The sequence below is a fragment of the Piezobacter thermophilus genome (assembly GCF_055386745.1).
In genome coordinates this window covers 1,260,127-1,704,497 of record NZ_AP042380.1, presented here as the reverse complement: position 1 = coordinate 1,704,497, position 444,371 = coordinate 1,260,127, and the positions used below count along the sequence as shown (strand labels likewise).

The following is a 444,371-nucleotide window of genomic DNA, read 5'->3' as shown; positions in this document are numbered from 1 at the left end:
AACATCATCAACCCGATGATCGTCGATGGCCAGGTGCATGGCGGTCTGGGCCAGGGGATCGGGCAGGCGCTGCTGGAAAACTGCGTCTATGACGAGAACGGCCAGCTGCTGAGCGCATCGTTCATGGACTACGCCATGCCGCGGGCCGATGACGTGCCGTTCTATACGGTGGATCACTCCTGCGCGACGCCGTGCACCCACAACCCCCTGGGCGTGAAGGGCTGCGGCGAGGCAGGTGCGATCGGCTCGCCCCCGGCGGTGGCCAATGCGGTGATCGACGCATTGCAGTCGGGTGGTTTCAAGGTGGACCACATCGACATGCCGGTGTCGCCGTCGCGGGTCTGGGCCGCGATGCAGGGCTGAACGAAGAGCGCGGGACCGGGGGCCAGCCCCCGGACCCCCGGAGTATTTTTGGCAAGAGGAAGCAGGGATATCTTGCGGATCTTGCGGGAGGAAGAGAGATGTACAACTTCGAGTTCGTGAAACCGACGACATTGGATGAGGCGGTGGCTGCCCTGGCTTCGGAGGAAGCGCAGGTTCTGGGTGGCGGGCAGACGCTGATCCCGACGCTCAGGCAGCGGCTTGCCGCGCCGGCGAAGCTGGTGAGCTTGAGCGGGATCGGCGAGATCAGGGGTGTGAGCGCCGAGGGCGGGGTTCTGACCGTCGGGGGCGGTACCACCCATGCGGCGGTTGCCGCCGGGGCCGGGGCCTATCCGGCCCTCGCGGCGCTGGCGGGAAATATCGGCGACCCGATGGTGCGCAACCGGGGCACGATCGGCGGGTCGGTGGCCAACAACGACCCGTCGGCGGATTACCCGGCGGCGGTGCTCGCCAGCGGTGCCACGGTGGTGACCAATACGCGGGAGATTTCCGCCGACGATTTCTTTCAGGGGATGTTCACCACCGCCCTGAATGACGGCGAGATCATCACCGCAGTGAAGTTCCCGATACCGGAGGCGGCGAATTACCAGAAGTTCGAGCAGCCGGCCTCGCGGTTTGCGCTGGTGGGTGTGTTCGTGGCCAGATATGCCGACGGGGTGCGCGTCGCGGTGACGGGTGCTTCGGAAGACGGCGTGTTTCGCTGGTCCGAGGCCGAAGATGCGCTGTCATCGAATTTTGCGCCCGAGGCGCTGGAGGGGCTTTCCGTTCCGGCAGAGGGGATGATTTCCGACCTGCATGGCAGCGCGGCCTATCGCGCGCATCTGGTCGGGGTCATGACCCGGCGGGCAGTGGCGGCCGCGGGCTGAGGGGCGCTGAACAACATCATGGCGGGCCGCGCGGGACTGCGTGGCCCGTTTTTGTTTATGGGGTGGAAACAATACCTCTGATCGAGCATGAATTGACTGACGTCAAAGCGCTATCGGTCATGAATGGCTAGACTTCCCACGTAGCGATCAGGGGGGATTCGCGATGACCCGAACCACGAAAAGGGAAAAGGACGCGCAGCCGACCATGGCCGAGGCGATTGGTCGGATGCAGGGGCTTGGCCTGTCGTCGCTGGCATGGCTTGGCGCGGCGTGGGCCGAGAAGATGGGAGAGATGAGCAGCGAAGTGCTGCAGTTCATGGCCGACCGGATAAAGGAGGACGTGAAGTTCCAGCATGCCTGCCTGCACTGCAAGGATCCGGCGCAGCTGCAGAAGCTTCAGGGAGAGTTCATCCAGAAGGCGATCGACCAGTACACGGCCGAAACCGGGAAACTGGCGGAAATGAGTGCTTCGCTCATTCCCGGTCTGGACAAGGAAGAGTAGCGCCGGGCCGCAGGGGCGGCCCGAAAGCCGGACGCGGCCCCGGTGAGGAGGGCCGCGCGGTTTGCTGCGTGGTCATTTCTGGGGATTGGGGCCGATCATCATGATCATCTGCCGGCCCTCCATCTTCGGCATGTTCTCGACCCTGCCGATCTCCTTCACGTCTTCGGCCACCCGCTCGAGAAGCTGACGGCCGAGATTCTGGTGCGCCATCTCGCGTCCGCGAAAGCGCAGCGTGACCTTCACCTTGTCGCCGTTTTCCAGAAACTTGAAGACGTTGCGCATCTTGACCTGGTAGTCGTGCGTGTCGGTGTTGGGGCGGAATTTCACCTCCTTCACCTCGATGGTCTTCTGTTTCTTGCGCGCCTCGGATTCGCGTTTCTGCTGTTCGTACTTGAACTTTCCGAAATCCATGATCTTGCAGACCGGCGGATTGGCGTTCGGTGAAATCTCGACAAGGTCGAGCCCCGCCTCGTCGGCCAGGACAAGGGCCTTTGCAGGCGGCATGACACCGAGGTTTTCGCCATCGGCGCCGATCAGACGGATTTCGGGGGCGCGGATTTTCTCGTTGACGCGCGGGCCGGTGTCGCGTTGCGGCGGCGCGTGATGGGGTCTGCGGGCTATGGTTTCGTTCCTTTGTTCGTTGCGGAAAATGGCGAAATTCGAAGCCGAAATCTATCTTGGCCGCTCCATCGTTTCAAGCCGCTTAAACCCCGGTGGCGACGAAAAATGCGCCCGGCTCGCATGACCGGGTGGGGGGGTGGCGGTTTTGTCACGGCAGGCGGTCGGCCGCGACGGCAAACCGGTCGCGCCGCCGGGCCGCCCGGTTGCGCGCCGGTCCCGGTTTCAGCCGACGAAGGCCTTTTCCACCACGTATTCGGCAGGGTCGGAATTGGCGCCTTCGCGCAGGCCGAATCCTTCGAGGATTTCCTTCAGCTCCATGTTGAAGGCAAGGCTGCCGCAGACCATGGCCCGGTCGGTTTCGGGGTTGATGCCGTCGATGCCGAGATCGCGAAACACCGTGCCATCCCTGAGAAGGTCGGTAATGCGGCCCATCTTCGGGCTCTGCTCGCGGGTGGTGGTGGGGTAGTATTTCACCTTGTCGTCCACCATCTCGCCGATCAGCGGGTCTTCGTGCAGGCTGTCGATGATCGATTTGCCATAGGCCAGGTCGGCCACTTCGCGGCAGGTGTGGGTGATGACGACCTCGTCGTACTTCTCGTAGGTTTCGGGTTCGCGCAGCAGCGATGCGAAGGGGGCAAAGCCGGTCCCGGTGGCAAAGAACCAGATCCGTTTGCCCGGCAGCAGCGCATCATGCACCAGCGTACCCACCGGCTTGGGACGCAGGATGATCTGGTCGCCGGGCTTGATGTGCTGAAGCCGTGAGGTGAGCGGCCCGTCGGGGACCTTGATGGAGTAGAATTCCAGCTCGTCATCCCAGGCGGGCGAGGCGATGGAATAGGCGCGCAGGATCGGCTTGCCGTTGTCGCCCAGCAGGCCGATCATGACGAATTCGCCCGAGCGGAACCGCAGGCTGCGCGGCCGGGTTACCCGGAACGAGAACAGGCTGTCGGTCCAGTGCTTGACGAAGGTCACGGTCTGGGCGTCGGGCAGGGTGGGCGCTTTCGCGGCGGGGGCGTCGGTCACGGCGGTCATCTCGTTCATGGTTCGCGATTGCCGGGTCGATAAACCGGCACCTCTGATTAAACTTTGATTTATGTCAGGTGAAGGAGATTCAGCCGCGCAGCCGCGCCTGGTAGTCGAAAGACCGCCAGTCGGCGCGGGCGCGCCACTGATGTTCGGGCTGGCGGGCGGCCAGGATCGGGTCGATCTCGACCTCATCGAATCCGGCGCGGCGGGCCATGGCGTACTGGTCGGCCAGGACGTGGCCGCGGGCCCGCAGGCGTCCGCGATAGCCCATCAGGCGAAGCTGGCGGGCGATCGAGAAGCCGCGCCCGTCCGAGAAGACCGGAAACTCCACGCGGATCATGCGCAACCCTTCCAGTCGGCCCGCAAGCGTCAGCGGATCGGTGTCGGGGAGCAGGTCGAGTGACGTTGCGTCACTTTCCGCCTCGGCCAGGGGGGTGAAGCCGCCGGACCAGTCGTCGGTGCGGAAACCTTCGTCGGTGACGAGAATGGTCATTGGTTTTCTCCGATTCGCGTGAACTTGCCGTTCACCATGTGAATGCCGCATTCGGTCTTTTCCCTTCCGCGCCAGCGTCCCGCGCGGGGGTCGTCTCCGGGCGCCACCGGCGCGGTGCAGGGCGCGCATCCGATCGAGGGATAGCCGCGGGAAACCAGCGGGTGCCGGGGCAGGCGGTTTTCTTCGATATAGGTCTGCACGTCTTCGGGCGCCCAGTGGGCGAGGGGGTTGATCTTGAGCCGTCCGGTGCCCTCTTCGACCTCGAAGAAGTCGAGCGCGGCGCGGGTGCCGGACTGGAACCGCTTGCGGCCGGTGATCCAGCCGTCGAAGCCGGCCAGCGCGCGCAGCAGCGGGCGGGTCTTGCGCAGGGCGCAGCAGGCGTCCGGGTCGTGCCGGTGCAGGGTGCCGTCGGGGTCCGTGCGGGCGATGTCGCCGGGTTCTGCGCGGATGATGCGCACATTGGTCAGGCCCAGTCGTTCGCTGACTTCGGTCTGATAGACCAGCGTTTCGGTGAACAGCATCTCGGTGTCGATGAAAAGCACCGGCGTGGCGCGGTCGATCACTGCCGCCATGTGCAGCAGGACCACCGATTCGGCGCCGAAGCTGGAGACCAGGGCGACCTTGCCGACCTCGGCAAGGGCGGCGTGCATCACGTCGGTGGCGCTGTGGTGGCGCCAGCGCGCATTCAGCGCGGCGGCCTGTTTCGCCAGCGCCGCGGGGGCGGCGCCGGCGGAGCCTCCGGCGGGAGTATTTTCGGCAAGAGGAAGGGTCATGGCAGGATGATCAGGCGGCATGGGCGGGGCGGCGAACGTCTTTGGGCCGGGCATGGAGCGCGGCCTTGAACGGCGCGGCGCCGAGGCGGCGGTATGTCTGCAGGAAGGTCTCGCTACTGTCCCGGCGCAGCTCGAGCCAGGCCATGACCAGCCGTTCGATTGCCGGCACGATCTCTTCGGCCGAAAAGCCGGGGCCCGTGCGTTCGCCGATGGTTGCCTCTTCGCCGCCGTCGCCGCCAAGGGTGACCTGGTAGGTTTCCACCCCGGCGCGTTCGAGCCCGAGGATGCCGATATGTCCCACGTGATGATGCCCGCAGGCGTTGATGCAGCCCGATATCTTGATCTGGAGCGGGCCGATCTCGTGCTCCAGCCCCAGCTCGTGGAAGCGGGCGGCGATCTGTTGTGCGACGGGGATGGACCGGGCCGTGGCGAGGGCGCAGTAATCCATGCCGGGGCAGGCGATGATGTCGGAGATCAGCCCGGCATTGGCGGTGGCCAGCCCGTGGCGCCTCAGCACCGCGTGGATGGCCGGCAGGTCGGATCTGTGGACATGGGGCAGGATCACGTTCTGCTGGTGGCTGATGCGCAGCTCTCCATGGCTGTAGCGTTCGGCGAGGTCCGCCATCACCCGCATCTGCCCGGATGTCGCATCCCCCGGCGTGCCGCCATGGGGTTTGAGGCTGATGGTGACGATGGCGTGTTCCGGGTGGCGGTGGGGGGTCAGGTTGGTGTCGGTCCAGCTGCGGAAGGCCGGGTCGGTGTCGCGCGCGCGATGGAACCCGTCGAGCGGGGCCGAGCGGAACCGGGGCGGTGCGAAATCCGCCGCGATCCGTGCCAGGTGCTGCTGGTCGGCGCCGCGCCATGCCGGGCGGATCAGGGCGAAGTTGCGTTCGACCCGCTGGCGCAGCGCCTCGAGGCCCAGCTCGTGCACCATGATCTTGATCCGCGCCTTGAACTTGTTGTCGCGGCGGCCCTTCAGGTTGAAGGTGGTCAGGATCGCTTCGAGCCAGGGCAGCAGATCCTCCTGCGGCAGGAAGTCGCGCAGCACCTTGCCGATCATCGGCGTGCGCCCCAGGCCGCCGCCGACGGTCACTTCGAAGCCGAGCTCTCCGTCGCGGCGCACCAGCCGCAGGCCGATATCGTTGAAGCGGGTCACGGCGCGGTCGTGGGCGCTGCCGGTGACGGCGATCTTGAACTTGCGCCCGAGGAACTGGAATTCGGGATGATCGGTGGACCATTGCCGGATGAGCTCGGCCCAGGGTCTGGGGTCGGCGACCTCGTCGGCGGCGGCGCCGGCGAAATGGTCGGTGGTCACGTTGCGGATGGTGTTGCCGCTGGACTGGATCGCATGCAGGCCGACCTCGGCCAGCGCGTCCAGCATGTCGGGCACGTCGCGCAGGCGCGGCCAGTTGTATTGCAGGTTCTGGCGGGTGGTGAAGTGGCCGTAGCCCCTGTCCCAGCGGTCGGCGACATCGGCCAGCGCACGCATCTGGTCGGGATTGAGGGTGCCGTAGGGGATTGCCACCCGCAGCATGTAGGCGTGCAGTTGCAGATAGAGCCCGTTCATCAGGCGCAGCGGGCGGAATTCCTCTTCCGAAAGCGAGCCGTCGATCCGGCGTTCCACCTGGGCGCGGAACCGGGCGTTGCGTTCGGCAAGGAAGGCGCGGTCGAATTCGGTATAGCTGTACATGTGCAGTGTCCTTCAGGGCAGCCCCGGGCCGTCTCGGGAAGAGGCGTGCGGCCGGGGAGAAGCGGTTTCCGGCCTGTTGTCAGGCCCGGGGCTGTTCGATGTGCGGTCCGGCATGTTCCCTTTGGCCGTGGCGGAGGTTCGACGGGCCGGCAAGGCGGAATTGCTCGCGGAAATGCACGGGCTCGGGGCCGTTCTCTCCGATTGCGACCTCGGCCAGGTAGGGCCCGACCACGCGGTCCTGCTGCGCTTCGGCGTGCAGAAGCCGCAGCTGGGCGTGGGCCTCGTCGGTGATCACCTCGGCGCGGGACAGTTCGCGCACCCACGAATCGTCGGCGGCCAGGTAGATCACGTCACCGATCAACAGGTCCGAGGCGGTGACGACCTTTGGGGTGAAGGGGCGTTGCATGTTCGGGCTCCTGATCGGGTCATGTTCTGACTGGAATATAGGAAATTGTTCTGATATCAGGCCATATGTATGAAAAAATAAGGACGTTCGTTTCGTATCTGGCAATGGTGGAAACGGGCGGTCCCATAGTCGGGGAAATATCGGAATGACGGTCCGCATCGACGCGATGGATCGGAAAATCCTTGCCGAGCTGCAACGCGATGCGGGGCAGTCGCTGGACGAGATCGCCCGCCGGGTGGGCAGTTCCAAGACGCCGGTGTGGAACCGGATTCGCAAGCTGCGCGCGGCCGGGGTGATCGGCAGGCAGACGGTGATCCTGGATGCCGAGGCGCTGGGGTACGAGGCCTGCTTCTTCGTGCTGATCCGTACCTCGGAACATGACGCGGGCTGGCAGGCGGCCTTCCTCAAGGCGCTGAAGGATCGCCCGGAAGTGCAGGAAGCGCACCGGCTGGCGGGCGATATCGACTATATCCTCAAGGTGCGGGTGAAGAACGCGCGCGCCTATGACGCCTTCTATCAGGCGCTGATCTCGGAGGTGCGGGTGCACAACGTGACGGCGCTGCTGTCGATGGAGGAAATCAAGTCCACCACCGACCTGCCGCTGGATGCGTGATGTGCGCACAGGTTCCGGCGGCGGCGAAATTTGCGCCTTTTGCCCGCCCTCGCATTGCGCTAAGCCGCCTGCATGACCCTGACCGTGACCGACCTTGTCATCGCCCGCGGCGGCGTGCCCGTTCTGGAAGGGCTGAGTTTCACGCTGACTCCGGGGCGGGCGCTGGTGCTGCGCGGACCGAACGGGATCGGCAAGACCACCCTGCTGCGCTGTGTGGCCGGGCTGCAGCCCCCGGTTTCGGGGCGGATCGAGGGCGCGGGCGATTCCATCGCCTATGCCGGCCATTCCGACGGGATCAAGCCCACCCTGACCGTGGCCGAGAATCTCACCTTCTGGGCGCGGGTGTTCGGGGCCGGGTCGATCGGGCCCGCGCTTGACGCCTACGAGCTGAACGATCTGACGGATCGCCACGCCGGCAATCTCAGTGCCGGGCAGAAACGCCGGCTGGGTCTTGCCCGGCTGCTGGTCACCGGGCGCCCGGTCTGGGTGCTGGACGAGCCCACCGTGTCGCTGGACCGCAGTGCGGTCGAGATGTTCGCAGCCGCGGTGCGGGCGCATCTTGCCCAGGGGGGCAGCGCGCTGATCGCCACCCATATCGAGTTGGGCCTGGAGGCCGAGCTGCTGGAGGTGGGCCCCTACAGGGCCCGCCCGGCGCCGCTGGACGACTTCGACGGAGGCTTCCTGTGATCGCCCTGCTGCTGCGCGACCTGAAACTCTCGCTGCGGGCGGGGGGGGGCTTCGGCCTCGGCCTGGCCTTCTTCCTGATCGTCACCACGCTGGTGCCGTTCAGCGTCGGCCCGCAATCGGCCCTTCTGGCCACCATCGCGCCGGGGGTTCTGTGGCTTGGGGCGCTGCTGGCCTGCCTGCTGTCGCTGGACCGGCTGCTGGCGCTGGACTGGGAGGACGGCTCGCTCGATCTGTTGGCCACGGCGCCGCTGCCGCTGGAGGGGGTGGTGTCGATCAAGGCGCTGGCGCACTGGATTACCACGGGGCTGCCGCTGGTGCTGGCGGCGCCGGTGCTGGGGGTGCTGCTGAACCTGCCGGCGTCGGGCTATGCCTGGCTGATGGTTTCGCTGATCCTCGGCACCCCGGCGCTCAGCGTCATCGGCACCTTCGGGGCGGCGCTGACCGTGGGGCTCAAGCGCGGCGGGCTGCTGCTCAGCCTGCTGGTGCTGCCGCTTTACGTGCCGACGCTGATCTTCGGGGCCGAGGTGGCCCGGCGCGGCGCCGCAGGGATGGAGACGGCGACGCCGCTGCTGATGCTGTCGGGGATCAGCGCGGCGGTGATCGCGCTGCTGCCTTTCGCCAGCGCGGCGGTGCTGCGGATCAACTTGCGGTGAGACGGGAATTGAGAAGCGGCAGGGAAAGGACTAGATAGCGGCCATGTCACTTTCGCAGAAAATGAATGCCCTGTGGGCATACGCGAACCCCAAGAAGTTCCTCGCCGCAACCGAGAGGGTGCTGCCGTTCTTCTGGACGACCGCGGCGGTCGCCATCGTCGTCGGCCTGGTCTGGGGGTTCTTCTTTACGCCGGACGACTACCGGCAGGGTTCGACCGTCAAGATCATCTATCTTCATGTGCCCTCGGCCATGCTGGCGATCAACGCCTGGCTGATGATGCTGGTCACCTCGCTGGTGTGGCTGGTGCGCCGCCATCACGTCAGCGCCCTTGCCGCCCGGGCCGCGGCCCCGATCGGGGCGACGATGACGGTGATCGCGCTGCTGACCGGCGCGATCTGGGGGCAGCCGATGTGGGGCACCTGGTGGGCCTGGGATCCGCGCCTGACCTCGTTCCTGATCCTGTTCCTGTTCTACCTCGGCTACATCGCCTTGTGGGAGGCGATCGAGGATCCCGAAACGGCGGCCGACCTGACCTCGGTACTGTGCATCGTGGGGTCGGTTTTCGCCGTGCTCAGCCGCTATGCAGTGAACTTCTGGAACCAGGGACTGCACCAGGGCGCGTCGCTCAGCCTCGACAAGGAAGAGCACGTGGCCGATGTCTTCTACTATCCCCTGCTTGTCAGCATCGCCGGCTTCATCCTGCTGTTCATCGCGCTGGTGCTCTACCGGACCGGAACCGAAATCCGCGCCCGCCGGATCCGGGCACTGATGGCGCGGGAAAGGGTTGCCGCATGATGCCGGATCTTGGGAAATATGCCGAAACCGTTCTGTCGGCCTACGGAGTATCCATCGTCCTGATCCTGGCGCTGGTCGGGCTCAGCCTGTGGCGGGGCCGCCGGATCAGGGCCGAGATGGAAAGGATCGAGAAAAGAGCCTCTCGCCGTGGCTGAGGCGCGAAAGGGCGCTTCGTGGCTGCTCGTCCTGCCGCCGCTGATTTTTGCCCTTTTCGTTGCGATCGTGTTCTACGGGATGCAGCGCGACGCCCCGGACCCGCCGGCCTCGGCCCGCACGGGCCGGCCGTCGCCGCCGCTGTCGTTGGAACCGCTTGGCGATTACGCGTTCCTCACGCGCGACATGCTCGACGCGCCGGGCGTGAAGCTGGTGAACTTCTGGGGCGCGTGGTGCGTGGCCTGCCGGGCCGAGCATCCGACGCTCATGTGGATGAGCCGCAACCTCGACGTGCCGATCTATGGCATCGACTTCGACGATTCCGAGGACAAGGCACTTGAATACCTGGCCGAACGGGGCAACCCCTATGCCGCGCAGGGTCAGGCGGTGACGGCTCGGACCAAGATCGACTGGGGGATCTTCGGTGCCCCCGAAACCTTCGTCATCGATGGCAGGGGCAGGGTGGTGAACCGTTATGCCGGCCCGATCACCAGGCGGGTTCTGGAACAGACCATCATGCCGATGATCGAAGAGGCACGGAAAATCGAATAGGGCGCTTCCCGGGCAGCTCCCCTGCGCATCGCCGGTGCCTCGCGCGGGAAACGGAAACGGGCGAAGATCGCTCTCCGCCCGCCGACAGGTTCGGAATCTTCGTGAAGGGGGGCTTCAGTTGGCCAGGGCCTGGATGTTCACCCCGTGCTCATAGACGAGCTGGCCACCGAAATAGGCCACTGTCACGACCAGCAGCACCAGCGCCACGTCGACCACCGCCACGGCCGTCTTGCGCCCGCCTTCCAGCGGGGTCCGCTTCCACCACAGGACGGCCCGGATCGCGCCCCAGAGGCCGAAGACGATGGCCGTGGTCCAGCCGAGGCCTTCATGCGTTTCGAACAGGTCCGGGGAAAAACCGCGCGTCTGTGCGATGTCCAGCGCGGCATCGCCCAGCATCGCCGTCAGCACCGCCGAAAGGCCGGCCGCAACCGCAAAGGCGGCTGCCATCGAGGCATAGGTTTCCCGCCCGCCCAGCGGCAGGCCGCGTGCCACGGCGATCAGGTCGATCGTTGCGAGCACGACAATCAGAACGATCGGAAAATGGAGAATCATCGGGTGAAATTGTTCAAGCGCAGGCATGTTCGTGTCCTCTGTTCATGTCATGGCGCGGATCCGCGTGGGCGCGGCATCCGTCGTTGCCCCGGCCGTATATGACGTCCAACCTTGCAGCTGGCTTACAGGACCCGCGTCCGACGCGGATTTTGGCGTTTTTTCCGCATCATGGAAGAGGATATCGGAATCTGGCGGGGATCGGTCCCGCGCGCGCGGCACGAAAAACCCGGCGCGATTGCGCCGGGGTGTTGTCGATTCGGCCGGGCCGGGATCAGCCGCGCGCCAGATTCCTCAGGACGTAGTGCAGCACGCCGCCATGTTCGACATATTCGATCTCGGGCGCGGTATCGATCCGGCACCTGAGCGTGATCGTCTTCGTCGTCCCGTCCGCATAGGTGATGTCGCAGGGCACCTCGGCCAGCGGCTCGACGCTGTCGAGGCCGCGGATCGAGATCACCTCGTCCCCGGTCAGCCCCAGCGAGGTGCGGTTGTCGGAGCCGGTGAACTCGAAGGGAATCACCCCCATGCCCACGAGGTTGGAGCGGTGGATGCGTTCGAAGCTTTCGGCGATCACCGCCTTCACCCCCAGCAGCGCCGTGCCCTTGGCCGCCCAGTCGCGGCTGGAGCCTGCGCCATACTGTTCGCCGCCGATCACCACCAAGGGCGTGCCCCGTTCCTTCCACGCCATGGCGGCGTCGAAGACGCTGGTCACCTTGCCGTCGGGGCCCTTGGTGTAGCCGCCCTCGATGCCGTCGAGCATCTCGTTGCGGATGCGGATATTGGCGAAGGTGCCGCGCATCATCACCTCGTGATTGCCCCGGCGCGACCCGTAGGAGTTGAAATCCCTGGGCGCCACCTGATGCTCGGTCAGGTATTTTGCAGCCGGGCTGTCGGGGGCGATGGCGCCGGCGGGGCTGATATGGTCGGTGGTCACCATGTCGCCCAGCAGCAGCAGGATACGGGCGCCTTCGACATTGGTGATCTCGCCCTTCTCGGGGGACATGTCGCGGAAATAGGGCGGGTTCTGGATATAGGTGCTGGTGGGCGGCCAGTCATAGGTTTCGGCGTCGGTGGTCTCGACCGACTGCCACTTCTCGTCGCCCTTGAACACGTCGGCATATTTCTTCTGGAAGGCCTCGCGGGTGACGGTTTCGTGCACCAGATCGGCAATCTCGCGATTGGTGGGCCAGATGTCCTTCAGATAGACGTCGTTGCCGTCGCGGTCCTGGCCCAGCGGCTCGCTCGTGAGGTCGATGTTCATGTCGCCGGCCAGCGCATAGGCCACCACCAGCGGCGGGCTGGCCAGGTAGTTGGCGCGCACGTCGGGGCTGATCCGGCCTTCGAAGTTGCGGTTGCCCGACAGCACCGAGGTGGCGACCAGATCACCCTTGCGGATCGCCTCGGAAATTTCCGGCGCCAGCGGACCCGAGTTGCCGATGCAGGTGGTGCAGCCATAGCCCACGAGGTTGAAACCGATCGCGTCCAGGTGTTCCTGAAGGCCGGATTTTTCCAGATATTCGCTGACCACCTGGCTGCCCGGCGCCAGCGAGGTCTTGACCCAGGGCTTGGGGGTGAGCCCCCGCTCATGCGCCTTTTTTGCCACCAGACCCGCCCCGATCATCACATAGGGGTTCGAGGTGTTGGTGCAGCTGGTGATCGAGGCGATCACCACCGCCCCGTCGCGCAGCTCGTAATCGGCGCCTTCGACCTTCACGCTGCGGCGCGGATCGTCGACCGGATCGAAAGCCGGCCCCTCGGCCAGCATGTCGGTGGACTGGGCCGAGCCGTTCTCGCCGCGAAACTCGGAAATCACCTGGAACACGTTGTCCGCCGCCTTGTTCAGCGGGGTGAAATCCTGCGGACGCTTGGGCCCCGAAATCGCCGGGATGATGTCGCCCATGTCCAGTTCCAGCGTATCGGTGTAGACCGGCGCGTAATCCGCATCGCGCCACAGGCCGTTGGCCTTCGCATAGGCCTCGACCAGCGCGATCTGGTCCTCGTCGCGGCCGGTGACACGCAGATAGCGCAGGGTTTCCCCGTCCACCGGGAAGAAGCCGCAGGTGGCACCGTATTCGGGGGCCATGTTGGCGATGGTGGCCCGGTCGGGCAGCGGCAGATGGTCGAGGCCGGGCCCGAAGAATTCCACGAACTTGCCCACGACGCCCTTTTCGCGCAGCATCTCGACCACCTTGAGCACCAGATCGGTGGCGGTGGTGCCTTCCACCATCTCGCCGGTCAGGCGGAAGCCCACCACCTCGGGGATGAGCATCGAGATCGGCTGGCCCAGCATGGCGGCCTCGGCCTCGATGCCGCCCACGCCCCAGCCCAGAACGCCCAGGCCGTTGACCATGGTGGTGTGGCTGTCGGTGCCCACCAGGGTGTCGGGATAGGCCACGGTTTCGCCGTTCTGGTCGGTATCGGTCCAGACCGTGCGGGCGAGATATTCCAGGTTCACCTGGTGGCAGATGCCGGTGCCCGGCGGCACCACGCGGAAATTGTCGAACGCCTTCTGGCCCCATTTGAGGAAGGTATAGCGTTCGAGGTTGCGCTCGTACTCGCGATCGACATTCATCTGAAAGGCGCGCGGGTTGCCGAAATGGTCGATCATGACCGAGTGGTCGATCACCAGATCCACCGGGTTGAGCGGGTTGATCTTCTGGGCGTCACCCCCCAGCGCCTTGATCCCGTCGCGCATGGCGGCCAGATCCACCACCGCCGGCACGCCGGTGAAGTCCTGCATCAGGACGCGGGCCGGGCGATAGGCGATCTCGCGCGGGTTGCTTCCGCCTTTCTCGGCCCATTCGGCAAAGGCCCGGATGTCGTCGGTCGAGACCGAAAAGCCGCCATCCTCGAACCGCAGGATGTTCTCCAGCACCACCTTCAGCGCCGCCGGCAGCTTCGAGAAGTCGCCAAGCCCGGCGGCCTCGGCGGCGGGGATGGAGTAATAGGCAACGGTTTTCCCGCCGACGCTGAGCGTGCGGCGCGTGCTGGCGGTATCCTGACCAACGGTAATGGGCATGCGGATCTCCCTCAAGGTATCGTGAGAACGGGAATGTGCTGGGCGCTATCTGCATCAGCCGCCGCCCGCGTTCAATAGCGGAAACGCCTTCTGCGGGGATTTTGTATACCGTTGCACACATTTTTTCGCCCCGACCTCGCCTTTCCGCGCCGAATCGCGGAAGATGCCGGAAATTTCGGGCCATACTACGCGGGGGCGGAGGCGGCGCGCCATGGCCGGCTGCTCGCGCGGGTATCAAGAATCATTGATTGGTCTTGCCGGGCGGGCGCGGGTAAACCGGACGGGGCAACAGGGATCGTTTCAGCATGACTTCATTTCCTTCCGTTCTGGCGCTGGCATGGACCCTTGCGGTCGGGGCGGCGCAGGCAGGATCGGGCCCCGTGGTGGTCGAGCTTTTCTCCTCGCAGGGATGCGCGGCCTGTCCGCCGGCCGACAGGCTGGTTGCCGAGCTTGCCCAGCGCGAGGATGTCCTTCCGCTGGCCCTGCACGTGGATTACTGGGATTACATCGGCTGGGCGGACACCTTCGCGGACCCGGCCTTTTCGCGGCGGCAGAAGGAATATGCCCGCCGGGCGGGGCGGGACATGATCTATACCCCGCAGATGATCGTGGACGGGCGCGACGAGATTGCCGGCGCCAAGCCGATGCAGCTGGCTGAGGCGATCGCCCGCGGTGCGGCGCATGATCGGCGCGTCGAAATCGAGGTGTCTCGCCAGGGCGGGGCGGTGGTCGCCCGGCTGACGCCGCGGGACGGGCTGGGCGAAGGGCCGTTCGACGTCCACATCGTGCAATATGCCCCGCTGCTGCAGGTCGAGATCACGCGTGGCGAGAACGCCGGCCGGCGCATGGATTATGCCAATGTGGTGCGGGACTGGCGCAGGCTGGGGCGCTGGGACGGCACCGCGCCGGCCGAGTTCCGAACCCAGGTCGATCCCGGCCTTCGGGCGGCGATACTGGTGCAGCGTGCCGGGCTGGGGCCCATCGTGGCGGCGGCGCGGGCCGATTAGGTACCGCCGGCCCGATTTGCCTGGGCGTGTCGGGCGGGATATGGCCAGGTCTTCCACCGCCGGTGAATCCAGAACCATTGTGGCATGTGTTCGCGCACGATCGCTTCGAGGTCGTCGTTGATCGCCTGGGTCATGGTGACGGGGTCGGAATGCGGGATCGGCGCATGTACGCGCACCTCGAAATCCAGGCCGTCCGGCTGGCGTATGCCATAGACCGGCAGCAGCAGCGCATCGTATTTCAGCGCCAGCTCGGCCGTGATCAGCGAGGTCACCGCCGGCTTGCCGAAAAACGTGAGATTGGCTCCGCCATGGGCGTGCAGGTCGTTGAGGATGCCGACGATTCCCCCCCGTCTGAGATGCCGGACCAGTTCCGTCATCCCGCGCCGGCCCTGTTCGAACATCGGGCCGCCGATGGCGCGCATGTGGGCAACGTAGAAGTCGTTGAAATAGGGGTTGGCCATGCGGCGATAGAGCCCCCCCGAAACATATCCTTCGGCGGCAAGACGCGCCCGGGCGGCGTCGTAATTGCCGAAATGCGCCGTCACCAGGATGATCGGGCGGCCTTCGGCGCGTGCCTCTCGCAGCGCGGCAAGTCCGGGCCCGACCAGCGGCGCGCGCCTGGCCCGCGCCTTCAGATCCTCGGTCGAGAACAGCTCCATCATCACCCGGCCGGCATTGTCGGCCACGCCGATGCACATGCGCCGCACCTCGGTCGCGTCCATGTCGGGCATGACCAGCGCCAGGTTGTCGCGGATCCTCTTGCGGAAACCGGCCAGCGGGGCCAGAACATGGGCGGCCAGCTTGCCCGTCGCCGGCACGCGCCAGCGATAGGGCAGAAGCCGGAACAGCCCGATCATGCCGCGCGCCAGCAGGTAGGACAGGAAATATCCGGGCAGCCGGGCGCGGGGGATTTCGGATCTGGGCAGGGGCATCGTCTCGCAGTCGGCGACCGTGGGTTTCGCGCCGCCAGACATAGAGCCCCGCCTTCGCGACCACAAGGGCGCTTCGCCGCGCGCCCTGCCGCCGGCAGAGGCGGGCCGGGCGCGTCACGCTTCCTCGGCGTCGGTTTCGTTGCTGCGCAGGGTTATTTCGCCCGATTGCTGGAGGTTGCGGATCGCGGCGGCCACGGCGGCCAGCGCGGCCTCGCCCTCGCGTGTCTTGACGGAGCCCTTTTCGGCCGCCTCTTCGCGCAGGTTGTCGGCCATCCGGCTTGAGATGTTCGAGAGCAGGAATTCGGCCGCTTCGCGGTTCTCTCCCTCGCCGGCAAAAGCGATCGCCTTCACCAGATCATCCGGGTCCACGGCGCGCACCACCTTGGGAACGTCGCGCGGCTCCAGCCGGGCGGGGATGTGGGCAAAGGTGAAGATGGCCTTGCGCACCGAGCTTGCAAAATCCGCATCGGTCTGCTCCAGCGCGTCCAGCAATTCGTTGCGGGTGGAGGAGGTGGAGAGATTCAGGATTTCCCCGATCCTTTTCCCCGGTTCGTCCTCGAAGGCCCGTTGCGGGCGGCTTTCCAGCTGTCCGGCCAGTGCGATGCCGATTCGCTCCACCGTCTGGGGGGTGACATTGCCGGTGCGAGACACGGCGAAGGCGATCCGGCGCGCCAGCGGTCCGGGCAGCCGGCCCAGAAGCTCGGCGGCGCGGGCGGTGTCCAGCTTGGACAGGAGCACCGCGGCCACCTCGACGCTTTCGGTCTGGACGATCTCCACCAGATCATCGACCGGAACGGCGCGCAGCCGCGCCCAGGGGTCGCCCGCGGCGCGAATGCCGGCCTCCTTGCGCAGGCGCGCCGCGGTCTGGGCGCTGATCCGGCCTTCGAGTTCGGATACCGCCCCCGCCAGAGTGCCAGGAAAGGTCAGCGCCACGCCATCAAGCGCCTCGGCGAATTCGTGCACCACCGCGGCAAGCGTATCGCGATCCACGAGGCCCATCCGGCCGATCTGCTGCGTGAGGATGGCCTGGAGATCTTCGGGCAGGTCCTCAAGGGGCAGATCGGCGCCTTCCTTCAGCAGAAGGCGCACCACGATCGCGGCCTTGGCGCGGCCGTTGAGCGGCAAGAGCGGGTGCGGCGGCGGGGCCGGCACCGGCGAGCGTTCCGCCGCCTCCGTCCCGACCATTTCGATCCGCGCAAGCGCGCCACCGTCCTGCATCGTCCGTCCCCCATGTTGTGCGGCCTGTTCCGATGTCGGCAGATTGCGGCGCGGCGGTAAAGAATGACTGAACGGGCGCGGAAAAACTGCATCGGATTTTCCGCAACCGGGCGCGGCGATCCTTCCCGGTCATCTCCGGTCATCGCCGCCTGGTTCCCGACCGCTTGCACGGGGCCCGCGGGGTTGTTATCTGCGCAGCAATCCGATGCTCTTGATCGGGATTGGAAAGAGGGGCCGAGCGTGACGCCGGATCAGCAGATCCCGAGACTGGAAATCCGCAATCTGGTGCGCCGGTTCGAGGGGCGGCGTGTGGTGGATGACGTGTCGCTGAGCATCATGGCCGGGCAGGTCATGTGCCTTCTGGGGCCGTCGGGCTGCGGCAAGTCCACGACGCTGCGCATGATCGCCGGGGTCGAGATGCAGGATTCGGGCGAGATCTACGTCGATGGCAAGCTGGTCTGCGACACCATCTTCCGCGTTCCTCCCGAGCGGCGCGAAATCGGCCTGATGTTCCAGGATTTCGCCCTGTTTCCGCATCTGAACGTGGCCGACAACGTGGCCTTCGGTCTGCGCCGCGGCAGCAAGGCGGAAAAGCGGGCGCGGGTCGAGGAGCTGCTGGAGCGGGTGCACCTGACCCGGCATGCGCGGGACTATCCGCACCAGCTTTCGGGGGGCGAACAGCAGCGGGTGGCGCTGGCGCGGGCACTGGCGCCGCGGCCGCGGATCATGCTGATGGACGAACCCTTTTCGGGGCTGGACAACCGGCTGCGCGACGGCATCCGGGACGAGACCCTGACCCTGCTCAAGGAAGAGAATGCCGCGGTGCTTCTGGTCACCCACGAACCGGAAGAGGCCATGCGCATGGCCGACGAGATCGCCCTGATGCGGGCCGGGCGGATCGTCCAGCGCGGTGCACCCTACAATGTCTATACCCGGCCGGTGGACAAGGCGGCGGTGGCGTTCTTCAGCGATGTCAACGTGCTGCGGTCGGTGGTGAACGGGGCGCTGGCGGAAACCCCCTTCGGCCGTTTTCTGGCGCCGGGGATCCCGGACGGGACCGAGGTGGACATCGTGTTCCGCCCCCAGCACGTGCGGCTGGATTTCGACCGCAACGGGGTCGGCCCCCTGCCTACAGCCTCGGACGGGGTGGCGGCGCGGGGCGTCGTCGTGCGGGCGCGGTTCCTGGGCCATGAAAGCCTGGTGGAATTCCGCATGGACCATGACGATTCGATCCTGAAGGCCACCGTGCCCAACGTGTTCCTGCCCGAACCGGGCCGGCCCATGTGGCTGAGCGTGCGCCGGGACCGCTGCTTCGTGTTTCCGGCGCGGGACTGAGCGCGCCCTTCAGCCCGCCTCCGGACGGGCGCGGAAATCCTCGAGCGTCTTGCCGGGTTCGTCCACGAACAGTTCCGGCAGGGCGGTGGCCTCTTCGATGAGATCGACCCGCAGGACGCGGAAATCCCGCTTCTGCTCGCACCAGGCGATGAGGGTCCACACGCGCCCCCAGTAATCCATCTGCAGCGGCCGGACGGTGCGCCGAACCAGCCGGCCATCGCCATCGCGGAAGGCCAGGCGGAGCTTTTGCCGCCCCTTGATGGCGCTGCGCAGCAGGCTCATGTGCGAAAACCCGCGCGCGGCGCTGGCAAAGGGGTGCACGGCGTATTTCCATTCCTCCGCCTCGGAAATGGTTCGCGTCGGCAGAACCGCGTCGATCTTGTCGGCCAGCGACCGCGCGGCGGCGCTCAGATCCGGGTCGACGGCCTCGGACACGATGGCGATGCCCAGGTTGAGGGCTTCGACTTCCTCGGCCTCGAGCGTGAGCGGGGGCAGGGCGACCACCTCCCGCACGCGATAGCCGGTGCCGCGTTCGCCGCGCACCGGCACGCCCGAGCTCTTCAGGGCCTCCATGTCCCGATAGATCGTCCGGGTCGTCACCCCCAGCCGGTCGGCAAGATCCTGCGCGCGATGCAGCTTGCCGTCGCGCAGGATCCTTATGATCTCGAACAGGCGATCATTGCGGCGCATGGGGTCGGCCTGTCACGAGGCGGCAGCGCCGGGATGCCGGGCCGCCAGAGTGGATGCAATGAACCGGGTCATGCGCGATAAACTGACATGAAACTGTCAGGAGATCAAACTTCCCCGGTTTTCGAGGCCACCGATGGGCGGATTCGGTCCTTCCCGGGGCTCTGGATGCTTTTCGCCGCCCGGTCATGGGCGTAGAACGCCGAAGAGAAGAGATTGCGCGCCCGCCGGGGTTCGCGCCCGAGACATGAGGAGATGGACATGTTGAACAATATCGGCCTTCCCGGCCTTCTTCTGATCGCGATCGTGGTTCTGGTCCTGTTCGGCCGGGGCAAGATCAGTTCGCTCATGGGCGAGGTCGGCAAGGGCATCACCGCCTTCAAGCGCGGCGTCAAGGAAGGCACCAAGGAACTGGAGGAGGATGCCGGCGAGGCGGCCCGGGACGTCACCCCGGAAACGGACAAGGACAAGGCGTAAGCGCCGATGTTCGATCTGGGCTGGACCGAACTTCTGCTGATCGGCATTGTGGCGCTGATCGTCGTGGGGCCCAAGGACCTGCCGGTGCTGTTTCGCAACATCGGCCGCTGGGTCGGCAAGGCGAAGGGCATGGCGCGCGAGTTCTCCCGGGCCATGAACGATGCTGCCGATCAGGCCGGGGTCAGCGAGGTAACGAAGGGGCTGAAGGCCGCCACCAATCCGGTCGATGCGGCGCTGGACGGGGTGCGGGACGCGGCCCGCGACCTGACCCGAGAGATGGATCCGACCAGCTTCGATCCCGAAAGCGAAACCGGCAAGCTGGCGGCCGAACGCGCCGAGGCCGCGAAGAAAATCCAGGCAGCCACCGCGCGGGCCGCCGCCGAACGCAAGATGCGCGAGGCGCAGGAGGCGATGGCAAAGGCGGACGAGGCCGAGGCGGCCGTCAAGGCCACGCACGAAACCACGCATGAGACCACGGGCGAAACCGGGACCAAGGCATGAGTCAGAGCGACGAGATCGACGACACGACAGCCCCGCTGATCGAACATCTGGCCGAGCTGCGCACGCGGCTCATTCATTCGGTGGTGGCCTTCATCGTCGGCATGGTGATCAGTTTCGGCGTCGCCACGCCGATTTTCAACTTCCTGACCCAGCCGCTTTGCGCGGTGCTGGCCGAGCGCGGGCAGGATTGCAGCCTGATCTTCATCAGCCCCCAGGAAGGCTTCTTCGTGGCGATCAAGGTCTCGCTGCTGGGCGGGTTCATCCTGGCCTTTCCCTATATCGCCACGCAGATGTGGCGTTTCGTGGCGCCGGGGCTGTACAAGTCCGAAAAGAACGCCTTTCTGCCTTTCCTGATCGCCTCGCCCTTCATGTTCTTCCTGGGCGCGGCCTTCGCCTTCTATGTGGTGACGCCGCTGGCCTACAATTTCTTCCTCAGCTTCCAGCAGTTCGGGGCCGAGGGCGAATCCGTTGCCGGGGCGGTGGACGCCGCGCCGCCGCTGAGCGTGGTCTTCCAGGGCTCGGCGCAGGAATATCTCAACCTCACCATCAAGTTCATCGTCGCCTTCGGCCTTTGCTTTCAGCTGCCGGTGCTGCTGACGCTGATGGGCAAGGTCGGGCTGGTCAGCTCCGAGGGGCTGGCGGGCGTACGCAAATATGCGGTGGTGGGCATCCTGGTGCTGGCCGCCATCGTCACCCCGCCCGATGTCATCACCCAGGTGATCCTGTTCACGGTGATCTACGGGCTTTACGAGGTGTCCATCTTCCTGGTCCGCCGGGTCGAGGCCAAGCGTGAGGAAAAGTTGCGCGCCGAAGGCTATTACGACGACGACTATGGCGACGAGCCGCTGCTGGCCGATTTCGAGGAGGATGACGAAGAGGAGAGCGGCAAGTGACGGCGGGAAACCTGCATCAACTTGCCGCCATGGCCGCCCGCGATCCGCTCGAGCGGATCGCGGCCGCGCTTGAACGGATCGCCCCGTCGCCGATGCCGACGCCGGATTTCGACGTCGCGCCGGCCTTCGTCTGGCACGTGGACCCCGACCGGCTGGAACCCGTGCACAAGGTGAGCCGGGTCGATCTGGAGCTGCTGGTCGGGATCGACCGGGCGCGCGACACGCTGCTGGAGAACACCCGGCGCTTTGCCCAGGGGTTCGCGGCCAACAATGCCCTGCTGTGGGGCGCGCGCGGCATGGGCAAGTCGAGCCTGGTCAAGGCGGTCCATGCAAAGGTGGCCGAATCTGCGCCCGACCTGAAACTGGTCGAGTTGCAGCGCGAGGACCTGCCCTCGGTCGGCCGGTTGCTGAATCATCTGCGCGGGGCGCGGCAGAGGTTCGTGCTGTTTTGCGACGACCTGTCCTTCAGTCACGACGATCAGCACTACAAGTCGCTCAAGGCGGTGCTGGATGGCGGCATCGAGGGGCGCCCCGAGAACGTGGTGTTCTACGCCACCTCGAACCGCCGCCACCTGATGCCGCGCGACATGATCGAGAACGAACGCTCCAGCGCCATCAACCCCTCCGAGGCAGTCGAGGAAAAGGTGTCGCTCTCGGATCGGTTCGGCCTGTGGCTGGGATTCCACCCGTGCAGCCAGGGCGACTACCTGGCGATGATCGAGGGCTATTGCGCGGCCTGGGGCCTGCAACCCGACCCGGATGCACTGCGGGCCGCGGCGATCGAGTGGCAGGCCACGCGCGGCGCGCGCTCGGGCCGGGTGGCGTGGCAGTTCTTCGTCGATCTGGCCGGACGGCACGGCGTGGTCATCGGCTGAGCGGTCCCGAGGCGATGCGATCGGGCATCGTTTCCGTCCCCTCGGCGATCGCTGTGCCGCGGAACCGGACCACGCGGTTGCGGCCACCCGCCTTTGCGCGATAGAGCGCCCGATCGGCCTGCCGGATCAGCGCAGTGGGGGATGGTGCCTCTCCCGCCCGCCCCGGTGGCGGCGTGACGGCGACACCGATGCTGGCGGTGACCGCCAGGCCTGCGCCGGGGCGGCGGGCCGGGAAGGGGCGTTCGGCAATCGCGCGGCGCAAGCGTTCGGCCACCTCTTCCGCTTCGCCGGGCGAGGACACCGGACAGGCGACCAGAAATTCCTCACCCCCGTAGCGCGCGGCCATGCCCGCCGGCCCCGACGCCACCCGCAGCCGGCGGCCGGCCTCGATCAGAACCGCATCGCCCGTGGCGTGGCCGTGGCGATCGTTGACCGCCTTGAAATGATCGAGGTCCAGCATCATCACCGCAAGACGGCTGCCGCAATGGCGCGCCTGCCCAAGCAGAAACTCCAGCCGCCCGTCGGCGTGACGGCGGTTCGACAGGCCGGTGAGTGGATCGGTCCGCGCCGCCGCCAGCCCGTCGCGCAGCCGCGCCCGCGCCAGATCCAGCCGCGCCTTGCGCGCCAGCTGCGCGCGGATCCGCAGGGCCAGCTCCTCGGCGCAGAATCCGGTCTCCATCACGTCATCGGCGCCGCGGTCCAGCGCCTCGGCCGCAAGGCGGGCATCGCCAGGATCGGTCAGCGCGACGATGGCCGCATGACGGCTGCCCGGCCATGCCCGCAACTCGGACAGAAGCGCCAGGCCGGCCCCGCCCTCGGTCGCGTCCAGATGCAGCACGAAGAGGTCGGGTGCATCCCGCGCCGCCGCCACCTCGGGCACCGACATGAGACGGATTTCGCCGGCACGGGGGCCGAGTGCCTCCCGCAATCGCACCCGCCAGAGCGCGCCGCCCCCCTGCTCGCGCGAGACCAAGGCAATGCGCGCCGGGGCGGAGGCAGGACGGTCCGGCCCGGCGAAGCGGGCCGGGGCCTCGGCCAGCCCGTCGCCGACCGTCAGGCGCGGCAGGAACTCCTGCTCGGCACTGCGGGCGCGAATCAGGCGGCGCAGGCGGGCCTGAAGGATGGTGTCGTCCACCGGCTGGTTCAGAACATCGTCAAGCCCTGCCTCCAGCGCCCGCAGGCGGGCAGCGCGGTCGTTCTGTGGGGCAATGGCGATGACCGGCAGCGCCGCGAGGTCGGGACAGGCGGCGAGCGCCGCCCGCAGCGCCGGTGCGTCGCCATCGGGCAGGGTCATGGCAGTCACCACCGCGTCCGGTCGGACGCGCCGGGCGGTTGCCGTGATGCCGCCGATGCGGTCGGCCTGCACCACGTGATACCAGGCCGAGGACAACAGGACCTTGAGCATGATCCGGTTGGTCGAAACCCCATCGACGATCAGAACGGTTCCCTGCACGGTGCACGCCCCTTCGAATTTTGCGGTTGCCTGTCCCGAACTCTTCATGAGAGTGGTTAACAAACCATTTCAATCATCGGAGAAACGGGTCTGGCGATGTCGTTTTCCCGCGAAGCTGCCGAAACGCTTGCCCTGCAGGTGCTGGGCTGGCTGGCTGCGAACGACGATCTGCTGCCGGTCTTCCTGGGCTCGACCGGCGCCTCTCTGGCCGATCTGCGCGCCCGGGCGGCAGAGCCGGAATTCCTGGCCTCGGTGCTGGATTTTCTCATGCTCGACGATGCCTGGGTGAGGGCGTTCTGCGAGCAGGCCGGGATCGTGCCGGATCGGCCGATGCAGGCCCGGGCGGCGCTGCCCGGGGGCGCGCAGGTGCACTGGACCTGAGGGGGCAGGGGTGCGGATCGAGGCCATTCTCTTCGACAAGGACGGAACGCTTTTCGACTTTGCCGCCAGCTGGGGGGCGTGGGCGCAGGCTTTCCTGATGCGGATCGCCCGAGGAGACCGGGGCCGCGCCGTGCAGCTGGGTTCCCGGATCGGCTTCGACGTGGCCCGCGGGCGCTTTTCTCCCGACAGTATCGTGATTGCGGGCACGGCGGCGCAGGTGGTCGAGGCGCTGGCCCCGCATCTGCCCGAATTCGACAAGGGATCTCTTCTGGCGCTGGTCAACGAGGAAGCAGCCGCCGCGCCTCAGGCCGAGGCGGTTCCGTTGCGGCCATTGATCGACCGTCTGCGCCAGAGAGGGCTGCGGCTGGGCGTTGCCACCAATGATGCCGAAGGCCCGGCGCGTGCCCATCTTGCCGCGGCCGGCATTCTCGACCGGCTGGATTTCATTGCCGGGTTCGACAGCGGCCATGGCGCCAAGCCCGCGCCGGGGCAGCTTCTGGCATTTGCCGAGCATGTGGGCGCAACGCCGGCAAGCGTGGCCATGGTTGGAGACAGCCTGCATGACCTGCTGGCCGGGCGGGCGGCCGGCATGGTGACGGTCGGGGTGCTGACCGGGCCGGCCCCGGCCCGGGTTCTGGCCCCGCATGCGAACGCGATCCTGCCCGATATCGGCCACCTGCCGGCTTGGCTGGATGGCGGTGCAGGGTGCGCCGCAGAAATCCTGCAAAACGGCGGCGGAGAGTGACGGACTCAAAATGCAAAAACTCCGGCAACGACCGGAGTTTTGCGCAATTTGAATGTCGATCGGCTCAGATCGGCAGGTAATCGGCCAGATTTGCAAGGGCCCCCGTGCCGTGCAGCACGGTCAGAAGCCCGGTCAGCGACAGGATCTGCGTGTTCAGGCGAAAATCCTCGCCCCGGACCACGTTCAGCGCAGCGATCGGGAGCGCCGCCGGGGCCGAGATGACCGCGACCATGCCGGTCATGCCCCAAGTGGCAAGCCGGCGTACGTTGTTGGGGCGAATCTCGTCCTCGGAGATGACCTCGATCATGTCATCGTCTTCGCAACGAAAGGCACGGGCGACGGCTTCTTCCTCGGCCGCGGCATCCGGTTGTCCGGCCGCGGGTTCCGAGGGCTCGGCCGCAACGGGCTGCGCCGGCGAGAGATCCGCCGCCGCCCGTTGCCGGCTGCGCACCCGACGGGGAGAAACCGAGGTGAAGGCGCTCAGGAACTGGCTCACCGTGAGCACCGTTGCGGGGTTCAGCCATTCGATCTTCTCGGCGTCGCAGAAATCGACCATCCGGTACAGCATGACCACGAGCATGAGCTCGGAAACATCGCGGTCTTCGTAACCTTCCCCGGCCGCGCTCATCGCGATTTCCAGACGCTGACGCGGCCCGGCGACCATGTCGCCGGCATCCTGTTCGGGCAGCTCCCCCAGCCCGAGCTCGACCAGGTACTGGCTGGTGACGACCCGGGCGGTGCAGGGGTCGATGATGCTCTGGCGTTCGACCATGTGTCCGTAGTCCTCCAGCGTGGAGGCGACGATGCGGCAGAATTGCTCGATCCCGGAATCGCGGCCGCGATGAAAGACGAGACCGCCGTGATATTTTGACGTTTTTGTCACGTTTGGGTCCTCCAGGTGGGTTCTACGTGGAGAAACTAGTCCCGAAACCGGGTGAAAATGCGGCAAGATCGGGCAATTTCAGGGATCATGCATCCGGAGGGCGGGTTTTCTCTCATGTCCATCCCGCTGAAACGGAAGGGATATTTTTGCCCCCGCGGGAAATGTGGCAAGATCGTGCCGAAGGCGGGGCAACATCCAGCCCGGCGGTGCCGAGCCTGCCTGTCGGGCAAGGAAAAAGGCGCCCCGAAGATATCGGGACGCCCCTGCACATCGTTTCGCGATCGGAAGGTCAGCAGCTGTAGTACAGCTGGTACTCGACCGGGTGCGGGGTGTGCTCGTAGGCTTCGACCTCTTCCATCTTGAGCGCGATGTAGCCATCGATCTGGTCCTTGGTGAACACGTCGCCCTGCAGCAGGAAGTCGTGATCGGCGGCCAGCGCGTCCAGCGCCTCGCGCAGGCTGCCGCAGACGGTGGGAATGCCGGCCAGCTCTTCGGCGGGCAGGTCGTAGAGGTTCTTGTCCATCGCCTCGCCGGGGTCGATCTTGTTGCGGATGCCGTCAAGACCGGCCATCAGCAGCGCCGCGAAGGCGAGATAGGGGTTGGCGGACGGATCGGGGAAGCGGGCCTCGACGCGCTTGGCCTTGGGGCTTTCGGTCCACGGGATGCGCACGCAGCCCGACCGGTTGCGGGCCGAATAGGCGCGCAGCACCGGTGCCTCGAAGCCGGGGATCAGCCGCTTGTAGCTGTTGGTCGAGGGGTTGGTGAAGGCGTTGAGCGTGCGCGCATGCTTGAGGATGCCGCCGATATACCACAGCGCCTCGTCCGACAGGTCGGCGTACTTGTCGCCGGCGAACAGCGGCTTGCCGTCCTTCCAGATCGACATGTTCACATGCATCCCCGTGCCGTTGTCGCCGGCGATCGGCTTGGGCATGAAGGTCGCGGTCTTGCCGTAGGCATGGGCCACGTTGTGGATGACGTACTTGTATTTCTGCAGCTCGTCGCCCTGCTTGGTCAGCGAGTTGAAGATCAGGCCCAGTTCATGCTGGCAGCTGGCCACCTCGTGATGGTGCTTGTCCACCTTCATGCCCAGCCGCTTCATGGTGGACAGCATCTCCGAACGCAGATCCTGCGCTTCGTCCACCGGGTTGACCGGGAAATAGCCGCCCTTGACGCCGGGGCGGTGGCCCATGTTGCCCATTTCATACTCGGTATCGGTGTTCCACGAGGCATCGGTGGCATCCACCTGATAGGACACCTTGTTGATCGAGTTCTCGAAGCGCACGTCGTCGAAGAGGAAGAATTCCGCCTCGGGCCCGAAATAGGCCACGTCGCCGATTCCGCTGGATTTCAGGTAGGCCTCGGCCTTCTCGGCGGTGCCGCGCGGGTCGCGCTCGTAATGTTCGCCGGTGTCGGGTTCGACCACCGAGCAGTGCAGGCAGATGGTCTTTTCCGCATAGAAGGGATCGACATAGGCACTGTCGGTGTCGGGCATCAGCTTCATGTCCGAAGCTTCGATCGACTTCCAGCCGGCGATGGACGATCCGTCGAACATGAAGCCTTCCTCAAGGAAGTCCTCGTCCACCTGGTCGGCCATCACGGTCACGTGCTGCAGCTTGCCGCGCGGATCGGTGAAGCGGATATCCACGTATTCCGCTTCTTCTTCCTTGATCAGCTGAAGAACTGCGTCCTTGCTCATTTCCTTTTGTCCTCTCGCTTGGAAATCGGGTTCGTCACAGCGCGTCCGAGCCGGATTCGCCGGTACGGATGCGGATGGCCTGTTCGATCGGGCTCACGAAGATCTTGCCGTCGCCGATCTTGTTGGTGCGGGCTGCGCCGATGATCGCCTCGACCGCGGCCTCGACCTGGTCGTCGTCGAGAACCACCTCAATCTTCACCTTCGGCAGGAAGTCCACGACATATTCGGCGCCCCGGTAAAGTTCGGTGTGGCCCTTCTGGCGACCGAAGCCCTTGACCTCGATGACACTCAGCCCCTGAACCCCTACATCCTGCAGCGCCTCTTTCACCTCGTCGAGCTTGAACGGCTTGATGATGGCTTCGATCTTCTTCATCGTGGCACTCCTCGCAACCTTGTCCACGGGGGTCAGATCATGTCTGAATGGCTCTCACAATCAGATACCCTTCGCCGACGCCGGCGGGGCAGGGCGAATGATCTGCGCTGTGCAACAATTGTGCGATGCGCACAAGATTTGAGCAGAATTGAATCGGGGGCAGTACCATGGACGAACTCCTGACGGCGGCGCAGATGCGGGCGATCGAAGGGGCGGCGATCGCCTCGGGCGCGGTGACGGGGCTGGAGCTGATGGAGCGGGCCGGGAAGGGCGTGGTCGCGGCGATCTTCGAGACCTGGCCCGAGCTTGCGTCCGCCCCCGGCAGGGCGGTGGTGCTGTGCGGGCCAGGCAACAACGGCGGCGACGGCTTCGTGATCGCCCGCCTGCTTGCCGGGCGCGGCTGGACGGTGGAGGTGGCGCTGCTGGGGCAGGCGGAGCGGCTGCCGCCCGATGCCGCCGCCAATTGCGACCGCTGGAGCAGGATCGGGCCGGTGGTGCCGCTGGATTCGGGTGTCCTGGGCGGACCGCCGCCGGCGCTGGTTGTGGATGCGCTGTTCGGCACCGGTCTGACCCGCCCGGTGGGCGGCGTGGCGGCCGAAGTCCTGGGGCGGGTGGCCGGGATGCGGTCGCGGGACGGGGTGCGGGTGGTCGCGGTGGACATTCCGTCGGGGATCTGCGCCGACAGCGGCCGGGTGCTGGGCAGCTTCGCGCCGGCGGATCTGACGGTCAGCTTTCATGCCGAAAAGCTGGGCCACTGCCTGGGCGCGGCGGCGCAGCATTCGCGCAAGGTGGTGGTGGCGGATATCGGTCTGCCGCACGAGGCCGGCCCGGAGGTGGTGCACCGGGTCGCGCCTCCCGCGCGGTCGTGCCTGGCCAAGGGCGAAGAGGCGCACAAATATGACCACGGTCATGTGCTGGTCCTGTCCGGGGGGGCGGGGCGCAGCGGAGCGGCCCGGCTGGCCGCGCGCGGGGCGCTGCGGGTCGGGGCGGGGCTGGTGACGCTGGGCACGCCGCCCGCCGCCCTTGCCGAGGTGGCCGCGCAGGTTACTGCCATCATGCTGCGCCCGGTGGCCGGCGCGGGCGCGCTGTCGGCGCTGCTGGAGGACCGGCGGTTCAACGCGATCGCGCTTGGCCCCGGCCTGGGGCTGGAGGGGGGGCACGCGGCGCTGGTCGCGGCCGCGCTTGCCGCCGGGCGGAGCACGGTGCTGGATGCGGATGCGCTGACGCTCGTGGCCCGCGATGCGGCCCTGTTCGCGGCGCTGCACGGGGGGTGCGTGCTGACCCCGCACGGGGGCGAATTCCGCCGATTGTTCCCGGATATCGCCGAACGGCTGGCCGCGCCGGCGCTGTCGGGGCCGGCATATTCGACTGTCAATGCGGTGCGCGCGGCGGCGGCGCGGGCGGGCTGCACGGTGCTGCTAAAGGGCGCGGTGACGGTCATCGCCGGGCCGGAGGGGCAATGCACGGTGCTGGATTCGATCCGCGCGCGCGCCGCCCCCTGGCTGGCCACGGCCGGGGCGGGGGACGTGCTGGCGGGGATGATCGCGGGGCTCCTGGCGCGGGGGCTGGCGCCGATGCCGGCGGCCGAGGCCGCGGCCTGGCTGCACGCAACCGCCGCCCGCCGCTTCGGCCCCGGCCTGATCGCCGAGGACCTGCCCGAGGCGCTTCCGGCGGTGTTTCGCAACCTTGGCCTGTAGCGCGGCCGGCGCAGGCCACGGATCTTCCGCTCAGGCCGCGTCGGTGAACAGCGCTGCCGGCAACAGGCCGATGCCCACTTCCAGCCCGCTGGCATACAGCAGGTGCGGGCCGTCGAAAACCAGCTGATGAAGCACCATCTCGCACCGGCCGAGATCGTGAACATCGCTGCCATCCGCCAGCTGGTCGGCACGAACCAGAACCGCCGCTCCGGCCCGCTTCCCGCGCAGCAGCACCGGCTGGGCGGCAGGCAGGATAAGGTCGCAGGCCGGCCGTTGCGCCCCCAGGCAGCCGGCGGTGAAGCGGATCGCGCGCACCGTCGCGCGCTGGCGGGTGACCGATTTCAGCCGGACCATGCCCCGATCGCGGCAGATCAGCCGGTCGCCCGCGCAAAGATATTCCACCGGCATCTCGCCATCGCCGGTATGGATGAGCGTCCCGGTTCCCAGCCCGGTTTCAGGGGAATCGGAGAAACGGGGGCGCGGAATCCGCCCGCGGGCCCGTTCGGCCGTGTTGGAAGTCATCTGCTGCTCGTTCTTTTTCTGCCCGTGTTTTCGGACATGATAGAACAGGCTTGCGCGCGTGTCGCCCGATTTTTTCGCCGCCGCCCCGAATTGGCCATTGCCGGTCCGCACCGGATGGCGGGGGCATTTCCTCTCGCATCCCGGGCCGGGCTTTGCTATGCAGCCTTCCGCGCGCGGGGTGCCTTGCCCCGGGCGCAGGGATGCGGGTGTGGCGGAACTGGCAGACGCACCAGATTTAGGTTCTGGCGCCGCAAGGCGTGGGGGTTCAAGTCCCTCCACCCGCACCACATCGACCGGCAGGGATGGCGTCGAGCCGACCCGGCGGCAGGGGCCGTGACGGCCGGTTTCGCCCGCGCCCGTCGGCCGGGCCACAAACAATTGTTGGAAACCGGCGCCCGGACGTCATATCCTTTACCCCGGACCCGACGATCATCAGGGAAACGCGCGCCATGAACATACATTCCCGCAAGACCGACGATGCGCCCGATCTGAACGAGGCCGCGGCCGCGCTGGCCGTGCTGCGCGACTGGGCCAGGACCGCCACGCCGACCGAGGTCGCGGCACTCGACCCTGCCATCGCCCGGCTGCTGCCGGAGCGGGCGCTCTCGAACTATCCCGACCTGTCGCGGCACTACCCCGAGGGCTTCGATGCCGATCCCGCCTACCGGGCGACGCTGCCCGATCTTCAGAACGGCCCGTCCAGCCTGATCCGCGGGGCGCGCCAGCATCTGGAGCATGTCGGCATCTCCAACTTCCGCCTGCCAATCCGCTTTCGCACCCGCGACGGCGGCGAGGTGACGCTGGAAACCTCGGTCACCGGCACGGTCAGCCTGGATGCCGACAGGAAGGGCATCAACATGTCGCGCATCATGCGCAGCTTCTACCGCCATGCCGAGCGCACCTTCAGCTTCGAGGTGATCGAGCACGCGCTTGACGACTACATGGCCGATCTCGACAGCATGGATGCGCGGATCATGATGCGTTTTTCCTTCCCGATGAAGGTGGAGAGCCTGCGCTCGGGCCTGTCGGGGTATCAGTATTACGACATCGCGCTGGAGCTGGTCGAGATCGCCGGGCAGCGGCAGAAGTTCATGCATCTCGACTATGTCTATTCCTCGACCTGCCCCTGTTCGCTGGAGCTGAGCGAACATGCCCGGGCCGAGCGTGGCCAGCTGGCCACCCCGCATTCGCAGCGCTCGGTGGCGCGGATCTCGGTGCAGGTGGATTGCGACGGCCCATGCCTGTGGTTCGAGGATCTGATCGAGATGTGCCGGCGCGCGGTGCCCACCGAGACCCAGGTGATGGTCAAGCGCGAGGACGAACAGGCTTTCGCCGAGCTCAACGCCGCCAACCCGATCTTCGTCGAGGATGCCGCCAGGCTGTTCTGCGAACAGCTGCGCGCCGATCCGCGCATCGGCGATTTCCGCATCATCGCCAGCCACCAGGAAAGCCTGCACAGCCACGACGCCATCAGCATTCTGACCGAGGGCGACAGCTTCACCGCCCGCAGCCTTGATCCGCGCCTGTTCACCACGCTGTTCCATGTGGGCTGAAGCATGCCTCGTCTGATTGCATCCGCCCGGCCCGGGGCGCTCGGCGGCCCGGGCATGCGCCCGCCCGGCCGTTGACCTTGCGGAATGCCGCGGGCGCGGGGCGGCCGCCTTGACAGCCCGTTTCGGGCAGGCCAACGCTGCGGGCCATGCTTGACCTGCGACCCGTCGGATATGTGATCGGCCTGCTGGTTGCCATCCTTGGCGCCACCATGCTGCTGCCGGTGCTGGCCGACCTGATCGCGGGCAACGACCACTGGCAGGTGTTCCTGTTCAGCGCCCTGATCACCATGCTGGTCGGCGGGCTGGTGGCCTTGAGCTGCGTCAACGGGGTGGGGCAGGGGCTGAACATCCAGCAGACCTTTCTTCTGACCACCGGCGTCTGGGCCACGCTGCCGGTCTTTGGCGCCTTGCCCTTGATGTTCGGCGAAACGGATCTGAGTTTCACCGATGCCTTCTTCGAGGCGATGTCGGGGCTGACCACCACCGGGTCCACCGTGGTGACGGGGCTCGATTCCCTGCCCGCGGGGATCCTTCTGTGGCGGGGCCTGCTGCAATGGCTGGGCGGCATCGGCATCATCGTCGTGGCCATGGTCTTTCTGCCCGAGCTGCGGGTGGGGGGGATGCAGATCTTCCGCTCGGAGGCGTTCGACACCATGGGCAAGATCCTGCCCCGGGCGACCCAGATCGCGGCACAGATCTCGGTGATCTACGTGGGGCTGACACTGGCCTGCATCCTCACCTACATGGCGCTGGGCATGTCCGCCTTCGATGCCATCGTGCATGCCCTCACCACCATGTCCACCGGGGGGTTTTCCAATTACGACGCCTCTTTCGGCACCTTCTCGGGGCCGGCCGAATATGCGGCCACGCTGTTCATGATCCTCGCCGCGCTGCCCTTCGTGCGCTACGTGCAGCTGGTCAACGGCCACACCACGCCGCTTCTGAAGGACAGCCAGGTGCGGGCGTTCCTGCTGACCATCGCGGTCCTGGTCGCGGTGTCGGCGGTGGTGCTGGTGCAGATCTTTCCGCGCCACTGGGAACAGGCGCTGCGCGAATCGCTGTTCAACATCGTCTCGATCATGACCGGCACCGGCTATGCCAGCGTCGATTACATGGGCTGGGGCGGGTTCCTCATCGCGCTGTTCTTCTTCATCGGGCTGATCGGAGGCTGCGCCGGCTCCACCGCCTGTTCGGTCAAGATCTTCCGCTACCAGATCCTGTTTTCCGCCATCCGCGCCCAGATGCGCCGCACCCGCAGCCCTTCGGGCATCTTTCCGCTGCACTACCAGGGGCGGACGGTGACGCCCGAGGTGCTCGGCTCGGTGATGGCGTTCTTCGGCTTCTTCGTGGTGTCGCTGGGGGCGTTCTCGGTGGCGCTGGCGCTGACCGGGCTGGATTTCATCACCTCGGTGTCGGGGGCGGCCACGGCGCTGGCCAATATCGGCCCCGGCCTGGGCCCGGAAATCGGTCCGGCGGGCAATTTCGCCGGACTCAACGACACCGCGAAATGGCTGCTGTCCGCGGCCATGCTGATCGGTCGGCTCGAAGTGCTGTCGGTCTATGCCCTGTTCACCCTGAGATTCTGGAGAGGCTGAATGAAACGACCCCTTGGCGCGCAGATTTCCCGCATGCTGAAGGCGTGCGGGGTGGAGGTGATCTTCGGCATCCCCGGCGTCCACAACCAGGAGCTCTACCGGGGCATCGAAGAGGCCGGGATTGCCCATGTCCTTGCCCGGCACGAACAGGGCGCGGGTTTCATGGCTGACGGATATGCGCGGGCCACCGGGCGGCCGGGAGTGGCCTATGTCATCACCGGTCCGGGGCTGTGCAACATCATGACGCCGATGGGACAGGCATATTCGGACAGCGTGCCGCTGCTGGTGATCTCGTCCTGTCTCGACGAATCGGCGGCGCGGCGGGGGCAGCTGCACCAGATGCGAGCGCAGGAAACCGCTGCCGCCTGCGTCTGCGAATGGTCGCACACGGCGCGCACGCCCGACGCCGCCTACGGGCTGATCGCGCGCGCCTTCGACGAGTTCGCAACGCTCCGGCCCCGGCCCCGGCACATCCAGGTGCCGATTGCGTGCCTCGCGGCCGAGGCCCCGCCGCCGCCCGCCCCTTCCGGCCGGGTGGAACGGGCGCGGGAAGAGCCCGAGGTCGCGCCGGCGGTCGATCTTCTGCGCCGCGCGCGGCGGCCGCTCTTCATTCTCGGCGGCGGGGCTGTGGGGGCGGCCGACCGCCTGCGGGCGCTGCTGGCACGGATCGGCGCCGCGGCCTTCGAGACCTATGCCGGGCGCGGCATTCTGGGGGCGGGCTGTGCTCTGAACTTCGGTTCGGCCCTGCCGCGCCCGTCCAGCGCCGAGGTGATCGGTCGGGCCGATCTGATCGTGGCCATCGGGACCGAGCTGGCCGAGGTCGACCTGTGGCGCGACCGGCTGGGCCGCGCCGCGCCGATGGTGCGCGTCGATATCGACCCGACCAGCCTTTCGGACCACGAAGGGGCCGAGATACGCCTGCTGGCTGATGCGGCCGATTTCGTGCAGGCGCTGGATACGGCCACCGCCGACATGGCTCCGGCCACCGGCTGGACGCCCGAGGAGGTCGCCGCGGCGCGCGCCCGCTGGCGGGCGGACTCGGATGCCGAACGCCCCGGTATCGTGCCCGTCTGCGACGCCCTGCGCGCGGCGGTGCCGGCGGACACGATGATCTATTCCGACATGACCCAGTTCGCCTATGTGGCCAAGGAAGTGTGGGAGATGGACCGCCCCGGCCACTGGCATCACCCCACGGGTTTCGGCACGCTGGGCTATGCGCTGCCGGCGGCGATCGGCGGCGCCGTGGCGCGCCGGGGCAGGGGCGGGGAAAGGGGTCTGCCCACCATGGCCATCGCCGGCGACTACGGGTTTCAGTACAGCTTGCAGGAACTGGGCGTGGCGGTCGAACTGGGCCTCCCCCTGCCGATCATCTTGTGGGACAATGGCAAGCTGGGCGAGATCGAGGACAGCATGACCGCCGCGCAGATCGCGCCCAACGCGGTACATGCTCGCAACCCCGATTTCTGCCGCCTGGCCCGGGCCTGGGGAGCGGCAGCGGCCGAGCCGTCGGATCTTGCCGATCTGCAACGCGCGGTGCAGGCGGCCTTCGCCACCGACCGGCCGACGCTGATCCGGGTGACACCGGCGATTTCGCGGTAACGATCCTCGCCGGTGCGCGGTGGGCGGTGGCCATGCCTGGCCCTTCGTGCCGAACCGCAAGTCGCTCGGACCGAACCGGCGGTGACCTGCCAACCGATCCGGGCGGCATGATCCAGGCAGCGACACCGGCCGAACTGCTCGGACCCGGCTCCGGCAGCGATCACCACGCGCTGTCCCGGCCGGTCAAACAGCCTCTTCCTCTTGCCGGAAATACTCCGGGGAGCGCGAGGGGCAGCGCCTCTCGCAACGGTCGGATCGCGCCAGCGATCCGAAACCGTTTCGCATCAAACCGGCTCTGCCTCTCCCGCCAGATCAGTCCCAGCAGCTGACCAGCACCGTCATGTCGGTTGCCACGCGGTCCAGATCGTCCGGGGCCAGCGCGGCCCCACCGGCACCGTCCCGGGCTGCGCGCCCGGCGACGGCAAGCACCGCACGCAACGCCTCGGCATCGGCTGCAAAACGTACGTCGCCGGGCAGTTTCCGGTTGCCCCCGGCCCGGGGCAGGAGCATCCCCAGAACGCTGCCGGCCGCATCCAGAACCGGCCCGCCTGCATCACCCGGCAGGGTCGCGATCGCCAACCGGTCGACCCCTTCCTCGCCATCAAGACCGCGGATATCGGCCAGCCTGCCGAAAGTCAGCGTGGGCGCGCCCAGCATACCTTCGTAGGAAAAACCCGCGACCGCCACCTGCGCTTGCAGGCGGGGCGTGCTGCTGCGCAAGCTTGCGACGGCACGCGGCGCCAGGGGTTGTTCGGGGGCCAGAACCGCCACCCCCAGCCGGTCGTCGCGTGCGACCACCTCGGCGCGATGGTCGCGGTCGATGGTGATGCGGGCGCAGCCCTCCACTGCCTCGGTCGTGGTCAAGACGGTGCCGGAGTCATCGACGAAGAAACCGCTGCGCGCGAGGCGCGGCTTGCGCACGGACAGGCCCGACACCAGGTCCACGCGCTGTTCGGTCTCGGCCCCGGCGGCCGGGTCCAGCACCCCTTCGGTGCGCGTGAAGTCGGCCTTCATCTCGGCCAGTACCCGGTTGCGGCGGTCATCGTCTCCGGCCGGCCAGACAAGGATGAATCCCTTGATCCGCCCGTTCTTCAGCGCCGCTTCGGCATGGGTGACGATCCGCCCGTCGCGTCCTTCGATGGTGAAGCTGTCCCCGCCGCGTTCGCGCGGACCCTCGGGCGGCAGGATCTCCAGCGTCTGCAGGATGTCGTAGAGACCGAAAAGCGCCGCCCGCCCGCCGGGCTGGCTGATGAGGATCAGCCGCACGCCCATCCCGGAGGTCGGGACGTAGTGCGCGAAGGGCGGTTCGTAATGCGAAAACTTCACCACCGCCGTGGGCATCGGCATCTCGATGCCCGCCTGCGGGTCGCGAATGCGCTGCATCCCGACCGAGCGCAGGGGGGCCTCGTATTCCTCCAGCAGCTGTCTGCGCTGGCGCGTCGTCAGGATGCCGGTGGGCTCCAGCCCGCGGGCCCGCTGCCAGGCGGCCATGGCCGCCCGGGTGCCGCGCCCGAAGGCGCCATCAATGGCCGCGCCATAGAAACCCGCGGCCTTGAGCGCGCTCTGGATCGTCCTGCGTTGCTCGCGCGTCAGCTGCCTCTCGCTGCGCCGGGCCCGGGCCGGGGTTTCGTCCGGTTCGGCCGCGGGCTGCGCCGACAGGGCCGGAGCCGTGCCGGCCTGCGCCGGACTGATTTCCTCCTCGGGGAAAAACCGCGGCCCCAGGATCGGCCGGTGGGACAGGAAGGCGTCGGGCGGAATCGAACCCGAGGCCCGCAGGCGGCGCAGGGCGGCTTCGGCCCGGGCGCGATCATAAGGGCCCAGCAGGATGCCGTACCAGCCCCCGCCAAGGGCAAAACCGTTCACGTCGTCCAGCCGCCCGGCCCAGCCCCGCGCCCGTTCGCGCGCTTCGGCCGGCGAGGGCAGGGCCTCGATCTGAATCCATGATCGGGCGCCCTGCTGGGCGTTTGCCGCGCCGCCAGGCGCCATGAAGGCCAGAAGAAGGAACAGGACAAATCTTTTCATTTTCGGATCTCTTGCCGGAACGTGTCGCAATGCCAGCCGAACCTTAAGCGGGAAGGCCCGGGTTTGACCATGCCAAAGCCGACCCGCCGCCCGATCGAGCCCTTCCTCGGCTGCCTTCCCGTCGCCCGGGGCATTTGCGCCGTTGACCCGGCCCCGGCGCTTGCATAGGAAAGGCGCGCAATCGACGGCCGCCCGGATGGCACGAAGGACTGACCGATGACCGACACGACCAGCGCGCCGCGCTCCTTCCAGGAGATCATCCTGCGGCTGCAGGAATACTGGGCATCGCAGGGCTGCGCGATTCTCCAGCCCTATGACATGGAGGTGGGCGCGGGCACGTTCCACCCTGCCACCACGCTGCGCGCGCTGGGTCCGCGGCCATGGGCGGCCGCCTATGTGCAACCCTCGCGCCGGCCCACCGACGGACGCTATGGCGAAAACCCCAACCGGCTGCAGCACTACTACCAGTATCAGGTGATCATCAAGCCCAGCCCGCCCGATCTGCAGGAACTCTACCTGGGCAGCCTCGCGGCCATCGGCATCGACATGGACCTGCACGACATCCGCTTTGTCGAGGACGACTGGGAAAGCCCCACCCTGGGCGCCTGGGGGCTGGGCTGGGAGGTCTGGTGCGACGGCATGGAGGTCAGCCAGTTCACCTATTTCCAGCAGGTGGGCGGGCATGACTGCAAGCCGGTCTCGGGAGAGCTGACCTACGGGCTTGAACGCCTGGCCATGTATGTGCTGGGCATCGAGCACGTGATGGACATGCCCTTCAACGATCCCGACGCGGCCATCCCGCTGCGCTATGGCGACGTCTTCCGCCAGACCGAGGAGGAATATGCCCGCTGGAATTTCGATATCGCCAACACCGAGATGCTGCTGCGCCATTTTGAAGAGGCCGAGGAAGAGTGCAACACCATCCTCTCCCAGCCCGAGACCGACCCCCGCACCGGCAAGCGGATCATCATGGTGCATCCCGCCTATGACCAGTGCATCAAGGCCAGTCACATCTTCAACCTGCTGGATGCGCGTGGCGTGATCTCGGTGACCGAGCGCCAGGCCTATATCGCCCGCGTGCGGGCGCTGGCAAAGAAATGCGCCGATGCCTTTCTGCAGACAGCGGCGGGTGGCCGGGACGCATGAACGGCAAGGTCCTCAGCATCGCCATCGTTGCCGGGTCGCTCCTGTTCGGGGCGGTGGTCTATTACTTTCAGGTCTACGGCTATTACTACGAAGTGACGCCGCAGCCGGGCCGCGACGTGATGCTGGTGTCGCGCACGGACGGCGTGCCCGAACCCGTGGGTTACGCCGGTTTCCGGGCCATCGACGCCGACAGCTCTCCGATCCGCTACCGCGCCTGCTTTACCGTCACCGAGGACGCCGCCGCCCTGGCCGCGCGGTTCGAGACGGTGCCCGAACGCCCCCCCCGCATCGCGCCGGGCTGGTTCGACTGTTTCGAGGAAGAGGCCATTGATGCCGGGGTGAAGGACGGCTCGGTGCAGCTGTTCCTCGGCGGGCGCAACGTGGCCTACGGGGTGGACCGGATCGTGGCGATCGCAGCCGACGGGCGCGGCTGGGCGTGGAACGAACCCAATGAGTGCGGCCGCAAGGCCTGGGATGGCACGCCCGTGGGCGAGGAGTGCCCGCCCCGCGGAGGGGAGGGCGGTTCGTGACGGACATCCCGGTTCCCGATCCGATCACGGTGACGCCGGGCCTGGCGGTCATTGCGGCGGGCGTGCAGAGCGGCCGCGCGGGCCGCCAGTTTCGGCGGCGTCGCGCGGGGGGCCACGCCTTCGGCCAGTGCCGACATGACCGCGGTGACCAGGCGTTGCGGCCCGTCGCCGATGGGCTCCATCGTCCTGCCGCTCGTCTCGGCCTTTTCGTCGATATCGCCAACGCCTCCTTCATACGGGCGACCATGAATTTCTGAGGATTCCTCTCCCATGCCGGATCTGCTGATCGAACTGTTCTCCGAGGAAATTCCCGCGCGCATGCAGGCGCGGGCGGCCGAGGACCTGAAGAAGCGGGTGACCGACGGGCTGGTCGAGGCCGGCCTGACCTACGCGGCGGCACAGGGCTTTGCCACGCCGCGGCGGCTGGCGCTGGCGGTCGAGGGACTGCCGGCGCGGTCTCCGGTCCTGCGCGAAGAGCGCAAGGGGCCGCGGGTGGATGCGCCCGAGAAAGCGGTCGAGGGTTTTGCCCGCAGCGCCGGCGTGCGCCCCGAGGCGCTTGAGGCGCGCGACACGCCCAAGGGGCGGGTCTATTTTGCCGTGATCGACAGGCCGGGCCGGCCGGCAGAGGAGATCGTGGCCGAGGTGCTGGAATCGGTGATCCGCAATTTCCCCTGGCCCAAATCGATGCGCTGGGGGGCGGGAAGCCTGCGCTGGGTGCGGCCGCTGCATTCGATCCTGTGCATCCTCAGCGATGAACATGGCGGCCGGGTGGTGCCGCTGGAGGTGGACGGCATCCACGCGGGCGACCGCACCAGGGGACATCGGTACATGGCGCCGGAGGAGTTTTCGGTCTCCTCGTTCGAGGATTACGAGGCGAAGCTCAAGCGCGCAAAGGTGATCCTGTCACCCGAGGAGCGAGCCGGGAAGATTCGCGCCGACGCCGAGAACCTGGCCTTTGCCGCCGGCCTGGAAGTGGTCGAGGACCGCGCCCTTCTGGCCGAGGTGGCGGGGCTGGTGGAGTGGCCGGTGACGCTGATGGACGAGATCGGAGAGGCGTTCCTGGACCTGCCGCCCGAGGTGCTTCGGACCTCGATGAAGGAGCACCAGAAGTTCTTTTCGGTGCGCAATCCGAAGAGCGGGCGGATCGAACGCTTCATCACCGTGGCCAATCGCGAGACCGCCGATCACGGTGCGGCGATCCTGGCCGGCAACCGCCGGGTTCTGGCCGCGCGGCTGGCCGATGCCAGGTTCTTCTGGGAAAACGATCTGCGCGTGGCGTGTTCGGACATCATGCAGTGGGTCCGGGCACTGGATCATGTGACCTTCCACAACCGGCTGGGCAGCCAGGGCGATCGCATCCGGCGGATTGCCGAACTGGCCGGGGAACTGGCCGCACCGGTGGAGGCGGATCCGGCGCTGGTGCGCGAGGCGGCGGAGCTGGCCAAGGCGGATCTGAGCTCGGAAATGGTCTATGAGTTTCCCGAGCTGCAGGGAACCATGGGGCGTTACTACATCGAGGCCGCGGGTCGTGACCGGGCGGTGGCGGCGGCGGCCGAGGAACATTATTCGCCGCAGGGCCCGTCGGACGAGGTGCCGCGGGCGCCGGTTTCGGTGGCGGTGGCGCTGGCCGACAAGCTGGACATGCTGGCCGGGTTCTGGGCGATCGACGAGAAGCCGACCGGCTCGAAGGATCCCTTCGCGCTGCGCCGGGCGGCGCTGGGGGTAATCCGGCTGGTTCTGGCCAATGATCTGCGCCTGCCGCTGCGGCGTTTCATCGATGCCCAGCTGATGCGGCACAAGCGCCAGCTGCACCGCGAGGCGGACAGGGCCGAGCGTGACGCGCTGATCGAGATCACCCGCGAGATTGCCCGCCACGGCTTTTTCGGTGCGGCCTTCGAGGCGGTGATGGAGCGGCTGCGCGGCCGCAAGGCGGCCCCGGAGACGGGCGAGGGGTCGCTGTTGCGCGGTCTGGAGGGGCGGGTGCCGGGGTTGTCCGACGATCTGCTGGGGTTCATCCACGACCGGCTCAAGGTCTTTCTGCGCGAGGAGGGGATTCGCCACGACATCATCGATGCCTGTATCGCCATGCCGGGCAATGACGACCTGTCGCTGCTGGTCAAGCGCGCCCGCGCCCTGCAGGAGGTGATGGGAACCGAAGATGGCGAGAACCTGTTGCAGGGGTTCCGCCGGGCCAACAACATCCTGGCCCAGGCCGAAGCGAAGGACGGCGTGGAATATTCCTTCGGGGCGGATCCGAAATTCGCGGAAACCGAAAGTGAAAAAGCGCTGTTCGCGGCCCTGGAAGAGGCGGCGGCGAAGATTTCGGCAGCGCTGGAGGCCGAGGATTTCCCGGCCGCCATGGCGGCCATGGCGGCGCTGCGCGGGCCCATCGACGCGTTCTTCGACGAGGTTCAGGTCAATACCGACAATGCGGTGTTGCGGCGCAACCGGCTGAATCTGCTGCACGACATTCGCAAGCTTTGCACCTCAGTTGCCGATCTGACCCGACTGGAGGGATAACGAGAGATCGGCCCATGCGGCGGGGTCGGGATCGCCGATGCGATCCGGTCGGGCGGGGGGCCAGCCCCCCGCGCCCCCCGGAGTATTTGGCGCGAGATGAAGGGGCTATTCCGAAAGGCGCACCAGCGCGTGGCGTTTTCTTCCGGCGCTGAGCTTGATCGGGCTGGACAGTGCCGCCGCGTCGATCACACGGCCGGGATCGGTCAGCGGCGCATCGTCGAGACGCGCGCCGCGGTCGGCGATCAGGCGCCTGGCCTCCTTTCCCGATTTCGCAAGGCCCGAGCGCACGAGCAGCTGGACCACCGAGATGCCGTCGCCGATCTCTTCGGCCGAGAGCGTCAGCGTCGGCAGGTCGTCGCCGGTTCCGCCCTTTTCGAATACCTCGCGGGCGGTGGCGCGGGCGGCAGAGGCGGCCTCGGCCCCGTGCAGCAGCGTCGTCACCTCGTCGGCGAGGATGATCTTGGCCTCGTTGATCTCGGCCCCCTCCAGCTCGCCGAGGCGCTCGCATTCCGCCACCGGCAGCTCGGTGTAGAGTTTCAGGAACCGCCCCACATCGGCGTCCGCCGTGTTGCGCCAGAACTGCCAGAACTCGTAGGGCGACAGCATGTCGGCATCGAGCCAGACCGCGCCCGACTGCGACTTGCCCATCTTGCGCCCGTCGGCCGTGGTCAGCAGCGGCGAGGTCAGGCCGAAGACCTGATGGTCGAGCACCCGGCGCGTCAGGTCGATGCCGCCCACGATGTTGCCCCACTGGTCGGACCCGCCCATCTGCAGGATGCAGCCCAATCGGCGGTTGAGTTCGAGGAAATCGTAGGCCTGCAGGATCATGTAGTTGAATTCGAGAAAGCTCAGCGACTGTTCGCGATCGAGGCGCGATTTCACCGATTCGAAGCTGAGCATCCGGTTGACGCTGAAGTGCCGGCCGATCTCGCGCAGGAAATCGAGATAGTTCAGATCGTCCAGCCATTCGGCGTTGTTGACCATGATCGCCCCGGACGGTCCGTCGCCGTAGTCGATATAGGCCGAGAACACCTGCCGGATGCCGGCGATGTTGGCGTCGATCTCCTCGGGGCCCAGCAGGGGGCGTTCCTCGGCCCGGAAGGAAGGGTCGCCCACCTTGGTGGTGCCGCCGCCCATCAGCGTGACGGGGCGGTGCCCGGTCTTCTGCAGCCAGCGCAGCATCATGATCTGGATGAGCGAGCCCACATGCAGCGACTTCGCCGTGGCATCGAAGCCGATATAGCCGACCCGGCCGGGGGTCAGGAGCGCCTCGTCCAGCCCCTCGAAATCGGTGCAGTCGGCCACGAAGCCGCGTTCCATCATCACTGCCATGAAGTCCGATCTGGGGTGGTAGGTCATCTCTTGCCTCGGCTCTGCTTTGCGCGGCACTGTATAGGCGGCAGTCGGGCAAAGGAAAAGCCATGAAGCGGGCGATCAGGCAGGACGGCCCTGTGCGGGCGCTGGGGGCGATGAGCGGCACCTCGCTGGACGGGGTGGATGCGGCGGTGGTGGAGACCGACGGGCGCGAGATTGTGCGCCTTGGCCCCAGCGCCTATCGTCCCTATTCGGAGGCGGAGCGCGCGGTACTGCGTGCCGCGCTGGGCCGCTGGGCCGGTCCCGAGGTGGAGGCTGCCGCACAGGTGGTCGAGGAGGCCCATCGCGAGCTTCTCTCCGGGTTCGAAAATATCGACCTGGTGGGCTTTCACGGGCAGACGCTGGCCCATGATCCGCGTCGGCGGGGCACGTTGCAGGTGGGCGACGGGGCGGCGCTGGCCGCGGCGCTGGGGGTGCCGGTGGTGTGGGATTTCCGCTCGGACGATGTGGCGCTGGGGGGCGAGGGGGCACCGCTGGCGCCGTTCTACCATTTCGCCTGTGCGCGGTGGATCGGGGCGGATGCGCCGCTGTGCTTTCTCAACCTGGGCGGGGTGGGCAATCTGACCTGGGTCGATCCGTCCCGCCCCGCGCCCGAGGCCGAGGGCGCGCTGCTGGCCTTCGATACCGGCCCGGCCAATGCGCCGATCAACGATCTGATGCAGGCGCGGCTGGGCCGGCCCATGGACGAAGGCGGCCGGCTGGCCCGCCGGGGGCAGGTGGAAAACGGGGCGCTGGAGCTGTTTCTGGCCGAACCGTATTTCTCAAGAATGCCGCCGAAATCTCTGGACAGAAACGATTTTTCGGAAATGATCGAGCTGGTGAACGAACTGTCCGATGCCGATGCGGCGGCGACGCTGACGGCCATGTGCGCAGCGGCCGTGGCGGCGGGGATGGCGCATTGTCCGCGCCCGCCCGCGCGGGTTCTGGTGACCGGGGGCGGGCGGCACAACCCGGTGCTGATGGAGATGCTGCAGGTGTCGCTGGATTGCCCGGTGGAGCCGGTCGAATCGGTGGGGCTGGATGGCGACATGCTGGAGGCGCAGGCCTTCGCCCATCTGGCGGTTCGGGTGGCGCGGGGTCTGCCCACCTCGGCACCGTCAACCACCGGGGTGCCGGCGCTGGTGGGCGGGGGAGTCGTCAGCATGCCGGTGCCGCGACGCGACCGGGCATGAGACCGGGGGTTGCAGCATCGGCGCGGGACAAGTATGAGCAGGGCCGAGGGTGATTAGCTCAGCTGGTAGAGCGCTTCGTTTACACCGAAGATGTCGGGAGTTCGAGTCTCTCATCACCCACCATTCACGCCAATTTCGAATTAAAACCAGATCGCTACAACGCAATCTTCATATTTCACTATAACTTTTGCGCACCTGTCCGGCCGGGCGACTGCCCGGCCGCCTCAGCGCCAGCGCAGCCCGTGGGCGCGCAGGATCCGCTGGGCGCGACCGGGATAGTCGGTGATGATCCCGTCAACGCCGGCGGCAATGGCGCGTTCGAACTCTTCGGGGGTGTTGACCGTCCAGGTGTTGACCACCAGCCCCAGATCCTGTGCCACCGCCACCTCTTCCGCGTCGAGGTCGTCGATATGGGGCGACCAGAAGCTGCCGCCCAGATCGGCCACCAGCCGCGGCAGCGACCCGCCCGCATCCTCAAGCGCGGCACCGGCCATCCAGGGCGAGCCGGGATAGATATTGGCCCGCGCCATGGCGCCGTTCCGGTTGCGACGGGTCAGATGCGACCGCGGCAGGTCTGGTGCCAGCTTCGCCGCATGGGCCAGCACCCGCCAGTCGAAGCTTTGCAGGATCGAGCGGTCCTCCAGGCCGGCCTCTTCGATCACCCGGACGGTGGCTTCGGCCAGTTGCTCGGGCGGGGGGGTGAGGCCGGCGGTCTCGGGATCGCTCTTGACCTCGATGTTCAGCCAGATGCTTGAAAACCGCGGCTGGAGCGCCATTTCGGCCACCGCCGCCAGGGTCGGCACCACCGCGCCTTCCAGCTCGGCCTGATCGGGGTAGAGCGCGCCATAGTCCGAACCGGGCCGCAGCGCGCCGATGTCGTAGCCTTGGAGCTCGTCCAGGGTCAGTTCGGAAATCAGCGGTCCCTCTTCCTCCAGCCACTGGCCGCCCTTGCGCGAAGAGGCCGCCATCAGGCGCGGATTGTGGGTGACCACGGGCACGCCGTCGGCGGTCAGCAGCACGTCCAGCTCGACCGCGTTGATGCCCAGATCCAGCGCGAAGATCAGCCCCTGCAGGGTGTTTTCGGGCAGGATGCCGCGCGCGCCGCGATGGCCGTGCAGGCGGATCACGCCGGGGGCGCGCCGCATCGGTGCCAGCGGATCGTGGGACATGGCTCAGCCCTCCAGCCGCTTTCCGCTGTCGCGGTCGAACAGGTGCAGCGCCTCGCCCGTGGCGGTGAAGGCGATCTCGTCTCCGGTGGCGATCTGGCGCACCCCGTCGAGGCTGGCGGTCAGCTCGGTCCGCGTGCCTGCCAGCGTGCCATGGACCAGCGTGTTGGCGCCAAGCTGTTCCAGCACGTCCACGCGCAGCACGATCGGCCCGTCGGGGTCAGCGACCAGGTGCTCGGGCCGGATGCCCAGCGTCACCGGGCCGCGCGCCGCCGTATCACAGGCCAGCGTGGTGCCGCCTTCGAGATGCAGCCGCCCGCCCTCGGCCTGAGCCGGCAGGAAGTTCATCGCCGGGCTGCCGATGAACCCGGCCACGAAAAGCGAGGCCGGGCGGCTGTAGAGCTCGATCGGCGTGCCGAACTGTTCCACGTAGCCGGCATTGAGCACCATCAGCCGGTCGCCCAGGGTCATGGCCTCGACCTGGTCATGGGTGACGAAGATCGAGGTGACGCCCAGCCGGCGCTGCAGCTTGCGGATTTCCAGCCGCATCTGCACCCGCAGCTTGGCGTCGAGATTGGACAGCGGCTCGTCGAACAGGAACACCTGCGGGTCGCGGACGATGGCCCGCCCCATGGCCACGCGCTGGCGCTGCCCGCCCGACAGCTGGCGCGGCTTGCGATCCAGGTAATCCCCGATTTCGAGGATATCGGCGGCCTCGCGCACGCGGCGGTCGATCTCGGCCCGCGACAGGCGGCGGATCTTCAGCCCGTAGGCCATGTTCTCGCGCACGCTCATATGCGGGTAGAGCGCGTAGTTCTGGAACACCATGGCGATGTCGCGCTGCGCGGGTTCGAGATCGTTCACCACCCGCTCGCCAATGCGCACCACGCCCGAGGAGATCGTTTCAAGCCCCGCGATCATGCGCAGCAGCGTGGACTTGCCGCAGCCCGAGGGGCCGACCACGACGATGAACTCGCCATCCTCGATCCGACCGTCCACATGGTGCAGCACCTCGGTTTCGCCGTAGGATTTTGTCAGGTTCTCAAGGGTGATCGACGCCATCGATGGGGCCTTTTCATTTTTCTGTTTCCGTCAGCCCTTTGACAAAGAGCTTCTGCATGGTGATGACTACGACGATGGGCGGCAGCATGGCCAGCAGCGCGGTCATCATGATGATGTTCCATTCCGGCGTCTGTTCGGCGGCTTCCAGCATCTGCTTGATCGAGATGACGATGGTGGTCATCGAGGTATCGGTGGTGATCAGCAGCGGCCACAGATACTGGTTCCAGCCATAGATGAACAGGATCACGAACAGCGCCGCGATATTGGTGCGCGACAGCGGCACCAGGATGTCCCAGAAGAACCGCAGCGGCCCGGCGCCATCGACGCGGGCGCTTTCCAGCATCTCGTCGGGGATGGTCAGGAACACCTGGCGGAACATGAAGGTGGCCGTGGCCGAGGCGATCAGCGGTATCGTCAGCCCCCAGTAGCTGTTGAGCATGCCCAGATCGGCCACCACCTCGAAGGTGGGCAGGATGCGCACCTCCACCGGCAGCATCAGGGTGATGAAGATCATCCAGAAGAATCCCATGCGGAAGGGAAAGCGGAAATAGACGATGGCAAAGGCCGAGATGATCGAGATGGCAATCTTGCCGGTGGCGATCATCAGCGCCATGGCGAGGCTGTTGAGCAGCATCCGCCAGACCGGGGCGATCTCGGTTCCCGACAGGCCCGAGCCCAGCAGCGTATCGACGAAGTTGCGCCAGAAATGCCCCCCCGGCAGCAGCGGCAGCGGCGTCTGGGTCATGCGCAGCGCGTCATGGCTGGCGGCGACGAAGGTGATCCAGATCGGCAGCGCCACGATGGCGATGCCCAGGATCAGCACCGCATGGGTGAGGATGTCCAGCCAGCGGCGGTTTTCGACCATCAGTATTCCACCCTCTTTTCGATATAGCGGAACTGCACCACCGTCATTCCGATCACCAGGAACATCAGGATCACCGACTGCGCCGCCGAGCCGCCCAGATCCAGCCCCACGAAGCCGTCATTGTAGACCTTGTAGACGAGGATCGTGGTGGCGTTCGCGGGTCCGCCCTGGGTGACGGCATGGATGATGCCGAAGGTCTCGAAGAAGGCGTAGATGGCATTGATGACCAGCAGGAAGAAGGTGGTGGGCGAGATCAGCGGGAACACGATGTCGCGGAACCGTCGGAACGGCCCGGCCCCGTCGATCGCCGCCGCCTCGATCACCGAGCGCGGGATCGACTGCATGGCGGCAAGATAGAACAGGAAGTTGTAGGCCACCTGCTTCCATGCGGCGGCCATGATGACCAGAAGCATCGCCTGGTTACCGCTGAGATAGTGGTTCCACTCCACCCCGGCGAATTCGAGGAAATAGGGGAAGATCCCCAGGGTGGGATTGAACATGAACACCCACAGCGCCCCGGCCAGCACCGGCGCCACCGCATAGGGCCAGATCAGCAGCGTGCGATAGGTGGTGGCGCCGCGCACCACCCGGTCGGCGAAGGCGGCCAGCACCAGCGCAAAGCTCATCGACAGCCCCGCCACCGCCGCCGAGAAGAAGATCGTGCGGCCGAAGCTCTGCAGGTAGATCGGATCGTCGATCAGCGCCGCGAAGTTCTCGAACCAGACGAATTCGGTGCTGAGGCCGAAGGCATCCTCCAGCAGGAAGGACTGATAGATCGCCTGGCTTGCCGGCCAGATGAAGAAGACCAGCGTGATCGCCACCTGGGGCGCGACCAGCAGATAGGGCAGCACGCCCGGCGGAAAGTGAACGCGTTTGATCATGCTCGTCTTGCCCCGTGGGGTCGGCTCCGGCGCCCGCCCGGCGGGGGGCGGACACCGGATGCGGGACCGCGGGCGGCCCCGATCGGTTCTCGGGCGCCTATTTCACCGAACGTTCGAACTTGCGCAAGAGCGCATTGCCGCGCGATACCGCGTCGTCCATGGCCTGGCGGGCGGTCTTCTGCCCGGACCACAGCGCCTCCATCTCTTCGTTGATGACGTCGCGGATCTGCACGAAATTGCCAAACCGCAGCCCCTTCGAGTTCGGCGTCGGCGTGTTCAGGCTGAGCTGCTTGATCGCCGTGTCGGTTCCGGGATTGCTTTCATAGAAGCCCTGGGATTTCGATAGCTCGTAGGCGGCCGTGGTGATCGGCACATAGCCGGTTTCCTGGTGCCACCAGGCCTGCACCTCGGGGGTCGAGAGGTATTTCAGGAACTTTGCCACGCCCTGGTATTCTTCTTTCGACTTGCCGGCCAGCACCCACAGGGTGGCGCCGCCGATGATCGAGTTCTGCGGCTTGTCGGCCACGGCCGTGTCCAGCGGCAGCATGGTCTGGCCGAAGTTGAACTTGGCCTGCTTCTTGATCCCGCCGTAATAGGCCGAGGAGTTCATCCACATGCCGCATTCGCCATTGGTGAACATCGGCAGCGAATCGCCCCGGCGCCCGCCATAGACAAAGAGGTTGCCCTCCTGCATGTCGGCGACCTCCTGCAGGCGGTTGACCACGGCGTCATTGTTGAAGGTCAGCTCGGTATCGAAACCGGCAAAACCGTTTTCCTTGGTGCCGATGGGCAGGTTGTGCCAGGCCGAGTAGTTCTCGATCATCACCCAGGACTGCCAGCCGAAGGAAAAGCCGCATTTCATGCCGTTATCGACCAGCTTCTGCGCGGTTTCCTTCATCTCGTCCCAGGTCGCGGGCACCTTGGCCCCGGCCGCGTCCAGCGCGTCCTTGTTGTACCACAGCACCGGGGTCGAGCTGTTGAACGGCATCGACAGCAGCTGCCCGTCGGGGGTCTGGTAATAGGAGATCACCGCCGGCAGATAGCCGGACTTGTCGAAGCTTTCGCCCATGTCCGCCATCAGCTGTTCAACCGGGTAGATGGCGCCCTTGGCCGCCATCATCGACGCGGTGCCGACCTCGAACACCTGGACGATGGCCGGCTGCTCGCCGGCGCGGAAGGCGGCGATCGCCGCGGTCATGGTCTCGGTATAGTTGCCCTTGTAGACCGGCACGATCTTGTAGTCGGACTGCGTGGCGTTGAAATCCGCGGCAATCTTGTCCACCCGCTCGCCATTGGCGCCGCCCATGGCGTGCCACCACTGGATTTCGGTTTGCGCCGCGGCGGCGGCCGCGCTGAAGGCCAGCGCCGAGGCACCGGCGGCCAGGGTTTTCCAGAACATCTTTCCCTCCCAGTTGTGGAACCGGGGAAAGCATCAGGTCGCACCGGAAATAATGCAAGCAAAAGTTTTATGACAAAATTTATAACACCATATTATATCATGCACCGGAAATGCCGGGAACGCGGCCTTGTGACGGGAGAGCAGGATCTTGAAGTTCAGCCTTCGGCAGCTTGAAGCCTTTCAGGCGGTGGCGCAGAGCGGTTCGGTCACGCAGGCGGCGCGCAAACTGGGCGTTTCGCAACCGGCGGTCAGCCGCCTGCTGTCCGATTTCACCGCCACGGTCGGGTTCGACCTGTTCACCCGCGAAGGCGGCATGCTGCGCCCGACCTCCGAAGCGCGCTATCTTCTGGCCGAGGTGAACCGCGTCTTCGAAGGCCTGCGCCACCTCGAGGACCTGCGCCGCGACCTCAGCGAGCGTCGCGCCGGGCATCTGCGTATCGCCTGCCTGCCGGGCTTCGCCACCAGCCACCTTCCCGGCGTGCTGGCGGCGTTCCTGGCCGAACGCCCAGGCGTCACCGTCACGCTCGAACCCGACCGCCCCGAACGCATCCTCGAATGGATCATCGGACAGCAATATGACTGCGGCATCACCGACGGCTTTACCGGCCATCCCGCGACCGAAAGCTTCGATCTGGCGATTCGCACCGTGTGCATCCTGCCCCCCGGCCACCCTCTGGCGGAACGGGACCGGATCGGCCCGGCCGACCTGGCCAGGGAAAAGATCATTCACACAAGGCGCGACAGCCGCTTTTTCCGGCGCGTCTCGCAGGCCTTCGCCGGCGCCGGAGTGGTGCTGAATTCATGGATCGAGGTGCGCCAGTTCACCACCGCCTGTACCATCGTGGCCTCGGGCCGCGGCGCCTCGGTGGTCAGCGCGCTGGATGCCGAACAGTTTCGCGACTGCGGGCTGGTGATTCGCCCCTTCCTGCCGGAGATCCACCACCGGATCACGGTGCTGCGCCCGGTCTCGGGGGAACGTCCGGTTCTGGCGCTGGATTTCCTTGAAAGCTTCATCCGCAGCCTGCGCCCCTATCTGGCCGAGCCGGTGGACGCGCTGACCGCCCCCTTCGGTCAATCCGCAGTGCCCGGGGGCGGCGGGGGGGCGGCGCCGGTGGGCGCCCTGATCGGGCGGGATGGACAATGAGCGGCGGCCCCGTCCTGTTTCTGCTGAACATGGCCGGTGCGGCGGCCCTTTTGATCTGGGCCGTGCGGCTGGTGCGCACCGGGTTCGAGCGCGCCTTCGGCGCCAGTCTGCGGCTGTGGCTGCGGCGCTCGACCGGCAACCGGATCAGCGCCGCCGGCTGCGGCGCGCTCAGCGCGATTCTGATGCAGAGCTCCACCGCGGTGGCGGTCCTGATGGCCGGATTCGTGGCCGCCGGCACCATCGCCGGGCGGGCCGGGCTGGCGGTCATGCTGGGGGCGGATCTGGGCTCGGCGGTGGTGGCACAGATCCTCAACGCGCGGATCGGTGCGCTCACGCCGCTGCTGCTGCTGGCCGGGGTGCTGATCTTCCTGCGCAGTCAGCGTCGCAGACCGCGCCAGATCGGGCGCATCCTGATCGGGCTGGCGCTGATCTTCCTGTCGCTGGAGATGATTCGCGCGGCCAGCCAGCCGCTGATGGACAATGCCGGGGCGCGGTCGGTGATGCTGTATCTTGCCGGTGACCCGATATCGGCCTTCCTGATCGCGGCGGCGCTGGCGTGGCTGGTGCATTCCTCGGTGGCGGCGGTGCTGCTGTTCGCGACGCTGGCCGGGCAGGGGGCGTTGCCGCTCGAGGCGGCGCTGGCGATGGTGCTGGGGGCCAATCTTGGCGGGTCGATGATCGCGGTGATGCTGACCCTGAGATCCGAAAGCGCGGTGCGGCGCGTGGTCTGGGCCAATCTGGCCCTGCGCGGCGGCGGCGCGGCGGTGGCGCTGTGGCTGGTGGAGATGCCGGGGGTTGCGGCGGCGGTGCTGCCGTGGGCGGATGCCGGGCAACAGGCGCTGGCGCTGCATCTGATTTTCAATGGCGGGCTGCTGGTGATCTTCCTGCCCCTGATCGGACCGGTCCTGAAACTGGCCGCGGCGCTGATTCCCGAACCGCCGGCCGGGGCCGGCACGCAGGCCCTGCCTTCGGCGCTGGATCCGGCGGCGCTGTCCCATCCCCGGCGCGCCTTTTCCTGCGCGGTGCGCGAACTGGTCCTGATGGGGGGCAGGGTGGAGGACATGCTGCGCCGGGTGATGCCGCTGTTCGAGAGATATGACGAGGACGTGGCCGGCGCCATCCGTGACGAGCTGGCCCGACTGGCGCGCATGTCGCTTGAGCTGCGCATCTACCTGGCCGGGATCCGCGCCGAAGGGAACGAAAAGGCGGTCGGCACGCGGGCCTTCGATCTGGCCGGGATTGCCATGAGCCTTGAGGCCGGCGCCGATGTCATCGCACGCAAGATGGTCAAGCTGGCGGAACGCAAGGCGCTGGAAAACCTTTCCTTTTCCGAGGATGGCTGGCGCGATCTGCTGGATTTCCACGATACCGTCCTGCGCAATGCCCAGCTGGGCATATCGGTGCTGATGACCGAGAACCCCGAACTTGCCCGGGCGTTGTTCGAACAGAAGGAAAAGGTGCGCGATCTGGCGCAGGAACTGGAACGCAAGCATCTCGAACGGCTGCGTCAGGGACTGTCCGAGACGATCGAGACCTCCAGCATGCATCTCGACCTGCTGCGGGCGCTCAAGGCCATCAACACCTCGTTTGCGGCCATTGCCTATCCGCTGCTGCATGAAAGTGGCGATCTGCTGAGCAGCCGGCTGGCGGGATCCTGAGCCGGGCCGGCGGCGCGGCAGGTGCTTGCTCTTGTCCCCGGGTTGGGGCAAGAGATGGGCCGGAGAACCCGAGGAGGACGGACATGGCCAGGGTCAGCACGCTGCCGCGCAACGAAGCGGGTACCGAAACCGTCATCGGCATCCTCAGGCAGACCTTCGGGGACAGGCTCCAGACCGGGGCGGCAATCCGCCAGCAGCACGGGCACACCACCACCTGGATCGAGAATCAGCCGCCCGACGCGGTGGTCTTTCCGCATTCGACCGAAGAGGTGGCCGATATCGTGCGCGTCTGTGCCGAACACCGGGTTCCGGTGATCGGCTATGGCACCGGCACGTCGCTCGAGGGCCATGTGAACGCGCCGGCGGGCGGGATCTGCGTGGATTTCACGCAGATGGACCGGATCCTTGCGGTTCATGCCGAGGATCTCGACTGCGTGGTGCAGCCCGGCGTCACCCGCGAGCAGCTCAATGCCCATCTGCGCGATCAGGGTCTGTTCTTTCCCATCGATCCGGGGGCGAATGCCTCGCTGGGGGGGATGGCCTCGACCCGGGCCAGCGGCACCAATGCGGTGCGCTACGGCACCATGAAGGACAATGTGATCGCGCTCGAGGCGGTGATGCCGGACGGGCGCGTGATCCGCACCGCGCAGCGGGCGCGCAAGTCCTCGGCCGGGTACGACCTGACGCGGCTGCTGGTGGGGGCCGAGGGGACTCTGGGGCTGATTACCGAGATCACCCTGCGCCTGCACGGCATCCCCGAGGCGATGTCGGCGGCGCGCTGCTCGTTCCCGACGGTGGATGCTGCCTGCCGGGCGGTGATGGCGACGATCCAGTACGGCATTCCGGTGGCGCGGATCGAGTTGCTGGACAAGGTGGCGGTGCGGGCGGTCAATGCCTATTCGAAGCTGGACCTGCCCGAATCGCCGCTTCTGCTGCTGGAGTTTCACGGCTCTGAATCGGGGGTGGCCGAGCAGGCCGAGAGCTTCGGCGCCATTGCCGAGGATGTGGGCGGGGCGGGGTTCGAGTGGACCCGCTCGGCCGAAGAGCGCAACCGGCTGTGGAAGGCACGGCATGATTTCTACTGGGCCTCGCTGCAGCTGCGCCCCGGGGCGACGGGATTTGCCACCGATGTCTGCGTACCGATCTCGCGGCTGGCGGAATGCGTGAACGCGGCCACGGCGCGGGCCGAGGAGCTGGGCCTGCTGGCGCCGCTGGTGGGGCATGTGGGGGACGGGAATTTCCACATCTCGCCCATTGTCGATCCGAACGACGCGGACGAGATCGCCCGCACCGAGGAATTCGCCGGCTGGCTGGCCGAGCTGGCGATTTCGATGGATGGCACCTGCACCGGCGAACATGGCATCGGGCAGGGCAAGCGCGATTATCTGAAGCAGGAGCTGGGCCCGGCCACGGAAGTGATGGCGGCGCTGAAGGCGGCGATCGATCCCGACAACATCATGAATCCCGGCAAGATCTTCTGAGGCCGCTGAACGCGCCTTGCGGCGCGTGCCTCCGGCGGGAGTATTTTGGGCAAGAGGAAGCGGGGCGCGGGCGGTCAGAACGGGCCGTCGTCGAGCACGCCGTCGGCGCTCATCTGTGCATAGAGCAGCCCTTCGCGCAACCCGCGGTCGGCCACCGACAGACGGTCGGTGGGCCACAGTCGCAGCAGGGCCTGCAGGATCGCCGAGCCGGACATGATCAGTGCCTGGCGGTCTTCGCCGATGCGCGGGTCGCGGCGGCGCCCGGCGGGGCCGAGTTCGAGATAGCGGCGGATCACCCGGTCGATCTGGTCCGAGGTCATCCGCAGGCCGTCCACCTTGGTGCGGTCGTATCGTTTCAGCCCCAGGTGCGAGGCGGCGACCGTGGTCACGGTGCCGCTGGTGCCGACGATCTGGAAGCGGTCGCGTTGCTGCTGGCCGTGATAGGGGGCGAAATCGGCCAGCTGTTCCTCGAAGAACCAGCTCATCAATGCGAAACGCGCGGCGTCGTCCTGGACGTCGCTGAACTGGTCGCGCAGGGTTGCTACGCCCAGCGGCACCGAGATCCAGTCCACCACCCTGGCGGCGGGGAAGGGGCTTTCGGGCGGGTGGAAGCCGGCATGCAGGCGCATGATGGCCGCCGGCCGGTCGCGGCGTGGCACCGAGGAGATGTCGATCCACACGAGCTCGGTCGAGCCGCCGCCGATATCCACCACCAGCAGCTGCTCGGTGCGGGTACTGACCAGCGGCGCGCAGGAGACCACGGCCAGGCGGGCCTCTTCCTCGGGTTCGATGATTTCCAGAGTCAGGCCGGTTTCCCGGCGCACCCGCGCGATGAATTCGCGCGCGTTCTTCGCCCGCCGGCAGGCTTCGGTGGCCACCAGGCGCATGCGGCGCACCTTGTTGCGCTTGATCTTCTGCTGGCAGATGCGCAGGGCGTGGATGGTTCGCGACATAGAGGCGCGCGACAGCCGCCCCGTCCGCTCGAGCCCGGCGCCGAGCTGAACGGACTTGGAAAAGCTGTCCACCACATGGAACCCACTGCCCTTGGGCTGGGCAATGAGCATGCGGCAACTGTTCGTGCCCAGATCCAGCGCCGCGTAGAGCGCTTCGGGATCGGGCGGTTTGGGCGCGGGGGTTTCGACCGGTTTCGGGAACGCGCCCGCAGCCCCGGGACGCCTGGGCGCCATGAGTCACGCCCTCCGATTTCAAGTTGCCATCAGAATAGGCACCCGCGCCGGCCACCGCAAGGCGTGCCGCGCATCGGGGGACGAATTGGCCGGGGCGGTACGCGGCGCAGCGGCTCGGTTCAAGGTCGGTTCAAGATCATCTTGAAGATTTGGGGCCGCCGGTGGGGTGGCCGCATGCGCGCTGGCGCGGTAATCCGGTGTGGCGGGCGTCGCTTGATGCGCGCGTTCTGTCGAAAACAGGCGCCGACATGCGGCGCATGTGGACTACACAGGGCCATCGAAACGAGGAATCAGACATGCCCGAGGTCACCATCGTCTTCTGGCGCGACATCCCCGCCCAGGTCATCGTCGGCAAGGGCCGGCGCGGGGTCAAGCGCCCGTTGCCGGAGCGGTTCGAGCAGGCCATCGACCGTGCCGCGATGAAGGCGGGTGCGCGCGACACCGACGCCTATCTGGCCGAGTGGCGCAAGGCCCCCGCCCATACGGTCGAGGGTGAGCCGCAGGTAGTGGCCGAGGCCGAGGTGGCACGTCTGGATGCAGAGTATGATCAGGACCGGCTGAAGGCCCTGATCGACAATGACGGCTGGGAATGAACCCGAAGGCTCTATGGGAGGCCGCGATGGCTTTGTTGAATTTCAGAAAACGCGAGACGCGCGGGGAGCGGCCGGCGAACGGGCAGGTGGCGGCGCTTCTGCAGGGCTGGTCGATCGAGGTGATGCCGCGCACCGCGGCCAAGGTCACGGATTTCCGCGAACTGCTGCCCGCGGGCACCCGCGTCTACATCGCCCATATCGAGGGCACGCCGATCCAGGACATGGTGGCAACCGCGAAACGCCTCGCGGGCGAGGGCTTTCCGGTCATGCCGCATTTCCCGGCCCGGATCATCCGCGACCGGGCGATGCTGGCCGACTGGATCGCGCGCTACCAGGGAGAGGCCGGGGTCGATCAGGCGCTGGTGCTGGCCGGCGGGGTGAAATCGCCGGTGGGTGCGTTCGCCGATTCGATGCAGCTGCTCGAGACGGGCCTTTTCGACCGGGCCGGGTTCAGGCGGCTGCATGTGGCCGGGCACCCGGAGGGCAACCGCGACATCGACCCCGACGGCGGCACAGGCAACGTGGACGCGGCGCTGCGCTGGAAGCAGGACTACAGCACCCGCACCGACGCCGAGATGGCGATCGTGACCCAGTTCGCCTTCGAGGCGGCGCCGATCATCGAATGGGCCGGCCGCCTGCGCGCGGCGGGAATCACCATGCCGATCCATGTCGGGATTGCCGGGCCGGCCAAGCTGCAGACGCTGATCCGCTTCGCCATCGCCTGCGGCGTGGGGCCGTCGCTGAAGGTGCTGCAAAAACGCGCCATGGACGTGTCCAAGCTGCTGCTGCCTTACGAGCCGACCGAGGTCATCGCCGCGCTGGCCGCGCACAAGGCCGCACACCCCGATTCCAACATCGAATCCGTTCACTTCTTCCCGCTGGGCGGCATCAGCGCCAGTGCCCGGTGGGTCACCGAAAACGGGGGCGCATCGGCGCGCCCCGCCAATGCAAGCTGAAAGGCCACTCATGACCCGCACCATCGTTGAAAGCAGGACCAGGACCGCGATCATCGGATTTGATCAGCCCTTCTGCGTGATCGGAGAAAGGATCAACCCCACCGGGCGCAAGAAACTGGCCGCCGAGCTGGAGGCGGGCGATTTCTCGACCGTCGAAAGCGATGCGGTGGCGCAGGTGGCGGCGGGGGCGGCCATCCTCGACATCAATGCCGGCGTGGTGTTCAACTCGAACCCCGATCCGAACGAGACCGAGCCGCCGCTCATGCGCAGGATCGTCGAGCTGGTGCAGGGGCTGGTGGATGTGCCGCTGTGCATCGACAGCTCGGTGCCGGCGGCGCTGGAGGCGGGGCTGGAGGCGGCCGAGGGGCGGCCGCTGCTGAACTCGGTCACCGGCGAGGAGGAGCGGCTGGAACATGTCCTGCCGCTGGTCAAGAAGTACAACGTGCCGGTGGTGGCGATCTCGAACGACGATACCGGCATTTCCGAAGACCCCGAGGTGCGCTTCGCGGTGGCCAAGAAGATCGTCGAGCGGGCCGCCGATTACGGCATTCCCGCCCATGACATCGTGGTCGATCCGCTGGTCATGCCGATCGGGGCCATGGCCAGCGCCGGCCAGCAGGTCTTCACCCTTGTCCGCCGCCTGCGCGAAGAGCTGGGCGTGAACACTACCTGCGGGGCCTCGAACATCAGCTTCGGGCTGCCCAACCGGCACGGGATCAACAACGCCTTCCTGCCCATGGCGATCGAGGCCGGCATGACCAGCGCGATCATGAACCCGGTCGCCCTGCCGGTATCGCAGAAGAAGATCGCCGAGAAGAAGGCCGAGATCGCCGCCGCGGGCATCGTGCTGCCCGAGGGCATGGATGACGAAACCTTTGTGCGGCTGTTCGGCATGGGCTCGACGAAACCGCGCGCCGGGCGCGAGATGGAGGCGATCCGCGCCGCCAACCTGCTGATGAACAACGACCCGCACGGGGCCGAGTGGATCCGGTTCAACAAGCCGCCCGCCGCTCCGGGCGAAGCGGCCTCCGGCGGGCGCCGGGGACGGGCCGGTTCACGCCGCAGGCGCGCCTGAACAGGACGCCCCGTTTCGGGGGCGCCGTCAGCCCGGCGGCGGAATGTGGGTCTTGTGCTCCAGCGCGCCGCGCAGAGAGGAGGCGCCGGTGACCAGGACCGGGCAGCGCGCCGCGTCCACGAGGCGGCGCAGGCCGGATCCGGTGCGGAAGGGTCCGCCCGTCGCGTCGGTCAGAACCAGCGCCGCGTGGATCCGCCCGATCCGGTCCAGAAACGCCTCGGTATCGGCGGGGGAGTCGCCCGCGGGGGCGATCTGCTGCACATAGCTTCCAAGCGCCGCGGCCAGCCGCGACGCCAGTTCGGACAGCTCGGAGTCGTCTGCCGCGGAAGGGGCGCCGGAAGCGGTATCGGCCGGCCGCAGCACCAGCACCGGGCCGCGCCGGTCCAGCAGCCGGCGGTGACCGATCAGCAGCATGTCCCAGCTTTGCGCCGCCCGGCACAGACAGCGCATCGGCTCGCCGGTGATGCGCTCGAAGCTCCAGCGCAGGGCGTGGCGCTCGGCGATGCGCGAAAGCTCGGCCCGGAAGGCGCGGGCCTCTCCCGACATGACAAGCTGCATCTGCCGGCGGCCGGGCGCCACGACCAGCGTGCCGCTGGCGGTCACGATGCGCTGATGCGGGGATGCGGCCAGCTCGGTCGCTTCGGGGTCTTCCAGGAACAGCCCGCCCAGGTCGATCCCCACCAGCCGGGCCAGCCGCTCGGCGATGCGCATGGCGTCGCGTGCGTCTGCATAGCTGGCCGCGCAGACAAGAACGCGCGTGCGCCGGGTGCTGCCGCTCGGGCCGGTTCCGGATGCGCTCATCTTTCCTCCCTCTCGCGGTCGTTCCGCCCGCTTCGCCCGAACTGGCGGCGCTTCTCGGCAAAGTCGCGCAGCCGCGCCTCGACCAGGCCGTTGACGCTGTCGGGCGGAAAGGCGCCGTCGTGGTCGCGCGCGCCGGCCGGCCGGCCGGTGAGGATTGCGATGCCTTCGTCGATGGTGGCCACCGGGATCACCCGGAACCGGCCTTCGGCAACGGCATCGACGACTTCCTGCTTCAGCATCAGGTGATCGATGTTCGATTTCGGGATCAGAACCCCCTGCCGACCGGTCAGCCCGCGTCTGCGGCAGGTTTCGAAAAAGCCCTCGATCTTTTCGTTGACGCCGCCGATGGCCTGTACCTCGCCCTCCTGGTTGACCGATCCGGTCACCGCCATGCCCTGGTTGATGGGCAGCCCCGACAGCGCCGAAAGCAGGGCGTAAAGTTCGGCCGAGGACGCGCTGTCACCGTCCACGCCGCCGTAGTTCTGTTCGAACACCAGGCTGGCATGAAGCGAAAACGGAAGATCCGGCGCGTAGGTCGCGGTCAGGTATCCGGCGAGGATCAGAACCCCCTTGGAATGCAGCGGCCCGCCCAGTTCCACCTCGCGTTCGATATCGACCAGCTTTCCCGCGCCCATCCGCACCCGCGCGGTGATGCGCGAAGGATGGCCGAAGGCGTGACCGCCGATGCCGGTGACCGCCAGCCCGTTGACCTGGCCCACGCGCCCGCCATCGGTGTCGATCAGGATGGTGCCGCGTTCGATCGCCTCCTGCACCCGGTCGCGGATGCGCGCGGCGCGCCTCTCGCGCTGCATCACCGCGCGGTCGATCTCGGGCGCGCCGATCAGGTCCCGCCCCGCCTGCGCCGCGTAGAAATCGGCCTCGCGCATGAGGTCGCTCAGCGCGTCGAGCCGCAGGCTCAGCTTGCGGGAGTCGCCGGCCAGCCGCGCCGCCTCGTCCAGCAGCCGCGCGGTCCCCTCGGCCGAGAGCGGCCGGATGCCGTCCTTGCGCGCGCGCGCCGCGATCAGCCGTGCATACAGCCGCTGGCTGTCGTCGTCGCGAGGCATGTCGTCCTCGAAATCCGCCTGCAACTTGAACAGGTCGGCAAAATCCGGGTCGAGCATGGTCAGCAGCGCGTGCAGCATCCGGTCGCCGATCAGCACCACCCGCAACTCGAGCGGAATCGGATCGGGTTCCAGCGACACGGTGGACATCAGGCTGAGCCGCTCGGCCATCGAGGTGATCTGGATGGCCCGGCTCTGCAGGCATTGCTTGAGCGCCTGCCACGCCATCGGCTCGGCCAGCACCCGGCGCGCATCCAGCACCAGGAAACCGCCATTGGCACGGTGCAGGGCGCCGGGCTTGATCATGGTGAAATTGGTGACCAGCGCACCCATTTCCGAGGCGTGCTCGATCCGCCCGGTCAGCCGGTCGAGGGTCGGCAGCTCCTCGGTTTCAAGCGGCGCCCCGGTTCCGGCCTGCGGGTCGCCGGACACCATGACATTGACCGCGTAGCGCTGGAACACGGGCAGGGGATGGGCCTTGCGCACGGCCTCGGGGAAGGGGCCCTTGCCGGTCTGCGCGGCCAGTTCGAGAAACAGCGCCGCGTTGGCGATCATGTCCTGCCGGACTTCGGCCAGATAGGACTGCACGTTGTCCTGCCCGGCGAATTCGGCCTCGACTTCGGCCACGCGGTCGGAGACGGCGCGTTCGGCCATGCCGGCATTGAGCTCTTCGACCTTGCGGCGCAACTCGCGTTCGAGCTTCGGGGCCTCGCGCAGGATCTGCGAAAGTTCCTCCTGCAGCCGGGCGATCTTTTCGTCGATGGCCTTGCGCTCTTCTTCGTCGAGCGTGTTGTAGACGTCGCTCTTGACCACCTCGCCATTGCGGATCGCAGCCAGCATGAAGCCCATCGGCGTGCGCATCAGGGCCACGTCCTCGCGCTTGGCCTTTTCGGCGAACTCGGTCATCGCCGCTTCCTGCCGCTGGCCGTATTCTTCGTCCAGCGCCCGGCGCTGGGTCTGGTATTCCTCGGATTCGAACAGCGCCGGGATCTCGATGGCCAGATCGTCCACGAGGTCTTCCATCGCCTGGCGCAGCCGTGTCGCCATGCCCGGCGGCAGGCGCAGCGCGCGCGGGCGATGCGGCGCGGCGAAGTTGTTGACATAGGCCCAGTCGCAGGGCACCGGCAGGTCGCGGGCGCGCTCTCTGAGCAGTTCGGTCACCGCCCGGTGCCGCCCGGTCCCCGAAGCGCCCAGCACGAACAGGTTGAAATCCCGGTGCCCGATCCCGGCGGCCAGGCGGATGGCGTCGATCGCCCGGTCCTGCCCGATCAGCCGGTCAAGGCCCTCCACCTCGGCGGTGGAGGCAAATCCCAGCGCCCGCGCGTCGCAGCGTCGGCGCAGCATCTCGGGCGCAAGTCCTTGCGGTGCAGATCCGTTGTCCGGCATGGCAGTCCCCTTCGCCGCGTGACGATGGCGCAATGCTGGACCCGGGCGGGCGGGTGCTCCTTGATCTGGGTCATGGCGCCCGGACCGCCGGATCCGGCACCCCCACTGTGCATCCCCGACCCGGCCCGGTTCAAGCGCAATCGGCGAGGGGGACAGGACCCGGCGCTGATGCCGGAAACGACAGCGTTTGCGTGCGCACGGGCGACCGCCGTCACCTTCGACAAGACCGTGGCCGAAGCTTCGCCCGAGCCGATCCTCTACATGGACAATGCCGCGGGCAAGCTGTGGTTCGGCGACAACGTGCTGGCCGAATTCACTAACGGGGCGCAGCTGACGGCGGCCAATTTCGTGGTGGACGATTTCCTGTTCTGAACATGCGCGCGCCGCCGGCCCCGGCTGGCGGCGCCTCAGGTGAACTGCTCGGCGATCAGCCGCTCCTCCAGCCCGTGGCCGGGATCGAACAGCAGCCGGTGGCGGATCGAATCCTCGGAGCGGATCTCGACCCAGTCGATATCGGCGATCGAGATCGAATCGGCATCCGCCATCACCGGGCGCTTGTCCGCCTCCAGCACGTCGAAACGCACCACCGCCGATTTCGGCAGTAGTGCCCCGCGCCAGCGGCGGGGCCGGAAGGCGGCAATCGCCGTCAGCGCCAGCACGTCCGAGCCGATGGGCAGGATCGGCCCGTGGGCCGAGTAGTTGTAGGCGGTCGAACCCGCCGGCGTGGACAGCAGCGCCCCGTCGCAGACCAGCTCGGCCAGGCGCAGCCGGCCGTCCACGGTGATCCTCAGCCGCGCCGCCTGCGGGCCGGCGCGCAGCAGCGACACCTCGTTGATGGCCAGCGCATGATGCAGCTTGCCCTTGCGGTCCATGGCGGTCATGGCCAGCGGGTTGAGCACCACCTCCTCGGCCGCCTTCAGCCGCTCCATCAGCCCGGTTTCGGCGTATTCGTTCATCAGGAAACCGATGGTGCCGCGGTTCATGCCATAGACCGGCACGTCCAGATGCTGGGTGGCGTGCAGCGTGCGCAGCATGAACCCGTCGCCGCCCAATGCCACGATCACGTCCGCCTCTTCGGGCGGGACATTGCCATAGCGGCTGATCAGCGCCGCCCGCGCGGTCTGGGCGACCGGCGCATCGCTGGCCAGAAAGGCGATCTTCAGGGTCATGTCACGAGGTTCCGGTGCTGCCCATGTGGTTCCGAGACAATCACAGCTTTCCTGCCAAGGCCAGCCTTGCCGCGTCATTTGCACAATACGTCGCTTTACGGCCTTTTCGTGCGGGGCGCTTTCCTTTAGGAAAGCCGCCATTCCACGCTGACCATCGGAGCAGTCATGAACGCCTCATCCCGTGATACCGGCTTTTTCACCGAACCCCTCAGCCAGCGCGACCCGGAACTGTTCGCGGCGATTTCGTCCGAGCTGGGCCGCCAGCGCGACGAGATCGAGCTGATCGCCTCGGAGAACATCGTCTCTGCCGCGGTGATGGCGGCGCAGGGCTCGATCCTGACCAACAAATATGCCGAAGGCTATCCGGGGCGGCGCTATTACGGCGGCTGCCAGTTCGTGGACATTGCCGAGAATCTGGCCATCGAGCGGGCAAGGCGGCTGTTCGGCTGCGATTTCGCCAATGTCCAGCCCCATTCCGGCAGCCAGGCCAACCAGGGCGTGTTCCTGGCGCTGATCCGGCCCGGTGACACGATCCTCGGGATGAGCCTCGCCGCCGGCGGCCACCTGACCCACGGCGCGGCGCCCAACCAGTCGGGCAAGTGGTTCAATGCCGTGCAATACGGGGTGCGGCGCGAGGACAACATGCTCGACTATGACGAGGTGGAGCGGCTGGCGAAGGAACACCGGCCGAAGATCATCATCGCCGGCGGCTCGGCCATCCCGCGGCAGATCGACTTTGCCCGGATGCGCGAGATCGCCGACATGGTGGGGGCGTATCTGCACGTGGACATGGCCCATTTCGCGGGGCTGGTGGCGGCGGGCGAGCATCCCTCGCCCTTCCCGCATGCGCATGTGGTGACGACGACCACCCACAAGACCCTGCGCGGCCCGCGCGGTGGCATGATCCTGACCAACGACCCCGAGATTGCGAAGAAGGTCAACAGCGCCATCTTCCCGGGGCTTCAGGGCGGGCCGCTGATGCACGTGATCGCGGCCAAGGCGGTGGCCTTCGGCGAGGCGCTGCGCCCCGAGTTCAAGGGCTACATCCGCAACGTGGTGAAGAACGCCCGGGCGCTCAGCGACCAGCTGATCAGGGGCGGGCTGGACACGGTGACGCACGGCACCGATACCCATGTGGTGCTGGTCGATCTGCGCCCCAAGGGGGTCAAGGGCAACGCCACCGAAAAGGCGCTAGGGCGGGCCAACATCACCTGCAACAAGAACGGGGTTCCGTTCGACCCGGAAAAGCCCACGGTGACCAGCGGCATCCGGCTGGGCAGCCCCGCCGGCACCACCCGCGGCTTCATGGAGCCCGAGTTCCGCCAGATCGCCGACTGGATCATCGAGGTGGTGGACGGGCTGGCCGCCTCGGGCGAAGATGGCAACGGCGCGGTCGAGGCGAAGGTCAAGGCCGAGGTGGCCGATCTTTGCGCGCGCTTCCCGATCTACCCGAACCTCTGAGACAGGCGGGCGGAATTCCGCCACGGCCTGAACGGGCGTCCGAATGGGCGCCCGTTTGCCTGTCCAGCCGCCTGAACGCGGCAAGAAGCCGCCGAGGCGGAAATCTGCATCGCAAATGCGCTTGAACACGGGCGGCGATTTCGTGAACTCGTGGGCAACCGCTCACCACGATCAGGTTGTCAGATGTTGCCTCTCTCTTCGGCCCGGCGTCTTGCCGGGGTACCTTCCTTGATGCTCGCCTTGATGCTCGTCGCGCTTGCCGCGCCGGTTCCGGTCTTGGCCAACGGCAAGGCCTGCGCCGGCCAGCTGGCGGGCGCCATTCCCGACCGCCCGGCGCGGGCGCCCGGCGGCACGGAGGTGATGAAGCGCCTTCTGAACGCCTCGGGGCCCGAGCGCGACGCGGCCGTGGCCGATGAGATCCTCTCCGGCAACCTGCCCGTATTCCTGCGTCACCTGGCGCCGGTGACGCTGGAGGGGCAGACGGGCGAGGGAAAGATCGTGCGCGTCACCATCTGCGTGACCCCGGAATACTTGGCGGTGGGGGATGATGCCGATTTCGTTCGCGTGCCCATGGGGCTGGCGGCGGCGGCGCGGGTGGCGGACAGGCTGGGATTCATCCTGCCGACGCCGCGGATGGTGGATGCGATCTATGCCCAGGCCGATATCCGTCTCAGGCCCAGCCCGATGAAGCCGGGCCGCCAGATGAGTTCCACCCGCTATCTTCTGGAGCACAACCGGACCGTCGATGCCCAGCGCCGCCGTTTCGGCACCGGGCCGACGGCCCTGACCGCCGGCAACAAGAAGGACATCGTGTTGACAAGGCGCCTTCTGTCGCATCCCGGGCGGGTGGCGATCTATGGCTGGCACCGTGCCAATGGCAGGCCGATCCAGCCGCTCAGCACGGTACATGGCGCGGCTTACGCCGATTACAGCCACGGCGTGCGACTGGTGAGCACGACCGCCTATGTCGATGGCCGGCCGGTGCCGATCGACCGGATCATGCGCGATCCGCAGCTGGCCGGCATCCTCAGCGGGGAGGGCCCGATCGAGAATGCCACCCGCCTGATGGCGAAACTCTACTGAGGCAGGGTTCCGCGCCATTGCGCACCCCGCGCGAGTCACCCCGCGCGGGATCTTTCATGCCTCCGGCGGGAGTATTTCCGGCAAGAGGAAGGTGCCGGGCGCGCTGTCGGGCGGGCTCAGTCCAGCGATTTGCAGCAGCGGAATCCGAGGTGATAGTTGGCGTGGCTGGCATCGCTCATCACCCTGGTGCCGTGCCAGAACGGCGCCCGCCAGCGGCACCAGTCGGGATGGGCACGGTAGCGGTCGAAGATGAACCAGCTTCCCTTCATCTCGGTCACCCCCAGCTTGCGGCTGCCACGGCTGGCCATCTGGTCGGGGGCGAGCGGCAGGTTCATGTGCTCGGCGGCATTGCCGTGCTGGTCGTAGACGCCCAGCCTGCTCACGCAGCCGGGGAAGGAGCCGGTGGGATAGGTGTTCGATCCGCAGCGGTTGTAGCCGCCGCCGTTGCAGGTGGGGCTCTTGGTGCTGTTGGCCGCGCACACGCCCTTGCGATAGGCCGGCCCGTAGGCCCAGTTCTTCGTGGCCGCGTATTTCCGGTTGTGAATGGCGCGCATGGCAGCCACCGATCCGGCGCCGAAGGGGTAGTCGGGTGGCTCGAGCGCGCCGGCGCAGGCGCCTTCCCATTCATGGGCATCGCACAGCCGCTTGCCCTGGGCGGCGCAGATCTCGGCGGCCTCCTTCGCCTTGACCCAGACCACCGGGTAGGTGCAGGGAATGTTCGGAAACTCGAACTGGTCGATGCAGGCGGTGGCGTCCTCGGGTTTCTGGGTGCGCGGGTCGTAGAGGGGCGCCATGTATTTCGCCCCGCAGATCCGTTCCCAGCGCGGATTGGCGTATCCCTTGCCGCCGCCGGGGGCGCGGGCGCGGCACTCGTCCGGGGTGAGCGGATGGCGCGAGATGGCCGGGTTGCCCTGGCCGATGACGGGAGAGCGCGCGAAGATCTCGCGCAGCCGTTTCATCTGTGCCGGGCTCAGCCGGTGCACCGCCTGCAGTTGCCGGAACAGGATTTCGTTGGCCTGCGCGCGCGTGGTCTGAGCCGTGGCGGGAACCGCCAGCAGGATCGCCGCCGTCACGGCCAGGGCCTTGAGGATCGGTTTCATCGTGCCGCCTCCCTTCGGGTCAGGTAGAAGAAGTCGCGATTGTCGGCGAACCCGATGAACCGCGGCAGGATGGTGCCGCCGCGCAGCTTCTTCTCGATCAGGGCCATGCCGGGCACCATGTGTTCGACATGCCTGCGCCCTCCCTTCCGGACGTAGAGCGCAAGGTAGGTATGTTCCAGCGCATTCATGTCCAGCAGCATGGCATAGCGGCAGCCATAGGCCTGGAAGGTCCGGGCCATGGCCGAGGGCGTTGCGGTCGAGAAATAGCCGTAGATCAGCCATGTGGTGCCGCCCGAGCGGGCCATGCAGGCCCCCGCGCGCAGGGTGCGCAGTTCGGCCTCGGCCGACCCCGACCAGTTGCCCGGCCCCCAGAGCGTGACGCGCGCGCCCGGCACGCCGAGGCCGGTTTCCGGGTTGGTCTCCAGCAGCGGCACCCCGTTCTGGCGGGCAAAGACGATCCGGGGCAGAAGCGCGTTGTCCGCCTCGGTCCAGGTCTTCATGCCGATGGTGCCGTCGGCGAGGCGGTAGAGCGTGGACAGGCCCGGCTGCAGCTTGCTCAGGATCACGCCCTTTTCGATGAACCCGTAGTGGTGGCCATAGTTGTAGGTGGCCATGTCGCCGAACTTGAAGGCGCCGTGATCGCGTTTGAAACCGGCGGTGAAGGTGGCGACGGTGCGGTTGGCGATGACCGGGTTGACCATGCCCAGCAGCACCAGCGGATCGGGCCGGTCCACGCCATCCGGGCCGGGAAGGCCGCGCGGGCGCACCGAGGCCGGCGGTCGCGACGACCAGCCCAGCGCGGGGTGATCGGTGCCCACCGCATAGCCGATGTCGAAGCGCGCTAGGTCGAAGGCGATCATGTAGCCGGTGGCCTTCGCCTCGACCGGGTCGAGCCGGTTGGTCCGGCCTGGACCGTTCAGCACCTCGGGCGCTATGGCGCGCGGCTGGAAGGCGCTGGCATAGACGCCGGGCAGGGCTTCGACCGGGTACCACAGCCCCAGCCCCATGCGGCCGGGCGGGGTGCCTTCCAGCGCGATGTCGAGCAGGGTCGAGATGACGGGGCGGTCCTCGGGCGGCGTCGTTGCCCGCATCGGGGCCGGCCCGGCCGAGGCCCTGTTGCCGGTCGTCGCCAGTTCCCGGCTGGTTTCCAGTTGAGAATCCTTGAAGAAGGTGTCGCGCACGAAGCGCACGATCTCCTCGCCGCCCCAGATGTTGTCGCGCAGGAACTCGGCCGTTGCCTCCAGCGTGGTGCGCGAGCCTCGCACCTTGTTGCGCAGGAACAGCGCGCCGCCGCATAGCGGCGCATAGGGCAGCGAGGAGGCGCGCGCCTGCGCCAGTGCGGCGTTGCCTTTCGCCCAGGGGCGGCAGCGCGCCGTGCTGCCTTCGGATGCGATCACGATGGCCGGGTCGGGACCGGTTTCGAAGGAAACCCTTTGCCGGGCCGGATCGGCGTTTTCGAGGTGGTAGAAATAGGCGCGGGATTTCGGTGACTTGCGGATTTCCAGAAGGAACCACGCGTTGATGGGCGGATTGAGCGAGACAAAGCGCAGCTGCCGGCCGGTGGCGGCCTCGATGGCGGTGCCTTCTTCGCGGAAGGGCTGCAATTCGAGGATGCTCTTGGCGCGGACGGCCTCATAGGCCTGCCATTGCCGGGCCAGGTGGTCGGTGGCGCGGACCGGCCCTGCAACCGCCATCGCCAGCCCGGCAAGGGCTGCGATCGGTGCCGTTTTCATCGCTTTCCCCGCCTTGCCCATGTTTTTCCCGCCCGCTTCAGAATACCAGCCGCGCCAGCGCCAGCGCGCCTTTCTTCCAGGGCACCCGGTGGGTGACGCCGGAGGCTTGCGAAATGCTGTCGCGATTGGCCACGTACCAGTCATAGTTCCGGATCAGGGCCTCTTCGTTGGAGTATTTCGGCGCGAATCCCAGCCGCCTGGTGATCTTGTCGATGCTGACGAAACTGTCCTTGCCCGCCGTTTCATAGACCCATTTGTAAAGCGGAGAGAGATGCAGCGCCTCCAGCGCGCGCAGCGTCCAGATGGCCGGAGCCGCCGGCAGGCCGATCACCCGCTTGCCGTGGCCGGCCCGGTCCAGCACCGCCTGGAAGCTTTCGCGCAGCGTGCCGAAGCGGGCCGCGCCGACGTTGAAGGTGTCGTTCACCGCCGCCGCCTCGCGCGTGGCGCACAGGTGGACGGCCTGGCAAAGGTCCTCCACGTCCAGCAGCTGGTAGAGGTTGTTGCCAGAGCCCAGCACCGGGAAATTGTGGCCGCCATAGGCAAAGTCATAGAGCAGCTCGAACACGCCCAGCCGTTCGGGGCCGATGAAGGATTTCGGCCGCAGCACCGGCACGCACATGCCGCGGCCGCGGAACTCGGCGCAGATGGCCTCGGCCCGCACCTTGGCCTTGCCATAGGGGCCGACGCCGATCAGCGGGTCTTCCTCCACCAGCGGGTGATGATCGGGGATGCCGTAGACCGCGGTGCTGGAGGTGTGGATGAACCGCGAAACGCCGTGCTTCTCGGCGCTGGCCAGAAGCGTCCGCGTGCCCTCGGTGATGGACGAGGTGATCTCCTCCGGCGCGGCAAGCGGCAGCGCGGCGGCGCAATGGACCACCACGTCGATGCCGTCGAAGGCCTCTTCAAGCAGCGCGGTATCGCGAATGTCGCCGGTGATGATGCGCACCCGGTCGGCCTCGGGGTAGTCGAAGGGCGCAAGATCGAGACTGGTGACGGCGTGGCCGCGCGCCAGCAGATGGCGGATCAGGTTGATCCCCATGAACCCGGCCCCGCCGGTGACGAGAAATTTCATGCTGGCCATCGCTCTGCCCGTGTTGCTGTTCCAGACAATATGGGGACTCGGCGCCTTCGGACACCATTATTTGTGCAGATTATGCACCCTGGCGGGGCAGCGGTGAATGACATGCGTCAACCGATCCGTATCCGCCGCCGCCGCGATGCGCCGTTGCAGCGGGCGGCGGGCCGGACTGCCTGCTGCCCGTGGCGTGGTAGCACTTGCCATGTCCGGCCCGCTCTGCCCACAGTAGGGACATGAACGAGAGGCAGACACCGGAGCCGGGACAGGCGGAGGCCGAGGGCGCGGCCGGCCGGGGGGCCGGTTGGAGGGCTGCCGGGACCGGAGACCGGGCGGTGCCGCTGGTGATCGATCTGGACGGGACGCTTCTGCGTACCGACCTTCTGCATGAAAGCTTCTGGGCGGCGCTGGGGCGGGACGCGCCAGCCGCGCTGATCACCGCCGCGACCGGCTGGACCCGTCCCGCGCGGCTCAAGCGGCGCCTGCGCGAGATTGCCATGCCCGAGGCCGAGCTGCTGCCCGTCAACGACGAGGTTGCGGCACTGATGCAGGCGGCGCTGGATGCGGGGCGTCCGGTGCATCTTGCCTCGGCCGCCGACCAGGCGCTGGTCGAGGCGGTGGCCGCGCGTTTCGCGCTGCCGGGGCCGCATTTCGGATCGCGCGATCCGATCAACCTCAAGGGCGCGCGCAAAGCGCAACTGCTGGCGGACCGGTTCGGGCGGGGCGGGTTCGACTATGTGGGGGATTCGGGGGCCGATCTGCCGGTGTGGCGCGAGGCGCGCCAGGCGTTCGCCGTGGCGCCTTCCCGGGCGGTAATGCGCGAGTTGGTACGCATGGGAAAGCCGGTCACGCGGCTGTCCCGGCCCGCCTCTCCGGGGGCGTTGCTGCGCGAACTCAGGCCCCGCCAATGGGTCAAGAACCTGCTGCTTCTGCTGCCCGCCATCGCCGCGCACCGGCTGGACGCGGGCACGCTTGCGCCGGTGTTTCCGGCCATGATCGCCTTCAGCCTCGGCGCCTCGGCCATCTATGTGGTCAACGATCTTCTCGATCTCGACTCGGACCGGAGCCACCCGGAAAAGAGCCGCCGCCCCGTGGCCTCGGGCGCGTTGCCGATCCCCCGGGCCGTGGCGGCAAGCGCCGTCCTTGCCGTGGCGGCGCTGGTGCTTTCCTTCCTCGTCTCGCCGGCCACCGCGGCGATGACGGGCACCTACATGGCCGGAAGCCTGGGCTATTCGCTGTGGCTCAAGCGGTGGCCGTGGCTGGACGTGCTGGCGCTTGCGGGCCTGTTCCTGATGCGGGTTCTCACCGGCGCGGTGGCCGCCGGTCTGGCGGTCAGCGGCTGGCTTGCCGGGTTTGTCTTCTTCGTCTTCTTCACGCTGGCCTGCATCAAGCGCCTGACCGAGCTGGCCCGCACCCTGCGGCGCGGCCAGCTTCCGGGGCGCGGATATTCCGAGCGGCATTTCAACGCCCTCAAGGGCGCCGCGTGGCTGTCCTCGGCGCTGGCGGCGGGCGTATTCACCGGCTATGCCTTCAGCCCGGCGGCGGGCGCGCTCTATTCCTCGCCGCATGTACTGGCGCTGGCCGCGGTGCCGGTGGCGGTCTGGCTGATGCGGGGGGTGTGGCTGAGCAGCCATGGGCGCGAGGATTACGACCCGCTGCTCTTCGTCGCCCATGACGCGATCGGGATGGTCATCGCCGCGTTCGGCATCGCCATGGTCCTTTTGGCCCTGTGATCGGCCGGCCGGATCAGTCCCGGAACACGAACCGCCGATCGAGGCGGTACTTGATCGCGTAGCCCGCCGCGAGCCCCAGGACCGCGCCGACTTCACGCAGCGTCGGGTCATGCGACAGCAGCCAGAACAGGGTTTCGCTGCCCCAGAAGATCAGCGTCGTGACGACGCCGGTCAGGGTGTAAAGCGTGAAGTGCCGCGCCTCCTGAACCGCGGGCCGGAACCGGTGGCGGAAGATCCATTTCTTGTCGAGGACGTACTTCACCACCAGGCCGACGGCGGTTCCGGAAACCAACGCCGCCGACAGGCGCCAGCCTTCGGGTGCGGAGGCGAATGCCAGCCTCTGCGTGGCCAGGTTGGCCAGCGTCGCGACGACCGCGAAGGCGGCGTAGCGCAGTGCCAGCCGGGCGGGCGACAGAGGGGGAGGGGGCGGGGGCATTCGCGTGGGAAAAGCCTGTTTCATTGACGGCAGTGGTCAGCAGAGCAGAGCCGGCGCCGGCTTTCAAGCTCCGCGTGGCGCGAGGCGGGCGGGATTGCCGGGCGACAAGGGGGCGCGTTCACGGGTGTTCCTGCGCCGGCCCACTCGGCATGGAACTGGCAAGTGCATCATCCGTGGCATCGGTTCGAAAAACCCGCAACGGCGTGATTTCGCCCCTTGTTTTCCGCGTCTCTACCGCATAGACACGCCGGCGGAGACGTGGCCGAGTGGTCGAAGGCGCTCCCCTGCTAAGGGAGTATACCGGAAACGGTATCGAGGGTTCGAATCCCTTCGTCTCCGCCACCATCGCCATTTCGAAACTTCAAGCACCCCCGGCGGGCGCCGGAAATTCCCATGTTTTCAAAGGGGTTTGCGGGCGGGGTGCGAACCGCCGAGACTGGACGCACCCCCGGTTTTGGTCTCTGAATCGCCCCCGGTCTCTGGTCGAGCGAACCCCGCGCAATTTGGTTCGGTGTGATTTTCATTAGCGTTTTCAATGGACTGAAATTCAACCCCGCCAAAACCTCGCCCCCTGTTTCCAATGCCTACAAGGGGAACATGGCTCGAACCAACCGGAGGCGCAGCCGGTGTGGCTGGTGGCAGATTGGTGCGTAGCGGAGACGGCATATGTCGCCGTGTAGCCGCGAAAGCCTTGATGACAAAAGGACATTCGCCCTCTAGGCCGTGTTGACAAAAAGGATTCACACGGAGCTGTAGACGTGATTCAAGCTGGTATCTTCAATGGAGGTCAGCTTGGCACGAGACCTGATGTCGGACGAGGAATGGGCGTTCTTTGAACATTTCATTCATGCGATCCGCGCCCCCAACGGGCGCAAACCCACCAACCAGTTAGTGTCCGCGCACGTGGTGTAATTTCTGCACCTTCGACGGTGTAACCAGGGTGGCCATCGAGGTGTATGGTTGCGGTGGAGTTTCAGAGCTTCAACCACGAACCACACGGAGACCCCGATGACCAAGACGAATATGGACCTTTCCGAACTTTTGGCCAAGCAGGACGGTGGCGATTTTCTTCGCGCCGTTGCTGAGGCCGTGCTGCAGCTTCTGATGGAGGCCGATGTCGAGGGCCTGATCGGCGCCGGCAAGCATGAGCGCAACAGTGAACGCACGACGTGGCGCAACGGGTATCGAGAGCGCGCTCTCGATACCCGTTTGGGCCGGCTGAACCTCAAGGTGCCCAAGCTGCGGCAGGGCAGCTACTTCCCGGGCTTTCTGGAGCCGCGCAAGACATCCGAGAAGGCGTTGGTCGCAGTGATCCAGGAGGCATGGATCGGTGGCGTCTCGACCCGCCGCGTGGACGAACTGGCACAGGCGATGGGCCTGCACGGCATCTCCAAAAGCACGGTGTCGAAGCTGTGCAAGGACATTGACGAACGGGTCAACGAATTCCTGAACCGGCCGCTTACCGGTGAATGGCCCTATGTCTGGCTGGATGCCACCTATCTCAAGGTGCGCCAAGGCGGGCGCATTGTCTCTGTAGCGGCCATAATCGCCGTCGCCGCGAACACGGACGGACGCCGTGAAATCATTGGCCTGGGGCTGGGACCGTCGGAGGCAGAAACCTTCTGGATGGATTTTCTCCGCGGCCTCAAGGCCCGGGGGCTTGACGGGAGCAAGCTGGTCATCTCGGATGCCCACAGCGGCCTGCGCGCGGCCATCGGGCGGGTCTTCGACGCTACCTGGCAACGCTGCCGCGTCCACTGGATGCGCAACGCCCTGGCCCACGTCTCGCGCGGCCAGCACACCGTCGTCGCCGCCGCCATCCGCCAGGCCTTCGATCAACCCGACCGAAAGCAGGCCGGCGAGACATGGCGCCGCGTCGCCGACCAGCTACGCTCTCGCTGGCCCAAACTGGCCGAGCTGATGGACGAGAGCGAGCACGACGTGCTGGCCTACATGGCCTTCCCCCGCCAGCACCGCAAGAAACTGCACAGCACCAACCCGATTGAACGTTTGAACAAGGAGGTGAAGCGCAGGGCCGACGTCGTCGGGATCTTCCCCAACGAGGCCTCCATCACCCGCCTCATCGGCGCCGTCCTGTTCGAGCAGAACGACGAATGGCAGACCGCAAGCCGCTACATGCAGGTCGAGGCCTTCGCCCAGATCGACAACGAGGAGACCGACCCCATTCTCAGCATAACAACTCAGGCCGCATGATCATGACACGAGGCCACCCAAATTACACCACCTTGACGGACGTGACCCACCAACCATCGCCTTGTTCTTGATGGGATTTTCTGGATCACGCGAACCGGAGCCCCATGGCGTGACCTGCCCGAAGAGTTCGGCAAATGGTCCAGCGTTTACCGCCAGTTCCGACGTTGGACGCTGGCCGGGTTGTGGGAGCAGATCATGGATGCTTTGAACGAGAGCGGTGCCGTTCCAGACGCGCTGCAGATGATCGACAGCACCGTGGTTCGCGCCCATCATCAGGCAGCGGGCGCTAAAGGGGGACTCCGCGACAGGGTTTTGGCCGCTCAAGAGGTGGCTTCACGACCAAGATCCACCTCCGCGTCAAGGCGGCAGGCCTGCCCATGAGAACCGAGATTACTCCGGGTCAGACATCCGATTACCTCGGGTTCGACCTGGTCATGGCCGACAACCTGCCCGAGCCGAGGGTTCTGCTGGCGGACAGGGGCTATGATGCTGACAGCATTCGGGAAAAGATGAATGCGCGTGATGTTCTGACCCAAATTCCCATGCGCAAGTCCCGCAAGATGCGCGTCGGCGTCGATCACTCTCTGTATGCCCTGCGCAATCTTGTCGAGCGGTGTTTCAACAAGCTCAAAAATGCCCGGCGCGTCGCCACACGCTACGACAAGACCGCCGAAAGCTTCCTGGGTTTCATAGACATCACGTCAATCCGACTTTGGCTTCGCCTTTTGTCAACATGACCTAGCATGGGCCGTGACGTCGAAAGCGCCCTGGACAGATGAAGAGAACGATCGGATCGGCCTTGGGGCGACCACGGATCACGTCCATCGAGGTATAGTAGCAGTACCGCTGGTTCGCCGCACAAGCCCCCGATCGCGATATCGGCAAACGCAAGAGGATCGTTCCGCCAGGCAGGCGGGCCGGTTTTCTGGTCGGGAACGGACCTGATTCCGATACCGATCAGCCCGGGATCTGCCGGCGCATGATCCATGCAAACAGCCCCGGTGACAGGCGGTTGATCAGATAGGACAAGAGGGCCACGCGCCCGACAGGTATGAATGCGCGTCGGCGGTTGTATCCGTTGACGATGATCTTGGCGGCCTCTTCCGGGGACATGATGTCGAATCCGTCCCGGGCGGCGCCGGGCCTTGCAATGCCGCCGGGGCGGGTCTGCGGGTTGCCGGTATTGGTTGCCACGAAACTGGGGGCGGCGATGAGGCAGGAAACCCCATAAGGCCTTTCCTCGACGCGCAGCGACTTGAAAAACCCCTCTAGCGCGTGCTTGCTGGCCGCATAGGCCGTGCGGTTCAACAGCGGTGCAAACCCGGCCACCGAGGATATGGCAAGATGCGTACCCCTGGAAGACCGGATGTCCATCAGGAATTCCCGGGCCATGTCAACGGCTGCAAAATAGTTGATGTCGAATACGTCGCGATGAACCATGGCAGGGGTGTCGGAAAACGCACCGATCTGGGTGATGCCGGCATTATAGATCACCAGGTCGATCGAGGGACGGGCGCGGCGGATTTCCTCGCACAGCGCACGCATGGCCTTGCGGTCGGTCAGATCGCACCCTAGAATCAGGCGTTCCGGAAGCGGATCAAGCTCGTCCAGCGCCGCCCCCGGCAGATCGATAAGCACCGTATACCATCCCTGCCCGCGCAGGACCCGATCCAGCGCGCGGCCCAGCCCACCGGCACCCCCCGTGATCACGGCCGTCCTTTTCACAGACCCGCCCCCCTTCGCCACAGATCAAAAACCTCGGAACTGGTCAGTTCCGGCGTGTAACCGAATTCGGCTTTCAGCGTGCTGTTGTCCAGAATGGGACGATATTGGAGGAACCCGACCTGGTTTGGCCCATAGCGCGACAGATGCAGCGGATGGGCAATGGCAAGGGCCAGCTTCACCACCCATGCCGGCAGCCGCAGAACCGGTTTTCCCAGCACCCGTGCAATCTCGCTGATGGTCATCGCACCGTCTCCGGCCACGTTGTAGATTCCCGGCGGACCATCGGATATGGCACGCGCCAGGATACGCGCAAGGTCGCGCGTCCAGATGAACACGAACGGGCTTTCGCTGCCGCGAATGGCCAGCAGACGGGGTCTGTGGAAAAGGGCGGTGATCTGGTTTTCCAGACCTTCACCCAGAACCGTGCCCACGCGCAGGACGACCTGCTCCAGTCCGGGATGCGCGACGCGCGCCGCAGCCAGCATCTCTTCCACCTGCCGTTTGTGATCGGAATAGGCAAACTCGACATTGCCCCTGAGGGGGTCGGCCTCGGTCAGGGGGACCGGGTTGTCGGGATGATAGCCGTAGGCCGCCCCCGACGAGGTGACGACAAGGCGTTTCACCCCGTGACAGAGACAGGCCTCCAGCACATTGCGTGATCCCGTCACATCCACCTGATAGGCAAATTCCCTCGTGGTCGGGGAAACGATGGACGCAAGATGGATGACGACATCGGGTCTTTCCGCGCCAATGATCCGATCGGGATCGCTGCCGCGCACATCAAGCGGTATGAAGCGGATGCCATTTGGCAACGTCCCGGGCGCATGCAGATCGGTGGCGACGACCTCGTGATCGCGCCCGGCCAGTTCCCGCAGAAGGGCGCTGCCGACCGCACCCGAAGCTCCGGTGACAAGAACGCGGCTCATCGGTCTGCCGGATACCTGGACATCAGCCGTGCAAGCGCAAGCCCGGAAATCGCGTGCCAGATACCCCAGAACGCGGCGACCACCGCCATCCCGCCAAGACCGCCGAAGAAACCGAATATCAGGATCAGGCCCAGGCCCGAGTTCTGAATACCCGTCTCGATGGTGACGGCACGGCGATCATAGGCCGAGAGCCCGGCAATCCTGGCTGTTGCATACCCGCCGGCAAAGGCCAGCGCGTTATGGAGGATGACCAGCAGCGCAACATAGTGGACATAATCGAGGAAGAACCCCCAGTTTGCAGCAAGTGCCAGCACGACGAAGGCGATGAAGATCAGCATCGACAGGTTCTGCATCGGCCGGCGTATCCTGTCGGCCAGCTCGGGCCGGCGGCTGTTCAGCGAGATGCCAAGGGCCAATGGCAGGGCAAGCATCAGCCCCACGGTGATTGCGACCTGCACCGGATCGATCTCGGTCGCGCGCAGGATTTCCCGTGAAGGGCCATACATGTTGCCCCAGAAAGCGATGTTGAGAGGGGTAACAAGGATGGCTGCGGCCGTGGCAAAGGCCGTCATCGAAACCGACAGGGCCGTGTTGCCACCTGCCCGGTGGGTGATGAAATTCGAGATGTTTCCGCCAGGGCAGGCGGCAACAAGGATCAGTCCAAGCGCGATGGATGCCCGCGGCTGCACGATCAGCACCAGCACATAGGTCAGCGCCGGAAGCACGATGAACTGGGAAAACATTCCCGTAAGCAGGGGCTTTGGTGCGCGCGCGATGCGATGAAAATCGCTGACCTTCAGATCAAGAGCGATGGAAAACATCACGATTGCCAGGATCGCATTGAGCAACATGAGGCTCGACGGACTGAAATTCAGGAGGATCTTGTCGAGATCTTTCATGCAGTTTTTCCTCCAGCTACCATGGACCAACCGGTGACGGCATCCATCGGCGCGTATTTCATTTTCGTGGCATTTGCGGACGCGCCCTTGTCGATATCTGTCATGTCCGGAGCAACTTGACTTTCCTCGGACATGCTCATTAGATTGAACGGTCGTACAAAATAAGACAAGATATTTCGTGATGAGCCTGCAAACGGCCAGAAAACCAAGGCAAAGGGCACCGGGCAAACGCGCGCTCAAAACCCGCGAGACCATTCTGGACGCGGCCGAATACCTGTTTTCGGAACGTGGCTTTGACGGGGCTTCGATTCGCGACATCGCCGCCCGGGCGGGGGTTCCGGTAGGGCTTGTCTCGCATCATGGCGGCAGCAAGGAAGAGCTGTTCTTTACCGTCATCGCACGCCGGGCAGACGAGCTTGCCCGCCTCAGGATCGAGGCGCTCGAGACATGCCTGGAATCCGGCCAGCCCGACCTGCGTGACGTCATTTCCTGTTTCGTTCTCCCGTTTCTTCGCCTCACCCAGCAAGGACAGCCGCAATGGCGGGCCTACGGGCGGCTTGTCGCCATTGCGTCGGCAGATGAACGTTGGCGCAAGATCACCCAGGCCTGTTTCGACCCCACGGCACATGTCTTTCTGGATCAGATCGCCCGGATTCTGCCGGATGCCTCGCGCGGCGCCATCACATCGAGCTTTGTCTTCATGGTGTCGTCGATGCTGGCCATATGCGCCTCACGCTGGCGGATCGAGGCGCTGTCGGCACATCAGGATATCCACGCCCTCGAGGAATCCCTTCTCGATTTCTGCGAAGCGGGGTTCATCGCCAATCTGGGGCGATCCGGGGCGAACGGGGCGTGACAATCGCGCATGATGAACAGGACACCACAACCGGGAGGGACCGAAAAGATGGGACAATTCGTGGGCGGAGAGGTGCTGGCCCGGATGCTGGCGGCAGAGGGCGTGAACGTCGTATTCGGTATCGTCGACGGCACCTATATGGGATTTTTCGCAAGTTTTGACAAACACGGCATCACGCTGGTGTCGCCGCGGCATGAAACCAGCGCCGCCCATATGGCGGGTGCCTATGCGCGCCTCACGGGCAAGCTTGGCGTCTGCATGGCCTCGAACGGGCCGGGTGTGGCCAATGTCCTGCCGGGCATTGCCGTCGAAAACGGCGAGGGCAACAGGGTGCTGGTGATCACCTCAAGCCGGCGCAGCCAGATCGCCTATCCGGACAGGGGCGGCACCTACCAGTATTTCAACCAGACGGGCGTCACCCGCGCGATGACCAAGTGGAGCGCGACGGTACCCTCGTTTGAGCGCCTGCCCGAACTGTTTCGCCGCGCGCTGCGCATCAGCTGGGCGGGACGGCCCGGTGTCGTCCATCTCGATATTCCCGAGACGGTGATGAACGGCGTGTTCGAGGCCGATGCTGCCGATCTGCGCCCGCCCACCGCCTACAGGCGCACCGAGCCGGTCGCACCGACGGCAGGCCAGGTCGAACGCACGGTCGAATTGCTGCGCGGTGCCGAGCGGCCGCATGTTCATGTCGGCAGCGGTATCCTGCATGCCCGCGCATCGGCCGAACTGCTGCAGGTGGTCGAGGCCCTTGGGGCAACGGTAACGACAAGCTGGGCCGCGCGCGGCGCCCTGCCAGACAGCCATGCGCAGTTGCTGCCGATTTGGGCGATGCAGCCGGTCAACAGGGCCCGAAGCGAGGCCGATGTCGTTCTGGCCGTGGGCGCGCGTCTTGGCGAAACCGACTGGTGGGGCAAGCCGCCCTATTGGGGCCCGCCCGAATCGCAAAAGCTGATTCAGGTCGATGTCGATGAGCAGAATCTGGGGCTGAACAAGGCGACCGAGATCGCCATCCTTGCCGACGCGGGGGCATTCCTGTCTGCACTCGCGGCCAAGCTGACGCAATCGCCGCTTGCCGATACCCGCCTGCAGGCCAACCTGGCGCGGGTTTCCGAACTGGTGAATGACGTGGGCAAGGTGCGCGCCCAGTTCGACATGGCCCTCGAGAACATGAAAACCCCGATGCACAGCTCGCAAGTGCCCGCGGCCTGCCGACGCGCCTTTGGTGACGATGCGGTCATGGTGTTCGACGGCGGCAATACCGCGGTATGGGCAAGCTTTTTCTCCGAAATCAACCGCCCGGATGGGTGCCTGTCCACCTTCAAGTTCGGCATGCTGGGGGCGGGCGTGGCGCAGGCCCTGGGCGCCAAGGTGGCAAGGCCGGATTCGCAGGTCGTCTGCATCATTGGCGACGGCGCCATGGCCTTTCATGTGCAGGAACTCGAAACCGCCCTGCGTCACGGGCTGCCCGTCATCTATCTCGTGCTTTGCGACCGGCAATGGGGCATGGTCAAGCTGACCCAGTCGATCGGCCTTGGCGCGCTGCGCCCGATCATCGGAACAGGGCAGAAAGGCACCATCAATGCCGATTTTGAGGAGATCGCCTTTGACAAGGTTGCAATGGCGATGGGCTGTCATGGTGAACGGGTGTCCGACCCCAGGGACCTCGACGGCGCCCTTCAGCGGAGTGCGGAATCCGGCAAGCCGGCTGTCATTCACGTGGATGTTGACCCGAACATGCACCTGATGGCGCCGGGCCTTCAGGAATTCAAGGACATGCACCAGGAACCCGGCACCTGAGCAGCACCGCAAGGGCTGGTCCTGCATTTTTTGCGACCTTCCGGCGGGCGCCAACATGTGAAAACGCCCGGGGGACGCGCCCACCACCCGGCCAGCCCGGACCGTTTCCCGGGCCAGTCGCGCTGGTCGGTGGTGCAGGTCAAGCTACCGGCGGGCCTCGTTCAACCGGACTATCGCGAGCTCTTCGACCGGATCGTCGACTGGGCCCATGATGAGGCGCGCGATACCGGCGCCCCAGCGCTCGCGGAAGATGACGCCACCGCGACACTCGATACCGCCGCAGCGGCGTGCGGCGTCAACCCGGCCCCGAGCACCGCAAGCGCCAGGCTTGGCACCGCGAGCCACTTTTCCAGCAGAACCAATGTCAACGCCGGTGACCTGCCCCCCGCCAACGCCCGCATTTTGAAGTAGAGTCTGCCCGATCAGAAAGGAGCAGACGAATTCGAAAGAGCCGTTTTACGGAGGCGCAAATCATTGCGATGATCAAGGAACAGGAGGCCGGAATGCCGACGGTGGAGGTTTGTCGCCGGCATGGGCTGAGCCCGGCGACGTTCTACAAGTACAAGTCGAAATACGGCGGCATGGGGCTTTCGGACGTGAAGCGCCTGAAGATGCTTGAGGACGAGAATGCCAAGCTCAAGCGCCTGTTGGCCGATGCGATGCTGGACAACGCGGTCCTGAAGGATCTCCTGGGAAAGAACTGACGACGCCGAGCGCGCGGCGTGATGCAGCGCTGCGGGCGATGCGGGATCATGGCATCTCGCAGCGCCGGGCCTGCAGGCTGGTCGGTGTCGATCCCAAGACGGTCCGGCGCGAACGCCCGCCGGACCATCCGGAGATCCGCGAAGCGATGAAGCAGATTGCGGGCAAGCGCCGCCGTTTCGGTTACCGACGGATCGGCGTGTTGCTCGAACGCAAGGGAATGATCATGAACCACAAGAAACTCTATCGCCTGTATCGCGAAGAAGGGTTGTCGGTGAAACGGCGGCGCGGGCGCAAGCGCGCCAGAGGCTCGAGGACGCCAATGCCCGAGGCGATCAGGCCAAACCAGCGATGGAGCCTGGACTTTGTCTCCGACACGTTTGGTGCTTCGCGTCGGTTCCGCATCCTGGCGGTGATCGACGATTGCTGTCGCGAGAACCTCTGCCTGGTTGCCGACACCAGCATCTCGGGCGCGCGTGTGGCGCGCGAGCTTGATGCTCTTGTCCGCCTCCATGGCAAGCCTGAAAGCATTGTTTCTGACAATGGGACCGAGTTCACCAGTCGGGCGATCCTCAAATGGGCGGACGACAATGACGTCGACTGGCATTACATCGATCCTGGCAAGCCTCAGCAAAATGCCTTCATCGAGTCGTTCAATGGCAGCCTGCGTGACGAGCTTCTGAACGAGGAGCTGTTCGATACTCTCGATGACGCCCGCCGAAAACTGGCCCTGTGGCGCTATGATTATAACAACGTCAGGCCCCACTCATCGCTGGGGAACCAGACGCCGGCCCAAGCGCGCCGGACGCTTGAGCGACCCAAAGGCTCCGCGCCCGGCGCGCTTGCCCAAACCGAAACCGCAGATTATGAAAACCAAACCCGCAGACTCTCGTTATGAATGAGGGACCATTGGGGGGCAGGTCACGGCCAGTCTCCGAAAGTCGGATGCCCTCGTTAAACCCCTTTGAACCAAAAAGAAAAAAGGCCCGCATCGGGGCCTCGTCTCGGGTTCGCGAATAGCTTGTGGCGGAGAGACAGGGATTCGAACCCTGGAGACGGTTTCCCGCCTACACGCGTTCCAAGCGTGCGCCTTCGACCACTCGGCCACCTCTCCGTAGAGGCGATATCTGCCCAATCTGCGTGCGGTTTGCAAGGTCGAAAAGCATGGAGACGTAAGACGTGCCACAGCGGTCAGGCTGGGGTCCGCGGCGCCTGAGCGGTGAAGATCCCCGCATCGATGATGCCCGTGGATCCGGCGCGGCGGAAAAGGTCATGGATTTCCGATTGTTTCGCGCGTATGAGCGGGGCAGGGATCCAGTCGGAAAGGGATACATGGCTGTTGGCATCTTCGATTCCGGCCTTGGCGGGCTGACCGTCCTGAGCGCCGCGCAGAAGCGGTTGCCGGAGGTGGACTTCCTGTATTTCGGCGACAGCGCGCACGCGCCCTATGGCGTGCGCGATGCCGAGGACGTTTTCAACCTCACCCGCTCGGCGGTGCAGGCGCTGTGGGACAGGGGCTGCGACCTGGTGATCCTGGCCTGCAACACCGCCAGCGCCGCGGCTCTGCGCCGGATGCAGGAAGGCGGCCTGCCCCCGGGCAAGCGCGTGCTGGGCGTCTTCGTTCCGCTGATCGAGGCGCTGACCGAACGCCAATGGGGCGACAATTCCCCGCCGCGCGAGGTGGCGATCAAGCATGTGGCGCTGTTTGCCACCCCTGCAACGGTGGCCAGCCGCGCCTTTCAGCGGGAGCTGGCCTTTCGCGCCATCGGCGTCGATGTCGAGGCCCAGGCCTGCGGCGGGGTGGTGGACGCGATCGAGGAAGGCGACTTGATCCTGGCCGAGGCGCTGGTGCGCAGCCATGTGGATGCGCTCAAGCGCAAGATGCCCGAGCCCGAGGCGGCAATCCTGGGCTGCACCCACTACCCGTTGATGGAATCGGTGTTTCAGGAAGCCCTGGGCCCCCGGGTCAGGGTCTTCAGCCAGGCCGAGATCGTGGCGGCAAGCCTCGAGGATTACCTCGACCGGCATCCCGACATGCTGGGGCGGGGGCGCGGGGGCTTCCTGACCACCGGCGATCCGGCGAAGGTCAGCGACCGCGCCACCCAGTTCCTGCGACGACGGATCACTTTCGAGGCAGCCTGACTTCGGTCAAGGCAGGGGCGGGCGAGCTGCCCGATATTGCCGCGGCAAGGCGCGGTGCGGAACGGTAACCTTGGACGAGAGGTCGGACATGACCCACAGGATCGCAATTCTGGGCGCCAGCGGATACACGGGTGCGGAGCTGGTGCGGCTGATTGCCGGGCATCCGAACATGGAGGTCGTCGCCCTGTCGGGCGAGCGCAAGGCCGGGCAGGCCATGCCCACGGTCTTCCCGCATCTGCGACACCTCGACCTTCCGGTTCTGTGCCGGATCGACGAGATCGATTTTTCCGGCGTCGACCTGTGTTTCTGCGCGCTGCCGCACAAGACCAGCCAGCAGGTGATTTCCGCCCTGCCGCGGGATCTGAAGATCGTGGATCTCAGCGCCGATTTCCGCCTGCGCGATCCGGCCGAATATGAACGCTGGTACGGCAACGCTCATTCCGCCGTTGCCCTTCAGGAAGAGGCGGTTTACGGCCTGACCGAGTTCTACCGGGACGATATCCGCGCGGCGCGGCTGGTGGCGGGCACCGGCTGCAACGCGGCCACCGGGCAATATGCGCTGCGGCCGCTCGTTTCCGCGGGGGTGATCGATCTGGACGATATCGTGCTGGATCTGAAATGCGCGGTCAGCGGGGCGGGGCGGTCCCTGAAGGAAAACCTGCTGCATGCCGAGCTGAGCGAAGGATACAACCCCTATGCCTATGGCGGCACGCACCGGCATCTGGGCGAGTTCGATCAGGAGTTCAGCCGCCTCGCGGGGCGGCCGGTGCGGGTGCGCTTCACGCCGCATCTGATCCCGGCCAATCGCGGGATTCTGGCAACGGTCTATGTGCGTGGGGATGCCGGGGAAATTCACGAAACCCTGCGGGCCGCCTATGAGGGCGAACCCTTCCTGCACGTTCTTCCCTTTGGCGAGGCGCCCAGCACCCATCATGTCCGGGGGTCGAATTTCTGCCACCTGGGGGTTGCCGGAGACCGTATCGAGGGGCGGGCGATCGTGTTTGCCGCTCTGGACAACCTGACCAAGGGATCCAGCGGGCAGGCCTTGCAGAATGCGAACCTCATACTAGGTGAAGAGGAGACGGCGGGTCTGATGATGGCGCCGCTGTTTCCGTGAAGCGGAGGGCAGGATGCGAAACTTGAAGAAACGCCGCCGGATCCGGGTGATCTTGGTCACCTTCGTGGCACTGATCCTGGCGACAGGTCTGATCGGATACGGGATGCGGGATGGAATCAATTTCTTCCGCTCACCCAGCGAGGTGATTGCCGAGCCACCTTCCCCGAACGAGGTGTTCCGCATCGGCGGCCTGGTCGAGGAAGGCACGTTGCAGCGGGGCGCGGACGATACGGTGACCTTTTCCGTGACCGATGGCGGGGCCAGCGTTCCGGTGAAGTTCTCAGGATTGCTGCCAGATCTGTTCGGTGAGAACCAGGGCATGGTGGGGACCGGCCGCTATGTGAACGGTGTCTTCGAAGCCACTGAAATCCTCGCAAAACATGACGAGGATTACATGCCGCGGGAGGTGGTGGACGCGCTCAAGGAACAGGGCGTCTACGTCGATCAGGGCGGCGGCAGCTGAGCCACGGGAGCGCCCGTTGACGGGCGCTGCCTCCGGCGGGAGTATTTCCGGCAAGAGGAAGGTCATGCGCGTGTTGCCGCAGCAGCGCGCGCATTGTTTTGCGTTCGTGAACCGTTGTTCCCCACCGTCCGAGCGAGTTCGGACGGGAGTGGAACATGCAATCGGCACGGCAGGTCGCGGAAAATATCGTCGCGCGCGAAGGGGGGTTCGTCGATGACCCGGACGATCCGGGCGGGGCGACGAAACACGGGGTGACTCTGGCCACGTTGCGCCGCCTTGGCGTGGATCTGGACGGGGACGGGCGTGTCGGCATGGCGGATCTGCGGCGGCTGGACCGGGCGCAGGCGGTGGACATTTTCCTGCGACATTTTTTCCTGCGTCCGGGCCTGGACGGGCTTCCGGAGGCGCTGCAGGCGCCGGTTTTCGACATGTACGTGAATGCCGGGGCGAACGCGGTGCGGATCCTGCAGCGGCTGTTGCGGGAGATGGGACATGACATAGCCGTTGACGGGGTGGTCGGTTCGCAGACCCGGGCAGCGGCGCGCGATGCGGCCAGGCCCGATCCGATCATGTTGCGGGATGCCTACGGGGTGGCGCGGCGCAACTACTATTTCCGTCTTGCCGATCGCCGTCCCGCGAGCCGCAAATACGTGCGCACCCGCTCGGGCGGGAAGGGGGGCTGGATCCGGCGAGCCGAGGCCTTCCTGTCGTCGCGCTATCACATGAGCAATGAGGAGTTTCGGGAGAGGACGGCGGGATGGGTGTGATCGGCGATCTGCTGGCGGCGTTGTTTGGCGGCGGGCGCAACCTGGTGCGGGAGACGGTGGGGATATTCGCGGAAAATGCCGAGGCCGCGGCGGAACGATCGGCCGGGGTGCAGCGGCAGGCGATGCGAGAATTCGCTGCCGAGTTCGTGCCGGGCCGGCGCGGGGCGTTCGACCGGTTCGTGGATGGTCTCAACCGGCTGCCGCGGCCGGCGCTGGCGCTGGGGACGCTGGGGCTGTTCGTGGCGGCGATGGTGGATCCGATCTGGTTCGCCGCCCGGATGCAGGGCATCGCCCTTGTGCCCGAGCCGCTGTGGTGGCTGCTGGGGGTGATCGTGTCCTTCTATTTCGGGGCGCGGCATCAGGCCAAGACGCAGGAACTGCAGCGCGAGATTGCCGCGACCTTCGCCCGCACGCCCGTGGCCATGGCCAATCTGGCAGCGCTGGAGCGGATGTCGGCGGACTGGCCGGGCGCGGCCGGCAGCGGCGGGGATGGAGGGCTGGAGCCGGAGGCATCCCGGCCCGATCCGAACCCGGCGCTGGAGGACTGGCGGGCGTTGCGCCGGCGGGAGGGTCTTGAAATTCCGGGCCGATGACGCGCGGTTCCTCTTTTCCGTCGCGGCCGGATCGGACAGGGTGTCGGGGAAACCGATACGCGCGATCTGACGGGGGAGACATGGACTATCAGACGATTGCACTTGAAATCACCGACGGTCTGGCCGTCATCACCCTGAACCGGCCCGAGAAGATGAACGCTCTGACCAGTCTGATGCGCGCCGAGATCACCCATGCGGTGAACGATGCTGCGGGCAGGTCGCGGGCGATCGTGATGACCGGAGCGGGGGATGCCTTCTGCACCGGGCAGGACCTGGGCGATGCGGCCAGCGCGGGAGAGATCGACCTTGGCCGGGCGTTGCGGGAAGAATACTATCCGATGCTGCGGGCGATCTACGACTGTCCGGTGCCCACGGTGTCGGCGGTCAACGGACCGGCGGCCGGGGCGGGGGCCAATCTCGCGCTGGCGGCGGATGTGGTCATCGCCGCCGAAAGCGCCTATTTCCTGCAGGCCTTCGCCCGCATCGGCCTGATGCCCGATGCCGGGGGCACGTGGTTCCTGCCGCGCAACATGGGGCTGGCCAAGGCGATGGGGGCGGCGCTTTTCGCCGATCGCATCACCGCCCGGCAGGCCGATGCCTGGGGCATGATCTGGGAGGCGGTTCCGGACGCGGAATTCGGTGCCCATTGGCGCCGGCGGGCGGCTTGGCTGGCGCAGGGGCCGACCGAGGCCTTCGCCCGGATCAAGAAGGCCATTCGCGGAAGTTTCGACCATACGCTTGATGCGCAACTCGAGATCGAGGCGCATCTTCAGGGCGAATGCGGGGCCACGCGCGATTTTCAGGAAGGCGTGCTGGCCTTTCTCGAAAAACGCCCGGCCTCGTTCGAGGGACGCTAGCGCCTGGGCGGTTTCAACCAGCCGTCGGGTGCATGTCCGTGCGCCGAGCGTGGCCCGGGCGGGGCGGATGCGACATGCTCTGGCGCGGCGCGCAGGCGTGAAAGGGGCGCTCAGCTGCCGGGGACGCCGGTGGGTTTGCCATCGATGGTGCGGCTGTTCTTCTCCACCCAGTAGGCGCGGATGTCGTCATCGGATTTTGCGTCCACCCACCTCTGCATGGTGTCGCGTTCGCCCACGTAATCCATGAAAGGTACTGCATAGCCGCAGGAGGTCTGGACCAGTTCCACCGTCATGTCGAAGATCTGCCGGGCGCTGCGATGGGGCGGGAAACAGGCCGCGCGTTCCTCCCAGCCGGCATCCTCCACGTGAAAGCAGCGCGCCGAGCCATAGCAGCGCAGGATCAGCGGCCGGGTGGTGAAGGAACACCACATCAGCGTCATGCGCGGGCTTTCCAGAAGATGGCCGGCGGTTTCGTTGCCGCTGCCGGTCAGGTTCATCCACAGGATCCGGTTCGGCCCGGCAACCCGCAGGCTGTCCATCCCCTTGGGCGAGACATTGACCCGGCCCTCCGGGGCGGCGGTGGCGACGAAAAAGATGTGCTGCTCTTCGATGAAGGTGCGGTGGTCGTCTTCGATCCGGTCGAACTGCCTGGCCATGGCTCACTCCACTGTTACGGACTTGGCAAGGTTGCGCGGCTGGTCCACGTCGGAGCCCTTGGCCACGGCCACATGATAGGCCAGTAGCTGCGCCGGAACGGAATACAGAATCGGCGACAGGCACTCATGGACATGGGGCATGCGGATGGTGGCCTGCACGCCATCTCCGGCCTCACTGATGCCGTCTTCGTCGGAAACCAGCAGCACGCGACCCTTGCGGGCCATCACCTCCTGCATGTTCGACACGGTCTTGTCGAACAGCCCGTCGCGGGGGGCGAAGACGATCACCGGCATGTGCTGGTCGATCAGGGCAATGGGGCCGTGCTTGAGTTCGCCCGACGCATAAGCTTCGGCGTGTATATAGCTGATTTCCTTTAGCTTGAGTGCGCCTTCGAGTGCAAGAGGATACATCAGCCCGCGCCCCAGGAACAGAACGTCGCGGGCCTCGGCCAAGTCCAGGGCAACGCGGCGAATGGCGTCATTCTGGTCAAGTGCGGCATTGAGCGCCGAGGGCAGGCCGCGCAGCGCGGAAACAAGGTCGGCGCGGGTTTTCGGGTCGATGGTGCCGCGATCGGTCGCCGCCTTCAGCGCCAGCATGAAAAGCACCGACAGCTGGCAGGTGAAGGCCTTGGTCGAGGCAACCCCGATCTCGGGCCCGGCATGGATCGGCAGGGCCAGGTCGCTTTCACGGGCGATCGAGCTTTCCGGCACGTTGATCACCGAAACCACGCGATCCACCCTGTCGCGGCAATAGCGCAGCGCGGCCAGCGTGTCGGCGGTTTCCCCCGACTGGCTGACGAACAGGGCAATGGTGCCGTCCTCGACGGGCGGTTCGCGATAGCGGAATTCGCTGGCGATATCCACGTCCACCGGCAGACGGGCGAGCTGCTCGAACCAGTATTTCGCGGTCAGGCAGGCGTAGTGGGCGGTGCCGCAGGCCACCATCGTCAGCCGCCGGACGCGCGAGAAATCAAGCCCTTCGCCGGGCAGGGTGACGGTGTCGGTTCCCGCGGGAAGATAGGCGCGGATGGTTTCGCCAACAACCTGTGGTTGCTCGGCGATTTCCTTGGCCATGAAATGCTTGTGCCCGGCCTTGTCCACACGGGCATTGGCGGTTTCGATCCGGCGGCATTCGCGGTTGGCAAGATTGCCCGCGGCATCGAAGATCTGCACCGATGATCGGGTGATCACGGCCCGGTCGCCGTCCTCCAGATAGGTGATCCGGTCGGTCAGCGGAGCAAGAGCCAGCGCGTCCGAGCCCACGAACATTTCGCCCTCGCCATGGCCGATGGCGAGCGGCGACCCCTTGCGGGCGGCCACGATCAGGTCGTCCTCGCCATCGAAGAGAAAGGCCAGCGCATAGGCGCCCTGCAGCCTGTCGATGGTGCGAAAGGCGGCCTCGACGGGGGAGGCGCCTTCGCGCAGGTGGTGCTCGGCCAGAAGCGCCACGGTTTCGGTGTCGGTCTCGGTCCGGAAGGTCAGGCCTGCCTCGGCCAGTTCGGCGCGCAGTTCGCGGTAGTTCTCGATGATGCCGTTATGGACCACTGCCACCGGACCGGCCTGGTGGGGGTGGGCATTGTCCAGTGTGGGCGCGCCGTGGGTGGCCCAGCGGGTATGACCGATCCCGGCCTTGCCGGGCAGCGGGTCATGCACCAGCAGGTCGCCGAGATTGACCAGCTTGCCCACGGCGCGGCGCCGGTCCAGCCGCCCTGCGTTCACCGTGGCGATGCCGGCACTGTCATAGCCGCGATATTCCAGCCGCTTGAGCGCCTCGACCAGGATCGGCGCGGCCTCGTGGTGGCCCAGCACTCCGACAATGCCGCACATCAGGGGGTCTCCTTCTTCAGGCGCACCTTCTTCGCCCGCAGCATGTCCATCAGCTTGCGCGCGCGGCCGGGTTTGTTGAGTTGCGGCGCCCGGGCAATGGCCAGAGCGCCCGGCTCGACGTCGCGGGTGACGACGGTTCCGGTCGCCGTCATCGCACCATCGCCCAGTTTCACCGGCGCCACCAGCATCGTGTCCGAGCCGATGAACACGTCCGAGCCGATCTCGGTGCGGTGCTTCATCACCCCGTCATAGTTGCAGGTGATGGTGCCGGCGCCGATATTGCTGCGCGCGCCCACCGAGGCATCGCCCACATAGGACAGGTGGTTGATCTTGGCGCCGGCGTCGATCACCGCGTTCTTGATCTCGACGAAATTGCCTATGCGCACCTCTTCGGCCAGCTCGGTGCCGGGGCGCAGACGGGCGAAGGGGCCAATGACCGCGCCGCGGCTGACATGGCAGCCCTCGAGATGCGAAAAGGCCCGGATCAGCGCGCCCGATTCCACCGTGACTCCGGGGCCGAATACCACATGGGGTTCGATCACCGCGTCGCGCCCGATCACCGTGTCGAAGGCCAGGTGCACGGTGTCGGGGGCCTGCAGAGTGACGCCATTGGCCAGCAGTTCGGCCCGCGCCCGGGCCTGGAAGGTGGCCTCGGCCGTGGCCAGTTCGGTGCGCGAGTTGACGCCCAGGGTTTCCGATTCATCGCAAGCGACGGCGGTCACCGATAGCCCCCGCCGGCGGGCCAGTTCGACCACGTCGGTCAGGTAGTATTCGCCCGCGGCATTGTCGTTGCCTACAGCCGACACCAGATCGAAGAGAAGTTCCGCGTTGCAAGCCATGAGGCCAGAATTACAAAAGGTTATGGCGCGTTCTTCATCTGTTGCATCCTTGTATTCGACGATGCGTTCAAGGCTGCCGTCGCGCATCACCAGCCGCCCGTAGCGGCCCGGATCGGCGGCCTCGAAGCCCAGCACTACCAGATCGTACCCGGCGCGGGCTGCCAGCATCCGCTCCAGCGTGGCGCCCTGCAGGAAGGGCGTGTCGCCGTAGAGCACGACCAGATCGCCGGAGAATCCCTCCAGCGCCGGGCGAGCCTGGGCCACCGCATGGGCGGTGCCCAGCTGTTCGTGCTGGAATGTCACCGTGGCGCGGTCGTCAAGTTCGCGTACGATCCGCGCCACCGCCTCGCCGCCATGACCGGCGACGACGACGATGCGCTCGGGGTCAAGCCGGGTGCCGGCGCGCAGGGCGTGGGCCAGCATCGGGGCCTGACCGACCGGGTGCAGAACCTTGGGAATGTCGGAATTCATTCGGGTGCCCCTGCCTGCGGCAAGGATGACAAGCGCAATGTTCATAATGGATTTCTCTTTGCGTTCTTGATGAGACGGTTTTATCCGCTGAGAGAGTCGGTGCAAGCGCCGCGGCCATCAAACAAGGTTGCGGGTTGCAACACGGGGCGGCGGAAACATGCCGAAGGGGCGGACATGCGCACGGTGATCTTCGATCTGGACGGGACGCTGGCGGATACCTCGGGCGACCTGATCGCGGCGGCCAACCACTGTTTTCGTCGCATGGGGCTGGGCGAGATTCTTGATCCGCAGGCGGACCGGGCCATCGCGCTGCGGGGCGGCAGGATGATGCTCACCCGCGGGCTGGAGCGCGCCGGCCGCTTCGACCCGGCGACGGTCGATGAGTGGTATCCCGAACTGCTGCGGGCCTACGGGGCGGCGATCGATGCGCACACGGTGCTGTATCCGGGGGCGATGGAGGCGGTCGAGACCCTGAAACTGCAAGGGTTCGGAGTCGGCATCTGCACCAACAAGCCCGCCGCTCTTGCCGATCTTCTCCTGCAGAGGCTGGGGGTGCGCGAGGCCTTCGATTCCATGGTGGGCGCCGATACGCTGCCGGTGCGCAAGCCCGATCCCGAACCGCTGCGCGAGGCCGCGCGCCGGGCCGGAGGCGATCCCGCGCGCTGCATCCTGGTGGGCGATTCCGATACTGACCGCAAGACCGCACGCGCCGCGGGGGTGCCCTGCGTCCTTGTCACCTTCGGCCCCTCGGGCGAGGACATGGCCCGGCTGGAGCCCGAATCGCTGCTGCATCGCTTTGCCGATCTGCCGGCGCTGGTGGCACGGCTTCCCGGCTGAGCGCCGGGTGATGGGCGGGGCAGGGGCCCGCACCCCCGCCCCGGTTCCTGCTCAGCCGTCCTGCCCGAACACGCGGGCAAAGATCGTGTCCACGTGCTTGGTGTGATAGCCGAGGTCGAATTTCTCGTTGATCTCTTCCTCGGACAGCACCGCGCGCACATCCTTGTCGGCCAGCAGTTCCTCGCGGAAGTCGCGGCCTTCCTCCCACACCTTCATGGCGTTGCGCTGGACCAGACGATAGGCGTCCTCGCGGCTCACGCCCTTCTGGGTCAGCGCCAGCAGCACCCGCTGGCTCATCACCAGCCCGCGAAACCTGTTCATGTTCTTCAACATGTTCTCGGGGTAGATCACCAGATTCTCGATCACCCCGGCCAGGCGGTTGAGCGCGAAATCCAGATGCACCGTCGCATCCGGCGCGATGCCGCGTTCCACCGAGGAATGCGAGATGTCCCGTTCATGCCACAGCGCCACGTTTTCCAGCGCCGGCGTGACCGCCGAGCGGATCAGCCGCGCCAGCCCGGTGAGGTTCTCGGTCAGCACCGGGTTGCGCTTGTGCGGCATGGCGCTGGAGCCCTTCTGGCCCTTGGCGAAGAATTCCTCGGCCTCCAGCACCTCGGTGCGCTGCATGTGGCGGATCTCGGTGGCGATGTTTTCGATCGAGGAGGCGATCACGCCGAGGGTGGCGAAGAACATGGCGTGGCGGTCGCGCGGGATGATCTGGGTGCTGATCGGTTCGGGGCGCAGGCCCATCATCTTGCACACATGCTCTTCCACCGCCGGGTCGATATTGGCGAATGTCCCGACCGCGCCCGAAATGGCGCCGGTGGCCACCTCTTCGCGCGCCCGTTCCAGCCGCGCCCGGCCGCGATCCATCTCGGCGTAGAAGCGCGCGAAGGTGAGCCCCATGGTGGTGGGCTCGGCATGGATGCCGTGGCTGCGGCCGATGCGGATGGTGTCCTTGTGCTCGTAGGCGCGCCGCTTGAGCGCCGCCAGCACCCGGTCCATGTCGGCCAGCAGGATGTCGGCGGCGCGCACCAGCTGCACGTTCAGCGTGGTGTCCAGCACGTCCGATGAGGTCATCCCCTGATGGACGAAGCGGGCCTCGTCATGGCCGACGATCTCGGCCAGGTGGGTGAGGAAGGCGATCACGTCATGGCGGGTCTCGGCCTCGATCTCGTCGATGCGGGCGATGTCGAATTCCACGTCGCGCGCCTTCCATACCGCTTCGGCGTTCTCCTTCGGGATCACGCCAAGGGCGGCCTGGGCGTCGCAGGCATGGGCCTCGATCTCGAACCAGATGCGGAACTTGGTTTCGGGCGACCAGATGGCCACCATCTCGGGGCGGGAATAGCGGGGGATCATGGGCGCAGCCTTCGTCTGTTTCATGCACGCGGCGGATGGCGGCCTCATAGACCGGGGGCCTGGCGGCGGCAAGGGGGCGAGGGCGCGCGCGGGCGGGTTTCAGCCCCCTTCAGGCAGCAGCCGGGTGATGCCTTCGGCGGCGGCGCGGGCCAGCTGCACGTCCAGCGACATGGGCAGGTATTCGCCCCGCCGCCACAGCTGCGCCAGATCGTCGTAGTGGCGCGACAGGAAATGCCCCGACTGGCCGGTGGCGATGATGAACACCGAACTGTCGGGGTCGGCAAAGTCATAGACCCCGCGATAGCCGGCGCTGTGAACATTGGTGAAGGGGGCGGGATCCTCGCCCGAGGTCAGCCCGCGCATCAGCGTGTTGTCCCCGCCCGAAGTGGACTGGCGGATGTTCACGAAATAGCGCAGCACCGGCACCCTGCCCAGCGTCGGGTGGTCATGGGCGGCCTGGTGCGCGTCGCCCCAGCGCAGGGTCGTCAGGTCCGAGCCGTAATGATCACCGATCCACACCAGCGCATCGTCCAGCGCCAGCCGGGCGATTTCGGTGCAGCTTTCCCGCCGCGCGCTCTGGCGCACGTCGCACCACGCGGCGGCGCCGTCGATGTCGCGAAAGACGCGTTCGATGAACAGCGGCTCGACCTGCGTGAATTCCTCGGCCAGCGGGCCGAGATCGTCCTCGATCAGGCGTTTTTGCAAAAACCGCATCCAGGCCGCGTAGATCAGCGGTTCGGGCAGGTGCTCGTTCATTTCGCCGTTCCATTCGGCCAGCAGGTTCAGGGCGATCTGGCGCTGGCGCTCGGGGGAGCCCTCGGGGGCGGCGGGGCCGGTGAACCACAGGTCGGCGCCGACCAGCGGCAGCAGCGTGCGCGCGGTATAGCTGACCCGATCCAGCTGCGCCTCGATGAAGCTGTCGCGGGTATGGACCCGGCGCGACTGCATCAGCTTGCGCCAGCGATAGATGCGCTGCGTGTCGCCCCACAGGTATGAGACGTGATCGGGAAAGGGGCGTTCGAGGATCTTGTTGTTGGTATTGCCGACGATGCCGCCGCGGGGCGAGACGAATTCCGGGTTGGCGGCGTAGGGCAGGCGGCCCAGCCAGCGGTTCCCGGGGCGCCAGCCGGGCGAGGGCATTCTTCCTTTCGTCTGGTGGCGCATGTCGCGCCGGGGCATGGCGCCGATGGTCTTCATGGCGATGGTGGTCCTGTCCGCCAGCACCAGGTTCAGCGACGGCGCAATGAACCCTTCCGCGGCATCGATGGCCGCGCGCACGGATTTCGCCTTCATCAGTTGCAGCGCCGCCGTGTAGGTGGTGTCCTGCGCCTCCAGTGCCGTCCAGGACAGCGCGGCCACATGCCCCGGCGGCGTCACCGTGGCAAGGTTGAAAAACGTGCCGGGCAGGACCGGGCCGTTTTCCGTCCAGCGCAGGGTCAGGGTGACGGGGGCGGCGCCCTTCACCTGGATGATCGAGGGGCGGGTCCGGAACCGCTTGTAGCCGTCGGGGGTAAGGTATTCCTCGGGGTTGTCGGGGTTGAGCTTCTCGATATTCACGTCCTGGTCGTCAAGCCAGGAGGCGGTGATCCCCCAGCCCAGATCGGCGCTACGGCCGCTGAGGATGGCGGGGATGCCGGGGATGGTGCCGCCGATCACCCCGCCCGATTGCAACTCCAGCCGGGCCAGGTACCAGATCGACGGGGCGGTCAGGTCCACATGCGGGTCGTTGGCCAGCAGCGTCCCCCCTGCGGCCGAGCGCGACGGCGCCGCCGCCCAGGCGTTCGAGGCCCCGGCACGTTCGCGCCGCGCAAACGGCCAGAGCGGGTCGTTGGGCGGGGCGGCCCCTTCGGCATAGCGGGGCAGGTCGGGAAACAGCGCGGCATATTCCGGCAGGGCGGCAATGCCGCTTCCCGGCGCATCGGGCATGATGTCGGCCAGCCGCGCGGGATCGTCCAGCATCAGGGTGGTGCGGGCACGCAGAACCTCGTCGTCCAGCTGCCCCGTCTGCCGCAGCGCCATCAGCTTGATAAGCGCCAGCGAATCGGCCGGCTGCCACGGCGCCACCGGCGCGTCGAACAGGAACATCTCGGGCGCGCCGCGGCCCAGCGCCCTTTCGTTGATCTCCTTCAGCCGGGCATTGACCCCGGCGGCATAGGCCTCAAGCGCCGCGCGCGCCTCGGGCGACTGGGCCGCGACCGATTTCTGTGCCAGCCCGTAGAGGTCAAGCCGCCGCATCAGCTTGTCGGTCTGCAGGGTGCGGGGGCCGAAGACCTCGGACAGCTTCCCCTGGGCGGTGCGGCGCATCACCGTCATCTGCCACAGCCGGTCCTGGGCATGGGCATAGCCGAGGCCGAAGAACACGTCGGCGTCGCTCTGACCGAAGATGTGCGGCACGGCCGCCTGGTCGCGGACGATCTCCACCGGGGCCGAGATCCCCTCGACCTCCAGCGTCTGGTCGTAATCGGGCAGGGACTGGGCCGCGAGGTAGTAGATCAGCGCCACGCCCGCCACGACCAGCGCCACCAGCCCCACCGCAAGGCGCAGCAGCCAGCGAAAGACCCGTCTCATGCCTCACCCGCCCCCGCCCGCGGCTGCCGGGCCGGTCTGCTGGCGCGCTGCCGCTGCCCGGTCACGGGATGATGCGGGTATATTTCGCCCCTTCGAGCGAGGCTCCGGCATAAAGCCCCGCCTGGTTGAACACCGCTGCCAGGATGGGGGCGGTCAGGGTATTGGTGTCGGCGGCCAGCGAGGCGCCCTGGTCCTTGAGCACATAGACGAGGTCCGCCCCCGCCACCCAGCCCGAGGAGCGGCGGAACCCGGCCAGCGCGTCCTCGGTCATGAAGAACAGCACATGCGAATACTGCTGGGCGCCGATCTGGAAGCCGGCGCTGCCCTTGACCGCCGAGTAATAGTCCACCGTGACCCCGTTCACCCGCAGCGCCCCGCGCCCGTAGGAGCCGCCGAAGCCGAAGGCGGCCTCGGTCACCACCGGCATGACCAGCATCCCCGCCGCCTTGTCGGCCAGATCGCGCGTGTTCGGATAGAGTTCGTACATCTGCGCCAGCGTCGCATCCACGCGGGCGTCGATCTTGGCCGCGTTGGAAGAGCCGACGCCGTTGCCGCAGGCGGCCACCGTCAGCCCGGCCAGAGAAAGAAGCGCAAAGTTGCGGCGGGTCAACCGGGAGGTGCGAGGTTTCATTTTCGTCTGCCTGTATCTGCTTCGTCTGCTGTCTGAACTTGCCCGTGCCGGCCTGATTTGCGGGGAAGCCGCCGGGGCAGGCCCGCACGTGCCGGTCTTGCGGCCGGATATACGGCATCGCGCCCAAACTGTCACGCGCGAACCCGCCGAAGGGTGACGGATTCGGCGGGAACTCGCTGGAACACCGCTGCCGTCGCGCCTGCGCGCGTCCCTGGCGCGGACGGGGGCGCGAACGGGGCGCCCTCAGCCGTTCAGGATGCGTGCGGCCTCGGGGGCGAAATAGGTCAGCACGCCGTTGCAGCCGGCCCGCTTGAAGGTGATCAGGCTTTCCATCATCACCTTCTCGCCGTCCAGCCAGCCATTGGCTGCCGCGGCCTTGAGCATCGCATATTCGCCGCTGACCTGATAGGCGAAGGTGGGCACGCCGAAGCCGTCCTTCACCCGCCGGCAGATGTCCAGATAGGGCATCCCCGGCTTGACCATGACCATGTCGGCGCCCTCGTTCAGGTCGCGCTCGATCAGGCGCAGCGCCTCGTCCGAATTGGCCGGGTCCATCTGATAGGTGTTCTTGTCGCCGCTCAGCGCGCCGGAGGCGCCCACCGCGTCGCGGAAGGGCCCATAGAAGGCGCTGGCATATTTGGCCGAATAGCTCAGGATCGAGACATTGCGATGCCCCGCCTCCTCCAGCGCCCGGCGGATGGCGCCGATGCGCCCGTCCATCATGTCCGAAGGCCCGATGATGTCGGCGCCGGCCTCGGCCTGGGCCAGGGCCATCTTCACCAGCGCCTCGACCGTTTCGTCATTGACGATCTCGCCCTCGACCACGAAGCCGTCATGGCCGTTGATGTTGTAGGGGTCGAGCGCCACGTCGGTCATCACCGCAATCTCGGGCACCGCCTCCTTGATCGCCCGGATCGCCCGGTTCGACAGGTTGTCGGGGCTCCAGGCCATGGCGCAGTCCTCGGTGCGGTCCTCAAGCGCCGTGTAGGGGAAGATGCAGACCGCCGGGATGCTCAGATCGGCGGCCTCGCGGGCGGCGCGCACCACCCGATCGACGCTGCGTCGCACCACCCCGGGCATCGAGGGGACGGGCTCTTCCAGGTCGCGGCCGGCGCGCACGAAGAGCGGCCAGATCAGGTCGGCCGGCGATAGCGTGCTCTCGCGCACCAGCGCCCGGAGCGCGGGCGAGACGCGGGTGCGGCGCAGGCGAGCGGCGGGAAACGGGGCGACGGTGGGTTTCATGGGCGAGACTCCTTGAACATTCCGTTTCTGGGTGGCATGGAAAAACATCGCTCACAAGAGCATGAATGGCCGCGCCTTCCGGGCGGGCCGGAAAAGCCGGCAGGACCGTATCGGGACAGGGTTGAAGGGCAGGGCAGTTGGACTGGTATTCCTCGATTTTCGAACTGATCGACATGCGGTCCTTTTCCAACCTCTGGTACTGGATCGCGCTGGCGGTGACCTGGTCCTCGGCCAGCCACTGGGTGATGGGGGTGCCCTTCGACATGGTGCACCGGGCGCGCCGCGTCGGCGGCCAGGCCGAGGCCGACCTCGAGGATATCGCCCGGGTCAATGTCAACCGGCTGCTCTATATCGCGCGGGTGTCGGGGCTGTGGATCCTGGGGCTGGGATGTTTCGTGCTGTCCACGCTGGCCATGCTGGGGTTCTGGTATGGAATCGAATTCGCCCAGGCGGTGTTCCTGCTGGGCTTTCCCATGTCGCTCGTGGGGCTGCTGCAGCTGTCCACCGCCCGGCTGATCGAAACCGAACAGGCCACGGGCGAGCTGCTGCGCAGGCGCCTGACGCGCTGCCGGCTCTATACTCAGATGATCGGCACGGTGTCGATCTTCATCACCGCCCTGTGGGGCATGTACCAGAATCTGACCATCGGCGTGCTGGGCTGAGCGCCCGGGCGCCGGAAGGATCACGAATGAGCCCAACCGGACAGATTACCGTCGGCGGCGCGCCGGAAGGATTCGACGCCCGGCTGATCCTTGACGAGATCGCGCAGGCGGGCCGGCCGGTCTGCCATGTGGCACGCGACGACAAGCGGATGGCGGCCATGCGCGCGGCGCTGGCCTTCTTCGCCCCCGACATGCCGGTGCTCACCTTCCCCGGCTGGGACTGCCTGCCCTATGACCGGGTGTCGCCCAATCCCGAGATCTCGGCCGCCCGCATGGCGACGCTGGCGGCGCTGGTCCACCGGATGCCCGACCGTTTCGTGCTGCTCACCACCCTGAGCGCGGCCACCCAGCGCATCCCCGCCCGCGAAACCCTGCGCGAGGCCGCCTTCACCGCCCGGGTCGGCCGCCGCATCGACGAAGGCGCCCTGCGCGCCTATCTCGCGCGGATGGGTTTTGCCAAGGCCGCGACCGTGACCGAACCGGGCGACTACGCCATCCGCGGCGGCATCATCGACATCTACCCACCCGGCACCGGCGGCCCGGTCCGGCTGGATCTGTTCGGGGACGTGCTGGACGGGGCGCGCCGCTTCGACCCGGCCACCCAGCGCACCACCGAAAGGCTGGAGCTGGTGGAACTGGCCCCGGTCAGCGAGGTGATCCTGGACGAGGCCGCCATCCGCCGTTTCCGCCAGAACTACCGCATCGAATTCGGCGCCGCGGGAACCGACGACCCGCTGTACGAGGCGATCAGCGCCGGGCGCAAGTACCAGGGTGTCGAGCACTGGCTGCCCTTCTTTCACGACCGGCTGGAGACGCTGTTCGACTACCTGCCCGATGCAACGGTGACACTGGACGATCAGGTGACGCCGGCGCGGCTGGCGCGGTGGGAAGGCATCACCGACCAGTATGAAACCCGCCGCGAGGCCATACAGCACAAGGCGCGCATGGATACGGTCTACAAGCCGGTGCCGCCCGGCCTGCTGTATCTGGACGATGCGGCATGGGCGCAGGCGCTGGAGGGGCGCCGGGTGCTGCAGTTCCACCCGCTTCCGCAGGCCTCGGGGCCCGGCGTGATCGACGCAGGCGGGCGTATCGGGCGCAATTTCGCGCCCGAGCGCCAGCAGGAAAACATCAACCTGTTCAGCGCATTGGCAGATCATGTGAAGGCGCGACTTGAACATGGCCCGGTGGTGATCGCCTCCTATTCCGAGGGCGCGCGCGAGCGTCTTTCCGGCCTGATCGCGGATGAGGGTCTGGCCGGGGCCGTCCCCGTCCGCGACGCCTCGGCCATCGGCCGGGGCGGGCTGCATCTGGCGGTCTGGCCGCTTGAGCACGGGTTCGAGGCGCCCGGCCTCACGGTGATCTCTGAGCAGGACGTTCTGGGCGAGCGGCTGATCCGCAGCCCCCGCCGGCGGCGGCGGGCCGAGAACTTCCTGACCGAGGCGCAGGCGCTGACCCCCGGCGACCTGGTGGTGCATGTGGATCACGGCATCGGCCGCTATCGGGGGCTGGAGGTGGTCTCCGCCGCCGGTGCGGCCCATGAATGCCTGCATCTGGAATATGCCGAGGGCGCGCGACTCTATCTGCCGGTGGAAAATATCGAGCTGCTGTCCCGATACGGGCACGAGGAGGGGCTGCTCGACCGGCTGGGCGGCGGGGCGTGGCAGGCGCGCAAGGCGCGGCTGAAGGAACGCATCCGCGAGATGGCCGACCGGCTGATCCGGGTTGCAGCGGAACGCGCCTTGCGCAAGGCACCGGTGCTTGAACTCGAACGCCACGCATGGGAATCCTTCTGCGCGCGCTTTCCCTGGCAGGAGACCGACGATCAACTGCGTGCCATCGAGGACGTGCTGGACGATCTGGCCTCGGGGCAGCCCATGGACCGGCTGATCTGCGGCGACGTCGGGTTCGGCAAGACCGAGGTGGCCATGCGCGCGGCCTTCGTTGCCGCCATGGCCGGGGTGCAGGTGGCGGTGGTGGCGCCGACCACGCTGCTGGCGCGCCAGCATTTCGCCTCGTTTTCCGAGCGGTTCCGGGGATTCCCCATGACCGTCCGGCAGTTGTCGCGCTTCGTCCCGGACGCGCAGGCGCGCGAGACGCGCAAGGGGCTGGCCGACGGCACGGTGGATATCGTGATCGGGACCCATGCGCTTCTGGCCCGGGGGATCCGGTTCCGCAATCTCGGCCTGCTGGTGGTGGACGAGGAACAGCATTTCGGCGTCGCCCACAAGGAGCGGCTGAAGGCGTTGCGCTCGGACGTGCATGTGCTGACGCTGACCGCCACGCCGATCCCGCGGACTTTGCAGCTTTCGCTTTCGGGGGTGCGAGATCTCAGCATTATCGGCACGCCGCCGGTGGACCGGCTGGCGATCCGCACCTATGTCAGCGAATTCGATGCGGTGACCGTCCGCGAAGCGCTTTTGCGCGAACATTACCGTGGCGGGCAGAGTTTCTACGTGGTGCCGCGCATCTCGGACCTGCCCGAGATCGAGGAATTCCTGCGTGAACAGGTGCCCGAGGTCAGTTTCATCACCGCCCATGGCCAGATGCCGGCGGGAGAGCTGGATGCGCGCATGAACGCCTTTTACGACGGCAGATATGACGTGCTGCTGGCCACGACGATCATCGAATCGGGGCTGGACATACCGCGCGCGAACACCATGATCGTACATCGCGCCGACATGTTCGGGCTGGCCCAGCTTTACCAGATCCGGGGGCGGGTCGGGCGCTCCAAGACCCGTGCCTATGCCTATCTGACCACGAAACCGCGCACGCCGCTGACCCCGGCGGCGGAAAAGCGGCTGCGGGTGCTGGGCAGTCTCGACATGCTGGGGGCGGGGTTCACCCTTGCCAGTCAGGATCTGGACATTCGCGGCGCCGGCAATCTTCTGGGCGAGGAACAGTCGGGTCAGATGCGCGATGTGGGGTATGAACTCTACCAGTCGATGCTGGAAGAGGCGATTGCGAAGATCAAGGCGGGCGAGCTGGAGGGGCTTTCGGATGCCGACGACCAGTGGGCGCCGCAGATCAATCTTGGCGTGCCGGTGCTGATTCCGGAGGATTACGTTCCGGATCTGGACGTGCGCCTTGGCCTCTACCGGCGGCTTTCCGCCCTGCATACCAAGGTCGAGCTGGAAGGCTTTGCCGCCGAGCTGATCGACCGCTTCGGCAAGCTGCCGAAAGAGGTGAACACCCTGCTGCTGGTGGTGCGCATCAAGGACATGTGCAAGCGGGCCGGCATCGCGCGGCTCGATGGCGGGCCCAAGGGGGCGACCATACAGTTCCACAACGACAAGTTCGCCTCGCCCGCGGGGCTGGTGGAGTTCATCCAGGCGCAGGACGGGCTGGCGAAGGTCAAGGACAACAGGATTGTGGTGCGCCGTGACTGGCGCCGCGACAGCGACAGGATCAAGGGCGCCTTCGCCATCGCCCGGGACCTGGCCGAGAAGGTGGCGCAGGAACGCAGGCGGCAGAAGAAGGCGCGGGCCTGAGGCAGGTGAAGGCCTCAGCAGACGCGGTCCTTCGGCTCCCGCCCGGCGAAGAAGGCGTCGAGATTGTCCAGCGCCCGGAACCCCATCGCATCGCGGGTGCAGCGCGTGGCGCTGCCGATATGGGGCAGCATGAAGATGTTGTCATGGGCTGCGAAGGCGGGATTGCCGCCTGGTTCGGTGCGGAAGCAGTCCAGCCCCGCCGCCGCCAGGTGACCCGAGCGGATCGCTTCCAGCAGCGCGTCCTCGTCCACCAGCGCCCCGCGCGCGGTATTGACCAGCACCGCGCCCTCGGGCAGCTGCGCGATGCGCGCGGCGTTCATCAGCCCCTCGGTTTCCGGCGTGGCCGGGCAGTGCAGCGAAAGGAAGTCCGAAACCGGCAGCAGAGTGTCCAGGTTTTCGTGCCATATGGCGCCCTGTTCCTGTTCGGGCGGCAGCCGGCGGCGGTTGTGATAGTGGATCTCCATGCTCAGGCCGCGGGCATTGCGGGCCATGGCCCGTCCCACGCGCCCCATGCCGATGATGCCCAGCCGCGCCCCCGAGACCTGCTTGCCGACCATGAAGGCCGGCGACCAGCTGTCCCAGCGGCCTTCGCGCACCAGCCGGTCGCCCTCGATGGCGCGGCGCGCTGCCCCCAGCATCAGGAGCAGCGCCACCTCGGCGGTGGCGTCGGACAGCACGTCGGGGGTGTTGGTCACCACGATGCCGCGCGCCTTCAGCGCCGCGAGGTCGCAGTGATCGACCCCCACCGAGTGGTTGGCGATGATCTTCACCCGCTCCGACAGGCGAGCGGCCACATCGGCGTCGAAGATCTCCGAATGGCAGGGCAGGATGGCGTCGAAATCGCGGCTCATCTCGACGATCTCGTCCGCGCACCAGGTGCGGTCTTCCCAGTTGATGGTCGCGTCATAGTCGCGCGCGGCGCGCTCCAGCGTCGCGTCCGACAGGCGGCGGGTGATCCAGAGCCGGGGCTTTCCGGTCATGGCGGCCTATTTCCCGTTGCCCCGGGAATCCTTCTTCATCACCGCATCCTCCCAGAAGTCATAGACCGCCATCAGCAGCACGAAGATCGCGATGACCCAGAAGGGCAGCCCGCCCCAGAAGCCGGCGAATCCCGAGGTGATGCTTTCGGCCAGCCCGATGATGAAACCGATCAGTCCCAAGGTGGCAATGGCCGCGACGATGATGGTGCTCGCTCTGTCCAGCATGGGCCCACTCCTTTATTCGTTCATATCACTCTGTTGCAGCGACGTCAGCAGCCAGTTGGCAGTGCGCATCAGCCGGTCGTCCTCTTCGGCGCCGCCGATCAGCTGCACCCCCACCGGCAGGCCGTTTTCTCCCACCAGCAGCGGCAGGTTCACCGCCGGCAGGCCGCACAGCGACCACAGCGTGCAGAAGATCGGATCGCCGGTGCCGTCCTCGAAAGGCGGGGCCTCGCCGGTGGCGGCGGGCGCGATGATCGCGTCGTAATCCTTGAAGAAGCCGCCAAAGAAGGCCTCGGCACTGGCCTTTACCTGCAGCGCCTCCTCATAGGCGTCGGCAGGAATTTCCCGGGCCCGCTCCAGCGCCTCGCGCAGCTGCGGCGAAAGCCGGTCGCGGTTTTCGGCGAAGAACTTTTCGTGCCGGTGCAGGATCTCGTAGTCCTGGATGGTCCGGTGCACGCCCACCAGCGCGGTCAGCTTTTCGTGCGGCGGCAGGCGGTCCACCTGATGGCCGAGCGCTTCGACGACTTCCTCGAGCCCCGCCCGGGCATCCTCGTCCAGCCGCGCGTGCCAGGGCATCTCGAGAAAGGCGAAGGCGGGTTCTACCGGAGCCTCGGCGCGGCAGCCCGCCAGCATTTTCGGCCGCGGGCGGGGGTATGAGGCCGGATCGGACGGATCGTAGATGGCCAGCGCATCGGCCAGCGCCGCCGCGTCTTCGAGGCTGCGCGCGAACACGCCGATCTGGTCGAGCGTGGCCGACATTTCCCATACGCCCCGGCGCGGGATCACGCCGCGGGTGGGCTTGAAACCGAAGGTGCCGCAGAAGGCGGCGGGGCGGATGACCGAGCCGTTGGTCTGCGTGCCCACCGCCAGCGGCACGTGGCTGGCCGCCACCGCCGCGGCCGAGCCCGAGGACGACCCCCCCGGTGTGCGCGAGGGATCATGCGGGTTGCGGGTCCCGGCCGGGGCCATGAAGGCCAGCTCGGTGGTCACGGTCTTGCCCATGATCACCGCCCCCCCCTCGCGCAGCCGATCGACCACCGCCGCATCCGCCGGCGGCCTGCGCCCGGCGAAGATCTCCGTGCCGCATTCGGTGGGCATGTCGCGGGTATCGATGATGTCCTTGAGCCCCACCGGAAGCCCGTGCAGGGCGCCGATGGGTCGGCCGGCCTTGCGGATCGCGTCGGCCTCGCGTGCCTGTTTCAGCGCCCCCTCGGGGTCGAGATGAGCCCAGGCGCGGATCGTCCCGTCGGTCGCCTCGATCCGCTTGAGGCATGCAGAGACCAGTTCCTCCGAGGAAAGCAGCCCCTCGCGCATCAGCGCCAGCGCCTCCAGCGCGCCGAGTTCTTCGGGAGGGGTTGGCCTGCGATCATGCATCACTGGACATATTCCCCGAACAGGTAGTCAGGCAGCCACAGCGCGATGCCGGGGAACTGGTAGAGCATCACCATCGACAGGATCACGATCCCGAGATAGGGCATGATGCCGCGGAAGATGTCCATCAGCTCCACCTCTTTCTTCAGCACCCCCTTGAGGTAATAGGCCGACATGGCCATGGGCGGGGTCAGGAACGAGGTCTGCAGGTTCAGTGCGATCAGCATGGCGAAGAAATACGGGTTGATGCCGAAGATTTCGAGCATCGGCAGAAAGATCGGCACGAAGATCACCAGGATTTCCGACCATTCCAGCGGCCAGCCGAGGAAGAAGATGATCAGCTGCGCGATCACCAGGAACTGCCAGGGCTTGAGATCCATCGACAGCACCCAGTCCTTGATGACGTCGTGCCCGCCGAGATAGGAGAACACGCTGGCAAAGGTCCACGAACCCACGAACAGCCAGCACACCATGGCCGTGGCCTTGGCGGTCAGGAAGACGCTTTCCTTCACCTTCTTCCAGGTGAGCGAGCGATACATCGCTGCCAGCACCAGCCCGCCCAGCGCGCCCATGGCCGCCGCTTCCGCCGGGGTGGCCAGCCCGCCCAGGATCGAACCCAGCACCAGCATGATCAGCACCGTCAGCGGCACGAAGGAGATCAGCAGATCCAGATAGATCTGACGCGGCGGAGGCACGTCCTCCTGGCGCGGCTTGGGCGCGATTCCGGGCTGGAAATAGACCCGGATGATCACATAGGCGATGTAGAGCCCGGCCAGCATCAGCCCCGGGAACATGGCCGCGGCGTAGAGGCGCAGCGGCGACAGCTCGGCAATCGCCGCATAGACGATCAGCATGATCGAGGGCGGGATCAGGATGCCCAGCGTGCCGCCCGCACAGATCACGCCCGAAGCGAATTTCTTGTTGTAGCCGGCATTGGCCATGGCCGGAAACGCCAGCAGGCCCATCAGCGTCACCACCGCGCCGACGATGCCGGAGGCGGTCGAGAACACCGCGCAGGTGATCAGCGCCGCGATCGCCATCGAACCGGGCAGGTTGCGCGCCGCCATCTGCAGCGAATAGAACAGCCGGTTCACGATGTTGGCCCGTTCCACCACGTAGCCCATGAACAAAAACAGCGGGATGGCGACCAGGGTGTCGTTCTCCATCACCGAATAGGTGTTCTGGTTCAGCAGATAGAAGATCTGGTTGTCGAAGATCTCGGCGAAGGTCTCGGGTGAGTGCCAGTAGGCGTAGTAGCCGAAGCCCACGCCCATCGCCAGCAGGGTGAAGGCGATCGGAAAGCCCAGCAACACGAGCCCGATGAACAAGGTGAGCATCAGAATGGCAACTTGGGGATCTGTCATGTCAGTCTCGCTGTCCCGTATTTCTTGACCCGTATCGGGATCAGTGCTGCGAATGTTTCTTCGCTTCGAGTTCGTGTTCCTGGATGTCCATGAGGATGTCTTCGGTCTCCTTCACGTCATCCAGCCGGTCCGGCCACTTGCCGGTGCGCATGGCGATCCAGCAGCGCGCCAGTTCCGCCAGTCCCTGCAGGATCAGCAATCCGCCGGCGACCGGGATCAGGGTCTTGAAGTAGTAGACCTGAATGCGCGCGGGGCTGTTCCAGCTGACCTCCTTGTAGCGCCAGCTGTCGGCGGCGATTTCCCAGCCGAACCAGAACAGCGCCAGCATGCCGGGGAAGAAGAAGATCAGGTACAGGAAGAAATCCAGCCGCGCCTGCCATTTCACCGAAAACAGGCGATAGAGCACGTCGCCGCGCACATGGCTGTCCTGTGCCAGAGCGTATGGCCCCGCCATCAGGAACAGCGCGCCATACATCTGCACCATCATGTCGAAGGCCCAGACCGTGGGCGCATTCAGCACGTAGCGCACGAAAACCTCGTAGGATACCGAAAGCGTCAGGATCAGGATGGTCCAGCCGAATGCCCGCCCCACCCAGATGCTCAGCCCCTCGATCGTGTAGATGAACCTGTTCACGGCCGTTCCCCGCTGAAACCTTGTCAGAAACCGGGGGCCGGCTCCGGCCCCCGGAAGTGTCATTGCGCCTGCAATTGGCCCGGCGTCAGCCGAAGTAGTGCTTGTAGGCCAGCTTGTAGTCGGGCTGGTTGAGGTTCAGATAGCCCATGACTTCCTTGGCATAGGCCTTCTGGCTTTCGATCACCTTGGCGAAGAACGGATCTTCGTTGGCGATCCGCTCGACTACCTTGTCCCAGGCCTTCAGCTGGGCCGCCATCACGCTGTCCGGCGTGCGGTGCACCTTGACGCCGCTTTCCTCCTGGAGACGGACGAGATCCTCGGCATAGCGCTTGGTGTTGTTCCAGTAGAAGTTGGAATTCTCGGCCTCCGAGGCATAGCGGATGATCGACTGCAGTTCCGCAGGAAGCTTGTTGAACTTCTTCTTGTTGAAGGTGATCTCGAAGAACTCCTGGGACTGGTGGAACGAGGCCAGCATGTAGTGCTTGGCCACGTCCTGCATGCCGAAGTCGCGGTCCGAGGTGGGGTTGTTGAACTCGGCCGCGTCGATCAGGCCCGACTTCATCGCCGGCTGGATCTCGCCGCCGGGCAGCTGCACCACCGACAGGCCCATCTCCAGCATCACGTCGGCCGCAAGGCCCACGGTGCGGTACTTCATGCCGTTCATCTGGCTGACGTCCTTGATCTCTTCCTTGAACCAGCCCAGCGGCTGCGCCGGCATCGGAGAGTTGAAGAAGGACACCACGTTCAGGCCCAGCTTGTCCATCAGCTCGTTGAACAGCTCCATGCCGCCGCCGTAATGGACCCAGCCAAGCACCTCCTGGCTCGACCAGCCGAAGCAGGGGCCGGTGCCAAAGAGCGAGGCGGTCTTGGACTTGGAATACCAGTAGGCGGGTACGTAATGAGCCGCGTCCAGCACGCCGCGATGCACCGCGTCCTGCATCTGGCTGGTCTTCACGACCGCGCCGACCGGCAGCAGCTCGATCTTGAGCGCCCCGCCGGCCATGTCGTTCACGCGCTTGACGTAGGACTGCGCATTTTCAAGGAAAATGCCGCCACCCCAGGCCGCCTGCATCTTGAGCACGATCGGCTTGGACTGGGCGAGTGCCGGGGCCGCAAGGGCGCTGGCACCGGCCGCGATGGCGCTGCCCTTCAGGAATTTCCTGCGATTGAGCATCTTGTTCATCTTGTCTCCTCCCAAAATGTCGGCGCATTGCCGACGTCAGATTCACGCGCAAACCATTTGCGGGTGAAAACCAGTCGGCACCGTGCCTGCTGCACGCGGTGCCGCATGTCCTGATCGCGAGACGTCCCCCCCGAGTTCCCCTCCCGGTCACTCTTGCATTCACTTCATCAAGACGGTCCAGACCTGTCAAGATTTTGGCGAATGCTTCCCCGGTCCGGCCGGGCTCTGGCCCGTGTTCGGTGGCGTTGCCCGACCCAGGGTGGTGGTCTCTCGCAGTGATTTCGTTCCTCCGTTCTGCGTTTCCTTCTCAGAATTCCTGTATCACCGCCCGGCCGGTTTTCTCGGCCAGCGCCACCACCCGGCTGGCCACGGCCAGATCCTGAAGCGCCACGCCCGTGCCGTCGAAAAGCGTGATCTCGTCGGCGGATCTGCGGCCCGGATGGGTGCCGTTGATGACGTCTCCGATGGGGCGGATGTCGTCCTCGCGCTTGAGCCCCTGTCCCACCGCGTGCTGGCATTCGCCGATGCTGACGGCCTGGGCCACCTCGTCGGTGAACACGCTGGCGCGGGCGACGAGGGCGGCATCGACCTCCTGCTTGCCCACGGTATCGGTGCCCATGCAGGCGATGTGGGTGCCGGGGCGGACCATGTCGGCCATAAGGGTGGGCGCGAAGCTGGAGGTGATGGTGATGATCACGTCCGCCCGCGCGCCCAGCTCGTCCGGTTCCACCGCCTCGAAGGGCAGGCCGATCTCGGCCGCCGTGTCGGCCAGGCGCGAGAGCATCTCGGGGTGGTAGTTCCAGCCGATGACGCGTTCGAAATCGCGCTGCTCGGCCGCGGCCCGCATCTGGAAGGCCGACTGGTGACCGGCCCCGATCATCCCCAGCACCTTCGCGTCGGGCCGGGCAAGATGGCGGATCGACACGGCGCTGGCCGCGGCGGTGCGCAGCGCGGTGAGGTAGTTGCCCCCCACCACCGCGTGCAGCCGCCCGGTGTCGGGGTCGAACAGGAACACGGTGGACTGGTGATTGGTCAGGCCGCGGGCCTCGTTGCCGGGCCAGTAGCCGCCCGACTTCAGCCCCAGCACCAGCCCGGCCCGGTCGAAGCCGGACTTGAAGCCGTAGATGGCGTCGGCATGGCCGATGTCCTCGCGGATGACCGGGAAGTTGCAGGCGTCGCCGCGGGCCATGGCCGCGAACACGGCCTCTACCGCGTCGAAGGCCGCCTTGCGGTCGATCAGCTCGGGCACGGTGGATTCGGGAACGATGATCATGGTCAGAACGCCTTGCCGCGGGCCGAGACCGGCCAGACCACCTCGACCTTGCCGTTCCGCACGCCCACATACCAGTCATGCACGTTGCAGGTGGGGTCGCAGTGGCCGGGCACCAGGCGCAGCTTCTCGTTGACCTTGAGAACGCCTTTGGGGTCCATGATCACCCCGTGCTCGTCCGAGCATTTCACGTATTCCACGTCATCGCGCCCGAAGACCACCGGCAGGCCGCTGTCCACCGACTGCGCCTTGAGCCCGGCATCCACGACCGCCTTGTCGGGCTTGGCGTGGCTCATCACCTGGGTGAGCAGGAACAGCGCGTTCTCGAACTCGGTTTCGTCGATGCGCTTGCCGTCCTTGTCGAGGATGCGGCCATAGTCGGCATCCATGAAGGCGTAGGAGCCGCACTGCAGCTCGTTGTAGACGCCCGAGGTGCCCTCGAAATAGTAGCTGCCGGTGCCGCCGCCGCCGACGATGTCGCATTCCAGCCCCACCGCGCGCAGCCCCTCGACCGCATCGCGTACCATGGCCACGGCGATGTCGATCTTCTCCTTGCGGTCGTAGTAGTTTTCAAGGTGCTGCATGGCGCCCTGATAGGCCTGGATGCCGGAGAACTTCAGCCCTGCTGCCGCGTCGATGGCGCGGGCGATCTCGACCACCTCGGGGGTGGTGGTCACCCCGCAGCGCCCGGCGCCGCAGTCGATCTCGACCAGGCACTCGATCTCGGTGCCATGTTTCTGCGCCGCCGCCGACAGGTCGGCCACGTTGTTCACGTCGTCCACGCAGACCAGCGTGCGCGCGCCCAGCTTCGGCAGGCGGGCCAGGCGGTCGATCTTGGCCGGGTCGGTCACCTGGTTGGACACCAGGATGTCGGTGATGCCGCCGCGGGCGAAGACCTCGGCCTCGGAGACCTTCTGGCAGCAGATGCCGCAGGCGCCGCCGATCTCGTGCTGCAGCTTCGCCACGTCCACCGACTTGTGCATCTTGCCATGCACCCGCAGGCGCACGCCCATCTCGGCCGCCAGCCGGCCCATCTTGCGGATGTTGCGCTCCAGCGCGTCGAGATCGAGCACCAGGCAGGGGGTCTGGATGTCGGCCTCGTCCATCCCCGGCAGGGCGGGGATGTCGTAGCCCACCTCGTAGCCGTCAAGTTTCGACTCTGCATTCATGGTTCTTCTCCCTCACGCCTTCTGCCAGGGCAGCCTGTCGAGATCGACATTGCCGCCGGTGATGATGACGCCCACGCGCTTGCCGGCGAAGACGTCCCGGTTCTTCAGGATCGTGGCCAGGGGCACCGCCGAGGAGGGCTCCATCACGATCTTCATGCGCTGCCAGATCAGGCGCATGGCGTCGATGATCTCCTGCTCGGATGCGGTGTGGATGTCGGTCACGAAATTGCGCACGAAATGCCAGGTCAGATCCTTCAGCGGCACCTTGAGCCCGTCGGCCACCGTCTGCGGCGCGTCATCGGCGATGATGTGCCCGGCGCGGAAGCTGCGCGCCGCATCGTCGGCCTGTTCGGGCTCGGCCGCATAGATCTTCACCTCCGGCGCCAGGTTGGACAGCGTCAGGCAGGTGCCCGACACCATGCCGCCGCCGCCGATGGGGGCGACCACGGCCTCCAGCCCCTCGACCTGCTCGATCAGCTCCATCGAGCAGGTGGCCTGCCCGGCGATCACCCGCGGATCGTTGTAGGGGTGGACGAATTCGGCCCCCGTCTCGGCCTGGACGCGGGCGAAGACCTCTTCGCGCGACGAGGTGGAGGGTTCGCATTCGGTGATGATCCCGCCATAGCCGCGCACGGCATCCTTCTTGGCCTGCGGCGCGGTGCGCGGCATGACCACGTAGCAGGGTATGCCGCGCCGGCCGGCCGCGTAGGACAGGCACAGCGCGTGGTTGCCGGAGGAGTGGGTGGCAACGCCCTTTTCCAGCTTGTCCTCGGGCAGGCCGAACACCGCGTTGCAGGCCCCGCGCGCCTTGAAGGCGCCGGCCTTCTGGAAATTCTCGCACTTGAAGAACAGCTGCGCGCCGGTCAGCTCGTTCATGAAGCTGCTGGTGAAAACCGGCGTGCGGTGGATATGGGGGGTGATGCGCGCGCGCGCGGCCAGAGCATCGTCGAAGGAAGGTATGTTCATCGCGTCCTCCATCATCCACCGGCCCGGTAATGGGCCTGCGCCGCGGCAACGCCGGAACCGGGGGTCACGTCCACGCCGAAATCGGCCATAGCCATTTCCGCCACCGCGATGCCGCACAGCGCCATTGCCTCGCTCATCATCCCCAGGTGCCCGATGCGGAACACCCGCCCCGCAACATCGCCCAGCCCCGCTCCGAAGGCGGTGCCGTAGCGGTCCGCCGCATGGGCGACCATCCTGTTGCCGTCGATGCCTTCGGGCAGGACGATGGCGGTCACGCTGTCCGAATACAGATCCGGGCTGGCCGCACAGATCGGCAGCCCCCAGGCGCGCACCGCCGCGCGCACGCCCTCGGCGATGTGGTGGTGGCGGGCAAAGACGTTGTCCAGCCCCTCCTCCAGCAGCATCCGCGCCGCCAGCGCCAGCCCGTTGAGCAGCCCTACCGGCGGGGTATAGGGGTAGCCCGCCGTCGGGTAGCCCGCGAGCATGTCGCGGAAATCGAAGAAAAAGCGGGGCAGGCGGGCGCCTTCCATCGCCTCCAGCGCCTTCGGGCTGATGCCGACGATGGCCAGCCCCGCAGGCAGCATGAAGCCCTTCTGCGAGCCGGTCAGCGCCAGATCCACCCCCCATTCGTCCATGCGGAAATCCATCGAGCCGATGGAACTGACCCCGTCCACCATCAGCAGCGCCGGGTGGCCGGCCGCATCCATCGCCCGGCGCAGGGCGGCAATGTCGCTGCGCACGCCGGTGGCGGTCTCGTTGTGGGTGGCCAGAACCGCCTTGATCGCGTGGCCGGTATCGGCCTGCAACACGGCGGCGAATTCGTCCACTGGAAGCCCCTCGCCCCAGGGGCGGGAAATCACCTCGACCTCCAGCCCGTGGCGGCGGCACATGTCGATCCACTTGCGGCTGAACATGCCGAAATCGGCGGCAAGCACCCGGTCGCCGGGGCTGAGCGTGTTGGAAATCGCCGCCTCCCAGCCGCCGGTTCCGGTGGCCGGGAAGATCACCACCTTGCCGGCTTCGGTCTTCAGCACCTGCCGCACCGTATCCAGCGCCGGCGCCAGGATGTCCGCAAATCGCGCCGACCGGTGATCCAGCGTGGGAAGGTCGCACGCCTTGCGGATGCGGTCGGGGATATTCGTCGGTCCCGGAATGAAAACGGGGTTCTGGTCGGACATCTGCGCCTCGGTCTGGAAGTGTCGACTCAAAGGTTACGGAGGGTAAGGGGTGTTTTCAATTTTTTCGAAAAACTTTTTCGCATCACGCAAAATTGAATTTTTCTGTTTGCACTCATCAGGTTATGGTTTTTCTGCAGGCGAAAAAGTTTTTCTTCAACTCTGCTGCAGAAAGGAATGACCCCCGATGCCCACAAGTTCCGGCGAAAGAGCCAAGCGCCAGCGCGGGCGCCCGCGCGCCTTTCACGACCGCGGCGAATCGAAGACCATCCAGTCGCTGGACCGGGCGCTGACCATTCTCTCGCAACTGGCCACGCATGATGGCGCGTCGCTGACCGAGCTGTCCGAACGCGCCGGGCAGTCGCCGACCACCACCTACCGGGTGTTGTCCACCTTTCAGGCGCACGAGATCGTCGAATTCGATGAGGGAGAGCAGCTTTGGTATGTGGGCGCGGGTGCCTTTCGCGTCGGCAGCGTGTTCCTGAACCGCACCAACATCCTGCAGGTGGCCCGCCCGATCATGCAGCGGCTCATGCGGCTGACCGGCGAGACCGCCAATCTGGGGATCGAGCGCGACGGCCAGGTGATGTTCGTCAGTCAGGCCGAAACGCCCAAGACGATCCGGGCGTTCTTTGCCCCCGGCACGCTCAGCCCCATGCATGCCTCGGGGATTGGCAAGGCGCTTCTGGCGCAGTTCTCCGAGGAAAAGCTGGACCGCATCCTTTCCCGGCGCGGCCTGCCGCGGCTGAGCAGCCGCACCATCACCGACCCGCAGGCCATGCGCGAAGAGCTGACCCGCATTCGCGAGCTGGGCTATGCGGTAGATGACGAGGAAAACACGCCGGGCATGCGCTGCGTGGCTTCGGCGGTGCTCAATGCCTGGGGCGAGCCTGTGGCGGGGCTGTCGGTGTCGGGGCCAAGCTTCCGCCTCGGCCAGGACCGGATCGCCCAGATCGGCCAGCAGGTCCGCGCCCTGGCCGGCGAAGCCACCCGCGCCCTCGGCGGCACCCCGGTCTGAGCCGGCAACCCCGATCTGCCGCTCCCGGTCGCGGTACGATGTGGATGCAATCGAAGGTAGAAATCCCGGCTTTCGAAGGGTCGCAGGAAGGGGGCGGGGGACGGAAGAATCGCACCCGCGGGCCGAGTCGATCCGATTCCCACTCAAGCGATTCCCGGCGGCCGCAACGTGCGAGTCCGGCGCGCCAGGTGCGTTATATTGTCGCAGGTATTTCCTGAAATCTGCCCGGTTTGGTGGTGCCGGGAAGCTTCTGGCGACCGGGTCGGAACCGGGGTTTCCCGCTGCTGGGCGGGTGCGTGTTACGAGGCCGTAACCGGCCGATGTTACGAAATCGAAACATCGGCCGCGACCCTCGCGCCATGAAAATTCCCGACGCCGGACCGGCAGGGGATGGGGTCCGGCGTTGCGCGTTACGAATTCGTAACGCCGGCTGCGCGCGCTTGTCCACAGGCAAGAACGGGCCGGTGGAGCCGGAAAAACCACTGAAAATCAGGCATTAACAATTCGGAATGCGAGGCCGCCCCGGCCGCTTCCGATTTTGCCCGCGGCCCGGATCGTGTCACAGTTCCGGTGGGGCGACGATGGCGGATGCCGTTGTCGGAAACCCCGCCAGAGGTCTTTGCGGACAGCGGGAGGGTATCAGATGACCAGTATAGGCCTGCAGGCCGATCCTTCGTTCGGCGTTCCCGGCAGAAAGCGCTGGGCCATGGTTGTGGATCTCAGGCGGTGCATCGGATGCATGGCCTGCGTCGCCGCCTGCAAGGCGGAGTTCGACGTGCCGCTGGGGGTGTGGCGAACCACGGTCAGGGTCAGGAACACCGGAACCTATCCCAACACGCGCCGGAACTTCATGCCCCGGCTGTGCAACCATTGCGATAATCCGCCCTGCGTGAGGAACTGCCCGACCGCGGCCACCTACAAGCATGACGAAGGTTATGTGCTGCAACGCTATGACCGTTGCATCGGCTGCCGTGCCTGCATCGCGGCCTGCCCCTACAATGCGCGTTTCATGCTGCCCAGAAGCCGGACCCGCGTCGGCATCAACAACGTCGTGGACAAGTGCACCTTCTGCGAACACCGGGTCAGCCAGGGGCTGGTCCCCGCCTGCGTTCAGACCTGCCTCGGCCGGTCGCGCATCTTCGGCGACGTCAACGACCCCGACAGCGAGGTGGCGAAAATCGTTGCCACGCAGAAGACGGTGACGCTCAAGCCCGGAAAGGGCACGCGTCCGCAGGTCTACTACATCAAGCCCGACCGCAAGAGCGTCGAACAGGACTACCACGCTCCGGTTTCGGCCGCCGCGCGGCGCGACGCCGAGGCGTTCTATCGCCACCACAACGGCAGCCGCTTCTTCAGCGCCAGCCTGTGATGGGGGGAGGGAAAAATGTTTGAATACATGCCAATGAACGTTGCCCCGTGGGGGATCGAAATCGTCATCTACTTCTTCCTGATCGGCCTGGCCGCGATGACCTTCATCCTGGCCGCCGCGCCGGAAACCTTCGGCGCCGCCGGTGCGCCGTTCCGTGATGCGGAGGTTCCGGGCGCGCTGGTCACGCTGGTCATCCTGGCCATCAGCGGGCCGCTGCTGATCGCGGACCTCACGCAGCCGATGCGGTTCCTCAACCCGATCATATACTTTCGGCCGTCCTCGCCGCTCAGCTGGGGCAGCGTGCTGCTGATCCTGTTCGGGCTGTCGGTGCTGGCGTTCCTCTACGGGCGCTTCTATGACAAGCCCGGCATTCGCCGCGCCGCCGCCGTGGTCGGTTCGCTGCTGGCGCTGACCATGCCGATCTATACCGGCATGGACCTGTCCGCCAACCAGGCGCGCGCCCTGTGGGCCACCCCGGCGATCCCGATGCTGTTCGTGGCGCTTTCGCTCACCTCGGGGGCGGCCATGGTGGCGGTGATCCTGGTGGTGCTGGGCCGGCTCGAACCCGATGCAACGCGGGTGATCCGCACGATCCTCGCCTTTTCGCTGGGGGCCACGCTGCTGCTGATCTTCGCGCTGGTCCAGACGATGGTCTACGGCACGGCCGAACTTCAGCAGGCCTGGGAAGCCATCAACGGCGAATTTTCGGTTCAGTTCTGGTGGCTCGGCATCGTTGCGGGCGTCCTGGTTCCGCTGGCGATCGTCCTCGTTCCGATCTTCGCCCCCGAGGCCGCGATCGGGCGGAACCCGCAGATCGTCGCCCTGGCCGGGATCCTCGGTGCGCTTGGCGCCTACATGCTGCGCGGCGTGATCATCTACGCCGGCCAGCTGCCGCAACTCTACTACTGACACGCGACCGGCACAGTCCGGAGAGGAGCTGACAAGATGGGTATTCAAGAAAAGTTCAAGACGGACCGTCGCGGTTTCCTGAGGCTGGGCGCGTCCGCATCCGCGGCCGGAGCCGTCCTGGCCAGCCGCCGCCTGTCGGCGATGGAACAGGAGCTTGGCGGCGCCGACTATTCCGCGGTCACCGGAGAAAAGCGCAAGGCGGTCCCCTATACCTGCCTGGCCTGCAACATCGAGGATGGCGGCGTGGCCATGATCGAGAACGGCCGCATCGTCAAGCTGGAGGGCAATCTCGACCACCCCAACACGCGCGGCAAGCTGTGCGCCAAGGGCAATTCCGGTTTTCAGCACGTCTATGACCCGGACCGGATCATGACCCCGCTGCTGCGGACCGGAAAGCGCGGCGAAGGCAAGTGGAAGCGCATTTCCTACGACGAGGCGACCAGCCTGCTGGCCGAAAAGCTGCGCAAGGTGGTCGAGCGCGCCGAGGCCGAGGGAGACCACGAGATCCTCAACGAGATCGTCTTCAAATGGGGCCGCAACCGGACCGGCGGCGCGGTCAAGCGCTTCATGCACGCGCTGGGCTCCAACGCGATGGTGAACCACACCAATATCTGCGAATCCTCCAAGAAGGTGGGGCTTGAGCCGTCCTGGGGGCCGGATATCGAATCCTGCGACTGGGCGAACACGAAATACATCCTCAATTTCGGCTCCAACATCCTGGAGGCGGCTTATTTCATGAACCCCAACGCCCAGCGCCTGGTGGACGGGGTGGTCGGCAGCCGGGCCAAGATCGTCACCTTCGATCCGCGGCTGTCGAACTCGGCCGGTTACAGCCACGAATGGTACGCGCCCTATCCGGGTACGGATGCGGCGATCGTGCTGGCGATGGCCAACGTCATCATGAACGAAGGCCTTTATGACGCCGATTTCGTGCGCGACTGGACGAATGTCACCGCCGAGCAGCTGATCGCGCATCTCGAACCCTACACGCCGGAATTCGCCGAAAAGGAATCGGGGATCTCGGCCAGGGACATCCGCCGCATCGCCCGCGAGTTCGCCACCACCAAGCCGGCGACGACGTTTTCCTACCGGGGGCCGGTCAAGCACCTGTGGGGCGCCTATCAGGAGGCGGCGATCCACATGCTCAACGTGATTACCGGCAATGTCGAAAAGAAGGGCGGCTACTGCCTGCCGCGCGGCATGGGCTGGCCGCAGCCCGATCCGGTGCCGCCCAAGCCCCCGGCTCCGAGCGCGATCGCCAAGCCGCCGCTCTATCCGCTGGCCTCGCACGCGGTCTCGACGCATGCGCCCTACATGGTGATGCGCGGCGAGGCCAAGGTATCGGTGTGGATGAGCTATTACGACAACCCCGCCTATACCTATCCCTCCAGCCATGTGTGGGAGGCGTTCCTGAAGGACGAAAGCCTGGTGCCGTTCTTCGTCTCGTTCAGCTGCTTCATGTCGGAAACCACCGAGCTGGCCGACCTGATCATCCCGGACGTTACCTATCTGGAACGGCACGATCCCGAATCGATGCCGAGCGGGCTCTATCCCTGCCTGAGCATCCGCCAGCCGGTGATCGAACCGCTGGGCGGCACGCAGGAGTTCCGCAAGACGCTGATCGACGTCATCCAGAAGGTCGATCCCGACGGCGGGCTGGGCATCCGGCAGTATTTCCAGTTCGATTCGGTCGAGGACTGGATGAAGCAGCACTTCGACAACATCCCCGGCCTCAAGGAAGAAGGCGGGTACGAATATCTCAAGAAGAAGGGCGTCTGGCCGATCTACGGCAAGGTGGACAGGAACACTGCGAAGCTTGTTGACGAGAACGGCAACGAGATCGAGCCGGAATACGCCCTCTACACCACGGAAATCCCGGCCGAGGAAATGCTGGGGGCCGAGATCCGGGAGGATGGCTCCATCGTCAAGGATGGCGAGGTGATCGGCGTCCGGATCAACGAGCGCAACCACGTCGGTTTCGGAACGCCCTCGCGCCGGATCGAGCTCTACAAGGAAGAGTGGCGCAAATACGGCTTCAACCCGCTTCCGGTGTACAAGCGCCTGCCGTCGCGCGACAAGGATCCGGGAGAGTTGGTGCTGACCACCTACAAGGTCAACGTCCACACCCAGAGCCGCACCGCGTCGCTGAAATACCTGGCCGAGATGTACCACAAGAACCCGGCCTGGATGAACCCGAAGCGGGCGGCCGAGCTGGGGATCGGCGACGGCGACCTGGTGCGCATCACCTCGCCGCTGGGCTACATGGTCACGCGGGCCCATCTGACCGAGGGCATCCATCCCGAGGTGGTGGCGATCTCGACCGCCTGCGGGCACGCGGCCTATGGCCGGCTGGCCACGCTCAGCCATCGGGATCCGGCCGCCGACTGGGCGCTCGGGAATGACCCGGACATCACCGACAATGTCTGGTGGGATGACCGCGGCGTTCATCCGAACCCGATCATCCGGCTTTCGGTCGATCCGATCGGCGGCTCGCAAGGCTGGTTCGACACGGTGGTGAAGGTCACCCCGGCCCAGGCCGGCGACAAGTACGGCGATACCGTCGTCAGCGTCGAACAGTCGATGAAGGATTACGACGAGACGCTGCGCTATGCCTATACCGGCGACCTGCACCGCGCCAACCACCCGGAGGTGGACGTGGATTGGGAAAACCTGCCCGAGCCGAAACTGACCGGCCACTGAGACGGTTCCGTCCCGGCGGGCTGCTTCGCCGGGACGCCTTCCCCGAGGACAGAGGAGACAGAACATGCAGGCCGATTCCCATGTCACCCCTGACGGATCGGGCGAAACCGCACCCGCCGGCATCGCCGATCTGCGGGCGCGCACGGGGCTCTATTCGTTGCTCGGGCGTTGCCTCGAGGCCGAGGCGGACGTCGAACTTCTGCACCTGTTCCGCGGGTCGCTGAGGGGCATCGTGGAGGAAATGGAGCTCGATCTCGGGGCCGATGTCATGGACGGGCCCGAGGACGAGGTGCTCGAGCGGCTGGCCGAGGAATTTACCGGCCTCTTCGTCGCGCCCGGGGCAGTCCTGCCGTACCGGTCGGTGTTCGAGACCGGCCGGCTGTTCCAGCCTCAGGCCGATCTGGCCACGAATGCCTATCGCGAGGCGGGGTTCGAATTCCGCACCCTTCACAGCGGCGAGTTTGCCGATCACGTGGCGGTCATGCTTGCTTTCGTCGCGCGCCTGCTGGAGCGGCAGGCCGGCGCGCTTGCCGAGGGCGACGGGGCCGCGGCAGATGCGTGGGAGGCCCGCCGCGTCCGTTTCCTGCGCTTTCAGGTCGGCCCCTGGGCCATCGGCTGGGCGCGCCGGGCGCGCAGTTGCGCGCAGCATCCGTTCTACGCGGCGATCCTCGACCTGACCGAGCAGGTGATCTGGACCGATCTCTGCCAGTGCTGCGACGAGAAGACGCTCAGGCGGCTGGTCAAGGCCAACCGCAGGCCGCTGGTACGGCCCAGGGCCGATCCCGAATTCCGCAAGGCCTCGGGGCTGTAGGAGGGATGGCCATGGATCGTCCAGCCTCAATTCTGATCGTCGAGGGGTCCGGGCGCGGTTTCCTGAGCCATTACAGCCACGCGCTGGCGCTGGGCCTGCACGAGGCGGGGCACCGGGTCCGTCTCGTCACCGCGCCCTGCGACGAGCTGTCCGACTGGGCGGTTCCCTTCGAGCGCCGCGCCACCTTGCGGCCCGGGCTTGCGGGTTGGCGCGAGCTGCTGAACCAGACGCGCCGGTTCGGGCCGCAAATCGTGCATTTTCAGTGGTTGTCCGATCCGGTCGGCGCCTCGCTTTACGTCCGCTGGGCACGGCGGCGCGGGGCCGCAGTTCTCTACACGCCGCACAATCTGCTGCCGCACCGGGGAAGGTGGATGACGATGCCGCTGTTTCGCCGGCTCTACCGCGTGTTCGACCGCGTGATCGTGCGCGACGAGGCCATGCGCTGGGCGGCCAGCGAGATGCTCGACGTCGATCCGGACCGCATGTCCATGGCCACCGGAAGCCCCAACATCATCGCCCATCCCTCGGCGCCGGCGACGATGCCACCCGAGGCCCCCGCGCGCCGTCCGGGCGAGATCCGGGCGCTGCATTTCGGGCATGGCTGCCACCGCAAGGGGCTCGAGCCGATGCTGCGCGCGCTGGCGCGAACTGACTGCCCGGAAAACCTGCACCTGCTGCTGGCCGGAAGCGGCGTCGTTCGCGGCATTGCTCCGGCCATCCTGAGGGCCGCCCGGCGGAAGGTTCGGGTCAGCGTCATCGACCGCTATCTGGAGCCAAGCGAGGTCGCCAGCCTGTTCGGCGCCGCGGATCTGATCACCATGCCCTATGCCAAGCTGTGCCGCAGCCCGATCCTTGATCTGGCCGCGGCCTTTCGCCGACCGGTTCTCAGGACCGGCCGGGTGGAGGCGACCCGCTTCGATGAGGGCCGCCACGGCATGACGATCCGGCATGGCGATTTCACCGCCTTCGCCGAGGCCCTGGCCGGGCTTGCCCGCGCGCCCGAGCGGTTGCGGGCGATGAAGCGGGCGCTGCGCGAAGGCCCGGATTTCGCCTCGGAAATGGCGGCTCTGGCGGCGCGGCATACCGGGATCTATGCCGACACGATGGCCAAGGCTCGGGCCCGGACGGGCGATCCGTCCGGGCGCGCGGTTCCGGTCATGGCAGGGGAGTGAGCCGTCATGCGCACCGTCATCGTCATGGCTCATGGTTCACGGCACAAGCGGCTGGCGATGCTGCTGCGAAAACATGCCGGGATATTCGGGGAATACCGGTTGCTGTCCACGGCCGAGACCGGCGCCTGTCTGGAGGCCGAAACCGGGTTCGAGGTGGCGCATCTGTTCCCGGCTGCGAAAGGCGGGGACATCCAGCTTTGCGGGCTGGTCTGCACCAACTCGGTCGCCGCGGTCATCTTCCTGAACGATCCGCATTGCACCGATCCGGCCGAACCCCGGATCGGGCAGTTCATCCGCGCTTGCGATCTCAACAACGTGCCGCTGGCAACGAATGTGGTGACCGCCCACGCGCTGGCCCTCTGGCTGGGCAGGAAGCTGGACAGCGAACGGCGCCTCGAGGAACCGCCGCCGGCCAGCGGCCATGATGGCGAGAGGGTCGTGCAATGATGGCCGGGCAGATCGGCATCGGGCGTGGCGGCATTGCCGGCGGCACCGGCGCCGCAGCGATTTCGGTCAGCGAAGGGCACTGCATCAACCTGCGCGGGCGGCAGGAGGCCTGCGACCTGTGCCCGCGGGCCTGCCCGGCCCGGGCGATCTCGCTGACGCTGGACGAGGTGAGCGTCGATCCCGCGCTTTGCGTGGGGTGCGGGGCCTGCGTTCCCGCCTGTCCTGCCGGGGCGCTGGTCCGCGACGGTTTCGACCCGGGGGATTTCGTCGCCGCCCTGGCCGGCGATCCGGTGGTGCGGATCGGCTGCGTGCAGGCGGCCGCGGCCGAGGGCATGTATTCGATTCCCTGCCTGCGGATGCTGGATGCGCGCATCCTCGCAGCATTGCTGGCCGAGGGCGTCCGGCGAATCGAGCTTGCCGGAACCGGAAGCTGCGCCGACTGCCCCAGCGGCGGCGCGCGGCGCGATCTCGCCGCGGCAAGGCGCAGGCTGAAGACATGGCTCGGCGAGAACGGCCCTGAGGTCGTGCTCGTGGACGGCGTCGGCCCCGACGGCGGGGCGGGCGATGCTCCGGCCCGTGCCGCCGAACGCCGCCGCCTGCTGAAAGGGGTGTTTTCCTCCCTGCTCGACGGGGAACCGGCGGCGGTTGGGGACGGGGCCGGGGCGCTGCCCGGCTTCGATGCGCTGATCGAAGACGCCGACGATGCGTTGCAGGAGGCGCGGGCCCGCCCCGTGCCCTGTCAGCAGGTGCTGGCCTCTCGCCGCCGGGCGCTTCCGTTCCGCGAAGGCGGGCCGGTCGGTGCGACCGGCAGGGTGATTGCCGAAAGCTGCACCGGCTGCCTCGTGTGCGCCGACCTGTGCCCCACCGGCGCCCTGCGGGGCGAGACGGGCGCCGGGCGCACCCTTGTCAGTTTCGATCCGGAGCCATGCACCAACTGCACGCTGTGCCTCAAGGTCTGCCCCGTCGGCGCGATTTCAGGCCATGCGCTGCGCGGCGTCGAAGCGGCCCTGGCGGGACGGCAGGTGCTGTTCGTGCGCCGAGACAGGATCTGTTCGATCTGCGGCAACGTCTTCGGGGAGGAGAGCGGCATGGAACAGGCGATCTGTCCGCCCTGCCGCAACGAATGCGAAATGGACGATGAATGGCGGGAGATGCTGAGTGGCTGACAGGCGGTTGGCGGCCGGGATCGTGGTGGCCGCCGTTGTTGCCGGAGGGGGATGGATGATCTGGCAGAGGGTGCGCCCGCCGAGGATCCCGGAAGAGCTGTTCCGCCGGCGCTGCACGCGGTGCCACGATCTGCCGGACCTGTCCCGGTTCGCACGGCACCAGATCGAAGGCATCGTCCGCACCATGCGCGAACACAACGGCGCCGATGAGGTCATCACCGAGGAGGAGGCCGCCGTGATCGTGAAATACCTGGAGGGGAAGGCGAGATGAGAGAATCGGAGCCGCGGACACCGGAAGAACTGGAGAGGGTCGTGCTGAACGCGCTGGCGGCGATCACCGTGGGCGAGAGTGGCCCCGATCTGCTTTCGGCCGGGCATGTCACGGCGGTGGCGGCGACCGGCGGGGCGGTGCGCATCCTCATCGATCCCGAGCGGGTCGATGACGAGGCGGGCGACGCGCTGGCGCGGGTTCTGCACCAGGTCGTCGGCGGCCTGCCGGGGGTCGAGCGCGTCGTCGTCAAGCCGCGCCCGCGCCCGATCGAGCCGGTGCTGGAGCGCGCGCCGGGCGCCGTCCTGGCGGTTCACAGCGGCAAGGGCGGCGTGGGCAAGTCCACGATCGCGGTGAACCTCGCGGTGGCACTGGCGGCGGGCAGGGCGGGGCGGCGGTTGCGCGTGGGGCTGCTCGATGCCGATGTCTACGGCCCCTCGGCGCCGCATCTGCTGGGGGTTTCGGCACGGGCGGAAAGCACCGCGGATGGCACCCGGATCAGCCCGGTGACGGCCCATGGGCTGAAGGTCATGTCGCTGGGCTTCATGATGCCCGAGGGCAAGGCGCTGGCCTGGCGCGGCAGCCTCGTGGATGAAGGTCTGCCGCAGCTGATCGCCGACGTGGACTGGGGCGCGCTGGACGTGCTGGTGGTCGATCTGCCGCCGGGCACCTCGGACGTGCACCTTGCGCTGGCCCGGGCGGTGCCGATCGCCGGGGTCCTGGCGGTGACGGCGCCGGGGCAGATCTCGACCGATGACGTGCGCCGCGGGCTGGAGATGTTCGCCGATATCGCCGTGCCCTGCCTCGGCATCGTCGAGAACATGAGCACCGTGGTCTGCGACTCCTGCGGAGCCGAGACGGCGCTTTTCGGCGCCGGGGGCGGGGTGCGGCTCGAGGCGGAAACCGGGCTGGCGCTGCTCGCGCGGATACCGTTTCTGCGCGACGTGCTGGTGGCATCGGAAAGCGGAACGCCGGTGGTCCTGTCCCATCCAGATCACCCCTTTTCCGCCCGGATCGCCGAGCTGGCGGGCGAGGTGGCGGAAAGACTTGCCCCGGAAGCAGATTCGGTGGCTGAACGGGAAGGAGGCCGGACATGGCATGTTCACTGAGCGTGGATGAGCTGGCGCTCGCGCCCCGGCCGGTGCCGGGCGTGCGGGATATCGTGCTGGTCGCCAGCGGCAAGGGCGGGGTCGGCAAATCGACCGTCGCGGTCAATCTTGCCGCGGCGCTGGCGGCGGAGGGCAGGCGGGTCGGCATTGTCGATCTCGACCTGAGCGGTCCCTCGGTGGCGCGCCTGACGGGAACCGGTGCCGCCCCCGAAACCGGGGCCGACGGCCTTGCCGTTCCATGCCGAAGGCACGGGCTGCATGTCATCTCGATCGCCGACATGGTTCCGCCCGAACAGGCCATCGCGTGGAAGGGGCCGCTTGTTGCCCAGGCGGTGGAGCAGCTTTTCCGCGACGTGGCCTGGCCCGACCTTGATCTTCTGGTCGTCGATCTGCCGCCGGGCACGGGCGACGTGCTGCTGACCGTCATGGAGCAGATCCCCGTCGCCGGTGCGATCGTGGTCACGACGCCCGAGCGCATGGCCACCATCGATGCCGACCGCGCGATTTCGCTGTTCCATGAACATGACATTCCGGTCTTCGGGCTGGTGACCAACATGGCCGAGCTCATTTGCCCCTGCTGCGGAGAAAGGCTGCCTCTCTTCGATTCCGGGGCGCAGGCGAATGTGGCGGGGCGCCGGCATGTCGCCGATCTCGGCGCGATCCCGGCCGACCCGGCGGCAGCGGGCTGCGTCGCATCGGGCGTTCCGATGGTGGCGGCCGCGCCGGATGGCCCGGTCGGGCGGGCCTTTGCCGCGCTGGCCGGCGCCGTGGTCGCGGCAGTGACACGCGAACACGAAGGAACGCGTCGCCGCGCGGCCGAGAAACATTCGATCCGGGCATTGCTGGAGGATGACTGAACCGATGGAGGACAGGGTGGAAAAGCGGTCAGGATACCATGTGGAGGCGGCGCGGCCCGAACCCGTGGCCGGCGCCGATGCGGTGATCGTGGCGGTCGGGGCAGGTGGTCTGCCCGAGGACATCCCGCCCGAGCGGGCGGGCGCCTTCGTCTGGCGCGTCGGGGCCGGCGGGACGGCGCCGCCCGGCGCGCATGTCTGCGTGGCAGAGGGCTTGCGGCAGGCGGTCGAGATTGCCGAGGATGCCGATGGTCTGTGGGTGGTTCCACGCGTGTGCGTGCGCCGCGCTTCGCGGCAGTACCGCTTCGATCCCGCGCAGGACGATGGCAGCGGTTTCAGGACCTACCATCTCAACCCCGCGACCTTTGCCGCCTGGGAGGTGCGGGAAGACGGGGCGCCGGTGCCCTTGGCCGAGTGGCTCAGGCGCGCGGCCGGGCTGGGATTCGACGAGATCTGGCTGCACGATGAAACCGCCGAACAGGCGGGTGGGGGCTATGGCTGCGATCTGATCGACCGCGCCCACCGGATCCTGCCCGAGGCGCGGTTCTGGGTCTCCGGGGGCGGCCGCACTGCCGGGCACGTGCGGACCGTCGCCGCAAGGCCGGGCGTGAAAGCGGTGGTGATGGGCGTGGATCTTCTGCGCGAGGTACTGAAGGGTTCGCCCTCTGCCGGGCCGGGCGAACATGCCGACCCCGGGGCGCAGCTGCGCGCATGACGAGGCCGCTGGCGGTTCTCGTCCTGATCCTGGGCCGGGGGTTGCCGGGTCTTGCCGGCGCGGGCCAGCTGCTGCCCGACCTGCCGGTGATGACGATCGAGACCTATGCGCGGGTTCACCACGTTGAAAACGTCCTCACCGTCGAATTGCGTTCGGACGTGGCCATCGGTGCGGCGATGTTCGAACGACCCCTGCGCCCGGCGGCAATCGACCGGGTGCCCGAGCGGTGCGAGGCCGTGCTGGTGATGGATGAAACCACCGCCCGCGACGAGGCCGCCCGCACGGCAGAGCGCCTTGCCGGGGCCGGGTGCAGGCTGTTCCGGTTGCGGGGGCGGGCCGAAGACTGGATCGCCGCCGGCATTGCCGCCCCGGCCGAACCGCGCCGCCGGATCCGGCCCGGCGACGTGCCGTTCGTCATTCCGCGCGGGTTGTGCGAAAGCAACCCGCCCGCTCAGGTGTTCGATTAGATGACTCCGACGGGCAGATTTTTCCTCTTCGCCCCGTGTGCTATCGTGAACCGCGCGTGCCGGTTCCGGCGATGCTCCGAGCCTTGCGGAATCGCCCGCCCGGCACGCTGACGGGAGGCTCTGGACATGGACAGGCGCTGGTTTCTGGGGGCGGCACTGGCGGCGACCGGATCGATGGCGACACGCGCCTTTCCCGAGGCCGCGGCCGGGGGCGAGTTGCGCATCGGCCTGACCGCCGTGGTGGTACGGGAATATGCGCGCTCGTTCGTGGACCTGCAGAGCTATCTCAGCGTCCGGACCGGGCGGGCGGTCAGCTTCGTTCAGCGGCGGACCTATGCCGACATCATGCAGATGCTGGGCCGCCAGGAACTGGAGGCCGCCTGGATCTGCGGGTTCCCCTACGTTCAGCGGCGCGACCCGGAGTATCTGGAACTGCTGGTAGCGCCGGTCTATCGGGGGGCGCCGCTGTACCGATCCTACGTGATTGCCTCGGCCAGCAGCTCCGCCCGGGGGATCGAGGACTTCAGGGACAGGGTGTTTGCCTATTCCGATCCCGATTCCAATTCCGGCTATCTGGTGCCGCGGGTGGCGCTTCTGGATGCCGGGCACGATCCCGAAGCCTTCTTCAGGTTCACCTTCTTCACCTACAACCACGCCGAAACCGTGACTGCCGTGGCCGACGGGGTCGCCGATGGCGGGGCGGTGGATTCCTATGTCTACAACGTCGTCGCGAGATACGAGCCCGAGCTTGCCCGGCGGACGAGGGTGGTGTCGGCCTCGCGCCAGTTCGGCTTTCCCCCCATCGTCGTGCACCGGACGCTGGATGCCGAGGTCGCGGACCGCCTGCGCAACACGCTGATCGGGATGGCGAGCGAGCCGACCGGCCGGGCCTTGCTGGGGCGCCTGGACCTTGACGGGTTCCAGCAGGTGTCGCCCTCGCTTTACGACTCGATCCGCGAGCTGGCCGCAAGGGCCCGGGCGATCGGCCGTGCGGGGGATGCGCCATGATCCGGAAATGGCCGAAACTTCCTTCCATGAGCCTGATGACAAAGGTTCCCCTGATGATAACCTTGGTGGTCTTTGCCTCGACCCTGATCATCGGGCTGCTGGTCATCGAACGGGACTGGAGCCGCCAGCGCACGATACTCGAAGCCCAGACCCTGACCCTTGCCCGTGCGACCGCCGCCGCCGGCAAGGCGCATATCGTCAACACGGACGTCTGGGCCCTTTACCGGATCCTGCGGCAACTGGGCGAACGCGGCACCGATGGCGCGGGTCTTGCCCCCGTGGTCGAGGCCGCCTTCCTGCAGCCGGACGGCACCACCCTTGCCCATACCAACCCGCGCGCGCATCCGGTCGGCCTGAAGCTTGCCTCCGGGTCCGAGGCCGGGGCCGAGCGGCTGGCGCAGGCGATCGGGGCCGAGGCCGCGCAGCTTCTGCCCGAGGATGTGCGCGGGCAGGGTTTCATCGACGCGGTCGCGCCGATCACCATCGACGGGGTGAAGGTGGGGCTGGTGCTTCTGCGCAGCTCGACCGCCGGGCTGATCGCCCAGCTTCGCACCGATGCAATCGTCGTGATCGCCTTCTCGGTCGGGCTTGCCATGGTCATGAGCCTGTTCGGAACCTGGCTGTCGCGCCGCATGGTGCGCCCGCTGCAGAACCTCGCCGACGGGATCGACGCGGTGGCGCGCGGCGATCTGAGCGGCATCCGCAACCTGCAAAGGCCGGGACGGGACGAGATCGGCCAGGTCACGCGACAGTTCAACCGGATGGTCGAGGAGCTGGCCGAGAAGAAGCAGCTGGAACGGGAACTGGCCGCATCCGAACGGCTGGCCGGGCTGGGCCGGTTCGCCGCCGGTCTGGCGCACGAGGTCAACAATCCCATCGGCGGCATGATGAACTGCGTCCAGATGCTGTCCCGACGACCGGACGACGCGGAACTGGTGCGCAGATACGTCCCGCTTCTCGACAACGGCCTGCGCAGCATCTCGGCCACCATCCAGGCACTTCTTGGTGAGCTGAGGGGCGACGAGAAGCGAACGCCCTGCAAGGTCCGTTGCCTGACTTCGCTCGAAGAGATGGTCCGCTCCGAGATCGGAGACCGGCAGATCCGGCTGGACTGGGTCGTGGACACGGCCGACCTGTCCGGTCTGGCGGTGGATTGCACCTGTCCGCACATCCACCAGATCGTCGTCAACCTGACACGCAACGCGATTGCCGTCATGCCCGATGGCGGGCGGCTGAGTTTCACCTCGCGCAAGGTGGGGGAGGAGCTGGAACTGGTGGTTGCCGATACCGGCCCGGGAATGGATGACGAAACCATGGAGCGCCTGTTCGAGCCCTTCTATTCCACCCGCCCGGGCGGGTCGGGGCTGGGCCTGTGGATCACCTACCGTATCGTCGAGCGCATGGGGGGAAGCATCCGGGTCGAAAGCCGCCCCCGCAGGGGCACTCGCTTCGTGGTGACGCTGCCGCTGGTCGAGTCGCAGGCGCGCGCCGGAGGAGAGAAGATCCGTGCAGCCTGACAGCGAAAACCGCCCCGAACTGCGGCCGCGGATTCTGGTGGTCGATGACGACCGGATCATCCGGGTGACCCTGCAGGACCGGTTCCGGATGGAAGGGTTCGAGGCCGAGGCGGTCGCGGACCTTGCCTCGGCGCGGGATGCGCTGGCCCGGGCGCGGGTGGATCTGGTGGTCACCGACATCCGGCTGCCTGACGGCGACGGGCGCGACCTGTTCCGGGAAATCTGCCGCGCCCATCCCGGCGTGCCGGTGGTGGTGATGACGGCCTATATCTCGGTTCCCGATGCGGTGGCGCTGACCAAGGCGGGGGCCGTGGACTATCTGACCAAGCCCTTCGATCTGGACGACCTTGTGGCCAAGTCGCGCCGCGCGATCGAGCGGGCGCGCGATCTGGGCCGCGCGCCGCTGGTGTCGCCCGACGGTTCGGCCGCCCTGCCGGGGTCGGGGATCCTCGGGCGCTCGGCAGCGATGCGACAAGTCGAGGAGATTGCCGCGCGGATCCGGGACGTGACCTGTTCGATCCTGATCACCGGCGAATCCGGCGTCGGCAAGGAGGTCGTGGCCCGCTTCATCCACGCCAACTCCACCCGCGCCGCCGGGCCCTTCGTGGCGGTGGATTTCGCTGCGCTGACCGAAGGGCACCAGCATGCTGAACTGTTCGGAGAGGAAACCGGCGCCGCAGGGGGGCTTCGACCGGGGCGGTTCGAACAGGCTCAGGGCGGCACCATCTTCCTGGACGAGATCGGCGAGGTGTCCGAGGAGATCCAGCTCAAGCTGCTGCGCGTGCTCCAGGATCACGCGGTCGAGCCGGTCGGGGCCGATCGGCCCGTGCCGCTGGACGTGCGGGTGATCGCGGCCACGCAGGTCGATCTGGAAGTCGAGGTGCGCGAGGGCCGGTTCCGCGCCGACCTGTTCTGGCGCCTCAATGTCCTGCCGATCCAGATCCCGCCCCTGCGCGAGCGCCGCGACGACATCCTGTTTCTGGCCCGCCGCCTTGCCGCCGAACACGCCCGGAGGATGAACCGCCCCGTGGAGGGGTTGTCCGCGGCCAGCGAGGAGCTTCTTTCCGGCATGGATTTTCCCGGCAACGTGCGCGAGCTGCGCAACATGATCGAACGCGCGGTGGCACTTGCGCAGGGGCCGCGCATCCAGGAACACGACCTGTTTCCCGCGACCGAGACCGCCCCGCGGGGGGGCGGGCCGGTCGCCGGGGCCCCGGTGCGGCTGAAGGACAGTGTCGAGGAAACCGAACGCCGCGCGATCCTGCGCGCGCTGGAGCAATCCGGCAACGTCCTGACCGTGACCGCAGAAAACCTCGGGATTTCGCGCAAGACCCTGTGGGAGAAGATGCGCCGCTATGGTATCGCGCGGCCCTGAGGTGCGGATGCGCGCGAATGCCGCCGTTTCGGCGTATCCCGGGGGTCACAAAACGTCGCGGACAGCGTTTGCACCCTTGAAATTCGGCGGAAAAAGCATCATTTAACGGCGCGTCCCGCGCTCTGGCGGGTCGAAGAGAGATGGAGTGACCATGGCCAAGGAAGATACGCTCGAATTTCCCGGTGTCGTGAAGGAACTCCTGCCAAATGCGACATTTCGGGTCGAGTTGGACAACGGCCATGAAATCATCGCTCATACGGCAGGAAAGATGCGCAAGAACCGCATCCGGGTTCTGGCCGGCGACCGGGTTCAGGTGGAAATGACCCCCTACGATCTGACCAAGGGTCGGATCAATTACCGTTTCAAGTAACGCCGCGCGTTCATGGCGTTGATTCTCGGATCGGGCAGCCCCCGGCGGCTGGACCTGCTAGGCCAGCTCGGCGTCGTGCCCGATCATGTGCGCCCCCCCGAAATCGACGAAACCCCCGCAAGGGACGAACTGCCGCGTCCCTATTGCGTCCGCATGGCGCGGGAAAAGGTGCAGGCCGTGCCGGCCGGTGCCGATGACATCGTGCTGTGCGCCGATACCACCGTCGCCATGGGCCGGCGCATTCTGGGCAAGCCGACCGATGCCGGCGAGGCCGCCCGCTTCCTTCATGCCCTTTCGGGCCGGCGTCACCGGGTCATCACCGCCGTGGCCGTTCGCCGGGGCGCGCAGCTGTGGGAACGCGCGGTGATCAGCCAGGTCCGCTTCAAGCGGCTGTCCGAGGTCGAGGTGAACGCCTATCTGCGCACCGGCGACTGGAAGGGCAAGGCCGGCGGCTATGCCATTCAGGGCCTGGCGGGGGCCTTCATCCCGTGGATCAGCGGATCGTTCACCGGGATCGTGGGGCTGCCGCTGGCCGAGACGGCGAATCTTTTGCAGGCTGCAGGCTATCCGCTGTATGGTGACGCGCCGTGAAGGGGCGCAGCGTCATACTGGATCACGTCGAGGGCCGCGAGGCGGCCGCGCTCGTGGTCGACGGGCGGCTGGAGGATTTCCTGATCGCGGGCGACGCACCCGCGCCGGGCACCATCTACCGGGCCCGGGTGGGTCGGCCGGTGAAGGGGCAGGGAGGGGTGTTCGTGGACACGCCCGACGGGCCTGCCTTTCTGCGCCAGGGGCGCGGGCTGGCGGCGGGATCCCTGATACTGGTGCAGGTGAGCGGATATGCCGAACCGGGCAAGGCCATTCCGGTGACCCGGCGGCTGCTGTTCAAGAGCCGCCACGCCATCGTCACGCCGGATGCGCCGGGGATCAACCTGTCGCGCGGCATCCGCGACGAGGCCGAGCGCGACCGGCTGCTCGCGATCGGACATGAAGCAGCCGTCGGCGGGGCATCGGAGGAAGCGCCCCACGGGGTGATCCTGCGCTCGTCCTGTGCGGGTGTGGATGCGGGCGACATCGCGGACGACATCGCCGTCATGCTGGAGCTGGCCGGAAAGGTTCTGGCCGATGACGGCACTGAAGTCGAACGGTTGATGGATGGCGACGGGCCGCATGTGCTGGCCTGGCGCGAATGGACCGACCCGGCGGAAATTGTCACTGGCGCCGGCGGCTTTGCCGCGCATGGCGTGCTGGAGGCGCTGGACGCGGCCCGGGAGGCGGTCGAGCCCCTGCCCGGCGGGGCCACGATGTTCGTCGAGTCCACCCGCGCGCTGGTTGCGGTCGACGTCAACACCGGGGCCGATGCCTCGCTGGCGGCGGGGCTGAAGGCGAACCTGGCCTGCGCGCGCGCCCTGCCGCGGGCGCTGCGGGTGCGCGGGCTGGGCGGGCAGGTGACGCTGGACCTTGCGCCGATGCCGAAGAAGGACCGGCGCCGGTTCGAGACCGCCCTGCGCGCGGCCTTCCGGGCTGATTCGGAAGAAACCGTTCTGGTCGGTTGGACGCCGCTGGGACATTTCGAGCTGCAGCGCAAACGCGGGCGGGTCCCGCTGCGGGAGGTCCTGGGATGAGCTGTCCGATCTGCGGCGCGCCGGGTGCGCGCAAATTCCGCCCCTTCTGTTCGCGCCGCTGCGCCGATATCGACCTGGCGCGGTGGCTGAAGGGTGCCTATTCGATCCCCACCGACGAGAGTCCCGAGCAGGACGAGACCCCGCCGCAGGCCGCAGGGGAAGACGACCGGCTGCACTGAAAAAAGCGACAAAAAGCATCTGGACACTTCTCGCGAACGACCCTAGAAGACCCCCACCCAAAGGCAGTCGCCTTTCCCGTGCCCGGGTAGCTCAGGGGTAGAGCAGTGGACTGAAAATCCTCGTGTCGGTGGTTCGATTCCGCCCCCGGGCACCATTCATCACCTCCTGACCACGGTTTGAACGGTGCGAGAGGCTTTCACGCCCCGCGACGCAGACCCGGCGAGAATGCGGGATGGGCCAGTCCTGTCCGATTCGTGCGTACGTCCCCGCGAAATCGGCCGGCTACGACCCTTTCCCCCGTGATGGGCGGAAACTTCCGCGAACATGGTGAACTTCTTTTGTTCTGGTTTGTTCCAAAAAAGTTCTTTACATCGGCGGGCAATTGTGGGAACAAATCATCAACAAATGATTAATGCCTGACAGAACCGCACCGAAGACCGGAGGCCCGCCATGCTGGACCAGATCGTGACCGCCTTTCAGCGCTCTCGCGCGACGCTGCTTCAGGACGCGGCGGGGGTTGCGTCCCTGGTCGTGCTGCTGGTGGTCGTCCTGCATCTGCCGGGGTTCTGAGCCACACGTTTCTGCCTGCGATCTCGTGCCGGGGGTGCGACCTGTCCCACATCCGCAAGACCGGCTGCGGCCGGCCTGCGCGGCACCCGCCGGATGCCTCACGAGACCCGCACCACCTGCCGCCGCCATTCCCGCCCGGGATGTGCGGCGGTTCTTTTCCGCCGCTTTCCACCTCGGCCTATTTTCGACTCCGCCGCCGGGCGAAGACGCTGCGCGCGAGTTTCAGGGTTTCGTTTTCCAGCGCCGTCAGCCCGTCGCTGGCGGCCTGCCCGTCTCCGGCCTCGATGGCATCGGCGATGGCCGTGTGCAGGGCGACGATGGCCTCGCGCGAGCGCGCCGTGAAAGTGATCATGTTCATCAGCGGCTGCATGGCCTCTACCGCCCCGGCCAACTGGTAGCTCAGCACCGGGTTGCCGGCCCCGTCCACCAGCGCCCGGTGAAAGGCCACGTCCGAGGCGCAAAAGGCTTCGTCGGTCAGCCCCGGCTGGCCCTGGCGGAAGATCTCGGCCCGCATGGTGGCCAGGTGATCGGCCGTCCGCCGCTGTGCTGAAAGTGGCGCGCAGGCCCGTTCCAGCGCATAGCGGGCCTCGCAGGCGGTCTCGAAACTGACCGCGTTCATGGACAGCAGCAGGGTCGAGGTGGTGATCTGCTGGGAATAGGCGTCCTCGAAGCTGAGGCGGTTGACGAAGGCCCCACCGGTGGCGCCGCGCTGGGTGCGGATCAGCGATTGCGCCGCCAGCCGCTTGAGCGCCTCGCGCACGGTCGGGCGCGAGACGCGAAAGTGCTCGGCCAACTCGGATTCGGAAGGCAGGCGTTCATCTACGATGAGATCGCCGTTGATGATCGCATCGCGGATGGCATCGGCAATCTGCACCGACAGGTCGGCCGTACTGTTGGGGTCGATTTTCATGCGCGCCCTGCCGATCTCATTCGTCCGATTTCATTTGTCTGACATTTTTTATTTGTCTGACATTTGAAAACCTGACATTCAGAGTGCACGGATCGAGTCGCGCGTGCAAGGGGCTGCGGGAATGCTTGCAAACCGGATCAGAGCCATGACGGCGCCGCATTGGCTGGCATTGTTCGGGTTGATCCTTGCGGCCTGGGTCGTGCTTTACCTGATGGCGGTGCCGGCCGGGCTGCGCGGTGCGGCGGCGGTTTACGGCTCTGATTTCTGGGCCGGCCTTTGCGTCGTGACGCCGGATGCGGCGGGTTTTGCGCGGGTGGCGGGGATGTGGGTGCTGATGTCGGCGGCGATGATGGCGCCCACCGTGCTGCCGGCGCTGGCCACCTACGAGGATCTGACCCGTTCGGGGGCCGGAGGGCGGATGTGGTTGCTGCTGGCCGGTTATCTGGCCGTGTGGTTCGGCTTTTCCCTGCTGGCGGCGGCGGCGCAGGTGGGGCTTTATGGGGCCGGGTTGCTGGACCCGCTGGGGCAGAGCGCCAGCCGGCTGTTTTCGGCCGCGCTTCTGGGCGCGGCGGGGCTTTACCAGTTTTCGGCGCTGAAGGAGGCCTGCCTGTCGAAATGCCGGATGCCTCTGACCTTCTTCATGCAGCACTGGGAGGAGGGGCCCTGGCGCAACGGGCTGCGGCTGGGTGTGGTCTGCCTTGGCTGTTGCTGGGCGCTGATGCTGCTGGCCTTTGTGGGCGGGGTGATGAATCTCGCCTTCATGGGGCTGGCGACGCTTTTCATGGTGCTGGAGAAACTGCCCGAGATCGGACGCTATCTGACCCGGCCCATGGGGCTGGCCCTGGTTGCGGCGGCGGGGTGGATGATTTTCACGGCTTTCTGAGGGAAAGGAGAAACGGAAAATGGCATTGGACGGCGAAGTGGGCACGGTGCCCTGGGCCATCAAGGGGGAGCTGATCCTCAACTGCAACTGCACGGTGTTCTGCCCCTGCGTGATTTCCCTGGGCCAGCACCCGCCGACCGAGGGCCATTGTCAGGCCTGGGCCGGGGTGCGGATCGACGAGGGCCATTATGGCGAGGTCGATCTTTCCGGGCTGAATGTGGGGCTGTTTCTGGAGATCCCCGGCAAGATGGCCCGCGGCAACTGGAAGGTGGCGGCCTTCATCGACGATCGGGCCAGTGACGCGGCCTTCGAGGCGCTGGTTGCGGTCTTCTCGGGGGCGGCACGCGGCACCACGGGGTTGTTCGGCATTCTGGTGGGCGAATTTCTGGGCGCCGAACGCTCGGAGGTGGTGTTCGAGACCGAGGGCAAGGAGCGTCGCCTGCGGGTCGGCAAGAAGATCCAGGGGGCGGTGGTTCCGGTCGAGGGCAAGGACGGCAAGGAGATCGTGGTAACCAATACCGAATACTGGATGGGCCCGGACATCACTGTCGCCACGGCGACCAAGGGTCGGGTGCGCGCCTTCGGGCGGGTGTGGGATTTCGACGGGCGTTCGGCCGAGATCTGCCAGATCGACTGGCACGGGCCGCGCTGAGGGGTGCAGGCGCCGCGAACGCCGCGGTTGCCGCGGCGTACCTCCGGCGGGAGTATCTGGAGCAAGAGGAAGCAGGGGCGCGGCGCGATGTCGGCCCCGCTGTCGGACCCCGGTGACGGGGAGGTGCAGGGAAAGGGAGAAGGGCGATGTTCAACGCATTGGTCGTGCGCAAGGACGAAGAAAGCGGCAAGACCAGCGCCGCGGTGGAGCAGATCGGCATTGACGATTTGCCGCAGGCCGAGGTTCTGGTGGCCGTTGAATATTCGACGGTGAACTACAAGGACGGGCTGTGCATCGGTCCGGGCGCGGGGCTTGTGCGGCATTATCCGCATGTGCCGGGGATCGATTTTGCCGGCACGGTCGAGGAGTCCTCGGATCCGCGCTACAAGCCCGGTGACAAGGTGGTTCTGACCGGCTGGCGCGTGGGCGAGGCGCACTGGGGCGGCTATGCCCAGAAGGCGCGGGTCCGGGCCGACTGGCTGGTACCCTTGCCCGAGGGGCTGGACACGCGGCAGGCGATGGCGGTCGGCACCGCCGGGTTCACCGCGATGCTGGCGGTCATGGCGCTTGAGGATCACGGGCTGGAGAAGGATCACGGGCCGGTTCTGGTGACCGGCGCGGCGGGCGGCGTCGGATCGGTGGCCACGGCGATCCTGGCCAATCTGGGATATGAGGTCGCTGCGGTCACTGGGCGGCCCGAGACCGAATCCTATCTTCGCGGGCTGGGGGCGGCGCGCATCGTGCCGCGTGAGGATCTGGCCGAGGTCACCCGCAAGCCTCTGGAGAGCGAGACCTGGGCCGGCTGTGTCGATGCGGTGGCGGGTGCCATGCTGGGGCGGGTGCTCAAGCAGATGAAATACGGCTGCTCGGTGGCTGCGGTGGGTCTGGCAGGCGGCGCCGCGATCGAGGGGGCGCTGATCACCCCCTTCATCCTGCGCGGGGTGAACCTTCTGGGCATCGACAGCGTGATGCAGCCCTATGAGAACAGGCTTCGCGCCTGGGAAAGGATTGCCCGCGACCTGCCCATGGACAGGCTGGAGGCGATGATCCAGCCGGCGCGCCTTGCCGATCTGCCGCAGCTTGGCGCCGATATCCTCAAGGGCCGGGTGCGCGGCCGGGTGGTGGTGGATGTCAACGCCTGACGCGCTTGAACCGGGGCGGGCGATGCGCTAGCCCGGTTGCGCCGCGGCGGGACCGGCCCGCCGCGGCGGCCTTCGGGCCCGCGACAGGGGTGAAGAGGGAGCGCCACGGGTGACCCAGCTTGATGTCGAATTCGTCCGCAGCCAGTTCCCGGCCTTTTCCGAGGCCGCCCTGCGGGATCAGGCCTTTTTCGAGAATGCCGGCGGCTCATACGCCTGCCGGCAGGTGGTGAACCGGCTCGACCGCTTCTACCGGGCGCGCAAGGTGCAGCCCTATGGCGCCTTCGCGGCCAGCCGACTTGCCGGGGAAGAGATGGACGAGGCGCGCGCGCGCATGGCGGCGCTGCTGGGCGTTGCCCCGGACGAGCTGAGCTTCGGCCCCTCCACCTCGCAGAACACCTATGTGCTGGCGCAGGCCTTCCGGCAGTGGATGCAGCCGGGCGAGGCGATCGTCGTCACCAATCAGGATCACGAGGCCAATTCCGGCCCCTGGCGGCGGCTGGAGGCGGAGGGGATCGAGATTCGCGAATGGCGCATCGACCCGGTGAGCGGGCATCTGGACCCGGTCGCTCTGGAGCCGCTTCTGGACGAAAGCGTGCGGCTGGTCTGTTTCCCGCACTGCTCGAACGTGGTGGGTGAAATCAACCCGGTGGTCGAGATCACCGCCATGGCCCATGCGGCGGGGGCTTTCGTCTGTGTCGATGGTGTCTCATACGCGCCGCACGGCTTTCCCGATATCGGGCAGCTGGGGGCCGATATCTACCTGTTTTCCGCCTACAAGACCTATGGGCCGCATCAGGGGGTGATGGTGATCCGCCGGACCCTGGGCGAGATGCTTCCCAATCAGGGGCATTTCTTCAACGGTGACGTGCTTTGCAAACGCTTCACCCCGGCCGGGCCCGACCACGCGCAGGTGGCGGCCTGTGCAGGCATGGCGGATTATGTCGAGTCCCTTGCCGCCCATCACGAAGGGCCCTCGGGGGGCGGTACCGAGACCGGCGCCTTCGTGCACGACCTGATGCGCGCCCATGAAACCGGCCTGCTGCAACCGCTTCTCGACGCCGTGGCCGGGCGCAAGGGGGTGCGGCTGCTGGGGCCGGCGGATGCGCGGCAGCGGGCGCCGACCGTGGCGCTGGCGCTGGAGGGGCGTGCGGCGGAGCCGGTGGCAGCACGGCTTGCCGAACACGGGATCATGGCCGGGGGGGGCGACTTCTACGCCGTGCGCCCGCTGAAGGCGATGGGGATCGATCCCGCCCAGGGCGTGCTGCGGCTGAGTTTCACCCATTACACCACCGCCGAAGAGGTCGAGAGGCTGATCGCGGCGCTGGAGCAGGTGTTGTAAGCTGCGGGCGGCGGGTGCTTGTCAGCGCCGCGGCGCTGGCCTAGCCTGCGGCCGGACGCCAACACGCATCGGAGCGCCCATGCCCACCGCCGCCCGACTTGTCGCTGCCCTGTGTCTTGCACTGCTGGCCTTCATCGTTTCGGGGCAGGTCAAGGACCAGTTCCCCGAGGGCACCTATTTCGGCTGGTTCACGCAGGTGAATATTGCGCTGGGGCTGGTGGTCGGCTGGACCGTGATGGGCCGGCGGGCGGGCCGGGGGATCACCTCTGCCATCAACAACGGCATCACCGGGGTCGTGGTGCTCCTGTTCTGGGGGCTGTTCGTCCAGGCCGCCAACAAGATGATCGAACTGGCCATGCGCAACCGATATGGCGGGCCGTTCGAGGCGTTGACGGACGTTCTGCGGATCATGGGCGATTACGGCCTGAAACTGCTGACGCCGGGCATCATTGCCACCTTGCTGATCGGTGCGCTCGTCTCCGGCCTGGTCGTCGAAAAGACCTCGAAGATGTGGCGCTAACATACTGACAAGGAAGGACGACAAGGTTGCCAGAGCTGTTCCTCTACGGCACGTTGCGGCATCTTCCGCTGCTTGCGGTGGTGCTGGGCCGCGATGCCCGGCAGATCGAGGCGGCGCCTGCCGAACTTGCCGGGTACGATCTGCGCGCGGTCGAGGGAGAGGTCTTCCCCATGCTCGTGCCGGCCCCTTCCGGGCGCGTGCGGGGGATCGTGCTGCGCGGGCTGGGCGAGGCCGATCTCGACCGCCTGCGCTTCTACGAAGGCGGGTTCGGATACGCGCAGCAGCCGGTGCGCCTGCGCGTGGACGGAACGGAGGTGGCGGCGTCGGCATTCCTCCCCCGCGCCCAGGCGTCGGCCCGCCTGCGCCCGGCCGGGCCATGGCGTCTGGCGGAATGGGTCGAACGCTGGGGTGCGATGGAGCTGCGCGCGGCCGAAGAAGCGATGGCCTGGCACGGGCGCCTGCCGGCGGATGAGGTCGCCCGGCGCATGGGCCCGATTCGCCGCCGGGCATGGGCATGGCTGGCCGCGCGCGCGCGCAGCCCGGCGCGCGATGCCGGCCGCCGGGTCGAGGTGCTGGAACATCGGCGGGCGTGGCTGAACTTCTTCGGCATGGAGGAGGCGCGGCTGCGCTTTCTCCGCCATGACGGCACCATGAGCGCGCCGGTGGAGCGCGCGGCCCTGATGGTGGGCGATGCGGTGGTGGTGCTGCCCTACGATCCGGCGCGCGACTGCGTACTGCTGACCGAGCAGTTCCGCGCCCCGGTGTTCCTGTGCGGCGATCCCGACCCCTGGACATGGGAGCCGGTCGCGGGCCTGATCGATGCCGGCGAGGTGCCCGAGGACGCCGCCCGCCGCGAGGCGATGGAAGAGGCCGGGCTGGAGCTGGCGCGGCTGGAGCCGGCGGGCAGGGTCTATTCCTCGACCGGATCTTCGGGCGAGTTCCTGCACCTTTTCGTCGGCATCGCCGATCTTTCGGCGCCGCGCCGGGCGGGCGGTGGCGTGGCGGCCGAGGGCGAGGACATCCGCACCCGCATCCTCGGCTATGACGCGCTGATGCGCGGGGTGGACGAATGCCGATACCGGGACATGCCGCTGGTGACGGTGGCGCTGTGGCTGGCCCGGCACCGCGATCGCCTGCGCAAGCGCGCTTGAGGTCGGGGCGGGGCGCGGTTACACCGGAATCTGTCAAGTGAAACGGGAGAGCCCCATGCGCATTGCACGCGATCTGGCCGGACTGATCGGGAACACGCCGCTGATCCGGCTGCGCAAGGTCAGCGAGGCCACGGGCTGCGAGATCCTGGGCAAGGCCGAGTTCATGAACCCCGGCCAGTCGGTGAAGGACCGCGCCGCGCTTTACATCATCCGCGACGCCGTCGCCCGGGGCGAGCTGCGCCCCGGGGGCACCATCGTCGAGGGCACTGCGGGCAATACCGGCATCGGCCTGGCGCTGGTGGGGGCGTCGATGGGCTTTCGGACGGTGATCGTCATTCCCGAAACCCAGAGCGAGGAAAAGAAGGACATGCTGCGCCTGGCCGGGGCCGAGCTTGTGCAGGTGCCCGCCGCGCCCTACCGCAACCCCAACAACTTCGTGCGCTATTCCGAACGTTTGGCCGCCAGGCTGAACGAGACCGAGCCCAATGGCGCCATCTGGGCCAACCAGTTCGACAACCTCGCCAACCGGCAGGCCCATGAGGAGACCACCGGCCCCGAAATCTGGGACCAGACCGGCGGCCGAGTGGATGGCTTCGTCTGCGCGGTGGGATCGGGCGGCACGCTGGCCGGGGTGGCGCGGGCGCTGCAGCCCAGAGGCGTGAAGATCGGGCTGGCCGATCCCATGGGGGCGGCGCTCTATTCCTACTACACCACGGGCGAGCTGAAGGCCGAGGGCAGTTCCATCACCGAAGGCATCGGGCAGGGGCGGATCACGAAGAACCTGGAAGGGCTCCGCCCCGACATGTGCTGGCAGATCCCCGACGAGGAGGCGCTTCCCTTCGTCTTCGACCTGCTGCAGGAAGAGGGGCTGGTCATGGGCGGCTCGACCGCGATCAACGTGGCCGGCGCGGTGCGCATGGCCCGCGAGATGGGGCCGGGGCACACCATCGTCACGGTGCTGGCCGATTACGGCACGCGCTACCAGTCCAAGCTGTTCAACCCGGTGTTCCTGGAATCGAAAGGCCTGCCGGTACCCGACTGGATGAGCCGCGCCCCGGCCTCGATCCCCGGCGTGTTCGAGGACACATGACCCGTCCGGGCCGGATCCTCCTCCTGCTGGTTTTCCTGCTGGCGGGTGGTCTGGTCGGCAGTCTGGCCGGGGGTGCGGCCACGGCGCAGATCACCGATTCGCAGCGCGACTATCTCGCACGATGGCAGGAAACCGCCCGGCGCGCGGAAGAGGTGATCGATGCCGCGCGGGCCTCGAACGCCGCACTGGAGCAGCTGCGCAGGGATCTGGTCAGCTACCGCGAGACCTTTCGCAAGACCCGCGATGCCAACCGAAGCCGCCTGGAGTCGCTCAGGGCACAGCTGGACGTTCTGGGCCCCCCGCCCGAGGACGGGCGCGAAGAGCCCGCCGATCTGGCCGAACTGCGCGCCAGCCTTCAGCGCCAGTATGACGAGTTGCGCGTGCCCTCGGTGGTGGCTGACGAGGCCTTCACCCGCGCCAACGGGCTGATCGCCGAAATCGACCGGATCGTGCGTGAAAGACAGACCCGGAAGATCCTGCATCGGGGGCCATCGCCGCTCGACCCGTCCGGCTGGTCCGAGGCGCTGCGGGATCTGAGCATCGCCGCCCAGGCGCTGACCGGCGAAACGCAGGCGCAACTGGCACGCCCGTCCACCCGTGAACAGCTGCGCAACAACGCCCTGATCATTGCCGCGCTGTTCGGCGTGGGAATGGTGCTGCTGTTCAGGGCCCGGGCCTGGTCGCGGCGAATCGGCGACTATTTGCAGAGATTCGGCGGCCGCAATACCGGGCTCTGGAGCGTCCTGGCGTCGGTTCTCGTGCTGCTGTTGCAGATTGGGGGCGTCGTGGCCATCGCGGTGGCGGTCCGTATCTCGGGGACGCTGGGATTTCGCGGCTCGCTGATCCTCGAGGCGGTGCCGGCCTGGGTGTCGATTTTCCTGTTCTACAGGTGGCTGGCCGATCAGCTTCTGGCGCTGCGCACTTCCGGAACCCTTGCCGACATTCCCGAAGCCCGCCTGCGGCAGGCGCGGCGCTACATTGCGTTGCTGGGTGCGCTTGTGGTGCTGCGCGGGGCGGTCAACCTGTTCGAGCAGTTGCAGAACATTTCCGAAGCCTCACGTGCGGTGATCGGATTTCCGGGCATCATTGCCACCGCCTTCGTCCTGATACGCCTGCAGGTGATCGGCCGCGCCATTCGCGAGGGGGACGGGACCGAGGGCGCACAACCCGCCCAGCGCCCGGCCTTCGGCGGTGCGGTCATGCTGGTTCGCCGGACCGTCCTCGTTCTTGGGGCTGTTGCGCCGCTGCTTGCAATCGCCGGCTATGTTTACGCCGCCGAAGCGTTGATCTATCCGGTGGTGCTGTCGCTCACGCTGATCTCGGTCGGGATCATCCTTCACCGGGTTCTGACGGATCTTTACGGGCTCGTATCCGGCTGCGGCAGCGAAGAGGCCCGCGGCACGCTGTTCTCGGTTCTTGCGGGCTTTGTCGTCACGGTGCTGCTGCTGCCGCTGCTGGCGCTGACCTGGGGCGCGCGGGTGGCCGACCTGACCGAGATCTGGTCCCGCTTCCTGAACGGGTTCCAGATCGGCGACATGCGGATTTCGCCCACCGGCTTCCTGATCTTCGCGATCGTCTTCGGCATCGGCTATGCGCTGACCCGGCTGGTCCAGAGCAGCCTGCGCAGCTCGCTTCTGCCCAAGACCGACATCGACCCCGGCGCGCAGAACGCGATCGTGGCCGGCACCGGTTACGTGGGGATCTTCCTCGCTGCGCTGGCGGCAATCACCTGGGCCGGGTTCGACCTGTCGTCGATCGCCATCGTCGCCGGCGCGCTTTCGGTCGGGATTGGCTTCGGCCTGCAGACGATCGTGTCCAATTTCGTCTCGGGCATCATCCTTCTGATCGAGCGGCCGATCGCCAAGGGGGACTGGATCGAGGTCGAGGGCACCATGGGCTATGTGCGCGACATCTCGGTGCGCGCGACCCGGGTGGAAACCTTCGACCGTACCGACGTCATCATTCCAAACTCGTCACTGGTGACCGGCACAGTCACCAACTATACCCGCGGCAACACCGTGGGGCGGGTGATCGTGCCGGTGGGGGTGGCCTATGGCAGCGACACCCGCAAGGTGGAGAAGATTCTGCTCGAGATTGCCAATGCGCATCCGATGGTGCTGGCCAATCCGGCGCCTTCGGTGGTGTTCCAGGGCTTCGGCGCCGATTCGCTCGATTTCGAGATCCGCGCCATCCTGCGCGACGTGAACTGGGTGCTGTCGGTCCGCTCGGACATGAATTTCGAGATCGAGCGCCGCTTCCGCGAGGAGGGAATCGAGATCCCCTTCGCGCAGCGCGACATCTGGCTGCGCAACGCGGACGAGCTGGCACGCGCGGTTTCGGGCACGGCCCCCGCCGTCCCCCGCTCGGACCGCCAGTCGGGGCAGAAGACTCCGGGCGGGGCGGAGAAGGCCGGCGAAGGCCCGAAGCGGCCCGATACCGGCGACATGGAGGCCGGCGATGACCTGTGAGCGGCGCGGCCGTCCGCGCCCGAGCGGCCAGGCGGCGCCCGCAGAGGAGGAGGGGCAGGACCGGTCATGGAGCTTTGGCAACAGATCCTCTGGGGCGGCATATTCATGGGGCTTTGCCTGCTGATCCAGACGGCCGCGCTGGTTCTTGCCAGTTCGGTGGTGATGCGCCTTGCCGCGCATCTGGGCCACTGTCCGCGGGCGCTGATTTCGGTGGCGATGATCCTGTCGGCGCTTGTCTTCATCCTTGCGGCGGTCACGGTTCAGGTCTGGATCTGGGCCTGGGTCTATGTGTCATACGAGGCGCTGCAAAGCTGGAACGACGCAATCTATTTCTCGCTGGTGACCTTTTCGACGCTGGGCTATGGCGACATCACGCTCGAGCCGGGACTGCGCGTCTTCGGTGCCTTCGCCTCGGTCACCGGGGTGCTGGCGATCGGCCTGGGCACCGCCTTCCTGATCGCGCTGATGACGCGGCTGATGAAGGACCGGCTTCTGCTGAACCCGAAGGACGACTGACGCGGCCGCCTCCGGCCCCGGCATTTACAGGATGGGAGCGAAGAGCCGCGCCACCGGCGCGCCATAGCGGATATGCGCGGGCTGTTCGGAAATCGTCTTTGTCAGTTCGTAGCTGTTGGCGAAATCTTCCAGGAACATCTCTTCGGCGGTGGCGGCGGCGCGTTCGTCGAAGAACAGCGCCATGGCCTCGAAATTCAGACGGAACGAGCGGTTATCCAGGTTGGTCGTGCCCACCGCCGCCAGCGCGCCATCGACGACGAACGCCTTCTGGTGCATGAAGCCGTCGGTATAGCGGAACACGCGCACGCCGGCTTCGATGATCTCGTCGAAATAGGCGAAGGCGGCCAGCCAAGGGATGCGGTGATCGGCCCGGTCGGGCAGCAGCAGGCGCACATCCACGCCGCGGAAGGCGGCATGCTTGAGCGCGGCCATGATGTCCAGATCCGGCACGAAATAGGGCGAGGCGATCCAGACCCGGCGCTGCGCCGCGGCGATGGCCGAAAAGAACATCAGGCTGCCGGTTTCCTCGGTCCGGTCACCCGGCCCGGTGGCCACGATCAGGGCGGTGGCATTGTCGGGGTCGCGCTCGGCATTCCAGTTGAGCAGGTCGAGCAGCAGCTCGTCGGTGTACCAGTGCCAATCCTCGACGAAGATGAGCTGCAGCTGCTGCACGATGGGGCCGCGCATCCGGATGTGGGTGTCGCGCCAGCGCCCCAGCGACGGGTCGCGCCCCATGTATTCGTCGCCCACATTGTGCCCGCCGATGAAGCCCACACGCCCGTCCACGATCACCGTCTTGCGGTGATTGCGATAGTTGATCTGGAAGCGAAAGCGCGGCCCGTGCTGCTTGTCGCGGTCCACCACCTTGACCCCGGCCTGGCGCAAGCGCTCGGAATAGGCGCGCGGCAGCTGATAGCTGCCGACCGCGTCGATCATGAACCACACCCGCACGTTACGCCGCGCGGCGGCAATCAGGCGCTCCTGCAGCTCGCGCCCGAGCTTGTCGTCGCGGACGATGAAGAACTGCACCATGACATAGTCCTTCGCGGCATCTATGGCCTCGAAGATGGTGGCGAAGGTGGCCTCGCCGTCGATGAGCAGATCGGCCCCGTTACCGCTGACCGCGGGCATGGTGGTGATCGCCTCGAACGGCGCGATGTTGATGGTGCAGGCGGCACAGTCGGCCGGATGGGTGGTCGCGAACGAGCGCAGCCCCTCCACCACGCGCCGCGATTCCAGCCGCGAGATGCGGTAGCCGCGAAACCGGTGATGCCCGAGGACGAGGTAGAGCGGCACGCCCAGGAAGGGCACCGCCATCAGGAACACCACCCAGCCGACGGCGCCCTGCGGCGTGCGCGCGGTGGCGGCGGCGCGCACGGCGCTGATCGCGGCCAGCCCGTAGATCACGACGACGGCGACCGAACTCAGGGCGGTCCAGTATTCCATGCCTTCTCCCGTTTCGGCGCGGCGGAAACCTGCGTGCCCGGACTAGTCCCGGCCCTGCTTGCGGCCCGCCTTGAGCAGGATCGACAGCAGCGGGCCGATCAGCGATGGCAGCGCCGAGCCCAACGGGTCGCGGGCGATGCGGCGCAGGCTGCGGGCGGTGTCGCGCGCTTCCTCGGCCATGCCTTCCAGGTCGGCCTCGAGCTCGGCCTGGGCCAGGTCGCGCAGCTCGGTGACGGGCTCGAGTTCCGGGCCCGGCCGGATGCGCCTTGCAATAATTACGAGGACGACGGAGAGCACGGCGTTGGCCAGCGCCACGAGTGCGGCCGCTGCCTGGGGCGAGACCCACACGGCAAGCGTCCGGAAGGCCGCCACGTTGAGCATCAGCAGCGCAATCAGCGCCACCAGCCCGGCAAAGGCATAGACCACGGCCCGGTTGAGCGCGACCGCCATCTCGCGGCGGGCGATCATCCGTTCGGTGCGCAGGATGATCATGATGTTGCGGCTGATCCGTTTCATCCCTCGGCCCTTTCCATGTTGCCCGATCACTTGCTCAGACGCCCGAGCACGAACCCTAGCGCAAAGATCGAAATGGCGGTGAGGGCCGGGCGCTTGCCCATCAGCTCGCCCAGTTCGGAGACGAGCTGATCCGCCAGCCCGTCGAGATCCGGCGCGTCCACCCCGTGCGCCTTCAGGAGCTCGGCAATGGCCTGTTCCGGCGTCCGCTCGGCCTCTTCGCCGCCACCGCCGTCCATGTCCTCGCCGGTTGCGCCGGCCTCCTCCGGGGCGTCAGGGGCCGGCGCGCGGGAGCGGGGCGCATCCTCGCGCGCCTCGGCCAGTTCACGCCGCAACAGTTCAAGTTCCCTCTCCAGTTCGGCCTTGGTGACCATTCCGGTTCCCCGCTCTCGCCCCTCTCGCCGCCTTCGCGCCGGATCGGGGGCGCATTACCCGTTCTTGCGCATCCGGTCGAAGGCGGTCTTGAGCCGGATCCCCAGTTCACGCGCGGCCTCGCCCACCTCTTCGGCGGATTTTTCCAGCTGCGCCTTGCGGGCGAAATCCATCCACTCGGCCATCAGCTTGTCCCATTCCTCCTCGGCCTCCTTCGTGCCAAGGTGAAGCTGCAGCCTCAGCTCGTCCCGGGTCTGTTTCAGCTTTTCCACCCATTCGTCGAAATCGTTCATCGGCAAACCTCTCTCTTCCGCCTGGGTCGCGTTTCACGGCACATGTTGCATCGTAAATGCCTGTCATGCAATGTTTCCCTGTTGCCGGGCGCCCAGCCCGCCATTGCTGCCGAGGCCGATCATGCGCTCCTCTCAGACCGTTTCAGCCGACGCGCTGCGCTGGTTCGCGCTGATTTCCGCGACGCTGCTGATCTCGGTCTTCTTCGTGCGCATGATCCAGGGGATGATCGAGCCGCTGCTGCTGGCCGCGATCACCGGCGCCATCGCGCAACCGTTCGAGCGCCACGTCTCGCGCCTTCTGGGTGGGCGCCGGGTTCTGGGCAGCGTGGTGACGCTGGTGCTGATGATCCTGGTCATCATCCTGCCGCTGATGGGCCTGATCGCGCTGGCGGTGTCGCAGGCCGATGCCTTCGCCAGCGGCGTCGGGCGGCTGGCCGGCCGGATCGGCGCCACGGACTGGCCGAACCTGGTTCCCGACTGGGTGCCGTTCGGAGGCGACCTCGAAGCGCTCTGGCCCCGCATCCTGAACAAGCTGGGCGACCTGCTGCAGGCGTCGGCGGCGTTCTTCGTGTCGTCGCTGTCCTCGATGACGGTAGGGGCGGCGAATTTCTTTCTCAAGCTGTTCGTGTTCTTCTATTCCCTGTTCTTCTTCCTGCAAATGGACACGCCGATCACCCTGCAACTGCTGCGCTTCACCGGGCTGGCACGGCAGACCCAGCTGCAGCTCAACGAACGGATCATGTCGGTCAGCCGGGCGACGATCCAGGGCACGCTCGTCATCGCCGCCATCCAGGGGGTCCTGGGCGGGCTCAGCTTCTGGGTGGCGGGCGTGCCGGGGGCGGCGTTCTGGTCGGTGGTGATGATCGTCATGGCGGTCCTGCCGGCGATCGGCGCCCCGGCGGTGCTGTTCTTCGGGGCAATCTACCTGGCCGCCCGCGGGCAGTATCTCGAGGCGGTCGGGGTCGCCATCTGGGCGGCGGCGGTGGTTTCGACCATCGACAACGTCCTGCGGCCCGTTCTCGTCAGCCGCGATGCGCGGCTGCACGACATCGTCATCCTCGTCAGCACGCTGGGCGGGCTTGGCATGTTCGGCGCCTCGGGGCTGATCCTCGGGCCGGTGCTGGCGGGGCTGTTCGTGACCATCTGGACGACCATGGCCGAAGAGATCGCAAATGCCGGCCGGACCGCGCCCCCCGGCGACGACGGGGGCGCCGGCCCGGCGGAGTCGCGCGAATGAGCGATCCGGCGACGACCGGTGCGCGGCGTATCCTCGTGCCCCTGCGGGCGTTGCTGGAAGCCTTGCGTCGTTTCGACGCCAAGAGCGGCTGGGTACTCAGCAGCCACGTGGCCATGTCGATGATGCTGTCGCTGTTTCCCTTCATCCTGTTCGTGGTCGCCCTGGGCGGTTTCCTGTCGCGCGAGTTCTACCTTGCCGCGTTCCTCGACGATCCCGAGGGGCTGAACCGTCTTGTGGATCTGGTCTTCGGCACATGGCCCGAAGCCATAAAGGAGCCGCTGGTGAGCGAACTGCGCCGGGTTCTGGAAGCCGACAATTCGCGGCTGATGACGGTGGGCGGGCTGCTGGTGCTCTATTTCGCCTCGAATGGCGTCGATGCGGTGCGCGAGGCGATGACGCGGGCCTATCACGATGTCGATCACAGGCCGTTCTGGAAAACCCGGCTGCTGAGCCTCGGCTTCGTCGTCGCCGGGGCGGCGGGTCTGCTCGGCGCGGCCGGGATCGCGGTTGTCGGGGCGTTCTACACCGGTGTAGCCAACGAGGCCGTGCACTGGCGGGTGCTGGACTGGCTCAGCGAGGGCGGGCTGGGGCGGGTCATCATCATCGTGATGCCGATCCTGGCGATTCTGGCGGCACATGCATGGCTGCCCGCGCGGCGGCACCGGTTGCGGCAGATCCTGCCGGGAGTTGCCCTGACCATTGCCGGCTGGGCCGCTATCGGCAAGGGGTTTTCCTGGTATGTCAGCGCGTTCGGATCCTATTCCGCCACCTATGCCGGGCTGGCTGGCGCCATGGCGGCGCTGATCTTCCTTTACCTGATCTCGGCCATCCTGATCCTTGGCGCCGAGTTCAACGGCGCCCTGATCGACATGACCGGCAATGGTGGGGGCAGGGACTGGGACGGGGACTGATCCGCGCCCGGCGTTTTCTGCCGCCTGTGCTCCGCCCGGGCCGACACGCCCTGGCCCGCTGCGCTGCAAAAAAAGGCCGAGCACTAAGCTCGGCCAAAGTCCAACAGGGAGGTATGAAGATGATGCGCAATCAGGCGCCATCGCCTTCAGGTGCTCATTTATGCGTCACAGCCGAGACGATCAAGGACGAACATGTCGCACCCGCAGCATTCCCGCCATGCATTTTCTGCATGGCTTCGCCGCGGTGCCGCGGAACATGCATCTTGCAATCAGATTTTACCCAGCCGTTTCAGGCGCTTGCGGTGGGCGATGACTTCTTCCTGGACGAAATCCCGAAATGCCGAGATGCGCTTGGAATGACGCAGCTCTTCCGGATAGGCGAGGAAGACGGGCACCTCGTTGGATTCGATTTCCGGCAGCACGCGCACCAGGTCGGGGAATTCTTCGGTCAGATAGTCCGGCAGCACGCCGATTCCCAGATCGTGCAGCACGCCCTGGAGAACGCCGAAATAGTTGTTCACGGTCAGGCGCGACTGCGGGTTCTCGGCCAGCAGGCGCTGGACCAGAATCGCGCCGGCCGCCACCTGGGGCGAGGAGGGGCTCTGGCTGATGAGCCGATGATTGGCGATGTCCTCGATCCGTTCGGGCGTTCCCGACCGGGCCAGATAGCCGCGCGAGGCATAGACCTGCAGGCGCACGGTCATCAGGCGCTTGCGGATCAGGTCGGCCTGGCTGGGTTCCTTCATGCGGATGGCCACGTCGGCCTCGCGCATGGGCAGATCGAGCACCCGCTCCTCCAGCATCAGGTCGATCTTGAGGTCGGGGTAGCGCTCGTAGAGCGTGGCCAGACGCGGCGCCAGCCACAGTGTGCCGAAGGCCAGCGTGGTGGTCACCCGCAGCTGACCGAACACTTCCTCCTCGGAGTCGCGAATGCGGGCGGCGGCGGTCTCCAGCCGCTTCGACATGGCGCTGGTGGCCTCGAACAGCAACTCGCCCTGTTCGGTGAGAATCAGCCCCCGCGCATGGCGGTGGAACAGGGTGGTGCCCAGGGATTCCTCAAGCGCCCGAATCTGCCGGCTGACCGCCGATTGCGACAGGTTCAGCCGGTCACCGGCATGGGTGAGGCTGCCCGCATCGGCAACGGCGTGAAATATTCTGAGCTTGTCCCAGTCCATGCCCGCAACTTTTCCTTTCCGCGGCTTTGCCTATCCGAAAGTTCACGCAATTTCGAGGCGAATTGAGCGGCTCAATTCGAAATTCCGAAAAATTTCCTATACAGGTCAGTAATTGTGACCTAACATTGTCGGCAGCGAAAGCATAATGTTTGATGTTGGGAGGCGCGGCAAACATGAGCACGCAGAAGATCTCGCTGAACGATCGTTTCGATCTGGGCAAGAGCCCGGTTCTGCTGAACGGCACCCAGGCTCTGGTGCGGCTCATGCTGATGCAGAAGGCGCGCGACCGGGCCGCCGGGCACAACACGGCGGGGCTGGTGACGGGCTATCGCGGCTCGCCGCTGGGGGCGGTGGACATGCAGATGATGCGCGCGCAAAGGCAGCTGTCCGAAAACGACATCACCTTCCAGTTCGGGCTGAACGAGGATCTGGCCGCCACCGCGCTGTGGGGCGCCCAGCAGGCCGAGCTGCGCGGCGAGGGGCGCTTCGACGGGGTGTTCGGCCTGTGGTATGGCAAGGGGCCGGGGGTGGACCGTTCGGGCGACGTGTTCCGCCATGCCAACATGGCCGGCACCTCGCCGCTGGGCGGGGTTCTGGCGGCGATGGGCGACGATCACACCGGCGAATCCTCGACCGTGCTGCACCAGTCGGAATGGGCGCTGATGGATGCCTATTTCCCGATCCTCAACCCCGCCGGCGTGCAGGAAATCCTCGACCTCGGGATCTACGGCTTCGCGCTCAGCCGCTTTTCGGGGCTGTGGGTGGGGCTCAAGACCATGAAGGACACGATCGAGGCGACCTCGGTCGTGGACGGTCGCCCCGACCGGGTGCAGCTGGTGACGCCGGAATTCGACATGCCCCCGGGCGGGTTGAACATCCGCCTGATCGACGACCGCATCGCGCAGGAGGCGCGGATCATCGACTACAAGCGCTACGCGGCCGAGGCGTTTTCCCACGCCAACCGCATCGACCGCCGCGTGTGGGGCAGACCGGGGGCGAAGATCGGGCTGGTGGCGGCGGGCAAGAGCTGGCTCGATCTGCAGCACGCGCTGGAGCTTCTGCACATCGACGCGGCCGAGGCCGAGCGGCTGGGGCTGACCACCTACAAGGTGGCGCAGACCTGGCCCCTGGACATGAAGGGCTTTCACGACTGGGCCGAGGGGCTGGATCTGATCGTCATCGTCGAGGAAAAGCGCAAGCTGATCGAGGTGCAGGTGAAGGAGGCGATCTTCGACGACCGCCGCGGCCGGCGCGTCTATGGCTGGTACAAGGGCGGGGCGGGCACCATGCACCGCGAAGAGCTGTTCCCGACCCGCTGGGCGCTGGATCCGGTGATGATCGCCGAAAGGCTGGGCGAAATCCTGATCGAGGAGGGTCGCGAAACCGACGGCATCCGCGCCGGTCTTGCCGCGCTTGAGGAGGTGAGGCGCAACGACAATGCCGAGAACATCGCCGCGCGTCTGCCCTATTTCTGCTCGGGCTGTCCGCACAATACCGGCACCAAGCTGCCCGAGGGCGCCCGCGCCTATGCCGGGATCGGCTGCCATTTCATGGTCCAGTGGATGGACCGCAACACGCTGGGCTTCACCCATATGGGCGGCGAGGGCGCCAACTGGATCGGCGAGGCTCCGTTCTCGAAACGCAAGCACGTCTTCCAGAACCTCGGTGACGGCACCTACAACCATTCGGGCGTGCAGGCGATCCGGGCAGCGCTGGCCACCGGCACCACCATCACCTACAAGATCCTCTACAACGATGCCGTGGCGATGACCGGAGGTCAGGCCAACGAGGGCGGCCTGACCCCGCAGCGCATCGCCGCCGAGCTGAAGGCGATGGGGGTTCGCCATGTCGCCGTCGTCCATGACGAAAAGGAGCCGCAGGACCCCAAGGACTACCCTTCGGGAATCGCGATCCACACCCGCGACCGGCTGCTGCAGGTGGAAAAGGAGTTTTCGGAACTCGATGGCGTATCGGCGATCATCTACGTTCAGACCTGCGCAGCCGAAAAGCGCCGCCGGCGCAAGCGCGGCACCTTCCCCGACCCGGACCGGCGGGTGTTCATCGACCCCGATATCTGCGAGGGCTGCGGCGATTGCGGGGTGCAGTCCAACTGTGTCTCGATCGTGCCGCTTGAGACCGAGTTGGGCCGCAAGCGGGCCATCGACCAGTCGTCCTGCAACAAGGATTACTCCTGCCTCAAGGGCTTCTGCCCCTCCTTCGTGACGCTGGAAGGCGCGAAACTGCGCAAGGAAGCCACCACCGACCTGGACCTGCCGCATCTGCCGCAACCGGAGGTTCCGTCCATCGACGGCACCTGGAACGTGGTCATCACCGGGGTGGGCGGCACCGGGGTCGTCACCATCGGCGCGGTGATGGCGCAGGCCGCCCAGATCGACGGCAAGGGGGCCGGCATGATGGAGATGGCCGGCCTCGCGCAGAAGGGCGGGGCGGTGCACATCCACTGCCGGCTGGCCAATTCCCCCGAGGACATCAACGCCATCCGCGTGGCCACGGGCGAGGCCGACGCGTTGATCGGTGGCGATCTGGTGGTCAGCGCCGGGGCCTCGACCCTCGGGCTGATGCGCAGCAGCCGCACCGGCGCGGTGGTCAACAGCCACGAGATCATCACCGGCGATTTCACCCGCGACACCGAGTTTTCCCTGCCCACCGACCGGCTGAAGCTGGCGCTTCAGGCGCGGCTGAAAGAGCGCGTTTCCTTCTTCGACGCGACCGAGCTGGCCCGGGTCACGCTGGGCGATTCGATCTTCTCCAACATGATGGTGTTCGGCGCTGCCTGGCAGCAGGGTCTCGTGCCGCTTGGCCATGACGCGATCATGCAGGCGATCGAACTCAATGGCGCAGCGGTGGAGAGCAACCAGCGCGCTTTCGAGATCGGTCGCTGGGCGGTGCTGCACCCGGAAGAGGCCGCCGCGCTGACCGCGCCGCGGGTGGTGGAACTGCCCAGATCGCTGGACGAAAAGATCCGTTTCCGCGCCGATCACCTGGCTGCCTACCAGGGCCAGCGACTGGCGCGGCGCTACCTGCGGATGCTGGAGGGGATCGCGGATCCGGAATTGAAGGAGGCAGTGGCCAAGGGCTATCACAAGCTTCTGAGCTACAAGGACGAATACGAGGTCGCGCGGCTGCTTCTGGAAACCCGCGACAAGGCGCGGGCGGAATTCGAGGGCGATTTCCGCATGACCTTCCACCTTGCCCCGCCGATCCTTGGCGGAAAGGATCCCGAGGGGCGCCCGAAAAAGCGCGAATTCGGAGAACGGACGTTGCGCGTAATGCGTCTTCTGGCCGCCATGAAGGGGCTGCGCGGGACGCCGTTCGACATCTTCGGCCATACCGCCGAACGCCGGATGGAGCGCAAGCTGATCCGCCAGTATGAACGGGACATGAAGGAGGTTCTGGCGAAGCTGACCCCCGACACGCGCGAGGCGATCATCGCGCTGGCCGAGCTGCCGCTGTCGATCCGCGGCTTCGGCCCGGTGAAGATGGCCAATGCCGAAAAGGCGGCAAAGCGGCGCGAGGAGCTTCTGGAGACGATCCGCCGCGGTGGCCCGGAGCTGAAGACGGCGGCCGAGTGAGAAGGCGCCGCTGCGTGGCTGGAGCATGTCGCGCGAAAGTGGGCACCGGTTTCGCGCTTCCCGGACATGCGGCATGAAAGGCGCGCATGTCGCTCAAAAGCGGGGACCGGTCCTCAGCTTCTCGGACATGCGAAAACCAGGGGTCGGAGCATGTCGTGTGTATGTTGCGACATGCTCCAAAAGCGAAAACCCCGGCCATGCCGGGGTTTCGTTCATCTGACGATGGGGATGGCTGTGCTCGGCCCCGCCGCCCGGCTCAGCCCCGCCAGGTGCGGACGGCGCCGCAATCCATGTGCACGAAGTTCGAGCGGTAATACCGACCAACCCCGCCGGCATTGCAGGCGATTGCGGCCTTGGCGATCTGGCTGACCGAGCGCGTGGCCAGCCGCACGTCGTTGGCCTGGGCGGTGATGTGCAGCGACCGTTTCGCCACCCCGCGCGAGCGCCGCCGCAGCATCGCGTTGGTCTGCGGCGTCCGGTAGCCGGACAACAGCAGGTAGGGTTCGTTCACGTCGAGAAGATTGTGCACGGCGGCGACGATATCCAGCGTGCGATGGTCGATGGTCTTGACCTTGTCCACCCGCAGGTCGCGCATGAAATAGCTGATCTCGGCCAGCGCTTCGTCGATATATTCGCCGTCGATCCAGTAGATGGTGTCGATCCTCTCGCCGGAGCGGCCGGAATACATGCGAAGCCGGCGGATGTCTCCGGCGCCCCTGAGAAAACCCGCCGCCTTCGAATAGGTCGGAGCCGCCGTGATGACTGTCGCCGCAAATGCGCCCAGCAGGGATCGCCGGGTGAATCCCGATTTCTTGACTTCTGCCATGATTGTGCGTCGTCCCTTACGCTCTCCGAGTTTGCGCGTGTCGTTGCGCGCGCAATGGTTTCACCATCCCCAGGCCGGGAAATCTATTGCACAGCTTGATTCGCCAGCCAAGTGCCGAATGTTGCAAGTCTTGTTCTGGAACCAATTTCGGCGAAATTTCGCCAATGTTTCAATTGCAGATCGCAATTCATGCGTGACCGAGCGCGGCATTCGGGCATCGGTCCGGCATCGAAACGAGACTTGCGTGCAATCTGCGGTGGACAGATCGACCGGCAACAATCACGATTTTTCCTGACCGGCGCGCTGCTGCGCCCTGTGCCCTGTTCGACATTTTCGGTGCTCGCATGTCTGCTGTGCTTCGCTTCCCCCGCCTGCCGTTTCGCCGCTGCACTGCCGCCATCCTGGTTTCGGCGTGTCTTGCCGCCGCGGTCCTGCTCGGCCCCGGCACGGCCCGGGCGCAGGCCACCGCCTTCCGGCAGGCCGTTGCCGAGGCCGCATACGGGGACCATGCGATTGCCGCATTCTACCGCGATTCCGGCTATGCGCCGATCTGGACCGGCCGGGACGACGCCGCGCGGGCGCGGCGGGCGGCACTGATCGAGGCCCTGCGTGGGGCCGATCTGCACGGCCTGCCGGTGGCGCGATACGCGCCCGATGCGCTGCTGGCACAGATGGCGGCGGCGCGGACGACGCGGGATCTGGGCCTTGTCGAGGTCGCCCTGAGCCGGACCCTGGTGACATACGCAAATGACCTCCACGCAGGCCTTCTGGACCCGGCGAAGATCGACAAGGATATCGACCGGACCAACCCGCGGCTCGACCCGGCCGCGATTCTTCTGGGCATTTCGGGCGAAGATCCGGCCGCCTACATCCGCGGCCTTGCACCGTCGTCACGCGAATACCGCGCATTGCTGCGGGAACGGCTGCGCCTGCAACAGGTCATCGCCGCCGGCGGCTGGGGCGCGACCGTTCCCGACCGCCGCAAGCTCGAACCGGGGCAGGCTGGTCCGGCGGTAATCGCCCTGCGAGACCGCCTGATCCGCATGGGATATCTCGGCCGCAGCGCTTCGCGTGCCTATGACAAGGCGCTGGCACGCGCCGTTCAGCGCTTCCAGGCCGATCACGGGCTGACCCCTGACGGGATCGCCGGCAGGGCAACGATCGCGCAGATCAACGTGGCGCCCGAATCGCGCCTGAAATCCGTCCTCGTGGCGATGGAGCGCGAACGCTGGCTGGGCGATGTGCGGCACGGCCTTCGCATCGTCGTCAACCAGACCGACTTCACCGCCCGGATGATCGACCGCGGCGAAGTGATCTTCGAGACGAAAACGGTGATCGGCAAGAATGCCGAAGGGCGGCGCAGCCCGGAATTTTCCGACGAGATGGAACTCATGGTCGTGAACCCGAGCTGGTACGTCCCGCGCTCGATCATCGTCAAGGAATACCTGCCCAAGCTGCAGCGGAACCCGAACGCGGTATCGCAGCTTGTCATCACCGATGCGCGGGGGCGGGTGGTGAACCGAGGCGAGATGGACTTCACCCAGTTCACCGCGCGCAACTTCCCCTTCGACATGCGCCAGCCGCCGGGGGCGCGCAACGCGCTCGGCCGGGTCAAGTTCCTGTTTCCCAACAAGCACAGCGTCTATCTGCACGACACGCCCGAAAAGCACCTCTTCGGGCGCGAGATGCGCGCCTTCAGCCATGGCTGCATCCGGCTGTCGGATCCGTTCGGCTTTGCCTACAAGCTGCTGACGATTCAGCAGGTGAGCGACCCCGAGCAGTACTTCCGCTCGCTTCTGGACACCGGCAAGGAGACCGAGGTGCCGCTGGCCCGGCGCATTCCCGTCCACCTCATCTACCGGACGGCCTTTGCCACGACCACGGGCCGGATCGAATACCGCCGCGACGTCTATGGCCGTGACGCGAAGATTTGGGCGGCGCTGCAGCAGGCGGGGGTGGCCCTGCCGGCGGTTCGGGGGTAATCACTGGCCCCGACACAAGCCATTGGGGGCCGGGATGGGCTACAGCATCGGGGAAATTGCCAGGGCCCTGGGGGCCGAGGCGGCAGGGGATGTGGGCATCGAGATCGCGCGCGCGGCCGAACCCGCAGATGCCGGGCCGGACGATCTGGCGCTGGCCATGTCGCCGAAATATGCCGAGGCCTTGGGGCAGGGTAAGGCGCGCGCCGCGATGCTGTGGGAGGGCGCCGACTGGCAGGCGCTGGGGTTGAAGGCGGCGATCTTCGCACCGCGCCCACGGCGGGCGATGGCCGGGCTGACCGCGATGATGGATCCGGGGCAGGAATTCCCGGAAGGCATTCACCCCACGGCGGTGATCGACCCCTCGGCGGAACTGGGCGAGGGCGTCTCGGTCGGGCCGCTGGCGGTGATCGGTCCCGGCGCGCGGATCGGGGCGGGCTCGGTGATCGGCCCGCAATGCCATGTCGGCGCCCGCGCGGTTCTGGGCGAGGAGGCCTTCCTGCGCGAGATGGTCAGCATCGGCGCGCGGGTGCGGATCGGGGCGCGTTTCATCGCCCAGCCGGGGGCGCGGGTGGGGGCGGACGGGTTCTCCTTCGTCACCCCCGAGGAATCGGCCGTCGAGGTCGCCCGCAAGACCATGGGCGAGACCGGCGGCGCCCGCCCGCAGGCTTGGACGCGGATCCATTCGCTGGGCGCGGTGGTGATCGGCGACGACGTGGAGGTCGGCGCCAATGCCTGCATCGACAGCGGCACCATCCGCCCCACCGAGCTGGGCGACGGATGCAAGCTCGACAATCTCGTGCATGTGGGACACAACGTGCGCGCGGGGCGCGACTGCCTGTTTGCCGGGCAGACCGGCATTTCCGGTTCGGTCGAGATCGGCGATCATGTGGTTCTGGGCGGGCAGTGCGGGGTGGCCGACAACCTGTTCATCGGCGATCGCGTGATCGCCGGCGGCGGCACCAAGATCCTGTCCAACGTCCCGGCCGGACGGGTGATGCTCGGCTATCCGGCGGTGCGGATGGACCAGCATACCGAGATCTACAAGGCCCAGCGCCGGCTGCCGCGGCTGATGCGCGACCTCGATGCGCTGAAAAAGGCGGTTTTCAAAAGCCGGTCCAGTGATTAAATCAGCGCCAATGCGCCAGATCAGAGGGACGCCATGAGCACCCGCGACAAGGTCATCGCCATCATCGCCGAACAGGCCGTTCTCGACCCGTCCGACGTGACGATGGAGAGCACGCTCGAGGATCTCGGGATCGACAGCCTCGGTCTGGTGGAGTGCATCTTCGCCATCGAGGAAGAGTTCGACATCTCGATCCCGTTCAACGCCAACGAACCCGCCGCCAGCGATTTCGACATCTCCAGTGTCAAGGCCATCGTGGCCGGGATCGAACAGCTCGTGACGGAAAAGGCGTGAGCGCGCGCGCCCGTGCCCCAGCCCGTGCCCCGGACACCATGAAACGCGTCGTCATCACCGGAGCCGGCACGATAAACGCCCTCGGCCACAGTCTGGCCGAGACGCTTGCCGCCATGCGCGAGGGGCGCTGCGGGATCGGACCTCTGGAGTTGCGCGATGTCGACCGCCTTTCGGTGCGGATCGGCGGGCAGGTGCGGGGCTTCGACCCGACCACCCGTTTCGACCGCCAGCAGCTGGCGCTTTACGACCGCTTCACCCAGTATACCCTTGCCGCCGCGCAGGAGGCCGTGGAGCAGGCCGGGATCAGCTTTGACGGGGAACTGGCCTTGCGCACGGGCGTCGTGTTCGGCACTGCCGGCGGCGGGGTCGGCACCTGGGACGAGAATTACCGCACCGTCTACGAGGCCGGCAAGAACCGGGTGCATCCTTTCGTGGTGCCGAAGCTGATGCACAATGCCGCCGCCAGCCACGTCTCGATCCGCTACGGGCTGCGCGGGCCGTCATTCACCGTCTCCACCGCCTGCGCGTCCTCGAACCACGCGATGGGGCTGGCCTTCCAGATGGTGCGGTCCGGGGCGGCACCGGTCATTCTGACCGGCGGGGCCGAGGCCATGCTGTGCTTTGGCGGCGTCAAGGCGTGGGAGGGGCTTCGGGTCATGTCGAAGGATGCCTGCCGCCCGTTCAGCGCCAACCGCAACGGCATGGTACAGGGCGAGGGCGCGGGCGTGTTCGTCTTCGAGGATTACGATCACGCCCGGGCCCGGGGGGCCGACATCCTGTGCGAGGTGGCGGGCTTTGCCATGACCTCGGATGCGGCCGATATCGTGACCCCCTCGCGCGAAGGGGCGGCACGGGCCATGGCCGGGGCGCTGGAAGATGCGCGCATGTCCCCCGAGGAGGTGGGATACATAAACGCCCACGGCACCGGCACCGCGGTCAACGACCGGGTCGAATGTGCCGCCATCGCCGACGTGTTCGGGAGCCATGCAGACCGGCTGATGGTGTCATCGACCAAATCCATGCACGGCCACGCCATCGGCGGCACCGGAGCGATCGAACTGGCTGCCTGCATCATGGCGCTGCGCGACGGGGTGATCGCGCCTACCGTCAATTTCGAGCAGCCCGATCCCGACTGCCCGCTTGATGTTGTGCCCAACGAAGCCCGCGAGGCCCGCGTGGACGCGGCGCTCTCCAACGCCTTTTCCTTTGGCGGGCTGAACGCGGTGCTGGCGCTTCGACGCCTGTGACGCCGGGCCCGAGGCGCGCGCGGCATCTGTGCGCGCCCCGTATCCATGGGCGTATTCATGGCCGTATCCGTGCCGGAGCCGGAACCGGTTACTGGTTCTTCACCACGTCCACTGCCTCGTAACCGGCAGTAAAGCCTTTCAGCGACAGCGTCAGCTTGACCACCTGGTCCGGCGCCGGGGCGGGGACAAGCGAAAGTGTCGCCGTCTTGCCCTTCTTCATCGTGGCGATGTCCTCTTTGGTCAGGCCGATCTGGGCGACGCAGCCGATCGGACTGCAGAAGGAATACTGGTAGCGCTTGCCCGGATGGTCATCGACCGAGATCGTCAGCTGCGCCGGCAGCAGCGTCTCCAGCGGCACCACGATGGTCGCCGCGGCAACGGCGCGCTCGCCCCCTTCCAGCCGGAACAGGCTGAACTCGGCCATGGGATTGCCGTCGGGTCCGTTCATCACCTGCAGGAGGGAACAGGGATCATTGTCGGCCTGGGTCTTGATGCAGGCCAGGTCCCAGTCGTCGAATTTCTTCTTGGAATAGCGCTGCCCCAGCTGCGGCCCCGAGGCCGGCTGGCCAAGATCGAGCTGGCTGTCGGCCGGGCTGTCACCGGTCTTTTTCTCCTGAGCGAAGGCGGGGGCAGCAAGGGCCAGCGTGGCCGCGACGGACAGGATTGCAAGGGGTTTGAACATTCATGCCTCTTCGTGTTCGGGGGATATCCTCGGCCCCGATCTAGCACGCGGCCCGGTGAGAGTCAGGTGCAAGGATGCGTGATGGGCGGTTTTGTTCCGCCCGCGCCCCCGCAGCGGCCGAAAGGGACACGCACGACACGAAAAGGGGGCCTGGCATGGCCCCCTTCGAATGCTGCATCTCCCCGTCGGACTGGCCGACTTAGTTATGGCGGGAACGTTACGAAAGGGGCGCAATCTGGTCAACAGGAAACCGCGGCGTTTTGCAGGAATTGATCGGCAATCGGCGGGCGACTGGCCTGTTCGTGCAAAAAGGACCGTGCCCGAAGGCACGGCCAGTCTGACAGGGAGGAAGTCTGCCCGCGGCCACGGCCCGCGGGCAAAAAGAACTATCGCTTCCAGAGGTTAAATTTGTATGTTCACCGCAAACGGCGGGACGAGAGGAACGGGCATGGCAGGCGGGATCTTCGTTGGCGGCGGGGGCGAGGGCTACGCGATCCGGCAGGAGTTGGCCCTGAAATACGCCAACCGGCACGGGTTGATCGCGGGCGCCACCGGCACCGGCAAGACGGTCACCCTGCAGATCCTTGCCGAAGGGTTTTCCGAGGCCGGCGTGCCGGTGTTCCTTTCGGACGTGAAGGGCGACCTCTCGGGGCTGGCCAGGCCCGGCTCGTCCGATTTCAAGCTGCATGAGGCCTTCATGGAACGCGCGGCGAAAATCGGGTTCACCGACTACCGCTACGCCGCCGCACCGGTCACCTTCTGGGATCTCTTCGGCGAACAGGGCCACCCGGTGCGCACCACGGTGGCCGACATGGGGCCGCTGCTGCTGTCGCGGCTTCTGGGGCTGACCGAGGCGCAGGAGGGCATCGTCAACATCGCCTTCCGGCTGGCTGACGAAGAGGGGCTGGCGCTGCTCGACCTGAAGGATCTGCAGGCGCTGCTGGCCTGGATCGGCGAGAACCGGGGCAGCCTGTCACTGCGCTACGGCAACGTCTCGACCGCCTCGATCGGTGCCATCCAGCGCCGGCTGCTGGTGCTTGAAAACCAGGGCGGCGCGCGGCTGTTCGGAGAACCGGCGCTGGACCTGGCCGACCTGATGCGGACCGATGCGCAGGGGCGCGGCGTGGTCAACATCCTCGCCGCCGACCGGCTGATGGCCGCGCCCGGCCTTTACGCCACCTTCCTGCTTTGGCTTCTGTCCGAACTGTTCGAGGAGCTTCCCGAGGTGGGCGACCCGGACCGGCCGAAACTGGTGTTCTTCTTCGACGAGGCGCACCTGCTTTTCGACGACGCCCCCAAGGCGCTGGTGGACAAGGTCGAACAGGTGGCCCGGCTGATCCGATCCAAGGGGGTGGGCGTGTATTTCGTCACCCAGCACCCGGCGGACATCCCCGAGGACATCCTCGGCCAGCTCGGCAACCGCATCCAGCACGCCCTGCGCGCCTTCACCGCGCGCGACCGCCGCAACCTGCGGCTGGCCGCGGAAACCTACCGCGAAAATCCCCGTTTCTCGACCGAAGATGCCATCCGCGATGTCGGTGTGGGCGAGGCTCTGACCTCGTTTCTCGAAAAGAAGGGCGTGCCGGGCATGGTCGAACGCACCCTGATCCGCCCGCCATCCTCGCGGCTGGGCCCGATCACCGATGCCGAACGCAGTGCCATCCTCGCCGCTTCCGATCTGGCCGGGAAATATGACCGCCCCGTGGACCGCCGCTCGGCCTACGAAATCCTCGCCCGGCGCGCCGCCGAAGCCGCCCGCGAGGCCGAAGCCGCCGAGATGCAGGCAGAGGAAGATCCCCAACCCATGGCGCGCGAATACAATGCCGCCCGCCGGTACTCAGGAACCCGCGTGGCGCGCTCGACCTCGCGCGGGTCCCGGCCGCGCGAGTCGTTCGGCTCCGCCATCGCCGGGGCGGTCATCAAGGAACTCAAGGGAGCGACGGGACGCCGGATCGTCCGTGGCATCCTGGGCAGCCTGTTCCGCGGCCGCTGAACGCCAGCGCACTCAGGGCCGCGAAAGCCCGCTCCTTCCTCTTGCCCGAAATACTCCCGCCGGAGGCACCGCGGCACGGCCGCGATGCCTATTTCTCCGGTATCAGGCCGCGCGGGCTGAACCGCAGCACCAACAGCAGGATCACCCCCATGGTCAGCAGCCGCATATGCGCGGCACTGTCCAGCAGATGCTGCTTGAGCGGATTTGCGTCGGCCATGCCCGAGGTCAGAACCTGAAGCAGCCACAACCCGATTGGTTCGACCTGAACCCAGAGGAACCAGATCAGCATGGCCCCCAGAACCGCCCCGAAATTGTTTCCCGACCCGCCCACGATCACCATCACCCAGATCAGGAAGGTAAAGCGCAACGGCTGGTAGGTGCCGGGGGTGAGCTGCCCGTCGAGCGTGGTCATCATCGCGCCGGCAATGCCGACGACGGCGCTGCCCAGGACGAAGACCTGCAGGTGTCGGGCGGTCACGTCCTTGCCCATGGCCTCGGCCGCCACCTCGTTGTCGCGAATGGCGCGCATCATCCGCCCCCAGGGGCTCTTGAGCGCCATCTGCGCCATCCACAGCAGGATCAGAAGAACCACCGTGAACAGAACCGAGTAACCCAGCTTCACGTAAAGCGTCGAAGCCGTCACCGGGTCCAGCCCGAAACCCGCCGCGCGCGCGATGAAGGCCGGATCGTTCTGCAACTCGATCTCGTAGGGCAGGGGGCGCGGCAGGCCGACCACGTTCTTGACCCCGCGGGCCAGCCAGTCCTCGTTCTTCAGCACTGCGATGATGATCTCGGCAATCCCCAGCGTGGCGATGGCCAGATAGTCCGACCGCAGACCCAGCGCCGTCTTGCCGATCAGCCAGGCGGCACCTGCCGCCAGCAACCCGCCCACCGGCCAGGCTAGCAATACCGGCAGCCCCAGACCGCCGAGATAGCCGGTCCCGGCGGGGTTCACCGCCTCGACCGCCTCGACGCCCGGATCGAACACCGCGCGATAAAGGAAGAACCCGCCCACCAGGATCACGATCATGACCGCCCCACGGGCCCGTCCCGGGCGCATTTTCCGGTGGGCGATGACGGCTGCCGCGATGGTCGCCGCACCAAGGACCAGCCCCGACAGAACCCGCAGCCCGCCTGCGGCCCAGGCCTCCGTCACCGGCGGCATCGAAGTCAGCACCACCGCCAGCCCGCCCAGCGCCACAAAGCCCATGATCCCGACATTGAACAGCCCCGCAAAGCCCCATTGCAGGTTCACCCCGATCGACATGATCGCCGAGATCAGCCCCATGTTGAGGATCAGGATCGCCGTGTTCCAGCTCTGCATGAAGCCGGTAAGCAGGATCAGCGCGCCCACCAGCGCGAACAGCCCGACATTCTTCACCGTCTCGCTCATACCGCCTTCCCCCTGAACAGCCCGGTCGGCCGGAACAGCAGCACGATCAGCAGGATGACGAAGCTGACCGCGAATTTGTAATCGGTGCTCAGAAGCTGGACCAGCCCCTCGGGCTGCAGCCCCTCGGGCATCAGATAGCCCAGCACCTTCTTCCACGCATAGGTGATGGTGACCTCGGAAAAGGCGATGATGAACCCGCCGGCAATGGCGCCGATCGGATTACCCAGCCCGCCGACGATGGCCGAGGCGAAGATCGGCAGCAGCAGCTGGAAATAGACGAAGGGCTTGAAGCTCTTGTCGAGGCCGTAAAGCACCCCGGCAATGGTCGCCAGCGCCGCAACGATCATCCAGGTGTAAAGCACCACCCGCTCGGGATTGATGCCCGACAGTAGCGCCAGATCCTCGTTGTCGGAATAGGCCCGCATCGACTTGCCGGTGCGTGTGCGGTTGAGGAACCAGAACAGCAGCGCCACCACCACCACGGCGGTGACGATGGTGATCCCCTGTGTGGTCTTGATCGCCAAACCCTCGCTCAGCCCGGTCATCTGCTTGAACTCGCGCGCCTTGATGATGAAGCGCGCCCCGTCGGAGAACCGCTGATCGTCGGGCCCGATGATGAAGCGCACCAGCCCGTTCATGATGAACATCACCCCCATCGAGACGATCACCAGGATCACCGGCTTGGCCTTCTGTTGCCGGTAGAACCGATAGACGGCCCGATCGGTCACCAGCAGCAGCGCCATGCAGCCCAGGATTCCCAGCGGCAGGGCCAGCAGGGCGGTGGGCAGCGGCCCGAAACTCACCCCCATCGACTGGAACCACCAGGTGACCAGAACCGTCACCATGGTGCCAAACGCCATGATGTCGCCATGGGCGAAGTTGGAAAAGCGCAGGATGCCGTAGATCAGCGTCACCCCCAGCGCCCCCAGCGCCAGCTGGCTGCCGTAGGAGATCGCAGGGACCAGCACGTAATTGGCAATTGCCACGATGGCATTGAGCAGATCCATCTCTCAGCCCCCCAGGAAGGATTTGCGCACCTCCGGGTCGGCCAGCAACTCCTTGCCGGTCCCGGAATAGGCATTGCGACCCTGCACCAGCACATAGCCCTTGTCGGCGATCTCCAGCGCCTGGCGCGCGTTCTGTTCGACCATCAGGATCGGAATGCCGGTGCGACTGACCTCGATGATGCGATCGAAAAGCTCGTCCATCACGATCGGGCTGACCCCGGCGGTCGGCTCGTCGAGCATCAGCACCTTCGGCCGCGTCATCAGCGCCCGCCCCACCGCCACCTGCTGGCGCTGCCCGCCCGACAGCTCGCCGGCCGGCTGGCGGCGCTTCTCGCGCAGGATCGGGAACAACTCATAGACCTGCTCCATGGTCTCGGAGATGTCGTCGGTGCGGATGAAGGCGCCCATCTCCAGGTTCTCCTCCACCGTCATCGAGGTGAAGATGTTGTTGTTCTGCGGCACGAACCCCATGCCCCTGGCCACCCGCGCCTGCGGAGACAGATCGGTGATGTCTTCACCATCCAGCCGCACCGAACCCGACCTCAGATCCAGCATCCCGAACACCGCCTTCATGGCAGTAGACTTGCCGGCACCGTTGGGGCCGACGATGACGGCGATCTCGCCGCGATCCACCGCCACCGTGCACTCGTGCAGGATGTCCGGCCCCTTGCCATAGCCGCCGGTCATCGCCTCCCCGATCAGGAACGGCCCGCCGGGGGCCGGGCGCGCGCCGCCCTCTTCGGAACTGTAAGGCACAGTGCCCATTCCCTCCTTGTTCGTGATGCTCGCATCCTTGTTGCCGCGATCGTCCTGCCAGGGATTGTCACTCACCACACCGTCCCCTTCTTCCTCTTGCCGGAAATACTCCGGGGGAGTCGCCCGGCACGGGCGACGGGGGCAGAGCCCCCATTTCCGAACCATCCCCGCGCAATCATGCCTGGACCTTGTCCCGGTTCTTCAGCCCGGTACCCAGATAGGCCTCGATCACCTGCTCGTTGGCCTTGATCTCCTCCAGCGAGCCCTCGGCCAGAACCTTGCCCTCAGCCATGCAGATCACCGGGTCACAGATCTTGCCGATGAAATCCATGTCATGCTCGATCACCACGAAGGTGTATCCGCGCTCCTTGTTGAGCCGCAAAATCGCATCCGCGATGGTGTTCAGAAGCGTCCGGTTCACCCCCGCGCCGACCTCGTCCAGGAACACGATGCGCGCATCCACCATCATCGTGCGCCCCAGCTCCAGAAGCTTCTTCTGCCCGCCGGACACCTCTCCGGCCTTGTGATCGGCCAGATGCTCGATGGTGAGAAACTCCAGCACCTCGTCGGCCTTGGCACGCAGCGCCCGCTCCTCGTCCGCGATGCGCCGGCGCCCGAACCAGGTGTTCCACAGCTTCTCGCCCGACTGCCCGCCCGGCACCATCATCAGGTTCTCGCGGCAGGTCATCGAGGAAAATTCGTGCGCGATCTGGAAGGTGCGCAACAGTCCCTTGTGAAATAGCACATGCGGCGCCAGGCCGGTAATGTCCTCGCCCTGCATGAACACCCGCCCCGAAGTGGGAGGCAGCACGCCGGCAATCACGTTGAACAGCGTCGTCTTGCCCGCCCCGTTGGGGCCGATCAGGCCGGTGATGGAGTTTTCGGCAATCTTCAGCGAAGCCCCGTCCACGGCGTGAAATCCGCCAAAATGCTTGTGCAGGTCCTCGACGGCGATCATGGCCTCACCTTGCATGGCCCCCCCCTTGCGCCGCCGGGTGCGGCATCTTGTCATTGAATCGCATCTGGCGCGGCCTTTTGGCAAAGAAAGGGCCCGGACGCAAGGTCCGGGCCGCTTCCGATTAGGCCGGGGGCCGGGTCAACGGTATTTCACCGTGGTGACCTTGCCGCCCTTGATGACGATCTCGCGGTAGTTGCCGGCCGATTCACCCGGTCCGATCAGCTCCACCGCGGTGGCGCCGACATAGTCGATGTCGCCGCCCGCCTTGAGGATGTCCAGCGCCTTGCCCAGCTCGCCGGGATAGATCTTCTCGCCCGGAGCGTTGGCCACTTCCATCACCTTGTCCTTGTAGACGTTGGGATCGGTGGTCCCGGCCGCCTGCATGGCCAGCATGATCAGCGCCGCCGCGTCATAGGATTCGGGCGTGAACGGCGAGGTGGCGTCGAACTTGCCGCCGACCAGCTCGGCGAACTTGGCCGCGCCGGGGCTGTCGGTGCCCGGATGCTGGCCGGTGGAGCCGTCGATGTCGGTGCCAAAATTCTCCTCCAGCTTGGCGCTGATCATCCCGTCCGGGAAGTGGAAGGTATCGAATGCCCCCGAATCGAGCGCCGCCCGGACGATGCCCGAGCCGCCCTGGTCAACATAGCCGGCAACCACCAGCCGGTCGCCCCCGGCAGCGGCCAGCGCCGCCACTTCGGCCGAGTAGTCGGCCTTGCCGTCCTCATGCGCGGCCGAGATCGTCACCTTGCCGCCCTTGGCCTCGTAGGCGGCCTTGAAGCTGTCGGCCAGGCCCTTGCCGTAGTCGTTGTTGGTATAGGTCAGCGCCACCGACTTGACGCCCTGCTCCAGCAGGATGTCGGCCATCACTTCGCCCTGGCGGGCGTCCGACGGCGCGGTGCGGAAGAACAGCCCGTTGTCCTCGGCTGTGGACAGCGCCGGCGAGGTGGCCGAGGGCGAGATCATCACGATGCCGTTGGGCACCGCCACATTGGCGAGGATCGCCCCGGTCACGCCCGAGCAGTCGGCACCCATGATCCCCTTCACCCCGTCCGAGGTGACCAGACGTTCGGCGGCGGCGGTGGCGGCGCCGGCGTCGATGCAGGTCGAGTCGGCCCGCACCGGCGTGACCGTCTTGCCGTCCAGCAGCTTGCCGCTGTCGCTGACTTCCTTCATCGCCAGCTCGGCCCCGTCGGCCATCTGCGGGGTCAGCGATTCGATCGGGCCGGTAAAGCCGAGAATCACGCCGATCTTGACTTCGTCCGCCATGGCGGTGCCGGCCATCAGAGCTGCGGCCGCGGAGGCCATGAGAAGTTTTTTCATCAGATACTCCCTGGTTGGAACGAAATGTTCTGGGCCGAGCCTAGGCAAGGAGAATGAAAAAGAAAAGTGCTATATGTGCGAACGGGCTCGCGCGCCATTCCGGGAAAGGGGGGCGGAATGCGGGCCGGAGCGGGAGGTGGAAAGATGCGCTTCATCGCGACGATCGTCCTTGCAATCGCTGTGGCGGGGGCGGCTGCGGCCCAGATGCTTTCGACATCGGTCGGGCAGCTGCGGGTGACGCGGATGCTGGACGGGCTCGAGGTGCCCTGGGCCATCGCCTTCCTTCCGGGCAACGCCTACCTGGTGACCGAGCGCGAGGGGAGGCTGCTGCTGGTCCGGGACGGTCAGGCGCGGCGGGTCGGCGGGGTTCCGCGGGTCGCGGCCGTGGGACAGGGCGGGCTGCTGGACGTGATGGTGCCGCGCGATTTCGCGCGCAGCCGCGAGGTTTTCCTGACGTTTTCAAGGCGCCGGACCGGCGGGCAGGTCGGAACGGCCGTGGCGGTCGGCCGGCTGAGCGGCGACGGAGGGCGACTCGCCGATACGCGGATCATCTTCGAGGCCGAGCATGCAGGCCGTGGCGGGCGCCATTTCGGATCGCGCATCGTCGAGGCGCCCGACGGCACGCTGTTCGTGACCCTGGGCGAGAGGGCCGCGGCCGCGGAGGCGCAGAACCTGGCCAATCACAACGGCACCGTGATCCGCATCAACCGGGACGGTTCGGTGCCCGGCGACAACCCCTTCGTGAACAGGCCCGGCGCGCGCCCGGAGATCTGGTCGTTCGGGCATCGCAACCCGCAGGGCGCGGCGCTGGATGCCGACGGCAACCTCTGGATCGCCGAACACGGGGCGATGGGCGGGGACGAGATCAACCGCATTCGCCGGGGGGCGAATTACGGCTGGCCGGTGATCGCCTACGGACGCGACTATTCGGGCGCCAAGATCGGCGAGGGGACCGCGAAACCGGGCATGGAGCAGCCCGATTTCTGGTGGGATCCCTCGATCGCCCCCTCGGGCATGATGATCTATTCCGGCCGGCTCTGGCCGCAATGGCGCGGCAGCATCTTCGTCGGCTCGCTGAAATTCGACATGATCAGCCGACTCGCCGGGCGCCCGCTGCGCGAGGTGGAGCGGATCGCCGGCCCCCAGACCCTTCGCATCCGCGACGTGGCCGAGGCCCCCGACGGATCGATCTGGTTCCTCTCCGAGGGCAACGGCGCCGCCTATCGGCTGACGCCCCGCTGATTGCCGGGCCCGCTGCCGGCTGACGGATCGACAGGCCGCGGTCGCCGCGCCAGCCTGCCGGGGGTAACGAACTCAGGGAGCTTCGATCATGCGCCTGCCAGGTCTGTTCGCGCTGGCGCTGCTGGCAATCCCGGCCCCGGCCGCGGCTCAGACGGACAGGCGCGCCCCCTGCGCGCCGCGTTCGCGGTAGGGCGTGGTGTTGTAATGCGCCCGGTAGCATTTCGAGAAATGCGAGGGCGATGCGAACCCGCAGGCCAGCGCCACGTTGATCACGCTCATGTCGGTCTGCAGCAGCAGGTTGCGCGCCTTCTGCAGCCGCAACTCCATGTAATAGCGCTTGGGGCTGCGGTTGAGGTAGCGGCGGAACAGGCGTTCGAGCTGGCGCGTCGACATGCCCACATCGCGGGCCAGAAGCGAGGGGCTGATCGGTTCCTCGATGTTCTGTTCCATCATCTGGATGACCTGGGCCAGCTTGGGGTGGCGCACGCCGATCCGGGTCGGCACGCTCAGCCGCTGGGTGTCCTGGTCGGTACGGATCGAGGAATAGATCTGCTGATCGGCCACCGCGTTGGCCAGATCCTCGCCATGGTCGTCGGCGATCAGCTTCAGCATCAGGTCGATGGAGGCGGTGCCGCCGGCGGTGGTCATACGGTTGCCGTCGAGGACGAAAACCGACTTGGTCAGCGTCACCTCTTCGAATTCCTCGGCAAAGCTGTCGGCGTTTTCCCAGTGGATCGTCGCCCGCTTTCCATCCAGGATCCCGGCCCTGGCCAGCGTGTAGGCCGCCGTGCACAACCCGCCTATGGCCAGCCCCCTGCGGGCCTCGCGCCGCAGCCAGTTGAGCAGCCGCTTGCTGGTTGCCTTGCGCACGTCGATTCCGCCGCAGACCAGGATCACGTCGTCGCGCTGCAGTTCGCACAGATCCGAATCGAGTTGAAACGTCGTGCCGGCCGAACAGCGCGCCTGCGCGCCGCCCTCTCCCACCAGCACCCAGGAATAGAGGTCCCGGCCGGCCATGCGGTTGGCGATCCGCAGGCATTCCACCGCCGAGGCAAAGGAAAGCAGGGTGAAATTCTCGAGCAGAACGAAAACGAACCGCTTGGGGCGGTCGAGGGCGCTGTCGCCGGGGGCGATGCTGCGTCTGTCCTGCATGGCGGTGCAGTCCTTCTTGCCGGCCGGGATCGCGGAATCGGTCGGATCCGCGCCAGGCCGGGGTTTCTTCTGATCGAGCATGGTCAGAGCGCGAAAGCCGCGTCAAGAGCCGCAAAACGCATATGGTCAGCGCCTTCCCGGTTTTGTATAGAACCCCCCTGACAGTCCGAAGCCGGAGACGCGAACGATGACCGAGTGGGAAAAATCAGGCTGGCGGAGCAAGCCGCGGGTGCAGATGCCCGACTATACCGACGCGCAGGCGCTGGCCCGGGTCGAGGAACAGCTCTCGCAGTTTCCGCCACTGGTCTTCGCCGGCGAGGCGCGGCGGCTGAAATCGCTTCTGGGCGAAGCCTCGCGCGGCAAGGCCTTTCTGCTGCAGGGCGGCGACTGCGCCGAGAGCTTCGGACAGTTCAGCGCCAACGCGATCCGTGACACCTTCAAGGTGATGCTGCAGATGGCGATGGTGCTGACCTATGGCGCCAAGGTGCCGGTGATCAAGGTGGGGCGCATGGCCGGCCAGTTCGCCAAGCCGCGCAGCGCGCCGACCGAAGTGCAGGACGGGGTGGAACTGCCCAGCTATCGCGGCGACATCATCAACGACCTCGGCTTCACCGCCGCCGCGCGCCAGCCCGATCCCGAACGGATGCTGCGCGCCTATACCCAGGCGGCGGCCACGCTGAACCTGTTGCGGGCCTTCTCTACCGGCGGCTATGCGGATGTGAATCAGGTCCATTCCTGGACGCTGGGCTTTACCGAAAGCGAGAAGGCCGAGAAATACCGCGAAATGGCCAACCGCATCACCGACGCGCTGGATTTCATGCGCGCGGCCGGGATCGATGCGCAAACCGCACATGCCCTGCGGACGGTGGAATTCTATACCAGCCACGAGGGGCTGCTGCTGGAATACGAAGAGGCGCTGACGCGGCTGGATTCGACCTCGGGCAAGTGGCTGGCCGGGTCCGGGCATTTCCTGTGGATCGGCGATCGCACCCGCCAGCCCGACGGCGCCCATGTGGAATTCCTGCGCGGGGTGCTGAACCCGATCGGCCTGAAATGCGGGCCGACCATGACCACCGACGACCTGCGGGCGCTGATGGCGCGGCTGAACCCCGAGAACGAACCGGGCCGGCTGACGCTGATTACCCGGTTCGGAGCCGCCCATGTGGCCGAGCACCTGCCGCGGCTGATCCGCACCGTGCAGGAAGAGGGCGCCAATGTCACCTGGGTCTGCGATCCGATGCACGGCAACACGATCAAGTCCTCCACCGGCTTCAAGACCCGGCCCTTCGACGCGGTGCTGCGCGAGGTGCGCGAATTCTTCGCCGTCCACGCGGCCGAAGGCACCGTCCCCGGCGGTGTGCATTTCGAGATGACCGGGCAGGACGTGACCGAATGCACCGGCGGCGTGCACGCGATCAGCGAGGAAAACCTCTCGGACCGCTACCACACCGCCTGCGACCCGCGCCTGAACGCCTCGCAATCGCTGGAACTGGCCTTCCTCGTGGCCGAGGAGCTGACCCGCCTGCGCGAGGATCGCACGTCGCGCGCCGCCGGGTGACGCGGGAATACCGTCAGGCCGTCTATCGCCCCCCGCCAGGGGCGATGGATCTTCTGCTGATCCGCCACGGCGAGAGCGAACCGGCGCGGCCGGGCCAGCCCTTTCCCCTCCGGGATGGTCACGGCGATCCGTCACTGCATCCTCGGGGCCATGCGCAGGCCCGGGCCGTGGCCGCGCGGCTGCGATCCGAAACGTTGCACGCCATCTATGTCACCACCCTGCGCCGCACGCACCAGACCGCGGCGCCGCTGGCCGAACGGCTGGGCCTGACACCGATCATGGAGCCCGACCTGCGCGAAGTGCACCTGGGCGACTGGGACGGCGGCGAATACCGTATCCGCGCCGCCAATGATGACCCGGCCTGGCAACGCGCCCTTGCCCGTCACGAATGGGGCGAAATCCCCGGCGCCGAAACCACCGCCGCGCTGCAGGCGCGCGTGCGCGCCGCCCTGCTGCGCCTCGCCGCGGCCCATGCCGATCAGCGTATCGCCGCCTTCGTGCATGGCGGCGTGATCGGTGCGGCGCTTGCCATCGCCACCGGCGCGCGCCCCTTCGCCTTCAACGGCGCGGCAAACGGCTCGATCAGCCGGCTGGTGATCCGCGGCGAGGAAATGACGCTGCGCTGCTACAACGATTGCGCCCACCTGTAACAGGCACCGATCGGCGTCTTTTTCTGGCCCCAAATATCCCCGCCGGAGGCATCGCGGCGGGCGCAAGACCGTCGCGATACCCGCGGGCGCCACGCCGGCCCGTCACGTCATGGTGACGACCACCTTGCCCGTCACCTTTCGCTGCTCCAGCATTTCCAGCGCCCGCCCCGCCTGTGCCAGCGGAAACCGAGCCGTGATGCGTGGCCTGATCTGCCCCTCGCCGTACAGCCGGAACAGCTCGACCATGTTCGCGGCATGCGCCTGCGGGTCGCGCGCCACCCACGCCCCCCAGAACACGCCGACGATCTGCGTGACCTTGAGCAGGGTCAGGTTCAACGGGATCCTGGGAATGCCCGCCGGGAAGCCGACCACCAGAAACCGCCCCTTCCAGGCCAGCGCCCGCAGCGCCGGTTCGGCATAGGCCCCGCCCACGGCATCATAGACCACGTCCACCCCGTCGCTGCCTGCGATCTTCCTGATTTCGGCCGACAGGGCCTTCTGCGCCGCGCGCCCCTCCAGGTCACGCGGATAGACCAGCGTCTCGTTCGCCCCGATGCGGCGGCAGAAGGCGGCCTTCTCTTCGGACGACACCGCCGCGATGACGCGCGCGCCCATGGCGCGACCCAGCTCGACCGCCGCCGCGCCGACACCTCCTGCCGCACCCAGGACCAGCAGCGTCTCGCCCGGCCGCAAACCAGCGCGATCCTTGAGCGCGTGATACGAGGTGCCGTAGGTAAAGACGAAGCAGGCCGCGTCCTCGAACGGCATCTCGTCGGGGATCTTCACCGCGTTGATGGCGGGAACGCAGACCTGCGTGGCAAAGCCGCCAAAGCCGGTCAGCGCCAGCACCCGGTCGCCGGCAGAAAACCCCTCCACGCCCTCGCCCACCGCTTCCACGACGCCGGCAACCTCTCCGCCCGGTGCGAAGGGGCGGGGCGGTTTCACCTGGTAGAGGTCGCGTATGATCAGGGTGTCGGGAAAATTCGCCCCGGCGGCGCGCACGCCTACCCGGATCTGCCCCTTCTTCGGTTCGGGCTGGGGCAGGTCGGTCAGTTCCAGAGTCTCGGGGCCGCCCGGTGCGGTGCTCAGCATGGCTTTCATCGAAGGTCACTCCCTGTCCGCAAGTTGACGTGAAGTCTTTCCCTGCGCTCTGCGGTTGTCAATCGCATATCGAAATGTCATTTTGCACAGCGGAACAAGGTGATCCGAAGGGACGGCACGCCCCCTTCGTCATTGCCCGCAGGGGAGGACCATGATGATGCCGCAAGAGCTGTTCGATCTGCAAGGCCGGACCGCGGTGGTCACGGGCGGCGCCACGGGGATCGGCCGGATGGCGGCCGAGGCGCTGGTGCGGGCCGGGGCGCGGGTTCTGATCGCCTCGCGAAAGGGCGAGGCCTGCGAATCCGCGGCCGAGGAGCTGAACGCGCTGGACGCGCCGGGCAGCGCCGAGGGCTTTGCCGGCGACGTGGGCAGCGAAGAGGGCGTGGATGCACTGGTGAAGGAGGTCAGGGCGCGCACGAAGAGCCTCGACATCCTGATGAACAATGCCGGCACCACCTGGGGCGCGCCGCTGGGACAGTTTCCCTATGATGCGTGGAACCGGGTGCTTTCGGTGAACGTGACCGGGCTTTTCCACCTCACGCAGGGGCTGCTGCCAATGCTGGCGGCGACGGGCACGCTGGACGCGCCGGCGCGGGTGGTGAACGTGGGCTCGGTCATGGGCGAGGTGCCGCTGGGCGACGGCGCCTATTCCTACGCGGCCTCGAAGGCGGCGGTGCTGCACCTGACGAAGATCCTCGCCAAGGAGCTGGCGGGCTATTACATCACCGTCAACGCGCTGGCTCCGGGGCCGTTTCTGTCCAACATGACCGCCTTTGCCATCGCCGACGAGGAGCGGCGTGAAAAGGTCGCGGCAAGCGTCCCCCTCGGCCGCGTGGGGCGCGCCGAGGACATTGCCGGGGCGATGCTGTTCCTGTGCGGCAGGGGCGGATCCTATGTCACCGGGGCGGTCATCCCCGTGTCCGGCGGGATCAACGTGCAGACCGGCGGCAACATCTTCGCCGCAGCACTGGAATAGGGCAGACATTGCCGTCGCCTCGCAGCGGCACGCCAACATAACAGAGCGGAACCCAGGCAGATGGACGGATCACGCAGCAGCGAAATCGTGTGGAAACGGGACGAAAGCCACCTTCCTCCGGCTTTGCGGGGGCTTCGGATTCCGCTGATCGGCGCGCCGCTGTTCATCATCTCGGTGCCCGAACTGGTCATCGCCCAGTGCAAGGCGGGCATCATCGGTTCGTTCCCGGCACTCAATGCCCGCGAGGCCGAGGGCGAGCCGCCGCTGCTGGAGGTCTGGCTGAAGCGGATCACCGAAGAACTCGACCGCCACAACCGGGAAAACCCGGACCGGCCGGCCGCGCCCTTCGCGGTGAACCAGATCGTGCACCGCTCCAACAGCCGGCTGCAGCGCGACATCGAGATCTGCGCGAAATGGAAGGTGCCGATATGGATTACCTCGCTGGGCGCGCGGACCGAGGTGAACGAGGCCGCCCATGCCGCGGGCGCGGTGGTGCTCCATGACGTCATCAACGACAGATTCGCCCGCAAGGCCATCGACAAGGGCGCCGACGGGCTGATCGCCGTGGCCGCGGGGGCGGGCGGGCATGCCGGGCGGCTCTCGCCCTTTGCGCTGATCGGCGAGATCCGGGCCTGGTTCGACGGGCCGCTGGCGCTGTCGGGCGCGATTGCCAGCGGCGAGGCGCTGCTGGCGGCGCGTGCGGCGGGGGCGGATTTCGGCTATGTGGGCTCGCCCTTCATCGCCACGCGCGAGGCCAACGCGAAACCGGACTACAAGCAGATGATCGTTGAGAGCGGGGCCGAGGACATCGTCTATTCCTCGTTCTTCACCGGGGTTCACGGCAACTACCTGCGCGAGAGCATCGCCCGCGCCGGGCTCGACCCCGACAACCTGCCCGAAGCCGACCCTTCGGCGATGGATTTCGGCCAGGGATCGGCGAAGCCGAAGGCGTGGAAGGACATCTGGGGATCGGGGCAGGGGATCGGCGCGGTGCGCGAGGTGGTTCCGGCGGGCGCTCTGATCGACAGGATCGACCGCGAATACCGCGCGGCAGGGGCGCGGCTGGCGGCCGAATTCGGGGCGGGATGAGATGGCGGAACTTCTCGTGATCCGCCACGGACAGGCCTCGTTCGGGACGGACGACTACGATCGGCTGAGCGACCTCGGCCGCCGCCAGTCGCGGGCGGTGGGCGAGATTCTGCGCGAAAGCGGCTGGCGACCGGACCGGCTGATTACCGGAACCCTCAGGCGGCAGAAGGAGACGCTGGCCGAGATGGGTTTTGCCGTGCCGCCCGAGGAGCATCCCGGCTTTGACGAGTATGATTTTCACGACCTTCTGCGCGTGAAATTCGGGGGCCGGATGCCGGACGCGGTGCACCGGGACCGAAAGACCCATTTCCGCACGCTGCGCGACGCGCTGCTCGAATGGCAGGCCGGCGGGCTGGAGGGCGCAAGGGAAAGCTGGCGCGATTTTGTCGCCCGGGTCGCGCAGGCGCGCGACTTCGCCACCGCGACGGGGGCCAGGCGGGTTCTCGTGATAAGCTCGGGCGGGCCGATCGGGCAGCTGGTGGCGACCACCCTGCAGGCGCCGCCCGCGCAGATGGTGGCGTTGAACCTTCAGGTGCGGAACAGCTCGATGACCCGTTTCGTGTTTTCCCGCGACAGGATATCCTTGCACGAATTCAACGCCGCCCCCCATTTCGCCGGCGCCGCAGGCGCAGAACTGACAAGCTACAGCTGAGGCCGCCCATGACACAGGATACCCGCTCACTGGATACCGAGGCAGTTGACGCCTGGCTGCGCGACAACATGCCGGGCTGGCGCGGTCCGATCGAGGAGGCGCGCAAGTTCGCGACCGGTCAGTCGAACCCGACCTTCCTGCTTCTGACCCCGGGTGGGCGCTATGTGCTGCGCCGCAAGCCGCCGGGCAAGCTGCTGAAATCGGCCCATGCGGTGGATCGCGAGTTTCGCGTGCAAAAGGCTCTGTGGGGCTCGCAGGTGCCGGTGCCGCGCGTCCATGTGCTGTGCGAGGACGAGGGCGTGATCGGCTCGGCCTTCTATGTCATGGATCACGTGGAGGGGCGCAACTTCAAGGAACCGACCATGCCGGGGGAGGACAACGCCACCCGCGCCGGCGTCATCGACGAGATGAACCGCGTGCTGGCCGCGCTGCACATGGTCGATATCGAGGCGGCGGGGCTGTCCGATTTCGGGCCGCCCGGCAACTATTTCGAACGCCAGGTGGCGCGCTGGACCCGGCAGTATCGCGCCTCGGAAACCGAACCCCTGCCGGCCATGGACCGGCTGATCGAGGCGCTGGCGGCGCACATGCCCGAAGATGACGGGCAGCGGACGCTGGTGCATGGCGACTACCGCATCGACAACATGATCTTTGCCCGCGACGGTACCGCCTGCCTTGCGGTGCTGGACTGGGAGCTCTCCACCATCGGCCACCCCTATGCGGATCTGGCCAGCGTCATCATGCAATGGCAGATGCCAGCCGGCGCCGAAGGGCGCGGTCTGGCCGGGGTCGATCGCGCGGCGCTGGGGTTGCCATCGGATGAAGAATTCATCGCAAGTTATTGCGAGCGCAGAGAATTGCCGGGAATAGAGAATTTCGGCTTCTACCTCTCCTTCTGTTTCTTCCGTATGGCTGGCATCCTCCAGGGCGTGCTGAAGCGGGCGCTGGACGGCAATGCCTCGAACCCCGAGCGGGCGCTGAAACTGGGCCGGTACGTGCCGGTCTTTGCCGAGCACGGCCTGAAGGCGCTGGAACGCTGAAAACGCTGAAGACGCGCCGCCCACGGCCGATCAAGGAGCGCACATGCCCCAGGACGCAAACCCACGGGAACGGGACGAGGCGAAGGACCGCAACTTCGTGACCGCTCTGGCGCGGGGGCTGGACGTGCTGCGCTGTTTCCGCCCCAACGAACAGGGGCTGAGCAATACCGACATCTCCGAACGCACCGGCCTGCCCAAGGCCACGGTGTCGCGGCTGACCCATACGCTGTGCCGGCTGGAATACCTTGTCGCCGACCCGCGCACCGGGCGCTACCGGCTGGGGCCGGGGGTGCTGCAGCTGGGGTTCGGGGTTCTTGCCGGCATGGACATCTGCGAACGGGCCGGGCAGGTGCTGCGCGGGCTGCGCAACGGGCCGAACTCCTACATCACCGCGGCACTCGGGGAACGGCACCGGCTCGAAGCCGTCTATGTGGCGGTGCGCCGGTCGCGCGAAAACGTGGCCCTGGCCATGCATGTGGGCTCGCGCCTGCCGCTGTTCCAGTCGGCCATGGGGCGGGCGATTCTGGTGGCGCTGGACGCGGAAGAGCGCGAGCGGGTCTTCGACATGGCCCGCCGCGACGACCCGGCGGGCGAGGCGGCACGGCGCACGGCGTTTGCCCGTGCGGCCGAGGAATACGCGGCGCATGGCTACTGCACCTCGTACGGCGAATGGCGCCGCGACGTGAACGGCATCGCGGTGCCGGTGTTCTCGCTGAACGGATCGCGGGTGTTCGGCCTGAATGTGGGCGGGCCGTCCTTCCACGTGACCAGGGACCAGCTGGAAGGGTATTATGCCGAAAGGCTCCGCCAGGCCGCGAGCGCCATTAGCCTGCGGCCCGAGGGCGGCTGAAGGCGGGGCGCGTCTCTGCACGCGCCGGAGCAGCGTCAACCTGACGTTGCGTTACGATCCGCGGGGGAGGGCCGCCTGGCGCCCGTGCGGAAGCTGCCGACGCATGGCCCGTTCCGCGATGGCGCGGGCGTCCCCGGAAAGTTGACCTGGCGGAAATATTTGAAAATATCAACATGATACGACCGGCAACTGAAGTGATTGCCCGTTGCCGGGCGACATCTGGCGCGTGTCTGACGGCCCGCGCGGCCCGGAATGATCCCGGCCGGGGCGGGGGCGCTGCGAGGTGCTTGACTTTGAATCCGGTTGTGCAACGCTTTTGCCACGTCCGCCCGAAACAGCGAAGAACAAGCTGGAAGGGCGTCCGATTGGGAGGACAAACAATGCGCAGAACGACCAGGATCGGCCTCGGGGCCGTGCTTGCACTTTCCGTCAGCGCGGCCGCTGCCTTTGCCGACACCATCAAGATCGCCTTCATCGACCCGTTGTCAGGGCCCTTCGCCGCCACCGGAGAGCAGGGCCTTGCCCAGTACCGCTTTGCCGCCGAGGAACTGGTCAACAGGAAGGGAGGCGTTCTGGGCGGCAAGATGTTCGAGATCGTGCCCTTCGACAACAAGATCAGCCCCAAGGAGTCGCTGATCCAGCTGCAGGTCGCCATCGACCAGGGAATCCGCTTCATCGCCCAGGGCAACAGTTCGGGCGTGGCCAACGCGCTGACCGATGCGATCAACAAGCACAACCGCCGCAATCCCGACAACCGGGTCCTGTTTCTGAACTATTCGGCCGTGGATCCGGCGCTTACCAACGACAAGTGCAATTTCTGGCACTTCCGGTTCGATGCCAATGCCGACATCAAGATGGACGCGCTGACCGACATCATCCAGCAGGATGACAGCATCAGGAAGGTCTACATCATCGGCCAGGACTACAGTTTCGGCAAGGCGGTGGCCGCCGCGGCGGTCAGGTTCCTGAACGAAAAGCGCCCGGATATCGAGATCGTGGGCAACGAGCTTCACCCCATCGGCAAGGTGAAGGATTTCACCCCCTACGCCCGCAAGATCGTCGCGTCGGGGGCGGACGCGGTGATTACCGGGAACTGGGGATCGGACATGCTGAATCTCGGCAGGGCTATCCTGGACAATGGCTTCACCGGGCCGATCTACACCTACTATGCCGCCGCCGACGGCATCACCGCCGCCTTCGGCGAGGCCGGGGACGGGTCGCTCAAACTGGTGGGCGAGGGGCAGCTCAACCCGCCGGTGTCGGAACGGGCCGATGCCTATGTCACCGCCTTCAAGAAGAAATATCCGAACAAGGATATCGGTCAGCCGCGCATCGCCAACGTGATCGAGATGCTGGCCAAGGCCATCGAGAAGGCCGGCTCGGACACCGACATCGTGGCCATCGCCAGGGCGCTGGAGGGGATGGAGCATGACGCCCTCTTCGGCGGCAAGGTCTACATGCGTCCGCAGGATCATCAGGCGATCCAGGACGTGCATGTGCTGGCCCATACCAATGACGGGATCACCCATGATTTCGACAATTCCGGCTATGGCCTGAAAGTCGAGAAGACCGTCAGGATGGCGGGCATGGACAGCCCGACCACATGCAGGATGAAGCGCCCGTAAGGAAGGAAGAGGCGTCCGGTCCGACCGGCCGGGCGCCTTTCATGAGGCAAGGCCGCGCATACGCCGGGGAGGGGGCATGGAGCTCGTACTCGTCAATATGATCGACGGGCTGGTCACCGGGCTGTTGCTGTTCATGCTGTCGGCGGGGCTCACGCTCATCTTCTCGATGATGGGCGTGCTCAACTTCGCCCATGCCAGCTTCTACATGCTGGGTGCCTATTTCGCCTATCAGATCAGCGTTTACATGGGGTTCTGGATGGGGCTTCTGATCGCGCCGCCGCTGGTGGGCGTGCTGGGCGCGCTGGTGGAACGCTACGGCCTGCGCAAGGTGCACCAGTATGGCCATGTCCCCGAGCTGATCTTCACCTTCGGGCTGGCGCTGCTGATCGAGGAGGTGGTGCAGTTCATCTGGGGCCGGGACACGATGCCCTATGACATCCCCGAGATTCTCAGGTTCACCGCCTTTTCCATCTCGGGCTACGCCATCCCGGCCTACAAGATCTTCATGATCTTCACCTCGGTTGCCATTTTCGTGGTTCTGCTGTGGGTGCTGACCCGCACGCGGGTCGGCATGATCATCCAGGCCGCCCTGTCGTATCCGCAGACGGTCGAGGCCCTGGGGCACAACGTGCCGCTGGTCTTCATGGGCGTGTTCGGGGTCGGCACCGCGCTGGCAGGCGTGGCCGGGGTGATCGCCGGGCCGGTGCTGTCAACCTTTCCGGGCATGGCGGTGGTGCTCGGCTCCATCGTCTTCGTCACCATCGTGATCGGGGGGCTGGGCTCGCTGTGGGGGGCGCTGGTGGCGTCGCTGATGATCGGCTGGCTCACCACCTTCGCCAAGGCCTACAACATCCGGGCCGCGGATATCCTGACCTCGCTGGGCCTGACCCCGCCGGCCAACATGGAGGAAAGCATCTGGCGCGACATCTGGACCGTGACCAGCCCGCAGATCGCGGACATCCTGCCCTATATCCTGATGGTGCTGATCCTCGTGTTCCGTCCCCACGGCCTGTTCGGAAAGCGCGACGCATGACCGAGACCGCACGCATCCCGGGCCGAAACGCAGGGCTGACGCCCGGCATGGTCCTGCCCTGGGCGCTGGCGGCGTTGTTCCTTGCGGTCATGCCGCTGATCTTCGCCTCCAACTCGGCCATCACCATCATGAACCAGATGGCGATCACCATCATCTTCGCCTTGGCCTACAACATGCTGCTGGGACAGGGGGGGATGCTGTCCTTCGGTCACGCGATCTTCATGGGCATGGGCGGGTTCATGAGCGTGCACATCATGAACTGGGTCGAACGCTACGAACTGCCGCTGCCGCTGCCGCTGCTGCCGGTTTTCGGCGGCCTTTCGGGGCTGGCGCTGGCCATCGTGGTGGGCAGTTTCTCCACCCGCAAGGCTGGCACCGTCTTTGCCATGATCTCGCTGGGCGTGGGCGAGCTGGTCGCCGCCAGTTCCGTCATCATCGTTGCCTTCTTCGGCGGCGAGGAAGGGGTCAGCGGCGACCGCACCTACGGGCTGCCCTTCTTCGGCATCGAGTTCCTGCGCCAGATCGAGGTCTACTACCTGACCGCCGCATGGCTGCTGATCTCGGCGCTGCTGATGTATCTGTGGTCGCGCACGCCGCTGGGGCGGATGGCGAACGCAGTGCGCGACAACCCCGAGCGGGCCGAGTTCGTCGGCTATTCGGCGCGGTGGGTGCGGTTCTACTCCTTCTGCGCCTCGGGCTTCTTCGCCGGAATCGCCGGCGGGCTTTTCGCCATAAACTACGAGATCGTCACCGAGGAGAACCTCAACCTCGCCCAGTCGGGGGCGATCCTGCTGATCACCTTTCTTGGCGGCGCCGGCTTCTTCTTCGGCCCGATCATCGGCGCCGTGCTGTTCACGCTCCTGCAGACCGTGCTGAGCCTGCATACCGATATCTGGCAGCTTTACCTCGGCGCGCTTTTCGTGCTGACGGTGATGTATTTCCCCGGCGGGTTGGCAGGGGTGCTGATGATGCACGTGGTTCCGGCCCGGCTGGGCAGGCTGCACATGCTGGTCATGCCCTATCTGCGCACGCTGCTGCCGGCGGCGATCGGCATTGCCGGGCTGGCCGGGGTGCTGGAAATCGTCTTCCACCGGCGCAACATGGCACCCGGAGACGAAGAGATGACCCTGTTCTGGATCACCTTCGACAGCACCTCGCCCTGGCCGCTGGCCATCGCGCTGGGCGTGGCGGCAATCGGCATCTGGATCGCGCGACGCACCGCACCGGCCCTGCGCGAGGCGTGGGAGGCGGCCAACAGGATCGACCTGCCGCCCTTGTCGGAGGCACGGCCATGACCGCCGCCCCGACAACAGCCCCTGCGGCCCTGCGCATCGAAGGCCTGCGCAAGAGTTTCGGCCCCACCGAGATCATCTGCGGCGTGGACCTGTCCATCGCCGCGGGCGAGCGTCATGCGATCATCGGCCCCAACGGCGCGGGAAAATCGACGCTGTTCAACCTTGTCACCGGCCGCTACGCGCCCACGGCCGGCCGCGTGTTCCTGAACGGGCAGGAGATCTCGGGCCTGCCGCCCTTTCGCATCAACCGGATGGGGCTGAGCCGGTCGTTCCAGATCACCAACATCTTTCCGCGCATGAGCGTGTTCGAGAACGTGCGCTGCTCGCTGCTGTGGGCGCGTGGTTATCGCTATTCCTTCTGGCACGTGGTCGGGCGGTCGCGCGATCTGATCGAGGCGACCGAAGAGATCCTCGCCCAGATCAACCTGACCGCGCGGCGCGATCTGCCGGCGGGCGTGCTGTCATATGCCGAGCAGCGCGCGCTGGAAATCGGCATCACCATGGCCGGTGGCGCCAGCGTCATCATGCTGGATGAGCCGACCGCCGGCATGAGCCATTCGGAAACCGACCATATCGTGGACCTGATCCGCCGGGTGACGGAAGGGCGCACGCTGGTCATGGTCGAACATGACATGGGCGTGGTGTTCGGGCTGGCCGACCGCATTTCGGTACTGGTCTATGGCCGGATCATCGCAACCGGCAGCCCCGAGGAGGTGCGCGCCGATCCGAAGGTGCAGGAAGCCTATCTCGGCACCACGCTGGAGGCAGGGTGACCGTCATGCTCGAAGTTCGCGATCTTCACGCCTATTATGGCAAATCGCATATCCTGCACGGCGTGAACATGACCATCGGCGAGGGCGAGATCGTCGCGCTGCTGGGGCGCAACGGGGTGGGGCGCTCGACCACCTGCAAGGCGGTCATGGGGCTGGTCGAGCCGCGCGGTTCGGTCCGCTTCAAGGGGCAGCAGATCGCCGGACGCAAGGCCTATGAGATCGCCAAGCTGGGCATCGGCTATGTGCCCGAGAACCGCGACATCTTTCCCGGTCTGACGACGCGGCAGAACCTGATCCTCGGGCTGAAGCCGGGGCAGAAGGACGGGCAGGGGCGCTGGTCGATGGAGGACATGTTCGCGCTGTTCGAGAATCTGCGCGAACGTGCCGATGTCGAGGCATCGGTCCTCTCGGGCGGCGAGCAGCAGATGCTGACCATGTGCCGCACGCTGATCGGAGACCCGGATTTCATCATGATCGATGAGCCCACCGAGGGGCTGAGTCCGCAGATGACGCGGCGGGTGGCGGAGCTGCTGCAGGAAATCGCCCGCCGGGGCATTGCCACGCTGCTGGTCGAACAGAAACTCGCGATCGCGCTCGATATCGCCGACCGGGTCTATGTCATGGGGCACGGCAGGGTGGTTTTCGAAGGCACGCCGGCCGAGTTGAAGAGCCGCGACGACGTGCGGCGCGAATGGCTGGAGGTCTGAGCGCGCCTCAGCCGCCCTCTGCGAGGTGATATTCCAGTTCGGGCAGGCTGTGCTTGCCGAAGAACATCTCGTCGCCCAGGAACATGGTCGGCGCACCGAACACGCCGCGGGCGACGGCGGCCTCGGTATTGGCGCGAAGCCGCGCCTTCACTTGCGCGCTGCGGGTGGCCTCGATGATCTCGGAGGCCGGCAGGCCCGCCTCGCGCAGGACGTCGGCAAACACCTCGGCATTGTCCACCTTCTGCCCGTGCACCCAGATCGCGTTGAACACCGCATCCAGGTAGTCGCCTTCCCATTCGGTTCCCTGTGCGTGGACCGCGCCGCGCATTGCCGAAAGCGTGTTCAGGGGGAAATGGGGGTTCATGTGATAGCGTAGCCGGTGGCGCCTGACGAAACGCTCGATCTCGCGCATCTCGTAGGCGAGCTTGCCCTTGACCCTGGCGTGGACCTCCAGCGGGCTGCGGTTGCCCGCGGCCTTGAACACGCCGCCAAGAAGCATCGGGACATGGCGCACCCGTACCCCGTGGCGTTCGGCGATCCCGGGCAGCACCCGATGCACGAGATAGGCGTTCGGGCTGCCGAAATCGTAAAGGAATTCAATTTCGCCCACGAATCCTCCCCCCTGGCCGCGCACTGCCGCCTGCGCCCCGGAAGATCCGGGACGCAGACGGACAGTAGGCGCGGTTTTCCCCCGCCTGTCAATGCGGGCGGCCGGGCGTGATTCGCGTCCCGCGAGGCGCCCCACGGTGGCGTGGGAGGGCCGCGACGTCACGGAAGGGCGCTCTCGACAGCGGCGGCATTTCGCGTTCTCATCGCGGCCGGAGCGAATGTGAACATCGGGGGAGTGACCAGATGCGTGTTGCGAAACCGGAAGATCGCGGGCTTGACGGCCCCCGCCTCGATCGTATCGGGACGTGGATGCGGGCCTATGTGGACGCCCGCAGATATCCCGGCAGTTCCGTCCTGATCGCGCGGGGCGGAGAGGAGGTCTTCTTTCACGCCACGGGCCAGCGCAGCATCGAGGCCGGGCTGCCCTTTGCCCGCGACACGGTGGTGCGGCTCTACTCGATGACCAAGCCGGTCACCACCGTTGCCGCGATGATGCTGGTCGAACGGGGGCTGTTTCATCTGGACGCACCGGTATCGGATTTCATCCCCGCCTTTGCCGACTGTCACGCGCTGGTGCCGGGGGCGAAACGCATCGACCAGACCGAGCCCTGCGCCACGCCGACGCTGCACCAGATCATGACCCATACCAGCGGCCTGAGCTACCCGTTCAATCCCGGCCTGCTGCCGCAGGCGATGGACGAAGAGGATCTTCTGTTCAAGCCCGACCAGGGCCGGCTGGCCGCGATGGTGGACCGGGTGGCGCGGCTGCCGCTGGCGTTTGCGCCCGGCACCCGCTGGGAATACTCGGTCGGCATCGACATCCTGGGCCGGGTGATCGAGGTGGTGACCGGCCGGACGCTGGCCGAGGTCTTCGCGGAAGAAATCTTTGCGCCGCTGGGGATGACGGAAACGGGGTTTTCGGTGCCCGACGGCGCGGGCGCGCGTTTTGCATCGCTCTATACGCCGCTTGAGGGTGACGCGATGGCGCTGAATGCGGCGCGGGCAGGCGGCGAAACGCTGCGCCTTGTGGACGAGGCCGGCTCGTCGCCATTCGAGGCGGCAACGCTGTTTTCCGGCGGCGGCGGGCTGGTGGGGACCATCGACGACTACATGCGCTTCGCCGAGATGCTGCGCCGGGGCGGCGAGGCAGCCGGCGGGCGGCTTCTGAGCCCGAAAACGGTGGCGTTCATGATGCGCAACCACCTGCCCGGCGACATCGCCTCGATGGGGCCGCAAAGTTTTGCCGAACAGCCGATGGAGGGCATGGGCTTCGGTCTGGGCGGGGCCGTGGTTCTGGATCCCGCGCGCGCCCGCGCCCCCGGCAGCGAGGGCGATTTCAGCTGGGGCGGCATGGCCTCGACCTTCTTCTGGGTGGACCGGCGCCTTGGCCTGTCGGTGGTCTTCTTCACCCAGCTGGCCCCGTCGAGCTCGTACCCGGCGCGGTCGCAACTGAAGGCGCTGGTGCATGGGGCGGTGGTGCAATGAGCGCCGATCGCCCCATTCTCTGGACCCCGTCGCGCAAGCGCGCCGAGGCCAGCCGCATGGCCCGGTTCATGCGCTGGCTGGCGGCCGAACGCGGGCTGGAGTTCGACGGCTACGACGCGCTCTGGCAGTGGAGCGTCACCGATCTGGACGGGTTCTGGTCGGCAATTGCCGAATTCTTCGACATCCGCTTCACCACGCCCCCCAGGGCGGTTCTGGCCGAGCGCAGGATGCCCGGCGCGGTCTGGTTTCCGGGGGCGCGGCTGAACTTTGCCGAACACATGTTGCGGCAGGCAGAAAAGACCCCCGAAGCCCCGGCGCTGATCGTGCATTCCGAAACCTTCGGCCGGCGCGAGATGTCCTGGGCCGAGCTGCGCGCGCAGGTGGCAAGAGTGGCCGCACATCTGCGCGCGATGGGGGTAGGGCAGGGGGATCGCGTGGTCGCGATCCTGCCCAATACCGAAACCGCGGTCATCGCCTTCCTTGCCACCGCCAGCATCGGTGCGATCTGGTCGCTCTGCGCCCCCGACATGGGGCATGTGGCCATTCTCGACCGGTTCCGGCAGATCGGCCCCAAGGTCCTGATCGCGCACGACGGGTATGTGCACGCGGGCCGGATGATCGACCGCCGCGCGGCGCTGGACGGCATTGTCGCGGGCCTGCCCACGCTCGAGAAACTGGTGCTGGTGCCCGTGGCGAGCGATGTGGCGGGCGATGTGGCGAGCGGTCTGCCGGAGGGTGCGGTCAGTTGGACCGACCTGACCGGCGACGCAAGCGTGCCGCGATTCGAGCCGGTGCCCTTCGATCATCCGCTCTGGGTGGTCTATTCCTCGGGTACGACCGGCAACCCCAAGCCCATCGTTCACGGTCATGGCGGCATCCTTCTCGAAGGCAGCAAGATGTCGCTGCATCTGGATCTGAGCGCGGCGGACCGGTTCTGCTGGCTCACCTCGTCGGGCTGGGTGATGTGGAACGCCCAGTTCACGGCCATGGGGCAGGGGGCCACGCTGGTCACCTTCGACAAGGCGCCCAATCACCCCGACATGCTGGAATTGTGGCGCATGGCCGCCGAGGAAAGGCTGACCTATCTCGGGGTCGGGGCGGCCTTCGTTTCGATCTGCATGAAGGCCGGCATCCGCCCCCGCGATTCGGTCGATCTTGCCGCGCTGCGGTCGCTCGGCACCACCGGGTCGCCGCTGACTGTGGACGGATACGAATGGGTTTACGATGCGGTGAAGCCGGATCTGTGGCTCGCACCGATCTCGGGCGGCACCGATTTCTGCGGCGCCTTCGTCGGCGGCAACCCGCTGGCGCCGGTGCGCGCGGGCGAGATGCAGTGCCGCTTCCTGGGCGATGCGGTTCATGCCGTCGACGAGGACGGGCACGCGGTGATCGGGCAGGTGGGCGAGCTGGTCTGCACCGAACCGCTGCCTTCGATGCCGCTGTTCTTCTGGGGCGACGAGGACGGCAGCCGCCTGCGGGAAAGCTATTTCGACATCTGGCCCGGCATCTGGCGGCACGGCGACTGGATCGAGATCACGCCCGAAGGCGGCGCGGTCATCTATGGCCGTTCGGACGCCACCATCAACCGTCGCGGGCTGCGGCTGGGCACGTCCGAAATCTATCGTGCGGTCGAGGCGCTGGACGAGGTGATGGACTCGCTGGTCGTGGATCTGGAATTCCTCGGCCGTGACAGCTTCATGCCGCTGTTCGTGGTGCTGGCGCCAGGCTGTCGCCTCGACGATACCCTGAAGGACAGGATCAACGCCGCGATCCGCGAGAACGTCTCGCCCCGCTTTCTGCCCGACGAGATCGTGCAGATCGAAGAAGTACCGCGCACATTGTCGGGCAAGAAGCTGGAAGTTCCGGTGAAGAAGCTGCTCCTCGGGGGCGATCCGAAAAGGATCGTGAACCGGGATTCGATGGCCAACCCCGCCAGTTTCGACGCCCTCATCGCCTATGCCGAATCCCGGAACCGAGGTAAAAAAAGACCTGCAAATGGATGATTCGGCGAAAGAACTTCTCGATATTCTGGAGCTTGAAAGGCTGGAGGTCGATCTGTTCCGGGGCATCGGGTCGGGGGGCGAAACCTCGACCCGGATCTATGGCGGGCAGGTCATCGCCCAAGCGCTGGCTGCGGCCTACCGAACCGTGCCCGAGGAACGCCTGTGCCATTCATTGCATGCCTATTTCATCCGTCCCGGAGATCCGGCGATGCCGGTGATCTACCAGGTCGATCGCTCCCGCGACGGAGGAAGCTTCACCACCCGCCGGGTCGTGGCCATCCAGAAGGGGCGGCAGATCCTCAACATGGCCGCCTCGTTCCATGTGGAAGAGGAGGGGTGGAGCCACCAGCATCCCATGCCCGAGGTGGAAGGCCCGGAAAATCTGCCCAACCGCGAGGAACTGCGCCGGCGTTACCTGGGCCGCATTCCCGAAAAGCATCGCGCCGATTTCATGCGCCCGCGCCCGATCGAGATTCGCGAGGTGAACCCGCGCGACCTGCTGGATCCCGAACCTGCGGACGACCGCAACCACCTGTGGTTCCGCATGACCGCTGCGGCCGGGCAAAGCCCCCAGATGCAGCACATCCTGCTGGCCTACGCCTCGGACATGCACCTGCTTGGCTCGTCGTTGCGCCCGCACGGGCTGACATGGTTTCGCAAGCGGCAGATGACCGCGAGCCTCGATCACGCGATGTGGTTTCATGCCCCGATCCGGTTCGAGAACTGGCATCTCTACACCATGGACGCGCCCTGGACCGGCGGCGCGCGCGGGTTCAATCGCGGTGCGGTCTATACCCGCGACGGAAGGCTGGTTGCCAGCGTGGCGCAGGAAGGATTGTTGCGACCGCTGGGAAACGGGCAGGGGCCCGGGGCATTCGGATGAGCCGCAATGAAAGGGGGCTCTGCCCCCTCGGCCTTCGGCCTCACCCCCGGAGTATTTGGGGCAAGAGGAAGGAAGCGGCATGTTCTCCATGTCCCTTCCTCTTGCCAAAAATACTCCTCCCGCCGGAGGCACGCGGCGCAGCCGCGTCAGCGTGCCGCTGATTGCCCGTGGTCTACAGACGGGAAATGTCGCTGAGTCACTTGCCGTCAAGGCCGCCGTATTTCCGGTTCAGCCTGCGCATTCCGGCGATCCATCGGTCGTAATCCTGCGCCTTGACCCGGAAATAGTCGGCGACCTGCGGATGCGGAAGGACAAGAAAGCGTTCCTCTTCGATTGCCGTCAGGCAGGCATCGGCCACCGCCTCGGGCTCCAGCATCCCGTCGATGCTCGCCACGTGATCTTCGAAACCGCGCGTCATGGCCGAGCGGACGGCCTGGGGGCACAGGACCGAAACCCTTATGCCCTGATCGCCATGGGTCATCGCCAGCCATTCGGCCAGGCCGACGGCTGCGTGCTTGGTCACGCCATAGGGCGCCGAACCGATCTGGTTCAGAAGCCCCGCAGCGGACGCGGTGTTGAGCAGATAGCCGCCGCCGCGCGCGATCATGCGCGGAACGAGATGGCGGGCGGCCCAGACATGGCTCATGACGTTGATCTCCCAGATCCGCTGCCAATCGGCATCGGGAGCCTCGACACCGCCAGGCAGCAGAATGCCCGCATTGGAACAGAACAGATCGATCGGGCCGGTTTCCGCCTCGACCGTTTCGATCAACGCGGCGATATCGGCTTCGCGTCCGACATCAACCTGTATCGGCAACCCGCTGATTTCCCGCGCGACCTGCCGCGCTCCATCCGCATCAAGATCGGCACAGACGACCTTGTGCGCGCCGGCACGCGCCAGCCGGATGGCAAGGGCACGCCCGATGCCGCCGGCTGCACCGGTGACCACTGCAATCCTGTCGCGGATGTCCATGCCTGATCCTCTTCTGGTGTTGCCCGGAGTTTACGATAGCCAAGAGCCGGAGGGGGCACCATGATCAACCGGGAGGACGGGGCGTCATCGGCGCTCGGGATCAACTATGTTATTACCATAATACCGATTATACGTTATTGATGGACAGGAGCGGCAGCGCCTTGCGCTGCGCGCCCCGCCTGTTCCCCGGCTCAGAAAAATGCCTGAAGACCGGTTTGCGCGCGCCCCAGAATCAACGCGTGCACATCATGCGTTCCTTCATAGGTGTTCACGGTTTCAAGGTTGATCATGTGCCGGATCACCTGGAATTCCAGGCTGATGCCGTTTCCGCCATGCATGTCGCGGGCCCATCGCGCGATCTCCAGCGCCTTGCCGCAATTGTTGCGCTTGATGATCGAGATCATCTCGGGCGCGGCGCGGGCTTCGTCCATCAGCCGCCCAACCCGAAGGCAGGCCTGAAGGCCAAGCGCGATCTCGGTCTGCATGTCGGCAAGTTTCTTCTGGTAAAGCTGCGTCTGCGCCAGCGGCCGGTTGAACTGCTTGCGATCCAGCCCGTATTGCCGCGCCGCGTGCCAGCAGAATTCCGCCGCCCCCATGACCCCCCAGCCGATGCCATAGCGCGCCCGGTTGAGGCAGCCGAACGGCCCCTTCAGCCCCTGCACGTTGGGCAGCAGCGCATCCTCGCCCACCTCGACACCGTCCATGACGATTTCGCCGGTGATCGACGCACGAAGGCTGAGCTTGTTCTCGATCTTAGGCGCGCTCAGACCCCTCGCGCCCTTCTCCAGCACGAATCCGCGGATCTTCCCGTCATGGGCATCCGACTTGGCCCATACCACGAAGACGTCGGCGATCGGCGCGTTCGAAATCCACATCTTGGTGCCGGTCAGGCGGTAGCCACCCTCGATCCGTTCCGCACGGGTCTTCATGCCGGCCGGATCGCTGCCGGCATCGGGCTCGGTCAGTCCGAAACAGCCGATCCATTCGCCGCTTGCCAGTTTGGGCAGGTATTTCCGGCGCTGCTCTTCGCTGCCATAGGCGTAGATGGGATACATCACCAGCGAAGACTGCACCGACATCATCGACCGATAGCCCGAATCGACGCGTTCTATTTCGCGCGCGACCAGCCCGTAGGTTACGTAACCCGCTCCAAGGCCGCCATATTCCTCGGGAATCGTGGTGCCAAGAAGGCCCATCTCGCCCATTTCCCGGAAGATTTCGGGATCGGTATGCTCCTCGGCAAAGGCGCGCGTCACCCGCGGTTGCAGCTTTTCCTGAGCATAGGCACGGGCGCTGTCGGCCATCATGCGCTCGTCCTCGTTCAGCTGATCGGCCAGCCGGAACGGATCGGCCCAGTCGAAACCGGCCAGATCCGGAGCATCCTTGGCGCGCAATTCGGGGGCGTTCATCACATCTTCTCCTGATCGGGAAACCGCGTGCATGGTCCGGGGGCACCCTACCCCGGCCGCCGAATGAAAAACAGCGAGACTTTCGCATCCAGTCATGAGTAAATGGAATACATGAGTACGCCCCGACGTTTCCTGCCGTCCATTGCCGGGCTGCGCGCACTCGAAGCGCTCGACCGGCTGGGCAGCGCCTCGGCCGTAGCCGAGGAACTTGCCGTAACCCAAAGCGCCGTCAGCCGCCAGCTGCAGGCGCTCGAGGCACGCATGGGCGTGGAACTGGTGCAACGCGGCAGCAAGCGCCTGGTCCTGACCCCGGCGGCACGGGACTATGCCGCCGAAATCCGCGAGGCGCTGGACCGCATCGCCCGGGCATCGCTGCGCCTTCAGGTGGCACCCAGCGGCGGCACGCTCAACCTGGCCATCCTGCCCGCCTTCGGCATGCGCTGGCTGATGCCCCGGCTGCCGGAATTCGCGCGCCTGCACCCGCAGGTGACGATCAACATGTCCACCCGCCTCCGACCCGTGAACTTCGCCGCGGAACCATTTGATGCAGCGATTCATTTCGGGAATCCAGAGTGGCCGGGATGCGGCCATCTCCTTCTTCGGAGCGAGCAGGTGATCCCGGTTTGCGCCCCCTCGCTTCTGCCGTCGTCCGCGCGCTCTTGCGGCCGGCCGACCCCCCGAGATCTGCTGCGCCTGCCGCTGCTGCATATCGAAACCCGGCCGCATGCATGGGCCGAGTGGTTCGCCCGAGCGGGCGTGACCGCGCCGACCCCCCTGCCCGGCACGATGTATGACCAATTCTCAACAATTACCCAGGCGGCGCTGCACGGCCTCGGTGTTGCGCTGATGCCCGACTACCTCGTCGAGGAAGAACTCGCCACCGGGCGGCTCGTGGCGCTGGCCGAGGCCCCGGCCGAGGCCGAGGGCGCCTACTACCTCGTCTGGCCCCGCGCCCGCGCCGAGGAGCCTTCGCTGCTGGCCTTCCGCGACTGGCTTGCCACCCGGGCGCAGCCCGAAGATCCGCTGCCGCGCTGAGCGACGGTCAGCTTCGGGGCGCCATCAGTTCCACCTCTTCGCCATCGCGCACGGCGGTGTAGAAGCAGCTTGTGCGATTCGTATGACAGGCCGGGCCGGTCTGGCGGACCACCACCAGCAGGCAGTCGCGGTCGCAGTCGATGCGCATCTCCACCAGTTCCTGCACATGGCCCGAGCTTTCGCCCTTGACCCAGAAGGCCTGCCGCGAGCGCGACCAGTAGGTGACGCGGCCGCTTTCCAGCGTGCGCCGGACGGCTTCCGCGTTCATCCAGGCCATCATCAGCACCGTGCCCGAGCTTTCGTCCTGGGCGATTGCGGGAATGAGGCCGGCGTGGTCATAAACCAGCGTGGCGGGATCGAAGTGCATGAGGCAAAAACCTTTTGCAACCCTTGGCAGCGCGACTATGTATGGGAAACGTGGCGAGCGAAAGCCCGAAAGGAACGACAATGCCCGGCGAAATCGACCTCGTGAAGCTGTATTCGGGCCGGATTCTGGCACTGGCGGCGGACATTCCGCATCACGAACGCCTGTCCGCGCCCGACGCCACCGCCAAGCGCCGCTCGCCGCTTTGCGGCTCGACCGTCACCGTGGACGTGAAGGTGCAGGACGGCCGGATCACCGAGTTCGGCCAGGACGTGAAGGCCTGCGCGCTCGGGCAAGCCGCAGCCTCGGTGGTGGGGCGCAACATCCTCGGCTGTACCCGCGCGCAGGTGGAAAAGGCGCGCGACCAGCTGCGGGCGATGCTGAAGGAGGACGGCCCGGTGCCCGAGCCGCCCTTCGAGGGGCTGGAAGTCCTGTTGCCGGCACGCGAGTACAAGAACCGGCACGCCTCGATCCTGCTGGCGCTGGAGGCGACGGCGGAAGCGATGGAAAAGGCCGAACAGGCCCATTGCGCCTGACCGGCAATCTTTCCGCGGCCGGACCGTTCGCGCGTCATTGCGTCTGATCGGTTTCCTTCAGACCCCGCTCTTCGCGGATGCGCTGCCAGATGACGTCGGTATCAACCTGTGCCCGGCTGGTCTTCTGATAGGCCGAGTAGTCATCGAATCCCACGCCGCGCGGCTGGCTGCAGGCGGCCAGGGTCGCAAGGCCGGCTCCGACAAGGACGAATCGCAACATCGGTCTTCTCCTGCTGTGCATTCGGATCAGGGCGGAAAAGCTAGTGGCGAATCACGGCAGGTTTATGGCCGGACCATGACGCCCGCGCACCCGGCCGACGGCGGCGCTCTCTGACGGGGCATGGCTGCAATTGCCTCTTCAAAAGCCCGTGCATTGGTCCTATATTCAGAACGTCCCCTCGGGGACTATGGGCATAAACGCGCGCGGAATAAGCGGATCGGACCCGGGGGCGGTACCCGGCGGCTCCACCAGATCCTTCGTTGGGGGAAGACGGGGCCGAAACAGGATCGACGAACGTGTAAAGGCGTGGCTTTGCCCCGGTGAGGTACCACCGTTATCGGTCCATGAAGCATAATTGCCAACGACAATCGTGCTCCGGTCGCTCTGGCTGCCTAAGCAGTCCGAAAGACCGAAAATCTCAAGTCCTTATACCTAGCCGTGTAAGGCGGGGTTCGCAGGCACCTGGCAACAGAAGCCTGCACTTTCCCCCCGTTTTCAATGCCTTGCCTGCCGAACCGGCGGCCCTGCCCGCCATCGCGATGCGCCGCGCGAAGCCTTTCCGCTTTCCCTTGCCTGCGGCCTTTCGTTTCCCTCCGAATCCCGTATGCTGGCGCAAAAGGCGGATGGCGAAGATGTCGGAAGGTATCGACTACGGAAATCTCATGCACCAGGCCATGCGCAGCCTGATCCGCACTGTCCTGCGTGACGTTTCCGAACACGGTCTGCCCGGACAGCATCACTTCTTCATCACCTTCGACACCCGCCATCCCGGCGTGCGCATCGCCGACTGGCTGGCCGAGCGCTATCCAGGCGACATGACGGTGGTCATGCAGCACTGGTTCGACAATCTCGAAGTGGACGAGGACGGCTTCTCGGTAACGCTCAACTTCGGCGATTCGCCCGAGACGCTCTATATCCCCTTCGATGCGATTCGCACCTTCGTCGATCCCTCGGTCGAGTTCGGCCTGCGCTTCGAAGCGGCCGAAGACGAGGAGGACGTCGTGCTGGACGAAGACGGGGCCGAGCAGGCGGCCGAACCCGAAACGGCGCCGGAACCCGACGAGCCCCGCTCCGACGCCGAAATCGTTTCGCTGGACAAGTTCCGCAAGTAACGCCCCGGCCCGGTCAGCGGCGCCCTACTTCCTTTTCAGGAAGGTCGTGACGGTCTTGAGCTTCTCGCCGTTGCGGAACCGGGCAAAGCTGAGCTCCAGCCCGCCCTCGGCCAGCGTCCGGTCGTATTTCTGTATCTCGTAGCCGCCATCATCGTCGATGAACAGCGAATAGACGGTCATCGTCCTTCCGACGATCCGCCCCCAGACATAGGGTTCGCCCTTCATCGGGTCGAGGGGCACCCCGTGTCCGAACAGGTTGCGGCGCATGACGGCGGAATAGATGCCGTGGCGCACAGAGGGGCGGAACTCGATTTCATAGTATTTCTCGGAGGTCTTGCCCGATGGCTTGTGAGTCACCGTCGTCCATGCCACCGAGAACCCGTCCTTGGTTTCGCGGATCTGCACACTGAGGTTCCGGTGCGTCTTGGTGCCGTCGGCATTGATCACTTCCGCCTCGCCCACATAATCGCCGACGAAGGCCGAAATCGGGACATCCGCACGGTCGCCGGCGCGGGCCTCCGATCCGGCGACCGGCACGAGCGCCAGCAGCGCGCCGAAAAGGAAGCTCAGCAACACTGCCGCCTGACGTCGTTTCTCTCTGGGTCGCATCGGGCATCCCTTCCTGCAGCCGGGTGCGTGCCGTTACGCGTCCCATCTTACAGGTTGAGGGCGATGCCACAACGTTCCATTCTCCCCCTGCCCGCGCGCGGCCGGCTGTGCCGGGGCAATCCGCGCGCGCAACTGGCCGATTGCGCCCGCGCCCGGGGCTGGGTAAACGGCATGCAGCCGCATGCAAGACGGAGAGTCCCATGTCCCAGCAGACCCGCACCGAAACCGACAGCTTCGGCCCGCTCGAAGTGCCCGCCGACAAGTACTGGGGCGCCCAGACCCAGCGCAGCCTGATGAACTTCCCCATCGGCTGGGAACGCCAGCCGGTGCCGATCATCCGCGCGCTAGGCGTGGTCAAGAAGGCCTGCGCCATGGCCAACAAGCGCATGGGCCGGCTGGACCCGAAAATCGCCGATGCCATCATCCAGGGCGCGGGCGAAGTGATCGAGGGCCGCTTCGACGACAACTTCCCGCTGGTGGTCTGGCAGACCGGCTCGGGCACGCAGTCGAACATGAATGCCAACGAGGTGATCGCCAACCGCGCCATCGAGATCCTCGGCGGGCAGATCGGCTCCAAGGATCCGGTGCATCCCAACGATCACGTCAACATGGGGCAGTCCTCGAACGACACCTTCCCCACTGCCATGCATATCGCCACCGCGCAGCTGACCCGCGATGTGCTGCTTCCTGGTCTGCGCACGCTGCTGGAGGGGCTGGAAGCCAAGCAGGAAGAGTTCAAGGACATCATCAAGATCGGCCGCACTCATACCCAGGACGCCACCCCGCTAACCCTGGGGCAGGAGTTTTCCGGCTATGCCCACCAGGTCCGCATGGGGCTGACCCGGATCGAGATGGCGCTGGGCGGCATCTACGAACTGGCCCAGGGTGGCACCGCCGTGGGCACCGGGCTGAACACGGTCAAGGGCTGGGCCGAGGAGGTCGCCGCCAACATCGCCGACATCACCGGCCAGCCCTTCGTCACCGCCCCCAACAAGTTCGAGGCGCTGGCCGCCCATGACGCGATGGTGTTCATGTCCGGGGCGCTGAAGACCGTGGCCGGCTCGCTCTACAAGATCGCCAACGACATCCGCTTTCTGGGCTCGGGCCCGCGCTCGGGGCTGGGCGAACTGATCCTGCCCGAGAACGAGCCGGGCAGTTCGATCATGCCGGGCAAGGTCAACCCCACCCAGTGCGAGGCCATGACCCAGGTCGCCGCCCACGTGATGGGCAATGACGCGGCGATCGGCTTTGCCGGCAGCCAGGGGCATTTCGAGCTGAACGTCTACAACCCGATGATGGCCTACAACCTGCTGCAGTCGATCCAGCTTCTAGGGGACGTGTCCGACAGCTTCACCAAACGCCTGCTGAACGGTTTGCGAGCCAATACCGACCGGATCGAGAAGCTGATGCGCGAAAGCCTGATGCTGGTGACGGCGCTGGCCCCCGAAATCGGCTATGACAACGCCACCAGGGTGGCCAAGACCGCGCACAAGAACGGCACAACCCTGCGCGAAGAAGCGGTGAAGCTGGGCTTTGTCGACGAAGAGACCTTCGACCGCGTGGTGCGCCCCGAAAAGATGATCGGCCCGAAAGAGGCCTGAGCCGCGAGACGACCGGGAAGGCGTTTCCAAACGCCTTCCCAAGCGGTTTCGAAACCGCTTGCAAACCGCTTCGAAGCGGCTTGCCGCCGGCGATTGATCGCGCGCCGCTCTGCGGCTAGCCTGCGCCGGAACCGGCAGGAGAGCTCATGACCGCCCGCATCGTCAATCTTCGCACCGTCCGGAAACAGCACGCCCGCGCCGAGAGACGGGCCCGCGGCGACGAGAACTCGGTGAAATTCGGCCGCACCAGGGCGCAACGGGATCTGGAACGGGCCGAGGCCGAAAAGGCCCGCCGCCATCTCGACGGGCATGTCAGTGATCAGTTCGGGCGCGAGGAATGACCGCACGCCCGGTGAAACGGTCCCTGACCCTGCGCGGGCACCGCACGAGCGTTTCGCTGGAAGAGGAATTCTGGCACGCCTTCCGCGACATTGCCGCCGCGCAGGGCAAGCCGCTGAACCAGCTGGCCGCCGAAATCGACGAGGCGCGCGGCACCCGCGCCGGGCTGGCCTCGGCGATCCGGGTCTATGTACTGAATTGGTATCGGCACCAGACGGACCCTGCCGCCGGCGGGAATGCCGCCGGGCGGGGCGAAAAATGACGCCCGGGCCAAGGAAATCGTCGCCGCCCGCCTTTCCCTTTGCCGCCGGGGGGATATGTTCGGCGCAGGCGCGAACCGACCGAGGCAACCCATGAGCAGCACCGACCCCCTTGTCATCTTCACCCCTTCGGGCAAGCGCGGCCGCTTTCCCCGCGGCACGCCGGTCCTGACCGCCGCCCGCCAGCTGGGCGTCGATCTCGACAGCGTGTGCGGCGGGCGCGGGATCTGCTCCAAGTGCCAGGTGACGCCGATGTTCGGCGAATTCCCCAAGCACGGGGTCACCGTCACCCCCGATGCGCTGAGCCCGTGGAACGCGGTCGAACAGCGCTACAAGGACAAGCGCGGCATGAAGGAGGGCCGGCGGCTGGGCTGCCAGGCCCTGGTGCAGGGCGACGTGGTGATCGACGTGCCCCCCGAAAGCCAGGTCCACCGGCAGGTGGTGCGCAAGGAAGCGACCGCGCGCACCATCACCATGGACCCGGCCACGCATCTGCACTTCGTCGAGGTGGCCGAACCGGACATGCACGAACCCTCGGGCGATCTGGAACGGCTGGCCGCCGCGCTGCGCGATCAGTGGGGGATCGAAACCGTCACCGCACCGCCATCGATCCTCAGCCGCCTTCAGCCGGTCCTGCGCAAAGGCGGCTGGCAGGTGACCGTGGCGCTCAACCGCGATCACCGCGACCAGGCCGCACGCATCACCGAGATCTGGCCGGGCTATGCCGACCATCGCATCTACGGGCTGGCGATCGATCTGGGCTCGACCACCATCGCGGCGCATCTGACCGATCTGCGTAATGGCGAGGTGAAGGTCGCGGCCGGGGTAATGAACCCGCAGATCCGCTTTGGCGAGGATCTGATGAGCCGGGTCTCCTACGCCATGATGAACCCCGGCGGCGCGGCCGAGATGACGGCCGCCGTGCGCGAGGCCCTCGACGAACTCGTCCGCTCGGTCGCCGCCCGGGCCGGCATCGCGCCCGAACTGATCCTCGAGGCGGTGATCGTCTGCAACCCGGTGATGCACCACCTGCTCCTGGGCATCGATCCGGTCGAGCTGGGCCAGGCGCCCTTTGCGCTGGCCACCTCCGGGTCGGTGACGCTGGATGCGCGCGATCTGGATCTCGCGGCGATGAACGAAAACGCCCGCATCTACATCCTGCCCTGCATTGCGGGGCATGTGGGGGCCGATGCGGCGGCGGTGGCGCTGGCGGAAGAGCCGCACAATTCCGACGATCTAGTGCTGATCGTCGACGTGGGCACCAATGCCGAGCTTCAGCTTGGCCGCCGGGGCCGGGTTCTGGCCTGCTCCTCGCCCACCGGGCCGGCCTTCGAGGGGGCGCAGATCAGCTCGGGCCAGCGCGCCGCGCCCGGCGCCATCGAGCGGATCGAAATCGACCCGGAGACGAAGGAGCCCCGCTTTCGCGTGATCGGCTGCGATCTGTGGTCGGACGAGGAGGGCTTTGCCGAGGCCACCGCCGCCACCGGCATCACCGGCATCTGCGGCTCGGGCATCATCGAGGCGGTGGCGGAAATGCGCATGAGCGGCATCCTCGATGCCTCGGGGCTGATCGGCTCGGCCGAACAGACCGGCACGCCGCGCTGCGTGGCCGAGGGGCGCACGCATGCCTATGTGATCCATGATGCGACCGCCACGGGCGGGCCGCGCATCGCGGTGACCCAGGGCGACATCCGCGCCATCCAGCTGGCCAAATCGGCGCTTTATGCCGGGGCGCGGCTCCTGATGGACGAGATGGGCGTGGACCGGGTGGACCGGGTCGTGCTGGCCGGGGCGTTCGGTGCGCATATATCCACGAAGCACGCGCTGGTTCTGGGCATGATCCCGGATTGCCCGCTGGAGCGGGTGACAAGCGCGGGAAATGCCGCCGGAACGGGGGCGCGCATCGCGCTGTGCAATGTCGCCGCGCGGGCCGGGATCGAGCGCGTGGTGCGCGACATCACCAAGGTCGAAACCGCCATCGAGCCCCGCTTTCAGGAACATTTCGTCGCCGCCAACGCCATCCCGCACGCCACCGACCCGTTCCCGGAACTGGCGAAGATCGTGACCCTGCCGGATGTCTCCTTCAACACCGGCGGCCGGGGCGACGGCGATCCGGGGCGCCGCCGGCGACGGCGAAGCCGGGGCTGAAACCATCGCCTGAGGGGGGCGTCACTCCCCCTCGCCCCAGAGGCAGCGGTCGAAATCCTCGTACTCCAGCAATGTCTCGGCCCGGCCCGGATCGGCCAGCCGCGAGCAGCCTTCGATCGAGTCGAGTTCTTCGAACACAGACACCATGCCCTGCCCCCCGGCGGTCGAGGCGGCCGGAGCGCACAACGCCTCCCCCGGCGCGAGGCGGGCCAGCCTGCGGGCACCATCGGGAGATTCGGCCACGAAATAGTGCGCCTGCCCCGATCCGTTGCGGATGCAAACGCCCCGGTCTGGCGCGCCGCCATGGGCCGACGCCGCGATCATCGCGAAAGCGGCAGTCATCCATGATGCGCCTGCGCCGATCATTGCATCTCTCCACCCGTTGCGCATGCCATTGTCCGGCGGACCCGAAAGATCCAACGCATGATCGGGCGGCGGGGTCATCCGCGTCCACTCACGTCTGCACACGATCCGCTCACGCCATGGTGACAGGCTTTTATTATCCCGCCGTCGCAGCTGCCTCTAGGCTGGCCGCATACGCAAAACAGTTACAGGGATATGAAGATGAAACGATTTCTGACCGCCGCGATTCTGGCCGCGTCCTTTACCGGAACCACGGCACTGGCCCAGGCCATGGCGCCCTTCGGCACCGACGAGGACGCCGCCTTTGCCGCGAAGATCTGGGACGCCATGGAATCGCTCAATCTTGCCGGCGAGAATGCAATCAGCACCCTGCCCTACGAAGGGACGGACCCGCACGGGATGATGCTGGAAACCTTCTATTCCAAGGCGAAGATCGACGGTCATACTGGCGATCTGATCGTGAAGCGCAATTACGGCCCCAAGGGCGTGAGCATGGAAGAGGTCCAGATGAACCCCGACAAGCATCTCGGCTCGGTCACGGTGATGTATCGCCGCGAGGCCGGGTTCGATCCCGACAACCAGGACTGGTTCTGGGTCAAGTTCCTGCCCGACGGTTCGCTGGACAAGAACCCCAAGGGGATGCGGCTGGCCGGCAAGGTCGCCAAGGGCGCCGACAAGGGCTGTATCGCCTGTCATTCGCTCGCAGGTGGAGGCGACTATCTCTACACCACGGATTCCATCACCATGATGATGAAGTGATCCCGCACCGGGCGCCGCACTCTCCGCCGGCGCCCGGTTCCGGTTGAAAATCTGCCAGGTGCCGAGCGTGGCAAGGGACCATGATCGGATGCGAAGATTCAGGCAACCGGTTTCATGTCCGCATGTGACAGGTGCGGGTCCATGCCGCACCTGTCCTGCCATCATACCCTTCCCGTCAACGGTTCAGGCCGCCCTCGGGTTCGAAATAGACCGCGCCGAACCCGGCCAGCACGCCGCGCGCGGCCTCGCCCGGCGCACCGTAGACGGTCAGCGACTGCGGCACGACCAGCGCCAGGAACCGCTCGGCAAACTTCTGCTTGAAGGTGCCGAGATGTGCCAGCAGGGCGTCGTCGTCGGCGTAACGCTCCAGAACCTTCCAGCTGCCGGGCTCGGCGCCGCGATACCATTCATAGATCACGGTGCCTGGCTCGGTAGCACGGGCGCTGGCGGCCATGTCATCCATCAGCGTGGCGAAGGCCTCGCCATCGCCCTCGGCGACCTGAAGTTCCAGTATCCAGGTGGTGGACTCGGCCAGCGCGGCGCCTGCAGCCAGCAGCGCGGCGAGAGCGGCGGTTGTCACACTCTTGTGCATGATGTTTCCTTTCCGGATCGATGGGTCAGGCGAAACGCGCCGCCAGCTGGGCCAGCATTCCGGCGTAAAGCGGATCGCAGAACGCCTTGACGTCGCCGTCGGCGGCATCCCAGACCGTCCGCCACTCGACGAAACTCTGGCCGCTGGCGGTCACCGGGCACACCCGGATGGTGGCGCGGTAGTTGCGTACGCGATTGGCCGACAGCACGTCGGGCCCGTCGTCCAGCGTGTACTCGAGCGTCATCTCGTCATCATTCAGCCCGGTCAGGGTTTCGCGGATGGCGCCGTTGATCAGCCGGCCGGCGCCTTGCCTGTCGGCAGGAATGTCGCCAACGGGCTTGAGATCTTCGACGATGCCTTCTGCCCAGGACATGTCGTGAAAGCTGCGCAGCCGGGCCCAGACGGCCTCGGGGGCGGCATCGATGGTGATCGAGTTGTAGCAGGTCATTTTCTCCTCCTGTGCCGGGGCGGCCCACGCGACCGCCCATGCCGGCAAGCATGCCGGCCCCCGAGCAGCCGATGAATCGGGAGATGTCCCCATTTTTCGGAAATGATGCCCGTCAACCTGCCGTCGCACCCCTGACCGCGCCTGCCGGCGCGGGCCTCCGGCGGGAGTATTTCAGGCAAGAGGAAGGCCGCGGCGGGTCCTTACCCTGCAAGTTGCTCGCGTGAGTGAATTGGCATGCCGCAGGACGGGAATTGCGCGCGCGTCAGCTGCCCGCCAGCCCGTATTCGATGGCAAGGATGGCGATGGCGGGACGGTTTCGCACACCGGTCTTGGCATAGATCGCCTGGATGTGATGGTCGGCGGTCTTTTCCGAAATCGCCAACGCCCGGGCGATACGCGCGGTGCTTTCCGATCGCGCCGGACGAGCCATCACCTCGGCCTCGCGGCGGGTCAGGTCGAAGGGCAGCGCCTGGGCCGCCGCGCTTGCCGAGGCGCCGGCGGCCTGCATCACCGCGCTGACCGCGCGCGGTGCCAGCCGGCCCTGACGGGATTCGTCCGAGAGCCGCTCGAGCGCCTCCTCGCGGTCCAGTGCTGCCCGGTCCGGGGCATCGTGGCAGAGTTCGTCCAGCAGATTGGCCGCGGCAAGAATGTTCTCGGCCAGCCCGCGCACCGGCACCCGACGGTGAAAGCCCGAACCGTCGAAACGTTCGTCGGCGCTGCTGGCCACCGGCCTGAGCAGGTCGAAGACCGCCCCGTGCGACAGCAGGAAGTCGGTCTGGAAACTGTAGCTTTCGAATTCGAGCCGCTCGGACGCGGTGAGCGGCCCCGCCTTTTCCAGGATCCGGTTGCTGACCGCGCATTTGCCGATGTCGTGGAGCAGGCCGGCATGGCGCAGTGCATCGACCTGTTCGCCGTCCAGCCCGGCGATCTGCCCGGCACGCCCGGCCAGCGCCGACACCCGGCGGCTGTGCCCGGCGCCGAAGGTGGTCTTCTGGCCGACGAAATCGGCGGCGATCAGTGCCAGCGGTTCGCAATGCGCCCGCGTGATACCCAGCCCCTCGCCCGGTTCGGTCGCCACGAAGCAATCGAAGACCGGCGCCTCGTCCAGCCCCTCGTTGATGGCGTCCCAGTTGTCTTCGAGCACCGCGCAGAGCGTCGGGTCCAGATGCTTGCCGGCGCGGTTGGCGATTTCGGCGCGCGCCGCTGCCTCGCCCTTCAGGTGTCGGTAGAGATCGGCCACGTGGGCCACCGCGACGATGCGCGCCGCGAGCGGTATGTCTTCTCCGCCGATGCCGCCCAGCAGCCCGTCCCAGCGGCTGTAGAAATGTGCCATGTTGGGCAGCACCGCCGCCGGCAGCGGCAGGCGGCGGGCGAAGATCTCGGCCTGGGCGCAATGGGCACGCGTCACCTCGGGGATCGCGTCGGCCATGTCGAGAATGGCCCGGAATGCCGCCTGGCGTTCGTTTTCGGGCGCATGCATCGCGACGTTTTCATCCAGCGCCGCCTGCAACGCGTCCAGGTCGAGCCAGTCACACAGCAGGAAGGCCAGGCTGAAGCCGCGATCGTCGCCCAACGCCATCTGGCCGGCTTCGTGCGCGAAGGCGGTGCAGCCGACAAAGCCGAACAGCGCGGTGTAATAGACAGTCTGGGCCAGCGCCTCGTCGCCGCTGGCGCGATGTGCCAGCCGTATGCCGACGATCGCGCCGGTCAGACTGCTGCCCGGCGGGCGCGCGGTGGCGAGGTCGGCGGCCATCGCCAGGACCCCGAGCGGCTCCGAAAGCCGCATCATCTCGGTCGAACGATCCAGATCAAATCATCCCTTAGGCCGTGTTGACAAAAAGGATTCACACGGGGCTGAACGAGTTCAATACTCGACCGAGGGGCTAATTCACCACCGGATAGAACGGCCTGCCCCAATCGGCTTGGGGGTTGTCCATCATGATGTCCACGAAAACCGGCACGAGAAAGCTCAGGATCGCGGCGCCGTCACGGACCTGGGCGCGATTCACGCTGCTGTTCCAGGTCGCACCCCCATGGACCAGCTGGTTGCGCAGCACATAGAGCCGGTCGAAGACGAAGCTCAGCACCCTGGCGCAATCGCCGTTCTGGAAGGCACTGGCGAAGGCGCGGGCCGAGGCAGTGAAACGCTCTTCCCAGTCATCATGGCCGGGTATGCCGTTGTGATGCTGCCAGAACGGGTGAAAGACATAGCGGTTTTCCATCAGCAGGCGCACCGGCCCGTGGAACCGGTCCCAGATCGCGCCATAGATGCGGGATTCGCCGTCAAGGCGCGCGATCTTTTCGAAGAAGCCGGAAAAGACCGCGCGTTCCCCTTGCAGGGCGGCTGACTGGAACTCGGTTTCGTCGGCGTAAGCCGCATTGAAGGCGATCCACAGGAAGATGAAGCGCGCGTCAAAATCGTCGCCGCAAGCCTCGGCACGGCCGATCCAGCTGATCGCCCGGTGGACGCGTAGGCCCATGGTTTCGGGGAAGCCCGCGCGGATGGCACGTTGTTTGTCTTTGAGCGTCGCGTGGTCAAGATCATTTTTCATGGCAATGTCCTCGTTGGCAAAACGTCAGGGGAGCGCGTTGAAATCCGACCTCTGGTAGCCCTCGACCAGCTTGCGCAGGCCCTCGGGCGCCAGCACCTCCACCTTGTCGCCCCACTGGTAGAGGTGCCATGCCATTTCCAGCCAGCCCGCCGCGTGAAAGCGCAGGATCAGGCTGCCGTCCGGCTGCGGCTCGAGAACCTGAGTCGGGTGGAAGCAGAACTTGGCCGCACGCTCGGCGGCCTCGGGAGCGAAACGCCAGACGACCTCGCCATATTGCTCGGGATCCTGCCAGACGCCAAAGGCGCGCGCGGCATGCTCCTCGATCGAGAAGCCGGGCTGGAAGGCGAAGCTTTCGTTCAGCACCCGGGTCTCGTGGATCCTATCAAGGCGGAAATTGCGCAAACCCTCGCCGCGATCCGGTTGCCGGGCCACCAGATAGCTGCGATGGCCGCGCAAGAGCCCGTGCGGCTCGACGATCCTGGGCGGAGCATCTGGGGTGCGATAGCGCATGCGCAACCGGAAGGGGCCGCGCAAGGCCTCGATGATCGCGTCCAGAACCTCTGGCGCAACCATCACCTTCGGCCCCGGCCGGGCAACCTGGCCAAGTGCCATCAGCACGGCTTCGGCATCGGCCTCGCTGCAAGCGGCGTCAACGGGCGGCAGGCGGGCAATCATTCCGTCGCGCAGGTCATCAAGGGCCCGCGCGTGGCGAAGCCGCCCTTCCTCGCGGGCGGTGCGGGCTGCGATCTCCAGTGCTTCCAGCGCGCTTTCACTGCGCAACTCCATCCTGTTCAGCATCGGGTCAGCCAGGTGCCATCGCCTCTTGCGGTCGAGGCCGTCCTGCCAGGTCACGTTCTGAAAGGTGGTTTCCAGCGCCTGAACCATGCGTTGCGCCGTGCGATGCGAGATGTCGAACGCGGCCTTGATCTCGTCGAGACTGATCCCGCCATGCCGGGTCGCCGCCATGCGAGCCAGCCGCAGCAGATCCTGTGCCTTGGAGAAACTCATGCGCACCCATGACAGAGATTGACACCCAGGCAGGCTATTGATGACCTTGGGTTCTGTCGAGATGATTCTCTCGACGGTTGTGATGTCAGGCGCTGACGAGATACTGACTTGAAATGGGAGCAATACGATCATGAAGGGGCGCGTGATCAGGATTGAACGTGTTTCACCGCGTGACGGTGTGGCCGAGGAACCGGACTTTACAACGAAAGGGTATCGCTTGGGCGACCCCGCTCATGGCAAATTCAAACATCACGCTGAAAACACGGTTTATGTTAAGACGCTCGACGAAGCCGCGGAGTTGATCGAACGGGGATTTTCACTGTGGATGGGGCACAAAGGCAAGCGTGCCTCGCTGATTTCCCCAGGGAGCCTTCGGATCATTCGTGAAGGTGACCACAGCAAGTCGTGAAGCATGCCCCAAGATTCCTGGTACCGCGTTTGCCGGGACGACTGGGAAGATCGGGCAAACGAGCGATGACAATTTGGATTGCGGGGCGCTCCCCTGAACGGATCGCCCAGTCGATGGTCACAAAATCTGGGAGTTCATGCAAAGATTTGGCGGAACGATCCTGTTTTCGGCATCCGACCTCATGCGGTTCATGGGCTGCCGCCATGCCACGACGCTTGACCTGGCGCACCTGCGTGGCGACCCCCGGCAATTGCCGCAGGTGATCCAGGGCGCGCATCCCGAACCCACGAACCTATCCTGCCTTGACTGGATGCTGGGCGAACATGCCACCGTGCCGCCCGGTAGCGGCATTTTCCTTCGCGTCACCCGGCGGATGCACCCGGAGGTTTGCCGGTTCATCTCGGAGCAGGTCTATGAGGGGCGGCTTGCCAGCCACACGGATACCGCGCAGCAGGCCGTGACCGGTACGCCTTATCCGTCCGCAGGGGCATTCCTCGTACCCGTGGAACACGAAGGCAACGCGCAGGTCGCGCGCGAGAAAGTGGATGCCATCGCGCAAGCGGCACGCGACCTGCTGGCGGGCCGCTGGACCGACAAGGGCGGCACCACGCGGCCCATGCGCGAGGCCGACATCATCGTTGTCCCGCGGCGGCGGCTTGCGCGGCTTCGACACGTCGCGCAGCGGGTTGTCTGCGATCAGGTTCCATTCCCGCCGCGCCGTGTTCAGGACCGATGAAAGGAGCTGCATCTCGCGGATCACGCTGGCAGGCGCCACTTCCTGCAATCTGCGGTCCCGCCACTCGGCCAGATGACGCGTTTTCAGGTCGCCCAGCCTGATGCGGGCCAGAGGATCGCGGCCCAGCTTCTCCAACCGGATGACCTCCCACCGCTCGCCGCGCTTCTTCGGGCTGACCTCTCGGGCATAGCGGTCCATGACCTCGCCCAGCGTCATTTCCGCCGCGATCTGCTCGTCGTTCAGGATCTCGTATTCGACCCGTGCGGCCCAAACCTTGGCCGCCTGCCGGGTCGGGAATACCTTGCTCTTGCGAATCCCTTTACGCTGGATCTGCGCCCTGTATCCTCGCTTGTGCCTTGTGATCGAGGCCACCAAATCCCCCACGGTGCGTGATTGGTGGGGGAATGAACGCGCAAAACTGCCCGCAAAGTCAAATCATGGGGGCGCAGAGCAGGTGGAAAGACCATTGTTTTTCACGCATTTGCGCTCACATAAGCCCATTTCAGATCGGGGATTTGGTGCGGTCGAGAAGACTCGAACTTCCACGGGTGTTACCCCACAGCGACCTCAACGCTGCGCGTCTACCAATTCCGCCACGACCGCACTGTCCGGCTTGGTGTGAACGGGCGTATAGAACGTCCGGGCGATGTTGTGAAGAGGCAAAAACGCCCCCTCTCAAGGGAAGTTGCCTTCCCTCGCCGCAGCAGCGCCGCCAGGCTTGCAACATCGCCGAAGGCGCGCCTTGCCATGAGGGATGAACCCGTCCCCGCCAGGCCGCCCGGCGATCCTGGCGGGGTCGAAATCGACCTGGTGTCCGACATGGTCTGCCCGTGGTGCATCATCGGCTTCAAGCAGTTCGAACGGGCGCTCGGGCGGATGGACGAGCGGGCGCGGCGCGCCTGGCCCGCGAATCGGACACCCACGCCCTGCAACGCCGCCTCATTGAAACCGCGGCCTGCCCCTTCCCCCCCGGCACGCACCGCGATATGCAGGCCGCCATGGTGGAATGGATCATCTCCGAGGGCCTCACGCCCTACGAGAACGCGGTTGCCTTCATGGAAGACCGCGCGGCAAGGATCGCCCGCGGCACGGCCGGCGAATGCATCTGGCTGCTGGAGCATCCGCCGCTTTACACCGCCGGCACCTCGGCCCGCCGCGAGGACCTGATCGCGCCCGACCGCTTTCCGGTGTACGAGACCAGGCGCGGCGGCCAGTACACCTATCACGGCCCCGGCCAGCGGGTGGTCTATGTCATGCTCGACCTGAACCGGCGCGGGCGCGACGTGCGGCGCTTCGTCCGGCAGCTCGAGGACTGGGTGATCGCGGCGCTGGCCGAGTTCAACGTCACCGGCCACATCCGCGAAGGCCGGGTCGGCGTCTGGGTCGAACGCCCCGACAAGCCGCGGACCGCGACCGGCGCGATGCGCGAGGACAAGATCGCGGCCATCGGCATCCGCCTGCGCAAATGGGTCAGCTTCCACGGCATCTCGATCAACGTGGAACCGGAGCTGGAGCATTTCTCGGGCATCGTGCCCTGCGGCATCTCCGAACACGGCGTGACCAGCCTGGTCGATCTGGGCCTGCCGGTGACCATGGCCGATGTGGATGTGGCGCTCAGGCGCAGCTTCGAGGCGGTGTTCGGGCCCTGAGCCTACCCTGCCTTGTGGCGACTGGAGCGGCGGCCACTCATCTCGTCAAGCGCATCCAGGACCAGCTCGGGCAGCTGGTAGAGCAGAAGCTGGCCGGCATCCGCCACCATCCGCAGGTCGATATTGTCCCGCCGCGCGGCAAAGGCGCGGGCCATGTCGGGGGTGATGACGGGATCCAGTTCGCCATGCAGCAGCACGACCGGCGCGGCGGGCCGGGAAATCTGCGAACTCCAGTCGCGTACGGCGAAATACGCATCCGACGCAAAGCCGAAATGCCCCTGCTGGACCGAAAACCGGTACCCGGACCGGATCGCCCCGACCAGACCGAGACGGCGAACCACCTCGTGATCGCGCGTGCCCGGACGGAACACGCCATCCAGAAACCCCTTGAACTCCCGGCTGTCGATCTGCGAGATTCCGACCCTCAGCACGAAGGGCAGAAGCGCAGGCACATAGCGCGCGGTATAGGCCGCCGCCCGCTGCGAAGGCGCCATGCTCGCCAGGTCGCCGGCCCGCCGGATCGGAACCGCCCCGGCGATGCCCAGCATTCCCGCAATACGGCCGTTCAGCCGCCCGGTGAGCACATGGCCGCTGATGGCGCCGGCCATGTACCCCAGGATCAGCGGCCGCCGCAGCCCCAGCCGCCGGATCATCTCGTCCACATGTCCGACGAAGACGGACAGCGCCTTGCGGTCCGGCGACACCGGCGCCGACCGGCCGTATCCCGGCCGTACCGGCGCAATCACGCGATAGCCGCGGCGGATCAGCCGCTCGTTCAGGGCCTCGACCGGCGACATGCCATCCTGCATCCCGTGCAGGAAGATGACCGGAAAACCGCTCTCGGTGCCGGCGTGAACGACCTGCATCTCCAGCCCCGACGACATGCGCATGATCTCGCTGCGAAGCCCGACCGCTGCCGGGGCGCCAGGAGCGGAGCGCGATTCGGCCTTGACCAGCAGTGCCACCAGCCGGATCAGGTCCACCTGCCCCGGCGCGCCGGTCTTGGCCAGAACCGACTTGGCCTGATTGCGCACCGTATGTGCCGACCGCCCGGTGCGCGCCGCGATTTCGCGCAGCGTCTCGCCGGCCATCAGCTTGCGCACCAGCTCGACCTCGGCCGGGGTCAGCCCGAAACTGTCCACCAGCATCTGCGCCGCCCGCGCGCTCCAGCGGAAATCCAGCGCCTCGACGATCAGAAGCACGCCGTTCTCGTACGCCACCCGGACGATCAGATGACGCGGCACGGTCCCGGTTGCCAGTACCCGCAGCTCTCGGGCATCCGCGTCTTCGCGCAACGCCTGCATCAGTTCGCGCAGCACCTTCCGGGACTGCACGGCCAGCATGTCCTCAAGCGCCGTGAGCCGCGGCTCGTCCCCCAGTTCCGTACGCGCGGCAGCCCCCGCGGCGACGATCGCCCCCTCGGGCGTGAGCACGAGAACGAACCCAGGAGATTGCTCGACCCGCTCGCACAGGCCGATTTCGGGGGCGTCCCGCCCCAGCCGGTCGAGCAGTTCCTGCGCGCGCGCGAAATGCGCTGCAAGCTCGGGGTCCAGCGTCACCTCGTCCTCGCCTCCGGGCTGAAGGTGATGACGGGCCGGATCGGCCAGAGCCTCGGCAATATGTTCGCGCCAGGTATCGAGAAAGGCCCCGAAACAGGCCGGACGAATAACGGCCTCATAGATCGCGGCGACCACCTCGTCGCGGGTCACGGCCCCGTGTCCCGGGGCGCCATCACCACCATTTTGCGCGTCGTCTATGGCCCCGCCCCCCGCTGCGCCGCGAAACCCGGATACATATCACAGGTAAAACAAGCTTGCCGCTCGGGTAAAGTCACGATTTGACCCATTTGGGTCATGTGCGCCCCCCCCGATCGCGATAGAATGGGGGGCCGTTCAGTGAGTGAGTGGTTGATTTGTACCGCCCCGGACCGGCACGCATTTCGCACCGGCCCGGGGCAGCGGCATTGTCGCCCCGACCCGGTCGGGGCGGCTTTGCATCGCGGCACCGCCTGGCTTCCGGCCGTCCCCCGACCCGTCAGCCGCCTCCGATCCGCTCCGGTGTCAGGCAGAATTCCGAGGACCGCTCCAGTTCCAGCGTGCTGTGGCTGATGCCGAATTCCCGACCCAGCATCGCCTTGATCCGCGCCTTGACCCGTTCGGCCTGCTCCCACGACTGGGCCGCGATCACCACATGCGCATCCAGCGCCGGTTCGCGCTCGCGCATCTCCCACAGGCGCAGATTGTGAACGCTTGCCACGTCGGGATCGCTCTCGATGGCGCGGATGACGGCCTCGGCCCCGATCTGCACCGGGCTGCCCATCATCAGCAACCGCACCACGCCGCCCACCTCGGCGCGCACATGCCACAGGATGTAGCCCGCCACCATCAGCGTCACCGCCGGATCGACCCAGACCCAGTCGAACAGGATCACCAGCGTGCCGGCCACGATCACCGCTACCGATCCCAGCGCATCGGCGACATTGTGCAGAAAGGCCGCGCGGATGTTCATGCTGCCCTTCGACATCTGCCATGTCAGCATGGCCGTGGCCACATCCACCACCAGCGCGATCCCGGCAATCCAGACCACCATCCAGCCGTCAATCGGCTCGGGCTGAAAGAACCGCACGATCCCCTCGTAGATCAGGTACAGCGCGATCACCACCAACGTCGTGTAATTGACCAGCGCCGCCACCGCCTCGGCCCGACCATAGCCGAAATTCATCACCGCGTCGGCGGGCCTGCGGGCGATGCGGCGCGCGGCAAAGGCAATGATCAGCGCCACCGCGTCCGAGAAATTGTGCAGCGCATCCGCGATCAGCGCCAGCGACCCCGAAAGCACCCCGCCCACGACCTGCGCCACGGTCAGCCCGACATTGACCCCCACCGCCCAGCTCAGCCGCCGGTCGCCCGCGTCCGGCCCGGCGATCTCTGGATCTCGATGATCATGGGGCATCGCGTTGTTCCTTGTCCCGGTCAGGCCGCCAGCCTATTCTCTCCAGCGACTGGAGATTCAAGGGGGAATCCATGCTCTCCATAGGAGAAATGTCGCGCCTGAGCGGCGTCAAGGTGCCGACGATCCGGTTCTACGAGGAAAAGGGCCTGCTGCCGCGCCCGTCCCGGACCAGTGGCAACCAGCGCCGCTATGACCGGGCGGCACTGGACCGGCTGATCTTCATCCGCCACGCCCGCGACCTTGGCCTGCCGCTGAACGACATCGCCGCACTGCTCTCGCTCGAAGGAGCGACGGGTGCCGATCTCGATCGCGCCCATGACATCGCGGAACGCCAGCGCGAACGCCTGCGCGAACGCATCCTCCGGCTGCAGCGGCTGGAGCGTGAACTCGACCGCATCGCAACCGCCTGCGACGGCCGCCACGATCACGTCTGCGCGGTCCTCGATGCCTTCGGCGATCACTCGGAATGCGCCGGCGACCACTGACGCGCAGACCCGGCACGCCTCCTCCCTTCCTCTTGCAAAAAATACTCCGGGGGTTCGGGGGCAGAGCCCCCGACCTTCACCCCGCCTCGATCGCCGCGCGGATCCTTTCGGCATGGGCGGCGATCTCGTCCATGTCGCCCGGCTGCCCCGGCGGGCGCAGCTTCACGCCCTCGAAACGCGGCAGGACGTGGAAATGCAGGTGAAAGACCTCCTGCCCGCCGGCGGCCTCGCTGAACTGCTGGACGGTCACGCCCTGGGCGCCGAGCCCCGCCATCACCGCCCGCGCCAGCTTCTGCACCGTCCGCATCACTGCCGAAAGCTGCTCGGGGCTGGCATCGAGGATGTTCCGGCACGGGGTCTTCGGGATCACGAGGCAATGCCCGTCGGCGCGCGGCATGATGTCCATGAAGGCCAGCGTGTCGTCGTCCTCGAACACCCGCGTGGCCGGAATTTCACCGCGCAGGATCCGGGCGAAGATGTTGTCGGGATCATAGCTCATGGCGGATGCTCCTCGGTCTGCCGTATCGCCCGACTTGTGCGCGGCCCGAAACCCGGCGTCAAGCCCGCCACCCTCCCGGAAACCACGGCCCAAACCCGGTACCGGCCCGTGCAACACGCCCTTTCCTTGATCGGAATCAAGAGGGGCGCGGCAATTTATCTTGATCCAGATCAAACTCGGGCATTGAAGCAACCTGCCCGTCATTCTAGAAACGGCTTGATTGGTGCGCGCGGGCCCGACCTGCGCCGCGCAGGAACAAGACAGGAGGGACCTGATGGCGGACGCAGCCATTCACGGGCATGAGCATGAGGACAGAAAGGGTTTCTTCACCCGCTGGTTCATGTCCACCAACCACAAGGACATCGGTATTCTCTACCTCGTCACCTCGGCGATTGTGGGTTTGATTTCAGTCAGTTTCACCGTCTTCATGCGACTGGAACTGATGGATCCCGGGGTCCAGTACATGTGCCTCGAAGGCGTGCGCTTCATCGCCGACGCCTCGCGCGAATGTACGCCCAACGGGCACCTGTGGAACGTGATGATCACCTATCACGGCGTGCTGATGATGTTCTTCGTCGTGATTCCCGCGCTGTTCGGGGGCTTCGGCAACTATTTCATGCCGCTGCAGATCGGCGCGCCGGACATGGCCTTCCCGCGGATGAACAACCTGTCCTTCTGGCTCTATGTCGCCGGCACCTCGCTGGGGATTGCGTCGCTGCTGGCACCGGGAGGAGACGGCCAGACCGGCGCTGGCGTGGGCTGGGTGCTCTATCCGCCGCTCTCGACCACCGAGGCCGGCTATGCGATGGATCTGGCCATCTTTGCCGTGCACCTGTCGGGCGCCTCGTCGATCCTTGGCGCGATCAACATGATCACCACCTTCCTGAACATGCGCGCCCCGGGCATGACGCTGTTCAAGGTTCCGCTGTTCTCGTGGTCGATCTTCGTTACCGCGTGGCTGATCCTCCTGTCCCTGCCGGTGCTGGCCGGCGCCATCACCATGCTGCTGATGGACCGCAATTTCGGCTTCACCTTCTTCGATCCGGCCGGCGGCGGCGACCCGATCCTCTATCAGCACATCCTGTGGTTCTTCGGCCACCCGGAAGTGTATATCGTGATCCTGCCCGGCTTCGGGCTGGTCAGCCACGTCTTCGCCACCTTCTCGCGCAAGCCGATCTTCGGTTACCTGCCGATGGTCTGGGCGCTGATCGCGATCGGGGCGCTGGGCTTCGTGGTCTGGGCGCACCACATGTATACCGTGGGGCTCAGCCTCAACCAGCAGGCCTATTTCATGATGGCCACCATGGTCATCGCCGTGCCCACGGGGGTGAAGATCTTCTCGTGGATCGCCACCATGTGGGGCGGCTCGGTCGAGTTCAAGACGCCGATGCTGTTCGCGCTGGGCTTCCTGATCCTGTTCACCATCGGCGGCGTGACCGGCATCGTGCTCAGCCAGGCCAGCGTCGACCGGGTCTATCACGATACCTATTACGTGGTGGCCCACTTCCACTACACCATGTCCATGGGCGCGGCCTTCACCATCTTCGCCGGGGTGTACTTCTACTTCGGCAAGATCACCGGGCGGCAATACCCGGAATGGGCCGGCAAGCTGCACTTCTGGATGTTCTTCATCGGCGTCAACCTGACCTTCTTCCCCCAGCACTTCCTGGGCCGTCAGGGCATGCCGCGCCGCTATATCGACTACCCGGAGGCCTTCGCCTACTGGAACAAGATCTCCAGCCTAGGCGCCTTCCTCAGCTTTGCCTCGTTCATCCTGTTCTTCGGCATCATCCTCTACTCGCTGTTCCGGGGCGCCCGCGTCACCCAGAACAACTACTGGAACGAATACGCCGACACGCTGGAATGGACCCTGCCTTCGCCGCCGCCCGAACATACGTTCGAAACGCTGCCGAAACGGGAAGACTGGGACAAGAGCCACGCGCACTGACCCCCGTCGACATGAACAAAACCGCAAGGCCCCGGCCGCCGTGCCGGGGCCTTTCCTTGTCGCGCCCCTGCCGGCCCGTGCGCCCCACCATTGGCCTTTGCCCCGCTCTGCACTAGTCTTTTCGGGGACCACGACACGGGGAGGGAACTCCATGCCCCAGCTCGACTTCTGGTACACGATCGGAAGCACCTATGCCTATCTGACGATCATGCGCATCAACGACCTTGCCGAACAAGGCGGCGTGCGGGTGCGCTGGCGCCCCTTCGACGTGCGCGCCATCATGACCGAGCAAAACAACATCCCCTTCCGCGACAAGCCGATGAAAGCCGCCTACATGTGGCGCGATATCGAACGGCGGGCCGAGAAATACGGGTTTCACACCCGTCTGCCCGCCCCCTACCCCATCGACAACCTGCCGCTGGCCAACCAGGTGGCGATCCTCGCCATGCGCGAGGGCTGGGGCATCCACTACACGATGGAGACCTACCGGATCTGGTTCCAGGACGGCCTGCCGCCGGGAGAAGACCCGAACCTGTCCGAGGCGATCTTCCGCTGCGACCGCGATCCGATGGCGGTGATCGAACGCGCCCGCACGCCGGAATATGTCGCCGCGCTGGCCGCCGAAACCGACGCGGCCCGAGCGGCCGGACTCTTCGGCGCCCCGACCTTTACCGTGGACGGCGAACTGTTCTGGGGCGACGATCGGCTTGAAGATGCATTGAACTGGGCCCGCTTCGGCCACGTGTGACATTTCGGCGCGAAGGTCACGCGGAATGGGACTCGACAAAAGGCGCGCAGAGGATGCATCTTTGTCGGGCAATCATGCCTTACGACTGGACGAGATCGACACCGCAGGACGCGACGCAGGAGCTCTGCCTCTGGCCGCATCATTCGCTGACGGCACGCGGCTACGTGTTCTTCATCGCCACCACCTGCCTGCTGGTCTGCCTGCCGCTGATCATCGTGGTGGGAACGGTGCTGTTGTGGGCCATCCTGCCCTTCATCCTCGCCGCCGTCGGGGGCATGTGGTTCGCGCTGGACCGCAACCGCCATGACGGGCAGATCATGGAGGTGCTCACCCTCACCCGCGACCGCGCCCGCCTGGTGCGCCGCAATCCCGACGGCAGGCTGCTCGAATGGGAGTGCAACCGCTACTGGACCACGCCCGAACTGCATCCCCGAGGCGGCCCGGTTCCGCAATACGTGACGCTGCGCGGCTGCGGCCGCAGGGTCGAGATCGGCGCCTTCCTGTCCGAAGAGGAACGCCTCGCGCTTTATGACGACCTGGTGCGCGTGCTGCGAAACGGCTGAGGCCGGCCGCAGGCGGTACCGCGCCCCTACTGCGAGGTCCAGCCCCCGTCCACCGGGATTGCCGCGCCGGTGATGTTATGGGCCACCGGGTCGCACAGCCACACCGCCAGCGCCCCGATCTCCGAGGCATCCGACATGCGCAGGCTGGGCTGCTTTTCCTTCAGCAGATCGGCAATGCCCGCATCGCGGTCACCGCCGAACATCTTCGCCCGGGCCTCGACCTGGGGCTCGATCAGCGCAGTTTCGGTCCAGCCGGGGCAGATGCAGTTGACCGTCACGCCCCCCGACTCGCGCGAGCCGACAGCGGCATATTCCAGCGCCGCCACCCGGCTCAGCCCCACCAGCCCGAACTTGGATGCCACATAGGGCGCCTTTTCCCGCGACGCCACCAGCCCGTGCACCGAGGCAATGTTGATGACCCGCCCGTATCCGCGTTCGGCCATGACCGGCAGCGCCGCCTGCATGGTCTGGAAGGCCGCCGAAAGATTTACGGCGAGGATCTCGTCCCAGGTGGCGCGCGGCATTCCGGCCAGCGACGCGGTGTGCTGAATGCCGGCATTGTTGACCAGAATGTCGGCCCCGCCCCAGGCGGCAACCGCGTCCATCAGCTCGGCAATCCGGTCGGGATGGCGCAGGTCGCCGGGGAAATACTCGGCCTGCGGCGAGCCGGCCTTGTGCAGCCGGTCGCAGACCTCCTCGATCTGGGCATCTCCCGCCAGCCCATGCACCGCGATGCGCGCACCCGCCCGGGCCAGCTCCTCGGCAATCGCGAACCCGATACCCTGCACCGACCCGGTGACAAGTGCGGTTTTCCCCGAAAGATCCGTCATGTGCCTTCCTCCAGACGCTTGCGCAATTCGGTCTTGAGCACCTTACCGTAATTGTTCTTCGGAAGCTCGGGCAGGAAGATGTAGCGCCTGGGCCGCTTGAAACGGGCGATGTTGTCGGTGCACAGGCGGTCGAGATCCGCCTCGCGCGCCTCTCCCACCACGAAGGCGACCACCTCTTCGCCCCAGTCGGGATGGGGGGCGCCGACCACCGACACCTCGCGCAGCTGCGGGTGGGTCAGAAGCACCTCCTCGACCTCGCGCGGATAGACATTGGAGCCTCCGGTGATGATCACGTCCTTCGAGCGGTCCCGCAGCGTGACATAACCCTGCGAATCCATGAAACCGATATCGCCGGTCATCAGCCAGCCGTCGTGCAGCGTGTTTCGCGTGGCCTCCGGGTTGTTCCAGTAGCCGGGCATCACCGCATCACCGCGCACCATCACCTCGCCCATCTCTCCGGGCGGCAGAGGGGCACCGTCGGGGCCGCCGATGCGCACCTCCACCGGCGCCTGCGCCCGCCCCACGCTGGCAAGACGCGCGCGCCAGCGGGGATGGTCGCGGTCGGCCACCTCGGCGCGGCCCAGCGAGGTAATCCCCATCGGACATTCCCCCTGCCCGTAGATCTGCACGAAGATCGGCCCGAAATGTGCCACCGCCTGCTCGATATCGGCCAGGTACATGGGACCGCCGCCATAGACGATCGTGCGCAGCCCCTCGCCGCGCTCTCCGGCCGCCATTGCCGCGGCGGTCAGGCGCTTGACCATGGTCGGGGCGGCGAACATGTGCACCCGGCCGTGATGGCGGGCAAGGTCGAGGATCTCGGCCGGGTCGAACCCGCCCGAGGGCGGGCAGACATGGCGCGCCCCCACCAGCACATGCAGCATGTTGTAAAGCCCCGCGCCGTGACTCATGGGCGCGGCATAAAGGGCCGCGTCATCTTCATGGGCGGCATCGACATCCGTGAAATAGGCCAGCGACACCACCGCCAGCATCCGGTGGGTGATGATGACCCCCTTGGGCCGTCCGGTGGTGCCCGAGGTGTAGAACAGCCAGGCCAGATCGCCCGGTGCGCGCGGGAGCGGCGCCGCGACGGGGTCGGCGGCAAGGGCGCGGCGCCACGCGGCCCCCGGCACTTCGACCAGCCGGCAGGCGGTGCCGGCAGCCGCAAGCCCCTCGCCCAGGCCGGGCGAGACAAAGGTCAGCTTCGCCCCGGAATCGGACAGGATGAAAGCCGCCTCGCGCCCGTGCAGCTTGGCGTTCACGGGCACGGCCGCCGCACCTGCAAACCAGATTCCGTATTGTGCGACAAGGTATTCCGGGGCGTTCTTCATGTAGATCGCGACCCGGTCTCCGGGGCCGATTCCCCGGTCCGCCAGCCATCCCGCGACCCGCGCGGCGCGTTCGGCGAAAGCGGCGTAATCGGCCACCATCTCGCGCCCGGCGAACAGTGCCGGACGGTCGGGCCTGGCCAGCGCCTGCCGGTGCAGCCAGACCCCGATATTCATGCCTTCGCCGGCTCCAGGATCGAGGCGTAGTTGGCCACCCCCGACCCGCCCATGTTGAACACCAGGCCCAGCTCGGCGCCGGGGCGCTGCATGTCGCCGGCCTGCCCCAGCACCTGCCGGGCCACCAGCACATGCATGGACACCCCGGTGGCACCCACCGGGTGCCCCTTGGCCTTGAGCCCGCCCGAAAGGTTCACCGGCAGCTTGCCTCCGGGCAGGACCGTGCCGGCCTCAAGCACCTCCGCCCCGCGACCATGCGCCGCCAGCCCCATGGATTCGTAGATCAGAAGCTCGGCAATGGTGAAACAGTCGTGAACCTCGGCCACGTCCAGGTCATCGACGGAAATGCCGGCCTTTTCATAGGCAAGATGGATGGCCCGGCGCGGCCCCTCGAAGGCCAGGGGATCGCGCCGCGACATCGGCAGGTAGTCATTGACATGCGCCGCCGCACGCATCCGCGCCGCCTTGGCCATGCCGGGCAGCACCTCTTCGGCCACCAGCACCAGCGCCGCCGCCCCGTCCGAGACCAGCGAACAGTCGGTCACCTTCAGCGGCGGCGCCACCACCGGGTTGCGCTCCGAGACGGTGGCGCAGAACTCTTCATCCAGCGGCTTGTGCAGCTGCGCCAGCGGGTTGTTCATGGCGTTGGCATGGTTCTTGGCAGCGATCTTCGCCAGCGTCCGCGTATGGTCGCCATAGCGGTCGAAATAGGCCTGGGCGAACTGGGCAAAGATGCCGGGGAAGGAGGACCCCGCCTCTTCGCGCTGATAGGCCGCGTGCCCCAGCGCGGCGGCCACTTCGGCGGTGGGCAGATGAGTCATCTTCTCGACCCCGATCACCAGCGCCACCTTCGCCTCGCCGGCAAGGATCGCCTGGCGGGCGGCATACACGGCGGCCGAGCCGGACGCGCAGGCGTTTTCGGCCCGCGCCGCCGGGGTGAAGCGCAGCGCCGGGTCGATCTCCAGCGCCAGCGACGAAGGAAAGCCGTCCGGCACCATGCCGGCATTGAAATGCCCCACCCAGATGCCGTCCACATCCGCCGCGGCGATGCCGGCATCCTCAAGCGCCTCGCGCCCGGCAGCGACGATCAGATCCTGAACATCCATCTCGGCCAGCTTGCCGAAGCGGGTATGTCCCCAGCCTGCGATGTAAACCATGCGAATTCTCCTCGTGAGCTCGTGGCGCGGCACGGGCGGGGCGGGCTGCCCGCGTCGCGTATCCCCGGCAAATCTAGCAACCGTTCCCTTGCCCCTTCAATTCCGTATAAATACCCGGCATTGTCGCAGCATGAATGACGTCGCGTTCCACCATGCCCCGATCGGGCTGGCCGAGCTGGAAAACCGCGTGATCCGGCGCTGCAACCTTGCCTTCGCGACGATCTTCGGCGGCGTGCCGGACGACTACCGGAACCTTCCTCTTCTGCAACTCTACCCGTCGCTGGCCGATTTCGAACGCATCGGCGCGCGCGGGCTGGCGGTGATGCGCGAAAGGGGCGAATACCATGACGAGCGGGTGATGCGCCGACGCTCGGGCGAGCTGTTCTGGTGCCGCGTGCGGGGCCGGTCCCTGACCCCCGACGACCCGTTCCGGCACGGCATCTGGTCGTTCGCCGACATTTCCGAGGATCGCCCGGTAGTGGCCCTGACCCCGCGCGAGCGGGAAGTGGCGATCCGCACCTGTCATGGGCTCTCGGCCAAGGAAATCGGGGCCGAGCTGGGGCTGAGCCACCGCACGGTCGAGGCCCACCGGGCGCGGCTGCTGGCCAAGTTCGGCGCCCGCAAGCTGCCCGAGCTGGTGGCGAAATTGTCGGGCATGCCGCTCTAGGCCGGCACTCGCCGGAAAGCGGCGGCAGGGCGCTTTTATTGGGCCGGCGCTTGGCCTATAAGCGCGTAACCCGCGCCGCCCGCAGTTCGCGGGGCCGGGTCACGAGAAATCGGGCGAGGATACCCATGACGGACAACAGCAGACTTGACGCGGATGTGGACTTCATCAGGGCGCTGGCCGAATTGCTGCGCGAAAACGATCTGACCGAACTTCAGGTCAAGCGCGAATACGGCGATGACGGCACGCTCAACGTCCGGGTCAGCCGGGCAGCGCCGGTCGCGCCGATCGCACCCGCGGTCGCGCCCGCACCCTCCGCCCCGGTGGCGGCCCCGGTGGCGGCGACGGCCCCGGAAACCCCGGCGCAGGTGGTCGAGGATCCGGCCGATCACCCCGGGGCGGTGACCTCGCCCATGGTCGGAACGGTGTACATGCAGCCCGAACCGGGGGCCGCACCCTTCATCACCCTGGGCCAGCAGGTGAGCGAAGGCGACACGCTGCTCATCATCGAGGCGATGAAGACCATGAACCACATCCCCGCCCCCCGCGCCGGCACCGTGAAGCGGATCCTGGTCGAGGATGGCGCGGCGGTCGAATTCGGCACCCCCCTGGTCATCATCGAATAAGGCGCGGGACATGTTCGACAAGATCCTTGTGGCCAATCGCGGCGAGATCGCCCTGCGCGTGATCCGCGCCGCGCGCGAGATGGGCATCAAGACCGTCGCCGTGCACTCCACCGCCGACGCCGACGCCATGCATGTGCGCATGGCCGACGAATCGGTCTGCATCGGCCCGCCGCCCAGCCCGCAAAGCTACCTGTCCATGCCGGCGATCATCTCGGCCTGCGAAATCACCGGCGCGCAGGCGATCCATCCCGGCTACGGCTTCCTGTCCGAGAACGCCAATTTCGTGCAGGCGGTCGAAGATCACGGGCTGACCTTCATCGGCCCGACCGCCGAGCATATCCGCATCATGGGCGACAAGATCACCGCCATCGAGACGATGAAGGCACTCGGCGTGCCCTGCGTGCCCGGCTCGGACGGCGCCGTGCCGAATCTGGAAACCGCGAGGCGGCTGGCCGCCGATATCGGCTATCCGGTCATCATCAAGGCTACCGCCGGCGGTGGCGGGCGCGGCATGAAGGTGGCCAATACCCCCGACGAGATGGAATCGGCCTTCCGCACCGCCCGGGCCGAGGCCAAGGCCGCCTTCGGCAATGACGAGGTGTATATCGAGAAATACCTCACCACCCCCCGTCATATCGAGATCCAGGTCTTCGGCGACGGCAAGGGGCACGCGGTGCATCTGGGCGAGCGGGACTGCTCGTTGCAGCGGCGCCACCAGAAGATCCTCGAAGAGGCCCCCGGGCCGGCGATCAGCGCCGAGGAGCGCGACCGCATCGGCCGCATCTGCGCCGAGGCGGTGGCGAAGATCAACTATATCGGCGCCGGCACCATCGAATTCCTTTACGAGAACGGCGAGTTCTACTTCATCGAGATGAACACCCGCCTGCAGGTGGAACATCCGGTGACCGAGGCCATCTTCGGCGTCGATCTGGTGCGCGAACAGATCCGCGTGGCAGAAGGGCTGCCCATGTCCTTCACCCAGGACGAGCTGGAAATATCGGGCCACGCGATCGAGGTGCGGATCAACGCCGAACGGCTGCCCGATTTCACCCCCTGCCCCGGCACCATCACCGCCTATCACGCGCCGGGGGGGCTGGGCGTGCGGATGGATTCGGCCCTTTATGACGGCTATGCGATCCCGCCCTACTACGACAGCCTGATCGGCAAGCTGATCGTGCATGGCCGCGACCGGGCCGAGGCCGTGGCGCGGCTCAGACGCGCACTGAGCGAGCTGATCGTGGACGGCGTGGACACCACGATCCCGCTGTTCCATGCCCTGCTGGACGAACCCGACATCCTCAACGGCACCTACAACATCCACTGGCTGGAGAAGTGGCTTGCCGAGAACCTCTCAGCCTGAGGCAGGGCCGCGCAGCGGGGCCGGGGCAGCCCCGGGGATGCGGGCCGGTTCACGGGGATGAGCGCGCTCACGCCCGAGCTGTTGCTGCGGGCCTATGCCGCGGGCGTCTTTCCCATGGCCGAACACCGCGACGATCCCGACATCTTCTGGGTCGATCCCCGGCGGCGCGGCATCATGCCGCTGGGCGGCTTTCACATCTCGCGGTCGCTGGCGCGGCGGATGCGCCGGGGCGGGTTCTCCATCACCATCAACCGCGATTTTGCCGGGGTGATCGACGGCTGTGCCGCGCGCGCGGAAACATGGATAAGCCGCACGATCCGCGACCTCTACCTGCAGCTGCACCGCATGGGGCACGCGCATTCGCTCGAGGTTCGGCAGGAGGGCGAACTGACCGGCGGCGTCTATGGCGTCACCCTCGGCGCGGCGTTTTTCGGGGAAAGCATGTTCTCGCGCCGCACCGATGCCTCGAAAATCGCGCTGGCCTTCCTGGTGGACCGGCTGCGCCAGGGCGGGTTCCAGCTGTTCGATACCCAGTTCCTGACCCCGCATCTGGCCTCGCTGGGCGGGATCGAGATTTCACGCGCCGCCTACCGGCTGCGGCTGGAGCGCGCGCTGGCTCAGTCCGCCGATTTCACCGCGCCGCCGGTGCCCTCGGCCGAAGAGGTGATACAGCGCAACACCCAGACGTCGTAGCGGCGGTGATCCAGCGCGTTCAGCGCCGGGCTGGAGGCGATCATCCAGCCCTTGAACAGCTGTTCGTTCTTCCCGGTTTCCCGGATCGTCAGATAGGCGTAGGCGTCGCCCGTCGGGTTGTCCACCGGGTAGCGGCAATCGCCCAGGGCAACGTCCAGCCCCAGAATCTGGCGCGTCTCGCCGGCGGCGATCTCGACATCTTCGGTATGCCCGTCCACCTTGTCGAGCCCGCGCAGAACCGCCCCCTTGCCCGAACGGGCCACGATCCTGGGCGTCTGCGGCTCGGGCTGGATCATCTGCGGCTGATCGGCCGGGTCGAGCGGGATGATCTCGATCCGGTCCTCCTGCGCGGCCGCGGCCGAGACCAGGGCGAGGCTCAGGATACCGGACAGGACCGCCCGCTTCACTCGCCACCTCCGCCATTCCCGGAACCACCCGAACCCGAAACGAATTTCAGCAGCAGGGTCACCAGGCTGACCGCGCCCTGGGTATCGGCGATTTCCTCGCCCGGCGCGTAGTAGAAGGGCGAGCCGCCGGGCATGATCTCGACGAAATTGCCGCCCAGGAGCCCCTCGGACGACACGACCACGGCGCTGTCATCGGGGATCTGGATGCCGTTCTGCACGGTGAACCGCGTATCGGCACGATAGGTTTCGGGGTTGAGCTCGACATCCGTCACGGTGCCGATCTTGACCCCGGCAAGGCGCACGTCGGTGCCCACCGTCACCCCTTCGAGCGAACGGAAGGAGGCGCGCAGCTCGTACCCGTCGCGCCCCTGCGACAGTCCGGTCATCTGGCCAGCATAGATGGCAAAGGCGATCGCCGCGGCCAGAACCGCGCCGCCGACCAGGACTTCGGTGGTATTATGCGACATGCCCGTGCGCCCTGCCGCTCACTCGGGGCTCCAGGCCTCGTAGTCGCGCCTCTCCACCGGCTGATGCCCGTCGCGGATCGACCCGACGGGCGCATAGGCCAGCGCGGTACCGGTGAGGTTCTCGTGATACGGCTTTTCCCACGGCTTGTGCGGCAGCGGGCTGATCGTGGGCGGTTCCTTGAAGGTATGGTGCAGCCAGCCATGCCACTCGGGGCTGATGCGGCTGGCCTCGGCCTCGCCGTTGTAGATCACCCAGCGCTGGCTGTCGTCCGCATTGCGGTAGAACACGTTGCCCTGCTCGTCCTCGCCGACCTTGATGCCCTTGCGCCAGGTATAGATCTGGGTGTTCAGCGTGGAGCCGTTCCACCAGGTCACCGCGCGCAGAAGAGTATTCAGGATTCCCATGAGTGCCTCCGGCCATTGGTCGGTGCAGATATGGACCAAGCGCGCGCCAAGGTCCAGATGCAAGATCGAAGCTGCGACAGTGGGATCGAAGGACCGGCGGAAAGATGGTCAGGGCAGCAGCGCGGTCAGTTCGATCTCGATGCGGAATTGCGGGTCGATCAGCCCGCATTCGATCATCGTGGCCGCAGGCGGGTTGGTGCCGAAGACCTCGCGCAGCACCGGCCAGCAGGCGGCGAATTCACGCCGGTCGGGCAGCATGTAGGTCACCCTGACCGCGTGTTCGAATCCCGATCCGGCCTCGTCCAGCGCCCGGCCGATGATCTCCAGCGCCGAGCGGCACTGCGCCTCGACCGTATCGCCCCGGCCGACGGTGCCGGCCACATGCACGAAACCGCCGGCAACAACGGCCCGGCAGTAGGCAGCCTTGTCCTCCCAGGGAGAGGCCGATCGGATGCGGCGCAGTGTCATCCTTCCTGGCCGGCCGGAGCGCGAACCGACCGGGCCTAGCCGGCCGTGGCCGGTTCCTTCTCGGCATCGGCGTGGATCATCAGCGGCGGGGAATCGCCGCGCGCGGCCTCCTCGTTCACCACCACCTGGGTCACGCTGTCCAGGCTGGGCAGCTCGAACATGGTGTCCAGAAGGATGTCTTCGAGGATCGAGCGCAGGCCCCGGGCGCCGGTCTTGCGTTCGATGGCCCGGCGGGCGATGGCGCGCAGCGCATCGTCGGTGAAGACGAGCTCGACATTCTCCAGCTCGAACAGGCGCTGATACTGCTTGACCAGCGCGTTCTTGGGTTGGGTGAGGATCTTCACCAGCGCGTCCTCGTCCAGATCCTCCAGCGTGGCGATGACCGGCAGGCGGCCGACGAATTCCGGGATCAGGCCGAATTTCAGCAGATCCTCGGGTTCGAGATCCTGGAAGATCTCGCCCACATTGCGTTCGTCATTGTCGCGCACATCGGCGCCGAAGCCCATGGCACTGCCCTTGCCGCGCTGGGCGATGATCTTGTCCAGCCCCGAAAACGCACCGCCGCAGATGAACAGGATGTTGGTGGTGTCCACCTGCAGGAACTCCTGCTGCGGATGCTTGCGCCCGCCCTGCGGCGGAACGCTGGCGATGGTGCCCTCCATCAGCTTCAGCAGCGCCTGCTGCACCCCTTCGCCCGACACATCGCGGGTGATCGAGGGGTTTTCCGACTTGCGGGTGATCTTGTCCACCTCGTCGATATAGACGATGCCGCGCTGGGCACGCTCGACATTGTATTCGCTGGCCTGAAGGAGTTTCAGGATGATGTTTTCCACGTCCTCGCCCACATAGCCGGCCTCGGTCAGCGTGGTGGCGTCGGCCATGGTGAAAGGCACGTCGAGAATGCGCGCCAGCGTCTGCGCCAGCAGCGTCTTGCCGCAGCCGGTGGGACCGATCAGCAGGATGTTGGATTTGGCCAGCTCGATATCGTTGCCGGCCTTCTGGCTGTGATTGAGGCGCTTGTAGTGGTTGTGCACGGCCACCGAGAGCACCTTCTTGGCCCGCGCCTGCCCGATCACGTAGTCGTCGAGCACGTCGCAGATCTCGCGCGGCGAGGGCACGCCTTCGGAGGATTTCAGCCCCCCGGCCTTGGTTTCCTCGCGGATGATGTCCATGCACAGCTCGACGCATTCGTCGCAGATGAATACCGTCGGGCCCGCGATCAGCTTGCGCACCTCGTGCTGGCTCTTGCCGCAGAAACTGCAGTAGAGCGTGTTCTTGCTGTCGCCAGTCTTCGTCGCCATGGTTCGTCTTACCTTTCGGGCTCCGGTCTGTGCCTGTTCACCTCGCCGGGCAGATCGCCCTGCCTCGGGGTCAGCTTAGGCCAGTGATTTCGGCTCCACAATCTCAAATTGCCTCTGCACCTTCACCCGCTGGCAAAAGGCCGTGATGCGAAACCCGTGCCTCACCCTTCGGAGGGCTCGGTTTTCCCGCGGCTCTCCACGATTTCGTCGATATGGCCCCATTCCTTCGCCTCTTCGGGCGACATGAAGTTGTCGCGGTCCAGCGCCTTTTCGATGGCCTTCTTGGGCTGGCCGGTATGCTTGGCGTAGATGTCATACAGCCGGTCCTTGAGCTTCTGCGTCTCGGCCGCGTGAATCATGATGTCGGTGGCCTGCCCCTGATAGCCGCCCGAGGGCTGGTGCACCATGATCCGGCTGTTGGGCAGGGCAAAGCGCATCCCCGCCTCGCCCCCGACCAGAAGCAGCGACCCCATCGATGCCGCCTGCCCGATCACCAGGGTCGAACATTTCGGCTTGATGTACTGCATCGTGTCGTAGATCGCCAGGCCCGAGGTCACCACCCCGCCGGGGCTGTTGATGTAGATGGAGATTTCCTTCTTCGGGTTCTCGGCCTCGAGGTGCAGAAGCTGCGCCACCACCAGGTGGCACATGCCGTCATGGATCGGTCCGTTGATGAAGATGATCCGCTCTTTCAGCAGGCGCGAGAAGATGTCATAAGCCCTCTCGCCGCGGCTGGTCTGTTCCACCACCATGGGAACGAGCGTATTGTTGTAGGTGTCGACGGGATCAAACATGTGCGCTGCCTGCTCTGTGAATGGGTCCGGGCCTTGTAGCCGGTTTCGGGTTACACGAGTCTTAGTGGCGCCTCGGGGGGGCTGCAAGGGGCGCAGGCGCAAATTGCACCGCCCGCCCGGCCGGAGGCGCCTTCTTCCCTTGCCCGGCGCCGCCCCGGGGCGTAGAGCGCGATCGGGCACGCAACCCCGGGCGTGAAACGGCGCCATGACGGGGCAACAGGACCGGGACGAAGGCGATGGAAAAGGACGGATTCGTTCAGAAGGGTGCCGCGGCCAGCCTGGCACTGAATTTCGCCGGACCGCCCCGCGACTACTATTTCCTGCTGCTGCCCAAGGCGACCATGCTGCCCGTGGCCGGGGCGATCGAACCCCTGCGCATCGCCAACCAGGTCACCAGCTCGGAACTCTACCGCTGGTTCATCATGACCGAGAACGGCCGCCCGGTGACCTGCTCGAACGGGATGACGGTGACGCCCGATCTGGCGCTGGGGCCGCTGCCGGCGGGCGCGACCGCCTTCGTCTGCTCGGGGGTCGAGCCGCAGAACGCCGCCAGCGAGACCACGCTCAGCTGGTTGCGCCACGAAGACCGGTTCGGCCGGCGCCTGGGCGGGATCTGCACCGGCGCCTTCGCGCTGGCGCAGGCGGGACTGCTTCGCGGCGAGCCCTTCACCCTGCACTGGGAAAACCAGCCCGGTTTCGTCGAGGCCTTCCCCGATCTCTCTCCCTCGCCCAACATCTTCGAGATATCGGGGCGTTTCATGACCTGCGGCGGGGGCAACGCGGCAACCGACATGATGCTGACCCTGATCGAGCAGCATCACGGCAAGAACCTTGCGATCATCGTCGCCGACATGTGCCTTCACATGCGCTCGGGCCGCAACAGCGCCCCGCAGAAGTCGAACTATGCCGTCGCCATCGGTTCGCGCAACCCGCACCTTCTGGCGGCTCTGCACCTGATGCAGGAGGCCATCGAGGAGCCGCTTTCCATCGCCCAGCTCTGCGACCGGCTCGACATTTCCCGGCGTCAGCTCGAACGCCTGTTCCAGCGCTACCTCGACCGAAGCCCCAAGCAGGTCTATTACGAGATGCGCCTCAACCACGCCTATGCGCTGATGAGTGAAACCTCGATGACGGTCACCGAAATCGCGCTGGCCAGCGGCTTTTCCAGTGCCACCCATTTTTCCCGCCAGTTCAAGCGCCGCTTCGGCACCTCGCCGCATTTCTTTCGCAAAAGCTGGGCGTGACCGCGTGGCGCCCCGCCCTTCCCGGTACGCCACGCGGACCCTGCGGCCACGGCTCAGCCCCCGATCACCTGCACCGACCGGTTCGGCGCGACCGAAACCGTGCCCTTGCGCCGGATGTGGCGTTCGACCACGTCCCAGATCATCGGCCCCTGTGTGCCCTGATTCACGCTGGCCCAGCCGGCCACCACATATGAGCGCGTGGGCTCGATCGGCTCGCCGGTCTTCAGCAGGGTCATCTCGGAAATCCGCTGCCCCTGCGGCTTGGTGATGTCGATGCGGAACCCCATGCCGCCCACGCGCACCATGTCGCCGCCCTGCTGATAATAGGGATCGGGGTTGAACAGGTTGTCGCCCACATCCTCCAGCACCACCTTGAGGAATTCGCCCGTCATCTCGGTCCGGTAGGCCTGCCCGTAGGTCATCGAGGTGACGTTGAAGATGTCCTCGCGCGTGATCTCCTCACCCGGCAGCAGCGACGGCCCCCAGCGCACCCCCGGCGACAGGGCGATATCGGCCTCGCGCTCCTCCAGCAGCGCCTGGCAGATCAGATCGTCCCAGGTGCCGTTGAAATTGCCGCGCCGGTAAAGAAGGCTCTCGGTCTGGCCGATCACCTCCTCGAGCTGCGCCCGATAGGGAGCGCGCTGCTCCTCGATCAGCGCCGCCACCTCAGGATCCGGCGCGATCACGTCGGAAAAGATCGGAATCAGCTTGTGCCTGAGCCCCATCATGCGGCCGTCGCGCACGTCCACGTCCACCCGGCTGACGAACTTGCCGTTGGAACCCGAGGCGATGATGTGGGTCTGCCCGACCAGAACCGGCTCGGGCAGGGCGTCATGGGTGTGCCCCGACAGGATCACGTCGATGCCGCTGACGCGACCGGCCATCTTCTTGTCCACGTCGAACCCGTTATGGGACAGCAGCACCACCAACTCGGCCCCCTGGGCGCGCACCTCGTCCACCATCTCCTGCATGTGGCGCTCGCGGATGCCGAAGGAGTACTCGGGGAACATCCAGCGCGGATTGGCGATCGGCATGTAGGGGAAAGCCTGACCGATCACCGCGATCTTCACCCCGCCGCGCTCGAAGAACTTGTAGGGCTGGAAATCCTCGGACGGCTCGTCCCATTCGGCATCGAAGATGTTCTGCCCCAGCGCCGCGAAGGGCAATCCGCCCACGATCTCGCGCACCCGCTCGCTGCCCAGGGTGAATTCCCAGTGGAAGGTCATGGCATCGGGCCTGAGCGCGTTCATCACGTTGACCACATCCTGCCCCTGGGTGTGATAACAGGTGTAGGAGCCATGCCAGGTATCGCCGCCATCCAGCAGCAGCGCGTCGGGCCGCTCGGCCCGGATCGCCCTGATCACCGTCGCCACCCGGTCGAGCCCGCCCACCCGGCCATAGGCGCGGGCCAGCGAAACGAAATCGTCATGGGTCAACGCATAGGCCAGCGCGCTGCCATCCTCGATGCCGTAAAGACGGCGATAGGCGGCGCCGGTGACATGAGGGACCTTCCCCTTGTTGACACCGACACCGATATTGACTTCGGGCTCGCGAAACCAGATCGGTTTCAGCTGCGCGTGAATGTCGGTGATGTGGATCAGGCTCACATTGCCGAAGCTTTCGAATTCCAGAAGCTGCTCCTGGGAGAGCGCCTGCCGGGCCGCCAGCCGCGCCCAGTTGCCTAAGCCCGAAGCCCCCACCAGCGCCGAAGCGGCCATGGAGACCTGAAGAAAATCGCGCCGCGATATCATGTCATCCTCGTTTTCCGGATTGTTGCCGCGCCCGCGGGCGCCCGCCCCCTCTTCCTCTTGCCGGAAATACTCCGGGGGGTGCGGGGGGCAGCGCCCCCCGCCCGGTCGGTCGGGCCGCGCATCGCGGCCCGAACCCGCTGTCAGTTGCGAACCGACGGTCCTTCGACCGAAAGGCCGTTGCCCCGGCTGGCAACGTAAAGCTCGAGCGCGTCGAACTCCGGGCTGCCGGGCTTGTAGGGCACGCCCCGCACGTTCTTGATGCAGCCCTTGAAACGGCCCTGCACCGTATTGAGCTTGGCGTTCTTCAGACGATAAGTCGGAAAGCCGTTGATCTGCCCCTGGCTCAGATGGTCGGCGCGGATCATGTGGTCATAGTTCTTCTCGTGACAGTCGGCGCACGCAACGTCGAGCTGCCCGACCCGCTGGTAGTAAAGCTTCTTGCCCAGCTCCCAGGTTTCCTTCGCCGGGCCGTCGATGGCCACATTGACCGGCATGCCGCGCGACTGCAGGCTGATGAGCGCCTCCATCGCCGCCATGTCGCCGCCGGTGATCTTCCACTTGTCGGCGCCCATGCGTTCGGTGCGGCATTCGTTGATCTGAGCCGCCAGCGTCATCACCTTGCCGGCGGTCTCGTTCCACTTGGGATAGACGGCGCGCACCCCCTTCATGGCGGTTTCCACGTCGCCGTGGCAATCGGCACAGGACTTGCCTGCCGAACCATCGGGCGTGTCCCACGTCTCCATCGCCTGCTCGACGAAGATCATGCCCGGATTGTCGAAATCATCCATCTGCAAGGCCTGGGTCTCCTTCGATCGGAATACCCAGCCCGAATAGATCGTGTCGATGGCATCCTTCAGATGATCCGGCGCGGGGGCCTGGACGATCATCTTCGTCTCGCCATTGATGACGAGTTCGGGGTGCGAGATCTCGGTATCCCCCGCGCTGACCGCCGTGGCGACGACGAAAGCCGTCACCGTGATTGCGGTCAGGGTTTTCCTACCCTTGGGTCTGGTCATGCGGTTTTCCCTCCCTGTCCGGCCGTTCAACCGACCGTGATTGATTTCCTGGCTTCGTAAACCGACCCGTCATCATCGTACCAGGTGAACACGAACTCCCCCGACTCCGGAACCTTGGCCTTGAACTGGATGTACGGGTTGGTCGAGATCGCCGGCTCAAGCGTGATGTCGATCACGTTCTGTCCGTTGAAATCGCAGTTGAAGCGATGAATGATCGAGCGCGGAATCCTGTTGCCCTGCTTGTCCTTGCGCTGACCGCTTTCCATCTTGTGATTGATCAGCGTCTTGATGGTGATGACGTCGCCGGCGGCAGCCGACTTCGGAACCTTGACGCGGGGTTTCACACCTTTTGCCATTTCCTGAACTCTCCTTGTCTCGGGGGTCCGGTGACGGGCGGCACTCAGCCGCCGCAGCCCCCGATGGTAACTTTCACGGTCTGTGCGGCGCTGCGGAACGAGCCGTCGGCCATCTTCGCGATCGCCTTGACTTCCTGGGTCTTTGCCAGGCGGATGCGCAGCGAGGCCTCCGAACTGCCCGACAGCGCCCCGAAATTGATCGTGGCAACCTTCGGGCTGGGGTTCTTGGTGGCGATCACCTTGATCGCCACCGCCCCCGGCGCCGAAACGCTGATCGGAACCGTGTTGCCATTCTCGGCAATCTCGGGCGCGGTCAGCTCGACCCCGCCTTCGACGACCTCGGCGCGGCCGGTGAAGGCGGCAATCTCGTCCTCGACGGAAGCCTGCACCTTGATCGGCAGCACCGCCAGAGCCGCAGCACCCGCGCCGAGGGCAAGGGTTTCACGACGTGTGAATTCCATGTTTCCTGTCTCCCTTGATTGCGTGGCCCGCGGCCCGGCCGCGAACATCACTTGTCCCGGTCACTTCAGCGTCATCAGGAACGCGATGACGTCCTCGATCTGCTGACCGCTCAGCAGCGGCGGCAGTTCGCCCTCGGGCGGCTTGGCGGTGAAGCCCTTGGCCGGCCGGTTGAAGCCATCCACCTTGTAGAAGGCCGGCATCACCGTGTCCGGGAACACATTCTTGGCGTTGACGAGGATCCCGCGCAGCTCCGCCTCGGTATAGCGATCGCCGACATCGTCGAGCACCGGACCGACATTGCCCTGGAACGGAACATCCGCCAGAACCGGCACCTCGTGGCAGGCGATGCAGTTGCCCAGCTTCTTGGTGCCCACGACCGCGGCGCCGTTTTCCGGGTTCCCGGGAACGCCGGTCAGGGATTGCGCGACCGAGCCGTCATCGGCAACCGCCACATCCTTGGGCGCCACAACGCCGGCGAATGCCACGCCGCCGATCAGACTCGCGGCAAGAGTCAGTGTCACAAGTTTCATGGTCCCTCCCGTTGACTGCCACGCTTTGCGCGCGGCGATATTGTTTCTTCCAGCCTAGGCGACAGCGCCCGGTTTACGCAACAACAAATTCATCAATGTGAATTATTTCAGATATTGCTGGAAAACCTTCCCGAATTTCAGGAAATTGCGGGAACCTCTTCCTGCTCCGGCATACCGAATTCACCGCGAATCACTCGGTGTTGCCGTCGTTGCGTTCGCGAATCATCCGGGCGTGATAGCGCTGGAAATCCTCCTCCGACTGGTCGAGATAGCGTTCCTCGACCACCCAGGTGAGCATGTCGAGCGTCGTCCCCGGCCCGAACGCGCCGGGCATCACCGCCACCGCCTGATCGATGACCGACTTGCCCGGTTCCAGTTCCTTCGGCAGGAAGATCAGCGTCGGCGTGAACAGGATGCGCCATTTTCCCATCGCCGCCTTTTCGGTCAGCACCTCGCCATCGGTATCGACCACCTCGGTATCCCCATGCAGGTTGATCTGGATCGGGTAGTAGTGCCCGGTCAGCATCGCGTTCACCCGCGGGTCGGGAAAGGTTTCCTCGTGCATCTTCTTGCAGTAGATGCAGCCGCGCTGCTCGACGATCAGCATCAGCCGCTTGCCCTCGGCCTTCGCGTCGGCGAAATCCTCGCGCAGGTCCTTGAAGGTCTCGCGCAGCCAGGCGGGCTTGTAGAGCCCGTCATCTCCCATCTCCACCTCTACCGCCCGCACAGGCCCCGCCAGCCAGACGGCCAGGACCGGCGCCACCACCAGGGCGATCAGCCCGGTTGCAAGTCTTTTCATGTCTCCTCCTCCCGAAAAAACAGGTTCACCCCAGCTGCAGGAAGCCTGGGAACCAGTCGATCATGAACTGCCCGATCACGTTGACCGCACCGGTCGCGATCAGCACCGCGAACAGAATCAGCATCGCCCCCATCCCCTTCTCGACCCAGGCGAACGCCGCCCGGTGCCGTTGAACGAAGGCCAGGAACGGTTTTGCGAACAGCGCGGCGACGATGAACGGCGCCGTCATCCCCGCCCCGTACACGAACAGCAGCAGCCCCCCGCGCGAGATGTCGCCCATGCCGCTGGCGATCATCAGGATCGAGGCCAGCGCCGGCCCGACGCAGGGAGTCCAGCCGAAACCGAAGGCCAGCCCCATCACATAGGCGCCAAGGATCGTGCTGGCCTCGGCCCGGCTTTCCAGACGCGCCTCGCGGTAGAGCAGCGGCACCCGGATCACGCCCAGGAAATGCAGCCCGAAGATCACGAGAATCCCCGCCGCCACATATGAAAGCGGCTCCAGATACTGGCCGAACAGCCGCCCCATCGCCGTGGCCCCCATGCCCAGGAGCACGAAAATGGTGGTCACGCCGGCCGCGAAGAACACCGCCGACACCACCAGCCGCCGCTGCGCACCGGGCGCGATCGTGCCGTCGCCGCGCAGTTCGCTGATGCTCAACCCGCCCATGTAGGACAGGTAGAAGGGCACCATCGGCAGAACGCAGGGCGTGAGAAAGCTCAGCAACCCGGCAACAAGCGCTCCGACGAGCGTGATTTCGAGCATCTCCCTCCCCCCCGGTCTCCCTCCGGTGATGGCGGTTTCCCTGGTGCGGCACAGCCACGCGCTGCGCCGAAATACCGCGTTCACCTTGTCTCATTCATATATTCAGATTACGTTGTGAGACGTGATTGCGTCAACGGGTGTGAAAACGGGTGTGACATGGCCGCCGTCAGGACAATCCTCGCAATTCTTGTCGCGCTCGTCGTCTCGGTGCCGTCACGAGCCTCCGAAAACATCGAACTGGTCATGGTCATGCAGGAGGGCTGCCCCTGGTGCGAACGCTGGGACGAGGAAATCTGGCCGGCCTATGCCAAGACCGAAGAGGGCCGCTTCGCACCGCTCAGGCGGGTCGATCTGTACGACATCCCCGAGGATCTGACCGTCCTGCGCCGGGTCATCTACACGCCGACATTCCTGCTCGTCCATGAGGGGCGCGAGCTTGACCGGATCGAGGGCTATCCGGGGCCCGATTTCTTCTGGCCGCTGCTGGACGCCCTGCTAACGGAATACACCGATTTCAGCCTTGACGAAGAGACCGGCGGATGAACACCCGGGAGAGAAGGCCAGCGGCCCCGAAGGGGCACAGCCCTTGCCGGAGCGGACCGGATCCTCTAGTTGAACAGCCCGGAAAGGCAACGTGATGCCGCAGAACGACGAGCGAGACGACTTCCCCGCAGGCGACGCGACGGCCGAAGGCGTGCGCGGCAATGGCTTTGCGGGCGAGCCGGGAACGAGGACGGGACGAATGGCACTTCCGACTTTCAGCACCGACATGGATCCGAAGGAGCTGGACCAGCTGGTGGACAGCGCGACCACCGCGTCCAATTTCCTCAAGGCGATCAGCCACGAAGGGCGGCTGATGATCCTGTGCCATCTGGTTTCGGGCGAAAAGTCGGTGACCGAGCTGGAGGAACTCCTCTCGGCCCGACAGGCGGCGGTTTCGCAGCAGCTGTCACGGCTGCGGCTCGAGGGGCTGGTGATCCCCCGCCGCGAGGGGAAGGCAATCTACTACCGGCTGGCCGACGACCGGCCGCGCCGGATTCTTGAAGTGGTCTACGACCTGTTCTGCAGCGACGATTGCTGAGCCCGGCGCGCCGGGCTTGATCCGGCGGCCGGGTTCGGCGACACTGCGGGCAGCGGGAGCATGTCGAGGGAGGAGCGACGGATGCCTGGCTGGTTGACCGACAGCCAGATGGTGGCCCTTGTGGGCCTTTTCGGCGGCGTCCTTCTGGGGCTGGCCGCGCGGCTTGGGCGTTTCTGCACGATGGGCGCGATCGAGGATCTGCTTTATGGTGGCAGCGGCGTGCGGATGCGCATGTGGTTCCTGGCCATCGGCTCCGCGATCATCGGCGCCTTCGCGCTGATGGGTGCGGGGCTGCTGAACGGCGAACAGACCTATTACCTGTCGATCCGATGGTCGCCGACGGCCTCGATCGCGGGCGGGCTGATGTTCGGCTATGGCGCGGCGCTGTCCGGGAATTGCGGCTATGGCGCCATCGCGCGGCTGGGCGGCGGCGACCTTCGCTCCTTCGTGATCGTCCTGGTGCTGGGGGTGTCGGCCTGGGTGGTCCTGATGGGGCCGCTGGCGCCGCTGCGCGATTTCCTCTTTCACCAGGAGGCCGTGACCACCGACACCCCCCCCGGCCTGGCGCACGGGCTTTCGGCGCTGACCGGCCTGCCGATCGCGCCGCTGGGGCTGGCGATCGGACTGGCGATCTGCGCCGGCGCGCTGTCATCGGCCGAACTTCTGCGGCAGCCGAAGGCGATCTTCTGGTCGCTGGTGGTGGGCCTTGCCATCATCTCGGGCTGGGCCGGAACCCAGTGGGTGAACGCCACCGGCTTCGACGGGGTGCCGGTGGTGTCGCATTCCTTCTCTGCCCCGGTGGGCGAAACCGTCATGTATGCCATGACCGGCAGCGTCCGCCCGCTGTCCTTTGCCGTGGGCTCGGTCGCCGGGGTCTGGCTGGGCGCCTTCGTCGGCTCGCTGATCAAGGGCCATTTCCGCTGGGAGGCCTGCGACGACCCGCGCGAGCTGCGCCGGCAGATCATCGGAGCGGCGATCATGGGCGCCGGCGCGGTGATCGCGCTGGGATGCACGGTCGGACAGGGGCTGAGCGCCTTCAGCGTGCTGGCCTACAGCGCCCCGGTCACCTTCCTGTCGATCGTCGCCGGCGCCGCGCTGGGCCTGCGCCAGCTGATCGAAGGTTTCCACCGCCCGGCCGAATGAGGGCACCCGCCGCCTGGTCGCCGAACCCCTGTCGCCAAAACAGGATGCCGATCCGGCATTCGCCCCCGTTGCCCGGTCACCTCCGCCTCTTCCTCTTGCCTCAAATACTTCGGGGGTGAACGGGCCGCAGGCCCGGAGGGGGCAGCGCCCCCTTCCCGCCCTCCACCTCGCGAGAGATCCGGCACGGGACCGCGTGACGCCCGACGCCGGATCAGCCGGACGCGCAGCCGGCGATCGTCCGCGCCATCCCCTCGATCAGGGCGACATAGGATCCCGGGCCCGCCTCAAGCTCCGCCCCGAGCGGGTCGAGCACCCGCGGCACGATCCCCGACCCCTCCAGCACGGTTTCCAGCAGGGCCGGGTTCTGCTGCGGCTCGCGAAACGCGCAGGCAACGCCACGATCGCGGATGACGGCGCGCAACCGGGCCAGCCGCGCCGGACCGGGCGGCGTGGCATCGCCGGCGGCCACGGTGCCGATCAGGGTCAGGCCGAAGCGGCGTTCGAAATACTGGTAGGCGTCATGCATCGCCACATAGGGCGGCGTACCGGCCAGAAGCCGGGCGATCCTCGCCTCGGCGCGCCCGATCCGCGCCTGTGCGGCCGCCGCGTTGGCGGCATAGCGGCCGGCATTGGCGGGGTCGATCCGGGCCAGCTCGGCGGCAATCACCGGCAGCCAGGCGCGGGCATTCTCCGGGTCCAGCCAGGCATGCGGGTCGGAGCCGCCCGAACCGCCGCGCAGCGGCAGCCGCAACGTCGCCGGGTGGTCAAGCAGGCGCAACCGCGACGCATCCCCGGCCAGAGCCGCAATCGGACCGGCCAGCCACGGCGTCAGCTCGGGGCCGATCCAGACCACCAGATCGGCCTCCTGCAACGCGCGCGCCTGCGACGGACGCAGGGAAAACCGGTGCGGCGAAGCGGTCGGGCCAAGGATCACCTCGGGCGTGCCGATCCCGGCCATCACCTCGGCGACCAGCCCCTGGACGGGGGGGATGTCGGTCACCACCCGCGGCGGCCCGGCACGAAGCGGCGCGGCAAGCAGCAGAAGAATCGCCGCAAAGGCGGGCAGAATCGGCATGTCTCGACCTCCGGGTAGTTGTCCTGTCCGTGTCCTGCTGGTAAACGTGATGTTATAACATATCAATCCTTCGCGGAAGGACGCAACCATGACGGCGATCGGTTTTGCCCGCCACGATCACGGCCGCTGCATCGGCGCAGCCATGCGTGCGGCCGAGGCGCTGTGCGCGCGCAAGCGGGTGCAGTTCACGCCGGTGCGCCGGCGGGTTCTGGAAATCCTGCTGGAGGAGCACCGGGCGCTGGGGGCTTACGAGATTCTGGAGGTCCTGTCCCGCGATCGTCTGGGCTCGCAGCCGCCGGTGGTGTACCGGGCGCTGGATTTCCTCGTCGGCCACGGCCTGGTGCATCGGATCGAACGCCTCAACGCCTGGGCTGCCTGCGCCCACCCCGGCGGCGCGCATGTGCCCCTGTTCCTGGTCTGCCGCGACTGCCGGGCGGTGGCCGAGGCCGAGACGACCCCCGATCAGGGCCGGTTGGGGCTGGCCGCGGCCGAGGCGGGATTCATCATCGAACGCGTGGCGGTCGAGGCCGAGGGCCTGTGCCCCGCCTGCGCCGCGACGGGGGAAGGCGCATGAGCGCGCCGCTGATTTCGGCAACCGGGTTGGAGGTCCGGCTTGGCGGCCGGCGGGTGCTGTTCGATGTCGATTTCGCCGTGCATCCGGGCGAGATCGTCACCATTGTCGGCCCCAACGGGTCGGGAAAATCGACCCTTCTGCGGGTGCTGATCGGCGCGGTTGCACCATCGGCGGGGCGTGTTGCGCGTGCGCCGGGCCTGCGCATCGGCTATGTGCCGCAAAAGCTGTTCATCGAGCCGTCATTGCCGATGACGGTTCGGCGTTTCCTCGGCCTGCCGCGCCGGATCGGCGCGGAGGAGGCCGCGGCGGCGCTGGCCCGCACCGGGTTGCCGGATCTGAGTCACCGGCAGATGGCGGATCTCTCGGGGGGGCAGTTCCAGCGGGTGCTGCTGGCCCGGGCGCTGCTGGGGCGTCCGAACCTGCTGCTGCTGGACGAGGCCACGCAGGGGCTGGATCAGCCGGGTTCTGCCCGGTTCTACCGGTTGATCGAAGCGGTACGGCGCCAAACCGGGTGCGGGGTGGTGATGGTCGGGCATGACCTTCACGTGGTGATGGCGGCTTCGGACCGGGTGCTGTGCCTGAACGGGCATGTCTGCTGCGAAGGCACGCCGGAGGCGGTGGCCGACGCCCCGGAATACCGGGCGCTGTTCGGATCGGGGACCAGCGGCGCGCTGGCGCTGTATCGTCATGATCACGATCACGGGCACGATCATGCCGCCCCGGTGGGCGAGGTGGAGAAATGAGCGCGCTTGTGGACGATTTCCTGTTTCGCGCGGCGCTGGCCGGGCTGGGCGTGGCGCTGGCGGCAGCGCCGCTGGGCTGTTTCGTGGTCTGGCGCCGCATGGCCTATTTCGGAGAGGCCACGGCACATGCGGCGATTCTGGGCGTGGCGCTGTCTCTGGCGCTGTCGCTGCCGCTGCTGCCGGCGGTTCTGGCCGCGGCGCTGGCCATGGCGCTGGCGGTATCGGCGCTGACCGGGCGGGGCCATGCGATGGACACGCTTCTGGGGGTGGCGGCTCATGCGGCGCTTGCGGCGGGGCTGGTGGCGGTGTCGCTGCTTTCGGGCCTGCGCGGCGTCCGGCTTGACCTCATGGCCTTTCTGTTTGGCGACATCCTGGCGGTGGGGCGTGCGGATCTGGCGGTGATATGGGGCGGCGCGGGGCTGGTCGTGGCGCTGATGGCGTGGCGCTGGCCGGCATTGCTGATCAGCACGATGAGCCCGGATCTGGCCCGGTCAAGCGGTATCGATCCCCGGCGCGAGGAGGCGGGCCTGCTGCTGGCGCTGGCGGTGGTGGTGGCGGTGGCGATCAAGGTGGTGGGCGTGCTGCTGATTGCCGCTCTTCTGGTGATCCCCGCGGCTGCCGCCCGGCCGCTGGCGCGCACCCCCGAGGCCATGGCACTGGCTGCGGGGGCGATTGGCGCGATCTCGGCGCTGGCCGGGCTGTGGGGGGCGTGGGTTGTGGACATTCCGGCGGGTCCCGGAATCGTCGTCGCGGCGGCGTCGATCTTTCTGCTCAGTGCGCTGGTTTCGGGATTTGCGGGGCGCCGGTGAGGGGGCAAGGGGGCGCTGCCCCCTCCGGGCCTGCGGCCCGTTCACCCCCGGAGTATTTCCGGCAAGAGGAAGGGGCGGTCAGGTGGAAAGGGCCTTGGCGAGGCGAGGAAGCCGGGCCTTTTTCAGCAACGGTCGCATCTGCCAGCCTCCGCCTCCGATCCGGTTGGCGTCGTTCAGGACGGACTGCCCGACTGCCGCCAGCCCCTCGGGGTCGTGTGCGAACAGCCGCATGAGGTAGTTGTCGGGATCAAGGCGGACCAGTCCTTCCTCGGCCAAGATGTTGCGGGGGAAGTCCGAGGCATTGAGGGTCATGATGGCGTCGGCCGAGGACGCGATGGCGAGTGCCAGCACGTGCAGGTCCACCGGATCCGGCAGCCAGAGTCGGCGTTCCAGATCCGGCGCCGGCGGGCATGTGGCGTCGGGCCAGTCGGCCTGCAGCAGGGCGATTTCGGCCCGGGCCTGGATTTCGCCGTCGGGCCCGATCTTGCGCGCCGCGCGGGCCCATTCTTCCAGGATCCGCCGGGACCAGATCGGGGTGAAATGTCCCCGTCGCGCGGCGCCCAGAAGCACCGCGCGCATGATCGTGGGATAGAGGATGCAGCTGTCGAGAACGATTTTCACAGTCGAAAGAACAGTGCCTTGAGGTAGCCCGATTCGGCCAGTTGCGGCAGCACCGGGTGGTCGGGTCCGGCAAAGCCGGTATGCAGCAGTTGCGCCTGTCGCCCGGCCCGGCCGATGCCGCGGATGCAGGCGGCGCGGAAACGGGCGAGATCGGCGGCATGGGAACAGGAGCAGAGCACCAGAAAGCCGCCCCCCGCAACCAGCGGTGCGGCACGGCGGGCAAGACGTTCGTAGGCGCGAAGGCCGGCCTCGAGCGCCTGTTTCGAGGGCGCAAATGCGGGCGGGTCGCAGATGACCAGGTCGAACTGCGCGCCCTCCTGCGCCAGTGCGGCGAGCACGTCGAACGCGTCCCCCCTTCGGGTTTCGAAACGCTCGGCCATGCCGGTGGCGCGGGCACCTGCCTCGGCCAGCGCCAGTGCCGCGGCCGAGCTGTCCACCGCAAGCGCGGATGCCGCCCCGGCGGCGAGCGCGGTCAGAGAAAACCCGCCCACATGGCTGAACAGGTCCAGCACGCGCGCCCCGTTCGCGGCCAGCCGGGCGGCGAAGGCGTGGTTGGGGCGCTGGTCGTAGAACAGCCCGGTCTTCTGCCCTTTGGAAAGGTCGGCCATGCAGGTGGCCCCGTTCATGGGCACCGGGAGCGGATCGGGGGGCGCCTTGCCCCGCAGCACGGCGGGTGCATCGTCCAGCCCTTCGAGCCGTCGTGCCCGGCCGGATGCGTTCTTGAGCAGGTTGCCCACGCCCGTCACCCTGACCAGTGCCTCGGTCAGCGCGGGAAGCTGCGCCTCGGCCCAGGCGGCGTTGGGCTGGATGACGCAGCTGTCGTCAAAGCGGTCGATGATGATGCCGGGCAGCCCGTCGGCCTCGGCATGGACGAGGCGGTAGAAGGGGTGATCGAACAGGGCTTCGCGCAGCTCGAGCGCCCGAGCCAGGCGCGCGGCGAACCAGTCGGGGGTGATCCGCGCTTCCGGGTCGGGGTCGAGCATCCGGCAGATGATGCGCGAGAGCGGGTTCACCGCCACCAGCCCCAGCGGGCTGCCCCCGGCATCCTCCAGCACCGCAAGCGTGCCTGGGGCCAGCTTGCGCGTGCGCCGGTCGGTCACCAGTTCGTTGGCATAGACCCAGGGGAAGCCGTGGCGGATGGCGCGTGCATCCGCCTTCGGCATCAGCCGGACGCGGGGGTATTCGGAAGGGGAAGAGGGCACCGTCATGGCGCCCTCTTATCCCGTTTGCCGGTGGGAGGAAACGGCTCAGATATTGTTCAGCAGCTGGATGAACCCGAGGCTGGCATTGCGATAGCCTTCGGGGTTGCTCAGCTCTTCGCGGATCACTTCGGCCAGGTGGTTGGTGATCCGCACCTTCTGGGTCTCGCCGCGGGCATCGGCCAGAATTGCCTGCTGACCGCCGAAGGCCTCGAGATCGGCCCGGATCCTGCGCACGGGAACCAGCAACTCGCCCGTTTCGGGATCCTTGATGGCCAGGTCGAAGGTGATCGCGTGCACCCCGCCGATGGTATAGCGGGCCTTCTCGGTCAGCGCGTGAAAGCGGCGCACCTGCACGTCCAGATCCACCCGGACCGGCCCGTTCAGATCGGCCACGCCACGGCGCAGCGCGGTCTCGAAGATCTTCTGCACCTGCGCGTAGCGGTCACCGATCGGATCCCCGCGCCAGACGATGTCGGCCCGCGGCAGATAGACATTGCGCTCGGACACCTTCAGGCTGCGCGGCACCCGGACGATGACCGAATTCACCGTCACCGGAGATTCGTAGGGGACGACCTTCCCCTCCACGCCCGGCAGGGCGGCCAGCGCCCTGGTGCCGTGTTCGACCTCGATCCGGCGCGGAGCCGGCTGATCCGCCGCGCGGATCGGCTCATAGCCGGCCGGGGTGGAAAACCCGGATTCGGGCAACTGCTCGTAGGGGGCGCTGCGGGTGGCCACCTCCGCGGCCGAACAGGCCGAAAGGCCGCCAGCCAGCGCCAAAAAGGCAATCCATCTTGCGATCTTCATTGTCTCTCTCCTCGGGTGAGCCTCCGGACGGGCTCTTCTTGCCTGCCGAGGGCAGGGAATCGCCGAAAAATGGGGCGGGATTTCGACAATTTGCGATCAATTTGCGGATTGTTTCCACAATCTCTGCGATCACGGGCGCCAGGGCCGCGCTCAGAAGGCTTCGGGCCGGGCCTCGCGCGCCATGTGATCGAGTACCGCGTTGACGAATTTCGGCTCGCGCCCGTCGGGGAAGAAGGCACGGGCGATGTCCACGAATTCGTTGATGACCACCTTTGGCGGCGTGTCGGTGCGGGTCAGCTCGGCCCCTGCGGCCCGGAACAGGCCGCGCAGGGTCGGATCGATCCGGGCGATCGGCCATTTCGCCACCAGCGCCCGGTCGGTCATCTGGTCGATCAGCGCCTGGTGGTTCACGGCATTCTCGACCAGCGCGCGGAAATGGCCGGCATCGCCCTCGATCATCTCTTCGCCGTCATAGACGGCGCCGAAACGGTGATCGAGGAATTCGCCGATCACCTGATCGGTGGTCTGGCCGGACTGTTCCATCTGGAACAGCGCCTGCACGGCATAAAGCCGCGCGGCCGATTTCATCCTGCGTCTGTCACTGCCCTTTCGGGGCACGCGCGGAGAGGTGGTGGTCATGCCTTGGGTGATCCGTTGCTGTCGCCGGCGATCCGGTAGCTGTCCGAGGGCGGCCTGAAGCCGATACCCTTGCTCCGGGCGCCCCACTTACGGCCCAGCGCGATCAGATGCAAGGCCGCCGCCGCCGCCCCGCCCCCCTTGTTGCCGCGCGCCGGGTCGGCCCGGACCTCGGCCTGATCCATGTTCTCGACCGTGAGGATGCCGTTGCCGATGCACAGCCCCTGAAGACCCAGAAGCTGCAACGCCCGGCTGCTGTCGTTGCAGACGGTCTCGTAATGGGTGGTCTCGCCCCGGATCACGCAGCCCAGAGCCACGAAGCCGTCGAAATTCGACAGCCGGTTGGCGATGCCGATGGCGGTGGGCACCTCCAGTGCACCGGGCACCTCGGCCAGCTCCCAGCTGCCGCCGGCGGCCTCGATTTCGGCGGTTGCGCCGGCGATCAGCTGGTCGGCGATCTGGCGGTAATAGGGGGCCACGACGATCAGCAGCTTCACCGGCTTGTCGAAACGGGGCTGCGGCAGGACGTGATGCGATTCGGATTCAGCCATTTGTCACTCCCGGCTCAGGATCGGACGCGTGCCGACGATGGACAGCCCGTAGGCATCCAGACCGACATAGCGGGTCTCGGGATTGTCGGTCAGAAGGATCAGCTCGGACAGACCCAGATTCGACAGGATCTGCGCCCCCAGCCCGGTGCGCTTGACGATGCGGGGGCCCTCCTCTTCGTCGTCGTAAAGCGAATGACGCGGCTCGCGGAACAGGCAGACCACGCCGCGCCCCTCCTCGGCAATGATCTCCATGGCCCGCGGCAACTCGCGCGCGGGGCTCGGCCCCAGCCCCAGCAGATCCGAGGCCTCGTGCAGCGCATGGGTCCGCACCAGCACCGGCGCGGGCGTGGAAATGTCGCCCTTGACCAGCACCGGATGTTCGACCCCGTGAATCTGGTCGGTGAAGATGCGCATCTCCCACGCCCCGCCATATTCCGAGGTCACCTCCTGCCGGCTGGTCTCGATCACCAGGTTGTCGTTGCGCGAACGATAGGCGATCAGATCCGAGATGGTCCCGATCTTCAGCCCGTGCCGGCGGGCGAATTCCACCAGGTCCGGCAGCCGCGCCATGGTGCCGTCATCCTTCATGATCTCGCAGATCACCCCGGCGGGCTTGAGCCCGGCCAGACGCGAAATGTCCACCACCGCCTCGGTATGCCCCGCACGCACCAGCACCCCGCCACGGCGCGCGCGCAGCGGAAACACATGCCCCGGCGTGGCCAGATCGGCCATGGTGTTCTGCTCGTTGATCGCCGTGGCGATGGTCAGCGCCCGGTCATGGGCGGAAATGCCGGTGGTCACCCCCTCGCGCGCCTCGATCGACACGGTAAAGGCGGTCTCCATCCGCGACGAGTTGTTCACCGCCATCATCGGCAGCCCCAGCCGGTCGATGCGTTCCGCGGTCATCGGCAGGCAGATCAGCCCGCGCCCATGGGTCGCCATGAAGGTGATGACCTCGGGCGTAGCGAACTCCGCCGCGATGCACAGATCCCCCTCGTTCTCGCGATCCTCGTGATCGACAAGAATGTACATCCGCCCCCGGCGCGCTTCCTCGATGATCTCGGTGATCGGACTGATGGCATCACGCAGAGAGGCTTCCACCGGCCCCGGTCTGTCAAAATTCATGCGGCTGCCTTTCCACTTCCCGGTCTGACCGCGCAGATAGCCCACGACGGCAACGAATTCCACCCCGCCCGCACCGGGCCTCTTCCCGCCGGCACCTGCCCGCGATCATTCCCCCTTGCGGTCTTCCTCTTGCCGGAAATACTCCGGGGGGCAGAGCCCCCGCCCCGACCGGATCGCCCCCGCAATCCGGAACCACTGCCCGCAACGCGGAAACCACCGGCAGGCCCCCCCCCGGCAACCGGCACTCCATCAACCGTCATTCCGTCTCGATCAGCCGCGCCACATAGCGCGCAAGCGTGTCGATCTCCAGGTTCACCCGATCCCCGACACCAACCTCGCCCCAGGTGGTGACCTCCTTCGTATGCGGGATCAGATTGACCCCGAATTCCTCGCCGTCCACCTCGTTCACCGTCAGCGACACGCCGTTGAGCGCCACCGAACCCTTGGGCGCGATGAACCGGGCCAGATCCGCCGGTGCGCGCAGGCGAACACGGGTGCTGTCACCCTCCGCCGCGATCGACACCACCTCGGCCACACCATCCACATGCCCCGACACGATATGACCGCCCAGCTCGTCCCCGACGCGCAGCGCCCGCTCCAGATTGACCCGCCGGCCCGGCGCCCAGCTCCCCAGATTGGTCCGTGCCACCGTCTCGGCGCTGACCTGAACCTCGTACCAGTCCGGCCCCAGCGCAACCACCGTCAGGCACACCCCGTCGCTGGCGATCGAGGCGCCGATATCAATGGCCGAGGTGTCATGGCCGGTCGCGATGCGTGCACGCATGTCGCCATCTCGCTCCACCTCGCGGATGGTGCCGATATCGGTGATGATCCCGGTAAACATGCTCGTCCCCTTGCTGTCCGGCCTCACCCCGTCAGGTAGCCCCCCACGGCGGCGCGGGCAAGCCCGAAGCGACGCAACGAAACCGCCGTCGCCGCCGCCCCGCCCTTGCGGCCCCGCCCCGGCAGAGCCATAGTTTCGCCCAACTCGACAGTCAGGATGCGCGCGATGCCATTGTGGAGGCAAGGTGAAACCATGACCCTGTCCGATCGCCGCTTCCTGTTCCTGCAGGGACCGCACGGACCCTTCTTCCAGGGCCTCGCGCGGATGCTGCGCAAGGCCGGAGCGACGGTCCGGCGCGTGGGCTTCAACGCTGGCGACGAAGCCTTCTGGCGCGACCGCAACAGCTACATCCGCCACGACGCTCCGCTCGCGGCCTGGCCCACCACCTGCGCGGCGCTGCTCGACCGCCACCGGATCACCGACATCGTGCTCTACGGCGACACCCGCCCCGTCCACACCACAGCCATCGCCGCCGCCCGGGCGCGCGGGCTGACCGTCCACGTCTTCGAAGAGGGCTATCTGCGCCCCTACTGGGTTACCTATGAACGCGGCGGCTCGAACGGCAATTCGCGGCTGATGGATCTGTCCATCTCCGACATGCAGGCGGCGCTGGCCCAGGCGGACATGGAAACGCCGCTGCCGCCGGCCCATTGGGGCGACATGCGCCAGCACATGTTCTACGGCGCGCTCTATCACTGGTTCGTCATGTTCCGAAACGGGCGCTACCGCAATTTCCGCCCCCATCGCGACCTGACCGTGCGGCAGGAATTCCGCCTCTACCTGCGACGGCTTCTTCTGCTGCCCGCCCACGCGGCCGAGCGGCGGCTGGAAACCTGGCGGGTGCGCTCGGGAGGATTTCCCTATCACCTGGCCCTGCTGCAACTGGAACATGACAGCAGCTTCCGCGCGCATTCCCCCTTCACCTCGATGACCGAATTCCTGGAGCTGCTGATCGAGGGCTTCGCCGCCGGCGCCCCGCCGCATCACCACCTGGTGGTCAAGGCGCATCCGCTGGAAGACGGCCGCGCACCAATCCGGCAGGAGCTCCGCCGGCTGACCCGCGCGCACGGGCTTGCCGAGCGCGTCCATTTCGTGCGCGGTGGCAAGCTCGCGCAACTCCTGGGCGAAGCGCGATCGGCGGTGACGGTCAATTCCACCGCCGGCCAGCAGGTCCTGTGGCGGGGAATGCCGCTGCGCAGCTTCGGCCGCGCCGTCTATGCCAAGCCCGAGCTGGTCTCCGACCAGCCACTGGCCGAATTCTTCGCCCGCCCGCGGCGGCCGGACCTGCGGGCCTATCGCGATTTCCGCCGCTTTCTGCTGGAAACGAGCCAGATCCCGGGCGGTTTCTACTCCCGTCACGGACGGCGCCGGCTGTTGCGTCACGTGGTGGACATGATGCTTTCGCCCGAAGACCCTTACGACGCGCTGCGACTGGGAACAGCGGCACCGCGGCAACAGTTGCGACTGGTGCGCTGAGCACGGCACAAGCCGAGACTGGATTTTCACGCCGGATTCCGATAGCTTGCCTGAAAAAATCGAGGCAGAACCAATACAGGTCGAGGAGACCGAGCAGTGAAATCCGTGTCAATCCGATGGGCGAAGCCCGTCCTCGCGCTGGCCGCGCTGGCCATTGCGGCATCGTGTACCCTGCCGCGCGTCGGCCCGAACAAGCGTGAAATCTATGCCGGCTCGGTGCAGAAGCAGGGCGACGCCTTCATCGTCGCGGTGAACGACCGCGTCACCCGCGCCACCGCCGTGGTGCCCGCGCTGGGCTTTTCCCGGTCCTTCACCAGCGCCGGGAAACTGACCTCGGACATGATCCGGCCCGGAGACGTGCTGGGCCTGACGATCTGGGAAAACGTCGATGACGGGCTGCTGGCCAACCAGGGCATGAACGCCACCCAGCTGCAGGAGGTGCAGGTCGATGGCGAAGGCTACATCTTCGTGCCCTATGCCGGGCGCCTGCGCGCCAGCGGCAACACACCGGACCAGCTGCGCCGGATGATCACCGAAAAACTCCAGGATCAGACCCCCGACCCGCAGGTCGAGGTGCGCCGGCTGGCCGGCGACGGGGCCACCGTGTCGCTGGTCGGCGCGGTGGGGGCACAGGGGGTCTATCCCATCGAACGCCCGACCCGGACCCTGTCGGCCATGCTGGCCAAGGCCGGCGGCGTGACCATCAAGCCCGAAATCGCCCAGGTCACGGTGATCCGCGGCGACCAGCAGGGCAAGATCTGGCTTCAGGATCTCTATGACAACCCGCGCCTCGACATCGCGCTGCGCGCCGGCGACCGCATCCTCGTGCAGGAAGACACCCGCGCCTTCACCGCGCTGGGCGCCACCAACACCCAGACCCGCGTGCCCTTCGAGACGCAGGACATGTCGGCGCTGGAGGCCATCGCCCGGGTCGGCGGGCTGCTGTCGCTGTCCTCCGACCCAACCGGCGTCTTCATCTTCCGCAACGAACCGGCCGAGATCGCCAACCAGGTGCTGGGCCGGACCGACCTGCAGGGGGCGCAGCGCATGGTCTACGTGCTGAACCTGACCGAGCCCAACGGCATGTTCCTTGCGCGCGACTTCGTGATCCGCGATGACGACACGCTCTACGTCACCGAGGCGCCCTATGCGCAATGGACCAAGACGCTTTCGCTCATCACCGGCACGCTGACGCCGTTTGCCAATGCCCGGACCCTGACGCGCTAGGCGATGACCGAACCGATGCAAGCCAAGGCGGCCGGGGGCGCGCGCCCCCGGCTTTTCGTTTACAATCGCGGCTTCCTCTCCCAGCGGCGCCTGCGCCGCATCCTGCAGCTTTCCGGATATGACCTGCGGCTGGGCCTGCCCCGCCGCGCGCGGGGCGACATGGTGGCGGTCTGGGGCAACAGCCCCACGGCGCATCGCGGCCGCGCCATCGCGCGGCGCCGCGGCGTGCCGGTGGTCACGGTCGAGGATGCCTTCTTGCGCTCGTTGCACCCGGGCCGCGCCGGAGAACCGCCCGCGGGCCTGCTGATCGACCGGGCCGGAGCGCATTTCGACCCCTCGGCGCCATCCGACCTCGAAACCCTGCTGGCGCGCGCGCCGCTGGACGATACCGCGCTGCTGAACCGCGCCCGCGACGCCATCGCGCGGCTGCGCGAACTGCACCTGAGCAAGTATTGCGCCTTCGACCCGGCAGCACCGGCCCCGCCCCCCGGCTATGTGCTGGTCATCGACCAGACACGCGGCGATGCCTCGGTCCGCGCAAGCGGCGCCGACCGTGCCCGTTTCCTCGAAATGCTGGTCCATGCGCAGGAAGAAAACCCCGGCGCGCGCATCCTCATCAAGACCCACCCCGAAACCGCCGCCCGGTTCCGACCCGGCCACTACCGGCCCGAGGACGCGGACGGCCGGGTCGCGCTGCTGAGCGAAACGGTCAGCCCCTGGGCGCTTCTGGACGGCGCCATCGCCGTCTATACGGTCTCCTCCCAGATGGGGTTCGAGGCGATCCTGGCCGGCCACCGCCCGCGCGTCTTCGGCACCCCCTTCTATGCCGGCTGGGGGCTGACGCAGGACGAATCCCCCCTGCCCCGCCGCGGCCGCAAGCTGACCCGCGCCCAGCTTTTCGCCGCGGCGATGATCCTCTACCCCACCTGGTACGACCCCTTCCGCGACCGGCTGTGCGAGCTCGAGGTGGTCCTGGACAATCTCGAGGCGCAGGCCCGCGCCTGGCGGCAGGACCGGCAGGGATGGGTCGCCAGCGGAATGCGGCTGTGGAAACGGGCCCCGCTGCAACGCATGTTCGGACGGCAGCGGCGGGTGATCTTCACCGACGACCCCGCCCGCGCCCGGCGCAGCGGCCGCCCCCGCATGGTCTGGGCCAGCCGGGCCGGACCCGAACATGGGGACGCAGTGCGTATCGAGGACGGCTTCCTGCGCTCGCGCGGGCTGGGAGCCGAACTGGTGCCGCCCCTGTCGCTGGTCGCCGACGATCTGGGCATCTACTACGACCCCTCGCAGCCCAGCCGGCTGGAAGAGTTGATCGCCCGCCGCGCCCGCCTGCGCCCCGATCAGCGCGCCCGCGCCGAGCGGCTGATCCGGCTGCTCACCGATGCCGGGCTGAGCAAATACAACACCGGCGCCGGCATCCCCGCCCTGCCCCCCGGCCACAAGCTGCTGGTCCCCGGACAGGTCGAGGACGATGCCTCGATCCGCACCGGCGCCGGCGCCATCCGCACCAATCTGGCGTTGCTGCGCGCAGCGCGGGAGGCCCGCCCCAACGCGGTGATCATCTACAAGCCGCACCCGGATGTAGAGGCCGGCCTGCGCGACGGCGCCATCGCCGCCGAGGGGCTGGCCGACGTGATCGCGACCAATGCCGACCCGGCCGCACTTCTGGCCCAGGTGCAGGAGGTCTGGACCATCACCTCGCTGACAGGGTTCGAGGCATTGCTGCGCCACATCCCGGTCACCACGCTGGGGGCGCCCTTCTACGCCGGCTGGGGGCTGACGACCGATCTGGGCACCATCCCCGCCCGCCGCCGGGCCCGGCCCGATCTGGCCGGGCTGGTCCACGCCGCGCTGATCGACTATCCGCGCTATCTCGACCCGCTCACCGGCCAGCCCTGCCCGGTCGAGGTGGTGGCCGAACGGCTTGCCGCCGGAACCATCCCCCGCCCCGGCGCCGCCAACCGCACCCTGTCGAAACTCCAGGGCCTGCTGGCCAGCCACGCCACCCTGTGGCGCTGAGCCGGCACGTCACCCCGCCCCGGCCCCTTCCTCTTGCCCCAAATACTCCGGAGGGAGGCCGCAGGCCGGGGGGCAGAGCCCCCCGCAGCCCGAAAACGCAACCAGACCCTACTCCGCCGCCCGGGCCGAAGGGTTGTTGGGATGGGTCGTCCAGTTGCCGTATTCCTCGGGCACCACCTTGCCGGTGCGCGGGTCCACCTCGCCGGGCGCCAGGCGTTTCATGGTGATGCAGCCTTCCACCGGGCAGACGTCGATGCACAGGTTGCAGGCCACGCATTCGGCATCATTGACCTCGAAAACGCGGCTCTCCTTCATCCAGATCGCCTGATGCGAGGTATCCTCGCAGGCGATGTGGCAGCGCCCGCACTTGATGCACTTGTCCTGGTCGATCACCGCCTTGGTGATGTAGTTGAGGTTGAGATACTGCCAGTCGGTGACGTTGGGCACCGCCCGGCCGACGAAATCGGACACCCGCTCATAGCCCTTTTCGTCCATCCAGTCCGACAGACCCGAGATCATCTCTTCCACCACCTTGAAGCCGTAGACCATGGCCGCGGTACACACCTGCACGGTGCCGGCCCCCAGCGCCATGAACTCGGCCGCATCGCGCCAGGTGGTCACCCCGCCGATGCCGCTGATCGGCAGCCCGGCGGTTTCCGGGTCGCGGGCGATCTCGGCCACCATGTTCAGCGCAATCGGCTTCACCGCCGGCCCGCAATAGCCGCCATGGCTACCCTTGCCATCGATGGAAGGTTCGGGGCTGAAACTGTCCAGATCCACCGCCGTGATCGAGCTGATGGTATTGATCAGGCTGACCGCATCGGCACCCCCGTTCTTCGCCGCCCGCGCCGGATAGCGGATGTCGGTGATATTCGGGGTCAGCTTCACGATCACCGGCTTGTCGTAATTTTCCTTGCACCAGCGGGTGACCATCTCGATGTATTCCGGCACCTGGCCCACCGCCGCGCCCATGCCGCGTTCGCTCATCCCGTGCGGGCAGCCGAAATTCAGCTCGATGCCGTCGGCGCCGGTTTCGGCCACCCGCGGGAGGATCCGTTTCCATGACGCCTCGTCGCAGGGCACCATGATCGACACCACCACCGCGCGGTCGGGCCAGTCCGCCTTGACCCGCGCGATCTCTTCCAGGTTCACCTCCAGCGGCCGGTCGGTGATCAGCTCGATATTGTTCAGCCCCAGCACCCGCCGGTCCGGGCCGTGCACCACCCCGTAGCGCGGCCCGTTCACGTTCACGATCGGCGGGCCGTCCTCGCCCAGGGTCTTCCATACCACGCCGCCCCAGCCGGCCTCGAAGGCGCGGCGGACATTGTACTCCTTGTCGGTCGGCGGCGCCGAGGCCAGCCAGAACGGGTTGGGAGAAGTGATCCCCAGAAATTCGGTCGTCAAATCAGCCATTGATCCGGCCTCCCTGTCAGAGCGTCTGTTGCTTGCTTGCGGTGCGCATCAGCCACTGCCCGGCCTCAGCCGCGCAGGGCGGCATCGATGTCCAGCGCCGCGTCGCGTCCCTCGGCCACCGCGGTCACGGTCAGGTCCTCGCCCCCGGCGGCGCAGTCGCCCCCGGCCCAGACGCCTTCGATACCCGTCCGCCCGGCCCCGGTGACGGCAATCTTGCCACCCGCGATGGTCAGCCCCTCGGGGGCGCCCATCAGCGTCTGGCCGATGGCCTTGAACACCTGATCGGCAGCCAGTGTCACCGTCTCGCCCGTGCCGGTCACGGTGCCGTTCTCGACGGTGGTGTATTCCAGCTCGATGCCGCTGACCGCACCCTCGCCCAGAACCCTGACGGGACGGACATTGAACATCAGCCGCACCCCGCGAGTCGCGGCCAGATCCTGCTCGTAGCGGCTCGCCGGCATCTCCGCCCGGCTGCGCCGATAGGCGATGGTGACGTTCTCCGCCCCCAGCAGCCTTGCCTGTACCCCCGCATCGATGGCCGTCATGCCGCCACCGATCACCACCACGTCGCGCCCCACCGGCACAGAGGCCAGATCATCGGCCTGGCGCAGCTCGGCGATGAAATCCACCGCGTCGCGCACGCCGGCCAGATCCTCGCCCGGGACGCCCAGGGCATTGACCCCGCCCAGGCCGATGGAAAGGAACACCGCGTCGTGATCGGCGCGCAGCCCCTCCAGCGTCAGCCCCTTGCCCAGAGCGCGGCCGGTCTCGATGCGGATGCCGCCGATCTTCAGCAGCCAGTCCACCTCGGCCGCGGCGAAGCCGTCTACCGTCTTGTAGGCGGCGATTCCGTATTCGTTGAGCCCACCGGGCTTTTCGCGGGCCTCGAAGATCGTCACCTCGTGCCCGAGCATCGCCAGCCGATGCGCACAGGCCAGCCCCGCGGGGCCAGCACCGACAACCGCCACATGCCGCCCCGTGGCGGCAGCGCGGGAGAAGGGGTGCACGCCCTTTTCCATCAGCCGGTCGGTGGCAAAACGCTGCAGGCGGCCGATCTCGACCGGGTGCCCTTCGGCCTCTTCGCGCACGCAGGCGGATTCGCACAGGGTCTCCACCGGACAGACCCGCGCGCACATGCCGCCCAGGATGTTCTGCGACAGGATCGTCCGCGCTGCCCCTTCCGGGTGCCCGGTCTGGATCTGGCGGATGAACAGCGGAATGTCGATGCCCGTGGGGCAGGCCTCGGTGCAGGGGGCATCGTAACAGAAATAGCAGCGATCCGCTGCCACCGCCGCCTCGTGCGGGTCAAGCGGCGGGTGAAGATCGCTGAAATTCGCGGCCAGCTGTTCGGCCGGAACCCGGCCGGCACGAATGCCGGGCGCCAAGGGGCCATTCGCCATCTCGTGTCTCCCTGAAGGTCGTTTCCTTTCCCCCAGAGTGCCACAATCTGAAATTTTATCAATTGGTAAATTTTACCGATCGGTAAAAATCGTCGAGCGGGCCGGGTTTCACGGAATCGGCATTCCCTGCCGGTTGAACTTTCCCCGATCCTTGTCGAGATCGTCGTAGGTCAGCTCCACCTCGACCATCGCCACCGAGCCGGCCGGAAAGGCCCGGTAAGGAAGGCCGTCGGTTTCCAGAACCGCGTTTGGCGTCGCCAGGTCCATGTGGCAGGGGGGCAGCGGCCAGGGCTCGGGCGGATTGCCGTTGATCCCGACCTTCAGTTCGAGCAACCCGCAGCGCCATGCCCAGATCTGGGTGACATAGACCAGGTCCTGCCCGTTGAACGGGCGCACCGTGATCCAGCTGGATTTCGTCGCTCTCAGGATCGGCTTGACCTCGACGGCGGTGGTGAAGCGCCCCGTGGGCACCTGCGGCTCGGGCTGGAGCGCCGGTTTTTTGGGGGCGAGGAAGACCGGCGCGCTGCCGCCCTCCGAAGCGGCAGTGGCGGGCGGGGCAAGGAAAGCCGGCGGCGGGGACGCCGTGGCCTGTTGCGTCCCGGCCCGCGCGATGTTGTCGCCCGCGCCCCCTTCGGGCGAAGCCGGCAAGGCCCGATCGGCGACGGTCGGGGCCGGGGGGGCAGCCTGCGTTTCGGACGCGGTTTCGGAGGGGGCCGTGCCGGGCGCCCCCGCCTGCGGCTGCGCCGCATGAACGGCGGCCGCCAGCATGAAAAGAATGATCTCAAGCATCGACTTGCCTCCGGCGCTTGCCGTTCCCGCCCCTTGCGAAAATCCGAGGGCGAAAATCCGGGGTTTTTGCCTCTTTCCCTTCAATCTATACTGCCCGAAAGATCCCGAACGGGCGCCCTTGCGCGGCGGCCGGGAGATCCCGGGGCGGACAGGGGCAGTATGGCAAAGAAGAGAGCATCACGCCAAGCGTTCAATATCCTCGTGATCGGCCAGCATGGCCGGTTGCAGTACGAGGCGGTGCTTTTCGCAGCTTCCCTGCGCCATTGCAGCCCGGATTTCGCCGGGCGGCTTTTCGTCGGCGTCCCGCAACCGGGGCCGAACTGGCCCGAGGATCCATCGATCCGAAACGGCCAGGTGCTGGAGGCGCTCGACCGGCTGGGGGCGGAGATCCTGCCCTTCGAGAGCCGCGCCTTCGGCGCCAGCTACCCCCATGGCAACAAGATCGAGGCGCTGGCGGCGCTGCCCGCGGGCGAGCCCTTCGTGTTTTTCGACACCGATACGCTGATCCTGGACGATCTAGACCGGGTGCCTTTCGACTTCGACCGCCCCGGCGCCTCGCTGCGGCGCGAAGGGACCTGGCCGCAGCCCACCCTTTACGGCCCCGGCCATGCGGGCATCTGGAAATCGCTCTATGACCGGTTCGGGCTGGATTTCGACAGCAGCCTGGATCTGACCCAGCCCGACGGCTACTGGAAGCGCTATCTCTATTTCAACGCCGGCTGGTTCTTTCATTCCGACCCGCAGGCTTTCGGCGCGCGATTTCTGGAATATGCCCTGTCGGTGCGCGACGATCCCCCGCCCGAGCTGGTGGGGCAGAGCCTTGACCCGTGGCTCGACCAGATTGTCCTGCCGCTGGTCATCCATTCCTTCGGTGGCGGGCGGGACGTGTTGCCGGAGGGGCTCCTGGACGGCGAAGTAACCTGCCACTACCGGCATTTCCCGCTGCTCTATGCCCGCGAGAGCGACCGGGTGGTGGAGGTGCTGGAAACGGTGGCCGCTCCGAACCGGATCAAGAAGGTGCTGAAGGGGCACGAGCCGATCAAGCGGATGGTCTATCAGGGCCGGGGCCGGAAGGTGCGGGCGCTGTTCGACCGGGACAACCTGCCACGCAAGGAGCAGGCGATCCGCAACCGGATCAGGGCGGCGGGGTTCTGGATGCGGTGAGGGCCCGCGCGTGCCCAAGGGGGGCTCTGCCCCCCGCCTTCGGCTCCCCCCGGAGTATTTCAGGCAAGAGGAAGGCGGCGGCGCTTGTCCGGCGCGCTGCATATATCTGAAAAACAGAATGATTTTCGGTGGGCGTTGTGCCGGTTGCGCGAATTCAATAACTGTTGCCGGGACATTCGACATCAGAGGGGATTCACCATGTCCGACGCTGCCGGTTACGGTTTCGACACGTTGCAGATTCACGCGGGCGCCCGGCCCGATCCGGCCACGGGCGCGCGGCAGACGCCGATCTACCAGACCACGGCCTACGTGTTTCGCGACGCCGATCACGCGGCGGCGCTCTTCAACCTCCAGGAAGTGGGATATATCTACTCGCGTCTCACCAACCCCACCGTCGCCGTGCTGCAGGAACGCATCGCCACGCTGGAGGGCGGCGTGGGCGCGGTGTGCTGTTCCTCGGGGCATGCAGCTCAGATCATGGCGCTGTTCCCGCTGATGCAGCCCGGGCGCAACGTGGTGGCCTCGACCCGGCTTTACGGCGGCACGGTGCAGCAGTTCTCCAACACCATCCGCAAGTTCGGCTGGTCGGCGAAGTTCGTGGATTTCGACGACCTCGACGCGCTGCGCGCGGCCATCGACGACGACACGCGGGCGATCTTCGGCGAATCCATCGCCAATCCCGGCGGCTATGTCACCGACATCCCCGCCGTGGCCGAAGTGGCGCAGGAAGCGGGGCTGCCGCTGATCATCGACAACACCTCGGCCACGCCATGGCTGTGCCGCCCCATCGAGCAGGGCGCCACGCTGGTGGTGCATTCGACCACCAAGTATCTGACCGGCAACGGCACCGTGACCGGCGGCGCGGTGGTGGATTCGGGCAATTTCGACTGGTCCGCCGGCGGCAAGTTCCCCTCGATGTCCGAGCCCGAGCCCGCCTATCACGGACTGAAGTTCCATGAAACCTTCGGGCCCCTTTCCTACACCTTCTACGGCATCGCCATCGGCCTGCGCGATCTGGGCATGACCATGAACCCGCAGGCGGCACATTACACGCTGATGGGGATCGAAACGCTGAGTCTGCGGATGCAGCGCCACGTGGAGAACGCGCGCAAGATCGCCGCCTGGCTCGAGGCCGACCCGCGGGTCGAGACCGTCACCTATGCCGGGCTGCCCTCCTCGCCCTGGTACGAGCGGGCGCAGAAGCTCTACCCGAAGGGCGCGGGGGCGCTGTTCACCTTTGCCGTGAAGGGGGGCTACGATGCCTGCATCCGGCTGGTGGATTCGCTGCAGATCTTCAGCCACGTGGCCAATCTGGGCGACACGCGCTCGCTGATCATCCACCCGGCCTCGACCACGCACCGCCAGCTTACGCCAGAACAGCAGGAAGCCGCCGGCGCCGGCCCCGGCGTGGTGCGCGTGTCGATCGGAATCGAGGACCCGGACGACCTGATCCGCGACCTCGACCAGGCACTGGAAAAGGCCACCGCCTGAGACCGGGCCGGGGTGCAAATCCGCAAGGCCGCACCCCGGCATCAAGGCCCGGTGTCAGAGCTTGCGTATCCAGATGCTCTGCGCCCGCCCCTGCATCAGGAACGGCAGGGCGGCCACCGCATCGGGCCGCTGCCGTTGCAGGTAGTAGCCGGGCCAGAGCATTTCGTACCCCCCGCCCTGCAGCAGCGCGTGCAGAAGATACTGCTCCCCCCAGCCGGGGCAGTCGTGGAAGAACCGCTTGGGGTATTCCCAAGGCAGAAACACGTCGTGGACATGGATCACCACGCCGGAGGCCAGCGCCGGGATGAGCCGGCAGAACAGTCGCGCCACGTCATTTGCCACGCGAACCTCGTGACTGGAATCGATGAACAGCACGTCTCCCACCTCCAGTTCCCCGAACAGCGCCGGATCGACCTCTTCCAGCCGCTTCTGCTCGAACCGGTCCACCAGATGAGCAATGTCGGCGCGCGGCCGGGGATCGATGGCGGTGATGACGGTGTCCAGCCCGCCATCGAGCGCCGCCTGCCGGGTGATGCGGGTGGAATTGCCGCAACCCACCTCGATCACGCGCCGCGGCGCAAGGCGGCGGATCATCAGATAAAGCACCTCGGCATCGGGACTGTCATACCAGCCGTTTCCCGACACATAGCCGGTTTCCGTCCCCCCCGGATCGGCCAGCCGGGCCAGGGCCTCGGCATGCTCCCCGCAGGCCGCCACCATGGGCGAGGGATCGAAATCCGCCATCCCCGGTGACAAGGCATAGACCGGCCGATCCAGCCCACCGGCCCGTTCGAAGGCCATCAGCCGGGCGCGCTCTTCCCTTTCGCGCCCGAGATCCGCGATCTTCACATCAAGTTCTTCAAGCAATGCGTTGATCTTGTGAAATTTTCGTCTGGCCATGAAATCATCTCCGGCATTTTCGTCAAGTGACGATCTGCATAGGCAGCTGCACAGCCCCGCGCAAGCCGCTTCCACACCACCCCTTCCTCTTGCCGAAAATACTCCCGCCGGAGGCACGCGCGCAGCGCGTTCCCGGGCCCTGGCCGATCAGCGCTCGGCAATGCGGGTTCCGGTCAGCCGCGCATGTTCCAGAAGCGCGAACCGGTCGGTCATCCCGGCAATGTAGTCGGACACCACCCGCGCAAGCCCGACCTCACCCTCGGCCCGTGCCACGTCGCCCTGCCACGGATCGGGCAGCAGGGCGGGATCGTCCATGTAAAGCGGGAAAAGCTCCTCCACCACCCGCCGCATGCGGGTCCGGATTTCCATCACCGATGGCGCCCGGTACATATGCCGGAACAGAAATGCGCGGATCTGCTCCAGATCGGCCCATAACGCATCCGAAAACCGCACCAGCGACCGCCCGGCCGCCCGGATCCCGCCCGCATCCCGCGCGCCGCTGGCGGCCAGCAGCGCCCGCGAGCTGTCGATCACATCGGCAACCATCACCCCGAACACCCGCCGCAGCGCCTCGTGCCGGCGACGGTGAAGGTCAAGCCCCGGCCAGCGCCGGTCCACCTCGCAATAGGCATCACGGATGATCGGCAGCGCGGCAATCTCCTCGTCGGTGAAAAGGCCCGCGCGCAACCCGTCATGCAGATCGTGGTTGTTGTAGGCGATGTCATCCGCCAGCGCCGCCACCTGGGCCTCGGCGCTGGCATGGGTCTGCAACTCCAGATCGTGCCGGGAAACATATTCCGCCAGCGCCCAGGGCAGTTCGCCCGTGACCGGGCCGTTATGCTTGGCGATGGCCTCCAGCGTCTCCCAGGTCAGGTTCAACCCGTCGAATTCGGCGTAATGCCGCTCCAGCTCGGTGACGATGCGGATGGCCTGCGCGTTGTGATCAAACCCCCCGAAAGGGGCCATCAGCGCATGCAGGGCATCCTCGCCGGTATGGCCGAAGGGCGGATGGCCCAGATCATGGGCCAGCGCCACTGCCTCGGTCAGCTGCTCGTCCAGACCCAGCGCGCCGGCGATCGTGCGCGCCACCTGCGCCACCTCGATCGAATGGGTCAGCCGGGTGCGGTAATAGTCGCCCTCATGCTCGACAAAGACCTGGGTCTTGTGCTTGAGCCGCCGAAAGGCGCTGGAATGGATGATCCGGTCCCGGTCGCGCTGAAAGCAGGTCCGGAAATGGCTTTCCTCCTCGGCCACCAGCCGACCGCGGCTGCGGGCCGGATCGCAGGCATAGGGCGCTCGCATCTGCCGTGTTGTCCTTGTCGCCTGTCCCTGCGGTTTCTATATTGCACCACGCGACAGATGGAAACAGCCGGAGACGCCCCCCATGCAACTGCCCCCCAAGGTTACCGACCGCGCCTTTGCCAGGCTTGCGGAAATCGGCGCCGCCGAGCAGGGCCAGGCCCTGCGCGTCGCGGTCGAGGGCGGCGGCTGTTCGGGGTTCCAGTACGCCATCCAGCTCGACACCCCGAAAGAGGGCGACCTGGTGCTGGAAGGCCACGGCCAGAAGGTCGTAGTGGACAGCATGTCCCTGCCCTTCCTGTCCAACGCGGTCATCGACTTCACCGAGGAACTGATCGGCGCGCGCTTCGTGATCGACAACCCGAACGCCACCTCTTCCTGCGGCTGCGGCACGTCGTTCTCGATCTGAATCCCCCCGCCCGGCCCCGAATCCGATTGACTCCGTACCATGGTACGGGGGCTAAAGCATGTCGCGCGTGATCGGGTTCGGCCACGCCCGCCGCATCAGGCAGGCAACCGCCCGGGCGGTGGGCGCGACCGGGCGGAAGAAATGTGCGGAAGCGCCACATGCCCCGGCGGCACGGGCGGGCGGATGACGGGAGGCACGGGAGCGCATGAAACGATTCGTCAAACGCTGGCTGCTGCCGGTCTTCGGCGCGGGCGTGGCGCTGTGGCTGATCTTTCGCCTCTACGGGGGGCTGGATTTCGCCCGCTTCATGGAGGGGCTGGGCGCCGCGAACCCCCTGTGGCTTGCGGTTCTCGGCGCGGCGATCCTGCTGGAGCAGCTTCTTTCAGGCTGGAAGTGGCGCCAGATCCTGGCCGATGTGAAACTGGTCGGCACGCTTCGGTTGACCGGCGCGCTGCTGGCCGGATATGGGGCCAATGTCCTTGTGCCCGTGGGCATCAGCCCGCTGGTGCGGGCCTGGCTGGTGGCCCGCCTGGACGGGCTCAGGATGGGCACGGTGCTGGCCACCACCGTCATTGCCCGCTTTCTTGACGGCGTGGTCTTTGCGCTGTTTGCCGGCCTGGTGGCGGCTTCGGGGCGCATTCCCCGGATCGAAGGCGACCTGCGCCTGGGGCTGAGCATCGCCGGGGCGCTGAACCTCGCCCTGTTCGGAGGGCTGCTGTGGGTTCTGTTCCGCTACCGTGAGATGTTCCTGCGCGACGGGCCGCTGGCGGCGCGGATCTTCGATCGCATTGCCCGGCGGCTGGGCACCAGCGGCCCCCAATTGCGGGCCGCACTGGCCGACGGCATCATCTGGCCGCGCGAGAGCGCCCGACGCATCGCCGCCATTGCCGCTGCGGTGCTGGGCAAGCTGGTGGCAGCCACCCATTTCCTGTGGGCAGGCCTTGCCGTCGGCGTGGTGCTGAGCCCGTGGGACTATCTGTTCCTGATGGTATTTGCGGGCTTTGCCATGGTGCTGGGTCGTTTCGTGCGGATCCCGGCCAGCTTCGTCTTCGGGGCGGGATTCGCGCTCAAGGCGTTGGGGGTGGCGGACGAGCCGGCGCTGCTGATGATCCTGTTCAGCTACATCTTCACCGTCATCCTGATGGTCGGCGTGGGGCTGGTGGTGCTGTGGCAGTCGGGCATCGACATCTCGCGCGCGCGGGCCGCTGCACAGGCAAAAGCAGAGGCGGAGACGGAACATGCCAGCAGCTGAGCGCGATGCGGTGCTGCTGCGCCGCCGTTTTCGCCGCATCGCCGGGGCGGGAGCCGCCTTTCAGGGCGGCTCGGCCGCCGTGGACAGCGCCACAGTGGTGGCCAGCCTCGTGCACATGCTGACCGGCAGCGCGCTGGCGGTGGGATATGCCAGCGCGGTGCTGCGGCTGGGATGGCTGCTGTCGCAGCTGCCGGTGGGCTACCTGGCCCAGAGGGCACGGCGGCGGATGCCGTTCTACGCCTTCGGCGCCTATGGCCGGGCGGCGGCGGCGGCAGCCATCGCGGCGCTGCTGTGGTGGGGGTCGGACTGGCCGCAATTCGACTGGCCGCCGGTGCCGCTGGTCACCGGGTTCCTGGCGCTGTGGACACTCTACGCCTTCATCAGCGGCGTGGTCGCGGTGCCCTACAACGACATCGTCGGCCGCGCCATCCCCTCGCACCGCCGCAGCCGGATGCTGGCCTGGCGGTTCTTCGGCGGCGGGCTTCTGGCCATCGTGGTGGCCGCCGTCTTGCGAATGACGCTGGAGGTGATGCCGCCTCTGAAGGCCTATGCGCTGGCCTTCGCCATGGGGGCGGTGCTGATGCTGGTCTCCTCCACGCTGTTCGTCTCGGCAGGCGAGCCGGAACCGGCCCCGCGCGCGGGCCGCCCTGCTGCGCGGCCGGCCGGGATCGGGGCCTTTCTGCGCGAGGGGCTTGCCACCTTCCGTGCCGACCGCGACTTCCGGCTGTTCGTGATCTTCCAGTGGCTGGGGTCGGCCACGCTGATGGCGCTGCCCTTCTACATCGTCGCCGCCCGCGAAAGCGGCGTCACGCTGGCCGGAACCGGCACGCTGCTGGGGGCACAGACGCTGGGCGCGCTGGCCTCGAACCCGCTGTGGGGACGGGTCGGAGACCGGATGGGCAAACGCGCGCTTCTGCGCCTGGTGGCAATGGTGCGGCTGGTGCCTCCGGCGCTGGTGCTGGTGGTGGCGGGCACGGGGGCCGGCATGGCGGGATTTGCGGCGCTGTTCTTCGTCATCGGCGCGATGATGAACGGGGTGACGATCGGCTATCTGGGCTATCTGATGGAAATATCGCCCGATGATCGCCGCCCGGCCTATTCGGCATGGTTCAACGCCCTTGCCGCCCCCGCCGCGCTGTCGCCGCTGCTGGGGGCGGCACTGGTGGGGCTGATCGCCACCCCAGCGGTCTTCGTTGCCGCCATTGCCGCGGCGCTGGGCCAGCTCGCCGTGCTGTCGCGGATGCGCCGGAGCTGAGCCCGCCGCGCCGCCATTCAGCCGCGCAGGCGCCGGCCGGGCACCGCCCCCGCAGGAGAGAGGGCAAGGCCTGGCCATCCGGCCCCGGCCCGGCTATTTCGTCACGATCTCGGGCCCCATCAGCGCGTTGGGCAGCACCGTGGACAGCCACGGCACGTAGGTCACGAGGATCAGGAACACGAACAGCACCGCAAGGAATGGCAGGGCCGCCCTGACCACCCGCATCATCGGCATCCCCGCCACACCCGACGTCACGAACAGGTTGAGCCCGACGGGCGGCGTGATCATCCCGATCTCCATGTTCACCACCATGATGATGCCGAGGTGGATCGGGTCGATCCCCAGCTCGATGGCGATGGGAAAGACCAGCGGCGCCACGATCACCAGAAGCCCCGACGGCTCCATGAACTGGCCGCCGATCAGCAGGATCACGTTGACCACCACCAGGAACATCACCGGCCCCATGCCGGCGCCAAGCAACGCGTTGGCCACCTGCTGGGGCACCTGTTCCTCGGTCAGGACCTGCTTGAGAATCAAGGCGTTGGCGATCACGAACATCAGCATGATGGTCAGCTTGCCCGCTTCGAACAGGGTGTTCACAGTATCGCGGTGGAAGAACGCGGTCACCAGCGCCGCGGGCCGCTCCAGCAGCGTCAGGTTGCGCCCCTCGCCATCGCCCTTGAGCGGCCCCATGTCGCGATAGATGAAGCTGGCCACGAAGAACGCGTAGACCGAGGCCACGGCGGCCGCCTCGGTGGGGGTGAAGAAGGCCCCCGTAAGACCGGGAATGCCGTAGATCCCCACCATGATGATGACGATCAGCATCAGCCCCCAGAAGGCCTCGCGGAAGCTGTCCCAGACCTCGCCCCAACCCTGCCAGTCGCCCTTGGGCATGCCCTTGATGCGGGCCATGACATAGATCGCGACCATCAGCATCACCCCGGCCAGGATGCCCGGAATCACCCCGGCCAGGAACATCCGCCCGACCGAGACCTCGACCGAGGCCGCATAGACCACCATCACGATCGAGGGCGGGATGAGAATCCCCAGCGTGCCGGCATTGCAGATCACCCCGGCGGCGAAATCCTTGGTATAGCCGGCCTGGCGCATGGCCGCGATGACGATCGAGCCGATGGCCACCACCGTGGCCGGGGACGAGCCCGACAGCGCCGCGAACAGCATGCAGGCGAACACCCCCGAAATCGCCAGCCCGCCGCGCAGATGCCCCACGCAGGCCACCGAAAAGCGGATGATCCGCCGCGCCACGCCCCCCGTGGACATGAACGAGGAGGCAAGGATGAAGAACGGGATCGCCAGCAGGGTGTAGTGCCCCTCGAAGGCGGAAAACAGCGTCTGCGCGATCGAGGCCAGCGAGCTGTCGGAATAGAGCAGCAGGAAGATGATCGAGCTGAGCCCCAGCGACACCGCGATCGGCACCCCGAGAAACAGCATCCCGATGACAAGAGCGAAAAGCAGAGCAACGGTCATCGGATCAGCCCTCCCCGCGGATGCGGGCATCCGCCACGTCGTCTTCGGCCTCGTGACTGGCGATCAGCCGATCGATCTCGCCCCGCCAGATCCGCGCCGCCGCCTGCACGAAGCGCAGCAGAAGCAGGGCCATGCTGAAGGGAAGAACCGCATAGGGGATGAAACGGGGAATCTTCTCGTAGGCTTCGCCGTCATTCATCGGCCCCTCGATGAAGCGCAGCCAGTCGGGCATGGGGATGTCATTGGTCTCGTACCAGCCCTTGGGGCGGAAGCGGTCCTCGAATCCCAGCGGGAACCAGCGCCCCTCGGTCTGCGGCAGGTTGGCGAAATTGGCCCAGTAGTCCCACGCCCCCTTGAGCAGAAGGAAGGCAAACGCGATGCACAGCGCCACCGAAATCAGCGCCAGCACCCGGCGCGCGGGGCGCGAAAGCATGTTGATCGCCGCATCCACCCCCAGATGCGCGTTCTTCTTGACCAGGTAGGACGCCCCCAGAAGCACCAGCCAGGCGAACAGGAACACGGTCAGCTCCAGCCCCCACAGGATGTTGGAATTGAACGCCTTGCGCGCGATGACATTTGCGAATGTGATGACCGTCATCAGCCCAAGGATCACCGCGATCAGCGTCTCCTCCAGACGGTCGATGAATGAACTGCCACGGCCCTGCATCGGCCCTCCCCCCGTCCTGAACTGTTCGAGAACACGAAAAAATGGGCGCGGCGGACTTCCGCGTTCCGCCGCGCCCGTCTTCGGTGATGGATCACATCTTGGCGTTGATGGCCTGGGCGGCGTCGATGTTTTCCTGCCCGACATCACCCTTGAACTTTTCCCAGACCGGCTTCATCGCATCGACCCATTCCTGGCGCTGCTCGGGGGTCAGGGTGCGCACCACCCCGCCGGCGTCGATGATCGCCTGCTTGGCGGCCTCGTTCACGGCGGTGGATTCCTTGTTCCGGGTCTCGGTGACCTCCTTGAGGATGGTCAGGAACTGCTCGCGCACATCGGCCGGCAGGCTGTCCAGCCAGTCCACGCTGGCCACCACCAGATAGTCGATGATGCCGTGGTTGGTCTCGGTCACGCCGTCCTGGACCTCGAAGAACTTCTTGCCGTAGATGTTGGACCAGGTGTTTTCCTGCCCGTCCACGACGCCCTGCTGCAGCGCGCCATAGACTTCCGAGAAGGCCATCTTCTGCGGGATGCCGCCGATCGCCTCCATCTGTGCCACCAGAACGTCTGAGCTTTGCACGCGGAATTTCAGCCCCTTGGCATCCTTGGGGCTGATCAGCGGCCGGTTGGCCGACATCTGCTTCATGCCGTTATGCCAGTAGGCCAGCCCCTGAAGGCCGCGCTTCTGCATCGAATCGAGCAGCGCCTGACCGGCGGGCGAAGCCTGGAAGGCATCCACCGCGTCGATGTTCTTGAACATGAAGGGCAGGTCGAAGATGCGGAACTTCTTGGTGAACTTCTCGAACTTCGACAGCGACGGCGCAGCCAGCTGCACGTCGCCCTGCAGCATCGCCTCGAGCACCTTGTTGTCGTTGTAGAGGGTCGAGTTGGGATAGACCTCCATGCACATCTTGCCGTCCATCTCGGCGTTCACCCGCTTCTTCAGCAGCTCGGCGGCAATCCCCTTGGGGTGCTTGTCGGTGTTGGTCACATGGCTGAACTTGACGACGATCTCGCCATCGTCACAGCCTTCGGGATTGGCCTGGCCGGTCGTGGCCATGGCGGCCAGCACCAGCGCCGTGGCGGCGGTGGTCAGAAATTTCTTCATGGGTCTCCTCCGGTTCTCAGAATTCAGTTTCGGAATACTGGGCGCGGCAACGGGCGCCGGACGGCCCCGGCCGCGTCGGAGAAAGTGAAGCGAGTCGCGGCGAATCGCTCAACATTTTGTTTGCCGATTCGGCGAAATCATGAATTTTGACGCTACTTCAATGACATGAGAGATCTTCCGCGCATATCCCATCAAAGTGACGCTGCGTCCTGTGCGAAATCCCGCACAGGCTTCAGACCGGTTTGTGCGGAAATCCGCACAGATCAGCGCCGATAGTCCTCGGGGCGAATCCCGTATTTCGCCAGCTTGTCGTAAAAGGTCTTGCGCGGCAGCTTGAGCGCCTTCGCCGCTTCCGAGGCCCGCCCCTTCTGGCGTCCCAGCGCCGCCACCAGCAACGACCGTTCGACCCGGGCAAGCTGCTCGGCCAGCCCCAGTTCACCCGATGAGACCGCCTCGTCCGGCATGCCCAGGACGAACCGCATGGCCGCGCTCATCAGCGAACGGGCGTTGCCGGGCCAGTCCCGCGCCATCAGGGCGGCGACATGTTCGGGGGTGACCTCGGGCGGGTCGATTCCGGCCTGCTCGGCCGCCTGATCCACATAGTGGCGAAAGAGTACCGGGATGTCCTCGGGGCGCTCGGCCAGAGACGGGATGCGTACCTGCCCCACCTGCAGGCGGAAGAACAGGTCGGTCCAGATGACCGATTCGTCCAGCGCCGTGGTCGATCCCGCCACCAGCCGGGCGTCGCACCCCTCTTCCAGCGCGGCGACCAGGGCGATCTGGCTGTCGGGCGGCAGCCGGGCGATTTCGTCCAGAAACAGCGTGCCCCCCGCAGCCGCGGCCAGCGCCCCGGACAGGGCGGCGCGGTAGAGGTCCTGCGCGGCGCGCTTCTCGAACGGCGCCTGCGCGCGGGGCGAGCACAGGTGGATCACCTCGGCCACCTTGGGAATGCCGCTGCCCGGGGGGCCGGTGACCAGAACCTCGGTGGAAAGCTGCGCCAGCTTGCGCACCCGCGCGCGCAGCCCCTCGGCCAGGTCCGATACCCCGAAGATCAGCCGCGCCGCCGGGTCCCCGGATTCGCGCCGGGCACGCTCGGCACGGGCGTCAAGCACCCCCCGGCGACGGTCCAGCGCCGCATGAAGAACCGCCAGCAGGTCAGCGGGGGCACAGGGTTTTTCCAGAAAGTCGAAGGCCCCCTGTTCGACCGCGCGCAGAGCCATCGGAATGTCCCCCTCGCCGGTCAGAAGCACCACCGGCAATTCCTCGTCCACCTGCCGCGCATAGGCCAGAAGGTGAAAGCCGTCGCGCCCCGGCATGCGGATGTCGGAGAGGATCACCCCGGGGAAATCGCGGGTGATGTGATCCTTCGCCGCCACGAACGAGCCGGCCGTGATCGGGTGCAGATCGGCCAGCTCCAGCGTCTGGGCCAGCGCTTCGCGCACCGCGCGGTCGTCATCCACCAGCAGCACGGTTCCGGTCATGCCGCCCGTTCCTCCTCTTGCCAGCGTTCCAGCGTCACCGCGAATTCGGCCCCCCCGCCCGGCGGGTTGGAGCCACGGATGTCGCCGCCGAAGCTTTGCACGATCCCGTAGGAAATCGACAGCCCCAGACCCATCCCCTCGGAGGCGCCGACCTCCTTGGTGGTATAGAAGGGTTCGAACACCTTGTCCGGCATCGCGAGCCCCGGCCCGGTATCGCGCAGCCGTACCACCACGCGATCGCCGCCCGTCTCGATGCGCAGGCCGATCACCTTGCGGGTGCTGCCGGCCATGGCATCGACGGCATTGGTGATGAGATTGACAAAGACCTGCCCCAGCCGCACCTCGCCGCCCCGCACCCAGATCGGCCCGGACGGAGGGGTGTAATCCAGCACGATCCCCTCCTGCCGCAGCCGCGCCCCGGTCAGGTCGATGGCCGAGGCAAGGATGGAGACAAGATCCACCCGTTCGGCCGGCACGCTTTCCTGCCGGGCGAAGGCGCGCAGGTTCCTGATGATCCGCCCCATGCGGCGGGCCAGCTCGGAAATGCGGGCAAGGTTTTCGGCGGCCACATCGGTGCGGCCGCGCTCAAGAAACTGCGCCCCGTTCTCGGCGAACGAGCGGATCGCCATCAGCGGCTGGTTCAGCTCGTGGCTGATGCCGGCGCTCATCTGCCCCAGCGCGCTGAGCTTGCCGGCCTGCACCAGATCGGCCTGGGCCTTCTTCAGCGCCGCCTCGGCCTCGTGCCGTTCGGCAATCTCGCGGCGCAGACGCTGATTGGCCTCGGAAAGTTCCCGGGTGCGCGCAGCGACTCGATCCTCCAGCACCGCATTGGCCCGCGCCAGCGCCCGGCGGCGTTCGGTGACCAGATACAGAACCGCCCCGAAGGCCAGAAAGATCGCCGCCACCGCCGCCGCCTGCAGCGCCGCCAGCCGGCGGGCGGGGGCGACATCGATCAGCACCTCTCCGATCAGGCCGATCACCGGCAGCGCCTTCGACAGGTGCAGCGCAGCGGCAGGAATGTAGGGCCCCCAGTCGGCCTGCCAGATCTCGTGCGGGCCGATGCGCCCGGCCCGGAAGGCGGGCGCCGGACCTGCCGAAGGCGCCAGCCCCCCGCCCCCGGCCGCGCGCCGCCAGAACAGCAGTTCCGAGCGGTTGGAGATGAACACCTCGCCACCCTCGTCGGTGAAGAACACCACCGGCGCGCTGCCGGCCCATGTCTGCTCCACATCCTCCACATCGGCCACCACCACCAGCGCGCCGCGCACGCCGCCTCCGCGGGCAAAGACCGGCGCCGCATAGGAATAGACCCGCCGCCCCTCACGCAGACCGTGGTCCGAGCCCAGCGCCCCCTGCATGGCACGGCGGAAATCCGCGGTCCCGGCCACGCTTTCGCCGCCCGCCCCCCGCGCAGCCACCTGCACCACGCCCGAAGCATCGGCATAGAAGATGTCCCAGGCCGAGGTCTTGTCGGCCACCTTCCGCAATGTCTCCCGCGCCGCCGCCCGGCCCGCCGCATCGGCCAGATCGCGCAGCGCCGGGTGATCGGCCATCAGCACCGCCAACTCGCGATAGACCTGCAGCTGGGTGCTCAGCCGGTCGCTGGCCAGCGCCAGGTCGGCCGCCCCGCGCAGCGCCTGCCGGTCCAGTGCCTGCAGATAGCCATAGCGCCACACCCCGGCGGCAAGCGCCGCCACGGCGACCAGAAAGGCCGGAACGATCCAGCTGAGCCCAGCTCGCAACCCCGTCATGGCGGGCAGGTTAGCGCGACCCGGGCAGAGATTGAACCCGCAGGCCGCGCGCGCCCCCGGCCCTGAGCCATGCGCCGGCAGACCAATCTGCCCCTTCCCCCCCGGCCCGATCCGGTCCATAACGCGGCCATGCTGAAGACCCGCATCATTCCCTGCCTCGACGTGGCTGACGGCCGCGTGGTCAAGGGCGTCAATTTCGTCGATCTGGTGGATGCCGGCGATCCGGTGGAATCGGCCCGCGCCTATGACGAGGCCGGCGCCGACGAGATCTGCTTTCTCGACATCCACGCCAGCCACGAAAACCGCGCCACCATGTTCGACGTGGTCACCCGCACGGCCGAGCAATGCTACATCCCGCTGACCGTCGGCGGCGGCGTGCGCAGTCACGAAGACGTGCGCGACCTGCTGCTGGCCGGCGCCGACAAGGTCAGCTTCAACTCGGCCGCGGTGGCGCGCCCCGACGTGGTGGCCGAGGCCGCCGACCGCTTCGGATCCCAGTGCATCGTGGTCGCCATCGACGCCAAGACCGTGGCCCCGGGCCGGTGGGAGATCTTCACCCATGGCGGGCGCCGCCCCACCGGCATCGACGCGGTGGAGTTCGCCCGCACCGTGACCGCGAAGGGGGCGGGAGAGATCCTGCTGACCTCGATGGACCGCGACGGCACGCGGGCGGGTTTCAACATTCCCCTGACCCGTGCCATCGCCGATGCGGTGGACGTGCCGGTGATCGCCAGCGGCGGGGTGGGCACCCTGCAGCACCTGGTCGAAGGCGTTACCGAAGGCCATGCCAGCGCGGTGCTGGCCGCCTCGATCTTCCATTTCGGCGACTACACCATCCGCGAGGCCAAGGAATACATGGCCGCCGCCGGCATCCCCATGAGGCTGACATGACCGCCGACACGACCATCCTGCACGACCTGGCCGCCACGATCGCGTCCCGCCGCAACGCCGACCCCGACAGCAGCTGGACGGCGAAGCTGCTTGCCCGGGGCCCCGAAAAATGCGCCGAGAAATTCGGCGAAGAGGCGGTCGAGGCGGTGATCGAGGCCGTCCGCGGCGACCGTGCCGCGCTCACGCGCGAGGCGGCGGATGTGCTCTATCACCTTCTGGTCATGCTGGCCGCGCGCGAGGTGGCGCTTGACGACGTTCTGGCCGAGCTTGCCCGCCGCCGCGGCACGAGCGGGCTTGAGGAAAAGGCCGCCCGCCGGCGCTGAGCGACGGCGCATCGACATGGCGGCGGCCGGCAGCCTTTCGACGGAACTCGCCGACCCGAGGGGAAGAGGGGAAGGCAGAATGCTTCCCCCTTCCTCTTGCCCGAAAATACTCCGGGGGTAAACGGGCCGCAGGCCCGGAGGGGGCAGAGCCCCCTCGCCCGAAGGCGTGCGGGACATGTCCCCGCCGGGACCCTTCCCGCAGGCTGCCGTCAGCCGGACGCAACTCCCCGCACGCCGTTTCGCCCGGCCTTCGCGGCCCGGGGCTGGTCGCGCGGTCACAGCTTCGAGGAAATCACCCCGGTATTGAAACCGCCCATGCGCAGTTCTCCGAACAGGCGCTGGTATTCGATCTTCGGGCAGCGGTTCTGGATCACCGTCACCCCGCGCGCCTCGGCCCGGGTCGCGGCCTGGGGGTTTTCGACCCCGATCTGCATCCAGATGGTTTTCAGCTCGGGGAAGACCTCCAGCGCCTCGTCCACGATCGGCCCCACCAGCTCCGATCGGCGGAAAATGTCCACCATGTCCACCGGTCGATCGATGTCGCGCAGCGTGGCGCACACCGTCCGGCCGAACAGCATCTTTCCGGCATGTCCGGGATTGACCGGGATCACGGTGAACCCCTTCAGCGAAAGATAGCGCGCGACGTAATAGCTGGGCCGCACGGGGTTCATCGATACCCCGACCATGGCGATGGTCCTGGTGGTGGAGAGGATCTTCTTGAGCAGCTCGTCGGAATAGTCAGGCATGGGCGCAAACTAGTGCGCGAAAGGGACCACGTGAAGCCGAAAAAGAAAGGCGCCCGAAACTGGGAAATTCCGGGCGCAAGGTATGGAACGAGGGACAGTGAAATGACCTGCGGCAGTTCCGGTCCGCGGTCACTGTGTCATTTAGGCCATCGTTGCGAAAAAAGAAGGGGGGATCGCGGCTTTGTGATTGATTTTCCGGAATATTATTCGATTTCTGACACTTCGCCCGTATCAGCCCCGTATCAGCGCTGCAGAACCATGGGCCAGTTGGCCTCGGCCAGGGCCAGGTTTCCGGGAATGTCGCGTGCCCAGATGCGGAACATCTCGAAACTGTGGACGAGGTAGAGCTTGCCGTTCACGATCTTCCACGCCCTCGGATCGGCGCTGTCCAGATAGCCGCGCGACAGCGCATAGGCGCAATAGCCGCCATATTGCGGCGCATAGGCGCGCGGGTTGGCCTCGAACCTGTCACGGTTGGCCTCCGAGACGAATCGCCAGATCGCCCCCTTCCATTCCAACTGGATGTCCGGCCGCCCCGGCACCGGAAGCCCTTCGGTGAAATAGGCCACCGCATCGTATCCGCCGATGGCAACGCCGCTTTCGGCGTGAAAGAGCGGCGCACCGGCGCGCGCCTCATTCACAGGCGTCAGGGCCGCGAACAGGCTCAGAACCGAAACGATCAGGGCACGAAGAAACATCTCCACTCCTCGGGCGGCGACAGCGCAGGGCAATACTGCCTATTTCAGCCGCCGCCGGAAAGATCGCCTGACACGGATGTGATCAGGTTTTCCCGGACGTGATCCGCTCCGCCTGCCGCCGCGAGGCGTAAAGCGCCACCGCCGCGGCATTGGACACGTTCAGCGACCCGAAACCGCCGGCGGAGTCGATCCGCACCAGCTCGTCCACCACCTCTCTCGTCCGCGCCCGCAGCCCCGGCCCCTCGGCCCCCAGAACCAGCGCCACCGGCTGCGCGCGCCGCCCTTCCAGCGCCTCCTCGATGCTGCGCGGGGCCTCGCCGTCCAGCCCCAGCACCACGAATCCCATGCCTTGCAGCGCGCCGATGGTATCGGCCAGGTTGCGCACACGCAGATAGGGCTGACGTTCCAGCGCGCCACTGGCCGCCTTGGCCAGCGCCCCGGTTTCCGGGGCCGCGTGGTGGCGGGTGGCAATCACCGCGCTGGCGCCGAACACCTCGGCCGAGCGCAGGATCGCGCCCACATTGTGCGGATCCGTCACCCGATCGAGCAGCACCACCCGCGGCGCCGCACGCCCGATCACCACGTCCTCCAGCCGTCCCCAGTCCAGCGGCCGCACCTCAAGCGCCGCCCCCTGGTGCACCGAGCCGGGATCGAGCGGCGCCGGAAAGGCGCGCGCATCGGCCAGTTCGGGTTCGATCCCCGCCTGCGAGATCGCCTCGGCCAGCTTGTCGCGGGCGTTCTTCGTCACGATCAGGCGCAGCTTTTCCCGGCGCGGATTGCACAGCGCATCGCGCACCGCGTGCAGGCCGAACAGCCACACGGTTTCGGCGCCGGCGGCCTTGCGCCGGCGTTCCTTCTCGATCACCCATTTCGGTTTTTTCATCGCGCGCGATCCCGGCTGATTGATGTGGCGGAGCGGACGGAATTTCGCGGATTTTCCTGTTGACGCCCCTGTGCGGCGCTAGTAATCACGCCCCCGCACCGGGTGCAATGGCAACCGGCGCGGGCGACGTGCTGCAAGGTGCGGCAGCGGACTGTAACTCCGCCGGGGAGACCCATGCCTGGTTCGATTCCAGGGTCGCCCACCACTTATCACCCCCGACATCTCCCGCCGGTCACGACCGGGGCCGACCGGTCGCGGTGCCGGCATCCCGGGCCGAAATCCTTGCCGCCGCCGCTTCAGGCGACGTCGGCCACGCCTTTGCCGACAGCGTCCACCACCCATGCCTCCAGCGCATCGAGATCCGCCTCGATCCTCTCGGCCACTCCGCCCGAAAACTCCACGAACCTGTCCTCGTTCAGCCCGTTCACCCCGGCCAGAACCGGGATGCCGCGCAAGATCGCCTCGCCGATCAGCGGACGGAAACCGCGCCCGTCGGCTTCATGCTTGCCGAACTTGTTGACGATCATCAGCTGCGGGTCGTCCTTCTCGATCGTCGCCCCGACCAGCGCCACCGCGCGCTCCAGCTCGGCCGGGTCCAGCCGGCAGCCGCGCGATTCGCTGCCCAGCGACTGCGAAATCCGGATCGTGTCGCCATCGGGCAGAACCCGAAGGTCCATGTCGCACCTGGCATTGTCGGCGCATTCCGTGTTGGTCTGCACCACCCCCGACAGGCGCATCCCCTGCGCCAGAAGCCGCGCGGCCAGCGCGCTCAACAGCCGGTCGGTGGCGCCGCGCGCCTCACAGATCACATAGCCCAGTTTCATGGCCCCATTTCCCCTCTGCATGGCCCGTTCGGACACTGGATATCACCCGGCGGCGGCAACGGCCAGTGACGCGATGCTTGCCCCTCCCCCTTCCCGGCCCCGCCATCGCCGAGCTTCACGGAAGCGGCGAAACCCCGATGATCGCCGGATGCAGCCATATCAGCAGGCCATAGAGCAGCGCCGCCCTGGCGATCTGCCACGGTGTTGCGCGGAACTGCAGGAAACCGCGCAGCGACAGGCGGGCGGTGTTGCGGGAAAGCGCCGCCCAGGTCTCCTCGCCCAGTTCGCGCCGGTAGCGGCGATCGACCGCGGCCATCCCGAACGCGGAAAAGGCGGCGAAAAGGCCGAACAGGATCACATGGGCCAGATCGCCATTGGCCAGCAGATGCGCCAGCGCCCACAGCAGCATCGCCAGCAGCAGCGGGTGCCGGGTAAAGGCCAGAACGCCCGGCCGGTCGGGGTCGAACCGCCCCTTGCCCATGCCGCCGAAGGACAGCGGGTTGACGCCCCCCGCCCCCATCACGGCCAGCAGGCACACGAAGGGCATCACCAGGATCGGAACCCAGCGCAGCCAGTCGGCGGGCGGGATCACCTCGACATAAGGCGCGCGCGCCGCGGCAACGATCAGCCACCACAGCAGGCCCAGCGACAGCAGGCTGTAGGCGATGAAATAGCCGCGCAATCCCAGCCGCGCCACCAGCCACGGCCGCACCGGCGGGCGCACCGGGATGGCGTGGCTGAGCAGGAACAGGATCAGCGCGGCGGCGAATTCGGCCCACCCGGTCATGGCCTGCCCCCATCCGGCACCGGTCGCAGCCGGGGCAGCAGTTCGGCCAGCGCGCCCAGCACGATCAGCACCGCGCCCGCGGCCTGAACTCCGCTGAACGGTTCGTCCAGAAACAGCACGCCCGAAACCACCCCCATGAGGATTTCGGCGGTGAGCAGAAAGCTCAGCAATGCCGGCGGCAGGCGGCGCGCGCTCCACAGGGTCAGGGCAAGGATCGGCAGGACATAGACGATCCCGGTAGCCATGCCCTGGGCCACCGGCCCGGGAGGGGGCAGCGAGACCCCCTCGGCCAGTGCGAACAGCACCCCGACCAGCGTGGCCCCGAAGGCGGTTCCCACGATCAGCGAAGCGCCCGGATTTGCCGGCGCCGAGAAGATCAGCGCCGCCCCGGCCGCCCAGCACATTCCCGACACCAGCGCCAGCACATCGCCCGAGCCGATCGCCACCGCCGAGATGCCGCCCCCCATGACCAGCGCCGCCCCCGACAGCGCCGCCACGATCGCCACCGTCGAGGGCCATCGCCAGGGCAGGTCGAGAAAACGCCACTCGATGAACTTGCTCCAGGCCGGGGCAAGGTAGAACAGCAGCACCACCCGCACCACGTCGCCGTGAACCAGCGCCAGGGAATAAGACCCCACCGCCGCGCCGGCCAGCGCCGTACCCAGCAGCGCCCGGCGATCCAGCCGCAGGGCCTCGCGCCGTGCGGCCACCCATGTCAGCGCACCGACCAGCGCGCCGCCATTCATGGCAATCCCGCCCATGGCGCCGTCAAGACCCCGCGCTTCGAGCCAGCGCACCGGCACCCACCACAGGCCCCAGATCGCCGCCGCCAGCGTGGCAAGGAAAACCGGCTTCAGCGCAATCCCGTTCATGCGTGAACCCCGCGCACTGTCATGACGCGGCCGGGCGGTTGGAAGCGCCGCGGCCGGGGGCTCTGCCCCCGGACCCCCGGAGTATTTTGGGCAAGAGGAAGGGGGGAAATGTCGTAGGACAGTCCGGGAGAGCCACATGCCGGGTTGCAAGATTTGGGGTGTTTCGCATCGTCGTTCACAATCCCAGCGCGCGCCGCCTCTCGGCGGCGAAGCCCTGCACCAGCCGGTCCGAGATGAAAGCGAGAATCGCCATCGCCGCCCCGGCCGAGAGTCCCAATCCCACATCCGCCCGGCCCAGCGCAAGATAGATCGACTGGCCCAGCCCGGTGGTTCCGATCAGCGCCGCGATCACCAGCATGGCGAAGGCGTAGAGGATCGTCTGGTTCAGCCCCAGAAGAATGGTCGGCGCGGCCCAGGGCGCGCGCAGATCGCGCAGGATCTGCCAGTTCGTCGCCCCCGAGGCGACCGCCGCCTCCAGCAGCTCGGGCGGGGTCGAGATCAGCCCGTGCCGGGTATAGCGGATCATCGGCACCACCGCATAGGCGCAGATCGCCAGGAAGGCCGAGAACTCGCCGATCTGGAAGAACATCAGCACCGGGATCAGGAACACGAAGAGCGGAATCGTCTGCAACATGTCGCAGACCGGCCGGACGAGGCGCCACACCGTCGGGCTGAGCGCCGCCCACAGGCCGACCAGCCCCCCCACCACGGCGCAGGCGAGGACCGCCGCGCCGCTCAGATAGAGCGACAGCAGCGCCCGCTCCCACAGCCCCGACAACAGGATGGTCGAGAGCAGCCCCACCGACAATGCCGCCAGCCGCCACCCCCCTGCCATCCATCCAAGCGCGGCCGCGCCCACCAGCACGAAGGGCCAGGGCAGGTCGGCAATGCCGGTCTCCAGAACCCCGGCGCCGATCAGCAGCATCAGCCCCGCCATCACCCGATCGCGCCAGATCAGAACAAGGCACAGCAGCGCGGCCGCGGCAAACAGCACCCCACTCATCGTCGGGGTCCAGGCAAAGCCCCAGGTAAAGGGCAGAACCGCCTGATCCAGCCCGATCCGCAGTGGCAGCAGCACGAAGAACATCGCGCCGTTCTTGATTCCGGCCAGCCAGTCGCCATTGGCGGCGGTGAATTCGCCAAGGCCGCGATCCACCGCATCGGCCAGCGGTGCGAGAAGATCGAAGGCGGTCGCCTCGGGCAGGCGGGCGCCGAATACCACCGCCAGTCCCACCGCCAGCCCCAGCAGGCCCCAGGCGATCCGAGGATCGTGCCGGCGCCGTTCGGTGGCCAGCGCGCCGCTCATGCGGTCGATGACGACGGCAAAGACCACGATCACCAGACCGGCCAGCAGACTCTGCCCGAACTGCGCCTTGCGCATGGTCAGCAGCACCTCCCAGCCGATGTCGTCGAAACCGCCGATGACGGCGGCGATGATGACCATGGACAGCGCCGCCATCAGGGACTGGTTCACGCCGACCATGATCTGTGCAGAGGCCGAGGGGATCTCGACCTCGAACAGCTGCCGCAGGCGACCCGCGCCGGACATGACGGCGGCCTCCCTGATCTCGCTCTCGACCCGTTCCAGCCCCAGGATCACGTTGCGCGCCATGGGCGGGGCCGCATAGATGGCGCTGGCGATGAGACCCACCACCGGACCGAATCCGAACAGGATCAGAAGCGGCGTGAGATAGGCGAAGGTCGGCACCGTCTGCATCACGTCCAGCACCGCCTGGATCGGGGGTTTGAGGCGCGGGAACTCATTGGCCAGAATGCCGATCGCCCCGCCCGCGATCAGCGCCAGCGGCACCGACACCGCCACCAGCGCCAGCGTGTTCATGCTCTGGCTCCAGTAGCCCGAGGCCAGCACGAAGGACAGCCCGACAAACCCCAGCGCCGCCATGGACAGCCCGCCCAGATACCAGCCGATGGCGGTGACGGCGCCGATCACCACCGGCCAGGGGGTTGCCTCCAGAGCAAGATCGGCCCAGCCCATGGGATAGCGCAGCAGATCGGAAAACAGCCTTGCCGCGGGCTTGAGCCAGCCCAGCAGCCAGCCCGCCCCCTCGCCGACCCATTGCGTGGCCGGCAGGGTCCATTCGGCGGGCCACGTCACCACCCACGGAAAGGCGGGCTCCAGCGCAAGGCTCAGCGCCCCCGCCAGCAACACGATCAGCGCCGCCCGCACACCGGGTGTCAGGACGCGCGGCGCGCGCGTCTGATCGGGCGCCTGCCCGGACGTGGCGGTCATGGCTCCTCCACCTGCAGCGCGGCAGCCAGATCGGCCGGGTTCACCGAGCCGATCACCCGGCCCTGCCCGTCATGCACCGGCACCGGCTGATAGAGCGCCATGCAGCGGGCAAGGGCCGCATCCAGCGTCATGTCCGCGCGCAGCCCCGGATCGTCCGGCCCCGGCGCCAGCTGCGCAACGGGCTGCATGACAGAGGCCACCCGCGCATGCCGCCCCTTGGCCACATCGCGGGAAAAGGCGCGCACGTAGTCGTCGGCCGGGCGCAGCACGATATCGGCGGGCGCGCCGATCTGGACGATGCGCCCGTCGCGCATGATGGCAATGCGATCGGCCAGTTTCAGCGCCTCGGCAATGTCGTGGGTGATGAAGATGATGGATTTCTTCAGGCTGCCCTGGATGCGCAGGAATTCGTCCTGCAACTGCCGGCGGATGAGCGGGTCGAGCGCCGAGAACGGCTCGTCCAGAAACCAGATGTCGGGATTGACCGCCAGCGACCGGGCAATGCCCACGCGCTGGCGCTGGCCGCCCGAAAGCTCGCGCGGGAAGGCGCCCTCGCGGCCCTCCAGCCCGACCAGAGAGATCACCTCCTGCGCACGCGCGCGCCGGCGGGCGCGGTCCAGCCCCTGCACCTTCAGCGGGTAGGCCACGTTCTCGGCCACGGTCATGTGCGGAAACAGGCCGAAATGCTGGAACACCATCCCCATCTTTTCGCGCCGCAGCTGCGTCAGCCGCTGCTTCGAGGCGCAGGCAATGTCCTCGCCGTCAAGCGCGATCTCGCCCGAGGTGGCCTCGATCAGCCGCGCGATGCAGCGCAGGATGGTGGACTTGCCGGACCCGGACAGGCCCATGACGACGAAAAGCTCGCCCCGGCCGACCTCGAAGCTCGCATCCCGCACCGCCGGGATCAGGCCCGATTGCTGCAATGATCGGGCGGCCGAATCGACGTCGCCCCCGGACCGCTCCAGCGCCCTGTCGAGCGCCTTGCGCGCATTCGGGCCGAACACCTGCCAGACATTCCGGCAGGCGATCGCCGGCACCCCCACCCCGGTCACGTCGCGCGGCCTATTTCGTCGCCGCGTCCACCACGGGGCGCCACTTGGATTCGTTCTCGGCCATCCATTTGGCGACCACCTCTTCGAGCGAACCGCCGTCCACGTCGATGGCCCCCATGAGCGGCTGCTGATCCTCAACCGACAGCGTGTAGTTGGACAGGATCTCGTAAGCTGCGGGCCACTTGTCCTTCATCCCCGCCCAGGCGCCCTTGAAGATGCGCGAGGCGGCAAAGTCGCAGTCGTTGACCTCGTTCGGGTTCGGACCCCAGGCGGGATCGGTGAAACAGGCGTCCTCGGCCTTGGGCAGATCGACGAATTTCACGTCATAGGCCGACATCGCCCAGTGCGGCTGCCAGAAGGTGATGAGCAGCGGCGAGCCGCGCTCGGTCGAGGCGCGCAACTCGGCGATCAGCGCCCCTTCCGAGCCCGCCGGCACCGCCTTGAACGGCAGGCCCAGCCCCTTCATCCGGTCCGCCCCCGGCGTGCCCCAGTCGGCCGGGTAGTCCACCAGACGGCCCTGAGGGATGGTCTCGGCGGTGGCGAAGACCTGCGCGCAGTTCTTCAGCGCCTGCCAGTCCGGCAGGCCGGGGCACAGATCGGCCACATGCGCCGGATAGGCGATGCCCTCGCGCGCATCCAGCCCCAGATCGCCCAGCTCGACGATGGTGCCCTCGGCCACCTTCTTGGCGTAGTCGTCGCTCACATTCGACGACCACAGCTCAAGCGCGGCGTCGATCTCGCCATCGGCGATGGCCTGAAACATGTTCATGTAGCCGGCGGTCACATATTCGACCTTGTAGCCCGCCGCCCTGAGCATCTCGCCCGCGATGCGCGTGGTCACGTGCTGGCCGGTCCATTCGTTGACGGCCAGCTTGATCGGCTCGTCAACCGCGCCCAGTTCTGCCGCACCGGCCGCCCCGGCAAAGGCGGCAAAGGCAATTCCGAATCCCAGTGCTTTCATCTTCCAGCTCCCGATGAGTTTTTATTGACTGACGAGTCAATAATACGTCCTGCCCGGTTGGGCAACAATTTTGCGCAAACCGCCCACAGCACGACATGATCCACCCTGACCACGCCCCGGCCCTCACCCCGGCCCCACCCCGGTCCGGCCGGTCAGGGCAGAAAGCTGCGCCCCGGCCCCCGCGCCGGCACGCCCAGATGCCGCGCGATGGAGGCGGCCACGTCGGCAAAACCCACATGGCCTGCCGAACCTGATCCGGCCCCGGCCACCAGCACCGGCACCCGTTCGCGGGTGTGATCGGTGCCGGTCCATGTCGGATCATTGCCGTGATCGGCAGTGATGACCAGCAGATCCCCCTCGCGCAGCCGCGGCAGGATCCGGCCGATTTCCCGATCGAACCATTCCAGCGCCCGGGCATATCCGGCAACGTCGCGCCGATGCCCGAAATTGCTGTCGAACTCGACGAAATTGGCGAAGGTGAGGCTGCCCGCCTCGGCGCCGGCCACGCAATCGGCCAGGTGCCGCATCAGCTCGGCATCGGTTCCCTTCACGCTGGTGTCGATCCCCCGCATGGAAAAGATGTCGCCGATCTTGCCGATGGCATGAACCCGCCCCCCGGCCTGCTGCACCCAGTCGGTCAGCACCGGCGCCGGCGGCGCAATGGCGAAATCCCGCCGGTGCGGGGTGCGCACAAAGCCATGCGCGGCATCGCCGATGAAGGGCCGTGCGATCACCCGCCCCACCCGGCGTTCATGCAGCATGGGCGCAATGTCGGCGCACAGCTTCAGCAGCCGCTCAAGCCCGAAGCTTTCCTCGTGCGCAGCAATCTGGAACACGCTGTCGGCCGAGGTATAGCAGATCGGCCAGCCGGTGCGCATGTGCTCTTCACCCAGCCGCTCGATGATCGCGGTGCCCGGCGCGTGGCAGTTGCCGAGGATCCCATCTATGCCCGCCGCGCGCTTGACCGCCTGCACGATCTCGTCGGGAAAGGCGGGCACGGTGTCGGGGAAATAGGTCCACGCCCACGGCACCGGCAGCCCGGCAAGCTCCCAATGCCCAGACGGGGTGTCCTTGCCGCGCGAGACCTCGGTCGCCGCCGCCCACAGCCCCGTCGGCTCGGCCTCCAGTCCCGGAGTCGCGGCGCCGCTGGCCAGCCGGACCGCCGCACCCAGCCCCAGCGCGTCCAGATGCGGCAGCGCGAGGGGACCGCTGCGGCCCTCGTCGGCGCGCCCTTCGGCGCAGGCCTGGGCGATATGGGCCACGGTGTTGGCACCGGTGTCGGGCACATCGCCGTTGAAATAGCGGTCCGCATCGGGCGCGCCGCCGATGCCCACCGAATCCATCACCACCAGAAAGGCGCGCGTCATGGCCCCGGCCTTTCATGTATCAACGCCGGCACCGGTGCGGGATCGGGCGAAATCGTGATCGCCGCCTGCACCGCCGCCACGGCCGCCTGCGAGGCGTCCTCGCGCGCGGCATGAACCATCGCCAGCGGCTGGCCGGCCTCGACCTTCTGCCCCAGCCGCACCACCTGCGCCAGACCCACCGAAGGGTCGATCCGGTCGCATTCCACCTGCCGCCCGCCGCCCAGCGCCACCACCGCCAGCCCCAGCGCCTCGCCGTCCATCGCCGTCACATACCCGCCCTCGCGCGCGGGCACCTCGCGGATCACCACCGCCTCGGGCAGAAAGCGCGCCCAGTCCTCGACGAAGCGCACCGGCCCGCCCTGCGCCGCCACCATGCGCCCGAAACGCTCGGCCGCGCGCCCGTCCCGAATGGCGGCGCGCAGCACCTCGGCCCCGGCATCGGCATCCGCCGCCAGCCCCGCCGCCGCCAGCACCACCCCGCCCAGCGCGACCGACAGATCCAGCAGCGCCCCGCCGGTCTGCCCGGTCAGCACCTTCATCGCCTCGGCCACCTCCAGCGCGTTGCCCAGCGCCGGCGCCAGCGGCTGGTTCATGTCGGAAATCACCGCCTCGGTCCGGCAACCGGCGGCATTGGCGGCATCAGTCAGCGCGCTGGCCAGGGCGCGGGCCTCCTCCATCGTCTTCATGAATGCGCCCGAACCCACCTTCACGTCCAGCACCAGCGCCTCGAGCCCGGCCGCCAGCTTCTTGGACAGGATGGAGGCGGTGATCAGGTCGAGGCTTTCCACCGTCGCGGTCACGTCGCGGATGGCGTACAGCCGCCGGTCCGCCGGGGCCAGGCCGGGGCTGGCCGCAACGATGGCGCAGCCGGTGCGCGCCACCACCTCGCGCAGCCGCTCGGGCGACAGGGCGGTGCGCAGGCCGGGGATCGATTCAAGCTTGTCCAGCGTGCCCCCGGTATGGCCCAGCCCCCGCCCCGAGATCATCGGCACGAAGCCCCCGCATTCGGCCAGCGCCGGCGCCAGCACCAGCGACACGCAATCGCCCAGCCCCCCGGTGGAGTGCTTGTCGATCACCGGCGCATCCGGATCCCAGCGAAGAACCTCTCCCGAATCGCGCATCGCCAGCGTCAGCGCGGTGCGCCCCGCCCCATCCAGCCCACCCATGCAGACGGCCATGGCGAAGGCGCCGGCCTGGGCGTCGCTGATGCTGCCGTCGGCCAGGCCGCGCGCGAACCAGCTCAACTCATCCGGAGACGGGTTTTCGCGGCGGCGAAGCCGGGCGAGGATGCTGCGCGCGTCCATGGCCTCAGACCTCGAAATGATCGGCGCCGAAAGCACCGGGCAGAAGCTCGCCCATGGTCGCCACCCGCTCTTCGCCCCGGGTGGTGGCCATTGTCACCCGCATGTCCGAGCGGGCAAATTCGGCAATCCGCTGCCGGCAGCCGCCGCAGGGCGACACCGGAACCGGCGAATCGGCCACCACGTAGATTTCGGCAATTTCGCGTTCCCCCGCCGCCACCATCGCCGCGATGGCACCGGCCTCGGCACAGGTGCCCTCGGGGTAGGAGACGTTCTCGACATTGCAGCCGGCATAGACCTTGCCAGAAGCGGTGCGCAGCGCCGCCCCTACCTTGAACCCCGAATACGGGGCATGGGCGTTGCGCCGCACGGCAACGGCGGCCCGTTTCAGATCGCTCATGACTGCACCTCGGTTGCGAATTCCCCCGTCGGGCATTCCCCCGGCTCAGTCACGTCGAGCGCCGCCAGGGCGCCCGGCGACCCGGGCAGGCCGGCGGCCGGGATATCGTCGCGCAGCTCCTGCCTGGGCAGACGGATTTCGGCAATGGTCTGTGGCATGGATTCCGTTCTCCTGACCCGCGAGAGTGGCCGCAGCGGCGCCGATTTGCAAGGCAGGGAAAGCCGCCCCCCGCATCGGCCCGCGAAATCGGCGGTTCCCCCTGTTCGGAATATAGTTTAATGCTAAACTACATTCCCAGGAAAGATCCGACCATGTCCGAGAAAGAAACCCTGCGCCAGGCAGCCCTGTTCTATCACGAGCATCCCAAGCCCGGAAAGCTGGAGATCCGCGCCACCAAGCCGCTGGCCAACGGCCGCGACCTCTCCCGCGCCTACAGCCCCGGCGTGGCAGAGGCCTGCAACGAGATATACACCAATCCGGCCGACGCGGTGCGCTATACCGCCAAAGGCAACCTCGTCGCGGTGGTGACCAACGGCACCGCCGTGCTGGGGCTGGGCGATATCGGCGCGCTGGCCTCCAAGCCGGTGATGGAGGGCAAGGCGGTCCTGTTCAAGAAATTCGCCAATATCGACTGCTTCGACATCGAGCTGGACGAATCCGATCCCGAGCGGCTGGCCGAAATCGTCTGCGCGCTCGAGCCCACCTTCGGCGCCATCAACCTCGAGGACATCAAGGCCCCCGACTGTTTCATCGTCGAAAGGATCTGCCGCGAGCGGATGAACATCCCCGTCTTTCACGACGACCAGCATGGCACCGCCATCGTGGTGGGCGCCGCCGCCAGGAATGCGCTGCACGTGGCTGGCAAGTCGTTCGACGCGATCAAGGTCGTCTCCACGGGGGGCGGCGCGGCCGGGATCGCCTGTCTCAACATGCTGCTGAAGCTGGGGGTGCGGCGGGAAAACATCTGGCTGTGCGACATTCACGGGCTGGTTCACGAGGGCCGCGAGGTGGACATGAACCCGCACAAGGCGGCCTTTGCCCAGAAGACCGCGCTGCGCAGCCTCGATCAGGTGATCGAAGGGGCGGACCTGTTCCTGGGCCTGTCGGGGCCGAACGTGCTGACCCCGGAAATGGTGGCGAAGATGGCCCGCCGGCCGATCATCTTCGCGCTGGCCAACCCCACCCCCGAGATCCTGCCCGAGGCGGCGCGCGAGGTCGCCCCGGACGCGATCATCGCCACCGGGCGCAGCGACTATCCCAACCAGGTCAACAACGTGCTGTGCTTTCCCTTCATCTTCCGCGGGGCGCTGGATGTGGGCGCCACCGAGATCAACGATGCCATGGCGCTGGCCTGCATCGAGGGCATCGCGGAACTGGCCCGCGCCACCACCAGCGCCGAGGCCGCCGCCGCCTATCGGGGCGAGCCGATGACCTTCGGCCCCGACTACCTTATCCCGAAGCCCTTCGACCCGCGGCTGGTCGCAGTGGTGTCCTCGGCGGTGGCGCGGGCGGCGATGGAAAGTGGCGTGGCCACGCGGCCAATTGCGGATCTTGACGAATACCGCGCCCGGCTGAACCAGGGGGTTTTCCGCTCGGCCCTGCTGATGCGCCCGGTGTTCGAGGCCGCCCGGGCGGCCTCGCGCCGGATCATCTTCGCCGAGGGCGAGAACGAGCAGGTTCTGCGCGCCACCCAGGCGATCCTGGAAGAGACCACCGAGACCCCGATCCTGATCGGCCGCCCCGAGGTGATCGAGCGCCGCTGCGAGCGCTACGGCCTGCAGATCCGGCCGGGGCGGGATTTCGAGCTGGTGAACCCGGAAAACGACCCGCGCTATTACGACTACTGGACCAGCTACCACGAGATCATGCAGCGCCGCGGTGTCACCCCCGACATCGCCAAGGCGGTCCTGCGCACCAACACTACCGCCATCGGCGCCGTGGCCGTGCATCGCGGCGAGGCCGACAGCCTGATCTGCGGCACCTTCGGCGAATATCGCTGGCATCTGAAATATGTCACCCAGGTTCTGGGCACCGACCGGCTGCGCCCGCACGGGGCGCTGTCGCTGATGATCCTCGAAGATGGTCCGCTGTTCATCGCCGACACCCATGTGCATGAAGAGCCCACCCCCGAGCAGCTGGCGGAAATCGCCATTGGCGCGGCCCGCCATGTACGCCGTTTCGGGATCGAGCCGGCAATTGCCATGTGCTCGCAGTCGCAGTTCGGCAATCACGAGGGCGGCACGGGCAAAAGGATGCGCGAGGCCCTGGCCATTCTGGACAGTGCGCCGCGCGATTTCGTCTACGAGGGCGAGATGCAGATCGACGTGGCGCTGGACCCGGCGCTGCGGGCGCGGATCTTTCCCAACAGCCGGATGGAGGGGCCAGCCAATGTGCTGATCTTTGCCCATGCGGATGCGGCCAGCGGGGTGCGCAACATCCTGAAGATGCGCGCCGGCGGGCTGGCGGTGGGCCCGATCCTGATGGGGATGGGGAACCGGGTTCATATCGTCACCCCCTCGATCACCGCGCGGGGGCTTTTGAACATGGCCGCCATCGCCGGCACCCCGGTGGCGCAATACGGATAAGGCGGCTGACCGTGCGGAGGGGGCTCTGCCCCCTCTGGCGTGCGGGCACGCCATTCACCCCCGGAGTATTTGAGGCAAGAGGAAGGGGGTGCCGGCGGCGGAGTTTGCAAAGTCGCGGCGATTTTGATGGCGGGGTTCTGTCGGGGCGGGGTTTGCAAAGATTTGCAATCTCCAGAATGGGCGGCATGCAAAATTTTCGCGATAATCTGACGCGACGTCCGTCAACGGGGTTGCCCGGACCGCATGGCTTCTCCTAACACCGTGCCAACGTAGCTGGAGGAGCATGCCGTGGCATACAAGGACGTCTATGAAGCCTGGAAATCGGATCCGGAAGGGTTCTGGATGGAGGCGGCACGGGCCATCGACTGGGTCGAACCCCCGTCGAAGGCGCTGTTCGACGAGAACGCCCCGATCTACGAGTGGTTCGCCGACGCCAGGGTCAACACCTGCTGGAACGCGGTGGACCGCCACGTGGAGGCCGGGCGCGGCCCCCAATACGCGATCATCTACGACAGCCCGATCACCGGGCGGGTGCACAAGATCACCTATTCGGAACTGCGCAACCGCGTCGCCACGCTGGCCGGCGCATTGCGTGCCAAGGGTGTGGAGAAGGGCGATCGCGTGATCATCTACATGCCGATGGTGCCGGAGGCGCTGGAGGCGATGCTGGCCTGCGCACGCCTGGGCGCGATCCACTCGGTCGTCTTCGGCGGCTTCGCCTCGAACGAGCTTGCGGTGCGGATCGACGATGCCAGGCCGAAGGCGATTCTCGCGGCCTCCTGCGGGATCGAGCCGGGGCGCATCGTCCATTACAAGCCGCTTCTCGACGAAGCCATCGAGATGGCCGAGCACAAACCCGAATTCTGTGTCATCCTGCAGCGCGAGGAAGAAGTCGCCAAAATGGTCGAGGGCCGCGATTTCGGCTGGCACAGCTTCCAGTACGGGGTGACGCCGGCCGAATGCGTCCCCGTGGAGGGCAACCACCCCGCCTACATCCTCTATACCTCGGGCACGACCGGTCAGCCCAAGGGTGTCGTCAGGCAGACCGCAGGCCAGCTGGTGGCGCTCAACTGGACCATGAAGAACATCTACAATGTCGATCCGGGCGAGGTGTTCTGGGCGGCCTCCGATGTCGGCTGGGTGGTGGGGCATTCCTATATCTGCTACGGGCCGCTGATTCACGGCAACACCACCATCGTCTTCGAAGGCAAGCCCGTCGGCACCCCTGATGCCGGCACCTTCTGGCGGGTGATCTCCGAGCACAAGGTGCGCAGCTTCTTCACCGCGCCCACCGCCTTCCGCGCCATCAAGCGCGAGGACCCCAGGGGCGAGCTGCTGAAGGAATACGACCTGTCCTGCCTGCGGGCGCTGTTTCTGGCCGGCGAGCGCGCCGACCCCGACACCATCACCTGGGCGCAGGAGCATCTGGGCGTGCCGGTGATCGACCATTGGTGGCAGACCGAAACCGGCTGGGCGATCGCCGCCAACCCGCTGGGGATCGAGGAGCTGCCGGTGAAGCTGGGAAGCCCCTCGGTGCCGATGCCGGGTTACGACGTGCGCATCCTCGACGAGGGCGGGCACGAGCTGCCCGCGGGCGAGCTGGGCGCCATCGCGGTGAAACTGCCGCTGCCGCCGGGCACGCTTCCCACCCTGTGGAACGCCGAAGAGCGCTATCGCAAGGCGTATCTGGAGCATTTCCCCGGCTATTACGAGACGGGCGACGCAGGCTACAGGGACGAGGACGGCTATCTCTACATCATGGCGCGCACCGATGACGTCATCAACGTGGCCGGCCACCGGCTGTCCACCGGCGCCATGGAGGAGGTTCTGGCCAGCCACCCCGACGTGGCCGAATGCGCGGTGATCGGGGTGTCGGACGACCTCAAGGGCCAGTTGCCGGTGGGTTTTCTGTGCCTCAACGCCGGCACCAACCGCCCCCATGACGAGATCGTGGCCGAGGTGGTGAAGCTGGTGCGCGAGAAGATCGGCCCCGTCGCCGCCTTCAAGCAGGCGGTGGTGGTCGATCGCCTGCCCAAGACGCGCTCGGGCAAGATCCTGCGCGGGACCATGGTCAGGATCGCCGACGGGCAGGGGTTCAAGATGCCCGCCACCATCGACGACCCGGCGATTCTGGACGAGATCCGCGAGGCGCTGAAAACGCTTGGCTACCCCAAGGGATAGGCCGCCCGGCACTTCCCGGCAGGGCCCCGCCCACGGGCTGGGCCCTGTCCTTTCCGCCCGGCGCTGCCTGCCCCCGAATCGGCGGTTGACAGCACCGCGCCCGCCCGCTTCCCTGCGGGCAAGGGGGAAGGCACATGACCACATCCAGACTTCCGGGCTTTCACAACCTCACCCGCGCCGAGCGGCTGGCGCGGGTAGCCGAGGTGACCGGGCTTGACGCAGAGAGCCTCGCGCATCTGGAGGCCGCCGCCGCCCATGACGGAGATCTTGCCAACCACCTGGCCGAGAACGTGATCTCGGTCATGGCGGTGCCGCTGGGCATCGCCACCAACCTGATCGTGGACGGGCGCGAGGTGCTGGTGCCGATGGCGACCGAGGAAAGCTCGGTCATCGCCGCGGTCTGCAATGGCGCGCTGGCCTGCCGCGAAACCGGCGGGGTGACGACCGATGCCGACCCGCCGCGGATGATCGCACAGGTGCAGGTGACGGGGCTGGGCGACCTCGAAGCGGCCCGCGCGGCGGTGCTGTCGGCTGAGGACGAGATCGCGGCGCGCTGCAACGCCTGCGACCCGATCCTGACCGGACTCGGCGGCGGCTTCCGCGAGGTCGAGGTGCGGGCCGTGCCGCCCTTCCTCGTCGTCCACCTGATCGTGGATGTGCGCGACGCCATGGGCGCCAACACCGTCAACACCATGGCTGAACGCATCGCCCCCTTCATCGAGACCCTGACCGGAGGGCAGGTCGGGCTGCGGATCCTGTCCAACCTGGCCGACCGGCGCCGCGTGCGGGCCGAGGCCACCTGGCCGGCCGCGACGATCGGCGCCGACACCGTGGACGGGATCATCGCGGCCTGGGCCTTCGCCGCCGCCGACCCGTACCGGGCGGCCACCCACAACAAGGGGGTCATGAACGGCATCGACGCGGTCGGACTGGCCACCGGCAACGACACCCGCGCGCTCGAGGCCGGCGCACATGCCTTCGCCGCGCGGAACGGCTACGGGCCCCTGACCCGCTATGAAAAGACCGCACGGGGGGACCTTCTGGGGCGTATCGAACTGCCTCTGGCGGTGGGCATCGTCGGCGGTGCCACCCGCGCCCACCCCACGGCACAGGCAGCGCTCAAGATCATGGAAGCGGAAACCGCCGACCGGCTGGCGCGGGTGATGGCGGCGGTCGGGCTGGTGCAGAACTTCTCGGCCCTGCGTGCACTGGCCACCGAGGGCATCCAGCGCGGCCACATGGGCCTTCACGCCCGCAACGTGGCGATCGCCGCCGGCGCCTCTGGCGACGAGATCGACCGCGTGGCGCGGGCGATGATCGAACGGGGCGAAATCCGCGAAGACGTGGCCCGCAACTTGCTGGCCGAAGAGCGCGCCCGCACCCGCTGACCTCCTGCCGCCAGCCGCCCCTTTCTCTTGCTCCAAATACTCCGGGGGAGTCCGTCCGCCACGCGGGCGGACGGGGGCAGAGCCCCCCTGGCGCCCCCGCCTGCGGCTTTCCCTTGCACTTGCCCGAAAGGCGCTTACGCTGCTCCGCGGGAGAGAATAACCATGCCGAATACAGACCTGTGGCGCCTGGGCGCCGCCGAGATCGCCACCCGGACGCTTGCCGGAGACATTACCGTCGAGGCCGTCACCCGCGCCGCCATCGACCGCATGAACGCGACCAATCCCCGGCTCAACGCCGTGGTCGAAAACCTCGCCGACGAGGCCCTGGAACGCGCCCGCGACCTTGACCGCGCCCGCGCCGAAGGCCGACGCACGGGGCCGCTTTTCGGCGTGCCGGTGACGATCAAGGTCAATGTGGACCAGAAGGGCCACGCCACCACCAACGGCGTGCCCGCGTTGAAGGACCTGATCGCCCCCGCCAACGCTCCGGTGGTGGACAATCTGCTGAAGGCCGGCGCGGTGGTGATCGGACGCACCAACACGCCCGAATTCTCCTTCCGCGCCGATACCGACAACCCGCTTTACGGCCGCACCCGCAACCCCTGGGGCGACCACATCTCCTGCGGCGGCTCCTCGGGCGGGGCGGCGGTCTCGGTGATGGCCGGCATGGTGCCGCTGGGGCACGGCAACGATATTGGCGGCTCGCTGCGCTTTCCCGCCGCCGCCACCGGCGCGGTGGCGATCAAGCCCGGACTTGGCCGGGTGCCCGCCTGGAACCCGAGCCAGAGCGCCGAACGGGGGATGCTGGCCCAGTCGATGTCGGTGCAGGGGCTGATCGCGCGCACCGCGGCCGACCTGGGATTTGCGATGCCGCATCTCGCCGCCCCCGACCCGCGCGACCCCTTCCACGTCCCCCTGCCCTGGCGCGGCGCCCGGCCCGAGATCCCGATTCGCGTTGCCTTCACCAAGGAAACCTGGGAATTCGACCTGCACCCCGAGGTCTCCCGCGCCCTCGACATGGCCCGCGACGCGCTGGTGGATGCCGGATACAAGGTAGAGGAAATGCCCCCCCCCGTGCTGCGCGAGGCGGCACTGGACGGCTATCGCGCGCTGATGGGCGAGATGCAGGCGCTCATGGGCGAGGATCTGCGCAAATACGGCTCGCCCACGCTGAACGCGATCTTCGACGAATATTACGCGCAGTTCCCTCCCTTTCAGGGGGCCGAGCTGTTGCAGGTGATGGCCCAGCGCAGCCATTACGCGCGCGAATGGTCGCTGTTTCTGGAACGCTTCCCGCTGGTGCTGACCCCGTTCCTGCCGCAACCCTTCTTCCGCCCCGACCGCGATACCGAAGGCGCCGACGGCGTGCGCGAGGCGCTGGGATCGGCGCTGTGGTCCTATTCGATGAACTTCATGGGCCTGCCTGCCGCCTGCGTGCCGGTGCGCCTGGCCGAACTTGCCGACGGGCCGGTGCCGATCAACGTGCAGATCGTCGCCCGGCGCTGGCGCGAGGACCTGGCCATCGATGCCGCAGGCGCGATCGAGGCACGGCTGGGGCGGATGTGCGACATGCTCTGGGACCGGATGGGGTGAAGAGGGCGGGCACGCTTCCGGTCGTGCCCGCCTGCCCGCCCGTGGGCGAGCCGCGCGCCGGCCCTGCGGGGTGGGACTGACCGGCGCCCATGTGCCTCGGCCGCAAATCAGCGGCCCCGGAAGAGGCGTGGGTGCCGCCCGGCCACCGGCCCATGCGACCGGCAGCCGGACGGGCTGGGGGGTCAGTCGTCCTCGAAGTAGCCCTTTTCCGCGCCGCGGTGGCAGACATTGCAGTTGGCCCAGGACCCGGCCTTCTTCAGCCAGCGCGGCGACACCTCGCGGCTGTGTTCGCGCCTGAACCACGGCAGTTCGGAAATTCGCATGGGCGTGTCAGCGGCATCCAGCCGCCGCAGCACCCCCGATCGCCGCCCGCCGGCATCGGCGGCATTGGCCACCAGCCAGGCCTCGATCTCGGCGCGGCTGGCTTCGTCCAGCGACGCGTCCTCGCCGAAATGATCCTCGAGCGTGGCCATGATCTTCTGCCACGACCGGGCCGGCAGGAACCCGGCCGGATAGGCCATGTGGCAGGCGCTGCACTCGGCCTGGGTCAATGCGTTCGTCACCGGCCGGATCAGGCGTCCGTCATCGGCAAACGCGGGCATCGCCACGAGGATGAGCGAGGCAAGAAGAATGCTGCGTTTCATGTGTAATCCTTTCCGTTGTCTCATCTGTCCGTCACAGGCTGCTCAGCCAGGCGATGATGTCCGCCTTTTCCTGCGCGCTGCATTCGCGCCCAAGGACCGACTTGCAGTTGCGGCGGAACCATTTCTCGACGAATTTCGTGTCCGTGAACCGGTTGGGGTTCACCGACGGGGCCATGGGGTCGATCGGCTTTCCGGTCCGGGCCTGACCGCCCTTGCGGGGATCGTTCGTGTGACAGGTCGAGCAGGAGGGTGTATCCGGCTTGCCCCCCGTATGCTTGCCCAGGAACAGGGCCTTGCCGTTCTCGGGCACCGGGGCTGAACCGGACTGCGCGCTGTAGGCCTCGATCAGCGCCCTGGGCGAGGTGTCCCCGGCCATGGCCGGAGACGCCATCGCCAGCAGGACGGACAGGATCAGGGCTTTTTTCATTGTGTGTTCTCCTTTGGAATGGAAATTGCGAAGGGGCTGAACCAGCCGCTTTCAGCGTCACGGTGGCAGGCCGCACAGTTCGACCGCGAATAGACCGCGCGCCGCTTGAAAAGCGCCGGATCCACGTTCTCGTGCAGCTCCTGCCATTGCGGGGTGTCGGGCAGGGCCACGACCGGCACGGGCGGCAGATCGCGCCACAGGCTGGCCGGGAAATTGTCCACCGTTTCGGCCGAATGAGCGGTCAGCCAGGCGGTGATCTCGGCGCCCGTCTCGTCGGGCAGGCTGGCATCCTCGCCGAAATGGTCGCCGAGCCGGGCCATCAGCGCCTGCCAGGACGGGGCCGATCTCAGCGCCGGGTGATAGGCCATGTGACAGGCGGCGCATTCATCGGCGTAAACGGGGGGGAAATCGGCCGCCGCCACCGGCGGGTCCTGCAGCGGCCGGCCTGAAAAGGCGACCACCGCCGCACCGCCCGAGGCCAGCAGGGCCAAGACCACTGCCGCCGCCACGATCGGCCTGGCCGGCCGTTGCGGGGCGACCACGTCGCCCGAGCGGGCCTCCTTGCAGCCGGTGACCATGGCCCGAGCCAGGTTTTCGCCACTGCGGCGGCTTTCATGAATCACGCCGCCAAGATGCAGCGCAATCAGGCCGAGGATGACCGCGGCCAGGACTTCATGGGTCTCGGACCACAACCCGGTCTGCGTGGCCGGCAGGAACGTGGCCAGCGGTCCGGTCTTCAGCCCGCCGCCGAGCCAGGCAAGGCCGGTGACGCCCAGCAGCAGAACGATCAGCAGCAGCGCCACCACCATCAGCGCGCCCAGCGGGTTGTGACCGATATGGCGACGATGGGGCGCCCCGGCGAGCTGTTCGCGCAGATGCGCGCGCAGCGCGCCCGGGCGCGGCAGGAACTGCGCGAACCGGGCATAGGTCGGACCGGCAAACCCCCAGACGATCCGCGCCACCACGAGGATCACCGCGAGCGTGCCCGCACTCAGGTGCAGCCGGATCCACGATGCATCCAGAAGAAAGCCGCTCACCAGCGAAACCGTGACCGACGCGGCCAGCGACCAGTGGAACAGGCGCAGGGAAACGTCCCAGACCTGGTGCCGGGCGGCGCGCGCATCGGGGGCGAGGATCTGCGACTGATTCATCATCCGAACGGCCTTTGCTGAACTCGGGAGGAGTTTCGCAAAGGGGCGCTGATCGCTCCCTGATCCGCGCTGTCAGCGAATTGTCAGGTTGCCGCCCGTGGCAGGACGACCCGGATCCGGCAGCCGCCCAGAGCCCCCCGGCCAAGCTCCAGCCCGCCGCCCAGGGCCTCGGCCACCTCGCGGGCGATGGCCAGGCCCAGCCCGGTTCCGGGGCCGCTTTCATCGGCACGCACCCCCCGCGAACCGAGGCGGCCGATCAGGTCGTCGGGCATTCCGGGGCCGTCATCCTCGACCGACAGAACCACGCGCCCGTCCTGCTCGGCGGCGCTCAGGCTGACCCGCTTCCGGGCGTAGCGGGCGGCATTTTCCACCAGCGCGCCGAGGATCTCCAGCACGTCCTCGGCCTCGGCCGCGACAAGGGTTCCGGCCGGGATGTCCAGCTGCCACAGCAGTTCGTCGCCCCTCTCTCCCCCGGCCGCGCGCCGCACCACCGCGACCACCCGCCCGGCAACCTCGGCCAGGTCGCATTGCGCCGAAGCCGCGCGGGCGGCCACGCGCACCCGCGCAAGTTCCCGATCCACGTGCCGGCGCATGGTGTCGGTGATCTGCTCGATCGCATCGGCTGCCGCTTCCTGCCCGGCCGCGCGCAGCCGACCGGCCTCGCCCAGAAGCGCCTGAAGCGGGGTCTTGAGCCCATGCGCCAGATCCCCGGCGCGCCGGCGGGCCTGCTCGATGTCGCGTTCGCGTTGGGCCAGCAATGCATCGACCTCTTGCGCAAGGGGCTGGATTTCGGAAGGGAATTCCGAGCCCAGGCGCGAGATCTCGCCCGAGCGCACCCTGGCCACCTTGCGCCCGACCGTGTCGAGCGGGCGCAGACCCACGACCACCTGGATCCCCGCCGCCGCGATCAGGAACACCGCCAGCAGCCCGGTATAGGGCAGCAGGTCCTCGCGGAATTCCTCGACCGCCTTTTCCAGCCGCCGGGTATCGGTGGCCACCGCCGCAACCAGGGGCACACGGCCCAGCCGGGCGGGCAGGATCACCCGGCGCTGCACCGCCAGCAGCCGCGTGCCCCCCGGCCCCGGCAGGGTGCGGACATGGACGGTGCCGTCGGACAGCTCCTCTGCGGCCAGGGGCATGACGAAATCCCACAGCGACCGCGAGCGCAACTGCCGGCCCTCGGCCTCGACCTGCCAGTAAAGCCCGCCCAGGGGCCGGACGAAGCGGGCATCGCGCGGCCCGTCACGCACCACCAGCCGGCCGTCGGCGTCGCGCTCGATCCCGGCCAGAAGCTGGTCGAGCTGCACGGTCAGCTCATGCACCGCCTGGCGCTCCACATGCGAGGCAAACAGCCGGGTCAGACCGAAAAAGGCCAGCGCCAGCGCCGCCATCACCGAAATCGTGCTGGCTGCGACGAGCCGCAGCCGCAGCGAGCGCCCCTTCACCCGCCGCCCCTCCCGGACTCGAGGAAATAGCCAAAGCCTCGGCGGGTGCCGATCACCCCCTTGCCCAGCTTGCGCCGCAGCCGCGCCACCACCGCCTCGAGCGCGTTGGCTTCGCGCGCGTCGTCGTCGCCGTAGAGGTGCTCCAGCAATTCGCCCGGCGGCACGGTCCGGTCGCGGTTGAGCAGCAGATAGGCCAGCAGGCGATATTCGAGCGCCGTCACCGGCACCGGAACGCCGCGCAGCGCCACCGTCATCCGGTTGGTGTCCACGGTCAGATCGCCCACGCGCTGCACCGGAGCCCCCATCCCGCCCGAACGACGCACCAGCGCCCGCGCCCGGGCGACCAGTTCCTCCATGCGGAAGGGCTTGGGCAGGTAGTCGTCGGCGCCGGCCTCGATGCCCTCGACGCGCTCGTGCCAGGCGCCGCGGGCGGTCAGTACCAGCACCGGCATCTCACGGCCATTTGCACGCCAGCGCTTGAGCACGCTCAGCCCGTCCATGCCCGGAAGGCCCAGATCGAGAACCACCAGAACGTAATCCTCGGTATCGCCGAGAAACCACGCCTCTTCGCCGTCTTCGCAGGTGTCCACGCTGAAACCCGAAGATTCAAGCGCCGCCTTCACATCCGCCAGGATATCGGGGTCGTCCTCGACCGCCAGAACCCGCATCAGTCTTCCATCCCTTCCTCGCTGCGATCTCCTTCGATTTCGATCACCTCGCCGGTGGCCGCGTCAACCTTTACCTCGATCATCTGCCCCGATCCGGTGATCAGTTCGAATTCATAGACCGGCCCGTGGCGGTCGCTTTCGAATTCGGCCTCCAGCAGGCTGGCGTCGAACCGTTCGAGGATGCCGGGCAGGATCTCGGCCAGCGGCAGCGCCTGTTGCGCTTCGACCGCCGCGCGCGCGCGCAGGTTGTCGTCCGAGGCCCGAACCGGCACCGGCTGGGCAGAGGCAAGCAGAAGAATCGGAAGGATGCGCAGCTTCATCGGGACAGTATGGACCTGGCGGCCTGACAATCCACTGACATCGGCGCATCTTCGCACATGTCAGCCGCCGGCCCGGTTCGGATCCTCGGAGACCGGCGTGCCCCATTTGCCGATCAGCCGGGCCACGATCTGGTCGCGCGCCTGGCGGTAGGCGTTCAGCTTGTCCTCGCGCGTCTCGCCAAGGCCGGTGGGATCGAGGATCTGCCAGTATTCCACCTCCAGATGGAAATAGCGGGTCAGCTCCTGGGCCCGGCGCAGGCTGGCCGGGGACAGCGCCACCACCAGATCGAAAGAGGACAGATCATCGCCCCATTGTTCCATGTCGTCGAAAGAGCGCGATCTGTGCCGGGACAGCTCGACCCCGATTTCCTTGCACACGGCAATGGCAAAGCCGTCGATCTCCATCTCGCTGCGCACGCCCACCGACTGCACATAGGTGCCGCGGCCGTAGAACTTCTTCATGATCCCCTCGGCCATGGGAGAGCGGCACGCGTTGTGATCGCAGCAGAACAGGACCGACTGGGGGAGCGGCGCGACCACCTCAGCCCCCGAAATGCAGGACGCAGATCAGGGTGAAGAGGCGCCGGGCGGTGTCGTCGTCGATCTCGGCCTTGCCCTCCAGCCGCTCCTTCAGCACCCGGCTGCCTTCGTTGTGGATGCCGCGCCGGGCCATGTCGATGGTCTCGATCTGGCTGGGAGGCAGGGTCTTGACGGCATTGAAATAGCTTTCGCAGATCTGGAAGTAATCCTTCACCACCTGCCGGAACGGCCCCAGCGAAAGGTGGAACTCGGCCGCCTTGTGGCCCGATTCGGTCTCGATGTCGAAGACCAGCCGCTTGTTGCGGATCGACAGGTGCAGCCGGTAGGGGCCTTCGGGCACGACCCGGCCCTCGCGCGCGGGCAGGTCGAAGCTGTTTTCCTCCAGCAGGTCGAAGATGGCGACCTTGCGCTCCTGCTCGATCTCGGGGGTGGGGGTCGGCAGGCCGGTGTCGTCCAGCGAGATGTCGATGATCCGTGACATGTCCCCGCGCCCCCTACCCCTCCATCCGGTCCAGCCGCGCCCGCACCGACAGGCCATGGGCCTGCAGGCTTTCCGAACGCGCCAGCGTCTCGGCCGCCTCTCCGATGGCGGCCAGCGCCTGCGGAGTCATCCGCGCCAGCGTGGTGCGCTTGAGAAAATCCATCACGCTCAGCCCCGAGGAAAACCGCGCCGAGCGCGCCGTAGGCAGCACGTGATTCGGCCCGCCCACATAGTCGCCGATGGCCTCGGGCGTCCAGGGGCCGAGGAAGATCGCCCCCGCATGGCGGCATTTCCCCGCCAGGGCCTCGGGGTCGGAGACGCACAGCTCCAGATGCTCGGGGGCGATGCGGTCGGACAGCGCGGCCGCCTCGTCAAGATCGCGCACCACGATCACCGCGCCGAAATCGCGCCAGCTGGCCCCGGCGATGGCGCGCCGCTCGAGATCCTGCAGGCGCCGCTCCACCGCCGCCGCCACGGCGCGGGCAAACCCCTCATCCGGGGTGATGAAGAGGGATTGCGCGCTTTCGTCATGCTCGGCCTGGCTGAGCAGGTCGAGCGCGATCCAGTCGGGATCGTTGTCCGCATCGGCAATCACCAGGATTTCCGACGGCCCGGCGATCATGTCGATCCCGACCTTGCCGAAGACCCGCCGCTTGGCCGCGGCGACATAGGCATTGCCGGGGCCGGTGATCTTGTCCACCGGGGCGATGGTTTCGGTGCCCCAGGCCAGCGCCGCAATCGCCTGCGCCCCGCCGATGCGGTAGATCTCGTCCACCCCGGCGATGCGCGCGGCCAGCAGCACCAGCGGGTTCACCTCGCCCCCCGGCGTCGGCACCGCCACCACCAGCCGCCCGACGCCGGCGACCTTGGCGGGGATGGCGTTCATCAGCACCGAGGACGGGTACGAGGCCAGCCCCCCAGGCACATAGAGCCCCGCCGCCGCCACCGGCGTCCAGCGCCAGCCCAGCATGGCGCCGGTCTCATCGGTCCAGCTGTCATCGGCGGGCATCTGGCGCCGGTGATAGGCGCGGATGCGCCGGGCGGCCAGTTCGAGTGCGGCGCGTTCGGCTTCAGGCACGCGCGCGATTGCGGCATCGACCTCCTCGCGCGAAATCGCCAGCCGTTCGGGCGTAAGCTGCAGCCGGTCGAACCGCGCGGTCAGTTCGATGAGCGCCGCATCCCCGCGCGCACGCACATCGGCGATGATTTCGGCCACCACCGCATCCACATCGGGGCTGTCCTCGCGCTTGGCCGCCAGCAGGTCGGCGAAGGCGGCCTCGAAACCGGGATCGAGGCTGTTCAGAAAGGCGGGCATCTCTCTCTCCTGAGCATTTTCAGCGCCACATACAGACCCTGCCCGGCGCAAACAAGGCAACCGGCGGCGCCCACGTCACAGCGGATGCGAGGGAGCCTTGCCCGAAGGCGCGCGATAGGGGCGCGTGACGTCCTTGAGCGTGACCTCCAGCGCCTCCACCTCCAGCCGGATCGCCCCGTCGCCGGCCAGCGTCAGCAGCACCTGCCCGGCGCCGTCTTCGCCCGGCTCAAAGGTGACATCCAGCAGCGACAACACCACCTCGCGGTCGCGCGGGTCCACCCCCTGGCTGGAGACGCGCAGCACGTTGTCCACCACCAGCAACGCCTGCACCCGCTCGAAATCGCGACCGCGCCGGCGGGCGGCGTCGGCATCCTCCCAGCGGAAACGGTTGAGCAGGATCGCGAATCGGCGCTTGCGCGGCAGCCACGACATTTCCGAGGCCGGAAACACCGCGTCCTGCACCAGCGCGGCGAGAACCTTCAGGTCCTCCTCGTCCAGCGCCCCCAGATAGAGCGGCGCCTCGCGCCCCTCCTCGAATGTCGCGTCACCCGTCATTGGCCCCTGATCCGTTCTATCTTCGCACCAACGTTCTGCAGCTTGCGCACCACATGCTCATATCCGCGGTCGAGATGATAGACCCGGTTGACGACGGTTTCGCCCTCGGCCGCCAGCCCGGCAAGGATCAGCGAGACGCTGGCCCGCAGGTCGGTGGCCATCACCGGCGCCCCGCGCAGCCGCTCGACCCCGGTCACCGTCGCCGTGCCGCCATGCACATCGATCTTCGCCCCCATCCGCATCAGCTCGGGGGCATGCATGAAGCGGTTTTCGAAGATCCGCTCCTCCAGCCGGCTGACCCCGTCGGCGGTGCACAAAAGCGCCATCATCTGCGCCTGCAGATCGGTGGGAAAGCCGGGAAAGGGCGCGGTCACCACATCCACCGCCCGCACCCGCCCCTCCCCGCGCGTCACCTTCAGCCCGGCCTCGGTCTCGGTCACCTCGATCCCCGCCTCGCCCAGCTTCTCGACGAAGGCCGCCACCAGATCCAGCCGCCCGCCCACAAGCTCCACCTCGCCGCCGCAGATCGCCGGAGCCAGCATGTAGGTGCCCAGCTCGATCCGGTCGGCCACCACCGGATGGGTGGCCCCGTGCAGGCTGTCCACCCCCTCGATGGTGATGGTCGAACTTCCCGCCCCCTCGATGCGGGCACCCATGGTGTTCAAGCAAGCGGCCAGATCGACGATCTCGGGCTCGCGCGCAGCGTTCTTCAGGACCGTGGTCCCGCGCGCCAGGGTCGCCGCCATCAGGGCATTCTCGGTCGCCCCCACCGAGACGAAGGGAAACGCCACCTCCCCGCCGCGCAACCCGCCGGGCGCGCGGGCATGAACATAGCCATCACGCAGCTCCATCTCGGCGCCCAGCGCCTCCAGCGCCCGCAGATGCAGATCCACCGGCCGCGCCCCGATCGCACAGCCCCCAGGCAGCGACACCACCGCCCGCCCGTGCCGGGCCAGCAGCGGCCCCAGAACCAGGATCGACGCACGCATCTTGCGCACAATATCGTAATGCGCGGTCAGGTTGGTCAGGTCATGGCTCGACATGGCCAGAACCCGCCCGCCCTGAAGACTCTGCACCTCGGCGCCCAGCGATTCCAGCAGCGCCGTCATGGTGCGGATATCCGACAACCGCGGGGCATTGGTCAGCGTCAGCGGCTCGTCGCTCAGCAGCGTGGCCGGCATCAGGGTCAGACAGGCATTCTTGGCCCCCGCAATCGGAATCTGCCCGCTCAACGGGCCGTTCCCCGTCACCACAATGGAATCCATCAGCCCCGATCTCCGTTCCTGCTCTTGCCGGTTTCCGCTTCCCGACCCGATTTCGCATCTTCCGCGCCCGAGGCCGCCCGTGCCCGCGCCTGCGCCTTGCGCCGCGCCAGGTTGGCCTTCAGCGCGGCCTTGAGCCGTTCCTCCCGCGCGGAGGCCGACGCTCCGCTGCTGCCGGATCTGCGTTTCACTGCCATGCCCCCTCTCTACACGCGCGGCAATTCGTGGTCCAGCAGCCAGCACTGCGCACCCGCTTCCTTCCTCTTGCCGGAAATACTCCGGGGGGTTCGGGGGGCAGAGCCCCCCGCCTCACCCTCCGCAACCGCCGCCGGATCTCCCGCGCAGACCCCAAAAATTTTCGCAAATCGATCTTGCACCCCCTGGTGATTGCGTCTAATCACCCGCCCACGGCGCTGCCGTAGCTCAGGGGTAGAGCACTCCCTTGGTAAGGGAGAGGTCGAGAGTTCAAATCTCTCCGGCAGCACCATGAAATCGCGACCCGAAACCAACGGCTTGCAAGAGCCCTGCAAAGGGCCGGAAAACCCCGCACCCCTGTCTGCACGAGAGCATGTCGCATGCTGATCGCATCCGCCCTGCGCGGAGCGGATCCTCGGGGCCAAGCCGCCCCGACATCGCGGAAATCCCGCGACTTCGTTCCAATGCGACCCGGCACTGCCTTGCCGGTCGGCAGAAGAACATGCGGGAAAGGGGGGGAAATGGCGCGGTTGACGGGGCTCGAACCCGCGACCCCCGGCGTGACAGGCCGGTACTCTGACCAACTGAGCTACAACCGCGCATTTTCGCAGGTGGACGAACCACCGCAAGGACATCCGGGCGCCGGATCGGACGGCAGTGGCGCGGTTGACGGGACTCGAACCCGCGACCCCCGGCGTGACAGGCCGGTACTCTAACCAACTGAGCTACAACCGCTCGCTGCCGATCCGGTAACAACCGGAATGTTGGGGTGTATTATGGCGACGCCCCTGCCCCGTCAAGCGGAGTTTCCGAAAAATCGAAGGGGCCGGGAAATTTCGGGCCGGCGGGCAACAGAGCCGCCAGCCAACCGCCCTGGGCACCGGGAAGAGCCCCCGCCCATGGCGCAGCGCCCGGCCCGGCGCAGCGCGGCACTCCCGGCCGGAGACGTCCTCGACCGCCCGGACCTATCCCTGCGACCGGAACAGGCGGGTCGAGGAAAACATGGCTTCCAGCTCCTCGATCCGCTCGCGACTTTCCTCCCAGCGCGCCTCCTGCACCTCGGCGATCAGCGCCTCGATCACCAGCATCAGCGCAATCGTCGAATCCCAGCTCGACGGCGCCTCGACCAGCCCGTTGAAGGTGAAATCCGCCACCCGCCCGATGGGCGAGCCCCACTGATCGGTGAACAGGATCACCGTCGCGCCCCGGTCCCCTGCAAGCTGCGCCAGCCGCTCGAGATCGGCCTCGTAGCGGCGGATATCGAACACCACCAGAACCGAACGGTCATCCATGTCCAGCAGGTATTGCGGCCAGACATTGGCGGAATTGCCCAGCTGCGTCACCTTCGGGCGGATGATCTGGAGGTGGTTGAACAAGTAGTCCGCATTCGACCGCGTGATCCGGCCGCCAACCACGTGAACATGACGCGAGGTATCGGCCAGCAGCCGGACCACCCTGTCGAAAGCCTCGAGATCCAGCCGGTCCAGCGTATGGCGCATGTTTTCCGACACCGCCTCGGCAAAGCGGGTCAGGACATGGCCCGAGGCGGCCTCGGCAGCCCAGGCGTCGCGCTTGGAGATCGGCTTCTTGATCTGCGCGGCCAATTCTCCGCGCAGCGCATCCTGCAGCCCCGGAAACCCCTCGAAGCCCAGCTTGCGCGCCATGCGGATGACGGTGGGCGTGGACACCCCCGCCTGCGCGGCCAGCTTGGTGATCGATTGCAGCCCGGCCATCGGATAGTCCTGCATGAGGATCGCCGCCAGCTGCCGCTCGGACCGGGTGAGATCCTCCATGCGGTCCTGCAGCTTCTGCTTGACGAGTTTGCTTCTGAACGACACCGGCCGGCCTGAAATCTAGCATTTTTTACAGGATATATCCCGGGTGAAGCTATGGCTACAGAAATTTTGTTGACAGGGCGGCCGGAGCTGTAACCAATGTTACACATGATCCCTGCTGCCGATTCATCTACTTCTTCGCTTCTGGCCGAGGACGAACGGCCGGCCGCGCATGTCCTCAACCCGGACGGCGGCGGCGGCATGGTCCTGGTGTGCGAACATGCCAGCCGCTTCATCCCCGCCGCGCTGAACGGGCTGGGCCTGGACGCCGAGGCGCGGGCCTCACATGCAGCATGGGATATCGGAGCGCTGGATCTGGCGCGGGCGCTGTCACGGGAGCTTGACGCGCCGCTGGTGGCCTCGCGCGTCAGCCGGCTGGTCTACGACTGCAACCGCCCGCCTGACGCCCCCGACGCCATGCCGGCAAGAAGCGAACGCTTCGCGGTGCCCGGCAACGCGGACCTGACCCCGGCCGACCGGGCCGCGCGGGTGCGCGAGGTGTACGAACCGTTCTCGGCGCTGCTGTCGGAAACGCTGGACCGCTGTGCCACGGCGCCGGTGCTGGTGACGGTGCACAGCTTCACGCCGGTCTATCTGGGCCGGCGGCGCGAGGTACAGATCGGCATCCTGCACGACAGCGATTCCCGGCTTGCCGACGCCATGCTGGCGGGGGCGGCGCGTCATACCCGGCTGCGCGTGGGCCGCAACGACCCCTACGGGCCCGAAGACGGCGTGACCTGGACGCTGCGCCGGCACGGGCTGGAACGCGGGCTGCTCAACGTGATGATCGAGGTGCGCAACGATCTGCTGGGATCGGCCGCCGCCTGCGGCGAGATGGCCACGATGCTTGGCCGCTGGTTGCGCGAGGCAACCGGGCGGCTGAAGGAAAAGGGAGAGGCATCACATGACGCCTGAGCAACCATGCCCCGCCTGATCGTCGGCTATGTCCGCATCGTGGATGCGATGAACTACCGCATCGGGCGCGTCATCATGTACGGCATCTTCGTCATGGTCGGCGTGCTGATGTGGTCGTCGATCTCCAAGACCTTCTTCTACCCGTCCAAATGGACGCTGGAAATCGCGCAGTTCGCGCTGGTCGCCTATTACCTGATGGGCGGGCCCTACTCGATCCAGCTGGCCGCGAATGTGCGGATGGATCTGTTCTACGGCAGCTGGAGCGCCCGGCAGAAGGCCTGGGTGGACGTGTTCACCATCTGGTTCCTGGTCTTCTACCTTGCCGTGATGATCCACGGCGCCATCGGCTCGACCGCCTATTCGCTGGGCTATTTCGGCGATGCGCCCTATGCGTTCTTCCGCGACCTCATCGCCACCTTCCTGACCGAGGGGACCGAGGCCGCCCGCGCCAAGCTGGGCTTCATCGAGCGCTCGCCCACTGCCTGGCGGCCCTATCTGTGGCCGGTCAAGGTGATCGCCACCATCGGCATCTTCCTGATGCTGCTGCAGGCGATTGCCGAGTTCTTCAAGGACCTGGCCGAGCTGCGCGGCATCGACCTGCGCCGCGACTCACCCGCCCACAGGCATCACGAGGAAGACATCTACGACGATCACGAGGAGGGGACCGCCTGATGTCGCAGGAGATGATCGCCCTGTTCATGTTCTCGGCGATGATGCTGATGCTGCTGACCGGGCAGCGTGTCTTCGGCGCCATCGGCTTCGTGGCCTCGATCTCGGCCCTGTGGCTGTGGGGGACGGGGGGGTCGGACATCCCGTTCTCGGCGGTGATGAAGCTGATGAAATGGTATCCGCTTCTGACGCTGCCGATGTTCATCTTCATGGGCTACGTGCTGTCGGAATCGAAGATCGCCGATGATCTCTACAGGATGTTCCATGTCTGGATGGGGCCGGTCTCGGGCGGGCTGGCGATCGGGACCATCGGGCTGATGGTGCTGATCTCGGCCATGAACGGGCTCTCGGTGGCGGGCATGGCCATCGGCGCCACCATCGCCCTGCCCGAACTGCTCAAGCGCGGCTATGACAAGAAGATGATTACCGGCGTGATCCAGGCGGGATCGAGCCTCGGAATCCTGGTGCCGCCCTCGGTGGTGCTGGTGCTTTACGCCATGATCGCCCGCCAGCCGGTGGGCCAGCTGTGGCTGGCCGGCGTGATCCCGGGGCTGATGATGGCGGGGCTGTTCGTCCTCTACATCTGGTTCCGCTGCCGGATCACGCCGTCTCTGGGACCGGTGCTGACGCCGGAAGAGCGCGCCGAATACGACCGCTACGCGGATCACCCGCTGCGCATCGACCTGCCGCTGACGGGTATCATCATCGGGCTGATCGCGGCCGGAGCGGGCGGCTGGATGGCCGGCGACACGGCGCTGGCGGTGATCCTGATCCTGCTGGTGATATGGTATCCGATGCGCACCCGCCTGCCCTGGGTCAGCGAGCTGCACCTGAAGGAGAAATACCGCCTGCTGACCGCCGGCGCGCTGCCGCTGATCATCTTCTTCGCCATGATGTTTCCCTTCGTGAAGGGCTGGACCTCGCTGACCGAAAGCTCGGCCATCGGGGCGATGACGGCCTTTCTCGCGGCGGTGCTGAAGGGGCGGATGACCTGGAAGGTGTTCGAGAAATCGGTGCGTTCGACGCTCGCCATCAGCTGCATGTTCATGTTCATCATCGTCGCCGCCATGGGCTTTGGCGCGGTGTTCGACGGGTTGGGCGCGGTCAAGGCAATCGAAAGCCTCTTTACCGAGAAGCTGGGGCTGAGCCCGTGGATGATCCTGATCCTGATGCAGCTGAGCTTTCTGCTGATGGGCACCTTCCTCGACGACACCGCGATGCTGGTCATCGTGGCGCCGCTCTACATCCCGCTGGTGGGGGCGCTGGGCTTCGATCTGATCTGGTACGGGGTGCTCTACACGATCACCACCCAGATCGCATACATGACCCCGCCTTTCGGCTATAATCTGTTCCTGATGCGGGCCATGGCCCCGCCGGAGATCACCATGCGCGACATCTACGGCTCGATCGTGCCCTTCGTCGCGGTGATGGTGCTGGCGCTGGCGCTGAACATGATCTTCCCCGAAATCGCCCTGTGGCTGCCGGGGCTGATCTACGGGGACTGACGAGCAAGACAACAACCAGAACTCCGGCAAGGAGCGAGCAAAGCAAGGACCGGACGAGACCCTGTTCAACAAGGAGAGAGACCATGACATCAAGACGCAAGTTCCTGAAGACCGCCGGTATCGGCGCCGCCGCAACGCTGGCCGCCCCGGCCGTCCGCGCCCAGGGGGCCAAGATCAAGTGGCGCCTGCAGACCTATGCCGGCCCGGCGCTGGCCGAGCAGGTGGTCAAGCCAATGATCGACAAGTTCAACGCCATCGCCGGCGACGAGATGCAGATCGAGCTTTACACCGCCGACCAGCTGGTGCCCACGGGCGAGCTGTTCCGCGCCATGCAGAAGGGCACCATCGACGCGGTGCAGTCGGACGACGACTCGATGGCCTCGCCCACCGAGGTGACCGTGTTCGGCGGCTACTTCCCCTTCGCGCTTCGCTACAGCCTCGACGTGCCGGTGCTGTTCAACCAGTACGGGCTGGACCAGATCTGGAAGGAGGAATACGCCAAGGTCGGCGTGCAGCATGTCTCGGCCGGGTCGTGGGATCCGTGCCACTTCAACACCAAGAAGCCGATCAACAGCCTCGCCGATCTCAAGGGGCTGAAGATCTTCACCTTCCCCACCGCCGGGCGCTTCATGTCGCGCTTCGGCGTGATCCCGGTGACGATCCCGTGGGAAGATGCCGAGGTGGCATTGCAGACCGGCGAGCTGGACGGGCTGGCCTGGTCGGGCATCACCGAGGACTACACCGTGGGCTGGGCCGACGTGACCGACTACTTCCTGACCAACAACATCTCGGGGGCGTGGATCGGCCACTTCTTCGTCAACATGCAGCGCTGGGCGGATCTGCCGGACAACCTCAAGACCCTGTTCCAGGTCTGCACCGATTCCAGCCACTACCGCCGGCAGTGGTGGTACTGGGGCGGCGAAGCGGCGCTGCGCGTCAACGGCACCAAGCTGAAACTGACCGCGATCCCCGACGAGGAATGGGCCCAGGTCGAGGCCGAGGCGGTGAAGTTCTGGGACGAAATCGCCGCCGAATCCGAAACCAAGGCCAAGGTGGTGGCCAAGATCAAGGAATACAACGCCATCATGGAGAAGGCCGGGCGGCCCTATCGCTATACCTGACGCCCAGCCGGCCCCGGGACGCCCGCGCGCGCTCCGGGGCCGCCACGAAAACCCCGAGTGGCCCCGGATCTGCGCCGGGGCCGCTCCGTGACCAACAACAGGATGAATGCCGATGTCTGCGCCCTGGAGCTTTGAATATCTGAAAACCCGCGTCGAGGACGGGTCCATCGACACGGTGCTGGCCTGCCTGGTGGACATGCAGGGGCGGCTGATGGGCAAACGCTTCCACGCGCAGCATTTCATCGACGGCGCGTGGGAAGAGACCCATTGCTGCAACTACCTGCTGGCCACCGACCTGGAGATGGCCACCCCCGACGGCTACAAGGCGACCAGCTGGGCCGCGGGTTATGGCGACTACGTGATGAAGCCCGATCTCGCCACGATCCGCCCCATGCCCTGGCTGGAGGGCACGGCGATGGTGCTGTGCGACGTGCTGGATCATCACACCCATGAACCGATCCCGCATTCTCCGCGGGCGGTGCTCAAGCGCCAGATCGCGCGGCTGGAGGAGATGGGATATTCGGCCATGGCCGCGACCGAGCTGGAGTTCTTCCTGTTCGAAAAGAGTTTCGACGAAATCCGCAAGGGCGGCTATCGCGAGCTGACCCCGATTTCGGGCTACAACGAGGACTACCACATCCTTCAGACCACCAAGGAAGAGGCGGTGATGCGCCCGCTGCGCAATCATCTGTTCGCCGCCGGGGTCCCGGTGGAAAACACCAAGGGCGAGGCCGAGGCCGGCCAGGAGGAACTCAACATCCGCTATGCCGAGGCGCTGCTTTGCGCCGATCATCACAGCATTGCCAAGCACGCCACCAAGGAAATCGCCTGGGCGCAGGGGCACGCGGCAAGTTTCCTGCCCAAGTGGCACCACGACCGGGTGGGCTCGGCCAGCCATGTGCACCTGTCATTGTGGCGCGGGAACGAACCGGCCTTTTTCGATGCCGGCGCCGAACACGGCATGTCCACGACCATGCGGCAGTTCTGCGCCGGGCTGATCGCGCACGCGCCCGACTACACTTTCTTCCTTGCGCCCTATGTGAACAGCTACAAGCGCTTCGTGAAGGGCAGCTTCGCGCCAACCCGGATCGCCTGGTCGGTGGACAACCGCACCGCCGGCTTCCGCCTGTGCGGCGAGGGCACCCGCGCGGTGCGCATGGAGTGCCGGATCGGGGGCTCGGATCTGAACCCCTATCTGGCGCTGGCGGCGATGATCGCCGCCGGGATCGCGGGGATCGAGAAGGGCATGGAACTGGCCCCGCCGGTGGAGGGGGATGTCTATGCCGACGATTCGGCGCAGGAGATTCCCCGCACGCTGCGCGAGGCCACCGAGATGCTGAGGGGTTCGGCCATGCTGCGTGCAGCGATGGGGGATGCGGTGGTGGATCACTATGTGCGCTGCGCCGAGTGGGAGCAGGAAGAGTTCGACCGCGTGGTGACGGACTGGGAAATCGCCCGCGGCTTCGAGCGCGCCTGACGGAAATCCGGCCGCGCGGATGCGCGCCCGGATGCCTCCGGCGGGAGTATTTGGAGCAAGAGGAAGGGGGCGGCCCGTGCAGGGCGGCAGCCCGGCTTTGGAGATGGGGACATCATGGTGAAAACGGTCAAGTGCATCTCGCCGATCGACGGGTCGGTCTATCTGGAGCGGCCGGCGCTGGAACCCGCGGCGGCCGAGGGGCGGGCGGCGCGGGCGCGGGCGGCGCAGGCGCAATGGGCGGCCCGTCCGCTGGAGGAGCGCATCGCGCTGGTGCGTGCCGGCGTTGCCGAGGTGGGGCGCGATACCGACCGCATGGCCGAGGAGCTGGCCTGGCAGATGGGCCGTCCGGTGCGCTATGGCGGCGAGTTCAAGGGCTTCGAGGAGCGTGCGCTCTACATGGCCGATATTGCCCATGAGGCGCTGGCACCCATCGTGATCGAGGATTCGCCGACCTTTCTGCGCAAGATCGAGCGCGAGCCGCATGGTGTGGTTCTGGTGGTGGCGCCATGGAACTATCCCTACATGACGGCGATCAACACCATTGCCCCGGCGCTGATCGCGGGCAACACGGTGCTGCTGAAACACGCGGCGCAGACGCTGAAGGTGGGCGAGCGGCTGGCGGAGGCCTTTCATGCCGCCGGCATCCCCGAGGACGTGTTCCAGAACCTGGTGCTGGATCATGCCACCACCGAAGGGCTGATTTCGGGGCGGCATGTGGATTTCGTCAACTTCACCGGCTCGGTGGCCGGCGGGCAGGCGATGGAGCGCGCCGCCGCCGGCACCTTCATCCCGGTCAGCACCGAGCTGGGCGGCAAGGATCCGGGCTATGTGCGCACGGACGCCGATCTCGATGCAGCGGTCGAGGTGCTGATGGATGGCGCGATGTTCAATTCGGGCCAGTGCTGCTGCGGGATCGAGCGGATCTATGTGCAGGAAAGCCTCTTTGACGCCTTCGTGGAAAAATCGGTGGCGCTGGTAAAGGGCTACCGGCTGGGCAACCCGCTGGATCCCGAAACGACGATCGGGCCGATGGCCAGTATCCGTTTCGCCGAAACCGCGCGCCGGCATGTCGCGGATGCGGTGGCGCAGGGGGCGAAGGCGCTGATCGACCCCTTCCCCGAGGACGACGGTGGCGTCTATCTGACCCCGCAGATCCTGGTGGACGTGACCCACGAGATGGAGGTCATGCGCGAGGAAACCTTCGGCCCCGTGGTCGGCATCATGGCCGTGCGCGACGACGAGGAGGCCATCGCGCTGATGAACGATTCGCGCTTCGGGCTGACCTGTTCGCTGTGGACCCGGGACGCGGCGAAGGCCGAAGAGATCGGGCGCCGGCTGCAGACCGGGACCGTTTACATGAATCGCTGCGATTACCTCGATCCGGGGCTGTGCTGGACCGGCTGCAAGGATACCGGGCGCGGTGCGGGGCTCAGCGTCCTGGGCTTCCACGCCCTCACCCGCCCCAAGTCCTATCACCTCAAGAAACAGGAATAAGAACATGAAACTGTTTGGAAACTGGTCCTATCCGACCACCATCCGCTTCGGTGCGGGGCGGATCGTGGAAATTGCCGATGCCTGCCGCGCCGCGGGCATTTCAAGGCCGCTTCTGGTCACCGATCGCGGTCTTGCCGGGATGGAGATCACCAGGAAGACCCTGTCGCTTCTCGATGCCGCCGGCATGGGCCGGGCAATCTTTTCCGATGTCGATCCCAACCCCAGCGAAAAGAACCTCGAAGAGGGGCTGCGCATGTGGCGCGAGGGCGGCTATGACGGCGTGGTGGCCTTCGGCGGCGGCTCGGGGCTGGATCTGGGCAAGGTGCTGGCCTTCATGTCCGGCCAGAGCCGCCCGGTGTGGGATTTCGAGGATGTCGATGACTGGTGGACCCGCGCCGATCCGCAGGGCATCGCCCCCGTCGTCGCCGTGCCCACCACCGCCGGCACCGGATCCGAGGTCGGCCGCGCCGGCGTCATCACCAACTCGGCCACCCGCGAGAAGAAGATCATCTTCCACCCGAAGATGCTGCCCTCGGTGGTCGTCTGCGACCCCGAGCTGACCGTCGGCATGCCCCGCCCCGTCACCGCCGGCACCGGCATGGACGCGCTTGCCCACTGCCTCGAGGCGTTCTCCTCGCCCCATTACCACCCGATGAGCCAGGGCATCGCGCTGGAGGGGATGCGGCTGGTCAAGGACTACCTGCCCCGCGCCTTCGAGGACGGCACCGACATCGAGGCCCGCGCCCACATGATGAGCGCCGCCGCCATGGGCGCCACTGCCTTCCAGAAGGGGCTGGGGGCGATCCACGCCCTCTCGCATCCGGTGGGGGCCATGTATCACACCCATCACGGCACCACCAACGCCATGTTCATGCCGGCTGTGCTGCGCTTCAACCGCCCGGCCATCGAGGGGCTCATCGACCGGGCCGCCGCCTATCTGGGGATCGAGGGCGGCTTCGACGGTTTCTGCAGCTTCGTCGAGGATCTCAACGCCCGCCTCGGCATTCCGAAGACCCTGACCGAACTGGGTGTTGCCGATCCCGACCTCGACGCGCTCACCCGTGCGGCGCTGGCCGATCCCAGCGTCGGCGGCAACCCCGTGGAAATGACCCCGGAAAACACCCGCGCGCTGTTCGAATCCTGCCTGTAGGACAGGATCTTTTTCTGGCCACAAATATCCCGGGGGCGCGGGGGCAGAGCCCCCGCCCTTCCCGCAGGCAACGCCCCGCACGACCCGCCCGCGCAACAGGAAACACCCCGGCGCCGCACCCGGCCCGGTTCCTCCCGCGTCATCCAGTTCCCGAGGATGGTACCGCCTCCCCGGCTCGAACGGGGGACCTCTGGATCCACAATCCAGCGCTCTGACCAGCTGAGCTAAGGCGGCACTGCGCGCGATGTAGCCAACCGCACGCCCGATTGCAAGCGGATAAAATCCACCCCGCGCCGATGAACCGGCCGGCCGCGCGCGCAGGCCACGCCCCCGAACACGGCTTGAATCCCGCCCCCTCTGCGCGTAGCACGAGACCTGCATCAGCGGAGGCAATGATGGGCATCAACACCGAAAGCGACATCGCGGCCAACCTTCAGATCGGACCGACGGACAAGGGCATGGTTCGCCTGTTCGTCGAAGCCGACGGGATCGAGATCCCGATGGATTTCGACCCCGAAGAGGCCGAGGAAATCGCCGATGAAATCCGCGCCGCGGCCCACGCCGCACGCGGGTTGGGCAAGGGCCGCTGACCGGCGCACGGGCCAGCCTTCCGGGACCCGCCTCAGGACGAGTGGCCGAACACCCCGAGCGCGGGGTCGCGCATCGCCTGCAGCCGTCGCGCCGCATCCATGGCGAATCTCTGCATCAGCGCCCTGCGCCGTGCCGGGGCGAGACGCGTCTCGTCCGGCATGCGCAGGATTTTGGCGCCATGGGCATCGGCGATCATCACCCCGCTTTCCCGCGGCAGGATCTCGACCGGGAAATCCACGTCCACTGCCCAGAAATACCGATCGCACCAGCCCAGATATCCGTGCCACTTCGAATCGGAAAGAAAATCGGCGCGGCCCGACTTGCACTCCACCACCCAGAATTCGCCACGCGGCCCCAGCGCCATCACGTCCACCCGCAAACCGCGTTCGGGCACGAATTCCTCGATCGAGGCAAAACCGCGCCCGCGCAGGTGCCGTGTCACCCCGCGGGCAAGCCTCTGACCAGATTGCATGTCCCTTGCCATGGAATCATGGTGAACATTTCAAGAACAACAATCAAGCGAAAATCGCCGTCTCCCCCCTTGCCCCGCGGCGCTGCACCACTTACCTAGGCGCAGGCGGGTTCTGCCCTTCGCGTGACGGGTCGCATTCCGGTGGCCTTACACAATTCCGAGGGAGCTGGCTCTGTTCAGGTCCTGGCCTGATTACCTGGCGCCCACCTGTACATGCAGGTCCTCGGGAATCATGACCGCACGGTTGCTGGTGGTCCCGCCGCACTTGCCGCCACCGACAGGTTTCCGATCATTCGCCTTGGCCAACGGGTCCGCCGCCCGGTCGCCTGCGCGGACCGGACCCTGCACCGGCAGGGTTCTCAACGGCGGGCGGGGTCGGCCTTGGCCTCTGCACGCACCCGAACCGGCCGCCACAGATCGACCACCGGAGATCCGCGCCGCGGCCCGCCATCCTCGCGCTCGGCCATGGCCATCACCGCCAATGCGAATTGCACGCCGGCAAAGACGACACCATGCGCGAACCACAGGATGCCGACCGCCAGAATGCCGGCATCCGACGACGTCACCAGATGCCACAGGTTCATCACGTTGAACCACAACAGCATCCCCACGAAAGCGCCCGCGACGGCAAAGCCGATCAGAACATTGCGAATGTAAAGCTTGACAAGTTTCGGCATGGTTCACCTCTCACACTTCAAATCTAGCATTCACGGGCGACAGGTCCATGGCAAACATTCGAAAACCCGCAGACCTGTCGGATTTGTCGCATGCCCCCGGCCGCCATTTCGCTCGCCGGCTTGCCCCGCGCCCCCTCACCTGCAATAGATCCCGCACCGACGGGAGAGCCGCATGAAGATCGCCACCTTCAACATCAACGGAATCAGGGCCCGCGCCCAGGCACTGTGCGACTGGCTGGACGAGGCCCGCCCGGACGTGGCACTGCTGCAGGAAATCAAGTCGCTGGACGAAAACTTCCCCCGCGCCCTGTTCGAGGATCGCGGCTACAACGTGGAAACCCACGGACAGAAGGGCTTCAACGGCGTCGCGATCCTGTCGAAACTGCCGCTAGAAGACGTCTCGCGCGGCCTGCCCGGCGATGATGGGGACGAACAGGCGCGCTGGATCGAGGCCACCGTGGTCGGCGAACGCGCCCTGCGGCTGTGCACACTCTACCTGCCCAACGGCAACCCCGCGCCGGGGCCGAAATACGACTACAAGCTTGCCTGGATGGAGCGCCTGCGCACCCGCGCCAAAGAGCTGCTCCGCAGCGAGGAACCGGCGCTGATGGCCGGCGACTACAACGTCATCCCCGGGCGCGAGGACGCCGCCCGCCCCGAGGCCTGGGAATCGGACGCCCTGTTCCTTCCCGAAACCCGCGCCGCCTATCGGCGCATCCTCAACCTGGGCTTTACCGATGGCTTCCGCGTCCGCCACCCGGGCCCCGGCCACTATTCCTTCTGGGACTACCAGGCCGGCGCGTGGCCGCGAAACAACGGCATCCTGATCGACCACATCCTGCTCACCCCCCAGGCCGCCGACCTGCTGACCGACGCCGGCATCGACCGCGAAATCCGCGGGCGCGAAAAGCCCTCCGATCACGTCCCGGTCTGGGTGGAGCTCGACCTCTGAAACCGCAGCCCCCTTCCTCTTGCCCGAAATACTCCGGGGGTGAGGCCGCAGGCCGAGGGGGCAGAGCCCCCTCCCCGCTCCGATCCCTCCCCGGGGCTACCCCAGCGCATAACCCGCGCCGCGCACCGTGCGCACGGGATCCTCGCCGCCGTGGCGCGTCAGCACCTTCCGCAACCGGCCGATATGCACATCCACCGTCCGCGTGTCCACATAGACGTCGCGCCCCCACACCCGGTCCAGCAGGCTTTCGCGGCTCCATACCCGCCCCGGCCGTTCCATCAGCGCCGCCAGCAGGCGGAACTCGGTCGGACCCAGCTTCAGCTCGTGCCCGGCCCGGCTCACCCGATGGGTTTCGGCATCAAGGACGATATCTCCGAATTCCAGCCGCACCCCGGCCGAGGCCGGACGAACCCGGCGCAGTTGCGCCTTCACCCGCGCCATCAACTCGACCACCGAGTAGGGCTTGACCACGTAATCATCCGCACCCGTCTCCAGCCCGCGTACACGGTCCACCTCTTCGGTGCGGGCCGACAGCATGATGACCGGAATCGCCCGCGTCTCGGGGCGCAGCTTCAGCCGCCGGCAGACCTCGATCCCGCTCAGCCGCGGCATCATCCAGTCCAGAACGATCACGTCGGGGCGATCCTCGGCCACCAGCAGCATCGCCTCTTCGCCATCGGCGGCGCGGGCCACCCGGAACCCCTCGGCCTCGAGATTGTAGGCCAGGACCTCGCGCTGGGCCGACTCGTCCTCGACCACCAGAACCAGGGGCGGATCGCCTGCCATCGCCGCCCCCTCAGCCGCCCCCGGTCGAGGTGCGGTCCGCCTTGGGCCGTTCCTCGGTCGGGCGCTGCCCGGTCACCTGATAGATCAGCTGCTCGGCAATATTGGTGACGTGATCGCCCATGCGCTCGATGTTCTTGGCAATGAAATGCAGATGCATGGCCGGGGTGATGTTGCGGGCATCCTCCATCATGAAGGTCAACAGCTCGCGAAACAGCGCGTTGTACATCTGGTCCACGTCGCGGTCGCGCTCGATCACGTCCGCCGCCAGCTCCACATCGCGCTGCACATAGGCATCCAGCGCATCCTGAAGCATCCGCGCCACCTCGCGCGCCATGCGCCGCAGCGCCGCGGCGCTGTCGCCGACAGGGGCCACCTGCGCCAGAACCACCGTGCGCTTGGCGATGTTCTTGGCATAATCCCCGATGCGTTCGAGGTTGGCGGCGATCTTCATCACCGCCAGCACGATGCGCAGATCGCCGGCCGTGGGCGCGCGCAGGGCGATGACCCGCGCGGTCTCGGCATTGATGATGTCTTCGAGCTCGTCGATGGCCGCGTCGCCCGCGCGCACCTTCTCGGCCAGCTCCTCGTCGCGGGTCTCGAGCGAGCGCGCGGCGTCCTTGATCGCGGCCTCCACCAGCCCGCCCATCTTCATGATCCGGGCCTGGATCGCCTCAAGATCGCGGTCAAAGGCGGATGCGATGTGATGTTCGGTCATGGCGCGGACTCCCTGCTCAGCCGATGCGGCCGGTGATGTAGCTTTCGGTGCGGGGATCTTCGGGATTGGTGAAGATCTGCCCGGTCTCGCCGAACTCGACAAGATGGCCCAGGTGAAAGAAGGCGGTGCGCTGGCTGACCCGCGCCGCCTGCTGCATGGAATGGGTCACGATCACCACCGAATAGCGTTCACGCAACTCGTCGATCAGCTCTTCCACCTGCGCGGTGGCAATCGGATCGAGCGCCGAGCACGGCTCGTCCATGAGCAGCACCTCGGGCTCGGTGGCCACCGCCCGGGCGATGCACAGCCGCTGCTGCTGGCCGCCCGACAGCCCGGTGCCGGGCGCATCCAGCCGGTCCTTGACCTCGTCCCACAGGGCGCCGCGGCGCAGGGCGCGTTCCACGATCTCGTCCAGCTCTGCCTTGCTGCCGGCCAGCCCGTGGATGCGCGGCCCGTAGGCCACGTTGTCATAGATCGACTTGGGAAAGGGGTTGGGCTTCTGGAACACCATGCCGACGCGGGCGCGCAGCTGCACAGGATCGACCCGCCGGTCGTAGATGTCCTCTCCATCCAGGCGGATGTCGCCCTCGACCCGGCAGATCGGGATGGTGTCGTTCATCCGGTTCAGGCAACGCAGGAAGGTGGACTTGCCGCAACCCGACGGGCCGATGAAGGCGGTCACTGTCTTGTCCTCGATATCCACGCTGACATCGTGAATGGCCTGCGCATCGCCATAGAAGACGTTGACGTTGCGGGCGGCGAACTTGATCTCGGCGGTGGTGGTCACCTGTCTCTCCACAAATCGCATGTCATTCATCGCGCCAACTCCCCGGTCGGCCCCTACCAGCGGCGCTCGAAACGGCGGCGCAACAGGATTGCAATAGCATTCATCGCCACCAGAAACAGCAGCAGAACCGCGATCGCCGCGCCGGTGCGGGCCTCGAAGGCGCGTTCGGGGAAATCCGACCAGCGATAGATCTGCACCGGCAGCACGGTGGCGCTGTCGGTGATCGAGCGCGGCACATCGACGATGAAGGCCACCATGCCGATCATGATCAGCGGCGCGGTCTCGCCCAGGGCGCGGGCCATGCCCAGGATGGCGCCGGTCAGCATCCCCGGCACCGCCAGCGGCAGCACATGGTGGAACACCGCCTGCTGGTGCGAAGCCCCCACCCCCAGCGCCGCCTCGCGGATCGAGGGCGGCACCGCGGCAATCGCCGCGCGCGAGGCGATGATGATCGTCGGCAGCGTCATCAGCGCCATCACGATCCCCCCCGCCAGCGGCGACGAGCGCGGCACGCCCATGAACCCGATCACCACCGCCAGCCCCAGCAGCCCGAAGATGATCGAGGGCACCGCCGCAAGGTTGTTGATGTTGACCTCGATGAAGGCGGTGATGCGGTTGCGGGGGGCGAATTCCTCGAGATAGATCGCCGCCAGCACCCCCACCGGGAAGGCCAGCAGGAAGGTCACCAGCATGGTCCAGAACGAGCCCACCGCCGCGCCGCGGATGCCCGCGAGCTCTGGCTCGCGCGAATCGGAGGCGGTGAAGAAGCGCCAGTTGAACACGCTTTTCACCGCCCCGCGCGCGGCCAGATCCTCGGTCAGCGCCACCGCGAGATCGGAAAACTTGCGCGCCGATTCGGGCAGGTCGGACAGGTAGAAGGACCATGCCGTCTCACCCTCGACCGGCGCGGTCAGGGGGGTGAGCGCCACCGCCTCGGCCCGGTCGGGGGCGATCTTCGTCAGCTTCAGCCAGCCGCCGGCCACATGGATCATCAGCGACCGGTCGCGGCGGGTCAGCTTTTCGGCGCCATCATTGGCGGCGCGCGCCTCCAGCTTCGCCGCCTCGGCCAGAAGCGCATCGCGCCGGGCCGCGCGGGCGTCGGCCTCGGCCAGCGCCTGCGCGCGGGCCTGATCGGTTTCGGCCTCTTCGGCGCGCTGGCGGAACACCGCCGCGCCGTTGTTCTGAAGCGCCGCCTTCACCCGCAAGAGCCGCGCGTCGTTGCGCAGACGGGCCCGGATCTGCTCCATCGCCGCGGCGAAATCGCGGGCGGTGCTGGTGATCTCGTAGACCCGGCCCTTCTTCGCGACGCTCAGCGCGCCCCTGGCGGGCATCGGGCTCAGCCGGCCGAATTCGCCCTTGAGGTAGAGGTCGGTCACGTCCGAGGCGAGAAAGTCGAAGGTAATCCTCTGGCCAAGTAGCGAGGGATCGGCCGCCACCTTCGCGGCCAGTTCGAAGGCGGCGCCGGACGAGACCAGCCCGTAGAGCTGCTTTTTGGCCTTGCGGCTTTTTACCTGCGGGAAGAGCTCGCGCAGCGCCTGCTTGGTGATGGCACCGAAATCGCCGCGAAGGATGACTTTCGGGTCGCCCGTGCCGTCGGGGTCGATCTTCGCCGCATCCAGCGTCACCGGCAGGGTGATGTAGGATTCGGTCAGCGCCTTGCCCGTCTGCACCACCACCGAGGACAGAAGCGCCAGCAGCGCCAGCGCCGAGACCACGATGGCCGCGATGCCATAGGCCTTCAGCCGCCACACCGCGCGGCGGCGCCTGCGCAGGCGCGGATTGGTCTTTTCCGCGTCGATCAGCCTGCCATGGGTGAAACCCGGGGTGGGACGGGCCCGATCCGCCATGTCCGCCATGTCTGCGCCCTCAGTCATAGATTTCGCGATAGCGGGCCACCATCTTCTGGGCCGCCACGTTCATCAGCAGGGTGATCACGAACAGCGTGAACCCCAGCGAAAAGGCCGGGCCGGCGGCAATGGTGGCCTCGGTATCGCCGGTGATCAGCATCACGATCTGCACCGTCACCGTCGTCACCGCCTCAAGCGGGTTGGCGGTCAGGTTCGCCCCCTGCCCGGCCGCCATGACCACGATCATGGTCTCGCCGACCGCCCGCGAAAACCCCAGCAGCCCGGCCGAGACGATCCCCGGCAGCGCCGCCGGCAGGACGACCTTGGTCACGGTTTCCGCCCTGGTGGCTCCCAGCGCATAGGATCCGTCGCGCAGCGCCTGCGGCACCGCGTTGATCACGTCGTCGGAGAGCGACGAGATGAAGGGAATGATCATCACCCCCATGACCAGCCCCGCCACCAACGCCGATTCCGAGGCAATGGACAACCCCAGCGCGCCCCCCCCATCGCGCAGCAGCGGCGCCACGGTGATGGCGGCGAAGAAGCCGTAGACCACCGTCGGAATGCCGGCCAGAAGCTCCAGCATCGGCTTGGCCACCGCCCGCACTCTGGGGCCGGCGAAATCGGAAAGGTAGATCGCGGCGAAAAGCCCGATCGGAACCGCCACCGCCATGGCGATGAAGGTCACCATCAGGGTGCCGGCGAACAGGGGAACCACCCCCACCTTGTCCGGGTCGATCCGGCCGGCGCTGATGCCCGAAAGGGGGCTCCAGGTGGTGCCGAACAGGAACTTGTCCACCCGCCAGCCGATATTGCCGAAAAAGCTGACGGTCTCGAAGATCAGCGACAGCACGATGCCGATGGTGGTCAGCACCGCCACCGCCGCGGTTACCGCCAGGATCGCCTTGATGATCGCCTCGGTCCGGTTTCGGGCCCGCCAGTCCAGCGCGATCCTGCGTTGCGACCAGCCGAAGGCCAGCGCCGTGACCCCCAGCACCACCGCCATCTGGACCCAGCCCCAGACCGTGACCAGCGAAGCATAGCGCGCCGCCACCTGCTGGCGCAACTCGTCGGTGGCCGACGCCACGCGCCCGGCGGCCAGGGCGCGGGCATCGGACAGGATCAGCTGGCGCTCGATGATCTCGGTCCCCGGAGCGGCCCGGGCGATCTGGTCCATCAGCGCCTGTTCCACATGCCAAGCCGAGACGCCTGCCACCAGGATCAGCGCCCCCCATCCCGACAGCAGCACCACCAGCAGGCTGAACGCCCCGTGATAGGCCGGCCGAGAATGCAGTGCCGAAGGCGTGGACCCGGCCAGCCGCACGGCCCGCTGCCGCCCCAGGACATAGGCCGCCAGCGCCGCCAGAAGAACCAGAACTGCCAGGATCATGCTCATGTTTCAGCCCCGTTTGCGCGCCGTGGGATGCAGCCCGGCGGCCGGCACCTCTGCCGGCCGCCTGTCTCTGCCGCCTCAGTGCAGCCCTTCGCCGGTCATCGGGATCAGCCCGGCCACCGCCTCGCGCATCGCGTCATGGCGCTCCTGCGGCAGCGGGATCAGCCCCTTGTCCACAAGATAGCCGTCCTCGCCAGTGGCCGCGTCCGAGAGGAACTCGGTGGCATATTCCCGGATCCCGGGCACCACCCCCACATGGGCGTTCTTGATGTAGAAGTAGAGCGAGCGCGACACCGGGTAGGAGCCGTCCGAGATGTTCTCGAAGGTGGGCTCCACATCGTCCACCCAGGCGCCCTTGATGGCGTCGGCATTCTGGTCGAGGAAGGAAAAGCCGAAGATGCCCAGCGCATTGGGATTGGCCTCCAGCTTGGAAACGATCAGGTTGTCGTTCTCGCCCGCCTCCACATAGGGGCCGTCATCGCGGATTTCCTTGCCTTCCTTCTTGCAGAAGGATTTTTCGTTGCCGGCCTCGCGGCAGCCCTCGATCATCACCAACTCTTCGAAGGCATCGCGGGTGCCCGAAGAGGGCGGCGGGCCGAGAACCTCGATCTTCGTGGCCGGCAGCGAAGGGTCCACCTCGTCCCAGGTCTTCGGACGGGGGCCGGCGGCGGCCAGCGCGGTCCACAGCTGCGCGCGGGTGAGAGAAAACTCGGGCGCGTCCATGGCATTGGCGATGACGATGCCGTCAAAGCCGATGACCACCTCGGTGATGTCGGTGACGCCGTTTTCCTGGCAGGTCCTGAATTCCTTGGCCTTCATCCGGCGCGAGGCATTGGCGATGTCGGGATGTTCCTGCCCGACACCGGCGCAGAACAGCTTGAGCCCGCCGCCCGAGCCGGTGGATTCCACCACCGGGGTCTTGAAATCGGTGGTCTTGCCGAACTGCTCGGCCACGGCGGTCGAGAACGGGAACACCGTGGATGAACCCACGATGCGGATCTGTTCGCGGGCAGCGGCGGCCGAGGCCGAAATGCCGGCGACGACCAGGGCGGAAGCGGCCATTTTCAGGAAAGACATGCGTGTCTCCGTGCGTTGGAAGTTGATACGATCATCCCCGTGACGATCTCGTGGCAGTGGCTACCGATTCCGGTCAAAGCTTTTGTGACGGTTACGTAACAGTTTCATGACAGATCGGGGATCGACCGCGCATTTCGCCGCAAGGCTGCCATTCGGAGACTGCATGGCGCCCGTGGCCGGGGCCGGTCCGCCGGTGCCGCGCCTGTGCGGCGCGCGCTCTCATCCGGGCCGGTTCGCGGGAAGACTCACGGTAAAGGTCGCGCCCTCGCCAGGGCGGCTGTCGATCTTCAGCCGCCCGCGGTGGCGGTTGATGATGTGCTTGACGATGGCCAGCCCCAGCCCGGTTCCACCCAGGGCGCGCGAACGATGCGCATCGGCGCGGTAGAACCGTTCGGTCAGGCGCGGCAGGTGGTGCGATTCGATCCCCGGCCCCCGATCCGCGACCGCCACCCTCACCGCCGGGCCGCGCAGCGCCGGGTCGTGATCGACGCGGGTCAGCGTCACCGTCACCCGGCCGCCCGAGCCGCCATACTTGATCGCATTCTCGACGAGGTTGACAAAGACCTGCCGCAACTGATCCGCGTCCCCCGGAACCTCGACCGCATCATCGGAACCGTCGGGGGTCTCCAGCGACAGCACGACACCGGCACCTTCGGCCACCGGCGCCAGCGTGCGCAGGGTGGAGTCGAGAATGCCGCGCAGCTCCACCCGCGCCTGCGGGCGCACGCGTTCTTCGCTTTCCACGCGGTTGAGCGACAACAGGTCCGATACCAGCCGGTTCATGCGCGCGGCCTCGGCCTCCATGATCGCCAGGAAGCGCTCGCGCGCCGCCGGGTCGTCGCGGGCCGGGCCGCGCAGGGTTTCGATGAAGCCCATGAGCGCCGTCAGCGGCGTGCGCAGCTCGTGGCTGACATTGGCGACGAAATCGCGGCGCATCTCGGTGGCCTGACGCATGTCGCTCACGTCGCGCAGGCACAGAAGCAGCCCGTCGCGCAGTGCCCCTTCGCTGTCCCCGCCGTCGGCCGGGGGGATGTCGCGGACGGGACGGCAGGTCACCTCATAGACGGTTTCTCCGGCCGGCGAATCGGCATGGTGACGGGCTGTGCGGGGGCGGCCGTCGCGCAGGCTGGCCTCGATCGCCGCGATCACCGGCGGCTGGCGCAGGAACAGCGAGACATGCCGCCCGGCCAGCCCCTCGCCCAGCAGCCGCTCGGCGGCGGCATTGGCGGCGAGGACGCGCTCGGCCCGGTCCACCAGCAGCGCCGGCATCGGCACCGCCTCGAGCATGTCGGCAATCAGCCGCCCCGGCACGACCTAACCCCCGGGCGACAGCCGAGCGGGCGCATCCTCGGCGTCATTCGACCTCTACCAGCCGGTCGCGGAACATGCGGGCATGTTCGCGGTAGTGCACGGCGCCGCGGGCGATACGGGCGGCATTGGCGTCGTCGATCTCGCGCACCACTTTGCCCGGCATCCCCATGACCAGCGCGTTGTCGGGGATCACCTTGCCCTCGGTCACCAGCGCGCCGGCGCCGATCAGGCAGTTGCGGCCGATGCGCGCCCCGTTCAGCACCACCGCCCCGATGCCCACCAGCACGTTGTCGGCCAGCGTGCAGCCATGCAGGATCGCCTTGTGGCCGATGGTGCACCCTTTCCCCACCACCACCGGAAAGCCCGGATCCACATGCATCACGCAGTTTTCCTGCACGTTGCTGCCCTCGCCGATGCGGATTTCCTCGTGATCGGCGCGGATGGTGGTGCCGAACCAGACGCTGGCCCCCTCTTCCACCACCACCCTGCCGATCAGGTTGGCATCGGGGGCGACCCACGCGTCGGGGTGGATCTGCGGCACATGGCCGTCAAGCGCATATATGGTCATGTCATCTCCTCGAATTCCCGGTGCAGCCGGCGCACATGCTCGGTCAGGCCGGGCTGCTGGATGCGGCGCAGGCGGGTGGCCTCGACAATGGTGATCAGGCGCCGCTCGGTCAGGTCGAGATCGTCGTTGATCAGCACGAAGTCGTACCCGTCCCAGTGGCTGATCTCGTCCCAGCTTTTCTGCATCCGCCGTGCGATCACCTCGGGGCTGTCCTGGCCGCGACTCTCCAGCCGGCGGCGCAGCTCGGCGATAGAGGGCGGCAGCAGGAAGATCGACAGCGTATGCAGCCCCAGCGACGAGTTGCGGATCTGCTGCGCCCCCTGCCAGTCGATGTCGAAGAGCACGTCCTTGCCGGCCTCGATGGCCTCCTGCACCGCCGCCCGGGGCGAGCCGTAGAAATGGCCGAACACATGGGCATGCTCCAGCATCTCGCCCGCCGCCACCGCACGCTTGAATTCCTCTTCCGAGAGGAAATGATAGTCCCTGCCGTCCACCTCTCCGGGGCGCGGCTTGCGGGTGGTGGCGCTGACCGAAAAGGCGATGGTGGGATCCCACGCCATCAACCGGCGCGACAGGGTCGATTTTCCCGCCCCCGAAGGTGAGGAAAGGATGATGAGCAGCCCGCGCCGATCCGGCATCGTCTTGTCCCCCGTTGCCAGTGTCATTCGATGTTCTGGACCTGCTCGCGCATCTGGTCGATCACCGCCTTCAGGTCCAGCCCCACCGCCGTCAGTTCGGAATTCTGCGACTTGGAGCACAGCGTGTTGGCCTCGCGGTTGAATTCCTGCATCAGGAAATCCAGCTTGCGCCCCACCGGCCCGCCCTTGTCCAGAAGCGCACGCGCCGCGGCCACATGGGCGCGCAGGCGGTCGAGCTCTTCGGTCACGTCGGACTTCACCGCGATCAGCGCCAGCTCCTGCGCCACCCGGTCGGGATCGGCGCCATCGGCATTCTCCATCACCCGCGCCAGATTGGTGCGCAGCGTTTCGGCCATCAGGCCCCGGCGCGCCTCGGCCAGTTCCGCCGCCTGCGCGACCAGCGACTCGACCATGGCCAGCTGATCGCCGAGAATCCGCGCCAGCGCCGCGCCCTCCTCTTCGCGCATGGTCACGAAGGCCCGCACCAGCGCCGGGAACTCGGCCTTCAGCTGCGCAATCAGCGGCGCGGTATCGTCATCGCCCGCGCCGGCCTCGAGCACGCCGCGAACCGACAGGATGTCGCTGGCCCGCGACGGCGCCAGCGCGATGCCGCGGGCCATCGCCTGCGCCTCGACCGCCGCCAGCGCGTCCAGCACCGAAGCCAGCGCCCCCGGGTTGAGGCTGAGCCCGGCAGCCTCGTCGGCGCGGGTCAGGCGCAGGGTCAGCGTGACGTTGCCGCGCGCCACCGACCGGGCAAGCTCTGCGCGCAGGGCCGCCTCCAGCCCCTCGAGCCAGTCCGGCACCCGCAGCCGCAGATCCAGCCCCTTGCCGTTGACGCTGCGCAACTCCCAGCTCCAGCCATGGGCCCCAAGCGCCCCCTTGGCCGAGGCAAACCCCGTCATAGATCTGATCATGCGCGCCGCTTTCCAATATCGCCCGTCGGTGTCGCGCAGCTAATGCCATCACGGGCCACAGGGCAACCCCGGAGCGCATCCCGACACCCCTTTGCCCTCCCGACCGGCGGGCACCGCCCCCCCCTTCCGGTTAACGATCCGTTGGGCGTTAACCAATGGTTAAGGAATTGCTCCAACAGTAGCCCGATCCGTGGCAGACTGGCTCCCGGCCCACGGTTCCGGCGCGTGGCGCCGGGACGGCACCGGAATGCAGGGGCGATTCGCGGGTGGACTGGATGAGTTTCGGGAAAGGAAATCCGGCAACGGGCGGAAAGGTCGTGATGATGGATCGCTTTCGCAGCGGACGCACCCTGTCGCCACTGAAACAGGCCGAGGCCTACTGGGCGGCACGGCGCGACGGCGACGCGGTTCCCCTGCGCGCGCGGATCGACCCGCGCGGGATCGAAAACATCCTGCACCACTGTTTCGTCCTGGAGCGGATCGCCCCTGCCCTGGCCCGGTTCCGGCTGGCCGGGCGGGATCTGAATGCCCTTGCCGGAACCGAACTGCGCGGCCTGCCGGCAGGCGCCCTGGTCACCGCGCCGGCCCGCCCGGTTCTGGGCCACCTGCTGAAGGGGATGTTCGACACCCCCGCCATCGTGGAACTTTCGCTGGCCGCGAAAGGGGTCGAGGCGCGCGCCATCCTCCTGCCACTGCGCGGGGATGACGGGCAGGTGAACCGGGCGCTGGGGGTTCTGCTCGCGGACGGACCAGGCCGGCCGCCGGTGCAACTCGACATCGTCGCCCACGACCTGCGGCCGATCGCGGCCGTGCCGCCGCCCCCCGCCGCCCCGGCCGAGCAGCGCCCGGTTCCCGGGCTGGCCGAATCCCCCGCCACGTTCCGCGGCGCCCCGCGGCTGCGCGTGGTCAAGTGATCGCCGCGACGCCACGGCGGGCTTGCCAGGCGGGACCGGCCACGACACACTCGCCGCCGGAAGCCGCCAGGAGAGGATACCATGGGCGCGATCGACGACGCATTTTCGGAACTGGAAACGAAGATCGGGACCGAGATCGGCGTCAGCCGCTGGATCACGGTCGATCAGGCGATGATCGACGCCTTTGCCGAAGTCACGCACGACGACCAGTGGATTCACGTCGATCCCGACCGGGCCCGGCGCGAGACGCCCTTCGGAGGCACCATCGCACACGGGTTCCTGACGCTGTCGCTGGCCAGCCGCTTTGCCCATGACTGCCTGCCCGAGCCTCCCGGAAAGAGGATGGGAATCAATTACGGCTTCGACAAGCTGCGCTTTCTCGCCCCCGTCCCGGCAGGGGCCCGGATCAGGGGGCGCTTCACTTTGTTGTCGATTCGGAAACGATCGGACACGCAGCTTTTGCGCACGGTCAGGTTGATCGTCGAAATCGAGGGGCAGGAGACGCCGGCGCTGGCGGCGGACTGGCTGGGGCTGATCGTCTTTGCCGAAAACGCCTGAAACGTCCCCCGGGCGGGTTTTCCTGTGGCGAAAACCGCACGCGCCCGCCGGAAGCCTGATGCATTTGCGCGGCAAGGCCCTGCTGACTCTGGACAGCGTCACCCCATGAAGGCTAATACGGCCCGGTATGGGGATATAAGATTCATGTTCAGCGTTCTGGTCCTCAACGGACCCAATCTCAATCTTCTGGGCACGCGTCAGCCAGAGGTTTACGGCGCGACGACGCTGGCCATGATCGAAGAGTCCTGCCGAATCCATGGCCGGGCCATCGGATTGGACGTGACCTGTGAACAATCCAATCACGAAGGCGCATTGATCGACCTGCTTCACGGGGCGCGGGGCCTCCATCACGGCGTGGTGCTCAATGCCGGAGCCTATACCCACAGCTCCATCGCCCTGATGGATGCGATTTCGTCGGTCGCGTTGCCGGTGGTGGAAGTGCACCTGTCCAACATTCACGCGCGCGAAACCTTCCGCCACAAGTCGTTCATCGCCCCGGTCGCGCTGGGGCAGATCTGCGGATTCGGCGCGCAAGGCTATATCCTAGCGCTGGACGCCCTCAAGGCACATCTGGAGAGCGGACAGGCCGAATGACGACCCTGGAATATCTTCACTTCCTGACCACTGCGAAGACGCTCGAAGAGCTGTGGGATGCGCATGTCAAGCAGATGGCGGGCTATGGATTCGACCGCCTGATCTATGGCTACACGATCTTCCGCACGGAGAACTCCCTCGGGCCGATGGACGACTTCCTGATCCTCTCCAACCACGCCAAGGAATACGTGGACGGCTTTCTCAACGGAGGCCGCTATTTCGACGCCCCGATGCTGCACTGGGCGCAGAACAATGTCGGAGCTGCGAGCTGGCGCATGAATCTCGATCGTCTGGCGGCCGGGAAAATGACCCCCGGAGAGCGCCGCGTCCACGACTTCAACCAGAGCATGGGCGTGATCGCCGGCTACACGATCAGCTTTCCCACCGCCAACAACCGGACCAAGGGGGCGATTTCGCTGTGCGGGCGCAAGGGCCTGACCCAGGACGACGTGGACGCGATCTGGGACGAACATGGCGACGAGATCCTGCTCATCAACAATGTCGCGCACCTGAAGATCCTCACGCTGCCGCAACCGGCCACCCGGCGCAGCCTGACCCGGCGCCAGCGCGAGGTGCTGGAATGGGTGGGCTACGGCAAGACCACCCAGGACATCGCCACCATCATGGGCCTGACGGTTGCCACGGTGGAAAAGCATCTGCGCCTTGCGCGCGAGGCGCTCGCGGTGGAAACCACCGCGCAGGCGGTGCTCAAGGCTGCCCTGCAGAACCAGGTCTACGTGCTCGATTCCTGAACTGACGCCGACCCGCGTCAGCTTCCGCAAGGTAAGGATTTCATGACTTTTCCCGGCACCGAAACTGTCGCAAATTGAAACCGTTCCGTGAGTGGTGGCTTTAGCCTGGAACAGCGGGAAATGACCCTTGTGATTGCAAGGCTCTCTGACCCGTCCGGCTCGGGCGTGCATTCCTCCGCGTTCGGGTCGGGAACAGTTTGAAGGGCCCCCGCCATCCCCATCGAACGGGGTCCTTGAAACGGAATGCGGAGCCGCACCTGGTGCGGCTCCGTTTTTTCGTTCGGCGGCATTTCCGTTTTCGGGCCTGACACCGCCATGGCGTGCCTGAAACGAAAGGCGGGGCCGCGTCAGCCGCGACCCCGCCTGGCAAATATCAGAACCGATCTGCCTCCGTCGTCAGCTGCCGGCCATCTTGGCCACTTCGGCGGCGAAATCGTCGCTCTTCTTCTCGATGCCCTCGCCGACCTCCAGCCGGACGAAGCCCTGGATCTCGGCGCCGGCCTGTTTCGCCGCCTCGCCCACGGTCAGGTCGGGATTGACCACGAACTGCTGGTTGACCAGCGTCACCTCGGCCATGAACTTCTTCATCCGGCCGGTAATCATCTTCTCGATCACCGCTTCGGGCTTGCCGCTTTCGCGGGCGATGTCCATCTGGACCTGACGCTCCTTCTCGACCACCGCCGGGTCGAGGTCGCCCTCGTCCAGCGCCGCAGGGTTGGCGGCGGCCACATGCATGGCGATCTGCTTGCCCAGCGCCTCGTCGCCGCCCTTGAGCGCCACCAGCACACCGATCTTGCCCATACCCGGCGCGGCGGCGTTGTGGACGTAGAAGACCACGTTGTCGCCCTCGATCTTCTGCATCCGGCGCAGGGTCATGTTCTCGCCGATCTTGGCGATCTTGTCGGTCAGCACCTCGGCCACGGTCTTGCCGTCCAGCGGCGCGGCCTTGAGCGCCTCCACGTCATCCACGCCGAGCGCCGCCTTCGCGATTCCGGCGACCATCTCCTGGAACTCGGTGTTCTTGGCCACGAAGTCGGTTTCCGAGTTGACCTCGACGGCCACCCCCTTGCCGCCCTCGACAACAACGCCGACCAGCCCTTCGGCGGCGGTGCGGCCCGACTTCTTGGCGGCCTTGGCCAGACCCTTGGTCCGCAGCCAGTCGATCGCGGCCTCCATGTCGCCGCCCGTTTCGGTCAGCGCCTTCTTGGCGTCCATCATGCCTGCGCCGGTCTTGTCGCGCAGGTCCTTCACCATTGCAGCAGTGATAGCCATGTCAGAAATCCTCACATCCGGGATGAAGCGGGACGAGGCTCTCCCCATCCCGCATGTCGTTTCGAAAAGCTCCGATCAGCCTTCGGCCGGGGCATCACCCACCGCTTCGGCCGGGGCCTCGGCAACCGCTTCCTCGACCGGGGCCTCTTCCAGCGCGCCCAGATCGACGCCGGCCGCGCCCAGCTGCGCCGACATGCCGTCCAGCGCCGCGCGCGAGGCAAGATCGCAGTAAAGCGCAATCGCCCGCGAGGCATCGTCATTGCCCGGGATCACGTAGTCGATCCCATCCGGAGAACAGTTGGTATCCACCACCGCCACGATCGGAATGCCCAGCTTGTTGGCCTCGGCCACGGCAAGGGCCTCTTTCTTCACGTCGATGACGAACAGCAGGTCCGGCAGTCCGCCCATTTCGCGGATGCCGCCCAGGCTGGCCTGCAGCTTGGCCTGTTCGCGCTCCAGCCCCAGGCGTTCCTTCTTGGTCAGCCCCTCGGCGCCGCCCTGCAGGGCCTCGTCGATCTCGCCCAGGCGCTTGATCGACTGCGAGACGGTCTTCCAGTTGGTCAGCGTGCCGCCCAGCCAACGATGGTTCATGTAGTACTGGGCCGATTTCTCGGCCGCTTCGGCGATCGGCCCGGCGGCCTGACGCTTGGTGCCCACGAACAGGACGCGGCCGCCCTTGGCCACGGTGTCGCGCACCACCTGCAGCGCCTGATCCAGCATCGGCACGGTCTTGGTCAGGTCGATAATGTGAATGCCGTTGCGCGCGCCGTAGATGTAGGGCGCCATGCGCGGGTTCCAGCGCTGGGTCTGGTGGCCGAAGTGAACGCCAGCTTCCAGCAGCTGACGCATGGTGAACTCGGGAAGAGCCATGTTGCGTTTCCTTTCCGGTTTTCGCCTCGGCGGGGGTTCAATCCGTGACGCGCGCGCGCCCCGGCTCAACCGGCGGTCCGTCGGGGATGTCTCCCCCGAACGGGCCCAAACCCCGCCTGCGGGATTGAATGGCGCGCATATAGAGCACCACCGCCCCCGGCGCAAGTCCCTGCCGTGCCCCCTGCCCGTACCAGAACCCGCCACTTCCCGCACCCCCTCCTTCCTCTTGCTGAAAATACTCCGGGGGAGTCGCGGCTTGCCGCGACGGGGGCAGCGCCCCCGCCCGCATACCGGCGCCGGACCGCCGCCGCACCGGCACGGGGCTCACCTCCCGCCCGGCGCCTCCCCGGCACCGGCATCGCCCCGCCGCGCCGCATGGGCCGCACGAATCGCCCTCTCGCAATGGGCTGCCAGAGCCTTGCGCCCGGCAAAGTCGCGCACCCGCACGGGGGGAAGGAAGATCAGCTCCACCCGGCCCTGGCGCGGCGCCGCCAGCACCTTGAGCAGATGCGGGCCGAACGCCATGTCGCCCCACCAGCCGTAGAACCGCGGCGGCTCACCGGCCGGCGGGTGATAGATCACCGCCACCGGCTGAACCTGCATGAAGTCGCGCAGGTGATCGGAAAAGAAGGACTGGAACAGGGTCGTCTTGAACCGGAGCACCCGCAACCCGTCGGTCGAGGTCCCCTCGGGGAAGAACAGCAGCTTGTGCCCGGCCTTCAGCCTTTCCTCCAGCAGCAGGGTCTGTTCGCGCGCGCGGCGCGGGTCGCGCTCGATGAACACCGTGCCCGTGGCCCGCGCCAGCCAGCCGATGCCGGGCCAGCTGGCCACCTCGGCCTTGGAGACGAAATAGATCTCCATGCAGGCATTCAGCGCGAAGATGTCGAGCCATGAGACATGATTGGCCACCAGCGCGCCCCGCTCGCGCATCGGCGCGCCCGAGGTGGAAAACCCCATGCCCAGAATGCGCAGCGCGTTGCGACAGACAAAGCGGGTGATCCGCGGCGTCCACGGGCGGTGCAGGCCGAACCGGGGGCGCTCGACCAGCCGCAGCACCAGCAGCAGGCCGAGGCCGCCAAACACCAGCACCGACAGCGCCGTCCCGCGCAGCAGCGCCCGCACCCAGCCCGGCGCGTCGATGCGCACCGGGTCGGGGGCAAGGGTCGGGTCCCAGTCGCTCATGCCCCCCGCGCGCCGGTATAGATGCGCCGTTGCCGCTCGTTCATCTTCGTGGTGTCGAGGACAAGGCAGACATCGGTGGTGTTGAAGCCGTGATCGATGAAGGCGCCCTCGCCCACGAAGCCGCCCAGCCGCAGATAGGCCTTGATCAGCGCCGGGGTTTCCAGCATCGCCCGACGCCGATCCAGCGCATCGGGCGCCACCAGGTCCATGCGCTGGAAATGCCGCTTCTGCGCGCACACCCGCAGCTCGGGCGGGGCCAGGTGGTTGTGATGCAGCATCGACAGCGGTTGCGCCAGCGCCGCCGGATCGGTGCCGTGAAAGCTGGCCACGCCGAAGAGGATCTCGATTTCATGCCGCTCCACATAGGCGGCCAGCCCCTGCCAGAGGTGGAACATCGCCGTGCCGCCGCGATAGTCGGGATGCAGGCACGAGCGGCCCAGCTCCAGCAGCCGCCGGCCGCTTCGGCGCAGCACACCCAGGTCGTATTCGTCCTCGGAATAGAACTGCCCGGCCCGTGCGGCCATGTCGTCGCGCAGCAGCCGATACACCCCCGCTACCCGGCCGGCATCCTCGTCGGTAAGAATCATGTGATCGAAGAACGGGTCGAAGCGGTCGCGCTCCAGCCCCGCCTCGTGATCCACCAGATCGCCCCGGGCGCCCAGCTCGCGCACGAAAACCTGATAACGCAGCGCCTGCGCGGCACGCAGATCGGCCTCGGACTCGGCGATCCTGACTGAAAAGGCGGGCCCGGTTGCTGACATCGGCTCCATGTCCAGAGGGCGCGGCGGAGGGTCTCGCGGGCTGATAGCGCAGAGCGCCCACTTGGCGCAACCGCGCCGGCGCATTTCCGCGCCGGAAACGCCCTTGCAAACTTTCCCCTGTTAACCTTTCATCAACCTGTTTTCCGGATCAAGGACGTGCAGCAGTTCGATACGGGATCCATCGATGACGACCTTGCCCTGTTCGGGAAAATTGACGGTCACCTTTCCGCCGATATTCGACTGCACCTGCCCGGTTCCCCATTCGGGAAACCCCGGATGGCGCACGAACATGCCGGGTGCGAGAATGGAGTTGAGATCCGTCATGGGGCGCGTCCTTGCGTGCGTGCGGGCGGTTGCGGCCCGATCGGGCCTGGAAGGGAGGTAGGCATGAACGGAACCGAGGTCAACCTTGCGGCGCTGGTGGGCTCGCGCATCTGCCACGATCTCATCAGCCCGGTGGGGGCGGTGGCCAACGGGCTGGAGCTTCTGGAGCTTGCCGGCACGGCGCGGGGGGAGGAACTCGACCTCATCGCCGGCTCGGTCAGCGACGCCGACGCCCGCATCCGGTTCATGCGCATCGCCTTCGGCGCCGCCGGCGACCAGCCGGTCGGCCGCTCGGAGGTGACCGCCATCCTCGCCGCGAAGGGCCGATCCGGGCGCGTGCAGGTGGACTGGGCGGTTGCGGGCGATGCGTCGAGGGCCGAGGTTCAGCTTGCCTTTCTGGCGCTGCAATGCCTGGAAACCGCCCTGCCCCGCGGCGGGCAGATCCGGGTCGAGATGCAAGGGACGCAGTGGAAACTGACCGGCCGGGGCCCAAGGTTGACGATGGATCCCGACCTTTGGGGGCGGCTGTCCGATGACCGTCCGCAGCCGGGGCTGACGCCTGCGCAGGTGCAGTTCGCGCTGCTTCCGCAGGCGGCGGCGCGGCTGGGCCGGCGCATCCGGGTCACGCCGGAGGAAGAGGGCATCGCGATCGAATTCTGACCGGCAAGTTCCGGCCCGGCGGCAGCGCGGGTAGCGGCCCCCATCTCCGCAGGCCCCGTTCGCGCATCGCCCGGCACACCCGACCGGACGCGCGCCCTTGCGCCGGCGCCGGGCAGACGGCACAAGAGCAGCCATGAATGCCGCCGAATCCCCATCCGTCCTGTGCATCGGAAGCGTCCTGTGGGACGTGATCGGCCACACGACCGGGCACATGCGGCAGGGGGCGGACGTGCCGGGCCGCATCACCCGGCGGCCCGGCGGCGTGGCCCTGAACATCGCCATGACGCTGGTGCGGTTCGGGCTGAGGCCCGTGCTGCTGTCCGCCGTCGGGCGCGACGCCGAGGGGGATGAGCTGATCTCCATCTGTACCCGGCTGGGCATGGTGACCGACCACATCCATCGCTCCGGCGACCTGCCCACCGACCGATACATGGCGATCGAGGGGGCGAACGGGCTGATCGCGGCGATTGCCGATGCCCATTCGCTGGAGGCCGCCGGCAATCATGTCCTGCACCCCCTGATCCACGGGCCGCTGGGCCGGGCCGACGCACCTTTCGAAGGGATCGTCGCGCTGGACGGGAACCTGACCGGGGCGCTGCTGGAGGACATCGCCCGCAGCCCCGCCTTCGCCGCCACCGACCTGCGCGTGGCGCCGGCCTCTCCCGGCAAGGCCGAAAGGCTGCGCCCCTTTCTGACCCACGCCCGCGCAACGCTTTACCTCAACCGCGAAGAGGCCGGGATCCTGGCCGAGCGCGAATTTGCCCACGCGCAGGAGGCCGCGCAGGGCCTGCTGGAGCGCGGCGCACGGCGAGTTATGGTCACCGACGGTCCCCACCCGGCCGCGTGGGCCTCGGCGGACCACGTGCTGACCCTGGCCCCGCCCAGGGTCCGGGCGACCCGCGTCACCGGCGCAGGAGACACCTTCATGGCCGCCCATATCGCCGCCGAACTGGCCGGCGCCGACCCGGAAACCGCCCTGTCGCGTGCGCTGCAGGCCGCCGCGGCGCATGTCTCGGGAGAACCCCCGCCATGATCGATCTGACCTTCTCGGCCGAGGCCCGCGCGGCCCGCACCCGCGGCGCGCCGCTGGTGGCGCTGGAAAGCACCATCATCACCCACGGGATGCCCTGGCCCCGCAATGTCGAGGTCGCCGCCCGCGTCGAACAGGACATCCGCGACGCAGGTGCCGTGCCCGCCACCATGGCGGTGATCGAGGGGCGGCTGCACGTGGGGCTGGAACCGGCGCAACTGCAGGCGCTGGGCCGGGCCGCGGAGGTGGCCAAGCTCAGCCGCGCCGATCTGGCCGCCTGCCTGGCCACCGGCGGCACCGGTGCGACCACGGTGGCCGCGACGATGATCGCCGCCCGGCTCGCCGGGATCGAGGTCTTCGCCACCGGCGGCATCGGCGGCGTGCACCGGGGTGCCGAAACCAGCTTCGACATCTCGGCCGATCTGCACGAACTGGCGCATACGCCGGTGACGGTGGTTGCGGCGGGCGCCAAGGCGATCCTGGACCTGCCGAAAACGCTGGAGGTGCTGGAGACGCTGGGCGTGCCGGTCATCACCTGCGGGCAGGACGCCTTCCCCGCCTTCTGGTCGGCGGATTCGGGGCTGCGCGCGCCGCTGCGGATGGACGAACCCGAAACCATCGCCCGCGCTCATGCGCTGCGCCGCGCGATGGGGCTGCCCGGCGGCCAGCTGGTGGCCAATCCGATCCCGGCCGCCGACGAGATCCCGGCCGGGAAACTCGCCCCGATCATCGCCGCCGCCCAGGCCAAGGCCGACCGGCGGGGTATCTCCGGCAAGGCGGTGACTCCCTTCCTCCTGCAGGAGATATTCGAACGCACGAGGGGGCGGTCGCTGGAGGCCAATATCGCGCTGGTGCGCAACAATGCCCGCCTGGCGGCACAGATCGCCACGGCCCTGACCGGAATAACCGCCTGAGCGCGTCAACGTCGCACGCGCCATTCCCCCATTGTCGCAATCGGGCAAAGAGCTTAGGTTGCCAGACGCAAAACGACGCGAGGAGCCATGACCGGGCAATCGGAAAACGACCCCTTCGAGGAACCCGCGCGCAAACGCGGTCTGTGGGCCAGCCTGCGGGCATCCTTCCTGACCGGTATCGTCGTCATCGCGCCGGTCGGGCTGACCATGTGGCTGATCTGGACGGTGATCGGCTGGATCGACGGCATGGTGCTGCCCTTCGTGCCCGAACCGTTCCAGCCCGAAACCTATATCGGCATCAACCTGCGCGGCGTGGGCGTGCTGATCTTCCTCGTCTTCACGGTCTTCATCGGCTGGGTCGCCAAGGGGTTGATCGGGCGCTCGCTGATCCGCTTCGCCGAAAGCCTGGTGGACCGGATGCCGGTGGTGCGCTCGATCTATTCCGGGATCAAGCAGATCTCGGAAACCGTCTTTGCCCAGTCGGAACGGAATTTCGAAAAGGCCTGCCTGATCCAGTACCCGCGCAAGGGCATCTGGGCGATCGGCTTCATCTCGGCGCCTGCGCGCGGCGAAGTCTCGAACCGGGCCGGAGCAGCGGGCGGGCTGGTCGGCGTGTTCCTTCCGACCACGCCGAACCCGACCTCGGGCTTTTTGCTGTTCGTGCCGGTCGAGGACGTGATCGAACTGGACATGAGCCTTGAAGAGGCGGCCAAGCTGGTGATCTCGGCCGGGCTGGTCTATCCCCATGACAAGCCGAAGATCGAGAAGGAGAAGCCCGCGCAGGCCGACTGATCCCTGCCGCTCCCTGCCGGGCGCGCGGCGAGGGCAGGAGGAGGCAGGATCCCGCGCAACCCGCGCCCCGGCCGCATCGTCACGACCGGGGGAACAGCGTCACTCCACGCATTCCAGCAGCAGCGTCCCCGAGGCGGTGTTCGAGATGGGAATGTGATAGTTGCGCGCCACCTCGCGCACACTGTCGCCCAGCGCCCCCCGCATCATCATCCACATGAGGAATTCCGTGCCCTGCGCGCCGGCCTTCTCGACCAGCTCCATGCGGGTGATCTGCGTCAGTCTGTCGGGGTCGTGGACAATGTGTTCAAGGCAGTAGCGGTCGAATTCGGGGTTGATGAAACCGGCGCGCTCGCCATCCAGCTGATGGCTTAGCCCGCCGGTGCCCAGCACCACCACCTTGATATCCTCGGGCCAGGACAGGATCGCGCGGCGCAGGGTGCGGCCGAAGTTCAGCGCCCGCCGCAGAGTCGGGATCGGGTGCTGCACGGTATTGGCCGAAACCGGAATCGCCCGCGGCATGTCCGGATTGTGCGGCGCGCCCGGCCAGAACAGCTGCATCGGCACCACGAAACCGTGATCCACCGCCAGCTCCTGGCACGAGGTGATGTCGAATTCGTCGGCCACCATGGATTCGATGATGTGCCAGCTCAGCGCCGGGTGGCCCGGAAAGGGGTCGAGCTGCGGAATCCCCCAGCCTTCGTCCTCGTTGCGGTATTCATGCGCCGCGCCGATGGCAAAGGTGGGCATCTGGTCCAGGAAGAAGCCCAGCCCGTGATCGTTGTAGATGTTGATGACCACATCGGGTCGGTGCTCGGCCAGCCAGGCGTGGATCGGGGGGTAGCCGTCGAAGAACGGCTTCCAGTAGGGATCGTCCTGCAGCTTGTTGGCAATCGCGTTGCCCACCGCCGGGATGTGCGAAGTCGAAATACCGCCCAGAATCCGTGCCATCAACCCTTCCCCGCCTCCAGAAGCTTGCGCTTGAATTCCTCGACCGTCATGCCCGTCTGCATGGCGCCCAGATCCTGCACCGACAGCCGGAAGATGCCCGCCAGCTTGGCCAGGTAGTAGATGTTGCCGCCGGCGGCGATCATGGCGAGGATGTCGCGTTCGCGCACCGCCCGCTTCTGTTCCTCGTTCAGGCCGTATTTCTCCATGTAGGCCTCTTCGTCGGCGACGAAGGCCTCGCGGTTTTCCCTGCGGTTGAAGGAATAGCACATCTTGTTGAGCGCATAGCCCTTCATCGCCATCCGCCCGTCGAAGATGGTGGTGCCGGGAATGTGCTGGCGATGGTCGAACCGGGGCCCGTCAACGGGGAGTTCCATGTCGCCTTCCTCCTCTGTTCGGCGGTTCAGCTCCAGTAGAGCCGCATCGGGTTGTCCACCAGAAGCTTGCGTTGCACGGCCGGGGTTGGCGCGATGCGGGGGATGAAATCCACCAGGTCGCCATCATCGGGCATGTGCGATTTCATGTTCGGGTGCGGCCAGTCGGTGCCCCACAGGACACGATCCGGGAAACGCTCGACCACGGCGCGGGCAAAGGGCACCACGTCGTCATAGGGCGGCCCCTGCACGGTCAGCCTTTCGGGGCATGTCACCTTGGTCCAGATGTGGCCGTTTTCCTCCATCAGCCGCAGGAAGTCGCGAAAGCCGGGATCGGCGACGCCGCGGCTCACCTCGGGGCGGCCCATGTGGTCGATCACCACGGTGAGCGGCAGATCGCGCAGGAACGGCGTCAGCCGGCCGAGATCGGCGGCCTCGAAATAGACCACCGCATGCCAGCCCAGCGGCGCGATCCGCCCGATCAGCGGCAGGCAATCGCGCGGGTCGCGCTCGCCCACCAGGCGGCGGACGAAGTTGAAGCGCACCCCGCGCACGCCGGCTTCGTCCATCGCGCGCAGCTGGCCGTCGGAGACGTCCGCATTCAGCGAGACCACGCCGCGGGCGCGCGCGCCGGCGGTTTCCAGCGCGTCCAGCAGCGCCGCGTTGTCGGTGCCGTGGCAGGTCGCCTGCACGATCACGTTGCGTTCAAAGCCCAGATGATCGCGCAGGGCGAACAGCGCCTCCTTGCCGGCATCGCAGGGGGTGTATCTGCGCTCGGGCGCGAAGGGAAAACGCGCGGCCGGGCCGAAGACGTGGCAATGGGCATCCACCGCGCCCGCGGGCAGGCGGAACCGCGGCTTGCGCGGGTTCGGGTGGAAACAGAGCCAGTCGGGATCCATGTCGTCACCTGCCCGGATAGAAGCATTCAACCGCCCCGAACCTAGCGCCCGATCCCTGCGGCCGGCCAGTTGGATTGCTGGCATCCGGCATTGGTTCTTGTTAGAGGATGAGCAAATCGAAGCGACGGAGCCCCGGTCTTGATCCCCGAAATGCCGAACCTGCGGCACCTTCAGGCCTTTCACGAGGTCCTGCGGACCCGGCGGGTGGCACTGGCCGCCGAAAGGGTCCATCTTTCGCAGCCTGCCGTCACCCAGGCGGTGGGGCGGCTTGAAAGGCACCTGGGCGCGCAACTGTTCGAGCGCCGCCCCGAGGGCATGTTCGCGACCCGCACGGGAGCGCTTTTCGGCCGTCGCGTGGGGCGGATGCTGGCGTTTCTCAGGACCGGCGAGGCCCAGGCCCTGCGCCGCGCGGCGCGGCAGGGGCGGCCGCGGCGGGCGGGCTTTCACCGGATGCTGACCACGGTTCAGCTGCGGGCGCTGATCGCCGTCGCCCGGGCCGGCAGCTTTTCCCACGCCGCCCGCCTTCTGGGCGTCAGCCAGCCCGCCGTGCAGCGCGCCGCCCGCGACCTGGAACAGCTGACCGGGCTGGTCCTGTTCGAGCCCGCCCGCCGCGGCATCACGCTGACTCCGGCGGCCGAGGCCCTGGCCCTGAACGCCCGCCTGGCGGTTTCGGAAATCCGGCAGGGCATGTTCGAGGTCGGCGCCGATCTGGGCCGCGATTCGACGCGCATCGTGATCGGCACGCTGCCGCTGTCGCGCAGCCTGCTTCTGCCCGCAGCCATCGACGCCTTCCTGGGCGAAAGCGGCCCGCGCGTGCAGGTGCAATGCGTGGACGGCCCCTATGACCGCCTGCTGCGCGAGTTGCGCCATGGCGAGATCGACGTCATCCTCGGCGCCCTGCGCGACCCGCCGCCCACCGACGACATCGAACAGGAGGCGCTGTTCTCCGACAGGCTGTCCGTGGTCACGTCGGTGGATCACCCGCTGGCCGGGCGCCGCGGGCTGAGCCTGCGCGACACACTGGATTTTCCCTGGATCGCGCCGCCACGCGACACCCCCTCGGGCAGCTACCTGTTCGAACATCTCGGAATTCCCGATCTGCCAGAGACGCCGGTGCGGGTCGTGTCCAGCTCGCTGGCGATGGTGCGCGGGCTGATGATGCGGGGCGATTACGTCACCATCATGTCGCGCCGCCAGATGGCGGTCGAGGAGAAGCTGGGCCTTCTGTGCGCGCTCGACATCGACCTGCCCGACAGCGCCCGCCCCATCGGCCTGACCACGCGCCGCAACTGGGTGCCGACCCGGTCCCAGGCGCGGCTGATCGCACGGATCCGGGCGGTCTGCGGCGCATCCTCGCAGTAGAGCATGTCGCGTCCGGCGAGACAGGGAGTCACGCACGGCAAAGGGCAGGCGACCGCTCGTCCCGGCACCGCAGCCTGACCCGCCCTTCCTCTTGCCTAAAATACTCCGGGGGAGTCGCCCGGCAGGGCGACGGGGGCAGAGCCCCCGCCGCCACGCCAGAGCATGTCGCGTTCATTCACATTCACACGCCTACTCTAACATTTTTCAAACCCCGCGCCGGCAGTGTGAATTGCCGCCCCTCCGCATGGCTGGTAGGAGTGGCCCCGAACGGACCGACTGCACCGCTCAACGGCCCGGAGGTGGAGATGATCAGACTATGCGTCGCCGGCGCGGCCGGCGCATTCGGGACCAAGCACCTTGACGCGCTGGAAGCAATCGAAGGGGTGACGGTCACCTCGGTCGTCGGCGGGCCGCCCGACGACATCGAAGGCTTTGCCGCCGCCCGCGGCATTCCCCATGCCACCAGGGATCTGGACGAGGCGCTGGCGCGCGCCGATGTGGACGCGGTGATCCTGGCCACCCCCACCCCCCTGCACGCGCAGCAGACCATCGCCTGCCTGCGCGCGGGCAAGCATGTGCTTTGCGAAATTCCCATGGCCGACTCGCTGGCCGATGCCCGCGCCGTGGTCCAGGCGCAAGAGGAAACCGGTCTCGTGGCGATGGTGGACCATGTGCGCCGCTTCAACCCGTCGCATCAGTGGATCCACCGGAAGATCCGGGCGGGGGAGCTGACCATCCAGCAGATGGACGTGCAGACCTATTTCTTCCGCCGCACCAACACCAATGCCAGGGGCGAACCGCGCACATGGACCGATCACCTGCTGTGGCACCACGCCTGCCATACGGTGGACCTGTTCCAGTACCAGACCGGTGGCGCGCCCGTGCAGGTATTCGGTCTGCAGGGGCCGCCCCACCCGGAACTGGGCATCGCCATGGACATGACCATCGGCATGAAGGCGCCTACGGGCGCGCTGTGCACGCTGTCTCTGAGCTTCAACAATGACGGCCCTTTCGGCACCTGGTTCCGCTATATCTGCGACAACGGCACCTATGTCGCCCGTTACGACGATCTTTTCGATGGGCATGACCGGCAGATCGACCTGTCGGGGGTAGCGGTTTCGTCCAACGGGATCGAGCTGGCCGACCGCGAATTCATCGCCGCCATCCGCGAGGGGCGCGAGCCGAACAGCTCGGTCGCCCAGGCGCTGCCGGCGATGGAGACGCTCGACCGGATCGAAAGATCGCTGCGCTAAGCCTGCCCGTCAGGCCGCCGACGGGGCCGGCGCGGCACGCTGCAACATGCCGAACAGGTCGCGCGGATCATCCGGGTCGGCCAGTAGGTCAAGCAGCTGGAACAGCCCCGTCCCCGGCAGCCGGTCGCGCACATAGCGCAGCGCACTGAAATCCTCGATGGCAAAGCCCACGCTGTCGAACAGCGTGATCTGCTGCGCGCTGCGCCGCCCCGGCGCCCGGCCGGAAACCACCTCCCAGAACTCGGTCACCGGATGGTCGGGCGCAAGCTGCTGGATCTCGCCCTCGATCCGGGTCTGCGGCGCGTATTCCACGAAAATGTCCGCCCGGTGCAGGATGGCCGGCGCCAGCTCGGTCTTGCCGGGGCAGTCGCCGCCAATGGCGTTGATATGCACCCCCGCCCCCACCATGTTGTCGGTCAGGATCGTGGCATACTGCTTGTCGGCGGTGCAGGTGGTGATGATCTGCGCACCCTCGATCGCCTCTTCCGGCGAGCGGCAGCGGATCACCTCGACCCCCCGCCCGACAAGATTGCGGGCGCATTTTTCGGTGGCCTCCGGGTCGATGTCATAAAGGCGCACCCGTTGCAGCCCGCAGACCGCCTTCATCGCCAGCACCTGGAATTCAGCCTGCGCCCCGTTGCCGATCATCGCCATGCACTGCGCCTGACGAGGCGCCAGCCATTTCGCCACCATGGCCGAGGTCGCCGCCGTGCGCATCGCCGTCAGCAGCGTCATCTCCGTCAACAGCAGCGGATAACCCGTTGCCACATCGGCCAGAAGTCCGAATGCGGTCACGGTCTGAAGCCCCTCGCGCGTGTTCTTCGGATGGCCATTGACATATTTGAACCCGTAAGCCTCGCCGTCCGAGATCGGCATCAGTTCGATCACCCCGACCGGGGAATGAGAGGCCACGCGCGGGGTCTTGTCGAAGCTTTCCCAGCGCCGGAAATCCGCCTCGATATAGTCCGCAAGCCCGCGCAACATCGGCTCCACCCCGATCCGGTGGATCAGTTGCATCATGTGATCGACGGACACGAAAGGCACCAGAGCCTTGCTTGATGATCGGGTCATGACAGGTAACTCCTTGTCGGGCGGTCGAACACGCGCCGCCCCAGTGCCGAGGCGGCAAAATCCACCATCAGCTGCGCCGTGCGGCCGCGCTCGTCCAGAAACGGGTTGAGCTCCACCAGATCCAGAGAGGTCAGAAGTCCGCTGTCGCAGACCATCTCCATCACCAGGTGCCCTTCACGCACGGTGGCGCCGCCGGGCACGGTGGTCCCCACCGCCGGCGCCACCATGGGGTCGAGGAAATCCACGTCCAGCGACAGGTGCAGCATTCCCCCCGCCGCGGCCACCCTCTCCAGAAAGGCCGAAAGCGGCCTGGCGATGCCGCGCTCGTCGATCTCGCGCATGTCGTGATAGCGGATGGCACTGCCCTCCAGGGCCGCGCGTTCGCCCGCATCGACCGAACGCAGGCCGAGAATGCAGATGTTTTCCTGCGGCACCGGGTTGACCACCTTCGGAAAGCCGCCAAAGCCGGGCCGGCCGGTCACGTAGCCAAGCGGCGTGCCATGCAGGTGGCCGGAACTGGTCGTCTGCGGCGTATGAAAATCGCTGTGCGCATCCAGCCACAGAACGAATTGCGGCCGCCCCTTGCGGGCCGCGAAATTGGCCACACCGGCAACCGTGCCCAGGGACAGGCTGTGATCGCCGCCCAGGAAAACGGGCAGACCGCGCGCTATCGCCTCCTCGGCCACGCGGACAAGGCGGCGGGTCCAGCCGATGGTTTCATTGCGCCCGAAGACCTCGGCCGCGCCATCATCCGGCGCATGCGCCTCGGGTGCAAGATTGCCCATGTCCTCGACCCGATGACCAAGATCGCGCAGCGCGGCGGCAAGCCCCGCCGTACGATAGGCATCCGGCCCCATCAGGCAGCCGGGCCGGCGCTTGCCGCTGTCCACCGGAGCGCCGATCAGAATGCACCTCCTGCTCATCTCGCCTCTTCCATGACCGTTCGCGGAATGCCGGTAAAATTTCTCCGAATCGCGTTGAAAGACAGGGATCATTTTGTTCAATACGGGATAGATATGGTCACTCCGGATCATGAAAATGGACAAAACGGATGAACGCCTGATCGCCGCCCTTCGCCACGATGCGCGGGCATCGCTGTCGGAACTGGCCATCCGGCTGGGGCTTTCACGCACCACGGTGCGCGCGCGGATCGAAAAGCTGATCCGCAATGGCGACATCGTCGGCTTCACCGTGGTGCTGAAAACGGATACGCTGCGCGACCCGGTCCGTGCCCTGATGATGATCGGCATCGAAGGCCGCGGCGCCGGCCGCATCACCCGCCAGCTTCAGGGCCTGCCCGAAGTGCGCGCCATCCACAGCACCAACGGCCGCTGGGACCTGATCGTCGAACTGGGCACCGAAACGCTGGAAGATCTCGACGCGGCCCTCACCCGCATCCGCAATCTCGAAGGAATCAGTACCTCCGAAACCAGCCTGCTGCTCTCCACCAGGAAAACCGGCTGACCTGCCCCTTCCTCTTGCCTCAAATACTCCGGGGGAGCGCGAGGGGGCAGCGCCCCCTCGCCCCGGTCGGATCGGCCCCGCCGATCCGAAAAACCGCCGACCGGCTTATCCGCGCACCGCTCCCTCGCCGCGCACCAGATACTTGAAACTGGTCAGCTGCGCCGCCCCCACCGGCCCGCGCGCATGCATCTTGCCGGTGGCGATGCCGATTTCGGCGCCCATGCCGAATTCGCCCCCGTCGGCAAACTGGGTCGAGGCATTGCGCATCAGGATCGCACTGTCCAGCCGCTCGAAGAACCGACCCGCGGCGGCCTCGTCCTCGGTGATGATGCAGTCGGTATGGGACGAGCCATAGCGGCGGATATGGGAAATCGCCTCGTCGATGTCCTCCACCGGCCTGGCGGCAATGATCATGTCCAGATATTCCCGTCCCCAGTCATCCTCCGAGGCCGCTACCGTGCCCTCGATTTCCCGCAACGCACCGGCTGCGCGCACCTCGACCCCGGCGTCGATCAGCGCAGCGATCACCGCCCGGCCGATGTCCTCGACCACGTCGCGATGGATCAGCAGACACTCGACGGCGCCGCAGATGCCGGGGCGGCGGGTCTTGGCGTTCATCACCACGCGCAGCGCCTTCTCGGCATCCGCCGCGCGGTCGATGTAGATGTGAACGATCCCCTCCAGATGGGCGAAAACCGGAACCCGCGCCTCGCGCTGCACCAGCCCCACCAGCCCCTTGCCGCCGCGCGGCACGATCACGTCGATATGCTCGGTCATGGTCAGCATCTCGCGCACCGCCGCACGATCACGGGTGGGAACCAGCTGGATCGCATCTTCGGGCAGCCCGGCGGCGCGCAGCCCCGCGACCAGGCAGGCGTGAATGGCCTGCGAGGAATGAAAGCTTTCCGAGCCGCCGCGCAGGATCACCGCATTGCCCGATTTCAGACACAGCGCGCCCGCATCCGCGGTCACGTTGGGACGGCTTTCATAGATCACGCCGATCACCCCCAGCGGCGTGCGCACGCGCTGGATGTGCAGCCCAGAGGGCATGTCCCACTCGGCCAGGACCTCGCCCACCGGATCGGGCTGGGCGGCCACCGCGCGCAGACCCGAGACGATGCCATCGATCCGCGCCTCGTCCAGCATCAGCCGATCCAGCATGGCCGCGCTCAGCCCCTTCTCGCGCCCATGGGCCATGTCCCTTTCATTGGCGGCGATGATGTCGGCCCGGTTTTCCCACACCGCATCCGCCGCTGCCTCAAGCGCGGTCTGCCGCGCCTCGGCCGGGGCAAAGGCAAGCTCCTGCGCGGCGGCCTTCGCACGGCTGCCGATCTCGGCCATCAGGGCGGGAATGTTGTCGAGATCCTTCATCTTCGATCGCCTTCCTTGCAGTTGGGCACCTGCGGGAGGGGAAACGCAGGCTTCGCGGTGTTTTCGGCCTTTCTAGCCGATCGCGGCCGGTTGTCACAGTGCCATGTCGTCCCGATGGATCAGGACCGCACGCCCGGGATAACCCAGAATCGATTCGATTTCCGAGGATTTCCGCCCGCGGATCGCCGCCGCCTCGGCCGAGGTATAGCGGGTCAGCCCCTGCCCCATGCGCTGCCCGTCGGGGCCGATGATCGCAACCGGATCGCCGCGCCCGAACGTGCCCTCAACCGAAACGATGCCGGCCGGCAGCAGGCTCTTGCCCGAAGCCAGCGCCCGGGCGGCGCCGGCATCCACCCGCAGCTCTCCGCGCGGTTTCATCGCGGCAATCCAGCGCTTGCGCGCCGCCGCCGGATCAAGCCGGGCGGGAAACCAGGTGGCAGGCGCCCCCTCTTCCAGCGCCCGCAGGGGGTTGTCCCGCGACCCTTCGGCAATCGCCATGGCGCAGCCGGACGAGGTGGCCAGCCGGGCGGCCATCAGCTTGGTCTTCATCCCTCCCTTGGACAGGCCGGAGCCGGCATCGCCGGCCATGGCCTCGATCTCGGGGGTGACCGCCTCGATCACGTCGAGCCGCCGCGCCGAAGGGTCCGCGGCGGGATTGGCGGTATAGAACCCGTCCACGTCCGACAGCAGGATCAGCCGGTCCGCCCCAACGGTCACGGCCACCTGCGCGCCCAGCCGGTCATTGTCGCCATAGCGGATCTCGTCGGTGGCGATGGTGTCGTTTTCGTTGACGATCGGCACCACGCCGAAGCCCAGCAGCGTCCCCAGCGTCGCCCGCGTGTTCAGATAGCGCCGGCGGTCGGCGCTGTCCTCGAGCGTCACCAGCACCTGCGCGGCGGTGATCCCGTGGGGGGCCAGTACCTCCTCATAGGCACGGGCCAGCCGGATCTGGCCCACCGCCGCCGCCGCCTGCGCCTGTTCCAGCGAAAGCTGCGAATCGTCCAGCCCCAGCACCCCGCGCCCCAGCGCGATCGAACCCGACGAGACCAGCACCACGTCGCAGCCCCGCCCCCTGAGCCAGGCCACGTCTTCCGCCAGCGAGGCCAGCCAGTCGGCCCGCATCCGGCCGCTGGAACGGTCCACCAGCAGCGACGAGCCGATCTTGACCACGACCCGGCGGGCGTCAGTCAGGGCCGCCACGGTTCGGCCTCCGTCACCGGCCTGCGGCGCAGGCGATCTTCGTCGATCTCGGCCCGCAGCGCGCGCAGCACCTCGGTCAGCCCCTCGCCGCTCACCCCGGACATGGGCAGGACAGGCCCGCCCGAGACCTGCTCCAGCTCGGCCAGGGCCTCGGCCCGGCGGGCGGGTTCCAGCGCGTCGATCTTGTTCAGCACCGTCACCCGCGGCTTTTCGGCCAGCTTGCCGCCATAGGCCTGCAGTTCGTCGATGATGGTCCGCCAGTCGCCGGCGATGTCCTCCGAGGTGCCGTCCACCAGGTGCAGCAGCACCGCGCAGCGTTCCACGTGGCCAAGGAATCGGTCGCCCAGCCCGTGCCCCTCATGGGCGCCGGCAATCAGGCCGGGGATGTCGGCAACCACGAATTCCACCCCGTCCACTCCGACCACGCCCAGATTGGGATGCAGCGTCGTGAACGGGTAGTCGGCGATCTTCGGTCGCGCGTTCGAGGTGGCCGCCAGAAAGGTGGACTTGCCCGCATTGGGCAGACCCAGAAGACCCACATCGGCAATCAGCTTCAGCCGCAGCCACAGCGTGCGCTCCACCCCCGGCTGGCCGGGATTGGCCCGGCGCGGGGCCTGGTTGGTCGAGGACTTGAAATGCAGGTTGCCCCAGCCGCCGTTTCCCCCGCGGGCCAGTTCCACGCGCTGGCCCGCCGCAGTCAGGTCGGCAATCACCGTTTCCTGATCCTCGTCAAGGATCTCGGTCCCCACCGGCACCCGCAGCACGATATCGTCGCCGTCGCGCCCGGTGCGCTGGCGCCCCATGCCGGGGCGGCCGTTCTGGGCGAAGAAATGCTGCTGATAGCGGAAGTCGATGAGCGTGTTCAGCCCCTCGACCGCCTCGGCCCAGACCGAGCCCCCCTTGCCGCCATCGCCGCCGTCAGGGCCGCCATATTCGATATACTTCTCGCGGCGGAAGCTGATACAGCCGTTCCCCCCCGCGCCCGAGCGGATATGGACCCTTGCAAGATCGAGAAATTTCATGAGGATCCTCTATCGCAAAGGCCCTGCAATGGGCAATCACAGTTTCCGGCTGTAGGTCCAGGTGGGGACGGTCGCGCCCCGGGCGACCGAGAAGCTTTCAGCGTCGCCCAGATATTCAAAGCCGCAATTGGTCAGAACCCGCGCCGAGGCCGGGTTGTCCTGAAAGACGCTCGCGAACATCGTGGCATTGCCCAGCGGATTGGACGAAACCAGCGCCTCGACCGCCTGGCTGGCGATGCCGCTGTTCCAGAAGATCGGCGCCACCCAGTAGGACACCTCAGACTGGTTGCGGTCCAGCCGGCGCAGGGAAATGATCCCCTTCAGCTCGGGGCCGCCGGACTTGCTGCCGTCCATGGCCCAGATGTCTTCGTCGCGATCCTCGGACAGGGCGCGGGCGACATAGGCCTCGGCCGCGCCGGGCGGCAGGGGGTGCGGGATGGTCGAGGTCATGCGCGCCACCCGTTCGTCGCCTGCATAAAGCTCGATCAGACCGATGTCCGAGCGCCGCAGCGGGCGCAGGTCGAAGGTTTCGGTTTCGATGACCGGCTGGTTTATGATTGCGTCCATTTTCATTCGGTGTGCTCCTCCTCCGAACACATCGCCCCTACAGGGGAATCCTGTCCTGCCCGTGGCCCGATACCGACCTGTTCGTGGCGTCAGGTAGTCATCCCGTATCGGATCGCAAGGGTGTCTGCCTGGAAACGTGAAGGGGGACCGGCATCTTCAGCCGATCCCCCATGAATGTACATTGCTTCGGGTTACGGCTTACTCGGCGGCTTCCGGTACCGGCAGAACCGAAATGAAGGTGCGGCCCTTGAGGCCCTTGTGGAACTTCACGGCGCCTTCGACGGTGGCAAAGATGGTGTGGTCCTTGCCCATGCCCACGCCCTGGCCCGGCCAGAACTTGGTGCCGCGCTGACGCACGATGATGTTGCCCGGAATCACGCGCTGGCCGCCATACAGCTTGACGCCAAGGCGGCGCCCCGCGGAATCGCGGCCGTTACGGGACGAACCACCTGCTTTCTTGTGTGCCATGGCTGGTTACTCCTTCTCGGCGACCAGTTTCCTGGCCTGTTCGATCCAGCCTTCGCGCTGGATCCGGCCCTTGAACGAAAGCTTTTCGTCCATCGCGGCCACGTCTTCCTCGGTCCAGGCGGCAATCTGGGCGAAGGTGGTCACCCCGGCCTCGTGCAGCTTCTTCTCGAGCGCCGGACCGACGCCGGAAAGCTGCTTCAGGTCGTCGGCAGCGGCCGGCGCCTCGCCCTTCGGGGCCGCCTTGGCCTTCGGAGCTGCCTTTGCCTTTGGAGCCGCCTTGGCTGCGGCCGGCACCGATCCCGCCCCGATGGCGGCCTTGACGCCGGTCTTGTCGGCACCCGATTCGAGGATCTCGGTGATCCGCACCAGCGTCAGTTTCTGCCGGTGCCCCTTGGTCCGCTTGGAACTGTGCTTGCGCCGGCGGCGAACGAAGTGGATGAGCTTTTCGCCCTTGATCTGGTCGACCACCTCGGCCTGAACGGCGGCGCCATCGACGAAGGGCGCGCCGACGACCGGATTTTCGCCGCCCAGCATCAGGATTTCGTTGAACTGGATCTTTTCGCCAGCGTCCGCAGCCAGTTTCTCGACCCGGAGCACATCGCCCGGCTGAACCTTGTACTGCTTGCCGCCGGTCTTGAGGACCGCAAACATGCGCATTTCCTTTTCTCTTCCGCGTCCTGTGGTCCCCGGATCTCCGGGCGTTTCCGGCCAGCGGCCACCTCGAACGGCGCGTCTTTCAAGACGTGGTTGTTTCAGGACGTGTCCGTTGTTTCAGGACGTGCCCGACATATCCGCGCGAACAGATGCCCGGCGGGACGGCGGTGTATCCTCCGATTCCGCGGCAAAGTCAAGCACCCCGCGACCCCCGCCCGCCGGCACGCCCATACGGTGCATTTCCCGCCCTTTCCCCCTTGACGAAACCGAAAAGAAAGAGCATCTAGCCAACCCGGATGGGGCCGTAGCTCAGTTGGGAGAGCGCGTCGCTCGCATTGACGAGGTCAGGGGTTCGATTCCCCTCGGCTCCACCATCCCGCTTCCTGCCGATGAACCCCTGCCGCCCGAACCCTGTCGGCAGATCATGTGCGCAGTTCCGGCAGGCCAGCACCGACACGAATCCGGACCGTCTTGCGGTTGATCGCACGCGCCCTGCCCGGAGCGCGTGGGCGCCGGGCGGGCGCAGACGCGGGAGCGAGGGGCCAGCCCCTCGCGCTCCCGGGGATATTTCAGGCCAGAAAAAGATCCGGAAAAGATATCAGGCCCGGCGGCGATGTCAGGGGGCGGCTGGGACCGCTGTGCTCCCGCACGGACCGGGCCGGCGGGCAAAGGGCGCGCGGGCGTCCGCGATCGGCGGATCTAGCCGGCCGCCTCCAGCGCCTGCCGGATGTCGGCCACCAGGTCCCCGGCATCCTCGAGCCCGACCGACAGCCGCACCAGCCCCGGGGTGATGCCCAGCGCCGCCTTCCGGTCGTCCGGCAGGCGCTGATGGGTGGTGGTGGCGGGGTGGGTAATGATGCTCTTGGCATCGCCCAGGTTGTTCGAGATGCGCACGATCTTCAGCGCGTTGATGAAAGCGAATGCCGCCCGCCGCCCGCCGCGCAGCTCGAGCGACAGCACCGTGCCGCCCTTGCCCATCTGGCGCCGGCACAGATCGTGACCGGGGTGGCCGGGATGGCCGGGATAGATCACCCGGCTCAGTGCCGGATGCCCCTGCAGGGCCTCGCAGATTTCCAGCGCCGCGTCGGCCTGCGCGTTCACCCGCAGGTTGAGAGTTTCCAGCCCCTTGAGCATCACCCAGGCGTTGAACGGGCTCATCGAGCCGCCGGTGTGCTTCATGTAGGGTTCGACCACCTTGCGGATGAAATCGCGCCGGCCCAGAATCACCCCGCCCAGCGCCCGGCCCTGGCCATCGATATGCTTGGTCGCGGAATAGACGACCACGTCCGCCCCCTGGGCGATGGCATCGGAAAACACCGGCGTGGCAAAGACATTGTCCACGATCACGGTGGCCCCCGCCGCATGGGCCAGATCGGCCACCGCGCGGATGTCGATCACCTCCAGCGTCGGGTTGGAGACCGATTCGAAGAACACCGCCCGGGTGTCGGGGCGGATGGCCGCGCGCCACTGGTCCAGATCGGTGCCGTCCACGAAATCGACCGTCACCCCGAACCGGGTCAGCACCTCTTCGAGGACGTAGAGGCAGGACCCGAACAGCGCCCGCGCCGCCACCACGTGATCGCCCGCCTTCAGCATCGCGCTGAGCGCACCGTTGACCGCAGCCATGCCCGAGGCGGCGGCAAAGGCGTCCTCGGCCCCCTCCAGCAGGGCGATGCGTTCCTCGAACATCCGCACGGTGGGATTGCCATAACGGGCATAGATGAACTCATCCTCCCCGGCCTCGATGAAACGGGCCTCGGCGGCTTCGGCGTTGGCATAGTCGAAGCCCTGGGTCAGGAAGATCGCCTCGCTCATCTCGCCATACTGGCTACGGCGGGTGCCGCCATGCACGGCGCGGGTGCGCTTGTTCCAGCTGTCGGTCATGTGTCATCCTCCGGCCCGCCTGCGCGGTACAATGAAAAAACCCCCGACGCGGCCAAGCGAAAGGGGGTTCCTTCATCCTGACCTTTTAGCGGTGTTGTTTAGCGTGGCCCGCAATCCGGTTACAAATCGCCACGTAGCCCGGCGTTTACGGCGCGCCGCTACCAAGGTCAAGGAAATATGTCGGCCCGCACCACCCCCGGCAAGCGGACCGACAGGACGCGAAGCTCCCCCCGCCCGCCATCAGACGGCCCGCCCTTTCGCCACCTCATGCCCCCCTTCCTCTTGCCGCAAATACTCCGGGGGTGCGGGGGCAGAGCCCCCGCGCAGTCCGCAAATCCGCGTCAGCGCCTCCGCATGAAATCGGCCAGGCGTGCAAGCCCCTCCTCGATATCCCCGGTTGCGCGCGCATAGGAAAAGCGCAGCGTGTGGTGGCCGCGCCGGGGGTCGAAATCCAGCCCCGGAGTCACCGCCACCCCGGCGCGGTCGAGGATCTCGGCCGCCAGGGCGCGGCTGTCCTGCGTGATCCCGGAGACGTCGGCATAGACGTAAAAGGCCCCGTCGGGGGGCGCGATGCGGTCGAACCCCGCCCGCGGCAGCCCTTCGAGCATCAGCGCCCGGTTGCGCCGATAGACGGCGAGATTGGCCTGCAGCTCGCCCTCGCAATCCATCGCCGCAAGAGCCGCCACCTGCCCCACATGGGGGGCACAGATGAACATGTTCTGCGCCAGCCTCTCGATCCTGCGGATGTGCGATTCGGGCACCACCATCCAGCCCACCCGCCAGCCGGTCATAGAGAAATACTTGGAAAAGGAATTGATCACATAGCAGTCGTCGGTGATCTCCAGCGCCGTCACGGCCTTCGCCTCGTATTCGAGGCCGTGATAGATCTCGTCGCTGATGAAGGCGGTGCCGGTGGCGGCGCAGGCCTCGATCAGCGCGGACATGGCGGCGCGGTCCAGCATGGTGCCGGTGGGATTGGCGGGCGAGGCCACCATCAGCCCGTCCAGCCCCATCCCCTCGAAATCGGCCGGAACCGGCTGCCAGCGGTTTTCCGGCGCGGCGGGCAGATCGACCGGCACCAGATCGAGCGCCCGCAGGATCTGCCGGTATGAGGGATAGCCCGGCGCCCCGATGCCGACCCGCTGGCCGGCATCGAACAGCGCGGTGAAGGCCAGCAGGAAGGCCCCGGACGAGCCCGGCGTGACGATCACCCGCTCGGGGTTCAGATCCACCCCGTACCACTCGCCGTAAAGCCGCGCGATGCGCTGTCGAAGGGCCGGCATCCCTAGCGCCACGGTATAGCCCAGCGAGTCGCGCTCCAGTGCCGCGCGCACCGCCGCCCGCGCCCCTTGCGGCGCGCCGGTGCCGGGCTGACCCACCTCCATGTGGATGATCCGGCGGCCCGATTCCTCGGCCCGGCGGGCCGCCTCCATCACGTCCATCACGATGAAGGGATCGACCTCGGACCGGGTTGAGTTTCGCATCTGCTTCTCCCATGGTGCGCGCATGGCTATTGACCGCCTCCGCAGGCCGGCGTCAATCCCGGCCTTGCTGATTGCCGTGCTGATCTGGCTGGCCTCGGCACCGCCGTCGGCGGCCATCACGTTGCTGCGCGATGCCGGTATCGAAAACGCCCTGACCCGGATCTCGGCGCCGCTGCTGCGGGCGGCGGGGCTCAATCCGCGCCGGGTCCGGGTGCTGCTGGTCGATGACAATTCGCTCAATGCCTTCGTGCTGGACAACTCCGCGATCTACATCCACTCAGGACTGATCCTGAAGGTGAAGACGGTGGCCGAGCTGCAGGCGGTGATCGCCCATGAGGCCGCCCATATCGCCAACGGCCATATCGGCCGGCGGATGGAGAACCTGCGCAACGCCCAGGGGCTGGCCGGGCTGGGCCTGGCCCTGGCAGTGATCGCCGCCGCCGCCGGGGCGGGCGATGCGGCGGGGGGCATCGCCATCGGCACCCAGAGCTCGGCCCTGCGCGGCTTTCTGGTCCACACCCGCGCCGAGGAGGCCGCCGCCGACCGCTCGGCCATGGCCTACATGCGCAAGGCCCGGGTCGATCCGCGCGGCATGGTTGGCCTGCACGAGATCTTCCGCGGGCAGGAGCTGCTGAACATCGCCCAGCAGGATCCCTACATGCGCTCCCACCCGCTGACCGCCGACCGCATCCGCGCCGCGAAGGCCTTTGTTGCCGCCTGGAAGGGCAGCGCCGCCCCCGACAGCCGGGCGGACTATCTGTTCGCCCGGATGCGCGGCAAGCTGTCCGCCTTCGAGCGGTCCACCAAGTGGACCATGCGCCGGCTGGGCGACGAGAAATACCGCGACGTGAAGCTGATGCGCGAGGCGGTCGCGCGGCATCGCCAGCGCAACCTTTCGGGCGCGCTGGCGGCCATCGACGGAGCGCTGGCGCTCGAGCCCGGGGACCCCTACTACCTGGACCTGAAAGGACAGATCCTGATGGAGAACCGCAAGTGGGACGCGGCCCTCGCGGCCTGGCGCGCGGCCAGGGCACAGGCCCCGAACGATCCGCTCATCCTGGCCGGGCTGGGCCGCGCCCTGCTGGCGGCGGGACATCCCAAGGCCGCCATCGCCGAGATGGAAAAGGCCCGCTCCCGCGACTGGCGCAACCCGCGCCTGCTGAGGGACATGGCCAATGCCTATGCGCGCACCGGAAAACCCGGGATGGCCGCGGCGGTCACCGCCGAACGCTATGCGGTCATGGGGCGCCTCGACGATGCCGGCCTGCATGCCCGCCGCGCGGTGGCAATGCTGCCCGCGGGATCGCCCGCATGGCAGAGGGCGCAGGACGTTCTGATCGCCGCGGAACGGTTCGAGAAGGAAAAGAAGAAGAAGGGCTGGCGCTGATTGGCGCTGGGCCCTGCAGGGGGGCGGCGCCCCCCTGCACCCCCCGGAGTATTTCCGGCAAGAGGAAGGGCCGTACGACGGGCGAAGGCGGAAAGCCGGGAGGGGCGGTACATGCAGTGTCGTATCCCGCGCATCCGCAAGGAGCGGCGCGGGCGGCGGCTGCGGGCGCTGCCGGCTTCAGCCGCGGGGCCGGCCTGGCGTCTTCTGTGCCTCGATCTCGGCGGCGCGTTTCTCGACCAGCTCGACGATGTGGTCGATCATCCGCTCGTTGGACAGCTTGTGATCGGAGCGGCCGGCCACATAGACCATGCCGTGGCCGGCGCCGCCGCCGGTGAAACCGATATCGGTCATCAGCGCCTCGCCCGGGCCGTTGACCACGCAGCCGATGATGCTCAGGCTCAGCGGCGTGTGGATGTGGGACAGGCGGCGTTCCAGCTCGGCCACCGTGGCGATCACGTCGAAGCCCTGGCGCGCGCAGGAGGGGCAGGAGATGATGTTGACGCCGCGATGGCGCAGGCCCAGAGATTTCAGGATCTCGAAGCCGACCTTCACCTCCTCAACCGGATCGGCCGAAAGCGACACCCGGATGGTGTCGCCGATCCCGGCCCAGAGCAGGTTGCCAAGGCCGATTGCGCTCTTGATCGTGCCGGAGACGAGCCCGCCGGCCTCGGTTATCCCGAGATGGATCGGCGCATCCGTCGCCTCGGCAATGCCCTGATAGGCCGCCGCCGCAAGGAACACGTCCGACGCCTTCACGCTGATCTTGTAATCGTGGAAATCGTGCTCTTCCAGAATGCGGATGTGGTCAAGCGCGCTTTCCACCATCGCCTCGGGGCAGGGTTCGCCGTATTTTTCCAGCAGGTGGCGTTCCAGGCTGCCGGCATTGACGCCGATGCGGATGGCGCAGCCATGGTCCCGGGCGGCGGAGATCACCTCGCGCACGCGGGATTCCTCGCCGATATTGCCGGGATTGATCCGCAGGCAGGCCGCGCCCGCCTCGGCCGCCTCGACGCCGCGGCGATAGTGGAAGTGAATGTCGGCGATGATCGGCACCGGGCTTTCGGCGACGATCTCGCGCAGCGCCCGCGACGAGGCCTCATCGGGCACCGAAACACGCACCAGATCGGCCCCCGCTTCGGCCGCCGCGCGAATCTGCGCCAGGGTGGCGGCGACATCGGTGGTGGGCGTGTTGGTCATGGTCTGCACGGCGATGGGCGCGTCGCCGCCGATGGGGACGTTGCCGACCATGATCTGGCGCGACGGGCGGCGCCGGATTGTGCGCCAGGGGCGCAGGTGATCGTGGGACATGGATTAGCGGTCCGTTGCTTGGTGCACTGCAGTCGCTGGATACGCCGCGCCCGCGCGCTGCGCAATGGCGGCGGCTGCCCGGCCGGGAGGGGACAGTCAGTCCGCAGCGGGATCGGTGGTTTCGGCCTCGGCCACCATGCGCGCCAGGTCGCGGTCCTTCTCGAGGTCGGCCAGTTGGAAGCGTTCGGTCACCGCCTCGACCGACAGCGGCAGGTTCGAGGTGACCACGCCGCGCCGGCCCACAGGGCCGTAATGCCTGCCGTTCACGGCGAAATAGACCGCCCCCGATTCGCCCGCGCGCAGGGTCGGGGGTTCTTCCATCGCCGGAACCTCCCAGCTCTGGCCGCCCTCCATGATGCCTTCGAAGATCACCGTGCCGTCAGCGGCGCTGACCCGCACCCATGACGGGCGCACGGCCACGATGGCAAGTTTGGGCGCCTCGGGCTCGACCACCTGCGGCACCGGGTCGGCCGGGCGCTGCTGCTCGACCGTCCGCTGCACCCGCGGCGGTTCGGGCGCGCGGAAGGTGCCCACGCGGCGCGGATCCAGCGTCGAGATCGGCGCATCGCGCGCCACGAGAATCGGCAAGTCCAGCGCCTGCGGCCGATACAGCCGGTCCAGTGCCCTTGCCGAGGCGGCTGCGGCCGCCGGATCCTCCGGCCCGCCCGAGGCCGGCGACAGGGCGCCGTCAAGCGGATCGAGATCGCTCAGAACCACCGGGGCCTGGTCCACCGGCGCAAGCTGCACCTGCTGGATTTCCTTGAGCACCGCCCAGCCACCATAGCCGATCCCGCCGATCAGCATCAGAAGAACCAGCGCCGAGCCGATGGCGCGTGGCTCGATCCGGCTGAAGAAACCTTCGTCTTCGGGGACAAACGGCGTGCGCGCGCCGAGAAACGGGTCGGCCGGGGCGGCGCCGCGCGCGCCGGAAGCCCCCTCGCGGCGGGGGCCGGACGCCTTCGGCGACAGCCCGTGATCGACCGAGAAGCCGCTTTCCCGGCAGAAGGCATCGAAGGCTTCCTCGGGGTCCATGCCCAGATACCGCGCGTAGGAGCGGACATAGCCGGCCACGAAGCCCGGCGTGTCGAACACCGACGGATCGGCGTTTTCGATCGCCGCGATGTAGCTGGCCTTGATCCGCAGGTCGCGCTGAACGTCCAGCAGCGATTTGCCCAGCGTCGCCCGTTCCCCGCGCATCAGGTCGCCAAGGCGTGTCTCGAAATCATCGAACCCCTTGGGGCCCCTGACCTCTTCCGCCTCCGGTTTGCGCTGGAACTTGCGCTTGATCATCCCCGCTGCCCCATAGTGCCTGCCGATCCCCATGTTCCGACATGACGCGCCAGAACCGACACGACTCTCTTGCGCCGTGTTCTGGCTGCAACTCTATCACAGCGCAAGCGATTCGCACGGAAAAGTGAGGTCAGCCGGCCAGTTCGGCGCGATTCAGCGCACAGTGCGACCACAGCTGGTCCATCGCCCGCACCAGCGCATCGATTTCCCCCGGCCCGTGCACCGGCGAGGGGGTGAAGCGCAGCCGCTCGGTCCCGCGGGGGACGGTGGGGAAGTTGATCGGCTGCACGTAGATGCCGAAATCCTCAAGCAGCATGTCGCTGAGCTGCTTGGTATGCACCGGATCGCCGACGATGACCGGAACGATGTGCGACCCGTGGTCGATGATCGGCAGGCCCAGCGCCTTCAGGCGCATCTTGAGGATCTGCGCATGTTCCTGATGTTTTTCACGGATTTCCGGGTGTTTCTTCAACCACCCGACCGAAGCCGCGGCCCCCGCGGCCACCGCCGGCGGGATCGAGGTGGTGAAGATGAAACCCGGCGCATAGGACCTTATGGCATCGACCATTTTCGCGCTGGCGGCGATATAGCCGCCATGCACGCCGAAGGCCTTGGCCAGAGTGCCGTTGATGATGTCGATGCGGTGCATCAGCCGGTCGCGCTCGGCCACGCCGGCGCCGCGGGGGCCATACATGCCCACGGCATGCACCTCGTCCAGATAGGTCAGCGCGCCGAATTCGTCGGCCAGATCGCAGATCTCCTCGACGGGGCCGAAATCGCCGTCCATGGAGTAGATCGACTCGAAGGCGATCAGCTTGGGCGCATCCGGGTCGTCGGCCTCCAGCAGCGCGCGCAGATGCGCCACGTCGTTGTGGCGGAACACCCGCTTGGCGCCGCCATTGCGGCGGATGCCCTCGATCATCGAGGCGTGGTTGAGCGCATCCGAATAGATGATGAGTCCGGGGAACAGCTTGGGCAGCGTGGAAAGCGTGGCATCGTTGGCGATATAGGCGCTAGTGAACAGCAGCGCCGCCTCCTTGCCATGCAGATCGGCCAGCTCGGCCTCGAGCCGCTTGTGATAGACGGTGGTGCCCGAAATGTTGCGGGTGCCGCCCGAGCCGGCGCCGGTGGCGTCGAGCGCCTCGTGCATGGCCGACAGAACCACCGGGTTCTGCCCCATGCCCAGATAGTCATTGCCGCACCAGACGGTGATTTCCTTCCGCGTCCCGTCCGGGCGCGTCCAGATGGCGCGCGGGAAATGGCCCTGGCGGCGCTCGATGTCGATGAAGGTGCGGTAGCGGCCTTCCTCGTGCAGGCGGTTGATGGCGGCGTCGAGTTTCGCGGTATAGTCCACCGGCTCCTCCATTTCTGGTTCGGGCCTTCCGCCCTGCTTTCGACGCGCGCGCCGCGTCGCATTCAGTTTCATGAATTATTGAATGCTTACTACGTTCGCGCGTTTCGATCAATTCCCGGTTTGCTTAGGGGCGCGACCTGCCGGCTTCAATGATCTGGATCAACCGAACTGGACACCGTCGCACACGCTGATAGGGTCGCCTCCGAATAACACTCCCCGAGGCAGAGGACTACATGTTTCTTGATGACGTTTTGACGCGCATCGACACCGACCTTCCCGCCGCGCTGGAGCGGCTGAAGGCGCTCCTGCGCATCCCCTCCATCTCCACCGATCCGGCCCATGCCGAGGATTGCGAGCGCGCCGCGGACTGGCTTGTCCGTGACCTGCAAGACATTGGTATCAAGGCACAAAAGCGCAAGACCCCGGGCCGCCCGATGGTGGTGGGCCATGTCGATGGCGACGGGCCGCATCTTCTGTTCTACGGCCATTACGACGTCCAGCCCGTGGACCCTCTGGAGCAGTGGACCCACCCGCCCTTCGACCCCGAAATCGAGGACACCGCGCACGGCAAAGTGATCCGCGCGCGAGGGGCAAGCGACGACAAGGGGCAGCTGATGACCTTTGTCGAGGCCTGCCGGGCCTGGCAGGCCGTGCATGGCCGCCTGCCCTGCCGGATCACCTTCTTCTTCGAGGGCGAGGAAGAATCGGGCTCGCCCTCGCTGGTGCCGTTCATGCGCGAAAACGCCGACGAGCTGCGCGCCGATCTGGCGCTGATCTGCGACACCGCGATGGTGGCGCCGGGGGTGCCCTCGATCGCCGGGCAGCTGCGGGGGATGCTCAAGGACGAATTCACCATCCACGGGCCGCGCATCGACCTGCATTCGGGCCATTACGGCGGCCCGGCGCTGAACCCGCTGCACGAGATGGCGCGCATCGTCGCCTCGTTTCACGACCCCGAAACCGGGCGGGTGGCGGTCGAGGGCTTCTACGAAGGCGTCCACGAGGTGCCCGCGGATCTGAAGCGGCAGTGGGAGAATTGCGGCTTCGACGAACGCAGCTACCTTGGATCGGTGGGGTTCACCGTCCCTCATGGCGAGAAGGGCTATTCCACGCTCGAGCAGCAATGGGCGCGCCCGACGCTGGAGGTCAACGGCATGTGGGGCGGCTATACCGGCGCCGGCACCAAGACCGTCATCCCGGCCGAGGCCCATTGCAAGATCACCTGCCGGCTGGTGGGCGACATGGACCCCGACCGCCTGCGCGAGAAGATCCGCGCCCATGTCGAGGCGCGCCTGTCCACCGATGCCCGAGTGAGCTGGGACAACGACCTCGACGGCTCGAAAGCGGCGGTGATGAACACCGACCGCCCCGAATTCGAAGCCGCGCGCCGGGCACTGTCGGAGGAATGGAACCGCGAGGCGGTGATCGTCGGCATGGGCGGCTCGATCCCGATTGCGGGATATTTCAAGGATATCCTCGAGCTCGATGCCATGCTGATCGGCTTTGCCAACGAGGACGACGCCATCCACTCGCCCAACGAGAAATACGACCTGCAGAGCTTTCACAAGGGCATCCGCAGCTGGGCACGGGTGCTGGCGGCCCTGACCCGCAGCCCATAGACGGGGGCACGTCTGCATCCGGTTGCGCCGATCCTGCCAGCACGAAAGCCGGCGGGGCGGAAAGTCGTGCAATGAGAACAGGGTCCGGCTAGCGTCCGAAGTCTCGGCCTTCGGGCCAGCGCGACAGACTTGGCGTCCCGGCGGGCGCTCATTGAAAATCTGACTGATTGCTCGTCCCGGCCTTTCACCCTGAATTTCGTGTTGCCGCGATGTGCGGGAAGCGAAAGAGACAGGGGAGGCCGCAGTCATGGCGGGAATTGTCAACGTTCTGGTCGGAAACATCACAACCGGCGTCACCGCGGAAAGTGGCGGCGATGCCTGGGTCCTGACGCGAGATTCGGGAATCTACGCCAGCTTCGGGCTGGGCAACGCGGCCGGTGCGATGGCGCAGCGGTTCCTGATAGAGGGCACGATCTCGACCTACGGCAACGGCGTCGAGGCCGGCACTGGCGGATACAACCAGCTGACGGTGACGGCGACGGGCATCGTCCAAGGCGGCAATTACGGGCTGCGCGCGGCCGGCACCGTCGGAAACAATGGGGTCGTCAATGCCGGGCTGGTCACCGCCGACCTGACCGGCGTCCATGTCGCCGGCGCCCAAAGCGACATCCTCAACACCGGCATCATCGAGGCCCGATATTTCGGAATTGTTGTCGCCAGCACATTTGCCACCCTTTCCCAGCCGGGGGCCACGATCGTCAACAGCGGGCAGATTTCCGCGGCTACCGGGATCTCCGCCGGGGGCGGGCGCAACACGATCACCAATGACGGACTCATCGCCGGCGGGACCATCTCCATCGTTCTCGGCACCGGCTACGGGATACGCGTCAGTGACGACAACAACACGGTCGCCAACAACGGCACGATTTCCGGCGCAAGCTACGGCATAGGCACCTCCGGCAACGACAACACCGTCACCAATACCGGGCGGATCGAGGCTGCCGGCACCGGGATCCGCATCGGCGAAGGCAACCGGAACATGGTGGTCAACAGCGGAGAGATCAGCGTCGGGGTCGTGCCCTCGGGCTACGCCTTGCCCGGTCACGCCGGGGTCATGTTCCAGGGCCTGACAACGGGCCTGTCCGGCACCTTCCGCAACAGCGGGACGGTCCAGGCGGCCTCGGGCACGGCGGTGAGTGGCAGCATCGGCGACGAAATGGTGGTCAATGACGGCATCCTCGGCGGCTCGGTCCTGCTCGGCAACGGGACGATACTATCGTCAACCGGGGGGACATCTCGGGCGCCGTCAACCTCGGCAACGGCAACGACGTCCTGCGCAGCCTGTCGGGCAGCATCGACGGCGACATCCTGGGCGGAGCGGGCGACGATCTGATTCGGGTGACCGGAACCACGGTGACCGGCTTTCTCAGGGGCGGCGCGGGAGACGACGTCTACGTGATCGACCGCGAGATGCCCGGAACTGCGGGAATCGTCGAAAACCTCGATGAAGGTTTCGACATCATCCGCTCTCATGTCAGCCTCAGCCTGCCGAGCAATGTGGAACAGCTCATCCTCAGGGGCTCGGCGGATCTGACGGGTCAGGGAAATTCCGCGAACAACTCTCTGATCGGCAACCTGGGAGCCAACATCCTTGCCGGTCTGAAAGGCGACGATTTCCTTAACGCCGGCGGTGGCAGCGGCAACCTGCTGCTTGGCGGCCGGGGAAACGACCGGCTTTGCGCGACTTCGGGAGACAACGTGCTGCGCGGTGGCGCGGGAGATGACTCCTTCCTGGTCTACGGGGGCGACAACCGCCTTTTCGGCGGTGTCGGGAACGACGATTTCTCGGTCGGCGAGGGCGCCAACCTGATCTTCGGCGGGCCCAGAACGGACAGCGTCTCGTTCAACCTGTCGTCGGTCGGCGTGACCGTCTACATGGGCGCCAACAAGAAGAACGCAGGCGGCGCCGAAGGCGTACGGCTGAAGGGGATCGAGAACCTCTCGGGATCGGATTTCGACGATCTCCTGGCCGGTGACGGGGGAAACAACCAGCTGTCCGGTGGCTTCGGCAACGACACCTTGAGAGGCGGAGGCGGCGACGACACGCTGATTTCAAGCTACGGGACCGATATTCTCAGGGGCGGAACCGGCGCGGACACGTTCCGGTTCGAGCTGGCCCTCTTTCAGGACGGGGCGAACATCCGCAATGTCATAGCCGACTTCGCCAAGGGAACCGACGTGATCGACCTGTCTTCCATCGACGCCGACCGAAACACCTTCGGCGATCAGGCATTCACCTTCATCGGAACCGCGGCCTTCTCGGGGACGGCCGGAGAGCTGCGCAGCTTCCAGAAAGGCGGAGATACACGTTTCGAAATCGATGTCGATGGCGACGGCGTTCTGGACCTGTCCATAACCCTGATCGGCCTTGTCACCCTGACGGCGGATGACTTCATCCTGTGATCCGTACCATTCGCAGGCCGCGACGTGACCGGCGCAGGAACGTCGACTCGTGTGGACGGAAGGCGGTACCGATGGAAGCTTTGGCTCCGGCGGCAGGGATCGAACCTGCGACCAATTGATTAACAGTCAACTGCTCTACCGCTGAGCTACGCCGGAACGGTGACGGCGATATAGCAACAGGAATTTGGGTCGTCCAGAGGGAAGAGACAAAAAATTTCCGGTTTCGCAGCGCGCCGTCGGACCGCCATCGGGTCGGGTCAGGCCTGCCGGGCGAAGCGGGCCGAAAAGGACAGTTCCCGGTCCGGTGCAACGGCGTTTTTCCCAGCCAGGTCAATCAGATGAGCAAAGACGTTGCGTTCGGCCGCAGCCAGCAGTGCGGCCGGCACATCGGTATAGATCCGCGCCGCCAGCTCGCCCGCCGTGGCCGGCCCGTCGGCAAGGGCGGCAAGAATGGCGGCCTCGCGCCCCAGGCGGTGCTCGATCAGCCAGTCGAGCCGGCCCCTAGGGTCCTCCACCGGTGCGCCATGGCCGGGGTGGAACACCTCCCACCGGCGCGCCCGCAGATCGCGGCAGGAGGCCATGAAATCGGTCAGATCCCCGTCGGGCGGCGAGACCAGCGAACTTGCCCAGCCCATCACGTGATCGGAGGTGAAGCACGCCCCCTCCCAGGCCAGAGCGATGTGATTGCCAAGGTGGCCGGGTGTGTGGATGACTTCCAGCTCCCACCCGTCGCCCTCGATGCGCTGGCCATGGGAAAGCGTGACGTCGGGGCGGAAGTCACGATCGATCCCCTCGCCCCCGCCGGCAAGACCCGAGCGAGCCAGTCGCGACATGACCGCGCTGCGCCCCGCGTCGGGGCCGCCATAGGCCAGCACCGGCGCCCCGGTCCGCCGGGCCAGCGGGCGAGCCAGCGGCGAATGATCCACATGGGTATGGGTGACGATGATATGGGTGATGCGCTGCCCGGGGCGCAGGGCGGCAAGGATCGCCTCCAGATGCGCCTCGATGTCCGGGCCGGGATCGATCACCGCCAGCTCGCGCGTGCCGATCAGGTAGGTATTGGTGCCGCGAAAGGTCATGGGCGAAGGGTTGGGCGCGACCACCCTGCGGATACCGGGGGCCAGCTCGATCGCCTCGCCGGGACGGGGGTCGAAATCGTCGGGAAGGGTGGTCATCCTGCGCTCTCTCCTGCCTGGCCTCGGTGGGCGGGCGCGAAAACCGGTTGGCGGTTTGCGCTCCGGCGCCTTAGGCTTAGCCCATGTCGTTGCGGTGGCTCAAACGCTATGTTCCGCGCAGTCTCTATGCCCGCGCGGCACTGATCCTGATCGCGCCGATCATCACCCTGCAGCTGGTGGTGTCGGTGACCTTCATCCGTCAGGATCTGGAGGACGTCACCACGCAGATGACCCTGACCATCACCCGCGAGTTGCGCCTGATCGAGGCCGAGATGCGCGCCGCCCCCGATCGCGAGACCGCCATTGCCCGCATGAGCCCGATTCTGGAGGCGCTTCGGATGAAGGTTCGCTTCGTCTCCCCGGCCGAGGTGCCGCCGCAGGACATGATTCGCTGGTTCGATTATTCCGCACGCATCGTTCGCGACACCCTGCGCCGGCTGGTGCCGGCGACGCTTTCGGTCGCCTTTCCCGACAACCTCGTGGTGCTGCTGTATGTGGACACCCGTTTCGGCCCGGCCGAGGTGACCATCGGCCGGCGGCGGGTGACAGCCGCGGCGCCGCATCAGCTGATCGTCATCACCATATTCTTCGGGATGCTGATGGCGGTGATCGCCTATCTCTACCTGCGCAACCAGCTGCGCCCGATCAAGCGGCTGGCCGATGCGGCGCAGGCCTTCGGGCGCGGGCGCACCGTGCCCTATTCGCCCTCGGGCGCCACCGAGGTGCGCGCGGCCGGCAATGCCTTTCTCGACATGCGCGCGCGAATCGAACGCCACCTCGAACAGCGCACCCTGATGCTGTCGGGGGTCAGCCACGACCTGCGCACGCCCCTGACCCGGCTCAAGCTGGGCCTGTCGATGCTGGACGAGGAAGACGCGGCCCCCCTGATGCGGGACGTGGACGACATGCAGCGGCTGGTGGATACCTTCCTCGATTTCTCGCGCGGCACGGCCGAGGGCGCACCCAAACCCGTCGATCCCCTCGACTTGGTGGATCGGATCGTCGCCGATGCACGGCGCGCGGGCAAACCCGTGAAACTGATCGAGAAAAGCGGTCAGGGCACCCTGCCCCTGCGGCCGCTGGCAATCCGGCGCGCGGTCGAGAACCTGCTGGCCAATGCCGTGCGCCATGGCAGCCGGGCCGAGGTCTCGGTGGTGCTGACCGAGCGCTCTCTGCGCATCCGGGTCGAGGATGACGGCCCTGGCATTCCACCCGATGCGCGCGAGGCCGCCACCCGGCCCTTCATCCGCCTCGATCCGGCCCGCAACCAGAACCGGGGCGGCGGAGTCGGTCTGGGGCTGGCCATCGCGCTGGACATTGCGCGGGCCCATGGCGGCACCCTGCGGCTGGGCGAAAGCGAGTCCTTGGGCGGGTTGCGGGCCGATATCGTGATCGCCCGCTGATCCGCCCGCAACGCGCCGGGATCAGAAGGCCGCAGTCACAACGCGTCGCGTCCGACAGGATTGGCGCTGTGAGCAACAGAGGGCATGCACCCGCCCGGGTGGGCGCGAATGCGCCCGCCATGGGGGCGGGCGGGCGCATGCCCGGGCCACCTGCGCGCGCCCCGGGCGAAACGAATCCGGTCAGGCGCGACATGCCTGGCTTCCACGGTCAGGAGCCGCCTTCCTCCCCCTGATTTCGCAACAGCGGCAGGACCAGCTTTTGCACCGCAGGCACCAGCATCAGCCCCAGTGCCAGCCCGAACAGCCCGCCCAGCGCCGCGCCGGTCGCCCACCCGGCCGCGGCGCGCAGCCCCTCCGGCAACAGCTGCGCCACCGCCTGCGACCAGCCTTCGACCAGATGCGCCGGAGCGCCGACGCCCATCTCCTCCAGCCCGTGCAGGATGATCGCGCCGCCCACCCACAGCATCGCCGCCGTGCCGATCACGGTCAGCGCCTTCAGAAAGCCCGGCATCACCCGCACCACCCCCCGGCCCAGCGCCCGCACCACCCCCAGCCGGGCGTTGCGGGCAAGATACAGCCCCACATCGTCGGCCTTCACGATGATCGCCACGCTGCCATAGACGACCACCGTGATACCGATGGCGACCAGCGCCAGCGAGGCGGCCTCGGTCCAGAAACCGCTTTCCGGCAGGGCCGCCAGCGCGATGGTCATGATCTCGGCCGACAGGATGAAGTCGGTCTTGATGGCGCCCGCGGCCTTGCGCTCTTCCAGGTGGGCTGGATCGCCCGGCGCGTCCTCGGGCAGGATCGGGTGATCGGGGTCGGGGAACAGCGCGTGCCAGATCTTTTCCGCCCCCTCGAAGCACAGATAGGCCCCGCCGATCATCAGGAGCGGCGAAATCAGCCACGGCGCGAAGGCCGACAGCACCAGCGCCACCGGCAGCAGGTAAAGCAGCTTGTTGCGGAACGACCCCTTGGCGATTTTCCAGATGATCGGAAGTTCGCGGCTGGCCGCGAATCCCTGCACGTATTTCGGCGTCACCGCGGCGTCGTCGATCACCGCTCCGGCCGCCTTGGCCCCCGCCTTGGCCGCCTGCGAGGCCACGTCGTCCAGCGAGGCCGCCGCCACCTTGGCGATGCCCGCAACGTCATCCAGAAGTGCCAGCAGGCCGCTCATGCTCCGTCCCCTTCCGCCCGCCCGATGCCGTTCGCCCCAACCTAGCGCGCGCGCCGCCGGGCGCAAGCCGCGCATGCGGACGATCCACCCGCCCGCCCGCTGCGGGCCGGCGGTGCCAGCGTCTGCGCTCCGGCGTTTACGCTCCGGCGTTTGCGCTAACGCCGCGATGTTTTCGCTAACGCCTTCCGGGACGGGCGCTTTTGGCCCTTTTGCCGCCCCTGCCGCACCGCTATACGGCGCCCGGACAACAGCAGTTCGGAGTGACCCAGCATGACCATAAATGTCGGCATCAACGGTTTTGGCCGCATCGGCCGCTGCACCCTGTCCCATATCGCGGCCAGCGGCCGCGACGACATCAGGGTGGTCAAGGCCAACGCGCCGGGGCCCCTGGAGACCCACGCCCATCTGCTGCGCTACGACAGCGTGCATGGCCGCTTTCCCGGCGAAATCCGCATCGACGGCAACCGGCTGGACCTTGGCCGCGGGCCGATCGAGGTCATGTCCTCCTACGACCCAACCGAACTGGACTGGAGCGGCTGCGACGTGGTGCTGGAATGCACCGGCAAGTTCAACGACGGCGAAAAGGCGAAGATCCACCTGGAAAACGGCGCCGGCGCGGTGCTGATCTCGGCCCCGGCGAAGAACGTGGAAAAGACGGTGGTCTTCGGCGTCAATGACGACCGGCTGGCCCGCGGCGACCGGATGATCTCCAACGGCTCATGCACCACCAACTGCCTGGCCCCGGTGGCCAAGGTGCTGGACGAGGCCTTCGGCATCGAGCACGGGATCATGACCACCATCCACGCCTATACCGGCGACCAGCCGACGCTCGACCGCCGCCACAAGGATATCTACCGCGCCCGCGCCGCGGCCATGTCGATGATCCCCACCACCACCGGCGCGGCCCGGGCGCTGGGCGAGGTGCTGCCGCAGCTGAAGGGCAAGCTGGACGGCTCGGCCATCCGCGTACCCACGCCCAATGTCAGCGCCGTGGACCTGACCTTCCGCGCCGGACGCGACGTGACCGTCGAGGAGGTCAACGAAGCCGTCCGCGCCGCCGCCGAAGGGGCGATGTCGCGGGTGCTGGGATACGAGCCGGCGCCGCTGGTGTCGATCGACTTCAACCACACCGAACAGAGCGCCATCTTCGCCCCCGACCAGACCCGCGTCATGGACGGGCGGCTGGTGCGAATCCTGGCCTGGTATGACAATGAATGGGGCTTTTCCGTGCGCATGGCCGACATGGCGGTGGCCATCGGCCGGCTGAACGCCTGAGCGCACACCGTCCGCCCCCTTTTCGGCGCCCCCCTTGAGACCGCCGGCCCGGATGGCTAAAGCTGTCCGGGCCAATTCGTTTCCGGACCGCCGCCATGACCGACCGCATCGCCCTTTACCTAGGCTTGTTCATCCTGGCGGTGATCGCGGGCGACCTGCTGCTGTTCGGCACCGAACACGTGATATTCCTGGGCAAGAAACTTTACGAACTGATCGAGTGGCTGGCCTTCTGGCGCTGAAGCGCGGCACGGACGGGACGGACCCGCGCCGCCCGCCACACCGGGCGCGTCAGTCGAACCGCGCCCTGAGCGCAGCATTCACCCGCGGCGTGACGAATTCGGACACGTCCCCACCCAGCCGCGCGATTTCCTTGACCAGCTTCGATGAAATCGCCTGCCGCCGCGCATCCGCCATCAGGAACACCGTTTCCACGCTGGCATCCAGCACCCGGTTCATGCCAACCATCTGAAATTCATATTCGAAATCAGCCACCGCACGCAGGCCGCGCACGATGATCTGCGCCCCGACATCATGGGCACAGTCGATCAGCAGGTTCTCGAACGGGTGCGCCACGATCCGGGTCCCGGTCTCGGCGCTCAGCTTGGCGCATTCCTCCTCGATCATCGCCACCCGCTCTTCCAGCGGGAACAGCGGGCCCTTGTCCCGGTTGATCGCCACCCCGATCACCAGCTTGTCCACCAGTGCGGCGGCGCGGCTGATGATGTCGATATGACCCAGAGTGATCGGGTCGAACGTGCCGGGGTAAAGGCCGATGCGCATGGGACTGACTCCTGCGGTTCGTTCGCTGCGGGCAGGCAAACATCAACCGCCGCGCCTTGGCAATACCGCAAAAATACGGAAAGGTTCAGAACCCCTTGATCATGCCTTCCAGGGCTTCCTTTTCCATCTCCAGCTTGGTCAGCTGCGCCTTGACCACGTCGCCGATCGAGACCAGCCCCGCCAGCCTGCCGTCCTCGACCACCGGCATGTGACGGAACCGGCCCTCGGTCATGCGGTTCATCAGCTCGTCCGTCGAGGTCGCCCTGGTGCAGGTTTCCACCTTTCGGGTCATGTAGTTGCCGACCGGCGCCTTGAGGCATCCCTCGCCCGAACGGGCCAGCTCGCGCACGATGTCGCGCTCCGACAGCATCCCTTCGACAGTGGCGCCATCGCCGGAAACCACGACCGCGCCGATCCGCTTCTCGGCCATCAGCCGCGCGGCCTCGGCAACCGTCGCCGTGGGCGCAATGGTCACGGTTTCGGAAAACGGCTTGGAATCGAGAATCTGATGAACGAGCATTCGGGCACCCCTGCAATTATCTTTCGTTTTCAACAGCGTCGCCGCAATATGCGTTCAAGTCAAGTCATCGCTTCCAGACGGGCCACTTCTTCGCGCAGGCCCTCGCACAGGGCATCGGCGAAACGGTTGAGCCTTTCGCTGCGCTGGTCGCCCTGATGGCGGACCAGGTAGAAGCTGCGGGTCAGGTTCACCTGATCGGGCAGAACCTTGCGCAGGGGGCGATGAAACGGCAGGGAAAAATCATGTGCCACGCACAGCCCCGCCCCCTGCATCACCAGCTTGAGCTGCACCGGAACCGAGTTCGAGGCCAGCGGCACCCGGCGGATTCCAAGGTCGGACAGGTAGTCCAGCTCGGAATCGAAGATCATGTCGGGGATGTAGCCGATCATCCGCCGTCCGCGCAGATCGTCAAGGCTTTCCAGCGGCGGGTTGTCCCGCAGATAGCGGCGCGAGGCAACCAGGTGCAGGTGATAGTCGGTGATCTTCTGCACCAGCAGCTGCCCGGCGGTGGGGGGGCTGACGGTGATGGCCATGTCGGCCTCGCGGCGCGAAAGATTGACGATGCGCGGCAGGGCCACGATCTGGATGTCGAGATCGGGATTGGCCGTGGAAATCTGCGCGCAGACCTGCGGCAGCAGCCAGTTCGCGCAGCCATCCGGCGCACCGACCCTGATCTGCCCGGAGAGACTCTCGGAAGGGCCGGCAAGAGCCTCCGAAGCCGCGCGCATGGCCTGTTCGGCCGCTTCCGCATGGGCCAGAAGGCGCTCTCCGGCGGCGCTGAGCGCATAGCCCTGGGGCGACTTGGCAAACAGCGGCACCCGCATCGCCGCCTCCAGCCGGGCGATGCGCCGGCCAACCGTGGCCGGGTCCAGCTTCAGCACGCGCCCCGCCCCCGAGAGGCTTTCCTCGCGCGCCACGGCCAGAAAGATCTTCATGTCGTCCCAATGCGGCTCCATGCTGCTACCTGCACGATTGCAAAACCTTTTTGAAATCTTGCCCCTGTTCTCGGCTTTTTTGCAAGTCTATCCTGCGCCCGAGCATTCAGGAGGAGTCCCCCATGAAGGAACTGACCCACTACATCAACGGTGCCCATGTCAAGGGACAGTCGGGCCGTTTCGCCGATGTCTACAACCCGGCCACCGGCGAGGTGCAGGCGCGGGTGCCGCTGGCCAACGCCGAAGAGCTGGCCTTTGCGGTGGATGTGGCAGCCGATGCGCAGCCGGGCTGGGCGGCGGTCAACCCGCAGCGCCGGGCGCGGGTGCTGATGGAGTTCGTCCGGCTGCTCAACCGCGACATGGACAAGCTGGCCGAGGCGCTGAGCCGCGAGCACGGCAAGACCTTCCCCGACGCCAAGGGCGACGTGCAACGCGGGCTCGAAGTGGTCGAATACTGCATCGGCGCGCCGCAGCTGCTGAAGGGCGAGTTCACCGACGGCGCCGGCCCCGGCATCGACATCTACTCGATGCGCCAGCCGCTGGGCGTCAGCGCCGGCATCACGCCGTTCAACTTCCCGGCCATGATCCCGATGTGGATGTTCGCGCCCGCCATCGCCTGCGGCAACGCCTTCATCCTCAAGCCGTCCGAGCGCGACCCCTCGGTGCCGCTGATGCTGGCCGAGCTGCTGGAAGAGGCCGGCCTGCCCAAGGGCATCCTGCAGGTGGTCAATGGCGACAAGGAGGCGGTGGACGCCATCCTCGACCATCCCACCATCCAGTCGATCGGTTTCGTGGGCTCGACCCCGATTGCCGAATACATCTATGGCCGCGGCTGTTCCAACGGCAAGCGGGTGCAGTGCTTCGGCGGGGCCAAGAACCACATGATCATCATGCCCGATGCCGACATGGACCAGGCGGCGGATGCGCTGGTGGGCGCGGGCTATGGTGCGGCCGGCGAACGCTGCATGGCCATTTCCGTGGCCGTGCCGGTGGGCGACGAAACCGCCGACCGGCTGATCGAGAAGCTGGTGCCGCGGATCGAGAAGCTCAAGGTCGGCCCCTACACCGCCGGCGACGACATCGATTACGGCCCGCTGGTCACCCGCGAGGCGAAAGAGCGGGTTCTGGGCCTGGTTAATTCCGGCATCGAACAGGGCGCCAGGCTGGTGGTGGACGGGCGCGACTTCACCCTGCAGGGCTATGAGAACGGCTTTTTCGTGGGTCCGCACCTCTTTGACCACGTGACCCCGGAAATGGACATCTACAAGCAGGAGATCTTCGGCCCGGTCCTGTCCACCGTGCGCGCGGGCTCCTACGAGGAGGCGCTGAAGCTGGCCATGGATCACGAATACGGCAATGGCACCGCCATCTTCACCCGCGATGGCGATACGGCACGCGACTTTGCGCACCGGATCAATATCGGCATGGTCGGCATCAACGTGCCGATCCCGGTGCCGCTGGCCTATCACACCTTCGGCGGCTGGAAGAAATCGGCCTTCGGCGATCTCAACCAGCACGGGCCCGACGCGTTCCGCTTCTACACGCGGACCAAGACGGTCACCTCGCGCTGGCCCAGCGGCATCAAGGAAGGCGGCGAGTTCCACTTCAAGGCGATGGACTGATCCCATCGTCCCGCTTGCGAACGGGCGTCACACGCAGTCGTGAATGTCTGCGGGTGGCGCCCGCCTTGATTTGCACCCGCGCGCCCAACATTTTCTTTCCTGCGACAAAGGGAGGAAACAGATGAGCGCGAACATGAACAGACGCAGGCTGCTGGCCACGGGTGCGGCGGGCATGGCCGGCGTGGCCCTGTCCGCCCTGCCCGCGCGGGCGGGCATGGACGGGCAGTTGCACGAGGTCGAGATCAAGGGCTTCAAGTTCCGCCCGGCGAAACTGAAGGTCCGCCCCGGCGATACCGTCCGCTGGACCAACCGCGACAGCGCCCCGCACAATGCGACGGCGGCGAACGGCAGCTGGCAGACCGCCACCCTGCGCAAGGGCCAGTCGGCCGAAATCAAGGTCAAGGCGGGGATGAGCAAGAACTACATCTGCTCGATCCACCCGAGCATGAAGGCCAGGCTGGTGATCGAAAGCGCCTGACAGGTCCCGGCTACAGGGCGCGGAACTGCGCCTCCTGGCGCGCCGTCCACTCCACGGTCAGGTCGAACCCGTCTTCGACCTGACGTTCGTTGCGCACCACCTCCTGCTCATACAGCCAGGCGCGGCGGCGGCCCTCGTCGAAGCCCAGGTGCATGCGGGTTTCGTGGCGCGCCTCCTGCAGCAGCGCGGCGATCCTGGCCAGAAGTTCGTCCAGCCCCTCGCCGGTGGTTGCCGAAATGGCGACCACCGACTCGTCGCGCGCCGCCCGTGCCAGCGCCGCGGCGCGCGCCTGCCCGTCCAGCCGGTCGATCTTGTTCCAGACCTCCAGCCGCGGCCGGCCCTCGTCCACGCCGAGCGAGGCCAGAATCGCCTCCACGTCGCGGGCCTGTTCCTCTGTCTCGGGGTGCGAGATGTCGCGCACATGCACGATCAGGTCGGCCGAGAGCACCTCTTCCAGCGTCGCCCGGAACGCGGCCACCAGCTCGGTCGGCAGATCCGAGATGAACCCTACCGTGTCGGACAGGATCACCTGCGCCCCGCCCGCCAGCCTGACCCGCCGCATGGTCGGATCGAGCGTGGCGAAAAGCATGTCCCGCGCCATCACCCCCGAGCCGGTGAGCCGGTTGAACAGGGTCGATTTGCCGGCATTGGTATAGCCGACCAGCGCCACGATCGGATAGGGCACGCGGGCACGCGCCTTGCGGTGCAGCTCGCGCGTCTTGACCACCTTGTCGAGCTGCCGGCGCAGGCGCACGAGCTGTTCGTCGATAGCCCGCCGGTCGGCCTCGATCTGGGTCTCGCCGGGCCCGCCGACGAATCCCAGCCCGCCGCGCTGACGCTCCAGATGGGTCCAGGCCCGCACCAGCCGGGTGCGCTGATAGTTCAGCGCCGCCATCTCCACCTGCAGCACGCCCTCCTTCGTGCGCGCGCGGTCGGAGAAGATTTCCAGGATCAGCCCGGTGCGGTCGAGGATCTTGACCTTCCATGCCTTTTCCAGGTTGCGCTGCTGAACCGGCGTGACGGGGCCGTCGATCAGCACAAGGTCGATCTCTTCGGCGGCGAAGCGCGCCTTCAGTTCCTCGATCTTTCCGGCCCCGAACAGAAGCCCCGCATGGGGTCTGGGCAGGGGCACGACCTCGGATCCCGCCACCTCGACACCGGGCAGCGCCCGGGCCAGGGCCACCGCCTCTTCCAGCGCCGGCCCGGGGGCGCGGCGATTTTCCCTGCTGCGGATGTCGGGATGCAGGACCCAGGCCCGGGTCTGCCTCCGGCCATGTTCCCTCAAGCGCCGTTTTCGCCTTCGTAGAGGTTGATCGGCTGCGACGGCATGACGGTGGAAATCGCGTGCTTGTAGACAAGCTGCGACTGCCCGTCCCGGCGCAGCAGGACGCAGAAGTTGTCGAACCAGGTGATCACGCCCTGAAGCTTGACCCCGTTGATGAGGAAAATCGTGACCGGAACCTTGGTCTTGCGCACATGATTGAGGAATGCATCCTGCAGGTTCTGTCTGTCCGAAGCCATGATATGAAAAACTCGCCCTTTTTCTTGTTTCGCGCCAGAACACGGCGCGCCCCCTTTGGCGTGAGTATGTCTTGCCCCGCGCGGAGTTTCCACCACAAAAATTCACAAGTGCAGGGTATTGTCCATGCCCGGCGCCCGAAAGGGCGGGCCCGCCCCCTCAGTGCCGCCACAGATCCGGGGTCAGAAGCGCGATGATGGCCAGCGTTTCCAGCCGCCCCAGCACCATCGCCCCGGACAGGACCAGCTTGGCCGCGTCGCTCAGCTCGGCCAAGCGGATCGGTGTCTCGGCGGCTACCTCGATCAGCGGGCCAGTGGTGGAAAGCGCGGCGATGCTCAGCACCATGGCCTCTTCGAAGCCCGATCCCAGCGCCGCAAGGGCAAGGCTGACCCCGGCCAGGGACAACGCGAACAGCATGAAGAAGATCCAGGCGATGAAGGCGCCATCGCGGCGGATGCGGCGGTTGCCGTCGGCGCCGCTGCCCACCGACGAGGGATGCACCAGGCGTTCCAGCTCGCGCCGGCCGTTGAGATACAGCACATAGACGCGCAACAGCTTCACCCCTCCGGCGGTGGTGGCCACCCCGCCGCCGACCAGCGCCAGCCCCAGAAGGATCAGCCCCGGCGAGCCAAGCCCCGACCATTGCTGCGCCTCGGTCCAGTCGGCGCTGACGAAACCGGTGGTGGTCAGGAAGGACATGACCGTGAACACTCCGCCCCACAGCGCCCTGACGCCCATCATGGGATCGGCCGCGGCGTTCACGTCCAGCGCCGCCAGCCAGTGCCGCACGAACAGCAGCAGCGGCAGGCCCAGCACGATCACCAACCCGGCCCGGAATTCCGGATCGCGGTCGAGGCGCGCCTCGCCCCGGTTGGCCGTGTCCGAAGAAAAGGTCAGCCGCGAGAGCGCGAAGAACATGAACAGGAAGACGATCGCCTCTCCGGTCACGCCCGAAGCGCCGCCCGAAAGCCCGCCCACCGGGGAAATCCCCGACGTCGCCATGACCGACATGGCATGGCTGATCGCCACCAGCGGCGCATCCCCGGCAAGGCGCAGCAGGATCCAGATCACCACCGTCAGCGCCACATAGACCGGGGTCAGCGTCGCGGTGACGCGCAGCAGGCGCAGGCGCGGCTCGACGGCGCGCCCGCCGGAGCTCACTACCGGCGCCTGGCCCGGCTGGCCCCGGGTCGTCACCTCGAACCCGCCCAGCGACAGCGGCGCCAGGATCGCCGAGGCCGCAATCCACATGAGCAGCCCGCCCAGCCAGCCCACCTCGGCCCGCCAGAGGTGAACCGAAGGGTCCAGCCGCCCCGGATCGGTGAACAGATTGGCCCCGGTGGTGGTGATGGCGCTGACCATGTCGAAATAGGCATTGAGGAACGAGGTGGTCCGCACCGCCCAGAACATCGGCAGCGCCAGGAAGACCGGCAGCACCACGAAGGTGGCCAGCAGCACCAGCAGCTGGCCCAGCGTGCCGCGGCGCGAGCGGCGCCCGCGCATGGCCAGCCCGATCAGCGCCACGCAGAACAGCCCGATCAGGCCGGAATAGAAGAAGGCGCGCGACACCGCGTGCTGGCCGCGGATCAGCGCATGGGCGGCCGGGATCCAGGTGCCCAGCGCGAACACCCCCCAGACCAGGAGAAACAGCGGCAGCTCCATGAGAATGCCGACAGGGGCATTCCGGGTTCCGTGAGAGGCGGCACGCCGGGCCATGGTCAGAAATAGTCGAACGACACCTGCAGGAGCCGTTCAAGCTCGGGCACATCCGCCGCCATGGCGAAGATCGCCACCACGTCGCCGGCTTCGATCCGCAGGTCGGAATCGGGGCGCAACACCTCGTCGCCCTTGCGCACCGCGCCGACCAGGACGCCTTCGGGGAAGTCGATGTCGCGCAGCTTCTGCCCGGCCATGGGCGAGGTCGAGAGAACCTCGGCCTGGATGATCTCGGCCTCGGCATCGCCCAGCGAATAGACCCGCTGGACGCGGCCGTGGCGGATGTGGCGCAGGATCGAACTCACGGTCGTGGCCCGCGGGTTGATATAGGCATCGATCCCCAGCGGGGTTGCCAGCGGCACCAGCGTCGGATCGTTGATGAGCGAGATCGCGAAGGGGCAGCCTTCGGCCTTGGCCCGCACCGCGGCCAGCATGTTGGTCTTGTCGTCGTCGGTCACCGCCAGAACCGCATCGGCGCGTTCCACCCCGGCCTCGGCCAGAAGCTGGCTGTCCAGCCCGTCGCCATGCAGGACGATGGTCCGTTCCAGCTGCTCGGCGGCGTGTTCGGCGCGGGCGCGGTTGCGTTCGATCACCTTGACCCGCGGCCGGCCCTTGCGGCTTTCCAGATCCCTGGCCACCGCCAGGCCGACATTGCCGCCGCCGATGATCACCACCCGGGTGAGCGCTCCGGCGGTCTTGCCGAAGATCTCCAGCGTGCGGCCGACATCTTCCACATGCGTGAAGACATAGCATTCATCGCCCGGAAACAGCTGGTCGTCCGCCTCGGGCGCGAACAGGACACCCTCGCGGCGGATGCCGACGACGATCGAGCGCAGGGTGGAGAACAGGTCGGTCAGCTGGCGCAGGGCGGTATTGGTGATCGGGCAGTCCTCGTCCACCTTGATGCCGAGAAGCTGCGCCTTGCCGTCCATGAAGGTTTCCACGTCGAAGGTGGCCGGCGCCGCCAGCCGCCGCATCGCAGCCGCCGCCACCTCGCGTTCGGGGCTGATGACCTCGTTGATCGGCAGGTGATCCTTGAAATTCGGCCCCGAAGGCACCGGGACCAGATAGGACTGCGCCCGGATCCGGGCGATCTTCTGCTTGATGCCGAACACCGAATGGGCCACCTGGCAGGTGACCATGTTGACCTCGTCCGAATGGGTCGCGGCAATGATCATGTCGGCATCCTGGGCGCCGGCACGTTCCAGCACGTCCGGGTGGCTGGCAAAGCCCGCCACCCCCTGCACGTCAAGCCATTCGGTGGCGCGCCGCACCAGATCGGCATCACTGTCCACGACCGTGACATCGTTGTTCTCGCTCGCCAGATGACGGGCGATCTGCCAGCCCACCTGACCGGCGCCGCAGATGATGACCTTCATGACCCGTGGTCCCCTGAATGCGGATTTCTGCATGACAGATGGCCCGGCAGCGGTCAATCTGCTTGTCGGGCCGGGAACGCGACGGCAACACGCGCCCGGGATTGCCCCTGCCCCCCTCGCCCGAGGTAACGGCATTCTCAGGCGGGCACTTTCATGCCTGCCCCTGGCCGCACACGACGCCCGATCCGGTCAGACGCGAGATGCTCTAATGCGCGGCCTCGGCCTTGCTGCGGTCCACATAGGCCACCCGCGCACCGGCCTTGTTGGCGGTCACCACGCCCAGCGACTTCAGCTTGCGGTGCAGGGCGCTGCGCTCCATCCCGACAAAGGCGGCGGTGCGGCTGATATTGCCGCCGAAGCGGTTGATCTGGGTCAGGAGATATTCGCGCTCGAACGCCTCGCGGGCCTCGCGCAGGGGCAGCGTCGCCAGCGCCCCCGACAGAATCACCCGCCCCTCGTTGCCGGCACGGGCATCTTCGCTGGGCAACTCGCGCGCCTCGATCGGCCCCGTGCCGTCACCGAGGATCAACACCCGCTCCACCAGGTTCTTGAGCTGGCGCACATTGCCCGGCCATGACATGGTCTGCATCAGGGCCACGGCCTCCTCGCCGAGTTCGCGCAGGGGCAGGCCCTGGCTTTCATGGAACTGGCGGATGAAATGCCGGGCCAGAAGCGGGATGTCCTCGCGCCGCTCCTCCAGCGACGGCACCCGGATCGGCACCACGTTGAGGCGATGGAACAGCTCCTGCCGGAAACGCCCGGCGCGGATCTCGTCCTCGAGGTTGCGGCAGGTCGAGGAAATCACCCGCAGATCGACCCGCACCTTGGCATTGCCGCCCACGCGCTGGAACTGCTGCTCGACCAGAACCCGCAGGATCTTGGACTGGGTGCCCAGCGGCATGTCGGCAACCTCGTCGAAGAAGATCACCCCGCCATGCGCCTCTTCCAGAAGCCCCGGCTCGACCCCCCGCTCGGGGCTTTCGCGGCCGAACAGGACCTCCTCCATGCGCTCGGGCTCGATGGTGGCGCAGTTGACAGACACGAACGGGGCCTCGGCCCGGTTGGAATGGGCGTGGATGTAGCGCGCGGCGATCTCCTTGCCCGAGCCGGGCGGCCCGCTCAGCATCACCCGCCCGTTCGAGCGCGTCACCTTGTCCAGCTGGCCGACCAGCGCCCGGAAGGCGGCCGACTGCCCGATCATCTCGGCCGAGGCGATCTCGCGCCGCCGCAGCGCGTTGTTCTCGCGCCGCAGCCGCGAGGTTTCCATCGCCCGGCGGATCACCACCATGAGCTGGTCGATGTTGAAGGGCTTTTCGATGAAATCATAGGCGCCCTGCTTGATCGCGGCGACGGCGATCTCGATATTGCCATGCCCCGAGATGATGACCACCGGCACGTCCGGGTTGTCGCGCCGCACCTTCTTGAGGATGTCGATCCCGTCCATGTTGCTGTCCTTCAGCCAGATGTCGAGGATCAGCAAAGCGGGCGGTTCGGCATTGATCGCGGCCATGCACTCGTCGGAATTCCCGGCCAGCCGGGTGGCATAGCCTTCGTCCTCAAGGATGTCGGACACCAGTTCGCGGATATCGCGTTCGTCGTCAACGATCAGTATGTCACTCATGTCGGCCCCGCTGCTTCAATGGTTTTTCCCGCCCGCACCCCCGAGCCCGACCGCAAGCGGTCCGCCCCGGCGTCGGGTGTCAGTGTCACGGGCAGGCGGATGACGGCCATTGCGCCGAAATGCGCCTGCCCCTCGAAGACCGGCGCATCCTCGAGCACGAGAGTGCCGCCATGTTCCTCGATGATCTTCTTCACGATCGGCAACCCCAGCCCGGTGCCCGCGTCGCGCGTCGTCACATAGGGTTCGAACAGACGCACCCGGTCCTCGGGCAATCCGATGCCGTTGTCGGCAATGGTGATCCGGCAGCCGCCCGAAATCTCCTCCAGCCGCACCCGAATTCGTGGAACGAACCCTTCCGGGGCGCCCTTTTCCTCAAGTGATTCAATGGCCTCACCGGCATTCTTGATAAGGTTCGTCAAGGCCTGCGAGATCATCGTCGCATCCACCTCGGCAATCACCGGGTGATCCGGCAGGTCGATCTCGAAGCGCACGCCGGGCTGGCCGCTCTGCTGCAGCAGCGCCGCGTCGCGCAGGATCGCCACCAGGTCCTCGGCCCGGCGATCGGGTTCGGGCATGCGGGCAAAGCGCGAAAACTCGTCCACGATCCGGCGCAGATCGTTGGTCTGGCGCACGATCACGTCGGTCATCGATTCGAGCTTCTCGCAATCCTCCTCGCCCAGGCGCGGGCCGAACTTGCGCTTGATCCGCTCGGCCGACAGCTGGATCGGCGTCAGCGGGTTCTTGATCTCGTGCGCGATGCGGCGGGCCACGTCGCCCCAGGCAGCCATGCGCTGGGCGCTGACCAGATCGGTCACGTCGTCGAAGGCGACCACGTAACCTTCCAGGCTGCCGTCGATCTCGCGCCGGGTGCTCATCCGCACCAGAAGATGCTCGAGCCGGCCCTTGCGCGTCACCTTGACCTCGCCCTGGGCCACCTCGCCCCCACCCTGGCGCAGGCTGTCGAACAGCGGCCCGAATTCCGGCACCGCTACCGCCAGCGCCAGCGAGTGCTCGTCCCCCGACCAGTCCAGAAGCCGCCGGGCCGAGCGGTTGACGAAGGTCACCCGCCCCTGCGAATCCAGCCCCACCACCCCCGAAGTGACCGAGGAGAGCACCGAATCGAACAGCCGCCGGCGGCGCTCGATCTGGCGGGTGGTATCGAGCAGCGATTGCCGCTGCGCCTTGAGCTGCCGGGTCATGCGGTTGAAATAGCGGCCCAGCATGGCGATTTCGTCGTCGCCCTCCTCCTCGGGCACCTGCACGTCGAGATCCCCCGCCCCGACCTGCTGGGCGGCCATGGTCAGCCGGCCCACCGGCCGCGACAGGCGCTCGGCAAACCACAGGCCCAGCCAGATCGCCGCCAGGATCAGGATCAGCGCAAAGCCCAGATACAGCAGCCCGAATTCGAACAGCACCCGCCCGCGCTCGCTTTCAAGCTGGTGATACAGCCCCACCGTGGCCTTGGTGTCGTCGAGAAGGTTGAGAATCTTTCCGTCCACCTCGCGGCTGACATAGAGGTAGCGGTCGGCGAAGGCATCCAGCCGCACCAGCGCGCGGAATTCGTTGTTGTTCCAGTCCCGGATGATCGTCAGCCCCTTTTCGCGGGCCGTGGCCAGATCCTCGGGCGAAGGCCTTTCGAAATCGAACAGGTAGGATCGTTCGCCGCGCGCCCGGATCTCGCCGGTGCCGTCGATCACGTAGGCCTCGCGCAACCCGCGCTGGATCTGCGCCTGGCCCTGCGCCAGCAGCACCCGGAGCTCGGCATCGTTGATGAAGAAGTTCTGCCCCCTGGCCGCGTCGAGAAACCGCGCCAGCGCCTGCGCATCCTGGGCCAGGGCATCGCGCTGTTCCGTCTCGTAGGCCTCGGCCGCCGCCAGCGAGGCGCCCAGCGCGTCGCGGACCCGCTCCGAGAACCAGCCCTCGAGACCGATATTGACGGTCAGCCCGGCAAACACCGCCACGATCACCGTCGGCGCCAGCGCCAGCAGGGTGAAGGCCCCCATCAGGCGCATATGCAGCCGCGACCCGGCCGAATGCGCCCGCCGCGCGGCAAACAGCCGCATCACCTGCCCCAGAACCAGCGCCGCCAGCACCAGCACATAGACCAGATCCGCCAGCAGCACGATCCGCAGCGAGGGAGCCGAAGTGCGCGCCTCGAACGGCCCCATGGCAAGATAGGTCGCAAGCGCCAGGATCGGCCCCAGAACCACCAGCCCGAAGGTGCCCAGGTTGCGCAGCCTGCGCGTCAGCCGCCAGCGGCTCAGCGCGGGGATTGGCCCCTCATGTGACCGGATTGCCACCTGCCGTCCTCATCCCGATGTGCCGCCGAAGCGGCTTACCGCCATATCTCGTGGTCATTTCCGGCACTGACGCCGGTTCGCCACGGTTCTGTGGCAGTATTACATCAATTTGCGGCGGCGTGTCACCTCTATATCGAGATCGCGGATCTTCTTGCGCAAGGTATTGCGATTGATTCCCAGAAGATCGGCGCATTTCGCCTGATTTCCGCCGGTGGCGTCCAGCGCGATCTCAATCAGCGGCGCCTCGACCTCGCGCAGGATGCGCTGATACAGCCCCGGCGGCGGCAGCATGTTGCCATGCAGGTCGAAATAGCGCCGCAGGTGCCGCGCGACCGAGGCCGACAGCTTTTCGGACTCGCCCCCGCCGAGGATCGGCTCCACCTCGGGCTGGCTGCGCAGCATGGATTCGACTTCCGAGCGGGAAATCTCGTCGGTGCGGCTGGTCAGGCTCAGCCGGCGCACCGCGTTTTCCAGCTGCCGCACGTTCCCCGGCCAGCTGTAGCGGCGGAACAGATCCTGTGCCTCGGAGCTCAGCCAGCGCCGCGGGGCGCCGTCGCGCTCGGCCCGGGCAAGGAAATGCTCCACCAGCAGGGGAATGTCGTCCACCCGGTCGCGCAGGGCCGGCAGCTGCAACGTGGCCCCGCCCAGCCGGTAATACAGATCGCGCCGCAGCCGCCCCTGTTCGGTTGCCCGCGCCGGGTCGATCTGGCTGGTGGCCATGAACCGCGGCACATGCTCGCCCGGTGCGTCCATCATGCGCACGATCCGGGCCTGCACCTCGTCGCCGATATCGGGGATCTCGTCGATCAGCAGCGTGCCGCCCTTGACCCGCGCCAGCACCCGGGCCGGCCCCTCGAGATCGCTCAGATCGGCCTCGGTCACCGTGACGAAGGGCAGCGTACGCCGGTCCGAGAAATCGTGAATGGCGCGCGCGATCAGGGACTTGCCGGTGCCGCTTTCGCCGGTGACGATGACCGGAAGATCGGTGTTCATGACCCGGGCCACCACCCGGTAGAGCGCCTGCATGACCGGCGTGCGCCCCACCAACGGCAGCTCGTCGGGACGTTCCCCGGAGAGTCGCTCGCCCGATCCCGGCGCCCGGCGGCGCTTCTGCTCCAGCGCGCGGCGGGTGCGCTTCATCAGGTCGGGCAGGTCGAACGGCTTGGGCAGGTAGTCGAAGGCCTCGGCCTCGGCCGCCTGGATTGCGGTCATGATGGTGTTCTGCGCCGAAATCACTATCACCGGCAGGCCGGGGCGGTCCTGCGCGATCTTCGGCAGCATCTCGAGCCCGTTGCCGTCGGGCATCACCACGTCCGAGATCACCACGTCACCCTTGCCCTCGGCCACCCAGCGCATGAGTGTCGTCAGCGAGCTGGTGGCATGCACCTTGCAGCCGGCCCGGGTCAGCGCCTGGGTCAGAACCGTGCGAATCGTGCGATCGTCATCGGCAACCAGAACCGTGCCATCCATCAGGCGGTCTCCTCTTGCTGGCTTTCACGCGGCGCCCGCGGCAGCGACAGGCGGAACACGGTGCGTCCCGGCACCGAGGTCACCGAGACCCAGCCGCCATGGTCGGACACGATCTTGCTCACCAGTGCCAGGCCCAGCCCGGTGCCGTTCTCGCGCCCCGACACGAAGGGGTCGAAGACATCGTCGCGGATATGCTCCGGCAGGCCGGGGCCGTCGTCGATCACCTCGATCTGCAGGGGCAGATCCTGCCCGGCCCCGTCATTGCGCCGCAGCCGGAAGGAATGTTCGAAAAAGGTATGAAGACGAATGGTTCCGCCTTTTGGATCAGCAGCTTCCGAGGCGTTCTTGAGAAGATTCAGGATCACCTGCAACAGCTGGTCCGGGTCCCCCCAGGCCAGCGGCAGCGACGGGTCGTAATCCTCGATGATGGTCATGTGCGCCCCGAAACCCAGCAGCGCCGAGCGCCGCGCCCGGTCCAGCACGTCGTGAACATTGACCGGACGGAAATCCGGTGCGCTGAGATTTCCGAACTGTTCGACCTGCTCCAGCAGCTTCACGATCCGGCGGCTTTCAGCCACGATAAGATCCGTGAGTTCAAGGTCTTGAGGACCGAGGTTCATGCTCAGCAACTGCGCCGCACCGGTGATTCCGGCCAGCGGGTTCTTGATCTCGTGGGCAAGCATCTCGGCCATGCCGATGGCCGATTGCGCCGCCGAGCGGACCGAATGGCTCTGGGTCATGCGGCCGGCCAGCTCGCGCGGAGAGACCAGCATCATCATCACCCCCGGCCGCCCCAGCAGCGGCGCGATCTGAAGCGCGCATTGCAGCGGCGCGCGCGAGCCGCAGCCCACGTCGATGTCGTTGACGAAAAGCGGCGTGCCATTGGCGCGGGCACGGGCAAAGGCCTCTTCGATCGGCATGTCGACCGCCAGAAGATCCCAGACCGGCGTGCCCTCCACCGATTTCCGCGAGGCGTTCAGGAACCCCTCGGCGGCCGAGTTGACCGCCGTCACCCGGTCCTCGGCATCGATCAGGAAGGCCGGAACCGGAAGCGAAGCCCAGATCGCGTCGTCGCCGGTCATGCCGCCGCCTCCCGCCGGGGGGCCAGCGCTTCGGCCAGCAGGCGCAGGACCTCGCCCGTATCGCCCGCGGTCAGGACCGCCCGGCGCAGCCCCGGTTCGGTGCCGGCATCATCCATGTACCAGCCCAGGTGCTTGCGCGCCACGCGCAGGCCAAGATCGCCCCCGTAGAACATCAATATCGCCTCGTAATGCCTTGATACGACGTCCACAAGATCCACACCCTTCGGAATGCGCGGGGCCGGCGCGCCGAACAGCTCATGGCCGATCTGCGCCAACAGCCAGGGCCGCCCCCGCGCGCCGCGCCCGACCATCACGCCGGCCGCGCGCGACAGGGCCAGCGCCTTGCGCGCGGTCGCGGCGCAGACGATGTCGCCATTGACGATCACCGGGATCGAGACCGCCTCGCGCACTTCGCGCACTGCCACCCAGTCGGCCCGCCCCCTGTAGAACTGGCAGCGGGTGCGGCCGTGAACCGTCACCATCCGCACCCCGGCGGCCTCGGCCCGGCGGGCAATATCGGCGGCGTTGCGCATCCCCTCGTCCCAGCCCAGCCGCATCTTCAGCGTGACCGGCACGGCGACCGCGTCCACCACCGCCTCGATCAGCCGCAACGCATGATCGGGCGTGCGCATCAGCGCCGAGCCCGACAGCCCGTTCGTCACCTTGCGCGCCGGGCAGCCCATGTTGATGTCGATGATCGCCGCCCCCTGCCCCTCAAGCCGGCGCGCGGCCTCGGCCATCCAGCGGGCCTCGCGCCCGGCAATCTGGACCACGGTCCGCTCCGCCCCGGCCCCCAGCTCGGCCTTCTCGCGCACGCCCGGCTTTGCCTGGACCATTTCCTGACTGGCCACCATTTCGCTGACCGCCAGCCCCGCCCCGAAGGACAGCACCAGGTCGCGGAACGGGCGGTCGGTGATTCCCGCCATCGGGGCGAGGATCACCGGCGGGTCAACGGGTTTTCCGGCAATGACAAGCGGCACTTTGCCCAATCCTTGTGCAATTGCGCCTTTCCTAGCGAATCTGGACGAATTTCTCAAACCGAAAGGGCATTTCACGATCACTCCACCTGCGCCTGCTTATTTTTTATGCATACTTGCCGGGATGATTGCCTCATCCCGCGCCACGGCCTAAAGACGGTTCCGAACCGCAGATCGACCGGAGACCCCTTGCATGACCACGGCCGCCCTGATCCTTGCCGCCGGGCGCGGGTATCGCGCGGGTGGCGGGGTGCCCAAGCAGTGGCGCCTGCTGGCCGGGCGGCGCGTGGCCGACTGGACGCTGGAGCGTTTCGCGCAGGCGCCGGGCATCGACCTGGTTGCCCTGGTGCTCTCGCCCGACGACCGCGCGCCGTGGGAGGCGTATGCGAACCGCCCCGATCTGATCCTGGCGAAAGGCGGCGCCGACCGGGCGGCCTCGGTCCGCAGCGGGCTGGCGGCGCTGGCCGGGCACGGGGTGGACAAGGTGCTGATCCACGATGCCGCCCGCCCCTGTGTGCGGGCCGAAACCATCGCCGCGGTGATCGCGGCGCTTGACGACCATCCGGGCGCCGCACCGGGGCTGGCGGTCACCGACGCGCTCTGGACCGGCGAAGGGGGGATCGTGACCGGCACCCGCGACCGCCGCGGCCTGTTCGCGGCCCAGACGCCGCAGGGGTTCCGCTATGCCGAGATCATTGCCGCCCATGCCGCCCATCCCGGCGGCGCCGCCGATGACGTCGAGGTCGCTCGCGCCGCGGGGCTTGACGTGGCCATCGTTCCGGGCGACCCCGACAATATCAAGATCACCCGGCCCGAGGATTTCGCCCGGGCCGAACGCCTGCTGGGAGGAGCGCCGATGGTGCGGCTGGGAAACGGGTTCGACGTGCACAGGTTCGGCCCCGGCGATCATGTGACCCTGTGCGGGGTGCGGATCCCGCATGAGCGCGGCCTTCAGGGCCATTCCGACGCCGATGCCGGCATGCACGCGGTAACCGATGCCATCTACGGCGCGCTGGCCGAGGGCGATATCGGCCGCCATTTCCCGCCATCGGATCCGCAGTGGAAGGGCGCGGCCAGCGAGATCTTCCTGCGCCATGCCACCGGTCTGGCCCGCGATTCGGGCTGGCGCATCGCCAATGTCGATTGCACGCTGATCTGCGAACGGCCGAAGATCGGGCCGCATGCCGATCGCATGCGCGCCGAGATGGCAAGGATCATGGGCATCGGCCGCGACGCGGTTTCGGTCAAGGCGACGACGTCCGAGAGGCTCGGCTTTGCCGGGCGCGAGGAGGGGATCGCGGCACTCGCCACCGCGACGCTGGTGAGGGGATGAACATGAAGGATCTCGCGCGCATCATCGCCACCGTTTTCGGCGTGGGCCACCTCCGCCCCGCCCCCGGAACCTGGGGCTCGCTCGCGGCGCTTCCCATTGCCTGGGGGCTGCATGTCGCGGGCGGATTTGCGCTGTTCGTCATGGGAACGGCGGCGATCTTCATCCTTGGCGTCTGGGCCACGGCCGAGGCGACCGACGGGGCCGAGGATCACGACCCGTCGGAAATCGTCATCGACGAAGTGGCCGGGCAGCTGGTGGCGCTGATGCCGCTCAGTTCGGCCGCCGATCGGCTGGGGATCGACATGACCGTGCTGTGGCCGGGCTGGATCACCGCCTTCGTGCTGTTCCGGCTGTTCGACATCTGGAAGCCGGGGCCGGTGGGCTGGGCCGACCGGAAAAGGACTCCGCTGGGCGTGATGCTGGACGACATCATCGCGGGTGCGCTGGCGGCCATCGGGGTGCTGGCGCTGGCCTTCCTCGCGCACCGGGTTCTGCTGGCGTGAGCGACACGCCCGGCATCCTGGCCCGCGCCCGCGCCGCCGGCGTGATGATCGCCACGGCCGAAAGCTGCACCGGCGGCATGGTCGCCGCAGCGCTGACCGACATCCCGGGATCTTCCGAGATGTTCGAGCGCGGCTTCGTCACCTATTCCAACGCCGCCAAACAGGAGATGCTGGGCGTGCGCGCGCAGACGCTGGCGGCCCATGGCGCCGTCTCGGAACAGGTTGCCCGCGAAATGGCCGAGGGCGCGCTGGCCCGCTCGAAGGCGGATCTGGCCGTTGCGGTTACCGGCATCGCCGGCCCCGGCGGATCGGAATTCAAGCCCGAGGGCCGGGTCTGTTTCGCTCTGGCCCGGCGCGGGCGCGAAACCGAAACCGAAACCGTCGAATTCGGCGCGCGCGGGCGCGGACGGGTGCGGTCGGCCGCCCGCGATCATGCGCTGGCACTGCTGAAAGCGGCGCTTTCTGACCGGCCTGAAAACTAGGCAACTCCCCCGACAGGGCGCATAATTTTTCATCGCTCGACAAAAAGCCCTGAAAATGGGCGCCCGGAACGGCCGGCGCCTCTTTTTTCCTCATCTCCCGCTTGGTTGAAGCCGTCCCGACACTCACGCATCGGACAAAGACCGAAAGGACACGCCAAATGAATGGAGCCGATACCGCATGGATCATCGTGGCCACGGCCCTGGTCCTCTTCATGACATTGCCGGGGCTTGCCCTGTTCTATGGCGGGCTGGTGCGCGCGCGCAACGTGCTCAGCGTGTTCATGCACTGCTTTGCCATTGCCGCGCTGATGAGCGTGCTGTGGCTGGTGGCCGGCTATTCCATCGCCTTCGGCCCGTCCGAGTCGCCGCTGTGGGGCGGGCTGGGGCGCGCCCTGATGCTGGGGGTCGGCCCCGACACGCTGACGGGCACGATCCCCGAGATCCTGTTCTTCGCCTTCCAGATGACATTCGCCATCATCACCCCCGCCCTGATCGTCGGCGCCTATGTCGAGCGCATCGGCTTCGGCTTCGTGCTGCTGTTCTCGGCGCTGTGGATGCTGCTCGTCTATGCGCCGGTGGCGCACTGGATCTGGGGCGGCGGGCTGCTCTCCGATGGCGGGCTGTTCGGCGAGATCGGCGCGCGGGACTTCGCCGGCGGCATGGTGGTGCATGAAACCGCCGGGCTGGCCTCGCTGGTGGTGGCGGTGTTCCTGGGCGCCCGGCGCAACCGTACCACCCCGCCACATTCGCCGGTGCTGGTGGCGATCGGCGCCGGGATGCTGTGGGTCGGCTGGTTCGGTTTCAACGGCGGCTCGCAGCTGGCGGCGGATGGCGGCGCCGCGATGGCACTGACGGTCACGCATCTGTCGGCCGCCACCGCCTCGCTCAGCTGGGCGCTGTGGGAACGCATCAAGTACGGCAAGGCGTCGATGGTCGGCTTGGTGACCGGCTCGATCGCCGGGCTGGCCTCGATCACCCCGGCCTCGGGCTATGTCGGCCCGGTCGAGGCGCTGGTCATCGGCGCGGTTGCCGGCATCCTGTGCCAGGAGGCGGTGAATGTCGTGCGCAACACCTTCAGGATCGACGACACGCTGGACGTGTTCGCGGTGCATGGCGTGGGCGGCATCTTCGGCACGCTGATGATCGCCGCCTTCGGTCACGCAAGCTGGGTGGCGCAGCTGGGCAGTCTGGCCATCGTCGGCGTCTATGCCACGGTCGTGACGGTGATCCTGGTCAAGGTCGCGGCAATGGTCACGACGCTGCGCGTGGATGCGGAAACCGAGACCAACGGGCTCGACCTGAGCGTTCACGGCGAACGCGCCTACGACATCATCAGCTGATCGCCGACGGGGACTGCGCCGGCCACGGCACACCCGGCCCCTGCCCTCGGGCGGGGGCCTTTTCGCGCCTGCCGGCAGGTTCGGCCGGCCGGGCCGAATCGCAGCGGGTCTTGGCAAGGACGGCAATCCGTGATGAGAGGGGGCAGGCAAGCGTCGGATTCTCATGGACACGGCATTCCTCGTTACCGCATTCACGACCCTGTTCGTCATCATCGACCCGATCGGTCTGGCGCCGCTGTTTGTCGCGCTGACCCACGACATGTCGGCGGCCGAGCGGCGCGGGGTCGCGCTGCGCGCCTGCGCCACGGCGGCGGTGCTTCTGGTGCTGTTCGCCACCTTCGGCGAGGCGGTTCTGGGTTTCGTCGGGATCTCGATGCCGGCCTTTCGGGTGGCCGGGGGGGCACTGCTGTTCCTGACCGCGCTGGACATGCTGTTCGAGCGCCGCGCCAAGCGGCGCGAGGACCAGACCGGCGAGGAACGCCCCGACCCGTCGGTCTTTCCGCTCGGGATGCCGCTGATTGCGGGGCCGGGCTCGATCGCCACGGTGATCCTCCTGGCCGGGCGGCAGCCGGGGCTGGAGGGGCTGGCCATGGTGATCGGGGTCATGCTGGCGGTTCTGGCCCTCGTTCTGATGATGTTCTTCGCCTCGGGCCTGCTGGCGCGGGCGTTGGGGCGGACCGGGATCAACGTGGTGACCCGGCTGCTGGGCATGCTGCTGGCGGCGCTGTCGGTGCAGTTCATCCTCGACGGGCTGCGGGATTTCGGCTTTGCCGGCTGAGGCGTGGCCGCCAGGCCGGACGCGGCAGAGGATTTGCGCATGAGCTCATGGGATGTCGGCAGGTTGATCTATCTGGTGCTGCTGGGGGCGGCGCTGGTGCTGTGGTTCGTGGTGCACAACCGCCAGTCAGGCAGCCGCCTCCTGCAGCAGGCCATGGCCTGGGCGCTGATCTTCCTCGGCGTTGTCGCGGCGATCGGGCTGTGGGACGACATCCGCCGGACCGCAAGCGAGGGCATCAATGCGGTCGCGACCGAAAACCGGATCGAGGTACCGCGGGCGCGCGACGGGCACTATTACCTGACGCTGCTGGTGAACGGCGTGCCGGTGAATTTCATGGTCGATACCGGCGCCAGCCAGATCGTCCTGACCGAAGAAGACGCCCGCCGGATCGGGATCGATACGGCCGAGCTGGCCTATGTGGGGCGCGCGATGACCGCCAATGGCGAGGTGCGCACCGCGCCGGTGCGGCTGGAGCGGGTCGAGATCGGCCCGGTGCGCGAGCGCAACCTGCGGGCCTGGGTCAACGAGGGGGAACTGGAGCAGTCGCTTCTGGGCATGTCATGGCTGCGGCGCTGGGACCGGATCGAGATCACCGGCCAGGCGATGGTGCTGAGCCGCTGAAAGGGGGCGCTGCCCCCGTCGCCCTGACGGGCGACTCCCCCGGAGTATTTGGGGCAAGAGGAAGGGGGCGGTCAGGGGGCGGTGCCCGATTCGGCCCGCATTTCCCAGCGCCCCGATTCTTCGGACCAGTACTGGGCGGCGCATCCGGCACCGGTAAGGGTTTTCCATTGTTCGCGGGCGCGCGAGACGGCGGACGGGTCGTGCCCGTCGAAGAGGATGCAGGTGCGTTCGAGGGCGGCGACCTCGGCCGGGTCCACCGGCGCGCCGTCGATCGCCATGAGGCATTCGGGATCATTGGCCGCCTGACTCGCGGTGGTCAGCAGGATCGGCTGGTCGGCATCATGGGGGCCGCCGGCCAGCCCGTGGGGGAGGAAGTCCTCTTCCGGGCCGAGCCAGAGTTTTTCGTCGAGCCAGGCGAGGCGGTCGGCATCGGTGCCGCGCACCGCCACCCGCCAGCCTGCCGCGCGGGCCTTGCCGAGCAGCAGCGGCAGGGTGTGCTCGAGCGGTTGGCGCGTCAGGTGGTAGAAGAAGACTGCGCCCAAGGGATCATTCCCTTTCCTCGAACCGGTCCCGGACCAGGCGGTCGAGGGCGCGCACGCCCCAGCCGGTGGCGCCCTTGGGGGCGAAGTCGCTGTCGGATTTGCGCAGGGCGACACCGGCGATGTCGAGGTGGATCCAGGGGATTTCGTCGCGCACGAAGCGTTTGAGGAACTGGGCGGCGGTGATCGCGCCGGCCGGGCGGCCGCCGACGTTCTTCATGTCGGCGATGCGCGATTTGAGCATCTCGTCATAGGCCTTGCCCAGGGGCATCCGCCAGGCGCCTTCATCCTCGGCGCGGGCGGCCTTGAGGAAGGCGTTGCACAACGCATCGTCATTGGAAAAGACGCCGGCGTTTTCATGCCCCAGCCCGACGATGATGGCGCCGGTCAGCGTCGCGAGGTCGATCAGCGCCGCCGGGTTGAAGCGGTCCTGCGCGTACCACATCACGTCGCACAGCACGAGGCGCCCTTCGGCGTCGGTGTTGATGACCTCGACGGTATCGCCCTTCATCGAGCGCACCACGTCGCCGGGGCGCTGGGCGCGGCCGTCGGGCATGTTCTCGACCAGCCCCACGAGGCCGACCACATTGGCCTTCGCCTTGCGCAGGGCAAGCGCCCGCATGGTGCCGGCCACCACCCCCGCGCCGCCCATGTCCATGGTCATCTCTTCCATGCCGCCGGCGGGTTTGAGCGACACGCCGCCGGTGTCGAAGACCACCCCCTTGCCCACCAGCGCCAGCGGTGCGGCGTCCTGCGCCCCGCCCTTCCATTGCATCACCACCACATGGGAGGGGCTGGCCGAACCCTGCCCCACCGCCAGCAGCGCCCGCATGCCCAGCTCTTCCAGGCGCGCCTCGTCCAGCACCTCGACCGCGACGCCCAGCGCCGCCATCTCCTTCAGCCGCTCGGCAAAGGCGGTGGTGGTCAGCACATTGGCCGGCTCGTTGACCAGATCGCGGGTCATGTGGACGCCCTCGGCCACCGCCCGGAGGGGGGCGAAGGCGGCCTCGGCCTCGTCGGGGCGGGCGCAGGCGACGGTCACTTCCGAGGGGCCCTCGCGGCCGCTGCCGTTCTCCTCATCCTCCGAGGGGGCGGTTTTGTGCGCGTCGAAGCGATAGGCCCGCAGGGCAAGCCCGAAGGCCAGATCGGCCACCCGGCGGCGGCTGCCCGCCATCAGCAGAAGCGGCTTGCCATCCTTCACCTTCGCCAGCGCCGCGCCGGCCTTGCGGATCTCGGAGGCCGGGGCGTTCGGGGCCAGCACCAGCACGTCCAGCGCCTCGGCCGCCATGCCCGCAGGCCAGGAAAGCGTGAACAGCCTGCCGTTCTTCGCCCCGGCGAATCGGTCGCTGGCCAGCAGCCGGGCCAGCGCGCCCCTGCTCAGCCGGTTGGCGCGCCGGGCAGCCGGGTCCATCCGCCCCTCGGGCGAGACGATCACCGCCACCCGACCCTCGGCAGTGGCAAGACGGTCGAGATCGGTGGCTTCGAAGCGGATCGGGATCGGGCTGTTCATGGGAAACTCCTGATAATCTGCCTTGGCGAAGACCTAGCGCGCGGGCGCGGAATTGGCCAGATAGCAGTTTTCCCCGCCTGACAAATGCTTTAAGGTCGCGCGGGAAGAACAGGCAGGTTCTGCGGAGATCTTGGGGGAATCCTGGTGTCGCGATACGACAGATACGTGCTGTCGCAATATCTGCTGTTCTTCGGCTTCTTTGCGCTCGTTCTGGTCGGGGTGACGTGGATCAACCGCGCGGTGGTGCTGTTCGACCGGCTGATCGGCTCGGGCCAGTCGGCGATGGTGTTTCTCGAATTCTCGGCGCTGGCACTGCCGAACCTGATCCGCATGATCGTGCCCATGGCGGCCTTCGTCGCCACCCTGTTCATCACCAACCGGCTGATCCGCGAAAGCGAGATCACCGTGATGCAGGCAACCGGCTCCAGCCCGTGGCGGCTGGCCAGGCCGGCCCTGATCTTCGGGGGGCTGCTGGCAGTCGGCATGAGCATCCTCACCCACCTGCTCCTGCCGGCCTCGATCAAGCAGCTGGGGCTGCGCGAGGCGGAAGTGGCGCGCAACATCTCGGCGCGGCTGCTGACCGAAGGCAGCTTCCTGCACCCGGCCCCGGGCGTCACCTTCTACATCCGCGAAATCGATGCCGACGGAACCCTCAACGACGTGTTCCTGGCCGACCGGCGCGCGCCCGCGACCACCATCATCTACACCGCCTCGCGGGCCTTTCTGGTGCGCGACAGGGGCACGACCACGCTGATCATGGTTGACGGGCTGGCCCAGCGGCTCGACAACCGCAACCGCCGGCTTTCGACCACGCTGTTTTCCGATTTCTCCTACGATATCAGCGCCCTTGTTCAGAAGGAGGAGAAGCGCGCCCGCAACCCCAGCGCGATTCCGACGCTGGAGTTGCTCTTCGACACGGAGATGATCGCCGAAAGGGAAGGACTGGATGCGGGCAAGCTGACCGAAGTGCTGCACCAGCGCTTCGCCCGGGCGCTGGTGGTGGTGCCGATCGCGCTGATCGGCTTTGCCGCGCTGCTGCTTGGGGGGCATTCGCGGTTCGGCGTCTGGCGGCAGGGACTTCTGGCCTTCGTGGTCATGGTCTCCATGGAACTGCTGCGCGGCGTGCTGGCGGACGTGATCCGCGCCAATACCGACCTGTGGGCGCTGAACTATCTGCCGGCGGCACTGGGCATGGCGGTGGCCACGGTCTTCCTGCATTTCGCCGGGCGGCCGTTGTCGCCCCGGCAGTGGATCGCGCGCAGGCGGAACTTCGGGCGGGGGGAAGTGGCACCATGATCCTCGACCGCTATTTCGCACGCCGCTTCCTGCTCAGCTTCATGATGATCGGCGGGGTGTTCCTGACCCTCGTCATCCTGGTGGACATGGTCGAACAGATCAGGCGCTTCCAGGACGTGAACGTGACCTTCGGCCAGATCATGCGCCTGACCCTGCTGAACGCACCGGGCACCATCGACGACATCCTGCCGCTGCTGGTGATCCTGTCCACCATCGCCCTGTTCGTGAGTCTGGCGCGCTCCAGCGAGCTGGTCGTCACCCGCGCCACCGGCCGCTCGGGCATCCGGGCGCTGGCCGCGCCGGCCTTCATGGCATTCCTGATCGGCTTTCTCGCGGTGACGATGCTCAACCCGATCGTCGCGGCCACTTCGGAGCGCTATCAGCGGCTGGCCGACACCTACCGCACCGGCGGGCCGTCCGTGGTGTCGTTTTCGGGCGAAGGCGTCTGGCTGCGCCAGGGCAGCGACCGGGGCCAGGCGGTGATCCACGCCGCCGGCTATGGCGGCGATCCGGTGACGCTGTACGACGTGACCATCCTGGCTTATGCGCCGCAGGGCGGACCGGTCAGGCAGATCCGGGCCCGCACCGCGCGGCTTGACGACGGCGTGTGGGTCCTGTCGGATGCGAAGGTCTGGCCGCTCACCCCGGGGCTGAACCCCGAGACCTCCTCCGAGGTGCACGCCACCCTGCGCGTTCCCACCACCCTGACCGAAGAGCGCGTGCGCGAAAGCCTCGGCTCGCCGGAGGGGATCTCGATCTACGAGATGCCCGAAACCATCCGCGACCTGAAACAGGCCGGTTTCTCGACCCGCCGATACGAGGTGTGGTTCCAGTCCGAACTGGCCCGGCCGCTGTTCCTGACGGCGATGGTGCTGGTGGGCGCGGCCTTCACCATGCGCCACGCCCGGATGGGCGGCACGGGGCTGGCGGCGCTGGCGGCGGTGCTGCTGGGGTTCGGGCTCTACTTCGTGCGTAATTTCGCCCAGATCCTCGGTGAAAACGGCCAGATCCCGGTGCTGCTGGCGGCGTGGGCGCCGCCGGTGGCGGCGCTGCTGCTGACCTTCGGCCTGCTTCTGCACGCGGAGGACGGATGATGCGCGCACGCCGCCTGACATGGCCCTTCGCATTGCCGCTCGCATGGATGGCGGCTACCCTGGCCGGGCTCACCCCGGCCGCTCCGGCCATGGCCCAGGAAACCGCCGCACCGCCCCCGCAGGAGGTCTCCGATCCCGCCCCGCCGGCGATGCTGGTGGCCGACCGGGTCTTTGTCACCGATGACGGCAAGCTGGTCGCCGATGGCAATGTCGAGGCGTTCCAAGGCGATATCCGCCTGCGGGCCGCGCGCCTGACCTACGACCGCGCCACCGGCAAGCTGAACATCGAGGGCCCGATCCGCATCGACCAGGGCGGAGCGGTGGTGCTGGCCGAGGCGGCGGAACTCGACCAGGGGCTGATGAACGGGTTGCTGACCGGCGCACGCCTGGTCTTCGATCAGCACGTGCAGCTGGCAGCGCTGCAGATGTCGCGCTTCGACGGCCGCTATACCCAGCTTTACAAGACCGCGATCACCTCCTGCCAAGTCTGCGGAGCCAAGCGCCCGCCGCTTTGGCAGATTCGCGCCCGCAAGGTCATTCACGACCAGGAGGAAAAGCAGATCTACCTGGAAGGCGCGCAGCTTCGGGTCGGAAACGTGCCGATCATGTACATCCCCGCCCTGCGCCTGCCCGACCCCACGCTCGAGCGCGCGACGGGGTTCCTGATCCCCACCGTGCGCAGCACCTCGCAGCTGGGCCTGGGGATCAAGGTCCCCTATTTCTTCAAGCTGGGCGATGACAGGGATCTGACGCTGACTCCCTATCTCTCGGCCAAGACGAAGACGCTGGGCTATCGCTACCGGCAGGCCTTCCGGCGGGGACGCATCAAGATCGAAGGCGCGCAGACCCGTGATGACCTCTTCCCCGGCGAGGACCGGGGCTATATCTTCGCCTCGGGCCGGTTCGACCTCAGCCGCGGGTTCAAGCTGGGCTTCGACATCCGCACCACCTCGGACAACGCCTATCTGGTCGATTACGGCCTGCCCAATTACGACCGCCTGCGAAGCCAGGTCTCGCTGACCCGCGTGCGGCGCGATTCATGGTTCGGCGCGGCGCTGACCCATTACAAGTCGCTGCGCGACAGCGAGGATGAATCCACCGTGCCGGCGGCAATCGTGGACGTGGCCTACGAGAAGCGCTTCTTCCCTGCCGGGCCGGGGGGCGAACTGCGCCTGGGCCTGGAAGGGCATGGCCACCGGCGCTCATCGACCCTGGACGGGGTGGGGCGCGATGTCGGCCGGTTCACCTTCGACGCCCAGTGGCGGCGGAACTGGGTCATGGCCGGCGGGCTGCGCACCGATGTCGAACTGGGCGCCTCGGCCGATACCTTCAACATCCGCGACGACAGCCTGTATCCGTCCCGCGTCGGCATCGCCACCCCGCGAGCCGCGGTGACCCTGCGCTATCCCATGACCCGCAACAGTGCCCCCGGCGTGACCCAGACGCTGGAGCCGGTCCTGCAACTGGGCTGGTCCCGGGTCACCGGCAGCGCGGTGCCCAACGACGAAAGCGGATTCGTGGAGTTCGATCAGGGCAACCTGCTGGCCCTGTCCCGCTTTCCCGCCCCCGACCGGCGCGAGGATGGCGCGCGCATGGTCTATGGTCTCAACTGGGCCCGCCACGCCGGCAGCAGCTGGGAGGCGGCGGCCACCATCGGCCAGGTCGTCCGGGCCAGCGCGATCCCCGATTTCAGCCGCAGCTCGGGCCTGTCCGGCACGGTTTCGGACCTGCTGCTCGCGGGGCAGCTCAGGTCAGAGAAGGGGCTCTCGCTCGCCGCGCGGGCGCTGATGTCGGGGGCGCTGAGCTTCTCCAAGGTCGAGTTCCGCGGCGACTGGACGCGGCGGAACCTCAACCTGACCGGCACCTATCTGTGGCTGGGCACCGATCCCGCCGAAGGCCGCGCGCAGCCGGTTTCGGAAATCTGGTTCGATGGCCAGTACGGGTTCACGCCCTACTGGACCGCCGGGGCCAACCTGCGCTACGACATCCGCGATGCCCGCGCCACCACGGCCGGCTTCGGCCTGTCGTACCGGAATGAATGCGTGACGGTCGATCTTTCGGTGCGGCGGCGCTATACCTCGTCGACAAGCGTGACGCCATCGACGAGTTTCGGGTTTACCATCGCCCTGAACGGCTTCACCGTGAAGGGGGCAACACAAAGCTACAGGCGACCATGCAGCAGTTCTTCCTGACCTTCCTGAGAAAGCCGGCGCTCCGGCTGTGCCGGACCCTGACCATTGCCGCGGTCGCGCTGACGCTTCTGGCGGGCGCGGCAGGGCGGCCGGCGCTTGCCGCCGATCTTTTCGCCCCGGCCATCACGGTCAATGACGAGGTGATCACCCGGTTCGAACTGAATCAGCGGGTCCTGTTCATGCAGGTGCTGCAATTCCCCGGCGATCCGGAAAAATCCGCGCGCGAGCAGCTGATCGAGGAACGGATCAAGCGCCAGGCGGCCAAGGCCGCTGGCATCACCGCCGACCCGGAAGAGGTCAGCCAGGGCATCGAGTCCATGGCCGCGCGGGCGCAGATGTCGGCCGAAGAGTTCCTCAAGGCGCTGGAGGCGGAAGGAATCGCCCCCGAAACCGTGCGCGATTTCATCTCCAGCAGCCTGGTGTGGCGCGATCTGGTGACCCAGAAATTCCTTGAACAGGCCCGGCCGTCCGAGGACGAGATCAACCGCGCGATGGGACAAGGGGGATCGGGCGGGATCCGGGTGCTTCTGTCCGAGATCATCCTGCCGGTCACCCGGGCGACCCAGGGCCAGACCATGGTGCTGGCCGAGAACATCGCCAAGCTTCGCAGCTTCGATGAGTTTTCGGCCGCGGCCCGGCAATACTCGGCCGCCGCCTCGCGCGACAAGGGCGGGCAGCTGGACTGGATGCCGATCACCGACCTGCCGCCGGGCCTGCAGCCGGTGATCCTGGAATTGCGGCCGGGCGAGGTCACCGCGCCGATTCAGCTGCCCAATGCCATCGCCCTGTTCCAGATGCGCGACATCGGCGAGGCTCCGCCGGGCACGCCGCGCTATTCGGCGATCGAATACGCGATCTACCGCATTCCCGGCGGCCGCAGCCCCGAAGCCCTGGCCGCTGCCCGCGCCATTGCCGATAGGGTAGACACCTGCGACGACCTCTACGGCATCGCCAAGGGCCAGCCCGAGGAGGTTCTGCAACGCCAGAGCCTTCCCCCCGCGAACATCCCCCGCGACATCGCCATGGAACTGGCCAAGCTCGACGAGGGCGAGATTTCCACTGCCCTGACCCGGGACGACGGCAGGACGCTGCTGCTGCTGATGCTGTGCGGGCGCACGGCCGAGATCGCGGCCGACGCCACGCGCGAAGAGGTGGCCAATGCCCTGACCGAACAGCGGCTGGGCATGTTCGGGGAAAGCTATCTTCAGCAGCTTCTGGCGGATGCCCGCATCCGCGAGCAATGACCGCGCCCATCGCGCTGAGCTGTGGCGAGCCGGCCGGGATCGGCCCCGAGATCGCCGCGCGGGCATGGCAGGAGCTGCGCGGGGATTGTCCCTTTGTCTGGATCGGGGATCCGGCGCACCTGCCTGCGGGCACGCCGGTTGCGTGCCTTGACGATCCGGCCGGCGCGCAGGCGGTCTGCGGCGCGGCTCTGCCGGTGCTGGCGCTGCCCTTTCCCGCCCCGGCCACGCCCGGCCGGCCCGATCCGCGCAATGCCGCCGCCGTGGTCGCCGCCATCGAGCGCGGGGTGGAGCTGGTGCGCAGCGGTGCGGCGTCGGCGCTGTGCACGGCGCCCATCCACAAGAAGGCGCTGATCGACGGGGCCGGCTTTGCCTTTCCCGGCCATACCGAATTCCTTGCCGCGCTGGCCGGTGCGCAACGGCCGGTGATGATGCTGGTTTCCGAGCTTCTGCGGGTGGTGCCGGCCACGATCCACGTGGCGCTGGCCGAGGTTCCGCGGGTGCTGACCCCGGCGCTGCTGCGCGCCACCATCGAGACCGCCGCCACAGGCCTGCGCGGGCATTTCGGGATCGCGCAGCCGCGCATCGCCGTGGCCGGGCTCAACCCCCATGCCGGTGAGGGCGGCGCCATGGGGCGGGAAGAGATCGACTGGATCGCGCCGCTGCTGGAAGAGATGCGCATGCAGGGGCACGATATTTCAGGCCCGCTGCCCGCCGACACGATGTTTCATCCCCGGGCGCGGGCGCGTTTCGACGTGGCGGTGGCCATGTACCACGACCAGGCGCTGATCCCGATCAAGACGCTGGATTTCGATCGGGGGGTGAACGTGACGCTGGGCCTGCCCTTCATTCGCACCTCGCCCGATCACGGCACCGCGCTGGACATTGCCGGCAAGGGCCTCGCCCGGCCCGACAGCCTGATCGCCGCGTTGCGTCTGGCGCAGCGCATGGCGCGCCTGTCGGCGTGAGGGATACAGCCTCGACGGCGGTGCCCGTGGCGCGGGCGGGCGCCTCCGGCGGGAGTATTTGGAGCAAGAGGAAGACGCATGGCTGCCATTGACGCCCTGCCCCCCCTGCGCGAGGTCATCGCCCGTCACGGATTGCGGGCGCGCAAGGCGCTGGGGCAGAATTTCCTGCTGGATCTGAACCTGACCGCCAGAATCGCCCGGCAGGCGGGGGATCTAACCAGTTGCGACGTGCTGGAGGTGGGGCCGGGTCCCGGCGGGCTGACGCGGGGACTGCTGGCCGAGGGTGCGCGACGGGTTCTGGCGGTGGAGAAGGATCCGCGCTGCATCCCGGCACTGGAGGAGATCGCCGCCGCCTGTCCGGGGCGGCTGACCGTCGTCCAGGGCGATGCGCTGGAGATCGATCCCATGGAATGGCTGCGCCCGCCGGTGCGGGTGGTGGCCAATCTGCCCTACAACGTGGGGACCGAGCTGCTGGTGCGCTGGCTGACGCCGCCCCGGTGGCCGCCGTTCTGGGAGAGCCTGACGCTGATGTTCCAGCGCGAGGTGGCCGAACGGATCGTGGCCCGGCCGGGGGGAAAGGCCTATGGGCGGCTGGCGATCCTGGCTCAATGGCGCTGTGATGCGCGGATCGTGATGCAGCTGCCGCCCGGCGCCTTCACCCCGCCGCCGAAAGTTGCCAGCGCGGTGGTGCATCTGACCGCCCTGCCCGCGCCGCGCTTTCCGGCCGACGGGCAGATATTGTCGCGCGTGGTCGCAACCGCGTTCAACCAGCGCCGGAAGATGCTGCGGTCAAGTCTGAAAACCCTTGCTCCGGATATCGAGGATCGCCTGCGCGCGGCCGGGATTCGGCCCACCGACCGGGCCGAGGCGGTTTCCCTTGAGAGGTTCTGCGCCCTGGCGCGGGAACTGGAAAAAGGCGTCTGACGGAGCAGGAGAAAGGACATGGCCCGCCGCGCGGAAAGCGGGCGGGCCGGTGCATTCGTCTTTCGCGCCCGGGCCTTCGGTTGGCGTACGGACGGGGCCCCCGCGTCACTCGGCCGCTTCGGGTGCCTCGCCGCCGTTTCCGGGTGCGGACGGCTTGTCGCCATCGGTCCTGTCCGGCTTCGCGTCAGCCGTGGCGCCTTCGCGGTTCCTGCCGGACGGCTTGCGCGATGCGCGACCGCGCGATCCGCGGCGCGGCTTGCTTTCCGGGGTTTCGACAAGACCCGATTCCGCCGTCTCGCCCGTCTCCGACAGGTCGAGAACATCCGGGATTCCGGGTTGCGGCGCGTCGGCCGGATCGACCTGGGCCGAAGTCGCGGCAGCGGCGGCGGCTTCGCGCTCCTGCCGGGCCAGGCGTTCGCGGTCGCGCTCGGCCTGGCGTTCGCGGTTGAGCCGCTCCTGCTCTTCGCGGCGGGCCTCGATCTCGCGCTGGGCTTCGTTCAGAAGCCGTTGATAATGCTCGGCATGCTGCTGGAAGTTCTCGGCCGCCACGCGATCGTTGCTCAGCTGGGCATCGCGCGCAAGCTGGTTGTACTTGTCGATGATCTGCTGCGGCGTGCCGCGGACCTTGCCTTCGGGACCCGAGCTTTCAAAGACCCGGTTGACGATGTTTCCGCCCGAAGGACGGTTGCGGTTCGACTTGGACCGCGAACGTGATTTGGACGATCTCATACCCTGACGTCAGCCTTGTATTCGTTTGCGACGATCCCCGTGCGCGGTCTGCGTCTTGTCCGGCGCCGGATCTTCGACTTTTGGGGCTTGGCATCGCGCGGGAAGTGCGAAAGCATCGACCGCTGCGATACCCCTGAGTAATCACGTTCGGGGCGGGGACACAAGTCGAATCGTGCATTATCGGCATCGATTTGCCGGGAATTGACGTATTTTCGCCGCACCCCGGCGGGGCTCAGCCCGCGCGGGCGCAGATCACCCGATCCCGCCCGTCCAGATCGGCCACCCGCCGGATATCGACAAGACCGGCCTGCGCGAAAAGCGCGATCACCGCCGCCGCCTGGGTGGGGCCGATCTCGACCATGAGGCGCCCGCCCGGCGCCAGGTGATCGGCCACGCCGGCAGCGATGCGGCGATAGGCGCCCAGACCGTCGCCGCCATCGGTCAGTGCCATGGCCGGTTCGTACCGGCGCACCTCGTCGTCGAGGTCTGCCATTTCATCCAGCGCGATATAGGGCGGGTTGGAAACGATCAGGTCGAACCGCCCCTCGACGGCCGAAAACCAGTCGGAGTGGCGGATGTCGGCACGCATCTCGACCCGGTGCAGGATCATGTTGGCGCTGGCCTGAAGGCAGGCGGCCTCGCTGAGGTCCACCCCCAGCCCGGTGGCCTCGCGCCGTTCGGCCAGAAGGGTAACGAGGATGCAGCCCGACCCGGTACCCAGATCGAGAACCCGCGAGAAACGCTCGGACAGGGCAACCTCGATCAGGGTTTCGGTTTCCGGCCTGGGATCAAGCACTTCCGGCCCGACCTTGAAGCGGCGCCCGTAGAATTCGCGCTCACCCACAAGGTGCGAGACGGGCACCCTTATGGCCCGCAGCGCGACCAGTTTCTCGTATCGCTCGGCGATCTCTGGCGAGAGTTCCTCGGGCGCGATCAGGGTCACGCGGGCCGCATCGATCCGCGCCGCATGGGCCAGCAGCAGCCGCGCATCGCGGGCCGGATCGGCCACGCCGGCCGCGCGCAGCCGGGCCGCGGCGGCGGCCATCGCCCTTGCGGCGGTGAGGGGGCCGCTCATGCCCCCATCTCGGCCAGCGCCCGGGCCTGATCGTCGGCAATCAGCGCGTCGATGATCTCGTCCAGATCTCCGGCCATGACCTGATCGAGCCGGTAGAGCGTGAGGTTGATGCGGTGATCGGTCACCCTTCCTTGCGGGAAATTGTAGGTGCGGATCCGTTCCGAGCGGTCGCCGCTGCCCACCTGTGCCGCGCGCGTGGCGCTGCGTTCGCGGTGCAGCCGCTGGCGCTCCAGGTCGTAGAGGCGCGATTTCAGCACCTGCATGGCGATCTCGCGGTTGCGGTGCTGGGATTTTTCCGAGCTCGTCACCACGATGCCGGTGGGCAGGTGAGTGATGCGCACCGCCGAATCGGTGGTGTTGACGTGCTGGCCGCCGGCGCCGCTGCTGCGCATGGTGTCGATGCGGATCTCGGAGGGGTCGATCTGCACGTCCACGTCCTGCGCCTCGGGCAGCACCGCCACGGTGGCGGCCGAGGTATGGATGCGCCCGCCGCTTTCGGTTTCGGGCACGCGCTGGACCCGGTGCACGCCGGATTCGTATTTCAGCCGGGCGAAAACGCCCTCGCCCTTCACATGGGCGACGACCTCCTTGATCCCGCCCAGTTCGGTGGCCTGTTCCTCGACGATCTCGAACCGCCAGCCGCGGCGTTCGGCATGGCGCTGGTACATGCGCAGAAGATCGGCGGCAAAAAGCGCCGCCTCGTCCCCGCCGGTTCCGGGACGGATCTCGATGATGGCCGCGCGTTCGTCGGCCTCGTCCCGGGGCAGGAGCGCCAGCTGCAGGGCGCGTTCGGCTTCGGGCAGGCGGGCCTTCAGCGCCGCCAGTTCCTCTTCGGCCAGCGCGCGCATGTCCGGGTCGGCCAGCATCTCCTGCGCCTCGGCCAGCCCGGCCTGCAGGCGGCGCCACTCCTCGATCCGCTCCACCACCGGGCGGAGGGCGGAATATTCCCTGGCCAGGGCGACCATGTCGCCGCCGCCCTCGGCCATCGCCGCTTCGAGAAAGCGGAACCTCTGCGTGATCTGTTCAAGTCGTTCTTCGGGAACCATTGCCGGGGTGTCCGACATAAGCAGGCTTTGGTCAAGGGGGCGAAGCATGCCACAATGGGGCATGAAACCCCTGATTCCGCTTGTCGGCGCCCTTGCCGCCCTGGCCCTGCCGGGGTGGGCGGATGTGAGCGGTCCGGGCGGGAAGAAGCCGCGCGATTGCTATTGCACCGACGGCAAGGGACGGCGGGTGGAGCTGGGGGAAACCGTCTGCCTGTTCGTGGACGGGCGCATGTTCACCGCGCAATGCCAGATGTCGCTCAACAACCCCATATGGCGCGAGATTCGCGAAGGCTGCCTGTCATCGCGCCTGCAGGGCCCTGACCCAGCCCTCGACCCGGGCGCGGTTGACGCCGAAATCCGCCCGTCCGAATCGTAGCCGGGCGTAGATCACCAGCCTTTCGCCATCGGCCCAGGCTGTGGTGTAGTCGGGAAAGCCGAATGCGCGCGAGCGGGTGATCCAGGTCATCATCCCCTCCTCGGCCGAGCCGGCCAGAAGCCGCGTGCGCGGCGTGGCCCGGGCGATCCGGTCGAGGCGGGCCAGCGCATCCGGCCCGGCCCTGACGATGCGCACCGCGCCGCCCGGCATGTCGCGATCGGCGGTGAACTCGGGCCGCACATGCCAGCGCGCCGGATCGCTGGGCGCAAGCCGGATCCAGGCCAGAAGACCGACCGTCACGGCCAGGAGGATCCACATGATCGCGATCAACCGTTTCATTCCCTTCCCGTTTTCGCCCGCCTCTCAGCGATGCTCCACACCGGGCAGGATGCAGAGCAGTTCGTAAAGGATGTTGGCCCCGGTCAGAGCCGTATTGCCCGAAGGATCGTAGGGCGGAGACACTTCGACCAGGTCGCATCCGACGATCTTGGCCCCCCGCAGCGCCCGGATCAGTTGCAGCGCCTGCGGCGTGGTCAACCCGCCGATTTCCGGCGTGCCGGTGCCCGGGGCGAAGGCGGGATCGAGGCTGTCGATGTCGAAGGTGACGTAGACGGGTCGGTCGCCCAGATGGCGGCGGATCTCGGCGCCCAGCTTCTCCAGCCCCCGGTGCCACAGCTGGTGCGCGGGGAACTGCTGGAACCCCCAGGCGGCGGCCTCGGCAAAGTCTCCGGCGCTGTAGCCGGTTCCGCGAATGCCGATCTGGTAGGTCCGGTCGGGCTGGATCAGGCCCTCCTCGTAGGCGCGGCGGAACACGGTGCCGTGGGTTTCGCGCATCCCGAACATCTCGTCGTTCACATCCGCATGGGCATCCACATGCACCAGCGCCACGGGCCCGTGCCTGCGGGCGATGGCACGCAGGATCGGCAGGGTGATCGAATGGTCGCCCCCCATCGCCAGCGGGACCGGGCCGGCGGCAAGGATCTGGTCGTAACTTTCCGCGATGATGGCCAGGCTGTCGGCCAGGGAAAAGGTGTTGATGGCCAGATCGCCGATATCGGCCACCTGCAGGCTGTCGAAGGGCGCCGCCCCCGTGGCCATGTTGTAGGGCCGGATCATGGCGCTTTCGGCGCGGATCTGCTTGGGCCCGAAGCGCGTGCCCGACCGCCACGAGGTGCCGATATCCAGCGGCACGCCGAGAATCGCCACGTCGAGCCCGTCCAGCCGGTTCACCTGCGGCAGCCGCATGAAGGTATTGGGCCCCGAGAACCGGGCCAGGTCGTTGCCGCTGATCGGTTGATGGCGTCCTGTCATTTCAGCATGTTCCATCCCAGAAGGCAGATGATTTCCACCGCCACATGCGCTCCGGCAATGGCGGTGGCGCCGGTGGTATCGAAGGGCGGCGAGACCTCGACCACATCGCCGCCGCGAATGTTGATGCCGGCAATCTCGCGCAGGATGCGCGCGGCCTGCCAGCTGGCCAGCCCGCCCCAGACCGGCGTGCCCGTACCCGGCGCGAACGCCGGGTCCAGCGCGTCGATGTCGAAGGAAAGGTATACCGGCCTGTCGCCGAGGATGGCGCGGATGCGTTCGGCCACCGCCTCGGGGCCCTCGGCATGGACGGTGGCGGCGTCGATGAGGTTGACGCCCAGCGTGTCCTCGTTGGTGGTGCGGATCCCCACCTGGACCGAGTGCGCCGGATCCACCAGCCCCGACTTCACCGCCTTGTAGAACATGGTGCCGTGATCGACCCGGCCCATGTCGTCATCGGGCCAGGTGTCGGTATGGGCATCGAACTGCAGCAGCGACATCGGCCCGAAGCGTTCGGCAAAGGCGCGCAGGACGGGAAAGCTGATGTAGTGATCGCCCCCCAGCACCACCGGCGCCACCCCGGCCTGCAGGATGGTGCGGATATGTGCGGTGACCCGGCCCGGAAAGGCGGGCACGTCGGCATAGTCGAAGGCCATGTCGCCGTGATCGACGATGGCGAGGCGGCTCAGCGGCCGGTGCGGCCAGCCATAGGGTTCATCCGGCGCCTGCAGGGCGCTGGCCTCGCGGATGGCGCGGGGGCCCAGCCGCGCGCCGGGCCGGTTGGTCACCGCCTGGTCGAAGGGGATGCCGGTCACGGCGATGTCGGCGCCGGTCAGATCCTTGGCATAGCGCCGCCGCAGGAAGCTGGTGGCTCCGGCGAAGGTGTTCTCGAAACTCGGTCCCTTCAGATCCTCGCGGGTGAAGGCGTGATCGACCTGGGTCTTCGCGTCTTCCAGTGCCATTGCGTTCCCTTTCGGTTCAGGCCGCCGGCTGGGCGCGCTCGACCAGCCGGGCGAAGAACGAGGCCCCGTATGGCGCGACTTCGTCGTTGAAGTCGTATTCCGGGTGATGCAGCCCCGCCCCCGGCCCCTGCCCCACGAACAGGTAGGCGCCGGGCCGAGCCTGCAGCATGTAGGCGAAATCCTCGGCCCCCATTTCGCGCCCGGCCTCGGCGATCACCCGGGTCTCGCCGGCGATCTCGCGCGCCACCTGCGCGGCGAAGGCCGCCCTTTCGGGGTCGTTCACGGTGGCGGGATAGCCGACCTCGTATTCCAGACGCGCCTCGACCCCGTAACTCGCGGCCTGCCCGGCAACGATCTGCTCCATCCGTTCCATCACCATCTTCTGCACCCCCGAATCGAAGCTGCGCACCGTGCCGTTCAGATAAGCGGTATCGGGGATCACGTTGTCCACCGTGCCGGCATGGATCTGCGTGACCGAGATCACCAGGTCGTTCAGCGCGTAGTGGTTGCGGCTGACGATGGTCTGGAACGCCTGCGCGATGCCCACCGCCGCCATCACCGGATCGCGGGTTTCATGCGGCATGGCGCCGTGCCCGCCCTGCCCCTGGACATGGACGTGGAACGTGTCCACCGCCGCCATGATCGGCCCCGGCGTGGTGTAGAAGGTGCCCAGATCCAGCCCCGGCACGTTGTGCAGGGCATAGACCTGCGCGATGTCGAAACGCTCCATGATCCCTTCGCGGACCATCACGCCGGCGCCGCCCCCGTTCTCCTCGGCCGGCTGGAAGATCAGCGCCACCCGCCCCGAGAAATTGCGCGTCTCGGCCAGATAGCGCGCCGCGCCCAGCAGCATGGTGGTATGGCCGTCATGGCCGCAGGCATGCATCCGCCCCTCGTGGCGCGAGCCATGCGGCCGCCCGGCGACCTCGGTGATCGGCAGCCCGTCCATGTCGGCACGCAGCCCGGTTACCGGCCCCGGCCCGCGCCCCTCGATGATCGCCACCAGGCCGGTGCGGGCGATTCCCTCGTGCAATTCGTCCACCCCGAATTCGCGCAGGCGCGCGGCCACGAAGGCGGCGGTCTCGGGACAGTCGAGTTCCAGTTCCGGGATGGTATGCAGGTGCCGGCGCCACGCGGCCATGTCGGCAGCATAGTCGGCGATGCGGTTGATGACGGGCATGGTCTGGACTTTGGCCTCCTGCTTGGCGATGGATGCATCTGACACCACAAGCGAGAGAGCCGCAATGCCCGAAAACCCGCTGATCCGCGACCCGGATGCCGGTATCGAGAGACTGCTGGAGATCATGCGCCGCCTGCGCGACCCGCAAACCGGCTGCCCGTGGGACATCGAGCAGGATTTCGCCTCGATCGCCCCCTACACGATCGAAGAGGCCTACGAGGTCGCCGACGCGATCGAGCGCGAGGCCTGGAACGAGCTGAAGGGCGAGCTGGGCGATCTTCTGTTCCAGTCGGTCTTTCACGCGCAGATGGCCGAGGAGGCGGGCCATTTCACCTTTCAGGACGTGGTGCGGGCGATGTCGGACAAGATGGTGGCGCGGCACCCGCATGTGTTCGGCGACCAATCCCGCGACAAGTCGGCCGCCCAGCAGACCCGCGACTGGGAGACAATCAAGGCCGCCGAGCGGGCGGAGAAGGCACAGAAGGGCACGCTGGACGGGGTGGCGGCAAACCTGCCGGCGCTGCTGCGCGCCTGGAAGCTGCAGAAACGCGCGGCACGGGTGGGCTTCGACTGGCCCGATGCGTCCCATGTGCTGGACAAGATCGTGGAAGAGGCAAGGGAGCTGGAGGCCGCGCGGGAGATCAAGAGCCACGACGAGATCGAGGAGGAATTCGGCGACCTGCTGTTCGTCATGGCCAACCTGGCCCGGCATCTGGGGGTGGAGCCCGAAGCCGCGCTGCGGCGCGCCAATGCCAAATTCGTCCGCCGCTTCGAGGCGGTCGAACGCAAGCTGGCCGAACGCGACCGAACTCCGCAGCAGAGCGATCTGGCGGAAATGGACGCGCTGTGGGACGAGGTGAAGGCCGAGGAAAAGGCCGGGGACGGGGACGAAAAGGCAACCGGGCGCGGCTGAGCGGGCCGCGGTTGCGACTGCGCTTCCGGGCCGACACAAGAGCCATTCCATTCTCTCAACCCTCCTGCGCTGGAACCTTTCCGTTCGGGAAATTCCGTCTGAAACATTTGAAAATAAATCGATTTTTTCGGCACTATTTTCTTGAGGCGGCGGCGTCCGCCCGTTAGGCTCGGGATGCGCGAACAATGTCGGAGGGCAGCCTCATGTCCGAGCTCACCCAGTATGCCATTCTGTTCGCACTCGCCGTCGGCATTGTCGGGCTGGTGCTCAGCCTCTACGCGCTGGCCCGGGCCATCGGGCGCAACAGGCCCGAGCCGGGCAAGGACGTCCCGGCCACCGCCGGGCAGCTGTCGCGTGATCCGGTCTGGGTGCGCTATCACGCGCGCTATTACGGCTATGCGCTGCTGTTTCTCGCCTTCGACATGGAAATGGCCTTCATGTATCCGTGGGCAGTGGTCTACCGGCAGGAGGGGCTGGTGGCGCTGCTCGACATGGGCGTGTTCCTGGCGATCCTGTTTCTCGGGCTGCTCTACGGCTGGAGCCAGGGCGCGTTGCGGCGGCAATGACGATGGAGGGCGCGCGCGAATTCACCCCCCTGCCGGTTTTCGGCGCCCTGCGCCGGCTGGTTTCCGGGGCGCTTGCCCGCGACCTGAGGGCGCTGGTGGTGCCGGGCCCGGATGTGGCGCGCGCGCTGGGTCTGGACCTGGAAGCGGCCGGGCTGATCCCGGCCGAGGGGCCGCGCCAGGCCAGCGTTCTGGTTGTCATCGGCCCCCTGCCGCGGAAGCTGCGGGATGCGGCCAGCGTCGCCTATGCCCAGATGCCCCGCCCGCGCGCCGTTCTGGCACTGGGCGAAAACAAGCTGTCCCCGCTTCCCGCCCCCGACATTTCCGGCGAACTGTCGCAGGCGGGGCTTGAGACGGCCGTGCGCCAGCTGCGCGCGCTGTTCGCGCAGGCCTCCTTCGCCGAAAGAGTGAGCGATTACGACGCCCCGACCGTGCAGAGCCGGATCGTCTACACCTGCCCCATGCACCCAGAGGTCATCAGCGATGAACCAGGAAACTGCCCCAAATGCGGCATGTTCCTCGTCCCGCGCGAGACCTCCGCCGCGTCACAACCACTCGCGCATGAACATGGCACGTCCAGCATGGCCGCCGCAGCCACCGCGCCGGACGCGCACGGCGCAGTCCCCGATCATGCGCATGGCGGCAAAGCACGAGAAAGCGCACAGGACCAGCCTGGCCCCTACACCTGCCCGATGCACCCGGAGGTCACCAGCGACGAGCCCGGGAACTGCCCAAAATGCGGCATGACACTCGTCCCCGCGGGAAAGGACGAAGCCCACCCGGGGCATGGCCACGATCACGCCGCCCATCACCACCACGACACGCAGGACCGGCCGGGCCCCTACACCTGCCCGATGCACCCGGAGGTTACCAGCGACGAGCCCGGGAACTGCCCCGAATGCGGCATGACACTCGTCCCCGCGGGAAAGGACGAAGCCCACCCGGGGCATGGCCACGATCACGCCGCCCATCACCACCACGACACGCAGGACCGGCCGGGCCCCTACACCTGCCCGATGCACCCGGAGGTTACCAGCGACGAGCCCGGGAACTGCCCCGAATGCGGCATGACACTCGTCCCCGCGGGAAAGGACGAAGCCCACCCGGGGCATGGCCACGATCACGCCGGCCATCACCACCACGACACGCAGGACCGGCCGGGCCCCTACACCTGCCCCATGCACCCGGAGGTCACCAGCGACGAGCCCGGGAACTGCCCCGAATGCGGCATGACACTCGTCCCCGTCGAGAAGAGCTCCTCCGGTGGGCCGGGCAACCATGCGGCGCAGGGCGGGCATGACCATGCCGCGATGCCGGAGGGCGAGGAAACCGGCTGGATGGACCGGGTCGAGCCGGGTTTCATGTCCATGGTCGAGATGACCCGGGGCGCACCGCGCAGCAGCGACGGGCTGCAGATGGAATGGATCACTGTCCCCTTCGGCCCGTTCTTTCCGGGGCTGCCGGGGGGACTGGTGGTCGAATTCCTGCTGGATGGCGACACGGTGGTCGAGGCCCGCACCACCAGCCTGACCGGCCGGGGCGATCTTCTGGCCGAGGGGCCGATGCCCGCGGCCGGTTTCGTGGACATGCTGGGCACGCAAATGCCGCTGGCGCCGGTTGCCTGGCGCCTGCTGGCCTGTCGCGCGATCGAATCCGCGGCCGGCGCCCGCCCCGGGGCCGAAACCGAAGCCGCGCGCGATGCGGCCCTTGCCCGCGAAAGGGCGGCCAGCCATCTGCTGTGGCTGGCGCAGCTGGGCCGGCAGCTGGGCCTGCCACGGATCGAGTCCCGGGCGGCGGCGCTGCACCGGACCCTGCGTAGGGCCGAACCGCAAGACCTGCGCGCTCAGCAGCCGGCGATCCACCGGCTTTCGCGGCAACTGGGCACGGCCCGCCTGTTGATCCGGCGCCTGCGCGCGGTGGGCGATCTGCCCGACCCCGCCGCATGGACCGGCCCGACCGGCCCCGACCACAGCGCCGCCGGACGGATGGCGGCGCGGCTCGCGGCCATGGAGCAGGCGCTGGAGGCGGCTGCCTCCGCCCCCGCCCTTGCCATTCCCGCTCTGCAGCAGGACATCGGCCCCGCCTCGGGCCATGGCCACGCCATGGTCGAGACGGCGCGGGGCATGGCCCATCTGCACGTGACGCTGAAGGCCGGCCGGGTGACCGAGGCCCGGCTGCAGACGCCCTCGACCGCCCATGCCGCCCTTGTCGGCCCGCTCACCGCCCAGCGCGAACTGGCCGATGCGCTTGTGGCCATCGCCTCGCTTGACCTCGACCCGTGGGAGATCGGCGCATGACCGGCCTCGTTCTCGCGGTTGCGCTGGGCCTTGGAGCCTACGGGGTGGCGGTGCTGGAGCACTGGGCCTCCACGGGGCGCTTTCGCGTGGCCGGCCCGGCGATCTCGGCGCTGGCCCTGCTGGGGCGGGAAAGCATCCTGCCGCGCAAGCCCGACCGGCTGTTCTTCGAAACTGCGCCGGTGCTGCTGCTGGTGGCGGCGGTGCTGTCGCTGGCGGTGATTCCGCTGGCGCCGGGGCTGATCGGAGCCGACCTGGCCACCGGGGCGCTGGCCTTCAACGCGGCCTTGGCCTATGTGCTGGTGGCGCTGATCATGGCCGGGTGGGGGCCGGACGGGGCCTATGGCATGATCGGGGGGTGGCGGTTCCTGGGCCAGCTTGTCGCCTATGCGATGCTGGTGGTGATGCCGATCACCGCCGTGGCCATGCGCGCCGAATCGCTGTCCACGGTTCAGATCGTCACCTCGCAGGAAAGCCTGTGGAACATCGCCTACCAGCCGCTGGGCTTTGCCCTGTTCGCCCTTGCGGGCATGGCCATGGCCTTTGCGCCGCCCTTCGACCTGCCAACCGCCGCGGGCGATCTCGCCGGCGGGGTCGAGGCCGAATACACCGGCGTACGGCGGCTGGTGTTCCGGCTGGGGCGCATGGTGCTGATCCTGTCGGTGGCCTCGGCGATGACGGTCTTCTATCTGGGCGGCTGGCTGGGCCCGTGGCTGCCCGGCTGGGCGTGGAGCGCGACCAAGATCCTGGCCGTGGCAGCGGCCATGCTGCTGGGCGGGCGGATGCTGCCGCGGGTGCGCGAGGCGGCGCTGCTCGAATGGTCGTGGAAGCTGGGCATTCCGCTGGCGCTGGCTAATATCTTCATCGTCGGGCTGATCGTGCTGGTGGTGCCGATATGAGCGCGCAGCTGTTCTTCCTTGCCGCCTTCGGGCTGGCCGCCGTCTGGTTCGGGATCGTGGTGTTCCGCACCCATTCCATGGTGCGCTCGGCGCTGGCGCTGCTGTTCTCGCAGACCGCCATCGGCGCCATGTTCCTGGTCATGCAGGCCGAGTTCCTGGGCATCCTCCAGATCATGATGATGGCCACCGAAATGAGCATCATGGCGATCTTCATGGTGATGTTCATGATGGATCCGGGGGGCCTGGGCGAAATGGACATGAAGCACCAGCGCAAATTGTCGCTGGGTGCGGGGGCGGTGGCATTTGCAGGCGCCGTTGCGGTCGCCTTCCTGGCCGAGTGGGGCCGCCTGCCCGCCTCCATCCCCGACGCGGCCGAGCAGGTCCGCCTGCTGGGGCTGGAACTGCTGGGGCGGTCGATGCTGATCTTCGAAAGCGCGGGCCTGACCATCCTGACCGCCATGATCGCGGCCACGGCGGTGGCGGTGCAGCCCCCGCAGGCCCCGGACACGCCCGCGGGCGGGCCGGGCACGGCGGGGGCGCAGCCCCATGGCGGTCATGGCGGTCACGGTGCCGGCGGGCACGACCATTCGCAGCATGGCGACCATGCCGGGCAGGATCACGCGGGACACGACCATTCGGGACACGATCATTCTGGACACGATCACGGGGGGCATGACCATGGAGGGCATGACCACGCCAGACACGATCATGCGGGGCACGGGCAGGGAAAGCACCGGGCGCATTCCGGTCACGAAGACCACGGTGGGCACGACCGCGATCACGGAAAGGATCACGGGCACGGGGCGGAGCAGGATCGCGCGGCGCCGGCAAGCGCCCAGCGCGGACATCTCCGCAAGAGGCACGAGGAGAACGGGACATGAGCGCTGAACTTCTGACCGTGGTGATGATCGGGGCTGCCCTGTTCGGCACCGGCATCTATGGCGCGCTGAGCCAGACCAACCTGGTGATGATCATGATGGGGATCGAGCTGATCCTCGCCGCCGCCCTGCTCAACCTGGTCGCCTTCTGGCGCTACCTGCATCCCGGCGCCATGGAGGGGCAGATGTTCGTGCTGATCGTGATGACGGTGATGGCGGTGGAAATGGCCGTGGGCTTTGCCGTCGCCATCGCCCGCTTCCGCGCCCGCGGTTCGGTCGAGATGGAAGAAGCGCGGGAGCTGAAGGGATGAGCGCGCTGCTGCCGACGATCCTCGTCCCCATCCTTGCCCCTGTCGCCGCCGCGGCCGTGATCGCGCTGGGCCGCCGCCTGCCCGGCCCGATCGCCCTGGCCGGGGCGGTGCTGGCCCTGCTGGCCAGCAGCATGCTTCTGGCCTGGGCGTTTTCGGGCAGGGTTTCGCTGCTGGTCCTGCCGGGCCTGCCGGAAATGCCGCTGCAGCTCGAGGCCGGCCCGCTGAGCGCGGTGCTGTCGGCGCTGGTGGCGGTGGTCGCCACCTTCGTGCTGGTCTTCGCCGCGGGTTACATGCGCGCCGATCCCCAGCGCAACCGCTTCTTCGCCACCATGCTGATCTTCGTGGCAGCCATGCAGGCGCTGGTGCTGGCGGCGGACTGGATCACGCTGCTGGCCGCGTGGGAGATCATCGGAGCGACCAGCTATCTGCTGATCGGGTTCTGGTATCGCAAACCGGGCGTGGCGGGTGCGGCCACGCGGGCGTTTCTTTATACCCGCAGCGCCGATCTGGGCCTTTACCTGGGGGTCTTCCTGCTGATCGGCGCCGCCGGCAGCAGCGAGATTTCCGCCACGCTGGCGATTTCGGGGCCCGTTGCCGCGCTGAGCGGGCTGCTGCTGCTGGTGGCGGCCATGGGCAAGTCGGCACAGCTGCCGATGCAGGACTGGCTGATGCGCGCCATGGCCGGTCCCACCCCGGTTTCGGCGCTGCTGCATTCGGCGACGCTGGTGGCGGCCGGTGCCATCCTGCTGATCCGGATCTCGCCGATGCTGCCCGGCCAGACGCTGGTGGTCATCGGGCTTGTGGGCGGCGCGACAACGGTGGTGACCGGGATGATCGCGCTGGGCGAGCGGGATCTCAAGCGTCTGCTGGCTGCCTCCACCTCGTCGCAATACGGGCTGATGCTGCTGGCGGTGGGGGCGGGTGCGCCGGTGGTGGCGCTGCTGCACCTGATCGCCCATGCGGCGATCAAGAGCGGCCTTTTCCTGGGCGCCGGAGTGTTCCAGCACCAGCGCGGCAGCACCCGGCTGGAGGATCTGGCCGGGGTCGGGCGCGCGCATCCGCGCATCTTTGCCGGATTCGCGCTGGCGGCGCTGTCGCTGACCGGCATCCCGCCGCTGGCCGGGTTCTTTTCCAAGGATGCGATCATCGCCGCGACCCTGAGCGCCCCCGGCGCAGCCTGGCTGCTGCCTCTGGGGCTGGCGGGCACGGTTCTGACCGGGGCCTACATGGCGCGCGCGATGACGTGGCTGTGGCGCGGCCCGCACACGCCTGCGGCGCGCGGCAATCCCGACCTGGCCTGGATGGGCGTCGGCATGGGCGCGCTTGTGGCGCTGGCGGCGGGGCTGGGGGCCGGCTTCCCGGCGGTTGAGGAGTTGCTGGGCGCGCGCATTGCGACCTCGGCCATGGCCATGGCGCTGGGGCTTGGCGCGGCGCTGGCCGGGCTGGCCCTGGGCTGGAAGGTGGACGGGGCGCGGCTGCTGGGGCCGCTTGCCGGCTGGGCGGGGCGCGGATTCGCCATCGGCGGAGGGATGGATGCGCTGGTCGCCCGCCCCGCGCTGGTGCTCGCCCGGGCCTGCGACGGGTTCGAGACCCGCCTCTTCGGTACCGTCCTGGCGGTGGGGCGCGCCACCGCCACCATTGCCCGGGGCACCCGGGTCAGCGACGAAAGAGGCATCGACGGCGCAATCTTCGGCCTGGTGCGGGGCACCATCGCCACCGGAGCCCGCGCCCGGCGCCTGCAAAGCGGGCTGATCCACCGCGAACTTGCACTGACCGTCATCGCCACCGGCCTGATCGCGGCGGCGCTGTTCGCCGCGCCGCTGCTGCTGTAAGGAAACCGTCCCATGATCCCCATCCTTTCCCTGTCCGTCTTCCTGCCTCTGATCGGCGCGCTGATCCTGCTGGCGATGCCGCGGGCCTCGGCCACGCAGGCACATGCGGTGGGGATCGCCGCCTCGGGCGCGACGCTGATCCTGACGCTGGTCATGTGGTCGCGCGGCGTGGTGGCGGGGGAATTCGTCCAGGTCGAGGAAATCGCCTGGATCGAGGCCATCGGCGCGGCCTACAGGGTTGGCGTGGACGGGCTGAGCCTGCCTCTGATCGGGCTGACGGCGCTGCTGTTCCTGCTGTCCTTCATCCACCAGGCGCGGTCGCAGGACCGTGCGCGCAGCTTCGTCATCCTGATGCTGATGCTCGAGACCGCCTCGATCGGCACCTTCGCGGCGCTGGATGCGCTGCTGTTCTACGTGTTCTTCGAAGTGTCCCTGGTATCGATGTATTTCATGATCGCCGGCTGGGGCGAGGAAGGCCGCCAGCGCGCGGCACTGATGTTCTTTCTCTATACGCTTCTGGGCAGCCTGCCGCTGCTGCTGGCGATCCTGGGCATGTTCCTGGCCTCGGATCCGTGGAGCTTCGACATGCGCCTGTGGATCGACAACGCCCCCCTGGGCGGGGCGGCGGCCATGGTCGCGCTGGTGGCGATGCTGTTCACCTTCGCGGTCAAGATCCCGGCCTTTCCGGTCCATACCTGGTTGCCGGCCGCGCATGTGCAGGCGCCCACGGTGGGCAGCGTGATCCTGGCCGGGGTGATGCTGAAATTCGGCACCTACGGGCTGGTGCGATTCGCCCTGCAAATGCTGCCCGATGCCTTCGCCGCCGCAGGCAACGTGGTGCTGATCTTCGGCGTCGCGGGCGCGCTCTACGGCGCGCTGGTGGCGCTGGCGCAAAGCGACCTGAAGCGGCTGATCGCCTACACCTCGGTCAACCACATGGGCTATGTGGTGATCGGTGTGGCGGTGGCGGCGCTGGCCACCGATCCGGCCATGCGCGCGGTGGCGCTGGACGGGGCCATATTGCAGATGATCAGCCACGGGCTGGTGACCGGGGCGCTGTTCTTCCTGGTGGGGATGCTCAAGGAGCGCACCCACACCCGCGAGATGGCCCGCATGGGCGGGCTGCTCAAGCTGGTGCCGGTGCTGGGCTGGAGCTTCATCCTGTTCGCCTTCGCCTCGCTCGGCCTGCCGGGGCTGGCGCATTTCCCGGCCGAGTTCCAGATCTTCCTGGCCACCCTGAACGTGGCGCCGGTGGCGGTCATCTCGATCCTTGCCATCGTGGTGACCGCGGGGCTGTATCTGCGGGCCATCGGGCTGGTGTTTCTGGGCGAACCCGACGCGAGGTGGCAGGCCCTGCCCGATCTGGACCGGCGCGACCTGGTGGTGCTGGTGCCGCTGGTGGTGCTGACGCTGGCCATCGGCATCGCCCCCGGATGGGTGCTGTCGGTCATTCACGTCACCACCAGCGCGGCGGGGTTCTGAATGTCGCGCGATCTGTCCTTCCTGCTGCCCGAACTGGTGCTGATGGTCACCGCGGCGCTGATGCTGACGGGGGAAATGATCCGCCGGCCGCGGCTGGTGCTGGGGATCGGGCTGGTCGGGCTGGCGCTGGCCACCGGGCTGGCCTGGCCGTTGCTGAAGGCCGACACCACCGTCTTCGGAGGCACCTACCGGATCGGCCCGCTGGCCGTGTGGTCGAAGCTGATCCTGCTGCCGGCCACGGCGCTGTCGCTGCTGCTGGCGCGGGCCGAGCTGGCCGGGAAATTCCGCGAGGGCAGCGTCTACAGCCTGATGGTTCTGGTCAGCATCGGGGCGCTGATGCTTGCCGGGTCGGGCGACGTGATGCTGCTGGTGCTGGGGGTGGTGCTGACCGGTCTTGGCTCGTTCGCGCTGGTGGCCTGGCCGGCGGACGACCCGGCCACCGAGGCGGCGATGAAATTCCTGGTCTTCGGGTCGGTGGCAGGCGCGGTGATGGTCTACGGGCTGACCTTCTGGTTCGCCGGGGCCGGATCGACACTGCTTTCGGCGCTGGAGGGCATCGACCGCGCCCCGGTCCTGGCGGCGGCCGGGCTGGTGGGGCTGCTGGTGGGGCTGGGATACAAGGCGGCGCTGGTACCGTTCCATTTCTGGGCGCCGGACGCCTATGAAGGGGCGCCGGTTTCGGTGGCGGCTTTCCTGTCCGTGGTCACCAAGGTGGCGGCGATCTTCGCGCTGGCGCAGGCTCTGCGCGCGCTGCCGGTGCAGACCGGCTGGCAATGGGCCGTGGCGGTGATCGCCGCCATCTCCATGACCTACGGCTATCTTGCCGCGCTGGTGCAGAGCAACCTCGTGCGGCTGCTGGCATGGTCCTCGGTGGCGCAGTCGGGCTATTTCCTGCTGGGGCTGGTGGCGGTGGGGGGCGGCGCGCTGGCGCGGGAGTCGCTGATCGTCTTTGCCGCGGCCTATGCGGCCATGAACATCGGCGCCTTTGCCATCGTTCTGATCGGCGGGCGCGACATGGAGGCCATTGGCGGCCTCGGCCGCCGCGCCCCGGCGCGGGCGGCGGCGATGTCGGTCTTTCTCCTGTCGCTGACCGGCATTCCGCCGCTGTTCGGCTTTTTCGGCAAAGCGCTGCTGTTCGGCGCCGCGCTGGATGCCGGTTTCCTTTGGCTGGTGGTGGTGGCGATCCTGAACTCGGTTCTGGCACTTGGCGTCTATCTGCGCATCGTGGTGGCGCTTTATGCCCCCGCAGAGGCGGTGCAGCCGGCCCCGCAGGCCGGAGCCGCCGTCACCGCAGTGTGGACCGTCACGCTGGTCATCACCCTGGTCATGGGGGTGCTCACGCGCCTGCTCACCGGCTGAGGCGGGCCGGCCCGGCCGGGCGCGGCCACACCTGGCGGCGCGGCGCTACATGGTCAGGTTCACCCCGCCGCCATCCACGAGGATGTTCTGCCCGACGATATAGCCCGCGTGCTGCGAACACAGGAAGGCGCAGACCGCCCCGAATTCCTGCCGCGTGCCATAGCGCCCGGCGGGGATGGTCGCGGCACGCCGCGCGCGCGCCTCCTCCAGCGTGATCCCCTCGGCGCGGGCCACCGACAGGTCCAGCGCATCGGCGCGGTCGGTGGCGTGGATGCCCGGCAGGAGGTTGTTGATGGTCACGCCGCTTGCGGCCACCTGGCGGGCAGTGCCGGCAACATACCCGGTCAGCCCGGCGCGCGCGGCATTGGACAGGCCCAGAACCGGGATCGGCGCCCGCACCGCCTGCGAGGTGATGTTCACCACCCGCCCCCAGCCGCGCGCCATCATCGCCGGCACCAGCCCCTTGATCAGCGCGATCGGCGTCAGCATGTTGGCGTCCAGCGCCCTGATGAAATCCTCGCGCTCCCAGTCGGTCCACATCCCCGGCGGCGGCCCGCCGGCATTGTTCACGAGAATCTCGGCCCCTTCCGCCGCCTCGAGCACCTCCTGCTGCCCCTGCGCCGTGGTGACATCCACCGCCACGGTGCGCACCTCGACCCCGTGGGCGCGACGGATGGCTTCGGCCGCGGCCTCAAGCGCCTCGGCCCCGCGCGCGTTCATCACCAGGTTCACCCCTTCGGCCGCCAGCGCCTCGGCACAGCCCAGGCCGAGCCCGCGGCTGGATGCACAGACCAGTGCCAGCTTGCCCGAAATCCCCATGTCCATGTCCGATCCTCCGTCCTTTCCTTTCCCGGTCACGCTCATTAACATCGCAACCGGTCGAATTGCCAGCAATTGACCCGTCGCCAGCCAAAGATTGGTCATAATCGGAGAATAATTTCGGGCCAGGGCAGGTCATGTCCGCGGCAGGACAGGCAGGATCAGGATGACGAGAAACCCGATGCCGAATACGCTCCAGCAAAGCATTCCCGTCTATCCGGGCGATGCGCTTTTCGTCTCCGACGGCGCCAATCTGGGCGACGGGATGACCAGCATGGATGATCTCGTGCTCGACGACATCTACCAGCTGCGCGAAGGGGCGCGACCGCTGCGGCTTGCCCTCGCCAGCACCGAAGAGGGCAGCTTTTTCGTCGGCGAGGACAGCGAGGCCGGAACCCCCGGCGCCATGCTCCACCTGGATTGCGTGGTCACCCTGATGTCGCAGGACGGCCGCAATGTCGAAGCCATCATCTTCGTCGAGGTGGACGAGGTCTGGCTGATCTCGGCCGTGTTCGTCATGCCGCTGGCGCCGCTTGCCCCCAAGATCGACTATGCCCTCGTCGGCCTCGACCGCGAAAGCGCGCGGCGGCGCCTGGCCCAGACCGCCTGCGTGTCCTTCACACGCGGCACCCGCATCACCATGGCCACCGGCGAACAGAAACCGGTGGAGCTGATCCGCCCCGGCGACCGCGTCCTGACCCGCGACGACGGCCCGCAGGAGGTACGCTGGATCGGCAGTTCCACCCTGCGCGCCGAGGGCGCCCTTGCCCCGATCGTGATCGCCCCCGGCGTCCTCAACAATGAAAACGAGCTGGTGGTCAGCCCCGAACACCGCCTGTTCGTCTATCAGCGCGACGACCGGCTGGGGGTGGGGCAGTCCGAGATTCTGGTCAAGGCCCGCCACCTGGTCAATGGCGACAGCGTGCGGGTGCGCGAAGGCGGATTCCTGGAATATTTCCAGATCCTCTTCGACCGCCACCACATCATCTATGCCGAGGGCATCGCCGCCGAATCGACGCTGCTGGACCTGCGCACCCGCCCGATGCTGCCGCCCGAGCTTCTGGAGCGGCTGGGCGATCTGCTGCCAGGACATGAGCGCTCGCAGCACGGGCTGGAGGTGCAGAAGGCTCTTCTCGAACGCCCCGACGCCATCGAGCTGCTGCGGCGGGCCTCCTCGGGCTGTTCTGCGGGGGGCTGATCCGCGCGCCGGGTTCTGCCGATATCCCGGAAACGATCCCGCAAATGCGGCCGCGCCCGCCGTTGGGGGAAACGGGCGCGGCCATGCCGGGAAGCGAGGGGGCCCCGGCGCGGGACAGCGGCATCGGGTGCCGCTCTCCCTGTCTCGTGGTCGCGGCGGCCCGGCCACCGCGCCGGCCGGTCCTGCCCGGCCGGGTGAAAATCCGGCGGATCAGGCGAAGATGAACAGATCCGCCGTGATCTCGGCCATGGTGACTCCGCGCAGTTCGATCAGGATGTCGGCCACGTCGAAGCGCCCGCTGTCCCAGAAGATGGTGGCATCGCCCTGCGCATCCTGCCCGATGGTCAGATCGGCCAGCGACGTGACCGAGGCGATCTGCGAAAAGTCCAGCCGGTCCTGCATGACATCGAAATCCTGCACGATGTCCCAGCTGCCGCCGTCGCTGTAGTAATAGGTGCCGTCGAACCAGACCGAGCCATCATTTTCCTTGTAGATCAGTGTATCGGCGCCGGCGCCGGTCCAGATGAAATTGGTGCCCGCATCGCCGTAGATCTGCTCGCCCGCGTCCGAGCCGAAGATGATTTCGTTGGCCGCACCCGAATATTCGTAGAGCGGCGCTCCGCGGTCGTCCCCGATGGCGTCCTTACCGACGCTGAGGATCTGGAACAGCGGCGCGTTCCAGTAGCCGGCCTTGAGCACGATCTGCTCGACGAACCAGCGGGCCGGGTTGGCGGAAAACATGTTCTGGACGAGGATGGTAGATTGCCCGCCATCGAGGCGGATTTCCATGTCGCTGCCCACACGCAGGAACGCGAGCCGGGCATAGGCATCCGCGGTGGTGCCGCTGGGCGGGCCGTACAGCCCCGACAGCGAAACCCTGTCCATGCCGGAGGTTCCGACCGGCCGGTTGCCGGCCTCGCGAATCACGTCATGCCCCCAGCCATTGGCGGGATCGGGGGCGGAGAACTCGTAAATGTCGCCCCCCCGACCGCCGATCAGAAGGTCATCGCCCGCATCGCCCCGGATTACGTCGCCCCCGGCGCCGCCGCGCAGGACGTCGTTGCCGTCGCCGCCGATCAGCCAGTCATTGCCCCCCTGCCCCAGGATCCGGTCATTGCCGGCCTCGCCATACCCCTGGTCGTTGCCGGCACCCAGCCGGATCCGGTCGCCGCCGGAGCCGCCGAATACCGTGTCGCTGCCAGCTCCGGCGACGATCCCGTCACGCCCGGCTCCGCCGAAGACCACGTCATTACCGGCACCCGCATTCAGAACGTCGCGCCCGCCATTACCGAAGATCCAGTCGTCGCCCGCCCCGGCGGACAGGCTGTCAGCCGCGCGACTTCCGGCCATGAGGTCTTCGGTCGCGGTGCCGGTCGTTCCGGTCACGAGGTTGTAGGTCACGCCCCCGGCCTGAAGTGTCTCCACCTGGCCGACGCCGTAATGGTCCTTGATCCTGATGTCATAGGCGGGCCTGGCTGGGCTGTGAAAACGGGCCGGGGTCGAGGGTGTGTGGATCACCAGGTCGTCGCCCTGCCGGACCGCCGTGGCCCAGGCCCTGTAGCCCAGCGACGCCGAGGCATAGAACCCGCCGACATTGACGATCGAATCCGCGGCCCCGTCAGTGCCGCGATCGTCGATCAGGAAGTCGTAATACCCCGACGGGCCACCGCGGCGAAGATCATAGGTATCCGCGCCATCCAGTCCCCGCAGGATCTCGCGCGCCCCCGCCTGCGACGTCCCCAGCGGCACCAGAACATCGTTCCCCGCCGTCCCGATCAGGGTATCGGTTCCCGATGTTCCCGTCAGCGTCGCCATGAGTCCCTCTCCCTGTACCCGTTTCACGCTTGCCAAACGACCGCCCGCTCCCGGGAGACGGGCAGGCGGGTGACGTTCTCCCTACCTGCGGCGGCATGGAGCTGCCATATAACTACGGTTTATTGCCGCCCGCCCAAACCCGCGTTTACGGAAATGCCGGCGATTTTCCGCCCCACGCGCCCGCGGGCGGGGCTGGGGGGATCCGCTTGTTCTCGGGCCGGGCAGGCACTATATGCGCGCCCATGCTTGACGCCCTCCCCAACCGCCCTGACCTGCCCGCCGAAATCGCCCGGCGGCGCACTTTTGCCATCATCAGCCACCCCGATGCGGGCAAGACCACGCTTACCGAGAAGTTCCTGCTTTACGGCGGGGCGATCCAGATGGCCGGTCAGGTGCGCGCCAAGGGCGAGGCCCGGCGCACGCGCAGCGACTTCATGCAGATGGAAAAGGACCGGGGCATCTCGGTCAGCGCCTCGGCCATGTCCTTCGACTATGGCCGCTGGCGCTTCAACCTCGTGGACACGCCGGGCCATTCGGACTTTTCCGAAGACACCTATCGCACGCTGACGGCGGTGGATTCGGCGATCATGGTGATCGACGGCGCCAAGGGGGTGGAAAGCCAGACGCAGAAGCTGTTCGAGGTCTGCCGCCTGCGCGACCTGCCCATCTTCACCTTCTGCAACAAGATGGACCGCGAATCGCGCGACACCTTCGAGATCATCGACGAGATCCAGGAAATGCTGGCCATCGACGTGACCCCGGCAAGCTGGCCCATCGGCCAGGGGCGCGAGTTTCTGGGCTGCTACGACCTGCTGCGCGACCGGCTCGAGCTGATGGACCGCGCCGACCGCAACCGTGTGGCCGAAAGCATCCAGATCGACGGACTGGACGACCCGAAGCTGGCCGAGCACGTCCCCCCCCACCTGCTGGAGCCCTTCCTGGAAGAGCTGGAAATGGCCCGCGGGCTGCTGCCCGCGCTGAACCCGCAATCGGTGCTCGAGGGGCACATGACCCCGATCTGGTTCGGCTCGGCCATCAACTCCTTCGGGGTGAAGGAGCTGATGGACGGGATTGCCACCTACGGCCCCGAACCGCGCCCCCAGCGCGCCGAGCCGCGCCCGATCGATCCGGCCGAGACGAAGGTGACCGGCTTCGTCTTCAAGGTGCAGGCCAACATGGACCCCAAGCACCGCGACCGGGTGGCCTTCGTCCGGCTGGCCTCGGGGCATTTCCGGCGCGGCATGAAGCTGACCCATGTGCGGTCGAAAAAGCCGATGACGGTGTCCAGCCCGGTTCTGTTTCTCGCCGCCGACCGCGAGCTGGCCGAAGAGGCCTGGGCCGGCGACATCATCGGCATCCCCAATCACGGCCAGCTGCGCATCGGCGACACCCTGACCGAGGGCGAGGCGCTGCGCGTGACCGGCATCCCCTCCTTCGCGCCCGAGCTGCTCAAGGGCATCCGCGCCGGCGACCCGATGAAGGCCAAGCATCTGGAAAAGGCGCTGATGCAGTTCGCCGAGGAAGGCGCCGCCAAGGTGTTCAAGCCGATGATCGGGGCGGGCTTCATCGTCGGCGTGGTGGGGGCGCTGCAGTTCGACGTGCTGGCCAGCCGGATCGAGCTGGAATACGGCCTGCCGGTGCGCTTCGAGGCCTCGCAGTTCACCTCGGCCCGCTGGGTCAGCGGCGACAAGGCGGCGATGGAGCGTTTCATCAATGCCAACCGCCAGCACATCGCCCATGACCATGACGGCGACGTGGTCTATCTGACCCGCCTGCAATGGGACATCGACCGCATCGAGCGCGACTTTCCAGAACTGACGCTCTCGGCCACCAAGGAAATGATGGTATAAGCGCGGGCGATGTCCACGCCCTCCCCATCCCCGACCGCCCGCTGGGGCCTTGTCGCGACGATCAAGGCGCCCCTGGACGAGATCCTCGGTTTCGCCGCCCATCACCTCGATCTGGGGGCGCACCGGCTGTTCATCTTCCTGGACGACGCGGATGAACGGGCGCGGGAAACCCTTGCCGCCCATCCCAGGATCAGGGTCTTTGCCTGCGACGCGGCCCATTGGCGCCGGCTGGGGCGCAAGCGCCCGGCAAAGCACCAGGTCCGCCAGAGCGCCAACGCCACCTTCGCCTATGAACGCGCGGGCCAGGTGGACTGGCTGATCCACATGGACGTGGACGAATTCCTCTGGCCAGAGGGCGACGGCGTGACCGCGCAGCTTGCCGCCCTTGCCGACGACACCCTCTGCGCCCGCGTCCGCCCCGTGGAGCAGCTTTGCGGCGATGGCACCCTGTTCAAGGCCTTCATCCCGCCGGGGCCGGAGCGCGAGGCCATCGTGGCGCGGCTTTACCCCCGCTTCGGCCGTTACGTGAAGGGCGGCTTTCTCAGCCATCTGGCGGGAAAGCTTTTCGTCCGCACCGGGCTGGGCCCGCTCAGGATCCGCATTCACAACATCTTTCGCGGCGACGAAATGAACCCCGGCGAGGTGGAGATGGACCACATGGCGCTGTGCCACTGCCATGCCGGAAGCTGGGAGCAGTGGGTCGCCGCCTATCGCTATCGGCTGGAGAAGGGATCCTATCGCGCCGATCTCGCCCCGGCGCGGCCGCGCGAGAAGGGGGGGCTGACCCTGCACGAGGTGCTGACGGCCATCGAGGCCGACAGCGGCGAGGCAGGCTTGCGCGCGTTCTTCGACGAAATCGGTGCGGCCGATGCGGACGTGCGGCAGAGGTTGCGCTCGGCCGGGCTGCTGCGGCATTGCGATCTGGAGCTAGCCCGCAAAAGACGGAAACATTTTCCCGGCATTGACTGAATTGTTCCCGATTCTGAAACATTTGCCCGGAAATTCCGTTCTCGCGCCCAGGTGTTTGACGCTGCCCTCACATTTTGTTATGCGGGCGCCACGCCGTGATGCACATTGATGGTGCAGGGCCAGACGGGCCCGGCGATGACAGACGTGCGGGCCGGATCGTGTCCGCAAAAGCGGATACACATGACAACATTCTCTGAACTGAACCTCAATCCGAAGGTTTTGAAGGCCGTAGAAGAGGCCGGATACGAACGCCCCACCCCGATTCAGGAAGGCGCCATTCCCCCTGCCCTCGAAGGGCGCGACGTGCTGGGCATCGCCCAGACCGGCACCGGCAAGACCGCCAGTTTCACCCTGCCGATGATTACCCTGCTGGCCCGCGGCCGGGCGCGTGCGCGCATGCCGCGCAGCCTGGTGCTGTGCCCGACGCGCGAGCTGGCCGCACAGGTGGCGGAGAACTTCGACACCTACGCCAAATACGTCAAACTCACCAAGGCGCTGCTGATCGGCGGGGTCAGCTTCAAGGAGCAGGAAACCCTGATCGACCGCGGCGTTGACGTGCTGATCGCCACGCCGGGGCGGCTGCTGGACCATTTCGAGCGCGGCAAGCTGATCCTCAACGACGTCAACATCATGGTCGTGGACGAGGCCGACCGCATGCTCGACATGGGCTTCATCCCCGATATCGAGCGCATCTTCGGCCTGACCAACCCGCTCAAGCGGCAGACGCTGTTCTTCTCGGCCACCATGGCGCCCGAGATCGAGCGCATCACCAACATGTTCCTGTCCAACCCGGCCCGGATCGAGGTCGCCCGCCAGGCGACCACCGCCGAGAACATCGAACAGGGCGTGGTGATGTTCAAACCCTCGCGCCGCGACCGCGAGGGCAGCGAAAAGCGCCGCCTGCTGCGGGCGCTGATCGACGCCGAGGGCGACAAGTGCACCAATGCGATCATCTTCTGCAACCGCAAGGTGGATGTGGACATCGTTGCCAAGTCGCTGAAAAAATACGGCTATGACGCGGCCCCGATCCATGGCGATCTGGACCAGTCGCAGCGGATGCGGACGCTTGACGCCTTCCGCGACGGCGAGTTGCGGTTTCTGGTGGCCTCGGACGTCGCCGCCCGCGGGCTGGACGTGCCCAGCGTCAGCCATGTCTTCAATTTCGACGTGCCCAGCCATGCCGAGGATTACGTCCACCGCATCGGCCGCACCGGGCGCGCCGGGCGCGACGGCAAGGCGCTGACCATCTGCGGGCCGCGCGATGACAAGTATCTCGACGCCATCGAAAGGCTGGTGCAGCGGGAAATCCCCCGCATCGAAAACCCGCTGAAAGCGGCAGCACCGGCGGCGGAAAAGGTCGCGGAAAAGACGGGCAAGGCGGAAAAGGCGGAAAAGGCGGAAAAGGCCGAGGATAAACCGCGCAGCCGCACCCGCCGGAAGAAGGGCACCGCCCCCCGGCCCGCCAGGACGGCCGAAACCGGGGAAAGCGCGGCGCCGAGCGGGGAACAGCCCCCCGCCGAGGCCCCCGAGGCCGCCCCCGATGCCCCGGCGCCGGACAGCGGCGAGGGAACGGGCGAAAAGCCCCCCGCCAGCCGCTCCCACGCCAGGTCGAAAAACGCTCCCCGCGAAAGGGCCGCCGGCAAGGGCGATGGCGGCAAGGTGGTGGGCATGGGCGATCACCTGCCCCGCTTCATCGCGCTCAGCTTCGACGAACGCCGCACCGGCTGATCCCCGAGGTCACGGTACTGTCAAATATCTTTCGCACTTTTGGTCATGCGATGGCGGCAAACGCCTTGCCGTCAGCCCATGCGGCTGATGACCACCGTGACCTCGGGGCGCTTGCCGATCTCGGCCTGCGCGGTCTGGCGCACGATGCGCCGCAGTGATTCCTCCAGCCGCTCGTCGCTGGCCAGCGTCTTGGGATTGGCCCGCATCAGGAACTGGGTGAGATCCGCCTCGAGAACCTCGACCACGGACACCTGCGAAGCTCCGACCTCGGGCAGGCCCATCAGTTCGCACCAGGCATCGCCCAGCGGTTCGTCCTCTTCGTCGAGAATGACGGTGACGATGACATGACCATTCAGCGCCATGCGGATCCGGTCGCGCACGATCCCGTCCAGCGCCCCGATCCGCACCGTTCCGTCCAGATAGCTGCGCCCGGTTTCGACATATTCGGCGACCGAGGGCGCGTTGCCGGACAGGTCGATCATCATCCCGTTGACGGCCACGACGCTTTGCAGGCCGGCCGCCTCGGCCAGCCGGGCATGTTCGCGCAGATGGCGATGTTCGCCATGCATGGGGATCAGCATCTGCGGGCGCAACAGCCGGTGCACCTCTTCCAGATCGGGCCGGTTGGCATGGCCCGAGACGTGATAGCGGCCGTTGCAGTCATCGACCACGTCCACACCCTTTTCGGAAAGCTGGTTGATGATGCGGATGACGCTGCGCTCGTTGCCCGGGATGGTCTTGGAGGAGAACAGGAACAGATCCCCCTCGCCGACCTCGATTCCCTGATACTTGCCGCGCGCCAGCTGCGCCACCGCGGCGCGGCGCTCGCCCTGGCTGCCGGTGGCCAGAACCAGGAGGTTCTCGCGCGGGATCTCCTGCGCGTCTTCGGCGCTCACCACCGGGGGAAAATCGCCCAGCACGCCGGTTTCCACCGCCGCCTCGATCATCCTCCGCATCGCCCGCCCCAGCAGCACCACCGAGCGCCCGGCATTGCGGCCGGCCTCGGCCAGGGTTTTCAGCCGCGCGACATTGCTGGCAAATGTGGTCGCCACCACCATGCCACCGGCGCCGGCAATCAGCTCTTCCAGGGCCGGGGCCAGATCGGCCTCGGAGCGGCCCGGCGCGGGGGAAAAGACATTGGTAGAATCGCACACCAGCGCCCGCACGCCGCCCTTGCCGATCTCTTCGAACACCGCCCGGTCGAAAGCTTCGCCCACCACCGGAGTCGGGTCGATCTTGAAATCGCCCGAATGCACCACCCGCCCGCCGGGGCTGTCGATGACCAGCGCGGCGCTTTCCGGGATCGAATGCGATACCGGCACAAAGCCCACCCGGAACGGCCCCGCCTGCACGGTTTCGGGCCAGGGCGAGGCGGTCCGCACCGCGTCAGGATCGCCGCCCCGCTCCTCCATCTTCGCCCGGGCGATATTGGCGGTGAAGGCGCGCGCATGGACCGGCGCGCCCAGGTCCCGGTGCAGCAGCGCCACCGCGCCCACGTGATCTTCATGGGCATGGGTGACGAAGATCGCCTCCAGCCGGTCGGCATTCTCGCGCAGCCAGGCAATGTCGGGCATGATCAGGTCAACCCCCGGCGTGCCGTCCATGTCCGGGAAGGTCACCCCCAGATCGACAAGGATCAGCCGTTCCTTCCCCGGTTGGCCATAGCCATAGACATAGGCGTTCATGCCGATTTCCCCGGCCCCGCCCAGCGGCAAATAGATCAGCCTCTCGCCGCTCATGCCGGGTGCCGGTCGCGGTTGAAGGCGTGGATGACGGTCAGGCCGTGCATGGTCAGGTCTTCCTCCAGGAAATCGAACAGATCCACATTCTGCTGGAACAGCGGCGCCAGCCCGCCGGTGGCAACGATCTTCATCGCGCGCCCGTGCTCGGCCTTGATGCGCGCGCAGATCTCGCGCACCAGCCCGACATAGCCCCAGAACACGCCCGACTGGATGCAGGACACCGTGTTGGTGCCGATCACGCTTTCAGGCCGGGCGATGTCCACATGCGGCAACGCGGCGGCGGCCATGTGCAGCGCCTCGAGGCTCAGATTCACCCCGGGCGCAATCACCCCGCCGATATAGGCTCCATCCGCATCCACCACGTCGAAGGTGGTGGCGGTGCCGAAATCCACCACGATCAGGTCGCCCCCATGCCGGTCGAAGGCCCCTTCCGCATTCACCAGCCGGTCCGGCCCCACCTGCGTGCCCTCATCGACCCGCGGCGGATGCGGCAGCAGGCAGTCGGGCTTGCCCACCACCAGCGGCCGGCACCCGAAGAAACGCTCAGAGAAGACGCGCAGGTTCCACACCACCCGCGGAACCGTGGACGAGATGATCACATCCGAGATGTCGGCATCGATCCCGTAATGCTTCACCAGCGTGGAATACCAGGTGAAATAGGCATCCGCCGTGCGCGCGTGATGGGTCGAGGTGCGCAGCGTGCACAGGAATTTCTCGCCATCCCAGATCGAGAAGACGGTATTGGTATTGCCGCAATCGATGCACAGAAGCATGGACCCCACCCGTTCAGAAAAAGACCTCGGCCGCCGGAATGGCGACGCGGCCCCGCGGCGTCAATAGAACAAGGTTGCCGGCCGCGTCCACCGTCTCGAAGGTGCCGACCACCTCTGCCCGGCCGGTACGCGCCGTGACCGGCTGCCCCAGCCGCGCCGCCCGCGCCAGCCAGGCCCGGCGAATCGGCTCGAACCCGTAGGTGGCGAACTGCGCCTCGTGACGGGCATAGGCAGCCGCCAGCAGGGTCAGGAAATCCTCGGGCTCCACCGCCGCCCCGGTTTCGGGCAGCAGGGCCACCGGGCGAAACGCCCCCGGCTCCACCTCGTCCGCCCCGGGTGCGCGGACAAGATTGACCCCGATGCCGATGGCCAACCACGCCGCCCTTGCGCCCTGCCCCGCGCTCTCCAGAAGAATGCCGGCCAGCTTGCCGCCGTTGAGCAGCACGTCGTTGGGCCATTTCAGCGCCAGCCCGTCCGCACGCCCCGTGGCCGCCACGCAGGCATCATGCAGCGCCAGCGCGGCCACGAAACTGCGCAATGCCGCCCGGCCCGGCTCGTCCGTAACCGGCATCACCAGTGTCGCCGCCAGGTTGCCCGGCGGGTCGGTCCATGCCCGCCCGCGCCGCCCACGCCCGGCCAGCTGCCGACGCGCCATGATCCACACCGGACCCGCAAGTTCCGGCGCCATCCGCGCGGCCTCGTCCAGGGTGCTGTCGACGCTTTCGAGAACGCACAGCGCGTAGCCTTCCGGCCAGTCCGTCATGCGCTTCCTCTTGCCGGAAATACTCCCGCCGGAGGCACGCGCGCCCACCGGGCGCGCAGGAAAGGACGTGCCGCGCCCGCAAGGGCGCGGCGCCGCCGGAAAATGGCCGGATCAGTTGACAAGCACCATCGCCGCGGCAGCGGCCGCGCCCTCGACGCCGAACATGTTGACAATCCCCAGGATCATCACCGCGGCCGATCCCATCAGGAAGGCCCACAGCACCGGCGAACGCGACGTCTCGATCTCCTGCCCCTCTTCGCCGAAATACATGTAGTAGACGATGCGCAGGTAATAGAACGCACCGATCACGCTGGCCAGCACCCCGGCAATCGCCAGCCATGCCAACCCGCCCTCATAGGCCGCGCGCAACACGTAGAACTTCCCGAAAAAGCCCAGAAGCGGCGGCACCCCGGCCAGGCTGAACAACAGGATCAGCATGGCCATGGCGCGGCCCGGCTCGCGCCGGGCATAAAGGTTCAGCGCCCGGATGTCGGTCACCGGCTGGCCGTCCTTCTCCATCATCAGGATGAAGGCGAAGGTGCCCACGTTCATCGCCACGTAGATCGCCATGTAGACCAGCATCGCCTGCACGCCGAAGGCGGTCCCGGCGGCCAGCCCCATCAACGCATAGCCCATATGCGCGATCGAGGAATAGGCCATCAGCCGCTTGATATCGCGCTGGCCGATCCCGGCCACGGCGCCCAGGAACATCGACAGCAGCGACAGCAGCGCAATCACCTGCCCCCAGTCGCCGGTGATGCCGCCGAAGGCATCGAACAGCACCCGCGCCAGCATCCCCATGGCGGCGAATTTCGGGGCGGTGGCGAAGAAGGCGGTGACCGGCGTGGGGGCGCCCTCATAGACATCGGGCGTCCACATGTGGAACGGCACCGCGCTGACCTTGAAGGTCATGCCCGAAATCAGGAACACCAGCCCGAAGAGCAGCCCCAGCGACACCTCGCCCGCCTGCGCGGTCTGGATGATGCCCGCGAAGGAGGTCGTGCCCGCATAGCCATAGACCAGCGACGCGCCATAAAGCAGCAGCCCCGAGCTGAGCGCGCCAAGGACGAAATATTTCAGCCCCGCCTCGGTCGAGCGCACGCTGTCGCGCCGGAACGCGGCAATGACGTAAAGCGCCAGCGACTGCAGCTCCAGCCCCATGTAGAGCGCCATCAGATCGCCGGCGCTGACCATCATCATCATGCCCACCGTGGCCAGCGCCACCAGCACGGGATACTCGAATTTCATCATGCCGCGGCGGGTCATGTAGTCCTGGCTCATCACCAGGACCGAGGCACCGCCCAGCAGGATCGCCACCTTGGCAAAACGGGCAAAGCCGTCATCGACGAACATGCCGCCAAAGGCCGTGCGCGTCGCCCCGTCTCCGGTCGCCGTCCACACCGCCAGCGCCGCCATCAGCCCCGCCGTCACCCAGGTCAGTGCCGGCGCCAGCCCGTCCCTGGTGGTATAGACCGCCCCGATCAGCGCCGCCATGGCGTACACCGCCAGCACGATCTCGGGCAGGATAATGGTCAGATCACCCTGGATCATCTCGCCAAGCTCCCTCAGTTCGCAGCGAACTGGCTGGCGGCCTCGGCCGCGGCCAGCGCCTTGTCGTATTGCTGCACCAGCGCCTCGGTCGAAGGCGCGATGATGTCGGTCACCAGCGACGGATAGACCCCCAGAAGCAGGGTCATCACGATCAGCGGCGCGAAGATCAGCCGCTCGCGCCCGGTCATGTCGCGGATGGATTTCAGGCTTTCCCTGATCAGGTCGCCGAACACCACCCGGCGATAAAGCCACAGCGCGTAAGCCGCCGAGAAGATCACCCCCGAAGTGGCGACCGCCGCGACCCAGGTGTTGACCTGGAAGATGCCGACCAGGGTGAGGAATTCACCGACGAACCCGGACGTGCCCGGCAGGCCGACATTGGCCATGGTGAACAGCATGAACACCATCGCATAGACCGGCATCCGGTTCACCAGCCCGCCATAGGCGGCAATCTCGCGTGTGTGCATCCGGTCATAGACCACGCCGACGATCAGAAACAGTGCCGACGAGATGAAGCCGTGGCTGAGCATCTGGAAGATCGCCCCGTCAACCCCCTGCTGGGTGACGGTGAAGATCCCCATGGTGACGAAACCCATATGCGCGACCGAGGAATAGGCGATCAGCTTCTTCATGTCCTCCTGCACCAGCGCCACCAGCGAGGTATAGACGATGGCAATCGCGCTCAGCCACAGCACCAGCACCCCCAGCACCTCGGATCCGATGGGGAACATCGGCAGGGAAAAGCGCAGGAAGCCGTAACCGCCCATCTTCAGCAGGATCGCCGCCAGCACCACCGAACCGGCGGTGGGCGCCTGCACATGGGCGTCCGGCAGCCAGGTGTGGAACGGCCACATGGGCATCTTCACCGCGAACGAGGCGAAGAAGGCCAGCCACAGCAGCGTCTGCATGCCCCCGATGATGCGCAGGCCCAGCACGCTGAAGCTTTCCGAGGGGAATTCATGGGTCAGCAGCGTCGGAATGTCGGTGGTGCCGGCATCGGCATACATGGCCACGATCGCCACCAGCATCAGCACCGACCCGATGAAGGTGTAGAGGAAGAACTTGAAGCTCGCATAGATGCGGTTCTTGCCGCCCCAGATGCCGATGATCAGGAACATCGGGATCAGCCCGCCCTCGAAGAACAGGTAGAACAGCACCAGATCCAGCGCCATGAACACGCCCAGCATGAGCGTCTCCAGCAGCAGGAAGGCGATCATGTATTCCTTGACCCGGTGGGTGACCTCCCAGCTGGCCAGGATGGTCAGCGGCATGATGAAGGTGGTCAGCAGCACGAACAGGATGGAAATCCCGTCCACCCCCATCTTGTATTTCAGCCCCAGCAGCCACTCGCCCTCTTCCACGAACTGGAAGCCGGTGTCGGAGGGGTCGAACTGGGTATAGATGGCGATCGACACCAGGAAGGTGACCGTCGTGGCCACCAGCGCCACCCATTTGGCGTTGCGCTGGGCCGCTTCGTCCTCGCCGCGCAGGAAGATGGCCAGGATCACCGCCGCCAGCGCCGGGATGAAGGTGACGATGGAAAGAAGGTTGTCCATATCAGTTCGCTCCTCCGGAGACCGACATCCAGGTGATCAGGGCGACCAGCCCCAGCACCATCCAGAAGGCATAGGTGAAGATGAAGCCCGACTGCGCGCGCCCGGCCAGCCGGGTGAAGAAGGGAACCACTCCCATGGCCAGGCCGTTGAGAAAGCCGTCGATGATGCGGCCATCACCGCGCTTCCACAGCACCCGGCCCAGACCCGTCAGCGGACGCACGAAGATGGCGTCATAGAGCTCGTCGAAATACCACTTGTTCTTGAGGAACAGGTAGAGCGGACGCTGGCTCTGCGCCAGGCGGGCGGGCAGCGCCGGGTTCACCAGGTAGAACCACACCGCCACCGCAAGCCCCAGAAGCATCGCGATGAAGGGCGAGATCTTCACCCATTTCGGCGCCGCATGGGCCTTTTCCAGAACCAGGTTGTCGGGCGCGATGTAAAGCGCACCCTCGCCCGGGCTGCCGCCGAAGGGCGAAACCTCGTGCGCGCCGGCCGCGGCCTCTTCGGCCGCTGCCGCCTTGCCATGGCCGCTCTCGCCCTCTCCGGCGGTGGCGGCGGCTTCCTCTCCGGCCGCGACTTCGGCCAGCGGGATGCCGTAGAATTCCGCCACCTGCTCGGCCTTGCCGAAGAAGCTGCCATACCAGACCATGCCGGCAAACACCGCGCCGAGACTCAGCACGCCCAGCGGCACCAGCATGACCAGCGGGCTTTCATGGGCGTGCTCATGCGCGTGGGCATCGCCGCGCGGCTCTCCCCAGAAGGTCAGGAACATCAGCCGCCAGCTGTAGAACGAGGTGAAGGCGGCCGCGATCACCAGCAGCCAGAAGCCATAGCTCGACCCCGCCCCCCAGGCGCTTTCGATGATGGCATCCTTCGACAGGAAGCCGGCGAAACCGATCGAGGTCAGCGGGATCCCCACCCCGGTGATCGCCAGCGTACCGATCATCATCGCCCAGAAGGTATAGGGGATCTTCCTGCGCAGCCCGCCGTAATTGGTCATGTCCTGTTCGTGGTGCATGGCGGTGATGACCGAACCCGCGCCCAGGAACAGCAGCGCCTTGAAGAAGGCATGCGTCAGCAGGTGGAACATCGCCGCCGAATACATGCCCACGCCCGCGGCCACGAACATGTAGCCCAGCTGCGAACAGGTCGAATAGGCGATCACCCGCTTGATGTCGGTCTGCACCAGACCCACGGTCGCCGCGAAGAAGGCGGTCGAGGCGCCCAGAATGGTGATGAAGGCCGCCGCCTCGGGCGCGAATTCGTAAAGAGGCGACATGCGGCTGACCAGGAAGACACCGGCCGTGACCATGGTCGCGGCGTGGATCAGCGCCGAAACCGGGGTCGGGCCTTCCATGGCGTCCGGCAGCCAGGTGTGCAGGATCAGCTGCGCCGACTTGCCCATGGCGCCGATGAACAGCAGCACGCCCACCAGGTTGGCCGCGTTCCATTCCCCCCACAGGAAGGTCAGCTGCGTCTCGGCAATCCGGGGCACCGCCGCGAAGATGTCGTCAAGCGAGATGCTGTCCACCAGGAAGAACAGCGCAAAGATCCCCAGCGCGAAGCCGAAATCGCCCACCCGGTTGACCACGAAGGCCTTGATCGCCGCCGCATTGGCCGAAGGCTTGCGATAATAGAAGCCGATGAGCAGATAGGAGGCCACGCCGACGCCTTCCCAGCCGAAGAACATCTGCACCAGGTTGTCGGCGGTCACCAGCGCCAGCATGGCGAAGGTGAAGAAGGACAGATAGGCGAAGAAGCGCGGCAGATAGCTTTCGCCCTCGCGCCATTCGGGGTCGTCCTTCATGTAACCGAAGCTGTAGAGGTGAACCAGCGCCGAGACCGTGGTGACCACGATCAGCATGATCGCCGTCAGCCGGTCCAGCCGGATCGCCCAGTCGGTGGCCAGGCTGCCGCTTTCGATGAAGCGCAGAACCGGGATCTGACGCATCTCGCCGTCGAAGGTGAAGAACACGATCCACGAAAGGATCATGGCCAGAAACACCAGCCCCGTCGAGATCCACATGCCGGCGCGTTCGCCGATCAGCTTCCACCCGAAACCGCAGATCAGCGCACCGACCAGCGGGGCAAAGAGAATGATGGTTTCCATGGCCCCTTACCCCTTCATCATGTTGATGTCTTCGACATCGATGGTGCCGCGGTTGCGGAAGAAGACGACAAGGATGGCCAGCCCGATGGCGGCTTCGGCGGCCGCGACGGTCAGGATGAACAGGGTGAAGACCTGCCCGGTCAGATCGCCCAGATAGCTGGAGAAGGCGACGAAGTTGATGTTCACCGCCAGCAGCATCAGTTCGATCGACATCAAGAGGATGATGACATTCTTGCGGTTCAGGAAGAGCCCGAAGATGCCAATGACGAATAGCGTTGCCGCCACCGTCAGGTAATGTTCCAAGCCTATCATGTCGTCCCTCGGTTCCTGGTTTTCGGCCCGGGTGCGGCCCCGGTTCCGGTATTTCTGTTTCGGGCCCCCGGCCCGGCATCGTCTGCTCCCGCCGCCCCGCAGCCGGCCCGGCGGGCGCGGCTCAGCGGCTCAGCCCCTGCCCCGGCTTCACGTCCTTCAGCTTCACCGCCTCGGCCGGGTCGCGATACATCTGGGCCAGCACGTCCTGGCGCTTCACGTTCTCGCGGTGGCGCAGGGTCAGGACGATGGCGCCGATCATCGCCACCAGCAGGATCAGACCGGACAGCTGGAAGATCAGGAAATACTGGTCGTAAAGAATCCGGCCCAGCGCCACGGTGTTCTGCACGTCCTCCGGGATCGGGCTTGCCCGCAGGCCTTCGGCGGCGGCGTCGGCCTCCCACGCGCCATAGGCGACGGAAAACTGCATCAGGAGGATCAGCCCGATCAGCAGGGCAATCGGCATGTATTGCGCCATCTGTGCCTTCAGCTCGGCGAAATCCACGTCGAGCATCATCACCACGAACAGGAACAGCACCATCACCGCGCCCACATAGACGATGACCAGAAGCATCGCCACGAACTCGGCCCCCAGCAGGACGAAAAGCCCGGCCGAAGAGATGAAGGCCAGGATCAGCCACAGCACCGAGTGCACCGGCTGGCGGCTGATCACGGTGAACAGCCCGCCGACGATGGCGCTGATCGCGAATAGGTAGAAGGCAAACACGCTCATGATCCGTTTTCCTCGTTTTCGTCCATGACCTGGCGGGCCAGCTCAAGCGCCCGGGTCATGGCCGGGATGCCGGCAAAGACCGACATCTGACCGATCGTTTCCACGATCTCCTGTTTCGTCGCCCCCGCTTCCAACGCATGGCGCACGGTCTGGCGCAGGGCCAGATCCGCCTGCGCCCCCTGGCAGACCAGCCCCGCCAGCGTCAGCAGCAGCCGCGTCTTCGCATCCAGCCCGCCCCGATTGACGGCATTGCCGAAGAGCATCTCCATCACGTCCTTCGGCATGGTCGGCCACAGCTTCTCAAGCTCGCCCGGGCTCATGCCCTCCATGGCCGGCGCAAAGGCGCGGGCCATCTCCTGGGCCTGGCTCAGCATCGCCTCGAAGGGGTTTTTCGGCGCGTCGGTCATCTGTAGGGGGCGTCCAGCTCGATATTGCGGGCGATTTCGGCCTCCCACATGGCGCCGTTCTCCAAGAGCTTCTGCTTGTCGTAGAACAGCTCTTCGCGGGTTTCGGTGGCGTATTCGAAATTCGGCCCCTCGACGATGGCATCCACCGGGCAGGCCTCCTGGCAGTAGCCGCAATAGATGCATTTGGTCATGTCGATGTCGTAGCGCGTGGTCCGGCGCGAGCCGTCGTCGCGCGGCTCGGCGTCGATGGTGATGGCCTGGGCAGGGCAGATCGCCTCGCACAGCTTGCAGGCGATGCAGCGTTCCTCGCCATTGGGATAGCGGCGCAGCGCGTGTTCGCCGCGAAAGCGGGGGCTGAGAGGCCCCTTCTCATGCGGGTAGTTCACCGTCGCCTTGGGGGCGAAGAAGTACTTCAGCCCCAGCCGAAAGCCCTGGATGAAATCCCACAGCAGGAAGTATTTGGCCGCGCGTGCGTAATCGATCTGGGTCATGGATCAGCCTCCCACGGTCCAGCGGGCGAAGATGCCCCAGAACCATCCGAATTTCGCCGCGAAGGACACGAACACCACCCAGAACAGCGAAAACGGCAGAAACACCTTCCAGCCGATCCGCATCAGCTGGTCATAGCGGTAGCGGGGCGTGATCGCCTTGACCATCGCGAAGATGAAGAAGAAGAACGCCATCTTGCCGACCATCCACAGCACCCCGTCGGGCAGGCCCGGGATGGGCGACAGCCAGCCGCCGAAGAACAAGAGCGCCACCAGCGCGCACATCAGGAAGATGGCGATGTATTCCCCGGCCATGTAGAGCAGGAAGGGCGTGGCCGAATACTCGACCTGATAGCCGGCGACCAGTTCCGATTCGGCCTCGGGCAGGTCGAAGGGCGGGCGGTTGGTTTCCGCCAGCGCCGAGATGAAAAACAGGAATACCATCGGGAAATGCGGCAGCCAGTACCAGCCGAAGAAGCCGTAAGACGTATCCTGGGCGCGCACGATGTCGCCGAAATTCATGCTGCCGGTGGAGATGATGATGCCGATGATGATGAGCCCCAGCGACACCTCGTAGGAGATCATCTGCGCGGCCGAGCGCAGCGCCCCGAGGAAGGGATATTTCGAGTTCGACGCCCAGCCGCCCATGATGACGCCGTAAACTTCCAGCGAGGAAATGGCGAAGACGTAGAGAATCGCCACGTTGATGTCGCTGAGCACCCAGCCGTCATTGAACGGGATCACCGCCCAGGCGATCAGCGACAGCACGAAGCTTATCAGCGGCGCCAGCATGAACACGGTGCGGTCCGCCCCGGCGGGGATCACGACCTCCTTGACCACGTATTTCAGCGCATCGGCCACCGATTGCAGCAGCCCGTAGACGCCCACCACGTTCGGCCCGCGGCGCATCTGCACGGCGGCCCAGATCTTGCGGTCGCCATAGACCAGGAACAGCAGCGAGATCATCACGAAGGCGACGATGGCCAGAACCTGCGCCAGGATGATGATGGCGATGCCGACCGGAGTGGAAAAGAATTCAGCCATTGCTCCTCACACCGTAGGTATTCCGTTTTCCGCGCAGTCGGCCACCGTCACCTCGGCGTCGATGGCCTTGCGACCGCGGGGCAGTGATGGCGAGATGGTGTAAACAGCATCTGCCGACCACACGCCACCCTTTTCGTCGATATTCGTGCGCAAATGCCGGGCGAATCCGTAGCCGCGGATCAGCGCATATTGCGCCGCCGCGCATTCGGCATAGGCCACCACGTCGCGGCCCGTCCGCGCGCCCTTCATCGCCACTCTGAACTGCACCAGATCGCCCTCGAGCAGACGGGTTTCCACGCCCAGATATTCGGGCGCGAAAGCCTCGCCCTCGGCCGGTTTCTGCACCGCGCAGGCGGCCACCAGGGCCGGGGATATGAGCGCCGCGCGGATCATTCCGCCGCCAGCTTCCCGCTGTTGCCGGTCCGCGCCAGCGCCGACAGTTCGGCCATCAGCACCGAGGCCCGGGCAATCGGATTGGTCAGGTAGAAATCCCCGATCGCGTTGCGGAAATCGGCCTTGCCCAGGGGGCCGCGCTCCAGCGCCTCGCCGTCATTTTCCGGCACCCGGTCGATGGCGCCCAGATGCGGCACCGCCTCGACCAGTGCCTGGCGCAGCTGCGCCAGCGAATCCCAAGGCTGGGGCGCGCCGAGCTCGCCGCTGAGCGCACGCAGGATGGCCCAGTTCTCCTTGGCCTCGCCGGGCGGGAAATTGGCCCGCATCGCCAGTTGCGGCCGGCCTTCGGTGTTGACGAAAAGCCCGTCTTCCTCGGTCCAGGCCGCCCCCGGCAGGATCACGTCGGCGCGATGCGCGCCCCGGTCGCCATGGCTGCCCTGATAGATCACGAAGGGTCCGCCCCGCTCGGCGCTTTCGATCTCCACCTCGTCGGCCCCGAGGTTGAAGATCACCTCGGCCCCCTCGATCGCCGCCTCGATGCCGCCCTCGGTCACAGCGCCCACATCCATCGCGCCCACCCGCGCGGTCGCCGTGTGCAGGACCAGCATCCGCCCCGACAGCGCCTGCGCCGCGGCCAGCACCGCCAGCCCGTCGGCCTCGCGCAGCGCCCCCTGGCCGATGATGACGATCGCCCCTTCGCCGGCCGTTGCCGCCGCAAGCGCCGCGCGGTCGGTGCCAAGATGGTCGTAATCATAGGTCAGATCGACCGCCTGGCCGATCAGCTTCACCTTCGCCCCGTTCAGCCACGCCTTGCGGATGCGGGCATTGAGCACCGGCGATTCATCGCGCGGATTGGTGCCGATGAGGATGATCTCGGACGCGGTGTCGATCTCTTCGATCGCCACATTGCCCACGTAACCTGCGCGGTTGCCGATCGGCAGGCGGGCATTGTCCACCCGGCATTCCACCGAACCGCCCAGCCCCTCGATCAGGTTCTTCAGCGCAAAGGCCGCCTCGACCGGGACCAGATCGCCGATCAGCCCGGCGACCTTCTTCCCCTTCATCGCCGCCGCCGCGGCCGCCAGGGCCTCGTTCCACGAGGCCGGGCGCAGCTTGCCGTTCTCGCGCAGATAGGGCCGGTCCAGCCGCTGCCGGCGCAGCCCGTCCCAGACGAAGCGGGTCTTGTCCGAGATCCACTCCTCGTTCACGCCGTCATGGTTGCGCGGAAGGATGCGCATCACCTGCCGGCCCTTGGTATCGACCCGGATGTTCGCACCCAGCGCATCCATCACGTCAATGGTTTCGGTCCTGGTCAGCTCCCACGGCCGGGCGGTGAAGGCGTAGGGCTTCGAGGTCAGCGCCCCCACCGGGCATAGATCGATGATGTTGCCCTGCAGGTTCGACGGGATCAGCGCCCCCAGATAGGTGGTGATCTCGGCATCCTCGCCGCGGCCGGTCTGGCCCATGACCGACACCCCGGCGACCTCGGTCGTGAAGCGCACGCAGCGGGTGCAGGAGATGCAGCGCGTCATCTGCGTGGACACCAGCGGCCCGAGGTCGAGATCGTCCACCGCCCGCTTTGCCTCGCGGTAGCGGCTGAAGGAATGGCCATAGGCCATGGCCTGGTCCTGAAGGTCGCACTCGCCCCCCTGGTCGCAGATCGGGCAGTCCAGCGGGTGGTTGATGAGGATGAACTCCAGCACCCCCTCGCGCGCCTTCTTCACCATGGGCGAGTTGGTCTTCACCTCGGGCGGCTGGCCCTCGGGGCCGGGGCGCAGGTCGCGCACCTGCATGGCACAGCTGGCCGCGGGCTTGGGCGGGCCGCCGACCACCTCGACCAGGCACATGCGGCAGTTGCCGGCAATCGACAGCCGCTCGTGATAGCAGAAGCGGGGCACCTCGACGCCCGCCACCTCGCAGGCCTGGATCAGGGTCATGGCCCCGTCCACCTCGATCTCGGTTCCGTCGATGATGATCTTGCGCAGGTCAGTCATGGGTTCACTTCGCCCTCAATAGCGCGCCGATCGCGCTGTTTTTCTCGATTTCCGCGCGCCCGAACGCGCAATAGCTCTGCGGGTCGTCCTCGGGGCCGTAGGCCTTGAGAAGCTTCATGCCCTTCTTCAGCACGCGCTGCTTCTCGACGGGGGATTTCACATAGGCCTTGATCTCGGCATGGCTGTAGCCCAGATCGCGCGCCCGCCAGTACAGTCTTTCCAGCTGGAACACCCCCTTCAGCCGCCGGGCCGAGATGGTGGGGCATTTCTCGCCAATCACGTAGGCCACGACGATCGCGAACAGCGGCTCGTCGATCTCGGGGATGTCGCGCAGGGACAGCTTGTCGGTGGCAGCCGCGGCGGGCAGGCCGAAAGCGGCGAGCATCGCCGCAAGGCGCAGGATCGAGCGAATCTTCGTCATCATGGAGTCCTCCTTCAAAGGCCTCCAATCACGACGCCGCCCGCCACCGTTATTCAATAACGGCCCGGCGAATGCGCAAGGATATGCCGAACAGCCCGTCATGGCCGGATGCATGCCCCCCGCAAGGTGATCCTGTCGTTCACGACGGCCAGCTTGTCGGTCTCGGTGTCCGGGCCCACCGTCCAGTCGATCCGCGAAGAGCCGAAATTGCGGATGCAGTAGCGGATGCCTTCGTATTCGCCCGCTGCCCGCGCACCATCCAGCGAAACCGACACGTCGGGCACCGTCACCACGAATTGCCGCCGGTCCGACTTCTTGTCCACGGGGGTGGCCTTGGCCTTGTAGTAGTGGCCCTCGAAAAGAACCCGGTCCTCGCGCTTGGTGCAGGCGGCAATCACCACCACCGCGGCGAACGCCCCCAACAGAACCAGTTTGCGCCTGCGGATCATCTCTTGCCCCCTTGCCCGGTCAGTTGTCCGTTCCGCCGCTGCTCTCACTCGGCCGCCACCGCGGTGACGCGGCCGGCCTTCTTCGCCCGGATCCGGTCCTCGATCTCGTCGCGGAAGTTGCGGATCAGCCCCTGGATGGGCCAGGCCGCCGCATCGCCCAGCGCGCAGATGGTGTGCCCCTCGACCTGCTTGGACACCTCGTAGAGCATGTCGATCTCCTCGATCTCGGCGTCGCCAGTCACCAGCCGCTCCATCACCCGCATCATCCAGCCGGTGCCCTCGCGGCAGGGCGTGCACTGGCCGCAGCTTTCATGCTTGAAGAACTTGGACAGCCGCCAGACCGCCTTCACCACGTCCACCGACTGATCCATCACGATCATGCAGCCGGTGCCGAAGGAGGACTGCTTTTCCCGCATCCCGTCGAAATCCATGATCGCATCTTCCAGCTGATCGCGGCGCAGGATCGGGCAGGAGGCGCCGCCGGGGATGATGGCCTTGAGATTGTCCCAGCCGCCGCGGATGCCGCCGCCATGCTTTTCGATCAGCTCGCGCACCGACAGGGACATGGAGTCCTCGAACACGCAGGGCGTGTTGACGTGGCCGGTCAGCGCGAACAGCTTGGTGCCGGAATTGTTGGGCCGCCCGAACGAGGCGAACCATTCCGGCCCGCGCCGCAGGATGGTGGGCACCACGGCGATCGATTCGACATTGTTGACCGTGGTCGGGCAGCCGTAAAGCCCCGCCGCCGCCGGGAAGGGCGGCTTCATCCGCGGCATCCCCTTCTTGCCTTCGAGGCTTTCCAGCAGCGCGGTTTCCTCGCCGCAGATATAGGCGCCGGCGCCGTGATGCAGGTAGAGGTCGAAATCCCAGCCCGACTTGCAGGCGTTCTTCCCGATCAGCCCCGCGTCATAGGCCTCGTCGATCGCCGCCTGCAGCGCCTCGCGCTCGCGGATGTATTCGCCGCGGATGTAGATGTAGGCCACATGCGCCCCCATGGCGAAGGAGGCAATCAGCGCCCCCTCGATCAGCGTGTGCGGATCGTGGCGCATGATCTCGCGGTCCTTGCAGGTGGCGGGCTCGGATTCGTCGGCGTTGATGGTCAGATAGGCCGGGCGGCCGTCGCTTTCCTTCGGCATGAAGGACCATTTCAGCCCGGTGGGAAAGCCCGCCCCGCCGCGCCCGCGCAGGCCCGAATCCTTCACCTGGCTCACGATCCAGTCGCGTCCCTTGGCAAGGATCTCCTTCGTGCCGTCCCAATGGCCGCGCGCCATGGCGCCCTTCAGGGTGCGGTCATGCATCCCGTAGAGGTTGGTAAAGATCCGGTCCTGGTCCTTGAGCATGTCTCGGCTACCCTCGGTGATTGTCCTGGCGCATGCGCCAGAGTTGAAAGATGTTGACGAGCGCATAGATGAAGCCGGCAATGGCCGCCAGATCGAACAGCACCGCATAGCGCCCGGCCAGGCCCAGCGCCGGCCCGACCCACAGCGTCGCCAGAATCCACAGGACCATCGTCACGGCGATGACCACCGCGATATGGCGCCCCTTGCGGGAAATGGCCTGTTCGCGTTCCGCATCCATGCCTTCGTCCTGTCATCCGGCCCGCCGGTCCGCGCGCCGACTGTTTCCTATGCCCCGGCGCCCTGATAGCGCCACGTTCCCTTGCGTTCGGCCAGTTCCCGCTGCCCCGGCAGCGATTTCGACGGCTTGATGATGGAGCTGGCCGACACCGGCGCCGGCTCGTCCCCGTCTCCGGCCCCTTCCGAGACCGCGCCCGAGGCCGTGTCGGCCGCCGGTTCCTGCGCGGGCTCTTGCGCCGCCTTGCCGTCCTCGTCCGAAAAGACCGCGTCAACCACCGTTTCCGGCCCGGCATCGACCTCCTGCAGGGCCGCGTCGGCCGCCATCGAATCCCCATCCCGGTTCCCCGCCAGACGGGTCAGAACCAGACCGGCGGCAATGGCCACCGCCGCGCCGGTGATCGCGGCCGAGGTCAGGCTTGCGCCGTTGAATCCCATCAGCAGGGCCGCAACCACGAATCCGCCACCGATCGACTTCTTCCAAAGCCGGCGCGCATTGCCTTCGTTGTTCGTCGAATTCGTCATGGTTCGCTCCTTCCCTGTGGTTCGATGGTTTCAGGTCTTCTTTCTCTCTTGGTCTTCTCTCGCGTATGTTTTTCGTTCACTTCCAACGGTTTGCCGGGAAATCCGGGCCGTCACCCCTTCGCCGCCAGCTCCTTCGCCTGGGCGATCCAGCCTTCGCGCTCGATCCGGCCCTTGAAGGAAAGCCGCTCATCGACCCAGGCCACCTCTTCCGGCGTCCAGGCGGCGATCTGATCGAAGTGGAACACGCCCAGCTCGTGCAGCAGCGCCTCCAGCTTGGGCCCCACGCCCTTGAGCTTCTTCAGATCGTCCGGCTTGCCGTCGCGCGGAGCGGCAAGGGTTTCGGGCTGCTTTTCCGCAACCTCCGGCGCCTCTTTCGCCGCCTGCCGTCCGGCGGGCGCCGCCGAGGTTTTCGCGCTGGCTTCCGCGCCCCCCTCGCGCCCCTTCAGCCAGGGGGTCAGGATCGGAACCTCGGTGCCGTCGATCCGCTTGACCGTATCGCCAAGGGTGGTGGCCAGTTCCACCGAGGCGTTGACCTTCTGGCTGCCGGCACCGCCCTCGGTCAGCACCTTGGGGCCGCCCAAGGGCTCGGCCCCGAAGCGCCCGTTCTGCGGACCCGGCACCGGCACCTTTCCGGCGGCCAGCTCGTCGAGGATCTCGGCCAGGCGTTCGGCGGTGAGATCCTCGTAATAGTCCTTGCCGATCTGCGCCATCGGCGCGTTCGAGCAGGAGCCGAGGCATTCGACCTCTTCCCACGAGAACTTGCCATCCGCCGAAAGCATGTGCGGCCGCGGCGCGATCTTTTCGCGGCAGACCTCGATCAGCTCGCCCGAGCCGCAGATCATGCAGGTGGTGGTGCCGCAGATCTGGACATGGGCGACGCTGCCCACCGGCTGCAGCTGGAACATGAAGTAGAAGGTCGCCACCTCCAGCGCCCGGATATGGGCCATGCCCAGCATGTCGGCCACATATTCGATGGCCGGGCGGGTCAGCCAGCCCTCCTGCTCCTGCGCGCGCCACAGAAGCGGGATGATGGCGCTGGCCTGGCGTCCTTCGGGGTATTTGGTGATCTGCGCCTTCGCCCATTCCAGATTGGCGGGCGTGAAGGCAAAGCTTTCGGGTTGCTCGTGGTGAAGGCGGCGGAGCATCAGACAGCCTCTCCTGAAAGGGTCAGGGCCGCAAGCGCGATGCCCAGGGCACCCAGCGCCAGCAGGCCGGTGATCGTGTGCTTGAAGTGCGGCAGGCCGCGGCGCCTGTAGACCCAGCCGTCATGCAGCCCCAGATAGGCGCAGACGGCGAAGTAATAGGCCGCAACCCGGATATCGGCGAGGATGAGTACCCCCACCGTCAGCAGGAACATGACGACATAGCGCCCGGCCATCACCTGCGGCAGCAGGTCGAGGCGATGGGTCGCGCGTTCCATCGCGGTCTGCGGGTCGCGCACGAAGATATACGCGTACCAGCCGGTGATGAGCACCGTCACCACGATGGTGAGATATGACAGCGTGGCCAGCATCGGTCAGCGGTCGATCTCTCCGAACACCACGTCCAGAGAGCCGATCACCGCCGAGCAATCCGCCAGCATGTGACCATGCATGAGCGGGTCCATCGCCTGAAGATGGGCGAAACCCGGCGCCCGGATCTTGGCGCGATAGGGGCGGTTGGTGCCGTCGGCCACCAGATAGACCCCGAATTCGCCCTTGGGCGCCTCGACCGCGGCATAGACCTGGCCTTCGGGCACGCGGAAGCCCTCGGTATACAGCTTGAAGTGGTGGATCAGCGCCTCCATCGAGGTCTTCATCTCGGCCCGTTTCGGCGGCGCCAGCTTGCCGCGGGCCAGCACGTCGCCCTCGGCCCTGCGCAGCTTGTCGATGGCCTGGCGCATGATCGAGATCGACTGGCGCATCTCCTCCATCCGCACCAGGTAGCGGTCGTAGCAGTCGCCGCGGGTGCCGACGGGGATCTGGAAGTCGAACTCGTCATAGCATTCATAGGGCTGCGCCCGGCGCAGATCCCAGGCCAGCCCCGAGCCGCGCACCATCACCCCGGAGAAGCCGTATTTCTGGATCGTCTCCTCGTCCACCACGCCGATATCGACATTGCGCTGCTTGAAGATCCGGTTCTCGGTCAGCAGCCCGTCGATGTCGTCGAGCACGGCCGGGAAGGTTTCGGTCCAGGCCTCGATGTCGTCGATCAGATCGGGGGGCAGATCCTGGTGCACGCCGCCGGGGCGGAAATAGTTGGCATGCAGGCGCGCCCCGCAGGCGCGCTCGTAGAAGATCATCAGCTTCTCGCGTTCCTCGAAGCCCCACAGCGGCGGGGTCAGCGCGCCCACATCCATGGCCTGGGTGGTGACGTTCAGCAGATGGTTGAGGATGCGGCCGATCTCGGAATAGAGCACCCGGATCAACTGCGCCCGCCGCGGCACCTCGACCCGGCACAGCTTTTCGATCGCCAGGCACCAGGCGTGCTCCTGGTTCATCGGCGCCACATAATCGAGCCGGTCGAAATAGGGCGTGTTCTGCAGATAGGTGCGGCTTTCCATCAGCTTCTCGGTGCCGCGGTGCAGCAGGCCGATATGCGGATCGCAGCGCTCGACCACCTCGCCGTCAAGTTCGAGCACCAGCCGCAGCACGCCATGCGCCGCCGGGTGCTGGGGGCCGAAGTTGATGTTGAAGTTGCGGATCTTCTGCTCGCCGGCGAGCTCGTCTCCGAATTTCGAACCGTCCATCACGAATTGCCCCCGTCAAGACCGTCCTTGAAGGCCACCACCCACAGCAGGATCAGCGCGCCCAGCGGAATGACCGCGATCAGCGCCACCCAGGACGGGATCCCGTGACGCGGAAGGATCTTCCAGAAGGGAATGACGACGAGCGCTGCAAAGATCAGCAGCCAGATCAGGCCGCCGCCGCCCATGCCGAATCCAACATACATCATGTGCCCGGTCCTTCCTTCTCATCGCCCGCCTTCTCGTCACCCGGCAGGATGTATTTTGCACCCTCCCAGGGACTCATGAAATCGAACTGGCGATATTCCTGCGTCAGCTTCACCGGCTCGTAGACCACGCGCTTGACCGCCTCGTCATAGCGTACCTCCGTGTAGCCGGTGGTGGGGAAATCCTTGCGCAGCGGATGGCCGCGGAAGCCGTAATCGGTCAGGATCCGGCGCAGGTCCGGGTGCCCGGAGAACATGATGCCGAACATGTCGAAGACTTCGCGTTCGAACCAGTTGGCGCCGGGATGCACCTCGGTGATCGAAGGCACCATCTCGTCCTCGCGCACCGAAAGGCGCAGGCGGATGCGGTGGTTGAGATACATCGACAGCAGATGATAGACCACGTCGAACCGCTTGGGCCGGTCCGGCCAGTCCACCGCCGTCAGGTCGATCAGGGTCGAGAAGCGGCATTTGGGATCCGCCTTCAGAAACTCGACGAAGGCGACGATGTTCGACGGCGCCACATCCACGTTCAGCTCGCCATGGGCCACTTCCCAGGAGAGCACGCAATCGGGGCGCTGTTCGGCGATGAATGCGCCCAGTTCCTTCAGTGCCTCGCTCATCTTACGATCGTCCCCGTCCGGCGGATTTTCCGTTGCAACTGCAGCAGGCCGTAAAGCAGCGCCTCGGCCGTGGGCGGGCAGCCGGGCACGTAGATGTCCACCGGCACGATCCGGTCGCAGCCGCGCACCACCGAATAGCTGTAGTGATAATAGCCGCCGCCATTGGCGCAGCTGCCCATGGACAGCACATAGCGCGGCTCGGGCATCTGGTCGTAGACCTTGCGCAGCGCCGGCGCCATCTTGTTGGTCAGCGTGCCGGCCACGATCATCAGATCCGACTGGCGCGGGCTTGCGCGCGGGGCGATGCCGAAGCGTTCGGCGTCATAGCGCGGCATCGAGGTGTGCATCATCTCCACCGCGCAGCAGGCCAGGCCGAAGGTCATCCAGTGCAGGCTGCCGGTGCGGGCCCAGTTGATGATGTCTTCGGTCGAGGTCAGCAGGAAACCCTTGTCCTGCAGCTCGGCATTCAGCGCCCGCGTCGCGGCCTCCTTGTCGGCCTGTGCGGCGTTGGCTGAGGTGCTCACTCCCATTCCAGCGCCCCCTTCTTCCACTCGTAGGCGAAGCCGATCGTCAGAACGGCCAGAAACACCATCATCGACCAGAACGCCGCATCCGAGAGATCGGCAAAGCCGGTCGCCCAGGGAAACAGCATGGCGATTTCCAGATCGAAGATGATGAACAGGATCGACACGAGGTAGAACCGCACGTCGAATTTCATCCGCGCGTCGTCGAAGGCATTGAAGCCGCATTCATAGGCGCTCACCTTCTCGGGGTCCGGGTTGCGGACCGCGAGGACAACGGCGGCAAGGATGAGGACGATACCAAGGCCGGTTGCGACGACCAGAAACACCAGGATCGGGAGGTATTCCCGCAACAGCTCTTCCACGAGTGGCTCCTTTCCCGCGCCGGCGCGGGCGCGACGTGACTCGCCGTGACTTGGCGTGTTGACCTGCGCCTCTCTACTCCCGCGCCACATAGGCGTCAACCGAAGCAGGGGCGATTCGGGCGACAGAATCGCCGCAGTGCGGCACGAGATTAACATTCGCAATTTTCAATATGTTTTTTCCCTCCCCGCCGCTGCGCGGGCAGGAAATCGCCCGGCCGGGGCAATGGCGCGCATGACCGGATTCAGGCCATGCGGCCGGCACCGGAGCAAGACCGGGGGGCGAGACCGGGGCGGGACGGATGCGATCAGACGCAAAATGCCGGGGCATTCGCAGTTTTTTCCATTCGCTGCCACTGCGCGGAGAGGCAGCCGCCCGGTTTGCGGCGTCACGCCCCGCGCGCCCATGCGGGCTTGCGTCGCTCGAAGAAGGCGGCGATTCCCTCGGCGGCCTCTTCCCCTTCCCAGCGCTCCACCAGCGCACCGATGGTCATGTCGATGACCGCATCGTCGATGCGCGGCCCCAGCGCCCGGGCCAGCCGCTTGGCCGAGGCCACCGCCCCCGGCGCGCAGGAGAGATAGGGCGCCACCTCGGCCTCGACCGCCTCGGCAAGCGCCCCGGCCGGCACCGCCCGGGCCAGAAGACCCAGATCGACCGCCTCGGCGGCGTCGAAGGCGCGCCCCGACATGAACACCCGCCGCGCCCGCGCCTCGCCCATGCGGGCGATGACATAGGGACCGATGGTGGCCGGGATCAGGCCCAGCCGGGTCTCGGTCAGGGCCATCTTCAGATGGTCGGCGCCGATGGTCACGTCGCAGACGGCGGCCAGCCCCACCCCGCCCCCGAAGGCATTGCCCTGAAGCGCCCCGATCAATGGTTTCGGCAGGGTGTTGAGCGCCTCCAGAGCCTCGGCCAGCTTGCGCGCCTCGCGAAAGCGGGCCTGCGCGTCGGCGGCCATCTGGTCCTTCATCCAGCCCAGATCGCCGCCGGCGCAGAAGGTCTTGCCGGCGCCGGTCAGAACCACCACGCGCACCGCATCATCGGCCGCCAGCCGGGCCGCCGCCTGCGCCAGCTCCTCGATCATCCGGCCCGACATGGCGTTGTGCTTGTCGGGGCGGTTCAGCATCAGCGTCGCCACCCCGCGATCATCGGTGGAAATGGAAATCGTCTCGAACATCGGCCCGTCCCTTCCCTCTATCGTCTCTCAGCCGCCGCGCATCGCCCGCGCCATCGCCGCGGCTTCTTCCACAACCGCCATGTCCAGCCCGGTCTCGAAGCCCAGCCGTTCCAGATGCGCGGCCGCCGCCTCGGTCGCCACGTTGCCGGCCGCCCCCGGCGCATAGGGACAGCCGCCAAGGCCGCCCACCGCCGCATCGAAGACCCGCACGCCCATCTCCAGGGCGGCGTCGATATTGTCCAGCGCCCGCCCCGCGGTGTCGTGGAAATGCCCGGCCAGAGCCCTCACCGGCACCACCTCGGACACCGCCTTCAGCATCCGCGCCACCGCCTCGGGCGTGCCCCGCCCGATGGTGTCGCCAAGGCTGATCTCGTAACAGCCCAGCGCAAACAGCTGCCCGGCCACCCGGGCCACCTGTCCCGGCGGCGTGGGGCCGTCATAGGGGCAGTCCGTCACGCAGGAGACATAGCCCCGCACCGGCAGGCCGGCGTCGCGGGCGGCCTCCAGGACGGGGCGGAAGCGTTCGATGCTTTCGGCGATCGAGGCGTTGATGTTGGCGCGCGAAAAGCCCTCGCTGGCGGCGGCGAAGACCGCAACCTCGTCGGCACCGGCGGCGCGCGCATCCTCGAAGCCGCGCATGTTCGGCACCAGCGCCGCATAGCGCACCCCCGGCGCCCGCCGGATGCCCGCCAGCACCTCGGCCGAGCCGGCCATCTGCGGCACCCATTTCGGGCTGACGAAGCTGGCGCATTCGATGCGGGCAAAACCTGCCCGGCTCAGGCAGTCCACCAGCGCGATCTTCTCGGCCACGGGAATTTCCCGCCGCTCGTTCTGAAGCCCGTCGCGGGAGCCTACCTCGAAGATCTCGACCCGTTCGCGCATTCTTCTCCCCTTCCCTGTCCCTTGGGCCGCCGCGCCCCGGCCCGGCCCGCGCCGCAGCAGCGGCGGGGCCGGCGATGGTCGGGCTCAGCCCTCGTCGTCCTCGAGCCGCACCAGGGGCGCGCCGGATTCGACCTGCGCGCCGGGGGCGACCAGCACCTCGGCCACGACGCCGTCGCGGGCGGCCTGGAGCGCATGTTCCATCTTCATCGCCTCCAGCACCGCCAGCCGGTCGCCCGCCTTTACCGCCTGGCCCGGCTCGGCCAGGACCGCCTTGACCAGCCCCGGCATCGGCGCCGCGATCACGTTGCCGCCCGCGCCTGCGCCGGCATCGCGCGCCAGCGGGTCGGCCACGGTGAAGACATGACCGCTGCCCCGGAACACGGTTATCTCGCGCCCCGCGCGCGCCACCCGGGCGTCGGATCTGGTGCCGTCCACCCACCACAGCCCGCCCTGCCGCTCGACCCGAAGCGGGGCCGCGCCATCCAGAGACACGTCGAAGCAGTCCGGGCCATGCACCACCACCCGGGCCGAGATGTCCTCGTCCAGATGGGTCAGGGAGACGTCCCAGCCGAGCGGCTCCCACAGGGTGAAGCCGCCATGCTCACCGGCGCCCTCGTCCAGCCCCAGCGCCGCCAGCGCCGCGATGGCGCGGGTGCCGGGGCAGGCCACCGGCACCGGCGCAAGGGCCGCGATGTTGCGTTCGATCAGGCCGGTATCGACATCGCCGCGGACGAAATCGGGCTGTGCGGCCAGCGCGGCAAGAAAGGCGACATTGGTCACCGTGCCGCCGATATCGGTGTGCTGCAAGGCGCGCTCCAGCCTTTGCCGCGCGGCGCCGCGGGTGGGGCCGTGCACCGTGATCTTGGCGATCATCGGGTCATACCAGGGGCTGATCGCATCGCCCTGCCGCACGCCGCTGTCGATGCGGGCGCCTTCGGGAAAGGCCAGGTGGGTCAGCGTGCCGGTCGCGGGCAGGAAGCCGGCGGCGGCGTCCTCGGCATAGATGCGGGCCTCGAAGGCGTGGCCGGAGATCGACAGATCCTCCTGCCGCGCGGGCAGGGGTTCACCGGCGGCCACCCGCAGCTGCCATTCCACCAGATCGACGCCGGTGATCCCCTCGGTCACCGGGTGTTCCACCTGCAGGCGGGTGTTCATCTCCATGAACCAGAACCGGTCCGGGCGCAGCCCGTCCGAGGCATCGACGATGAATTCCACCGTCCCCGCCCCGCGATAGCCGATGGCCTCGGCCGCGCGCACCGCCGCCTGCCCCATGGCGGCGCGCATCTCGTCGGTCATGCCCGGGGCGGGGGCTTCCTCGATCACCTTCTGGTGGCGGCGCTGGAGCGAGCAGTCGCGCTCGAACAGATGCACGGCGCGGGTGCCGTCGCCGAAGATCTGCACCTCGATATGGCGGGGTTTCTCAATGTATTTCTCGATCAGCACCGCGTCGTTGCCGAAGGCGGTGCGAGCCTCGGCGCGGGCGCTGTCGAGCGCGGCGGAGAAGTCCTGCGGGCGTTCGACCAGTCGCATCCCCTTGCCGCCGCCGCCCGCCACCGCCTTGATCAGCACCGGCCAGCCGATCGCATCGGCCGCGCCGGCGAGATGTTCGGGATCCTGGTTGTCGCCGTGATAGCCCGGCACCACCGGCACGCCGGCCTGCTCCATCAGCACCTTGGCCGCGTCCTTGAGCCCCATCGCCCGGATCGCATCCGCCGAGGGACCGATGAAGGTCAGCCCCGCGGCCGCGACCGCCTCGACGAAATCGGGGTTTTCCGAGAGGAAGCCGTAGCCGGGGTGGATGGCCTGCGCCCCGGTTTCGAGTGCGGCGGCGATGATCGCCTCGCCCCGCAGATAGCTGTCGGCGGGGGCCGGGCCGCCAATATGGACGGCCGCATCGGCCATGGCGACGTGTTTCGCGTTCGAATCGGCGTCCGAGAAGACGGCAACGCAACGGATGCCCAAGGCCTGGGCGGTCTGCATCACCCGGCAGGCGATTTCGCCTCGGTTGGCGATCAGGATCGTGTGGAACATGGGTCGGGTCCCTTTCGGTCGGCCGGGCCGGGGGCTGCCTGCCCCCGGACCCCCGGGGATATTTGAAGCCAGAAAAAGATTACATCCTGAACACGCCGTAGCGGGTTTCGGGGATGGGAGCGTTGAGGGCGGCCGAAAGGGAAAGGGCCAGCACCTCGCGGCTCTTGCGCGGGTCGATGATGCCGTCATCCCACAACCGCGCCGAGGCGTAGAGCGGGTGCGACTGGCGCTCGAAAAGCTCCAGCGTGGGGCGCTTGAATTCGGCCTCTTCCTCGGCCGACCAGGTGCCCCCCGCGCGTTCGATGGCGTCGCGTTTCACCGTGGCCAGCACCCCGGCCGCCTGTTCGCCGCCCATCACCGCGGTGCGCGAATTGGGCCATGTCCACAGGAAGCGGGGCGAATAGGCGCGCCCCGACATGCCGTAATTGCCCGCCCCGTTGGAGGCGCCGATGATCATGGTGATCTTGGGCACCGCCGTGCAGGCCACCGCCGTCACCATCTTTGCGCCGTGGCGGGCGATGCCTTCGTTCTCGGCCTTGCGGCCGACCATGAAGCCGGTGATGTTCTGCAGGAACACCAGCGGGATCTTCCGCTGCGAGCACAGCTCGACGAAATGGGCGCCCTTGGCGGCGCTTTCGGAGAACATCACCCCGTTGTTGGCGATGATCCCCACCGGCCAGCCGTCCACATGGGCAAAGCCGGTGACCAGGGTTTCGCCGAAGCGGGGCTTGAACTCGTCGAAGCGCGAGCCGTCCACCACCCGCGCGATGACCTCGCGCACGTCATAGGGGGTGCGAGTGTCGAAGGGCACCACGCCAAGGAGCTCTTCGGGATCATATGCGGGCGCTTCGGAGGATTGCCGGGTGACCGTGCGGGACCGGCTGCGGTTGAGGCTTTCCACCGCCCGGCGGGCCAGCGCCAGGGCGTGGGCGTCGTCCTCGGCCAGGTCGTCGGCCACGCCCGACAGGCGGGTGTGGACGTCGCCGCCGCCGAGGTCTTCGGCGCTGACCACCTCGCCGGTGGCGGCCTTCACCAGCGGCGGGCCGGCGAGGAAGATCGTTCCCTGTTCGCGCACGATGATGGCCACGTCCGACATGGCCGGCACATAGGCGCCGCCGGCGGTACACGACCCCATGACCACGGCGATCTGGGGAATGCCCCTGGCGCTCATGTTGGCCTGGTTGTAGAAGATGCGGCCGAAATGGTCGCGGTCGGGAAAGACCTCGTCCTGACGCGGCAGGTTGGCGCCGCCCGAATCGACCAGATAGATGCAGGGCAGGTTGCACTGTTCGGCGATTTCCTGGGCGCGCAGGTGCTTCTTCACCGTCATCGGGAAGTAAGAGCCACCCTTCACCGTGGCGTCGTTGCACACCACCATGACCTCCTGCCCGTGCACGCGACCGATGCCGGCGATGAGGCCGGCGGCAGGCGCGTCGCCGTCATACATGCCATGGGCCGCCGTGGCGCCGATCTCCAGAAAGGGCGAGCCGGGATCGAGCAGGTTCGCCACCCGCCGCCGCGGCAGCATCTTGCCCCGGGCCTCGTGCCGGGCGCGGGCCTTCTCGCCACCGCCCAGGCGCGCCGCGGCCGCCGCCGCGCGAACCTCCTCCAGCGCCTTCAGATGAGCCTCGCGATTGGCGCGGAAAGTTTCGGACGATGGGACCGCCCGCGATGTCAGCTTCATCCTTCTGCCTCCGTTTCGGCCGCCGCGCGGCGCTTGAGTTCCTTGCGGATCACCTTGCCCGTCACCGTCATGGGCAGGGCATCGACAAAGGTGATTTCCCTTGGGTAGGAATAGCTTGCAAGCCGATCCTTCACATATGCCTGAAGTTCCTCCGCCCCCACCTCGGCGCCGGGCTTGCGCACCACATAGGCCTTGACGATCTCGGTGCGCAGCGGATCGGGCTTGCCCACCACCCCGACCGTGGCCACCGCCGGATGGGTGAGCAGGCAGTCCTCGATCTCGGCCGGGCCGATGCGGTAGCCCGAGGAGGTGATGACATCGTCCTCACGGCCGATGAAGCGCAGGTAGTCGCCCTCGCGGATGCCGCGATCGCCGGTGAGCATCCAGTCGCCGCGGAACTTTTCCGCCGTGGCCTGCGGGTTGCGCCAGTATTCCAGCATCATCGAGGGCGAGCCGCGGCGGATGGCGATGTCGCCCTCGCCGTCCGTGGGGCGTCCCTCGGCGTCGATCACCTCGACCTCGTGGCCCGGCACCGGCTTGCCGATGCAGCCCGGCCGCGGCGGGAAATCGGCAGCGCAGGAGCTGACCACCATGTTGCACTCGGTCTGGCCGTAGAATTCGTTGATGGTCAGGCCGAAGGCGCGCCGGCCCCATTCCAGCATCTCCGCCCCCAGCGGCTCGCCCCCCGAGGCGACCGAGCGCAGGCCCGGAATCCGGGTGTCGGAGGCCTTCAGCATCCGCAGCGCCGTGGGCGGGAAAAACACGTTCCTGACAGTGCCTTCACGGATGATGTTCACGCACGCCTCGGGGCTGAACTTCGACATCCGCGCGGCGACCACCGGCACGCCCAGCGCCAGCCCCGGCATCAGGACGTCGAAAAGCCCGCCGATCCAGGCCCAGTCGGCTGGCGTCCACAGGCAGTCTCCGGGCCGGCCCAGGTGATCGTGGCTGATCGCCACGCCCGGCAGATGCCCGGCAAGTACCCGGTGGCCGTGCAGCGCGCCCTTGGGCTTGCCCGTGGTGCCCGAGGTGTAGATCAGCACGGCCGGATCCTCGGGGCCGGTATCGGCAAAGGGCAGTGGCGCGTCCCCCGCAAGCCGCTTGCAAGCGGCTTGCACAGGCGGTTGCGAAACCGCGTGCGGAAGGCGTTTCGAAACGCCTTCCCCGGCGGCGGCAGGATCCTGCTCCAGCGCCTCGGGCAGCACCAGCGGCACCGCCAGATCGCCCAGCAGCGCCGCGCCCTCCGCGTCGGTCAGCACCAGCCGCACGCCGGCATCCCCCAGCCGGCTGGCCAGCGCGTCATGCTTGAAGAGCTTGAACAGAGGCACCGAGATCGCGCCGATCTTCCAGATCGCCAGATGGGCGGCCGCGGTCCAGGGCGACTGCGACAGCAGCACCCCCACCCGGTCCCCCGGCGCCACCTCGCGCAGCAGGCGGCGGGCCAGCGCATCGGTCATGGCCGAAAGTTCGCCGAAGCGCACATCGCGTCGCACGTCTCCGGTCAGGTCGATGATGGCCAGCCGTTCGGGAGGCTGCGCAAGGCACTGCCGGGCCATGTTCAGCTGCTCCGGCAGGGCGATATCGAGGGCCGATGCCGGCATCGTCTATTCCCCCAGCCATGATCGCTGGAGATACAGCACCTGTTCGCCCGTCCGCCATGCCAGACAGGACAACAGCGCCGGACCGCCGCCCGAGCCGCCGCCCCACTGCGCCATCTCGTAGTCGCAGCTGGCATCGCGCCAGGCGATCCAGGCCCGCTGCGCCCGGCGCAACGCCTCGGCCAATGACGGAGCCGCGCTTCCGATTTCCGCCATCTCGGCGTCCAGCGCGCGTGCCTTGTCCATGTAGTATTGATAGGTCTGGTTCAGGTAGCGATCCCAGTCCTCGCGCTCGCGATCCCAGCAATACCCCATCCCGACAGTGGTCGAACCGTCGGGGGTGGCGTTCATGCAGGCCTCGGCCGACCGGCCGATACAGGCACGCCGCTCCGTGTCCGACGCCGCCCCAGCCAGGCAATCGGCGGTGGCCTGCGGCGAATAGCGCAGATCCTGGGCCGCGGCCGCAAATGCGGCCGAAACGGCGACGAGTACGGACAGGATCCGTTTCACGTCATCTTTCCCATCAGTTCGCGCCCGATCAGCATCCGGCGGATCTCCGAGGTGCCGGCGCCGATCTCCATCAGCTTGGCGTCGCGGAAGATGCGGGCGACCGGGTTGTCCGACAGATAGCCCGCGCCGCCGAAGGCCTGCACCGCCTGATGCGCCTGGGTCATCGCCGCCTCGGAGGCATAGAGCACGCAGGCCGCCGCGTCCTGGCGGGTCACGTCGCCCCGGTCGCAGGCGCGCGCCACCTCGTAGACATAGGCACGCGCCGAATTCATCGCCGTATACATGTCGGCGATCTTGCCCTGCATGAGCTGGAAATTCCCGATCGGCTGGCCGAACTGGCGGCGCTCGGCCATGTAGGGCATCACCTCGTCCATGCAGGCGGCCATGATGCCCAGCCCGATGCCCGACAGCACCACGCGCTCATAGTCAAGCCCGCTCATCAGAACGCGCACGCCGCGGTTTTCCTCGCCCAGGACGTTTTCGAACGGCACCTCCACATCCTCGAAGATCAGCTCGGCGGTGTTCGACCCGCGCATGCCCAGCTTGTCGAAATGAGGCGAGGTGGAAAACCCCTTCATCTGCTTCTCGATGATGAAGGCGGTGATGCCCTTCGCCCCGGCCTCGGGGTCGGTCTTGGCATAGACCACCAGCGTATCGGCGTCGGGGCCGTTGGTGATCCAGTACTTGCTGCCGTTGAGCAGGTAGTGGCCGTTGCGCTTCTCGGCGCGCAGCTTCATCGACACCACGTCCGAACCGGCCGACGCCTCGCTCATGGCCAGCGCGCCCACATGCTCGCCCGAGATCAGCCGCGGCAGATATCTGCGTTTCTGCTCTTCGGTGCCGTTGAGCCTGATCTGGTTCACGCACAGGTTGGAATGCGCCCCGTAAGAGAGCGATACGCTGGCCGAGGCGCGGGCGATTTCCTCGACCGCCACCACATGCGCCAGATAACCCATGCCTGCGCCGCCGTATTCCTCGGGCACGGTGATGCCCAGAAGGCCCAAATCGCCCATCTCGCGCCACAGCTCTTCGGGAAAGGTGTTGGAGCGGTCGATCTCGGCAGCCACGGGGCGGATCCGCTCCTGCGCCCAGCGATGCACCATGTCGCGCAGGGCCTCGATGTCCTCGCCCAGGTCGAACTTCATGGAATGATGGAACATGGCGCCGACTCTCCAGTTATTGAACAGTTGTTCATATAGCTACGGCATGTCATGCAGGCGATCAAGAGATTTCGCAACACCGCGCCCCGGGCGGACAGACGGACGGACAGGCACATGCACGCCAACAGGCCACCCGATGCACCGCCGCTGAGGCTGCCCGAACTTGTCGCCATCGCGCTGGGCGGCATGGTGGGCGGCGGCATCTTCACCATTCTCGGCATCTCGGTGGCCACGATCGGCATCTGGACGCCGCTGGCCATTGCCCTGGGCGGCGCGGTGGCGGCGCTTGCGGCCTATTCCTACGTGAAGCTGGGCGTGCTCTACCGCGACGAGGGGGCGACCTATGCCTTCTTCAAGCGCTCCTTTCCGGGGCATGATTTCGGCGCCGCGCTGATCGGCTGGTGGGTGATCTTCGGTTATATCTCGACCATTGCGCTTTATGCCTACACCTTTGCCTCCTACGCCATCAGCGGCTTCGCCTTCGCCGACAGCGACCTGATCCGCAAGGGCGTGGCGCTGGCGGTGATCGGCGCCTTCGCCGCCGTCAACCTGTGGTCGGTCCGGGGGATGGGACGGCTCGAAGACCTCATGGTCTATACCAAGATCGTCATCCTGCTGGTGGTGGCGGGGGTGCTGTGGGGCAATGCGCGCCTGACCCCGCCCCAGTTCGTCGCCGCCCATGACGGGGGCGTTCCGTTCTTCGGCATCATCACCATCGCCGCCGTCACCTTCGTCGCCTATGAGGGCTTCCAGCTGGTCATCAACGCCACCCATGACATGACCTGCCCCGAACGCAACATCCCGCGGGCGATCTATGCGGCAGTGGCGGCGGCAACGGGGCTCTATGTGGTCATCGCCATCGGGGCGATCCTGGCCATCCCCTTCCAGGACATCGTGGAAAAGCAGGAATATGCCCTGGCCGCGGGGGCGGCGGATGTCCTCGGCCCGGTGGGCGAATATCTGGTCATCGCCGGCGCGCTGCTGGCCACCATGAGCGCCATCTCCGGCACGCTCTACGGCGCCTCGCGGCAACTGGCGGCGATTGCCCGCGACGGCTATTTCCCGCCCCGCCTGGCCGCGCCCCCCGGCACCATCCCCCGGGGCGCGGTGGCGGCCATGGCCGCCTGCGCCATGGGGCTGATCGTGATCGGGAACCTGCGGCTGATCCTCGAATTCGGCTCGGTCACCTTCCTGCTGGTGTCGTTCCTGATGGCCTGGACCAATCACCGGCGCCGCGCCCAGACCCGCGCCCACCCCACCGCCACGGTGCTGTCCATGGTCGGGCTGGGGGGCGCCACCGGGCTGATCCTGTTCTACGAAGCCCGCCACAGCCCCGAACAGCTGGTCTTCATCCTCTCGCTCTACGCGGTTCTGACGGCACTGGCGGTGATCTATTCGCGCCTGTCGGGCCGGCTCAGAGCCTCCGATGCGCCGCCGCCACCTCGTCGCGGATGATCCGCGCGATCAGCGCGCAATCGGCAAGGGAAAAGGTCAGCGGCACCCGCATGTCGAGAAGCCCCGCCAACACCCGGTCGGTCCGCGGCATGACAGGCGCCGCGACATAGCGCCAGCTGTCATAGCGCGAGGTAAACCCGTGCGGATCGGGCGCCCCGAACCACTTGAGCTCGACCCCCCGCGCCGCGCAGCCATCGACCACCGCCCGCACCGCCTCGCCCGGCCAGTCGAGCAGCAGAAACTGAAACGACGAGCCCACGAAGGCCTCCTCCCCGGGCCGCTCGATCACCGTCAGACCCGGCGTGCCGCGCAGGCCTGCCTCGGTCACCCTGTAACGCGCATTCCAGCGCGCCACCTGCTCGTCCAGCCGCCGCAGCTGCGGGCGCAGAATGGCCGCCCGCAGATTGTCCATCCGCCCCGAAACATTGGGCGTGTCA

General features: G+C 67.1%; 432 protein-coding genes, 13 tRNA genes, 2 other RNA genes, 4 pseudogenes and 1 riboswitch (2 of these 452 only partly in view). Of the genes and pseudogenes, 209 read left to right on the top strand and 242 right to left on the bottom strand.

Features of this window, described 5'->3' with window-relative positions; genetic code table 11:
• From ACZ5CM_RS08310 to ACZ5CM_RS08300, 3 genes are all read left to right on the top strand, one after another.
• A protein-coding gene (locus ACZ5CM_RS08310) for a xanthine dehydrogenase family protein molybdopterin-binding subunit (RefSeq protein ID WP_464637562.1) crosses the window boundary here: on the top strand, positions 1-363 show its end. Its footprint begins 2,001 nt before the window's first position; the window shows 363 of its 2,364 coding nt (coding positions 2,002-2,364); its start codon lies beyond the left edge, outside the window; the stop codon is at positions 361-363.
• 98 nt (positions 364-461) lie between these two features.
• On the top strand, positions 462-1,247 hold the full coding sequence (locus tag ACZ5CM_RS08305; protein ID WP_464637560.1) for an FAD binding domain-containing protein: 786 nt from the start codon (positions 462-464) through the stop codon (positions 1,245-1,247).
• A 163-nt stretch (positions 1,248-1,410) separates the two neighbouring features.
• Positions 1,411-1,749: a phasin family protein gene (locus ACZ5CM_RS08300; RefSeq protein WP_464637557.1), complete on the top strand. Its 339-nt coding sequence runs from the start codon at positions 1,411-1,413 to the stop codon at positions 1,747-1,749.
• Positions 1,750-1,821: 72 nt separating this feature from the next.
• Here ACZ5CM_RS08300 and infC read toward each other — a convergent pair whose 3' ends face one another.
• The 6 genes from infC to ACZ5CM_RS08270 form a co-directional block, all read right to left on the bottom strand.
• Positions 1,822-2,283, bottom strand: a complete 462-nt coding sequence (infC, locus tag ACZ5CM_RS08295) for a translation initiation factor IF-3 (RefSeq protein ID WP_464642540.1) — start codon at positions 2,281-2,283, stop codon at positions 1,822-1,824.
• Positions 2,284-2,592: 309 nt separating this feature from the next.
• The gene (locus tag ACZ5CM_RS08290; RefSeq protein WP_464637554.1) at positions 2,593-3,411 is read right to left on the bottom strand and encodes a ferredoxin--NADP reductase; all 819 of its coding nucleotides are present in this window, start codon (positions 3,409-3,411) and stop codon (positions 2,593-2,595) included.
• Between the two features lie 70 nt (positions 3,412-3,481).
• On the bottom strand, positions 3,482-3,889 hold the full coding sequence (locus ACZ5CM_RS08285; RefSeq protein ID WP_464637551.1) for a DUF934 domain-containing protein: 408 nt from the start codon (positions 3,887-3,889) through the stop codon (positions 3,482-3,484).
• A complete protein-coding gene (locus ACZ5CM_RS08280; protein ID WP_464637549.1) occupies positions 3,886-4,662 on the bottom strand; it encodes a phosphoadenylyl-sulfate reductase in 777 nt (258 codons plus the stop codon). The genes ACZ5CM_RS08285 and ACZ5CM_RS08280 overlap by 4 nt, the downstream gene beginning before the upstream one ends.
• Positions 4,663-4,672: 10 nt before the next feature.
• Positions 4,673-6,352, bottom strand: coding sequence for a nitrite/sulfite reductase (locus ACZ5CM_RS08275; protein ID WP_464637547.1), 1,680 nt, complete (start codon positions 6,350-6,352; stop codon positions 4,673-4,675).
• A gap of 79 nt (positions 6,353-6,431) precedes the next feature.
• The gene (locus ACZ5CM_RS08270; RefSeq protein WP_464637545.1) at positions 6,432-6,758 is read right to left on the bottom strand and encodes a DUF2849 domain-containing protein; all 327 of its coding nucleotides are present in this window, start codon (positions 6,756-6,758) and stop codon (positions 6,432-6,434) included.
• 145 nt (positions 6,759-6,903) lie between these two features.
• Between ACZ5CM_RS08270 and ACZ5CM_RS08265 the strand changes: the two genes are divergently transcribed.
• The 6 genes from ACZ5CM_RS08265 to ACZ5CM_RS08240 all read left to right on the top strand — a co-directional run bounded on the left by ACZ5CM_RS08265 (position 6,904) and on the right by ACZ5CM_RS08240 (position 10,212).
• Positions 6,904-7,371, top strand: a complete 468-nt coding sequence (locus ACZ5CM_RS08265; protein ID WP_464637542.1) for an Lrp/AsnC family transcriptional regulator — start codon at positions 6,904-6,906, stop codon at positions 7,369-7,371.
• A 72-nt stretch (positions 7,372-7,443) separates the two neighbouring features.
• Positions 7,444-8,058 carry a heme ABC exporter ATP-binding protein CcmA gene (gene ccmA, locus ACZ5CM_RS08260; RefSeq protein WP_464637539.1) on the top strand — a complete coding sequence of 205 codons (615 nt, stop codon included), beginning with the start codon at positions 7,444-7,446 and terminating at the stop codon, positions 8,056-8,058.
• Positions 8,055-8,711 (top strand): heme exporter protein CcmB, encoded by a 657-nt coding sequence (gene ccmB, locus ACZ5CM_RS08255; protein WP_464637537.1) that lies wholly within the window; start codon positions 8,055-8,057, stop codon positions 8,709-8,711. Before ccmA ends, ccmB begins: the two co-directional genes overlap by 4 nt.
• 43 nt (positions 8,712-8,754) lie before the next feature.
• Complete coding sequence (locus ACZ5CM_RS08250; RefSeq protein WP_464637534.1) at positions 8,755-9,507, top strand: heme ABC transporter permease; 753 nt, start codon at positions 8,755-8,757, stop codon at positions 9,505-9,507.
• Positions 9,504-9,662: a heme exporter protein CcmD gene (ccmD, locus tag ACZ5CM_RS08245; RefSeq protein WP_464637531.1), complete on the top strand. Its 159-nt coding sequence runs from the start codon at positions 9,504-9,506 to the stop codon at positions 9,660-9,662. Before ACZ5CM_RS08250 ends, ccmD begins: the two co-directional genes overlap by 4 nt.
• Positions 9,655-10,212 (top strand): DsbE family thiol:disulfide interchange protein, encoded by a 558-nt coding sequence (locus ACZ5CM_RS08240; RefSeq protein WP_464637528.1) that lies wholly within the window; start codon positions 9,655-9,657, stop codon positions 10,210-10,212. The genes ccmD and ACZ5CM_RS08240 overlap by 8 nt, the downstream gene beginning before the upstream one ends.
• A gap of 114 nt (positions 10,213-10,326) precedes the next feature.
• Here the strand turns inward: ACZ5CM_RS08240 and ACZ5CM_RS08235 are convergent, their stop codons facing one another.
• Together ACZ5CM_RS08235 and acnA are read right to left on the bottom strand one after the other, a co-directional pair.
• The gene (locus ACZ5CM_RS08235; RefSeq protein ID WP_464637525.1) at positions 10,327-10,764 is read right to left on the bottom strand and encodes a DUF2231 domain-containing protein; all 438 of its coding nucleotides are present in this window, start codon (positions 10,762-10,764) and stop codon (positions 10,327-10,329) included.
• Positions 10,765-11,035: 271 nt separating this feature from the next.
• Positions 11,036-13,783, bottom strand: a complete 2,748-nt coding sequence (gene acnA / locus ACZ5CM_RS08230; RefSeq protein WP_464637522.1) for an aconitate hydratase AcnA — start codon at positions 13,781-13,783, stop codon at positions 11,036-11,038.
• Positions 13,784-14,088: 305 nt separating this feature from the next.
• Between acnA and ACZ5CM_RS08225 the strand changes: the two genes are divergently transcribed.
• Positions 14,089-14,790: a DUF1223 domain-containing protein gene (locus ACZ5CM_RS08225; RefSeq protein WP_464637519.1), complete on the top strand. Its 702-nt coding sequence runs from the start codon at positions 14,089-14,091 to the stop codon at positions 14,788-14,790.
• Here ACZ5CM_RS08225 and ACZ5CM_RS08220 read toward each other — a convergent pair.
• Together ACZ5CM_RS08220 and ACZ5CM_RS08215 are read right to left on the bottom strand one after the other, a co-directional pair.
• Positions 14,787-15,722, bottom strand: a complete 936-nt coding sequence (locus ACZ5CM_RS08220) for a lysophospholipid acyltransferase family protein (RefSeq protein WP_464637516.1) — start codon at positions 15,720-15,722, stop codon at positions 14,787-14,789. The genes ACZ5CM_RS08225 and ACZ5CM_RS08220 overlap by 4 nt on opposite strands.
• Before the next feature lie 114 nt (positions 15,723-15,836).
• Positions 15,837-16,940 carry a flagellar motor switch protein FliG gene (locus ACZ5CM_RS08215; protein ID WP_464637514.1) on the bottom strand — a complete coding sequence of 368 codons (1,104 nt, stop codon included), beginning with the start codon at positions 16,938-16,940 and terminating at the stop codon, positions 15,837-15,839.
• 240 nt (positions 16,941-17,180) lie between these two features.
• On the opposite strand from ACZ5CM_RS08215, the gene ACZ5CM_RS08210 reads away from it, so the two are divergent.
• Positions 17,181-18,275 carry an ABC transporter ATP-binding protein gene (locus ACZ5CM_RS08210; RefSeq protein WP_464637511.1) on the top strand — a complete coding sequence of 365 codons (1,095 nt, stop codon included), beginning with the start codon at positions 17,181-17,183 and terminating at the stop codon, positions 18,273-18,275.
• A 9-nt stretch (positions 18,276-18,284) separates the two neighbouring features.
• Here ACZ5CM_RS08210 and ACZ5CM_RS08205 read toward each other — a convergent pair whose 3' ends face one another.
• Positions 18,285-18,965 (bottom strand): helix-turn-helix transcriptional regulator, encoded by a 681-nt coding sequence (locus ACZ5CM_RS08205; RefSeq protein ID WP_464637509.1) that lies wholly within the window; start codon positions 18,963-18,965, stop codon positions 18,285-18,287.
• 258 nt (positions 18,966-19,223) lie between these two features.
• Here ACZ5CM_RS08205 and ACZ5CM_RS08200 point away from each other — a divergent pair, with 258 nt between their 5' ends.
• From ACZ5CM_RS08200 to ACZ5CM_RS08185, 4 genes are read left to right on the top strand one after another with little or no spacing between them, the layout of a single operon-like run.
• The gene (locus tag ACZ5CM_RS08200; protein ID WP_464637507.1) at positions 19,224-19,439 is read left to right on the top strand and encodes a twin-arginine translocase TatA/TatE family subunit; all 216 of its coding nucleotides are present in this window, start codon (positions 19,224-19,226) and stop codon (positions 19,437-19,439) included.
• Positions 19,440-19,445: 6 nt separating this feature from the next.
• Positions 19,446-19,940 carry a Sec-independent protein translocase protein TatB gene (tatB, locus tag ACZ5CM_RS08195; RefSeq protein ID WP_464637505.1) on the top strand — a complete coding sequence of 165 codons (495 nt, stop codon included), beginning with the start codon at positions 19,446-19,448 and terminating at the stop codon, positions 19,938-19,940.
• A complete protein-coding gene (tatC, locus tag ACZ5CM_RS08190) occupies positions 19,937-20,833 on the top strand; it encodes a twin-arginine translocase subunit TatC (RefSeq protein WP_464637502.1) in 897 nt (298 codons plus the stop codon). The genes tatB and tatC overlap by 4 nt, the downstream gene beginning before the upstream one ends.
• Positions 20,834-20,862: 29 nt before the next feature.
• Positions 20,863-21,708, top strand: a complete 846-nt coding sequence (locus ACZ5CM_RS08185) for an ATP-binding protein (RefSeq protein WP_464642539.1) — start codon at positions 20,863-20,865, stop codon at positions 21,706-21,708.
• Here the strand turns inward: ACZ5CM_RS08185 and ACZ5CM_RS08180 are convergent.
• Positions 21,698-23,161 carry a diguanylate cyclase domain-containing protein gene (locus ACZ5CM_RS08180; RefSeq protein WP_464637500.1) on the bottom strand — a complete coding sequence of 488 codons (1,464 nt, stop codon included), beginning with the start codon at positions 23,159-23,161 and terminating at the stop codon, positions 21,698-21,700. The two genes, ACZ5CM_RS08185 and ACZ5CM_RS08180, sit on opposite strands and share 11 nt — an antisense overlap.
• Positions 23,162-23,257: 96 nt before the next feature.
• Here ACZ5CM_RS08180 and ACZ5CM_RS08175 point away from each other — a divergent pair, with 96 nt between their 5' ends.
• Together ACZ5CM_RS08175 and ACZ5CM_RS08170 are read left to right on the top strand one after the other, a co-directional pair.
• Positions 23,258-23,542: a DUF3572 domain-containing protein gene (locus tag ACZ5CM_RS08175; protein ID WP_464637497.1), complete on the top strand. Its 285-nt coding sequence runs from the start codon at positions 23,258-23,260 to the stop codon at positions 23,540-23,542.
• Positions 23,543-23,552: 10 nt separating this feature from the next.
• Complete coding sequence (locus ACZ5CM_RS08170) at positions 23,553-24,287, top strand: HAD family hydrolase (RefSeq protein ID WP_464637495.1); 735 nt, start codon at positions 23,553-23,555, stop codon at positions 24,285-24,287.
• A gap of 64 nt (positions 24,288-24,351) precedes the next feature.
• On the opposite strand, the gene ACZ5CM_RS08165 is transcribed toward ACZ5CM_RS08170, so the two are convergent.
• The 3 genes from ACZ5CM_RS08165 to ACZ5CM_RS08155 all read right to left on the bottom strand — a co-directional run bounded on the left by ACZ5CM_RS08165 (position 24,352) and on the right by ACZ5CM_RS08155 (position 27,239).
• Positions 24,352-25,170 (bottom strand): hypothetical protein, encoded by an 819-nt coding sequence (locus ACZ5CM_RS08165; RefSeq protein WP_464637492.1) that lies wholly within the window; start codon positions 25,168-25,170, stop codon positions 24,352-24,354.
• A gap of 289 nt (positions 25,171-25,459) precedes the next feature.
• Positions 25,460-26,866, bottom strand: a complete 1,407-nt coding sequence (glnA, locus tag ACZ5CM_RS08160; RefSeq protein ID WP_464637489.1) for a type I glutamate--ammonia ligase — start codon at positions 26,864-26,866, stop codon at positions 25,460-25,462.
• A 34-nt stretch (positions 26,867-26,900) separates the two neighbouring features.
• Positions 26,901-27,239: a P-II family nitrogen regulator gene (locus tag ACZ5CM_RS08155; RefSeq protein WP_464637487.1), complete on the bottom strand. Its 339-nt coding sequence runs from the start codon at positions 27,237-27,239 to the stop codon at positions 26,901-26,903.
• 167 nt (positions 27,240-27,406) lie between these two features.
• Between ACZ5CM_RS08155 and ACZ5CM_RS08150 the strand changes: the two genes are divergently transcribed.
• On the top strand, positions 27,407-28,936 hold the full coding sequence (locus ACZ5CM_RS08150) for an NAD(P)H-hydrate dehydratase (RefSeq protein WP_464637485.1): 1,530 nt from the start codon (positions 27,407-27,409) through the stop codon (positions 28,934-28,936).
• 30 nt (positions 28,937-28,966) lie between these two features.
• Here ACZ5CM_RS08150 and ACZ5CM_RS08145 read toward each other — a convergent pair whose 3' ends face one another.
• Positions 28,967-29,458, bottom strand: coding sequence for a Hint domain-containing protein (locus ACZ5CM_RS08145; protein ID WP_464637483.1), 492 nt, complete (start codon positions 29,456-29,458; stop codon positions 28,967-28,969).
• A gap of 202 nt (positions 29,459-29,660) precedes the next feature.
• Here ACZ5CM_RS08145 and ACZ5CM_RS08140 point away from each other — a divergent pair.
• From ACZ5CM_RS08140 to ACZ5CM_RS08125, 4 genes are all read left to right on the top strand, one after another.
• A tRNA-Leu gene (locus tag ACZ5CM_RS08140) sits at positions 29,661-29,745 on the top strand.
• 162 nt (positions 29,746-29,907) lie between these two features.
• Positions 29,908-31,011: a GTP cyclohydrolase FolE2 gene (gene folE2, locus ACZ5CM_RS08135; RefSeq protein ID WP_464637481.1), complete on the top strand. Its 1,104-nt coding sequence runs from the start codon at positions 29,908-29,910 to the stop codon at positions 31,009-31,011.
• A 146-nt stretch (positions 31,012-31,157) separates the two neighbouring features.
• Positions 31,158-32,606 carry a TrkH family potassium uptake protein gene (locus ACZ5CM_RS08130; protein WP_464637479.1) on the top strand — a complete coding sequence of 483 codons (1,449 nt, stop codon included), beginning with the start codon at positions 31,158-31,160 and terminating at the stop codon, positions 32,604-32,606.
• The gene (locus ACZ5CM_RS08125) at positions 32,607-34,205 is read left to right on the top strand and encodes a 5-guanidino-2-oxopentanoate decarboxylase (RefSeq protein WP_464637477.1); all 1,599 of its coding nucleotides are present in this window, start codon (positions 32,607-32,609) and stop codon (positions 34,203-34,205) included.
• Positions 34,206-34,517: 312 nt separating this feature from the next.
• On the opposite strand, the gene ACZ5CM_RS08120 is transcribed toward ACZ5CM_RS08125, so the two are convergent.
• A complete protein-coding gene (locus tag ACZ5CM_RS08120) occupies positions 34,518-36,227 on the bottom strand; it encodes a trypsin-like peptidase domain-containing protein (RefSeq protein WP_464637475.1) in 1,710 nt (569 codons plus the stop codon).
• Positions 36,228-36,443: 216 nt separating this feature from the next.
• Between ACZ5CM_RS08120 and ACZ5CM_RS08115 the strand changes: the two genes are divergently transcribed.
• From ACZ5CM_RS08115 to glyS, 4 genes are read left to right on the top strand one after another with little or no spacing between them, the layout of a single operon-like run.
• On the top strand, positions 36,444-37,373 hold the full coding sequence (locus ACZ5CM_RS08115; protein WP_464637473.1) for a glycine--tRNA ligase subunit alpha: 930 nt from the start codon (positions 36,444-36,446) through the stop codon (positions 37,371-37,373).
• A complete protein-coding gene (locus ACZ5CM_RS08110; RefSeq protein WP_464637470.1) occupies positions 37,370-37,903 on the top strand; it encodes a DUF6446 family protein in 534 nt (177 codons plus the stop codon). Before ACZ5CM_RS08115 ends, ACZ5CM_RS08110 begins: the two co-directional genes overlap by 4 nt.
• On the top strand, positions 37,900-38,160 hold the full coding sequence (locus ACZ5CM_RS08105; RefSeq protein WP_464637467.1) for a hypothetical protein: 261 nt from the start codon (positions 37,900-37,902) through the stop codon (positions 38,158-38,160). Before ACZ5CM_RS08110 ends, ACZ5CM_RS08105 begins: the two co-directional genes overlap by 4 nt.
• Before the next feature lie 13 nt (positions 38,161-38,173).
• Positions 38,174-40,423 (top strand): glycine--tRNA ligase subunit beta, encoded by a 2,250-nt coding sequence (gene glyS / locus ACZ5CM_RS08100; protein ID WP_464637465.1) that lies wholly within the window; start codon positions 38,174-38,176, stop codon positions 40,421-40,423.
• A 105-nt stretch (positions 40,424-40,528) separates the two neighbouring features.
• On the opposite strand, the gene tyrS is transcribed toward glyS, so the two are convergent.
• Positions 40,529-41,782, bottom strand: a complete 1,254-nt coding sequence (gene tyrS / locus ACZ5CM_RS08095; RefSeq protein WP_464637462.1) for a tyrosine--tRNA ligase — start codon at positions 41,780-41,782, stop codon at positions 40,529-40,531.
• A gap of 62 nt (positions 41,783-41,844) precedes the next feature.
• Here tyrS and ACZ5CM_RS08090 point away from each other — a divergent pair, with 62 nt between their 5' ends.
• Both ACZ5CM_RS08090 and ACZ5CM_RS08085 read left to right on the top strand, forming a co-directional pair.
• Entirely contained in the window at positions 41,845-42,969 is a 1,125-nt protein-coding gene (locus ACZ5CM_RS08090) for an anhydro-N-acetylmuramic acid kinase (protein WP_464637460.1), read from the top strand.
• Positions 42,970-43,016: 47 nt separating this feature from the next.
• A tRNA-Val gene (locus ACZ5CM_RS08085) sits at positions 43,017-43,092 on the top strand.
• A 101-nt stretch (positions 43,093-43,193) separates the two neighbouring features.
• Here ACZ5CM_RS08085 and ACZ5CM_RS08080 read toward each other — a convergent pair.
• The 5 genes from ACZ5CM_RS08080 to ugpB all read right to left on the bottom strand — a co-directional run bounded on the left by ACZ5CM_RS08080 (position 43,194) and on the right by ugpB (position 48,342).
• Complete coding sequence (locus ACZ5CM_RS08080; protein ID WP_464637458.1) at positions 43,194-44,138, bottom strand: glycerophosphodiester phosphodiesterase; 945 nt, start codon at positions 44,136-44,138, stop codon at positions 43,194-43,196.
• Positions 44,139-44,141: 3 nt separating this feature from the next.
• Positions 44,142-45,197, bottom strand: coding sequence for a sn-glycerol-3-phosphate import ATP-binding protein UgpC (locus ACZ5CM_RS08075; protein ID WP_464637456.1), 1,056 nt, complete (start codon positions 45,195-45,197; stop codon positions 44,142-44,144).
• Between the two features lie 13 nt (positions 45,198-45,210).
• Positions 45,211-46,062: a sn-glycerol-3-phosphate ABC transporter permease UgpE gene (ugpE, locus tag ACZ5CM_RS08070; protein ID WP_464637454.1), complete on the bottom strand. Its 852-nt coding sequence runs from the start codon at positions 46,060-46,062 to the stop codon at positions 45,211-45,213.
• Entirely contained in the window at positions 46,062-46,943 is an 882-nt protein-coding gene (gene ugpA / locus ACZ5CM_RS08065) for a sn-glycerol-3-phosphate ABC transporter permease UgpA (protein WP_464637452.1), read from the bottom strand. The genes ugpE and ugpA overlap by 1 nt, the downstream gene beginning before the upstream one ends.
• A gap of 97 nt (positions 46,944-47,040) precedes the next feature.
• Positions 47,041-48,342: a sn-glycerol-3-phosphate ABC transporter substrate-binding protein UgpB gene (gene ugpB / locus ACZ5CM_RS08060; RefSeq protein ID WP_464637450.1), complete on the bottom strand. Its 1,302-nt coding sequence runs from the start codon at positions 48,340-48,342 to the stop codon at positions 47,041-47,043.
• A gap of 148 nt (positions 48,343-48,490) precedes the next feature.
• Here ugpB and ACZ5CM_RS08055 point away from each other — a divergent pair, with 148 nt between their 5' ends.
• From ACZ5CM_RS08055 to ACZ5CM_RS08045, 3 genes are all read left to right on the top strand, one after another.
• On the top strand, positions 48,491-49,486 hold the full coding sequence (locus ACZ5CM_RS08055) for a LysR substrate-binding domain-containing protein (protein ID WP_464637448.1): 996 nt from the start codon (positions 48,491-48,493) through the stop codon (positions 49,484-49,486).
• Entirely contained in the window at positions 49,483-51,144 is a 1,662-nt protein-coding gene (locus ACZ5CM_RS08050; protein ID WP_464637445.1) for a Na/Pi cotransporter family protein, read from the top strand. Before ACZ5CM_RS08055 ends, ACZ5CM_RS08050 begins: the two co-directional genes overlap by 4 nt.
• Positions 51,145-51,227: 83 nt before the next feature.
• Positions 51,228-52,625 (top strand): FAD-binding oxidoreductase, encoded by a 1,398-nt coding sequence (locus ACZ5CM_RS08045; protein ID WP_464637443.1) that lies wholly within the window; start codon positions 51,228-51,230, stop codon positions 52,623-52,625.
• A gap of 74 nt (positions 52,626-52,699) precedes the next feature.
• On the opposite strand, the gene ACZ5CM_RS08040 is transcribed toward ACZ5CM_RS08045, so the two are convergent.
• Positions 52,700-53,812 carry a Ppx/GppA phosphatase family protein gene (locus ACZ5CM_RS08040; RefSeq protein WP_464637441.1) on the bottom strand — a complete coding sequence of 371 codons (1,113 nt, stop codon included), beginning with the start codon at positions 53,810-53,812 and terminating at the stop codon, positions 52,700-52,702.
• Positions 53,813-54,108: 296 nt separating this feature from the next.
• Here ACZ5CM_RS08040 and ACZ5CM_RS08035 point away from each other — a divergent pair, with 296 nt between their 5' ends.
• From ACZ5CM_RS08035 to ACZ5CM_RS08025, 3 genes are read left to right on the top strand one after another with little or no spacing between them, the layout of a single operon-like run.
• Positions 54,109-54,405: a virulence factor gene (locus tag ACZ5CM_RS08035; RefSeq protein WP_464637438.1), complete on the top strand. Its 297-nt coding sequence runs from the start codon at positions 54,109-54,111 to the stop codon at positions 54,403-54,405.
• A 26-nt stretch (positions 54,406-54,431) separates the two neighbouring features.
• On the top strand, positions 54,432-55,361 hold the full coding sequence (locus ACZ5CM_RS08030) for a methylenetetrahydrofolate reductase (protein ID WP_464637436.1): 930 nt from the start codon (positions 54,432-54,434) through the stop codon (positions 55,359-55,361).
• A 10-nt stretch (positions 55,362-55,371) separates the two neighbouring features.
• Positions 55,372-56,436, top strand: coding sequence for a dihydropteroate synthase (locus tag ACZ5CM_RS08025; protein ID WP_464637434.1), 1,065 nt, complete (start codon positions 55,372-55,374; stop codon positions 56,434-56,436).
• A 27-nt stretch (positions 56,437-56,463) separates the two neighbouring features.
• Here ACZ5CM_RS08025 and ACZ5CM_RS08020 read toward each other — a convergent pair whose 3' ends face one another.
• Positions 56,464-57,237: a hypothetical protein gene (locus ACZ5CM_RS08020; protein ID WP_464637431.1), complete on the bottom strand. Its 774-nt coding sequence runs from the start codon at positions 57,235-57,237 to the stop codon at positions 56,464-56,466.
• A complete protein-coding gene (locus tag ACZ5CM_RS08015; RefSeq protein ID WP_464637428.1) occupies positions 57,234-59,684 on the bottom strand; it encodes a Lon protease family protein in 2,451 nt (816 codons plus the stop codon). The genes ACZ5CM_RS08020 and ACZ5CM_RS08015 overlap by 4 nt, the downstream gene beginning before the upstream one ends.
• 168 nt (positions 59,685-59,852) lie before the next feature.
• On the opposite strand from ACZ5CM_RS08015, the gene ACZ5CM_RS08010 reads away from it, so the two are divergent.
• Entirely contained in the window at positions 59,853-60,056 is a 204-nt protein-coding gene (locus ACZ5CM_RS08010; protein WP_464637425.1) for a hypothetical protein, read from the top strand.
• A 35-nt stretch (positions 60,057-60,091) separates the two neighbouring features.
• On the opposite strand, the gene ACZ5CM_RS08005 is transcribed toward ACZ5CM_RS08010, so the two are convergent.
• Entirely contained in the window at positions 60,092-60,853 is a 762-nt protein-coding gene (locus ACZ5CM_RS08005; protein ID WP_464637423.1) for an NAD kinase, read from the bottom strand.
• Between the two features lie 165 nt (positions 60,854-61,018).
• Here ACZ5CM_RS08005 and glyA point away from each other — a divergent pair, with 165 nt between their 5' ends.
• Together glyA and ACZ5CM_RS07995 are read left to right on the top strand one after the other, a co-directional pair.
• On the top strand, positions 61,019-62,314 hold the full coding sequence (glyA, locus tag ACZ5CM_RS08000; RefSeq protein ID WP_464642442.1) for a serine hydroxymethyltransferase: 1,296 nt from the start codon (positions 61,019-61,021) through the stop codon (positions 62,312-62,314).
• 231 nt (positions 62,315-62,545) lie between these two features.
• Positions 62,546-63,397 (top strand): hypothetical protein, encoded by an 852-nt coding sequence (locus ACZ5CM_RS07995; RefSeq protein WP_464642440.1) that lies wholly within the window; start codon positions 62,546-62,548, stop codon positions 63,395-63,397.
• A 116-nt stretch (positions 63,398-63,513) separates the two neighbouring features.
• Here ACZ5CM_RS07995 and ACZ5CM_RS07990 read toward each other — a convergent pair whose 3' ends face one another.
• The 3 genes from ACZ5CM_RS07990 to ACZ5CM_RS07980 are packed head-to-tail and all read right to left on the bottom strand — an operon-like array spanning position 63,514 to position 67,302.
• Positions 63,514-64,497 carry an SUMF1/EgtB/PvdO family nonheme iron enzyme gene (locus ACZ5CM_RS07990; RefSeq protein ID WP_464642438.1) on the bottom strand — a complete coding sequence of 328 codons (984 nt, stop codon included), beginning with the start codon at positions 64,495-64,497 and terminating at the stop codon, positions 63,514-63,516.
• Complete coding sequence (locus ACZ5CM_RS07985; RefSeq protein WP_464642436.1) at positions 64,494-66,230, bottom strand: hypothetical protein; 1,737 nt, start codon at positions 66,228-66,230, stop codon at positions 64,494-64,496. Before ACZ5CM_RS07985 ends, ACZ5CM_RS07990 begins: the two co-directional genes overlap by 4 nt.
• Positions 66,231-66,267: 37 nt before the next feature.
• Positions 66,268-67,302, bottom strand: a complete 1,035-nt coding sequence (locus ACZ5CM_RS07980; RefSeq protein WP_464642435.1) for an NAD-dependent epimerase/dehydratase family protein — start codon at positions 67,300-67,302, stop codon at positions 66,268-66,270.
• Between the two features lie 239 nt (positions 67,303-67,541).
• Between ACZ5CM_RS07980 and ACZ5CM_RS07975 the strand changes: the two genes are divergently transcribed.
• Entirely contained in the window at positions 67,542-69,038 is a 1,497-nt protein-coding gene (locus tag ACZ5CM_RS07975) for a UbiA family prenyltransferase (RefSeq protein ID WP_464642433.1), read from the top strand.
• 13 nt (positions 69,039-69,051) lie between these two features.
• Here the strand turns inward: ACZ5CM_RS07975 and ACZ5CM_RS07970 are convergent, their stop codons facing one another.
• The gene (locus ACZ5CM_RS07970) at positions 69,052-69,498 is read right to left on the bottom strand and encodes a GtrA family protein (protein ID WP_464642432.1); all 447 of its coding nucleotides are present in this window, start codon (positions 69,496-69,498) and stop codon (positions 69,052-69,054) included.
• A 228-nt stretch (positions 69,499-69,726) separates the two neighbouring features.
• On the opposite strand from ACZ5CM_RS07970, the gene ACZ5CM_RS07965 reads away from it, so the two are divergent.
• From ACZ5CM_RS07965 to ACZ5CM_RS07950, 4 genes and pseudogenes are all read left to right on the top strand, one after another.
• A tRNA-Ser gene (locus ACZ5CM_RS07965) sits at positions 69,727-69,816 on the top strand.
• 438 nt (positions 69,817-70,254) lie between these two features.
• Positions 70,255-70,359, top strand: a pseudogene (locus tag ACZ5CM_RS07960) (IS5/IS1182 family transposase); the annotation flags it as partial.
• Positions 70,360-70,482: 123 nt separating this feature from the next.
• Positions 70,483-71,688, top strand: coding sequence for an IS256 family transposase (locus tag ACZ5CM_RS07955; RefSeq protein WP_464637579.1), 1,206 nt, complete (start codon positions 70,483-70,485; stop codon positions 71,686-71,688).
• 45 nt (positions 71,689-71,733) lie between these two features.
• Positions 71,734-72,425 (top strand): annotated as a pseudogene (locus ACZ5CM_RS07950) (IS5 family transposase); the annotation flags it as partial.
• Positions 72,426-72,645: 220 nt separating this feature from the next.
• Here the strand turns inward: ACZ5CM_RS07950 and ACZ5CM_RS07945 are convergent.
• From ACZ5CM_RS07945 to ACZ5CM_RS07930, 4 genes are read right to left on the bottom strand one after another with little or no spacing between them, the layout of a single operon-like run.
• Entirely contained in the window at positions 72,646-73,413 is a 768-nt protein-coding gene (locus ACZ5CM_RS07945) for an SDR family NAD(P)-dependent oxidoreductase (RefSeq protein ID WP_464642430.1), read from the bottom strand.
• Positions 73,410-74,339, bottom strand: a complete 930-nt coding sequence (locus ACZ5CM_RS07940; RefSeq protein WP_464642429.1) for an SDR family oxidoreductase — start codon at positions 74,337-74,339, stop codon at positions 73,410-73,412. Before ACZ5CM_RS07940 ends, ACZ5CM_RS07945 begins: the two co-directional genes overlap by 4 nt.
• Positions 74,336-75,238, bottom strand: coding sequence for a bile acid:sodium symporter family protein (locus tag ACZ5CM_RS07935; RefSeq protein WP_464642427.1), 903 nt, complete (start codon positions 75,236-75,238; stop codon positions 74,336-74,338). Before ACZ5CM_RS07935 ends, ACZ5CM_RS07940 begins: the two co-directional genes overlap by 4 nt.
• Complete coding sequence (locus ACZ5CM_RS07930) at positions 75,235-75,372, bottom strand: hypothetical protein (RefSeq protein WP_464642425.1); 138 nt, start codon at positions 75,370-75,372, stop codon at positions 75,235-75,237. Before ACZ5CM_RS07930 ends, ACZ5CM_RS07935 begins: the two co-directional genes overlap by 4 nt.
• A gap of 47 nt (positions 75,373-75,419) precedes the next feature.
• Here ACZ5CM_RS07930 and ACZ5CM_RS07925 point away from each other — a divergent pair, with 47 nt between their 5' ends.
• The 4 genes from ACZ5CM_RS07925 (at position 75,420) to ACZ5CM_RS07910 (ending at position 79,494) form a co-directional block, all read left to right on the top strand.
• A complete protein-coding gene (locus tag ACZ5CM_RS07925) occupies positions 75,420-76,094 on the top strand; it encodes a TetR/AcrR family transcriptional regulator (protein ID WP_464642423.1) in 675 nt (224 codons plus the stop codon).
• A 48-nt stretch (positions 76,095-76,142) separates the two neighbouring features.
• Complete coding sequence (locus ACZ5CM_RS07920; protein ID WP_464642421.1) at positions 76,143-77,894, top strand: thiamine pyrophosphate-binding protein; 1,752 nt, start codon at positions 76,143-76,145, stop codon at positions 77,892-77,894.
• A gap of 129 nt (positions 77,895-78,023) precedes the next feature.
• Positions 78,024-78,305 (top strand): hypothetical protein, encoded by a 282-nt coding sequence (locus tag ACZ5CM_RS07915; RefSeq protein ID WP_464642419.1) that lies wholly within the window; start codon positions 78,024-78,026, stop codon positions 78,303-78,305.
• Between the two features lie 29 nt (positions 78,306-78,334).
• Positions 78,335-79,494 (top strand): IS3 family transposase gene (locus ACZ5CM_RS07910; protein ID WP_464637742.1). Its coding sequence is split into 2 segments (ribosomal slippage): positions 78,335-78,584 and positions 78,584-79,494, totalling 1,161 coding nucleotides; the frame shifts between segments, so codons are not numbered across the junction.
• 126 nt (positions 79,495-79,620) lie between these two features.
• Here ACZ5CM_RS07910 and ACZ5CM_RS07905 read toward each other — a convergent pair.
• Positions 79,621-79,710, bottom strand: a tRNA-Ser gene (locus tag ACZ5CM_RS07905).
• A gap of 218 nt (positions 79,711-79,928) precedes the next feature.
• On the opposite strand from ACZ5CM_RS07905, the gene ACZ5CM_RS07900 reads away from it, so the two are divergent.
• From ACZ5CM_RS07900 to ACZ5CM_RS07875, 6 genes are all read left to right on the top strand, one after another.
• Complete coding sequence (locus ACZ5CM_RS07900) at positions 79,929-80,738, top strand: glutamate racemase (protein WP_464642417.1); 810 nt, start codon at positions 79,929-79,931, stop codon at positions 80,736-80,738.
• Positions 80,739-80,826: 88 nt separating this feature from the next.
• On the top strand, positions 80,827-81,855 hold the full coding sequence (gene argC / locus ACZ5CM_RS07895) for an N-acetyl-gamma-glutamyl-phosphate reductase (protein WP_464642416.1): 1,029 nt from the start codon (positions 80,827-80,829) through the stop codon (positions 81,853-81,855).
• 13 nt (positions 81,856-81,868) lie between these two features.
• On the top strand, positions 81,869-82,318 hold the full coding sequence (gene ccmE / locus ACZ5CM_RS07890) for a cytochrome c maturation protein CcmE (RefSeq protein WP_464642414.1): 450 nt from the start codon (positions 81,869-81,871) through the stop codon (positions 82,316-82,318).
• 155 nt (positions 82,319-82,473) lie between these two features.
• Positions 82,474-83,085, top strand: coding sequence for a holin-associated N-acetylmuramidase (locus tag ACZ5CM_RS07885; RefSeq protein WP_464642412.1), 612 nt, complete (start codon positions 82,474-82,476; stop codon positions 83,083-83,085).
• Positions 83,076-83,678 (top strand): holin family protein, encoded by a 603-nt coding sequence (locus tag ACZ5CM_RS07880; protein ID WP_464642411.1) that lies wholly within the window; start codon positions 83,076-83,078, stop codon positions 83,676-83,678. Before ACZ5CM_RS07885 ends, ACZ5CM_RS07880 begins: the two co-directional genes overlap by 10 nt.
• A gap of 80 nt (positions 83,679-83,758) precedes the next feature.
• Positions 83,759-84,535, top strand: coding sequence for an enoyl-CoA hydratase-related protein (locus ACZ5CM_RS07875; protein WP_464642409.1), 777 nt, complete (start codon positions 83,759-83,761; stop codon positions 84,533-84,535).
• A 110-nt stretch (positions 84,536-84,645) separates the two neighbouring features.
• On the opposite strand, the gene ACZ5CM_RS07870 is transcribed toward ACZ5CM_RS07875, so the two are convergent.
• The 3 genes from ACZ5CM_RS07870 to glmU are packed head-to-tail and all read right to left on the bottom strand — an operon-like array spanning position 84,646 to position 88,373.
• The gene (locus ACZ5CM_RS07870; RefSeq protein WP_464642407.1) at positions 84,646-85,191 is read right to left on the bottom strand and encodes a pyridoxamine 5'-phosphate oxidase family protein; all 546 of its coding nucleotides are present in this window, start codon (positions 85,189-85,191) and stop codon (positions 84,646-84,648) included.
• Positions 85,192-85,194: 3 nt separating this feature from the next.
• Complete coding sequence (gene glmS / locus ACZ5CM_RS07865; RefSeq protein ID WP_464642405.1) at positions 85,195-87,018, bottom strand: glutamine--fructose-6-phosphate transaminase (isomerizing); 1,824 nt, start codon at positions 87,016-87,018, stop codon at positions 85,195-85,197.
• Positions 87,018-88,373, bottom strand: a complete 1,356-nt coding sequence (gene glmU / locus ACZ5CM_RS07860) for a bifunctional UDP-N-acetylglucosamine diphosphorylase/glucosamine-1-phosphate N-acetyltransferase GlmU (RefSeq protein WP_464642403.1) — start codon at positions 88,371-88,373, stop codon at positions 87,018-87,020. The genes glmS and glmU overlap by 1 nt, the downstream gene beginning before the upstream one ends.
• Before the next feature lie 129 nt (positions 88,374-88,502).
• On the opposite strand from glmU, the gene ACZ5CM_RS07855 reads away from it, so the two are divergent.
• Entirely contained in the window at positions 88,503-89,165 is a 663-nt protein-coding gene (locus ACZ5CM_RS07855) for an HAD-IA family hydrolase (protein ID WP_464642401.1), read from the top strand.
• 51 nt (positions 89,166-89,216) lie between these two features.
• On the opposite strand, the gene purB is transcribed toward ACZ5CM_RS07855, so the two are convergent.
• From purB to hemB, 4 genes are all read right to left on the bottom strand, one after another.
• On the bottom strand, positions 89,217-90,527 hold the full coding sequence (purB, locus tag ACZ5CM_RS07850) for an adenylosuccinate lyase (RefSeq protein ID WP_464642537.1): 1,311 nt from the start codon (positions 90,525-90,527) through the stop codon (positions 89,217-89,219).
• Between the two features lie 99 nt (positions 90,528-90,626).
• A complete protein-coding gene (locus ACZ5CM_RS07845; RefSeq protein ID WP_464642399.1) occupies positions 90,627-93,095 on the bottom strand; it encodes a penicillin acylase family protein in 2,469 nt (822 codons plus the stop codon).
• Between the two features lie 61 nt (positions 93,096-93,156).
• Positions 93,157-93,726 (bottom strand): lipid-binding SYLF domain-containing protein, encoded by a 570-nt coding sequence (locus tag ACZ5CM_RS07840; RefSeq protein WP_464642397.1) that lies wholly within the window; start codon positions 93,724-93,726, stop codon positions 93,157-93,159.
• Positions 93,727-93,969: 243 nt separating this feature from the next.
• Positions 93,970-94,968: a porphobilinogen synthase gene (gene hemB, locus ACZ5CM_RS07835; RefSeq protein WP_464642395.1), complete on the bottom strand. Its 999-nt coding sequence runs from the start codon at positions 94,966-94,968 to the stop codon at positions 93,970-93,972.
• A 137-nt stretch (positions 94,969-95,105) separates the two neighbouring features.
• Between hemB and ACZ5CM_RS07830 the strand changes: the two genes are divergently transcribed.
• A complete protein-coding gene (locus ACZ5CM_RS07830) occupies positions 95,106-95,630 on the top strand; it encodes a component of SufBCD complex (protein ID WP_464642393.1) in 525 nt (174 codons plus the stop codon).
• A gap of 26 nt (positions 95,631-95,656) precedes the next feature.
• On the top strand, positions 95,657-99,121 hold the full coding sequence (mfd, locus tag ACZ5CM_RS07825) for a transcription-repair coupling factor (RefSeq protein WP_464642392.1): 3,465 nt from the start codon (positions 95,657-95,659) through the stop codon (positions 99,119-99,121).
• 14 nt (positions 99,122-99,135) lie between these two features.
• Here mfd and ACZ5CM_RS07820 read toward each other — a convergent pair whose 3' ends face one another.
• From ACZ5CM_RS07820 to bhcA, 10 genes are all read right to left on the bottom strand, one after another.
• Complete coding sequence (locus ACZ5CM_RS07820) at positions 99,136-100,101, bottom strand: 2-hydroxyacid dehydrogenase (protein WP_464642390.1); 966 nt, start codon at positions 100,099-100,101, stop codon at positions 99,136-99,138.
• Positions 100,102-100,107: 6 nt separating this feature from the next.
• Positions 100,108-100,326, bottom strand: coding sequence for a hypothetical protein (locus tag ACZ5CM_RS07815; RefSeq protein ID WP_464642388.1), 219 nt, complete (start codon positions 100,324-100,326; stop codon positions 100,108-100,110).
• Positions 100,327-100,338: 12 nt separating this feature from the next.
• Complete coding sequence (locus tag ACZ5CM_RS07810; protein ID WP_464642535.1) at positions 100,339-101,697, bottom strand: amidase; 1,359 nt, start codon at positions 101,695-101,697, stop codon at positions 100,339-100,341.
• Positions 101,697-103,058: a TRAP transporter large permease gene (locus ACZ5CM_RS07805; RefSeq protein WP_464642386.1), complete on the bottom strand. Its 1,362-nt coding sequence runs from the start codon at positions 103,056-103,058 to the stop codon at positions 101,697-101,699. The genes ACZ5CM_RS07810 and ACZ5CM_RS07805 overlap by 1 nt, the downstream gene beginning before the upstream one ends.
• A 40-nt stretch (positions 103,059-103,098) precedes the next feature.
• Positions 103,099-103,692 (bottom strand): TRAP transporter small permease subunit, encoded by a 594-nt coding sequence (locus ACZ5CM_RS07800; RefSeq protein ID WP_464642384.1) that lies wholly within the window; start codon positions 103,690-103,692, stop codon positions 103,099-103,101.
• An 85-nt stretch (positions 103,693-103,777) separates the two neighbouring features.
• Entirely contained in the window at positions 103,778-104,875 is a 1,098-nt protein-coding gene (locus ACZ5CM_RS07795; protein WP_464642382.1) for a TRAP transporter substrate-binding protein, read from the bottom strand.
• A 307-nt stretch (positions 104,876-105,182) separates the two neighbouring features.
• Positions 105,183-106,148 carry an iminosuccinate reductase BhcD gene (gene bhcD / locus ACZ5CM_RS07790; RefSeq protein ID WP_464642380.1) on the bottom strand — a complete coding sequence of 322 codons (966 nt, stop codon included), beginning with the start codon at positions 106,146-106,148 and terminating at the stop codon, positions 105,183-105,185.
• Between the two features lie 2 nt (positions 106,149-106,150).
• On the bottom strand, positions 106,151-107,314 hold the full coding sequence (bhcC, locus tag ACZ5CM_RS07785) for a 3-hydroxy-D-aspartate aldolase BhcC (protein WP_464642378.1): 1,164 nt from the start codon (positions 107,312-107,314) through the stop codon (positions 106,151-106,153).
• A 12-nt stretch (positions 107,315-107,326) separates the two neighbouring features.
• On the bottom strand, positions 107,327-108,292 hold the full coding sequence (gene bhcB, locus ACZ5CM_RS07780; protein ID WP_464642533.1) for a beta-hydroxyaspartate dehydratase BhcB: 966 nt from the start codon (positions 108,290-108,292) through the stop codon (positions 107,327-107,329).
• Positions 108,292-109,458: an L-aspartate--glyoxylate aminotransferase BhcA gene (gene bhcA, locus ACZ5CM_RS07775; RefSeq protein ID WP_464642376.1), complete on the bottom strand. Its 1,167-nt coding sequence runs from the start codon at positions 109,456-109,458 to the stop codon at positions 108,292-108,294. The genes bhcB and bhcA overlap by 1 nt, the downstream gene beginning before the upstream one ends.
• Before the next feature lie 184 nt (positions 109,459-109,642).
• On the opposite strand from bhcA, the gene bhcR reads away from it, so the two are divergent.
• The 21 genes from bhcR to ACZ5CM_RS07670 all read left to right on the top strand — a co-directional run bounded on the left by bhcR (position 109,643) and on the right by ACZ5CM_RS07670 (position 128,689).
• Entirely contained in the window at positions 109,643-110,473 is an 831-nt protein-coding gene (gene bhcR, locus ACZ5CM_RS07770) for an HTH-type transcriptional regulator BhcR (RefSeq protein WP_464642374.1), read from the top strand.
• Positions 110,474-111,116: 643 nt separating this feature from the next.
• Positions 111,117-111,842 (top strand): 4Fe-4S dicluster domain-containing protein, encoded by a 726-nt coding sequence (locus ACZ5CM_RS07765; RefSeq protein WP_464642372.1) that lies wholly within the window; start codon positions 111,117-111,119, stop codon positions 111,840-111,842.
• Positions 111,843-111,875: 33 nt separating this feature from the next.
• Complete coding sequence (nrfD, locus tag ACZ5CM_RS07760) at positions 111,876-112,751, top strand: NrfD/PsrC family molybdoenzyme membrane anchor subunit (protein WP_464642370.1); 876 nt, start codon at positions 111,876-111,878, stop codon at positions 112,749-112,751.
• Positions 112,752-112,787: 36 nt separating this feature from the next.
• Entirely contained in the window at positions 112,788-115,451 is a 2,664-nt protein-coding gene (locus ACZ5CM_RS07755; protein WP_464642369.1) for a molybdopterin-dependent oxidoreductase, read from the top strand.
• Positions 115,452-115,515: 64 nt separating this feature from the next.
• A complete protein-coding gene (locus ACZ5CM_RS07750; protein WP_464642367.1) occupies positions 115,516-116,262 on the top strand; it encodes a TorD/DmsD family molecular chaperone in 747 nt (248 codons plus the stop codon).
• An 11-nt stretch (positions 116,263-116,273) separates the two neighbouring features.
• Positions 116,274-117,434, top strand: coding sequence for a glycosyltransferase family 4 protein (locus ACZ5CM_RS07745; protein WP_464642365.1), 1,161 nt, complete (start codon positions 116,274-116,276; stop codon positions 117,432-117,434).
• Between the two features lie 6 nt (positions 117,435-117,440).
• The gene (locus ACZ5CM_RS07740; protein ID WP_464642363.1) at positions 117,441-117,881 is read left to right on the top strand and encodes a hypothetical protein; all 441 of its coding nucleotides are present in this window, start codon (positions 117,441-117,443) and stop codon (positions 117,879-117,881) included.
• Positions 117,878-119,047 (top strand): 4Fe-4S binding protein, encoded by a 1,170-nt coding sequence (locus tag ACZ5CM_RS07735; protein WP_464642361.1) that lies wholly within the window; start codon positions 117,878-117,880, stop codon positions 119,045-119,047. Before ACZ5CM_RS07740 ends, ACZ5CM_RS07735 begins: the two co-directional genes overlap by 4 nt.
• A complete protein-coding gene (locus ACZ5CM_RS07730) occupies positions 119,040-119,318 on the top strand; it encodes a hypothetical protein (RefSeq protein ID WP_464642360.1) in 279 nt (92 codons plus the stop codon). The genes ACZ5CM_RS07735 and ACZ5CM_RS07730 overlap by 8 nt, the downstream gene beginning before the upstream one ends.
• On the top strand, positions 119,315-120,424 hold the full coding sequence (locus ACZ5CM_RS07725; protein WP_464642358.1) for a P-loop NTPase: 1,110 nt from the start codon (positions 119,315-119,317) through the stop codon (positions 120,422-120,424). The genes ACZ5CM_RS07730 and ACZ5CM_RS07725 overlap by 4 nt, the downstream gene beginning before the upstream one ends.
• Positions 120,409-121,281, top strand: a complete 873-nt coding sequence (locus tag ACZ5CM_RS07720; protein WP_464642356.1) for a P-loop NTPase — start codon at positions 120,409-120,411, stop codon at positions 121,279-121,281. Before ACZ5CM_RS07725 ends, ACZ5CM_RS07720 begins: the two co-directional genes overlap by 16 nt.
• Positions 121,274-121,993 carry a hypothetical protein gene (locus ACZ5CM_RS07715; RefSeq protein ID WP_464642354.1) on the top strand — a complete coding sequence of 240 codons (720 nt, stop codon included), beginning with the start codon at positions 121,274-121,276 and terminating at the stop codon, positions 121,991-121,993. The genes ACZ5CM_RS07720 and ACZ5CM_RS07715 overlap by 8 nt, the downstream gene beginning before the upstream one ends.
• Entirely contained in the window at positions 121,990-122,460 is a 471-nt protein-coding gene (locus tag ACZ5CM_RS07710; RefSeq protein WP_464642352.1) for a hypothetical protein, read from the top strand. Before ACZ5CM_RS07715 ends, ACZ5CM_RS07710 begins: the two co-directional genes overlap by 4 nt.
• Before the next feature lie 126 nt (positions 122,461-122,586).
• Entirely contained in the window at positions 122,587-123,468 is an 882-nt protein-coding gene (locus ACZ5CM_RS07705; RefSeq protein ID WP_464642350.1) for a substrate-binding domain-containing protein, read from the top strand.
• A gap of 26 nt (positions 123,469-123,494) precedes the next feature.
• The gene (locus ACZ5CM_RS07700) at positions 123,495-124,985 is read left to right on the top strand and encodes a sensor histidine kinase (protein ID WP_464642348.1); all 1,491 of its coding nucleotides are present in this window, start codon (positions 123,495-123,497) and stop codon (positions 124,983-124,985) included.
• Positions 124,975-126,360: a sigma-54-dependent transcriptional regulator gene (locus ACZ5CM_RS07695; protein ID WP_464642346.1), complete on the top strand. Its 1,386-nt coding sequence runs from the start codon at positions 124,975-124,977 to the stop codon at positions 126,358-126,360. Before ACZ5CM_RS07700 ends, ACZ5CM_RS07695 begins: the two co-directional genes overlap by 11 nt.
• A gap of 151 nt (positions 126,361-126,511) precedes the next feature.
• Positions 126,512-126,730, top strand: coding sequence for a translation initiation factor IF-1 (infA, locus tag ACZ5CM_RS07690; RefSeq protein ID WP_023849011.1), 219 nt, complete (start codon positions 126,512-126,514; stop codon positions 126,728-126,730).
• A 12-nt stretch (positions 126,731-126,742) separates the two neighbouring features.
• Complete coding sequence (locus ACZ5CM_RS07685; protein ID WP_464642343.1) at positions 126,743-127,321, top strand: Maf family protein; 579 nt, start codon at positions 126,743-126,745, stop codon at positions 127,319-127,321.
• On the top strand, positions 127,318-128,355 hold the full coding sequence (locus ACZ5CM_RS07680; protein WP_464642341.1) for a ribonuclease E/G: 1,038 nt from the start codon (positions 127,318-127,320) through the stop codon (positions 128,353-128,355). Before ACZ5CM_RS07685 ends, ACZ5CM_RS07680 begins: the two co-directional genes overlap by 4 nt.
• Positions 128,352-128,534 carry a DNA gyrase inhibitor YacG gene (locus ACZ5CM_RS07675; protein WP_464642339.1) on the top strand — a complete coding sequence of 61 codons (183 nt, stop codon included), beginning with the start codon at positions 128,352-128,354 and terminating at the stop codon, positions 128,532-128,534. The genes ACZ5CM_RS07680 and ACZ5CM_RS07675 overlap by 4 nt, the downstream gene beginning before the upstream one ends.
• An 80-nt stretch (positions 128,535-128,614) precedes the next feature.
• A tRNA-Phe gene (locus tag ACZ5CM_RS07670) sits at positions 128,615-128,689 on the top strand.
• A gap of 594 nt (positions 128,690-129,283) precedes the next feature.
• On the opposite strand, the gene ACZ5CM_RS07665 is transcribed toward ACZ5CM_RS07670, so the two are convergent.
• Complete coding sequence (locus ACZ5CM_RS07665; RefSeq protein ID WP_464642337.1) at positions 129,284-130,015, bottom strand: FadR/GntR family transcriptional regulator; 732 nt, start codon at positions 130,013-130,015, stop codon at positions 129,284-129,286.
• 145 nt (positions 130,016-130,160) lie between these two features.
• Here ACZ5CM_RS07665 and ACZ5CM_RS07660 point away from each other — a divergent pair, with 145 nt between their 5' ends.
• The 9 genes from ACZ5CM_RS07660 to ACZ5CM_RS07620 all read left to right on the top strand — a co-directional run bounded on the left by ACZ5CM_RS07660 (position 130,161) and on the right by ACZ5CM_RS07620 (position 139,776).
• Positions 130,161-130,898, top strand: a complete 738-nt coding sequence (locus ACZ5CM_RS07660; protein ID WP_464642335.1) for a DUF2182 domain-containing protein — start codon at positions 130,161-130,163, stop codon at positions 130,896-130,898.
• 19 nt (positions 130,899-130,917) lie between these two features.
• On the top strand, positions 130,918-131,550 hold the full coding sequence (locus ACZ5CM_RS07655) for a DUF1326 domain-containing protein (RefSeq protein WP_464642333.1): 633 nt from the start codon (positions 130,918-130,920) through the stop codon (positions 131,548-131,550).
• A 146-nt stretch (positions 131,551-131,696) separates the two neighbouring features.
• Entirely contained in the window at positions 131,697-132,692 is a 996-nt protein-coding gene (gene acuI, locus ACZ5CM_RS07650; RefSeq protein ID WP_464642331.1) for an acryloyl-CoA reductase, read from the top strand.
• A 109-nt stretch (positions 132,693-132,801) separates the two neighbouring features.
• On the top strand, positions 132,802-134,031 hold the full coding sequence (locus ACZ5CM_RS07645; RefSeq protein WP_464642329.1) for an aminotransferase class V-fold PLP-dependent enzyme: 1,230 nt from the start codon (positions 132,802-132,804) through the stop codon (positions 134,029-134,031).
• A 79-nt stretch (positions 134,032-134,110) separates the two neighbouring features.
• On the top strand, positions 134,111-134,551 hold the full coding sequence (locus tag ACZ5CM_RS07640; protein WP_464642327.1) for a TrgA family protein: 441 nt from the start codon (positions 134,111-134,113) through the stop codon (positions 134,549-134,551).
• A 26-nt stretch (positions 134,552-134,577) separates the two neighbouring features.
• Positions 134,578-135,702, top strand: a complete 1,125-nt coding sequence (locus ACZ5CM_RS07635; protein ID WP_464642325.1) for an NUDIX domain-containing protein — start codon at positions 134,578-134,580, stop codon at positions 135,700-135,702.
• 55 nt (positions 135,703-135,757) lie between these two features.
• Positions 135,758-136,792, top strand: a complete 1,035-nt coding sequence (locus tag ACZ5CM_RS07630; RefSeq protein WP_464642324.1) for a cysteine synthase A — start codon at positions 135,758-135,760, stop codon at positions 136,790-136,792.
• A complete protein-coding gene (locus tag ACZ5CM_RS07625; protein WP_464642322.1) occupies positions 136,789-139,260 on the top strand; it encodes a DUF3772 domain-containing protein in 2,472 nt (823 codons plus the stop codon). Before ACZ5CM_RS07630 ends, ACZ5CM_RS07625 begins: the two co-directional genes overlap by 4 nt.
• A gap of 66 nt (positions 139,261-139,326) precedes the next feature.
• Entirely contained in the window at positions 139,327-139,776 is a 450-nt protein-coding gene (locus tag ACZ5CM_RS07620) for a potassium channel family protein (RefSeq protein ID WP_464642320.1), read from the top strand.
• Between the two features lie 24 nt (positions 139,777-139,800).
• On the opposite strand, the gene cls is transcribed toward ACZ5CM_RS07620, so the two are convergent.
• From cls to ACZ5CM_RS07600, 4 genes are read right to left on the bottom strand one after another with little or no spacing between them, the layout of a single operon-like run.
• Positions 139,801-141,222, bottom strand: a complete 1,422-nt coding sequence (gene cls, locus ACZ5CM_RS07615) for a cardiolipin synthase (RefSeq protein ID WP_464642318.1) — start codon at positions 141,220-141,222, stop codon at positions 139,801-139,803.
• A 42-nt stretch (positions 141,223-141,264) separates the two neighbouring features.
• Positions 141,265-141,738 carry a hypothetical protein gene (locus tag ACZ5CM_RS07610; RefSeq protein WP_464642317.1) on the bottom strand — a complete coding sequence of 158 codons (474 nt, stop codon included), beginning with the start codon at positions 141,736-141,738 and terminating at the stop codon, positions 141,265-141,267.
• A 26-nt stretch (positions 141,739-141,764) separates the two neighbouring features.
• The gene (locus ACZ5CM_RS07605) at positions 141,765-142,109 is read right to left on the bottom strand and encodes a hypothetical protein (protein WP_464642315.1); all 345 of its coding nucleotides are present in this window, start codon (positions 142,107-142,109) and stop codon (positions 141,765-141,767) included.
• A gap of 54 nt (positions 142,110-142,163) precedes the next feature.
• Positions 142,164-142,400 carry a hypothetical protein gene (locus ACZ5CM_RS07600; RefSeq protein WP_464642313.1) on the bottom strand — a complete coding sequence of 79 codons (237 nt, stop codon included), beginning with the start codon at positions 142,398-142,400 and terminating at the stop codon, positions 142,164-142,166.
• A 121-nt stretch (positions 142,401-142,521) separates the two neighbouring features.
• On the opposite strand from ACZ5CM_RS07600, the gene ACZ5CM_RS07595 reads away from it, so the two are divergent.
• Positions 142,522-143,637: an AI-2E family transporter gene (locus ACZ5CM_RS07595; RefSeq protein ID WP_464642311.1), complete on the top strand. Its 1,116-nt coding sequence runs from the start codon at positions 142,522-142,524 to the stop codon at positions 143,635-143,637.
• Positions 143,634-144,548: a YihY/virulence factor BrkB family protein gene (locus tag ACZ5CM_RS07590; RefSeq protein WP_464642309.1), complete on the top strand. Its 915-nt coding sequence runs from the start codon at positions 143,634-143,636 to the stop codon at positions 144,546-144,548. The genes ACZ5CM_RS07595 and ACZ5CM_RS07590 overlap by 4 nt, the downstream gene beginning before the upstream one ends.
• Positions 144,549-144,817: 269 nt before the next feature.
• Here the strand turns inward: ACZ5CM_RS07590 and ACZ5CM_RS07585 are convergent, their stop codons facing one another.
• Complete coding sequence (locus ACZ5CM_RS07585; RefSeq protein WP_464642308.1) at positions 144,818-145,723, bottom strand: LysR family transcriptional regulator; 906 nt, start codon at positions 145,721-145,723, stop codon at positions 144,818-144,820.
• 173 nt (positions 145,724-145,896) lie between these two features.
• Between ACZ5CM_RS07585 and ACZ5CM_RS07580 the strand changes: the two genes are divergently transcribed.
• Positions 145,897-149,316, top strand: coding sequence for an indolepyruvate ferredoxin oxidoreductase family protein (locus ACZ5CM_RS07580; protein ID WP_464642306.1), 3,420 nt, complete (start codon positions 145,897-145,899; stop codon positions 149,314-149,316).
• 256 nt (positions 149,317-149,572) lie between these two features.
• On the opposite strand, the gene ACZ5CM_RS07575 is transcribed toward ACZ5CM_RS07580, so the two are convergent.
• The gene (locus tag ACZ5CM_RS07575) at positions 149,573-150,142 is read right to left on the bottom strand and encodes a YcbK family protein (protein ID WP_464642305.1); all 570 of its coding nucleotides are present in this window, start codon (positions 150,140-150,142) and stop codon (positions 149,573-149,575) included.
• Positions 150,143-150,486: 344 nt separating this feature from the next.
• Between ACZ5CM_RS07575 and ACZ5CM_RS07570 the strand changes: the two genes are divergently transcribed.
• Genes ACZ5CM_RS07570 through ACZ5CM_RS07555 form a run of 4 tightly spaced genes read left to right on the top strand, consistent with a single transcriptional unit; the run spans position 150,487 to position 154,788 of the window.
• Positions 150,487-152,124, top strand: coding sequence for a L,D-transpeptidase family protein (locus ACZ5CM_RS07570; protein WP_464642303.1), 1,638 nt, complete (start codon positions 150,487-150,489; stop codon positions 152,122-152,124).
• Between the two features lie 34 nt (positions 152,125-152,158).
• A complete protein-coding gene (locus ACZ5CM_RS07565) occupies positions 152,159-153,250 on the top strand; it encodes a UDP-3-O-(3-hydroxymyristoyl)glucosamine N-acyltransferase (RefSeq protein WP_464642301.1) in 1,092 nt (363 codons plus the stop codon).
• Between the two features lie 33 nt (positions 153,251-153,283).
• The gene (locus ACZ5CM_RS07560) at positions 153,284-153,541 is read left to right on the top strand and encodes an acyl carrier protein (protein ID WP_464642299.1); all 258 of its coding nucleotides are present in this window, start codon (positions 153,284-153,286) and stop codon (positions 153,539-153,541) included.
• A 38-nt stretch (positions 153,542-153,579) separates the two neighbouring features.
• Positions 153,580-154,788 carry a beta-ketoacyl-[acyl-carrier-protein] synthase family protein gene (locus tag ACZ5CM_RS07555; protein ID WP_464642297.1) on the top strand — a complete coding sequence of 403 codons (1,209 nt, stop codon included), beginning with the start codon at positions 153,580-153,582 and terminating at the stop codon, positions 154,786-154,788.
• Between the two features lie 88 nt (positions 154,789-154,876).
• Here ACZ5CM_RS07555 and ACZ5CM_RS07550 read toward each other — a convergent pair whose 3' ends face one another.
• The gene (locus tag ACZ5CM_RS07550; protein ID WP_464642295.1) at positions 154,877-155,470 is read right to left on the bottom strand and encodes an invasion associated locus B family protein; all 594 of its coding nucleotides are present in this window, start codon (positions 155,468-155,470) and stop codon (positions 154,877-154,879) included.
• Positions 155,471-155,918: 448 nt separating this feature from the next.
• On the opposite strand from ACZ5CM_RS07550, the gene ACZ5CM_RS07545 reads away from it, so the two are divergent.
• Positions 155,919-157,463, top strand: coding sequence for a helicase HerA-like domain-containing protein (locus ACZ5CM_RS07545; RefSeq protein WP_464642294.1), 1,545 nt, complete (start codon positions 155,919-155,921; stop codon positions 157,461-157,463).
• Positions 157,464-157,551: 88 nt separating this feature from the next.
• Here ACZ5CM_RS07545 and ACZ5CM_RS07540 read toward each other — a convergent pair whose 3' ends face one another.
• The 5 genes from ACZ5CM_RS07540 to ACZ5CM_RS07520 all read right to left on the bottom strand — a co-directional run bounded on the left by ACZ5CM_RS07540 (position 157,552) and on the right by ACZ5CM_RS07520 (position 162,897).
• Positions 157,552-158,856: a branched-chain amino acid ABC transporter permease gene (locus tag ACZ5CM_RS07540; protein WP_464642292.1), complete on the bottom strand. Its 1,305-nt coding sequence runs from the start codon at positions 158,854-158,856 to the stop codon at positions 157,552-157,554.
• Positions 158,853-159,863, bottom strand: coding sequence for a branched-chain amino acid ABC transporter permease (locus ACZ5CM_RS07535; RefSeq protein ID WP_464642290.1), 1,011 nt, complete (start codon positions 159,861-159,863; stop codon positions 158,853-158,855). Before ACZ5CM_RS07535 ends, ACZ5CM_RS07540 begins: the two co-directional genes overlap by 4 nt.
• A 3-nt stretch (positions 159,864-159,866) precedes the next feature.
• The gene (locus ACZ5CM_RS07530) at positions 159,867-160,694 is read right to left on the bottom strand and encodes an ABC transporter ATP-binding protein (protein ID WP_464642288.1); all 828 of its coding nucleotides are present in this window, start codon (positions 160,692-160,694) and stop codon (positions 159,867-159,869) included.
• A gap of 100 nt (positions 160,695-160,794) precedes the next feature.
• The gene (locus tag ACZ5CM_RS07525) at positions 160,795-161,577 is read right to left on the bottom strand and encodes an ABC transporter ATP-binding protein (protein ID WP_464642531.1); all 783 of its coding nucleotides are present in this window, start codon (positions 161,575-161,577) and stop codon (positions 160,795-160,797) included.
• Between the two features lie 138 nt (positions 161,578-161,715).
• Entirely contained in the window at positions 161,716-162,897 is a 1,182-nt protein-coding gene (locus ACZ5CM_RS07520; RefSeq protein ID WP_464642286.1) for an ABC transporter substrate-binding protein, read from the bottom strand.
• Between the two features lie 144 nt (positions 162,898-163,041).
• On the opposite strand from ACZ5CM_RS07520, the gene ACZ5CM_RS07515 reads away from it, so the two are divergent.
• Entirely contained in the window at positions 163,042-164,139 is a 1,098-nt protein-coding gene (locus ACZ5CM_RS07515) for a PQQ-dependent sugar dehydrogenase (protein ID WP_464642284.1), read from the top strand.
• Positions 164,140-164,286: 147 nt separating this feature from the next.
• Here ACZ5CM_RS07515 and ACZ5CM_RS07510 read toward each other — a convergent pair whose 3' ends face one another.
• Positions 164,287-165,291, bottom strand: a complete 1,005-nt coding sequence (locus tag ACZ5CM_RS07510; protein WP_464642530.1) for a GlxA family transcriptional regulator — start codon at positions 165,289-165,291, stop codon at positions 164,287-164,289.
• A 187-nt stretch (positions 165,292-165,478) separates the two neighbouring features.
• Between ACZ5CM_RS07510 and ACZ5CM_RS07505 the strand changes: the two genes are divergently transcribed.
• Both ACZ5CM_RS07505 and ACZ5CM_RS07500 read left to right on the top strand, forming a co-directional pair.
• Positions 165,479-166,849, top strand: a complete 1,371-nt coding sequence (locus ACZ5CM_RS07505; protein WP_464642283.1) for a class II 3-deoxy-7-phosphoheptulonate synthase — start codon at positions 165,479-165,481, stop codon at positions 166,847-166,849.
• 44 nt (positions 166,850-166,893) lie between these two features.
• Positions 166,894-167,499, top strand: a complete 606-nt coding sequence (locus ACZ5CM_RS07500; protein ID WP_464642281.1) for a histidine phosphatase family protein — start codon at positions 166,894-166,896, stop codon at positions 167,497-167,499.
• Positions 167,500-167,601: 102 nt separating this feature from the next.
• Here ACZ5CM_RS07500 and ACZ5CM_RS07495 read toward each other — a convergent pair whose 3' ends face one another.
• Positions 167,602-168,600 (bottom strand): NADPH:quinone oxidoreductase family protein, encoded by a 999-nt coding sequence (locus tag ACZ5CM_RS07495; protein WP_464642279.1) that lies wholly within the window; start codon positions 168,598-168,600, stop codon positions 167,602-167,604.
• Between the two features lie 154 nt (positions 168,601-168,754).
• On the opposite strand from ACZ5CM_RS07495, the gene ACZ5CM_RS07490 reads away from it, so the two are divergent.
• The 10 genes from ACZ5CM_RS07490 (at position 168,755) to ACZ5CM_RS07445 (ending at position 178,640) form a co-directional block, all read left to right on the top strand.
• Positions 168,755-169,576, top strand: a complete 822-nt coding sequence (locus ACZ5CM_RS07490; protein WP_464642528.1) for an SDR family oxidoreductase — start codon at positions 168,755-168,757, stop codon at positions 169,574-169,576.
• A 60-nt stretch (positions 169,577-169,636) separates the two neighbouring features.
• Positions 169,637-170,665, top strand: coding sequence for an NAD(P)H-dependent flavin oxidoreductase (locus ACZ5CM_RS07485; RefSeq protein WP_464642277.1), 1,029 nt, complete (start codon positions 169,637-169,639; stop codon positions 170,663-170,665).
• Between the two features lies 1 nt (position 170,666).
• The gene (locus tag ACZ5CM_RS07480) at positions 170,667-171,317 is read left to right on the top strand and encodes a histidine phosphatase family protein (RefSeq protein ID WP_464642275.1); all 651 of its coding nucleotides are present in this window, start codon (positions 170,667-170,669) and stop codon (positions 171,315-171,317) included.
• An 8-nt stretch (positions 171,318-171,325) separates the two neighbouring features.
• Complete coding sequence (locus ACZ5CM_RS07475) at positions 171,326-172,357, top strand: phosphotransferase family protein (protein WP_464642274.1); 1,032 nt, start codon at positions 171,326-171,328, stop codon at positions 172,355-172,357.
• 43 nt (positions 172,358-172,400) lie between these two features.
• A complete protein-coding gene (locus tag ACZ5CM_RS07470; protein WP_464642272.1) occupies positions 172,401-173,207 on the top strand; it encodes an IclR family transcriptional regulator in 807 nt (268 codons plus the stop codon).
• 380 nt (positions 173,208-173,587) lie between these two features.
• A complete protein-coding gene (locus tag ACZ5CM_RS07465) occupies positions 173,588-174,832 on the top strand; it encodes a branched-chain amino acid ABC transporter substrate-binding protein (protein WP_464642270.1) in 1,245 nt (414 codons plus the stop codon).
• A 76-nt stretch (positions 174,833-174,908) separates the two neighbouring features.
• On the top strand, positions 174,909-175,865 hold the full coding sequence (locus ACZ5CM_RS07460; RefSeq protein WP_464642268.1) for a branched-chain amino acid ABC transporter permease: 957 nt from the start codon (positions 174,909-174,911) through the stop codon (positions 175,863-175,865).
• Entirely contained in the window at positions 175,862-177,160 is a 1,299-nt protein-coding gene (locus tag ACZ5CM_RS07455) for a branched-chain amino acid ABC transporter permease (protein ID WP_464642266.1), read from the top strand. The genes ACZ5CM_RS07460 and ACZ5CM_RS07455 overlap by 4 nt, the downstream gene beginning before the upstream one ends.
• Positions 177,157-177,933: an ABC transporter ATP-binding protein gene (locus tag ACZ5CM_RS07450; protein WP_464642264.1), complete on the top strand. Its 777-nt coding sequence runs from the start codon at positions 177,157-177,159 to the stop codon at positions 177,931-177,933. Before ACZ5CM_RS07455 ends, ACZ5CM_RS07450 begins: the two co-directional genes overlap by 4 nt.
• 5 nt (positions 177,934-177,938) lie before the next feature.
• Complete coding sequence (locus ACZ5CM_RS07445; protein ID WP_464642262.1) at positions 177,939-178,640, top strand: ABC transporter ATP-binding protein; 702 nt, start codon at positions 177,939-177,941, stop codon at positions 178,638-178,640.
• Between the two features lie 7 nt (positions 178,641-178,647).
• Here the strand turns inward: ACZ5CM_RS07445 and ACZ5CM_RS07440 are convergent, their stop codons facing one another.
• A complete protein-coding gene (locus ACZ5CM_RS07440) occupies positions 178,648-179,250 on the bottom strand; it encodes a DsbA family protein (protein ID WP_464642260.1) in 603 nt (200 codons plus the stop codon).
• A 242-nt stretch (positions 179,251-179,492) separates the two neighbouring features.
• Here ACZ5CM_RS07440 and ACZ5CM_RS07435 point away from each other — a divergent pair, with 242 nt between their 5' ends.
• The 3 genes from ACZ5CM_RS07435 to ACZ5CM_RS07425 are packed head-to-tail and all read left to right on the top strand — an operon-like array spanning position 179,493 to position 183,620.
• A complete protein-coding gene (locus ACZ5CM_RS07435; protein ID WP_464642259.1) occupies positions 179,493-180,734 on the top strand; it encodes a serine hydrolase domain-containing protein in 1,242 nt (413 codons plus the stop codon).
• Positions 180,731-182,737, top strand: coding sequence for an acetoacetate--CoA ligase (locus ACZ5CM_RS07430; RefSeq protein WP_464642258.1), 2,007 nt, complete (start codon positions 180,731-180,733; stop codon positions 182,735-182,737). Before ACZ5CM_RS07435 ends, ACZ5CM_RS07430 begins: the two co-directional genes overlap by 4 nt.
• Positions 182,730-183,620 carry an acyl-CoA thioesterase gene (locus ACZ5CM_RS07425; RefSeq protein ID WP_464642256.1) on the top strand — a complete coding sequence of 297 codons (891 nt, stop codon included), beginning with the start codon at positions 182,730-182,732 and terminating at the stop codon, positions 183,618-183,620. Before ACZ5CM_RS07430 ends, ACZ5CM_RS07425 begins: the two co-directional genes overlap by 8 nt.
• A 196-nt stretch (positions 183,621-183,816) precedes the next feature.
• Here the strand turns inward: ACZ5CM_RS07425 and ACZ5CM_RS07420 are convergent, their stop codons facing one another.
• A complete protein-coding gene (locus ACZ5CM_RS07420) occupies positions 183,817-184,593 on the bottom strand; it encodes an SDR family oxidoreductase (protein WP_464642255.1) in 777 nt (258 codons plus the stop codon).
• A gap of 191 nt (positions 184,594-184,784) precedes the next feature.
• A complete protein-coding gene (locus tag ACZ5CM_RS07415) occupies positions 184,785-186,002 on the bottom strand; it encodes an acyl-CoA dehydrogenase (RefSeq protein ID WP_464642253.1) in 1,218 nt (405 codons plus the stop codon).
• Positions 186,003-186,113: 111 nt separating this feature from the next.
• Between ACZ5CM_RS07415 and ACZ5CM_RS07410 the strand changes: the two genes are divergently transcribed.
• Positions 186,114-187,037 (top strand): LysR family transcriptional regulator, encoded by a 924-nt coding sequence (locus ACZ5CM_RS07410; protein WP_464642251.1) that lies wholly within the window; start codon positions 186,114-186,116, stop codon positions 187,035-187,037.
• Between the two features lie 7 nt (positions 187,038-187,044).
• Here the strand turns inward: ACZ5CM_RS07410 and hisI are convergent, their stop codons facing one another.
• On the bottom strand, positions 187,045-187,404 hold the full coding sequence (gene hisI / locus ACZ5CM_RS07405; RefSeq protein ID WP_464642250.1) for a phosphoribosyl-AMP cyclohydrolase: 360 nt from the start codon (positions 187,402-187,404) through the stop codon (positions 187,045-187,047).
• A gap of 80 nt (positions 187,405-187,484) precedes the next feature.
• Between hisI and ACZ5CM_RS07400 the strand changes: the two genes are divergently transcribed.
• Positions 187,485-187,937 (top strand): iron-sulfur cluster assembly scaffold protein, encoded by a 453-nt coding sequence (locus ACZ5CM_RS07400; RefSeq protein ID WP_464642248.1) that lies wholly within the window; start codon positions 187,485-187,487, stop codon positions 187,935-187,937.
• A 34-nt stretch (positions 187,938-187,971) separates the two neighbouring features.
• Here the strand turns inward: ACZ5CM_RS07400 and ACZ5CM_RS07395 are convergent, their stop codons facing one another.
• Positions 187,972-188,157: a hypothetical protein gene (locus ACZ5CM_RS07395; RefSeq protein ID WP_464642247.1), complete on the bottom strand. Its 186-nt coding sequence runs from the start codon at positions 188,155-188,157 to the stop codon at positions 187,972-187,974.
• A 133-nt stretch (positions 188,158-188,290) separates the two neighbouring features.
• On the opposite strand from ACZ5CM_RS07395, the gene ssrA reads away from it, so the two are divergent.
• Together ssrA and ACZ5CM_RS07385 are read left to right on the top strand one after the other, a co-directional pair.
• Positions 188,291-188,640: a transfer-messenger RNA gene (gene ssrA / locus ACZ5CM_RS07390) on the top strand.
• A 149-nt stretch (positions 188,641-188,789) separates the two neighbouring features.
• Positions 188,790-189,269, top strand: coding sequence for an SspB family protein (locus ACZ5CM_RS07385; RefSeq protein WP_464642246.1), 480 nt, complete (start codon positions 188,790-188,792; stop codon positions 189,267-189,269).
• A gap of 24 nt (positions 189,270-189,293) precedes the next feature.
• Here ACZ5CM_RS07385 and ACZ5CM_RS07380 read toward each other — a convergent pair whose 3' ends face one another.
• Positions 189,294-189,878, bottom strand: a complete 585-nt coding sequence (locus ACZ5CM_RS07380) for a hypothetical protein (RefSeq protein WP_464642244.1) — start codon at positions 189,876-189,878, stop codon at positions 189,294-189,296.
• A 200-nt stretch (positions 189,879-190,078) separates the two neighbouring features.
• On the opposite strand from ACZ5CM_RS07380, the gene fumC reads away from it, so the two are divergent.
• From fumC to ACZ5CM_RS07360, 4 genes are all read left to right on the top strand, one after another.
• A complete protein-coding gene (gene fumC / locus ACZ5CM_RS07375; protein ID WP_464642242.1) occupies positions 190,079-191,479 on the top strand; it encodes a class II fumarate hydratase in 1,401 nt (466 codons plus the stop codon).
• A gap of 146 nt (positions 191,480-191,625) precedes the next feature.
• Complete coding sequence (locus ACZ5CM_RS07370) at positions 191,626-191,820, top strand: DUF4169 family protein (protein WP_464642240.1); 195 nt, start codon at positions 191,626-191,628, stop codon at positions 191,818-191,820.
• Complete coding sequence (locus ACZ5CM_RS07365; protein ID WP_464642238.1) at positions 191,817-192,080, top strand: ribbon-helix-helix domain-containing protein; 264 nt, start codon at positions 191,817-191,819, stop codon at positions 192,078-192,080. The genes ACZ5CM_RS07370 and ACZ5CM_RS07365 overlap by 4 nt, the downstream gene beginning before the upstream one ends.
• Positions 192,081-192,171: 91 nt before the next feature.
• Positions 192,172-194,226: an ASKHA domain-containing protein gene (locus tag ACZ5CM_RS07360; RefSeq protein WP_464642237.1), complete on the top strand. Its 2,055-nt coding sequence runs from the start codon at positions 192,172-192,174 to the stop codon at positions 194,224-194,226.
• Between the two features lie 21 nt (positions 194,227-194,247).
• Here the strand turns inward: ACZ5CM_RS07360 and ACZ5CM_RS07355 are convergent, their stop codons facing one another.
• Entirely contained in the window at positions 194,248-194,568 is a 321-nt protein-coding gene (locus ACZ5CM_RS07355) for a hypothetical protein (protein ID WP_464642235.1), read from the bottom strand.
• 222 nt (positions 194,569-194,790) lie between these two features.
• Between ACZ5CM_RS07355 and ACZ5CM_RS07350 the strand changes: the two genes are divergently transcribed.
• Positions 194,791-195,348: a cytochrome P460 family protein gene (locus tag ACZ5CM_RS07350; protein WP_464642233.1), complete on the top strand. Its 558-nt coding sequence runs from the start codon at positions 194,791-194,793 to the stop codon at positions 195,346-195,348.
• A gap of 175 nt (positions 195,349-195,523) precedes the next feature.
• Here the strand turns inward: ACZ5CM_RS07350 and ACZ5CM_RS07345 are convergent, their stop codons facing one another.
• From ACZ5CM_RS07345 to ACZ5CM_RS07325, 5 genes are all read right to left on the bottom strand, one after another.
• A complete protein-coding gene (locus ACZ5CM_RS07345; protein ID WP_464642231.1) occupies positions 195,524-195,940 on the bottom strand; it encodes a putative quinol monooxygenase in 417 nt (138 codons plus the stop codon).
• Positions 195,941-195,965: 25 nt separating this feature from the next.
• Complete coding sequence (locus ACZ5CM_RS07340) at positions 195,966-196,388, bottom strand: SRPBCC family protein (protein ID WP_464642230.1); 423 nt, start codon at positions 196,386-196,388, stop codon at positions 195,966-195,968.
• 262 nt (positions 196,389-196,650) lie between these two features.
• Positions 196,651-198,177, bottom strand: a complete 1,527-nt coding sequence (locus tag ACZ5CM_RS07335) for an HD domain-containing phosphohydrolase (protein ID WP_464642229.1) — start codon at positions 198,175-198,177, stop codon at positions 196,651-196,653.
• Between the two features lie 94 nt (positions 198,178-198,271).
• Positions 198,272-198,940, bottom strand: a complete 669-nt coding sequence (locus tag ACZ5CM_RS07330; protein WP_464642227.1) for a hypothetical protein — start codon at positions 198,938-198,940, stop codon at positions 198,272-198,274.
• 24 nt (positions 198,941-198,964) lie between these two features.
• Positions 198,965-199,948: a helix-turn-helix transcriptional regulator gene (locus ACZ5CM_RS07325; protein WP_464642225.1), complete on the bottom strand. Its 984-nt coding sequence runs from the start codon at positions 199,946-199,948 to the stop codon at positions 198,965-198,967.
• 130 nt (positions 199,949-200,078) lie between these two features.
• Here ACZ5CM_RS07325 and ACZ5CM_RS07320 point away from each other — a divergent pair, with 130 nt between their 5' ends.
• The gene (locus ACZ5CM_RS07320; RefSeq protein WP_464642224.1) at positions 200,079-200,357 is read left to right on the top strand and encodes a hypothetical protein; all 279 of its coding nucleotides are present in this window, start codon (positions 200,079-200,081) and stop codon (positions 200,355-200,357) included.
• A 292-nt stretch (positions 200,358-200,649) separates the two neighbouring features.
• Here ACZ5CM_RS07320 and ACZ5CM_RS07315 read toward each other — a convergent pair whose 3' ends face one another.
• Both ACZ5CM_RS07315 and ACZ5CM_RS07310 read right to left on the bottom strand, forming a co-directional pair.
• Complete coding sequence (locus ACZ5CM_RS07315; protein ID WP_464642222.1) at positions 200,650-201,465, bottom strand: hypothetical protein; 816 nt, start codon at positions 201,463-201,465, stop codon at positions 200,650-200,652.
• Positions 201,466-201,609: 144 nt separating this feature from the next.
• Positions 201,610-201,696 (bottom strand) — tRNA-Leu (locus ACZ5CM_RS07310).
• A 383-nt stretch (positions 201,697-202,079) separates the two neighbouring features.
• On the opposite strand from ACZ5CM_RS07310, the gene lipB reads away from it, so the two are divergent.
• Positions 202,080-202,742 (top strand): lipoyl(octanoyl) transferase LipB, encoded by a 663-nt coding sequence (gene lipB, locus ACZ5CM_RS07305; RefSeq protein ID WP_464642220.1) that lies wholly within the window; start codon positions 202,080-202,082, stop codon positions 202,740-202,742.
• 2 nt (positions 202,743-202,744) lie between these two features.
• Here lipB and ACZ5CM_RS07300 read toward each other — a convergent pair whose 3' ends face one another.
• Positions 202,745-204,451, bottom strand: coding sequence for an alpha/beta fold hydrolase (locus tag ACZ5CM_RS07300; protein WP_464642218.1), 1,707 nt, complete (start codon positions 204,449-204,451; stop codon positions 202,745-202,747).
• Positions 204,452-204,776: 325 nt separating this feature from the next.
• Positions 204,777-205,694 (bottom strand): cation diffusion facilitator family transporter, encoded by a 918-nt coding sequence (locus ACZ5CM_RS07295; RefSeq protein ID WP_464642217.1) that lies wholly within the window; start codon positions 205,692-205,694, stop codon positions 204,777-204,779.
• Between the two features lie 71 nt (positions 205,695-205,765).
• On the opposite strand from ACZ5CM_RS07295, the gene ACZ5CM_RS07290 reads away from it, so the two are divergent.
• On the top strand, positions 205,766-206,179 hold the full coding sequence (locus ACZ5CM_RS07290) for a MerR family transcriptional regulator (RefSeq protein ID WP_464642215.1): 414 nt from the start codon (positions 205,766-205,768) through the stop codon (positions 206,177-206,179).
• Between the two features lie 76 nt (positions 206,180-206,255).
• Here ACZ5CM_RS07290 and ACZ5CM_RS07285 read toward each other — a convergent pair whose 3' ends face one another.
• Positions 206,256-206,678, bottom strand: coding sequence for an HIT family protein (locus tag ACZ5CM_RS07285; protein WP_464642213.1), 423 nt, complete (start codon positions 206,676-206,678; stop codon positions 206,256-206,258).
• A 274-nt stretch (positions 206,679-206,952) separates the two neighbouring features.
• Here ACZ5CM_RS07285 and ACZ5CM_RS07280 point away from each other — a divergent pair, with 274 nt between their 5' ends.
• From ACZ5CM_RS07280 to ACZ5CM_RS07270, 3 genes are all read left to right on the top strand, one after another.
• Complete coding sequence (locus tag ACZ5CM_RS07280) at positions 206,953-208,626, top strand: cytochrome c oxidase subunit I (RefSeq protein WP_464642211.1); 1,674 nt, start codon at positions 206,953-206,955, stop codon at positions 208,624-208,626.
• Positions 208,627-208,777: 151 nt separating this feature from the next.
• Positions 208,778-209,374 (top strand): DsbA family protein, encoded by a 597-nt coding sequence (locus ACZ5CM_RS07275; RefSeq protein ID WP_464642209.1) that lies wholly within the window; start codon positions 208,778-208,780, stop codon positions 209,372-209,374.
• Between the two features lie 74 nt (positions 209,375-209,448).
• On the top strand, positions 209,449-209,937 hold the full coding sequence (locus ACZ5CM_RS07270) for a DUF2244 domain-containing protein (RefSeq protein WP_464642207.1): 489 nt from the start codon (positions 209,449-209,451) through the stop codon (positions 209,935-209,937).
• 26 nt (positions 209,938-209,963) lie between these two features.
• Here ACZ5CM_RS07270 and ACZ5CM_RS07265 read toward each other — a convergent pair whose 3' ends face one another.
• From ACZ5CM_RS07265 to ACZ5CM_RS07255, 3 genes are read right to left on the bottom strand one after another with little or no spacing between them, the layout of a single operon-like run.
• Positions 209,964-210,767 (bottom strand): 3-hydroxybutyrate dehydrogenase, encoded by an 804-nt coding sequence (locus tag ACZ5CM_RS07265; protein ID WP_464642205.1) that lies wholly within the window; start codon positions 210,765-210,767, stop codon positions 209,964-209,966.
• Positions 210,764-212,272, bottom strand: coding sequence for a class I adenylate-forming enzyme family protein (locus ACZ5CM_RS07260; protein WP_464642203.1), 1,509 nt, complete (start codon positions 212,270-212,272; stop codon positions 210,764-210,766). Before ACZ5CM_RS07260 ends, ACZ5CM_RS07265 begins: the two co-directional genes overlap by 4 nt.
• Positions 212,269-213,429, bottom strand: a complete 1,161-nt coding sequence (locus tag ACZ5CM_RS07255; protein ID WP_464642201.1) for an acetyl-CoA acetyltransferase — start codon at positions 213,427-213,429, stop codon at positions 212,269-212,271. Before ACZ5CM_RS07255 ends, ACZ5CM_RS07260 begins: the two co-directional genes overlap by 4 nt.
• 130 nt (positions 213,430-213,559) lie before the next feature.
• Between ACZ5CM_RS07255 and ACZ5CM_RS07250 the strand changes: the two genes are divergently transcribed.
• The 4 genes from ACZ5CM_RS07250 to aat all read left to right on the top strand — a co-directional run bounded on the left by ACZ5CM_RS07250 (position 213,560) and on the right by aat (position 216,772).
• A complete protein-coding gene (locus ACZ5CM_RS07250) occupies positions 213,560-214,096 on the top strand; it encodes a helix-turn-helix transcriptional regulator (RefSeq protein ID WP_464642199.1) in 537 nt (178 codons plus the stop codon).
• Between the two features lie 125 nt (positions 214,097-214,221).
• Positions 214,222-214,719 (top strand): acetyl-CoA carboxylase biotin carboxyl carrier protein, encoded by a 498-nt coding sequence (gene accB / locus ACZ5CM_RS07245; protein WP_464642198.1) that lies wholly within the window; start codon positions 214,222-214,224, stop codon positions 214,717-214,719.
• A gap of 10 nt (positions 214,720-214,729) precedes the next feature.
• Positions 214,730-216,079, top strand: a complete 1,350-nt coding sequence (accC, locus tag ACZ5CM_RS07240) for an acetyl-CoA carboxylase biotin carboxylase subunit (RefSeq protein ID WP_464642196.1) — start codon at positions 214,730-214,732, stop codon at positions 216,077-216,079.
• 57 nt (positions 216,080-216,136) lie between these two features.
• Positions 216,137-216,772 carry a leucyl/phenylalanyl-tRNA--protein transferase gene (gene aat / locus ACZ5CM_RS07235; protein WP_464642195.1) on the top strand — a complete coding sequence of 212 codons (636 nt, stop codon included), beginning with the start codon at positions 216,137-216,139 and terminating at the stop codon, positions 216,770-216,772.
• On the opposite strand, the gene ACZ5CM_RS07230 is transcribed toward aat, so the two are convergent.
• From ACZ5CM_RS07230 to ACZ5CM_RS07205, 6 genes are all read right to left on the bottom strand, one after another.
• Positions 216,697-217,179 carry a DUF2155 domain-containing protein gene (locus ACZ5CM_RS07230; RefSeq protein WP_464642193.1) on the bottom strand — a complete coding sequence of 161 codons (483 nt, stop codon included), beginning with the start codon at positions 217,177-217,179 and terminating at the stop codon, positions 216,697-216,699. The two genes, aat and ACZ5CM_RS07230, sit on opposite strands and share 76 nt — an antisense overlap.
• On the bottom strand, positions 217,176-217,646 hold the full coding sequence (mlaD, locus tag ACZ5CM_RS07225; protein WP_464642192.1) for an outer membrane lipid asymmetry maintenance protein MlaD: 471 nt from the start codon (positions 217,644-217,646) through the stop codon (positions 217,176-217,178). The genes ACZ5CM_RS07230 and mlaD overlap by 4 nt, the downstream gene beginning before the upstream one ends.
• Before the next feature lie 18 nt (positions 217,647-217,664).
• Positions 217,665-218,051: an NADH:ubiquinone oxidoreductase subunit NDUFA12 gene (locus tag ACZ5CM_RS07220; protein WP_464642191.1), complete on the bottom strand. Its 387-nt coding sequence runs from the start codon at positions 218,049-218,051 to the stop codon at positions 217,665-217,667.
• 108 nt (positions 218,052-218,159) lie between these two features.
• Complete coding sequence (locus tag ACZ5CM_RS07215) at positions 218,160-218,519, bottom strand: RidA family protein (protein WP_464642189.1); 360 nt, start codon at positions 218,517-218,519, stop codon at positions 218,160-218,162.
• Between the two features lie 35 nt (positions 218,520-218,554).
• Positions 218,555-219,820, bottom strand: a complete 1,266-nt coding sequence (gene clpX, locus ACZ5CM_RS07210) for an ATP-dependent Clp protease ATP-binding subunit ClpX (protein WP_464642187.1) — start codon at positions 219,818-219,820, stop codon at positions 218,555-218,557.
• 161 nt (positions 219,821-219,981) lie between these two features.
• Positions 219,982-220,614 carry an ATP-dependent Clp protease proteolytic subunit gene (locus ACZ5CM_RS07205; RefSeq protein WP_464642185.1) on the bottom strand — a complete coding sequence of 211 codons (633 nt, stop codon included), beginning with the start codon at positions 220,612-220,614 and terminating at the stop codon, positions 219,982-219,984.
• A gap of 236 nt (positions 220,615-220,850) precedes the next feature.
• Between ACZ5CM_RS07205 and ACZ5CM_RS07200 the strand changes: the two genes are divergently transcribed.
• Positions 220,851-221,858, top strand: a complete 1,008-nt coding sequence (locus ACZ5CM_RS07200; RefSeq protein WP_464642183.1) for a GlxA family transcriptional regulator — start codon at positions 220,851-220,853, stop codon at positions 221,856-221,858.
• 53 nt (positions 221,859-221,911) lie between these two features.
• Here ACZ5CM_RS07200 and soxB read toward each other — a convergent pair whose 3' ends face one another.
• The 7 genes from soxB to ACZ5CM_RS07165 all read right to left on the bottom strand — a co-directional run bounded on the left by soxB (position 221,912) and on the right by ACZ5CM_RS07165 (position 227,535).
• Positions 221,912-223,609: a thiosulfohydrolase SoxB gene (gene soxB / locus ACZ5CM_RS07195; protein WP_464642182.1), complete on the bottom strand. Its 1,698-nt coding sequence runs from the start codon at positions 223,607-223,609 to the stop codon at positions 221,912-221,914.
• Between the two features lie 140 nt (positions 223,610-223,749).
• On the bottom strand, positions 223,750-224,625 hold the full coding sequence (soxA, locus tag ACZ5CM_RS07190; RefSeq protein WP_464642180.1) for a sulfur oxidation c-type cytochrome SoxA: 876 nt from the start codon (positions 224,623-224,625) through the stop codon (positions 223,750-223,752).
• 26 nt (positions 224,626-224,651) lie between these two features.
• Positions 224,652-224,981 carry a thiosulfate oxidation carrier complex protein SoxZ gene (gene soxZ / locus ACZ5CM_RS07185; RefSeq protein ID WP_464642178.1) on the bottom strand — a complete coding sequence of 110 codons (330 nt, stop codon included), beginning with the start codon at positions 224,979-224,981 and terminating at the stop codon, positions 224,652-224,654.
• Positions 224,982-225,025: 44 nt separating this feature from the next.
• Complete coding sequence (gene soxY, locus ACZ5CM_RS07180; RefSeq protein WP_464642176.1) at positions 225,026-225,442, bottom strand: thiosulfate oxidation carrier protein SoxY; 417 nt, start codon at positions 225,440-225,442, stop codon at positions 225,026-225,028.
• Positions 225,443-225,502: 60 nt separating this feature from the next.
• Positions 225,503-225,973, bottom strand: a complete 471-nt coding sequence (soxX, locus tag ACZ5CM_RS07175; RefSeq protein WP_464642174.1) for a sulfur oxidation c-type cytochrome SoxX — start codon at positions 225,971-225,973, stop codon at positions 225,503-225,505.
• A 190-nt stretch (positions 225,974-226,163) separates the two neighbouring features.
• Positions 226,164-226,772, bottom strand: a complete 609-nt coding sequence (locus ACZ5CM_RS07170) for a thioredoxin family protein (protein WP_464642173.1) — start codon at positions 226,770-226,772, stop codon at positions 226,164-226,166.
• Between the two features lie 25 nt (positions 226,773-226,797).
• On the bottom strand, positions 226,798-227,535 hold the full coding sequence (locus ACZ5CM_RS07165) for a cytochrome c biogenesis CcdA family protein (RefSeq protein WP_464642171.1): 738 nt from the start codon (positions 227,533-227,535) through the stop codon (positions 226,798-226,800).
• A gap of 156 nt (positions 227,536-227,691) precedes the next feature.
• On the opposite strand from ACZ5CM_RS07165, the gene ACZ5CM_RS07160 reads away from it, so the two are divergent.
• The 3 genes from ACZ5CM_RS07160 to ACZ5CM_RS07150 all read left to right on the top strand — a co-directional run bounded on the left by ACZ5CM_RS07160 (position 227,692) and on the right by ACZ5CM_RS07150 (position 229,759).
• A complete protein-coding gene (locus ACZ5CM_RS07160; RefSeq protein WP_464642169.1) occupies positions 227,692-228,078 on the top strand; it encodes a hypothetical protein in 387 nt (128 codons plus the stop codon).
• 199 nt (positions 228,079-228,277) lie between these two features.
• A complete protein-coding gene (locus ACZ5CM_RS07155; RefSeq protein ID WP_464642167.1) occupies positions 228,278-228,616 on the top strand; it encodes an ArsR/SmtB family transcription factor in 339 nt (112 codons plus the stop codon).
• 81 nt (positions 228,617-228,697) lie between these two features.
• Positions 228,698-229,759, top strand: coding sequence for a YeeE/YedE family protein (locus tag ACZ5CM_RS07150; RefSeq protein WP_464642165.1), 1,062 nt, complete (start codon positions 228,698-228,700; stop codon positions 229,757-229,759).
• A 211-nt stretch (positions 229,760-229,970) separates the two neighbouring features.
• Here ACZ5CM_RS07150 and ACZ5CM_RS07145 read toward each other — a convergent pair whose 3' ends face one another.
• Positions 229,971-230,834: a zinc ABC transporter substrate-binding protein gene (locus tag ACZ5CM_RS07145; protein WP_464642163.1), complete on the bottom strand. Its 864-nt coding sequence runs from the start codon at positions 230,832-230,834 to the stop codon at positions 229,971-229,973.
• Positions 230,835-230,922: 88 nt separating this feature from the next.
• On the opposite strand from ACZ5CM_RS07145, the gene ACZ5CM_RS07140 reads away from it, so the two are divergent.
• The 3 genes from ACZ5CM_RS07140 to ACZ5CM_RS07130 are packed head-to-tail and all read left to right on the top strand — an operon-like array spanning position 230,923 to position 232,960.
• Entirely contained in the window at positions 230,923-231,408 is a 486-nt protein-coding gene (locus ACZ5CM_RS07140) for a Fur family transcriptional regulator (protein ID WP_464642162.1), read from the top strand.
• On the top strand, positions 231,405-232,151 hold the full coding sequence (locus ACZ5CM_RS07135; RefSeq protein ID WP_464642160.1) for an ATP-binding cassette domain-containing protein: 747 nt from the start codon (positions 231,405-231,407) through the stop codon (positions 232,149-232,151). The genes ACZ5CM_RS07140 and ACZ5CM_RS07135 overlap by 4 nt, the downstream gene beginning before the upstream one ends.
• Positions 232,148-232,960 carry a metal ABC transporter permease gene (locus ACZ5CM_RS07130; RefSeq protein ID WP_464642159.1) on the top strand — a complete coding sequence of 271 codons (813 nt, stop codon included), beginning with the start codon at positions 232,148-232,150 and terminating at the stop codon, positions 232,958-232,960. Before ACZ5CM_RS07135 ends, ACZ5CM_RS07130 begins: the two co-directional genes overlap by 4 nt.
• A 78-nt stretch (positions 232,961-233,038) precedes the next feature.
• Here the strand turns inward: ACZ5CM_RS07130 and ACZ5CM_RS07125 are convergent, their stop codons facing one another.
• From ACZ5CM_RS07125 to ACZ5CM_RS07090, 8 genes are all read right to left on the bottom strand, one after another.
• Positions 233,039-233,581: an RSP_2648 family PIN domain-containing protein gene (locus ACZ5CM_RS07125; protein WP_464642157.1), complete on the bottom strand. Its 543-nt coding sequence runs from the start codon at positions 233,579-233,581 to the stop codon at positions 233,039-233,041.
• Entirely contained in the window at positions 233,578-234,789 is a 1,212-nt protein-coding gene (locus ACZ5CM_RS07120) for an RSP_2647 family RNA methyltransferase (protein ID WP_464642155.1), read from the bottom strand. The genes ACZ5CM_RS07125 and ACZ5CM_RS07120 overlap by 4 nt, the downstream gene beginning before the upstream one ends.
• A 39-nt stretch (positions 234,790-234,828) precedes the next feature.
• Positions 234,829-235,587 carry a DUF6778 family protein gene (locus ACZ5CM_RS07115; RefSeq protein WP_464642153.1) on the bottom strand — a complete coding sequence of 253 codons (759 nt, stop codon included), beginning with the start codon at positions 235,585-235,587 and terminating at the stop codon, positions 234,829-234,831.
• A 150-nt stretch (positions 235,588-235,737) separates the two neighbouring features.
• On the bottom strand, positions 235,738-236,226 hold the full coding sequence (nusB, locus tag ACZ5CM_RS07110; RefSeq protein WP_464642152.1) for a transcription antitermination factor NusB: 489 nt from the start codon (positions 236,224-236,226) through the stop codon (positions 235,738-235,740).
• Complete coding sequence (locus ACZ5CM_RS07105; RefSeq protein ID WP_464642150.1) at positions 236,223-236,774, bottom strand: 6,7-dimethyl-8-ribityllumazine synthase; 552 nt, start codon at positions 236,772-236,774, stop codon at positions 236,223-236,225. Before ACZ5CM_RS07105 ends, nusB begins: the two co-directional genes overlap by 4 nt.
• Positions 236,775-236,777: 3 nt before the next feature.
• Positions 236,778-237,899: a 3,4-dihydroxy-2-butanone-4-phosphate synthase gene (gene ribB, locus ACZ5CM_RS07100; protein ID WP_464642148.1), complete on the bottom strand. Its 1,122-nt coding sequence runs from the start codon at positions 237,897-237,899 to the stop codon at positions 236,778-236,780.
• A gap of 256 nt (positions 237,900-238,155) precedes the next feature.
• Complete coding sequence (locus ACZ5CM_RS07095) at positions 238,156-238,743, bottom strand: riboflavin synthase (protein WP_464642146.1); 588 nt, start codon at positions 238,741-238,743, stop codon at positions 238,156-238,158.
• A gap of 23 nt (positions 238,744-238,766) precedes the next feature.
• Positions 238,767-238,937, bottom strand: a complete 171-nt coding sequence (locus ACZ5CM_RS07090; RefSeq protein WP_464642145.1) for a hypothetical protein — start codon at positions 238,935-238,937, stop codon at positions 238,767-238,769.
• Between ACZ5CM_RS07090 and ACZ5CM_RS07085 the strand changes: the two genes are divergently transcribed.
• From ACZ5CM_RS07085 to ACZ5CM_RS07075, 3 genes are all read left to right on the top strand, one after another.
• Positions 238,936-240,219, top strand: coding sequence for a capsule biosynthesis protein (locus tag ACZ5CM_RS07085; protein ID WP_464642143.1), 1,284 nt, complete (start codon positions 238,936-238,938; stop codon positions 240,217-240,219). The two genes, ACZ5CM_RS07090 and ACZ5CM_RS07085, sit on opposite strands and share 2 nt — an antisense overlap.
• 96 nt (positions 240,220-240,315) lie before the next feature.
• Positions 240,316-241,446 (top strand): polysaccharide biosynthesis/export family protein, encoded by a 1,131-nt coding sequence (locus ACZ5CM_RS07080; protein WP_464642142.1) that lies wholly within the window; start codon positions 240,316-240,318, stop codon positions 241,444-241,446.
• Positions 241,447-241,449: 3 nt separating this feature from the next.
• On the top strand, positions 241,450-243,468 hold the full coding sequence (locus tag ACZ5CM_RS07075) for a capsular polysaccharide biosynthesis protein (RefSeq protein WP_464642140.1): 2,019 nt from the start codon (positions 241,450-241,452) through the stop codon (positions 243,466-243,468).
• A gap of 108 nt (positions 243,469-243,576) precedes the next feature.
• Here the strand turns inward: ACZ5CM_RS07075 and preA are convergent, their stop codons facing one another.
• From preA to ACZ5CM_RS07060, 3 genes are all read right to left on the bottom strand, one after another.
• Complete coding sequence (gene preA, locus ACZ5CM_RS07070) at positions 243,577-244,881, bottom strand: NAD-dependent dihydropyrimidine dehydrogenase subunit PreA (RefSeq protein ID WP_464642139.1); 1,305 nt, start codon at positions 244,879-244,881, stop codon at positions 243,577-243,579.
• Between the two features lie 65 nt (positions 244,882-244,946).
• Positions 244,947-246,281, bottom strand: coding sequence for an NAD(P)-dependent oxidoreductase (locus tag ACZ5CM_RS07065; RefSeq protein WP_464642138.1), 1,335 nt, complete (start codon positions 246,279-246,281; stop codon positions 244,947-244,949).
• A 108-nt stretch (positions 246,282-246,389) separates the two neighbouring features.
• On the bottom strand, positions 246,390-247,070 hold the full coding sequence (locus ACZ5CM_RS07060) for a hypothetical protein (protein WP_464642136.1): 681 nt from the start codon (positions 247,068-247,070) through the stop codon (positions 246,390-246,392).
• Between the two features lie 159 nt (positions 247,071-247,229).
• Here ACZ5CM_RS07060 and ACZ5CM_RS07055 point away from each other — a divergent pair, with 159 nt between their 5' ends.
• Positions 247,230-248,234, top strand: a complete 1,005-nt coding sequence (locus ACZ5CM_RS07055; protein WP_464642134.1) for a hypothetical protein — start codon at positions 247,230-247,232, stop codon at positions 248,232-248,234.
• 198 nt (positions 248,235-248,432) lie between these two features.
• The gene (locus ACZ5CM_RS07050) at positions 248,433-249,725 is read left to right on the top strand and encodes an O-acetylhomoserine aminocarboxypropyltransferase/cysteine synthase family protein (protein WP_464642132.1); all 1,293 of its coding nucleotides are present in this window, start codon (positions 248,433-248,435) and stop codon (positions 249,723-249,725) included.
• Between the two features lie 54 nt (positions 249,726-249,779).
• Here ACZ5CM_RS07050 and ACZ5CM_RS07045 read toward each other — a convergent pair whose 3' ends face one another.
• Positions 249,780-250,625, bottom strand: a complete 846-nt coding sequence (locus tag ACZ5CM_RS07045; protein ID WP_464642131.1) for a class I SAM-dependent methyltransferase — start codon at positions 250,623-250,625, stop codon at positions 249,780-249,782.
• A 147-nt stretch (positions 250,626-250,772) separates the two neighbouring features.
• The gene (locus ACZ5CM_RS07040; RefSeq protein ID WP_464642130.1) at positions 250,773-251,927 is read right to left on the bottom strand and encodes a deoxyguanosinetriphosphate triphosphohydrolase; all 1,155 of its coding nucleotides are present in this window, start codon (positions 251,925-251,927) and stop codon (positions 250,773-250,775) included.
• Positions 251,928-252,009: 82 nt separating this feature from the next.
• On the opposite strand from ACZ5CM_RS07040, the gene ACZ5CM_RS07035 reads away from it, so the two are divergent.
• From ACZ5CM_RS07035 to ACZ5CM_RS07025, 3 genes are all read left to right on the top strand, one after another.
• A complete protein-coding gene (locus tag ACZ5CM_RS07035) occupies positions 252,010-252,333 on the top strand; it encodes a HesB/IscA family protein (protein ID WP_464642128.1) in 324 nt (107 codons plus the stop codon).
• Positions 252,334-252,538: 205 nt separating this feature from the next.
• On the top strand, positions 252,539-253,585 hold the full coding sequence (locus tag ACZ5CM_RS07030) for a lysylphosphatidylglycerol synthase transmembrane domain-containing protein (RefSeq protein ID WP_464642127.1): 1,047 nt from the start codon (positions 252,539-252,541) through the stop codon (positions 253,583-253,585).
• Positions 253,572-254,840: an MFS transporter gene (locus ACZ5CM_RS07025; protein WP_464642125.1), complete on the top strand. Its 1,269-nt coding sequence runs from the start codon at positions 253,572-253,574 to the stop codon at positions 254,838-254,840. Before ACZ5CM_RS07030 ends, ACZ5CM_RS07025 begins: the two co-directional genes overlap by 14 nt.
• 93 nt (positions 254,841-254,933) lie before the next feature.
• Here ACZ5CM_RS07025 and ACZ5CM_RS07020 read toward each other — a convergent pair whose 3' ends face one another.
• From ACZ5CM_RS07020 to ACZ5CM_RS07000, 5 genes are all read right to left on the bottom strand, one after another.
• On the bottom strand, positions 254,934-256,328 hold the full coding sequence (locus tag ACZ5CM_RS07020; RefSeq protein WP_464642123.1) for a TRAP transporter large permease: 1,395 nt from the start codon (positions 256,326-256,328) through the stop codon (positions 254,934-254,936).
• Positions 256,329-256,332: 4 nt separating this feature from the next.
• A complete protein-coding gene (locus ACZ5CM_RS07015; RefSeq protein ID WP_464642122.1) occupies positions 256,333-256,995 on the bottom strand; it encodes a TRAP transporter small permease in 663 nt (220 codons plus the stop codon).
• A 91-nt stretch (positions 256,996-257,086) separates the two neighbouring features.
• Positions 257,087-258,100 (bottom strand): TRAP transporter substrate-binding protein, encoded by a 1,014-nt coding sequence (locus ACZ5CM_RS07010; RefSeq protein ID WP_464642120.1) that lies wholly within the window; start codon positions 258,098-258,100, stop codon positions 257,087-257,089.
• Positions 258,101-258,363: 263 nt separating this feature from the next.
• The gene (locus tag ACZ5CM_RS07005) at positions 258,364-259,581 is read right to left on the bottom strand and encodes a sigma-54-dependent transcriptional regulator (protein WP_464642118.1); all 1,218 of its coding nucleotides are present in this window, start codon (positions 259,579-259,581) and stop codon (positions 258,364-258,366) included.
• Positions 259,578-261,329: a sensor histidine kinase gene (locus ACZ5CM_RS07000; protein ID WP_464642116.1), complete on the bottom strand. Its 1,752-nt coding sequence runs from the start codon at positions 261,327-261,329 to the stop codon at positions 259,578-259,580. The genes ACZ5CM_RS07005 and ACZ5CM_RS07000 overlap by 4 nt, the downstream gene beginning before the upstream one ends.
• Positions 261,330-261,458: 129 nt before the next feature.
• On the opposite strand from ACZ5CM_RS07000, the gene hisF reads away from it, so the two are divergent.
• Positions 261,459-262,220 (top strand): imidazole glycerol phosphate synthase subunit HisF, encoded by a 762-nt coding sequence (gene hisF, locus ACZ5CM_RS06995; protein ID WP_464642115.1) that lies wholly within the window; start codon positions 261,459-261,461, stop codon positions 262,218-262,220.
• Positions 262,217-262,543, top strand: coding sequence for a phosphoribosyl-ATP diphosphatase (locus ACZ5CM_RS06990; RefSeq protein WP_464642113.1), 327 nt, complete (start codon positions 262,217-262,219; stop codon positions 262,541-262,543). Before hisF ends, ACZ5CM_RS06990 begins: the two co-directional genes overlap by 4 nt.
• Positions 262,544-262,818: 275 nt before the next feature.
• Here the strand turns inward: ACZ5CM_RS06990 and ACZ5CM_RS06985 are convergent, their stop codons facing one another.
• The 3 genes from ACZ5CM_RS06985 to rlmB all read right to left on the bottom strand — a co-directional run bounded on the left by ACZ5CM_RS06985 (position 262,819) and on the right by rlmB (position 264,870).
• Positions 262,819-263,289, bottom strand: coding sequence for a CoA-binding protein (locus ACZ5CM_RS06985; RefSeq protein ID WP_464642111.1), 471 nt, complete (start codon positions 263,287-263,289; stop codon positions 262,819-262,821).
• 242 nt (positions 263,290-263,531) lie between these two features.
• Positions 263,532-263,987 (bottom strand): YHS domain-containing (seleno)protein, encoded by a 456-nt coding sequence (locus ACZ5CM_RS06980; protein WP_464642109.1) that lies wholly within the window; start codon positions 263,985-263,987, stop codon positions 263,532-263,534.
• Positions 263,988-264,069: 82 nt separating this feature from the next.
• On the bottom strand, positions 264,070-264,870 hold the full coding sequence (gene rlmB, locus ACZ5CM_RS06975; protein WP_464642107.1) for a 23S rRNA (guanosine(2251)-2'-O)-methyltransferase RlmB: 801 nt from the start codon (positions 264,868-264,870) through the stop codon (positions 264,070-264,072).
• Positions 264,871-264,991: 121 nt separating this feature from the next.
• Here rlmB and ACZ5CM_RS06970 point away from each other — a divergent pair.
• Positions 264,992-265,075: transfer RNA gene (locus ACZ5CM_RS06970), tRNA-Tyr, on the top strand.
• A gap of 91 nt (positions 265,076-265,166) precedes the next feature.
• Here ACZ5CM_RS06970 and ACZ5CM_RS06965 read toward each other — a convergent pair.
• The 10 genes from ACZ5CM_RS06965 to ACZ5CM_RS06920 all read right to left on the bottom strand — a co-directional run bounded on the left by ACZ5CM_RS06965 (position 265,167) and on the right by ACZ5CM_RS06920 (position 274,843).
• Entirely contained in the window at positions 265,167-265,694 is a 528-nt protein-coding gene (locus ACZ5CM_RS06965) for a DUF2478 domain-containing protein (RefSeq protein WP_464642105.1), read from the bottom strand.
• 115 nt (positions 265,695-265,809) lie between these two features.
• Positions 265,810-266,481 carry an NnrU family protein gene (locus ACZ5CM_RS06960; RefSeq protein WP_464642103.1) on the bottom strand — a complete coding sequence of 224 codons (672 nt, stop codon included), beginning with the start codon at positions 266,479-266,481 and terminating at the stop codon, positions 265,810-265,812.
• On the bottom strand, positions 266,478-267,353 hold the full coding sequence (locus tag ACZ5CM_RS06955) for a DMT family transporter (protein WP_464642102.1): 876 nt from the start codon (positions 267,351-267,353) through the stop codon (positions 266,478-266,480). The genes ACZ5CM_RS06960 and ACZ5CM_RS06955 overlap by 4 nt, the downstream gene beginning before the upstream one ends.
• A gap of 175 nt (positions 267,354-267,528) precedes the next feature.
• Positions 267,529-269,604 carry an ABC transporter permease subunit gene (locus ACZ5CM_RS06950; protein WP_464642100.1) on the bottom strand — a complete coding sequence of 692 codons (2,076 nt, stop codon included), beginning with the start codon at positions 269,602-269,604 and terminating at the stop codon, positions 267,529-267,531.
• Complete coding sequence (locus ACZ5CM_RS06945) at positions 269,601-270,656, bottom strand: quaternary amine ABC transporter ATP-binding protein (protein WP_464642098.1); 1,056 nt, start codon at positions 270,654-270,656, stop codon at positions 269,601-269,603. The genes ACZ5CM_RS06950 and ACZ5CM_RS06945 overlap by 4 nt, the downstream gene beginning before the upstream one ends.
• A gap of 10 nt (positions 270,657-270,666) precedes the next feature.
• The gene (locus ACZ5CM_RS06940; RefSeq protein WP_464642096.1) at positions 270,667-271,617 is read right to left on the bottom strand and encodes an ABC transporter substrate-binding protein; all 951 of its coding nucleotides are present in this window, start codon (positions 271,615-271,617) and stop codon (positions 270,667-270,669) included.
• A gap of 152 nt (positions 271,618-271,769) precedes the next feature.
• Positions 271,770-272,984 carry a phosphopentomutase gene (locus ACZ5CM_RS06935; RefSeq protein ID WP_464642095.1) on the bottom strand — a complete coding sequence of 405 codons (1,215 nt, stop codon included), beginning with the start codon at positions 272,982-272,984 and terminating at the stop codon, positions 271,770-271,772.
• Complete coding sequence (locus tag ACZ5CM_RS06930) at positions 272,981-274,288, bottom strand: thymidine phosphorylase (protein ID WP_464642094.1); 1,308 nt, start codon at positions 274,286-274,288, stop codon at positions 272,981-272,983. Before ACZ5CM_RS06930 ends, ACZ5CM_RS06935 begins: the two co-directional genes overlap by 4 nt.
• A 4-nt stretch (positions 274,289-274,292) precedes the next feature.
• A complete protein-coding gene (locus tag ACZ5CM_RS06925) occupies positions 274,293-274,685 on the bottom strand; it encodes a cytidine deaminase (RefSeq protein WP_464642093.1) in 393 nt (130 codons plus the stop codon).
• Positions 274,682-274,843: a hypothetical protein gene (locus ACZ5CM_RS06920; protein WP_464642091.1), complete on the bottom strand. Its 162-nt coding sequence runs from the start codon at positions 274,841-274,843 to the stop codon at positions 274,682-274,684. Before ACZ5CM_RS06920 ends, ACZ5CM_RS06925 begins: the two co-directional genes overlap by 4 nt.
• Positions 274,844-274,996: 153 nt before the next feature.
• Between ACZ5CM_RS06920 and ACZ5CM_RS06915 the strand changes: the two genes are divergently transcribed.
• From ACZ5CM_RS06915 to ACZ5CM_RS06900, 4 genes are all read left to right on the top strand, one after another.
• Entirely contained in the window at positions 274,997-277,270 is a 2,274-nt protein-coding gene (locus tag ACZ5CM_RS06915) for an NADP-dependent malic enzyme (RefSeq protein ID WP_464642090.1), read from the top strand.
• A gap of 288 nt (positions 277,271-277,558) precedes the next feature.
• The gene (prpE, locus tag ACZ5CM_RS06910) at positions 277,559-279,451 is read left to right on the top strand and encodes a propionate-CoA ligase PrpE (RefSeq protein ID WP_464642089.1); all 1,893 of its coding nucleotides are present in this window, start codon (positions 277,559-277,561) and stop codon (positions 279,449-279,451) included.
• A gap of 134 nt (positions 279,452-279,585) precedes the next feature.
• Positions 279,586-280,839, top strand: coding sequence for a hydroxymethylglutaryl-CoA reductase, degradative (locus tag ACZ5CM_RS06905; protein ID WP_464642088.1), 1,254 nt, complete (start codon positions 279,586-279,588; stop codon positions 280,837-280,839).
• 162 nt (positions 280,840-281,001) lie between these two features.
• Complete coding sequence (locus ACZ5CM_RS06900; protein ID WP_464642087.1) at positions 281,002-282,432, top strand: amidase family protein; 1,431 nt, start codon at positions 281,002-281,004, stop codon at positions 282,430-282,432.
• 182 nt (positions 282,433-282,614) lie between these two features.
• On the opposite strand, the gene ACZ5CM_RS06895 is transcribed toward ACZ5CM_RS06900, so the two are convergent.
• The 12 genes from ACZ5CM_RS06895 to ACZ5CM_RS06840 all read right to left on the bottom strand — a co-directional run bounded on the left by ACZ5CM_RS06895 (position 282,615) and on the right by ACZ5CM_RS06840 (position 291,437).
• On the bottom strand, positions 282,615-283,076 hold the full coding sequence (locus tag ACZ5CM_RS06895) for a diheme cytochrome c (RefSeq protein WP_464642086.1): 462 nt from the start codon (positions 283,074-283,076) through the stop codon (positions 282,615-282,617).
• A gap of 31 nt (positions 283,077-283,107) precedes the next feature.
• Positions 283,108-283,503, bottom strand: a complete 396-nt coding sequence (locus tag ACZ5CM_RS06890; protein ID WP_464642085.1) for a DUF1924 domain-containing protein — start codon at positions 283,501-283,503, stop codon at positions 283,108-283,110.
• Entirely contained in the window at positions 283,500-284,657 is a 1,158-nt protein-coding gene (locus ACZ5CM_RS06885; protein WP_464642084.1) for a cytochrome b/b6 domain-containing protein, read from the bottom strand. The genes ACZ5CM_RS06890 and ACZ5CM_RS06885 overlap by 4 nt, the downstream gene beginning before the upstream one ends.
• 80 nt (positions 284,658-284,737) lie before the next feature.
• Complete coding sequence (locus ACZ5CM_RS06880) at positions 284,738-286,099, bottom strand: sensor histidine kinase (RefSeq protein ID WP_464642083.1); 1,362 nt, start codon at positions 286,097-286,099, stop codon at positions 284,738-284,740.
• Entirely contained in the window at positions 286,096-286,767 is a 672-nt protein-coding gene (locus tag ACZ5CM_RS06875) for a response regulator transcription factor (RefSeq protein ID WP_464642082.1), read from the bottom strand. The genes ACZ5CM_RS06880 and ACZ5CM_RS06875 overlap by 4 nt, the downstream gene beginning before the upstream one ends.
• Positions 286,767-287,087, bottom strand: coding sequence for a PepSY domain-containing protein (locus ACZ5CM_RS06870; RefSeq protein WP_464642081.1), 321 nt, complete (start codon positions 287,085-287,087; stop codon positions 286,767-286,769). Before ACZ5CM_RS06870 ends, ACZ5CM_RS06875 begins: the two co-directional genes overlap by 1 nt.
• 60 nt (positions 287,088-287,147) lie before the next feature.
• On the bottom strand, positions 287,148-287,627 hold the full coding sequence (locus ACZ5CM_RS06865; protein ID WP_464642080.1) for an arsenate-mycothiol transferase ArsC: 480 nt from the start codon (positions 287,625-287,627) through the stop codon (positions 287,148-287,150).
• 1 nt (position 287,628) lies between these two features.
• Complete coding sequence (locus tag ACZ5CM_RS06860) at positions 287,629-288,108, bottom strand: UPF0262 family protein (protein ID WP_464642079.1); 480 nt, start codon at positions 288,106-288,108, stop codon at positions 287,629-287,631.
• A 13-nt stretch (positions 288,109-288,121) separates the two neighbouring features.
• The gene (hisD, locus tag ACZ5CM_RS06855) at positions 288,122-289,423 is read right to left on the bottom strand and encodes a histidinol dehydrogenase (protein ID WP_464642078.1); all 1,302 of its coding nucleotides are present in this window, start codon (positions 289,421-289,423) and stop codon (positions 288,122-288,124) included.
• A gap of 75 nt (positions 289,424-289,498) precedes the next feature.
• Positions 289,499-289,978 carry a DUF2948 family protein gene (locus tag ACZ5CM_RS06850; RefSeq protein ID WP_464642077.1) on the bottom strand — a complete coding sequence of 160 codons (480 nt, stop codon included), beginning with the start codon at positions 289,976-289,978 and terminating at the stop codon, positions 289,499-289,501.
• Complete coding sequence (gene murA, locus ACZ5CM_RS06845) at positions 289,975-291,243, bottom strand: UDP-N-acetylglucosamine 1-carboxyvinyltransferase (protein ID WP_464642076.1); 1,269 nt, start codon at positions 291,241-291,243, stop codon at positions 289,975-289,977. The genes ACZ5CM_RS06850 and murA overlap by 4 nt, the downstream gene beginning before the upstream one ends.
• Positions 291,243-291,437, bottom strand: a complete 195-nt coding sequence (locus ACZ5CM_RS06840) for a hypothetical protein (RefSeq protein WP_464642075.1) — start codon at positions 291,435-291,437, stop codon at positions 291,243-291,245. The genes murA and ACZ5CM_RS06840 overlap by 1 nt, the downstream gene beginning before the upstream one ends.
• Positions 291,438-291,652: 215 nt before the next feature.
• Between ACZ5CM_RS06840 and ACZ5CM_RS06835 the strand changes: the two genes are divergently transcribed.
• Positions 291,653-291,727: transfer RNA gene (locus tag ACZ5CM_RS06835), tRNA-Thr, on the top strand.
• Positions 291,728-291,957: 230 nt separating this feature from the next.
• Here the strand turns inward: ACZ5CM_RS06835 and ACZ5CM_RS06830 are convergent.
• The 3 genes from ACZ5CM_RS06830 to ACZ5CM_RS06820 all read right to left on the bottom strand — a co-directional run bounded on the left by ACZ5CM_RS06830 (position 291,958) and on the right by ACZ5CM_RS06820 (position 293,273).
• Positions 291,958-292,034, bottom strand: a tRNA-Asp gene (locus tag ACZ5CM_RS06830).
• Positions 292,035-292,093: 59 nt separating this feature from the next.
• Positions 292,094-292,170: transfer RNA gene (locus tag ACZ5CM_RS06825), tRNA-Asp, on the bottom strand.
• Between the two features lie 230 nt (positions 292,171-292,400).
• Positions 292,401-293,273 (bottom strand): MurR/RpiR family transcriptional regulator, encoded by an 873-nt coding sequence (locus ACZ5CM_RS06820; RefSeq protein ID WP_464642074.1) that lies wholly within the window; start codon positions 293,271-293,273, stop codon positions 292,401-292,403.
• Between the two features lie 105 nt (positions 293,274-293,378).
• On the opposite strand from ACZ5CM_RS06820, the gene ACZ5CM_RS06815 reads away from it, so the two are divergent.
• From ACZ5CM_RS06815 to ACZ5CM_RS06785, 7 genes are all read left to right on the top strand, one after another.
• Positions 293,379-294,185: an N-formylglutamate amidohydrolase gene (locus ACZ5CM_RS06815; RefSeq protein ID WP_464642073.1), complete on the top strand. Its 807-nt coding sequence runs from the start codon at positions 293,379-293,381 to the stop codon at positions 294,183-294,185.
• A 6-nt stretch (positions 294,186-294,191) separates the two neighbouring features.
• Positions 294,192-294,857: a TRAP transporter small permease subunit gene (locus ACZ5CM_RS06810; RefSeq protein ID WP_464642072.1), complete on the top strand. Its 666-nt coding sequence runs from the start codon at positions 294,192-294,194 to the stop codon at positions 294,855-294,857.
• Positions 294,857-296,359: a TRAP transporter large permease gene (locus ACZ5CM_RS06805; protein WP_464642070.1), complete on the top strand. Its 1,503-nt coding sequence runs from the start codon at positions 294,857-294,859 to the stop codon at positions 296,357-296,359. Before ACZ5CM_RS06810 ends, ACZ5CM_RS06805 begins: the two co-directional genes overlap by 1 nt.
• A gap of 83 nt (positions 296,360-296,442) precedes the next feature.
• Positions 296,443-297,480 (top strand): TRAP transporter substrate-binding protein, encoded by a 1,038-nt coding sequence (locus tag ACZ5CM_RS06800; RefSeq protein WP_464642068.1) that lies wholly within the window; start codon positions 296,443-296,445, stop codon positions 297,478-297,480.
• Positions 297,481-297,592: 112 nt separating this feature from the next.
• Entirely contained in the window at positions 297,593-298,957 is a 1,365-nt protein-coding gene (locus ACZ5CM_RS06795) for a glutamine synthetase family protein (RefSeq protein WP_464642066.1), read from the top strand.
• Positions 298,958-299,071: 114 nt separating this feature from the next.
• Positions 299,072-300,451, top strand: coding sequence for an aldehyde dehydrogenase family protein (locus tag ACZ5CM_RS06790; protein WP_464642064.1), 1,380 nt, complete (start codon positions 299,072-299,074; stop codon positions 300,449-300,451).
• Between the two features lie 4 nt (positions 300,452-300,455).
• Positions 300,456-301,601 (top strand): iron-containing alcohol dehydrogenase, encoded by a 1,146-nt coding sequence (locus ACZ5CM_RS06785; RefSeq protein ID WP_464642062.1) that lies wholly within the window; start codon positions 300,456-300,458, stop codon positions 301,599-301,601.
• A gap of 157 nt (positions 301,602-301,758) precedes the next feature.
• Here the strand turns inward: ACZ5CM_RS06785 and ACZ5CM_RS06780 are convergent.
• Positions 301,759-301,835 (bottom strand) — tRNA-His (locus tag ACZ5CM_RS06780).
• A 161-nt stretch (positions 301,836-301,996) separates the two neighbouring features.
• Here ACZ5CM_RS06780 and ACZ5CM_RS06775 point away from each other — a divergent pair.
• Entirely contained in the window at positions 301,997-302,191 is a 195-nt protein-coding gene (locus ACZ5CM_RS06775; RefSeq protein WP_464642527.1) for a DUF6324 family protein, read from the top strand.
• A 32-nt stretch (positions 302,192-302,223) separates the two neighbouring features.
• On the opposite strand, the gene ACZ5CM_RS06770 is transcribed toward ACZ5CM_RS06775, so the two are convergent.
• Positions 302,224-302,664, bottom strand: coding sequence for an MmcB family DNA repair protein (locus tag ACZ5CM_RS06770; RefSeq protein WP_464642061.1), 441 nt, complete (start codon positions 302,662-302,664; stop codon positions 302,224-302,226).
• A 106-nt stretch (positions 302,665-302,770) separates the two neighbouring features.
• Here ACZ5CM_RS06770 and ssrS point away from each other — a divergent pair.
• Positions 302,771-302,925, top strand: a non-coding RNA gene (ssrS, locus tag ACZ5CM_RS06765) — 6S RNA.
• A 98-nt stretch (positions 302,926-303,023) separates the two neighbouring features.
• Here the strand turns inward: ssrS and ACZ5CM_RS06760 are convergent.
• Positions 303,024-303,341, bottom strand: coding sequence for a hypothetical protein (locus ACZ5CM_RS06760; RefSeq protein WP_464642060.1), 318 nt, complete (start codon positions 303,339-303,341; stop codon positions 303,024-303,026).
• A gap of 172 nt (positions 303,342-303,513) precedes the next feature.
• Here ACZ5CM_RS06760 and xth point away from each other — a divergent pair, with 172 nt between their 5' ends.
• Positions 303,514-304,293: an exodeoxyribonuclease III gene (xth, locus tag ACZ5CM_RS06755; RefSeq protein ID WP_464642058.1), complete on the top strand. Its 780-nt coding sequence runs from the start codon at positions 303,514-303,516 to the stop codon at positions 304,291-304,293.
• Positions 304,294-304,389: 96 nt separating this feature from the next.
• Here xth and phoB read toward each other — a convergent pair whose 3' ends face one another.
• The 11 genes and pseudogenes from phoB to ACZ5CM_RS06700 all read right to left on the bottom strand — a co-directional run bounded on the left by phoB (position 304,390) and on the right by ACZ5CM_RS06700 (position 314,329).
• Positions 304,390-305,079 carry a phosphate regulon transcriptional regulator PhoB gene (phoB, locus tag ACZ5CM_RS06750; RefSeq protein ID WP_464642056.1) on the bottom strand — a complete coding sequence of 230 codons (690 nt, stop codon included), beginning with the start codon at positions 305,077-305,079 and terminating at the stop codon, positions 304,390-304,392.
• Positions 305,080-305,089: 10 nt separating this feature from the next.
• Positions 305,090-305,794, bottom strand: a complete 705-nt coding sequence (gene phoU / locus ACZ5CM_RS06745; RefSeq protein ID WP_464642054.1) for a phosphate signaling complex protein PhoU — start codon at positions 305,792-305,794, stop codon at positions 305,090-305,092.
• Positions 305,795-305,810: 16 nt separating this feature from the next.
• A complete protein-coding gene (pstB, locus tag ACZ5CM_RS06740; protein ID WP_464642052.1) occupies positions 305,811-306,611 on the bottom strand; it encodes a phosphate ABC transporter ATP-binding protein PstB in 801 nt (266 codons plus the stop codon).
• Between the two features lie 23 nt (positions 306,612-306,634).
• Positions 306,635-307,429, bottom strand: a pseudogene (pstA, locus tag ACZ5CM_RS06735) (phosphate ABC transporter permease PstA); the annotation flags it as partial.
• 504 nt (positions 307,430-307,933) lie between these two features.
• Positions 307,934-308,428 (bottom strand): annotated as a pseudogene (locus ACZ5CM_RS06730) (DUF3333 domain-containing protein); the annotation flags it as partial.
• A gap of 19 nt (positions 308,429-308,447) precedes the next feature.
• Positions 308,448-309,824 (bottom strand): phosphate ABC transporter permease subunit PstC, encoded by a 1,377-nt coding sequence (gene pstC, locus ACZ5CM_RS06725; RefSeq protein ID WP_464642050.1) that lies wholly within the window; start codon positions 309,822-309,824, stop codon positions 308,448-308,450.
• A 75-nt stretch (positions 309,825-309,899) separates the two neighbouring features.
• Positions 309,900-310,898 carry a substrate-binding domain-containing protein gene (locus tag ACZ5CM_RS06720; protein ID WP_464642049.1) on the bottom strand — a complete coding sequence of 333 codons (999 nt, stop codon included), beginning with the start codon at positions 310,896-310,898 and terminating at the stop codon, positions 309,900-309,902.
• Between the two features lie 219 nt (positions 310,899-311,117).
• The gene (locus ACZ5CM_RS06715; protein ID WP_464642047.1) at positions 311,118-312,209 is read right to left on the bottom strand and encodes an ATP-binding protein; all 1,092 of its coding nucleotides are present in this window, start codon (positions 312,207-312,209) and stop codon (positions 311,118-311,120) included.
• Positions 312,210-312,252: 43 nt separating this feature from the next.
• A complete protein-coding gene (locus ACZ5CM_RS06710) occupies positions 312,253-312,777 on the bottom strand; it encodes a gamma carbonic anhydrase family protein (RefSeq protein WP_464642045.1) in 525 nt (174 codons plus the stop codon).
• Complete coding sequence (gene gmk / locus ACZ5CM_RS06705) at positions 312,774-313,415, bottom strand: guanylate kinase (RefSeq protein ID WP_464642525.1); 642 nt, start codon at positions 313,413-313,415, stop codon at positions 312,774-312,776. Before gmk ends, ACZ5CM_RS06710 begins: the two co-directional genes overlap by 4 nt.
• Positions 313,416-313,438: 23 nt before the next feature.
• The gene (locus tag ACZ5CM_RS06700) at positions 313,439-314,329 is read right to left on the bottom strand and encodes a YicC/YloC family endoribonuclease (protein ID WP_464642043.1); all 891 of its coding nucleotides are present in this window, start codon (positions 314,327-314,329) and stop codon (positions 313,439-313,441) included.
• Between the two features lie 320 nt (positions 314,330-314,649).
• Here ACZ5CM_RS06700 and ACZ5CM_RS06695 point away from each other — a divergent pair, with 320 nt between their 5' ends.
• The 4 genes from ACZ5CM_RS06695 to ACZ5CM_RS06680 all read left to right on the top strand — a co-directional run bounded on the left by ACZ5CM_RS06695 (position 314,650) and on the right by ACZ5CM_RS06680 (position 317,147).
• Positions 314,650-315,243, top strand: a complete 594-nt coding sequence (locus tag ACZ5CM_RS06695; RefSeq protein WP_464642041.1) for a PAS domain-containing protein — start codon at positions 314,650-314,652, stop codon at positions 315,241-315,243.
• 81 nt (positions 315,244-315,324) lie between these two features.
• Positions 315,325-315,801, top strand: a complete 477-nt coding sequence (locus tag ACZ5CM_RS06690; RefSeq protein ID WP_464642039.1) for a MaoC family dehydratase — start codon at positions 315,325-315,327, stop codon at positions 315,799-315,801.
• A 144-nt stretch (positions 315,802-315,945) separates the two neighbouring features.
• Positions 315,946-316,395: a type II 3-dehydroquinate dehydratase gene (gene aroQ / locus ACZ5CM_RS06685; protein WP_464642037.1), complete on the top strand. Its 450-nt coding sequence runs from the start codon at positions 315,946-315,948 to the stop codon at positions 316,393-316,395.
• The gene (locus tag ACZ5CM_RS06680; RefSeq protein WP_464642036.1) at positions 316,392-317,147 is read left to right on the top strand and encodes a helix-turn-helix transcriptional regulator; all 756 of its coding nucleotides are present in this window, start codon (positions 316,392-316,394) and stop codon (positions 317,145-317,147) included. The genes aroQ and ACZ5CM_RS06680 overlap by 4 nt, the downstream gene beginning before the upstream one ends.
• Positions 317,148-317,543: 396 nt before the next feature.
• Here the strand turns inward: ACZ5CM_RS06680 and tsf are convergent, their stop codons facing one another.
• From tsf to ACZ5CM_RS06655, 5 genes are all read right to left on the bottom strand, one after another.
• Complete coding sequence (gene tsf / locus ACZ5CM_RS06675) at positions 317,544-318,419, bottom strand: translation elongation factor Ts (RefSeq protein ID WP_464642035.1); 876 nt, start codon at positions 318,417-318,419, stop codon at positions 317,544-317,546.
• A 75-nt stretch (positions 318,420-318,494) separates the two neighbouring features.
• Complete coding sequence (gene rpsB, locus ACZ5CM_RS06670; protein WP_464642033.1) at positions 318,495-319,289, bottom strand: 30S ribosomal protein S2; 795 nt, start codon at positions 319,287-319,289, stop codon at positions 318,495-318,497.
• Between the two features lie 324 nt (positions 319,290-319,613).
• Entirely contained in the window at positions 319,614-320,471 is an 858-nt protein-coding gene (gene olsA, locus ACZ5CM_RS06665; RefSeq protein ID WP_464642031.1) for a lyso-ornithine lipid O-acyltransferase, read from the bottom strand.
• Positions 320,468-321,232: an L-ornithine N(alpha)-acyltransferase gene (gene olsB, locus ACZ5CM_RS06660; RefSeq protein ID WP_464642029.1), complete on the bottom strand. Its 765-nt coding sequence runs from the start codon at positions 321,230-321,232 to the stop codon at positions 320,468-320,470. Before olsB ends, olsA begins: the two co-directional genes overlap by 4 nt.
• Before the next feature lie 120 nt (positions 321,233-321,352).
• Entirely contained in the window at positions 321,353-321,556 is a 204-nt protein-coding gene (locus ACZ5CM_RS06655) for a DUF3553 domain-containing protein (RefSeq protein ID WP_464642027.1), read from the bottom strand.
• A 63-nt stretch (positions 321,557-321,619) separates the two neighbouring features.
• On the opposite strand from ACZ5CM_RS06655, the gene ACZ5CM_RS06650 reads away from it, so the two are divergent.
• From ACZ5CM_RS06650 to ACZ5CM_RS06635, 4 genes are all read left to right on the top strand, one after another.
• Positions 321,620-322,216 carry a histidine phosphotransferase family protein gene (locus tag ACZ5CM_RS06650; RefSeq protein ID WP_464642025.1) on the top strand — a complete coding sequence of 199 codons (597 nt, stop codon included), beginning with the start codon at positions 321,620-321,622 and terminating at the stop codon, positions 322,214-322,216.
• A gap of 133 nt (positions 322,217-322,349) precedes the next feature.
• Positions 322,350-323,249, top strand: coding sequence for a PfkB family carbohydrate kinase (locus ACZ5CM_RS06645; protein WP_464642023.1), 900 nt, complete (start codon positions 322,350-322,352; stop codon positions 323,247-323,249).
• The gene (locus tag ACZ5CM_RS06640) at positions 323,246-324,160 is read left to right on the top strand and encodes a pseudouridine-5'-phosphate glycosidase (RefSeq protein ID WP_464642022.1); all 915 of its coding nucleotides are present in this window, start codon (positions 323,246-323,248) and stop codon (positions 324,158-324,160) included. Before ACZ5CM_RS06645 ends, ACZ5CM_RS06640 begins: the two co-directional genes overlap by 4 nt.
• An 87-nt stretch (positions 324,161-324,247) precedes the next feature.
• Positions 324,248-324,952, top strand: coding sequence for a DUF502 domain-containing protein (locus ACZ5CM_RS06635; protein WP_464642020.1), 705 nt, complete (start codon positions 324,248-324,250; stop codon positions 324,950-324,952).
• 99 nt (positions 324,953-325,051) lie between these two features.
• Here ACZ5CM_RS06635 and ACZ5CM_RS06630 read toward each other — a convergent pair whose 3' ends face one another.
• The 3 genes from ACZ5CM_RS06630 to ACZ5CM_RS06620 are packed head-to-tail and all read right to left on the bottom strand — an operon-like array spanning position 325,052 to position 327,170.
• Positions 325,052-325,900: a class III extradiol dioxygenase family protein gene (locus ACZ5CM_RS06630; RefSeq protein ID WP_464642019.1), complete on the bottom strand. Its 849-nt coding sequence runs from the start codon at positions 325,898-325,900 to the stop codon at positions 325,052-325,054.
• Positions 325,900-326,274 (bottom strand): protocatechuate 4,5-dioxygenase subunit alpha, encoded by a 375-nt coding sequence (locus ACZ5CM_RS06625; RefSeq protein WP_464642017.1) that lies wholly within the window; start codon positions 326,272-326,274, stop codon positions 325,900-325,902. The genes ACZ5CM_RS06630 and ACZ5CM_RS06625 overlap by 1 nt, the downstream gene beginning before the upstream one ends.
• Positions 326,275-326,300: 26 nt before the next feature.
• Positions 326,301-327,170 carry an amidohydrolase family protein gene (locus tag ACZ5CM_RS06620; RefSeq protein ID WP_464642016.1) on the bottom strand — a complete coding sequence of 290 codons (870 nt, stop codon included), beginning with the start codon at positions 327,168-327,170 and terminating at the stop codon, positions 326,301-326,303.
• 138 nt (positions 327,171-327,308) lie between these two features.
• On the opposite strand from ACZ5CM_RS06620, the gene ACZ5CM_RS06615 reads away from it, so the two are divergent.
• Both ACZ5CM_RS06615 and ACZ5CM_RS06610 read left to right on the top strand, forming a co-directional pair.
• Complete coding sequence (locus tag ACZ5CM_RS06615) at positions 327,309-328,532, top strand: LysR family transcriptional regulator (RefSeq protein ID WP_464642014.1); 1,224 nt, start codon at positions 327,309-327,311, stop codon at positions 328,530-328,532.
• A 305-nt stretch (positions 328,533-328,837) separates the two neighbouring features.
• Positions 328,838-329,785: a Gfo/Idh/MocA family oxidoreductase gene (locus tag ACZ5CM_RS06610; RefSeq protein WP_464642013.1), complete on the top strand. Its 948-nt coding sequence runs from the start codon at positions 328,838-328,840 to the stop codon at positions 329,783-329,785.
• 9 nt (positions 329,786-329,794) lie between these two features.
• On the opposite strand, the gene ACZ5CM_RS06605 is transcribed toward ACZ5CM_RS06610, so the two are convergent.
• Together ACZ5CM_RS06605 and rocF are read right to left on the bottom strand one after the other, a co-directional pair.
• A complete protein-coding gene (locus ACZ5CM_RS06605) occupies positions 329,795-330,856 on the bottom strand; it encodes an ornithine cyclodeaminase (protein WP_464642012.1) in 1,062 nt (353 codons plus the stop codon).
• Positions 330,853-331,779, bottom strand: coding sequence for an arginase (gene rocF, locus ACZ5CM_RS06600; protein ID WP_464642010.1), 927 nt, complete (start codon positions 331,777-331,779; stop codon positions 330,853-330,855). The genes ACZ5CM_RS06605 and rocF overlap by 4 nt, the downstream gene beginning before the upstream one ends.
• A gap of 115 nt (positions 331,780-331,894) precedes the next feature.
• On the opposite strand from rocF, the gene ACZ5CM_RS06595 reads away from it, so the two are divergent.
• Positions 331,895-332,320, top strand: coding sequence for an Lrp/AsnC family transcriptional regulator (locus tag ACZ5CM_RS06595; protein WP_464642523.1), 426 nt, complete (start codon positions 331,895-331,897; stop codon positions 332,318-332,320).
• 105 nt (positions 332,321-332,425) lie between these two features.
• Here the strand turns inward: ACZ5CM_RS06595 and ACZ5CM_RS06590 are convergent, their stop codons facing one another.
• The 6 genes from ACZ5CM_RS06590 to ACZ5CM_RS06565 form a co-directional block, all read right to left on the bottom strand.
• On the bottom strand, positions 332,426-333,691 hold the full coding sequence (locus tag ACZ5CM_RS06590; RefSeq protein ID WP_464642009.1) for a glutamate-5-semialdehyde dehydrogenase: 1,266 nt from the start codon (positions 333,689-333,691) through the stop codon (positions 332,426-332,428).
• A gap of 93 nt (positions 333,692-333,784) precedes the next feature.
• Entirely contained in the window at positions 333,785-334,891 is a 1,107-nt protein-coding gene (gene proB, locus ACZ5CM_RS06585) for a glutamate 5-kinase (protein WP_464642007.1), read from the bottom strand.
• Positions 334,879-335,913, bottom strand: a complete 1,035-nt coding sequence (gene obgE, locus ACZ5CM_RS06580) for a GTPase ObgE (RefSeq protein ID WP_464642005.1) — start codon at positions 335,911-335,913, stop codon at positions 334,879-334,881. Before obgE ends, proB begins: the two co-directional genes overlap by 13 nt.
• Positions 335,914-335,949: 36 nt before the next feature.
• On the bottom strand, positions 335,950-336,486 hold the full coding sequence (locus ACZ5CM_RS06575; protein ID WP_464642003.1) for a GNAT family N-acetyltransferase: 537 nt from the start codon (positions 336,484-336,486) through the stop codon (positions 335,950-335,952).
• A 192-nt stretch (positions 336,487-336,678) separates the two neighbouring features.
• Complete coding sequence (gene rpmA / locus ACZ5CM_RS06570; protein ID WP_464642001.1) at positions 336,679-336,948, bottom strand: 50S ribosomal protein L27; 270 nt, start codon at positions 336,946-336,948, stop codon at positions 336,679-336,681.
• A gap of 6 nt (positions 336,949-336,954) precedes the next feature.
• On the bottom strand, positions 336,955-337,599 hold the full coding sequence (locus ACZ5CM_RS06565; RefSeq protein WP_464641999.1) for a 50S ribosomal protein L21: 645 nt from the start codon (positions 337,597-337,599) through the stop codon (positions 336,955-336,957).
• A 301-nt stretch (positions 337,600-337,900) separates the two neighbouring features.
• Here ACZ5CM_RS06565 and ACZ5CM_RS06560 point away from each other — a divergent pair.
• Positions 337,901-337,976 (top strand) — tRNA-Ala (locus ACZ5CM_RS06560).
• Between the two features lie 325 nt (positions 337,977-338,301).
• Here the strand turns inward: ACZ5CM_RS06560 and metZ are convergent.
• Both metZ and ACZ5CM_RS06550 read right to left on the bottom strand, forming a co-directional pair.
• Complete coding sequence (gene metZ / locus ACZ5CM_RS06555) at positions 338,302-339,486, bottom strand: O-succinylhomoserine sulfhydrylase (RefSeq protein ID WP_464641997.1); 1,185 nt, start codon at positions 339,484-339,486, stop codon at positions 338,302-338,304.
• 65 nt (positions 339,487-339,551) lie between these two features.
• A riboswitch (SAM riboswitch) is annotated at positions 339,552-339,629 on the bottom strand.
• A 198-nt stretch (positions 339,630-339,827) separates the two neighbouring features.
• Positions 339,828-340,970, bottom strand: coding sequence for a pyridoxal phosphate-dependent aminotransferase (locus ACZ5CM_RS06550; RefSeq protein ID WP_464641995.1), 1,143 nt, complete (start codon positions 340,968-340,970; stop codon positions 339,828-339,830).
• 22 nt (positions 340,971-340,992) lie between these two features.
• Between ACZ5CM_RS06550 and ACZ5CM_RS06545 the strand changes: the two genes are divergently transcribed.
• Positions 340,993-342,357: a M48 family metalloprotease gene (locus ACZ5CM_RS06545; RefSeq protein WP_464641993.1), complete on the top strand. Its 1,365-nt coding sequence runs from the start codon at positions 340,993-340,995 to the stop codon at positions 342,355-342,357.
• 177 nt (positions 342,358-342,534) lie between these two features.
• On the opposite strand, the gene ispG is transcribed toward ACZ5CM_RS06545, so the two are convergent.
• The 3 genes from ispG to hemA form a co-directional block, all read right to left on the bottom strand.
• Positions 342,535-343,665, bottom strand: coding sequence for a flavodoxin-dependent (E)-4-hydroxy-3-methylbut-2-enyl-diphosphate synthase (ispG, locus tag ACZ5CM_RS06540; protein WP_464641992.1), 1,131 nt, complete (start codon positions 343,663-343,665; stop codon positions 342,535-342,537).
• A gap of 96 nt (positions 343,666-343,761) precedes the next feature.
• Positions 343,762-344,955 carry a helix-turn-helix domain-containing protein gene (locus tag ACZ5CM_RS06535; RefSeq protein WP_464641990.1) on the bottom strand — a complete coding sequence of 398 codons (1,194 nt, stop codon included), beginning with the start codon at positions 344,953-344,955 and terminating at the stop codon, positions 343,762-343,764.
• Between the two features lie 130 nt (positions 344,956-345,085).
• On the bottom strand, positions 345,086-346,309 hold the full coding sequence (gene hemA / locus ACZ5CM_RS06530) for a 5-aminolevulinate synthase (protein ID WP_464642521.1): 1,224 nt from the start codon (positions 346,307-346,309) through the stop codon (positions 345,086-345,088).
• 233 nt (positions 346,310-346,542) lie between these two features.
• Between hemA and ACZ5CM_RS06525 the strand changes: the two genes are divergently transcribed.
• The 3 genes from ACZ5CM_RS06525 to ACZ5CM_RS06515 all read left to right on the top strand — a co-directional run bounded on the left by ACZ5CM_RS06525 (position 346,543) and on the right by ACZ5CM_RS06515 (position 350,331).
• Positions 346,543-347,928, top strand: coding sequence for a dipeptidase (locus tag ACZ5CM_RS06525; RefSeq protein WP_464641988.1), 1,386 nt, complete (start codon positions 346,543-346,545; stop codon positions 347,926-347,928).
• Between the two features lie 247 nt (positions 347,929-348,175).
• Positions 348,176-349,261 (top strand): hypothetical protein, encoded by a 1,086-nt coding sequence (locus ACZ5CM_RS06520; RefSeq protein ID WP_464641986.1) that lies wholly within the window; start codon positions 348,176-348,178, stop codon positions 349,259-349,261.
• Positions 349,262-349,266: 5 nt separating this feature from the next.
• Positions 349,267-350,331, top strand: coding sequence for a calcium-binding protein (locus ACZ5CM_RS06515; protein ID WP_464641984.1), 1,065 nt, complete (start codon positions 349,267-349,269; stop codon positions 350,329-350,331).
• An 81-nt stretch (positions 350,332-350,412) separates the two neighbouring features.
• On the opposite strand, the gene ACZ5CM_RS06510 is transcribed toward ACZ5CM_RS06515, so the two are convergent.
• A tRNA-Asn gene (locus ACZ5CM_RS06510) sits at positions 350,413-350,487 on the bottom strand.
• A gap of 101 nt (positions 350,488-350,588) precedes the next feature.
• Positions 350,589-351,506: an MBL fold metallo-hydrolase gene (locus ACZ5CM_RS06505; protein ID WP_464641982.1), complete on the bottom strand. Its 918-nt coding sequence runs from the start codon at positions 351,504-351,506 to the stop codon at positions 350,589-350,591.
• 83 nt (positions 351,507-351,589) lie between these two features.
• Between ACZ5CM_RS06505 and ACZ5CM_RS06500 the strand changes: the two genes are divergently transcribed.
• Complete coding sequence (locus ACZ5CM_RS06500) at positions 351,590-352,909, top strand: ATP-binding protein (protein WP_464641981.1); 1,320 nt, start codon at positions 351,590-351,592, stop codon at positions 352,907-352,909.
• Positions 352,910-353,117: 208 nt separating this feature from the next.
• Here ACZ5CM_RS06500 and ACZ5CM_RS06495 read toward each other — a convergent pair whose 3' ends face one another.
• Positions 353,118-354,086: a DUF808 domain-containing protein gene (locus ACZ5CM_RS06495; RefSeq protein WP_464641979.1), complete on the bottom strand. Its 969-nt coding sequence runs from the start codon at positions 354,084-354,086 to the stop codon at positions 353,118-353,120.
• 270 nt (positions 354,087-354,356) lie between these two features.
• Here ACZ5CM_RS06495 and gap point away from each other — a divergent pair, with 270 nt between their 5' ends.
• Both gap and ACZ5CM_RS06485 read left to right on the top strand, forming a co-directional pair.
• Positions 354,357-355,361, top strand: a complete 1,005-nt coding sequence (gene gap / locus ACZ5CM_RS06490; protein WP_464641977.1) for a type I glyceraldehyde-3-phosphate dehydrogenase — start codon at positions 354,357-354,359, stop codon at positions 355,359-355,361.
• Between the two features lie 95 nt (positions 355,362-355,456).
• Positions 355,457-355,600, top strand: a complete 144-nt coding sequence (locus ACZ5CM_RS06485) for a hypothetical protein (RefSeq protein WP_464641976.1) — start codon at positions 355,457-355,459, stop codon at positions 355,598-355,600.
• 49 nt (positions 355,601-355,649) lie between these two features.
• Here the strand turns inward: ACZ5CM_RS06485 and coaD are convergent, their stop codons facing one another.
• The 3 genes from coaD to ACZ5CM_RS06470 all read right to left on the bottom strand — a co-directional run bounded on the left by coaD (position 355,650) and on the right by ACZ5CM_RS06470 (position 357,617).
• Entirely contained in the window at positions 355,650-356,141 is a 492-nt protein-coding gene (coaD, locus tag ACZ5CM_RS06480) for a pantetheine-phosphate adenylyltransferase (protein ID WP_464641974.1), read from the bottom strand.
• A gap of 85 nt (positions 356,142-356,226) precedes the next feature.
• Complete coding sequence (locus ACZ5CM_RS06475; protein WP_464641972.1) at positions 356,227-356,661, bottom strand: CBS domain-containing protein; 435 nt, start codon at positions 356,659-356,661, stop codon at positions 356,227-356,229.
• A gap of 59 nt (positions 356,662-356,720) precedes the next feature.
• Complete coding sequence (locus tag ACZ5CM_RS06470) at positions 356,721-357,617, bottom strand: LysR family transcriptional regulator (RefSeq protein ID WP_464641971.1); 897 nt, start codon at positions 357,615-357,617, stop codon at positions 356,721-356,723.
• Between the two features lie 101 nt (positions 357,618-357,718).
• On the opposite strand from ACZ5CM_RS06470, the gene ACZ5CM_RS06465 reads away from it, so the two are divergent.
• Complete coding sequence (locus ACZ5CM_RS06465) at positions 357,719-359,218, top strand: CoA-acylating methylmalonate-semialdehyde dehydrogenase (RefSeq protein WP_464641969.1); 1,500 nt, start codon at positions 357,719-357,721, stop codon at positions 359,216-359,218.
• A gap of 133 nt (positions 359,219-359,351) precedes the next feature.
• The gene (locus tag ACZ5CM_RS06460) at positions 359,352-359,696 is read left to right on the top strand and encodes a cupredoxin domain-containing protein (protein WP_464641967.1); all 345 of its coding nucleotides are present in this window, start codon (positions 359,352-359,354) and stop codon (positions 359,694-359,696) included.
• 10 nt (positions 359,697-359,706) lie between these two features.
• Here ACZ5CM_RS06460 and hflX read toward each other — a convergent pair whose 3' ends face one another.
• The 9 genes from hflX to dusB form a co-directional block, all read right to left on the bottom strand.
• Positions 359,707-360,981, bottom strand: coding sequence for a GTPase HflX (gene hflX, locus ACZ5CM_RS06455; protein ID WP_464641965.1), 1,275 nt, complete (start codon positions 360,979-360,981; stop codon positions 359,707-359,709).
• Complete coding sequence (gene hfq / locus ACZ5CM_RS06450; protein ID WP_464641964.1) at positions 360,978-361,217, bottom strand: RNA chaperone Hfq; 240 nt, start codon at positions 361,215-361,217, stop codon at positions 360,978-360,980. The genes hflX and hfq overlap by 4 nt, the downstream gene beginning before the upstream one ends.
• Positions 361,218-361,374: 157 nt before the next feature.
• Positions 361,375-362,931 (bottom strand): TrkH family potassium uptake protein, encoded by a 1,557-nt coding sequence (locus ACZ5CM_RS06445; RefSeq protein ID WP_464641962.1) that lies wholly within the window; start codon positions 362,929-362,931, stop codon positions 361,375-361,377.
• 2 nt (positions 362,932-362,933) lie between these two features.
• Positions 362,934-364,310, bottom strand: a complete 1,377-nt coding sequence (gene trkA / locus ACZ5CM_RS06440) for a Trk system potassium transporter TrkA (RefSeq protein ID WP_464641960.1) — start codon at positions 364,308-364,310, stop codon at positions 362,934-362,936.
• A gap of 205 nt (positions 364,311-364,515) precedes the next feature.
• On the bottom strand, positions 364,516-365,931 hold the full coding sequence (ntrX, locus tag ACZ5CM_RS06435) for a nitrogen assimilation response regulator NtrX (protein ID WP_464641958.1): 1,416 nt from the start codon (positions 365,929-365,931) through the stop codon (positions 364,516-364,518).
• Positions 365,928-368,231 (bottom strand): sensor histidine kinase NtrY-like, encoded by a 2,304-nt coding sequence (locus ACZ5CM_RS06430; protein ID WP_464641957.1) that lies wholly within the window; start codon positions 368,229-368,231, stop codon positions 365,928-365,930. Before ACZ5CM_RS06430 ends, ntrX begins: the two co-directional genes overlap by 4 nt.
• Positions 368,232-368,330: 99 nt before the next feature.
• Positions 368,331-369,701 carry a response regulator gene (locus ACZ5CM_RS06425; RefSeq protein ID WP_464641955.1) on the bottom strand — a complete coding sequence of 457 codons (1,371 nt, stop codon included), beginning with the start codon at positions 369,699-369,701 and terminating at the stop codon, positions 368,331-368,333.
• Entirely contained in the window at positions 369,701-370,783 is a 1,083-nt protein-coding gene (locus ACZ5CM_RS06420) for a two-component system sensor histidine kinase NtrB (protein ID WP_464641953.1), read from the bottom strand. Before ACZ5CM_RS06420 ends, ACZ5CM_RS06425 begins: the two co-directional genes overlap by 1 nt.
• Positions 370,780-371,763: a tRNA dihydrouridine synthase DusB gene (gene dusB, locus ACZ5CM_RS06415; protein ID WP_464641951.1), complete on the bottom strand. Its 984-nt coding sequence runs from the start codon at positions 371,761-371,763 to the stop codon at positions 370,780-370,782. Before dusB ends, ACZ5CM_RS06420 begins: the two co-directional genes overlap by 4 nt.
• A gap of 190 nt (positions 371,764-371,953) precedes the next feature.
• Between dusB and ACZ5CM_RS06410 the strand changes: the two genes are divergently transcribed.
• From ACZ5CM_RS06410 to ACZ5CM_RS06385, 6 genes are all read left to right on the top strand, one after another.
• Positions 371,954-373,093, top strand: coding sequence for a bifunctional 2-C-methyl-D-erythritol 4-phosphate cytidylyltransferase/2-C-methyl-D-erythritol 2,4-cyclodiphosphate synthase (locus ACZ5CM_RS06410; RefSeq protein ID WP_464641949.1), 1,140 nt, complete (start codon positions 371,954-371,956; stop codon positions 373,091-373,093).
• 2 nt (positions 373,094-373,095) lie between these two features.
• The gene (locus ACZ5CM_RS06405) at positions 373,096-373,596 is read left to right on the top strand and encodes a phosphatidylglycerophosphatase A family protein (RefSeq protein WP_464641947.1); all 501 of its coding nucleotides are present in this window, start codon (positions 373,096-373,098) and stop codon (positions 373,594-373,596) included.
• A complete protein-coding gene (locus tag ACZ5CM_RS06400; protein WP_464641945.1) occupies positions 373,593-374,078 on the top strand; it encodes a CinA family protein in 486 nt (161 codons plus the stop codon). The genes ACZ5CM_RS06405 and ACZ5CM_RS06400 overlap by 4 nt, the downstream gene beginning before the upstream one ends.
• A 158-nt stretch (positions 374,079-374,236) precedes the next feature.
• Positions 374,237-375,418, top strand: a complete 1,182-nt coding sequence (locus tag ACZ5CM_RS06395) for an ammonium transporter (protein ID WP_464641943.1) — start codon at positions 374,237-374,239, stop codon at positions 375,416-375,418.
• Between the two features lie 163 nt (positions 375,419-375,581).
• Positions 375,582-376,196: a MarC family protein gene (locus ACZ5CM_RS06390; RefSeq protein ID WP_464641941.1), complete on the top strand. Its 615-nt coding sequence runs from the start codon at positions 375,582-375,584 to the stop codon at positions 376,194-376,196.
• Between the two features lie 39 nt (positions 376,197-376,235).
• Positions 376,236-376,817 (top strand): retropepsin-like aspartic protease family protein, encoded by a 582-nt coding sequence (locus ACZ5CM_RS06385; RefSeq protein WP_464641940.1) that lies wholly within the window; start codon positions 376,236-376,238, stop codon positions 376,815-376,817.
• A gap of 71 nt (positions 376,818-376,888) precedes the next feature.
• Here the strand turns inward: ACZ5CM_RS06385 and ACZ5CM_RS06380 are convergent, their stop codons facing one another.
• Both ACZ5CM_RS06380 and ACZ5CM_RS06375 read right to left on the bottom strand, forming a co-directional pair.
• Positions 376,889-377,359, bottom strand: a complete 471-nt coding sequence (locus ACZ5CM_RS06380; RefSeq protein WP_464641939.1) for a DNA polymerase III subunit chi — start codon at positions 377,357-377,359, stop codon at positions 376,889-376,891.
• A gap of 4 nt (positions 377,360-377,363) precedes the next feature.
• Positions 377,364-378,866 carry a leucyl aminopeptidase gene (locus ACZ5CM_RS06375; protein ID WP_464641937.1) on the bottom strand — a complete coding sequence of 501 codons (1,503 nt, stop codon included), beginning with the start codon at positions 378,864-378,866 and terminating at the stop codon, positions 377,364-377,366.
• A 144-nt stretch (positions 378,867-379,010) separates the two neighbouring features.
• On the opposite strand from ACZ5CM_RS06375, the gene lptF reads away from it, so the two are divergent.
• The 6 genes from lptF to rsmA all read left to right on the top strand — a co-directional run bounded on the left by lptF (position 379,011) and on the right by rsmA (position 386,581).
• Positions 379,011-380,162 carry an LPS export ABC transporter permease LptF gene (gene lptF / locus ACZ5CM_RS06370; RefSeq protein WP_464641935.1) on the top strand — a complete coding sequence of 384 codons (1,152 nt, stop codon included), beginning with the start codon at positions 379,011-379,013 and terminating at the stop codon, positions 380,160-380,162.
• The gene (gene lptG / locus ACZ5CM_RS06365) at positions 380,159-381,256 is read left to right on the top strand and encodes an LPS export ABC transporter permease LptG (RefSeq protein ID WP_464641934.1); all 1,098 of its coding nucleotides are present in this window, start codon (positions 380,159-380,161) and stop codon (positions 381,254-381,256) included. Before lptF ends, lptG begins: the two co-directional genes overlap by 4 nt.
• On the top strand, positions 381,253-383,448 hold the full coding sequence (locus ACZ5CM_RS06360) for an LPS-assembly protein LptD (RefSeq protein ID WP_464641933.1): 2,196 nt from the start codon (positions 381,253-381,255) through the stop codon (positions 383,446-383,448). The genes lptG and ACZ5CM_RS06360 overlap by 4 nt, the downstream gene beginning before the upstream one ends.
• Entirely contained in the window at positions 383,430-384,692 is a 1,263-nt protein-coding gene (locus tag ACZ5CM_RS06355; RefSeq protein WP_464641931.1) for a peptidylprolyl isomerase, read from the top strand. Before ACZ5CM_RS06360 ends, ACZ5CM_RS06355 begins: the two co-directional genes overlap by 19 nt.
• Complete coding sequence (gene pdxA, locus ACZ5CM_RS06350) at positions 384,689-385,657, top strand: 4-hydroxythreonine-4-phosphate dehydrogenase PdxA (protein ID WP_464641930.1); 969 nt, start codon at positions 384,689-384,691, stop codon at positions 385,655-385,657. Before ACZ5CM_RS06355 ends, pdxA begins: the two co-directional genes overlap by 4 nt.
• Positions 385,658-385,735: 78 nt before the next feature.
• Positions 385,736-386,581: a 16S rRNA (adenine(1518)-N(6)/adenine(1519)-N(6))-dimethyltransferase RsmA gene (gene rsmA, locus ACZ5CM_RS06345; protein WP_464641929.1), complete on the top strand. Its 846-nt coding sequence runs from the start codon at positions 385,736-385,738 to the stop codon at positions 386,579-386,581.
• Between the two features lie 105 nt (positions 386,582-386,686).
• Here rsmA and ACZ5CM_RS06340 read toward each other — a convergent pair whose 3' ends face one another.
• The 3 genes from ACZ5CM_RS06340 to prfA all read right to left on the bottom strand — a co-directional run bounded on the left by ACZ5CM_RS06340 (position 386,687) and on the right by prfA (position 389,431).
• Positions 386,687-387,310, bottom strand: coding sequence for a DUF4167 domain-containing protein (locus tag ACZ5CM_RS06340; protein ID WP_464641928.1), 624 nt, complete (start codon positions 387,308-387,310; stop codon positions 386,687-386,689).
• A 232-nt stretch (positions 387,311-387,542) separates the two neighbouring features.
• The gene (gene prmC / locus ACZ5CM_RS06335) at positions 387,543-388,385 is read right to left on the bottom strand and encodes a peptide chain release factor N(5)-glutamine methyltransferase (protein ID WP_464641927.1); all 843 of its coding nucleotides are present in this window, start codon (positions 388,383-388,385) and stop codon (positions 387,543-387,545) included.
• Complete coding sequence (gene prfA / locus ACZ5CM_RS06330; RefSeq protein ID WP_464641925.1) at positions 388,382-389,431, bottom strand: peptide chain release factor 1; 1,050 nt, start codon at positions 389,429-389,431, stop codon at positions 388,382-388,384. Before prfA ends, prmC begins: the two co-directional genes overlap by 4 nt.
• Before the next feature lie 61 nt (positions 389,432-389,492).
• On the opposite strand from prfA, the gene ACZ5CM_RS06325 reads away from it, so the two are divergent.
• Positions 389,493-389,807, top strand: coding sequence for a hypothetical protein (locus ACZ5CM_RS06325; RefSeq protein WP_464641923.1), 315 nt, complete (start codon positions 389,493-389,495; stop codon positions 389,805-389,807).
• Here ACZ5CM_RS06325 and ACZ5CM_RS06320 read toward each other — a convergent pair.
• From ACZ5CM_RS06320 to ACZ5CM_RS06305, 4 genes are read right to left on the bottom strand one after another with little or no spacing between them, the layout of a single operon-like run.
• Positions 389,730-390,146 carry a DUF1499 domain-containing protein gene (locus ACZ5CM_RS06320; protein ID WP_464641922.1) on the bottom strand — a complete coding sequence of 139 codons (417 nt, stop codon included), beginning with the start codon at positions 390,144-390,146 and terminating at the stop codon, positions 389,730-389,732. The genes ACZ5CM_RS06325 and ACZ5CM_RS06320 overlap by 78 nt on opposite strands.
• Positions 390,147-390,170: 24 nt before the next feature.
• Complete coding sequence (speB, locus tag ACZ5CM_RS06315; protein ID WP_464641921.1) at positions 390,171-391,118, bottom strand: agmatinase; 948 nt, start codon at positions 391,116-391,118, stop codon at positions 390,171-390,173.
• On the bottom strand, positions 391,115-392,077 hold the full coding sequence (gene speB, locus ACZ5CM_RS06310; protein ID WP_464641920.1) for an agmatinase: 963 nt from the start codon (positions 392,075-392,077) through the stop codon (positions 391,115-391,117). Before speB (ACZ5CM_RS06310) ends, speB (ACZ5CM_RS06315) begins: the two co-directional genes overlap by 4 nt.
• 16 nt (positions 392,078-392,093) lie before the next feature.
• Entirely contained in the window at positions 392,094-393,257 is a 1,164-nt protein-coding gene (locus tag ACZ5CM_RS06305; protein WP_464642520.1) for a M20 aminoacylase family protein, read from the bottom strand.
• 64 nt (positions 393,258-393,321) lie between these two features.
• Between ACZ5CM_RS06305 and mazG the strand changes: the two genes are divergently transcribed.
• From mazG to ACZ5CM_RS06260, 9 genes are all read left to right on the top strand, one after another.
• Positions 393,322-394,170: a nucleoside triphosphate pyrophosphohydrolase gene (mazG, locus tag ACZ5CM_RS06300; protein WP_464641918.1), complete on the top strand. Its 849-nt coding sequence runs from the start codon at positions 393,322-393,324 to the stop codon at positions 394,168-394,170.
• Between the two features lie 203 nt (positions 394,171-394,373).
• Positions 394,374-394,736 carry an NADH-quinone oxidoreductase subunit A gene (locus ACZ5CM_RS06295; protein ID WP_464641916.1) on the top strand — a complete coding sequence of 121 codons (363 nt, stop codon included), beginning with the start codon at positions 394,374-394,376 and terminating at the stop codon, positions 394,734-394,736.
• Positions 394,733-397,030, top strand: coding sequence for a heavy metal-binding domain-containing protein (locus tag ACZ5CM_RS06290; protein ID WP_464641914.1), 2,298 nt, complete (start codon positions 394,733-394,735; stop codon positions 397,028-397,030). Before ACZ5CM_RS06295 ends, ACZ5CM_RS06290 begins: the two co-directional genes overlap by 4 nt.
• A complete protein-coding gene (locus tag ACZ5CM_RS06285) occupies positions 397,027-397,926 on the top strand; it encodes an NADH-quinone oxidoreductase subunit H (protein WP_464641913.1) in 900 nt (299 codons plus the stop codon). The genes ACZ5CM_RS06290 and ACZ5CM_RS06285 overlap by 4 nt, the downstream gene beginning before the upstream one ends.
• Positions 397,923-398,807, top strand: coding sequence for an NADH-quinone oxidoreductase subunit J family protein (locus tag ACZ5CM_RS06280; RefSeq protein WP_464641912.1), 885 nt, complete (start codon positions 397,923-397,925; stop codon positions 398,805-398,807). The genes ACZ5CM_RS06285 and ACZ5CM_RS06280 overlap by 4 nt, the downstream gene beginning before the upstream one ends.
• Positions 398,804-399,115: an NADH-quinone oxidoreductase subunit NuoK gene (gene nuoK / locus ACZ5CM_RS06275; protein WP_464641910.1), complete on the top strand. Its 312-nt coding sequence runs from the start codon at positions 398,804-398,806 to the stop codon at positions 399,113-399,115. The genes ACZ5CM_RS06280 and nuoK (ACZ5CM_RS06275) overlap by 4 nt, the downstream gene beginning before the upstream one ends.
• Complete coding sequence (locus ACZ5CM_RS06270) at positions 399,112-400,947, top strand: NADH-quinone oxidoreductase subunit 5 family protein (protein ID WP_464641909.1); 1,836 nt, start codon at positions 399,112-399,114, stop codon at positions 400,945-400,947. The genes nuoK (ACZ5CM_RS06275) and ACZ5CM_RS06270 overlap by 4 nt, the downstream gene beginning before the upstream one ends.
• 12 nt (positions 400,948-400,959) lie before the next feature.
• Complete coding sequence (locus tag ACZ5CM_RS06265; RefSeq protein ID WP_464641908.1) at positions 400,960-402,429, top strand: complex I subunit 4 family protein; 1,470 nt, start codon at positions 400,960-400,962, stop codon at positions 402,427-402,429.
• On the top strand, positions 402,430-403,788 hold the full coding sequence (locus ACZ5CM_RS06260) for an NADH-quinone oxidoreductase subunit N (protein WP_464641906.1): 1,359 nt from the start codon (positions 402,430-402,432) through the stop codon (positions 403,786-403,788).
• 45 nt (positions 403,789-403,833) lie between these two features.
• Here the strand turns inward: ACZ5CM_RS06260 and ACZ5CM_RS06255 are convergent, their stop codons facing one another.
• On the bottom strand, positions 403,834-404,613 hold the full coding sequence (locus ACZ5CM_RS06255) for an SDR family oxidoreductase (protein ID WP_464642518.1): 780 nt from the start codon (positions 404,611-404,613) through the stop codon (positions 403,834-403,836).
• A gap of 175 nt (positions 404,614-404,788) precedes the next feature.
• Between ACZ5CM_RS06255 and ACZ5CM_RS06250 the strand changes: the two genes are divergently transcribed.
• Positions 404,789-405,805 (top strand): Hint domain-containing protein, encoded by a 1,017-nt coding sequence (locus ACZ5CM_RS06250; protein WP_464641904.1) that lies wholly within the window; start codon positions 404,789-404,791, stop codon positions 405,803-405,805.
• A 210-nt stretch (positions 405,806-406,015) separates the two neighbouring features.
• On the opposite strand, the gene ACZ5CM_RS06245 is transcribed toward ACZ5CM_RS06250, so the two are convergent.
• Positions 406,016-407,620, bottom strand: coding sequence for a calcium-binding protein (locus tag ACZ5CM_RS06245; RefSeq protein ID WP_464641902.1), 1,605 nt, complete (start codon positions 407,618-407,620; stop codon positions 406,016-406,018).
• A gap of 242 nt (positions 407,621-407,862) precedes the next feature.
• On the opposite strand from ACZ5CM_RS06245, the gene ACZ5CM_RS06240 reads away from it, so the two are divergent.
• The 3 genes from ACZ5CM_RS06240 to ACZ5CM_RS06230 all read left to right on the top strand — a co-directional run bounded on the left by ACZ5CM_RS06240 (position 407,863) and on the right by ACZ5CM_RS06230 (position 412,167).
• Positions 407,863-409,470: a peptide chain release factor 3 gene (locus ACZ5CM_RS06240; protein WP_464641900.1), complete on the top strand. Its 1,608-nt coding sequence runs from the start codon at positions 407,863-407,865 to the stop codon at positions 409,468-409,470.
• Positions 409,471-409,479: 9 nt separating this feature from the next.
• Entirely contained in the window at positions 409,480-410,439 is a 960-nt protein-coding gene (locus tag ACZ5CM_RS06235) for a glycosyltransferase family 2 protein (protein ID WP_464641898.1), read from the top strand.
• A 180-nt stretch (positions 410,440-410,619) separates the two neighbouring features.
• Positions 410,620-412,167 (top strand): DEAD/DEAH box helicase, encoded by a 1,548-nt coding sequence (locus ACZ5CM_RS06230; protein ID WP_464641896.1) that lies wholly within the window; start codon positions 410,620-410,622, stop codon positions 412,165-412,167.
• Positions 412,168-412,238: 71 nt separating this feature from the next.
• Here ACZ5CM_RS06230 and ACZ5CM_RS06225 read toward each other — a convergent pair whose 3' ends face one another.
• The 32 genes from ACZ5CM_RS06225 to ACZ5CM_RS06070 all read right to left on the bottom strand — a co-directional run bounded on the left by ACZ5CM_RS06225 (position 412,239) and on the right by ACZ5CM_RS06070 (position 442,479).
• Positions 412,239-413,906, bottom strand: coding sequence for a ribonuclease J (locus ACZ5CM_RS06225; RefSeq protein ID WP_464641894.1), 1,668 nt, complete (start codon positions 413,904-413,906; stop codon positions 412,239-412,241).
• Positions 413,903-414,682: a type III pantothenate kinase gene (locus ACZ5CM_RS06220; RefSeq protein ID WP_464641892.1), complete on the bottom strand. Its 780-nt coding sequence runs from the start codon at positions 414,680-414,682 to the stop codon at positions 413,903-413,905. Before ACZ5CM_RS06220 ends, ACZ5CM_RS06225 begins: the two co-directional genes overlap by 4 nt.
• A gap of 13 nt (positions 414,683-414,695) precedes the next feature.
• Positions 414,696-415,445 carry a biotin--[acetyl-CoA-carboxylase] ligase gene (locus ACZ5CM_RS06215; protein WP_464641891.1) on the bottom strand — a complete coding sequence of 250 codons (750 nt, stop codon included), beginning with the start codon at positions 415,443-415,445 and terminating at the stop codon, positions 414,696-414,698.
• 111 nt (positions 415,446-415,556) lie between these two features.
• On the bottom strand, positions 415,557-416,996 hold the full coding sequence (nuoN, locus tag ACZ5CM_RS06210) for an NADH-quinone oxidoreductase subunit NuoN (protein ID WP_464641889.1): 1,440 nt from the start codon (positions 416,994-416,996) through the stop codon (positions 415,557-415,559).
• 14 nt (positions 416,997-417,010) lie between these two features.
• On the bottom strand, positions 417,011-418,552 hold the full coding sequence (locus ACZ5CM_RS06205; protein ID WP_464641887.1) for an NADH-quinone oxidoreductase subunit M: 1,542 nt from the start codon (positions 418,550-418,552) through the stop codon (positions 417,011-417,013).
• 1 nt (position 418,553) lies between these two features.
• Entirely contained in the window at positions 418,554-420,662 is a 2,109-nt protein-coding gene (gene nuoL, locus ACZ5CM_RS06200; RefSeq protein WP_464641886.1) for an NADH-quinone oxidoreductase subunit L, read from the bottom strand.
• Positions 420,663-420,668: 6 nt separating this feature from the next.
• Positions 420,669-420,974 carry an NADH-quinone oxidoreductase subunit NuoK gene (gene nuoK / locus ACZ5CM_RS06195; RefSeq protein ID WP_464641884.1) on the bottom strand — a complete coding sequence of 102 codons (306 nt, stop codon included), beginning with the start codon at positions 420,972-420,974 and terminating at the stop codon, positions 420,669-420,671.
• A 121-nt stretch (positions 420,975-421,095) separates the two neighbouring features.
• The gene (locus tag ACZ5CM_RS06190) at positions 421,096-421,704 is read right to left on the bottom strand and encodes an NADH-quinone oxidoreductase subunit J (protein ID WP_464641882.1); all 609 of its coding nucleotides are present in this window, start codon (positions 421,702-421,704) and stop codon (positions 421,096-421,098) included.
• The gene (locus tag ACZ5CM_RS06185) at positions 421,701-422,111 is read right to left on the bottom strand and encodes a carboxymuconolactone decarboxylase family protein (RefSeq protein ID WP_464641880.1); all 411 of its coding nucleotides are present in this window, start codon (positions 422,109-422,111) and stop codon (positions 421,701-421,703) included. Before ACZ5CM_RS06185 ends, ACZ5CM_RS06190 begins: the two co-directional genes overlap by 4 nt.
• Positions 422,108-422,602, bottom strand: a complete 495-nt coding sequence (gene nuoI, locus ACZ5CM_RS06180; protein ID WP_464641878.1) for an NADH-quinone oxidoreductase subunit NuoI — start codon at positions 422,600-422,602, stop codon at positions 422,108-422,110. The genes ACZ5CM_RS06185 and nuoI overlap by 4 nt, the downstream gene beginning before the upstream one ends.
• Positions 422,603-422,605: 3 nt before the next feature.
• On the bottom strand, positions 422,606-423,643 hold the full coding sequence (nuoH, locus tag ACZ5CM_RS06175) for an NADH-quinone oxidoreductase subunit NuoH (RefSeq protein ID WP_464641876.1): 1,038 nt from the start codon (positions 423,641-423,643) through the stop codon (positions 422,606-422,608).
• Positions 423,644-423,649: 6 nt separating this feature from the next.
• The gene (locus ACZ5CM_RS06170) at positions 423,650-424,036 is read right to left on the bottom strand and encodes a hypothetical protein (RefSeq protein ID WP_464641874.1); all 387 of its coding nucleotides are present in this window, start codon (positions 424,034-424,036) and stop codon (positions 423,650-423,652) included.
• The gene (nuoG, locus tag ACZ5CM_RS06165; RefSeq protein WP_464641872.1) at positions 424,033-426,030 is read right to left on the bottom strand and encodes an NADH-quinone oxidoreductase subunit NuoG; all 1,998 of its coding nucleotides are present in this window, start codon (positions 426,028-426,030) and stop codon (positions 424,033-424,035) included. Before nuoG ends, ACZ5CM_RS06170 begins: the two co-directional genes overlap by 4 nt.
• Before the next feature lie 4 nt (positions 426,031-426,034).
• Positions 426,035-426,454: a DUF5333 domain-containing protein gene (locus tag ACZ5CM_RS06160; RefSeq protein WP_464641870.1), complete on the bottom strand. Its 420-nt coding sequence runs from the start codon at positions 426,452-426,454 to the stop codon at positions 426,035-426,037.
• Positions 426,455-426,549: 95 nt separating this feature from the next.
• Positions 426,550-426,900: a hypothetical protein gene (locus ACZ5CM_RS06155; RefSeq protein ID WP_464641869.1), complete on the bottom strand. Its 351-nt coding sequence runs from the start codon at positions 426,898-426,900 to the stop codon at positions 426,550-426,552.
• Positions 426,901-426,944: 44 nt separating this feature from the next.
• Entirely contained in the window at positions 426,945-428,240 is a 1,296-nt protein-coding gene (gene nuoF, locus ACZ5CM_RS06150) for an NADH-quinone oxidoreductase subunit NuoF (protein WP_464641867.1), read from the bottom strand.
• Between the two features lie 7 nt (positions 428,241-428,247).
• The gene (locus ACZ5CM_RS06145) at positions 428,248-428,478 is read right to left on the bottom strand and encodes a DUF5337 domain-containing protein (RefSeq protein WP_464641866.1); all 231 of its coding nucleotides are present in this window, start codon (positions 428,476-428,478) and stop codon (positions 428,248-428,250) included.
• A 47-nt stretch (positions 428,479-428,525) separates the two neighbouring features.
• Positions 428,526-428,999, bottom strand: a complete 474-nt coding sequence (locus tag ACZ5CM_RS06140; RefSeq protein ID WP_464641865.1) for a hypothetical protein — start codon at positions 428,997-428,999, stop codon at positions 428,526-428,528.
• A gap of 110 nt (positions 429,000-429,109) precedes the next feature.
• Entirely contained in the window at positions 429,110-430,144 is a 1,035-nt protein-coding gene (gene nuoE, locus ACZ5CM_RS06135; protein WP_464641863.1) for an NADH-quinone oxidoreductase subunit NuoE, read from the bottom strand.
• A complete protein-coding gene (locus tag ACZ5CM_RS06130) occupies positions 430,144-430,512 on the bottom strand; it encodes a hypothetical protein (RefSeq protein WP_464641861.1) in 369 nt (122 codons plus the stop codon). The genes nuoE and ACZ5CM_RS06130 overlap by 1 nt, the downstream gene beginning before the upstream one ends.
• A 3-nt stretch (positions 430,513-430,515) precedes the next feature.
• Complete coding sequence (locus ACZ5CM_RS06125) at positions 430,516-431,727, bottom strand: NADH-quinone oxidoreductase subunit D (protein WP_464641860.1); 1,212 nt, start codon at positions 431,725-431,727, stop codon at positions 430,516-430,518.
• A complete protein-coding gene (locus tag ACZ5CM_RS06120) occupies positions 431,727-431,933 on the bottom strand; it encodes a hypothetical protein (RefSeq protein ID WP_464641858.1) in 207 nt (68 codons plus the stop codon). The genes ACZ5CM_RS06125 and ACZ5CM_RS06120 overlap by 1 nt, the downstream gene beginning before the upstream one ends.
• Positions 431,930-432,553 (bottom strand): NADH-quinone oxidoreductase subunit C, encoded by a 624-nt coding sequence (locus tag ACZ5CM_RS06115; protein WP_464641856.1) that lies wholly within the window; start codon positions 432,551-432,553, stop codon positions 431,930-431,932. Before ACZ5CM_RS06115 ends, ACZ5CM_RS06120 begins: the two co-directional genes overlap by 4 nt.
• The gene (locus ACZ5CM_RS06110) at positions 432,550-433,083 is read right to left on the bottom strand and encodes a NuoB/complex I 20 kDa subunit family protein (RefSeq protein WP_464641854.1); all 534 of its coding nucleotides are present in this window, start codon (positions 433,081-433,083) and stop codon (positions 432,550-432,552) included. The genes ACZ5CM_RS06115 and ACZ5CM_RS06110 overlap by 4 nt, the downstream gene beginning before the upstream one ends.
• The gene (locus ACZ5CM_RS06105; RefSeq protein WP_464641852.1) at positions 433,074-433,439 is read right to left on the bottom strand and encodes an NADH-quinone oxidoreductase subunit A; all 366 of its coding nucleotides are present in this window, start codon (positions 433,437-433,439) and stop codon (positions 433,074-433,076) included. Before ACZ5CM_RS06105 ends, ACZ5CM_RS06110 begins: the two co-directional genes overlap by 10 nt.
• Positions 433,440-433,825: 386 nt before the next feature.
• Positions 433,826-434,614 carry a crotonase/enoyl-CoA hydratase family protein gene (locus tag ACZ5CM_RS06100; RefSeq protein ID WP_464641851.1) on the bottom strand — a complete coding sequence of 263 codons (789 nt, stop codon included), beginning with the start codon at positions 434,612-434,614 and terminating at the stop codon, positions 433,826-433,828.
• A gap of 27 nt (positions 434,615-434,641) precedes the next feature.
• Positions 434,642-435,496, bottom strand: coding sequence for a hydroxymethylglutaryl-CoA lyase (locus tag ACZ5CM_RS06095; protein WP_464641849.1), 855 nt, complete (start codon positions 435,494-435,496; stop codon positions 434,642-434,644).
• A gap of 84 nt (positions 435,497-435,580) precedes the next feature.
• Positions 435,581-437,527, bottom strand: coding sequence for an acetyl/propionyl/methylcrotonyl-CoA carboxylase subunit alpha (locus ACZ5CM_RS06090; protein ID WP_464641847.1), 1,947 nt, complete (start codon positions 437,525-437,527; stop codon positions 435,581-435,583).
• 79 nt (positions 437,528-437,606) lie between these two features.
• Positions 437,607-439,211, bottom strand: coding sequence for a carboxyl transferase domain-containing protein (locus ACZ5CM_RS06085; RefSeq protein WP_464641845.1), 1,605 nt, complete (start codon positions 439,209-439,211; stop codon positions 437,607-437,609).
• Positions 439,208-440,812: an AMP-binding protein gene (locus ACZ5CM_RS06080; RefSeq protein ID WP_464641843.1), complete on the bottom strand. Its 1,605-nt coding sequence runs from the start codon at positions 440,810-440,812 to the stop codon at positions 439,208-439,210. The genes ACZ5CM_RS06085 and ACZ5CM_RS06080 overlap by 4 nt, the downstream gene beginning before the upstream one ends.
• A 3-nt stretch (positions 440,813-440,815) precedes the next feature.
• Positions 440,816-441,319 (bottom strand): lysozyme inhibitor LprI family protein, encoded by a 504-nt coding sequence (locus ACZ5CM_RS06075; protein ID WP_464641841.1) that lies wholly within the window; start codon positions 441,317-441,319, stop codon positions 440,816-440,818.
• Complete coding sequence (locus ACZ5CM_RS06070) at positions 441,316-442,479, bottom strand: isovaleryl-CoA dehydrogenase (protein WP_464641839.1); 1,164 nt, start codon at positions 442,477-442,479, stop codon at positions 441,316-441,318. The genes ACZ5CM_RS06075 and ACZ5CM_RS06070 overlap by 4 nt, the downstream gene beginning before the upstream one ends.
• Positions 442,480-442,593: 114 nt before the next feature.
• Here ACZ5CM_RS06070 and ACZ5CM_RS06065 point away from each other — a divergent pair, with 114 nt between their 5' ends.
• Positions 442,594-443,934, top strand: a complete 1,341-nt coding sequence (locus tag ACZ5CM_RS06065) for an APC family permease (protein WP_464641837.1) — start codon at positions 442,594-442,596, stop codon at positions 443,932-443,934.
• Here the strand turns inward: ACZ5CM_RS06065 and ACZ5CM_RS06060 are convergent.
• Positions 443,894-444,371, bottom strand: partial view of a DegT/DnrJ/EryC1/StrS family aminotransferase gene (locus tag ACZ5CM_RS06060; protein WP_464641836.1) — the final stretch only. It continues 716 nt past the right edge of the window; the window shows 478 of its 1,194 coding nt (coding positions 717-1,194); its start codon lies off the right edge, out of view; the stop codon is at positions 443,894-443,896. The genes ACZ5CM_RS06065 and ACZ5CM_RS06060 overlap by 41 nt on opposite strands.

Bases quoted from the DNA above. Each gene is read 5' to 3' on its own strand.
- ACZ5CM_RS07880 (WP_464642411.1), top strand. From the start codon at position 83,076: ATGGGTGTGATCGGCGATCTGCTGGCGGCGTTGTTTGGCGGCGGGCGC.
- ACZ5CM_RS08145 (WP_464637483.1), bottom strand. From the start codon at position 29,458: ATGACTTCCAACACGGCCGAACGGGCCCGCGGGCGGATTCCGCGCCCC.
- ACZ5CM_RS07705 (WP_464642350.1), top strand. From the start codon at position 122,587: ATGGACAGGCGCTGGTTTCTGGGGGCGGCACTGGCGGCGACCGGATCG.
- ACZ5CM_RS07930 (WP_464642425.1), bottom strand. From the start codon at position 75,372: ATGTCCGAGGAAAGTCAAGTTGCTCCGGACATGACAGATATCGACAAG.
- ACZ5CM_RS07940 (WP_464642429.1), bottom strand. From the start codon at position 74,339: ATGAGCCGCGTTCTTGTCACCGGAGCTTCGGGTGCGGTCGGCAGCGCC.
- ACZ5CM_RS07280 (WP_464642211.1), top strand. From the start codon at position 206,953: ATGGCGGACGCAGCCATTCACGGGCATGAGCATGAGGACAGAAAGGGT.
- ACZ5CM_RS07255 (WP_464642201.1), bottom strand. From the start codon at position 213,429: ATGGTTTACATCGCAGGCTGGGGACATACCCGCTTCGGCAAGCTGGCC.
- ACZ5CM_RS07665 (WP_464642337.1), bottom strand. From the start codon at position 130,015: ATGAAAATCGACCCCAACAGTACGGCCGACCTGTCGGTGCAGATTGCC.
- ugpE (WP_464637454.1), bottom strand. From the start codon at position 46,062: ATGGTCGAAAACCGCCGCTGGCTGGACATCCTCACCCATGCGGTGCTG.
- ACZ5CM_RS06100 (WP_464641851.1), bottom strand. From the start codon at position 434,614: ATGTTCGAGACGATTTCCATTTCCACCGATGATCGCGGGGTGGCGACG.
- ACZ5CM_RS06620 (WP_464642016.1), bottom strand. From the start codon at position 327,170: ATGGATCCCGACTGGCTCTGTTTCCACCCGAACCCGCGCAAGCCGCGG.
- ACZ5CM_RS07045 (WP_464642131.1), bottom strand. From the start codon at position 250,625: ATGGCCAGACGAAAATTTCACAAGATCAACGCATTGCTTGAAGAACTT.
- ACZ5CM_RS06125 (WP_464641860.1), bottom strand. From the start codon at position 431,727: ATGGACGGTTCGAAATTCGGAGACGAGCTCGCCGGCGAGCAGAAGATC.
- ACZ5CM_RS07510 (WP_464642530.1), bottom strand. From the start codon at position 165,291: ATGCAGGACAGACGCAGCATCGCCCCCGGCGACAGCGCCCTCGACCGC.
- ACZ5CM_RS07885 (WP_464642412.1), top strand. From the start codon at position 82,474: ATGCAATCGGCACGGCAGGTCGCGGAAAATATCGTCGCGCGCGAAGGG.
- ACZ5CM_RS06760 (WP_464642060.1), bottom strand. From the start codon at position 303,341: ATGCCGAAACTTGTCAAGCTTTACATTCGCAATGTTCTGATCGGCTTT.
- ACZ5CM_RS06800 (WP_464642068.1), top strand. From the start codon at position 296,443: ATGACATCAAGACGCAAGTTCCTGAAGACCGCCGGTATCGGCGCCGCC.
- aroQ (WP_464642037.1), top strand. From the start codon at position 315,946: ATGTTCAGCGTTCTGGTCCTCAACGGACCCAATCTCAATCTTCTGGGC.
- ACZ5CM_RS06155 (WP_464641869.1), bottom strand. From the start codon at position 426,900: ATGATCCGCAGGCGCAAACTGGTTCTGTTGGGGGCGTTCGCCGCGGTG.
- ACZ5CM_RS06960 (WP_464642103.1), bottom strand. From the start codon at position 266,481: ATGACCGGGTGGGCCGAATTCGCCGCCGCGCTGATCCTGTTCCTGCTC.
- ACZ5CM_RS06355 (WP_464641931.1), top strand. From the start codon at position 383,430: ATGCAGCAGTTCTTCCTGACCTTCCTGAGAAAGCCGGCGCTCCGGCTG.
- ACZ5CM_RS08050 (WP_464637445.1), top strand. From the start codon at position 49,483: ATGAGCGGCGGCCCCGTCCTGTTTCTGCTGAACATGGCCGGTGCGGCG.
- ACZ5CM_RS07805 (WP_464642386.1), bottom strand. From the start codon at position 103,058: ATGACAGATCCCCAAGTTGCCATTCTGATGCTCACCTTGTTCATCGGG.
- ACZ5CM_RS06930 (WP_464642094.1), bottom strand. From the start codon at position 274,288: ATGGACGCGCGCAGCATCCTCGCCCGGCTTCGCCGCCGCGAAAACCCG.
- ACZ5CM_RS06190 (WP_464641882.1), bottom strand. From the start codon at position 421,704: ATGAGCGTGTTTGCCTTCTACCTATTCGCGATCAGCGCCATCGTCGGC.
- ACZ5CM_RS07970 (WP_464642432.1), bottom strand. From the start codon at position 69,498: ATGAAACAGGCTTTTCCCACGCGAATGCCCCCGCCCCCTCCCCCTCTG.
- ACZ5CM_RS06250 (WP_464641904.1), top strand. From the start codon at position 404,789: ATGCCGAATACGCTCCAGCAAAGCATTCCCGTCTATCCGGGCGATGCG.
- ACZ5CM_RS06385 (WP_464641940.1), top strand. From the start codon at position 376,236: ATGAGCTCATGGGATGTCGGCAGGTTGATCTATCTGGTGCTGCTGGGG.
- ACZ5CM_RS07585 (WP_464642308.1), bottom strand. From the start codon at position 145,723: ATGGACTGGGACAAGCTCAGAATATTTCACGCCGTTGCCGATGCGGGC.
- ACZ5CM_RS06160 (WP_464641870.1), bottom strand. From the start codon at position 426,454: ATGATGACGAAGATTCGCTCGATCCTGCGCCTTGCGGCGATGCTCGCC.
- nrfD (WP_464642370.1), top strand. From the start codon at position 111,876: ATGAACGTTGCCCCGTGGGGGATCGAAATCGTCATCTACTTCTTCCTG.
- ACZ5CM_RS07920 (WP_464642421.1), top strand. From the start codon at position 76,143: ATGGGACAATTCGTGGGCGGAGAGGTGCTGGCCCGGATGCTGGCGGCA.
- ACZ5CM_RS07320 (WP_464642224.1), top strand. From the start codon at position 200,079: ATGAAGGGGCGCGTGATCAGGATTGAACGTGTTTCACCGCGTGACGGT.
- fumC (WP_464642242.1), top strand. From the start codon at position 190,079: ATGTCCCAGCAGACCCGCACCGAAACCGACAGCTTCGGCCCGCTCGAA.
- ACZ5CM_RS06565 (WP_464641999.1), bottom strand. From the start codon at position 337,599: ATGTTTGCGGTCCTCAAGACCGGCGGCAAGCAGTACAAGGTTCAGCCG.
- hisF (WP_464642115.1), top strand. From the start codon at position 261,459: ATGCTGAAGACCCGCATCATTCCCTGCCTCGACGTGGCTGACGGCCGC.
- soxZ (WP_464642178.1), bottom strand. From the start codon at position 224,981: ATGGCAAAAGGTGTGAAACCCCGCGTCAAGGTTCCGAAGTCGGCTGCC.
- ACZ5CM_RS07500 (WP_464642281.1), top strand. From the start codon at position 166,894: ATGGATCTTCTGCTGATCCGCCACGGCGAGAGCGAACCGGCGCGGCCG.
- ACZ5CM_RS07750 (WP_464642367.1), top strand. From the start codon at position 115,516: ATGCAGGCCGATTCCCATGTCACCCCTGACGGATCGGGCGAAACCGCA.
- ACZ5CM_RS06935 (WP_464642095.1), bottom strand. From the start codon at position 272,984: ATGACGCGCGCCTTTCTGGTGGTGATGGATTCGGTGGGCATCGGCGGC.
- ACZ5CM_RS07135 (WP_464642160.1), top strand. From the start codon at position 231,405: ATGAGCGCGCCGCTGATTTCGGCAACCGGGTTGGAGGTCCGGCTTGGC.
- metZ (WP_464641997.1), bottom strand. From the start codon at position 339,486: ATGACCGACAGCTGGAACAAGCGCACCCGCGCCGTGCATGGCGGCACC.
- pstB (WP_464642052.1), bottom strand. From the start codon at position 306,611: ATGAATGACATGCGATTTGTGGAGAGACAGGTGACCACCACCGCCGAG.
- ACZ5CM_RS06245 (WP_464641902.1), bottom strand. From the start codon at position 407,620: ATGGCGACGCTGACGGGAACATCGGGAACCGATACCCTGATCGGGACG.
- glyS (WP_464637465.1), top strand. From the start codon at position 38,174: ATGCCGGATCTGCTGATCGAACTGTTCTCCGAGGAAATTCCCGCGCGC.
- ACZ5CM_RS06185 (WP_464641880.1), bottom strand. From the start codon at position 422,111: ATGACCGACGCGCCGAAAAACCCCTTCGAGGCGATGCTGAGCCAGGCC.
- ACZ5CM_RS06650 (WP_464642025.1), top strand. From the start codon at position 321,620: ATGAACGGAACCGAGGTCAACCTTGCGGCGCTGGTGGGCTCGCGCATC.
- ACZ5CM_RS07725 (WP_464642358.1), top strand. From the start codon at position 119,315: ATGAGAGAATCGGAGCCGCGGACACCGGAAGAACTGGAGAGGGTCGTG.
- tatB (WP_464637505.1), top strand. From the start codon at position 19,446: ATGTTCGATCTGGGCTGGACCGAACTTCTGCTGATCGGCATTGTGGCG.
- tsf (WP_464642035.1), bottom strand. From the start codon at position 318,419: ATGGCTATCACTGCTGCAATGGTGAAGGACCTGCGCGACAAGACCGGC.
- ACZ5CM_RS07130 (WP_464642159.1), top strand. From the start codon at position 232,148: ATGAGCGCGCTTGTGGACGATTTCCTGTTTCGCGCGGCGCTGGCCGGG.
- ACZ5CM_RS07335 (WP_464642229.1), bottom strand. From the start codon at position 198,177: ATGATGCGGCTTTCGGAGCCGCTCGGGGTCCTGGCGATGGCCGCCGAC.
- ACZ5CM_RS07055 (WP_464642134.1), top strand. From the start codon at position 247,230: ATGGCAAAGAAGAGAGCATCACGCCAAGCGTTCAATATCCTCGTGATC.
- nuoK (WP_464641884.1), bottom strand. From the start codon at position 420,974: ATGATAGGCTTGGAACATTACCTGACGGTGGCGGCAACGCTATTCGTC.
- nuoI (WP_464641878.1), bottom strand. From the start codon at position 422,602: ATGACCCAGATCGATTACGCACGCGCGGCCAAATACTTCCTGCTGTGG.
- ACZ5CM_RS07985 (WP_464642436.1), bottom strand. From the start codon at position 66,230: ATGAAAACGGCACCGATCGCAGCCCTTGCCGGGCTGGCGATGGCGGTT.
- ACZ5CM_RS07050 (WP_464642132.1), top strand. From the start codon at position 248,433: ATGTCCGACGCTGCCGGTTACGGTTTCGACACGTTGCAGATTCACGCG.
- ACZ5CM_RS07085 (WP_464642143.1), top strand. From the start codon at position 238,936: ATGACCCTGTCCGATCGCCGCTTCCTGTTCCTGCAGGGACCGCACGGA.
- ACZ5CM_RS07550 (WP_464642295.1), bottom strand. From the start codon at position 155,470: ATGTTCAAACCCCTTGCAATCCTGTCCGTCGCGGCCACGCTGGCCCTT.
- mazG (WP_464641918.1), top strand. From the start codon at position 393,322: ATGCCCGAAAACCCGCTGATCCGCGACCCGGATGCCGGTATCGAGAGA.
- cls (WP_464642318.1), bottom strand. From the start codon at position 141,222: ATGGAATACTGGACCGCCCTGAGTTCGGTCGCCGTCGTCGTGATCTAC.
- ACZ5CM_RS08185 (WP_464642539.1), top strand. From the start codon at position 20,863: ATGGCCGCCCGCGATCCGCTCGAGCGGATCGCGGCCGCGCTTGAACGG.
- ACZ5CM_RS08290 (WP_464637554.1), bottom strand. From the start codon at position 3,411: ATGAACGAGATGACCGCCGTGACCGACGCCCCCGCCGCGAAAGCGCCC.
- ACZ5CM_RS08130 (WP_464637479.1), top strand. From the start codon at position 31,158: ATGCTTGACCTGCGACCCGTCGGATATGTGATCGGCCTGCTGGTTGCC.
- ACZ5CM_RS07105 (WP_464642150.1), bottom strand. From the start codon at position 236,774: ATGGCTGAATCCGAATCGCATCACGTCCTGCCGCAGCCCCGTTTCGAC.
- ACZ5CM_RS07495 (WP_464642279.1), bottom strand. From the start codon at position 168,600: ATGAAAGCCATGCTGAGCACCGCACCGGGCGGCCCCGAGACTCTGGAA.
- ACZ5CM_RS07020 (WP_464642123.1), bottom strand. From the start codon at position 256,328: ATGACCGTTGCTCTGCTTTTCGCTCTTGTCATCGGGATGCTGTTTCTC.
- ACZ5CM_RS07810 (WP_464642535.1), bottom strand. From the start codon at position 101,697: ATGCATGATCGCAGGCCAACCCCTCCCGAAGAACTCGGCGCGCTGGAG.
- pdxA (WP_464641930.1), top strand. From the start codon at position 384,689: ATGACCGCGCCCATCGCGCTGAGCTGTGGCGAGCCGGCCGGGATCGGC.
- tatC (WP_464637502.1), top strand. From the start codon at position 19,937: ATGAGTCAGAGCGACGAGATCGACGACACGACAGCCCCGCTGATCGAA.
- ACZ5CM_RS06785 (WP_464642062.1), top strand. From the start codon at position 300,456: ATGAAACTGTTTGGAAACTGGTCCTATCCGACCACCATCCGCTTCGGT.
- coaD (WP_464641974.1), bottom strand. From the start codon at position 356,141: ATGCGCATCGGCCTTTACCCCGGCACGTTCGACCCGATCACTCTGGGT.
- ACZ5CM_RS07435 (WP_464642259.1), top strand. From the start codon at position 179,493: ATGCGTGTTGCGAAACCGGAAGATCGCGGGCTTGACGGCCCCCGCCTC.
- ACZ5CM_RS06710 (WP_464642045.1), bottom strand. From the start codon at position 312,777: ATGACCATATATGCGCTTGACGGCCATGTGCCGCAGATCCACCCCGAC.
- ACZ5CM_RS07765 (WP_464642372.1), top strand. From the start codon at position 111,117: ATGACCAGTATAGGCCTGCAGGCCGATCCTTCGTTCGGCGTTCCCGGC.
- ACZ5CM_RS08155 (WP_464637487.1), bottom strand. From the start codon at position 27,239: ATGAAGAAGATCGAAGCCATCATCAAGCCGTTCAAGCTCGACGAGGTG.
- ACZ5CM_RS07520 (WP_464642286.1), bottom strand. From the start codon at position 162,897: ATGAAAAAACTTCTCATGGCCTCCGCGGCCGCAGCTCTGATGGCCGGC.
- ACZ5CM_RS07640 (WP_464642327.1), top strand. From the start codon at position 134,111: ATGCCCACCGCCGCCCGACTTGTCGCTGCCCTGTGTCTTGCACTGCTG.
- ACZ5CM_RS06230 (WP_464641896.1), top strand. From the start codon at position 410,620: ATGACAACATTCTCTGAACTGAACCTCAATCCGAAGGTTTTGAAGGCC.
- ACZ5CM_RS07015 (WP_464642122.1), bottom strand. From the start codon at position 256,995: ATGCAGGGCCGTGGCAGTTCATTCATCGACCGTCTGGAGGAGACGCTG.
- ACZ5CM_RS07035 (WP_464642128.1), top strand. From the start codon at position 252,010: ATGCAACTGCCCCCCAAGGTTACCGACCGCGCCTTTGCCAGGCTTGCG.
- ACZ5CM_RS06775 (WP_464642527.1), top strand. From the start codon at position 301,997: ATGGGCATCAACACCGAAAGCGACATCGCGGCCAACCTTCAGATCGGA.
- ACZ5CM_RS06265 (WP_464641908.1), top strand. From the start codon at position 400,960: ATGATCCCCATCCTTTCCCTGTCCGTCTTCCTGCCTCTGATCGGCGCG.
- ACZ5CM_RS08045 (WP_464637443.1), top strand. From the start codon at position 51,228: ATGGCCAGGGTCAGCACGCTGCCGCGCAACGAAGCGGGTACCGAAACC.
- ACZ5CM_RS06405 (WP_464641947.1), top strand. From the start codon at position 373,096: ATGAAGGATCTCGCGCGCATCATCGCCACCGTTTTCGGCGTGGGCCAC.
- ACZ5CM_RS06080 (WP_464641843.1), bottom strand. From the start codon at position 440,812: ATGCCGGCATCGGCCCTCGATATCGCCCTGCCGGAGCAGCTGAACATG.
- ACZ5CM_RS06240 (WP_464641900.1), top strand. From the start codon at position 407,863: ATGCTTGACGCCCTCCCCAACCGCCCTGACCTGCCCGCCGAAATCGCC.
- ACZ5CM_RS07595 (WP_464642311.1), top strand. From the start codon at position 142,522: ATGCGCTCCTCTCAGACCGTTTCAGCCGACGCGCTGCGCTGGTTCGCG.
- ugpA (WP_464637452.1), bottom strand. From the start codon at position 46,943: ATGATCAAACGCGTTCACTTTCCGCCGGGCGTGCTGCCCTATCTGCTG.
- ACZ5CM_RS06085 (WP_464641845.1), bottom strand. From the start codon at position 439,211: ATGAAGCTGACATCGCGGGCGGTCCCATCGTCCGAAACTTTCCGCGCC.
- gap (WP_464641977.1), top strand. From the start codon at position 354,357: ATGACCATAAATGTCGGCATCAACGGTTTTGGCCGCATCGGCCGCTGC.
- ACZ5CM_RS06625 (WP_464642017.1), bottom strand. From the start codon at position 326,274: ATGGAACTCCCCGTTGACGGGCCCCGGTTCGACCATCGCCAGCACATT.
- ACZ5CM_RS08285 (WP_464637551.1), bottom strand. From the start codon at position 3,889: ATGACCATTCTCGTCACCGACGAAGGTTTCCGCACCGACGACTGGTCC.
- ACZ5CM_RS07715 (WP_464642354.1), top strand. From the start codon at position 121,274: ATGACTGAACCGATGGAGGACAGGGTGGAAAAGCGGTCAGGATACCAT.
- ACZ5CM_RS07340 (WP_464642230.1), bottom strand. From the start codon at position 196,388: ATGACCTGCTACAACTCGATCACCATCGATGCCGCCCCCGAGGCCGTC.
- ACZ5CM_RS07480 (WP_464642275.1), top strand. From the start codon at position 170,667: ATGGCGGAACTTCTCGTGATCCGCCACGGACAGGCCTCGTTCGGGACG.
- ACZ5CM_RS07385 (WP_464642246.1), top strand. From the start codon at position 188,790: ATGTCGGAAGGTATCGACTACGGAAATCTCATGCACCAGGCCATGCGC.
- murA (WP_464642076.1), bottom strand. From the start codon at position 291,243: ATGGATTCCATTGTGGTGACGGGGAACGGCCCGTTGAGCGGGCAGATT.
- ccmE (WP_464642414.1), top strand. From the start codon at position 81,869: ATGCGAAACTTGAAGAAACGCCGCCGGATCCGGGTGATCTTGGTCACC.
- ugpB (WP_464637450.1), bottom strand. From the start codon at position 48,342: ATGTTCTGGAAAACCCTGGCCGCCGGTGCCTCGGCGCTGGCCTTCAGC.
- ACZ5CM_RS06065 (WP_464641837.1), top strand. From the start codon at position 442,594: ATGCACGCCAACAGGCCACCCGATGCACCGCCGCTGAGGCTGCCCGAA.
- ACZ5CM_RS07430 (WP_464642258.1), top strand. From the start codon at position 180,731: ATGAGCGCCGATCGCCCCATTCTCTGGACCCCGTCGCGCAAGCGCGCC.
- ACZ5CM_RS07360 (WP_464642237.1), top strand. From the start codon at position 192,172: ATGAGCAGCACCGACCCCCTTGTCATCTTCACCCCTTCGGGCAAGCGC.
- ACZ5CM_RS06235 (WP_464641898.1), top strand. From the start codon at position 409,480: ATGTCCACGCCCTCCCCATCCCCGACCGCCCGCTGGGGCCTTGTCGCG.
- ACZ5CM_RS06590 (WP_464642009.1), bottom strand. From the start codon at position 333,691: ATGAAGGATCTCGACAACATTCCCGCCCTGATGGCCGAGATCGGCAGC.
- ACZ5CM_RS07990 (WP_464642438.1), bottom strand. From the start codon at position 64,497: ATGAAACCGATCCTCAAGGCCCTGGCCGTGACGGCGGCGATCCTGCTG.
- ACZ5CM_RS06840 (WP_464642075.1), bottom strand. From the start codon at position 291,437: ATGGCAGTGAAACGCAGATCCGGCAGCAGCGGAGCGTCGGCCTCCGCG.
- ACZ5CM_RS06225 (WP_464641894.1), bottom strand. From the start codon at position 413,906: ATGAGCGGCGAGAGGCTGATCTATTTGCCGCTGGGCGGGGCCGGGGAA.
- speB (WP_464641921.1), bottom strand. From the start codon at position 391,118: ATGACAGGACGCCATCAACCGATCAGCGGCAACGACCTGGCCCGGTTC.
- ACZ5CM_RS07505 (WP_464642283.1), top strand. From the start codon at position 165,479: ATGACCGAGTGGGAAAAATCAGGCTGGCGGAGCAAGCCGCGGGTGCAG.
- trkA (WP_464641960.1), bottom strand. From the start codon at position 364,310: ATGAAGGTCATCATCTGCGGCGCCGGTCAGGTGGGCTGGCAGATCGCC.
- ACZ5CM_RS07170 (WP_464642173.1), bottom strand. From the start codon at position 226,772: ATGAAAAGACTTGCAACCGGGCTGATCGCCCTGGTGGTGGCGCCGGTC.
- ACZ5CM_RS06900 (WP_464642087.1), top strand. From the start codon at position 281,002: ATGCCGAATACAGACCTGTGGCGCCTGGGCGCCGCCGAGATCGCCACC.
- ACZ5CM_RS06170 (WP_464641874.1), bottom strand. From the start codon at position 424,036: ATGATCCGCGCGGCGCTCATATCCCCGGCCCTGGTGGCCGCCTGCGCG.
- ACZ5CM_RS07710 (WP_464642352.1), top strand. From the start codon at position 121,990: ATGACGAGGCCGCTGGCGGTTCTCGTCCTGATCCTGGGCCGGGGGTTG.
- ACZ5CM_RS08205 (WP_464637509.1), bottom strand. From the start codon at position 18,965: ATGCGCCGCAATGATCGCCTGTTCGAGATCATAAGGATCCTGCGCGAC.
- ACZ5CM_RS06505 (WP_464641982.1), bottom strand. From the start codon at position 351,506: ATGACCACCCTTCCCGACGATTTCGACCCCCGTCCCGGCGAGGCGATC.
- ACZ5CM_RS06610 (WP_464642013.1), top strand. From the start codon at position 328,838: ATGATCAGACTATGCGTCGCCGGCGCGGCCGGCGCATTCGGGACCAAG.
- ACZ5CM_RS08110 (WP_464637470.1), top strand. From the start codon at position 37,370: ATGAACGGCAAGGTCCTCAGCATCGCCATCGTTGCCGGGTCGCTCCTG.
- ACZ5CM_RS07605 (WP_464642315.1), bottom strand. From the start codon at position 142,109: ATGGTCACCAAGGCCGAACTGGAGAGGGAACTTGAACTGTTGCGGCGT.
- ACZ5CM_RS06130 (WP_464641861.1), bottom strand. From the start codon at position 430,512: ATGCTGGCCACGCTGTCATATCTCACCATCGTGGTGACGGTGCTCATC.
- ACZ5CM_RS07565 (WP_464642301.1), top strand. From the start codon at position 152,159: ATGGGCTACAGCATCGGGGAAATTGCCAGGGCCCTGGGGGCCGAGGCG.
- ACZ5CM_RS07275 (WP_464642209.1), top strand. From the start codon at position 208,778: ATGCCCCAGCTCGACTTCTGGTACACGATCGGAAGCACCTATGCCTAT.
- ACZ5CM_RS07975 (WP_464642433.1), top strand. From the start codon at position 67,542: ATGAACGAGAGGCAGACACCGGAGCCGGGACAGGCGGAGGCCGAGGGC.
- ACZ5CM_RS06595 (WP_464642523.1), top strand. From the start codon at position 331,895: ATGGACAAAACGGATGAACGCCTGATCGCCGCCCTTCGCCACGATGCG.
- ACZ5CM_RS06410 (WP_464641949.1), top strand. From the start codon at position 371,954: ATGACCACGGCCGCCCTGATCCTTGCCGCCGGGCGCGGGTATCGCGCG.
- soxY (WP_464642176.1), bottom strand. From the start codon at position 225,442: ATGGAATTCACACGTCGTGAAACCCTTGCCCTCGGCGCGGGTGCTGCG.
- ACZ5CM_RS07630 (WP_464642324.1), top strand. From the start codon at position 135,758: ATGCGCATTGCACGCGATCTGGCCGGACTGATCGGGAACACGCCGCTG.
- nuoG (WP_464641872.1), bottom strand. From the start codon at position 426,030: ATGACTGACCTGCGCAAGATCATCATCGACGGAACCGAGATCGAGGTG.
- ACZ5CM_RS08075 (WP_464637456.1), bottom strand. From the start codon at position 45,197: ATGGCGTCGATCACCCTTGAGAACCTGACAAAATCCTACGGCGAAACC.
- mlaD (WP_464642192.1), bottom strand. From the start codon at position 217,646: ATGTCGCATAATACCACCGAAGTCCTGGTCGGCGGCGCGGTTCTGGCC.
- ACZ5CM_RS07540 (WP_464642292.1), bottom strand. From the start codon at position 158,856: ATGAGCGAGACGGTGAAGAATGTCGGGCTGTTCGCGCTGGTGGGCGCG.
- ACZ5CM_RS08090 (WP_464637460.1), top strand. From the start codon at position 41,845: ATGAAGCGGGCGATCAGGCAGGACGGCCCTGTGCGGGCGCTGGGGGCG.
- ACZ5CM_RS06550 (WP_464641995.1), bottom strand. From the start codon at position 340,970: ATGCGAAACTCAACCCGGTCCGAGGTCGATCCCTTCATCGTGATGGAC.
- ACZ5CM_RS06205 (WP_464641887.1), bottom strand. From the start codon at position 418,552: ATGGACAACCTTCTTTCCATCGTCACCTTCATCCCGGCGCTGGCGGCG.
- ACZ5CM_RS07855 (WP_464642401.1), top strand. From the start codon at position 88,503: ATGCGCACGGTGATCTTCGATCTGGACGGGACGCTGGCGGATACCTCG.
- ACZ5CM_RS07620 (WP_464642320.1), top strand. From the start codon at position 139,327: ATGGAGCTTTGGCAACAGATCCTCTGGGGCGGCATATTCATGGGGCTT.
- ACZ5CM_RS06885 (WP_464642084.1), bottom strand. From the start codon at position 284,657: ATGATGAATCAGTCGCAGATCCTCGCCCCCGATGCGCGCGCCGCCCGG.
- ACZ5CM_RS06770 (WP_464642061.1), bottom strand. From the start codon at position 302,664: ATGCAATCTGGTCAGAGGCTTGCCCGCGGGGTGACACGGCACCTGCGC.
- ACZ5CM_RS07570 (WP_464642303.1), top strand. From the start codon at position 150,487: ATGTCTGCTGTGCTTCGCTTCCCCCGCCTGCCGTTTCGCCGCTGCACT.
- ACZ5CM_RS06360 (WP_464641933.1), top strand. From the start codon at position 381,253: ATGATGCGCGCACGCCGCCTGACATGGCCCTTCGCATTGCCGCTCGCA.
- ACZ5CM_RS07285 (WP_464642213.1), bottom strand. From the start codon at position 206,678: ATGAGCTATGATCCCGACAACATCTTCGCCCGGATCCTGCGCGGTGAA.
- ACZ5CM_RS06925 (WP_464642093.1), bottom strand. From the start codon at position 274,685: ATGAGCGATCTGAAACGGGCCGCCGTTGCCGTGCGGCGCAACGCCCAT.
- ACZ5CM_RS08015 (WP_464637428.1), bottom strand. From the start codon at position 59,684: ATGCCGGACAACGGATCTGCACCGCAAGGACTTGCGCCCGAGATGCTG.
- ACZ5CM_RS07675 (WP_464642339.1), top strand. From the start codon at position 128,352: ATGAGCTGTCCGATCTGCGGCGCGCCGGGTGCGCGCAAATTCCGCCCC.
- ACZ5CM_RS06280 (WP_464641912.1), top strand. From the start codon at position 397,923: ATGAGCGCGCAGCTGTTCTTCCTTGCCGCCTTCGGGCTGGCCGCCGTC.
- ACZ5CM_RS07610 (WP_464642317.1), bottom strand. From the start codon at position 141,738: ATGAAACGGATCAGCCGCAACATCATGATCATCCTGCGCACCGAACGG.
- hisI (WP_464642250.1), bottom strand. From the start codon at position 187,404: ATGCACTTCGATCCCGCCACGCTGGTTTATGACCACGCCGGCCTCATT.
- aat (WP_464642195.1), top strand. From the start codon at position 216,137: ATGAGCGCGCTCACGCCCGAGCTGTTGCTGCGGGCCTATGCCGCGGGC.
- ACZ5CM_RS06340 (WP_464641928.1), bottom strand. From the start codon at position 387,310: ATGAGATCGTCCAAATCACGTTCGCGGTCCAAGTCGAACCGCAACCGT.
- ACZ5CM_RS07350 (WP_464642233.1), top strand. From the start codon at position 194,791: ATGAAACGATTTCTGACCGCCGCGATTCTGGCCGCGTCCTTTACCGGA.
- ACZ5CM_RS08235 (WP_464637525.1), bottom strand. From the start codon at position 10,764: ATGATTCTCCATTTTCCGATCGTTCTGATTGTCGTGCTCGCAACGATC.
- glmS (WP_464642405.1), bottom strand. From the start codon at position 87,018: ATGTGCGGCATTGTCGGAGTGCTGGGCCACCACGAGGCCGCGCCGATC.
- soxB (WP_464642182.1), bottom strand. From the start codon at position 223,609: ATGATATCGCGGCGCGATTTTCTTCAGGTCTCCATGGCCGCTTCGGCG.
- ACZ5CM_RS06535 (WP_464641990.1), bottom strand. From the start codon at position 344,955: ATGATCAAGCGCAAGTTCCAGCGCAAACCGGAGGCGGAAGAGGTCAGG.
- ACZ5CM_RS06260 (WP_464641906.1), top strand. From the start codon at position 402,430: ATGTCGCGCGATCTGTCCTTCCTGCTGCCCGAACTGGTGCTGATGGTC.
- ACZ5CM_RS07295 (WP_464642217.1), bottom strand. From the start codon at position 205,694: ATGCCCCATGATCATCGAGATCCAGAGATCGCCGGGCCGGACGCGGGC.
- ACZ5CM_RS07120 (WP_464642155.1), bottom strand. From the start codon at position 234,789: ATGACGGTGCCCTCTTCCCCTTCCGAATACCCCCGCGTCCGGCTGATG.
- ACZ5CM_RS08175 (WP_464637497.1), top strand. From the start codon at position 23,258: ATGTCGTTTTCCCGCGAAGCTGCCGAAACGCTTGCCCTGCAGGTGCTG.
- ACZ5CM_RS07265 (WP_464642205.1), bottom strand. From the start codon at position 210,767: ATGACGGATCTTTCGGGGAAAACCGCACTTGTCACCGGGTCGGTGCAG.
- ACZ5CM_RS08030 (WP_464637436.1), top strand. From the start codon at position 54,432: ATGGCTTTGTTGAATTTCAGAAAACGCGAGACGCGCGGGGAGCGGCCG.
- ACZ5CM_RS07465 (WP_464642270.1), top strand. From the start codon at position 173,588: ATGCGCAGAACGACCAGGATCGGCCTCGGGGCCGTGCTTGCACTTTCC.
- ACZ5CM_RS07995 (WP_464642440.1), top strand. From the start codon at position 62,546: ATGCTCGCCTTGATGCTCGTCGCGCTTGCCGCGCCGGTTCCGGTCTTG.
- hfq (WP_464641964.1), bottom strand. From the start codon at position 361,217: ATGGCTTCGGACAGACAGAACCTGCAGGATGCATTCCTCAATCATGTG.
- ACZ5CM_RS07470 (WP_464642272.1), top strand. From the start codon at position 172,401: ATGCCCCAGGACGCAAACCCACGGGAACGGGACGAGGCGAAGGACCGC.
- ACZ5CM_RS07685 (WP_464642343.1), top strand. From the start codon at position 126,743: ATGGCGTTGATTCTCGGATCGGGCAGCCCCCGGCGGCTGGACCTGCTA.
- ACZ5CM_RS06575 (WP_464642003.1), bottom strand. From the start codon at position 336,486: ATGAAAATGGACGCAATCATAAACCAGCCGGTCATCGAAACCGAAACC.
- mfd (WP_464642392.1), top strand. From the start codon at position 95,657: ATGAGCCCAACCGGACAGATTACCGTCGGCGGCGCGCCGGAAGGATTC.
- ACZ5CM_RS07900 (WP_464642417.1), top strand. From the start codon at position 79,929: ATGGCTGTTGGCATCTTCGATTCCGGCCTTGGCGGGCTGACCGTCCTG.
- ACZ5CM_RS06460 (WP_464641967.1), top strand. From the start codon at position 359,352: ATGAACAGACGCAGGCTGCTGGCCACGGGTGCGGCGGGCATGGCCGGC.
- ACZ5CM_RS06895 (WP_464642086.1), bottom strand. From the start codon at position 283,076: ATGAAACGCAGCATTCTTCTTGCCTCGCTCATCCTCGTGGCGATGCCC.
- ACZ5CM_RS07925 (WP_464642423.1), top strand. From the start codon at position 75,420: ATGAGCCTGCAAACGGCCAGAAAACCAAGGCAAAGGGCACCGGGCAAA.
- ACZ5CM_RS07555 (WP_464642297.1), top strand. From the start codon at position 153,580: ATGAAACGCGTCGTCATCACCGGAGCCGGCACGATAAACGCCCTCGGC.
- ACZ5CM_RS06375 (WP_464641937.1), bottom strand. From the start codon at position 378,866: ATGAACAGCCCGATCCCGATCCGCTTCGAAGCCACCGATCTCGACCGT.
- ccmD (WP_464637531.1), top strand. From the start codon at position 9,504: ATGATGCCGGATCTTGGGAAATATGCCGAAACCGTTCTGTCGGCCTAC.
- ACZ5CM_RS08035 (WP_464637438.1), top strand. From the start codon at position 54,109: ATGCCCGAGGTCACCATCGTCTTCTGGCGCGACATCCCCGCCCAGGTC.
- ACZ5CM_RS07140 (WP_464642162.1), top strand. From the start codon at position 230,923: ATGACGGCGATCGGTTTTGCCCGCCACGATCACGGCCGCTGCATCGGC.
- ACZ5CM_RS06875 (WP_464642082.1), bottom strand. From the start codon at position 286,767: ATGCGGGTTCTGGCGGTCGAGGACGACCCCGATATCCTGGCGGATGTG.
- bhcC (WP_464642378.1), bottom strand. From the start codon at position 107,314: ATGAATGCAGAGTCGAAACTTGACGGCTACGAGGTGGGCTACGACATC.
- ACZ5CM_RS06290 (WP_464641914.1), top strand. From the start codon at position 394,733: ATGACGATGGAGGGCGCGCGCGAATTCACCCCCCTGCCGGTTTTCGGC.
- nuoH (WP_464641876.1), bottom strand. From the start codon at position 423,643: ATGGCTGAATTCTTTTCCACTCCGGTCGGCATCGCCATCATCATCCTG.
- ACZ5CM_RS08115 (WP_464637473.1), top strand. From the start codon at position 36,444: ATGACCGACACGACCAGCGCGCCGCGCTCCTTCCAGGAGATCATCCTG.
- ACZ5CM_RS06815 (WP_464642073.1), top strand. From the start codon at position 293,379: ATGATCCCTGCTGCCGATTCATCTACTTCTTCGCTTCTGGCCGAGGAC.
- ACZ5CM_RS07025 (WP_464642125.1), top strand. From the start codon at position 253,572: ATGCCAGCAGCTGAGCGCGATGCGGTGCTGCTGCGCCGCCGTTTTCGC.
- ccmA (WP_464637539.1), top strand. From the start codon at position 7,444: ATGACCCTGACCGTGACCGACCTTGTCATCGCCCGCGGCGGCGTGCCC.
- bhcB (WP_464642533.1), bottom strand. From the start codon at position 108,292: ATGGAGGACGCGATGAACATACCTTCCTTCGACGATGCTCTGGCCGCG.
- ACZ5CM_RS08150 (WP_464637485.1), top strand. From the start codon at position 27,407: ATGGACGAACTCCTGACGGCGGCGCAGATGCGGGCGATCGAAGGGGCG.
- ACZ5CM_RS07380 (WP_464642244.1), bottom strand. From the start codon at position 189,878: ATGCGACCCAGAGAGAAACGACGTCAGGCGGCAGTGTTGCTGAGCTTC.
- ACZ5CM_RS07205 (WP_464642185.1), bottom strand. From the start codon at position 220,614: ATGTTTGATCCCGTCGACACCTACAACAATACGCTCGTTCCCATGGTG.
- ACZ5CM_RS07250 (WP_464642199.1), top strand. From the start codon at position 213,560: ATGAATGACGTCGCGTTCCACCATGCCCCGATCGGGCTGGCCGAGCTG.
- ACZ5CM_RS07460 (WP_464642268.1), top strand. From the start codon at position 174,909: ATGGAGCTCGTACTCGTCAATATGATCGACGGGCTGGTCACCGGGCTG.
- ACZ5CM_RS06485 (WP_464641976.1), top strand. From the start codon at position 355,457: ATGACCGACCGCATCGCCCTTTACCTAGGCTTGTTCATCCTGGCGGTG.
- rpmA (WP_464642001.1), bottom strand. From the start codon at position 336,948: ATGGCACACAAGAAAGCAGGTGGTTCGTCCCGTAACGGCCGCGATTCC.
- ACZ5CM_RS06255 (WP_464642518.1), bottom strand. From the start codon at position 404,613: ATGGACATGGGGATTTCGGGCAAGCTGGCACTGGTCTGTGCATCCAGC.
- rpsB (WP_464642033.1), bottom strand. From the start codon at position 319,289: ATGGCTCTTCCCGAGTTCACCATGCGTCAGCTGCTGGAAGCTGGCGTT.
- ACZ5CM_RS06445 (WP_464641962.1), bottom strand. From the start codon at position 362,931: ATGGCCCGGCGTGCCGCCTCTCACGGAACCCGGAATGCCCCTGTCGGC.
- infA (WP_023849011.1), top strand. From the start codon at position 126,512: ATGGCCAAGGAAGATACGCTCGAATTTCCCGGTGTCGTGAAGGAACTC.
- ACZ5CM_RS06810 (WP_464642072.1), top strand. From the start codon at position 294,192: ATGCCCCGCCTGATCGTCGGCTATGTCCGCATCGTGGATGCGATGAAC.
- ACZ5CM_RS07795 (WP_464642382.1), bottom strand. From the start codon at position 104,875: ATGAACAAGATGCTCAATCGCAGGAAATTCCTGAAGGGCAGCGCCATC.
- ACZ5CM_RS06215 (WP_464641891.1), bottom strand. From the start codon at position 415,445: ATGACGGACTGGCCGGAAGGCTACGCGCTGTGCGTTCTCGAAAGCGTC.
- ACZ5CM_RS06635 (WP_464642020.1), top strand. From the start codon at position 324,248: ATGACCGGGCAATCGGAAAACGACCCCTTCGAGGAACCCGCGCGCAAA.
- ntrX (WP_464641958.1), bottom strand. From the start codon at position 365,931: ATGAGTGACATACTGATCGTTGACGACGAACGCGATATCCGCGAACTG.
- ACZ5CM_RS06690 (WP_464642039.1), top strand. From the start codon at position 315,325: ATGGGCGCGATCGACGACGCATTTTCGGAACTGGAAACGAAGATCGGG.
- ACZ5CM_RS06120 (WP_464641858.1), bottom strand. From the start codon at position 431,933: ATGATGTATGTTGGATTCGGCATGGGCGGCGGCGGCCTGATCTGGCTG.
- soxX (WP_464642174.1), bottom strand. From the start codon at position 225,973: ATGAAACTTGTGACACTGACTCTTGCCGCGAGTCTGATCGGCGGCGTG.
- bhcD (WP_464642380.1), bottom strand. From the start codon at position 106,148: ATGATCATCGTTCCCGAATCCACCGTGCCCGAGCTGATCGACCGCAAG.
- ACZ5CM_RS07095 (WP_464642146.1), bottom strand. From the start codon at position 238,743: ATGTTTACCGGGATCATCACCGATATCGGCACCATCCGCGAGGTGGAG.
- lptG (WP_464641934.1), top strand. From the start codon at position 380,159: ATGATCCTCGACCGCTATTTCGCACGCCGCTTCCTGCTCAGCTTCATG.
- ACZ5CM_RS07755 (WP_464642369.1), top strand. From the start codon at position 112,788: ATGGGTATTCAAGAAAAGTTCAAGACGGACCGTCGCGGTTTCCTGAGG.
- ACZ5CM_RS07745 (WP_464642365.1), top strand. From the start codon at position 116,274: ATGGATCGTCCAGCCTCAATTCTGATCGTCGAGGGGTCCGGGCGCGGT.
- ACZ5CM_RS06980 (WP_464642109.1), bottom strand. From the start codon at position 263,987: ATGTTTCTTCGTGCCCTGATCGTTTCGGTTCTGAGCCTGTTCGCGGCC.
- ACZ5CM_RS07270 (WP_464642207.1), top strand. From the start codon at position 209,449: ATGCCTTACGACTGGACGAGATCGACACCGCAGGACGCGACGCAGGAG.
- ACZ5CM_RS08250 (WP_464637534.1), top strand. From the start codon at position 8,755: ATGTCACTTTCGCAGAAAATGAATGCCCTGTGGGCATACGCGAACCCC.
- nuoF (WP_464641867.1), bottom strand. From the start codon at position 428,240: ATGCTCAAGGACCAGGACCGGATCTTTACCAACCTCTACGGGATGCAT.
- ACZ5CM_RS06270 (WP_464641909.1), top strand. From the start codon at position 399,112: ATGAGCGCGCTGCTGCCGACGATCCTCGTCCCCATCCTTGCCCCTGTC.
- ACZ5CM_RS07735 (WP_464642361.1), top strand. From the start codon at position 117,878: ATGATGGCCGGGCAGATCGGCATCGGGCGTGGCGGCATTGCCGGCGGC.
- ACZ5CM_RS08220 (WP_464637516.1), bottom strand. From the start codon at position 15,722: ATGCCCCTGCCCAGATCCGAAATCCCCCGCGCCCGGCTGCCCGGATAT.
- ACZ5CM_RS07980 (WP_464642435.1), bottom strand. From the start codon at position 67,302: ATGAAATTTCTCGTCACCGGCGGGGCCGGGTTCATGGGGATCAACCTG.
- ACZ5CM_RS06915 (WP_464642090.1), top strand. From the start codon at position 274,997: ATGTCCGAGAAAGAAACCCTGCGCCAGGCAGCCCTGTTCTATCACGAG.
- ACZ5CM_RS08265 (WP_464637542.1), top strand. From the start codon at position 6,904: ATGACGGTCCGCATCGACGCGATGGATCGGAAAATCCTTGCCGAGCTG.
- ACZ5CM_RS07655 (WP_464642333.1), top strand. From the start codon at position 130,918: ATGGCATTGGACGGCGAAGTGGGCACGGTGCCCTGGGCCATCAAGGGG.
- rsmA (WP_464641929.1), top strand. From the start codon at position 385,736: ATGGCTGCCATTGACGCCCTGCCCCCCCTGCGCGAGGTCATCGCCCGT.
- ACZ5CM_RS07165 (WP_464642171.1), bottom strand. From the start codon at position 227,535: ATGCTCGAAATCACGCTCGTCGGAGCGCTTGTTGCCGGGTTGCTGAGC.
- ACZ5CM_RS07490 (WP_464642528.1), top strand. From the start codon at position 168,755: ATGATGCCGCAAGAGCTGTTCGATCTGCAAGGCCGGACCGCGGTGGTC.
- ACZ5CM_RS08025 (WP_464637434.1), top strand. From the start codon at position 55,372: ATGACCCGCACCATCGTTGAAAGCAGGACCAGGACCGCGATCATCGGA.
- ACZ5CM_RS06095 (WP_464641849.1), bottom strand. From the start codon at position 435,496: ATGCGCGAACGGGTCGAGATCTTCGAGGTAGGCTCCCGCGACGGGCTT.
- ACZ5CM_RS07065 (WP_464642138.1), bottom strand. From the start codon at position 246,281: ATGGCGAATGGCCCCTTGGCGCCCGGCATTCGTGCCGGCCGGGTTCCG.
- ACZ5CM_RS07660 (WP_464642335.1), top strand. From the start codon at position 130,161: ATGACGGCGCCGCATTGGCTGGCATTGTTCGGGTTGATCCTTGCGGCC.
- ACZ5CM_RS06700 (WP_464642043.1), bottom strand. From the start codon at position 314,329: ATGATCAGATCTATGACGGGGTTTGCCTCGGCCAAGGGGGCGCTTGGG.
- ACZ5CM_RS08200 (WP_464637507.1), top strand. From the start codon at position 19,224: ATGTTGAACAATATCGGCCTTCCCGGCCTTCTTCTGATCGCGATCGTG.
- ACZ5CM_RS08275 (WP_464637547.1), bottom strand. From the start codon at position 6,352: ATGTACAGCTATACCGAATTCGACCGCGCCTTCCTTGCCGAACGCAAC.
- ACZ5CM_RS06990 (WP_464642113.1), top strand. From the start codon at position 262,217: ATGACCGCCGACACGACCATCCTGCACGACCTGGCCGCCACGATCGCG.
- ACZ5CM_RS07820 (WP_464642390.1), bottom strand. From the start codon at position 100,101: ATGACCGGAAAGCCCCGGCTCTGGATCACCCGCCGCCTGTCGGACGCG.
- ACZ5CM_RS06965 (WP_464642105.1), bottom strand. From the start codon at position 265,694: ATGAAACTGGGCTATGTGATCTGTGAGGCGCGCGGCGCCACCGACCGG.
- ACZ5CM_RS08080 (WP_464637458.1), bottom strand. From the start codon at position 44,138: ATGTCCCACGATCCGCTGGCACCGATGCGGCGCGCCCCCGGCGTGATC.
- preA (WP_464642139.1), bottom strand. From the start codon at position 244,881: ATGGCTGATTTGACGACCGAATTTCTGGGGATCACTTCTCCCAACCCG.
- ACZ5CM_RS08305 (WP_464637560.1), top strand. From the start codon at position 462: ATGTACAACTTCGAGTTCGTGAAACCGACGACATTGGATGAGGCGGTG.
- ACZ5CM_RS07040 (WP_464642130.1), bottom strand. From the start codon at position 251,927: ATGCGAGCGCCCTATGCCTGCGATCCGGCCCGCAGCCGCGGTCGGCTG.
- ACZ5CM_RS06680 (WP_464642036.1), top strand. From the start codon at position 316,392: ATGACGACCCTGGAATATCTTCACTTCCTGACCACTGCGAAGACGCTC.
- ACZ5CM_RS06470 (WP_464641971.1), bottom strand. From the start codon at position 357,617: ATGGAGCCGCATTGGGACGACATGAAGATCTTTCTGGCCGTGGCGCGC.
- ACZ5CM_RS07740 (WP_464642363.1), top strand. From the start codon at position 117,441: ATGCGCACCGTCATCGTCATGGCTCATGGTTCACGGCACAAGCGGCTG.
- ACZ5CM_RS06285 (WP_464641913.1), top strand. From the start codon at position 397,027: ATGACCGGCCTCGTTCTCGCGGTTGCGCTGGGCCTTGGAGCCTACGGG.
- acnA (WP_464637522.1), bottom strand. From the start codon at position 13,783: ATGCCCATTACCGTTGGTCAGGATACCGCCAGCACGCGCCGCACGCTC.
- ACZ5CM_RS07075 (WP_464642140.1), top strand. From the start codon at position 241,450: ATGACCGAACCGATGCAAGCCAAGGCGGCCGGGGGCGCGCGCCCCCGG.
- folE2 (WP_464637481.1), top strand. From the start codon at position 29,908: ATGAACATACATTCCCGCAAGACCGACGATGCGCCCGATCTGAACGAG.
- ACZ5CM_RS07410 (WP_464642251.1), top strand. From the start codon at position 186,114: ATGAGTACGCCCCGACGTTTCCTGCCGTCCATTGCCGGGCTGCGCGCA.
- ACZ5CM_RS06950 (WP_464642100.1), bottom strand. From the start codon at position 269,604: ATGACCGCCACGTCCGGGCAGGCGCCCGATCAGACGCGCGCGCCGCGC.
- ACZ5CM_RS06305 (WP_464642520.1), bottom strand. From the start codon at position 393,257: ATGCCCGTCATCAACCGCATCGCCGACTATGCTGCCGACATGGCCGCG.
- speB (WP_464641920.1), bottom strand. From the start codon at position 392,077: ATGGCACTGGAAGACGCGAAGACCCAGGTCGATCACGCCTTCACCCGC.
- gmk (WP_464642525.1), bottom strand. From the start codon at position 313,415: ATGCCGGATCGGCGCGGGCTGCTCATCATCCTTTCCTCACCTTCGGGG.
- ACZ5CM_RS07370 (WP_464642240.1), top strand. From the start codon at position 191,626: ATGACCGCCCGCATCGTCAATCTTCGCACCGTCCGGAAACAGCACGCC.
- phoB (WP_464642056.1), bottom strand. From the start codon at position 305,079: ATGGCAGGCGATCCGCCCCTGGTTCTGGTGGTCGAGGACGAGTCGGCC.
- ACZ5CM_RS07600 (WP_464642313.1), bottom strand. From the start codon at position 142,400: ATGAACGATTTCGACGAATGGGTGGAAAAGCTGAAACAGACCCGGGAC.
- ACZ5CM_RS06115 (WP_464641856.1), bottom strand. From the start codon at position 432,553: ATGAGCGAGGCACTGAAGGAACTGGGCGCATTCATCGCCGAACAGCGC.
- ACZ5CM_RS07525 (WP_464642531.1), bottom strand. From the start codon at position 161,577: ATGATCGCCGTCGAGGACCTGCACAAGCATTTTGGCGGATTTCACGCC.
- ACZ5CM_RS08270 (WP_464637545.1), bottom strand. From the start codon at position 6,758: ATGCAACGCCCCTTCACCCCAAAGGTCGTCACCGCCTCGGACCTGTTG.
- ACZ5CM_RS08280 (WP_464637549.1), bottom strand. From the start codon at position 4,662: ATGACCCTTCCTCTTGCCGAAAATACTCCCGCCGGAGGCTCCGCCGGC.
- ACZ5CM_RS07535 (WP_464642290.1), bottom strand. From the start codon at position 159,863: ATGGATCTGCTCAATGCCATCGTGGCAATTGCCAATTACGTGCTGGTC.
- ACZ5CM_RS08120 (WP_464637475.1), bottom strand. From the start codon at position 36,227: ATGAAAAGATTTGTCCTGTTCCTTCTTCTGGCCTTCATGGCGCCTGGC.
- ACZ5CM_RS07345 (WP_464642231.1), bottom strand. From the start codon at position 195,940: ATGCACAAGAGTGTGACAACCGCCGCTCTCGCCGCGCTGCTGGCTGCA.
- ACZ5CM_RS06295 (WP_464641916.1), top strand. From the start codon at position 394,374: ATGTCCGAGCTCACCCAGTATGCCATTCTGTTCGCACTCGCCGTCGGC.
- ACZ5CM_RS06390 (WP_464641941.1), top strand. From the start codon at position 375,582: ATGGACACGGCATTCCTCGTTACCGCATTCACGACCCTGTTCGTCATC.
- ACZ5CM_RS07515 (WP_464642284.1), top strand. From the start codon at position 163,042: ATGCGCTTCATCGCGACGATCGTCCTTGCAATCGCTGTGGCGGGGGCG.
- glmU (WP_464642403.1), bottom strand. From the start codon at position 88,373: ATGAACATTGCGCTTGTCATCCTTGCCGCAGGCAGGGGCACCCGAATG.
- ACZ5CM_RS07455 (WP_464642266.1), top strand. From the start codon at position 175,862: ATGACCGAGACCGCACGCATCCCGGGCCGAAACGCAGGGCTGACGCCC.
- ACZ5CM_RS06940 (WP_464642096.1), bottom strand. From the start codon at position 271,617: ATGAAAGCACTGGGATTCGGAATTGCCTTTGCCGCCTTTGCCGGGGCG.
- nuoN (WP_464641889.1), bottom strand. From the start codon at position 416,996: ATGATCCAGGGTGATCTGACCATTATCCTGCCCGAGATCGTGCTGGCG.
- ACZ5CM_RS07425 (WP_464642256.1), top strand. From the start codon at position 182,730: ATGGATGATTCGGCGAAAGAACTTCTCGATATTCTGGAGCTTGAAAGG.
- ACZ5CM_RS08005 (WP_464637423.1), bottom strand. From the start codon at position 60,853: ATGACCCTGAAGATCGCCTTTCTGGCCAGCGATGCGCCGGTCGCCCAG.
- ACZ5CM_RS07330 (WP_464642227.1), bottom strand. From the start codon at position 198,940: ATGAAAAATGATCTTGACCACGCGACGCTCAAAGACAAACAACGTGCC.
- ACZ5CM_RS07625 (WP_464642322.1), top strand. From the start codon at position 136,789: ATGACCCGTCCGGGCCGGATCCTCCTCCTGCTGGTTTTCCTGCTGGCG.
- ispG (WP_464641992.1), bottom strand. From the start codon at position 343,665: ATGTCCCACGATCACCTGCGCCCCTGGCGCACAATCCGGCGCCGCCCG.
- ACZ5CM_RS06140 (WP_464641865.1), bottom strand. From the start codon at position 428,999: ATGACGAATTCGACGAACAACGAAGGCAATGCGCGCCGGCTTTGGAAG.
- ACZ5CM_RS07060 (WP_464642136.1), bottom strand. From the start codon at position 247,070: ATGCTTGAGATCATTCTTTTCATGCTGGCGGCCGCCGTTCATGCGGCG.
- ACZ5CM_RS06090 (WP_464641847.1), bottom strand. From the start codon at position 437,527: ATGTTCCACACGATCCTGATCGCCAACCGAGGCGAAATCGCCTGCCGG.
- ACZ5CM_RS06805 (WP_464642070.1), top strand. From the start codon at position 294,857: ATGTCGCAGGAGATGATCGCCCTGTTCATGTTCTCGGCGATGATGCTG.
- ACZ5CM_RS07150 (WP_464642165.1), top strand. From the start codon at position 228,698: ATGCCTGGCTGGTTGACCGACAGCCAGATGGTGGCCCTTGTGGGCCTT.
- xth (WP_464642058.1), top strand. From the start codon at position 303,514: ATGAAGATCGCCACCTTCAACATCAACGGAATCAGGGCCCGCGCCCAG.
- ACZ5CM_RS07445 (WP_464642262.1), top strand. From the start codon at position 177,939: ATGCTCGAAGTTCGCGATCTTCACGCCTATTATGGCAAATCGCATATC.
- ACZ5CM_RS08225 (WP_464637519.1), top strand. From the start codon at position 14,089: ATGACTTCATTTCCTTCCGTTCTGGCGCTGGCATGGACCCTTGCGGTC.
- ACZ5CM_RS07200 (WP_464642183.1), top strand. From the start codon at position 220,851: ATGGAAAAGGACGGATTCGTTCAGAAGGGTGCCGCGGCCAGCCTGGCA.
- ACZ5CM_RS07005 (WP_464642118.1), bottom strand. From the start codon at position 259,581: ATGACCGGAACCGTGCTGCTGGTGGATGACGACCGCGCGGTGCGCGAA.
- olsA (WP_464642031.1), bottom strand. From the start codon at position 320,471: ATGAGCGACTGGGACCCGACCCTTGCCCCCGACCCGGTGCGCATCGAC.
- ACZ5CM_RS07845 (WP_464642399.1), bottom strand. From the start codon at position 93,095: ATGAGACGGGTCTTTCGCTGGCTGCTGCGCCTTGCGGTGGGGCTGGTG.
- obgE (WP_464642005.1), bottom strand. From the start codon at position 335,913: ATGAAATTTCTCGATCTTGCAAGGGTCCATATCCGCTCGGGCGCGGGG.
- ACZ5CM_RS06465 (WP_464641969.1), top strand. From the start codon at position 357,719: ATGAAGGAACTGACCCACTACATCAACGGTGCCCATGTCAAGGGACAG.
- ACZ5CM_RS07575 (WP_464642305.1), bottom strand. From the start codon at position 150,142: ATGGCAGAAGTCAAGAAATCGGGATTCACCCGGCGATCCCTGCTGGGC.
- ACZ5CM_RS06640 (WP_464642022.1), top strand. From the start codon at position 323,246: ATGATCGATCTGACCTTCTCGGCCGAGGCCCGCGCGGCCCGCACCCGC.
- ACZ5CM_RS06425 (WP_464641955.1), bottom strand. From the start codon at position 369,701: ATGGATGGCACGGTTCTGGTTGCCGATGACGATCGCACGATTCGCACG.
- nuoE (WP_464641863.1), bottom strand. From the start codon at position 430,144: ATGCTCCGCCGCCTTCACCACGAGCAACCCGAAAGCTTTGCCTTCACG.
- ACZ5CM_RS08300 (WP_464637557.1), top strand. From the start codon at position 1,411: ATGACCCGAACCACGAAAAGGGAAAAGGACGCGCAGCCGACCATGGCC.
- prfA (WP_464641925.1), bottom strand. From the start codon at position 389,431: ATGGTTCCCGAAGAACGACTTGAACAGATCACGCAGAGGTTCCGCTTT.
- ACZ5CM_RS07840 (WP_464642397.1), bottom strand. From the start codon at position 93,726: ATGAAACCTCGCACCTCCCGGTTGACCCGCCGCAACTTTGCGCTTCTT.
- ACZ5CM_RS06325 (WP_464641923.1), top strand. From the start codon at position 389,493: ATGAAACCCCTGATTCCGCTTGTCGGCGCCCTTGCCGCCCTGGCCCTG.
- ACZ5CM_RS06395 (WP_464641943.1), top strand. From the start codon at position 374,237: ATGAATGGAGCCGATACCGCATGGATCATCGTGGCCACGGCCCTGGTC.
- acuI (WP_464642331.1), top strand. From the start codon at position 131,697: ATGTTCAACGCATTGGTCGTGCGCAAGGACGAAGAAAGCGGCAAGACC.
- ACZ5CM_RS07220 (WP_464642191.1), bottom strand. From the start codon at position 218,051: ATGGGAATCCTGAATACTCTTCTGCGCGCGGTGACCTGGTGGAACGGC.
- ACZ5CM_RS06905 (WP_464642088.1), top strand. From the start codon at position 279,586: ATGACCACATCCAGACTTCCGGGCTTTCACAACCTCACCCGCGCCGAG.
- ACZ5CM_RS07400 (WP_464642248.1), top strand. From the start codon at position 187,485: ATGCCCGGCGAAATCGACCTCGTGAAGCTGTATTCGGGCCGGATTCTG.
- ACZ5CM_RS07560 (WP_464642299.1), top strand. From the start codon at position 153,284: ATGAGCACCCGCGACAAGGTCATCGCCATCATCGCCGAACAGGCCGTT.
- ACZ5CM_RS07010 (WP_464642120.1), bottom strand. From the start codon at position 258,100: ATGAAGAAATTTCTGACCACCGCCGCCACGGCGCTGGTGCTGGCCGCC.
- ACZ5CM_RS07160 (WP_464642169.1), top strand. From the start codon at position 227,692: ATGGCCGCCGTCAGGACAATCCTCGCAATTCTTGTCGCGCTCGTCGTC.
- ACZ5CM_RS06795 (WP_464642066.1), top strand. From the start codon at position 297,593: ATGTCTGCGCCCTGGAGCTTTGAATATCTGAAAACCCGCGTCGAGGAC.
- clpX (WP_464642187.1), bottom strand. From the start codon at position 219,820: ATGGCGACGAAGACTGGCGACAGCAAGAACACGCTCTACTGCAGTTTC.
- ACZ5CM_RS07090 (WP_464642145.1), bottom strand. From the start codon at position 238,937: ATGGTTTCACCTTGCCTCCACAATGGCATCGCGCGCATCCTGACTGTC.
- ACZ5CM_RS06495 (WP_464641979.1), bottom strand. From the start codon at position 354,086: ATGAGCGGCCTGCTGGCACTTCTGGATGACGTTGCGGGCATCGCCAAG.
- purB (WP_464642537.1), bottom strand. From the start codon at position 90,527: ATGATCCCCCGCTATTCCCGCCCCGAGATGGTGGCCATCTGGTCGCCC.
- ACZ5CM_RS06520 (WP_464641986.1), top strand. From the start codon at position 348,176: ATGGCGGGAATTGTCAACGTTCTGGTCGGAAACATCACAACCGGCGTC.
- ACZ5CM_RS08020 (WP_464637431.1), bottom strand. From the start codon at position 57,237: ATGAGCGCATCCGGAACCGGCCCGAGCGGCAGCACCCGGCGCACGCGC.
- glyA (WP_464642442.1), top strand. From the start codon at position 61,019: ATGAACGCCTCATCCCGTGATACCGGCTTTTTCACCGAACCCCTCAGC.
- ACZ5CM_RS07215 (WP_464642189.1), bottom strand. From the start codon at position 218,519: ATGACACTGCGCCGCATCCGATCGGCCTCTCCCTGGGAGGACAAGGCT.
- bhcR (WP_464642374.1), top strand. From the start codon at position 109,643: ATGCCCACAAGTTCCGGCGAAAGAGCCAAGCGCCAGCGCGGGCGCCCG.
- accC (WP_464642196.1), top strand. From the start codon at position 214,730: ATGTTCGACAAGATCCTTGTGGCCAATCGCGGCGAGATCGCCCTGCGC.
- ACZ5CM_RS07450 (WP_464642264.1), top strand. From the start codon at position 177,157: ATGACCGCCGCCCCGACAACAGCCCCTGCGGCCCTGCGCATCGAAGGC.
- olsB (WP_464642029.1), bottom strand. From the start codon at position 321,232: ATGTCAGCAACCGGGCCCGCCTTTTCAGTCAGGATCGCCGAGTCCGAG.
- ACZ5CM_RS06655 (WP_464642027.1), bottom strand. From the start codon at position 321,556: ATGACGGATCTCAACTCCATTCTCGCACCCGGCATGTTCGTGCGCCAT.
- ACZ5CM_RS07415 (WP_464642253.1), bottom strand. From the start codon at position 186,002: ATGAACGCCCCCGAATTGCGCGCCAAGGATGCTCCGGATCTGGCCGGT.
- ACZ5CM_RS07290 (WP_464642215.1), top strand. From the start codon at position 205,766: ATGCTCTCCATAGGAGAAATGTCGCGCCTGAGCGGCGTCAAGGTGCCG.
- prmC (WP_464641927.1), bottom strand. From the start codon at position 388,385: ATGAGCGGCCCCCTCACCGCCGCAAGGGCGATGGCCGCCGCCGCGGCC.
- ACZ5CM_RS07720 (WP_464642356.1), top strand. From the start codon at position 120,409: ATGGCATGTTCACTGAGCGTGGATGAGCTGGCGCTCGCGCCCCGGCCG.
- bhcA (WP_464642376.1), bottom strand. From the start codon at position 109,458: ATGTCCGACCAGAACCCCGTTTTCATTCCGGGACCGACGAATATCCCC.
- phoU (WP_464642054.1), bottom strand. From the start codon at position 305,794: ATGACCGAACATCACATCGCATCCGCCTTTGACCGCGATCTTGAGGCG.
- ACZ5CM_RS08125 (WP_464637477.1), top strand. From the start codon at position 32,607: ATGAAACGACCCCTTGGCGCGCAGATTTCCCGCATGCTGAAGGCGTGC.
- ACZ5CM_RS07325 (WP_464642225.1), bottom strand. From the start codon at position 199,948: ATGAGTTTCTCCAAGGCACAGGATCTGCTGCGGCTGGCTCGCATGGCG.
- ACZ5CM_RS07875 (WP_464642409.1), top strand. From the start codon at position 83,759: ATGGACTATCAGACGATTGCACTTGAAATCACCGACGGTCTGGCCGTC.
- ACZ5CM_RS06955 (WP_464642102.1), bottom strand. From the start codon at position 267,353: ATGAACGGGATTGCGCTGAAGCCGGTTTTCCTTGCCACGCTGGCGGCG.
- ACZ5CM_RS06790 (WP_464642064.1), top strand. From the start codon at position 299,072: ATGGTGAAAACGGTCAAGTGCATCTCGCCGATCGACGGGTCGGTCTAT.
- rocF (WP_464642010.1), bottom strand. From the start codon at position 331,779: ATGAGCAGGAGGTGCATTCTGATCGGCGCTCCGGTGGACAGCGGCAAG.
- ACZ5CM_RS06870 (WP_464642081.1), bottom strand. From the start codon at position 287,087: ATGAAGCTGCGCATCCTTCCGATTCTTCTGCTTGCCTCTGCCCAGCCG.
- nuoK (WP_464641910.1), top strand. From the start codon at position 398,804: ATGAGCGCTGAACTTCTGACCGTGGTGATGATCGGGGCTGCCCTGTTC.
- ACZ5CM_RS07395 (WP_464642247.1), bottom strand. From the start codon at position 188,157: ATGTTGCGATTCGTCCTTGTCGGAGCCGGCCTTGCGACCCTGGCCGCC.
- accB (WP_464642198.1), top strand. From the start codon at position 214,222: ATGACGGACAACAGCAGACTTGACGCGGATGTGGACTTCATCAGGGCG.
- hemB (WP_464642395.1), bottom strand. From the start codon at position 94,968: ATGAAACCCACCGTCGCCCCGTTTCCCGCCGCTCGCCTGCGCCGCACC.
- ACZ5CM_RS07420 (WP_464642255.1), bottom strand. From the start codon at position 184,593: ATGGACATCCGCGACAGGATTGCAGTGGTCACCGGTGCAGCCGGCGGC.
- soxA (WP_464642180.1), bottom strand. From the start codon at position 224,625: ATGACCAGACCCAAGGGTAGGAAAACCCTGACCGCAATCACGGTGACG.
- rlmB (WP_464642107.1), bottom strand. From the start codon at position 264,870: ATGAAAAAACCGAAATGGGTGATCGAGAAGGAACGCCGGCGCAAGGCC.
- ACZ5CM_RS06645 (WP_464642023.1), top strand. From the start codon at position 322,350: ATGAATGCCGCCGAATCCCCATCCGTCCTGTGCATCGGAAGCGTCCTG.
- ACZ5CM_RS06145 (WP_464641866.1), bottom strand. From the start codon at position 428,478: ATGGATGCGGAACGCGAACAGGCCATTTCCCGCAAGGGGCGCCATATC.
- ACZ5CM_RS07485 (WP_464642277.1), top strand. From the start codon at position 169,637: ATGGACGGATCACGCAGCAGCGAAATCGTGTGGAAACGGGACGAAAGC.
- ACZ5CM_RS07580 (WP_464642306.1), top strand. From the start codon at position 145,897: ATGAGCACGCAGAAGATCTCGCTGAACGATCGTTTCGATCTGGGCAAG.
- ACZ5CM_RS06070 (WP_464641839.1), bottom strand. From the start codon at position 442,479: ATGTTCCATCATTCCATGAAGTTCGACCTGGGCGAGGACATCGAGGCC.
- ACZ5CM_RS06320 (WP_464641922.1), bottom strand. From the start codon at position 390,146: ATGAAACGGTTGATCGCGATCATGTGGATCCTCCTGGCCGTGACGGTC.
- ACZ5CM_RS07115 (WP_464642153.1), bottom strand. From the start codon at position 235,587: ATGAAGATCGCAAGATGGATTGCCTTTTTGGCGCTGGCTGGCGGCCTT.
- ACZ5CM_RS07955 (WP_464637579.1), top strand. From the start codon at position 70,483: ATGACCAAGACGAATATGGACCTTTCCGAACTTTTGGCCAAGCAGGAC.
- nuoL (WP_464641886.1), bottom strand. From the start codon at position 420,662: ATGGAAACCATCATTCTCTTTGCCCCGCTGGTCGGTGCGCTGATCTGC.
- pstC (WP_464642050.1), bottom strand. From the start codon at position 309,824: ATGAGCATGATCCTGGCAGTTCTGGTTCTTCTGGCGGCGCTGGCGGCC.
- argC (WP_464642416.1), top strand. From the start codon at position 80,827: ATGACCCACAGGATCGCAATTCTGGGCGCCAGCGGATACACGGGTGCG.
- ACZ5CM_RS06630 (WP_464642019.1), bottom strand. From the start codon at position 325,900: ATGGCACGGATTCTGGGCGGTATTTCGACTTCGCACATCCCGGCGGTG.
- ACZ5CM_RS08215 (WP_464637514.1), bottom strand. From the start codon at position 16,940: ATGCAGGACGGTGGCGCGCTTGCGCGGATCGAAATGGTCGGGACGGAG.
- ACZ5CM_RS06695 (WP_464642041.1), top strand. From the start codon at position 314,650: ATGATGGATCGCTTTCGCAGCGGACGCACCCTGTCGCCACTGAAACAG.
- ribB (WP_464642148.1), bottom strand. From the start codon at position 237,899: ATGAATTTTGACAGACCGGGGCCGGTGGAAGCCTCTCTGCGTGATGCC.
- ACZ5CM_RS06420 (WP_464641953.1), bottom strand. From the start codon at position 370,783: ATGACCGGCGACGACGCGATCTGGGCTTCGCTTCCGGTTCCGGCCTTC.
- ACZ5CM_RS07935 (WP_464642427.1), bottom strand. From the start codon at position 75,238: ATGAAAGATCTCGACAAGATCCTCCTGAATTTCAGTCCGTCGAGCCTC.
- ACZ5CM_RS07700 (WP_464642348.1), top strand. From the start codon at position 123,495: ATGAGCCTGATGACAAAGGTTCCCCTGATGATAACCTTGGTGGTCTTT.
- nusB (WP_464642152.1), bottom strand. From the start codon at position 236,226: ATGACCACCACCTCTCCGCGCGTGCCCCGAAAGGGCAGTGACAGACGC.
- ACZ5CM_RS07030 (WP_464642127.1), top strand. From the start codon at position 252,539: ATGAAACGATTCGTCAAACGCTGGCTGCTGCCGGTCTTCGGCGCGGGC.
- ACZ5CM_RS06545 (WP_464641993.1), top strand. From the start codon at position 340,993: ATGGCTATTGACCGCCTCCGCAGGCCGGCGTCAATCCCGGCCTTGCTG.
- ACZ5CM_RS06860 (WP_464642079.1), bottom strand. From the start codon at position 288,108: ATGTCACGGATCATCGACATCTCGCTGGACGACACCGGCCTGCCGACC.
- ACZ5CM_RS07355 (WP_464642235.1), bottom strand. From the start codon at position 194,568: ATGACTGCCGCTTTCGCGATGATCGCGGCGTCGGCCCATGGCGGCGCG.
- ACZ5CM_RS06110 (WP_464641854.1), bottom strand. From the start codon at position 433,083: ATGGGAGTGAGCACCTCAGCCAACGCCGCACAGGCCGACAAGGAGGCC.
- ACZ5CM_RS06605 (WP_464642012.1), bottom strand. From the start codon at position 330,856: ATGACCCGATCATCAAGCAAGGCTCTGGTGCCTTTCGTGTCCGTCGAT.
- ACZ5CM_RS07000 (WP_464642116.1), bottom strand. From the start codon at position 261,329: ATGACGGGGTTGCGAGCTGGGCTCAGCTGGATCGTTCCGGCCTTTCTG.
- ACZ5CM_RS07815 (WP_464642388.1), bottom strand. From the start codon at position 100,326: ATGCTGGACAGAGCGAGCACCATCATCGTCGCGGCCATTGCCACCTTG.
- ACZ5CM_RS06220 (WP_464641892.1), bottom strand. From the start codon at position 414,682: ATGCTTCTGTGCATCGATTGCGGCAATACCAATACCGTCTTCTCGATC.
- ACZ5CM_RS08010 (WP_464637425.1), top strand. From the start codon at position 59,853: ATGCCGGAAACGACAGCGTTTGCGTGCGCACGGGCGACCGCCGTCACC.
- ACZ5CM_RS06475 (WP_464641972.1), bottom strand. From the start codon at position 356,661: ATGCTCGTTCATCAGATTCTCGATTCCAAGCCGTTTTCCGAAACCGTG.
- ACZ5CM_RS06525 (WP_464641988.1), top strand. From the start codon at position 346,543: ATGTTTCTTGATGACGTTTTGACGCGCATCGACACCGACCTTCCCGCC.
- ACZ5CM_RS07365 (WP_464642238.1), top strand. From the start codon at position 191,817: ATGACCGCACGCCCGGTGAAACGGTCCCTGACCCTGCGCGGGCACCGC.
- ACZ5CM_RS07590 (WP_464642309.1), top strand. From the start codon at position 143,634: ATGAGCGATCCGGCGACGACCGGTGCGCGGCGTATCCTCGTGCCCCTG.
- ACZ5CM_RS08040 (WP_464637441.1), bottom strand. From the start codon at position 53,812: ATGGCGCCCAGGCGTCCCGGGGCTGCGGGCGCGTTCCCGAAACCGGTC.
- ACZ5CM_RS06920 (WP_464642091.1), bottom strand. From the start codon at position 274,843: ATGCCACAGACCATTGCCGAAATCCGTCTGCCCAGGCAGGAGCTGCGC.
- ACZ5CM_RS07145 (WP_464642163.1), bottom strand. From the start codon at position 230,834: ATGCCGATTCTGCCCGCCTTTGCGGCGATTCTTCTGCTGCTTGCCGCG.
- glnA (WP_464637489.1), bottom strand. From the start codon at position 26,866: ATGAGCAAGGACGCAGTTCTTCAGCTGATCAAGGAAGAAGAAGCGGAA.
- ACZ5CM_RS07475 (WP_464642274.1), top strand. From the start codon at position 171,326: ATGACACAGGATACCCGCTCACTGGATACCGAGGCAGTTGACGCCTGG.
- ACZ5CM_RS06985 (WP_464642111.1), bottom strand. From the start codon at position 263,289: ATGCCTGACTATTCCGACGAGCTGCTCAAGAAGATCCTCTCCACCACC.
- hisD (WP_464642078.1), bottom strand. From the start codon at position 289,423: ATGCCCGCCTTTCTGAACAGCCTCGATCCCGGTTTCGAGGCCGCCTTC.
- ACZ5CM_RS06720 (WP_464642049.1), bottom strand. From the start codon at position 310,898: ATGTCTTTCCTGAAAATGGCCGCTTCCGCCCTGGTCGTCGCCGGCATT.
- ACZ5CM_RS07545 (WP_464642294.1), top strand. From the start codon at position 155,919: ATGGCAGGCGGGATCTTCGTTGGCGGCGGGGGCGAGGGCTACGCGATC.
- ACZ5CM_RS07155 (WP_464642167.1), top strand. From the start codon at position 228,278: ATGGCACTTCCGACTTTCAGCACCGACATGGATCCGAAGGAGCTGGAC.
- ACZ5CM_RS07260 (WP_464642203.1), bottom strand. From the start codon at position 212,272: ATGAATATCGGGGTCTGGCTGCACCGGCAGGCGCTGGCCAGGCCCGAC.
- ACZ5CM_RS06850 (WP_464642077.1), bottom strand. From the start codon at position 289,978: ATGACGGGTGACGCGACATTCGAGGAGGGGCGCGAGGCGCCGCTCTAT.
- tyrS (WP_464637462.1), bottom strand. From the start codon at position 41,782: ATGACCTACCACCCCAGATCGGACTTCATGGCAGTGATGATGGAACGC.
- ACZ5CM_RS06890 (WP_464642085.1), bottom strand. From the start codon at position 283,503: ATGAAAAAAGCCCTGATCCTGTCCGTCCTGCTGGCGATGGCGTCTCCG.
- lipB (WP_464642220.1), top strand. From the start codon at position 202,080: ATGCAGGCCGCCATGGTGGAATGGATCATCTCCGAGGGCCTCACGCCC.
- ACZ5CM_RS07870 (WP_464642407.1), bottom strand. From the start codon at position 85,191: ATGGCCAGGCAGTTCGACCGGATCGAAGACGACCACCGCACCTTCATC.
- ACZ5CM_RS06500 (WP_464641981.1), top strand. From the start codon at position 351,590: ATGTCGTTGCGGTGGCTCAAACGCTATGTTCCGCGCAGTCTCTATGCC.